Below are 417,172 nucleotides of genomic sequence, written 5' to 3'. Positions count from 1 at the left end.
GGATAATCCTTTCTCGACAGACGTACCACTGATGTGCAACTGTATATTTGTACTCTCTTTTCCCCGAGTTATCCACCGGCGTGCGTGTTGAAAAGATTGAAATGTGAATAACATTGTTGTAGTTTGTGGATAACTTTTGTGGGGGAATTCGGCGGAATCGCAACGATTATGTGGATTGTTTTATGCGGGGAATCCCCATGAAAATGTGAAGAAAAATGGACGACGCGACAATCTGTTCAGGGGTCAGAGTAATTTAGTAGAGCTTGACTCATGAGGAGCCGTGCCTTGGCATGGCTAAAAACACCGGGAGCATTAATTATGAAGAGGACATTCCAGCCGAACAACCGCCGTCGCCACATGAAGCACGGTTTCCGTCAGCGCATGCGCACCCGCGCAGGCCGCGCTCTGATCAACCGTCGCCGCGCCAAGGGCCGCAAGTCCCTCGCTGCCTGATTTTTTAGTGGCATAGAGCGGTGGAACGGCTGAAAAGCCATCGCGATTTTGTTGCGGTGCTCAAACGCCGTCGTAGGGTATCGCGAGAAGACATCGTCGTGCATTATCTGATGCACGACGATGTCGTAACGGGCGATACAGCGACGGTGCAAGGCCGCCGTGTCGGCTTGGCCGTTTCCAAAGCTGTTGGCAACGCGGTCACGCGCAACGCCGTGAAAAGGCGTTTCCGTGTGCTTGCACGAAAGTACGAATCACTATTACCTGAATCCTGCGATATCGTGTTGCGTGCCAAGCCAAGTGCCGCACGTGCCGATTTCCTGTCGCTTGAGCAGCAGATGGCATCGTGTTTCGAAGCGGTGAAACGTAAAACCGCTTCCCGACAATGAGCAAGGGGCATCATCGCAATTGGATGGTGCGGCTCATCCGCTGGTATCAGAAACATATTTCCGCCCATACCGCACCTCGGTGCCGGTATTATCCCAGCTGCTCCAGTTATGCGATTCAGGCGATTGAACGATTTGGCTGCCTTAAAGGTGGCCTTCTTGCGTTATTACGCCTTCTTCGTTGCAACCAGTGGAACCGTGGAGGAATCGACGACGTTCCACAGCTCTATTCCTTGTTTTACAGATGTTCGTGGTCGAAGGCACATGAGGAGCCTCGTCTCACGCCTCTGGATGTAGATGAACCTATAGGCGATAAGGAGAATGGCCTGTAATGAATCAAGATCAATTCCTCCTCGATAGTGGTTTCTGGGGCTGGCTGTACAAGCTCCTGTACCCCGTCGAGTGGCTCATGACGCAGATTATGGCCGGATTCCACCGATTCATGGTGATGCTGGGCATGAACGAGATCGGTTTCTCGTGGGTCATGTCCATCGTGTTCCTGGTGATTGTGGTCCAGGCGTGCGTGTTCCCGCTGTTCTACAAGTCCATGAAGGGCATGCGCAAGATGCAGGCCCAGATGGCCGTTTTGCAGCCCAAGATGCAGCGCATCCAAAACAAGTACAAAGGCAAGAACGATCCCGCCAGCAAAGAGGCTTTGCAACGCGAGATGATGAAGCTCTACCAGGACAACGACGCGAACCCGATGGGCGGCTGCACGTCGATGCTGCCTATGTTCGTGCAGGGTCCTGTGTTCATGTGCATGTTCTACACCCTGTCGGCCATTCCATACATCGCCCGTGGCAAGTTCAGGAACGGTTCCGGCCTCGGCGCCTTCGACATCGCCACCGCCAAGCAGTTCACCTCCACCAACGTGTTCGGCGTGAACGTGGCCGAGAACTTCACCACCGCCGACATCCACGGCAAGATCATCATCGGCATCTTCGTGGCGTTGATGTGCTTCTGCCTGTGGCTCATGCAGTACAACAGCATGAAGCGCAACATGGCCCAGAGCGCTGCGAACAAGCAGACTGAAATGATGCAGAAGATGATGCTGTGGATGTTCCCGATCATGTACATCTTCTCCGGCGTCGCCATGCCGTTCGCAGTGCTGGTGTACTGGTTGACCAACAACATCTGCAACCTGCTGCGTTCCGTCTGGCAGATCCACGTCTTCCCGACTCCGGGATCCCCGGCCGCCGAAGCGAAGGAAAAGCGCGACCACGCCCACGAGAACGCCCGCCGCGCCAAGGCCGGTCTGCCGTCCCTCGAAGAGGAGGAGCTGCAGAAAGCCAAGAAGGCCGCGGAGGCGAAGGAAAAGAACGGCTTCCAGCGTCAGCAGCCAAGCCGCAAAAAGAAGAAGAAGAAATAACATCAAGTGTGTGTCCTGTGTTTCACGTGAAACGCAGGACACACCGCTTTTGTATCGGGCGAATCGCCCATATGATACAACCCAATCAGTAGACTTTCAGTAGACTTTCAGTAGACTTGAAATAATACGAACCCCGCTCAAAGGAGTAAAACACCATGGCGCAGGATGCTGAGAAAACCATCGATCAGCTCAATGACGAAGCTGACATCGCTGCCGATTACCTTGAAGGATTGCTTGACATCGTCGACTACGAGGGCGATATCGAAATGGGCGTGCGCAACAACCGTCCGACCGTGCAGATCGTTGCCGACGACGACACCGACATCAAACATCTGATCGGACGCAACGGCGAAGTCGTGGACGCCCTGCAGCAGCTCACCCGACTCGCCGTACAACAGAAGACCGGCGAGCGGTCCCACCTCATCGTGGACGTGGACGGCTATCTGAAGCGCAAGCGCCAGCGCCTGCACGACCTTGCGCTGGATGCCATCGACGAGGCGCGCGAGACTGGCGAGCCGGTGGACCTGAAGCCGATGAACTCCTTCGAACGCAAGATCATCCATGATGTGGTGCGCGAGGAAGGCATGAAGTCTCGGTCCCATGGCGAAGAACCGCATCGTTACGTCACGGTGTACGTCAAGGCTTCCGCAGCCGATGACGCCGACGAGATCGACGAAGCCTGAAATAGTTTCACGTGAAACATGAAGCGTCGCGAGTTTCTCGCGGCGCTTTTTGATGCCTGTAGATTAGGATGGTGTGCATGAGTGATGTGAATGACGAATTGGATGGGTCGCCGATTCTTGAGGAAGTGCTTGGCGATGCATTGGGCAAGTTGAAGGTGTTTCACGTGAAACTTGCTGCGGAAGGAGAGCCGCGCGGGCTGATAGGGCCACGCGATGTCGGTATTATTTGGGAACGGCATATTCTGAACTCCGCGGCCATCGTACCGTTCATCCGTGAAGCAACGGCCAAGAGGCAATTCAAGACGGTGGCGGATATCGGCAGTGGTGGAGGATTCCCCGGTATCGTGGCGGCCGCCTGCCTGCCGGACCACCAGTTCACTTTGGTGGAACCGATGGAACGCCGTATCGAATGGCTTCATGAGTGCGTTGACGAAATGGGATTGGACAATGTCTCGATAGTGCGCTCCCGAGCCAACGCCGTAATCGAAGCCGTCCGCGGTTCGAACGGTGGCCGGAAGGGCAGGGGAGAGGATGCCGTCGATCTCGACGGAAATCCCATCCCGGTCAGGCATCCGTTTGCCGTGGTGACCTGCCGTGCGGTCGCGCCGATGACCAAACTATCCGGATGGACGCTGCCGTTGCTGGACAAAGGCGGACGGCTGGTTGCCCTGAAAGGACGATCCGCGCAGGAGGAAATCGTCAAGGCCACCAAAGAGATCTCCAAAAACGGCGGTATCCATCCCCGCGTGGTGGAGGCCGAGGTCGGTCCGGGTCTGGAACCGACGCATGTGCTGATGGTGGACGAGCGATAAGTTATCCACAAAATCGCGTGAGTTATCCACAGTATCCACAATCGCGGAAATGTGTTACGAAGCATCTTGAAGAAGCTTGGAATTGCAACGATTGTTCTGTGGATAACTTTTGGGTGGTCGGATGAGTTATCCACCAACTATCCACCGTTGTTCACAATGGTGCACATGGCCGTGAACAGGTGAAAATCTGTCCACCCAAATGATGAAACTTGATTGTTGAATATGTATAGGAAGGCTAGTTCATGACTGGACCTGAAGAACCAGACAATTTGACGTCGATGGAATCCGCCACGGAAACCATCAAGCGAATCTTCGAAGGCTCGACATCCCCCGTAGGCGCGCAAATCGCTGATGAATCGACGCGATACAAGGCATTGGAGCATGCGGTCTGCCCGAAGCCGGCCCAAACGCGCCTGATCGCAGTCGCCAACCAGAAAGGTGGCGTCGGCAAAACCACATCCGCGGTGAACCTGTCCGCGGCCTTGGCCCGTTTCGGATGCAAGGTCCTGCTTATTGATATGGATCCGCAGGGCAACGCCTCCACGGCATTGGGTGCCCCGCACGCCTCCGGTCAGCCTTCGGTGTATGACGTCATCGAAGGACGCAAGCGCATCGCGGAAGTCAAGTGCACGTGCCCTGATTTCGACAACCTCGACGTGGTCCCCGCATCCATCGATTTGAGTGGCGCCGAACTTGAGGTCGCCGACATGGCGGATCGCAACTCGCTGCTGAAGAACGCGGTGGACGAGTTCCTCGCCACCAGCGAAGAGCATTACGATTACGTGATCATCGACTGCCCGCCGAGCCTGGGTCTGCTGGTGATCAACGCCATGTGCGCCGTGCACGAAATGCTGATTCCGATTCAGGCCGAGTATTACGCCTTGGAAGGTTTGGGCCAGCTCATCAACACCATCGGACTGGTGCAGGAACATTACAATCCGTCGCTGCTGGTCTCCACGATGCTCATCACCATGTACGACAAGCGCACGCTGCTGAGCCGCGAAGTGCATGGGGAAGTGAAGAAGCACTATCCGACAATCGTGCTCGACACCACCATTCCGCGCACGGTGAAGATTTCCGAAGCGCCAAGCTTCAACCAAAGCGTGATCGCATACGACCCCAAGGGCATGGGTGCGATCGCGTACTGCGAAGCCGCGCTGGAACTTTCGCGTCGTTCCGATACGGTGCTGCAGGCAATCGATGCAAGAAGGAATGAGAACTGATCATGGCAACTAAGTCGCGTTTGGGTAAAGGTCTTGGCGCACTGTTTCCTTCTCTTCCGGGGGAGCCGCAGCATCAGGAGCATGCGGCGCCTGCCGCTGCCGCCAAAGAAGTCAAGGCTTCCAAGACTGATGAGCATGTGGAATCCAAGAGCGCGTCCGCTACCGCACAGGCATCGGTGAACGCCGTGCAGGGGATGAAGCATGCTGTTTCACGTGAAACAACCAAGAAAAACCAGCATCGTCGTGCCAGCATGCCGTCGATTTCGTTGAACGAAAGCGCGCATCCCGCGGACATGTTCTTCGGCTCCACCGCTCAGCCAGCTTCCGAACAGGGCGAGCAGCAGGGGAGTGTTTCACGTGAAACCACGCCGACCGAACATAAGAAGGATGAACCGGAACTGCTTCCCGTGCAGGGTGGATATCTGGTTGAACTGCGTTTGAGCGACGTCGGTCCCAATCTGCATCAGCCACGTACCATTTTCGATGAAGACGACCTGCGCGAGCTAGCCGAATCCATCAAGGAAGTCGGCGTACTGCAGCCAATCGTCGTACGCAAGCGTCCGCAATCGCAAATCGAAGCCGCCCGCAGGGAAGCCACAGCCAAACCGGCCGAACCGCACAACATGTTCGACGGGCGCATGGATAGCATGTACGAGCTCATCATGGGCGAACGTCGTTGGCGCGCATCGCAGATCGCCGGCCTGAAAACGATTCCGGCCATCGTCAAAACCACCGCCGATGACGATATGCTACGTGACGCACTGCTGGAAAACCTGCATCGCGTCGCGCTGAATCCACTGGAAGAGGCGGCTGCCTACCAGCAAATGATCGACGATTTCGGCCTGACGCAGGCCCAACTGTCCAAGTCGGTGTCGAAATCCCGTCCGCAAATCGCCAACACCTTGCGATTGCTCAACCTGCCGGCCGCCGTGCAGAAGAAGGTCGCATCCGGACTGCTGTCCGCGGGCCACGCGCGTGCGCTGCTGGGACTGCCGACGGAAGCGGATATGGAACAGCTGGCCACGCGCATCATCGCCGAGGGGTTGTCCGTACGCAGCACCGAGGAAATCGTGTCGATGAAGGCCGCCGAAAGCGACCAGCCCAAGAAGCCGAAGGCCAGCAAGCTCAATCCGTGGGCTGGTACCCCCGTTCAGGTTGGTCTGGAGCAGCGTTTCGGCACCAAGGTCTCCATCAAGGGATCGAAGAAGCACGGGCGAATCGAAATCGTGTTCAAATCGGAAGACGATATGGAACGCATCGTCGACCTGCTTATGCAGCAGCAGAGCTGAACGAACCGAGCCAATCGAGCTCGGCGAGCGATAATGATTTGAACGATTTGAGCCTTACTTGAGCGAATCGAGATAAGCCTGCGCATCCAGCGCGGCGCGGCACCCCATGCCCGCCGCGCTGATGGCCTGCCGATAGACGCTATCCATGCAGTCTCCCGCGGCGAAAACGCCGGGTTCGCTGGTACGCGTGCTGGCGCCATCGACCGTGATATAACCGGCTGAATCGACGTCTACAAGCCCGTTAAGAAAAGCAGTGGCAGGAGTGTGCCCAATCGCCATGAAAACGCCGTTAGCGGGGATTACAGAGGTCTTTTCGGTGGCGGTGTTGCGCACCTCCACCTTCTGCACGCCGTTCTCGTCGCCGCGAATCTCCTGCACCACAGCGTCAAGCATGAAATCGATTTTCGGATTGCGTTGCGCACGCTCCACCATGATGCGGGAAGCACGGAACGTGGAACGCCTATGAATAAGGGTGACGGACGAGCCGAAACGGGACAGGAAATCAGCTTCTTCGAAAGCGCTGTCGCCGCCGCCGACCACCACAATCGGCTTGTTGCGGAAGAAGAAACCATCGCAGGTGGCGCAGTAGGATACACCTTTGCCTGCGTATTCCGTCTCGCCTGGCACGCCCAGCTTACGATAGTTTGAGCCTGTTGCGATGACCAGCGCGCGTGCGTCGTACACGTCGCCGTCGTCAAGGGTGACGGTTTTGATGCCGGAATCGGCATTCGAAGCAACCGAAACAACATCGTCCCAAACGATATGCGTGCCGAACCGTTCCGCCTGCTTGCGCATATTGTCCATCAGATCCGGACCCATGATGCCATCGGGAAAGCCTGGGAAATTCTCCACTTCGGTGGTGTTGACCAACTGGCCGCCGGGCGTCAGCGCGCCGGCGACGACCAGCGGCTCGAAGCCGGCGCGGCCAAGATAGATCGCGGCAGTATAGCCAGCCGGGCCGGAACCGATAATCACCACATCACGCATATCACTCATGGTTGCTACTGTAATGCAGTTTCCACGACGGTTGCGGGCGGTTTTGCAGATGGCGTTCAAAAAAGCGTTCAAAAAGGCGTTCAAAAAAGTCAGCTATCCGTCACGTTGTTTCACGTGAAACAAAAAGAGGGTGTGCGGAACAATCCGCACACCCTCCTTGTCTGCCGATGCGTCAGAAAATCTGCACCGAATCGATGTACAGCTGGTTGCCGGGAAGGCTGTCGAACGGCACCCACAAGAGGATGTCCTGGGTCTCCACGGCCTTGTTGAACTTGATTTCGGTGGTGCCGCTGGCGTCGAACTCGAACTGGGCGACCTGTTCACCCTGGTTCGGGCTGGACTTGGCGTTCACGCGAATGTAGCCCTGGCCACCGGAAGAACGGATCTTGATGACCATGCGATACGCTTTCTGGGGCTGGCTGAGGTGGAGGTAATAACCGTAACCCTGTTGTCCGTCCGGATTGGACAGGAACTGGCGGTTGTCGATCTCATACGGAGTCGTGTTCTCTGGCATCTTCGGTTCCGGAACCTTCCGCACCTTCTTATCCGAAGTCACCACCTTGTCGACGTCCTTCTTGGCGGAATGGCTCTTCTTCGTGGTTTTCTTCGGCTTGCTGGAATCGGAGCTGCCGTTGTCGGAGCTGTTGGCATCGTTGGAATCGTTGTTTGCATCGCTGGCGGAGCTGCTGCCATTGCCGGAATCGCCATTATTGCCGAAAGGCACGTCGTCAAGGTTCATTTCCGGCCACGGATTGTTGGAATTCGTATTGGTGATGCCGTCATCGGGCTTCTTGGTCAAACCATGAATGGCGAATCCCAATGCGACGGCCACCACAATGAACGCGACCACAATGGCCACGACCTTGGTGGTGAGCTTGCCGAACAATTTGGCATTGGCGACCTCGGCCGGACTGGAGGAAGAGGCTTTAGGGGCAAAGCTCGGCGGCACCGCAACGGGGGCTCCGTTTTCGTTCTGATATGCCGCGTCGATCGCTTCCTGCTCCGCCTTCAACGCGCGTGCGGATTCCTCGCCCGGCTCGATGACCCGTCCGTCAGGTCCGATCACCGGAATGCGACCGGTCTTCTCCAATTGCGAATCGTCCGTATGATAATCGCCCTGCGGCGACGGCGTGGAAACACGGATGGGGAAGGAGAACGGCGAATCCACATCTTCGGAGGATCCGTCGAGGTCCTCTTCGCTGAGTAGTTCGCGGCTGTTGTTCCACAGCGATTTCACGGCACCGCCGGTCGCGGCCATACCCTTGGCCAAGGCTTCCTTGCTGTCGGAGAAATCAGTGTGTGGTTCAGGCGCTTCGAACGTCATTTCCGGAATGCTTCCGGTTTCAGCCAGCGTATCGGGCAAGGCGATGGCATCCTGCTCGAGAATCTGCAGCAGGGGCACGTTCACAATCGAGCATTCCGAATCCGCGGACGGTAACGCAATATCGGGGCCGTTAAGCTTCACCAGCGGCTCGTAGTCGCCCAGCAACGCCTCCAATTCGGCGATGGTGGCCATCGGAACGGTCGGGAAACCGTCCTTCTCCTTGAGATCCAGACCACGCTTGCAAATCACGCGGAACTCCATCGGCACGTTCGGTGAAATCGCGTCAAGATGGTAGTTCGTGGACAGCGTCGACGGCGTGCGCGTCAGCAGGGAATACAGCAGGGAAGCGACCTGGCGAATCGCAAGCTGCTCCTGGTTTTCCACGGATTGCACGCGCGAAGTATCGGCCAGCATGATGCTTACCGGCGCGTCGGCGATTTCAATGCCGTTGCGGGTCAATCGCACGGTGTCCGTGCTGATCGAGAAATGCGTGAGATTGTCTTTCTGCAACACGTGCAGGGCTTCGACGACCTCACCAAGAATGGAACGGATCGCGGTGAAGCTCAGCGGCTTGCTGGACTGCGTGAGATACTCGCTCAACGACATGCCGGCATCGAGCTGCGTGATCACCAACGCCACCTCGCCCACGTGCTGAAGCTGCAGCACCTGCGTGAAATGGGCGTCGTGGGAAATCGCCAGCATGGAGGCCGTCGCATTGACGTCCTGCAAAGCCTTGCGGTTGTTGACGATAAAAAGCTGGCAATCCCGGGCAAGCACGTGATCGCTTGCCTTCCAAACCTGCAAGCCGGTTTCCTCGCGCAATGGCGAAACCAGCACATAGCGGTTGCTGATGGTATCTCCCAGTTGAGGTTTCATGGTTTCCTTCAACTCTGTAACGATTGTTCTACCTACGCTGTTATTCTTGGTCGCCGTTTTCGGCGGTACTTTGCTCAAGTTTACCGTTGGGGCTGGCCGTTCCGCCAGACTTAGGCTTGTTGCCAAGCCCTGGTATGCGGGCGGCGAGCATGCCCACGACCGAAGTGAGCTCCTCGGCACGCAGCGCCCACAGGCACGCCAGATAGACGATGGCGATGACGATGGTGAGCAGTATCGCGGACAGAACCGCCTGACCCCAGTTCATAGTGCCGTCGTCGGGGCCGATATGCGCTCCGACCAGCCGGTAGACGCCGTTGCGGCACAGCAGGCCAATCACGCAGGCGGCTATCGTGGCCACCAGCGCCTTCGCATAGGCGGTGATGATGCGCTTGTCGTCCACATCGCCGTCGAAACGGGAGCGGAGCATGTGCGTAAGCAGCGGATACGGCAGGATGAAGCTCACCGAAATCGCCAATCCGATGACGGTGATCCACTGCGTGGGCGGCAGAATGAACGTCGACGCGATGATGACGCCACCCTGGATGGTCATGGTGATCGCCATGAAAATAAACGGATGCTTGCCGTCTTCGAACGCGTAGAACGTGCGTTGGATGACCAGATACGAGCTGGAAAGCGGCAGGCCGATGCCCAAAGCGGCGAGCGGCGTGCTGATGAGCAGCGCCTCACGCACGCTGATGGACGGCAGCAGTGCGAGGATGATCGGCAACGGAAGCACGATGAACGCCGCTGCGAAGAAGCACATGATGAGATTGAGATTACGCAGGGCCGAGCTCAGATCCTTGCGCGCCTCGTCGATATTGCGGTCCGCGATGGCTTTCGATATTTTCGGGAAGATCGCAGTGGCGATGGACACGGCGATCAGCGAATACGGCAGCATGTAGATGGTGTACGCATTCTGATACGAGGCGTTGCCGGCCACGTCCAACTGGCTCATATGCAGCTGTTCCGAAGCCTTGAACGGCGCGCTGGTGGCCACGCGGGTGACGATGATGTTGACGATCTGATCGACGCCGACGATGCCGAGGCTCCACGCGGCGACCGGTCCCATCGAACGCAGTCCGATGCCGTGAACGCCGAATTTCGGACGGTATTTCAGGCCGATTCTCGTCAAAGGAATGAACAGCACCAGCGCCTGGAACGCCACGCCAAGCGTCCAAGTGCCGGCGGTCAGCGCGATTTTCGTCGGCGTCCAGAAGTCCAGCGGACGTTCCGTGGCCCTGCCGAACATCGCGATGAACGCGCCGAAACCGATGCAGCTGATGATGTTCGCGCCGACCGAGCTCCACGCATACGTGACGAAATGGTCCTTCGCCGCGAGAATCTGCCCGATCACCGTATACAGGCCGTAGAAGAAGATCTGGGGCATGCACCACAAGGTGAAGGAGGTGGCGAGGGCCATGGTTTCGGCGCTGCCGTTGACATACAGTTTGGTCAACAACGGCGTGGCAACGGCCATGAGCAGCGTCACACCCAACAACAGGGTGATGGCAAGGGTGATGAGCTTGTTGAGCTTGGTTTCGGCGTCCTTCGATTTCAGCGTGCGCACGATCTGCGGCACAAGCACCGCGTTGAAGATGCCGCCGGAAACCAGCGTGTAGATGACCTGCGGAATCATCGAACCGGCCTGGTAGGCGTTGGCGGCATAGCCGGTGGTGCCCAAGGCCCAGGCAAGCAGGATGGTGCGGATTTGGCCGGTCACGCGCGAAGCGGCGGTACCGGAGGCCATGATCAGTGAGTTACGGCCAACGGAAGAACTCATTCGTCGGGATCCTTCTTACGGTTGAATTGACGCCACAGTCCCACAGCGCCCAAGAGCACGGCGAAGCCGATGATGACGAAACCGCTCTTGTCGCTGATCTGCAGCGCGCTGGTGATGTGGGTGACCTGCGTGGCTCCAAACGCTGCACCATTCCTGTCGAACAGGCTGATGGTGGCGTTGGCGGTGCCGGACGTGGACACACGGATGGTGAACGCCACCTGTGCCTCGCCGTGGGGCGGCACCTGCACGGTGTCGAATCGGGACGTGACGATCTGCATGGAATCGGTCAGCGACGAGACCTTCACCTTCACCGGGTACGGGTGGCTGTTGCTGATGGTCACCGGCATTTTCGCGGTTTCGCTGACCACATTCACGCTTTCCGTCGGCGTGATCGCCACACCGTTGATCAGCAGGGCCGCGAGCTGGTTCGCGCCTTCCGCCATCGTGCTTCTGGAAGGGCTTTCGCCGCCCAACGCGTGCAGGGCCATGATGGTGTGGGCGTTCGTCAGCTGCCTGCTCCAGGTGTTGACGTCGGATTCGTCTTTTCCGTTCGGCTTGACGAGGATCGACGTATTGAAACGTTTGATGTTGCTCGATGAGTTCGCCAGCGCGCTCAGAGTCTGCTGGACGTCGCTGCGCATGCTATCGGTAAGGCCGTCCGTTTGGGGAAGGTCGGTTGACATGCTGGCCGCATCTTCGGAGATGTCGGCATCCTTCAACGTGGCGAGATCGGTGAGGTTCAGCCACGGCGACTGCTCGATGTCGCTCATCAGCGCGTCCACAACACTGGGGTCGGAATCCTCGTTCAGACAGACCAGCAGGTTGCGTTCCGCATAAGGCTGTTCCATCTGGTAGAACGCGCTTTGCGCGACGAATCGCGCCAATCTGCCGGCCGTGGTTCCCTCGCTGTCGGCGTTGGCATCGTCACTGGTCGCCTTGCCTTGGGCCAGGCCGGAAAGCACATTCTGCGCGGAAAGCACGGTGATGTCCCCGACATCGGTGGAGACCACCGTCTTGCCGGTACGTACGGTATCCGCATCGTCCTCTTCGAAGTCATGCGTGGCGATGACGGTGCCGTACCCCTGCTGGCGGGCCTTCGTCAACGCTTGTAGGGTCCAATTGCCGTTGCCCTGCCACGCGTATGCGGTGATGTCCGCGTTGCTGTCACCCAATGCCGATTGATAGGTTTTCCGGGCTTTGGCTGCGGACCATTGACGGTCGTTGATACCGGCTGCGCTGTAGGCCGGAGCGTTGTTCATGGCGCTGTAGGCGGTCATGTCGAACAATGCGGGCTGGGTGATGCCGTCGACCCGCGTTGGCATCGCCATCGCCTGCAGGTAGGTCGGATCTCCTACGACCTGCAGCATGTCGTGCTTGGCGAAGGTCTGCTGCAACGATTTGAGCCGTGCGTCGTCATCCTTGCTGGGCATGGCGATTTTCGCCAGTTTCGAGGAGGAAATACCCCCTTCATCGACCAGCTGTCCAAGCAGCTTGCTGTCGGTGGTCCACCCGTTGGCGGCCAGCGGCTGGGCGACGGTGATGTGCAGCGCCGGCGTGCTGGGCGTGTGGAGTCCCGCGCCGGTGCGCGTCACGAACGTATGCGATTGAGCAAGGGGGGTTCCGTTGGCGGAATAGCTCAGCAGCACCGGCTTCGGCCCCCAAGAGTTGATGGCCGCGAGCGATTCCTGATGGGCGTCCGCGTCGATGCTCACGTTGGCGCTGGCTCCCGGCTGCAACGCGGGCACATCGGCCTGTCCCACGGATTGCGGGGTGGGGATTCGCCCGTTGCCTTCAGACCAATCCTGGATGTCGTTGCGCGAAACGAACGTGTAGAAGGCGTTCATGGCCAGCGTCAGCGTTCCCGCGGGAATCTCCTGTCCGGTCGTGTTGGTCACCGTGGCGTTCAGATGGTATCCGGAGGTGTCCGTCAATACGGCCGTGGAAGAGTTGATGGACAACATACCGTCCGTCGACTCCGCCGATGTGGTCGATTCCATGGCCCTTGCCGATGGCGTGGGTGCGTATAACAACATCAACGCCATGGTCAATACCATGGCGAGGATGGATGATAACGCGCGAAGGCCACGCGAAACGTGCCGTTGTGCGGATTGATTCACTATTACGCCTGTCTGTTGAGTTTCCTTGCGTACAACCATGCTATCTTCCGTTCGTTCGGATAGCTCAGCACATCGTCCAAATCAGCAAAATCCACCCAAATGGCGTCTTCGGCCTCATGGTCGGGATCGCCTTCGACGGTCAGCTCGCCGCCGATCTGCCGCAACGCGAAGTGGTGCACCAGCTTGTGCACGCGTTGGCTGGTACCGGTGAACCAATAGTCGATGGTGGCGATGGAATCGACCACCTCGCCCAGAATGCCGGTTTCCTCATGCACTTCGCGCACGGCCGTCTGCTGCGGCGTTTCGCCTTTTTCGATATGTCCCTTCGGCAGGCACCATTCCAAATGCCCGCTGCGTGAATGACGTGCGATGATCGCCACGCGACCCTTGTCGTCGAACACCAGCCCGCCCGCCGAATACTCGCGCACCACCGGCAGCTCCTGCGCGTCAAGCGATGCGAACGTGGTCGGACCATCCGCGGTGCGCCGGCGCGGCATCATCGCCGGCGTAGGCGCGCTCGGCGTGATGATCGTGCGCTGCTGCAATTGCTGTAGTTGTTGCAGCTGCTGCAGCGAAACCGACTGCGATGTGTACAGCAGTTCGTCCGGTTCCAGCGGATTTTGGGCATGGTCGTCCGCAGCATGGGCAAGCATGCGTGCAAGGTCTGCGGGCGTAATCATGATTCCAACCATACTCAATTCTGTGTGCAGGTGGGGTAACGGTATGCTGGTAAACGGAAAACTTGTGGTGCTGAAAGGTATGGCGTGAACTTCGAAGTGTGGCCAGAGGCCATTGAATTAGGACGTATGTTTGCTGCGGAAGGCTACGAACTGGCACTGGTCGGGGGTCCTGTCCGCGACCTGCTGCTGCATCGCAAATCGCATGATTTGGATTTCTGCACATCGGCGCGTCCCGAGCAGTTTGAGCATATTCTGCGCCGTTTTGGGCATGATGGCTTCTGGGATATGGGCCGCAAATTCGGCACGCTCGGCGCGATGCGCAGGCGTGAGGACGGCACCGAGGTGAAAGTGGAGGTGACCACCTACCGTTCCGACACGTACGACCCCGACTCGCGCAAGCCGGAAGTCAATTACGGCGACACGCTGGAAGGCGATCTTTCCCGCCGCGATTTCACCGTCAACGCGATGGCGTTGCGTGTTCCGGAACTCGAATTCGTCGATCCGTTCGGCGGTGCGAACGATTTGGCCAAAGGCGTGCTGCGTACCCCCGTCGATCCGCGGCAGTCGTTCGACGACGATCCGTTGCGCATGATGCGCGCCGTGCGTTTCGTGGCGCAGCTCGGCTTCCGCATCGAGCCGGAAACCGCCGAAGCGCTGTCCGACATGGTCGATCGCATCGAAATCGTCTCCGCCGAACGTGTGCGCGACGAACTGGTCAAGCTGCTGCTGTCCGATCGCCCGCGCGCCGGCATCGAAGCGTTGGTCGATTCCGGTCTTGCCGACATCGTGCTGCCGGAAATTCCCGCGCTGCAGCTGGAAATCGACGAGCACCATCGCCATAAGGACGTGTTCGAACACACCATGATCGTCATCGAACGCGCCGTCGCCCTCGAAACCGGTTCCGACGGTCCGGTGCCGGCCCCGGACCTGACGCTGCGTCTGGCGGCTCTGCTGCACGACATCGGCAAGCCGAAGACCCGTCGTTTCGAAGCGGGCGGCAAGGTGAGCTTCCACCGTCATGACGCCGTCGGCGCGAAGATGACGCGCAAGCGTTTGAAGGCACTGCATTTCGACCACCACATGGTCGAGGACGTCAGCGAGCTGGTCAACCTGCATCTGCGCTTCCACGGCTACGTGGAGGAGCCGTGGACGGATTCCGCGGTCCGCCGCTACGTCAAGGACGCTGGCCCGCTGTACGAGCGTCTGAACCGCCTTACGCGCGCCGACACGACCACACAGAACAAGCGCAAGGCCATGATGTTCTCGGCGGCCATGGACGAGATGGAACAGCGTGTACGCGACCTGAAAGAAAAGGAAGACTTCGACGCGATCCGTCCTGACCTCAACGGCGACGAGATCATGCAGCTGCTAAGCATCGAACCAGGCCCGATGGTCGGCAAGGCGTACAAGCACATGCTGGAATACCGCCTCGATAACGGTCCGGTGGAGCGTGACGTGGCCGTTGCCGAGCTGGAACGCTGGTACAAGGAGCAGGGCGAATAGCGATTGACATGCGGTGGTTTCGCCGCATGCATGGAACAGCTCGAATACGAAAACCCGCGTTCCCGATTGGGGGAGCGCGGGTTTTTCATATTGCCTATATCGATTTCGATTGGCGGTCAGCTTTGCGGATTCACCGCATCATGCTCGGGCGCCTTGGGCAGGTCGGTCATCTTGTCCACCGCGACGCAGCCCTGGATGCCGGTGATCGCCTTGCCTGCGGCGGGAACCTTCTTCGTATCCTGCAGATTGTCGAACGTGGCGCCCACGATGACGTCGATCAGCTGGTCCTGACGGTCGTCCATAACCAGCATGGCATCGGTGAAATTGCTTGCCACGGTGTACGCCTGATTCACGCCGTTCTTGCCGAAGACGATCATCGTGCGATCCACCTTCTTGGTGTAGTTGCCCGGCGTCTGGGGGTTGAACTCGCGGTTCTGCAACGCGTCGCTCACCGCCTTGGCGAAGCCGGAGAACTTCGTGCCGTTGAGCACACGCAGCGTGATGTTGCGATTCTCCACATACTTGGCCTTGTTGCCGTCGGCTTCCTTGATGGGGCACGGTGCCTGCTGGCCGTAGTTCGGCTGTACGGCGGCCGACTTGACGTTGCCCAGGCCTCCGACATGGAAAAAGAACAGCAGGGACACCACCATGGCGACCACCATGACGGCTCCGACGATGCTGAACACCGTCTTCTGACGGCGGCGAATGTACTCTTTGCGCGCGGCGCGCTCGTCGTTAGCCTGGGTCATTTACGAATTCCTTTTGAACAAACCAATTGCCATCAACTTTACTGTCATGCGGTGATATGTGTCATGCGGTGATATGCACAATCGGTCGGGCTGGGGCGTTCGTGGCGATGATGCGATCGACGCAACGGCTGTCCTGCCATGCCCGCTGCACGGCGTCCGCCGCATCCTCCGTCGGCACGAACGCGATGACGGACGGGCCGGAACCGGAGACGAACGCCTGGCTGGCTCCCGCACGCAAGGCTTCCTCGATCGCCTGTCCGCTACGCGGATGCAGGGAGACCGCCGCCTTCTGCAGGTGGTTCTCATCGCCATCGCCGGCACCGATCTGATCGAATGTGGCATACACTTCCGGCGTGCGCAGTTCCGCACGGTATGCGCCGACCAGCAGATGGCCGGTAAACCCACGTTCCGTAAGATCGCGTACGATATCGCCATCGTCATCAAGCTGTTCGATGCGTTCGCCGAAACCGGTGCCGCGCGCGTAACCGCCGGTCAGACAGAACGGCATGTCCGCGCCCAGCGTGGCCGCGACTTCCTGCAGGCGTTCGATCGGCCAATCGAGATCCCACAACGTGTTCAATGCCAGAATCGTCGCCGCCGCATCGGCGGAACCGCCGGCCATGCCCGCGCCGACGGGGATGCGCTTGTCGATGTTCAACGCCACGTCCGGCTCATGGCTGCTCGCTTCGGCCATGGCGAACAATGCCAGCACGGCGTGGTTGCGGCGCATATCGCTGCCGGAAGAGGCCAGGTCGCCCAGATACGCGCCCTCGAGATTCAGCGAGAAGCCGCTTCCCGGCGCTTTGCGCGTGGCGGTGACGGTGTCGTATACGCCGACCGCGCAATAGATGGTGTCGAGTTCATGACGGCCGCCCCATTCGGCATGCGACGGGCCCACATGCAGGGTCAGATTCGTTTTCGCCGGGCAGTCCACGCTCACGGCGTTGATGGTGGCCGTTCCGATGGCGGGCGAATCAATGGTGCTCATGACGCGAACACCTCATCCAACGCGCGTGCCAACGCCACGAATTCGTCGATGGTGAGCGTCTCGCCACGACGGGTCGGGTCGATGCCGGCCTTCTCGAACGCTTCGGACGGCACGATTTTCTTCAATGCGGCGTGCAGGGTCTTGCGGCGCTGCCCGAAAGCCGCGTCGATCAAACGGAACACGGTTTCGCGATCCACCACGGAACCGTCCGCATTGTCCGCGGCGGGGGTGTGACCGCCCGGGTAGCGCTTGAACAGCACCAGCGCGGAATCGACGTTCGGGGCCGGCCAGAACACGTTGCGGCCGATGACGCCCACGCGTTCCGCGGTGCCGTACCATGCGAGCTTCACGCTCGGCGTGCCGTAGATCTTCGAACCGGGCTTCTCGCTCAAACGGTCCGCCACTTCCTTCTGCACCATCACCAGGAAGGTGCCCAGATTGTCGAAACGTTCCAACAGGGTGAGCAGAATCGGCGTGGCCACGTTGTACGGCAGATTGGCCACCAGCGTGAAGGAATCGTCATCCTTGAAATCGGGCAGATTCTCCGGATTGACGGTAAGTGCGTCGCGGTTGACCACACGGAAGCGGTCCACGGCGTCCGGCATGAATTCGGCGATGGTTTTCGGCAGGCGTTCGGCGACCGGCGGGTCGATTTCCACAGCCGTCATCGTGGCGCCGGTTTCCAGAATCGCCAGCGTCAGCGAACCCAGTCCGGGACCGACTTCCAGCACATGGTCGTCGGCGGTCACGCCGGCCTCGCGCACGATGCGACGCACGGTTCCCGGATCAATCACGAAATTCTGCCCGAATTTCTTCGTCGGGCTGATACCCGCGTCGGCGGCGATGCGTCGGATGTCGGCCGCCCCCAGCAAATGGCCCTGCGTATGCTCGTTCACGTTTTCTGTCATTCCCTCATTATCCGTTCATGCCGGTACGAAAATCGTTGGCGATTAGCCGGATCAGTACCATCCGGTCTGTTCGGAGTGCTGCCACGCCGCGGACGGGCTGCCGTACCGCTGTGCGATGTAGCTCAGACCCCAGTCGATCTGCACGGCGGCATCGTCCTTCCAATTCGCGCCGAACGTGGCCATTTGGCTGCCCGGCAACGCTTGTGGAATACCGTATGCGCCCGAATACACGTTTTCCGCGCTCCAGCTCCATCCGGATTCGCGATTCCAGAGTTTGACCAGATCCGTCCAGTTCTGGCCGGTCCAGCCGCGCTGCGCCGCCGCGCCGGAAGCGTAGGCCTGTGCCTGTGCCGCGGAAGGATGGTACAAGCGGCAGCCTGCGGAAGGATTGCTCGGCTGCGGCGTGGGCTGCGGTTTGGGCTGGGGTGCGGGAGTCGGCTGCGGTGCAGGGGTTGGTGTGGGGGTCGGTGCCGGATCGTCCTTCTTGGTGTTGTTGGAATTGTTATTCGAGTTGTTGTTCGAATTGTTCTTATCCGAGGAATCCGACTTGTTCGAATCGGTTTTGTCGGAATCGGACTTGTTCGAATCGGACTTATTGTCGTTTTTATTCGAGTCGTTCTTACCCGAATCGTTCTTGCCGTCGTCCGTCTTGCCGGAATCGCCGTTATCGCCATTGCCGTTGCCGCTGTTGTCGGATTTGTCGGTATCGTCCGTAGTTTTTTCCGGTCCGACCGCAATGACTTTGTCGATGGCGATTTTCGTGGTCTTCTCTTCGGTCAGCGTCTCGCTTTCCTTCACGCCATCCACGTAGGTGACGGCGTACGTCTGCTGGATTTCGCCGTTTTCGCCTTCCTGCCGTATCGTGACTTCGCCCGGCTGCAGGTTCGGGTCGATGATGGTCTGCGTGCCGAACGGCACTTCCTTCGTACGTGTTTCCTCGCCGTGGGTCACGCGGCGGACGCGCAGAATGGTCTTTTTGCCGTCCTTTTCGACGCTGACGCGATCCTCCTTGCCCAACGTGATGCCTTTGGCGTCAAGAATGGAGGCGGCGGGCAGCTTGCCGTTCGGCGCCACCGAGCTTTTGCCGTCCGCGATGACGGTGACGGGCCCCTTCTGGTTGATGATGAGACCGCCGGTGAGCTTGTTGTAGACGTTGCTGATATTGACGGTGATTTTCGCCGCTTCGGTTTCGTTTTGGTTGAAGAAGTCCAGCAACTGCTCGGCGCTGGACGCGACCGTCCAGAACGGCACTTCCTGGCCGTCGATGGTGATGGTGGTCTGGTATGCGCTCTGCACGTTCACCACATCATGGTTCTTCAGCATGCTGGTCGGGCTGGTCGACTCCACCAGGTCGTGCGTTTTGACTTTCACGCCCTGCTCCTGCAGCAGACGGTCCACGCTCATCGCATATGTGGTCACCGTGGTGGTCTCCCCATTGACGGTCAATGCCACGGATTTGCGCGCGCCCACACCAAACGCCAACGCCGAAGTCAAAGTCAATGAGGCCACGCATGCCATGACGCGGACACGACGAAGCGTCACGAATCTCCGAGGGGTCCACCTTCTCGTCATTTATCCTCTTTTCAGCGCTGCCTACAACGCCGTTATTGTAACGGCTCAGCTGGAACGGTTGCCGTGCTTTCCGATGGTTTTATCCATACCGCCACATTTTTGAAAGCAGGTGCGAAAAGCGAAAAATAAAAAGGGGGCAGGAGAGAAGGGGATGTCCTGCCCCCGGTCGGACGAGATAGGTTGGGGGACGTCTCGTCCGCTTTGCCAGAAGTCTCAAGTTGGGGGAAGACTTCTGGAGCACTTACCCATGGTAAGAGGTCCAAGCCCGTCATACGGGTTCGAGCCTCCTGTCGGGATCGAACCGACGACCTGCCGCTTACAAGGCGGCCGCTCTGGCCATCTGAGCTAAGGAGGCATGTCCTCTTTTGCTATGAAAACAACAGAGGAACGATGAATAGCATAACCAGCGCTTCCACCGCCGTCAACTTAGTATTGCGGGTTGAGACGCGCCGGCTGCCCGTAAGGGGTTATTCGCCCGTGGTGACGGAAATCGGCCCCTTCTTGGCTCCGATGGACGGCATCTTGCCGGCAACGCCGACTTCGCTGTCCTTCAGGCCGATCGATTCCAACAGACCGTCCTTAACCGTCGTCTGGGCGGTGGTCAGCTGGTCCATATCCCAATACTTGCCGTTGATGATCACGGTCGGCGTGGTCATGCTGCCCTTGTAGCTGCCGGACTGATGCCACAGTTCGGAACGCTTCGGCGTGTAAGTGTCGATCGCATCAAGCCATTCCTGATAATCGCGGCCAAACGCCTTGTCCGCAACATCCTTGGAAACACCCGCGGCGATCATCTGCTCCTTGATCTTGGCGTCGCTCACCGACTTGTATGCGGAGCCTTCCTCCGGCTGGAAATCCTCGGCGTAGACCTTCTCCAGGAAGGAGATCAGATGGTTCGGGTCGCTGTCATGCTCGGCCAGGTAGATGGCCGCGTTCGCCGCGCGACTGGAATACTCGTCGGTGGACCAACGGTCCATGAACGCCATGAAATGCAGGTCCAGATTGATCTGCCCCGCATCGACCATCTTCTGCAGGTCGGCGTCCAACTGGCGGTGCAGGTTGCCGCAGCCCGGGCACAGGAAATCCATGTAGAGCTCGACGGTCGGCGCGCCCTCCACAGCCTTGCCGTAGCCGTTCTTGGAAATCAGCAGGCCGCCGTTCTTATCGACGAGCTTCGGAGTGTTCTTCACTTTCTGCAACGCCGTGTACGCTTCCTGCACGGTTTCGGTGGAAGCCTTCGTTTCGGCCTTCTTATGCATGTTGTGGTACACGGTGAACGCGCCGATCGCCACCAGAATCACCAGCACCGCCACCACGATGCCGCCGATGATCGTCTGCTGCTTGCGTTCCTTTTCCATCTGCTCGGCGCGCGCCTTCATCGCCGCGGCCTCGGCGGCCCTACGCTCGGCGCGGCTGGTACGCTTCTGCGCATCCTTGCTGTTCTGGGCCATCGATATTCCTTTCGACCTCACGTTGTTATGCTGGGCACCATACTAGCGATGCCTTGCTATCGATTCGCCGGGAATTCCGTATTGCCTTGCGATTGCGTCGGCAGCTCGCTCAAGTGGCGCAGATACGGCTGTTTACGCAGTGCGCCGCCGCCCAATCGCAGTACGATCGCGCCCGGAGCGGCCACGGCCACAAGCCAGCCGATCGCGCAGAACGCAGCCTGCGCCAGCCCGCTTTCGGAAAGCGGACCGCCAAGCAGCGTCGGCATCGGAATCGTCAATCCAAATATCCACATATCCATCACGGCATACGGAAGCTGCAGCACGACCGTGGTGAGCGACAAACCCAGCGCGGCCACGGCCAACATGATCAGCGTCCGCACGATGGCGACGCCGAAGCCCTTCACGATGTGCCAGGGCAGTCCCGCCAATCGCAGCAGCCAGTCGGAACTTTTCTTCTCGCCGCCACGTTTGCCTTCGCGCTCGAGCTGCGCCTCCGTGTTGAATCCGATGGTGGCCAGCGCACAGGCGAACAGCAACGCGGCTGCCATCGCCGTCCACAGTGAGAACAGTCCGCAGACGGCCACGGGAATCGCCATCAGCGCGCAGGGGAGCATGCCCCGGCCCAACATCGCGCCACGCTTCACATCGGCGGGATTGGGTGCTTCCGCAACGTTCGGCCCATCCATACCGGGTACCGGCGGGAATGACATTGCGGGCGATTGCTGCGCCGCGGCCACCGTGGCCTGCGGTATGACGGACGGTGGCTGCCGCATGGCGATGCGTTGCAACGCGGGTTTGATGGTCGGGTCGACTTGCGTCGGCGCTTCCGCTGGATTCCATGCGTTCTGGGCCGGCAGCATTTGTGTTGACGGCATGGATTGCGGCATTACCTGTGTGCCTGTCGGCATCGCCCGCGTGCCTTGCGATTGCGGCATCGTGCGCGTGCTGTCCACGTTGGGAAGTGCGTCGGAAAGCACTCTGGTCTCGGCATCGTCAACAGGTGCGATCACCTGCGTTGCGCTCGCGTCGGATTGGCTGGTCACTTGTTTCCCGATTACTTGAGTTGCGCTCACATCGGGCTGCCCGATCGCCTGCGTTGCTTCGCTGAGCCTTGGCATCGTGCGCGTGCCGATGGCGTTTTCGCCGGTTATATCGTCCTGCAATCGCCACAACGTGCGCGGATTGTCGGGCGATTCAACAAAAGGGGGCATCGCCTCCGTATCGCCATCCGCTGCGCCACCATTGTCGGCCGCAACCCACGCCTGCGGATTCAACGCATCCACGGCGATCGCCTGCAGCAAATCGTCCGGCGTGCACCGCTTCGTCCGATCCGGATTAAGCGCCGAACGGAACGCGGCCATCGTGCCCGCAGGAAGTCCCGCAAGATTGGCGCTGCCTGCCGCCGCACGTTCCAACACGGTCATCATCGGCTTCGTGCCGAACACCGGCTCACCCGTAGCGGCGAACGCCAATACGCTCGCCACCGACCACCAATCGGTCATTTCATCCGATTCCGCGCCATCAATGATTTCCGGCGCGATGAACCCCGGCGTGCCCATCACCAGACCGGTACGCGTCACATGGCTTTCGCCTTCGCCCATAGCGATGCCGAAATCCACCAATACCGGGCCGGTGCTCGACACCATCACATTCGTCGGCTTGATATCGCGGTGCACGATGCCGGACGCATGCACGGCACGCACCGCCTCAATCAGCTTGCGTGCCAGCCGTTCCAAATCGTCGCCCACATATCGGCCATTGACGCGCACATCCTCACGCAGATTCTTGCCTTCGATCAACTCGGTCACAATAAAAGCCAACGCGTCGTCAAGTTCCATATCCACAATGCCGCACACGCCCGGATGCCGCACCTTCTGCAACGCCATCGCCTCCCTGCGCAGGCGCTCGCGTGCGGTCAGTTGGTCGCGCTGCCGCTGCGGGGAATCGTCGTCGGAGAGGGAATCACGCAAAATCTTCATCGCATATTGATGGCCGCCATCGTCCCGCACACGCCATACCGAGCCCATGGCACCCGAACCAAGCCGGGAAATCAACGTGTAGCCGCCAACCAGGCTGCCTGCTTCCAGATTCAATGCGCTTAAGTCGCTCATACTTCCATCGTACTTGGCGTGCAGATTATGCACGCGAATTGACAGGCTGGGGAAACGCCATGTGCCGCACGTTGAAGTCTGATGAAATCGAATCATCGACATGAAGAAGTGTCTTCACTTGCCGCACGCATCTGCAGCCACTTCACCGAAACCATGAGATGCGGGGCAGTGTTGAATGGTTTCGTGGTTCCGATAAAGGCATTGGAGCCAATGTGTCGTTTGGTTATGAGAATCAAGGAGGAGGCAGACCATGCTGCAAATCAACATGGCTGATGTCATGAACGTCATCGGTTCATTGACACCATATCTGATTGCGATCGGCGTGCTATTCGTGCTCGCGCTGATCATCACCTTCGCCGTCAACAAGAAGACGGTCAAGGACGTGGCGACCCGTAAGATCGTCCATTCCGAATCCTGGCTGGTGGCGCTGGTAGGCATCGTCGTGGCCGTGTCCATGATGCTGACCGGCCCGCTTTCCACGCTGCTCAACAATGCGACCATCACCAAGTACACGCTGTCCGACGCCACGGTTTCCAAGGCCAACGAGCTGGCCAAGGATGTGCAGTCGGAGGCCGTCACCCTGCTGAAGAATGACGATTCCAACCTGCCGCTGTCCGGCAAGAAGGTCAACGTGTTCGGCTGGGGCTCCACCAACCCCGTCTACGGCGGCACCGGCTCCGGCTCCATGTCGAAGCAGTACAAGACCGTCTCCCTGCTTGACGGCATGAAGCAGGCTGGCCTGAAGACCAATACGGAGCTGAGCAAGCTGTACACGGACTACCGCAAGGATCGTCCTGAGGTCGGCATGTTCGCTCAGGATTGGACCCTGCCCGAGGTGCCGGCCAAGCAGTACTCCGACAAGCTGGTCTCCGACGCGAAGGATTTCTCGGACGAGGCCGTGGTCGTGCTGACCCGTGTCGGCGGCGAGGGCGCGGACCTGCCGACGGACATGAAGGCGAAGGGTATCACCTACAAGAACAACTCCAAGGATTATGACGACTTCCAGAAGGGTGAGAGCTTCCTTCAGTTGTCGAAGACCGAGCGTGACATGATCGACCTGGTCACCAGCAACTTCAAGAAGGTGACGCTCGTCTACAACGGCGCGAACACGTTCCAGTTCGATTTCCTCAACGACTATCCGCAGATCCAGTCCGTCGTGTGGTGCCCGCCGGCTGGCCAGACCGGTTTCTCCGCCCTTGGTGAGGTGCTTGCCGGTGAGACCAACCCGTCCGGCAAGACCTCCGACACCTTCCTCAAGGATCTGACCAAGTCGGTGTCCTATAACAACTTCGGCAAGTTCGAATACACCAATATGGCAGACAAGGCAGCCAAGTACAAGGGCTTCACGGGTGACGACGTCACTGCCATTCCGGGCTTTGTCAACTACTCCGAAGGCATCTATGTGGGCTACAAGTTCTATGAGACCGCTTCGGACGAAGGCCTGATTAATTATGATGACACCGTCGCGTTCCCGTTCGGCTATGGCCTGTCCTACACCTCGTTCGATCAGAAGCTCGACAGCGTGAAGTACAAGGGTGGCAAGGTGACCGTCACCGCCACCGTGACCAACACCGGCGATAAGGCCGGCAAGGACGTGGTCGAGGCCTACTACAACCCGCCGTACACCGACGGCGGCATCGAGAAGGCGTCCAAGAACCTGGCCGGCTTCGAGAAGACCAAGGAACTGCAGCCGGGCGAGTCCCAGAAGGTCACCGTCAAGTTCGATGACGACGACATGGCGTCCTACGACTACAAGGGCGCGAAGGCGTACGTGCTGGAGAAGGGCGATTATGACATCTCCATCCAGTCCGATTCGCACCACGTGATCGATCACAAGGCGATCACCGTGAAGGACACCGTCACCTACGATTCCGATTCGAACACCCACAATGGCGACAAGACCGTGGCCACGAACCAGTTCGATGATGTGGCGGGCGATGTGACGTACCTGTCCCGCGCCGACCACTTCGCGAACTACAAGGAGGCCACCGCCGCCCCGACCAACTTCAAGATGTCCGACAAGGCCAAGGAAACCTTCTACAACAACTCGAACTACGATCCGAAGAAGTTCGACAAGGATTCCGACAAGATGCCGACCACCGGTGCCAAGAACGGTCTGAAGCTGTCCGATATGTACGGCAAGGACTATGACGACGCCGATTGGGACAAGCTGCTCGACCAGCTCACCTTCGACGATATGGACAACCTCATCGCCAATGGTGGCTATGGCACCCAGGCTCTGAAGTCCGTCGGCAAGATCCAGCTGACCGATGCGGACGGCCCGGCATCGCTGAATAACAACTTCACCGGCGTTGGCTCCATCGGCTTCCCGGCTTCCACGGCATTCGCCTGCACTTGGAACAAGGATCTCGCCAAGCAGTTCGGTGAGATGATCGGCGACATGGCCCACGACATGCACGTGGCTGGCTGGTACGCACCGGCCATGAACATCCACCGCAACGCGTTCTCCGGCCGTACCTTCGAGTACTTCTCCGAGGATTCGCTGCTCTCCGGCGTGATGGCATCCAGCGAGATCTCCGGTGCCAAGTCCAAGGGCGTGTACTCCTTCATGAAGCACTTCGCTCTGAATGACCAGGAGACCAAGCGTACGGAAATGCTGTGCACGTGGACGAACGAGCAGGCCATGCGTGAGATCTATCTGAAGCCGTTCGAGATGAGCGTGAAGGAAGGCGGCGCCCAGGCCGTGATGAGCTCCTTCAACTACATCGGCAACACCTATGCCGGCGCCGACAGCGCGCTGCTGCAGACCGTGCTGCGCGGCGAGTGGGGCTTCAAAGGCTTCGTCCTGACCGACTACTTCGGCGGCTACGGCTACCAGAACGCCGATCAGGAAGTGCGTGCGGGCAACGATTCGATGCTTGCCACCACCAAGATCACCAACCACATCACCGATAAGTCCGCCACTTCCGTGAAGGCCATGCGTCAGGCCGCGCACAACATCCTGTACACGGCCGCCAACAGCTGGCAGTACGCGAATGGCGAGCCGAAGGTCGCCACCCCGATCTGGAAGACCGCCATGTACGTGGCTTGGGGCGTGGTTGCGGTGCTCGTGATCGGTCTGGAGTTCCTGACCATCAAGCGCTACCTGAGCCGCAAGAAGGCCGTCGCCACGATTGAGCCGGCTGCAGAGCCCGCTCAGGCCGAGTGATTGGCTGATAACTGAAAACCAATAATTGAATACCAAGCCGGGAGTCTCCGTGGAACATGGAGCCTCCCGGCTTTTGCATCTCATTGCCTTCGTTCGGATCCGTGTGCTGCTTTTTCTTGGCGCTGTATTTCCTGATATTGCATTGGTGCGGTTGTCAGGCTATGGATCCCATATCGCGTTCATAGCGCAGATGGCTGCATTGTTCGCGTCTTCGCTTCATCCGCATTTGGCTTTGCGATTCCGACACGCCGTGGGTTGTTGTTTTCGCGTTCACCTGGCCGTGGTTTTAGCGTCCTATGATGGTGTCATCAACGGTTTCAGGTCGCGTTTGGCTCGTTTTCGACACGCCGATGGAACGTTGGATTTCCAACGGTTTCACGCTTCGTCATGCCCGTCGGGTTGCGCGTTTGCGGGTTCTCGTGTAAGTTTATCTCTTGCTGCTCAGCACGGCGGCCTGGCTCCTTGAGTTTGGGGCGGTCTGCTGGTGCGGTGGTGGTTTGAGAACTCAAGAGCGTATTTGTACTACTTCTTTATAGTCAATGATTGCCAGTTCATCGTCCGCTCCTTGCGAGTGGCCGGGAGGCCTTGAAGGACGGTGAGGTTTTTGTGCGATGCGCCTTTCCTTATAAGGCGATCGTCAATTTTCTTAGATGAGAGTCACGTGTTGGCTTTCCGCATAAGTTTTTTTGTGGAGGGTTCGATTCTGGCTCAGGATGAACGCTGGCGGCGTGCTTAACACATGCAAGTCGAACGGGATCGGCTGGAGCTTGCTCCGGCCGTGAGAGTGGCGAACGGGTGAGTAATGCGTGACCGACCTGCCCCATACACCGGAATAGCTCCTGGAAACGGGTGGTAATGCCGGATGCTCCAGTTGGATGCATGTCCTTCTGGGAAAGATTCTATCGGTATGGGATGGGGTCGCGTCCTATCAGCTTGATGGCGGGGTAACGGCCCACCATGGCTTCGACGGGTAGCCGGCCTGAGAGGGCGACCGGCCACATTGGGACTGAGATACGGCCCAGACTCCTACGGGAGGCAGCAGTGGGGAATATTGCACAATGGGCGCAAGCCTGATGCAGCGACGCCGCGTGCGGGATGACGGCCTTCGGGTTGTAAACCGCTTTTGACTGGGAGCAAGCCCTTCGGGGTGAGTGTACCTTTCGAATAAGCACCGGCTAACTACGTGCCAGCAGCCGCGGTAATACGTAGGGTGCAAGCGTTATCCGGAATTATTGGGCGTAAAGGGCTCGTAGGCGGTTCGTCGCGTCCGGTGTGAAAGTCCATCGCTTAACGGTGGATCCGCGCCGGGTACGGGCGGGCTTGAGTGCGGTAGGGGAGACTGGAATTCCCGGTGTAACGGTGGAATGTGTAGATATCGGGAAGAACACCAATGGCGAAGGCAGGTCTCTGGGCCGTCACTGACGCTGAGGAGCGAAAGCGTGGGGAGCGAACAGGATTAGATACCCTGGTAGTCCACGCCGTAAACGGTGGATGCTGGATGTGGGGACCATTCCACGGTCTCCGTGTCGGAGCCAACGCGTTAAGCATCCCGCCTGGGGAGTACGGCCGCAAGGCTAAAACTCAAAGAAATTGACGGGGGCCCGCACAAGCGGCGGAGCATGCGGATTAATTCGATGCAACGCGAAGAACCTTACCTGGGCTTGACATGTTCCCGACAGCCCCAGAGATGGGGCCTCCCTTCGGGGCGGGTTCACAGGTGGTGCATGGTCGTCGTCAGCTCGTGTCGTGAGATGTTGGGTTAAGTCCCGCAACGAGCGCAACCCTCGCCCTGTGTTGCCAGCACGTCGTGGTGGGAACTCACGGGGGACCGCCGGGGTCAACTCGGAGGAAGGTGGGGATGACGTCAGATCATCATGCCCCTTACGTCCAGGGCTTCACGCATGCTACAATGGCCGGTACAACGGGATGCGACCTCGTGAGGGGGAGCGGATCCCTTAAAACCGGTCTCAGTTCGGATTGGAGTCTGCAACCCGACTCCATGAAGGCGGAGTCGCTAGTAATCGCGGATCAGCAACGCCGCGGTGAATGCGTTCCCGGGCCTTGTACACACCGCCCGTCAAGTCATGAAAGTGGGTAGCACCCGAAGCCGGTGGCCCAACCTTTTTGGGGGGAGCCGTCTAAGGTGAGACTCGTGATTGGGACTAAGTCGTAACAAGGTAGCCGTACCGGAAGGTGCGGCTGGATCACCTCCTTTCTACGGAGAATACAGTCCATGTTTTTGGACAGTGTGAGCCACATGGACGCCGGCAGTCGGCGTCGTTGTTGTGGATGCTGGTGTGGAAGAGATCATGGGCTTGGACGTCCCGTCGGGATGTCCGGGAGTGGTATGGGTATGCTTTTGGGCTCCCGGACCGCCACCCCACGGGTTTTCTGTGGCGCGGTTCGATGCCCATGCGTGGTGGCCGGTCCTGGGTGGCTGGTCGGATCGTGTGGCGCGTGGTGGTTTGAGAACTGGATAGTGGACGCGAGCAAGAGAAACTGAAAGAACGTTTCTTTTTGCTTATCGCGATTTCGCCAAACTCTTCAATTGAGTTTGGTTTCGAGATCGATCGTTTTGTGATCATTTTAGTGTTAAGATTTGTCGTCTGGCGATCTTGCTATCAGGAAACCCGCGGGTGGGACAATGGTCTTGCTGTTGTGCCGCTTGCGAGGGCGTATGGTGGATGCCTTGGCAGACAGTACCGATGAAGGACGTTTGAGGATGCGATAATCCTAGGGGAGCCTCCAACATGGCTTTGATCCTAGGGTCTCCGAATGGGGGAACCCGCCGGCCGTCATGGGCCGGCACCGCCTATGGGCGGGGGGTACGCAGGGAAGTGAAACATCTCAGTACCTGCAGGAAGGGATACTCCGTGAGTAGTGGCGAGCGAAAGCGGATCAGACCAAACCGGTTGCGCGTGATACCCGTCGGGGGTTGCGTTGCCGGTGTTGTGGGATCACGTGTCCCGGTTCCGACGGGCCGGGCGGGAGTCATAAAACGGCTTGCCAGGGGAACAGGCTTGAAGGCCTGGCCGTAGAGGGTGCCAGCCCCGTACCTGGACGTGAGCCGTCTTCCGATCGTGTTGTCCCAAGTAGCGCGGGCCTCGTGGAATCCCGCGTGAATCAGCCCAGACCGTTGGGTAAGTCTAAGCATACCTGTCTGACCGATAGCGTACCAGTACCGTGAGGGAAAGGTGAAAAGCACCCCGGGAGGGGAGTGAAACAGTTCCTGAAACCGTGCGCCCACAAACCGTCGGAGCCTCCCTGGTGGGGTGACGGCGTGCCTATCGAAAAATGAGTCTGCGAGTCAGTGGCGGGTGGCGAGCATAAGCCGTGTGGCGTATGCGTAGCGAAAGCGAGTCCGAATAGGGCGTTTTCAGTCGCTTGTCCTGGACCCGAAGCGGGATGATCTAGCCCTGGGCAGGTTGAAGCGCGGGTAAGACCGCGTGGAGGACCGAACCCACCTGGGTTGAAAACCGGGGGGATGACCTGGGGCTAGGGGTGAAAGGCCAATCAAATTCCGTGATAGCTGGTTCTCTCCGAAATGCATTTAGGTGCAGCGTCGGTCGATTGCGTCGCGGGGGTAGAGCTACCGGATGCTTGCGGGCCCTTGTTGGGTACCAACAGCAGCCGAACTCCGAATACCGTTGACGTGTATTCCGGCAGTGAGTCGGCGGGGGATAAGCTCCGTCGTCGAGAGGGAGACAGCCCAGACCGTCGTCTAAGGTCCCGAAGCGTGTGCTAAGTGGGAAAGGATGTGGAGTCGCATAGACAGCCAGGAGGTTGGCTCAGAAGCAGCCATCCTTGAAAGAGTGCGTAACAGCTCACTGGTCTAGTGGTTCCGCGCCGACAATGTAGCGGGGCTCAAGCACACCACCGAAGACGCGGCAGCAATCTTCATGGTTGCTGGGTAGGAGAGCGTCCTGCGAGGGGCGAAGCGGCGGTGGAAACCGGCCGTGGACTTCGTGGGAGTGAGAATGCAGACATGAGTAGCGAGAGACGGGTGAGGATCCCGTCCGCTGGATGACCAAGGGTTCCGGGGCCACGTTCGTCGTCCCCGGGTGAGTCGGGTCCTAAGGCGAGGCCGACAGGCGTAGTCGAATGGATGAACGGGTGGATATTCCCGTACCGACCATGGACCGGCAAAACCGAGACGGTGAGTACTAACCTCCGCCTCGTGGTGGTTCCTTCCTTCGGGTTGGTATCGCCGCGTGGTGTTGGGAGCGTAGCCGCAGTAGGTCAGCGCAGGGGTGACACGGAATGGGAGCCGGCCGCGGAGGTGGTTTTCCGTGGTCAAGCACGCAGCCAGTCATGTAGGCAAATCCGCATGGCATGCATGGCGAGGTGTGATGATGGGAGCCGTTATGGTTCGATATCCGGTTGTCCAGGCCGTCGAGAAAAGCCTCGGCGTGAGGGCTATGGCCGCCCGTACCCCAAACCGACACTGGTGGTCAGGTAGAGAATACCAAGGCGATCGAGCGAATCCTGGTCAAGGAACTCGGCAAATCACTCCCGTGCCTTCGGTATAAGGGAGACCCACTGGGGTGAAGGACCTTGCGTCCGGAGCTTTGGTGGGTGGCACAGACCAGGGGGTAGCGACTGTTTACCAAAAACACAGGTGCATGCGAAGGCGAAAGCCGCTGTATATGCACTGACGCCTGCCCGGTGCCGGAAGGTTAAGAGGATCCGTCAATCCCTTCGGGGACGAAGCGGTGAATTCAAGCCCCGGTAAACGGCGGTGGTAACTATAACCATCCTAAGGTAGCGAAATTCCTTGTCGGGTAAGTTCCGACCTGCACGAATGGCGTAACGACTTCCCCACTGTCTCGACCAGGAGCTCGGCGAAATTGCAGTACGAGTAAAGATGCTCGTTAAGCGCAGAAGGACGAAAAGACCCCGGGACCTTTACTATACCTTGGTATTGGCGTTAGGCGCGGATTGTGTAGCATAGGCGGGAGGCTTCGAAGCGGGTGCGCCAGCATTCGTGGAGCCGCAAGGTGAAATACCGCTCTGTTCTCGTTTGACGTCTAACCTCGACAAGTCATCCTTGTCAGGGACAGTGCCTGGCGGGTAGTTCAACTGGGGCGGTTGCCTCCCAAAGAGTAACGGAGGCGCTCAAAGGTCCGCTCAGCCCGGTTGGCAATCGGGTGTCGAGTGTAATCGCACAAGCGGGCTTGACTGCGAGGACGACGGTCCGAGCAGGGACGAAAGTCGGAGATAGTGATCCGGTGCCGGCGCACGGGCGCGGCATCGCTCAACGGATAAAAGGTACCCCGGGGATAACAGGCTGATCATTCCCAAGAGTCCATATCGACGGGATGGTTTGGCACCTCGATGTCGGCTCGTCGCATCCTGGGGCTGGAGCAGGTCCCAAGGGTTCGGCTGTTCGCCGATTAAAGCGGCACGCGAGCTGGGTTCAGAACGTCGTGAGACAGTTTGGTCTCTATCCTCTGCGCTCGTTGGAATCCTGAGGAGGCCTGCCCATAGTACGAGAGGACCTGGGTGGACGAACCTCTGGTATGCCGGTTGTCGCGCCAGCGGCACGGCCGGTTGGCTACGTTCGGGAGGGATAACCGCTGAAAGCATCTAAGCGGGAAGCCTGCTCCAAGATTAGGATTCCGTACGGTCTTGAACTGTTGTAGCCCGCATGTTGAACACGTGTTTGATAGGCCGGAGGTGGAAGCCCCGTGAGGGGTGGAGCCGACCGGTACTAACGGGCGACGGCGACATAACATTCCGATCCTTTTGCGGGATTGGTTCCGCGTCTTTCCTGTGCTGGATCGTCCTGGACGGCAATATGCGTTGGGATGGTCACTGAACGATACAACGGTAGGCTTTGCCTCGCGTCCGCTAGCCGGTTCCCAGACCGCCACGGTTCATAACATAATGGCCGGAATGGCCGCCATGTTTTGGTTGTCGTTCCGTGATTGCGGTTTTGCGGTGGTCATAGCCCTGGTGAGACGCCCGGTCCCATTCCGAACCCGGTAGCTAAGGCCAGGCGCGGCGATGGTACTGCACTCGAGAGGGTGTGGGAGAGTAGCACGCCGCCGCTTCACATGTTGGGCCTCCCGGTCGAGCCTTTGGCTCCCGGGAGGCCCCTTTTTTATCCTCTCCTCCGGGACCTGTCTCCCGGCCGGGCCTTCCGGCCCCCAGGAGGCCCCTTTATTTAAAACTCTTTATCCCTCTAGGTTTTTGTCTTAATCGGCCCTCCCGGCTATATGGTCTGGGCTTCGTTGATCCAAAAGTCTCGCATCTGGTTTTCTGATTCCGTTTTAAAAACAATTTATTCCGTTAAACTTGCAGTTTATTCATATCGGATTGACTGACAATGCCGCGTTCCATGTACAACCACGCCGACAAGCAGGAAGACAAGGAGAAGAGCTACATCGAGCTTGACTCCACCGAAACCGAAATCATCAAATACCTTAATGACAACTACAAGGACGTGATTCTTCTCGTCAAATCCAGTGCTGCCATGGAACTCGACTGGCTCAAGCAGTACCCGAACATCAAGGCCGTCGTGTATTCGCAGAACGTCACCAACGCCCTTGCCAAGGTGTTCTCCGGGGAAGTGAATCCCTCCGGCAGGACCGTCGACACATTCGCCGCGGATGCGCTGGCCTCACCGGCCGCGCAGAACTTCGGCAGCTACCAGTATTACGACGAGAACGGCAAAGCCACCAAATACAATTATGTGGATTACGCGGAAGGTATCTACGTCGGCTACAAGTATTACGAGACCCGTTACGAGGACAAGGTCCTCGGTCAGGGCAACGCGGGCGATTACGATTACGCCAAGGAAGTCGTGTACCCGTTCGGGTACGGATTAAGCTACACCGATTTCAAATGGTCAGATTTCTCCGTTGCGCGGCATGGCAATGATTTCGTCGCTACCGTGACCGTGACGAATACCGGCGATACAGCAGGCAAGGACGTTGTGGAACTGTACGCGCAGTCGCCATACACCGATTACGACAAGCGGAACGCCGTCGAGAAGGCATCCGTGAACTTGGTCGGATATGGCAAGACCTCCGAACTCAAGCCGGGGACCAGCGAAACCGTGCGAATCACCTTCGGCAAGGATCAGCTCAAGGCATACGACTACAAGGGCGCGAAGACCTACATCCTTGACGCTGGACAGTATCGCTTCACCGCGGCCACCGACGCCAACCAAGCGGTCAACAATATCCTTGCCGACAAAGGCAAGACCGTGGCCGACGGCATGACTTCGGAAGGTGACAAGACCATGGTGGCCAGCTGGACACCGGAGAACACTGATGCGGACACCACTACATTCGCCTCCGACTCCACCACCGGCAAGGCCATCTCCAACCTGTTCGATGCGGCTTCCGATCCGGAAGTGGCCTATCTGTCCCGTTCCGATTGGACTGGTACCTTCCCGAAGCATTACGGCGAATCCTCCGGTGAGATCAATACCTGGGGCAATGAGATTAATTGCAAGGACTCCGACGGTAATAACGCGTCCTGCACGTGGAAGAAGACCGCTTCCACCAAACTCATCAAACATCTTGAAGGAAACGACTCCGGCACCACCGTCGACAAGGACTCCATCATGGATACGCCGACATTCGGCAAGAAGAACGGGTTGAAGGTCTCCGACATGCGCGGATTGGCTTATGACGACGCGCAATGGGACAAGATCCTTGACGAGCTCACCGAGGACGATTACAACCAGCTCATCTACTTCTCCGGCTACGGCGTGGACTACATCAAATCCGTGGACAAGCCGTTCCAAACCGATGCTGATTCGGCCACCGGTTGGATGTACGGAGGCACCGGCAAGACCTTCCCAAGCATCATGATGCTCACCCAGACCTGGAACGCCCAACTGGCGGAGGACCTCGGCGAGATGATGGGCAACGAGGCTCTGCTGGGCGGCGCGAATGGCTGGTACGCTCCAGCTATGAACATCCACAGGACCCCATTCTCCGGACGTAACGGCGAATACTATTCCGAGGATGGCTACATGTCCGGGTCCATGGCTTCCCTCGAGGTCAAAGGCGCGGCCACCAAGGGCGTGTACAGCTACATCAAGCACTTCGCCCTTAACGACCAGGAGAACCACCGTGGTGACAGGCCTGGCAACTTCTCCGTGGCAACCTGGTCCAACGAACAGGCCATCCGCGAGATTTATCTGAAGCCATTCGACATGTGCATGCACCTTGGTGATATGGACATGAAGACTGTGGTGAAGAAGTCCGATGGAACCTATGAGAACAAGGTCGTCAAGACTCCGATCGCCAAAGGTGTGATGACATCGTTCAACCGTATCGGCGCCACTTGGACCGGCGGCAGCCATGCACTGATCCAGCAACTGCTACGCGACGAATGGGGATTCAATGGTCTGATCATCACCGACAACGCCAACACCGGCAAATTCATGAGCCCATACCAGATGCTGGAGGCGGGAGCCGACATCAAACTGCTGAACGTGAGCGATGATCCGACCGGAGAGAAACTCGATTTCAATGATGCGGCGACCTACCACTACGCACGTCAGGCCATGCACCACTTGCTGTACACGGTCGCGAATACGAACTGCATGAACGGCGCATTGCCTGGTGCTGGCTTCAAGTTCAGCAATGGAATGAAGACCATACAGATTGTGTTCAACACGGTATGTAGCGTGATTCTGGCGATGCTTGCCTTCTTCTCCGTGTGGCGTTGGATGCCGGGCACGATTAAGCGCGTTGCGGCCCGTAAGGAAGCGCGTGTGGCCAGGAAGGCTGCTCGTAAGGCGGCGAAGGGCTGATTTCTCGTGAATCAAGCCTGACCTTCCTTCTTGAATAACGTTGGCGGATGACCATGCTTTTATAGGTCGTCCGCCAACGTCTGTCTGACGCTTACGTTTCCTTGCCGAATTCATGCCAGAAGATGCATTCCGTCTTGGGAAATGGCTGTTCATGGCTGGACTGGCGGCTGACGGAGCTGATTGAGACCGCTGGATGAGGTTGTTCCTCAAATCGTCTTTGATGTTGTGAGACGCACCTTGTTGGCCGGATAGGTATTCTGCGACAGCACCACTGAGTGACCGTCCGAGTCGAGCGCTCGGGAGAACACGCGTAGCAGCGGCGCTCCGGTCTGCAGTCTTAGATGACGGATGCAACGGCCCATGGCCCGGCACTACTTCGATGGTTTCCTCGACGGTATGGATGTCGGCGCTGCAGGCCGTTCGCAGCAACTGGTAGATGAAGCCGGTCGAATCCAGCTCCAGGAATGACGGATAGCCCCGTTGATTGATGTAGGTCTGCTCGTATGAAATGGGTTCGTCTCCGATTGTGCGAATTCGTTCGATGCGGGCCAGCCGGCTGCCAGCATCCGTCTGTGGCGCGCGGTCCGCTGCGACACTGCCATCGTCTTCAATCCCGACAACGTCGTGGTATGCGTCGCGGAGATCAGGGGGAGTCGTCAGACGTCGTGACATCATGCACATAGGGTTCCTTGGACGGGTTGCGGGCGACGGGTACGGGCCGTGGTACGAAAAAATCCTCGAACGCTGGACGCTGAAACGCATGAATGGGTGGCCATCCGAACGAATATAAGATGGATGCGGGGTGGGCGGTCCTGCCCGATGAAGGAATGCAGGCTGTGATTGTTTTCCGGAAAGGGTGGCGATGGCTTTGGAAGATGATTCCACCAAGGAGGACAGGAAGGCGCTAGAAGAATTCCTTGCCGACTCCGGATGCCTGGATCGGCTGTCCAAATGGACGCGCGGGTTCAACGCGTTCGACGTCCTCGGGATTGCACGCGCCGAGATCCGGCACAGCAACGTCCTCGCCTGGCTCATGGACCCCGCCGAGAACCATGGGTTAGACGACGGCGTGATCCGCGGCTTCGTGGATTACGCTGCGCGAGGGATGGGAGGCGACGGGGTCTTCGACGATCTGCTTATGGACTGCGACGGCTTCTCGATCCGTCGTGAATGGCACTGTATTGACATTCTTGCGGTGAACTATGACGCGGGCTATGTCCTTTGCATTGAGAACAAGATCTTCTCCGGCGAGCATGACGACCAACTTGCCAGATACTGCGGAGAGGTTGAGAAGGCTTATCCGGCTTACCGGCGTCGGTTCATATTCCTCACCCCGGATGCGAGGAACGCGTCGAAAGCCTCCGATGCCGAGGATTGGCTCGCCATGGGGTATGGGGACGTGCTCGGCATCATCGGCCAGGCGGTCGAGGCTCATGGGCCGGCTCCGGCGCAGGCTCAGTTCATTTCGGAATACATGGACGCCGTGAGGAGGGACATTTTGGGAGACGAGGAACTCGAACGTATCTGCATGAAAATCTACAAGAAACACAAGAGGGCGCTGGATCTGATTATTAACTGCAAAAACGACCTGATCCCCAGGATAAACGAACATTGCAAAGAATGGGCCAGGCGGAAGGCCAAGGACGATGAGATTGTGTTCGACGAGGGGGATTGTGGCAAGCGCATAACGAGATTCAGGACCAAACTCATGTCGCTGATTCTGCCCGATGGTGACGGGCCGAACAGCAGTTGGAAAACCTGCTGCAACTATTTTTATGAGATCAAAGTCCAAGACGGGGATGACGGGCCTGAAATACGTTGCCAACTGTGCTTCGACTCCTGTGGCCTTGACGGGAAACGGATGGAAATCTACGACAGAATAAGCCGAAGCATCCCATGCCTTGAGACATGGTCGAATGGTAAGAATTGGTGGCATATCCATTGGATCTGGCCGGATGCGGGCAAGAGCTTCCAGCTCGTGCCTGCAGATTTTGACGAGGAATGGTTGAACAAACAGCTCGACGACATGCTCGGACGTCTTAAGGAGTTCGAGCGCGGACTCTCCGAAGAGAAATGGGTCAAGGACCTGCTCGCCGGCAAGGATGCCGCGGAACGAGCCTGACCTCCATTCCGCAAGCCGGCCGGGTCGCCGCGCGACGTTTTACCGTTAATCTGTAGAATCGTCGGAATCGGCGTTTGATGCAGTCGCGCGGTCGGAACAGTGCCGCTCGGTATCCGGAAAAGTGCGGAAATCGGGTAAAACGGGTTTTCAAAAAGTGTGGAAATCGGGAAACCAGGGATGACGGCCATGTTTTGACGGGGTGCGCAATGCCATGCTCGGATGAAGGGGGTGATTTCATGGCGGAATGGCGCCGTTTTTAAGGGGTGCATAGGGTGCACAGGTGGCCATGGAAGGGCGGCTCTCCCTCATGAAATGTTACGGAAGGGCAAAAACTCGCTCATAAAAGTGTGAGATGAGGATGCCGGATGTTTCAGAGAAAACGATGACAAGGTCAGCGATGACCACATCGCCGTATCGCCATTCGTCACAGCAGCTCGTCTCTCTTAAGCGTTCCGAACGGGTCTTCCTCCGTCTGATATTCCACTGCATGGTCTTTGAACACGTTTGATATACAGAACATATTTGTTGCGGACTGCAAGTGCGGAACCGGGCTTATAGAGACAAAGTGCGAGCGTATTGGACGGTTCGTTGTCGGACGGGTCGTATTAGAGAGGTAGTTCCCGATAGACCAAATCGTCACGGACAGCAAACCCCTGATGCTCCCAGAAATCGTTGCCGGCATCGTTGTCTGCGGGCACACCGACGGCGACTTTTGGCAGGCCGATCGCACGAAGCGTTTCAACCACTCGGCCCACCAAAAGCGAGCCAATGCCCATACCGCGCGCGTCGGGATCGACCGCCGTGTGGTAGATGCGCGACCGTCTGCTATCGTGACCGGCAAGAATCGCTCCAATAATCCTTCCGCCATCGTCTTCGGCTACGAAACAGGTGTCGGGATTGCGTTTGAGGAACGTTTTTATCGCATCCTCGGAATCGTCGATGTCCCTCATGGTGAAACCGGTGCATCGCGTCCACAACCCGTATACCAGCGGATAATCCTCAATTTTCATACGACGGATGGTTGGTGCAGGCCCAGTCATATTTCCTCCTTCTCTCGTTGAACGTTAGTTTCGATTTTCGTATCGTTCGCGATATTCCTGCGCGCGTATGCCGTATTTGCGTTGCACGGCCGTCTGCAGCGCGCGCGTATCGGGGAAACCGCATTCCCTTGCGATGCTGGCTATCGACGCAGAGGAACCTGACAGTTTTCTGCAGGCGTCGTCCAATCGCAGGTCGGTCAGAAATTCTTTGAACGTTTTGCCGGTCGCCTTGCGGAATAGGCGGCAGAAATGTTCCCTGCCGTATCCAAATTCCCGTGCGACGTCGGTCGCTTCGAGATGCTGTTTGCGGTGCGATGTCATGTATCCGATGATCTGCATGGTGATGTTTCTTCCGGATCTGACCAATTCCGGCCGCCGTACCCCGGAAACGAACCTCGAATACAGCAGCGATAGCAATTCGTACAGCAGCATATTGAGCTTGAATCCACGAATGGCCTCATCGGACTGTCCAATACATTGTAGCCAATCCATTTTCATTGAAAACGAAATTTCCGACATTGATGGCAATTACGCTTTCAAACATGATAAACTCGTTACTAAACACGTTTAGTTGCTGAATTTCCAAGGAGGTAGGTTTCCATGGCCACGATCAGGGAGATCGCGGAAAAGGCGGGCTTCTCCCAGGCGACCGTATCGAGAATACTCAATGACGACCCCTCGTTCTCGGTGAAGGAGGCCACCCGTCAGAAGATTCTGAGCACCAGCATTGAGATGGGGTACGAGAACGTCCCCCGCTACCAACGTGTCACCATTCCGCAAGACATCGCGTTGCTGAACAACTCCATCCACGACAAGGGGCTTCAGGACGCCTATTTTGACGAGCTTGAAGTTTCATTACGTCGCCATGCCAAGGACGAGCGCATGAGAGTGACGGAATACAACGATGTCAAATCCCTGATGAAGGACGCGTCCAAATACGCCGGATTCATCTCAATAGGTCCGGCGCCGTTCAAAAGGAACATGTTGAAGCGTCTGCACGCGGTCCTTCCGCATGGAGTGTTCATCGACATCAATCCCGCGCCGAGCCTGTTCGATTCGGTGCAGCCGGATCTGGAGCAGACCATTCTGGACGCCTTGGACGAATTGATGGACGCCGGCAACAAGCGAATCGGGTTCATCGGAGGGTTCGGCAACATCATGGGCGACCATGAGTATCCCGAGGATCCGCGTGCGTTCGCGTTCCGCAACTGGACCGTCCGTCTCGGTCTTGACGTCGACGGCCTGGTGTTCGATGAGGGGCCTTTCACCGTGGAGAACGGCCGTGCCTTGGGAGAGAGGTTCGTGGCCGAATGTGGCGACAGGCTCCCGGATGCTCTGATTGTGGCGGCGGACCCCATCGCCGTAGGCGTCTTGCAGGCGTTCGCGGCGTCCGGCATTCTGGTTCCACGCGACATGCGACTGGTGAGCATCAACAACCAGGAGATCGCGAATTACACTTCGCCGACGCTTTCGTCGTATGACATCAACAAGGACGAATTGGCCAAGGCCGCGGTATTCATGCTGTCGGAGGCCATTTCCATGGGGCGCTCCGTCAACCAGCATATGAGGATTTCAACCAAGCTGGTCGCCCGGGACAGTTTCACCCCGAAAGCTAGGTAGGGTTTAAGAAGAAAGGGTTCGGTCCTCGTTGACACGCTTAATACGTGCCAACGAGGACCGAACCCTTTTACATCTGTGAGGTGTTTTCGAAGGAAAGTCTGTCAAGCCCTGTTCCCGATATGGAAACGAGGGCACGGCACGGGGAAAACATGGAAGACGTGCCGTACCCTTTCAAGGCGCCGTCTCCGGTTTGATGTCAAGGTCCACCCTTGACGACGGCACCGTCCTTTCGCCATACGTTTCCGCGTATGGCGAAAGGAAAGCCAAGTCCCGGTTTCCGCCGGGGCGCGCCGGTCAGATCAGGTCGAGATCGACGTCGAGGCTGATCGGCTGGTCCGCCGGGATATGGTACTGGGGGTGGACCGGGGACATCCAGGAGTCATCTCCTCCGACACCCATCTGCTCGGCAAGCACACGCAGGAACATGTGCTTCGGGGCGGGGAGCTCGTCCTGATGCTGGGCTTCCTCAAGCATGAAGCTGGAGTACGGCTGCAGGCTCATCGCGAACGGTTCGGCGCCTTCGGCGCGGCTTATGCGAAGGCCATGGCCCTTCTCGTCCGTGATCTCGGCCCAACGCACGTCCTCATGGTTGCCGGTTTCCTGCGGCATGAGATACGGGGCGTGGTCCTTGAACGCGTCGGTGCTCCACACACCGAGCTTGGCATGCTTGCGATCCTGGTAGGTCTCCTCCGGACCAGCGCCGAAGAAACGCAGGTTCGAGTACTGGACCGGAAGGGTCCATTCGATGCCGAACGCGGGGATGGTGGGCAGGTCGCCCGGCTCGCCCGGGTATTCGACGTGCAGATTCACTCGTCCGGTGGTGTCGGCGGTGTAGCTGACGGTCACCTTGGTGCGCTGCGGGGTGGCGAGCTCGTACGTGTAGGAGGCCTTGACGGTGTTCTCGTCGATCTGTTCGATCTCGTTGCCGATGCAGCGGGCGTAACGGCCTGCTCCCAGCCACTGGGCGCGTTCGAAGCCGTGGCCTGCGCCGCGATCGTTGTCGGTCAGCGCGCGGAACGTGGTGACCGCCGGACGGCGCAGCACGAATTCTCGATTGTTGAACGTGTAGGAGACCAGTCCGCCTTGGGTGCGGGAAAGCAGTACCTCGCGGCCGGATCCCTGCACGCCGACGTTCCAACGGCCAACGGTGACGATGCCGTCGACCGGCTTCACCGGAGCAGAGGCCTTCTTGGAGCCGGCGACGACGGTCTGGCCGAATGCCAGCTCATAGCCGGCTACCGCCCAATTGGTCGCCTTGGCGAGACGCTGGGATACCTCCAGCACCAGTTCGGACGCGCCGTCGCGGTACAGATCCAACGGCCAGTCGACATCGAGCTTCTCCGTCGAACCGGCCGGCACGTCGAAACGGCGTTCGGACTGCCATACCGGTTCGCCATCCGCAAGGACACGCAACACGAACGTGTATTCGCCAGTGGAGGTGAACAGATTATCGTTCTTGATGGTCACGGAATCCTCGGCGACATCGATATGCACGTTGGAATACAGCTGCTTGACCTCCTGGGCCTTCGGCGTGGGCTTACGGTCCGCAAACACCAGGCCGTTGCCGGAGAACTCGTAGTCGCTCGGCCTGTCGCCGAAGTCGCCGCCATAGCGAAGGCTCGTGGTTCCATCGGGCTGGGTGGCGTAGATCGCCTGGTCGATGAAGTCCCAGATGAAGCCGCCCTGGTACTTCGGATAGCGTTCGAGCGCGGTGTATTCGTCCATGTTGCCGCACGAATTGCCCATGGCGTGCATGTACTCGCAGGAGATGTAAGGCTTCTGCGGATCATTCTTCAGGTATTCCTCGATGGCGTCGGCGTGCGCATACATGCGGGTCTCGATGTCGGTCACGTCGTTGTAGTCGCGGTTGTGGGTCACGCCCTCATAGTGCACGGGACGGTTCGGGTCGATGTCGTGCACGCGCTTGTACATGGCGCGGAACACGTCGCCCGTGTAGGATTCGTTGCCGAGAGACCAGATCAGGACGCTCGGATGGTTGTAGTCGCGGCGCACCATGCTGTTGACACGGTCGACGCACGCGCCCTCCCAATGCGCCTTGCTTCCCGGGACGGCGGTCTCCTCGGTGAGGACGTCACCGGGCAGGCACCAGCTGCCATGGGTTTCGAGGTTGGTCTCGTCGATCAGGTAGATGCCGTACTCGTCGCACAGCTCGTACCAGCGCTCCTGGTTCGGATAGTGGGAGGTCCTGATGGCGTTGAGGTTGTGCCTCTTGCAGAAGACCACATCGTCGATCATGTCCTGCTCGGTGATCGCGCGTCCGCGCTTGGGATCGAACTCGTGGCGGTCGGCGCCCTTGAATACGATGCGCTTGCCATTAATCGTCATGATGCCGTCCTCGATGCGGAAGCGGCGGAATCCGACCTTCTGGACGGCGACCTCGGCGATGTTGCCGGCATGGTCGATGACCGTGACCTCGAACTCGTAGAGGACCGGATCCTCCGCGCTCCACGGGCGGATGCCGTTCAACAATCCGGTGGAGATGGAGGTATCGGGGTCAGCGCAGTTCGCGGTCTCCCAGACGACGTTACCATCGGAATCCTTCAACGTCGCCGAGATCGTGGCCGCGTCGGCTGCGTTGCGCACGGTGAGCGCCGCGTCCAAAGAGGCGCTGCCGGACTCCGGATCCCAATCGGATTCGATCTGCATGTTCTCGATATGCACATGCGGCTGCGCGGCCAGCTCGACCGAGCGGAACAGTCCGTGCAGACGCCAGAAGTCCTGGTCCTCGAGCCATGAGGCGCTGGAGTATTCGTAGCATGCGACGGCAACGACGTTCTCGCCGTCGTGCAGCATCTCGGTGATGTCGAATTCGTTGGGGGTGAAGCCGTCCTCGCCATAGCCGACGAACATGCCGTTGACCCACACGTAGATTGCGGTGGCCATGCCGTGGAACACGATGGAGACGGTTCCGCCGGCGTTCTTGGTGTCGGCCAGACGGTTCGCCATCGTGAAGGTCTTACGGTAGAGGGCGACATGGTTGTTCTCCGGAATATTCGGTTCCGCCGGATTCTCGTGGCCATCCCACGGGTATTGAATGTTCACGTACTTGTTGTTCATCAATCCCGCCATCTGCAGGTGTCCGGGAACCTGGATGCGTTCGAAGGCGGAATCGTCGAAGTTCTCCCTTACGAAGGGCTCCTCGTTGAATTCGATGTCGGATGCCTGAACGACCTCGACCCTCCATTCGCCGTCGAGGCTCTGCCTCAGATCGGACCATTCGTTGGTCTGCGGATCGTGCGCGTAGCATTTGTGGTCGGAATGCGCCGGGACGCGGTTGACCTCGAATACGGTCGAATCGGCGAGCCAGGTCTCGGATGCGTGTTCGATGCGGGTTTCGTTTGCCATGTTTTCCTGCTTTCGTTCATTACATCTTTGTGAATGATGGAGAGAAGATGAACTTCCTTTACCAGATAATAAATGTTGTTTACAAAAAAAGCAAATCGGTTTTACTTGACGTCTTAATTCCTTCGTATCAGCGGTATATGTTGTAACGTATCAGGCATCTGATTGATACCGATATGACAGTGCTGGTACACGGTTTACCTAATTCAACACGCCGCCAAACCCTATATTTTGCTAATGGTTTTTACTTTTTCTTGTAAAGAGCGTATACTCGACATGCAAGATCAATGGGTGATCTTCAACTCCGGAATCTTAAGGAGAAGAAAAAATGAGCAACGAAACGACAACCGCGGACGGTGGCGTCCGCAAGAAGGGCAAGCTCGGCCAGCGTATCGCCTACGCCTGCGGCAACCTCGGTCAGGCCGCCTTCTACAACGCGATGAGCACATATTTCATCGTCTATGTCACCGGCTGCCTGTTCTCGGGCGTTGACAAGGCGCTTGCGGCCAAGCTTATCGGTGTCATCACCAGCCTCGTGGTGATCATCCGTATCGCCGAGATCTTCATCGACCCGCTGCTGGGCAACCTCATCGACAACACCAACACCAAGTGGGGACGCTTCCGCCCATGGCAGTTCTTCGGCGGCCTGATCTCCGCCGTCCTGCTCGCCGTGATCTTCAGCGGCATGTTCGGCCTGGTGAACGTCAACACCACGCTGTTCATCGTGCTGTTCGTCATCACCTTCGTCGTGCTCGACGTGTTCTACTCCCTGCGTGACATCTCCTACTGGGGCATGATCCCGGCGCTGTCCTCCGACTCCCACGAGCGCTCCACCTACACCGCCCTCGGCTCCTTCACCGGCTCCATCGGCTACAACGGCATCACCGTCGTGGTCATCCCGATCGTCAGCTACTTCACTTGGACGCTCACCGGTGCCAAGGGCGAAGGACAGGCCGGCTGGACCTCCTTCGGCATCATCGTCGGACTCCTCGGCATCCTGACCGCATGGACCGTCGCGTTCGGCACCAAGGAAAGCACCAACGCACTGCGCGCCAAGGCCCAGAAGAACGGCAACCCGCTCGAGGCATTCAAGGCCCTGTTCCAGAACGACCAGCTCCTGTGGGTCGCCCTGTCCTACCTGCTGTACGCCATCGCCAACGTGGCCACCACCGGCGTACTCCTCTTCCTGTTCAAGTTCGTGCTCGACAACCAGGCCGCCTACTCCATGACCGGCGTCATCGCCTTGGTGTCAGGCCTCATCATGGCTCCGCTGTACCCGATCCTGAACAAGCGCATCCCACGCCGAGTCCTGTACATCGTCGGCATGACCTCCATGATCGTGGCCTACATCCTGCTGGGTCTCTTCTCCACCAACATGACCGTGGTGTTCATCGCCCTCGTGCTCTTCTACATCCCGGGCACCCTCATCCAGATGACCGCCATCCTCTCCCTGACCGACTCCATCGAATACGGCCAGCTGAAGAACGGCAAGCGCAACGAGGCCGTCACCCTGTCCGTACGTCCGATGCTTGATAAGATTGGCGGCGCGCTGTCCAACGGCATCACCGGCTTCATCGCCGTCGCTGCTGGCATGACCGGCAACGCCACCGCGGCCGATATGACCCCCTCCAACATCCACACCTTCGAAATCTGCGCCTTCTATGTGCCGCTTATTCTGATCGTGCTCAGCCTGCTGGTGTTCATGTTCAAGGTCAAGATCGACGAGAAGATGCATGCTAAGATTGTCAAAGAGCTCGAAGCCAAGCTTGCCTCCGGCGAAATCGTCGATGACGAAGCTCAGACCGCCGAGACCGTCGAAGCCATCGATGAGGAGGCCAAAACCCTGACCGAATAAAGACTAATACTTGCCACTCCTTCCCTTTTTCACCAAGAAGGCCCCGACCATGTCGGGGCCTTCTTGGTTTATGTGATGGTAATGGTGCGGTAAGTTATTTCAAAAATCTTCTGGCAAACCGATGAATATACAAAAGAATCAATCGGAATGACATGCGGCGACGGGGATGACATGCCTACAATCAAGGCATAACGAAACAAGAGAAAAAAGAATAGCGGCGAACGGAAGACAAAGCGCCGCGGAAAAGGAATGAACATGCAGAACGACACTTTCAACCAGATCCTCAACTCCAACCTCGCCTCCATGGATCCGGGCTTCGGCCAGTTCGCCCTCGCCAAGGCATCCTCCGACCTGTTCAAGAAGGTCATCAACAAGTAAGGCGCAAAGACTTCTTTGTTTCCTTTCAAAAGAAAAGGTGCCGCACCAGATTCCGTGGGAATAATGGTGCGGCACCTTTTTCTTTTCAACCCCGGCGTTTTGACTTGGCCTACAACGGCATTCCAATGGATGCGCTTCGGGATTGACGAAAGAACCGGTTTTTGTCTATAAAAGGACCTTATCGGGATCTTATATCTTCTCCCGCAATGGAGACGGGCAAGGAAGCATGGCCTTCGCCACTTCCACAATACGAGTTTTACAAACAATCAAGAGAGATAATGGTCAAGGCAGTTTAAAGGGGAACTCCTTTGGCTCCATTTCAGGAGCGATTTTCACTTAAGAAGGCTGTGCGCCTTCGGGTTCCGGACGAGATCGGGAAAGTGCGCGATGTCCGCATCGCACGTTTCCCATCGGTTCGAAGTCGAACGCGTGCGTCGTCACATTAGGTGGAGTCAATCCACGGAAATTGTCTGTAGGGCAGATCTCGATTCGTTCCTGATTGGAGCCAAAACGCATCGAATGGTGCATCGCAAGATGGAGGACGCCAGGCGTATCCCGGATGAAGCGACCGGAATGAACGCCAGCGATTGCTCCGTCGGATCCAACCTTAACGGATCCGGCATATCCCGTCAGACCTTCGTGTCCCTCACAGCAGAAGGTCCTGACGGGATATGTTTCGATGCGCATTGCGCCGATGATTCGTCGGCGGACACGACAGAATCAAACTAGCCGGTTTCGATGGGACAGATGGGCGGATGCTTTGCCTCTGGGCTTTGCTTATGCGGACCGGTTCACGTGTCCTCGTCTTCCCGTGGCTATCCTTCGACTTCGCCATAAAGGGTGTACGGCGATGAAGAAAGCGTTGTATGGAATTGTCACACAACGCTTAACTGATGACTTATGGTCTACGACATCACACGAACTTGATCCTCCAATGGCGATTCGTTCCACCGGTATATGTCCGATTCATCTGGTCTTGAACAAGCGGAACAGGTCTTTTTCACGAATCAGTATGACTGCGATCGCCGTTCCCATGGCCGTGGCGCACGGCAACGGCAGACCGTCATGCAGCTCCAGGAGGAAAATGGCAAGTGAGTCGGACGGGGTTGGATTCATCGTGCCGATGAGAATGAACAGTGCCGAATATGCCATGACGAGTCCTATGAACGTGGGAATCAGCTGTTCGCATAGCATCTGCGCGAGGATGAGCGTTTTCCTGGCACCTACATGCAGATCTCCTGCGATTTCAAGATTTTTTAGGCGGGGAATCCTCGCCTAAAAAATCTTGAAAGAATGACACGCCTCATCAAATCGAAATCCGAAATGCATAATACGTGGTGGATCGTCCCAGTCGGCAACATTGGCCAAATCAAGGCAAAGGCAACCGCCAAAAAAAAGGTCTCGCACTATCACTATCGATGGAATCCCATCTAAATTCCATGCAATCGCATACAAATACATTGACGAGAAGCGAACGTGCTGGGGAGTGATGATCGTTATGATGATGACAAACAACCAAAGCCACGCAAGAAAAAAGCCATAGAGCACGAACCGCCAATCCCACAGCCGAACATTAAGCAACAATCACAACCGTTATTCGACAACGAAGAACAGCTCGGCCATATTTATCGTTAGCGGTCTACTGGATATTATCCTTTTGTGGCATTCTCCACGTCTGTAGAGGTGAGGAGAATGCCACACGCAGAGAAGCTGGTAGGGCAAAAGACATGCCTGACTTAACTTAAGTGTTGTCATACGATATAACACAACATATTGTGAACATATCATCAAAAACGACGATGCCATCTGTCGTAAGAAAGGCGATATGCCATGTGAACGTTCACATGGCATATCGCCTCATTAATGAGCCATTATTGTTTGACGACGAGTACGCCATTGGGATTGATGGTAACCGTCGCGCCAGCACAGTCGGCCAGTGACATGACGACCGGGCGTCCCTCCACCAGCATGCTGACAGGTTCTTTGGTCCGGTTGAACAGAAACGTGAACCGAGCCCCCGTCGACTCATCGACGCGCTCGATGCGAAGCAAGTCCGGATCCGAGGAGTCTTTGACTTCCACACCAAGGGTCTCGAGGATCATCGGCAGGCTTCTGGCGATGCCATCACGTCCCAGCCGGGCTCCGACGTAGACGCTACGCCCTTCGCCATATGGATTGGACACGATGGCCGGGCGTCCGTCCATGCCGGTCCATGGGTCATCCTTGAACGAGGCGAGCACCTTCGCGTCCTTCCCGATTGAGCCGATCACGTCGACGATGTCGTGTGCGACGGCTCCGTTGTCGAGATCGAGGTGGTCCGGAACTCCGGGCCAATCGGATCCCATAGGGGCGAACTCCTCGATCCTCACACCGACGACGTCCCGGATGGAACCTGGGTAACCGCCGAGCCACACATGGTCCCGTTCGTCGCTGATGCCTGTATAGTACGTGGCGATGAGCTTGCCGCCGTTCGCGACGTAGTCCCTCACCCTACGGGTGTTCTCCTCGGAGAGGATGTACACGCTCGGCAGTATCGCGACATCGTACTCGTCCCAGTTCGAACGGATTGGAACGACGTCCGCGGTCACGCCGACGTCCGCCAGAGCGCGGAACCATGCGAGCGGCTCGTCGATATGATGGACGTTCTGCGTCGGGGTCGCGGTGTGCTCGCTCGCCCATTCGGACTCGTAATCGAACACGATGGCCACGCTGGATTTCGCCAGCTTGGTGCCGAGCAGTCCCTCATCCGCAAGCGTGCCCAGATCACGGCCCAGTTCGCACACGTCCCGGAACGTCTGGGAATCCTCCCCCGCATGCGGCAGCATCGCGGAATGGAACTTCTCCGCGCCGGACCTGGATTGGCGCCACTGGAAGTAGCACACGGCATCGGCTCCCATGGCCACGTGCGCCAAGGAATCGCGCACCAGCTGGCCGGGTTCCTTGCGATAGTTGATCGGTCTCCAGTTCACGGCCGAGGTGGAATGCTCCATCAGGAACCACGGATCCTTGCGGGAGATGCCGTCCACCAACGAAGCCGAGAACGCGAGCTCGTCCAGATGCGCCTCGCCCGGAATGAAGTAATGGTCGTTTGACACGAAATCGACCTCGCCGCCCCAATCGTCGTAATCCAGTACGGAACCGCCGGCGGAGACCATGAAATTCGTGGTCAACGGCTTTTCTGGTGTGATTTCGGCCAATGCGTCACGTTCGGCCACATAGAATGACTTCAGCGCGTCGGAGCTGAAGCGTTTGAAGTCGAGCAGCTTGCCGGGGTTCATGAAATTGCCGTCGCCGATGAATCGAGGCGGAACGATTTCGCTGAAATCGTTCAGATGCTGGGCCCAGAACGCAGTACCCCATGCGTCGTTCACCGCTTCGATCGTGCCGTACCGTTCCTCGCACCAGTCTTGGAACGCGCGTTCGGCGTCCTCGGAATAGTCGAAGCGGTTGTGGCATCCGTACTCGTTACCAACGTGCCAAGCGACCACATAGGGATTGTCCTTGTAATGCTCCGCCATCGCCCGGCAGAGCTTCAATGCGTACTCACAGAACACAGGACTGGTGGGACGCCAGTGCTGGCGCGCGCCCGGCTGGCACACGTCACCGCGGTAGTCCTTCCACAGCACCTCGGGATGCGCCTGGGTCAGCCACATCGGCGGGGATGCGGTCGCGGAAGCGAGATCTACGGCGATGCCGGCCTTGCCGAGATTGTCGATGATTCGGTCGAGCCAGCCGAAATCGTACACGTCTTCGCGGGGTTCGATTTTCGCCCAGGAGAAGATGCCCACGGATACGAGGTTCACTCCCGCCTTGACCATGAGGCGCACGTCCTCGTCCCAGACCTCCTCGGGCCACTGGTCGGGATTGTAGTCGCCGCCGTACCAGATACGGGCCCGCCGGCCCTCCAACGGCCGAGGCCAACGATGTTCTCTACGTTGGTTCATTGTCATTGTTCCTTTCGTTCGTCATTGAACCTTGAAATCAATTATCTCACCGGATGCCCGTTGCACCAGACGCGTCGCACCGTCCAGGTTTCCTGATCAAGGAGCAGCACGTCGGCCGCGAATCCCGGAGCGAGCAGACCGATCGGGAAGCCTGTCACGTCATTTCGACGGTCGAAGCCAAATGCCCGCGCAGGGGTCAGCGTCGCCGCTTCCACCGCGTCGACCGGACTGATGCCGAGCTCCAGCACCGCGCGAGACACGGCCTTTTCCAATAGCAGTGTAGAACCGGCGATGGCTCCATTGGAGGCGAGTCTGGCATGACCGTCCCGCACATCTACATCCAGAGCCCCGAGGAGGTAATGCCCGTCCGGACAGTCGGTCGCGGCCATGGCGTCGGTGACGAAGGCGATTCTATGGGGCGCAAGCCCGAATCCGAGCTTGACCATGGGATCCTGCACGTGGAATCCGTCGTTGATAAGCTCGATGGTGACCCTCGGATCCTCCACTGCCGCCGGAATCGGGCCGGGGTCGCGGTGGTGCAGCCCGTTCATGGCATTGAACATATGGGTCATGATTCCGGCTCCGGCGTCGAATCCTTTTCTGGCAGTCTGGTAGTCGGCATCGCAGTGGCCGACCGCCGGAACCACTCCGGCCAGGAAGAAACGGCGGATTGCGTCGATTCCATGCGGAAGTTCCGGCGCGATGGTGATCTGTCTGAGACACCCATCGGCGGCGTCCAGCATTCTGGATACGAGATCCGGAGTGGGATCGACTAGGCAATTGGGATCATGGGCGCCTTTCCGGGGCATGGCGAGGAACGGTCCTTCGAGGTGCGCGCCCAGAATATCCGGGCGGTCCGGCATCATGTCGTGGACCGTCTTCAAGTTACCGCAGATGACGTCGATGGGATTGGTGATGAGGCTCAGGACCTGTCTCGTCGTTCCGTGCGCCATGTGTCCGGCTCGGGCGGTCGTGATCCCCTTCTCGCCGTCATCGAACGAGCTTCCCCATGCGCCGTGCGAGTGGATGTCGACGTATCCGGGCGTCATCACCATTCCGTTAGCGTTAACAATATGATCTTGCTCGACGTGGACCAGCCGGCAGGCCGTTTCGAAGTCCGTTTCGGCGCATCCCGTTTCGACTATCGACCGTCCGTCGGAAACGAGCCAACCGTTTTTCGTCATTCCACGCGCGTCGACGATTGTGGCGCCGTGCACCGCGAATGGCACGACCTCCTCGAGGAACGCGTCGTTGATTCGTTCCGTCTCTCTCACACGATCCGCCTGCATGCTGTTGTCTCCTAACGTCAGAATACGGGAAGAGGGGCCTGCGGACCCTTCCGGCCGGCAAACCCCTGTTTCCTGGACGTCCGTCAGCGGGAAGCCGAGGGTGGCGAACGCGCCCAGCACCAGGCTTGCGTCCTGGGGTCCGCCCGGCGGAATGGCCGACGATGCCCCTGTCCGCCAGGTCGACCAGCAGACACACGTACGCCCAGTCTCCGCCGACGCGGACATAGGTAAGATCGCCCGCCGGATGCGTGTGCGGGGCGTAGCCGTCGAACCCGCGGTCCAGCAGGTTCGCGAGCCTGGCCTCGTCGGCCCGCGTCCTGTGCGGTTCGGACCGTCCGCGCGCGTACGCGCCCGCATGCCCTGTTCGCGCATGATGTTGCCGATGCGTCTCCTGGACGCGGTGACGCCCTTCCTTTCCAGGGCGGCCTTGATCTTCCTGGCGCCGTAGCGTTCGCGGCCGTCGCGCCGGACCGCGCGCACGTCGCCGGCGATCGGATCCGCACGCTCCGTCCCGGGACGCCCGGTCATCCAGTAACAGGTGGGGCGGGGAACGCCCGGTATCCCGCATCGCGCCGATATCGGGCAGCGGGCGGCGTTGGCCCGTATCACGCCTGCCTTCGTGCGAATACCGGCGCCGCTTGTTCTGAAACGTCCACCTCCATCTCCAACCGCCGGTCGCGCCTCCCCGGCTCGATCGGCTCGTTCCGCCCGGGCGTGCGGTTGTCCGCGGCCCGGGTGGAGCCGCTGTCGCGGATGCCTTGGACCCGGCGCCGCGGGGTCGATCGCGCGATGTCGTGCCCGGCCCTGATCTCCCGGGATGGCTTGCCGCTCTCGCACGACTGCGCGATCTGCCGTTTGAACGCCTCGCCGTGGTGGCGGGGATGTTTCGGGTCGGCCATCGTCGGCCTCCAATCCCACGTCATTCGTCCCTCATCGGAGGGTCTAATACATTGTAGCCAATCCACGTCCGCGGCGCAGCGCTCGTATCTGATGTACAGGTCCATGGCTCTGTCGCGCTGCTCCTTGCTGTACTTCGCCATAAGGGGGTTCTCCTCCCGGTCGGGAAGTCCAAGAAAACGTCACCACCTCGATGCCTTAAAGAGAAAAGTGTCATGCGGTTCATACGAAATGCGAATGAAAACGTAAATGGGCGGTAGCACTGCTACCGCCCGAAAGATTGAGCTTTATTGTATTTGCTCAAAAGCTTGGAAACTTGCTTGCTGCTATGCGGCCACCTTATTTACATAGGGTTTTAGTGCATGTTCGAACAGTGGTATTTGCAGTTGTACCACTATGCCGAAGCCCAGTATCAGCAATAGATACAATCCTTTGGGAAGCCATTGCAGACTGGCCACTGTTAGTCCGATTGCGATGGCTGGAATGATAAGAGCAGCCAAAGTCGTAAACGGCGATGTGCCACCGAACAGTAGCGCGTTGCGTAATTTCGTACATAAAACAAAACGCGTGTGCGTCCGGGCGGAAACCATCCGGACGCGCACGCGTTTTATTTTGAATTATTGCGATGAGGTCAGTTGCGGGTCAGCACTTCGGCCAGGGCCTGGATGACCGGCTGCGGCATGTGGGACTGGTGTTTGGTCTGCGCGCCAACGCCGTGCAGATCCTCCAGCGTGCTCAGTGCCGGCAGCGCATCCTTGCCCAGCTCGCGGATCGCGCGGTATGCGTGCTCCTTGGTCATGTACAGCATCTGCGCATCCTTCAGCACGGCGAACGCGTCGGCTTCAACCGGATCGTCCGCAACGGCAAGACCGTCGGCGGAATCGATGGCGATTGCGGAGCTCGTCGGCACGTCACGCAGCGTGACGGTCAGGCTCAGCGTTTCCGCATCGTACGCGACTTCCGGAGCGGCGGCAGAGCCGTCGACGGTCGCGCGGACGGCGTGCATCGCTTCCGGAGCGATGCCACGGAACGTGACCGTCCAATCGCGGGAAGCCGGAATGACGTCCGTCGCACCTTCCGCAGGGGCGATCGAGAACTGTGCGGAATCGCCCTCAAAACGCAGCGCCATTTCGGTGGATGCCCAACGATCCTTGCTCTGTGCGGCACCGTCATCCTCCCACAGCGTGAAGCTGTTTTCGGCACCCGGGAACACCACTACCTGCAGTGCGCGCGGGTTGGCCACGGAGTTGAGCGCCTCACCCTCGGCGGGCATCTGCAGCGGCACGATCGCGCCGGGCTTAGCGAACACCGGCATGCGGTCGAGATCGCGCCAAGCCTCCAGACGGCGGCCTTCGGCCGGACGAGACGTGTAATGGCGACCGTCGAAGAAATCGAACCATTCGCCCTGCGGCAGCCACACGTCGGCCTTCGCACGCTGCACGGAACGCTCGGCTGGATCGACGATCGGCGCGACCAGCAGCTCGGTGCCGAAACGGAATTCGTCGGTGAGCTTGTATGCGGCTTCGATTTCCGGATAGTCCCAGTACAGCGGCTGCACGAGCGGCTCGTTGTCGAACGCGGCGCGACGGTTCATCGTGTACAGGTACGGGATCATCGCATGGCGCAGGCGCAGCGCGGACGTCATCGCACGTTCCGCATCGCCGTGGAAGTTCCACGGCTCCTTGCCGTTGAACGGCGAATCGGTGGAATGCAGACGGTTGATCGGGCTGAACGCGCCCAGCTGGTACCAGCGGACCTCCAGTTCCTCGTCACGGTAGCCGAACATGTGGCCGCCGATGTCGTGGCTCCACCAGCCGTAGCCGATGTTGGAAGCGCAGGCGGTGAATTCCGGCTGGAACTTCAGCGACTCCCACGTCACGACGGTGTCGCCGGAGAAGCCGATCGGGTAGCGGTGTGAGCCCGGGCCGGCGTAACGCGAGAAGGTGAGCGGGCGCGGGTTGCGTTCGCTGTAGTCGCTGCCGTCGTTGCGGGCGGAATCGAGGTAATGCAGGTGGTTCAGGCCCCACAGCGGGTCGAGTCCCGGCTGCCGCGTCAGGCCGCCCTGCTGCCAGTCAATCCACCAGAAGTCGACGCCATCTTCCTCCATCGGGTGGTGGAGCTGGTCGAAGTAGACCTCCATGAACTTCGGATCGGTCAGGTCGAACTGCACGGCCTCGCCGCTTTCCGGATCGATGTTCATGGCCTTGGCGACCTGCGGATACAGCTCTTCGAACGCGCGCACGCCGTCCCTCGGGTGGACGTTGAGCGTGGCCTTCATGCCATGCTCGTGCAGCCAGTTGAGGAAGCGCTTCGGATCCGGGAAGAAGTCCTTGTTCCACGTGTAGCCGGTCCAGCCGGAGCCGTACTTCGGGTCGACGTCGTCAACCAGGTGCCAGTCCATATCGATGACGGCCGTGGTGAACGGGATGCCTTCCTTTTCGAAACGTTCGACGAGCTGACGGTATTCGGTTTCGGTATAGCGGTGGTAGCGGCTCCACCAGTTGCCCAGCACGAAGCGCGGCAGCAGCGGGGTCGGGCCGGTCAGGCGGTACAGGGCGTGCACGGCCTCACGGTAGCGGTGGCCGTAGCCGAACAGGTACAGGTCGGTGGTCGGCTCTTCCTTCGGGGTCGCCCACGTGCCGAAATCGTTGTGGTTGCCGTTCACTTCGGCGGTTTCGCGGATGACGTTCGACTTGGAATCGTCGATGATCGCCCAACCGTCGGTGCTGTTGACGCCCGGATCGACGGGGATGCGGCCGTTCGCCTCGTCGAGCGTACGGTAGGTGCCGCCGAGGTTCCTGCGCTGCACGTCGCCGTAATGCCAAGTGTTTTCGATGGCGTTGACGTGCTTGACGGTTGCGTACAGGCCTTCCGGAGAGAACTTGCGCTGGTTGTAGGAGATATGCAGCGACGGGGTGTCGATTTCCAGCCAGCCATTACGTTCGGTGACGGTGAATTCAGGCTTTTCGCCGAAATCACGGACCATCGCCATCTGCGTGGCGTCATCCACGAAACGGCCGCTGTCGGACCATTCGAAACGGACGAGCGCGTCCGTGATGAGGCCGATGCGCCAATGATCGCCCTGGATCACCGAATCCGGATTCATTGCCGGATGGGCGTTGAGCGTGGCCAGCGAGAACAGTGTGCTGTCTACCATGTGGGGCTCCTTTGAGTGTGGGAAAAATCGGGAGAACTGGATTGGGACCGTGTCATCATATGCGACGGTACGGTCCCGTTTGAATTACTTGATGCGCTTGATGGTCAAGACCGACGCGCCAGCGCACAGTGCGATGACGATGGCGTTAAGCACGGTCCAGGCGAGGAAGCCGAAGAGGTACCTCCACTTGACTGCCGGTTTATCGGCCTCCTGCTGGACGTCCGTATTGGCGTCCAGGGCGATGCTCGTGTCGCTGCTTTGCTGGTCGCGCATCTCATTATCCTTTCTGTGCGCTGCGAAACATCGCTCTCCGCGTTGAGTGATCAAAGCATGTTCCGCATTGAAGAAAAGTCAGCAAAACTTACTTTCGTTAAGTATGATAGCGCTTGCGCAAAAAGGTATCAATATCGGCGAGTCGCTTGAAATTGCAACGATATACGCATATCGAAACGCTTGCCATCGATTGCAAAATGGAACGATGCGATTTTATGCGCGTTCTGCGCCACCGCATACCCTCTTCACCGCGCCCATATGCCGATTGTGCGAGCAAAACGACAGGTTGTGTAATACGGCGGTGATGGCATCGCAAAAGCTGGTTCAATCAAACTAGCGGCGAAATCCCGCGTGCGGCACGGTGCGATGCAGCGCGGTACGGCAGCGGGAAATCGCAAGAAAACAGCGCAGTCGGGCGGAGCGGACAGGGCAGGCTCGGCAAAGCAGGTTTTGGCAACACCTAGTGCGAGGGAGAACCCATGGAACTTGAAGATCTTTCGATCGTTGAAAAGGCGGCGATGCTGTCCGGCGGATCCGAATGGGATTCGCGCGGCAACGATCGCGCCGACATTCCCGGCTTCGTCATGAGCGACGGCCCACACGGCGTGCGCAGGCAGCTTGGCGAAGGCGACCACCTCGGCATCGGCGCATCCAAGCCGGCCACCTGCTTCCCGACCGCCTGCACCGTGGCCAACACCTGGGATCCGGCGCTCGCCGAAGAGATGGGCGAGGCGCTCGGCAAGGAAGCTCACGATCTCGACGTGAACGTGTTGCTTGGACCGGGCATGAACATCAAACGCAACCCGCTGTGCGGACGCAACTTCGAGTACTATTCGGAAGATCCGATCGTCGCCGGCCGTATGGCCGCCGGCCTTATTCGCGGCATCCAGAGCAACGGCGTCTCCGCATGCCCGAAGCATTTCGCGGTCAACAGCCAGGAGCTGCGCCGCCAGGCCAGCAACTCCGTGGTGGACGAACGTACCATGCGCGAATTGTATCTGACCGGTTTTGAAATCGCCGTGCGCGAGGCCAAGCCGATGAGCATCATGACCTCCTACAACGAGGTCAACGGCGTCTACGCCCACGAAAACAAGCATCTGCTGCAGGAGATCCTGCGCGACGAATGGGGCTTCGACGGCATGGTCGTCTCCGATTGGGGCGGCTCCAACTCCGCCGTCGCAGCCGTCAAAGCCGGCGGCTCGCTGGAAATGCCGTCGCCAGGTTTCACCTCCGTGCGCGAGCTGGAAGGCGCGGTCAAAGCGGGCGCGCTCGCCGAGGCGGACATCAACAAGCGTGCCGCGGAAGTCGCCAAAATCGCGGCGGCGACCAAGCTCGTCGGCGTCGGCCGCGACGATCTGCTGTCGGACGACATCGCGAAGGCGCACCATGATATCGCCAGAACGGTCGCGGAACATTCCAGCGTGCTGCTGAAGAACGACGCCGCCACGCTGCCGCTCAAGCCGGGCACTCGCGTGGCCGTCATCGGAGATATGGCCGCGACCGCACGCTATCAGGGTTCCGGCTCATCCAAGGTGAACGCCACCAAGGAGGAGAACATCCTCGACGAGGTCAAGAACGCCGAAGGACTGGTATTGGCCGGCTACGAGCAGGGCTACGACCGCCAAGGCAAGTCGGATGAGGTGCTGCTGAACGACGCCGTCGCGCTCGCCAAGAAGGACGCCGTGGATGTGGTGCTGGCCGTCGTTGGCCTCGACGAACGCAGCGAATCCGAAGGCCTTGACCGATCCACCATGGCGATTCCGCAGGCGCAGAACGATCTCGTAACGGCGTTGGCGAAGACCGGCAAGCCGGTGGTGATCGTGCTCGTCGCCGGTTCCCCGGTGGAATTGCCGTGGTTCAACGATGTTGCGGCCATGCTGTACGTAGGATTGTCCGGCCAGGCCGGCGCGTCCGCCACCGTGCGCGCGCTGACCGGCGAAGTCAACCCATCCGGACATTTGGCCGAAACCTGGCCGATGCAATACGAGGATTGCCCAAGCTCCGGCTGGTATCCGGCCATCGGGCGTGACGCGATCTACCGCGAGGGCCCGTTCGTCGGCTACCGCTATTACGAGACCGTGGGCGTGCCCGTACGCTTCCCGTTCGGCTACGGTCTGAGCTACTCCACGTTCACGTACAGCGCGATCACCGCCACCGCGACCGGTGTGGATTTCGTCGTCACCAATGATTCCGATGTCGCCGGCTCCACCGTGGCCCAGTTGTATGTGCGCGCGCCGCAGGGTGGCGTGCTCCATCCCGACCGTGAGCTGAAGGGCTTCGTCAAGGTAGAGTTGGCCGCGCATGAAAGCAAGAGTGTGCATATCGATTTCGACCGCTACACGTTCCGTCATTTCGATGTTGCCGCCAATGCATGGAAGACGGAAAGCGGCGAATGGACGCTGCTGGTCGGCGACAATGCGGAGCATTTGCCGCTTGCGATTCCTCACACCGTGGCCGGCGATTGCACGACCGCCGATTGCGCCGCCGATCCTGCGCTTGGCCACTATCTGACCGGACAGGTCAAGGACGTGACCGACGCCGAAATGGCCGTGCTGTTCGGCCATGAGGTGCTTGCCCCCGGCAAGCCGACGACGTTCGGCGTCAACGATCCGATCATGTCGTGGGTGGATTCCAAGGGCTTCGTGGCGCGTACCGTCGCCAAGACACTGACCAAGCGCGAAGCGAAGATCCGCCAGAAGACTGGCTCGCCGGATCTGAACACCCTGTTCATCCTGAACATGCCGCCTCGCGCCATGAGCAAGATGACCCAAGGCATGGTCGACTCGGCGATGGTCGACGCCATCGTGAACATCGCCAACGGGCATACTTTCCGCGGATTGGGCGGCGTGATCGCCGGCTTCTTCCGCAACCAATCCGCCAACAAGCGCACCGCAAAGGAGCTGAACCATGACTGACAACAATGCTGCGAAGCCGGCCGAAACCGCTGCCGGCGAGAAGAAGGTCGGACCGATTCGCCAGTGGATCAAGGATCATCCGAATATCTGGGAGTTCATCCTGTTCAATGTGCTGTCGAACATCTCCACCATCACCCGTTTCGTGGTGACGTGGATCGGCACCGCCATCTTCATCTCCAGCTTGGGGCTCACGCAGCCGTTCCACTTCCTGATCTTCAACTATGACACCAAGGGCAACGGTCTGGGTGGATTCCTCACCTTCCTGCTTGCCGAGGTGCTTGCGCAGGTGGTGAACTTCTTCGTGCAGATGAAGTGGGTCTTCAAGTCCGACTCCAGCTTCAAGGACGCCGCTTGGAAGTATGTGATCCTCGCCGTGATCATCGTGGTGGTGAACCTTGTGCTGCCGGGCTACGTGACCGGTCTGTGCCAGGGATGGGGCATGAACGCCGGCATCGCAGGCACGATCGCATCCGTGGTCAACACCTTGCTTGCCGTGATCGTCAGCTATCCGCTGCTCAAGTTCTGGGTCATGCCGAAGAGCGACGACAAGAAGGAGGCCGCCAAGTAAGTCTGCACTGATTTCTCTCTTCCCTTCCTTGTGCCCGTCCAGGTCTTCCCTTTTCCCTGGACGGGCTTTTCATATCTGTTCCGCGAATGAGCGCAGCCGACGCAGGCCTTCGCGCAGCTCATCCGCATCGCCGGCGAGTGCGCGGTCGAACACGTCGCGGATGCCGGAGCGGGGTACGGCTTTGACGGTGCTGGAAATAGGCATCGAAGGGTGTGATGGGGTTTGCGGCGGCGTTTGCGGGATCGCTTGCGCGGTTGTGCTGATGCTGGCCATGGCTTCTCTTTTCCGTATTGCGTTGATGCTTCGAATGAGCCGAACGAATATTGCGATTCCATCGATATCACGCTTATGAAAACGGCAAAACAGGAACATGACGCCAATATTTCCGGACTGCGGCGGTTGTGTTACGGGTGGATTCCTTCTCTGGTGCTCATGGTTGCTCATGTTTTCAACATGCGAGCCATGCACGTAACTCTTCTGCGTTTCACATTGCGGATTTGCGCTTTCCCTGGTGTGGCGGAGGTTTGATTTCCTTGTCTTTGGCTGTGGCGGAAATTATCTGTTTTGTGCAAAAACGGCGATTTGAAATTGTCTATTTTGCGCATCTTGTGTCTTGAATGCTATATATTCCAATATATTTGCCGCCGATGAATCTGCCGCTGTACGCCTTATGGTGTTTGGCGGATGTGGCCGGCCTTGTTGCCGAGGACGACGAGCCTGATCGGCCGTTCACTATGCAGACGCAAGTTGTGTGACTGACATTGGAATTCATGTTCTGGTGGGGGATATTGGCGCATAAATCCGCCGTGGGTGGAACGATGGTGATGCGGTAATACGAACCGATGAGACGGACTGAAGACGAGGTACACGCAACGTGAGAGAAGCAATGGTGTCGGAGCAATCGCAGGACGAGACGGAACAGCAGCCGACTATCGGACGTATTCCGGGGCTGATCGCTGCGGTGGCCATCGTCGGCATCGCCATTGGCGCGGCCGCGGGCCTGCTGACACTTATGCTGTACCAAGTCGAGCGTTTCGCGCTTGGATACATCGAGAATGCGCATGAATCCGGTCCCTTCAACGTGCCTGCCATCCGTCGTGCGATTTCCGTGACGGTCGGCGCCTCCATCGCGGCCGTGATCTGGTGGCTGCTGCGCACGCGTACCACAACAGTGCCATCCGTCAAGAAAGCCGTCGGTGGTGCGCTGATGCCGGTCTGGCAGACCATCGTACATGTGCTGCTGCAGATTTTTATCGTCGGTACCGGCATGTCGATCGGCCGCGAAGTGGCTCCGCGCGAGCTTGGCGCGATGTTCGGCCAGCGATTCGCCCGCTGGGTGCGTCTCGGCGCGAAGGACACGCGTATGCTGGTGGCCATTACCGCCGCGGCCGGTCTCGCGGGAGTCTACAACGCGCCGCTTGCCGGCACGTTCTTTGCGGTGGAGATCCTGCTCGCCGACGTGACGCTCGAGACGGTCACGCTCGCGTTCGCCTGCTCGGCGCTCGCCTCATGGGTGGCGAGCCTGGTCAAGGGCACGCACACGTTCTATTTGATCGGCAAGGCGAATGGCCTGTTTACCCCCGACTACATGGTGTTCGCGCTGATTGCCGGCTTGATGCTTGGCGTCGCCGGCGCGCTGTTCCGCCGCGGCTCCCAGTGGGCGGAGAAAAACAAGCCGTCCGGAGCGGGCATTCTGTGGATGATGCCGCTTGCCGGCCTGCTGACGGGCGTTGTGGCGATCGCCGTGCCGCAGGTGATGGGCAATGGCCGCGCCGCCGCGCAGCTGAGCTTCTCCTCGAAGGCCGATCTGGCCGTTATTCCGGTGTTGCTGCTGTCTTTCGTGGCCAAGGCGATCGTCACGTTGATGACGATTCGTTCCGGCGCTTCCGGTGGCGTGTTGCAGCCGGGCATCGCATTGGGCGCTTCCGGAGGCGCGATTCTGGGCATTCTTTGGATGCAGGTGTTCCACACGAATTCGATCGGCATGTATGCGCTGCTGGGTGCATGCGCGCTGCTTGCCGCCTCGCAGCAGGCGCCGTTGATGGCGATTTGCCTGGTGATGGAGTTGGCTGACGCTCCGATTAACCTGTTCGTGCCAATCGGCCTTGCGGTGGCCGTCAGCGCGTTCACCGCCTCCCGTCTGGCCAAGCCGCTTGCCGCTTGGCATCTACCGCGGGCGAAAGCTGCAGATCGTTAGCCTTCGCATTGCCGGCTCGCAATCCTCACATGGCCATCAGGCCGGTCTGACGGGGAAGCAGCACGGTGAGTACGAACCAGTGGTCGTTGGTGCGGATCGTCACCTCGCCGCCGTACTGTTGCGCGATGTGCCGAATCGACTTCACGCCGAAGCCATGCCGATGCTGGTCATCGCGCTTCGTGGTGCGCAGATTGCCCTCGGCATCTTTCTTCAGCCGCGAATCGTAATAATTCTCGATGCGGACCACGGTGAAGGAATTCTGCTCGAACAATGCCAGTTTGATGAGCCGCTGTTCCGGATCGGCCAGCTTCGACGTGGCTTCGATCGCATTGTCGATCGCATTGCCGAACAGCGAAGCGATATCCATCGACGACATGTTGGATAAGAGCGACCCATCCGCTACGGCGGTGAAACTGATGCCGCGATCGGCGCAAGTGCGCTCTTTTGTGGTGAGGATGACGTCAAGCACGGGATTGCCGGTATGCTGCTGGGCGCTGTAGCGCTGCACCGACTTCTCCAACTGCTCGAATCCTGCCGCCGCATGCTCCGGATCGACTTCGGCACGCAATGCCGCGATCTGATGCTTCAGATCGTGCGCGAGCCGACCAAGCGATTCGATGTTCTCCTTCGACTGCAGGTACTCCTGATGTTGGCTTTCCAGCTGCGCGTTGATTGACGCGATTTCCGCGCTCGCTTCAATGCGCCGAGCCTGCTCCTGTTGCGCGTATAGAATCGCGAATCCGCAGAAATCCACCAGTGTGCGGATGTAGAAGATTTCCTGGCCCATCGAACCGGAGAATGGCGTATTGGTCGAAATGAAGCTCAGGTTGCTCATGGCGAAGGTGACGATCGTGATGGCCACCGTCGCGGTCGCCGCGGAAGCCGTCGGCAACGTGGGCGCGGTCTGGCTGAAATTGCCGCGTTCTACCAGCCAGGCCAGGCCGAAACACAATGCGTAGGTGGCAACGAGCAGTAAGACGGCATGCCAATCGTAATCCGCGAATCGGCCGTTGCGCATGCCGATGAACGTGACGATCTGCCAATGCAGCGACGCCACCAGTTCGGCCAGTACGAACGCGCGCGCCGTGATGTACAGTCCTTCGCGTTTGCCGGTGCCGGCGCCGAACAGAATCGTCAGGTACATGCAGCCGAAGGCGAGCAGCATGCCGACGATCCAAAACCAGATCGGCATGCTGCCGTCGAAATACTGCACGGCGATGAGCGCCGCCAGTCCGATTGCGCTCACAACGACGGAGCGGCGCGGCGGCACGCGGCGGAACAGTACCGCGATATACACCACGCATGCCGCCCATTCGCAGATGGCGGTGTACGAACGGGGGATGTCGGGCAGCGCGTTGGTGATCATCGGCCGCCGCCCATGTAGTCGGCCAAGGCGGCGAGGAACGCTTTCTTCCGTGGTCTGCTCACGCGCAGCCGCTCGTCGTCGGACATGATGCAATCCTGGTCGGCAACGCCCGTCACATGCTTGAGATTGACCAGATAGCAGGAGTTCGAGCGGAAGAAGTGCCGGTCGGCGAGCTTGGCTTCCATGTCTTTGAGTGTGCCGTTGATAGAGTATTTGCCGTCAAGCGTGTGGATGACGATGGTGTGCCGGATCGACTCGAGATAAAGGATGTCCGTGAGATTCATCCTCATCTGCCCCTTGCCGGTTTCGATGAGCATGGAATCGTCGCCGTTGCGGCGCACCATGTCGATCGATTTCTTGAGCTCCTGCGAGAACGCGAACCATGGCAGCGGTTTGAGCAGGTAGGACAGGGCGCGCACTTCGTAGCCGCTGATGGCGTATTGCGGGGCCGCGGTGATGAAGATGATCACGACGTTGTCGTCGCGTTCGCGGATGCGGCGGGCGGCGGCCATGCCGTCTATCTCCTTCATTTCAATATCGAGCAGCAGAATGTCGTAAACGGGGGCATATTTCTCCACGATGCGCGCGCCGTCGTCGAATACGGAGACGGTGAATTGCTCGCCGGTCTCGCTTTGGTAGCGATTGAGGTAATCGAGTACCAATTGGCAGCTTGCAGGGTCGTCCTCGACGACTCCGATTCGGATATTGCGCACGATGAACCTCCACGTCTCACCGTTCAGACTACCGTCCATTCTCTCGCGGAATGAGGATATTGTGATGAAAAACCATCGATTTGAGGGGATGATAACCCCCTAATAGACTGTTTTGAGCGGTGAAAACCCGCGACACGCATTGACGATTCGGTTTGGGTGTGTATAGTAGGTCATGGCTCAACGAAGAGATCTTCGCTAAACCAACCAATAAGTAAACGCTTTGAATTGTGGCTTTGTCAAAGTAGTAAGCCGCGAGGATGGGCACCGAACAAAAATCCCTTTACAACGGATCGTGAGGCACGTACCTGCCTCTGAAAGGATGACAAATCATGGCAGAAGTCGTATTCGACCATGTTACTCGTATCTACCCGGGCAATGACAAGCCGTCTGTGGATGATCTGAACCTCGACATCAAGGATGGCGAATTCCTGGTGCTGGTCGGCCCGTCTGGTTGCGGTAAGTCTACGACCCTGCGTATGCTCGCAGGCCTCGAAGAGGTCAACAAGGGACGCATCCTCATCGGCGGCAAGGACGTCACCACGATGCAGCCGAAGGACCGCGACATCGCAATGGTGTTCCAGAACTACGCTCTGTATCCGCACATGACCGTCGCCGACAACATGGGCTTCGCCCTGAAGATCGCCGGCACCCCGAAGGAAGAGATCCGCAAGCGCGTCGAGAAGGCCGCTGAGATCCTCGACCTGACCGAGTACCTCGATCGTAAGCCGAAGGCTCTGTCTGGTGGTCAGCGTCAGCGCGTGGCTATGGGCCGTGCAATCGTCCGTGAGCCGAAGGTCTTCCTCATGGATGAGCCGCTGTCCAACCTCGACGCCAAGCTCCGTGTGCAGACCCGTACCCAGATCGCTGCTCTGCAGCGTCAGCTGGGTGTCACCACCCTGTACGTGACCCACGATCAGACCGAAGCTCTGACCATGGGTGATCGTATCGCCGTCATCAAGCTCGGCATTCTGCAGCAGGTCGGCGCTCCGACTGAGCTGTACGATCGTCCGGCCAACGTCTTCGTCGCTGGCTTCATCGGCTCCCCGTCGATGAACATCAACACCCACCCGGTGGTCAACGGCAAGGCAAAGATCGGCGAGGACACCGTGGATCTGCCGACTGAGGCCGTCAACAAGCTCACCGCCGAAGACAACGGCCAGATTGTGGTCGGCTTCCGTCCGGAAGACGCCTCCCTGGCTGCCCCGGATGAGGCCAACGCCTTCTCCCTCAAGGTCATGAACGTTGAGGATCTGGGCTCCGACGGCTACATCTACGGCAACATCATCACCGATGGCTCCGCTGCTGAGGCGTCCACCATGATGTCCGATCAGAACAAGCTCACCACGATTCGCGTGAACCCGCGTGCTCTTCCGAAGGTCGGCGATACCGTCAAGATCAAGATCGACCCGTCCAAGATGCACCTGTTCGCTCCGTCCACTGAGCTGCGTCTGAACTGAGACGATAACGAGTAACCAACCGTCGGGCGTTCCTTATGGAACGCTTGGCGGGTGGTTGAACCAATACTTGGCGGATGTGCAAACGTCCGTCAACCATTAAACGAGACATTCTCTTTCCTCTCTTATTGTCTCGTTGGAAAAGCCCCGCGTTGGTGCGGGGCTTTTCTTTTCCCGCTGTTCTCATCGTGACACTCGTAGTCCCTTTGCCGCCTGCCGTGGGTAGGTCAGCGGGTAAATTGAAGAGCTATGGAATCACATGAATTGCCACAGATGGATCCCCGTGTGCTTAAGGCCACTTCCGTGAAGGCCGAGGACCCCGCAGCGCAGAGCCCGGAGCCGCAGGCGTTGAAGATCACCGCGGCGAGCTCGAATCCGAAGATGTTCACGCTGCCGTGGGAGAAGCCGCTGGCAACATGGCCTGAGGACCTGCTGGTCAACCTGCCGCGAGGCATCTCCAGGCACGTGGTGCGTTTCGTGCACGTGGGCGACGAAGTCTACGCCATGAAGGAAATCACACGCAACGTGGCGGAACGCGAATACGAGCTGCTGCGCCGACTGCAGAAGCTGGAACTGCCTACCGTGCAGCCGATCGCCGTGGTCACCGGCCGCCATAATGCGCAAGGTGAGCCGCTGGAAGCCATCCTGGTCACCAAGCATCTGAAATTCTCGCTGCCGTACCGCGCGCTGTTCGCCCGCAACCTGCGTCCCGACACCGCCGAACGACTCATCGACGCGCTTGCCGTGCTGATGGTGCGTCTGCACCTGGCCGGCTTCTATTGGGGCGATGTGTCCCTGTCTAACGTGCTGTTCCTGCGTGACGCCGACGCTTTCTCCGCGTTCCTGGTGGACGCCGAAACCGGCGATCTGCAGGTGAACCTCACCGAAGGCCAGCGTGAATACGATGTGGATTTGGCCCGTACGAACATCATCGGCGAACTGATGGATCTGTCTTCCGGCGCATTGCTGCCGAGCAACGTGGACGAAATCGAAATCGGAAACCGCCTGGTGGACCGCTACCATTCGCTGTGGAGCGCGCTGACCGACACCGACAAGTTCAGCCCGGACGAGATGTGGAAGATCGAAAAGCGCGTCAACAAGCTCAACGAACTGGGCTTCGACGTGGACGAGCTGGAAATGAAGACCGCCGAGGACGGCAAGCGCGTGCTGGTGCGTCCGCGCGTGGTGGACGCCGGCTACGCCAACCGCAAGCTGCTGCGACTGACCGGTCTTGACGTGCAGGAGAACCAGGCCCGCCGTCTGCTCAACGATCTGGACGCCTACCGCACCTCCACGTGGCGTGATGGCGAGGATCTCGAAATCGTGGCCACCGACTGGATGCGCGAGGTGTTCGAGCCGACCGTGCGCATGATTCCGCACGAATACCGCTCCCAGATTGAGCCGGCGCAGTTCTTCCATGAGGTACTCGACCATCGTTGGTTCCTTGCGGAGAAGGCCGGCCACGACGTGTCCATGACCGAAGCCGTGAAGAGCTATGTGGAGAACGTGCTGCCGCAGTACAAGCTCGATCAGAAGGATTTGGACGTGTTGAACGACGAAGCCGATTCCGGCGTGATCGACGACGAATACACGTACAACGATCCCGATGACGACGGCTACAACCCCGACGACGATCCCGACGCGGCGGTGTGGAGCCACTGATTCTGCACGTTAGCATGGTCCGTAATTGCTGGAGCCTCTAACACAAGAAAAGCTCAGGAAAACAAAAGAAGCTCAAGCTGGAAAAGCTTGAGCTTCTTTGTATGTATCGCAAATATATAACGATTACTTGGCTGCGGCAGCCGCTTCACGACGTGCGCGCGCCACGGCGTACAGCGTGATGCCGGCCGCGACGGACGCGTTCAGCGACTCGACCATATTCGACATCGGAATGCCGGCGATGGAATCGCAAGCCTCTCGTACCAGACGGCTCAGGCCGTTGCCTTCCGAGCCGAGCACAACCACCAGCGGATCGGTTTCGAAACCGGTTTCGCCGACGAGCGCATCGCCGCCGCCGTCAAGACCGACGCTGTAGTAGCCGCGTTCCTTCAGGCTTTCGATCGCCTTCGTCAGATTCACCACGCGAGCCACTGGCATATGCGCGGCGGCGCCCGCCGACACCTTCCATGCGGCGGCGGTGACCGAAGCGGAACGACGTTCCGGCAGAATCACGCCGTTCGCGCCGAATGCGGCCGCGGAACGGATGACCGCGCCGAGGTTCTGCGGATCGGTGACGCCGTCCAGTGCGATGAACAGCGGACGTGCCGCGATGCGCGCGCTTTCCGAATCGGCTGCTTCCATGGCACGCGCCTTCTTATCGGCGCGGTCCACGAGCTCTGCCAGCGAGGAATACTGGAACGGTTGCGCCTTCAGCACCACGCCCTGATGGTTCGACGAGCGTGCGATACGGTCCATTTCGAGCCTGTCGGCTTCCAGCAGATGCAGTCCGTGGATGCCGGCGAGACGCACGATTTCGCGCGTGCGATCGTCATGCTCGATACGTGCCGCCACATACAGCGTGGTTGCCGGCACGCCACAACGCAGCGCCTCAAGCACCGCGTTACGGCCGATGACCAGATCGTCGGATTCCGAAGTGAACTTCGCCACGCGACGACGTGCCGCCAGTCGCGGATCGGCCATCTTGCGGCGATCCGCCGCCTTCTTCGCCTTGTAAGCCTTGTGATATACGCGATCTTCGGCCTTGGGAGTCGGCCCCTTGCCCTTCAGCGCGTTACGATGCTTTCCGCCCGACCCCTTGGTCGGTCCTTTTTTCATTGCCATAGTTGTCCATTGTCCCAGCACCCCGGGAAAAGGCGGCGGCTTCGCGTCTGCTCGATATTGCTCGATATGATGGCAAGAATGGAGAAGAACAAAGAGATTTTCGGATTGCCCCTCATGTTCTGGGGTCTGTGGGTCACGCTGCTTATTCTGTGGATGGGCCGCTTCGTCACGTCGTTCCTCTCCATGTACCTCGTTTCCGACATGCATGTGAGCGCGGGCGTGGCTGGCACTATCGTCTCCATGTACGGTTTCGGCGGTATTTTCGGCTGCCTGTACGGTGGTGCGCTGTCTGACCGATTCGGGCGCCCCGCGATGATTGTTATCGGCAATCTCGGTTCCGCGGTGATGCTGGTTTTGTTGGCTTGTATCGGCAATCCTTGGATTATGGCGATTACGTTGCTGATATACGGTGCGATTTCATCTATGCCGACGCCTGCGGTCGCGGCTTACGTTTCCGACGTGGTGCCGTTTCGCAAGCAGAAGCGTGCGTATTCGCTGCAAACATGGGCTGCGAATTTCGGCTTCGCTATCGGCCCGATCATCGCCAACCAGCTTGTCAAAATCTCCTATTCGCTGATGTTCTATGCGGAAGCGGCTGTGTTGGTATTCGCTACGTTGCTGATGATGGCATTCTTCAAAGAGGCCGGGCTGGGCGTGCACGGTGTCGGACGGTCTGTGAAACGCTTCGTGGAACGTTCTGGCACTGCGCAAACGGCTCAATCGCAGCAATCGAAATTCTCCATTTGGCGCAGCTATCGTCGTGCCTGCACCGACAAAGCGCTCATGTCGATGGTGGTGCTGATGTTCCTGTACACGCTGGCGTATTACCAGATTGTCAGCGGACTTCCGATTTCGATGACGCAGATTGGGCTTGGTACGGACGAATATTCCAGCCTGCTGACCATCAACGGAGGCATTCTGTGTTTGCTGCAGATTCCTGCGATCGCGCTGTTCCAGCGGATGAGCAACACCCGTGTGCTGGTGCTGGGCATGTCCATTACTGCGGTTGGCTATGCGTTCCAAATCGGCGCCGATTCGTGGGTGACGTTCGCGATTGCGACCGTGCTGTGGACGCTCGGCGAGCTTGGCACATTCCCGATTGCCGCTACGACGGTGGCGAATATCGCGCCGAAGGATGTACGCGGCACGTATCAGGGCTTGTACAACCTGGTGTGGTCGCTATCCAACGCGTTTTCGCCGCTTGTCGGAGGCTGGATTTTGAACGCGTTCGGCAGTCACGTGCTGTGGACCTGCTGCACGGTGATGTTCGTAATTGTGGCGATTGGTTTCTACGTGACGCGCGGCCCCCGCGAACGCGCCGCAGCCCGCAATCTTGCGATGGAGGAACTGTAGCGGTTGCGCTGCGCAGGTGGCGTGCGGTAGATACGCCACCGAACTTGCCAGACAACTTAACATAACTTAACAGCAACTTCGCATCTGTTAAGTTCGCTGGTAAGTTGCTGTTAAGTTCGTGCGAAGTTAACGGAAAGCGATGTATTGGCGTGATTGTGTGGCACAAATAATGGACATTGCCGGCAAGACAGGGGTGCATGTGCGCGTATGAAAAAGCGGGAGGCCGCGATTCGGTTGGATCGCGGCCTCCCGCTATGCGATTTAAAAAATCGGAAAGAAGAGAATCGGTGCCGCAGCGTTCGCTGCGGCGGTGCCTTGCCTCACGCGGTCTGTTTCAAAGAGATGGCCTGACGCGGTTCGGCTTGCCTTCCTGCTTGAAGGTCTTACTTGTTGAGGACCTTCTTCATCAGATCAGCGGAAGCCTTGGCAAGTGCGAACTGGCCGAAGCCCGGATCGATGGAAGCGAGGTTGGAGTTGAGGATCTGGTTGAAAGTGTCGTTGTTCTTCATGATGTTTCCTTTCGGACGACCGCCTGGTTTCTTGCTTCTTTTTTTCTTCTCTACATCGTGCGGTGCGTCGCTATTGTGTTGTTTTTCTTGTTCTTCGTTCTTCTGTTGTTTTTCTGTTGTGCCTTTACTATACGCACGTCGGTATGCGTCTGGCATGCCGCAATCGTCATTTCTATTGTAAAATCATCGGGTTATCTTGAAGAAAATGTGATTACTGTGCCCGCATAACAACACAATCGCCGTATCGTACGCTGACACGAGACGGAACATATCCATTCCCATGTCAACGCACGATACGGCGATATCGGCGTAAATCAGCGGAATAATCGTAAATCAGCGGGGCTGACGGAAGTGACGGTCACCGATTGGATCGAACGGCGTGTGCGGTTCAAGCTGGTACCAGTATGCCACCGACGCGACGTCATCCTGCCGCTCGAAATTGCCGGCTTCCTCGGTGCCGATCTGCTGCCAGGTGACGCGCAGGTCAGAATCGAAATAAATCGGATCCGGAATGTGCCAGCGGTACAGGCCGCGCATGACGGGTGTGGCCACATCCCAGTAGTCGCTTTCGCGGTGCGCGGCGAGGCGTTGCGAATAGAACGGGAATCCCAGGTACGGTCCGGTGAACGTGTTCTCGCGCATGCGGCCGTGCTCGTCGAAGTCGGCGAAACTCCACGCGCCGCCGAAGTAGTCTTCCGCTCCGGTGCTGCACCACGTCGGGTACTGTTCATCGCCGTCGATGTACATTTTGACTTCGCCTTCGCCCCACCAGCGGCTTTCCAGCGCGGTCAGCGCAAGGTAGGTGCCGATGTACGCGCCATGGCCGTGCACATTGTCGAGAATCGTGTAGTCACGGGCAATTTCGGTGACGCGTTCGCGGCGCCACTGCGCATGGAAGCGCATCGCATCGGCTGGCAGCGCGTCGTATTCCGTGTAGTCGATTTGGTAGAAGAAGGCCGGCACGTCCTCGTTGTGATCGTTGCGCAGCACAATGCGCGCGTGCTCGAACGGCATGGCGAAATAGCAGTTGAAACCTCGATTTGGCACCACCATGATCGGGATGGAATTGATACGGCAGGCCTGTGCGTGACCGCAGCAGAAGAAATCGCCGATCGGGCACTGCACGGACGGCGTCTCCTCGCCATCCCAATAGAATTCGAGGATGAGATTGCGCAGTACGTTCGGACCGGTCGGGGAAGTGCGGTCGGTGACCGTCATCCAAATGTGGCGAATCACGCCCGGGCCATCGACGTCCATCAGCGTGACCGAATCGCCCGCCTTGATCGTCTGGATGCAAGGGCTGCCCTTACGTGACGGGCCGAGCGCGCTGGCAGCGGTGGCTGCAGTGCCCTTGCCGCCGGTCGGGTTTTCGGCGTTGACGCAACGTGTACGGCCGTGGTCCGTCGCGATTGCTAGCGAATCGAGGGCACCGTTGCCGAAACCGGAAGTCGCCATAGTATTCATTGTTCTCTCCTTTGTTAAACAGCTTGGGAAACGCGGAAATGGGTGCGCCGCCTACCACTACCGACTATCGTAGATCCCCCTTGCAGTGGGCGCGTCGATAATGCCGGCTACGGTGCTGAAAGCCGCCGCGGCCGGTTGTATCTGTTTTTGCGTTATTTCACAACATCCCAGCGTTGTTGGGTCGCGTTACTTCACTGCACCGGCGGTGATACCCTGCGACAGCTTGCGCTGGAAGATGATGAAGAAGATGATGGTCGGGATGATGCTCAGCAGCGAAGCCGATGCCAGCGTGGTCGCTTCCATGGTGCGCTGGCCCTGCAGGGTGGCGAGTGCCAGCGGAATGGTCTGTACGTCATCGCTCATGAGGAACGCCATCGGAATCATGTATTCGTTCCACGTCCACACGAAGAAGAACACGAACAGCACGCTGATGGTCGGCCAAGAAATTGGCAGCACCACCTTGCGCAGGATTTGCCAGCGAGAGGCGCCGTCGATGGCCGCGGCCTCAAGGATGGCCTGCGGGAACGTGCCGTATACGGAGGACAGCAGATAGGTGCCGTAGGCGCTTTGGATGATGGTGAAGATGATGATGATCGCGAGTTTGGTGTTGTACAGACCGACCTGCTTGAACATGGTGTACAGCGGGTAGAGCAGCGCTTCCTGCGGCATCATGTTGGCGAGCATGATGCCGAGCACGATCCAGGTGTTGCCCTTGACCTTGCCGATGCCGAGCGCGAAGGAGTTGAGCACCGACAGCACGACCGCCGCGACAGCCACCACTAGGGAGATGATGAAGCTGTTCCAGAACTTCAGCGGGAAGTTGGTGGTAGTCCAGAAGGAGATGATGCCTTCCATGGTGAAGTGCTTCGGCAGGGAGAGCGGGCCGGTGGCGTTGTAATCGGCGGAGGTCTTGAACGCGTTGACGGTCAGGACGAGCAGCGGGAACAGGACGAGCAGAGCTCCGGCGACGAGCAGGATCAGGGTGATCCAGTCACCTGCGGAACGCACGTGCTGCGTTTTCTTCGAGGCCTTGCGCGCGGCGGCCGTGGACATGGAATAAGTCATGATGGCACCTTTGCTTTTCGGATTTTTAGTATGTTCTTGCGATTGTTTTTCGGGTTTTCTCTCAGACGAGTTCCTTCTCGACGTGCTTCTGCACGAGGGTGAACACGATGGAGAAGACGATGATTACCACAGTCAGCGCTGTGGAGATTGCGGCACCGTAGCCCACCTGCTGCACCTGGAAGAACTGGTTGTAGGAGTAGTACGACGGAACCGTGGTGGAGGTGCCCGGACCGCCCTTGGTGAGCAGGTAGACCGGAGCGAAGGTCTTCAGTGCGCCGATGGTTGCGGTGAGGATGACCACCAGCAGTTCAGGGATGATGGACGGCAGGGTGACCACGCGGAACTTCTGCCACCAGTTGGCGCCGTCAAGACCTGCGGCCTCGTAGAGTTCCGGATCGACGCGCTGCAGGCCCGACATGAAGATGACGATCGGGTAGCCGAGCTGGATCCACACCAGGATGAACATGAGGATCGGCAGTGCGCTGTCAGGGCTGCCCAGCCAGTTGTGCTGCAATGCACCCAAGCCGATCTTGGCGAGCAGTGCGTTGACGGCACCGTCCTCCGGGCGGAAGATCCAGCCCATGATGATTGCGGCGACGGCCACCGGAAGCAGCTGCGGCAAATAGAACAGCGCGCGCAGGAAGGAAGCGGTTTTGCCGCCGAACTTCTTTTGGATCACGTCGGTGAGCAGAGACGAGATGAACAGGCCGAGGATGGTAGGGATGACCACGATAGCCACGATGATCCAGAACGAGTTAGCGAAGGAAATCCAGAACGTCGAATCGGAGAACAGGCGTTTCCAGTTTTTCAGGCCGACCCACTTGACGGGACCGACGCCACGCCAGCGGGTGAAGCTCAGGTAGATGTTCCAGATGAACGGAACAACAACTACCGCGAACAGACCGATGAGGCCGGGGATGAGGTATGGAACGAATTTCGCGGAGCGGTTGCCGGGAAGTCTCGACATGGAGGCTTCGTGCTTGGTCTTTTGAGACATTGCAAGTCCTTTGAAATATTGATGATCCGAGGGATTTCCGATGGATTGTTCTGTGATGACGCACGATTTGGCGCGATGCGACGTGCGGAATGTATGGGGGAGGAAAGGGTTGGTGCGGTCCGCCCGAAGACGGGCCGCACCATTATTGGAGTTGGAATGGAAAGGAAGGATCGGTTGTTTTTAGTTGTTCTTGACGCCCATGTCCTCGATGCCGGTGTCGTACTTCTCGTGGATGTTCTTGAGCACGTCTGCCGGCTTCTTGGTGCCGTTGACCAGCTCCTGGAACTCCGCTGGAACCGCGTCGGTGAGGTTGGAGGCCGCGTAATCCGGGTAGTAGCTGAGCTTGCCGTCCTTGGCGTAGGAATCGTATTCCTCGATCATGGCCTTGCTCTTCGCGTCGGTGATCTTGCTGGTGTCTGCCGCTACCGGAATGCCGCCTGCGTTGCCGAGGAAGTTCTGCACATCATCGGAGAGGACGTAGTCGATGAACTTGGCGGACAGATCCTTGTGGTGCGACTTCTCAGGAATCACCAGCAGGTTGCCTGCGCAGCCGACTGCGTAGTTGGATTCCGGCATGACGGCCGCGTCCCAATCGAACGACTTGATCTGCTTGACGAAACGGCCCTGGTTCCAAGTACCAGTCTGGTAGATCGGATATTCGTCCTTGATGAAGGCCTGCGTGGTGTCCTCGGCCTTCATGCCAGTGGCGTTGCGGGAGATGAAGCCCTTGTCAAGCCACTCGTTGATGGTCTTGACGGAGTTGGTCAGCACTTTGGAATTCCAGTCGACGTCACCCCTGTACAGCTGCCAGTTGTCGATGAACTTGGAGTCGGCATTCTTGGAAACGAGCTGCCACCACAGCCACATCACGCCGTATTCCTGCGCGTCGGCTGCAATCGGGGTCACGCCGGCGTCCACGAACTTCTGGCAGGCGTCCACGAACTCGTCGTAGGTGGTCGGAATCTTGATGTTGTACTTGGCGAACAGGTCCTTGTTGTAGTAGACGCGCTGGAATTCAGCGTAGCTGGTCATACCGTACCAGGTATCGCCGTCCATGATGCCGTTCTCGTCGTACTTGGCGACTGCTGCGTTTGCGCCGGTCACCTTCTTGTCCCAGCCGTACTGCTTGACATAGTCGCCGAGGTCGGTGAGCAGGCCCATGGTGGAGAGCACGCCGGCGGAGCCGTTGCCGCGGTTGGATTCCATGAGGTCCGGGGCTTCGTCGGAGTTCAGGAATTGGCTGCCGTTCTGCGCGATCTGGGTGAAGGACTTGCGCTCGAAGTTGATCTTGACGCCGGTCTCTTTTTCGAAGGCCTTGGCCGCGCGACGCCAAGCCTGAGTCTGGCCTGCGTCGTCCTCTTCGTAATACCAGAACGACAGGCTGTCCGGCTTTTCCTCGTCCTGTGCGGTATCGCTACCACATGCGGCGAGGGAGGTCAGCGACAGTGCTGCGATGGCCAGCGTGGCCAGTCCTCGTTTGATGTTCATTGCTATTCTCCTTGTTTCCTTCTTGAGGCGCGCCCTGCGGCACGGCTCACATCTGGTTGTATTGAAACGTTTCGATGACGTGCGTGCGATTCCGCGGTCCGTTTGGATTCGCCGGATTTCGCCCGGCTTGTTCGTTTGTTCGGTTTCTTCGGAGACCGTTATATCGTCATTGAAACGTTTCGATTATCCGTATGAAATTATGTTGCCTTGCGATTCCGTCCGGCCGCTCTGCCTTCCGGTAATCGCAGGAAAATCTATATTGTTCCGCCGGACCCCGCTTCCGCAACGGATCCGCGTCGCTTCAGCGCGGGTTCGATGAGTTCCACGGAACCTTTGATGTCGGTGTGCTCCTCGATGGCGGAGACCAACAGGTTCATGGCTTCGGCGCACAGCTCCTCCGGCATGACCGGCATTTCGGTGATGGGGAAGCGCGTCGGCTCGCCTTCGAAATACGTGCCGCACGACAGGACCGAAACGTCCTGCGGAATCGACATGCCCGCGTTGTGCAACGCCATCAGCACCTGGCTGAGGACGCTTGCGTTCGCTTGGTTGATGATGGCGGTCGGGCGGTCGGGGTGCGCGAAGACGGTGCTGACGAAGTGCTGCGCGTCGAAGCTGTCCGCTTCGTAATGTTCGGATTCGATGACCGTCATGCCGAGCTCCTTCGCGTGCGCCAGCAGGCTTTCGCGGAAGATGACGACGTAACCGGAATGGCGGTTGTAGTCGGATTCGTTGTTGCGCAGGAACACGATGGTGCGGTGTCCCTTCTCGTACAGGAAGTCGACGGCCTTGCGGCCCATCAGCGCGAAATCGATGTCCACGCAGGCGCAGCCGGCGTGCGACGACGGATAGCCGATAGCCACGCACGGCTTGGAAAAAGTGCCGGATTGAGCGGCGCGCTCGTCATCCTGCTCTACGTCGAGCAGCACGATGCCATCCGCAAGATTGCTTTGCGTCACGCGGCGGATATCCTTCACTGCATCCGGACCGGTCAGCAACATCACGTCATACCCTGCATTCCTTGCGGCCCATGCGGTGCGCAGGAAGTAGGCGTTGTACCTGGCCTGGTTGATGTCGCCTCGAATCGGGGCGCTCAACGCGATGATCTGGTTGCGCATGCCGCGCATCTTACGGGCGCTGGCGTCCGGAGTGTAACCGAGCTTCTCTACGGCGGCCATGACTTTGTCGGTGGTTTTCGCAGAGATTGAACGCTTGCCGGATAGTACATAGGAGACGGTGCTGGCGGAAACTCCCGCTTCGCGGGCCACGTCTTTGATGCCTGCCATGCGTCTCGCCTCCCTCTTGTGCCGTTCTATCCGCTATTTATCGAATCGTTTCGTCGAAACGTTTCACTTAGCATAGCGCGACTATAAAATCATGTCAATCGTACGGCACGTCGCGTTCTCCCGTATGGGTTTATCGCCTATACGGGAGAACTACGCGTAGTTAGCGCTTCTTGCCGGACTTGCCGACCTTGCCAAACGTGAACGCGCGGACGATCGCCACAATGCCAAGTGCAACCAACGCGCATCCGCCAAACAGAATCAGCCAACCGGTGGAGGCCAGCGGGCTGAACAGCATGATGCAGCCGGCCACAATCGAAATCAGCGCGTAAATCACAGCCCATGCGGAACTTGGCATATGCCACGACTCAACCAGCGCCATCACGCCTTCCATCATCCAGCCGAGGCCCACCACCATAGTGACGAGCACTGCCAGCATGGCGCCGGACAGGGTCGCATTCTTCAGCATGACCACGCCACCGACTGTCAGCAACAGGCCGACCAGAATGTCAAGCACGCGCCAGCCTCCCGGCAGACCGAGCTCCACAATTGCGGTGACGATACGGATCACCCCGGAAATCACGAAATACGCGCCCAACGCAACCGCGGCGATCTTCAGCGTCACCCCCGGCCAGATGAGTAGCGCAATGCCGAGCACAATCGCCATCACGCCGAGCACGCCATACACACCGCGAATGGCATTCTTCGCGCGTTGCGGCAGCCACGATTCCACCAACTTGAACGGGCTTACCGGCTCCCACTCGCCACTGTCGTTGCTATGGCTATTCGGGTCGTAACCATACGGATTACCGTACGGATATCCATACGGATTGCCGTAGGGGTTGCCATATGGATTGCCGGAATAGCGAGGGGTCTGCTCGGCATCTGGTCCGCCGCTTTGTGGACCGTCCTGCTGTTGCGATTGCTGTGCTTGCTGGCTCGGTGCATAGGCGCCGTATCCCGGCTGCGGTGGTTGACTGGGGTCATTGGGATTGCCGGGATTCATATTTGGATAGCTCATGATGCCCTCCTTCAGAAAAACATGCTTTGAGGCGTCGTTTGCTTCAAAGACGTGCTTTCATTTTAGGCACCCTGCCTGTTTTCAGCCATCAACAGAATCGGCCGGCCTGCCTATTGGCAAGTCGGCCGGAATTATGCCGCGAATCGGCGGTTATGCTTGAGGCTGAAGCTGGCTTAGCTTAGAACAGCTTGAGCTGAACGTTGAGGCTGAGCGGCTGGTCGGCGGGCAGCTGGTACTGCTCATGCACCGGCGACATCCACGAATCGTCGCCGCCGACGCCCATTTGCGCGGCCAGCAGACGCAGGAACATGTGACGCGGCTTCGGCAGCTCATCCTGATGCAGCGCCTCTTCCAGCATCGTGCTCGAATACGGCAGTAGGCTCATCGCGAACGGCTTTGCGCCGGCACCGCGCTTCACGCGCACACCGTGGCCGGAATCGTCCGTGATCTCCGCCCAACGCACATCCTCATGATTGCCGGTTTCCTGCGGCAGCAGGTACGGCGCGCAATCATCGCCAGCCGTCGTGCTCCATACACCCAGCTTCGCGTGCCTGCGGTCGGCGTACGTCTCTTCCGGACCGGCGCCGTAGAATCGCAGGTTCGCATATTCCACCGGCAGCGCCCATTCGATACCGAACGCCGGAATCGTTGGCAGATCGCCGTTCTTCTCGCCTGGATACTCGACGTCGAGCGAAACGAGGCCGGCCGTGTCGGCAACGTAACGGACCGTCACTTTCGTGCGCTGCGGAATCGCCAATTCGTACGTATACGTGGCTTCCACGGCATTTTCTCCACGATTTGCGATCGCGCAGTCGACGCAACGCGCATACTTTCCTGCGACCGCCCACGCGGCACGTTCGAAAGCGTGTCCAGCACCGCGATCGTTGTCCGTCAGCGGACGGAACGTGGTGATCGACGGGCGGCGCAGCACGAATTCGCGCTCGCCGAACGTATATGAAACCATACCCCCTTGTGTGCGGGAGAACAGTGCTTCACGACCCTGTCCGCGCACGCCGGCGTTCCAGCGGCCAAGGGTGACGGTGCCGTCGGCCGGAGCTCCGGCCGCGTCAACGGCATCTGCAGTGGTCTTCGCACCTGCCACCACGCACTGGCCGAACGCCAGCTCGTAGCCGGCCGGTGCCCAATCGCAAGCGTTGCCAAGCTGCTGCGATACCTCCAAAACCAGCTCTTCGGCGTTGCTGCGGTAGTCATCAACCGGCCAATCGACTTCGAATGAAGCGCTCTCGCCGGCGGCCACGTCGAAACGGCGCGTAGTCGACCATACCGGCTTGCCGTCGGCCAAAATCCGCAGCACGAAGCGATAATCGCCCGTAGACACGAACAGATTGTCGTTCGTAATACGCGCTTCATCGACCGAAACCGCAATTTTCACGTTCGCATACAGCTGCTTGACTTCCTGCGCTTTCGGCGAGGGGGTGCGGTCGGCGAACAGCAGGCCGTCGCCGGAGAATTCGTAATCGCTTGGACGATCGCCGAAATCGCCGCCGTAGCACATGCGTGTCGTGCCGTCGGGCAGCTTGGTCTCGATTGCCTGGTCGATGAAATCCCAAATGAAACCGCCCTGGTACATCGGGTAGCGTTCCAACGCCGTGTATTCGTCCATATTGCCGCACGAATTGCCCATTGCGTGCATGTATTCGCAGGAAATGTACGGCTTCTTTGGACCGTCCGTATGTGCCGGGCTGCCGTCGTTCAGATAGCGTTCGATTTCGTCAGCATGCGCGTACATACGGCTTTCGATGTCCGTCACATCCTCGAATTCGCGCATGTGCACGGAACCCTCGTAATGTACCGGACGATTCGGATCAATCGTGTGCGCGTGGCGATACATCGCACGAAAAACCTCGCCCGCGCTCGACTCGTTGCCAAGCGACCAGATCAGCACGCTCGGATGGTTGTAATCGCGGCGCATCATGCTGTTGATGCGGTCCACGCACGCGCCCTCCCATTCGGGGCGGCTGCCGGGGATGCCGTCTTCAGGACGCTCGACATTGTTTGCCACCCACGTGCCGTGCGTCTCCATATTCGTCTCGTCGATCAGATACAGACCGTACTCGTCGCACAGGTCGTACCAATACTCCTGGTTGGGGTAGTGGGAGGTGCGGATGGCGTTGATGTTGTGCCGCTTGCAGAAGACCACGTCGGAAAGCATGTCCTCGCGGGTGATCGCGCGGCCGCGCTTCGCATCGAATTCGTGGCGGTCCGCGCCCTTGAACACGATGCGCTTGCCGTTGATCGTCATGATGCCGTTTTCGATGCGGAACGTGCGGAAGCCGATCTTCTGCGTCACGGTTTCGATGATGGCGCCGTCATGTCCGACGACGCGTACGGTCAGCGTGTACAGCGTCGGCGATTCCGCGCTCCACGGTGCGATGTTCGTCATTTTGCCGGAATTAAGGGCGATTTCGCCGTTGCAGGCCTGCGTTGATTCCCATACGACATTTCCGTCGCCGTCGCGCAGCGTGCTTTCGATAGTCATCGCGTCGGCGGGGTTGCGCAAGGTGAGTGCCGCGTTGAGTTCGGCGGTGTCGGCCGTACCGGCGGTGTCGGCTGCGGTGTAGTCGGCTTCAAGCTGCACGGTTTCGACGTGCGTATGCGGCTGGGCGGCGAGCTCGACGGTGCGGAACAGGCCGTGCAGTCGCCAGAAATCCTGGTCTTCCAGCCAAGAGGCGCTCGAATATTCGTAGCAGGCGACGGTGAGCGTATGCTCGGCTTCGGGGGAATCGGCGGCGTTGCCATTGCCGTTTCGCAGCGCTTCCGTCACATCGAATTCGCTCGGCGTGAATCCGTCCTCGCCGTAACCCACGAACGTGCCGTCAAGCCATACGTAGATCGCGGTGGCGGCACCGTGGAAGGTGAGGCTGACCGTGCCGTCGTTTTCCAGCGTGCGCGCAAGCTGCGCGTCGAGCGCGAATCGACGGCGGTAGATCGCCACATGGTTGTTTTCCGGAATATTTGGCGCCTGCGGATCCTCGTGACCGTCCCACGGATATTGGATGTTGACGTACTTGTTCTTGAGATAGCCGGCCATCTGCAAGTGGCCCGGCACCTCGATCGCGCCGAAATCGCCATCCTCGAAATCGACGGCCGCGAACGGAGCGCTTTCCACGTCCACGTTGCGCGCTTGTTCGATACGAACCTTCCATTCGCCGTCGAGGCTCTGCTTCGGCTCGCGCGTCTCGCCGATGACATATCGGTGGCTGGAATGTGCCGGCTTGCGGTTCGCTGCGAACACCGTCGGATCGGTGAGCCAGCTTGCACTTGCCGTGGTTGCATGTACGATTGCGAGTTCGGCTGTATCTGCCATCTTGCATCCCCCTGTATTACTTGGTGTCACTGCATCGTTGCGGTTGCGCCGTGCGATGTTGCACGACCGTTTAGTAATGAATTTTACTAACTGCCGATAATATATCATACTTCATGGTATCGTGCACCCGTCGCGTGCCATGCATCGTTCCGCCACATGTCCATTTTTCACACGCCGAGGATGTGCGATAATAACAGGATGCGCCGATGGCGTCCGCCCGGTGCCCACAACCGCGCAGCGTTGCCTCGCCTTTGCAAAATGCTTGCGATTCCGCGGATTTTCGATTTCCGCGATTCGAGGCATACGTAAGACGGGGGAGAGCTGACTACTCCGCGGCGCTCCCAAGGAGATCACCATGGATGATCGCAAGAAAGATCAGTCCATCCAGTCCCATGCCAATTTTGACGGCGATTCCGCTACGGGCGATCGCACGCAGATTCGGCAGGATCAGCAAAACCAGCAGCCGCCACAAATCGACCCGTCGCTTGCCGACGCGCAAGCCGTGGCCGCATCGCTCGGCGTCGATCCGAACACCGGTCTGAGCCAAGCCGAAGCTGAACGCCGACTCGCGCAATACGGGCCGAACGAGCTCGCATCCGCACCACCCGTGCCAAAATGGAAGAAGTTCCTGGCGCAGTTCAAAGACCCCCTCGTCTACCTGCTGCTCGCTGCCACCGGCATCTCGCTCATCGCATGGTTCATCGAAAAAGCCAACGCTGCGCCAGGCGCGGAAGGCGGCGAAATACTGCCGTTCGACGCCATCGTCATTGTGCTTATCCTTATCGTCAACGCGGTACTCGGCTACATTCAGGAATCGAAAGCGGAAGAAGCCGTCGAAGCGCTCTCCCAAATGACCGCGCCGCAAACCAACGTGCTGCGCGACGGCAAAATCGCACGCATCAACACCGTCGACGTGGTGCCGGGAGACATGGTCGTGCTCGGTGAAGGCGACTCCATTCCCGCCGACGGACGTCTGCTCGCCGCCGCCAGCCTGCGCGTGGCGGAAGCGAGCCTGACCGGTGAAAGCGTACCGGTCGGCAAAAACGTCGACACACTTGCCGAAGCCAAGGCCTTGGGTGATCGCGCCAATATGGTGTTCAACGGCACGTCCGTGACGCAAGGCACCGGCCGCGCAATCGTGACGAGCACTGGCATGCGCACGCAGGTCGGTAAAATCGCGGACCTTCTGCAGGCCACGGATGATGATGACAGTCCGCTGCAGAAGGAAATGAACTACGTTTCCAAGATTCTCGGCATCGCGGTGTGCATTATCGCGGCGGTCGTGCTGGTGGCGCTTGCGCTGACCGAAGGCTTCAACGACATCCACGACGTAATCGATTCGCTGCTGCTATCCGTTTCGCTGGCCGTCGCGGCCGTGCCGGAAGGGCTCGCCGCGATTCTGACAGTCGTGCTCGCGCTCGGCGTGCGCCGCATGGCCGAACATCATGCGATCGTCAAGAAACTGCATTCCGTGGAAACGCTCGGTTCCGCGTCGGTGATCTGCTCCGACAAAACCGGCACGCTCACCCGCAACGAGATGACGGTGGAACGCGTGGTCACGCCGAGCGGTGAGGTGCAGCTGACCGGCACCGGCTATGCGCCAGAAGGCAGAATGATTGCGATTGACGCGGCGGAAGCCGCGGGAATTACGGGAGCCGCCGAAGCGGCGCAGGCCGAGGCCGTCACCACGCTGGCCGTGGGCGCGATCGCAAACGACGGCGAGCTTCGCGAGACCGCCGTCGAAACCGTGCGGAACGGCGCGGATTCCGCTTCCTCTGCCAATACGTTATGGGAGGCCGTGGGCGATCCGACTGAGGTGTCGCTTATCGTCGCCGCACGCAAGGTGAAGGCCGATCGTAAGTACGCGAACTACACGCGCGTGGGCGAGATTCCATTCACCTCCGACCGCAAACGCATGGCCGTCGTCGCGCAGGACAACGCCGATGCCGGGCGTCTCACCGTCTTCGCCAAGGGTGCCCCCGATGTACTGCTCGGCTACTGCAGCCGAATCGCAGTCAACGGTGCCGTCCGCCCGATGACGCAAGGCGATCGCCAGCAGATTCTCGCAGCCGTGGAACGTCTGTCCGCCGAAGCGTACCGCACGCTTGGCCAGGCATACCGTCCGCTCGGCACCGCGTCGCTTGCCGATGTGCCGGGTGTGGCGATCAACGCCGCCGGCCATGTGGTCGATATAGCCGAGCAGAGCGACGTGCTGGAAAACGATCTGATCTGGGTCGGCATGGTGGGCATCATCGATCCGCCGCGCACCGAAGTGCGCGATTCCGTCGCCGAAGCGCACCGCGCCGGCATCCGTACTGTCATGATCACCGGCGACCATCCGCTGACCGCGGCACGCATCGCCAGCGATTTAGGCATCATCGACGCGACCGGTGCCGCGGACCTCGGCAGCACCGTGCTTACCGGCACCCAACTCGACGAGCTGCCGGACGAAGCCGCATTCGACAACGCCACCCGCAACATCTCCGTCTACGCGCGCGTCGCGCCGGAACACAAGCTGAAGATCGTCGAATCGCTGCAACGGCAAGGCAATATCGTGGCCATGACCGGCGACGGCGTGAACGACGCGCCCGCCGTCAAAACCGCGGATATCGGCGTCGCGATGGGCATCACCGGCACCGAAGTGACCAAGCAGAGCGCCAAGATGATCCTCGCCGACGACAACTTCAGTACCATCGTCGAAGCGGTGCGCGAAGGCCGTGGCATTTTCGACAACATCCGTAAATTCCTGCGATACCTGCTCAGCTCCAACGTGGGCGAGGTCTTCACGGTTTTCGGCGGTGTGATGCTGGCCGGCTTCCTCGGCATCTCGCAGCCGGGCAGCCAAGGCGTGACCGTGCCGCTGCTCGCCACGCAGCTGCTGTGGATCAACCTGCTCACCGACGCGGCACCGGCCTTGGCGATGGGCGTCGATCCCTCCACCGACGACGTGATGGCCCGCAAGCCGCGCAAACTCACCGACCGCGTGATCGACGGGCAGATGTGGGGCGACATCATCTTCATCGGCATCATCATGGCCGCCGTCACGCTGATCGGCATGGACATGCACCTCGCCGGAGGTCTGTTCACGGACCGTTCCGTGGATGCCATCGGACATGACGCGCAGATGACGGAAGCGCGCACGATGGGCTTCACCATCCTGGTCTTCGCGCAGATGCTTAACGCGTTGTGCTCGCGCTCGCATGACCAGTCGGTGTTCGTGGGGCTGTTCGCCAACAAGTGGCTGTGGGGTGCGATCGCACTGTCCACGCTGCTGCAGCTTGCGGTGGTCTACGTGCCGTTCCTCAACACCGCGTTCGGTACCGTGCCGCTGTCCGCGGGTGCGTGGGTCGAATGCCTCGGCCTGGCGATGATTGTGCTCGTCGCCTCCGAGCTGCGCAAGTGCGTGCTACGTGCGATGCATCGGCGGTGATGCTGGCTTATAGCGTCGACGGGCTAGACTGGACGACAGTTGGTGGGCGCGCGTTGGCTGCGCGCCCGCTCATATGACGATTGTTCCGGTGATGTTTGGAGGAATTTCGATGCTGCTGTCCGATCGCGACATTCTCGCCGCACAGGCCGACGGTCATATCTCACTCGATCCGTGGACCCCGGAGATGGTGCAGCCGGCATCGATTGACGTGCGATTGGACCGTTTCTTCCGTTTGTTTAACAATCATGCGTACACGTACGTGGATCCGGCTGAGAATCAGGGCGAGCTGACCGAACAGTTCGAAGTCAAACCGGACGAACCGTGGATCCTGCACCCGGGCGAGTTCGCGCTCGGGTCCACATGGGAGTATGTGAAGCTCGATGCATCCATCGCGGCTCGTCTTGAAGGCAAAAGCTCGCTCGGTCGTCTCGGCATCCTTACCCACTCCACCGCGGGCTTCATCGACCCTGGCTTTGAAGGTCATATCACGCTGGAATTGTCCAACGTGTCGACACTGCCGGTGAAGCTGTGGCCGGGCATGAAGATCGGCCAGATGTGCTTCTTCCAGCTGAGCTCGCCGGCCGAGCATCCATACGGCTCCGCCACCACCGGATCGCACTATCAGGGCCAGCGCGGCCCGACCCCGAGCCGTTCCTACGTGAACTTCTACAAGGCCGACATCACCGACTGATCCGACTGAGGCGATTGTTCTAACTGGTCCGGATTTACAGGATTCCCGGCGCGATGTTGTGCGCGGCAAGCCAATCGCGCAAATCGCTGAACTCCTCCATACTTACGGAATGGTCGAGCCCACGATAGCTTTTTTCCGTAAGGAACGTGTGCTCGTCCAGCCACGCGGCGGTCGCGAACAGTTCCGGCATGGGAATCACGGTATCGTTCTTGCCATAGCCGAAGAACGTCGGAATGTTGAGTTCAGCCACGCGATCGTCCGCCGGCGCGGTTCCCGCAACAGTGCCGGGCGCAAGAAAACCGGACAACGAAATCGTCGCCGCGTAGCGTTCCGGGTGCACGCGCAGCAAGTGAATCGCCAGCAGACCGCCCTGCGAAAAACCGATCGGCACCACGGCACGGTCGTCGGGAATGTTCGCCGAAACCCAATCGTCGATTGCTTTCGCTGCGGCGAATGCGTCACGGTCCAAATCCTCGCCGGTATCCACACAATCATGCAGCCACGAGTACGCGCCGGGTGCAAAGCGGCCAGCCGGCTGCAACGTCAGCGGCGCGCGCAACGAGGCAAAATCGTTGTATGGCGCGACGTAGCGCATCATGTCGGCCAAGTCCGTCTCGTTCGACCCCCAGCCGTGCAGGCACAGGAACAACGGTCGTTTCGGCGCGGTGTTGCCGCCGCCGTGCGAATACTGCACATGCGTGATTTGCAGCGGTTCACCGAAACGTCCCGGCACCACGTCCGATTCGCGGCCGATCAGCTTGGTCTTATCATTGCTGTCTGCGCTGCCTGTTGTGTTTTCGATTGCGTCGCTCATGATTTCCAATATAGCGTGCGATTGTGGCGTACGCTCGCAGTGCGAAAAGATCCGTGAAAAGGGACGTGAAACAAGCCGTGAAACAAGCTGGGAAAGGGAGGCGAAGCAAGCGGCGAAAAAAGAAGACCCCGGCGGGATTGGCCGCCGGGGAGAGAAAGGAGAGAGAAGAAGAAAGGGTTCAATTGTCGGGAACTTCAAGGTTCCTGGTCGGCTTGTTTCTGCTGACAATTCATATATAAACACCTGATGCTGAGCGCATGTCTGGTGTTTTCTGAAAACTTCCTGAGAATCCGATGGCGATTTCGTTCAGGCGCAATTTGGCACAGTTCCCGACGAACACGATTTCGGCTGGATGCGATTCCAGCCGATCGTCCGCCATTGCGCAATCGTCCGTCGCCACGCGATCCGAACGCCGGAAATCGAAAAAACGTCAGATCTGCGCGTCCGCATCCACGCTCATCACATACACGTTGCGTCGCAGCTGCTTGCTTTGCGCACGCGTGATGTCGCCGGCCTCATACATGTCCTGGATCACGCCCAGCTCGATGCCGTAGCTTTCGCGCTTGACCTCCTCGGCCTGTTCCTGCGCTTCGGCGCTGATGCCCATATTCGGACGCGCCCTCAACGCGGATTCGCTGCGTCGGTAGTCCAACAGTAGGCCGGAGCAGTGCTCGGTGTTGTACGTGTCGCCGCCCATCTCCTCATACAGTCGGTCGATCACATACTCGATGGCGTCCACCTGCACCACGCGCGTATGCGCGAACAGTTCGTCGTCGGAGAACAGCGGGGTGGTGCGGCGGATGCGGCTGTTCACGCGGCGCACCAGCGTGCCCGTACGCCTCTGCAACGCGCGGAGACGTCCCTTGAGACGCCAGATCGTGCGTCCGGAATTGTGCTCCGTCTCGATGTGGCGCAGCGAGCTCATGATCTGGTCGAGCAGGCGCTCGCAGGCCTCGGCCTCCAGGTCGTTCGCGGCGCGGTTCTCGGTCGGATTCGCTTTGATGGCCGCACGCACGCCCGCCAGACGGTTCTTGACGTATTCCTTCTCCCAATTCAGCGCGTCGATCTGCAGCCTCATATACCCCTGCGGATCGATTTCGCCGGTGCGTTGCTTCAGTCGCGTGATGCGTTTCGTATACGAGTCGATGACCATGAGCACCGCACGTCGGTTGTCGGGCGTGACGCGTCCCGTCAGCTCCTCGACGGTCCGCCGCAGCACTTCGATGGTGATTTCCGTCATTTCCGTGGACGTGTCCTTATTGCGATTCGGCGCGAGCAGCGGCAGCAGGAAATTCGCCAGCAGCAGCGTCATCACGATCACACCGCCGGCGATGAAGATCAGTTCGTTGCGCATCGGGAAATTCGCGCCCGCCGCGATTGTGTACGGAATCGTGAACATCAGCGACAGTGTGATGGTGCCCTTCGGCCCGCCGAACGTCATGACGGCCGCCGATCGCCAGCGCTTCGCCGTCATCTTGCGTCGCTTGCCGGTGGTGGTGTCGCGCGCCAATCGCAGCATCAGCGAAATCCATAGGAAACGCATGGCGATCACCACGGCCGAAACGGTCAGAATCGCAATCAAAAGCAGCCAATTGCTGACGCGTGGATCGTCCCAGCTGGCGGTCATCGCGGTCGGCAACAGCATGCCCAGCAGAATGAATACGGTGCCGTTCAGCGAAAACGACAGCACTCCCCATACGCTGGACGAGACGATGTTCGTGCGCGCCACGTTCGGGCCGATGCCGGTGCGGTCGAAACGGATGATCAGGCCGGCGGCCACCACCGAAAGAATGCCGGAAACGTGCACCGCTTCCGCGCCCAAATACAGGATGAACGGCAGGAACAGCTCCATCAGAATACGTGTGGTCATTGTTTCCCAGCCGAGGGAACGCATCGTTTCGAACACCACGTCAGCCACCATGCCCACGACGATGCCGAAGAATGCGCCGCCGAAGAAGGACGCCACGAATTGCATGGCCGATTCGCCCACTTCGAATACACCGCTGACGGCCGCCGCGATGGCGAACTGGAAGCCGACGATGCCGGACGCGTCGTTGAACAGCGATTCGCCTTTCAGCACGCTCGTCTGCCGTTGCGTCAGCGCCGCTTCCTTGCCGAGCGACGACACTGCGACCGCATCCGTCGGCCCAAGCGCGGCACCGAGCGCCAAAGCCGCTGCAAGCGGAATCGCCGGCCATACGGCATGCAACGCGAAACCAACCGCCACCATCGTCGCGATTGCCAAACCGATCGCCAATGACAACGACAGTTTCACCGATTTGAGCAGTTCCGATTTATCGATTTCGTGCGCTTCCAAATACAGCAGCGGCGCGATGAACAACACCATGAACAGTTCAGGGCTGAGCGTTACGTCCGGAAAGAACGGCAGTTGTGATGCCAGCGCGCCCAACGCGATCTGCACGAGCGGCGTGGAGACCTTGGGTATGAATCGGCTCAGGAACGAGGACAGTACGACGGCAGCGATGATGCATAGAATCAACTCGAATACCGCCAACGTGCCTCCTTTGCGCGTATTTCCAACCTTTTCCAGCCTACCAAGAGGCGGTTATGAGCGTGTTTCGCTATGGGCTGACGTTCGTGCCGCTTCGGTTGGGCGCGCAGGTCGGGCATGCAGGTCGGACGTGCGGACCAGTCGTGCGGAGCGGTCGTATGGCCGCCGCTACACTGTGGCGTATGCGATGGGACGATGATATGGAACTGGCGGTCGCGCTGGCCCGCGAAGCCGCCGCGGATGGCGAGGTGCCGGTCGGTGCCGTCGTGCTTGCCGCTGACGGCCGAGTGATTGGCCGCGGGCGGAACCTGCGTGAGACGCATGCCGATCCGCTTGCCCACGCCGAAGTCAAGGCGATGGCTGAAGCGGCCGCCTCGCTTGACACTTGGAATCTCGCTGATTGCACGCTTGTCGTTACGTTGGAGCCGTGCCCTATGTGCGCCGGTGCCTGCCTGCAGACGCATATCGGACGTATTGTGTTCGGTGCGTGGGATGCCAAGTTGGGTGCATGCGGTTCGGTATGGGATATTCCCCGCGATCCGCACGTCGGACTTGTACCGGAAGTGATTGGCGGTGTGCGCGAAGCAGAATGCGGGCGATTGATGACCGATTTCTTCGCGCGCCGACGCTAATTACTTTCCGAAAGAAACAAACACGCAGGGCGATGGGAAGAAAAGCGGTATGCAGTATCATCAAAGCGTCATACCAACCAAGAATCGCAAGAAAAGGATGCTGCAATGACGCTCATTCAGACTTTCCACGGCACCGCTTCCAACGGCACACCCCTTACCGCCGTGTATGCCGAGCAGCCGGCTGCCGCCGCAGCTTTTGCTCTGGTGTTCCCCGGCAGCGATTTGCCGAGATTCGTGCATTGGGGTCGCCCGCTCACCGCACCGGAAACCGTGATCAACACGTTCGACGCGCTCGCTCCGCAGCGTGTTTCCGGAGCCCTCGACTACACCGCATGGCCGAGCGTGCTGCCGACACAGTCCGAAGCGTGGTCCGGCTCTGACCGTTTCGACGTGCGCCGTGACGGCGTGGAACTGTTCTGCAAGTTCCAGGTCACCGACATCAAAGCCGAAACCGTGGCCGCCGGCAAAACCTACACCATGGCCGAAAAAGACGGCTACCCCAGCTGGAGCGTGGCCTCCGAGCCCAAGCAGACGCCTACCGTCACCGTCACTGCCGAGGACGTGGAACAATGCGTGAAACTTACGTGGACCTGTGAGCTCGATGAAACCGGCCTCATCCGCCAGCATGCGGAGGTGACGAACACCGGCGAGGGACGACTCGAGATCGGCAAGATCGAACTTGCATTCAGCGTGCCCGCCGACGCCAACGAGATCCTCACCACCACCGGTCACCATCTGCGTGAGCGTTCCCCACAGCGCCAGGACTTCACCATCGGGCGCTTCGCCAAATCCTCCATGATCGGCCGCCCCGACTTCGACGCCACCCTGCTGCTCAGCGTTGGCGAACACGGCTTCGGTTTCACCCACGGCAACGTCTACTCCGCGCACGTGGCATGGAGCGGCAACAGCGTGCTGTCCGCGGAACGACTGCCCTACACCACTGGCGTGATCGGTGGCAGCGAAGTGCTCTTCGGCGGCGAAGTCGGTCTGGAACACGGTGAAAGCTACACCACGCCATGGCTCGTCGGCTCTTACGGCGAGGGGCTCAACGAAGTCGCCTCACGCTTCCATGGTTACATCCGCCGCGTGCACCGCGACTGGCTCGTGGACCATGGCATCGCGCCCAAGCCGCGTCCGGTCATCCTCAACACATGGGAAGCCGTCTACTTCAACCACGATTACGACACCCTGACCGCGCTCGCAGACAAGGCCGTGGAAAGCGGCGTGGAACGCTTCGTCGTGGATGATGGCTGGTTCGGTGCCCGCCGAGACGACACCGCCGGTCTGGGCGATTGGCAGATCTCACAGGACGTTTGGCCCGATGGGGACAAGTCCCTCAAGGCGCTCGCCGACTACGTGCACGGCAAAGGCATGGAGTTCGGCCTGTGGTTCGAACCGGAAATGGTCAACCCGGACTCCGATATGTTCCGCGCCCACCCGGACTGGGTGCTGAAGCCCACCGCCAACCGTCTGCCGATGCAGGGGCGCACTCAGCAGGTCGTCGATCTCACCAATCCTGACGCGTACGCGTACATCTACGGCGCCATGGACAAGCTCGTCGGCGAACTCGGCATCGACTACATCAAATGGGATCACAACAAATACGTCACCGAAGCGGTGTCGCCGCGCACCGGACGTCCCGCCGTGCACAACCAGACGCTCGCCGTGTATCGGATCTTCACCGACCTGAAAGCGGCCCATCCCGGTCTGGAAATCGAAAGCTGCTCGTCCGGCGGCGGCCGCGTCGACCTCGGTATCCTCGAAGTCGCCGATCGTATCTGGGGTTCCGACTGCGTCGACCCGGTGGAACGCGCCGACATCCAGCGCTACACGTCGCTGCTCGTGCCGCCGGAGATGATCGGAGAGCACGTGGGCGCTTCCCCGGCGCATTCCACGCACCGCGCCACCTCCCAGGAGATGCGCATGGCCATGGCCTTCTTCGGCCACATGGGCATCGAATGGAATCTGCTCAAGGAACCGCAGGAGGACATCGACAAGCTCGCCGAATGGACGGCCGAATTCAAAAAGCATCGCGAATGGTTCGCCGTCGACACCGCGGTGCATTCTGACGCCGCCGATCCGGCCGTGCGCGTGGACGGCTGCGTCATGCCGAACAAGGCTGCCGCGATCTACCGCTTCACGCAGCTGACCACGTCGCAGACCTATCCGTCCGCCCCCGTACGTCTGCCTGGCCTCGACCCGGACGCCGTGTACGTGGTGTCCCCGCTCGACGTGAGCCTCGACCTGGCCAAGCAGGACATCGGCAACGGACAAAGCCCGCTCGGCTGGTGGACCGCCGATGGTGTGAAGATGACCGGCCGTGCGCTCGCCGCCTATGGCATCCGTCCGCCGGCGCTGCATCCTGCGCAGGCCGTCCTTTTCAAAGTAGTCCGCATCTGAGTATCTGTTTTGTATGGTGAGGCTGGTACTTTCGCGTACCGGCCTCACACTGCGACAGCGATTCCGAACGACTTACCCTACATACTGGCGAATGGCTTGCGCTGCGGCCGCTTTGCTCCACAGCGACCAGTCGTGCTCGGCGATTTCGAAATCGACCGGCGCGGCTTGACTATGCCGATACATATTGATGCCGTTACGCAGGTTGTCTATGCCGAGTTTCGCAATGAACGACGATTCGCCAGCGATCATGATTTTGTCGGGCATGGCAAGATTGGCGATGGTCGCGATCAATGTACCCAAACGGAAACAGGTGCGGTTCACCAGATTCGTGGCCTGCGTTTTGCTGGCGCGCGCTGCGGCCGCGAATTCGTCGAACGTCGCCGGATGTCCGATCATTTCCGAATATTCTGTTGCGATTGAATTGTCAGTTAGGCACGTCGCGCAACCTTTATGTCCGGAAATGCAGCGCGGCCCGTCGGGGTCGACCAGAATATGCCCGACCAGGCCATAGCTTTTGTCGGGATTGTCGATCGGCTCGCCGTTGACGGTGAGCGAATATCCCACGCCGATGCCGATCGTCACCACGGCGAAACTGTTCAATCCGACGCCCGAGCCGAACATGCACGCGTCCACCACCAATGAGTCGATGTCGTTGTAGATGCCGGTCGGCAGGCCGGTCGCCTCCTGGATCAACGCCGAAAACTCCACGGGCTTCGACCAATGCAGGAACGGCGCGAACGTCACCATCGAATCATCCACGATGTGTCCGCCCAACGAGACGCCGACCGCGCATGGCGAAGGCAATCCCGCCATTATCGCCTCGTCGGCGCAGTCCATGGTCAGCTGTTTGATGACGTCGACCACCGATTCCGGCGAATCGTCGTCGAGCGGCAGGTCATGGCAGCCGGTCACGATCTGCCCAAGCGCGTTTACTGTTACGGCAGTGATATGGGTGGTGTTGATTTTCATGCCGACGAACGTGCGCGCATTGGCGATGATGCGCAGTCCGGTCTGCGGACGGCCGCGACGTTCCGTATTTTCTTTCTGGATTGACTTTTGTGCCGATTTCCGCAAGAAATCTTTCGGTAACTTGCCGCCATGCCCCGCTGCCATTGGCGTCTCTTCGATCACGCCAGCGTAAATCAAATCACTGGTGATGCGCGATACCGCGCCTTGCGAAAGGCCAAGGATCTGTGCCAGCGTGATGCGCGAAATCGGACCGTACTTCATAATGCAGGCCGCAACCTTATGCGTGTACTCCGAGCCTTCAAACCAGTGTGGAATCGGGGAAATCGCCATATCGTACCGTCCTTATCGCCTATTTACTTTCCAAGAATAACAAAATAACCGTTTTTTATTTCCGTTCGATGCGGGCGCGCGGAAACTGGGAATGAAAACAAGCCGATTCTACAATTAAAAAGCAACGGAGGCTGGTAATGAAGCCGGCCTGCCGTGAAAAAGGAAAATACAAAGGAGTCGAGAGAATGAAACCTGATTCCAATGCCAACACAGGCACCTTCAGGCGGATCGCGGGCCGTGCTATTACGGCTGCATGCGCGATTGTGCTGACGGTTGGGCTCGCGGGCTGCGGCAACAGCACCGCCGGCACGGTCACCTTGGATTTCTTCCAATTCAAGTCCGAGGCGGCGGATTGGTTCACCGCCAAGGCGCGTGAATTCGAGAAAACCCATTCCAACATCAAAGTCAATGTCAACAATTCGTCGGACGCCACCACCGATCTGCGCACGCGACTGGTGAAGAACCGCGAACCCGACGTCATCACCATCAACGGCGACATCAATTACGGCATGCTCGCCGAAGCGGGCGTCTTCCACGATTTCACCGACGACGAGATCGTCGACGAGCTCAATCCGGGCATGGTGAACATCGCGAAGAGCCTCGTGCAGACCACCGACAAGTCCAAGAAGCGTCTGTACGGTATTCCGTACGCGGGCAACGCAAGCGGCTACATCATCAACGCCGATGTGTGGAAGCAGGCCGGCGAGGATCCGGACAATCCGCCGCAGACGTGGAGCGAATTCATCGCGCTGCTCAAGCGGCTCAAGGCCAAGGGCGTCACGCCGGTTGAGGCGAGCACCGCCGATCCGTGGACGTTGCAGGCGCCGCTTGCATCGCTGAATTCGACGCTGGTGCCGGAATCGGAATACGCGTATCTCAAGGACGGCAGCAAGACCTTCTCCGACTTGTGGACGCCCGTCAGCGGCAAGCTGATTGAAATTTACCAGAACTACACGCAGAAGAATCCGGCCGTCACCTACCAGCAGGCTACGCAGGACATCGCTTCCGGCAAGGCCGCGATTCTGCCGCTCGGCACGTACGCGATTCCGCAGATCCGTCTGATCAACAAGGACGCCAATCTGCGGTTCGCGCAGATGCCGGCCACCGACAACGTCAAGGAACAGCAGCTGACCGCCGGCGACGACGTGATGCTGACGATCGGCGCGCATACGAAGCATTACACCGAGGCTCGCGAATTCGTCGACTTCCTGATGAGCGAGGAGAACGTGCAGGATTACTCCAAGCAGCAGTCTGCGTTCACCCCGTACAAGGATACGTACGTCGGCGATGAAGCGTTGAATGGCGTGCTCGACTTCTACAAGGCCGGCAAGCTGGCTGATTTCTGTGACCACTACGTGCCGGCAAGCATCAACCTCGCCGGTTTCCTGCAGACGTTGGTGCAGTCGGGCAATACTAAACGATTCCTGAACAGCATGCAGTCGGAATACGACAAGATCGAAGCCAGGAACTTTAGGTGAGGGGAGGAACGACAATGACTGGCAATATCTCGGCCAAGGCCGACAAGGCCGCCGCAAAGAAGCCGAAGAAGGTTTCGAAATACTCCAAGCGCAAGGTCGATCCGGCGTTCTACTGGATGACCATTCCCGCGATGATTCTCGTGTGCATCTTCCTGTACCTGCCGTTCCTGCAGGGCGCGATGTACTCGTTCACCAATTCGCAGGGTTACGGCGATTACAAGTTCATCGGCTTCAAGAACTACATCGCGATGTTCCAGGACGCACGCGTCGGCCACGCGTATCTGTTCACGATTTTCATCGCGATTCTGATCACGCTCGGCACGAACATCCTCGGCATGTTCCTGGCGGTGCTGCTGAACTCCAAAATCGCCTTCAAGAACGGCTTCCGAGCCATCTTCTTCATTCCGTACACCCTGTCGGTGCTGGTCATCGGCTACGTGTTCAAGTACATCTTCATGACCCCGCTGCCGGCCCTCGGCCAGGCGCTGCACATCGATTGGCTGTCCACATCCATGATCTCCAATCCGGATCTGGCATGGTTCCCGATCGTGTTCCTGTCCATCTGGCAGGGTGTGGCCTACTCCACGCTGCTGTACTTGGCGGGTCTGCAGACCATCGACAACGAAATCTATGAGGCCGCGTCCATCGACGGCGTGAACGCCTGGCAGAACTTCTGGCAGATCACGTTCCCGCTGATTGGCCCGTTCTTCACCATCAACATGGTGCTGAGCCTCAAGAACTCGCTCGGCGCGTTCGACCAGGTCATGGCATTGACCAAGGGCGGTCCGGATTCCAAGACCGAAACCGTCTCCTACCTGATCTTCCAGAACGGCCTGGGCAACGGCGAATACTCCTACCAGATGGCGAACGCGGTCACGTTCTTCATCGTGCTGGCAATCCTCGCATTCGTGCAGCTGAAGTTCTTCAGCGGCAAGGAAAAGGTCTGAGAGTAAGGGGAAGAAATCATGACTAGCGCAACTGTTGCAACCAAGCCGGCCGCCGCGCAAAGCGGACAATCGCAAGCGAAGCCGGAGAAGATCCGCAAGGACCACAGCATCAACTGGTGGCTGACGGCGGCCGTCGCCGTGCTGAGCCTGACGGTGCTCGTGCCGCTGTACTTCGCCGTCGTCACCGCGCTGAAGACGCCGGGCGAAGCGGGCACGTTCAGCCTGCCGACCACGTGGGAATGGCATAATTTCGCGGACGCGTGGAACAAGGTGAACTATCCGAAGGCCGCGCTCAATTCCGCGATCATCACCGTGTGCGCTGTGGTGCTGACGCTGCTGACGAACACGTTCGTCGCGTACGCCGTGGCAAGGAACATGGATAAGCGGTTCTTCCGCTTCCTGTACTACTTCTTCCTGGCCATGATGTTCGTGCCGTTCACCGTCGTCATGCTGCCGATCGCCAAGGAAATGGGCACCCTGCACCTGGACAACCAGCTCGGTCTGATCATTCTGTACACGATTCTCGGCATCGGCACGAACCTGTTCATCGCGATCGGCTTCATCCGTTCGATTCCGATTTCGTTGGAAGAGGCGGCGCGCATCGACGGCGCTTCGACCTGGCGTATCTTCTGGACGATTATTTTCCCGCTGATGGGACCGATCAACGCCACGATCGCCATCCTGACCGCACTGTGGGCATGGAACGACTTCCTGCTGCCGTTGATCACGCTGACCGACCAGAGCAATCAGACGATTCCGCTGGCGCAGTACGTGTTCCAGAGCCAGTTCACGTCGAACTATCCGATGGCCTTCGCCTCCTACCTGATGGCCATGGCCCCGGTGCTTATCGTCTACGTCTTCGCCCAAAAGTGGGTCGTCGGTGGTGTGATGAGAGGAGCCGTGAAGTGAACAGTCCTGTGGACTGTTCATAGGTTCCTCCTGAGCGAGCCGATAGGCGAGCGAAGGCAGGAACAACGCGGCCGTAGGCCGTCTGCTTGTGAAGTAAAACTTCACAGCGCCGAGCGGGAATCCTCGTTTCCCCTTTTTCGAGGATTCCCGCTTTTCGTATGCATTGATGTGATTCCGAAGGGCGCATCCCGCTTGCAATATATCTTTCATTTCCTGCTTTGCAAAACGCGCCGCAGGCAAGAAAGAAAAAACGCTTTACGTACCATGGGATATAGCAAAGTTCATCCATTCCACTTAGGCAAAGGAGCTCAATCGCGATGACGAATTTCAATCGTTCCACTCTTTCTGACACCGTCCGTTCGAATGGCGCCACCCCGAATCCGTGGTGGGCGAACGCGGTGGTCTACCAGATCTATCCCCGTTCCTTCCAGGATTCCAATGGCGATGGCATCGGCGATCTGAAGGGCATCACCAGCCGGCTCGACTATCTCGCAGATCTCGGCGTGGACGTGCTATGGCTGTCCCCGGTCTTCAAGTCCCCGCAGGACGACAACGGCTACGACATCTCCGACTACCAGGACATCGATCCGCTGTTCGGCACAATGGCCGATATGGACGAGCTGCTTGCCGAAGCGCACAAGCGCGGCCTGAAGGTCATCATGGACCTGGTCGTGAACCACACGTCCGACGAGCATGCCTGGTTCCAGGCTTCCCGCGACAAGAACGATCCTCATGCGGATTGGTATTGGTGGCGTCCGGCCAAGCCGGGCCATGAGCCGGGCACGCCCGGTGCCGAGCCGAACCAGTGGGGCTCCTATTTCGGCGGCTCCGCATGGGAGTACGATCCGAAGCGCGGTGAATACTTCTTTCACCAGTATTCCAAGAAGCAGCCCGACCTCAACTGGGAGAATCCCGAGGTGCGCAAGGCCGTCTACAAGATGATGAACTGGTGGATGGATCGCGGCATCGACGGCTTCCGCATGGACGTGATCACCCAGATTTCCAAGGTCATCGACAAGAACGGCAAGTTGCCGGGGGAGGCAGGATCCGAAATCGCCGATAATCCGGTTGGAGAGGAAGGTTATTCCAGCCCGTATCCGTTCTGCTCCGACGGCCCGCGCATCGACGAGTTCCTCGCCGAAATGCGCCGTGAGGTATTCGAAGGCCGTGAAGGCTACATGAATGTCGGCGAGGCTCCGGGCATCACCCCGGCCCGTAACGAGCACGTCACCGATCCGGCCAACAAGGAACTTGACATGCTATTCCTGTTTGACCATGTCGGCATCGACCAGGAAGGCTCCAAGTGGAATACCGTGCCGTTCGAGGTCAAAAACCTGCGCGACCGTATGACCGAGCAGCAGGAGGCCGTGAGGAAGGCCGGTTGGGCCAGCCTGTTCTTCTGCAATCATGACCAGCCGCGCGTGGTCTCCCGTTGGGGCAACGACTCCGACCGCGATTCGCGCGAACTGAGCGCCAAGGCGTTCGGCATGGTGCTGCACATGCACCGCGGCACCCCGTACATTTACGAAGGCGAGGAACTGGGTATGACCAACGCCCACTTCACCAAGCTGGAACAATACCGCGATCTGGAAGCCCTCAACGGCTATCGCCAGCGCGTGGAGGAAGCCAAGTGCCAGTCGTCCGAATCCATGATGGCCGCCCTCGCCCTCATCGGCCGCGACAACGCGCGCACCCCCATGCAGTGGGACGCCTCCAAGTATGCCGGTTTCACCCCGGCGGACGCGGCAGCCGAACCGTGGATCAGCGTCAACCCGAATCATGTGGAAATCAACGCGGCCGAGGAATTCGACGATCCGGATTCCGTGTACACGTTCTACAAGAAGCTCATCGCCATGCGGCACAACAGCGCCACCATCTCCACTGGCGAATGGCATCTGCTCGCCGCCGACAGCGATCAGGTGTATGCTTTCACGCGCACCAATGGCGACGACACGATTCTTGTCGTGGTCAACCTCACCGACAGGTCCGCGGCGCTGCCTTCGGACGTGGCGGAGCTGCTTTCCGACGGCGTGTCCGATCCGCAAGTACTGCTCAGCACCTATGATGCTATGCATAGTGTTAAATCGATCGCTCGTGGCGAGCTCGCTCGCTGGGAGGGAGTCGTGATTCAGCTCTGATCGATCTTTCCCTATAACTCTCTGCAGAAATGCCCGAGTGGCTCATCACGGAACCACTCGGGCATTTTTACTACCTTCTTGCGATGCTCCTCCCGTTCCGCCAAGCCGCCCGTCTGCCCGGCACCCACATGCCGATACCACGCGTCGGCTTCGGCAGACGTGCGCTTACAATAACGTCCATGGAACAAAACGAGGTGCTCAAAGCATTGCGGCGCGATCATGCCGCTGAATTGAAACTGGCCGCCGAACGACTGAAGGGCACCGCACGCCACACGGAGATTATTCCGTCGCCTGTGCTGTCCGAAATGACCGGACATGAGATTCTGCTCAAGCCCGAGAATCTCCAGGTCACCGGATCGTTCAAGATTCGTGGCGCGTACAACAAGATTGCATCGCTGACCGACGAGCAGCTCGCTCACGGCATCGTCACCGCTTCCGCAGGCAACCATGCGCAGGGTGTGGCGTACGCGGCCCGTGAACGTGGCGCGAAGGCCACCATCTGCATGCCGCAGATCACTCCGCCGCTGAAGGTGGATGCCACCAAAGCGTACGGCGCGGACGTGGTGCTGTGCGGCGAGGTGTTCGACGAATCCGCAGCGCACGCGCAGGAACTGAGCGACAACGAAGGCATGATCTACGTGCCCCCGTTCGATGATTATGAGGTGCTGTGCGGCCAAGGCACCATCGGTCTCGAGATCCTCGAAGACGTGCCGAACGTCACCGACGTGGTCGTGCCCTTGGGCGGCGGCGGTCTGGGCGCGGGCGTGGCGCTCGCCATCAAGACGTTCAAGCCTGAGGTGCGTGTGATCGGCGCCATTCCGGAAGGCAGCCCGGCATGGAAGAATTCGTTGGCCGCCGGTCGCGTCGTCGCAGCCGACCAGGTGCGTACCTCCGCCGAAGGCGTTGCCGTGAAGCGTCCGGGCGACCTGACCTTCGCGCTGCTCAACGAGTTCCTCGACGATCTGGTCACCGTCACCGAGCGCGACATCAACGAGATGATCCTGCTCATGCTGGAGAAGCACAAGCTGGTGGTCGAGGCTGCCGGTGCCGTGTCTCTGGCCGCGCTCGAGCACCTGAATCTGCGCTCGCGCAAGTTCGCCGAGGCGAAGGGCCCGCATGTGGTGGTGCCGATTCTTTCCGGTGGCAATGAGGATACTGTCTCCATCAGCGCGGTGATTCAGAAGGGCATGATTGCCCGTGGCCGCATCATGAACTTCGAGGTTGAGCTTCCGGATACCCCTGGCCAGCTGGTCAAGGTGGCCACGATTCTGGCCGAGCAGCGCGCCAACGTCATCGCACTCGATCACGACCAGTTCAAGGCTTCCAGCCATTACACTGATTCGGTTTCCTTGGGCGTCACCGTTGAGACCAACGGTCCTGAGCACATCGACCGCATCCTTGACGCGATGCGCGCGGCCGGTTTCCAGCCCAAGCGCATCTACTGATTTCCCACGGTGGATAAGCGCGGATTCTCGCATATCTTCCGCATCAAAGAAGGCTCCTCAAACCCAATCAGGTTGAGGAGCCTTGCTTGTTCATTCGGTGTTATTTGCCCTGTTCTTCAGCGATCGTCTCATCAACCAACTGCGGCAGCGCGGTCGCAATATCGTCGCGGATAAGCCGTGTGGCCAAGCGATCGTATTGCGTGCGTCCCATGTTCATGATGGTGATCGGCACGCCCGCCTGTGCCGCGACCGGCACAATGCTCGCCGCCGGCATCACTTCCAGCGTGGAGCCGATCACCCACAATTCGTCGGCCTGCGCCGCCAGACGGTACGATTTTTCGATCGCACCATCCGGCAGCGCCTCGCCAAAGTAGACGACGTCGGTTTTGATGAGCCCGTCGCACGGCATATTGCCGCTGTACGGCAGCTTGCGATGACAGTGCGGATCCGGCTCGTTGTCGAGATTCGCCATGATTTCGGCGGTGTCGTATTTCGCGTGGCACTTCATGCAGTGCGAGGTGCCGATGGTCCCGTGCAGATTGACGATGACGTTGCTGCTATTGCCCGCCTTCTCGTGCAGCGCGTCGAAATTCTGCGTGGCGAGCAGCGTCAGCAGCCCTGCCTGTTCCAGCTTGACGAGCGCTTTGTGTGCGGTGCCCGGCTGCGCGTTCCATACTGGCGATTCCTTTTGCCAGCGCCAGGAATACTCGCGGTCTTCCTTATTGGCTAGGAACGCGTCGATGTCGTACACGTTCATTTGTTCGGGATGTTTGGTCCAGACGCCGTCCGGGCCGCGGAAGTCAGGGATGCCTGCGGACGTGGAGATGCCTGCGCCCGTCAATACTGCGATTTTTTTGCTCATACCTCCATACATACCACCGCGCGGTTTCCTCCGTATGCGTCTTTTTCGGCTTTCCGACCGTATTTGGAAACCGTTGCAGGCTCACGACACGCCCGTAGACAGGTTTTTCTGATGAATTTCAGGCCGTTTTGAGGCTTGTCTGAAGCATTTCTGCGATGATGCGGCGTGCGATAGGCGGTTTTCGACACGCCGATGAATGCGTTGCGCCGCAAGGGTTTTTACGGGGTTTGCGGAATGCCGATTTGCGCAAGTGGACGGGTTCGTGTAAGTTAATCCCTTGCTGCCGCTCAGCGAGTGGCCCGGACGAGTCCGGGACATGAGGTGGGTGAGTGGTGGTGGTTTGAGAACTCAAGAGCGTATTTGTACTACTTCTTTATAGTCAATGATTGCCAGTTCATCGTCCGCTCCTTGCGAGTGGCCGGGAGGCCTTGAAGGACGGTGAGGTTTTTGTGCGATGCGCCTTTCCTTATAAGGCGATCGTCAATTTTCTTAGATGAGAGTCACGTGTTGGCTTTCCGCATAAGTTTTTTTGTGGAGGGTTCGATTCTGGCTCAGGATGAACGCTGGCGGCGTGCTTAACACATGCAAGTCGAACGGGATCGGCTGGAGCTTGCTCCGGCCGTGAGAGTGGCGAACGGGTGAGTAATGCGTGACCGACCTGCCCCATACACCGGAATAGCTCCTGGAAACGGGTGGTAATGCCGGATGCTCCAGTTGGATGCATGTCCTTCTGGGAAAGATTCTATCGGTATGGGATGGGGTCGCGTCCTATCAGCTTGATGGCGGGGTAACGGCCCACCATGGCTTCGACGGGTAGCCGGCCTGAGAGGGCGACCGGCCACATTGGGACTGAGATACGGCCCAGACTCCTACGGGAGGCAGCAGTGGGGAATATTGCACAATGGGCGCAAGCCTGATGCAGCGACGCCGCGTGCGGGATGACGGCCTTCGGGTTGTAAACCGCTTTTGACTGGGAGCAAGCCCTTCGGGGTGAGTGTACCTTTCGAATAAGCACCGGCTAACTACGTGCCAGCAGCCGCGGTAATACGTAGGGTGCAAGCGTTATCCGGAATTATTGGGCGTAAAGGGCTCGTAGGCGGTTCGTCGCGTCCGGTGTGAAAGTCCATCGCTTAACGGTGGATCCGCGCCGGGTACGGGCGGGCTTGAGTGCGGTAGGGGAGACTGGAATTCCCGGTGTAACGGTGGAATGTGTAGATATCGGGAAGAACACCAATGGCGAAGGCAGGTCTCTGGGCCGTCACTGACGCTGAGGAGCGAAAGCGTGGGGAGCGAACAGGATTAGATACCCTGGTAGTCCACGCCGTAAACGGTGGATGCTGGATGTGGGGACCATTCCACGGTCTCCGTGTCGGAGCCAACGCGTTAAGCATCCCGCCTGGGGAGTACGGCCGCAAGGCTAAAACTCAAAGAAATTGACGGGGGCCCGCACAAGCGGCGGAGCATGCGGATTAATTCGATGCAACGCGAAGAACCTTACCTGGGCTTGACATGTTCCCGACAGCCCCAGAGATGGGGCCTCCCTTCGGGGCGGGTTCACAGGTGGTGCATGGTCGTCGTCAGCTCGTGTCGTGAGATGTTGGGTTAAGTCCCGCAACGAGCGCAACCCTCGCCCTGTGTTGCCAGCACGTCGTGGTGGGAACTCACGGGGGACCGCCGGGGTCAACTCGGAGGAAGGTGGGGATGACGTCAGATCATCATGCCCCTTACGTCCAGGGCTTCACGCATGCTACAATGGCCGGTACAACGGGATGCGACCTCGTGAGGGGGAGCGGATCCCTTAAAACCGGTCTCAGTTCGGATTGGAGTCTGCAACCCGACTCCATGAAGGCGGAGTCGCTAGTAATCGCGGATCAGCAACGCCGCGGTGAATGCGTTCCCGGGCCTTGTACACACCGCCCGTCAAGTCATGAAAGTGGGTAGCACCCGAAGCCGGTGGCCCAACCTTTTTGGGGGGAGCCGTCTAAGGTGAGACTCGTGATTGGGACTAAGTCGTAACAAGGTAGCCGTACCGGAAGGTGCGGCTGGATCACCTCCTTTCTACGGAGAATACAGTCCATGTTTTTGGACAGTGTGAGCCACATGGGCGCCGGCAGTCGGCGTCGTTGTTGTGGATGCTGGTGTGGAAGAGATCAATGGCTTGGATGGGATTCGTCCCGTCCGGGAGTGGTATGGGTATGCTTTTGGGCTCCCGGACCGCCACCCCACGGGTTTTCTGTGGCGCGGTTCGATGCCCATGCGTGGTGGCCGGTCCTGGGTGGCTGGTCGGATCGTGTGGCGCGTGGTGGTTTGAGAACTGGATAGTGGACGCGAGCAAGAGAAACTGAAAGAACGTTTCTTTTTGCTTATCGCGATTTCGCCAAACTCTTCAATTGAGTTTGGTTTCGAGATCGATCGTTTTGTGATCATTTTAGTGTTAAGATTTGTCGTCTGGCGATCTTGCTATCAGGAAACCCGCGGGTGGGACGATGGTTTTGCTGTTGTGCCGCTTGCGAGGGCGTATGGTGGATGCCTTGGCAGACAGTACCGATGAAGGACGTTTGAGGATGCGATAATCCTAGGGGAGCCTCCAACATGGCTTTGATCCTAGGGTCTCCGAATGGGGGAACCCGCCGGCCGTCATGGGCCGGCACCGCCTATGGGCGGGGGGTACGCAGGGAAGTGAAACATCTCAGTACCTGCAGGAAGGGATACTCCGTGAGTAGTGGCGAGCGAAAGCGGATCAGACCAAACCGGTTGCGCGTGATACCCGTCGGGGGTTGCGTTGCCGGTGTTGTGGGATCACGTGTCCCGGTTCCGACGGGCCGGGCGGGAGTCATAAAACGGCTTGCCAGGGGAACAGGCTTGAAGGCCTGGCCGTAGAGGGTGCCAGCCCCGTACCTGGACGTGAGCCGTCTTCCGATCGTGTTGTCCCAAGTAGCGCGGGCCTCGTGGAATCCCGCGTGAATCAGCCCAGACCGTTGGGTAAGTCTAAGCATACCTGTCTGACCGATAGCGTACCAGTACCGTGAGGGAAAGGTGAAAAGCACCCCGGGAGGGGAGTGAAACAGTTCCTGAAACCGTGCGCCCACAAACCGTCGGAGCCTCCCTGGTGGGGTGACGGCGTGCCTATCGAAAAATGAGTCTGCGAGTCAGTGGCGGGTGGCGAGCATAAGCCGTGTGGCGTATGCGTAGCGAAAGCGAGTCCGAATAGGGCGTTTTCAGTCGCTTGTCCTGGACCCGAAGCGGGATGATCTAGCCCTGGGCAGGTTGAAGCGCGGGTAAGACCGCGTGGAGGACCGAACCCACCTGGGTTGAAAACCGGGGGGATGACCTGGGGCTAGGGGTGAAAGGCCAATCAAATTCCGTGATAGCTGGTTCTCTCCGAAATGCATTTAGGTGCAGCGTCGGTCGATTGCGTCGCGGGGGTAGAGCTACCGGATGCTTGCGGGCCCTTGTTGGGTACCAACAGCAGCCGAACTCCGAATACCGTTGACGTGTATTCCGGCAGTGAGTCGGCGGGGGATAAGCTCCGTCGTCGAGAGGGAGACAGCCCAGACCGTCGTCTAAGGTCCCGAAGCGTGTGCTAAGTGGGAAAGGATGTGGAGTCGCATAGACAGCCAGGAGGTTGGCTCAGAAGCAGCCATCCTTGAAAGAGTGCGTAACAGCTCACTGGTCTAGTGGTTCCGCGCCGACAATGTAGCGGGGCTCAAGCACACCACCGAAGACGCGGCAGCAATCTTCATGGTTGCTGGGTAGGAGAGCGTCCTGCGAGGGGCGAAGCGGCGGTGGAAACCGGCCGTGGACTTCGTGGGAGTGAGAATGCAGACATGAGTAGCGAGAGACGGGTGAGGATCCCGTCCGCTGGATGACCAAGGGTTCCGGGGCCACGTTCGTCGTCCCCGGGTGAGTCGGGTCCTAAGGCGAGGCCGACAGGCGTAGTCGAATGGATGAACGGGTGGATATTCCCGTACCGACCATGGACCGGCAAAACCGAGACGGTGAGTACTAACCTCCGCCTCGTGGTGGTTCCTTCCTTCGGGTTGGTATCGCCGCGTGGTGTTGGGAGCGTAGCCGCAGTAGGTCAGCGCAGGGGTGACACGGAATGGGAGCCGGCCGCGGAGGTGGTTTTCCGTGGTCAAGCACGCAGCCAGTCATGTAGGCAAATCCGCATGGCGTGCATGGCGAGGTGTGATGATGGGAGCCGTTATGGTTCGATATCCGGTTGTCCAGGCCGTCGAGAAAAGCCTCGGCGTGAGGGCCATGGCCGCCCGTACCCCAAACCGACACTGGTGGTCAGGTAGAGAATACCAAGGCGATCGAGCGAATCCTGGTCAAGGAACTCGGCAAATCACTCCCGTGCCTTCGGTATAAGGGAGACCCACTGGGGTGAAGGACCTTGCGTCCGGAGCTTTGGTGGGTGGCACAGACCAGGGGGTAGCGACTGTTTACCAAAAACACAGGTGCATGCGAAGGCGAAAGCCGCTGTATATGCACTGACGCCTGCCCGGTGCCGGAAGGTTAAGAGGATCCGTCAATCCCTTCGGGGACGAAGCGGTGAATTCAAGCCCCGGTAAACGGCGGTGGTAACTATAACCATCCTAAGGTAGCGAAATTCCTTGTCGGGTAAGTTCCGACCTGCACGAATGGCGTAACGACTTCCCCACTGTCTCGACCAGGAGCTCGGCGAAATTGCAGTACGAGTAAAGATGCTCGTTAAGCGCAGAAGGACGAAAAGACCCCGGGACCTTTACTATACCTTGGTATTGGCGTTAGGCGCGGATTGTGTAGCATAGGCGGGAGGCTTCGAAGCGGGTGCGCCAGCATTCGTGGAGCCGCAAGGTGAAATACCGCTCTGTTCTCGTTTGACGTCTAACCTCGACAAGTCATCCTTGTCAGGGACAGTGCCTGGCGGGTAGTTCAACTGGGGCGGTTGCCTCCCAAAGAGTAACGGAGGCGCTCAAAGGTCCGCTCAGCCCGGTTGGCAATCGGGTGTCGAGTGTAATCGCACAAGCGGGCTTGACTGCGAGGACGACGGTCCGAGCAGGGACGAAAGTCGGAGATAGTGATCCGGTGCCGGCGCACGGGCGCGGCATCGCTCAACGGATAAAAGGTACCCCGGGGATAACAGGCTGATCATTCCCAAGAGTCCATATCGACGGGATGGTTTGGCACCTCGATGTCGGCTCGTCGCATCCTGGGGCTGGAGCAGGTCCCAAGGGTTCGGCTGTTCGCCGATTAAAGCGGCACGCGAGCTGGGTTCAGAACGTCGTGAGACAGTTTGGTCTCTATCCTCTGCGCTCGTTGGAATCCTGAGGAGGCCTGCCCATAGTACGAGAGGACCTGGGTGGACGAACCTCTGGTATGCCGGTTGTCGCGCCAGCGGCACGGCCGGTTGGCTACGTTCGGGAGGGATAACCGCTGAAAGCATCTAAGCGGGAAGCCTGCTCCAAGATTAGGATTCCGTACGGTCTTGAACTGTTGTAGCCCGCATGTTGAACACGTGTTTGATAGGCCGGAGGTGGAAGCCCCGTGAGGGGTGGAGCCGACCGGTACTAACGGGCGACGGCGACATAACATTCCGATCCTTTTGCGGGATTGGTTCCGCGTCTTTCCTGTGCTGGATCGTCCTGGACGGCAATATGCGTTGGGATGGTCACTGAACGATACAACGGTAGGCTTTGCCTCGCGTCCGCTAGCCGGTTCCCAGACCGCCACGGTTCATAACATAATGGCCGGAATGGCCGCCATGTTTTGGTTGTCGTTCCGTGATCGCGGTTTTGCGGTGGTCATAGCCCTGGTGAGACGCCCGGTCCCATTCCGAACCCGGTAGCTAAGGCCAGGCGCGGCGATGGTACTGCACTCGAGAGGGTGTGGGAGAGTAGCACGCCGCCGCTTCACATGTTGGGCCTCCCGGTCGAGCCTTTGGCTCCCGGGAGGCCCCTTTTCGTTTCCGGGGTTCCCGTCGAGCTTACGCTCCGGAAACCCCATTTTTTATCCCTGAACACAAGTAGGGCGCAAGCGTTTTATCGTAATGGGTTTATAGACTGGGCAACTATGCATTACTTCGTACCCAAACGTTGCACCGAGTCGAACAAGATCATGTATCACGACAAGGCAACGGCTCAGCAGGCCGCCGACCAGAGTTGGCGCGAACGCGGCACTGAGCTTTGGGTATACCGTTGCGATTTCTGCGGTACTTGGCATCTCACGCATCGCGATCCACAATCCAGCTACATGCATGTTCCGCTTAACCAGCAGCTCAAGCCACATTCCCGCAAGAAGGGCTACAAGCCCCGCAGAAGGTAATAGCAGAGCAATAGCAGGGCATAACAGGACAATACCGAGAACAAGGCAACATATAAAACCAAGGCCCGGCGGATTCATTGCAATCCACCGGGCCTTGTGTTGTATCAGCTTCGTATCAATGATACGAGCGCTGCCATGTATCTACCGCTCCAAACGGAAGCCCTGTCGCTTCGCCTGCACGGCAACGGCCTTGGCGTTCACGCCCTCGTCGATCGCATTTGCCGCAATCTGGTCGCTGAACGCGTCCACCGGCCGTTCAGTATCGCGCAAATCGTAATACTTGTGCACTTCGGCGTCGAACGAATCCAAGCCGGACAGCAGCTTCTCATCGCTACTTGGATACTCGTTCTCGAAGAACTGCATGGAACGCGGCATACGCGGCTTGACGGCCGGCTCCTGATCGGGCTTGCCGATTGCAATGCCCAGCACCGGGTACGTGTATTCGGGCAGATTCAGCAGGTCGATCAGCGCGGGAACATCGTTGAGCAGCGAGCCGAGAATCACGCAACCCAAGCCGAGCGAGTACGCGGCCGTCTCCATCGCATGCAGTGCCAGAACCGCGTCGTTCTGCGCCTGCGTGAAACGATAGCTGCCATTGAGCGTGAACGCGTCGGACGCCACTTCCACGCCCTTGCGCGCGGCGATCGCGGCATTGCGATGCTCGTCCAGCACGAACACGTACAGCAGCGGCGCGGTCGCGATATACGGCTGCCCGCCGATTTCGGCAAGACGCTTCTTGGCGGCTGGCTCGGTGACGCGGATAGCGGACCAGTCGTTCAGGAACTGGCTGCTCGCCGCATGCTGCGCTACGGTCTCCAACGTTTCGACGACGTCGTCCGGCAGCGGCTTCGGCTTGAATTTACGGATGGAACGACGCTCCAGCAGAGTGTCGACAGTTGCGTTATGAAGAATGTTGCTCATACCGCCATTGTTGTCCGCGCGGCGCGATTTTGCAAGGGAATCGGGCTAAATCCGTCTCCCTGTGAGAACATATCTACTTGAGACTGCTTTGCGATATTTGCGACGTATTTACTTGCGATGCGCCTGCCGTGCGTGCCGCCTGTCCACAATCGCCTTCGACCCGCGGCCGGACAGTTGCGATACGAGCGCGCCGAAACCGGCGGAAACCACGGCGAATACGATGCCGAGCGCCGCTTCCGCAGCCTCGTTCTTGGTACCGTCGGCACGGACGGCCTTGCGGCCGACGCTTTTCTTCCACACCATCTCGAACGCCTTGCCGAGCACCAGTCCGGCCAACGTGGGCACGACGGACTTGAAAATCTTATCGCCAAATGAATCGGGATCGTTCAGTCTCTGGTCGCGCATCGCATTCACCTTCTCGTCGACGGTGTGCAGGGCCGCCACCACGCGGTCCGCACTGGATTCCATATTCGGCATTTCACTCATGAAACCAGTGTAACGCGTCGGAAAACATGCCGGAATATGTGCGGGACACGTGGCGGAATGGGATGAAAACGCAGCTTGCGTCGGCTAGAGTAGAGACATGACTGAAACTCAACTGGGAGGCAATGCCGCTTCCGCAATCACCCCTGGCCGCTTGGTGCTGTTGCGTCACGGGCAGACCGTGTGGAGCGAATCCGGACAGCACACCGGCCGCACCAATATTCCGTTGACTGACATTGGCTGCGATCAGGCTCGTGCCGCCGGCGAACGGTTGCGTGAGGCGTTTCCCCAGGGTTTCGCGCAGGGGTGCATGTTCGCCAGTCCGTTGCGCAGAGCCCAGCAGACGGCGCAGCTGGCCGGATATGGCGATTTTAAGGTGCTTCCCGAAATCGCGGAATGGGATTACGGCCGTGCCGAGGGCCGTACGCGTCAGGATGTGAGCGCGGCGGGCGGTTTCGCTTGGGATGTGTGGCGCGACGGACCGCGGTCGCTCCCCGAATCACTGGAGGGCGATTGGGTCGAGACGTTGCCGAACGGCGAGCAGGTGCCCGTGCACAACGGTCCGGGTGAGACGGTGGAGGAAGCTGCGGCGCGCACACGTGAGGCGATCGCCACGGTCAAACCGTTGCTCGACGCTGGAAACGATGTGCTGCTGGTGGCGCATGCGCACGTTCTTCGTATCTTGACGTCGCAATGGCTCGGTGTTGATCCGCATTTCGCGCGGTTGCTGCGATTGGACACTGCGCATTATTGTGTATTAAGCCAATATAAAGGTGACAATGTTATCGAACATTGGAATTGCTGAATTATTGAACGGAACTGTTTGATATCGCTGAATATTATGGCGGTCCCTCCTTGGAACCGCCTCTTTATTGCATGCATGACTTGCCACTTTGCTGCGGCGTGTCGCAAACGCTTGCATAAAAGTATGCTCTCTAAAAGTATTGAAAATAAATGATTTTCGGGATTTCTTTCGATGGTATGACGTCTGACTTTTGAATTCATTTTGCCTACGTTTGCAAAAATCGGGGGAATGCGGCATAATAGTGGTTGTTAGGAATCGTGATGACGCGATACCGCAAATTGTTTCCCAACGAGAAGCTGGGAACAGGAATGGAAGAGAAAGGTTCGATGATGAATCGTACTATTAAGGCAGCAGTTGGAATGGTCGCTATCGCGGCAATGTCTGTTGGCACGTTGGCTGCTTGCGGTGGTTCTAGCTCAAGTTCCGATAACGGCAAGGGCAAGGTGTACTTCCTTAACTTCAAGCCGGAATCCAGCGACGAATGGAAGAAGCTGGCCAAGGATTACACCAAGGAAACCGGTGTCGAGGTCAAGGTCCAGACCGCTGCTTCCGGTACATACGAACAGACTTTGAAGTCCGAGATCGCCAAGTCCGAGGCTCCGACCTTGTTCCAGGTCAACGGCCCTGTCGGCTACCAGAACTGGTCGTCCTACACCGAAGACATGTCCGATACTGAGCCGTACAAGCAGCTTATCAACAAGGATGTCGCCCTCAAGGATGGGGATAAGGTCGTCGGTGTTCCGTATGCCATGGAGACTTATGGCCTGATCTACAACAAGGATCTGCTGGCCAAGTACATTGCCACTGACGGCGCCAAGATCAAGAGCGTCGATGACATCGACAACTTCGATACCTTGAAGGCCGTGGCCGATGACATCCAGGCTAAGAAGGACCAGCTTGGTGTCAAGGGCGCGTTCACCTCCGCCGGTTTCGATTCCAGCTCCGACTGGCGTTTCAAGACCCATTTGGCTAACCTGCCGCTTTACTATGAGTTCAAGGATGACAACGTCACCAAGCAGCCGGAGACCATCAAGGGCACCTATCTGCCGGAATATAAGAACATCTTCGATTTGTATCTGAAGGACTCCACCACCGAGCCGACCCAGCTGAGCTCCAAGACCGGTGATGATTCTACCTCCGAGTTCTCCCTCGGCGAGGCTGCGTTCTATCAGAACGGCACTTGGGCATGGACCGATCTGCAGAAGGCTGGCATGAAGGCCGAGTCCGTCGGCATGATCCCGATCTACACCGGCGTCAAGGGCGAGAAGAACCAGGGTCTGGCCACCGGTTCCGAGAACTACTGGTGCATTAACTCCAAGGCTTCCGACGCGGATAAGAAGGCCACCAAGGACTTCCTGAAGTGGGTCGTCACCAGCAAGACTGGCATCAAGTCTCTGTCCAGCGACATGGGCTTCACCACCCCGTTCAAGTCCTTCAGCGACGTCAAGTCCGACAATCCGCTGGTCCAGGCTGCTGTTGATGATCAGAACTCCGGCAAGACTGCAGTCTCTTGGAACTTCACCATGATGCCGTCCGAAGAGTGGAAGAACAAGCTTGGTTCCGCCCTCCTCGAATACGCTCAGGGCACCGGCGACTGGAACGCAGTCAAGAAGGCGTTCGTGGACGGTTGGAAGACCGAGTACGACGCTGTTCACTGATCACCGCTTGATCAAACCAATAACTGAATAGAACAACTGCGGCCGAGAGTTTTTCCTTTCCTTCTCTCGGCCGCAGTTGGTTGTGACGACATACACGAAGGGCCGTCATCGTAATTACTTGCGATGACGGCCCTTCGTGTATGTCGCTACGTTCGCTGTATGTTGCCGGAAAATCAGCTATGCAGACGAGCGGTGGTCGAACGGACGATCAGCTGCGCGGGGAACGTCTTGAACGGTTCGTCGAGCGGCTGCTTCTCGATTAGCGCGAGTGTCATGCGGGCCGCTTCGCGGGCCATCTCGACAGGGGTCTGACGGATGGTGGTCAGGCCGAGGTCGCGCGCGTAGACGCTGTCGTCGTAACCGATGATGGAGATGTCGTTCGGCACGGTGAAACCGTTGCGTTCCAGCTGGAACAGCAGCGGCACCGCGATGCCATCCTCCTGGCAGGCGATGGCCGTCGGCATGTGGTCGAGGCTGAGCAGCTGCGTCACGACCTTGCTGATCCTGTTCCTGCCAGCGTCGGTGACAAGCACGCGCGGTTCGACGCCGTTGGCCTGGCAGCATGCCATGAACGATTCGTAACGGCCCTGCACGCTGAAGTGCAGCGTCACTTCGCGGTCGGAACGGATGTAGACGATGTCGCGGTGGCCAAGCATCATCAGATGGCGTGCGGCGAGTTCCGAACCCTGCTTGTCGTCGATGCGGACGGCGGCGTTGAAGCCGCGCTCTTCCGGCAAGCTCGAATTGATGCCGATGATTGGCACATCGACTGACCTGAGTTGCCTGATTTCGTTGCTGGCGATGTCGAAGGAAATGACGATCACGGCGTCGACGTTGCGGCGCACCGGCAGCATGTCGAAGAACTCGCTGCGTTCCTCGGTGCTGGACATCTGGTAGATGGAGATGTCGTAGCCCTCATCGTGGAAGACCTCGTTCAGACCTTCGATGATGGAGGAGCTGAACCATAGGTTGAGCCGGCCTGAGACGAGTACCGCGATACGCAGCGCACGGCCGGTTTTCAAGGCCGCGGCAGAACGCGAGATGGAGAAATTCAGCTCGTCCGCGGCCTTCATCACCTTGTCTCTGGTGGCTTTCGACACCAGGTCAGGGCGCGTGAAGGAACGAGAGACGGTGGAAATGGACACGTGCGCGAGTTGCGCAACATCCTGAATGCTACTGCTTTTCATCGAGTCCCCTGTACAGTGATTGCTTGAATAATGTAATGCTACCTCCCCTCACCATTAAGACCGTGTTCTTGTCCAATTTGCAACTTATTCATTACAAACGTTTTCATAAAGTGGTGGTAGTTGGGCATTGCGTGGAATATAAGCGTTCTCTAGAGATGGTTTTTGGTGACAACGTTTCATATTTTGCCGTGCGTGACATACGAAAATGACAACGTTTGACATTTGCAGTCATGCCGTTTATCATGACTGATGTAAGCACTGGAGAAACAGGAAACAATGCTGTGGATGGTTCCTCTGGGGAATGGAATTCCCGCCCGCGTTGACGCGGTACGCGGAATGGAGAAGGAAAGAAAGCAGGCAGGCTATGATCAGCATGGCTGGCAAGGCGATACGAAAGTGGTGGGCGCTCTTCGCGCTGCCAACGTTCGCCGCGTTCATCATCGGGTTTGTGATCCCGTTCATCATGGGTGTGTATCTGAGCTTCTGCAAGTTCACCACCGTCACCGACGCCGAATTCGTCGGTCTGAAAAACTACAAGAGGGCTTTTGCCGATAAGGAGTTCCTGCACGCGCTGGGCTTCTCGACGGCACTGACCATCATCACGACGATCGTGATCAACGTAGTCGCGTTCGCCATCGCATACATGCTGACCAAGGCCATCAAGGGCTCCAACATCTTCCGTTCGGTGTTCTTCATGCCGAACCTCATCGGTGGCATTATCCTGGGCTACATCTGGATGCTGCTGCTCAACGGCATTCTCGCTCACTGGGGCCGCGCGTTGACGTATAGCGCAACCTACGGCTTCTGGGGCTTGGTCATCTTGGTGTGCTGGCAGCAGATCGGCTATATGATGATTATCTACATCGCAGGCATGCAGTCGCTGCCGACCGACGTGCTCGAAGCGGCTTCCGTGGACGGCGCAAACGGCACCCAGACCATGTTCAAGATCATCATTCCGCTGATGATGCCGTCGATCACCGTATGCTCGTTCCTGTGTGTCACCAACGGCTTCAAGCTGTACGATCAGAACCTTGCATTGACCAACGGCGCTCCGTCGAACATGTCTGAAGGTCTGGCAATGAACATTACCCGCACGTTCTATGGCCGTATGGGCTGGGAAGGCGTCGGCCAAGCGAAGGCAGTGCTGTTCTTCATTCTGGTGGCCATCGTGGCGCTCATCCAGAACAAGCTCACCACGAGCAAGGAGGTGGAGGCATGAACTCCGGAGAAAAAGTCAAGCACGGCGCACTGTGGTCCGTACTGTTCGCGGTGGTTTCGCTGGCGTGGATCTTCCCGATCGTGCTGGTGATCATCAACTCTTTCAAGCAGAAGGCGTATATTTCTCGTAACGCGTTCTCCCTGCCGACCGGTAAGGCGTTCGTTGGACTTGAAAACTATACGCGTGGCCTCGAGACCACGAACTTCTTTGCCAGTTTCGGCTGGACCCTGCTCATCACTGTCGGTTCCGTGGCGCTGATTCTGGTGTGCACTTCGATGTGCGCATGGTGGATCGTCCGCGTGAACAACTGGGCTGCAAAGCTGCTGTACACGTTGTTCCTGTTCAACATGATCGTGCCGTTCCAGATGGTCATGTTCACCCTCTCCAAGCTGGCCGATATGCTCAAGCTCAACACCCCGTGGGGTCTGTGCTTCGTGTATCTGGGCTTCGGCGCTGGTCTGGCCGTGTTCATCTTCACCGGTGTGGTTAAGGGCATTCCGGAATCGCTGGAAGAATCCGCCATGATCGATGGTGCTTCCGTGCCGCGTATCTTCTTCCAGATCGTGGTGCCGATCATGAAGCCGTCCATTGTGTCCGTGGCCATTCTGCAGGCCATGTGGATCTGGAACGACTACCTGCTGCCGTACCTGACGCTCGATTTGAGCAAGTACAAGACCATTTCCGTGGCGGTGCAGTATCTGAAGGGCGGTTATGGTTCCGTGGATATGGGCGCCATGATGGCATGCCTGGTCATGGCCATCATCCCGATCATCATCTTCTACCTGATCTGCCAGAAGTACATCGTGAAGGGTGTTATGGCTGGAGCCGTTAAGGGCTGATCTTCGATCAGCCCTTAGGGAACAGCGCAGTGCGCTGTTCCCAGGCTCCAGCCCGAGCGGCTATGCCGCGAGGGTAACGTTGAGCCCGCGCGTAGCGCGGTCCTTAATTGCAGGGCCGAAGGCGGCGCGGTGAAGGGCTGATTTTCACCCAGAAAAATTTAAGGGACTGATGCGAATCAGTCCCTTTTTTCGTGCCTAATTACTTGCTGATGTACTTGCGGAAGACATGCTCGAGAATCGGCGAATGCAGCATCAGCATCGTGCCATACCCCAGTATGAGCAGCAGGAACAGGCCCTGCGGCATGTAAACCCAGCTGGCCACGAGCAGCGCCACGTACACTGCGTCGATCGCAACCAATGCCAACGTGTGGCCGATGTTGCTCACGCCGAACACAAAAGCGTTGCCAAGCGTGCGCCAGAACGAGTTCTCGAACCGCGCCTGCAACGCCCACACCCATTCGAAACCGATGAGCCACACAATCGTCAACGCGAATTTCGGAATGAGCAGCGGCGTGATCTGCAGCACGATCCACGAGTAGACGCACAGCGTGCCGGTCGTGCCGAAAATCAGCCAATAGCCGGTCGATTTCGCAAAATTCGAACGGAACGCCTTGAAATAATTGCGCGTCGCCGTGCCTTCGCCGGACAGCGTGCGACGGACGGCGTCGTGGCCGGCGGTCAGTGCCGCGCCGATCGTGATGATCGGAATGCTGGTGACGAGCATCAGAATGTTGATCCAGATCGCGTCGACGGCGTCGCTCAGGCCGCGCATAAAGCCGGAATCGGGGGAGAGGAACTTCATAATCGCCTTTCGTATGGCATCCGTTGGCAACGTATGCAAGTCGAATCTTCCGCGATTCTACTCGATACAGCTGGAGTATGCACATTTTCGTCAAACGTTTGATGTGCTGCAATGATTAAGTTTTCATTAGCGTTTCGCTTTGCTTGATGTTATCGTTTTCATGTAGCGGAGACAGTGCTCCGCATCCGATGGACTACGACAAAAGGGGTTATCGTGACAGCAAACAACATGCGTGACGATTGGTGGAAGCAAGCCGTCGTCTACCAGATCTACCCGCGCAGCTTCAAAGACGTGAACGGCGACGGGTTGGGAGACATCGCCGGTGTCACCGAGAAAATGGATTACCTGAAGAATCTCGGCATCGACGCGATCTGGCTGAGCCCGTTCTACCCGTCCGACCTGGCCGATGGCGGCTACGACGTGATCGACTACCGCAACGTGGACCCGCGCCTCGGCACCATGGCCGATTTCGACGCGATGGCCGCCGCCGCGCATGAAGCCGGCATCAAGGTGATCGTCGACATCGTGCCGAACCACACGTCCAACAAGCACAAGATGTTCATCGAGGCGCTCGCCGCCGGCCGCGGTTCGGCCGCACGCGACCGCTACATCTTCCGCGAAGGCCGCGGCGAGCACGGCGAGCTGCCGCCGAACGACTGGCAGTCGCTGTTCGGCGGCCCGGCGTGGCAGCAGGTCGACGACGGCCAGTGGTACCTGCACATGTTCGCCAAGGAGCAGCCGGATTTGAATTGGAAGAATCCGGACGTGCACGAGGAATTCAAGAAGACATTGCGATTCTGGTCCGACCACGGAACCGACGGCTTCCGCATCGACGTGGCGCACGGCTTGGCCAAGGACCTCGATTCCGTGCCGCTGGCCGACATGGATCCGGCCGCGGTGCAGCATGTGCTGCCGGCGGACGGCGCGTTCAGCCCGCTGTGGGACCGTCCGGAAGTGCACGACATCTACCGCGAATGGCGTCAGGTGTTCAACGAGTACAATCCGCCGCGTTTCGCCGTCGGCGAGGCGTGGGTGAAGGCCGAATCGCAGCATCTGTACGCGTCCACCGACGAGCTCGGCCAGGTGTTCAATTTCGAGTTCGCCGAAGCCAACTGGTTCGCCGACGAGTTCCGTACGGCCATTGCTGACGGCTTGCGCGCCGCCGAGGAAACTCACGGTTCCACCACGACGTGGGTTATGAACAACCACGATGTGCCGCGCAGTCCGTCGCGTTTCGGTCTGCCGCAGGTGAAGGACGCTCCGTACCACCAGCTGGCGCACGATTGGCTGTTGCGTGACGGAGAGACCTACCGCGAGAATCGTGAGCTCGGCACCCGTCGCGCCCGCGCAGCCGCGCTGATGGAACTGGGCCTGCCGGGTTCCGCCTACGTGTATCAGGGCGAGGAACTGGGCCTGTTCGAAGTGGCGAACATTCCGTGGGATCGTCTTGAGGATCCGACGCCGTTCAACACCCGTCGCAACTTCACCGACAAGGGTCGTGACGGCTGCCGTGCACCGATGCCGTGGAAGGCTGCCGATTGCGGCGAACCGGCTTCGTGGAGCCCGGACTTCATCACCGGCGGCACGTTCGGTTTCGGCCCGGAGCAGGGCGATTCCGCCGACGCGCACCTGCCGCAGCCGGCCTGGTTCAAGGATTTCGCGGCCGACGTCGAGGCCGATGACAACGGTTCCATGCTGCACTTGTACCGCAAGCTGTTGCAGCTGCGGCAGACGGTGCTGACGGCGACCGGAGACACGTCCGCCGACCTGCTGGACATGGGCGATACGGTGGTCGCCTACTCGCGTCCGGCCACGGAAGGCCGTCGATTCCTGTCCGTCACCAATTTCGGCGACGAGCCGATCGCCCTGCCGGACGATGCGGTCGCCATCGCAAATTCCGTGCCGTTGACGGACGACGGCAAGCTGGATAGCGACGCCTCCGTCTGGCTGCTGCTGGGCTGATCGACCGCTGAACCTGGCCGTTGCACTGCTGGCTGAGGTTGCGATTGTTCTCAGGCGGCCTAACCGCTCCCAAATCGCCTTGCATATATGAAAAATTCCGGCCCTCCACAAGGAGGACCGGAATTTTGGTTTGTAAGGAAAGGGGAATGGTAAGTCTAAACGCTACTTCTCGCCGTTCATGATGGCGGCAAGCGATTGCACGCGCGGCAGATCGAACACCTCATCGGTGTGCACCACCTTGAGGTCCGGGCCTGCCAGCGGCACACGCCAGTTGGAGTATTCACTGGACGTGCCCGGCTGGTTCTGCGTGCGCGTCTCGCCCACGCCATCCACCAACGCGGCCTGCAGCAGCACGGACGGCGACTTGAGCAGCATCTTGTGCATCGCCTCGACGATTTCCTGGATGTGGCCTTCCACATCGCCCGCCACTTCCGGCGTGATCAGGCCGGACTCCACAAGACGGTCCATCATCGCGTCGCGTTCGGCGGTGGCGGAAGCCTGGAACTCCTCGACCGGGCCGGACAGCAGGTGCAGCTGTTCGCGCAGCTTGACGTGCTCGAACTGCAGGTAGCCGGCGGTCGGCGGCAGGTCGTGCGTGGTGACGGAAGCCAGCGCGTACTTGCGGTACGTGGACGGATCGGCGTACGGGTCGCCGGCGTTGGGGGAGTCGTCCACGCGGGCGAACCATTCCACCATGCAGCCCAGCAGGCCGTGCTCGCCGAGTACCGTGCGTACGTAATCAGGCACGGTGCCCAGATCCTCGCCGACCACCAAACCGTTCACGCGGGACGCTTCAATGGTCAGGATCGCGATCATCGCCTCATAGTCGTACGTAACGTACGCGCCACCGCGCGCGCCTTCGCCCTGCGGAATCCACCACAGACGGAATAGGCCGAGTATATGGTCGATGCGCACCGCGCCCGCGTGCGAGAACATGTTGTGCACCATCTCGCGGTACACGCCATAACCAGTTTTGGCCAGATAATTCGGATTGAACGGCGGCTGGCCCCAATCCTGACCCTGCTGGTTGTAGAAGTCCGGTGGGCAGCCCACGGTTACGCTGCCTACTGCGAAACGTTCCGGATTCCACCACACGTCCGCGCCGAGCGAGTGCACGCCCACGGCCATATCCTGCATGAGGCCGAGTGCCATACCGCTGTCACGGGCGGCGTTCTGCGCGGCTGTCACCTGCTCGTCGGCGATCCACTGCAGCCAGCATTCGAAATCGACCATATCGGCGTGCTCGCGCATGAGCTCCACCACTTCAGGCGAATCGCGGTTCGTGTCCTTGAACCACGTGCCTTCCCACGGCGCGCCCCACACCTGGAACGCCACCGACCATGCGGCGAACGCGCGCAGATCCGGACCCGCGGCCTCCTTGAACGCGTCGAACGCGGCCTGACGCTCGACGGAACGCGGCACGTTGTACACAAGCTGCAGCGCCTGGCGCTTGTGCCACCAAGCGGAATTGATGTCGAGCGGCTCGATACTGTCGTTGGCTGGCGAGACTTCCGCGTGCAGACGCGCCACTTCGGCCTGGTCCGCCTCGTTGAGTTCCGCATATTCAGCGATATCCTGCGGACGGATGTACGTCACATTGAGAAAACGACGCGATTCGGGAAGATATGGCGACGGCTCCAGCGGCGGCACCGGCGCGGTGGCGTGAATCGGGTTGATAAGCATGAAATCGGCATGCGATTTCGTTGCCGCGTCGGACAGCAGCAGCTTCAGATCGCCATAGTCGCCCACGCCCCAGGATTCAGCGGAACGGATGGAATACATCTGTGCCATCCAGCCCCAACGTTGCTTTTCCGCTACTGCTGGCGGCAGTTCGATGCGTGCCGGTGCGCAGATCAGCGCGGCTTCGGCGTGCAGCGGGCCGGCATCGACGGCCAGCGTGTGGTAGCCGGCGGGAATATCGTCCGGCAGCGTCAGTTGCAGCGAGCCGTCATCTGCGTTCGAGCCCGTCAGATACGCGGTCAGATCGCCCGCATATTCCGTGCCGTCTTCCAACGTCAGCTTCAGCGCCACGTCGTTTCCTTTCGCGCGGATTGGCGTGACGGCTTCCTTGCCGATGAACTTCACGACGGTCGGCTCAACAAGTGTGTCTGCGATGCGCTGCTGGGTCGCCGCATAGGAGGCGGTGATCGCTTCGTCGCTGGATGCGTCCACACCGAGTGCGGCCAATACGGAGACGAGCACTTCGTCGCGGATTTCCACATAGGTGCCGAGCTGGTCGATATACGACGTGGAAATGCCATTGAGCTTGGCGAGCTGGATAAGAGGCCGTGCGATGCGTTCTGCGCTTTCGGTCTGCTGGGTCTGTGTCATGGGTCCCTTCTTTCCGCGCCGTTTGTGACGGCTGACATGCTACATTGCTTGCGATTGCCGCAGCTTCGATGCTGGTGGCATTCGCACCAAAGATAACTATATCACGGTATGATATCGTTTTCAAAGCGTGTTTTGCGGTAAGAGAGTGTTGCTATATTGCGATTTTGCTCTAATTTCAGGAATATAGATAACCGGAATTGTTTTTTCATATTGACTATCGTTTGCAATACGAAGGCGCAGCGCTCCGCATTGCAAACGATTATTTCAACGGGGCATTGCTCGTCTGCTACTCGGCTTCGAGAATTGCAAAGCTTTGCAGACCTAGACGCAGCGAAGTGCCGCTAATTTCGTTTTCGCCGACAACAAGCACGGCGTGTATTACGACTTTTTGATTGAACGCGATTGCGGTTCCGTGGACCGCGTCGCCGATCCGTGGGCGCGCGGGGCCGGTGTGAACGGCCGGCGCAGCATGGTCGTGGACTTCAGCCGCACCAATCCGGATGGTTGGTACCGCGACCATATGCCGGACGTGCCGCTTGCGCAGACGGTGGTCTGGGAAACCCATGTGGGCGATTTCAGCAATGATCCCGCCGGCGGTTTCCCCGAATCGCACCGCGGCAAGTATCTTGCGTTCACCGATGACGGTACGTCGTTGGAAGGCCATCCCGACTTTCCGACCGGCCTTGCGTACCTGAAGAAGCTTGGTGTCACTGCAGTGCAGCTGATGCCGATTTACGACTTCGGTTCAGTGGACGAAACGACCTGCGACCGCTATAACTGGGGCTACGATCCGATCAATTACAATGTGCCGGAAGGCTCGTACTCCACCAATCCGTTCGACGGCACCACACGAATCCGCGAAGTCAAGCAGATGGTGCAGGCGCTGCACAGTGCGGGCATCAAGGTGATCATGGATGTGGTTTACAACCACATGTTCTCCACCGACAATTGGTTCGAACGTACGGTGCCGAAATACTTCCTGCGCCGCAAGCCCAACGGCGCGCTGGCCAACGGATCCGGCTGCGGCTGCGATATGGCCACCGAACGCAAGATGTTCCGCCGGTTCATCGTGGAATCCGTGACGTTCTGGGCGCGCGAATACCACATGGACGGCTTCCGCTTCGATCTGATGGGCCTGATCGACGTGGACACCATGAACGCCGTGCGCGCCGCGTTGAACGAGATTCCCGGCCGCGGCCGTGACATCCTCATGTATGGCGAACCGTGGTCCGCAGGCGCGTCGGCGCCACTTCCCGCGGACACGCTGCTCGCCGGCAAGCAGGGGCTTGCGCAGTTGGACGATCGCATCGGCCACTTCTGCGACACCACGCGCGACACCATCAAAGGCCACGTGTTCTATTCGGATCGCCCCGGCTACGTGAACGGCGGCATGCACGCCAACGCCGTGGCCGTGCGCGAGGCGGTGGACGCCTGGCGCCATAGCGACCGGCCGGAAGGCGTTGCTGGGCAGGTGATCCAATACGTTTCCGCGCATGATGACCTGACCTTGTGGGACAAGCTATGCGCCAGTCTTGCGGCGAGCTCGCTGGGCAGCGCCGTGGCCGAAGGCGACGAGGAAAACACGGTGGATGTGCCGAAGACGCTGCATGACGCCGATTTCTCCGAACAGGGACTGGACGCCGTCGGACCGGAGATGGCACAGGCGTTGCACGATGTGCTGGGGGCCAATCGTCTGTCCGCCGGCATCGTGCTCACATCGGCAGGCATTCCGTTCATGCTGTCCGGCGAGGAGTTCGCGCGCACCAAATACGGCAATTCCGATTCGTACGATTCGACCAAGGAGCTCAACTGGCTGGATTGGAACCGCGCTTGGCATATGCGCGATCTGATCGGTTTCTATGCGAAGCTGATCGCCCTGCGCAAAAGCGATGCGCGATGGTTCGACGGCAATCGCAAGATCGTCGACACGGAAGGCGATGAGCTGGTGTTCCGCGTCGGTGATTACTTGGTGGCCGTCAATCCGTCCGATCGCACCGGCGTGGTGGACGTGGCCGCCGCGGCTGTGGAAGGCGATTCCGGTGAGATGCATCGTTACTGGTGCTGCCTTGGAGTGTCCGGCAGAGGGGGTGGCGTCAGCACAGGGGGAGGTGACGACGATTATCTGATCATGCCGGCGCATACGTTTGCAATCTGGAGGTTGCAGTAATACTCTCGAAGAGAGAACCCATGCGGCGATCGCAAAGTGGCGGTCGCCGTGCCCCCCGCTACGGCAACGAGGCCGGAAGACCAGAAAGGACACGAAAGTGGAAACCGGAGCGCAAGATCCACGATATGAGGTGGTGTTCTTCGACCTGTACGGAACGCTGATCGATATTCGTACCGATGAGCAAAGCGAAGCCGCCTGGCAGGCTTTATATGACTGCGTGCATGAACTGGGCGCGCAGTATGGGTCGCTTGACGAGATGCGCGAACGGTTCGACCAACTTGAGGCGCGTGAGATGGTGCACCAGGCCAATCGTGCGATCGTGCGCGACGGGTGGGGGGAATTTGACATCCTGCCCGTGTACCGCTCGCTGCTCATGAACCGCGACGATGAGGCGGAACGCCGATTGGCGCTGCCGCAGGCCGCGGAAAAGGCCGCATGGGCGTTCCGCCAGGCCAGCACCAGCATGATCCGTCTGTATCCGGGCGCGCTGGACATGATCGAACGTCTGCAGGACGCCGGCGTCGTGGTGGTGCTGCTGAGCAACGCGCAGGCATGCTACACGAGGCCCGAACTGGAGATGACCGGTTTGGCGAGCGTGCTGGACGACGTGATCATCTCCAGTGAGGAGAAGATGCGCAAGCCGTCCCGCGAGCTGTACATGCTGGCGCTCGACCGTGAATTCGTGACCGCCAAGCATGCGCTCATGGTGGGCAACGACGAACGCAACGACATCATCGGCGCCAATGCCGCGGGACTTGATGCCGCGTATTTCCGCACGGAGATTTCGCCCGCCAATGATCCGGCGGCGTCAGAGCATGCGGTATGTTCGTTTACCGGAGCCGACTACGACGGGCTGCTGAAATTCGTGCTGGACGCATAAGGCGCGCGGTGGGCGCTGAGCTTAAATCGCATGGGACGTGCGGGAAGCCGCTGTGGCGTGCGGGAAAGTCGCAAGGAAAAGTCGCAAGTCGTAAAAGGCATACGTGCGTAAGGCGTGCGTAAGGTGCACGTGCCACGTGCGACGCGCGGAAAAATCGCAATAGGAGGACATATGGAAGGCTATGCCGAGCAGGGAGCTCGAACCGATTCGACCGACCAAATCGGATTCGGCGGCGCTCGCCGCAACAGGAAAAAGCGTCGCGGACTGACGGTGTTCCAACTTAAGGTCATCGGCGCGGTGGCGTTGGCCTTGTCCGCCGGCAGCACCACCATCGTGCCGCTGTTCTTCGGCTCCGATACCAACAATATGACGTCGCTGACGGCGATGGTCCTGAGCGAAGTGGTGTCCTGGTTCGCCATTCCGATCTACGCGTGGCTGCTGGTGCAGGGTTTCCGTGAAACGCACAGCCGGGTCGCGTACGGCCTGCAGCTGTTCATTCTCGCCGTGGTGTGCGAGGTGCCGTACGACCTCGCCACATCGCATAAGGCTTTCGACCTGGGCTCGCAGAATCCCGTTTTCGGCCTGTTCGTTGCGTTTGTTGTGCTTGCCGCGCTCGACTGGGTGGCGTCGCGCTATCAGAAGGCCATGAAGGTGCTGTTGTCGGTCGGACTGGTGGTGATTGGTCTGCTGTGGGACCTGCTGCTGCGTATCGGCCTACGCCAGCACATGATGAGCATCGGTTCGGTGACGCTTGGCTTCGTGCTGATTTTCGCTCTGATGCGCCAGTATGAGAATTCGATGATGTTCACAGCCGGCCTGTTCGGCGCCGTGATGATGATCGCGCCGGGCGTGGGCGTGGCGTTCGTGCACTACTACAACGGCAAGCTGGGCTATAAGCATCAGTGGACGAAATGGGCTTTTTACGCGGTTTACCCGGTTATTTTGATAATTTGTGCGATTTGTGCAACACTGGCGTGATTTTTGACAACGTTCGCAATATGATAGAAACGGATTGAGAGAGCATCACCGCTCAAGCGAGTGTTTCCAAGGTTGGAAACGTTTGTGATTATGATGCTAGAACCGCAAAGGGGTTGAGAGATGGATAGAGCAGGCATTCGCGAGGTGGCCAAGGCCGCGGGTGTGTCGATTTCCACGGTATCGCGCGCGTTCAAGCGTCCGGAACTGGTGTCCGAACGTACACGTCGCAAGGTGCTGGAAACGGCGGACAAGCTTGATTTCAACATCTCCCGTTCCGCCACGTCGCTGAAATCCGGCCAATCGTACCGTGTGGCGATGCTGATGAACGAGGAAATCACCAGCTGGTTCAATACGGAAGTGTTCGCCGGCATCGACTCCGTCATGCACGACGCCGGGTACGACATCTCGCTGTTCCAGCATGTCGACACCGCCGAAAATCGCAAGGAATTCTTCACGAATCTGCCCGTCCGCCGCAACGTGGACGCCGTATTCGTAACGTCGTTCGGCGTGGATCCGAAGGAAATCCAGCAGCTCAAACGCATCCACGTGCCGATCATCGGCATCAATACGCCGACGCAAAGCGGATTCGACGCCACCATCTCCATCGACGATGAGGACGGCATGTTCACCGCCGCGCAGCACCTCATCAACCTTGGCCACAAAAACATCGTGTACGTGTGCTCCGACGCCATCGACTCCATCAATTCCTCCATCGACTCGCGTGGACAGGGCTTCATCCGCGCCTGCAAGACCATGGAAAGCACGCACGACTTCAAGTGGCGCGTCGTTTCCGTGCCGCGTGGCAAGACGTTCGCCGATTCGGCATTGACCGCGCTGCTGGCGTTCGACGAATTCCCGGACGCCATCTGCTGCCAGATGGATATGATGGCGATTCCGCTGGTGCTGCGTTTGGAACGGTACGGCCACCACACGCCTTCTGATTACTCGATTATCGGCTTCGACGATTCGCCGTACGCCGACACTGTGAACCTGACCACCATGCGCCAGGATCCGTATGCGATGGGTCGCGCGGCCGCGCAGAAGGCCATGAAGCTCATCGCGGGGGAGCCGCTGGAGAACCCGTACGAAGTGGTGCGTGCGCAGCTGGTGCTGCGTGGCACTGATTCCGTGTTCGGCGGGGAGCAGTAGGTTCCGGTTCTGGGCCTGGGCGCGATTTCGCCGAGGCTGCTGGGGTCGAAGATGAGCGGGGTATGGTCGCATTGTGGTCTTATTCGGAACCGCGGTGTTTTGGCTGGTATTTTGGCTGCGTTGTGTAGGGCTCGGAATCCTTGCGGGGTCGAAGTGGTGTGCGCCCCCGTGTGCTTTCAACCTTGTGGGTAACGCTGCTGTTTGATTGTGCGGTTTGGTGGTTGGGTTTGCGTCCCTGCATCCCCGTAATGCCTTTGCACCTCGTCATAATGCTTCGATACCCCGTATATGTAGCACGATTCTGATTTTGTGCTGTTTTTCGGGATCGTGACACATTTTGTTCCGCATCCGCGCCGCCGGTGGCAGTCTTCACGTATCGATGATCCGGAAGTTGGACAGGCGCTGTCCGATAAAAGAATTCTGTACAATATAATGTACTGAATATGGTGCCATACAAAGGATGGGGGCTGTGATGCCACTAACGGCTAGCTATACGGATGTGCGTCGCGATTTGAAAGCCATCACGGACAAAGTCATGCATGACCGTGTTTCCGTTACCGTCTTTAAGAACAACAAGCCTGCTTTCAAGATCGTTCCGCTGGATCCGGTTGCGGCACCGGCTCAAGGGTCGCGGCAGGATGCGGTGCAGGGTCGGTACCTTGATGCTGCCCGGGCGATAGATGATGAGTATCGCGATGTCTTCGAGGTTCTTGCGCGTGAATCGTAGTGTTACGCAGCCGATTGACGTTCCTACGGTGCTTGCTATTCACGATTTGCAGATACGTCGTCATGGTGGATCTGGTGGCGTGCGGAGCTTGTCTTGTCTTGAGGGATGCGTGGCTTCTCCTTGGATGAGTTTCGCGGGCGAGGACTTGTATCCTACGTTGTGCGAGAAGGCGGTGAGGTTGGGATATGAGGTGATTACGCAGCATCCTTTTGTTGATGGGAATAAGCGTACGGGATTGGCGTTGATGCTGGTTCTTTTACGCGAAGGCGGCATTGCTGCGACTTTTGATCATGGTGAGCTGCTTCATTCCATTCTTTCAGTTGCGAATGGGGATCTCGATTATGATGGGCTGCTGACGTTTGTGAGGAAGTCGGTGCGTCCGTAATAGTTGCATTGGTTGCCGGTTGTGTCTTCGTGTGTTTTTTTACTTCTGTGGATTGTTGATGTTTTTATTGCGGGGGCCGAGTTTGTGTTTCCGCACCCCCGTATATGTAGCACGATTCTGATTTTGGGCTGTTTTTCGGGATCGTGACACATCGTGCACCCCCGTACTGGTTCGAATCCGCCGAAATTGCGTGTCGGGGGTATGAGTCGGTTGAAAAATTGGCTTTTTCGGCATCTGGATGTGTCATGATTCGAAATTTGCGGCGAAAATCAGGATCGTGACACATTTTTTTGCTCCGCATCTGCATGTCGGTCGGGAGGCTTCGATTGTCGTTGCGGATGCGATTCGCTCAGTTTCGCTGGTAATGGTGCCGTGGTCATGATGGCGTTATAACGGGGGCTGTTTTTAGGGGCGGTTTGCTTTGTTTTCGTTGTACAACGGAACGAATGATGCATGCAAAATATGAAAATGTTTGCAGAATTATTTGTTGCAACACGTAGAAGGGGGTACGATTTCCTGCGTGATAGTGAAAATAAATTTGCAGAGATAGTGTGGTCTGTGCAATGCCGGGAACGGCGGTATATCAGCCGATGTTTGCCTTTATTGCAGTATTTTGAGGAGGGTATAACGCGTCGCGGGGGTAGGGTAGCAGTGTTTCATTTCATAACTGCAAAGGTTATCATTGAGGGGTACTCAAACGAGGGTATGAAGCGAGGAGAAGTGTATAGCAGGCCGCTATATGCGCAATGAAGAGCATGGGAGTTGACGTTCCTGCAAAGGATGTCACCTCTTGGAAAGGAACTTAGAGGGGGCTGTAGTCGTGCGGCAGGGGGACAGGATGAAGCAGCTGCGTAACGGTACCATGCAGAATGCGCCACAGCACTATTCGGGAATGCGATCGGCATCCGGTCGCGTGCTTTCGCGCGCCCGCTCACTGACCGCCGCGATCATGGTTGGTCTCCTGGCCCTCAGGGCAAAGGAGCGGCAGCAATGATCACCTTGGCGAGACGAGGGGAGGCCGGTCAGACATAAAGACCTCAATCCCTTGTACACTGCCTAATTTTCTTGAGTATCCAGCCTGGCTCCATATATTTTCCGGTTTGCCGTTGGGGGCGAATCAAACATGCTTACTTTCCAATCCACAGAAGAGGGGTCGGCAATGAAGGAACGCACGATCGCAAGCCGCGTCATCGCCGCATGCTGCGCAATCGCCGCCACATTCGCCGCGGCAGCCTGTGCATTCATTACTCGCGATGCCGTCGCGGCGCCAACAACAGACTCTGCCAGCGGCAGCATCGCCATTTCGTACCAACATAAAAGCTCGGACTCCGAAACTGGCGACGATTCTACCAACTTCGCCATTTCGGACGCCAGCTTCAACCTCTACAAAGTCGGGCAGATCCCGGCAAGCGGCGGCGCCACCTTCGAACCCGTCGCACCGTTCACCGACTCCACCGCCTACCCCGTCGACTGGTCGAAGATGACCGGCAAGGACGCGCAGGTGTGGCGAGACATGGCCAACACGCTCGCCGGACTCATCGCGGTGAACCAACCTGACGCCACGGCAACCGGCGTCGCCAACACCTCCGGGCATCTGACCTTCACCGGACTGTCCGACGGCCTGTACTTGGCCGTGTCCGACAGCGTTGACGTGAAGGTCGCCAACGCCTCCGGAAAGAACCAGACATGGACGTGCTCTTCCGGCAGCATGCTCGTCGCAGTGCCCGAAGACGGCGTCTCCGGCGGGTCGCGTGTGCTGAGTATCGAACCGAAAACCGAATGTGTGGCGCAACCGCCGAAAACCGTGAAACGCACCGTGCGCAAAATCTGGAATGACCGGAACAATTCTGACGGCAAGCGCCCCGAATCCATCACCGTGAAACTCCTGCGCGACGGCGAGCCCGTGGAAAACGTGAAGCTGAACGAGTCCAACAAGTGGACGCATTCGTGGACAGCGCTCGACGCGGACCACGAATGGACCGTGGTCGAAGCGGCGGTGCCCGACGGCTACACCACCATCTCCGATGTGGAAGGCGACTCCACTGAAATCACCAACACGCACACGCCACCCACCACGCCGGACCAGCCGCACACCGGCGCCGACGTGCAGCAGGCCGCTTGGATTGCCGTGGCCATCTTGGGCGCGGGTTTGGTGCTGCTGATCGTTGCCAAGACGGCTTTGCGGAAGCGGGCGTAGCATAAGTAACGTGACGGATGAATCGGACGCCAAGCCAGCTGCGCAAGTCGAATTGGATGCGCAGGTTAAACCGGGTGCGCAGGTTAAACCGGCTGCCAAGCATAAGAAATCGAATGCGCTGCTCAATGTGATGATTGCCATTTCCGCAATAGCCATGATCGGGGCGCTGGGCCTCATCGCGTATCCGACATTCAGCGACTGGTGGAACCGCATGCACCAGTCATACGCCGTGGCAGGCTACGTGGAACAAACCAAAGACATGTCCGGCGCCGAACGCAAAGCCATGCTGAAAGCGGCGCACGAATACAACGAACGGCTCGCCGCGAACGGCGATCGGTGGCACATGACCGACGCGCAGAAGCGCGAATATGATGAAACGCTCGACGTGACCGGCACCGGCATCATGGGATACGTGACCATCCCGCGCATCAAAGTGAAACTGCCCGTCTATCACGGCACCAGTGACGGCGTATTGCAGATCGCCGCCGGACATTTGGCCGGCACATCGCTGCCCGTAGGCGGAGCGACCACGCACGCGGTGATCTCCGGGCATACCGGGCTGCCGAGCGCGCGATTGCTAACCGGTCTCGACGAGCTGGAGAAAGGCGACACGTTCGCATTCCACGTGCTCGACCAAACGTACACGTACAAAGTGGACCAGATCTCAGTGGTGCTGCCAAGCGAAATCAGCAAACTCAACATCGAGCCGGGCGCCGATTACGCGACTCTGATCACCTGCACGCCGTACGGCATCAACTCGCACAGGTTGCTCGTGCGCGGGCACCGGATTCCGAACCCCAAAGTGCCAGACAAGACGCAATACGACGAGCCGGGCGAAATGACAGCCGTGGCGGCTGCGGTGATCGGACTGCTCGTGTTTGTGGCTGGCTGCGCTTTTGTGGGGCTCGCGCGGCTATGGCGACGCTCCTGGATTGTGCGGCACGGGTTGTGCGCCGGGGCCGGCGCGCGCCATTCGTCTGGTGTTCGGGGGTAGTGTCTAGCCTAGCGCCGCCGCAAGCCGGTGACATCGCTTCTCCGGTGTGCGGGGGTGTGCGTCTGGTCGTGCTTGGTATGTGGTGCGTGGTGTTTGTGTGCTTGTGGTACGTGTTGCGTTTCAGTGTGTGTACTTGTGTTTGCGTGCGTGTGCATGTCTGATGTTGCGCAGGGGTGTTGTTGCGGTGCGCATATGGCCTGAATCGTGCTGAAGCATGGGTTGTGAGCGGATGGGGGTATTATTCGGCCTGTTTCGGACGCTTTTGATGCCCCTTTTGCTCATGACTTGCGGTTTTGACGGTTTTGGCGCGGTTGTGAGCGGATGGGGGTACGATTCTGGATGTTTCGGGCTGTTTTGATGTTGGGTGGCCTCCCCTTTTGCTCACGACTTGTGAGTTGGGCTGGTTTTGCTTGTCTGTGAGCGGATGGGGGTGTGATTCGGGCTGTTTCGGACGCTTTTGATGCCCCTTTTCGCTCATGACTTGCGATTTTGCCGGTCCGCGCGCGGTCGTGTGCGTACGGGGGTGTGTGCAATGGGTCTTGCGTGGGTGTAGGCGCGCGGGTGTGCCGGTGTAGGCGTGGGTGTAGGCGTGCGGTCGTGGTTTTGGCTGGGTATCTGGCTTATAGATGGTGGATTCGGCCGGGCGTCCGGTGGTATCTCGCTTATAGGTGGCGGGTCGGTTTGGGCAATAGGTCGTTAGGGGGTAGCATGCATGCCCCCTAGATGTCTTGTTCCCGCAAGGGGCCGCCATCTATAAGCGAGATACCATCCGTCGATCCCGCGAATCCGCCATCTATAAGCGAGAAAGCGCGTGAACCGGGCGCTGCGGCGGCGAAATCGCAAAATTATGGAATCGGCTGATTGCTGCGCGCGGCAGGTGGGTAGTATCGGGCGCGGAAGACGTGGAAGGAGCTGCCATGTGTGATGAAGGGGAAACTGCGGATCGGGCGGATGCCGTACGAACGGAATCGCAAAAGATGGAATCGCGAGCGGGGGAGACGGCGCTTGACGGGTCGGCGCGCAGCATCATCGTGCTGATTGTGGTCGGCATGTTGGTGGGGGTGCTGTCGGGCACGTTCGGCATCGGCGGCGGCACGGTGATCGTGCCCGCGCTCGTCTGGCTCGGCCTGTCGCAACGCAACGCGGCCGCCACGTCCACGCTGGCGATCGTGCCGACCTCCATTTCCGGCGTCGTTTCGTACGCGACCGGCGGGCACGTCGACTGGCTCGCCGCGGCGTTGCTGTTTTGCGGTATGTTTGTCGGCGGGCAGATCGGCAGTTGGCTGCTGTCGCGGCTGCCGGAATTGGTGCTGCGGTGGATTTTCGTGGCGTTTCTCGTGTTTGTGGTGATCAATCAGGTGAGTTTTGTGCCGTCGCGCGACCACCAGATTGTCATGACGGTGGTGACCGGCATTGGCTTGGCGTTGCTGGGTGTGGTCATCGGCACGCTGGCGGGGCTGCTGGGCATTGGGGGTGGTGCGCTTGCGGTGCCGTCGCTGTCGATGCTGTTTGGCGCGTCCGACCTGGTTGCGCGCGGCACTTCGCTGTTGGCAATGTTTCCGAATTCGATCACGACCAGCGCGGCGAACTTGAAGCGCAGGCTAGCGCATGTGAAAACCGCGCTGATTATTGGCGTGACGGCGGCTGTGACCGCGCCGCTCGGCACGTGGATTGCGGGGGAGGTTTCGCCACGAGTTGGGGCGATTATGTTCGCCTGCTATCTGTGCGTGCTGCTGGTGCGGTCCGTGTTCGTGGCCGTAAAGGCCACGCGCGCGGCGCGGGTTGCGCGGGGCTGAGTGGCGCGGGCATTTTTTCCAGTGGCTGGATGATTTAGTCGCGTGAGTGGTGCGTCAGAGGTGGTTTTTATCCAGTCACTGGGATTTTTGGCGTGTGAGTGGGGTCTGAGAGGTTGGATTTATCCAGCCAGTGGGGGATTTTGGCTTGTGGGGTGCGGTGGGGGTGTTGTTTGACGGAATATGGCGATTTTATTGGCCGTATTCCCCCTGTTCATGCGGTGGATATGTTGCGGTCATCATATGGCGATGAGTGTTCATCTGCCGTTCTTCTGTAGTGCGGTGTGCGTTGGCTTGCGGCGCATAGCGTGGGCGGTGGAATCGAAAGATCCAAGCAAATGCAGTTGCGGAAAGGTTCCGCATAGCTGGAAGGTATAGCCGAAAACGGGACTCCGAAATCGGGAAACCGAATCGGGAAACCGCCTCGATCGCAACGAATCGACGAAACCGGACGGCACAGACGAAACTGCATGGAAGAAAGAAGAAACATGAGTAAGCACAAGGCTCTCACGGGCGCAATCGCGGCCCTCGCCTCCGTCGCAACGCTCGGTGCGCTTGCCGCGCCGGCGCTCGCAGCCGACACCACGTACAGCCCCAACGGCAAGTCCGTTGCGGAACTGGCGCAGCACGGCGGCGCGCAACGCATCGCAGCCATCGGCAACAAAAACGCCAAGAACGTGGTGCTGTTCATCGGCGACGGCATGGGCGATTCGGAAATCACCGTCGCCCGCGACTACCTGAAGGGCGCCAACGGCCACTTCGACGGTCTCGACGCGGTCGGCCAGCCCGGCGCGCTCGGCGACGTGCAGGCCGGCACCGGTCAGTACACGACCTTCTCCGTCGGCAACGGCAGCAAGGACAGCGCCGTCGGCAAGGATGGCGACGGCAAGCTGGTCGCCAACCCCAATCCGGGCAAGCTTACCCCCGTAACCGATTCCTCCGCATCCGGTTCCGCATGGGCCACCGGCACCAAGACCTACAACAACGCCGTTGACGTTGATATTTACGGCAATCCGCAGCTGAACCTCTTCGAGCTGGCCAAGGCGGCCGGCAAAGCCACCGGCAATGTGACCACCGCCGAAATCCAGGATGCCACCCCGGCCGTGCTGGAATCGCATTCGTCCGAACGTGCCTGCTACGGCCCACAGGGCAAGACCGACGGCACGTCCAACAATGCCTCCAAGCAGTGCCTCATCAACCAGCTTAAGGAAAACGGCGGCATCGGCTCCATCTCCGAGCAGCTGCTCGACACCCGCGCCGACGTAACCATCGGCGGTGGTTCCAAGTACTTCCGTCAGACCGTGCAGGGTGGTGAATACAAGGGCAAGACCGTGTGGGAACAGGCCAAGGAAATGGGCTTCCAGACCGTCGAGAACGATCCGGCCGCGATGAACGCCCTGCAGTACAAGGACGGCCAGCCAGTGCTCGCCCTGATGAGCGACGGTAACATGCCGACCAAGTTCAACCCGTCCAAGGCCACCGCCAAGGATCCAGCCAAGGACGCCAACCCGACCGTGTGCACCCCGAACGCCGACTGGCTCGGCAATCAGGGCTCCTCGCTCAAGGACATGACCAAGAAGGCGCTCGATTTGCTGAATGACAACCCGAACGGCCAGAAGAACGGCTTCTTCCTGCAGGTCGAGGGCGCCTCGATCGATAAGCAGGACCACGCAGGCAATGCCTGCGGCCAGATCGGCGAGACCGACGACTTCGACCGGGCCATTGCCTACGCCATGCAGAACGTGGACCTCACGAACACGCTGGTGATCGTCACCGCCGACCACGCGCACACCTCCCAGATCCTCAACGCCCAGCCGGCTTACGCACTGTCCACCGTGCTGAAGACCGCTGATGGCAACAACATGGTCGTCTCCTACGGCACCGCCCAGGACGATTCTCGCGATGCAGACGGCGGCTACAACGGCGGCGACATGGAGCACACCGGCACCCAGCTGCGTATCGCGGCTTCCGGCCCTGGCGCACAGCGCGTCATCGGCCTGACCGACCAGACCGACAACTTCTACACGATCGCCGGCGCTCTGGGACTGGCCACTTCCGCCGAATCGCAGAAGGCACTGTCTGACAACGGCACTGTGAAGGTCTCCGCTGCCGACGGCAAGTTCACCGCGGACGTCGACGGCTTCAACGGCGACGCTGTGCTCAGCTACGAGCTGAAGGACAAGAACGGCAAGACCGTGGCCGCGTCCGATTCCTCCACTCCGCTCTCCGGCGTGCGCGTCAAGACCGCACAGACCACTCCGATCGCGCTGGACGGCGTGACCGAAGGCTCTGAATACACGCTCACCGTCACCGGCCGCCAGTCCGGCAAGGCCGTGACCGTCGACTTCCAGGCTCCGGCCGCCAACTCCGCTGACAAGAACAACGGCAAGCCGGGCGCTGGCAACGCTGACAAGAACGGCGTGATCGCTTCCGGCAAGGTCAACAACGATACGAAGGCCGGCCCGTTTGGCGCCGCACTGCTCGGCAAGACCGGCACCGCGGTGCTGGCTGCGGCTGTTGCGATCGCCATGCTGGTTGCCGTCGCGATGCTCATCAAGACCGTGAAGGCCGCCAAGAACGACCGCTGATTGGCTGAATAACCTCCGATGATCCCCAAAACCGCCGCCGCTGAGATACTCTCCAGCGCCGGCGGTTTTGGGTTTTGCGCAAAGTTGAGTGAGGTGTGCTCAAGAATTTTTGCGATTTTGGGAATAATAACTTGCGATTCAAAGTTGAGTGGTGTAGGCTCAAGTTTTGGAAAGCATGAGAGACGGCAATCCGGAAACGGCGATCCGAAACTCGAGCGAAGAACGAAAAGAACGTATAGCGAACCTATTGCAAAGGAGACCAAATATGGGACGCGCAGTTGGCATCGATCTGGGTACTACCAATTCCTGCATCGCAACTCTTGAAGGTGGCCAGCCCACCGTTATCGTGAACGCCGAAGGCGCTCGCACCACGCCGTCGGTCGTGGCTTTCAGCAAGTCCGGCGAGATTCTGGTCGGCGAAGTCGCCAAGCGCCAGGCCGTCACCAACGTCGACCGCACCATCAGCTCCGTCAAGCGCCACATGGGCACCGACTGGACCGTTGAGATCGACGGCAAGAAGTGGACGCCGCAGGAGATTTCCGCGCAGGTTCTGATGAAGCTGAAGCGCGATGCCGAGGCCTACCTCGGCGAACCGGTCACCGACGCCGTCATCACCTGCCCGGCATACTTCAACGACGCCCAGCGTCAGGCCACCAAGGACGCCGGCACCATCGCGGGCCTGAACGTCCTGCGTATCATCAACGAGCCGACCGCAGCCGCACTGGCTTACGGCCTTGAGAAGGGCAAGGAAGACGAGCGCATCCTGGTCTTCGATCTCGGCGGCGGCACCTTCGATGTGTCCCTGCTGGAAATCGGCAAGGACGACGACGGCTTCTCCACCATTCAGGTGCAGGCCACCAACGGCGACAACCACCTGGGCGGCGACGATTGGGACCAGAAGATCATCGACTGGCTCGTCGGCGAAGTCAAGAACAAGTACGGCGTTGACCTGAGCAAGGACAAGATCGCCCTGCAGCGTCTGAAGGAAGCTGCTGAGCAGGCCAAGAAGGAACTGTCCAGCTCCACCAGCACCTCCATCTCCATGCAGTACCTGGCCATGACCCCTGACGGCACTCCGGTGCATCTGGACGAGACCCTGACCCGTGCCCACTTCGAGGAAATGACCTCCGACCTGCTGGGCCGCTGCCGCACCCCGTTCAACAACGTGCTGCGCGACGCTGGCATCGGCGTCTCCGACATCGACCACGTGGTCCTCGTCGGTGGCTCCACCCGTATGCCGGCCGTTAAGGAACTCGTCAAGGAGCTCACCGGCGGTAAGGAAGCCAACCAGTCCGTGAACCCGGATGAAGTCGTGGCCGTCGGCGCAGCCGTGCAGTCCGGCGTCATCAAGGGCGACCGTAAGGATGTCCTGCTTATCGACGTGACCCCGCTGTCCCTCGGCATCGAAACCAAGGGTGGCATCATGACCAAGCTGATCGAGCGCAACACCGCCATCCCGACGAAGCGTTCCGAAGTCTTCTCCACCGCTGAAGACAACCAGCCGTCCGTGCTCATCCAGGTCTACCAGGGCGAGCGTGAGTTCGCTCGCGACAACAAGCCGCTGGGCACCTTCGAGCTGACCGGCATCGCTCCGGCTCCGCGTGGCGTCCCGCAGATCGAAGTCACCTTCGACATCGACGCCAACGGCATCGTGCACGTGTCCGCCAAGGACAAGGGCACCGGCAAGGAACAGTCCATGACCATCACCGGTGGTTCCGGCCTGCCGAAGGACGAGATCGACCGCATGGTCAAGGAAGCCGAAGCCCACGAGGCCGAGGACAAGAAGCGTAAGGAAGACGCCGAGACCCGCAACCAGGCCGAGTCCTTCGCCTATCAGACCGAGAAGCTCGTCAATGACAACAAGGACAAGCTCTCCGACGATGTGGCCAAGGAAGTCACCGACAAGGTCAACGAGCTCAAGGAAGCCCTGAAGGGTGAGGACATTGAGAAGATCAAGTCCGCCCAGACCGAGCTGATGACCTCCGCCCAGAAGATCGGCCAGGCCCTCTACGCACAGCAGGGCGCCGCCGACGCCGCCGGCGCTGCCGGCGCTGCTGGCGCAGGCGCTGCCGGCTCCGCTTCCAACGGCTCCGACGACGACGTGGTTGACGCCGAAGTCGTGGACGACGACAAGGACAACAAGTAATCATGTCCGATTTCAACAAGGACGAGTACCTGAACGACCTGCCCGACATGGATGACCTGTCCGGGCAGGCCGCCCCGGCCGCCGCTTCCGCCGATTCCGCCGCTGCCGCCGCTGGCGCAACGCAGGAAGGTGCAGCTCAGCCGGCTGCCGCGCAATCGCAAGAAAATGGCGATTCCGCTGCCGCTGACGGTGCTGACAAGGCAGGCGCTGCCGACGGCAAGGCCGACGATACGCTGACCCCCCTTGGCCAGGCCAAGAAGGAAGCCGCCGAATATCTGGAGGCGCTGCAGCGCGAACGCGCGGAGTTCATCAACTTCCGCAACCGCGCGCAGAAGGAGCAGGAACGCTTCCGTCAGCACGGCATCATCGACGTGCTGACCGCCCTGCTGCCGGCCCTCGACGACATCGACCGCATTCGCGAACACAGCGAAATGGACGATTCGTTCAAGGCCGTCGCCAACAAGATCGACAAGGCGTTCGAGAAGTTCGGCGTTGAGAAGTTCGGCGAAAAGGGCGAGGATTTCGACCCGACGAAGCATGACGCGATCCTGCACAAGCCGGATCCGAATGCCGAGAAGGAAACCGTCGACACCGTGGTGGAAGCCGGCTACCGCATCGGCGACCGCGTGATTCGCGCGGCCCGTGTGGTCGTGGCTTCTCCGCAGAACTGATCGCGCATTCGCACAATCCGCGTATCCGCGCGAAACGCATGTGACGAGTAATCGGGCCCCTCTGAAAAACGAGGGGCCTTCGATTACCTGAAACAACGGTTCAACGACAACTGTTTGAAAGTTTGAAAAACTGTACTTTTTACTGCATGAAAACCTCACGAAAGGAGGCACATCATGGCTGAGAATGAATGGCTGAGCAAGGATTTCTATAAGGTCCTCGGTGTCTCCAAAGACGCCACCGACGCCGAAATCACCAAAGCGTACCGCAAGCTGGCGCGCAAATACCATCCCGACCTGAACAAGACGAAGGAAGCGGAGGAGAAGTTCAAGGACATCTCCGAAGCGTACGACGTGCTGAGCAACAAGGAGAATCGTCAGAAATACGATGCGATTCGCCAGTTCGGCATGGGCGGCGCGCGTTTCGCCGGCGGTTCCGGCCAGGGCGGCTTCGACGCGGGCGCGTTCTCCGACATCTTCGGCTCGATGTTCGGTGGCGGCGCAGGCATGGGCGGCAACGGCTCGCGCATTCGCTTCCAGACCAATGGCGGCGGCAATCCGAACCTCAACGACATCTTCTCGATGTTCGGTGGCGGTGCGGGCGGCCCGGGCGCAGGCTCCGCCTACGAACGCTACGGCGCTGACGATTACGAGCAGCCGCAGCCGGAAAACGGCGAGGACCGCAACTCCAAGATTCGTCTGACCTTCCGCCAGGCCGTCAAGGGAGCCACGGTTTCGCTGTCCGCGGACGGCAAGAAGTTCAAGACGCACATCCCCGCCGGCGTGCGTGACGGGCAGAAGATCCGTCTCACCGGTAAGGGCAAGCCGGGCCGCAATGGCGGCAAAAACGGCGATCTGTACCTGCATATCACCGTCGCCGAAGACCCGAAATTCACCCTGCGCGGACGTGACATCATCATGCCGCTGCCCATCACCGTCAGCCAAGCCGTGAACGGCGCGAAAGTGACGGCCACGGATATCGACGGAAACGAAATCGCCTTCAAAGTGCCTGCCGGCTCGTCCAGCGGCGCGGAAGTGCGCATCGCAGGCAAGGGCGTGGCCAATCCGCACGAGAACGGCGATTTGGTCGGCCGTGTGGAGATCCGCATTCCGGAGCATCCGAACCTCGTTGCCAAGCATGCCGCGAAGGAATTCGACAAGGCGTGCGGTGACTTCGCCGACGAGCTCGCTCGGGAGCGCTGACCGCCATGGCACGCTCATCGCGGACTTCCCAAGCCTCCCAAGCGCGCGCCGCACGGCAGATCAAGCGGCTGTATGAAATGTGCGCCATGGCGATCGTGGCCGGCCGGGCCGACCTGGACGGTGCCGCCGAAGTCGGTTTCGACATCGAGCTGCCCGTCTTCTCGGTCGGTGCGGCCGGCGAGCTCGCCAACGTGCATCCGCAGACGCTGCGCCAGTATGATCGCCTTGGCTTGGTTGTACCGCAACGTACGGAAGGTGGCGCGCGGCGCTATTCGCTGCGCGACATCTCCCGTCTTGCGCAAGCGCAGCAACTCAGCCAGGAAGAGGGCATCAACTTGGCTGGAATCACGCGCATCCTCGAACTTGAGGAAGAGAACCGCGAGCTGCGCCGCCAAGTGGAGCGGCTGCGCAAGCCGGCCGGTTCCAGCGTGTTCGCCGCGGACGCGGACGGTGGCATTGTGGAAGTCGAGCGGTCCCAGCGCGCGCGCATGTGGCGCAGGCAGCTGCGAGCCGATGCACGGCAGCTTCCGTCGCGCGAATCCGTACGGGCGGAACGTGCGGAAGAGGGGGACGATATGGGCTCCAGGTCAGTGGTAGTTTGGGGAATTCGCTGACAGCCCATTCGCTGACTTTCCTGAAAAGCGCTGGAAAACCCTAAAAAAATCTAAAAAAACAGCAAAATCGGGCATATATCGCGGGGGTATGCCCGATTTTTGGTATGCAACTACTCATAACGCCGCATCTGTCTCGCAATGATGTCTCTATTGTGAGAAATAATGTTACGTATCCGCATTGAAGTTCGTATTTCTTCCGGCTGGCCCACAGCTTCGATGAAATATGACTGCTTATTTCCGTGAAGAATCGGGGGAGGGCATGCGGTGGATACAGAAAGGTTAGGAGCGTACAGTGCCAAGAGTTGCGTTCACCGCAAAGACCCGCAAATACCTGGGGTCTCTCGATGCTGTGGAATCAGTCACTCAGTATCGAATTCGCTATTCCAAGGAATTCCGTGACGACTGCATGCGCAGGTATGCCGAGGGTGGTTCGCCTGCCGCGATTTTCCGCGAGGCCGGCTTGGATCCGAAGATCATCGGTTACAAGCGCGTCGAGCGTTGCATCGCCCGCTGGAAGGCGGAGGATGCCGAGAAGGCCGCTCAGGAGCAGGAGGCTCAGGAGTAGTCGCACGCAAGTCTTGCGATTCGTCTAAAAGGGGTCTATGACGGATTGCTGCGATTGCGACCGACCGATTTCGTCGGATGTGTTTTTCGTTGCGGAGGCACTTGGGGGATTCCCAAGTGCCTCCGTTGCTATGGGTTGGTTGCTGCGTTGGCTTGCGCGAATTGGCTTGTGCATGAGTCGGTTTGCGTGAACCGATTGGTGCGAGCCGATTGGTATGAACCGATTGGCGGACCGGCTTGATGGAACCGTCCTGTTTTTTCTGCGCGCTGAAGCGCTTCCGTCGTGCCGCTCTGCTGAAATGGTCGTAGCTGACGAAGAATGTAGCTATCGGAGAACGAAGCGTAACGATTGCGAGGAAACGTAATGACCGAGCTGAACAACGGTATCCAGAACGGCGCCCAGGAAGTTTCGAAGCTGATGCTCAAAGCCGTGTTCTGGGACATGGACGGCACGCTGATCGATTCCGAACCGTATTGGCACGAAGGCGAGCTGAAAATCGCAGCCGACCACGGCGGATACTGGGATGAGGACCTCGCTTGGCAGGGTTCCGGAACGCCGGTTCCGGACGTGGCCTGCCGCATGGTGGAGCACGGCTGCAAGCTGTCGATCGAAGAAATCGGCAAGGGCATGATCGATTATGTGGCGCAGAAGGAATTCGAACGCATTCCGTGGATCGATGGCGTCGAGGACGTGCTGCTGTCGCTGAAGGAGGCGGGCGTGCCGTCGATGCTTGTCACCACATCGCCGCGTCATCTGGCGGAAAACCTGATCGCGCAGGCGCCGGACGGCACGTTCGCCGGTTACGTGTGCGGTGATGACGATGTCGAGAAGAAGCCGTCGCCCGCACCGTATCTTGCGGCGGGCCGCAAGCTTGGCATCGCGCCCGAAGACATGAAATATTGCATCGCGGTGGAGGATTCCATGTCCGGCCTGCGCTCCGCGGCCGCATCCGGTGCCACCACGCTTGGCCAGACCGGCTTCATGCGCATCGACAATTCCAACGGCCCGCAATTCGCCTCAATCAACGGCTACGACGGCATCACCGCCGCCACGCTCGACGCCTATATACGCCGCCGCAACGCCTGACGCGGCTGTAATCAAAAGCCGAAATGCCGGAAACGGCGGAAAACAAAAGAAAAAGCCCGCTGCGGTGGAATGAATGCAGCGGGCTTCGTGGAGCTGACGGTAGTCGAAACCGCGACCTCTTCGATGCGAACGAAGCGCTCTACCAACTGAGCTACAGCCCCATGTGCGTCACCTTGTTTAGCAAGACAACTCTCGAAATATTAGTACGGAGTGTGGAAAAATGCAATTCCACACTCCGCGTGTTGTGCTTGCGTTGTATTCGCCGATATTTTTACGACGATTGAACGCTGCTTATTCGGCGTCGGCGGTTTCCGCAGTGTCCTCGGCAGCCGGCTTCTTCTTGCCGAACTTGGCCTTGAGCAGGCCGACGATCGTTGGAATCAGCGACAGCACAAGAATCGCAATAATCACTAATTCAAAATGCTTCTGCACGGCCGGAATGCCACCGAAGAAATAGCCGAGCAGCGTGAACAGCGTCGACCAGCACAGGCCGCCGAGCACCGAGAACGGCGTGAAACGGCTCCAACGCATGCCGGAAATACCGGAAATGAACGGCATGAACGTGCGGATGAACGGGAAGAAACGGCCAAGGAACACGGCCAGCGGGCCCCACTTCTCAATCATCTTCTCGGTTTTCTCGATGCGCTCCGGGGTCATGGCCTTGACTTTGCCGGATTCAAGGATGCGACGGCCGAAGAAATGGCCGATCCAGTAGTTGCACTGGTCGCCGATGACCGGGGCGCACCAGACCACCGGCAGCAGAGCGAACAGCGGCAGTGCGGACACGCCGGTCTGTGCGTCGGGGGCGGCGAAGAAGCCGGCCGCGAACAGCAGCGAATCGCCCGGCAGGAACGGGAAGAACACCACGCCGGTCTCAATGAAGACGATAAGGAAAATAAAGCCGAGGGTCGGCGCGACGCCCATGGCAATCCAGCTGGCGATCGCGGTACGGGGGTCCTTGATGAGGTTGACGAAGAAATTGATGATATTCATAGGTCTCTCTGTGTGGTTTTGCGCGGTTGCGCGGGGTCGGTTCGTGTGGCTTGCTTTTCCATCGTGCGCAACGAATGTGCCGTTGCGAACCAATCACAGACTACCAACGGGTCTATGCAGTGTGCGCCGCAGTGCGACGACGGGTGGCAAATCTGCACAAATCGTCAATATGTGCCTATGGGCGCCTATGTGCGTGTGCTTGTAGGTGGTGTCCGGCCGGTGCGTGCCCGGTGGTTGTCTGGTGGTTGTCTGGTGGTTGTCCAGCGTGCTCACCGGCTGTCCGGTGCGTCCGGCGCGTCCGGCGTCCGCGTGGGGCACGCCGGCGAATCCTGGCCTGAACTCGTTGTATTACGGCGATCGTCAGATGGTGCACGAGTCGCGTCCCATCTGATTTTGGCGATTAGGTGGCGCGAAACGTCGCACGTCTTTGATTTTTGGTGGTTATTTTCAAGTCGTGCGACGCCGAATACCTCCTAAGTGCCGTTTTCGCCCGGAAAATGCCAGTTAGGGGGTATTTTTACTCGATTAAATGTCGCACGACTTGTTTTTTGGTCCGAAAAGCGAAGTCGTGCGACAAAAAAGACGTGAAAAGACGCAGAAAAAAACGCAGGAATGGCGATTATTCGGCAATCGCGACGGTCGTGGCAGAGCCGGTCATGGCGGCGGTGGCGTCGGTAGCGGCAAACGTGCGACGCATCCACGCAATCGCAAGTTTCGGCCAGACCTGTACGCACGGTTCGATGCCGTTGACCCCCTGCCATGCGGTTTCGGCGGTGCCGAGCGACAGACCGTGGCCGCCGTTGGGGAACAGGTGCGCCTCGACGCTCACGCCCGCCTTCTTGCAGGCGTCGACGAGCATCAGCGTGTTCTCGTACGGCACGCAATCGTCCGGAACGGTATGCCAGACGAACACCGGCGGCGTCTTCGCATCGATATGTTTCTCGATCGAAACCGCGTCGAGCGCTTCCGGATCGGCCTTGCGGTCGCCGAGCAGCGCATCGAAACTGCCGCGGTGGGCGAGCGGGCCGGACGTGACCACCGGGTAGGCGAGCATCAGACCGTTCGGGCGCACCGCATCCGCGTCGTAACCATGCGCCGCAAGCACGTCGTCGCTGGCGGAAGTCGCAAGATTGGCGGCAAGGTGGCCGCCGGCGGAAAAGCCGATCACCGCGATAGCGTCGGCATCGCAATGCCATTCGTCGGCATGCGTGTGGATCCGCCGCATCGCTTCGGCCGCTTCCAGCAGCGCGACCGGAAAAATGGACGGCTTCACGGAATAGCGCAGCACGAACGCGTTGAAGCCGGCTGCAAGGAATTGCATGGCGATTGGTTCGGCTTCGCGGTCGGACGTCATTTCGTAGCCGCCGCCGGGAATCACCAGCACGGACGGGCGCTTGCGATTCGGGTCGATTTCGCTGCTGTTGTCAAGGCAGTAGCCGACGAACGTGGCCGTGCTGCCGTCGATTCCGGAAATTTCATCTTCAAAATAACGCATGATTCCATGCTATCGATGGCATGTCCAAAGTCGTGTTGAATCGCCGTCTCACCCCCGTCTGAGAAAATCCGAATCCTACGCAAAGGAAAATCCGAATGTCGTACGAAGAAAAATCCGAATGCGTGGCGGGTGGAAACCCGGATGTGTGAGGGGTGCATTTTGATTTACCGGTGAGGACGTGTGGCGTCGTAGGTGGTTTGGTCGGGTTTCGATTGGTTGGTTGCGAAAGACGGAGAAATGGCGGGAGCTGATGGTTTGGGGACGCTGTGGGCGATACTGGAAATATGGAGAACTTGAGCGAACAGACTGATGCCGAGAAGGCTGGTAACGCCGTGAAACAAACCGTGAAAACAAATATTGGTCAGATTGCCGAAATCGGCGAGAACGCGGAAAATGCCGAGGAAACCGCGCAAGCCACGGAACGTGCCGAATTCGGGCTCGACGGACTGGTCGCCGACGTCAACATTCCGCGCGGAACGGTCGTGCTCGCCGCCACGCCGATCGGCAACACCGGCGACGCGTCCGCCCGCCTGATCGCCCTCATGGAAGGCGCCGACATCGTGGCAGCCGAGGATACGCGCCGCCTATACGCGCTCGCGAACCGCCTCGGCATCCGCGTGCCCGGCCGCGTCGTCGCCTACCACGACCACAACGAACGCGACAAGGCCGACGGCCTGCTCGACCAGGTCGAACAAGGCGCCACCGTGCTCGTCGTATCCGACGCGGGCATGCCCACCATCAACGATCCGGGACTGGCGATCGTCCGCCGCGCCATCGAACGCGGCCTGCCCGTCACCTGCGCTCCCGGCCCGTCCGCCGTGCTCGACGCGCTGTGCCTGTCCGGCCTGCCGACCGACCGCTTCTGCTACGAAGGCTTCCTGCCGCGCAAGCACAGCGAACGTGTGCAGCACCTGCGCGCGCTCAAATCGGAACGTCGCACCATCGTCTTCTACGAAACCCTGCACCGCATCGACGAATCCATGGCCGACCTGCTTGACGTGCTCGGACCGAATCGCAAAATGGCGTTGTGTCGCGAGCTGACCAAGGATTACGAGCAGATCCGCCGTGGCACCATCGCCGAAATCCGCCAAAGCGTCGTCGACGATCCGCCGCGTGGCGAAATGGTGCTCGTCATCGCCGGCGCTTCCGAAGAGGAGGCCGACGCGGCTGCGCCCGCAACGCTGTCCATCGAGGATCTGGCGGTGCTGTCCGTTGATCGCGCGCAGGAAGACAACCTGCGTATCAAGGACGCGATTTCACAGGTCGTCGCCGAACATCCGCTGTCTGACGGCTCGCTCGCCAATCGCAAGCAGGTCTACAATGCCGTGCTTGCGATGAAGGGCTGATCGCTTCCGGAACCGTTCATTTCCAACGATTTCAGCAATATCCGCAGCGCTTCGGGCACACCCGGCCCGCCGACCTGCGCAAGATATTCCAACATCGCCGGTGTCGCCGAAGGATTGGCGACCAGCCACTTGCGCAATCGCGGCGCATATTCCGCGATATGCCACAGCACATCTTGCGCGGTGTCGGCGCTGCACGCCACCAACGGCGTCAATTCGATTGGCGGCGCAGGCGGTTCGACTAATGCCCGCTGCCGCGCGTGCGGCTGATATTTCGGCGGCGCGCGACGTCGTTCGTGGCGTTTGCCATGGTGTCCATGCTGTTCATGTCGTTGCCCATGACGTTTGCTACGTTTCGCGCGCTCTTCATATCTCTTGCTTGCCGTGCGCCGCGACTTTGCCGACGCTTGCCGCGTCTGTCCCGTCTGCCGTGGTTTTTCCGACGGCCGTTGCGATTCGCGCATATCCGTCACTGCTTTCCGTCAATCGTCCGGAAAAACTGGCGTGCCCGTGGCGCGTTGCGAATATGGGTGGCCTCCTGCATGACCTGCAGGCAATCGTCGGGGCGGAACCGGAATTCCTGCATGAGCATGCATACGATTTCCGTGACCGGCGACTGCGTTTCCGGCGTGCAGTTCATGGCAAGGTCGCATGCGGTGCGTGTGGGCGTGGTGACGGTGATCGGGCCGACGTCGGTGACATGCTTGTCGGGCGCCTGTCGGTTGAAAACGCTGACTTTGCGACCGTACCTCGCCGTTCGGTAATGCGCTTTTGAAATGATGTCGATCGTGTTGGGAAACATGCCACCCAACCACACCCACGCAGCGGTGCCGGCGCACGCCACGGAACGGCTCGGCATCAGCGTTGAGATGATGCTGGCGCGGCCGTACAGCGTGCGCGAATCGTGATACGAGTAGGCGTTGTCGTTGTCAAGTTTGCATACCACGCCTAGGGAATGCAAACGATTCAAACAAATGGGGCCGGGCAGGTCGGCGTCGCCCAAAAGGGGAGGGGAGGTGTCCATGCGGGGTACCGTAGCTGATACGGAAAGCGGCGTGCCACCGGCTTCGCGAAAAAAGTGGATAAGTGGACGATGATTGTTGCGTGATACAACAATGTGGATAACCTTGTGGACTACCGTAGCCTGATGCAGGCCGGTCTGCGAGAACGTCATCGACCCCATCCGCCCGTCTTCCGCCAATCGGAATGCGCCGAAAACACGGGATATGGCGCTTTGTATAATCGGGCACCATGAGTCATATTTTGGTGAATGTTGCATGGCCGTATGCCAACGGCCCCCGTCATATCGGCCACGTCGCCGGCTTCGGCGTGCCGTCCGACGTGTACGCGCGCTACGAGCGCATGAAGGGCAATGACGTGCTGATGGTGTCCGGCACCGACGAGCACGGCACCCCAATCCTGGTGGAAGCCGACAAGGAAGGCGTGAGCGCGCAGGAGCTCGCCAACCGCTACAACCGCGTGATCGCCAAGGACCTATGCGATCTCGGCCTGAGCTACGATCTGTTCACCCGCACCACCACCGGCAATCACGAAAAGGTCGTGCAGGAACTGTTCAAACAGTGCCTCGAAAACGGCTACATCTACAAGGGCACCCAGAAAGTCGCCATCTCCCCGTCCACCGGACGCACCCTGCCGGACCGCTACATCGAAGGCACCTGCCCGATCTGCGGCGCCGACGGAGCCCGTGGCGACCAGTGCGACGCCTGCGGCAACGAACTCGACCCGGACGAGCTGCTCAACCCCGTATCCAAGATCAACGGCGAAACCCCGCGCTTCGAGGAAACCGAACACTTCTTCCTCGACCTGCCGGCGCTCGCCGAAGCCAATCTCGCGTGGCTCAAGACCCGTGAAGGCTGGCGCACCAACGTCATCAACTTCTCCATCGGCCTGTTCAAGGAAGTCAAGCCGCGCGCCATCACGCGTGACATCGACTGGGGTATTCCGGTGCCGGTCAAGGGCTGGATCGACAACCCGAACAAGAAGCTGTACGTGTGGTTCGACGCCGTGATCGGCTACTTGTCCGCATCCATCGAATGGGCCCGACGCAAGGGCGACCCGGAGGCATGGCGCGCATGGTGGAACGATCCGACCACCCCGGGCTACTACTTCATGGGCAAGGACAACATCACGTTCCACTCCCAGATCTGGCCGTCCGAAATGCTGGCCTACAACGGCCAGGGCTCCAAGGGCGGCGAAACCGGCAAGCTCGGTCCGCTGAACATGCCGGAGCAGGTCGTGGCCTCCGAGTTCATGACCATGGAAGGCAAGAAGTTCTCGTCCTCCCGCGGCATCGTCATCTACGTGAAGGACATCCTCGCCCGTTACCCCGTGGACGCCGTGCGCTACTACATCTCCGTGGCCGGACCGGAAAGCTCCGATTCCGACTTCACTTGGGCTGAGTTCGTGCGCCACAACAATGAGGAGCTCGCCGCTTCCTGGGGCAACCTGGTGAACCGCGTGGCCAACCTCATCAACAAGAACTTCGGTGAGATTCCGGCGTTCGACGAGGCTTCCGCCACCGACGAGGACCGTGCGCTGCTGGCCGAAACCAAGGCCGCGTTCGAAACCGTCGGCGGACTCATCGAGAATCACCGCCAGAAGAACGCGCTGTCCGAAGCGATGCGCGTGGTCGGCGACATCAACAAGTACATCTCCGCCACCGAACCGTGGAAGATCAAGGACAATCCGGCCCGCCTTGGCACCGTGCTGCACACCGCCGCCCAGGCCGTGTCCGACGCCAACCACCTGCTGGCCCCGTTCCTGCCGCACTCCGCACAGAAGGTGTGGGAGGCCCTCGGCGGAACCGGCGTCTTCTCGCCGCTGCCGCGCCTCGAAGAGGTCGAGGATCTCGACAAGCCGGGCTTCACGTACCCGATCATCACGGGCGACTACAAGCTGGGCGAAACCGTGCATCCGTGGGCTTCCGAGCCGATCGTGGCCGGCACCTCGGTGCCGAAGCCGCACCCGATCTTCGCGAAGATTCCGCCGGAGGCCGTCGAAGAGGAGCTCGCCCGCTTCGATGCCGAGCTGAAGGCCCGCCGCGAAGCCGAGGCCGCCCGTCTCGCCGCCGAAAAGGCGAAGCTGGAAGGCTGATTCCGTCGCATAACCCCCGTACGCGTCGCACGACTTTGATTTTTGGACGATTTCTTCAAGTCGTGCGACAGCTGCGGTGCGATAAGTGCCCCCTAACTGCTGTTTTTAGGTCAAAATGACCGGAAAATGGCGGTTAGGGGGTATTTGTTTTGATTGCCGTGTCGCATGACTTGAAAAAAGTGCCGAAAAATCGAAGTCGTGCGACATTTTGTGCCGTTTCAGCGTCTCATTCCCGTATCACGTTTCCACCTGTGCGACGTTTTGTGCGATTGGCGGGCCCGGCGGCCGGTCGAGGTATGCGTTGACGGCACACTCAAGGCCGTTCGGCCAAGCCTATGGCCTTACAACGCATATACGACCGACCGCATCCTTGTCGTAGGTATGTTCCGGTTGCTTTCGCATTGTTTTGGGTAGAAATGCGTGCGATTTTTCAGCTGGTCTTGGCGGGGTGTCGCAAGACGGTACTTCAAACCGCGGTACGAATCGTTAAAAAACGCAAGCCGCTCAGTACAATAAAACGCAGAGACGTGCAAAGCTGCAGGAAGGGGCTCTCCATGCTGGATATCAAACGCGTACTGAAGGCCGCGCCTACGAAAATGCGTTCCCGTGAGCCGCTGCAGCAGTTGTGGACGCCGTGGGGTGAACGAATCGAGCACGAATGGCTATCCGCCCGCGCCGGCAACAAGGCGTTCAATCCCGCCGAGGAAGGCGAACGCACGCTGGACGAGGGTCGTACCCCCATACTCGGCGAGCACCCGCGCCCGACCATGGTACGCGACAACTGCACCATGCTCAATGGCTGGTGGGATTACGCGATCGTGTCCATTCCGGAAGATGAGACCGCGCCGAAATGGCGCAAAACGGCGGCGATGCTGACCCGCGACGAAGCGGTCCGCGCAGTCAAGGAAACCGCCATTCCGCAAACGTTCGACGGCAAGATCCTCGTACCGTTCTCGCCGGAATCCGCGCTGTCCGGCGTGCACCAGACCATTTACCCCGACAACCTGCTGTGGTACCGCACCGTCGTGCATCCCGTCACGCTCGGCGGAGAGGAAACGGTCCGGCAAATCGGCGACGCGAATCGCCTCATCCTGCATTTCGAAGCGGTCGATTATGTCTGTGCCTGCTATGTCAACGGCCAGCTCGCGGGCACGCACGTCGGCGGCTACCTGCCGTTCGACGTCGATATTTCGGCATTTATCGACCCTGATGACGCGTTTGAAATCGCGCTGTGTGTCTACGATCCGAACGATTCGGGCACGCAGTTGCGCGGCAAGCAGAAAATCGAGCGCGAAGGCATCTGGTACACCGCGCAAAGCGGCATTTGGCAAAGCGTCTGGCTGGAAATCGTGCCGGAAGCCTACCTGCGCACGCTGACACTCAAGGGGGCATCCGACGGCAAGTTGTTCGTCCGCGCGGAAATCGGCGGCGACAAGCCGAACGCGAAACTGCACATCGTCGTCACCGACCCTGCGGACGGCACGGTGGTGGCGGATGAGACGCTGCCGGCGGGTGTGCGCAAGGTGCGTGCGGAAATCGCAACAGCTGCCGAACATCTGTGGTCGCCGGCCGATCCGTATCTGTATGACGTGCGGGCCGAATTGCGATACGGGTCGGCGAAACCCGCGGAAACGGCGGGTGATGCGGCGGTCGTGCAATCGCAGCCGATGGATGTCGTAAGTTCCTACTGCGCGTTCCGTTCCGTCGAAATCAAACCGGATACGAAGGGGGTGGCGCGCTTCCATCTCAACGGCAAGCCGCTCTTCGTCAAAGGCGTGCTCGACCAAGGCTACTGGCCGGACGGTCTCATGACCGCGCCCGACGACGAGGCGCTGACGCATGACATCACGGCCATGAAAAACGCCGGTTTCAACATGCTGCGCAAGCACATCAAAATCGAGTCGGCCCGCTGGTACTACCATTGCGACCGCCTCGGCATGCTCGTCTGGCAGGACGCGGTGTCCGGCGGCGGCACGGACGGCGAATACAATGCGTGGACCACGAATCGTAAGCCGACGCTCATCCGCTCCACATGGAACAAATTCCGCGACGACACCGCCAAACATTTCACGGCGCTCGGCGCGGACGACCCGATCTACCGGCGCGATTGGTCGCGTACGTGCGACGCGATGGTGCACATGCTCGGCGGGCACCCCTCCATCGTGACGTGGACGCTGTTCAACGAAGGCTGGGGCCAATTCGACGCGTGCGACGCAACCGAACGCATCCACGCGCTCGACCCGACCCGTCCGATTGACGCGACCAGCGGCTGGTACGACCAGCATTGTGGCGATTACCACAGCGTGCACAACTATTTTCGTCCGCTGGAAATCTACCCGGATAAGGGTCCGTTGCGCGGATACGTGGCCGAATTCGAGAAGAAGCACCGCCGTCGCCGCAGGGCCGCGCATTACGTGGTGCTGCCGGTCGCACGACACGGCGTACGCGCGTTCGTGATTTCGGAATTCGGCGGATTGGCGCAGCTCGTACCGGAGCATGCGGCGGTGTCGCGCGCCTACGGTTACGGTGAATACGATTCGATCGACGATTGGCGGGCCGCCGTGCGTTCCGTGCTCGCCTCCGCGGCCGCACTGGAATCGCGCGGACTTGCGGGATACGTGTATACGCAGGTTTCCGACGTGGAGGAAGAGCTCAACGGCCTGCTGACCTACGATCGCCGCGTCGACAAATTCGCTGAGTGAGACGCACGATTGCGTGTGAGTGTACGGCGTCGTATAGCGGTGTCTCATGACGGTGTCCGTATGGCGGATGCCGTGCGATCGTCTGTTGCCGCGCTGAACAAGCTGCAGGAAGGCCGTTGGGGCGATATTCAGTGGGATAAACCCCCGAATTCGCACCGTCGTGACATTTCCGCTACGAAATTCTCAGGGAATTGACAGGAACGCACATCGTTCCTCCAAGGGTCGGGCGGTTATATAGACCATGTCAACGGTTGCGGCTGTTGGCGAGATTCCTTTGGAATCCCATAACTGAACCCTTCTTCTCTCTTCTCTCTCAGCCGGCGGCTTTCTCTCCGCCGGCTTTCTTTTTGCCGTCTTGCTTGTGGATGGTTGACGGCTTGATTCGGTCCGCTTGCTCGTGGATATCCGAGGAGGCTCTCCGCACGAGGGAAAAGCATGTGCCGCTGGCCTGTGCTTCACGCTTTCCTGCACTGAAAAATAACCGGTAAACGTTTTCTAAAAAATCGGAGTGTCGCATGCCGCCATGACCTACACTTGAATGCAATATACGCAGCATACAAGCGCGGCAGGGTTGCTACTCAATGCGAGGCAAGACCTGGAACGACGTCACTATACGTCGTTCCAGGTCTTTTTTGTTTGCTGCGATTGCTGCATCTCATATCGATGAGGATCGATGGGAATGGAAGGTGAAATCATGACTGCGGTGCAGACGTCCAATCCAGTACACGACGCCGAAGGTGCGGTGGAAGCCGGCATCCATGAGGTCGGCGCGACGATCGACGCCGTCGAGCGGGAGGTGGGGCGTGGCGTTTCCACACGTTTCCCGCTCAACAGCGCGTTCATCTTCACGTTCGGTGCGCTGGGAGGCATGCTGTTCGGCTTCGACACCGGCATCATCTCCGGAGCCTCGCCTCTCATCGAATCCGATTTCGGCCTGTCCGTGGCTCAGACCGGGTTCATCACATCATCCGTGTTGATCGGTTCCTGCGCGGGAGCCCTGTCCATCGGCGCGCTGTCCGATCGTTTCGGCCGCAAGAAGCTGCTGATTCTGGCGGCGATACTGTTCCTGCTCGGTTCGGGCATGTGCGCGGGATCCACGGGATTCCTGATGATGGTCGTGGCCCGCATCATCCTCGGTCTCGCCGTCGGCGCGGCCTCCTCGCTGACTCCGGCATATCTTGCCGAGCTTGCGCCGAAGGAACGTCGTGGATCGCTGTCCACGCTATTCCAGCTGATGATCACTTTCGGCATCCTGCTGGCATACGCGTCCAATCTCGGCTTCCTCGGCCACAATATCGCCGGCATCCGCGATTGGCGGTGGATGCTGGGGTCGGCGCTCGTGCCGGCGGCCCTGCTGCTGATCGGCGGCCTGCTGCTGCCGGAATCGCCGCGATATCTGGTGAGTCGAGGCAGGGATCGTGAGGCGTTCAAAGTACTTACCCTTATTCGCAAGGACGTCGATCAGACGCAGGTGCAGCTCGAGCTCGACGAGATCAAGGCCGTCGCCGCGCAGAACACCAAGGGCGGTGTCCGCGAGCTGTTCCGCATCGCCCGTCCTGCGCTCGTCGCCGCGATCGGCATCATGCTGTTCCAGCAGCTCGTCGGCATCAACTCCGTGATCTATTTCCTGCCGCAGGTGTTCATCAAAGGCTTCGGATTCCCCGAAAACCATGCCATCTGGGTGTCGGTCGGCATTGGCGTGGTCAACTTCGTGGCCACTATCGCGGCCACGCTTATCATGGACAAATTCCCCCGCAAGAAGCTGCTGATCTTCGGATCGGTGACGATGACCATCGCCCTCGCGGTGCTGGCCGTGCTTAACTTCACCGGCGATGTGGCCACGCTGGCCGTGCCGACCATGGTGCTGATCGCCTGCTATATCCTCGGCTTCGCGCTGTCGTGGGGTCCGATCGCATGGGTGCTCATCGGCGAGATCTTCCCGTTGAGCGTGCGCGGCATCGGCAGCTCCTTCGGTTCTGCTGCCAACTGGCTGGGCAATTTCGTGGTCTCCCAGTTCTTCCTCATGCTGCTGGCCATGTTCGGCAACAACGTCGGCGGCCCGTTCACCATCTTTGGCGTGTTCTCCGCGCTGTCCATCCCGTTCGTGCTGCGTTTCGTGCCTGAGACCAAGGGCAAGTCGCTCGAACAGATCGAAGAGGAAATGGTCCGCCGCTGATACGGCGTCGCGGCATCGACGGCCATTGAATGGGGCGGGCACTCCGAAGGAGTATTCACCCCATTCACGTTATTCAACAGCGTTCGTATGAGAAGCGGCGGATTCGATCAAGGCATTCCCGGCTTTCCTCAAGCCATGGCATGCCGATGACGAACACATGCCCCAACGTCTCATGGCGGCGCGGCTTCGGGTCGAACAATTCAAAATCGGCGCCTTTGCGCGACAAGGCGGCGGCCAACGCCAGATTGTCGGCTTCAAGGAAATCGTCGCCGCAGGTGATGATGAGCAAGGGTGGAAGATCGACGTTGAACGCCAGACCCTCAGCGGTGAGGAACTTCGGATCAGCGGCTTCGAGCCCCGCAAAGAAATCGACGCCCAACATCTGCTCAAGACCGATACGGCGGTTCGGGTCATACCCGACCGTCAGCTTGCGGCCCATGGTCTCCAACGACGCCGAACTGTACGCGCCGCACACCGGAGCGGCACCCGCGAATCGGATGCCGGACGGCTTGTCGACGCCAAACGCAGCCGCGGCTTCCGCATTGTTTTCAATGGCCAAGGTCAGTAGCGTCAACGCGCCACCTGCGGAATCGCCGGTGAGGAACACCGCGTTCGGATTGACCGGATAATCGGCCATATGGGCTGCGATCCAACGCAATGCCGCCTGGATATCGGCCAATTGCCCACGCAAGTCGGTCTGCGGCGCCGGACGATAGTTCAATGAAAACACCGCGAAGCCCTGTTCCGCGAGATGCACGTTGAAATTCCGGTTCAGCTCCTTGTATCCGTAAGTGAATCCGCCGCCATGGATATCGATGTACACCGGCAGGGTGTGCCCACCGCGCAATACCGCGTCATGCGGCAGATACAGGTCGAGCAAATGGCCGCGGCACGCTCCCGCGGCCGTATCGTACCCGCCATCCGGCAGGTAGGCGAGGTCGGCGATCACATCGATGTCTTCCGGCGTGCTCCAGCGTTCGGAACGCGGCGTATCGATGGTGATCGCGCCAAATCGCATTCCCAGAATGCCCGGCAGCAGGTTCTCGGGAACCCCTTCGAGGTCGCCCGTGGTCTCCGTCCAACGTTCCGCGTTCCTGAGCATGTCCTCCGACAGGCCATATTCCGCAGCGAACTTCGCGCGGATGTGCTCCAAGTCCGTCATCCTTGCCGTCCTTTCCTCGACGTGCGTCGCCGATGCTCGTATCGATAGTTCGAGCTTGATTCCATTATCGTGCGATGTTCCGATGCGATGCTCTGATTCCGGCGAGCCAGGCTCCGATGACGGTTTTCGCAGCACCCGCAAACCAGTGGTATGTAACGGTATATATGTTGATTTTATTATGATTGCGACACGCCGAAAACGCATCTGTTGCATCGGCGTACGGTTCGTTTAAAATAAGTCGAGTTTGCGAATCCGAACAGGGGTTTCGGCCGGCGGCGGCATGCCGGTGACGGGACGCTCGACACACGACGGACGTGAATCGTGGCGGCAACGAATGGCCGCAACACCACAACCCAACAACAACCCAACAACAACCCAACCAAGACCCAAGCAAACAATTCGAAGGAACGCTACGTATGTATGTCGATCCGAAACGCAACCAGCAGGCGGGCAACCTTGCATGGATCCTGCCATACTGCAAACCCGACCTGCCGCGCGTGGCCGGCGCGGTCGTACTGTTCTGCGTGAACAACACCATGGCCCTCACCATCCCCCTGCTGTCCGGACTGATCGTGGACCGCGTCATCACCCAAGGCCATGTGGACGAACTGACCCGACTATGCGTCATGATGCTCGTCTTCACCATCGTGCGCGTGGCCTCGCGCTACGGCTACCAGATGTGGATGGAACGTTTCGGACAAAACTCCGTATTCCGCCTGGTGAGCGACGAATACGAAAAACTGCACGAGCTCGACTTCACCTACTTCAACCACACCCGCACCGGCGACATCATGAGCCGCATGACCTCCGACACGGACGCCATCCGCCACGCGCTAAGCTGGGTCAGCTATCAGGCGCTCGACTGCGTGGTCATGTTCATCGGCGCGCTCGCCATGATGTTCACCATCGACTGGCGTCTCGCCCTGGCGCTCGCCTGCATCACGCCATTCCTGTTCATCCTGACGCGTGGCCTATCTTCGCATGCGCGGCCGCTGTTCTTCGCCATCCGCAATTCCCTAGCGGAAATGAACTCGATGGTCGAGGAGAACATCGAAGGCAACCGCGTGGTCAAAGCGTTCGTCCGCGAGCCGTACGAGACCAAGAAATTCGACGAGCGCAACGACGACTACATGCAGCGCAATATGGACCAGGCCTACAACAGCCGCAGATACATGCCATGGCTCGACGGCCTCGGCTTCTCCCTGCAGCTCATCACCTTGGGATTCGGCGGATTCCTGGTCATCACAGGCCATATGACCCTCGGCAACCTGGTGGCGTTCAACTCCTACCTGTGGATGATCGATGGTCCCGTGCGCCAATCCGGCTGGCTGATCAACGATTGGCAACGCTTCAACGCGTCCTGCATCAAGATTCGCAAACTGCTGACCTCGCAGTCGCGTATCCAGGAGAAGCCGGGCGCTGAGGAAAGCGTCAAACAGGCAGTCGCTATCGTCAGCCAAGTCAACGGCCGGACCAACGGTGTCCATGAAGCAGACAGCGCCACCGCGGTGTCCGCGGCCTGCCCCGCGCGCATCGCCGGCGACGTCGACTTCCAGCATGTCAGCTTCGCCTTCCCCGACGATCCGGAAACCCCGATTCTCAAAGACATCGACTTCCACATCCCCGCCGGCTCGAAACTCGGCATCCTCGGCGAGACGGGCGCCGGCAAGTCCACGCTCGTCAATCTGATTTCGCGATTCTACGACCCGACCGCGGGCCGCGTGCTCATCGACGGCATCGACGCGCGCGACTGGCCGCTCGCCACCCTGCGCTCGCAGGTGTGCATCGTCGCGCAGGACACGTTCCTGTTCTCCGACACCATCGGCGGCAACATCGGCTTCGGCGCTGGCGAACAGCGCGAATACGACGAAAAGTACATCCGCCGCATGGCCGCCATCGCAGGCGCGGACAACTTCATCCGCAGCATGCCGGAAGGCTACGATACCGTCGTCGGCGAACGCGGCGTCGGCCTGTCCGGCGGGCAGAAACAGCGACTGAGCCTGGCACGCGCGCTCGCCGACAACCCGTCGATCCTCATCATGGACGATACGACCAGCGCCGTGGACATGGAGACGGAAGCGGAAATCCAACAGCATCTGCGTGATTTGGACGAGAAGAAAACAATTGTGACGATCGCGCACCGCATCTCGTCAATCAAGGATGCCGACCTGATTCTCGTGCTCGAACATGGCCGCGTGGTGGAACGCGGCACCCACGACGACCTGGTGGCCGCGCATGGGCGATATTGGGAGATCTACCGCAAGCAGCTGGGCCTCGAAGCCGGCCGCGCACAGGGTTTTGACGACTAGAAAGGAGGATCATCATGGCAAAACGCAATACGTTCCGCGAGGATGAGGAACTTGAGGAGCAGATCAACCTGCATGACATCCTCCGCATCGGCGTCTATCTCAAGCCGTACATGGCACGCGTGGTCCGCATCCTCGCGGTCGTGGTGATGATGAGCTGCATCGCGGTGGTGGTGCCGTACCTGACGAAAGTCATGATCGACAGTGCGATCCCGACGAAAAACCTCACGCTGCTTGGCGAGCTGACCGCCTTGCTTGCGGTGCTGATCGTGATTTTCGAACTGGGATTGCGCTACCGCACCGTGGAGATCACACGCGTCGGCCAGCTCATGCTCAAAGACATGCGTCGCGACATCTTCACGCATATCCAGACGCTGCCGTTCAGCTATTTCGATTCACGCCCGCACGGCAAAATCCTGATCCGCGTGGTCAACTATGTGAACACGCTGTCCGATACGTTGAGCTCCGGCCTAATCAATGTGATTTCCGATGTGTTCACGTTCCTCATCACGCTGGTGGTCATGTTCGTCATCGACTGGCGATTGGCGCTGTTCAGCCTCGCGCTGTTCCCCTTCCTCATCGCATGGGTGCTGGTGCTGCAGCATTTCCAGCGTCGCGCCTACCAGGTGCTGTCCAACAAGCAGAGCAATCTCAACGCGTACATCCACGAATCGATCGCCGGCGTGAAAACCACGCAGACCTTCGCCCAGGAGGCCGCGCAGTTCAAGACGTTCCAGGAGCAGCAGAACGATGTGCGTACCTCGTGGATGAAGGCCGTGCACATCCAGTTCCTCATGTGGCCGGGCATCCAGACGATTTCCGTCATGACCATCGCGCTCATCTACTTCGTCGGCGTCACCGGTTTTGGGGGAGTGGAGGTGAGTACGGGCGTGCTCATCGCGTTCGTCGGCTATGCGAACAACTTCTGGAACCCGGTGATCAGCATCGGTAACTTCTACAACCAGCTGATCACCTGCTCCGCGTATCTCGAGCGCATCTTCGAAACGCTGGACGTGCAGCCGGAGATCCGTAACGCGCCGGACGCCGTCAATCTGCCGCAGATCGAGGGTCGCGTCGACTTCAACGACGTCGTCTTCCGCTACGAGCCGGACGGCCGCAACATCCTGAACCTGGTCGACCTGCACGTCGAGCCGGGCAAGACGATCGCGTTGGTTGGTCCTACGGGCGCCGGCAAAACCACGATCATCAACCTGCTGTCGCGTTTCTACGACGTCGCCGAAGGCTCGGTGACGATCGACGGCCACGACGTGCGTTCCGTCACGTTGGAAAGCCTGCGCCGGCAGATGGGCGTCATGCTGCAGGACACGTTCATCTTCTCCGGCAACGTGCGTGAGAACATCCGCTACGGCAAACTGGACGCCACCGACGAGGAGATCGTGGCCGCTGCCAAGGCCGTGCATGCGCACGAATTCATCATGGAACTGCCAGACGGCTACGACACCGTGGTGGAGGAGCGCGGTTCGACCCTGTCCGCGGGCCAACGCCAGCTCATCGCGTTCGCGCGCGTGCTGCTCGCCGACCCGCGCATCCTGATTCTCGACGAGGCCACGTCGAATATCGACACGCGTACCGAGGAGGCGCTGCAGGCCGGTCTGAACCATCTGCTCAAGGGACGCACGAGCTTCATCATCGCGCACCGCCTGTCCACGATCGAGAATGCGGATGAGATCTGCTACATCGACCACGGGCAGATCGTGGAGCAGGGCAACCATGCCGAGCTGCTCGCCCGCCATGGCGCCTACTACCGGCTCTACGAATCGCAGTACGCCATGATCAAGGTCTGAGCAGCCGGCCGCCAGCCCCGGCGGCTAGCTGCTCTGCCCCTTAGCCCGTATATCCGCAATCCGAAATGCCTGTCCAACGGTCGCGCAGCCAATGCGCGGCCATCTTGGGCCGGCTGCCGCGGTGGGATTCCCGTCGGACATGCCGCCATGCGGAATGTACTTTGGAGCAACCCGTGGAATAATGGATTGTGAGCGTTAACAAGACAACGATGCACTAAGGAGCGCTTGCACTCATGACTACCACCAATCGCACCAGCCATCCAATCGCATTGCGCGACGCCACCGTCACCGACCCGTTCTGGGCATCGCGGCAGGAACTCGTGCGCACCCAGGTGATTCCCTACCAGTGGAACGCGCTGAACGACAACGTTCCCGGCGCCGCACCCAGCTACTGCATGCACAACTTCAAGGCCGCCGCCGCGCAGAACGCAGAACACCACAAGGAAGGCAAGGCCTTCGTGCCGCCGAAATACACGTTCCGCGGCTTCGAAGCCCTGCCGGACGACCCGGCGCACCCCGATTCCGACAAGTTCTACGGCTTCGTGTTCCAAGACACTGATTTCTCCAAATGGATCGAAGCGGTCGGCTACTCGCTGACCCACCACCCGGACGCTGACCTTGAAGCGACCGCCGACACCGCCATCGATATCGTCTGCGCGGCGCAGCTCGACAACGGCTACCTGGACACCTACTACATCCTCAACGGCATGGACCGGCACTTCACCAACCTGAAGGACCACCATGAGCTGTACTGCTTCGGCCACCTGACCGAAGGCGCGATCGCCTACTATCAAGCCACCGGCAAACGCAAGCTGCTTGACGCGGCCTGCCGTTTCGCTGATTACATCGATTCCCGATTCGGCACCGCCGACGGCAAGCTGCACGGCTATCCCGGGCACGAAATCGCCGAAATGGCACTCGTCAAACTCGCCGAGACCACCGGCGAACAGCGCTATGCCGACCTCGCCGAATACTTTGTACGCCAACGCGGCCGGCAGCCGCTCTATTTCGAGCTCGAAGACCGCCGCCGCGCCCGGGAGGACGGCCGCAACTACGCGCCGCGCGAGCAGAACTACGCCTACTACCAGGCCGACAAGCCGATCACGGAACAGACGGAGGCCCTCGGACACGCCGTCCGCGCCGCCTACTTCTACGCCGGAGCCGCCGACGTGGCACGCCTGACCGGCGACTCCGACCTGCTGGCATCCTGCGAACGACTATGGCGCAACATCGTCGACCGAAAGATCTACATCACCGGCGGTATCGGCGCCACACACATGGGGGAGGCCTTCTCCTTCGACTATGATCTGCCGAACGACACCGCCTATTCGGAAAGCTGCGCCGCCATCGCGCTCGCGTTCTTCGCCCGCCGCATGCTGGAAATCCAGCCGAAATCCGAATATGCGGACGTCATGGAATCGGCGCTGTACAACACCACGCTCGCCGGCATGGCACTCGATGGCAAAAGCTTCTTCTACGTGAACCCGCTCGAAGTGGTGCCCGAGGCATGCCATCGCGATGAACGCAAGGCGCACGTCAAGCCGGTGCGCCAGAAGTGGTTCGGATGCGCCTGCTGCCCGCCGAACATCGCACGCATCGTGGAGGACGTGCAGCAGTACGCCTACACGATCGGAGACGACTCATCCACCCTGTATGTGCATCTGTATATGGGCGGCGGCGTCCATGCCAGGCTTTCCGGCACCGATGTGCGCCTTGACGTCATGTCCGATATGCCCTGGTCCGGCAAGGGATCCGTCGCGGTGGGCTTTGATGCAGGCGATTCTGCTTCCGATGCATCCAAGGACGCGGTTTTCACGATCGCCCTCCGTCTGCCCGCCTGGGCCGGTGGCGAAACCGCTTCCGATGCGGTCACCGTGCGCGGCCGCGACGACATCTCCCGCGTCATCAGAGACGGATACCTGTATCTGACCGGCGCATGGCATGACGGCGACGTCGTCGATTTCGATTTCCCGATGCCGGTCCACATGGTCGCCGCGAATCCGTTCGTGCGCGAGGACGCCGGAAAGGTGGCGTTCGTGCGCGGACCGCTGGCCTACTGCGCGGAAGGTGTCGATAATGGCGCGAACCTGCATCTGCTGCACGCCGATACCGCGCGCATCGCATCCGACCCGTCCTGCGTGTCCGTTGATCGCATCGTCTTCCATGCCGGCGCCGTCGCGCAGGACGAGCAGGGGCTCGGCGAGGTGGACGCCGTCGATATGCCGATGACCACGCTGGCGATTCCCGCTTGGCGTGAAGTGGAAGACTCCGCGCAAACCTCCGCGTTGTACCATGATTGGCGTCCCGCCGAACGCAAGACGACGACGGCCACGCTGATTCCATACTTCGCATGGGCCAACCGTGGCGAGAACGAGATGACGGTGTTCCTACGCGGGTGAGCATGACGAGTGACGAAGGGACTGCCCGACAAAGGGGCTGTCCTTGGTTTCGGCAACATCGCCAAAACCAAGGATGCGCCAGTCAAGTTCATCGCATATCTCCGCTTCGAGTAGACACGCACGTGCGATTTGCCCCATTTGCCGCTTAAGCTAGTACCAGGTACGTCAATCGATGCACGTCAATGATCAGGCGGTATCTGAACACGGTTGAGGAGTCGAAGATGATAAGCGGTGCCGGTGCAATGAACCCCGTATGTCCCCGTGAGGACGGGCGTCTCGAATGGGGCAATGGCGTGGTTTCCATGCTGTTCGACACGGCAGGCGATTCCCCCGTCCGATTGTGCAACGTTGCAGGCCGCGGCATGGGGCCCATCGGCGGCCGTGTTACCGACGATGGAAGAACCGTGCTGGAACGTGATCCGCGTCCAATCGTCGAAGTGCGTGCCGCCAACACCGGATCGCAGGACAATCGCCTCACCTTGATCGCCACGGTGGCGGGCAGCGTATTGCGATTCGTCTCGGCCGCCGCTTCCGAGCCGGAGGAAGGGTCCGCCGAACCATATCGTTTGGAGATCGTCCAATTCGCTTCGTATGCGGAACTGGAGCCGCACGGGCGCGCGTTCGAACCGACCGCCGCCGAACGGGCCGAAGCCGCCGCGCAGCCCTCGCCGGAAACCGTCCGCCATGCCGACGCCACGGCTGGGCTGGTAGTCACTTCCGTATTCGAAGCGTTCCCGGGTCTGTCCGCAGTGCGCACTTACACGCGGTTGAGCTCCGCGCGCCCGCTGCCCATCGAGGCGGTGTCGTCGTTGAATCTGACGGTGCCGATGCGCGTCAACTGCGGCAAAATCGACCATTCCCGCGTATTCTGGGGAGACTCCGCGTGGGCGGTGGAAAACGATTGGCGCAGCCGTCCACTGCGCGACGTGTCGGTGCGCAATCGCAATCAAGTCATCAATCCCGGCCAGTCCAGCTCGCGATTCGCCATGAGCTCCGCCTCCACATGGAGCACCGGCGTGCATGAGCCGGCCGGCATCGTGCAGGTGGAGGGTTCGCGCCGCCAATCGCGCGACTTCTCCGTGATGTGGCAGATCGAGCACAACGGCCCATGGGAATGGGAGATCGGCGAGGATGATCCCGGTTTGCACATCAGCGCGTTCGGACCGGAATATCAGGACCACCATTGGTATACGGAGCTGGGTGAAGGCCACGATTTCGAATCGGTGCCGGTCTCCTTCGCGATCTCGGCCGGCGATTGGCAGCAGTCCGTCGCCGAAATGACATTGCAGCGCCGTGCGTTGCGTGCCGCCAAGGCTCGCGAATTGGGTCGTTCCGAGCAGTTCGAACGCACGCAGGGACTCGTCATCTACAACGATTACATGAACACCCTGTTCGGCGACCCGCGCTTGGAGAAGGAGCTGCCGCTCGTCGAGGGCGCGGCACGCGTCGGCGCGGACATCTTCTGCATCGACGCCGGCTGGTACGACAGCACGGACGGCGGTTGGTGGGACATGGTCGGAGAATGGCAGGCCTCCACGAACCGTTTCGGCGAAGCTGGACTCAAGGGTTTGGCCGACACCATCCGCGCGCATGGCATGGGCTTGGGATTGTGGCTCGAGCCTGAGGTGATTGGCGTGAAATCGCCGCTCGCCCAAAGTCTGCCCGATGACGCGTTCTTCCAGCGTCACGGTGTGCGCGTCTGCGATTCGGGCCGGTACCTGCTTGACTTCCGCTCGCCCGCCGCACGCGAGCACGTCACTCGCACCGTCAACCGGCTGATTGACGATTTCGGCGCGGTCTTCTTCAAATTCGACTACAACACCGTCCCCGGCGTCGGCACTGATCTCGACGCCGAATCCGCCGGCGCTGGCCTGCTCGGCCATTGCCGCGCCTATCTTGACTGGCTCGACGACCTGCGCCGCCGCCATCCGGACGTTATGATTGAAAACTGCGGTTCCGGTGCGATGCGCGCCGATTACGCGCAGTTGCAACGATTGGACCTGCAATCCACCTCCGACCAGTGTGATCCGCTGATTTACGCCGCGATCGCCGCCGGCGCCGGACTGACGATTCTGCCGGAACAGCAAGGCAACTGGGGTTACGCCCAGCAGGAGATGGACGATGAGACCGCCGTCTTCACGCTGGCCACGGGCATACTCGGCAGGTTGTACCTGTCCGGATTCATTGACCGCATGGACGAGCATCGGCTTGCCTTGGTGCGGGATGCGGTGGCCTTGCACCGCCGTGTGCTGACCGAGCAGCAGGAATTGGTGCCGTTCTGGCCGGCCCGTCTGCCTGATTTCGATGGCGATTGGCTCGTCGTCGGTCTGCGCCATCCGTCATTCCTCCCGTCGGAGGACGACGATTCGTGCGATTACATCATTGTCTGGCGTCGCGGCGGCACGCCTTCCGTGAACGTGCCGCTGTCCGAGGACTGCCATATCGAGCAGATCTTCCCGAATCCGGCCGTTCCCGAGCATGCGCCCGACGCCAAGCCGTGGACCGTCGAGCGCATGGACCCCGAGACGGTCCGGCTCAACGCGGCCACCTCCAAGCAGCCGTCCGCCCGCATCTTCGCCATCCGCCGCGCCTGAGCGGTTGCGACGGATGGGCAATCGCGCCGCCTACAGGGCGAAGGCGGTTTCGATGGCGTCGTATTCGGCGGCCGTGATCGGCAGAATCGCGCCGTGACGCTTCTTCAGCGCGCCGAAATCGATATCGTCTGCGCGCTGCCAATCGGCCGGATCATGCGAGGCGAGCGAGGCGGCGCGGAACGACAGGTAGCCCCTGGACTCCGCGTACTGGTCGCACATCAGGCCGAATGGCATGGTCCTGCCGTTGACCACCTTCACGTCTTCGTCGTTGTAACGGAACAGTTCCGGCCCTTCCAAGTAGTGCATGGAATACCGGCCATTGCCGAAGATGTCGGTGAGCGTGCCCACATACGACCACTCATTCGGGTCGTCGGTGCGCAGCACCTCGTAGGTCGTCGCATACGGGTTACGGGTGCGTTCGATGGTGATTTCCGAGTCCTTGGACGCGCGGTACCACCAGCCGTCATCGTCGCGCAGCATGGTCGAATCGATGATCACATTCTTACGATCGATCCACTTGACCGGATCGGAGAACACCCTGAAATCAACGGTCGTCGCATAATACACATTCGTCGGATCGCCGAGCTCGTTGGCCAACGGATCCGCGGAGCTTTCGGCGTTGCTCTTCGTGGACCAGAACACGATCCACTGCCCGCGATCCGGATCCCAATTCGCCTCCGGAGCCCAAGCCATGCCAGCGTCCGGAATCTTCGAGGCCACGTCCACCAGGCGCGGCTCGCTCCAATGGACCAGGTCAGGGGAGTCCCAGATCACCAGGCCGGTCGATCCATTCGTGGTGGCGCCATCGTTCGGCCCCCAGCCGCCACGGTAATAGATGCTCAAATCGGTGGCCACAATGTGGAATCCACCACGTGGGTCGCGCACAATATGCGGGTCGCGCACGCCCTTCTCGCCGCCTAGCCACGTCAACGCCGGACTGCCGGCCGGGCGCAGATCCCTCCAATGCACGCCGTCGCGGCTCAGCGCGAAGTACAGCTGTTCGTCGGTGGGATTGCGTTCCTCGCCGATGAAATGCACGAACAGATAGGCCTGGGTGTCGATGCTCATGATGCTCCTAGAGATTCCTTGATGAATGATGGCGATTGATTCCGATTGAGTGATTCCGATTGAGTGGGATTGGCTGCGAAGGCTGCTGCCTATGGCGGATTGCCTGCCATAGGGGCGTCATCCTCAGACCGCGGTCGATTCCCGGTCCACCAGCTGGTAGCCGATGATGGCCCGTCTTGGCGGCAACGCCTCGTCTGCTCCATGATCGATACGTTCGGACAGCATATCGACCGAGAATTTCGCAAGCTGCATGAAATCGACCTGGATGGTGCTCAACGCCGGCGTCGTGTACGAGCCGGAGGTCACGCCGTCGAAACCGATCACCTTCACGTCCTGCGGCACGCGCAGTCCGCGGTCCGCGAGCCCGCGTATCACGCCGAACGCCGCGAAATCGTTGGCGCAGCACGCGCCGTCGAACTCGGTGCCACCATGTCCGCTCCGTGCGGCGAGAATACGTTCCGCAATCGCATGCCCGGCGATGATGCCATTGGCCACATCCCCGGCTTCGAACACCATCGACTCGTCATAGGGCAGTCCGGCGTCGGACAGCGCTCCGCATGCGCCGCGCAATCGCAGAGCGAACGCGTTCTGGGCATGCGCCAGATCGGCGCGGGGGGCGAACCGGTGGCCGACGATCGCGATATTGCGGCATCCGCGGTCGATGAGATGCTGCATCGCCGCGCGTTCGGCCTCCTCGTTGGGGAAGTTCACGGCATCGACGGTCGGCGTCTCCTCGCAGGCGTCCAGCAGCACGAATGGTCTGCCGCCATTGAGTTTGGACAGCGGCACATTTGTGCCCAAGCCTGTGGCGTGCAGGATCTCGCCATCGAACAGCTGCCCAGAGAACGGATTGCTGCTCAGCGCGTGCTCGGCAGCGTCCGGCGAATACTGCGTCTGCTCGATGAATGGAATAAGTCCGCGGGACACGATTTCGTTGCTCAACGCCTGCGTGAGCTTTGAATAGAACGGCGAATCGAATTCGTTGACGATGACGTGGATGATGTTGCTGCGGCCCGATTTGAGCATGCTGGCCGTCAGATTGATGCGGTAATTGAGTTTCTTCGCTGCGGCGATCACTTTGGCGCGGGTCGATTCCTTGACGCCTGGCTTGCCGCGCAGCGCGTTCGACGCGGTCATGGGGGAGACGCCCGCTTCCGCGGCCACGTCGCGTAGCGTCGGTGTGCTGCTGGTCATATGCCGCTCCTTGAAAACTTATGATTGATATGTAACGATATTATATTCTCTTGATTCTGTAAAATCGTTGCAAATACAAAGACTCACCGATATATTGCCTCCATTGCGGATGATTGGATTTGCGCTAGTATATGTAACGATACATATACGGTTCGCATGACGGCGTCCTGCTTTCCGCGACACAGCCCCCATAGCGATCCCGAACGAAAAGAGAGGTTCGATGACGATCCCAACCACCGTTTCCGTCGCCCCGGCTGACGAATATCCGGCTGACGGCCACACGGTACCCGAGGCCATGCCAGTCAAAGCCTGGCGTCCGCCGATGGGTTGGAACAGCTGGGACTCCTACGGCACCACCATCACCGAGCAGGAGGTTCTGGACAACGCGCGCTTCATGGCCGAGCATCTCAAGGACGCCGGCTGGGACACGCTGGTCATCGACGCCGGCTGGTTCGACCCCAACGCCCATGCACATGGCTATTCCGACGGCACGCCGTTGTGCATCGATGCATATGGCCGGCAGATTCCCGACGAGCAACGTTTCCCGAGTGCGGCAGACGGCAAAGGATTCGGCCCGCTCGCCGACGCGGTGCACCGGCTCGGTCTCAAACTCGGCGTGCACGTGATGCGCGGCATTCCGAGACAGGCCGTGCACGAGAACCTGCCGGTCAAAGGCACCGCGCTGCATGCGCAGGACGTTGCCGACACCGAGCACACTTGCGCATGGAATCACGACAACTATGGTCTCAAGCGGGGCGATGCCGGCGCGCAGGCCTGGTATGACGCACAGGTCGACCTGCTCGCCTCCTGGGGGCTCGACTTCCTCAAGGTCGACGACATGCAGACCCCGTTCTTCCCAGAGGAGATCGAGGCCTACCATCACGCCATCGAACGCGCGGAAGCCGCCTACGGCCGACCGATCACGCTATCGCTGTCCCCGGGAGGCTGGGTGGCCAGCACCCATGTCGATTTTCTCCGCGGTGTCTCGCAGATGTGGCGCATCTCCGACGATTTGTGGGACCGCTGGGAAGACATCTACCAGCAGTTCCCCCGGCTCGCGCGATGGGCGCCGATGCAGCGCACCGGCCATTGGGCCGACGCCGACATGCTGCCGCTCGGACATATCGGCCTGCGCGCCGAACGCGGCGATGACCGCCAATCGAAACTGACCCGCGACGAGCAGAAAACACTGCTCACCCTGTGGAGCATGGGCAGATCCCCGTTGATGGTCGGCGGCGATCTGCCTACCAGCAACGCTGACACCATCGCACTGCTCGCCAACCCGGCCCTGCGCGAAGTGACCGCCGGCTCGTCCGGCAACCGCGAAATCGTCCGGGAACGGCTGTTCGCCGAATGGAACGTGGAGGAATCCTTCATCGGCGAGCTCATCGCATGGACCGCCGACGCGGCCGACTGGGCCGACGGTACCACGTCGGCACATGCGTGCGGCCACTACGGCGCGATCTTCTGGACCGGCAGCGAACCGTACGAGCTCAAGGGCAACATCCAGCTGCAAAGCTTCGTCGGCATCGACCAACGCAACGCGGACTGGACGCTCACCGATTTGTGGGCCGACGCTCCGCAATCGCCCGACGGCATCCGATCGGACGTCCGCATCGAAGGCGAAGGCGAGGACCGCGTCATCCGCGGCACCATCCCTGCGCACGGCTGCCTCTGGTTCGCGCTCGACTGAGCCCGTCTGACGCCAGCCGGCGGCGAATAGCCGCGAAACGAACGCCAAACCGTGCAATCGCACATACCTCAACACCATCCAACCCAACAACCAACACCATTCAAGGACACACCATGACCGACAAACTCACCGCCACACTCGACAAAGCGGGCGTGCGCGCCATCAGCACCGACCTGTGGGGCATCTTCTTCGAAGACATCAGCTACTCCGGCGACGGCGGCCTCAACGCCGACCTCGTGCAGAACGGTGCCTTCGAATACAACCGCGCCGACTCCATCGATTGGAGCAACTACAGCTTCTGGCGCAAAATCGTGCCGGAAGGCTCGTTCGCAGCCTTCGGTATCCATGACAATGACCCGGTTGCCACCGAAAACCCGCATTACGCGACGGTGGAAGTCGAACATGCCCCTGCCGCGCTGGACAACACCGGCTGGGACGGCATGGTGTTCCGCGCCGGAGAAACCTACGATTTCACCGCCTGGATGCGCGTGCGATCGGAAAGCGCGATGCCGGTGACGGTCTCGCTGCGCGGAGACGACGGCAGCATCATCGCCGAAAACACCATCACCGTCTCAGCCTCGGCATGGACGACATACCAAGCCTCGCTGACCGTTCCTGAGCACGGCGATGCCGGCTCGAGCGTGGCCACACAGGGCACATTGCGTCTGGCCTTCGCCGGCGAAGGCGTCATCGACCTCGACTTCGTCGCCTTGGAGCCGCGCACCACCTACCACGGTCTCAAGCATTTCCGCCCGGATCTGGTGGAGGCGCTCGCCGACCTCAAACCACGATTCATGCGATTCCCCGGCGGCTGCATCACCCACGGCCTCGGCATGGACAACATGTACCACTGGGACCGCACCATCGGACCGGTCGAGCACCGTCCGCACAACTTCAACCTCTGGGGCTACCACCAGTCATTCCGCATCGGCTACTACGAATACCTGTGCCTGTGCGAAACTATCGGCGCCAAGCCGCTGCCGGTGCTGCCCGCCGGCGTGAGCTGCCAAAACACCAGCCAAGGCCCGGTGCCGGTGGCGCAGGAGGATATGCCCGCTTACATCGATGAAGTACTCCACCTCATCGAATTCTGCAACGGCAGCACCGCCACCGAATGGGGCGCCAAGCGCGCCGCCATGGGTCACCCGGAGCCGTTCGGCCTCGAATACCTCGGCATCGGCAACGAGGATCTTATCGACGACGTGTTCAAAAACCGCTTCCAGCAGATTTTCGACGCCGTCAAAGCCGCATATCCGGACATCGTCGTCGTCGGCACCGTCGGTCCCGCCCCCAGCGGTCAGGATTACGAGGAAGGCTGGAAGTACGCGCGCGAAGCGGGTCTGCCGATCGTCGACGAACATTCCTACCAGTCGTCCAGCTGGTGGTTCCACAACCTCGACCACTACGACCACACGGACCGCAAGGGGCCGAAGGTCTACCTCGGCGAATACGGCTCCTGGAACACCCAACTGATCAACGGCCTGTCCGAAGCGGCCTTCATGGGACGCATGGAACTCAACGGCGACGTGGTGGCCATGGCCTCCTACGCTCCGCTGTTTGCCAAGAACGGCCACCACAGCTGGAATCCGGACCTTATCTACTTCGACAACGAGCGTGCCTATCACCCCTACAGCTATTGGGTGCAGCAGATGTACGCCACCACCACGGCCGACACCGCGTGGCCCGTCACCGTCGAAGGCCCGTCCACATTGCGTCGCAGCCTGCCGGACACCGTGAGACTACGCATCGCGGGCAATGCCAAAGCCGATCTCAACAATCTCACCATCACCACCGCATCCGGGGAGACGATTAATCTCGGCAACGTGGCCTACGATGGCAGAACCATCGACACCGCCCTCGATCTGCACGCTGATTCCTACAGTATCGACACTACCGTCGTCTATTACGAGGGACGATGGGGCATGGACCTCATCTGTGGCGATATCGACGGCAAGAACCACAACATCATCTCACTTGGTCGAGGACACAGCGTGCGCGTGGTCCGCGACGGCACCGCCTACGCGCTTGCCGGCACCGAAGTCTCCATGAACGAAGTGCGACCGGGCACCACTTGGCAGGTGCACGTTGACGTCACCGATCGCGGCCAAGCCATGAAGCTGTACATCGATGGAACGCTGATTGCGGATGGCACGGAGGTTAAGGACGAGCCAAGGCGTACCGTCACCGTATCACGTAATGACAAAGCCGGAGAGACCTACGTGCGCGTGGTCAATGCCATGGACGCGCCAATAAGCGTTGACCTACGTCAGATTCTTGCCGAGTTGAATATTTCCACAGCATCGGCGGCATCCGCCACGGCCACCGTCCTAGCCGGAGACAATCCATATGCGGGACAGGTCGGTGAGGAATCACCGACCAGGCCGCGGCAGACCGCGATTGATCTGACAGACGGCGACTACACGGCACCGGCATGGTCGTTCACCACCATCACGATTAAGTGACGTGTATGCCGCGAAACGGGCGGACCCTCGTTTGAACCCTCGAACGAGAGTTCGCCCGCAGTGCAGGGCCAATCGGGACTAATCTGGAAAACATGAGCAAGCACCACCGCAATCGCAATTGGGCCCCGGCCCCACAGCCGCTGCCCGAAGACGCGCACGTCATCGACAACCACACCCACGTCGCATCCGTCGTGCCATTCTCCCAAGCCATGAGTCACGAAGCCATGGAAAAAGGCCAAGGCGAAGTACCCGTCTACAGCGTCGACGAACTGCTGGAACAAGCCCAGAAAGTCGGCGTCGAAGGCGTAATCGACTGCGGCTGCGAGCTGCCCAACCTCATGACCGCCATCGACATGGCCCGCGAACACCCCGGAACCGTGCACGCCGCAATCGCCATACACCCCAACGAAGCCGTGCTGCACGGCCACCGCGGCGCACCCGGCCCCGATGGCCTGCCCATCAAATACAAGCCCTGGCACGACATCCCCTTCGACGAAGCCATGGCCGAAGTGCACCGCCTCGCCACCACCTACCCCAACCAGGTCGTCGCCATCGGCGAAACCGGCATGGACCTGTTTCGTACCGGCGAATCCGCCAAGGAACTGCAACGCGAGGCGTTCCGCGCCCACGTCGCGCTCGCCAAGGAACTCAACCTGCCCATGCAAATCCATGACCGCGACTCGCACAAGGAAGTCATCGAAACGTTGCTCGCCGACGGAGCCCCCGAACGTACCGTGTTCCACAGCTACTCCGGCGACGCCGAAATGGGCGAAATCGCCCGCGAAAACGGTTGGTATCTCAGCCTTTCCGGCACATCCAGCTACAAAGGCAACGACGGAATCCGCGAATCGGCGAAACTCGTCGGCATGAGCCACGTCATGGTCGAAACCGATGCCCCCTACTTAAGTCCGATGCCCTACCGCGGCCGCACCAACGCGCCGTATATGATCCCGTACACCCTGCAGGCGCTCGCCGACTATCTTGACAGACCGTTGGCTGAAATCGCCAAAGCCACGCGTGAAACGACGCGCGAAGTGTACGGTATCTAAAAAGAATGGCGATTTCGCGGTAATCCCGTGGCGGTTCCGTGACGGTCGCATGGGCCTCAACGTAACAGTTGCGTAATCGCCAGAAAATAAGCAAAATACAAACGACTAAGCATATGTGAATTTCATGCGTGACGTGCCGAATCACGTGTGAAGATTTGACAATGGTTTGCCAAGCTCCTAGTGTCACACCTTGCGTTTTATTTTGGGGAGCGGGTTGGAAGGCCCGCCACTTGGAGGAAGCGTTATGGCTAACGAGCCGAACGAAGAAGAACAGTCGCTGCTTCACGCAGCGACGTACACGCAGGCGCCAAAGGTCTCGCACAAGGTCCTGACCAAGGAGGAGCGCCAGACGCTCATCAAGGAGCACGAGGCGCAGCAGCAGGAAGCCGCGAAACTTGACGAGGCCGCCAGCAAGGGCCGCATCGGCCGCTGGTGGAGCCGTCTCCAGTCCGGCCCGGACAAAATCACGCCGGCCATGGCCATCGTGGCGCTTGGCGTGGTATACGGCGACATCGGTACCTCGCCGCTGTACACCATGCAGACGTTCCTCAACGGCCAAGGCGGTTTGGCGCATACGGATCGCGCCGCGGTGCTGGGCATCCTGTCGCTGGTCTTCTGGTCGATCACGCTGATCACCACCGTCAAATACGTGTTCATCGCCATGCGCATCGACAACAACGGCGAAGGCGGCATCTTCGCACTGTATTCGCTGATCCGCAAATATGGGGCATGGCTTGCGATTCCCGCCATGCTGGGCGGCGCCGCGTTCCTCGCCGATTCCGTGCTTACGCCGGCCGTCTCGATCAGCTCGGCAGTGGAAGGCTTGGAAACACTGCCGCTGCTGGAACCGATCATGAGCGGAAACAAAGAACTGACGCTGATGATCACCATTGTGATCATCGTCTGCCTGTTCGCAGTGCAGTCGCGCGGTACCGAACGCATCGGCCGCACGTTCGGCACGGTGGTCATGATCTGGTTCTCGTTCCTCGCCGTCGTCGGCTTGGTGAACCTGAGCTCCGATTGGAGCGTGCTTGAAGCGCTGAATCCGGTGTACGGCGTGGAGTTCCTCTTCAGCCACCACAATGCGGCAGGCCTCGCCGTCATGGGCACCGTGTTCCTGTCCACCACCGGCGCCGAAGCGCTGTATTCCGACATGGGCCACGTCGGCCGCGGCAACATCTACTTCACGTGGCCGTTCATCAAGATCGCCCTTGTGTTCTGCTATTTCGGCCAGGGCGCGTGGATGCTCAACCATTGGGACGACACCGCGTACAACCACATGCACGGCCTTAATCCGTTCTTTGAAATGATGACCCCGTCCGTGCGTTACGTGGCGGTGCTGCTGTCCGTGTGCGCCGGCGTGATTGCTTCGCAGGCGTTGATCACCGGCGCCTACACCATGGTTTCCGAAGCGACGCGACTCAACTGGATGCCCCACCTGCAGGTGCGCTATCCGGCTCGTACCCGCGGCCAGCTGTACATTCCGGTGGTCAACGCCGTGCTGTGCGTCTCCACCCTGCTGGTTTTGGCGATGTTCCGCGATTCGGAGCATATTTCCGCCGCGTACGGCCTGGCATTGACCGTCACGATGATCACCACGACGATTCTGCTGGCCGTCTACATTTGGCACGATGGCAAGCGCGTCGGCGCGGTCGTGTTCACAGTGGTGTTCCTGGCCATCCAGTTCCTGTTCTTCTTCGCTTCGATGGCGAAGTTCCTGCACGGTGGCTGGTTCACCATGCTGCTGACATTGGCGATTCTGCTGATTATGTACACGTGGAACGAAGGCACGAAGCTGGAACGCGCGCAACGCCGGCATATGCAGCCCGCCGATTGCGTGCCGGTTCTGAAGCGGCTTCATGAGGACGATTCGATTCCGTATTTCGCGGACAACATCGTCTATCTGACGTCCGATCCGGAAATGAAGCGTGTCGATACCGACATCTTCTTCTCGATTTTCGCGGACCATCCGAAGCGCGCCCGCGCATGGTGGGCGGTGTCGGTGGAAACGTCCGACAACCCGTTCACGCGCGAGTATTCGGTGGAGAATTTCGGCACGGACTTCCTGTTCCGCGTGCGTATTCGCTTGGGCTTCAAGGTGTCGCAGTCGATTCCTGCATACATCCACCAGATCATGAACGATCTGTCGAAGTCCGGCGATCTGCCCAAGCAGACCACCCGCTACCCGAAGCTGGATGCCGATCCGAACATCGGACCTATCCGCTACGTGCTGATTCACAAGGCGTTGATGCCCGAGTCGAAGGTGTCCCAGAAGGGCGCGATCTCACTGCAGATCAAGTACGCGATTCGTCATTTGGCCGGCTCTCCGGTCAAATGGTTCGGACTCGCTCCCTACAATCCGCTGATTGAGATTCAGCCGCTGTTCCTCGCCACCGAGCGTCCGCCGCGTCTGAAGCGCGTGTGAATTCGCTCTGCGAGCACGGCTTATCTACGCAAGGAGGGCTGGGACATTTCGTTTGTGACCGTAGGCTTGGCCGAACGGCCTTGAGTGTGTCACGAACGAGATGCCCCAGCCCTTTTCCTTTGGCTGAATACCGCCAAGTCCGCAGGAGGACCGGCATATCCTATTACCGACACGCTCCGGGCCGCTCAGGCCGAGTTTTTACGGTCTGCAACAGGATATGTCGGTCCTCCTGCTCGTTTGCGGGACAACTTACGTTCGTGACGTGCGTTTTGCGACGTGCGATGCATATGAATCGGCGGATGAATCGCAGGCTATAACCAACTCCGATAACGGCACGCGCGCGTCGAAACCTGCCGTCGCTAAAGTAATCAACCATGTGCAGATTACTTGGATTCGCGACGGCAGGCAGCAACACCAACCTCAATGGCGTGCTCGGCATGCAGAACGTGCGCGATTTCCGAAATCTGAGCGAGATCCACAACGACGGCTGGGGCGCCGCGCTGATCACCGTGCCAGACGAATCGCCATACCGTCGCGACGGCGGTGCGCCGACTCCGGAAACCGGCACCGCGATCTACAAAAACACCATCGCCGCCCGTCATGATCCGATTTTCGACGAGCTCGCCAACACTCCGGCGCGCGGCGGCCTGTGGCACCTGCGCTTGGCCAGCTCCAACCTGCCGCTGATTCTTGAGAACCAGCAGCCCTTCTATGCGAACGGCCTGAGCTTCATCCACAATGGCGACATTTCTGACGACCAGGGCCGCAACATCATTACGAACCGTGCATTCCCGGTCGATCCGAGCATCGTGCAGTCCACTGGCGGCCGTTCCGATTCCGCCATTTTCTTCGCCGTCATCCTGCAATACATCGGCTTTGGCTTCGCACTCGACGAGGCGGTGGCGCAGGCCGTGCGTGAACTGCGCAAAAGCTATCCGAAGTCCAGCTACAACTGCATGATCCAAAGCCAGGACCAGTTCATCGCCCTGTGCGCGGCCGGACGTGAGGTCACGTCCAAGCGCATCGTCGAAATCTACGACCAGTACGGTCGCGGCGAGCAGGCGCGCGACTATCGCGTGCTGCGCTACCGTGCGCTCGGCGGAAACGACGATCAGTCGAAGGGCGTGGTCGTGGCCAGCTCCGGTTTCGACCAGCGCGCCGAAGACGGCTGGACCCGCCTCGAAAACGACCAGATGATCGTGGCTTCCAACCGCACCGGCGAATTCCGCGTCCGTTCCATCTGATTTTCCGCACATAACGTCCCCGCGCATCGTGCCGTCCGCTGCGAGCAGCTGATGAATGCTCGTTTTAAGGCGGCATTCCTTGGAACATCGTTGACAAGACGGAGAAACCGTTGAATCCGTGTCCATTCCGGGATTTATCTGGCGTGGTGTATGAATCTCTTCGGCTGTTGGGAACCGTTTTGGAAACTGCGTCAAGAACCGTATGCTGGGCGTGATGGAACGTGCCTAAGATGGGCGTATGACGAACGAATCGAACGAAACAACCGAATCGAACAAGCCGACGACCGGCTATATCCCCACTCTTGCGCAAGTGGATGAGCTACATCGCAAAATCGCGCAATCGCAAGCCGCATACGACCTTATCCACGGCCATTGCGTGGTCGTGGCCGACATCGCCCGCCGCATGGCCCGCCGGCAGAACGCGCTGTTCACCCGCCGCTGCACCCTGCCGACGGACGCTCCCGAAAAAACCGGCGACTTCGGGCTGGAACTGACGAAAGACAATACCGGCGAGGAATCGCTCGGCATGTTGCACATGCCTGCGGTGCCGTCCACGGAAGGGCTGACCGGAGGTACCGTTCCGCCGCGGCTCATCGACGAGCATCTGGTGGTCATTGGCGGTTTGCTGCACGACATCGGCACGTATTTCCTGCTCAAGCAGGACGGTTCCGACGGCGAACCGCTCAAATTCGACGGTCCGCACTATGTTCAGCACGGGCTCAAAGGCTACGAATACTTGCTGAACGAGGGCGTTGACGAATCGATCGCCCAGTTCGCACGCAACCACACAGGTGTGGGCCTCACCCGCGAAACCGTGGAATCGCAGGGATTGCCGTTGCCCCCGGCCGACTACGTGCCGATGAACCTCGAGCAGGAGGTCGTCATGGTGGCGGACAAGTACAACAGCAAGTCGATTCCGCCGAAGTTCCTGACCGCCGAAGCCTACACGCGCAAGGCCGCCCGTTTCGGCGAAAGCAACAAGCGCGAATGGCTGCGCCTTCTGGAACGCTACGGCGTCCTCGACGTCAAACCGCTCGCCGAGCAGTACCACATGCGCATCGCCGAGTAGCGAACCTACTTATCTCGCTTATGAATGGCGGATTTCGGTGTCTGCCGGATGCTATCTCGCTTATGAATGGCGGGTGTCTCAGAAAGACTAGGTGTTAGGGGGCAAGTTCAATCCCCTCTAAGTCTCATGCGGCAAAACCATCCGCCATCTATAAGCGAGATAGCACGCGTCGAGCGGAAAAATCCGCCATTCATAAGCGAGATACACCCGAAAATTCCTCGAAGCCTGGCCGCCGCCCGAGTTTTGCGCACTGAAAACCGCTATCTGTGGCAGATTCTCCATCTACGGAAAAGTGAAAGCCGCTATCTGTGGCACTTCTCTTTCCCGCCATACATTAGGGGGGGCATAAAACCGCCCCTCTAACTCACGATGCGTCAAACAACCTGCCACACATAGCGGTTTTGAGATTCCAAAGATGAAAGAATCTGCCACACATAGCGCATATGACATGCGCCCAGAATGAACCGGAACGAACCAGCACGAAAAAAGCCTTGCGGACTGGCATGCAACACCAGTCCGCAAGGCTTTCGCCTCGCAGAACGCCGCTCGCTACTCAAGCTCCGCGCAATGCTCCATCTGATCGGCGACCTCCGGATTATCGGTCACCACAATAATCGCACGCTTACGATCTTCATCGCGCTTGGCCTTCTTCAGCAGCCCCAGCACCACGGCGGCGTCGTCACGGTTCAATCCAGCGGTCGGCTCGTCGGCAATAATCACCTCCGCCTCGCAGCTCAGCGCACGCGCGATTGCCACACGACGCTGGTCCAACGCACTCATCTTGCCCACCGGCAGACCGGAAGTCACTTCCTCGAATCCCACGCGCTTGAGCAGCTCGCGCGCAATCACCGGCTTGGGCTGCAGGAAATTGCGGTTCGACGCGTCCATGGCGTACAACACGTTGCCTTCCGCGTCAAGGTCGCCGCGCACGGCGAACCGCTGCGGAATGAAACCGATGCGGTGTCCAAGCACGTCGACCGGTGTCGCGTCGGCGAGGTTCGTGCTTTTGTGCATCACGTTGCCGCTGGTCGTCCGCATCATGCCGACCATGGTGGCCACCAGCGCCTGATGCTGTTCGACATCTTCGGCATCCACCAGCACCGCGTGGGTCGCGCCGGCATGGAACGCCAGGGAAACGTCGTTGAGCACGTTGCGACCGGTTTTGCGGTTGTGCACCGTCACATGGTCGAGCGCGAATGTCGGGTTCGCTTTGAAGAAGAATGCGTCCTTCTTGCGATGATGTTTGATTTCGCGGTCGATCTGCGATGACACGCTGGTTGCGGAGTCCGCCTGTACGGTTTCGTGCTGGTCGAGCGACTGTTCGTCGTCGGTCGCGCCCAATGCGAGCGTTTCGTTCACGCGATTCGCGTTGTCGCTGGCAACGCTGTCTTCCGTGGCGATGCCTTCCGTATTTTCCGCGTTTTCTGCCGATTCGGTTGCGATGGAATCGCCTCCATCGTCATACACCACCGCGAAATCGACCGATTCGATCGACGTGGCCATATCGGTTTCGCCCGCCTCGATGTCCGCGTTTTCCGCAGCATCGTTGTTCAATGCTTCGGTTTCGTTGTCTTTCACGTCTTTCTCGCTCATGCGTTCACCTCCGTACGTTCCGTCGACTCGACTGTTTCCTCCGGCTCGTCTGCGTTCTTCGCTTCGGCAGATTCGTTCGAATCGTCAGAACGGCCTGCGAACAGCTGACCCAAATCGAAGAATCCCACGCGCATGAACGCGATGATGCCCAGAACCAGGCAGGCGCCCAGTCCGTACCAGATCATGTTCCACACGGATGCGGATGTGATGGCCACAGCCTGTCCACCGGCCCATGCGGTGCCAAGCGGCTTGGCCAGCAGCGCGCCGGCAATCAATCCGATTGCCCAGCCTGGAACGGTCATCATGAACGTTTCCAGCATGAATTGCCATCCCAAACGTCCCTTGGTGACGCCGGAAACCATCGCCATGCCGATTTCGTCACGGCGTCCACCGATCGCGGCCCACAGCACCAATGCCAGCAGCGCGAGCCCGCCGACGATCAGGGTCGCCAACAACGCCGTGCGCGCGGCCTTGGCGGCGGCGTCCAGCGGTGCGATGCGCTTCTTGTACGCATCAAGCGACGGCGATGAGATCGTGAACTTCGACGTGTCCAGCTTGGCCTTTGTCACCAGTCGCACGAACTTGTTGTATGTGGCCGAATCGGTCAGCGTGAAGATGATGTTGAGGTTCGGGATGGCCCAGCCCTTGGTGCCGGCCACATCCAGACCGCTTTGCGCGAAGTTGATGTACGACGTGTACACCACGTTCTCGCGGTTGTCTTTCGCGTATTTCGCGTCGGAACCGTATCCGGCCGGCGTCTCGCCGGTGTACTCGTAGATGCCGCGCACGGTGAATTTGTAGGTTTCGGAAGCCTTCGTCGGATTGCCGACGGTCACCTTGTCGCCCACTTTGAGATTATTCTTCTTGGCCACTGCCTGAGAGACCAGCACGCCGTCGTTGGCCGTCTTGTAGTTCAGCTGCTTGCCCTTGACCACTTTGAACGTGCCGTAGTCGTTGATTTTCGCCGCATCGTTCGTGTAGAAGGCTTGCAACGTCAGGTTGCCGCCGGTCTTGTCCTCGCTCGTGTCTCTTTTCGCCGCGATCGCCTGCAGCGACTTGCTGGCGCGCACCGGCACCGACGTGGCGAGCGTGTATTCGAACGTCAAGTTGTTCTTCTGCACCGCTTCCGCGTACTTGGTGTACATGTCCCACGTCATGTAATTGGCGGTGTAATTGGAGTCCGCGCCGTCGCGTTTCGCAGTGACTTTCGCGCTCGGCCGAATTACCGCCGAAGCTTTCTGCGATTGGTATGTTTCGTTATTCGCCTTGTCATCTGCCCTCAGCACCGCCAGATCCACGGCGGCTGAGAACGACACCAGCAGTGCAAGCAAAGCCGTCAGCGCGGTACGCCATTTGACGCGACCGAGCGCAGCCCATGCGTTCTTGAGAACGAACATGCGGTACTTCTCCAGTTCTCTGTAGTTACGCGTCGACGCATGCCGACGCCAGCGTTGGCCGGGACGCACACAGTCAAGCAACGACAGCGAGTACGCTCACAGCGCAATGCGCCCCGTGCAATCATCCTGCCCATCCAACGTGATTGTTTTCTTGCGCAACACTGTTATACCTCTGTGTGAAGTCTGAATACTTCCTGAAAATCGAAGGTTGGATAAGCGGCGATTTTGTTCCTGCTCGCGCTCGTCTCCGCTCTACGTCCGCCTATTCTTCCCGCGTTCCGCGTCCGTCTTGCGCCCATCCCGCGCATGTTCCATCCGTTTTTAGATGCCTTTCCAGCTTTTGTTGCCGCACGGTCCAGTTTTGGATTACAAAATGCAGGTGCGATTGCGATTTGTGGCTTGCTTTCGCGGCTTCGGCTACGATGGATGGCGATGAAGCAGCACAGCACAGACAATACGATTCCCACAGCGGCCGACGACGCAGTCGATGAAGCCGACAGCGCAGTCGCCGCAAGCAAGACGACAGACGAAACGACGGCTAAAACGACGGACAAGATATCAAGCAAGACGACGAACGATACTTTGCCTTTGCCTTGCGATTCCGCCGTTCCCCGCTTATCCCGCATCGCACTGCCGGTCTGTTCCGCCATCGGCGTCGCGCTCGCCGCTGCGATCGTATGGGCCTGGTTTCCGCACGGTTCCGCCGCTTGGACGAACCCATTGCACGAAATCGACGCGCCCGCGCACTATTACTTCATCCGCAAGATCCTCGGCGAAGGCGTCGGCGCGGCCACCCACCTGTGGCCGAACGACGGATACTATCCGCCGTTGTTCCATCTGCTTGCAGCCGGCATGATTAAGCTCGCCAGCTTGTTCGGCGTCAATCTGTCGATTTACGTCGCGTTCAACACGGTCTGGCTGGCCACATCCGGCTTGGTTTGGCCGATTGCGATTCAGCTGTACGCTTCCTATTTCACGCGTCGCCTGTCGCATTCGGCACAATCCGTATGCTCCCCCCGATTTGCGAACGCACGAAAGTCCTCGGCCCGCAATGTCGCGTCTGTCGTAGTTCCGCTATTCCCCGCGATACTCGCGCTCATCATCCCCCCGCTCGCCGTCGCTTCCGCCTCGCACCCCTTCCAAATGCTGGCTTCCGGTCCGCTGATCGCCTTCGGCCTGGCCGCCACGCTTCTGCCGTTCTGGCTGTACGCCACACTTCGCCTGCTCGACGCGCTCGCCACCCGCGAACACCTCGTCAAATGGATCATATGGTTCTTCGTCACTGCCGGCGTCTGCATGTTCGCCCATCCGCGCATCGTGTTCACCTGGCTCCTGCTCATGGCCCCCTTCGTACTGACGCGACTGCCGTGGAAAGCCATCGCAGGCCTTGCTGGCGTAGTGGTTCTCGGCGCCGCCGTGTTCCTCGTATACATGATGTCCAGCTACAAATCGGACCGCTACTTCAATCCCGCCAGCTGGTTCCACACCTTCGTTCCGAACCGCACGGTGCCCGAAGCGCTCAAAATCTACGTCACCGACAATATCGGCGGCGTGCAAGGCTGGTTCATGGCCGCAATCGTGCTGATCGCGTTTGCCGTCACCGTCGCAGCCATCATCCGCCCGCAATGGTTCGCCGCCAATCGCGCCGATTCCGCTACTGTGCCCGGCGCTTCTGCGATTGACCGTGCATCCGATAGCACGTCAGCGCAACCGCACGAACAGGTTGCCGATTTTGCGGCTATGCCTGCCGATCGTAGGAATCGCAAGACTTCCGTCAGCTACCGCACTCCACGTTCCGACGCCTCGCAACTCCGCCGCGACGCGATCGCCATTCTGCTGGCCTTCTTCCTGGTCGGTCTTGTCTACGTCTGCTCGACCGCGCTGACTGGCTGGTTCCCCAACATCGTGGCCGCCGCCTGGTATCGCGCCGAAACCCGACCGCTTACCATGATTCCGTTCGGCGTGCTGCCGCTGATCGTCTTCGCCGCCGTCGTATTGTTGCGTGCCGGCCGTCTGCCGAACGTCACGAAAATCATTGCGATTGTTCTGCTTGCGGCGCTCGCCATTTCCTGCCAATTCGGCAATACTGTTCGTTCCGCCCTGTCGGATGCCGTCTATGCGAATATGACGATTGACGATGCGCGGCCGGACGAGCAGCTCACTGCCACGAAGGAGAAGATTCTCAAGAAGGTGGTGAAGGAGACTGGTACCGATTCGGTGGTGGTTTCCGATCCGCTGAACGGTTCCATGTATGCGACGGCGATGTACGGCGCGGATATGCTGTTCCCGATTTACAACGCGAAGGCCGAGAAGAATGGTGCGATTTTCGGTCAGACGGAGAATGCGTTCGCGTCGGGCGACGGCAAGGTGCTGACGAATACCGTCTGCCCGCTGAGCGCGGATGGCGATGCATACTTCCTGAGCATGGGTGGCCAGGCGCCGAGCCTGCAGATGTTCACGTTCAAGCAGCAGTACGACACGTTCCACGATCAAAAGCTGATCGACCAGTACGCCAAAGATGGCACGATGCGCAAGGTTCAGGATTATTCGAATATGGCTTCATATGCGAAGGGCTGGGCGTTGTACCAGTTCAACTGCCAGTGATCACGTGTGTTGCGTGGCTGCGTGGCGTCGAAATAGGCGATTGGGAGAACAAGAGGCTCTGATTTGTCAAGTTTCGACACGCCGATGGAACGTTGGATTTCCAACGGTTCACGCGTTGTTCATGCGGCCCGGGTTGCGCGGATCGCGATCGTGCTGTAAGTTTATCTCTTGCTGCCGCTCAGCGAGTGGTCCGGTTCACTCCGGATTGCGAGGTGGGTGAGTGGTGGTGGTTTGAGAACTCAAGAGCGTATTTGTACTACTTCTTTATAGTCAATGATTGCCAGTTCGTTGCCGGCCACGCTGACGCGTGGTGCCGAGGGATCGGTCAAACGGCGGCGAGGTTTTTGTGCGATGCGCCTTTCCTTATAAGGCGATCGTCAATTTTCTTATTTCGAGAGTCATCGTGTCGATGTCTCTTCATGAAAAGGTTTTTTTGTGGAGGGTTCGATTCTGGCTCAGGATGAACGCTGGCGGCGTGCTTAACACATGCAAGTCGAACGGGATCCCAGGAGCTTGCTCCTGGGTGAGAGTGGCGAACGGGTGAGTAATGCGTGACCGACCTGCCCCATACACCGGAATAGCTCCTGGAAACGGGTGGTAATGCCGGATGCTCCAGTTGGATGCATGTCCTTCTGGGAAAGATTCATCGGTATGGGATGGGGTCGCGTCCTATCAGCTTGATGGCGGGGTAACGGCCCACCATGGCTTCGACGGGTAGCCGGCCTGAGAGGGCGACCGGCCACATTGGGACTGAGATACGGCCCAGACTCCTACGGGAGGCAGCAGTGGGGAATATTGCACAATGGGCGCAAGCCTGATGCAGCGACGCCGCGTGCGGGATGACGGCCTTCGGGTTGTAAACCGCTTTTGACTGGGAGCAAGCCCTTCGGGGTGAGTGTACCTTTCGAATAAGCACCGGCTAACTACGTGCCAGCAGCCGCGGTAATACGTAGGGTGCAAGCGTTATCCGGAATTATTGGGCGTAAAGGGCTCGTAGGCGGTTCGTCGCGTCCGGTGTGAAAGTCCATCGCTTAACGGTGGATCCGCGCCGGGTACGGGCGGGCTTGAGTGCGGTAGGGGAGACTGGAATTCCCGGTGTAACGGTGGAATGTGTAGATATCGGGAAGAACACCAATGGCGAAGGCAGGTCTCTGGGCCGTCACTGACGCTGAGGAGCGAAAGCGTGGGGAGCGAACAGGATTAGATACCCTGGTAGTCCACGCCGTAAACGGTGGATGCTGGATGTGGGGACCATTCCACGGTCTCCGTGTCGGAGCCAACGCGTTAAGCATCCCGCCTGGGGAGTACGGCCGCAAGGCTAAAACTCAAAGAAATTGACGGGGGCCCGCACAAGCGGCGGAGCATGCGGATTAATTCGATGCAACGCGAAGAACCTTACCTGGGCTTGACATGTTCCCGACAGCCCCAGAGATGGGGCCTCCCTTCGGGGCGGGTTCACAGGTGGTGCATGGTCGTCGTCAGCTCGTGTCGTGAGATGTTGGGTTAAGTCCCGCAACGAGCGCAACCCTCGCCCTGTGTTGCCAGCACGTCGTGGTGGGAACTCACGGGGGACCGCCGGGGTCAACTCGGAGGAAGGTGGGGATGACGTCAGATCATCATGCCCCTTACGTCCAGGGCTTCACGCATGCTACAATGGCCGGTACAACGGGATGCGACCTCGTGAGGGGGAGCGGATCCCTTAAAACCGGTCTCAGTTCGGATTGGAGTCTGCAACCCGACTCCATGAAGGCGGAGTCGCTAGTAATCGCGGATCAGCAACGCCGCGGTGAATGCGTTCCCGGGCCTTGTACACACCGCCCGTCAAGTCATGAAAGTGGGTAGCACCCGAAGCCGGTGGCCCAACCTTTTTGGGGGGAGCCGTCTAAGGTGAGACTCGTGATTGGGACTAAGTCGTAACAAGGTAGCCGTACCGGAAGGTGCGGCTGGATCACCTCCTTTCTACGGAGAATACAGTCCATGTTTTTGGACAGTGTGAGCCACATGGGCGCCGGCAGTCGGCGTCGTTGTTGTGGATGCTGGTGTGGAAGAGATCAATGGCTTGGATGGGATTCGTCCCGTCCGGGAGTGGTATGGGTATGCTTTTGGGCTCCCGGACCGCCACCCCACGGGTTTTCTGTGGCGCGGTTCGATGCCCATGCGTGGTGGCCGGTCCTGGGTGGCTGGTCGGATCGTGTGGCGCGTGGTGGTTTGAGAACTGGATAGTGGACGCGAGCAAGAGAAACTGAAAGAACGTTTCTTTTTGCTTATCGCGATTTCGCCAAACTCTTCAATTGAGTTTGGTTTCGAGATCGATCGTTTTGTGATCATTTTAGTGTTAAGATTTGTCGTCTGGCGATCTTGCTATCAGGAAACCCGCGGGTGGGGCAATGACAATTTGTTTTGCTGTTGTGCCGCTTGCGAGGGCGTATGGTGGATGCCTTGGCAGACAGTACCGATGAAGGACGTTTGAGGATGCGATAATCCTAGGGGAGCCTCCAACATGGCTTTGATCCTAGGGTCTCCGAATGGGGGAACCCGCCGGCCGTCATGGGCCGGCACCGCCTATGGGCGGGGGGTACGCAGGGAAGTGAAACATCTCAGTACCTGCAGGAAGGGATACTCCGTGAGTAGTGGCGAGCGAAAGCGGATCAGACCAAACCGGTTGCGCGTGATACCCGTCGGGGGTTGCGTTGCCGGTGTTGTGGGATCACGTGTCCCGGTTCCGACGGACCGGGCGGGAGTCATAAAACGGCTTGCCAGGGGAACAGGCTTGAAGGCCTGGCCGTAGAGGGTGCCAGCCCCGTACCTGGACGTGAGCCGTCTTCCGATCGTGTTGTCCCAAGTAGCGCGGGCCTCGTGGAATCCCGCGTGAATCAGCCCAGACCGTTGGGTAAGTCTAAGCATACCTGTCTGACCGATAGCGTACCAGTACCGTGAGGGAAAGGTGAAAAGCACCCCGGGAGGGGAGTGAAACAGTTCCTGAAACCGTGCGCCCACAAAACCGTCGGAGCCTCCCTGGTGGGGTGACGGCGTGCCTATCGAAAAATGAGTCTGCGAGTCAGTGGCGGGTGGCGAGCATAAGCCGTGTGGCGTATGCGTAGCGAAAGCGAGTCCGAATAGGGCGTTTTCAGTCGCTTGTCCTGGACCCGAAGCGGGATGATCTAGCCCTGGGCAGGTTGAAGCGCGGGTAAGACCGCGTGGAGGACCGAACCCACCTGGGTTGAAAACCGGGGGGATGACCTGGGGCTAGGGGTGAAAGGCCAATCAAATTCCGTGATAGCTGGTTCTCTCCGAAATGCATTTAGGTGCAGCGTCGGTCGATTGCGTCGCGGGGGTAGAGCTACCGGATGCTTGCGGGCCCTTGTTGGGTACCAACAGCAGCCGAACTCCGAATACCGTTGACGTGTATTCCGGCAGTGAGTCGGCGGGGGATAAGCTCCGTCGTCGAGAGGGAGACAGCCCAGACCGTCGTCTAAGGTCCCGAAGCGTGTGCTAAGTGGGAAAGGATGTGGAGTCGCATAGACAGCCAGGAGGTTGGCTCAGAAGCAGCCATCCTTGAAAGAGTGCGTAACAGCTCACTGGTCTAGTGGTTCCGCGCCGACAATGTAGCGGGGCTCAAGCACACCACCGAAGACGCGGCAGCAATCTTCATGGTTGCTGGGTAGGAGAGCGTCCTGCGAGGGGCGAAGCGGCGGTGGAAACCGGCCGTGGACTTCGTGGGAGTGAGAATGCAGACATGAGTAGCGAGAGACGGGTGAGGATCCCGTCCGCTGGATGACCAAGGGTTCCGGGGCCACGTTCGTCGTCCCCGGGTGAGTCGGGTCCTAAGGCGAGGCCGACAGGCGTAGTCGAATGGATGAACGGGTGGATATTCCCGTACCGACCATGGACCGGCAAAACCGAGACGGTGAGTACTAACCTCCGCCTCGTGGTGGTTCCTTCCTTCGGGTTGGTATCGCCGCGTGGTGTTGGGAGCGTAGCCGCAGTAGGTCAGCGCAGGGGTGACACGGAATGGGAGCCGGCCGCGGAGGTGGTTTTCCGTGGTCAAGCACGCAGCCAGTCATGTAGGCAAATCCGCATGGCGTGCATGGCGAGGTGTGATGATGGGAGCCGTTATGGTTCGATATCCGGTTGTCCAGGCCGTCGAGAAAAGCCTCGGCGTGAGGGCCATGGCCGCCCGTACCCCAAACCGACACTGGTGGTCAGGTAGAGAATACCAAGGCGATCGAGCGAATCCTGGTCAAGGAACTCGGCAAATCACTCCCGTGCCTTCGGTATAAGGGAGACCCACTGGGGTGAAGGACCTTGCGTCCGGAGCTTTGGTGGGTGGCACAGACCAGGGGGTAGCGACTGTTTACCAAAAACACAGGTGCATGCGAAGGCGAAAGCCGCTGTATATGCACTGACGCCTGCCCGGTGCCGGAAGGTTAAGAGGATCCGTCAATCCCTTCGGGGACGAAGCGGTGAATTCAAGCCCCGGTAAACGGCGGTGGTAACTATAACCATCCTAAGGTAGCGAAATTCCTTGTCGGGTAAGTTCCGACCTGCACGAATGGCGTAACGACTTCCCCACTGTCTCGACCAGGAGCTCGGCGAAATTGCAGTACGAGTAAAGATGCTCGTTAAGCGCAGAAGGACGAAAAGACCCCGGGACCTTTACTATACCTTGGTATTGGCGTTAGGCGCGGATTGTGTAGCATAGGCGGGAGGCTTCGAAGCGGGTGCGCCAGCATTCGTGGAGCCGCAAGGTGAAATACCGCTCTGTTCTCGTTTGACGTCTAACCTCGACAAGTCATCCTTGTCAGGGACAGTGCCTGGCGGGTAGTTCAACTGGGGCGGTTGCCTCCCAAAGAGTAACGGAGGCGCTCAAAGGTCCGCTCAGCCCGGTTGGCAATCGGGTGTCGAGTGTAATCGCACAAGCGGGCTTGACTGCGAGGACGACGGTCCGAGCAGGGACGAAAGTCGGAGATAGTGATCCGGTGCCGGCGCACGGGCGCGGCATCGCTCAACGGATAAAAGGTACCCCGGGGATAACAGGCTGATCATTCCCAAGAGTCCATATCGACGGGATGGTTTGGCACCTCGATGTCGGCTCGTCGCATCCTGGGGCTGGAGCAGGTCCCAAGGGTTCGGCTGTTCGCCGATTAAAGCGGCACGCGAGCTGGGTTCAGAACGTCGTGAGACAGTTTGGTCTCTATCCTCTGCGCTCGTTGGAATCCTGAGGAGGCCTGCCCATAGTACGAGAGGACCTGGGTGGACGAACCTCTGGTATGCCGGTTGTCGCGCCAGCGGCACGGCCGGTTGGCTACGTTCGGGAGGGATAACCGCTGAAAGCATCTAAGCGGGAAGCCTGCTCCAAGATTAGGATTCCGTACGGTCTTGAACTGTTGTAGCCCGCATGTTGAACACGTGTTTGATAGGCCGGAGGTGGAAGCCCCGTGAGGGGTGGAGCCGACCGGTACTAACGGGCGACGGCGACATAACATTCCGATCCTTTTGCGGGATTGGTTCCGCGTCTTTCCTGTGCTGGATCGTCCTGGACGGCAATATGCGTTGGGATGGTCACTGAACGATACAACGGTAGGCTTTGCCTCGCGTCCGCTAGCCGGTTCCCAGACCGCCACGGTTCATAACATAATGGCCGGAATGGCCGCCATGTTTTGGTTGTCGTTCCGTGATCGCGGTTTTGCGGTGGTCATAGCCCTGGTGAGACGCCCGGTCCCATTCCGAACCCGGTAGCTAAGGCCAGGCGCGGCGATGGTACTGCACTCGAGAGGGTGTGGGAGAGTAGCACGCCGCCGCTTCACATGTTGGGCCTCCCGGTCGAGCCTTTGGCTCCCGGGAGGCCCCTTTTTCGTTTCCGGGGTTCCCGTCGGGTTCGCGCTCCGGGAACCCCCATTTTTCTCTCATGCCCATCCGGATTAGATGGTTAGATGTGGTTCGGAGCTGAATGTCTCGTTATTTTTGAATGTTGTCCAAGACTTTCAGCACTTTATCGCGATACTTCTTTTTGCCGATGAAGGCTGCGGGGTGCAATATTCTGACCACTTCATACCCTTCCGACTTCATGCATTTCAGATTTTTCTCGGCGGCGTATCCGAGAGCCACCAATACAGGCTTGCCACCGAGTAGCTCGAGCTCCTCCCTCAATCCCTTGAGGTTCTCATCAACGCGTTCCGGGTTACTTTTGAGTGTCTTTTCCACTTCACCGGAATCGGTTTCTTGGTAATCCTTGATTGCGTCGGTTATGTAGCTTCCCCAATACCGTGTGCCCTGCAGCGCATATCGCAGTTTGAAATCGTTCCTTCCCGCATGGAAATTGAACCACGGATCCTTCGGCTTGTCCGGCTTTTTCTCCGCGTTGCCGTCCTTGGGTTTACCGGAGCGGTTCAGCCCCACGAACACGAAGCCAGTGTTCAATTCGGACAGATTCGGGGAGTCGAATACGCTCAGATCGTTTATATTGCGGCTGGGCTTGGAATCCGCGTAATCCGTGTTCCAGACGGCCCAGCTGGACGCATCTCCGTATTTTTCCTTCAGTATGTCGTAGTTCTCTCGGCTGATCATCATCCGCTCCTTTTACGCTTACGTGGACGACAGTCGGTCATTAAACGCCATCCGTGGTTATCCGTCATTCTATGTTGCGTGAATACGAGATGTACATGTTGGGCCGGATTATTGGAGAGTCTTGCAAAACGTCACTAACCTTGAACCGATATTGGAGCTCTATATCTTTTGCAGATTTGGTAGAGCGACACGCCGATTTGGTCTTCTGCCAGTCCTGTTGTATTCTAGTCAAGTTGCGCTTAACGGATAGACACCGGAAAGCGTTGCATAATTGGAGAATTCGCCTAGTGGTCTATGGCGCACGCTTGGAAAGCGTGTTGGTGTAACAGCCTCACGAGTTCGAATCTCGTATTCTCCGCCCGGATTGGAACCCCGAAAACCGTTGGAATCATTCGGTTTCTGGGGTTCCTTCTTTTCCACTCCGTTTTCCGGTTCCTTCCAGATTCCCTCCGAATGCTTCTTTCGTTGGCCTCGGTTTTTTGAATCGTCCCGTATCGCAAGTCTCGCGTGTACGGGCCGGCATCCAGGAAAGTCTCTGATTGCCATGCTGCGGCTTATTGGTGCCAGTCTGTGGTCTCAATAATGGGATTGTTTGCCCTCATATGTCGATATTTGATTGCGATTCGGTGGGGGAGTTGCGTACATCGTCGTTTTACGCGCACTTTTGCGCTGCGCTACGTTACGCTCGAAATCGTGACGTTGAGAGAAAGAAGCACGACGATGGTTGACAAGACGGCTGCCGGCAGCCAGCAGACTGACCAACGCGATGCTGATACTCGTGACTCTCTGGCGGCGCTTGCCCGACGCCGTTCGAATTCATCGCCAATCGTATTGCAGAGTGATGTGCAGGCCGCTCCGCAGGAAAAGCAGGAAAAACAAGAAAAGCAGAGCGAAGCTGGGTCTGCCTTGCAAACGGGCGAGGATGCGAATGATGACGCGAATCGTGCGGAAGAATCGCAAACCGTGAAAGAAAAAGACGCTGCGGATGGTCCTGATAATACGCAGCAGCCGCAAATGGCATCCATAAGCGCCATCACAACGCAGGTTTTGCCACCAAGCTTTATTCCGACCGCAACCGGTCGTATTCGTCCCGTAACGGGCGCTTTTCCCGCAATTCAGTCCGCTTCGCAGACGGAACAGGCGCAGCGCAGGCGATCTATCCGCTCGTTGGCCGCGGGGTCGTTGCGTAGAACCAACATCGGCAATGCTGAAAAGGCCGGCGATGTGGGGAGCGCGGGTAGTACCGGACGGACGGCGGGGAATGACGATACGCCGTCGCCGCGAATCGCCAGCAGCGCTCCCCATTATGCGAATTGACCAGTGGACTGATCAGAACGGCCAACGTAACAAATCAGTGGGAATACTGGACATACACGCGGTTCACGCATGGTACGCGCGCTCCGCGCTGCATTGTACGTCGCTGTACTACGTCATTCCAATTGAATCGCAACAATGCGTATAGCAGATGAAAAGCACATACGAAAAACGCGCATGAAAAAACGGTCCCGATATATTCGAGACCGTTTTTTCATGAGTCGATGAAGCAAACGCTGTCCGGCAGCGAGCCGGCTCAGTCTTCGCTGGTTTCGCGCTTATACTGCACGAACGTCTTCATGGCGTAGGCAAGGCCGGCAAGCAGCAGAATGGCTGCGCAGGCAAGGGAAATGCCGATGCCGGTTTGTGCAAGCTGTCCATATTCCGACTTGGTCAGCGCGCCGGTGGACGCGGCGGTTTGATCGCCGGAAGCTGTGACGGATCCAGTTGCAGCACCATTCGCGCCAGTGTCGGCAGCCGTGCGCACAGTGCCAGTGGTGCCGTTGACTCCAGTAACGGTCGTACCGGCATTCGTTCCAGCCGTGATGCCATGCGTGCCGGTAGCAACGGATGAGCCGCCCTGCTGACCCGTCTTGGAGTTCGCGTCCTTCAGCGCCGCGATGAACGACTGATGCCACTGGTGGCTGCTCGCCGCAAACGCGTCATGCCTCGTCTTGAGTTCGTCGTGGGTCTCCTTCATATCGGCATGCATCTGGTTGAGGTGGGCCTGCGTGTCCTGCATATCCTGATGCAGAGCGTCGTGACGCTCCTGACCGCGCTTGACCGCGCCGTCAATCGCATTCTTTATATCCTCGCGGTCCTCCTGGTAGTTCTTCCAGGCCTGCTCGCCGTACTGGCGAAGCGCGTCGGCGTCCTCGTGCGCGTTCTGATGCAGCTGCTCGGCGTGCTGCTTGGCGGTTTCCATATCCGACTTGATCTGCTGATTCGTCTTGTTCAAGTGCTGCACGGCCTCGCACGCCTGATCGGTGCACACGGCCATATCCTGGTCGATCTGCCCGCTGATGGCGGTGCTGCCGGCCAATCCGTCCGTAGACGGTGCGACTTCACTGGCCGAAGCCGCGGAAGGCAGGACGGCCATGCCGATGGTTAATATTCCCGCCGCTGCAGCTGCTGCAATACGATTCCTCATGGTGATTCCTCTCCTGCGCACGTTTGCATTCGATCTGTGATTGTGCGCTCGCGTTCGTTCCGTATGCCATAGTAGGAGGGGAATGTGCCTAAATAAACCGGTGGGAAAATGACATTTGTCTAGTTTCTGTGATGCTGCAGCAGTCTTCATAGTTTAAGCGGGAAACCAGAATCCAAACCAGAAGCCGGAACAGCCTGCTCAAAACATGACCAAGCAGGCCCAGCAACGGCTCAGACCGCCCGTACTTATCCCGCCCGTATTGGTTTATCTAGCGGCGGCCCCCAACAAAGATCACTCAACAATAGTGATGAATGGGCTAGCCGGCAGATTAAAGTCGTTGTACAGGATGCTCGCGCACTTCGGATTGCCGCTGAACAGGTAACGCACCTGGGTTATACCGCTGAGATTGTCAAGTGGCGTTCCATTGGCCGCGCTGAGCACCACCTGGTTGCCTCTGATGATGGCGTTGGCCGGTACCCATTGCCCGGAAGAGTTGGCAACCTCGAATCCCTGCAATGCCGCAGTCGTTGGGATTACGATATTGCTGATACCGTCAAGAGGGGTCGCTTTCGAATTTTTCGTATAATCGGGTGCGCTCGCGCTTGCGCTCTTCGTATAGTTCGGCTGCATCGCTTTCAGTCCGCTTGCGGTGCCGATTTGGAAAGACAGGGCGATTTTGCCGTCCACAGTATGCCGTGCACGTTCAATAAGCGGTCCGTTAGGTACGCTGACAGCGTTTTTCGTACCGTTTTCCATGGCGAGGTACTGCGCGGCCATACGCGCGCCCAGAATATCCTTGCCGAGTGGATGAATCAGCGCGGATGTGCCTTTATCGGTGTCAAGGGAAACCGTCATCGCCACATTGGAACGGTCTTGCAGATTCGCGTTGTCAAGCGTGGTCCGCTGCGCTTCACGTACGTTCTGTGTGTACTGATAGTTCGTCCATCGCGCGAGTTGCACGTATAGGAACGGCAGATTCTTGCGTCCGAATACGGTACGGTACTGGTTGATCAGCGCGGTCATCTGCGACTCATACTCCGTGGCGGTCGCAAAATTCATCGCATCGTCGCATCCTTGGTACCAGAGCACACCTGCCACATGAAAATCTTTCAACGGTGCAATATGGTTCGCGTAGATATCTCCGCCGCGCACATGTCTGCGTATAGGCGTGCCGCCCCACGCGGTCTGGATGATGCCGACCGGCACGTTAGGATGCTTCGCGCGCAGCTGAAGTGCGAACTGCTGTGTCAAGTAGCTCAAATGCAGTGAGTTCGTGGAATCCGCATTCAGCCACGCGCCAGCGTTCAGGTTGACGTTGGCCAGCGGAAAATCCGTGTTCTTCACATCATGATCTGCGATAACGAATTTCACGTTCTTGTCGACGAGTGGTTTTGGAAGATCGGTCTCTTTGATGATTCCGTTGCCAAAATTGGCGCTGTTCTCCGGGTAATACTGCGTATAGTTGAGTTCCATGTTCGATTGGCCGGCCGCCACGAACACGTCGCCCACATACACTTTCGCCAGTTCCGTTACGACTTTGCCGTCGTACTTCACCTGTAACGAATACGACTCGAGGCTTGCTTTCTGTGCGTTCAGCGTGCAAGTAAACGAACCATTTTTTGCGATTTTCGCAGTGGCGCTCGCAGTCATCTTGCCTTGGGCAAGTGTTGCGGATAGTTTCGATGCGTCAATCTGTTTGCTGGCATGCGCGAATTTGACGGTTCCTTTGACCACTAACGGCTGATTGCGCTGGAAGACCATATTTTCCATGTAGTAGGAAGGCAAAGTCACGGAAACCTGCGAATTTGAGGACTGTGCGGTTTCTTCGTTTTGGTGCAATGCTGAACCGTTGCCCCATTTGGGGCCGCACCCGACGATGATGGCAACGACTATTCCTACGGTTACGATAACGGCAAGTGCCGTTCTTGCCAATCGTTTCGTATTCAATTCTGATTTGCCTCGTTCTTTGTCAACGCCCGCTCGAAGGTTCTGGCCTGTTTGTCATATGCGGCTCGTTCGGTGTTGGCTTTGCTGGTGGTCCCGGACGGGTCGGCTTTGCAGTCAAGCGCCTTCGGCGATTTGACTTCTTCCTGATACAAGGTGCTGAGCTTTTCCAGATCATATGAGGAATCCATGCTGGAAAATGCGTCGACAATCTTTCCCTTGAGCTGGAAATCCTTGGAATATGAAGCGTTCATGGTGGCAACCGCGTCTCTGCAGTCGTTAATGGCATTCAGTTCGCGCATTTTCTGCGATGTTCTCACGCCCATGACGCCGAAGACCACAATGCATACCGCAACGACGATAACGGCTACGATGATGGAACGGCGAATCAAGTTCTTGACATGGTTATGTACCCAAGTGTCGCCATCTTGCACGCCTTGCGATATGGCGATTTGGAATGAATCTTTGGTGTTTGTTTGATAGGAAACCCCTGATGCGTCTGTTTCAGGCTTTCCGTTACGATTGGTGATGTTAACGGAATTGTCGGGTTTGCTGGTTTCGACGGTCGCGGTACTGCTGAACGTTCGGGGCTTACGGACGCTATTTGTTTGACCGTCAGCTTTGTCCGGCTGCTTTTCGTGCCGTGCCATGCTTTCCTCCAGGAGTCCGTGATACCGTTTTGATGTTGTCTATTGGAGGTGGTCCGACAAGGTCCTCTGTTCCCAAATGACAATACATAAGGTATGTTACCCGTTCCACTTCCGAATGCCAGCACTTCATGTTGTGGCATATTCGGTAAATGTGAAGTTTGGTTTGGAATCCATCTGCTTTATTTTGAGTGGGGACATCTCAGAATACACTTAAGTTTTGCGTGTGCAATTGCGTCAACGAGTGAAAATGCGTTTTGTGAGAGAGGCTGACGATGATATCGCCGAAAAGCTTGATGAAGATTGCGACCACCGCTTCCGTGGTTGCAATGACGGTTTCCGTTGCCGTGGTGCCGGCTTACGCCATGCAGGATATTGCGATTGAGGATACGCCAAGTTCTTTTGCCGCAACTGTGGATGATGCGCAGAATTCGTCAAACAGCATGCCGGACAATCCGAACGCGACGCTGCCGGAAACGGTAAGCGAAAACATTTCGGACGATTCCACTATGGTTTCACAGAATCTTGCCGTCACTCCTGAAGGTGACGTGCAAGATATTGAAACCGGCGAAGTGGTAACTGATCCGCAGTTGATTGGCACTCAAGATCAGCAGCCTGACCCATTGGCTAAGACGGATGGAAAGTCATTCATTCCAGTAAGTGTTTCGGATGTGAAAGACGCCGTGAAACAGCCTGTGAAACAGTCCTCTTCGAAGGTGAAGTCGACGGTACAGCTTGCCAGGTTCGACGGCAACCAGTATGGCGCGCATTGGGGAACTTATAACAATACGAAAGCATTCTTTGATTACAAAAACAATTTGTTCGTTCAGCAGGCCAAGGGCGTAGTCGACGTTTCTTCATGGCAGAACGACATTGATTGGGCCAAAGCGAAAGCTGATGGTGCGGAAGGCGCGATTATCCGTTTGGGTTATGGCTGGGGTAATAGTGCTGATAAGAAAGCACAGCGCAATATTAATGAATGCAAACGTTTAGGCATTCCATTCGGTATCTACTGGTATTCGTATGCATATGATGCGAATTGCGCTCGTGCGGAAGGCAATGATGTGGTTGCCAAGCTCCGTCAGATGGGAGTGGATCCAAACGATCTGAGATACCCAGTGTTTTACGATCTTGAACAATGGTCTTGGGCAGGGCACACTCCGCCGACTGATCCGAATGTGTATAACGGCATTGCCGATGCATGGTACAACGCATTGCAGTCGGGTGGATATCAAAATCTCGGCGTGTATTCGTACACCAATTATCTGAATGGTCCGTTGAATAGCGCAAGCATCCATGCGAAGACCCGTTGGGTGGCGCAATATGGTGCTCAAATGGGATTTACCGCATTCAGTACCAACGATCGTGGTTGGCAGTACACCAGCTCCGGTCAGATCAATGGCATCAGCGGTTCCGTGGATATGAATGCTTTCGGTAATAAAGAATTTAAATCCAGCGTTGATTTGACTTGGGTAATTCGAGCTGAAGATATAGCGGTTGGCGCTGCAGTGGAAGCGAATACTCAGGCTTTGGAATACAAGTGGATGTCCTACGATGTAAATGCGGGTGTGTGGAAAACAATTGCGGATTGGTCATCTTCGAATTGGGCTGGATGGGCAGATAATGAGGGTACTTATTGGCTTCATTGTGAAGTAAGAGACGCTAATTCAAAGCAGAAGATTGATGAACAAACGATTGCTTTTGCGTATGCTCCAGGATCCGGCAGAATTAACGGCACATATGCGGGATACGAAAAGAATGGCATTTTGCTTGGTGTCAACTCAGATAATCCAAGGGGAAATTATCAAATTAAAATATATGATACACAAAAGAAGACGTGGGTTGCGGGCTGGAAAGGACAATGGGCTCGTTGGTATCCAAAAAAAGGGATATATTGGACGCATTTTGAATTGTATACCTCCAATGGTCTCTTGACTGAGACACGAACGTATGCATTTGGAGTGTAGGACGTCCTAGATGAATGGGGATGGGTTTTAAGAGAGAAGAAATGAGTAAACGAGGTAAATCAAGAGAATCTGGAATTGAGTTATTGAGAATCGTTGCAGTGGTTCTTATTGTCTCGCATCATTTGCTTTGTCATTCTACGTTTGATTTATTTAATGAGCCCTTTTGCGTAAAAAGACTATTTTTCCAGATGCTGTATCTTGCTCCGGGAAAAATCGGTATCGCTCTTTTTTTGTTTATTTCAGTTTGGTTTCTTGCGGATAAAGGAGTGACTTTACAAGGTGCTATCCGTAAAATTTGGCTTCTTTGGAGAGAACTATTCTTCTGGAATATCGTAGGTATGTGCTGTCAATTGGCCCTTCCTTCCTCTGAGCCTAGAACTGTGAATGACTGGTGGTTCAGTTGGTTGAATATGTTCTTTCCACTAACTCGAAATGAATGGTGGTATGTAAGTAGTTATGCTATTTTTTTGGTTTTGCTTCCATTTGTTCTTCCATGCCTTAGATATTTAGGAAAAGAGAATCATAAAAAATGCTGTGTGGTGTTATTTGTCTTATGGGGAGCGCTGGCTCTAATTCCAGGTTCTAACTTAGATAATGGCCTTAGCGTAGTGGGATTTGAATACGTCTTTGTGCTTATTTCATATTACAAATGGTATATGAAAGAAATTAAGGCTAATTATGCTGCAATTTTGGTTGTTTTAGGAACATTGGTTATTTTGATATGGAATATAGCTCTTCCAATGTTAATCCCCGATAATTCAAGTCTCCTTATGGATTTTCTTTGGCCAGTTGAAAAAGAATGGTCTATTCCGATTTTGATGATTAGTTTTGGTCTGTTTGAATTACTTCGGAGAGCGACATTCCATAGTAGCGTAATCAATATGATTGCTACTTCTTCTTTTGGTGTATATCTTGCTACTGAGCAGCCTTTTATTCGTGAACAACTGTGGTCTAAATGGATTGTATTATCTGATTTTTATGATTCAAAATATGCAATAGCACAAGCTATTCTTTGTATTATTATTGTATGTGTGGTTGCAAGCGCCCTTGATTTATTAAGGGGGCTGCTTTTTGATATGACGATTAATCGGCATCGTGGTGCTTGGTTCGATAAACTCTGGAGCATGGTTGCCAGTGAGAACAAGAGACAAAAGTAAAGGTAAAAAAGCCGATATCTCTGTAATTTTTTAAAATATGAGTGGGGTCCAATTTTCCAATTGGACCCCACTCATACATGCATTTTATTATTTCAATGGATCATCATCAGGTTGCGAAATAATCTTATGATCCGCAACATCTTTGAGGTGTTTGCCATACGGAGATTTACCATATTTAATGGCTGCATCCATAAGTTGATCTGTTGTAATCCATCCGTTTTCGAATGCAATTTCTTCGGCGACGGCAATCGGCAAACCTTGTGCGCGCTGCACTGTACGCACGAATTCTCCAGCTTCATATAAAGAATCCATAGTACCTGTATCAAGCCAAGCATAACCACGACCCAATGTCTGAACACGCAGACTGCCGTCTTCGAGATACATTTTATTTAGGTCTGTAATCTCCAATTCGCCACGCGCACTTGGTTTGACTTGTTTAGCAAACTCGGTGACACGAGCGTCGTAAAAATAAAGACCAGTGACAGCATAGTTGGAAGCTGGATGCTTCGGTTTTTCTACGATTGAGACGGCCCTGTGATTGTCATCAAATTCAACGACACCATAACGTTCCGGATCGTCAACGTAATAACCGAATACAGTGGCTCCGTGTTCAACTGATGCTGCACGGCGTAAGGTCTTGCCTAATCCATTGCCATAGAAGATATTATCCCCAAGAACGAGCGCACACGGTTCGTTATTGATAAACTCTTCACCGATAATAAAGGCTTGAGCAAGACCATCAGGTGACGGCTGTACCTTATAGCTGAAATTCACGCCATATTGGCTGCCGTCACCAAGAAGACGTTCAAAGTTGGGCAAATCCTGTGGCGTACTAATGATGAGGATATCTCGGATACCGGCCATCATCAGCACGCTCAACGGATAATAAATCATCGGTTTATCATAGACCGGCAACAGCTGCTTAGAAGTAACCGTAGTCAGAGGATACAGACGTGTACCAGATCCTCCTGCTAAAATGATGCCTTTCATTTGTTGAGTTCCTTTGCAAGATAGTCATGAAGAGATGTCTCCCAGTCGGCGGGCTGATAACCGGCATCTTCGATTTTGCTCAAATCAAGCGAACAATTATGCGGACGCAAAGCTGCGTTATTCTCCTTGGCATATTCTTCGACGGAATTTGCAATAATCTTTGAATTGTCGGCATTTGCTGCAGCAAAAATAATTTGAGCAAGATCAAACCAGCTCACGACACGTCCCGAGCCTGTCATGTTATAGGTGCCGTAAGGGGCGTTGCTATTCAGAAGATGGAAAATTGCTCCAGCCATGTCATCCGTAAAAGTCAGTCGACCGAACTGATCGTTCGGAGCTTCTGCCGTAGCTCCAGATTGAGCAAGATCCAGCATTCGGGTTACGAAATTACGACCTTCTCCAATAATCCAGCTAGAACGAATCAGATAATGCTGGGGAACGTTCTCTACTAATGCATCGCCAGCGGCTTTAGTTTGGCCATAAACGCTTAGTGGCGCGAAATTCTCATCTTCCTTGTGGAATTGGAGAGTGCCATCAAATACATAGTCACTGGAAATATGCACCAAAGTGATTCTGTGTTCTGTGGCAATCTTCGCAAGGTTCCTAACACCGCGAACGTTTATAGTCCAAGCAGCTTTGCGACCTTCAGGCGTTTCTGCCCCATCGACGGAAGTATAGGCTGCCGCATTGATAATGGTGCCATATAAATCCCAATCGATATTCTCATAAGAGGCGGTGTCCGAGATATCAAAGGTATCGGCATCGTGATATTCGAAATTCTCCAATGAATGGCTTTCAGCGTATTCACGAATTGCACGTCCCAATTTGCCTTTGCTGCCAAGCACCAAAGTCTTTTTTGGGGCCATCGGCTTCGCATCCTTCAGCATGGGATGGTGCAGGTCCGCCTCGGATCGTTCGGAGTCCTCCAGCGGGATCGGCCAGTCGATATGCAGGTCCGGGTCGGCGAGGTTCACGAACGTGTACGTCTTCTTCTGCTCCAGGCTCCAGTGCGCGTTCACGAGGTACGTGTACACGGTACCGTCCTCCAACGCTTGGAAGCTGTTGCCCACGCCACGCGGCACGTAAATCGCCTTCGACGGATCCAAAACCGTCGTGTACACCTGGCCGAAGCTCTCGCCCGGACGCAGGTCCACCCACGCGCCGAACACGCTGCCGGCCGCGATGCTGATGTATTTGTCCCACGGCTCCGCGTGGATGCCACGCGTCACGCCCTTCTTCGCGTTGTAGCTGATGTTGTTCTGCACCGGCCCGAAATCGGGCAGGCCCAGTTTTGTCTGCTTCGCGCGCTGCCAGTTCTCCTTGAACCAGCCGCGGTTGTCGCCATGCACCGGCAGGTCGAACACGACCAGTCCGGGAATGTTCGTCTCCACGGCCCTCAGGTCCTTTTCGAAATCCATGAAATCCATCCCCTCACTGGCCCTGCTGCTTGTAACGTGCCTCGGTCGCGGCCTTGGCCGGTTCCCACCACGCGCGGTTCTGCGTGTACCATTCGATCGTCTGCGCGAGACCCGATTCGAAGTCGGTGTGCCTCGGCGTCCAGCCCAATTCGGTGCGCAGTTTGGTCGAGTCGATCGCGTAGCGGCGGTCGTGGCCCGGACGGTCCTTGACCCAGTCGAACGCGTCCTCCGGCTGTCCCATCATCTTCAGGATCATGCGCAATACGGTGATGTTGTTCTTCTCGCCGTTGGCGCCGATCAGGTACGTCTCGCCGATGCGGCCCTTGGTGAGGATCGTCCACACGCCCGAGCTGTGGTCCTCGGTGTGGATCCAGTCGCGCACGTTCTCGCCCTTGCCGTACAGCTTCGGACGTTGCCCGTCCAGGATGTTCGTGATCTGGCGCGGGATGAACTTCTCCACATGCTGGAAGGGACCGTAGTTGTTCGAGCAGTTCGAGATCGTGGCGCGGATGCCGTACGTGCGCGTCCACGCGCGCACCAGCATGTCCGACGCCGCCTTCGTGGACGAATACGGGCTGGACGGATGGTATGGGGTATGCTCCGTGAACTTCGCCGGATCGTCCAGGGCGAGGTCGCCGTACACCTCGTCCGTGCTCACGTGGTGGTAGCGGATGCCGTACTTGCGGACTGCCTCGAGCAGGCGGAACGTGCCCTCCACGTTGGTCTTCAGGAACGGTTCCGGATTTGCGATGGAATTGTCGTTGTGCGACTCGGCCGCGTAATGCACGATCGCGTCATGCCCCGGCACGATTTTGTCGAGCAGGTCCGCGTCGCAGATGTCGCCCACCACGAGCTCCACACGGTCCTCGGGCAGGCCCGCGATGTTCTCCGGATTGCCCGCGTACGTGAGCTTGTCCAAAACGGTGACATGCACGTCCGGATGGTTGTTCACTACGTAATGCACGAAATTCGATCCGATGAAACCGCAGCCACCGGTCACAATAATGTTCTTGGGAGTAAACGTCTCTTCAGCCATATATGCAATATTAGCCGCTTGCGCGTACGAGTTTTTCTAAAAAACGTGAAAATTGGGCTAGACATTCAATCGCTTGTTTCCTGCGGGGAGCCTGCTGGTAGACTTTGTAAATATGGCTAAGAAAATTTTGGTAACTGGTGCTGGCGGATATATTGGACGTCATGTCGTGAGCGCATTGCTTGATGCTGGACAGGACGTCATTGCTTCGGATTTACGGCTTGATGGTGTCGATGAACGCGCCACAAAAGTACAAGCAAATATTTTTGAGCCAAATGATAATTTATTTGAGGAGCTAGGGGCTCCTGATGTATGCCTGCACATGGCTTGGCGTGATGGCTTTAAGCATAATTCGGATAACCATATGGGTGATTTGTCCAATCATTATCGCTTCCTGAAGCACATGCTTGACTCTGGGCTCAAGCAAATCGCTGTTATGGGAACCATGCATGAAGTTGGTTATTGGGAAGGCGCGATTGATGAAAACACTCCGTGCCATCCTGCTTCTATGTATGGAATCGCTAAGAATGCGTTGCGTGAGGCGACTTTAATGCTTGCCAAGGAATATGATGCAACTGCGCAATGGATTCGTGCTTATTACATTGTTGGCGACGATGCTCACGGTAACTCTATTTTCTCAAAGCTGCTACAGGCAGCGAATGATGGCAAAGCGACTTTCCCATTCACTACAGGTAAAAATAAGTATGATTTCATCGATGTAGATGAGCTTGCGCGTCAGATTAGTGCAGTTGTTTCGCAGGATGCGGTTGATGGCGTCATTAATTGCTGCACTGGTGAACCGATGACATTGGCTGAACGCGTCGAGCGCTATATCAAGGAGAATGATCTCAATATTAAGCTCGACTATGGCGCGTTCCCTGATCGTCCATACGATTCGCCGGGCGTGTGGGGCGATGCTTCTAAAATTAATAAAATAATGAAAAACTGAAGGTGAATGGAACAGGGCAATTCCCAAAATGCTTATTCAAAATGAAGAACCTTCGATTGCAGTGTTGATTCCGTGCTACAACGAAGAAGTTACTATCGGAAAAGTCGTTCGTGATTTTCGGAAAGCACTGCCGAAAGCCGATATTTACGTATATGACAATAACTCGACGGATAGGACCGCTGAGATAGCATGTCAAGCTGGCGCACAAGTTCGTAGAGAACCTAGGCAAGGCAAAGGCAATGTCATCCGTGCAATGTTTGAGGACATTGATGCAGATGTATATGTCATGACAGACGGGGATGATACATATCCGGCAGAAGCTGCTTCACACATGGTGGAGAAGGTCCTTGAAGGCTACGATATGGTTATTGGGGATCGATTAAGCTCAACATATTTTCAAGAAAATAAAAGGCCATTCCATAATTTTGGAAATCGAACAGTACGCGGAGTGATTAATTCACTGTTTTCCGCTAACGTTACTGACGTTATGACTGGCTATAGGGCTTTTTCATACTCTTTTGTAAAGACCTATCCTGTTTTATCTAAGGGCTTTGAGGTCGAAACCGAGATGACGATTCATAGCCTTGATAATAATATTCGGTTATATGAATTACCTGTGCAATACCGGGATCGTCCAGATGGGTCAGTTAGTAAGCTGAATACGTTTGGTGACGGTTTTAAAGTCCTTTCCACTATATTCAGGTTGATTAGGGAATATAAACCGTTGCCTTTTTTTGGTGGATTAGGTTTACTAGTTGGAATAATTGGATTCGTACTTACCGGTTCGGTGGTATTTGATTTCTTCCGTACTGGGCAGGTTCAACGTTTTCCGACTCTAATCGGGGCGGTCATGCTTATTGTCATTGGTCTGCTATGCATTGTGTTGGGTTTCATTCAGGATACGCTTGCTAAAAATAGTCGTAGACGTTTCATTATGGATACGAATTATGTAACGCGAGATTATCGAATGCAAAAAAGGTAGGGGGCTTTTCGTGGGCGCTGTAGAAGTTGGCTTGACGCATTCGGATATTAAAAAAAGATGGTTACGGCTTAGCATGGATATGCTTGTCCTAGCTCTTCCCTCTCTTATTGTTTGGGGTATGACTTATCCAGGATATATTCAAGCTGATCATCAAAATACGATTGCAGATATTGCTTCGGGAAGTCCTTCAGAGTGGCACTCGTTATTATGGGGGTACTTAGCGTTTCCTTTCATATATATGACAAGGTCTTTTGGGGTATATGGTTTAGTCCAAATTGGTATTTTCACTGTTGCAGTGATGTATTCCTTATGCAAGATGAAAGAACTTGGTTTTTATGGAAGAAAAGGCTACCGAATTGCCCTGCTTTGTTTTGCCTTATGCCCGACGTATGTTTTATATAATCTGTTATATAGTTCTGATGTTGTTTTTGCGATTCTCTTATTACCTTTGACGGTGCAGATTGTTGAGGTTATGACGACCGTCGGTAAATCGTTTGAGCGTTTTTCTTTCTGTCTTGGCTTTGGACTGTTATTATATTGCGAATATGAGTTGCGTAAGAATGCAGTATTAATTGCAATCGTAGTTATTACGGTTCTTTTTTGTATTTATAAAAAACAGCGTAAGCGTATTGGTGCTATTGCAGCATGTCTTCTTGTCCTGACTGGGATGTCCTCTTTTCTTTTTTCGCATGTTCTTAAGGCAGAGCCTTCGCCATCTCAAGAGCTGATGTCTGTGCCGGTTCAACAGGTTGCTCGCGTATATCATGATGGAGGTAAAATTTCCAAAGAGGCTGATAAATATTTTCAGTCTATTCATGATAAAGAGGTATGGGTGGAGTCGTATCTGCCATTTGATGCAGATCCTGTGAAATTCAATTATGCTCCAGGGAAAAAACAGGTTGAATTATCTTCAGATTTTATTAAATTTTGGGCTGAAACAGGAATTAATAATTTTGGAGAATATGTATCGGCCTATTTGGATCTTATGAAGCCGTATTGGCAGATAACTAGTACGCCTTCCACCCAATTTATTGATACTGACTTCATGGATCACGATATTTATACGCGTTCTACATGCCAAAAGATGGGGAATAAATGTAGTGACGAGTACCTTAATCAATTTAAGGGGCATTATACGTATATGCGTTCGGTGCCTTCGAAACTTTATAACAAAATTGAAAGTATGGGAATCCCTGTAATCTCAGATTCATTTAATCTGATCTTCTTTGACAGAGCTTTACCATTATGGCTATTTGTTGTAGGATGCATAATCGCATATCGTATGAGATGTTTGCGTAAATTTGTAATCATGTCTTTGCCGTTGCTTTGTATCTTGATTTCCTTGCTTGCTTTTTCACCAGTTGCTGCTTTTCGGTATTCCTTACAGATGTACTATGTACTCCCTTTGCTAGCAATATGGATATATCGTCAATATAAGATTGGCTTACATGAATATTTGCTCGTTTCGAGGCCAGCGTTATTACCAAAGGAGGCCAATCGCACTTCTTGACGATTATTACGTATCAAGCCAAGGCGATACTTCGCTTTGATAATCAACCTCAGCTTGATATGGAAACGAAATCGGATGACAAGGCGGTCGGTACCATGCTCCCAACCCATCTGGCCGTCGAGGAATGATGTGCTGCCATTTAGGCGGTGGCGCCATCCTTAGCCGCACCGTGCACAACACGATATGGATTGACGCCGGCGAATTCAACATGAGGCAGCGGCATGGACAATCCATGCTCGAATCCTGACCAGGGGGGGGCAGTGGCCTTGAAAGTTACAAATGTTCAGTTTACATGAGAAAGATGCTTAAAATAAGTGCCCGAGGAGGGGATACCTCTGGGCACTTATATAACTTTTAAAACATTGATTGTATGTAGCTGATGGTCTTTTTTTCGAGTCTGTATAAAGCAATTGACAATGTCATGATTATCATAAAATCTACAAAAAATAGTAGATAACCGTCAAAGCGTGACAAGGCAGTACAGTTAATAATTGTGAATACCTGTGAAATCAAAACATGGTGGACTAAGAAAATAGGATACGAATATTTTGATACAGAATTTACTGGTATCCGAATAGGTTGTACATCAAGCCATTTTGCAGTATAGACTATAACTGCAAATGCACAAATTCCTACAATGGTCACGGCAAAGGATCCGCTAAACAGTGGATGAATTTCTTGTACAACAAGGAATAATAAAGCTGCTGCGGCTGCATAGGTTGGTATTTTTCTGATGTACTGAATGAAATACATGCCAAACAGTAATTCAGGCAACCTCATTGTAAGCAATAAATCGGATGGTAGTCCAAGGGGCATTGGATGAAAATAAAGCGTCAAGGCATACAATGCAATAGCGACAGATCCAGTGATGAGGGGATGTTTTTTTACTCCGTACCTCAATAATGGAAATACCACATAGAAAATGAGGATGAATCCCAAGAACCATTCGCCAAGTGTATAGAACGTTGGAAGTGAAGTATTGGCCACCAACCCGTCAATGCCGAGCACGGAGAAAATTAACGTCCATTTTGGAGCGTTCGCGAATACATGTCCACCGTTACGCAAAAAAAGATAGGCATTAGCGATAATGAAAGCAATCCAAAACATTGGATAGATTCCAATAAAACGCTTGTAGTAAAAATGCCTGTAGTTTAATTTTTCGGACTCGCCGTATGTATACATCAAGGCGGCGCCGGAAATAATCAGGAACAGGGAAACGCCTAAGCCACCGATATAGATACCAAATGGTTCGTAAGCGAATACAGGGTGCCCGATCATGTATGGGTTATTGAAATGCGTGATAACGATGAGAATCGCGGCAATTGCACGGACTAGATCTAGATAAAAAAGTCGTGGACGTTTACCTTTTTGCTTCGTCGTATCGGGCATAGTAGGTTTAGTAAAAGGAACGTTGTCTGTCATGCACGATCCTTCTTCAAATGGGCGTTACTGTTCCCATACCTCTCTTTATACGTCTTCGGATGACGGATATGACGGTACAGCTTCATAACCCTAGCGCCTAAATGATATGCAAACGGAGTGCCCACCAGTGTTCGCTTGAACCACAGCAAAATAGCGGCTCGCAATGTGAATCCACGCGCAACATTCAGACAGGTTCCCCGCAGTGTAGTGTCGAGATAAGGTGCCGTACTACCCGCAAGTGTCTGTACATCAAATGACAGGTTGGTAAGCTCAATGCGAGCGAAATGATCGGAATATACGAAACCTGTGTAATATCCATTGGCTTGAGGCAGGTATCCGTAAGCTCGTTCGATGAAATGCAACATGGATCCATCGATTTTGTTTGGTTCAGGCGGGAAATCCTCGTATTTCCAATCAATATCGAACAGTTGGTGCAATGCTTTTGGACGGAACCAGAACATAGTGCCCAAAGGTGCGATTGGTTCCTTGTATGGATTCAAAGGTACTTTAACGCCTAAAGTCTCTTCAAGCATTTTTTTGGTGCCTTCGAAATTCGGACCCCATAGGCTTGCGAAATTACCGAAATAGTCGGCGTGATTCGGCGATGTTGGTGCAAGTAAACCGGCATGCGGATCCTGCTCGAAGTGATTGATAATATTGCTCACCAATGCCTTGCTGCCTAAGATATTCTCGAAACATTTGTAGGCAAAGCCATCTCCAATGCTGTATGGAGAAAGCTGTGTCACTTTCTTATCGTGAGCGAAGCACACATAGTCATATTTCAGGCAATCTTTACCGGCGCCGATTAGCAATGCGCTTACATCTCGTCCACGGTTCTGGATGACACGAACATCGACGTTATAAGGCAGTCCTTTACAACGTTCCCGTACCAGCTTTGCGTTTTCTTCGGACCCGACGGTGAAGATGAAGTCACAGCCTTCCGGCATGGATTTTGCATATTCCAGCGTTTTATCGAGCAAATCCATGTAGTACAAATGCATAATCAGCGCTATACGCTTACCTTCAGGAATCGGCGTAGTGATATTTGACGGCATCACGAAATCGAGATGCAGGTTTTTGACGAGATCCGCGAGATTCATCGTGCGTAATGCGTTTTGCCAGATTAGATTGACATCGTAATCGGTGTGGTCTCGCAGATATTCGAATAAATCCAAAGCTGCGTTGCCGGCTGATTGGTTTAACGTATCCATGTAATCATGGAAGAACGATCGCCTCTTGAAGATGGGACAGCGCTTTTCCTTGATAAGAGTTTTGGCCGCAAAAGTAATCGGACCATAAGTGAATCCTTCTAAATCATCGGTATTGACATAAACGTCCCACTTGAATCCCAAATCAGCGAAGCGCTTAGTGAATAACGATTCATGCATTCCAACGGAATCATAATAGCTGTTAATCTGCGGCATATTGTTCCAGTAATCCTGGAACTCTTTACTCTGCACAAGGCTTCTTCGATAAGCGTGGAAATGAGATTGAATGTGCTCGGGAAGATATCCGAACGGGCTACGCCCGAATGGATCTTGTGGAACTTTATGGAATTTAGTGATGCCCCAGAAATCAAGATCGCGCTTATTCATTGTTTCGAACATCTCGGCGAACGGATAGACGGGTCCCATAATCGTTGCATTAAAAAGAACGATCTCGTCGAATTGCTCAAGTTTTTCCCATCCATAGGAATCAAGGGCGGTTTTATATGCCCAAACATCGAAACCTGTATTGGGACGAATGATGAGGTTGTCGGTATACCTGGACAAAATTGATTGCCCTGCCTCGTTGAGTTTTCCGTTGCAGACGATGGTCATTTCGGAGAAATGAGGTTTGAATCCAGCTAGCAGGGTAGGGACATAGTCATCCACAACTCCATCGGAATCATAGAAGAAGAAGATGCCGAGTCGGTTGATTGAAGATTGGGTGAGTAACATTCCAATAATCCTTATTTTCTATAAGACTCTCAAACATAGAAAGTATAGCGCTGATAGGTGATGTATGAGAATATTCTGGAGATGACTTCATACCCTCGATAGGATTTGGGGCTCCTGCTAATATATTCTTTTTATGGAGAATGTCTTAGAACGCTTTAGAAAACGATACCGTTATTCCATGGTTGTCTTTAAAGAGCTTGTGAAGACCGATTTTCAGCTTCGTTACCAAGGATCGGTTCTAGGAATGGCGTGGTCCGTTCTTAAACCGTTGATGTTGTTCGCGGTTATGTATGTAGTTTTTGTGAGGTTCCTGAAATTTACAGATGGAACACCTACATTCCCGATTTCATTGTTGTGCGGTACGTGTTTGTGGTCTTTTTTCACTGAAGCTACCAGCATGGGAATGCGTGGCATAGTAGATCGTGGCGATTTGCTTCGTAAAGTGCATTTTCCAAATTACATTATTGTTGCCTCTACTGCTATGGGCGCGTTGATTTCTTTGGGTATCAACCTTGTTGTGGTTATTTGCTTTGGTTTTTTTGCACATGCGCATTATACGTGGAGGGTTCTGTTGCTTCCTCTTAACATTATGCAATTTTATTTGTTGACGCTTGGAGTGACATTATTACTGGGAAGCTTGTATGTGTATTTTCGAGATGTAGCGCATATCTGGGATGTGATTACGCAGGCTTTATTCTATGCGACACCTATTATCTATCCGATTACTATGATTGCGCAAAGGGCTCCTGATTTTGCTTGGGCTTCGAAGTTTCTGTTACTTGTACCTAGTACTCAAGTAATTATGGATATCCGGCATAATCTTTTGTCTCCAGAATATATTCCAACAGTCTGGACGTATGTTGGCAATCCCTTGCTGTGTGCGTTGCCATATGTACTTTCAATTGTGATTTTTGTATTAGGAATTCAGGTGTTTCGTAGGTACAGCGCTAAATTTGCGGAGGTGCTGTAAACGGTGAGGGAAAATAAAAAGATGCAAGACTCCCCAGTAGTATTAAAAGTCAGTCATGTAGCTAAGTCATTTCGCTTGCCGACGGAGCAAGCGACTGGTTTGAAAATGGCTTTTCTGAATTGGACCAAGGGGATCAAAGGATATACAGAGCAGAAAGTTCTTCGTGATATTGATTTCGAGGTCCATCGCGGTGATTTCTTCGGTGTGGTAGGACGTAACGGTTCCGGTAAATCCACATTACTAAAGATTATTTCACAGATTTACGTTCCAGACCAAGGTAGTGTAGATGTCTATGGAAAGCTAGTTCCTTTCATTGAATTGGGTGTTGGTTTTAACCCGGAACTGACTGGTCGAGAGAATGTCTATCTTAATGGTGCTCTCCTGGGGTTCAGTCATTCGGAGATAGACGCCATGTATGACGATATTGTCGAATTTGCTGAGCTTGAAGAGTTCATGGATCAGAAACTGAAGAACTATTCTTCAGGTATGCAGGTTCGACTTGCTTTTTCCGTTGCAATCAAAGCGCAAGGTGACATTCTTGTTCTAGATGAAGTACTTGCAGTTGGAGACGAGGCGTTTCAACGTAAATGTGATGCATTTTTCAAGAAGGTCCAGGCAGACCCGAATAAAACTGTTATTCTCGTGACTCATAGCATGGATGCAGTAAAAAAGTATTGTAATAAAGCCATTCTCATCCGTGACGGAGAAATTGTCGTTAGTGGTGACAAAAACCAAGTTGCGGATCAATATACATTGGACAATCTCAAAGGCAATGAACCTTTGCCAGAGAAAAAGAAGCAAAATGGTGAATATGCGATAGGATTAAACGCCACTGTTCCAGAATTGAAAATAGTCCCGAAGTCTGATTTATCAACTGATGGAAAACATCCGTTCCAATTTGATGTGGTATACGAGTATAAGGATTCTGGGACGCATTATGTTGCTGTGAACTTGTTGGATCTGAAACGCGGAGGCATCGTCTATGATTCCGGTTCACGCACTCTTGTGCAGACAAGTAGTGGAAAACATCGATTTGCACTGGAGATGCCGATTGACATGCTTAATAGTGGGGTATACCGCCTGTATGCCAGTGTGCGTGTTGATGATGGCGACTCGGCAGACTCAGAAACCAAAATGGTTGCTTTTACGAATGAGGCTAATGGGTGCGTGTTTTCTATTAACAACCCAGATCATGAAGATTATGCACTGCTGAATGAGAAAGCGATGATAATAAGGAAGCGTAAATAAAGACAATACATATTTGTCTTTTAATTAATTGTATGTATGTTTGTGTTAATGATGGTCCAGTGACGTTACCCCTGGGCCATCATTAACACAAACAATTATTGATTATTCTGCTTGTTAATGAGGTGGTTGAAAATTCTCCGTCTACGTGTTTCATTTGGAAGCAAGGCATTGGTTATGCGGTAAGGTAATGTCGTCTGCTTATATTCTTCTATGATGGCTTGCTTGTTTTCGTCTATGATGGCTTGCTTATATGCCTCTTCTCGTGCAGAATTTTCTTGGTTTTTCTCAGCGATTCGACGATCGAGTTCGGAGAGCGCTTCATAAATATGTGCTGCTTGCTTCTGTAACTCTTTATTAGAGATAAAAACATCCTTGAAAGAAACGGAATCCATCATATGGGAGAAAGCGATTTTCCAGTAAATGACGGGATCGTTGTCTGCGGGATAGCTGTTCATGTTGCAAAACCACCAGACGCGTGATTCAAGGCAATTGCAAAGAATTTGACAGGCTGTTTCTTTATTCCAGGTTTGGGCGATGCTTTGTAATGCGGATTCGCATTCTTCAGGTGCCAGTCTTTCTTGGAAATCATCTTGAATAATTGAGACGGCACGTGTGCTCAGCCAATTGGTCGCCGTTTGAATTGCTGGAACATGCTGTGTGTTGCTAAATCGTTGAGCGGCGAGAACGACATCATGTACAGAACGTTGATCTTGCATGAATTTATCGATGGAATATCGTGCCCTTCCAGAGATGCCCCTTCCGATGTGATATTGAAGTCCACGTAGCTCGGTTATTGGATATAGCGTTCTTGCACGTGAACATAAAACGAGATATTCGTAAGCATCTTCAAGTTTGTTAAGACGTTCTGCTGGCATTTCCTTAAAACTGGACTTAACAATATCGGAGCGATACATGGTTGTATGAATGTTCCATGAAACCCATTGCTTGAAATCGAAGGAGAAAGATGCTTTTAAGATATCGTCTCCATGGAGCTCTCCGTCAGCACTGTTAAACATTGCTTCATAGTCGAATGCCCATTTCTTGTCTTGGTCGGTTCCTGGAATAACTGACAGACCATACCTGATCATATCTGCATCATGTTTTTTGGATACGAAATCAAGTAGCTCCAACAGATGAGGTTCAATTGCATCATCTGCATCAAGGAACAGCGTGTATGTACCAGTGGATGAGTCAACTGCTGTTTTCCTCGCGACATGGCGTCCTGAGTTATGCGTGAGTCGGATTAGACGGATTCGGGCGTCTTTGCTTTGCAGATTTTGAACTATCTCAGCAGTTTGATCAGTACTTCCGTCATCTACGACTATAACTTCGAAATCAGTGAAGGTTTGAGATATGACGCTTTCAAGGCAGTCTGAAATATAGTCTGCTACATTATATGCAGGTACCAGAATCGAAAAATGCGGCACTATTGTTGCCACCTTTCAAGGTGTGCATGTTTTTGCATGCTTTTTTGTATAGCCCTTATCGCCTTTTAAAGGTCTTTATTCCAGCAAAGTGATACGGATGAGCATTTGCTTTCCGTATGCACATGACTTTACTTCATGTCATGAATTTTGCGATCATATATTTTGTTTTCATAATGTCGAATTATAAACAAAATATAGCAATGGAGCCTTTGCAGTGGAGTCAGCTTAAGAATAAGCTGACTCGATAATGTCAAGTCATCCTGCAGATTTTGCCAATCTGCATCGGTAACTTCATTACTGGAGTTACGTAGCACTTTTTCTTCGTCTTTGACACTCGCCACTAGACCGAAATAGTTACGGCAAGGGACAATGCCCTGATCAAGAGTGGCTTGGAAATTTTTTGCGGCGGCGGTTACATTATCATGCCAGAAATTTGGTGTGCGTTTAGAGTGAGTTACGGAATCTGGTTCTTGCAGCCAGTAGTAGAGCACGGAATCTATGTCGGTCACCAGCTTCATTCTGGAGTAAAGAGGGGCCGCCATGCGAATATCTTGGGCATAATGTCCCAGATCGAAACGGAGCCCGTCCCACAATTCGCGTTTGTACAGACGACACCAGTTTGCCTCGTTGAAATAGAGAGCTTCAGAGTTCTTGCCAAGCAGATTTCCCAAAATACGTAGACTCTTGCAGAACACGGTTTGATATGCGTGCAGAGGATTTTTAAAGGAAGTTGTTTTGTCCGGCGCAGCAGATCCTTGGGCGGCGCGTGCTTTGATTTCTGCTAGTTGGGAGACGCCGAATTGCTGCCATCTTCCCTTGCTCATATCAGCTCCGGTATTTAGAATTGCGTGCAGCAACAATTCAATATTTCGGCTGTCCAGGATGTCATCGTTGTCGGCGAATGCAATATATTCACCGTGAGCTGCATCCAATCCGGTGTTTTGGGCTTTGGCGATGCCCCCGTTCTTCTGGTGAATAACAATAACGCGAGAATCTTTCTCCGCATAGTCGTCGCAAATACGTGGAGAGGTGTCTTTTGATCCATCATCCACGAGAATTATTTCAAGATTGGTATAAGACTGATTCAAAATCGATTCCACACAATATGGCAGGTATCGTTCCGAATTGTATACGGGGACGATTATTGAAACCAAAGGTCTTGAAGTAGCCATGTCCTGTCCTTGTTTCCTTGATGTAATGTGGCATCGAAAGATTGTACGTCTCTTGACAATAGAGTTTACTTTATTTTGGTGAAGTTCGTATCGGCTAGGTACCCTTTGCCTGCGGTCATATCATATTGAACGAGCCTGTAATCGAGCAACAATTGTTTTGCCTCTTTCGATAAGGCTTTCTTGGAGATTTGATTACCTACTTGGTCGAGATTTGTTTCATCTCCAGAGCTGACTCCGCCTGTGGCGAATGCTACTCGGCTCGAAGCCGGAAGATTGTTGTGCAACATGGTTAGCAAAGCGAGATAGGGGGATACTTTAGCGTTCATATGAGAAGCGGCAAGCGCCATAAAGTAATTTGGGGATATATAAGCAGCATCTGTATCTGCGAGTTTTGTTCCGTTTGATGGAGAAGCGCTGTTAGACCATATGAAATAATCGGTTTCATGCAGGACGGATGAATTCTTAGGGTCTTGTTCGGCTGTTGAGTAAATGCTAGGAAGATGATCTCCGTAGAAAATAACAGTGACTGGTTTGTCGATCAAGTTTAGCTGGTTTAGAAAAGATGCTGTAGCCTGATCGGTGAGGCTGAGCCCTTTGACATATGTCTCGAGATTTTGGTGCTCTTCTGTTGAAATATCGACTGATGAATCCGCCTCGGTAAATTCATTATCTGGGTACCAACCGGTGTAGGGCATATGGTTTTGCATAGTTGATAATTGCAGGAATTGTGGATGCGTCTCGTTATTCACAAGGTCCAACACGTTTTGATAAGCCGCTTCATCGGTAACGTACGGATTGTAATCAGAGGTTTGCTTGTGCGTGATTTTTGGCTTGCTATCAAGTGTGCGTAGGTGAGCAAATCCGAATTTACGATAGTCGGTATCCCGCAAGTACATGTTTTGGTAATACGGATGCACTGCGTCCGAACCGGACGTGCCATAGCGGGTGTTCCAGATTTGGTTGAAAGCATAAGGGGCTTTTTGATTCGGCACAAGCTGTTGGAATGGAATTATGAGAGAATCGTCAAAATTAGTGAGGTTCAGGCCGGTAAGTGCCTGATATTCCATATTAGCGGTTCCTCCGCCGTATCCGGAAGAAAGCATGAGTCCAGAAGTGGTATTTTCTTCAATCTGGTGAATGTTTGGAATGGGATCTGTTGAGAAGCTAATGTTCGGTACTCGTGTTGGGTTGGAGAACGTTTCGGACAGAATCATAATAACGGTGCTGTCCGTGATGTTGTATTTCCGGTTAGCATTGATGGAATGGGCCATCGAATCATATTTTTGGGCTATTTTATCCATCGTTTTGCGATTATAGTTTTCCGGTTTATCCATTACTTTTGTTTTGGTGAGACTTAGAAAAGTGGTGGCAGGACCATTGGTTTTGGCATCGAGAGTTGCGTCAAATAACGAAGGCGTGTATCCGAGATTGCCGGCAAAAGAGTAAGCCCAAGAACCTGGGACGCTGAGATTAAATGAATAAGAACAAACGATACCGATACAGGTTATAGCTGCGAAAATGCGTGTCAACGAGCCAATGAGGATTCCTGGATTTGAGAATGGATGTCTCCATGAACAAGGAATGAATTGTCTTCTACCGTCAATGATAAAGAAAAGTGCGCAGAGGCAAGCGAGCCATATAACAACACTGATTGAGGAATTTACGAATTGTTGATTTTCTTTTGGAATGAAGGAAAGGAGTTTATCTGAGTTTCCGCCTGCGACAAAAGTCAGATCGGCAGGAATGATTGGCTCGTTTCGTAATTGCATTTTTATATGGTTGGCTACACCGTAGGCGGTGAATAAGACTCCGAAAAGAGCAGTGGCAATCCAGAAACGATTCGTGATGAAGATGAAAGCAAGATAGATGATGGTGAGAGCAAATAGGTTGAATAAGAAGTTATATCTATTCTCAAGCCACATTTGACAGATGAATTGGGTTGTTTTCCCGGATACACTTTGAAGAATCTTCGCGGTTTCGGAAATTTTACTTCCTTTACTATATTTCGGTTCGGAGTACATGCCCCATTGCAGGAAAATGACTTCGGCTGAAGTGAGCAGGAAGAACACTGCGGTATAGAACGCATAAGAGAACTTCATGCGTTTCTTCCACAAGGCATGCGCACCCCGGAAGAACTTGATGATAAGCTGGACGGCTTTGAAACTCGTGAAGGTGCGCCATGCGTTACGCACCGTGGTCGCAGCGGTACGTGTGACGCGTGCGGTGGCGTGAGCCGCACTGGCAATAGTCTGGCCAATTCGTTTCAAGCTATGCCCGGCAGTCGTCAGGGCCGTCCGAACCGTTTGAAGAGTGCGCGGCATTGCCTGTAATGCGTGATTGCCATTAACTTGCGCCTCTGCAGCAAAAGAGGAAATATACTGCTCGTCCGTAATCGCAAGAATATCCGTATCACATGGTGCGACGGACGCTTCCGTTTCCGGTATGTAGATGCTTCGGTGCGCGGGTTCCGCATGAAGAGGGGCTTTATGCGTGTACAGTTCCGCGCGGTGGCGCACATCGAAACAAGAGGGGGTGTCTATCATGCTCTCGTCAGCCAGTGTCCGGTAAGTTCCGCCTATAAACGATTGTTTGGAATGCCTGACGTATGAAGGCTCGAAGGCATGAACGGCAGACTGGATATAAGGCATCGTCGCTTCCTTCACGGCAAATAACCCCTTGTGTAAACGGGGGTTTATGAGCATGTAAAACCGAGCTATATATTAGCCAGTGTGTCTGGACGAGTAGGTGTCTTGATGGTAGCTGGTGGGTATCTGAATGATGAATGAAACCAAGGCATGTTCTTAAGCGCAGTCAAATAGTTATGCGATAGTGGCGGTATGAAGGGAAAGAAGCTTTTTCGATGCATGCCAGTGTTGGTGGCGTTGTGTGTGCTGCTTGAGGGCATGTTTTTCATGGCTGTTACCAAGCCTGGCCATGTGCCGGATATTTGGACGCATGTTTATCGAATTGACTCCATACTTAACGGGGATGTAATCGCACGGCCAGTCACTTCGAGAAGTATGCTGCATAATACTGAGACAGGGGTAGTCGGTGGCGCGGTCGATCGCAGTTGGATGCAGTATTCCTTAGATCAGTATGACGGATATGATCCAGGAATTGTGATTGCGGAATCCGTTGCTGACAATGGATCATCGACAACGGTTGACCTGCCTTTTAACAACACGGCAACAAATTCTCCGGTCGTATATGCTCCACAATTACTGGGCTTCAGAATCGGACGAGTTTTTAATTTCAGTTCTGGAATGACATACCGCTTGGCAGAAGCGTGCATGTTGATCATTTATGTGTTGTTCATGTATGGTGCAGTACGCGCATTGCCGCGATGGCGTATCCCAGTTGGAATACTTTTATGCTTTCCTTTGATGGTGTTTCGTTACTCATTCGCTATTTCTGCGGATTCGCTGACACAAGCTGTGATGATTCTGTTCTCCTGTTTGCTGTTCCGGGGAATTATTGGTAAACGATCACAACGTGGAGCAGTGGCGCTTGCGGTAACGAGCGTGCTATTGGCAATGTGCAAGTTTGTGTACATGCCATTGGTTTTGCTGGTTATTCCGTTGATGTTTGATCGAGTTTCCGGTCGCTGGCGTGTGAATCGTGGTCGGGCTGTGCCATTGTTGATAGGCGTGGTTGCGTCTGGTATATGGACCATATTCTGGTTGGGCGTCAATGCTTGGTATACGAATTGTCCGATGCTGGTTTCGTACAAACAAATGAGCGAGCGCAAGCATGCATTGTTGACGGATCCCGTTGCCATGTTGGATGCTGTGAAGAACATTGCATGGGCGATAATGCATGCTCAATCGAATATGAATAACAGGACGGACAGCATCATGATTGCCGCGTGTTGGTTGGCAATTGTGGTTTCCGTAGTCGTGTTGGCTGTGACCAGTGTGGTGAATGCTTGTGTCAAAAGCCGCCGAAAGAATCCGGTTAGGACTGCCAATGGTTCTATAAATGCATGCGGTGTGCTTTCCTTACCATACGCATGGTTGATCGCGGTGGTCTGTATCGGAGATATCCTACTGATTTACCTTGCCTTGTGACTGCAATACGATGCGGATGGGCTAATCGGAGTCGACGGTATGCAATTCAGGTATTTCCTTCCTTATGCGCCTTTGTTTGCATTCGTAATGTTGGAATCGGGAAGGCGGTTGCTGAAACAGTGAGCGAACAGGGATTCAAACCGAAACATATTCTGGTAACAGGCGGATGCGGGTTCATCGGCGCCAATTTCGTGCGGTACGTGGCGCGCAATCATCCGGACGTGCACGTCACCGTACTGGACAAGCTGACGTATGCGGGCAATCCGGCGAACATCGACGGGCTGCCGCAATCGCAGGTCGAACTTGTCATCGGCGATATCTGCGATGCGTCGCTGCTGGAACGCATTGTGCCCGGCTGCGACGCCATCGTGCATTTCGCGGCGGAATCACATAACGACAATTCCATCTTCGACCCGGAACCGTTCATCCGCACGAACGTAGAGGGCACGATGCGGCTGTTGGAGGCCGCGTGTAAATACGACGTGCGATTCCACCACATCAGCACCGACGAAGTGTACGGAGACCTGGCGTTGGACGATCCGGCGCGATTCGGCGAAAACTCGCCGTACCGCCCGTCAAGCCCGTACAGCGCGTCGAAAGCCGCGTCCGACCATCTGGTGCGCGCGTGGACGCGCACATACGGCCTGCGCGCCACCATTTCCAACTGTTCCAACAATTACGGGCCATACCAGCATGTGGAAAAATTCATTCCACGACAGATCACATCCATTCTGGAAGGCGCGCGGCCGAAACTGTATGGCACAGGCGAGAACGTGCGCGACTGGATCCATACGGAAGACCACTCTTCTGCGGTGTGGGAGATTCTTACACGCGGGCGGATTGGTGAAACATACCTGATCGGCGCAGATGGCGAAATGAGCAATATTGCCGTAATGCGTATGATTCTGCGACTTATGGGGTGTGTCGAAGATGCGTTCGACTGGGTGCGTGACCGTCCCGGGCATGATCGACGCTATGCGATTGACTCCAGCAAGCTGCGTACCGAACTCGGCTGGAAGCCTGTGCGCACCGATTTCGAAGCCGGTTTGCAGGCGACCATCGCTTGGTATATAGACAACCGCGCTTGGTGGGAACCCGCCAAAGCCGCCACCGAAGCCCGCTACCGCGCACAAGGCCAGTAAAGCGCGTCAGACGGGAGCGTTTGCGACGGTGCGTCATGGCGGATGCGGCGCAGCCTGGCAATTGGGTCCGGTAAGTGGCGATTGGGAAATAACGTGCTGCAAGTAGTTGGCTTCGTCAGGAAATGGCTGCGAGAGCCGGATGTACGTTCTGGCCTAATGACCCAGCTGTGAATCCAAGTCTCCCGAATCTGCCGTATATAAGCCAGATACGGTGCGAAAGTATATTTAATGGGACGTGAACGGCCAACATCACCATGATTGATGGCGGCCGTTTGCATATCCACACATGGCTTTGATGTCTCAGCTGTCCAGAGCGAAGGTGATGGAATCCCGTCCTAGAACCGCCGCGTACAGCACGCCGCCGAGCACGGCGGGAACGAGCGTGCTCGTCTGGTTCACTACGTTCACCACGGCCATCGCGCGACGCATCACATCCTCTCCATGGGAGCGGAACATCTGCGGCAGCGCCGCCTCCTCGGGCCTTTGTCATGACATTGTTCTGCAAGGACTGGCTGCTGCAGCAGCATAATGTGTGTTTTATTATTCGGCCTTGGCGGCTTGCTGGTCAATCCAATTGTTGACGTCGGTGGCCGCCTCGCCAAGGGTTGCTTTGGCGGCTTTGTAGTATTTGGAATCTACAGGTTGACGATTTCCGCTCCGAATGGCCAGAGCGCAAGCTTGGCCATCTTGAACGATTGCAATCCGAACGGAATACCGATGATGGAGATGCAGTTGAGTACGCCGGCTCCCAGATAGCCGAACGCCATCCACCAGCCGACCAGCACCACCCACAGGATGTTGGCCAAGGCAGAGCCGACTCCGCCGCCGTATTGCACGGTTTTGCCAAACGGCGTCAGGGTGAGTCCCGCCCTCTTGAACGCTTGAAGGCCGAACGGGATGCCGATGATGGAGATGCACAGAATCAGTCCCACCAATGCCCATCCGATTGCGATGGCCAACCCACCAAGAATGATCCACAGGATATTGCCGAGAACTCGCATGATTTGCCCCTTTCCGATTCCGGTCGATGCCTCGCATGTCCGGCTTCACTATTTTGCCAGACATCATGGCGGAAACACGAGACGCAACCCTTGGCTCGCCCCTGATTCATCCTCGGACCGCTACCCAGGCGGATCGTATGCGGTAAGCCCAATCCTTTTGTAAAGATTTTGTGTATTGTCGGGCATGCGTGGGTTTCACCGTCGATCTGAATGATGATAGGCTTCTCGATGTCTGCCGTACGAAGACCCGTCAAGGAGATGCCATGAACCTGTATCGCTACGCGATGTTCATCGCACGCACCTGCCGTGGGTCGTTCGTCGGCAATGTTCTGTTTGCCAATCCACAAATGTCCCTTTTTTCGATGCTGGTGTAGCGGGGACACGCCTTATGCCGGGATGCACCGATGGCCCATCCGCGGTCGACGTCGCATGAATCGCTCACCATAGCCATCAACTTACGCAAAGCCGCGAATCGTTTGCCGTATATGAATGCGGAACGGATGGCGGCTTTTCCTTTACCCCGGACTCATCGGTGTCCCCGCGTCTTGACACAAGTATGGGGCCGGATCGCCCACACATGCCGTTACCAACAGAAGGAAATGCTGTGACCTCACAGAAAACCGCGGAATTCGGGTCCGCCGCCAGTTCCGTAAAGCCTATTGATTCGCACGCCCGATTCATCGTCGTGGGCGTGATCGTCGTCGGCTCGTTCATCGCGCTGCTCAACCAGACCGTCATGTCACCGGCCTTGCCGGCACTGATGCGTGATTTCAATATCACCACCGGCACCGTGCAGTGGGTGACCAGCGTCTACATGCTGGTATCGGGCATCATGGTGCCGATTTCAGGCTATCTGATTGATAAATTCTCCACCCGAAAGCTCTTCGCCGGAGCCCTTGCCACTTTCATGGTCGGCACACTGCTGTGTGCCGTCGCGCCGAATTTCGTGCTGTTGCTCGTCGGACGCATACTGCAATCCGCCGGCTCCGGCGTGCTGTTGCCATTGGTCGCCGTAGTGCCGATGCTCGTCTATCCGCCGGATAAGCGCGGCACCGCCATGGGCATGGCCGGTATCGTCATGGCCGCCGGCCCGGCTATCGGCCCGGTTGTCGGTGGTCTGGTGATTGACGGTTTCGGATGGCGCCCGATGTTCATTGGCATCGCAATTGTGGCACTGGTCATCCTTGTCGGAGGCACGATGATGCTCAAGAACGTCGGCGAGTTGAAGAACCCAAAGCTCAACATCCTGTCCGTGATCCTTTCGACCATCGCGTTCGGTGGCCTGCTCTATGGCTTCTCGTCCGCTTCCACGATGGGATGGGCCAGTCCGGTCGTCATTATTTCAATCGTCGTTGGTCTTGTGGCCTTCGTCGCATTCGTATACAAGCAAGTCAAGCTCGATGAGCCATTGTTGCGCGTTGACACCCTTGCCACCCGCAACTTCCGCAACTCCGCGATTCTGGTCACTCTGATCAACGCCGCAGTCGCCGCAACCAACGTGACGTTGCCTATCTTCATCCAGAATGTGCTCGGCCAATCCGCCACCGTCACCGGCATGGTCATGCTGCCCGCCGCGGCGGTCGGCATCATCCTGAGTCCGGTCGCCGGTGCCGCATTCGACAAATTCGGCCCGCGCGGCGTGGGCATCGGCGGCCTTGCGCTCATGACCATCTCTCTTGGTCTTCTCGGCACCATCAACACCAGGACATCAGTGCTGTTTGTCGCCGTGTTCTGCGCATTGCAGGCATCCGGTCAGGCTATCGCCAACATGCCGATCAACACTTGGGGCGTCAACGCTTTGCCGAACGACATGATCGCCCATGGCAACGCCATCGCCAACACCGGCCGCCAGATCGCGGCAGCCATTGCGACCTCGCTTCTGGTCACCGCAGAAACATCCGTGACCGCCTCGCACATGTCCCAGGGTGTGAAGTCCGCCACGGCCAGCGGCATCGCGTTCTCCTACCTGCTGTGCGCCGCCATCTCGCTGGTCGCCCTGATCATCTGCATCTTCACCGTCACCAGCCGTGCCAAGGAGAAGGCCGCACGCAACGCCAAGGCCTACGAGGCGCAAGCCTCCGCCGAAGTCGCGGTCGAAACCACTGAAGGTCAGCCCGCCGAGCATCACTACGCCGGCGCATACGTGGCCCCCGCTGCCTCCCTGTTCAAGCAGGCCCAGGAACAGTCCATCGGCGGGATTATGGACGATCAGCCCTACAGCTGCCTGGACAGCGATGACATCACGCATGTGGTGCGCGAGTTCATCCGCCTCAACGTCTCCAGCCTTCCCGTGGTGAACGGCGATGGCAGGCTCGTCGGCTTCGTCAGTGACGGCGATGTCATGAAATCGATTGCCACCTATGAATCCCGTACGGTTTCCACCGGCACCGGTTCGACGATGGTGGTGTTCGACGACGAAACCGTGGCCTCCAAGGTGCAGGCGCTCTCCGGCAAGAAGGTGATGGACATCGCCACGCATAAGGTCGTTGCCGCCACGCCCGACCAGCATGTTGGAGAGGTGGCCCGAATCCTCGCCAAGAAGCAGTTCAAGAAACTGCCGGTGGTGGATGGTGATGGCAGGCTCGTCGGTGTGATCCGCCGTAAGTCCGTGATGGAACATGCCTTCGACGCGTTGTTCCCAAAGGATGATCGGTGATTCGGCGTCATCATCGCTGAATAGAATGAATGGAATATGAGGCTTCCCTTCTCACGGGGAAGCCTCATTGCTTTGTCCGCGGAGTCTTACGGCACCTGCGCAAGGGCAACGTCACGCTTTCATGATGCACTATTGAATAGTGTGTTCCTATCGTTGCATGGTGACGCTAACGCATGGCGTCATGATACTGAAGCCTGCCATCTAACGGCGGGTACGGCTCGTTGCTGGAGTCGTGCACGCATACGCGCGTCGGCGTGCGTATGCCGTGATGTGACCTTTGTAGTGGAATTGAAGAGTTGAGGGGCTTCTGCTGTTTTCGTGGGTTAGGTTCTTGGTCGTGGTAGGTCATAGGGCAGATCTTCAACAAAGACATAGCCGCACGCAAAGTGGTGCGTCACCGCGATACCTTCCAGCGTGTGCAGGACTATCTCATCAACAACTATGCAGCTCCCACGAATCTGTCGGGGATCGTCGACTATATGAAACATGGCGAAGGCGTGACGGTCAAACGTGAGACTCTTGCGAACTATGTCCGGCTGTTGGAGAGTGCGAAGGTCCTCTACAAATGCCCGCGATTCGATTTGCGTTCGCGCAGGTCGTTGAGAGGAGGGGAGAAGTATTATCTTGCGGATCCTGGCATACGATTCGCGCGTAACGCTGGTACGCGAATGAGTTACGGACCAGCCTTGGAAAATGCGCTGTACGTGCATTTGAGGTCGAAGGCTACGAGGTGAGCGTGGGCATTATTGGTAAGCTGGAGTGCGACTTCATTGTGCGTAAGCAGGAACGGTACGCCTATGTGCAGGTGTCGATGAGTGTGCAGGATCCTAATGTTGAGGAGCGTGAATTCCGTCCGTTCACGAAGCTGGCTGACGGGTATCCGAAATACCGGTTCAGTTTGGACCAGCTGCCAATGCAACGTGACGGCGTAAGGCATCTCAACCTGATGGAGTTTCTACGCACGGACGGAGATCTCGACCTCTCATAGCGTTTGGTGGGTGCGATGGCGACCACTGCGACCACTGCGACGATGGCGATGGTTTTGCGCTGTCTCGCATTGTTTTTCTGCGTGGTTGGCCGCATTGCTGGTTCCTTTCTTCTTGTGCGTCTCTCATTTTGGACAAACGTTGCGAGTATGCAAAAACACTTCCGAGAAACGATTTACCGGTGGAAATAGTGCGGATTATTTTGCTGTGAAAGGAATTTGTTTGTTATTGCGATGCTGGGCGCGTCAGGATTCCATGGTATTTATGCTGGAGGGATAAACGTTTTAAGGGGGTTTGGATGGCGTATCGTGCGACGCTGAAGGATGTGGCTGCTGTCGCAGGGGTGTCTGTGACGACGGTTTCGCTGGTGCTGAATAATCGTCCTGCTCGCGTGTCTGAGGGGAAGCGCAAGGTCATTGCCGATGCGGCGAAGAAACTGAATTACGTGCCGAATCAGAGTGCGCGAAGCTTGGTGACCAAGCAATCCCAGTTGGTGGCGTTGATTGTGCCTGATATTGAGAACTTGTTTTTCGCGGCGCTTGCTAAGTGCGTGGAGGATGAATGCGCGGCGCAGGGGTATTCGCTGATTGTGGCCAATTCGGATGATTCGCGTGAGTCGGAACAGGCTTTGCTGCGCAGGCTGACGTCACGTGGGGTGGATGGCGTGCTGCTGATTCCCGCGCGCGAATCCTGCGCGGCCGGTGCCGGCGCCGCGTTGCGTGAGGACGTGGAGCGTGTCACCTGCCCGGTGGTGCTCATCGACCGACTGATGCAATGCGGTTGGTGTGACGCGGTCGGCTTCGACAACTATCTCGGCGGTCGGCTTGCGGCGCAATACCTGCTGGAAGGCGGGCACAAGCGCATCGGCATTGTGACGGGCGATGTGGCCGAATCGAGCGCGGCCGACCGTCGCCGTGGTTTCGTGGATGCGATCGAGCAGGCGGGGGAGCGGTTCGATCCCGCGTTGTGCGTGTCCGGCGACTACCGTTTCGATGGCGGCTATCATGCTGCCGACCAGATCATCGACGGCGGTGCGACCGCCGTGTTCTGCTGCAACGACGTGATGGCGCTCGGCTTCCGTCAGCGTATGGCGGAACGCGGGCTGCACGTCACCGAAGACATGCAGGTGATCGGCTACGACAACATTCTCAGACGATTCGGATTGGGTTTGCGCATGACCACCGTCGAACAGAGCGTGGTCGATTTGGCCGCCGCCGGCTGGGGCATGCTGGGCAGTCGAATCGACGCCGTGGTACGTGGCGATGGCGATTCCGGTGCGGGCCGTCCGTGGCTCGCCTCGCCGCAGGTGAAGGTGTTGACGCCGAAACTGGTGCAGGCCGCTTGCGCATAACGCGCATAGCGCGTGCGATGCGTGTATTGCGTATTACGCGTGTAACGTGGGGCGCATATCGGAGAAAGGGCGGTTTTCCGCCGCGACACGCACGTCGAAAGGATGATTTGGAAATCTTGATAAAACGTTTTATCATAATGTTATGAGGTGATACAGAGACCGTACTCAACACCGTACAACAATCGCATAAAACATCGCATAAAAAAAAGAACACAACAAAGGCGGCAGCCGCGCGGACGCGAACGGCCGTCACAGCCAATCAACGAGGAAGGCGCAATCATGAAGAAGCTCATTCTTGATCTCGATACCGGCGTCGACGACGCGCTCGCCATCTCCTACGCGCTGGGCAGCCCGGAAGTCGAACTCATCGGCATCACCGGCACCTACGGCAACGTGCTCGTGGAACAGGGCGTACGCAACGCGCTCGCCGTCACCGACCTGCTCGGCCACCCGGAAGTCAAGGTCTACCAAGGCCTGCCGCACTCCAGCACCACCGACCGCTTCGAAGTGCTGCCCGTCTCCGCGTTCATCCACGGCGACAACGGCATCGGCGACGTGGACATCCCCGACTCCAACCGTTCCGTCGAAACCGAATCGGCCGTCGACTTCATCATCGACGCCGTCAAGACCTACGGCAAGGACCTCATCTACGTGCCGACCGGCCCGATGACCAACATCGAAGCCGCCCTGAAGAAGGCTCCGGAAATCAAGGACGAGATCGGCCGCGTGGTGCTCATGGGCGGCGCGCTGACCGTGCCGGGCAACTGCAACGCCTGCATGGAAGCCAACATCTCGCAGGATCCGGAAGCCGCCGACTACCTGTTCCGCTCCGGCACCCCGACCACCATGATCGGCCTCGACGTGACCCTGCAGACCCTGCTCACTTATAAGGAAACCCAACAGTGGCGCGACCTTGGCACCAAGGCCGGCAAGTTCCTCGCGGACATGACCGACTTCTACATCAAGGCCTACGAGACCACCTCGCCGCACCTCGGCGGCTGCGGCCTGCACGATCCGCTCGCCGTCGGCGTCGCCGTCGACCCGACGCTCGTCACCACGCTCGACATCAACATGAAGGTCGACGTGGACGGCCCGACCCGCGGACGCACCATCGGCGACGAAACCCGCCTCAACGACCCGGTCAAGACCATGAAGGTCGCCGTCGGCGTGGACGTGCCGAGGTTCCTCAACGAATTCATGACCCGCATCTCCGGCCTCGCCGCCAAAGCGCAGTGAGAGCACAATAACCGCGCAGTGAAAGTGCGGCGACCGTCGGCAATCGCAATAATCGCAAGAAAGGAAAGCGATCATGAGCGCAGCAGAAATCCTCTCCGCACTGGACCGCATCCACGGCACCGTTTCCGTGATCGGTTCCATGAACGCGGACTACACCGTCACCGCACAGCGACTGCCCGGGCCGGGCGAGACCATCACCGGCGGCCCGCTACAGCTGCTGCCCGGCGGCAAATCCGGCAACCAGGCCGCGGCGGCCGCACGCATCGGCGCCACCGTGCAGATGTTCGGCGCGGTCGGCTCCGACAACAACGCCGACTTCCTGCTCGGAGCGCTCGGCGAAGCGGGCGTCAACACCACGCACGTGCGCCGCGTGCTCGGCCCGTCCGGCACCACCGTCATCACCGTGGACGCGCACGGCGAGAACACCATCGTGTACTCGCCCGGCTCCAACGCGCAGGTGACCGTCGACTACGTCGAATCCGTGCGTGACGCGCTGACCCACTCCACAGTGCTCGGCCTGTGCCTGGAAAGCCCCATCGAAACCGTCACCGCGGCCGCACGCATGTGCCACGAAGCGGGCGTGAAGGTGCTGCTCAACGACTCGCCGTTCACCCCGTCCCTGCCGGCGGAACTGATCGAAGCATCCGACATCCTGCTCGTCAACGAGCATGAAATGGCGCAACTGCTCGGCATCGACGAGCCGGAGAACGACGATTGGGATTCGTTCGACTGGTGGCACGCGCTCGACGAACTGCGCGGATTCGGCTTCGAACAGGCGATCGTGACGCTTGGCGGCGACGGTTCCGTGGTACTCGACGGCACCGCGGACGATCCGGAACACCGTGTCCAGCGCATCGCCCCGGTACGCGTCAAGGCCGTCGACACCACCGGCTGCGGCGATTCCTTCATGGGCACCGTGCTGGCCGGTCTGTCGTCCGGACTGGCGCTGTCCGAATCCGCCGAACTCGCCTCGTACGTTTCGGCGTACGCGGCCACCGGCTACGGCGCGCAGGCGTCCTACGGCAACGCGGCGCAGATCCGCGAAGCGTTCGCGTCCGCCGAATAGTCCGGTAATCCGGTTTTCCCCCCAAACCATCGACGTTGAGATGTGCCTTCTGTGTCGATGGCTTGGGGATTTTTTGATGTTGCCGACGGCAGTTTGGAGCGGTATGGTGAAACGCTTCCGCAACGGCCGCGTGCCGTGGGCACCCGCATTGTTATATTGGAGTTTGGCTTATTTTCACATATCGAACAATTGGGAAGGCAAGCATGTCGGCGATTCTCGAAGGCACTCCGGATAAGAAACTGGCTCTGGTGACGGGTCGCGCGTACCCCGAGCAGGCTCAGGAAACCGCAAAATACCTGGGAACCGACGTACTTGAGACCACCGCATACGATTTCGCCAACGGCGAGATGTACGTGCGCTACACCGAGCCCGTCCGTGGCGCCGACGCCTTCGTGATGCAAGCCCACACCGAGCCGATCAACAAGTGGATCATGGAGCAGCTCATCATGGTGGACGCCATGAAGCGCGCCTCCGCACGTTCCATCACCGTGGTCGCGCCGTTCCTCGGCTACTCCCGCCAGGACAAGAAGCATCAGGGCCGCGAGCCCATCACCGCACGCCTCATGTTCGACCTGTTCCGTTCCGCCGGCGCCGACCGCATCATGACGGTCGACCTGCACGCAGCCCAGGAGCAGGGCTTCTTCGACGGCCCGGTCGACCATCTGACCGCCATGCCGATCCTGCTTGACTACGTGCGCAACAGCATGCCGCTGGAGAACACCACCATCGTGTCCCCGGACGCCGGCCGCATCAAGGTTTCCGAACAGTGGGCCGCCAAGCTCGGCGGACTGCCGCTCGCCTTCATCCACAAGACCCGTGACACCACGCGCCCGAACCATGCCGAGGCACACGGCATCATCGGTGACGTGAAGGGACGCGACTGCGTGGTCGTCGACGACATGATCGACACCGCCGGCACCATCTGCGAGGCCGTGCGCACGCTGAACAACGCCGGCGCGAAGTCCGTGACGCTCGTCGCCACCCACGGCCTGCTGTCCGGCCCGGCCGTGGAACGCCTGAAGAACTGCGGCGCACGCGAAATCGTCCTCACCGACACCGTTCCGGTGCCCGAAGAGAAGCGCCTGCCGAACATGACCGTCCTGTCCGTGGCCCCGCTGCTGGCCGCCGGCATCCGCTCCGTGTTCGAATCCGGCTCCGTTTCTACGCTGCTCAACGGCCTGCCCGAAGACATGCGTCCGCGCAACATCTACGCCTGATATTTCGTGCGATTGCCATACGGCTATCGTGATATTTCAGGATTTATTACGATTTTTTGCGATTAAGCCCCGCTTGCGAGCGGGGCTTTTTGCTTGCCTCCGCACGTGATTTCGCGCCCGGCAGACGCCGTTTCGATACGTCGCGGCGTCGGGGTAGCCTGTACAAGTTGCCATCAATCGTATCCATATGTTCATTGCGACTTATCGATGCCTGAAGGCAGCACGCATACACACTCCTGCCATGGAAGGTCCATGGCCGATAGTCCGAAGGAGGTGGGTGATGTCTGCGCATAAGTACGAACTGATGTTCATTGCTGATCCTGAGCTGGATGAGCGCGGTCTGAAGAAGCTGACCGAGCAGTATCTGGAAACTGTCACCAAGGAAGGCGGTGCCGTCGAGAACATCGACATCTGGGGCCGTCGCAAGCTTGCCTACGAAATCGCCGGCAAGACCGAAGGTAACTACGTCGTGGTCAACTACTCCGCTGAGCCGGCCACCAGCGACGAACTCGATCGTCTGCTGAACCTGAACGAATCCGTCATCCGTACGAAGATTCTTCGCAAGTAAGTAAACCAAGCTTTCTAAGCTGCAAAGTAAGTAGGTAACGACATGGCAGGTGAAACTGTAATCACCGTGGTGGGTAACCTCACGGCCGATCCGGAAATTCGTACCATTGGCAGCGGCGCCGCCGTTGCCAGCTTTACGATCGCCTCCACTCCGCGCACCTGGAACCGTAACTCGAACCAGTTCGAAGACGGTCAGGCCCTGTTCCTGCGCTGCTCCGCGTGGCGCGACATGGCCGAACATTGCGCGCAGAGTCTGTCCAAGGGCATGCGCGTCATCGCGCAAGGCCGTCTGCAGCAGCGTTCCTACCAGGCGCAGGACGGTTCCCAGCGAACCGTCATCGAGATGCAGGTCGACGAAATCGGCCCGTCCCTGCGCTACGCGACCGCCCAGGTGACCCGTCAAAGCTCGTCCGGCAACGGAGGCTTCAGCGGCAATCGCGGCGGCTACAACAACGCCAACAACAACGGTGGTTTCGGCGGCAACAACGGCGGATATCAGGGTGGCTCCAGCTATGCTGGCGGCGCCGGATATCAGGGTGGAGCCTCCGCTCCGGTCAACGCCGCTCCCGCACAGTCCGCTCCGGCCTCGGACCCGTGGTCAAGCTCGGATAACTCCGGCTCGTCCTTCGGTTCCTTCGGCGCGTCCCAGTCCTTCGGAGGTTCCTCCGAATTCGGCGGCGACAGCGACGAACCGGAATTCTGACGGACCGAACCCCGTCCGCAACATAGGCGAACAGCGAAACAAGCAGCTTAATCGCAGTATTTCCAGATTTTAAGGAGAACATCAAGATGTCACGCAAGAGGCCGCAGCCGCCGGTCAAGCCGTTTAAGAAGAAGCCGAATCCACTGAAGGCCGCCAAGGTCACCGAGATCGATTACAAGGACGTCGCCCTGCTGCGTAAGTTCATCTCCGATCGCGGCAAGATTCGTTCCCGTCGTATCACCGGTGTCACCGTGCAGGAGCAGCGCGAGATCTCCAAGGCTATCAAGAACGCCCGCGAGATGGCCCTGCTGCCGTACGCCACGTCCGGCCGCTGATCTTAGAGAGGTTTGAACAATGGCTGAAACTAAGGTTATTCTCACCAAGTCCGTCAATCACCTGGGTCACCCGGGTGACGTCGTGGCCGTCAAGTCCGGCTACGCCCGCAACTACCTGTTCCCGCAGGGCCTGGCCTTCGCTTGGTCCAAGGGTGCCGCCGCCCAGATCGAGGCCATGAAGCGCGCTCGTCTGGCCAAGGCCGTCGCCACCCGCGAAGAGGCTGTTGCCGCCAAGGAAATCATCGAGGGTTCCACCGTCGAAATTGCTGCCAAGGTCTCCGAGTCCGGCAAGCTGTTCGGCGGCATCTCCGCAGAGAAGATCGCCATCGCGCTCTCCTCCAAGGTTGAGGTCAACCCGAAGAACATCACCGTTGAGCCGATCAAGACCACCGGTGACTTCCCGGCAACCGTCGCCCTGCACCCGGAAATCACCGCCAACTTCTTCGTGAAGGTCGTCGCTGAGTGATTTCGCCCCATTCACCGCTCGACGTCCTTACGGACCGGCGGTGAATGACTTCAGGCTGAAACACGTCTGAGCTTAAGCATCGAAAATCCCCCGTACCGATTGGTGCGGGGGATTTTCCTATATCCGCTCTTTAGCCGGCATCAGTCCTCATCGTCAATCGTGACGCTGAGCTTGCCATCCCTGATGCTGAAGCTGCCGTTGACGGTGAAGTGGGTGCTGTCGTCCTGAGACTCCCACGAATCGTCGAAATTCTTCTCTTCATACGTGCACTTCGCCTTGCCCTGCCGGGTGGAGAACGTGCCGTAATCGAGATCGATGTCGGACAGTTTCGGATAGACGCTGATGGACCATGCGAAGTTGCGGTAGTAGTCCTCGTCGTACAGGTCGAAGCCGAACGGGCAGCCTTCCGGCGCGTAGTCGGTGGACTTCGCGCATTCGTCCAGCTTGGCGTTCACGGCCTTGCTCAAGTCCTCCTTAAGCTTGGCCGTAGGCATGATCTTGAGATCGGCGGCATCGGAGTCCGCGCTCGTGCGCACCATGGTGATGCCGCTGGTGACGTACCCTGACTTGCCGATCGACACCTTGTACGAACCCGGGTAGACGCGCAACGTCCACGTACTGCTGTCCGACTTCTCCGCATTCTTCGCGGTCACGTCAACACCGTTGACGGACAACGATTCCACGGCATTGGGCACCGACACGGTGATGGTCTTGAGCAGTGGGCTCGAGATCTTCCAATTCGGGAACAGCAGGAACTTCGACCCGTCCTTGTTGATGGTGAGCGAATCGTTGACGTTCTTGCCGTTCAGCGAATACGTCACGTTGACCTTGGCCACGCCTTCGACGGTTTTGACACTATCGATATGCGGGTTGGCGATCGTGGCGTTGTCGGCCTTCGCTACGGTGTCGGACAGCAGCTTGAGCTGGTCCTTGTCCACCTGCGGATCGGCGATGTCATTGGCTTTGTCATACTTGCCGTCGGCAATCGCCGTCAGATAGCTTTGCGCCACGGATTTCGCGCTGAAGACGGTCGAGTTGAGCACACCGTAGACAATGCCCAACACAATCAGGGAACCAATTACGATGCCGCTGATAAGGATCGTCTTCTTAGTTTTTGGGTCGAGCGGTTGACCTGCCCCCGGAGCTGCGACCGGCATAGAAGCCGCGCCTGCTGGCGATTGCGGCAGCGGCACCGCACCCGTTGCCGTGTTGCCCGTTGTCGTATTGGGCATGGACGTCGGGGCGACCGGTTGTGGAACGGCCTGTGAAACAGGCGTTGCGGTAGGAGCGGTGGGCGCGGGCATCGGCGCAGCCGGCGTCGCGGGCTGGGGGACCGATGCGGCCGGAGCTGCCGGAGTAGTTGGATTGGCCGGCTGTGCGGCAGCCGAAGCCGTCGGCATGGTCGCTGTTGCGGTCGTGCCGCTCGCCGTGGCAGAGGTCTTCTTCATGCCGTAGGACGGATCGCAGGACTTGACGTAATCGACCACGTTCTGCGGGGTCTGCTGCACGGTGCCACCGACGATGATCCGCCACATGCCCGGCAGGGACGCCACCATCGTCGGACCGAACGTCATCGCGGCCACCTCGATCAGGAACGCCCAGATGCCGGCGACGAGGAAATACCACATCGGGGTCGTCATCGACATGCTGGACGAGGCGTATCCCGCCGCGAAATAAGTGAACAGGAACTCCGCGGCCAGCCAGAACACCATCGCGGCCACCGGAGCCTTCCACGTATGCTGCCAGCCCGCGTAATACGGGTCGTACATATTGCGCGCGGTCTCACGCAGCGCGATATAGAACGTGGCAAGCAGGAACAGCACGAAGCAGATCCACAGAATCCAGCCATACTGGCTGAGGGAGGACACGTTGAACAACGTGATCGTATGGGCGCTGTAGCTGGACGTCGAGAAGGCGATGCCGCCGAACGAGGACAGCGAAATCAGCATAAGCGGCAGAGCCGGGAACAGCAGCGGAACCAGCAGCAGACCGCCTGCGCCGAGATGGTTCGCGGCGGACATGGCGATTGTTGCCACCAGGCCAAGCACCAGGAACAGCACGCCGTAGATCGCAAACGATTCGACCAGCGTGCGCACGAAGCCACGAGCGCGGTGCGCCCAACGCCAAGCGGCGGAGAAGACGTTACCCGAATCGCCCGCATACTGTGCCAACGCGTAGCCGGCCAGCGCACCGGCCGCCGACAGCAGGAACGCCATGCAGAACGTGCGGAAGGACACGCCGGAAAGCGACGCGGAAGCGGAATAGTCGCTGTAGGAACCACCCACCGTCACCGGGAAGATGGCGGCGAAGACCAGCAGCACCAGGCCGGACAGCACGCCGACGATCAGCGAGCTGATGACGCCCGTCCACTTGAAACGAAGCGCGAACCTGCGTGCCAGCATGTATGCGCCGAACGCGGCGCCGATCGCCAATGCCACACCGGGCAGTCCGACCGGCAGCGTCACGCTGACGTGCGAGGCGTCAATGCCGAGATTGCTCAGCGAGAAGCCCTGGGAGCTGGTTTTGAGATTCAGCGAACCGCCAACGCCGAGCGTCATCACGGTGAAGAGAATCTGGAAGAAATTCGGGCCGGAGCCGGACACACCGTTGTTGCCCAGGAAGGAGGCGGTGTCGGAAAAGCCCGGAATGCCGGCAAGCCCGTTGCTGGCCGCGGCATTGCCCATGAAGAAGACGATTGATGCGAGCAGTGCGAACACCACGCTCGCGCCGAGACCGATGCCGAGGCTGGCGCCCATGGTCTTCATGGACTGCGGTGTGGTCAGCGCGGTGATGGTGGGATCGGCCGCCGGACGGGCGATTTGCTGGGTCGGCTGGCTTGGCTGCGGCGCTGCTGCCGGCTGCGGGGCCGGGGATGGCGCGTATTGGAACTGCTGCGTCGGCGCGGCCTGTGGTGCCACCGGTTGCGTTGCCTGCGCCTGAGCGGTCGGCTGTGCTTGCGCCGCCGGTTGCGGTGTGGTGGGCTGCGGGACGGTGGTTTGCGGAGCTGCCGGTGCGGCGCTATTGGGCAGCGGGACGGCAGCGGTCGGCATCTGCGGGGCCGGTGCCATGTGCGGCGCGGAAGACAGCATGGTGCCGTCATCGGATTCCGGCGCGGCCGGCGCTTGCGGTGCCGCCGCGGTCGTTTGGGTGAGCGGTGAGCCGCACGAGGCGCAGAATTTAGCGCCTTCGATGGTCGGCTGACCGCAATTTGGGCATGCCATAGGTAAGCCTTTCTCCTTCTTGATGCGCGTTATATACTCCTGTGACGCGCCATGGTCCTTATTATAAAGGGCCTCTGGCGCGCCGACGGGCTCGACGATGATGCGTGCTATTCGGCTCGCCGCGGTGGAAATGTGTGATGGAAAAGTTCGTGCCGTTGACTGTCGGAGTGGTTGCATTGCGGCAGAATGTGAAGAAAATGTGATTACTTGGATTTTATGGCGCCATCGCGCCGCATTTTTCGTCGTATGACGCGATGTGCACCATAGATGGCGATTTGCTGAAAACGTTGGAAAATGGCGGTTTTATGATTGCGACACGCCGAGGGTTGCGTTCTTTCCGATTCTGAGTATATTTACTCCATGTGCTCAGCGAGAACAAAAACCTCGCCAAGACCAACGCCCCTTTAGCTCAGTTGGTTAGAGCAGCTGACTCTTAATCAGCGTGTCCAGGGTTCGAATCCCTGAGGGGGCACAGACAAGACCCAAGCCAATGACTTGGGTCTTTTTCGTATTTCGGACATGTGTCCACCCAAAGCCGCATTACTTCCTCCGTACGGAGTAAGGTAGTGCGCTGTTGTCCGCCCAGAGCGGAATCGCAATTCATCTCGAATCGCACGAATCGTAAGAATCGTTAGAGAAGAAGCAATAGAGGAAACTGCAGTGGAATACACACTCTTCACCAAGCTTGCCGCGGAATTCGTCGGCACCGCCGTGCTGATGGTCTTCGGCAACGGCGCTGTCGCCAACGCGGAACTGAAAAACACCAAGGGCTACCATGCCGGCTGGCTGAACATCGCCATGGGCTACGGCTTCGGCGTCATGTTCCCGGTCCTGATGTTCGGCGGCGTCTCCGGCGCCCACATCAACCCGGCCATGACCCTCGCGCAGGCCGTCAACGGCATGTTCCCGTGGAACGAGGTCCTGCCGTACATCATCGCCCAGCTGCTCGGCGCAGTGGCGGGCCAGCTCATCGTGTACGTCACCTACCTGCCGCACTACAAGGACACCGACGATGCCGAAGCCATCCTCGGCACCTTCTGCACCACCGACGCGCACAACGACCGCGTGAACTACTTCCTCAACGAGTTCTTCGGCACCTTCATGCTGGTGCTCGGCGCCCTGTGCTGCCTGTCCCTGCCGTGGGGCAAGGCGAACCCGGCCGCCGCGTCCATCGTCGTCGGCTTCATCGTGTGGGGCCTCGTGACCTCCATGGGCGGCCCGACCGGCCCTGGTCTGAACCCTGCCCGCGACCTCATGCCGCGCCTCCTGCACGCCATCCTGCCGATTCCGAACAAGGGCGATTCCCGCTGGGGCGAGGCCTGGATTCCGGTCGTGGCCCCGATCGCAGGCGCGATCGTCGGCGCGTTCCTGTTCAAGGTGCTGTTCGCCTGAGCATTACTTTGACGATTGCCGGCATTCGTCTGGCATGCTGGTAAGGCCCGTGATTCCCTCCGGAACCACGGGCCTTACGCATAGGTGGTATGCATGGCGGTCGGCGGCTTCGGCATGTTGACTGAGACTGGTACTGTTGCCGAAGAGAGAAACATCACCATATCGGGAGGCTGGATTGAAGCGGATTCGTCGTATCATACGTGCGCTCGATCCGAAAGCCGACGCCACAATGGGCCAACGGGAACGGCTTGAGGCGTTTCGCATCCGCAGGGCCGCCGTGCTGGTGCTCGTGCTGTTCCTGCTGATCGCATCGATGACGTCCTGCAGCGTGCACGCACTACTGGTCCGCATGACGCCGAACACGCAGACGACGGCACAAGCCACGCATTCGACGTCGGCCAAGAAGCCAGCCAAGAAAACAGCCAAAACCAATCAGCATAAGACGGCCAAAAAAACCAAACCGGAAACCAAACAATCGCAGGAAGAGCAGGCCGTCGCCAAAGCGGTGAGCGCGCAATCGGCGGCACTGGGCGACGACGAGAAAACCGCGATTCTGAACAAAGCGCAGGAAACCGCGCAAAACAGCGGCAAACCGGTAACGCAATACCATTACTGCATCGCAACCAAAGGAAACGTCGGTTCGGCCGACGAATTCGGCAACGCGGCGTTCCGCATCCTCAACGATGAACACGGATGGCCACGCGCCGGAGCCATATTCGACCAATCCACGGACGGCAACTGCGATTTCAATCTCGTGCTGTCCCAAGCATCGGAAATGACGTCGTTCTCGCCATCATGCTCGGTGGAATACAGCTGCAGGGTCGACAACAACGTGATCGTCAACGACGACCGTTGGAACGGCGGCACGCAACAATGGCTCGCCGCCGGCGGCAACCTGGCGCGATACCGCACGATGGTGATCAACCACGAGGTCGGACACCGGCTGGGGCACATCGACAACGAAACGACCTGCGCCGGCGAAGGCCAGTTGGCGCCGCTGATGCAGGAGCAATCCATGCATTTGGACGGCTGCAAGGTCAACGAATATCCGCTTGACTCGGAGCTGTGGATCGGCTGAACGTCGACTGCTTCCCGTTATTTTCTGCTGCTTTCTGCTGTTTCCCGGACTGACCGGGTCGTCTCGGCAATTCGGCGAGACCCGGCCAGCCGTTGTCACAGGCCGAAATACGCGTCGAAATCGTCTTGGCTGATACTGCGGTCGGCCGTATCGGCCCGTACCTTACCCCAATCGAACTCCTGCAACGCCTCGACGGCGCTCATCGGCTGCGGACTGGTATGCGCGGAATCGCCCTGCAAACCAAGCAGCCACGCACAATAGCCGACAACCTGTTCCGCGGTGACGCCATGCGCGCGCAGCGCCCCCATATCCAAAGAGCGCTCGCGTTTGGCGAGCCTGCGGCCGGCCGCGTTGTCGATAAGCGGCAGATGCGCGTACCGTGGGTTTTCGGGGTTATATGGGGTGTATTGCGATTGTGGTGCGTGCTGCGATGGTGCAGAGGCCTGCGTTTTCGCCTTGCGGAATCCCGCCTTGATAAGCGCTCGGCGAATGGCGATTTGCAAGGCGTTCGACCGGAGCAGGTCGCGGCCGCGCACGATGTCGTCGACGCCCATGTCAAGATCGTCCACGACCACCACCAGCTGGTAGGAGAACAGGCCGTCGGCGCGGCGCACGATGGTATCGCCGACGTCGTGCGCCAGATTGAATTCCTGATGGCCGAACACTGCGTCATCGAATTGGACGGTTGCGTGCGGGTTTGTGTCGGCGGGCATGGCGATGCGCAGCGAATGGCGGTCGCCGTTGGCCAGCCGCCGCCGGACGGTATCCGGATTGCTGGCGATAAGCCGGCGGCACGTGCCGGGATACACCATGAAACGGTCGCCTTCCTGCGGTGCGGAGGCTGCGCGGATGTCGGCGCGCGAGCAGAAGCAAGGGTAAATCAGCGGGGTTGTGCCAGCGATTGCGTTGTTGGCTGCGCTGCCGACTGCGGGGGTGTGGTCGTTGCGCTCGTCAAACGGCGAATCGTATGCGTCGTCAATCGTCAGGTTTTCCAAGCAATGCAGCGCCTCACGGTACAGGTCGTGCCGAGCGGATTGGAACACCGGATCGCCGTCCCAATCCAAGCCAAGCCAATGCAGATCGTCCATCATCAGTTCGGCCGCGCCGGGCACCACGCGCGGTTCGTCGATGTCTTCGATGCGCAGCAGCATGCCGTCGCCGCGGCTACGCGCGGACAGCCATGCGCCGAGCATCGCATAGATGTTGCCGATGTGCATGCGGCCTGATGGGGTGGGTGCGAAACGACCTGGCACGGGGTTCCTTCCTGTCGTTGGCGGGCGGTTCGGTGTTGCCGGTGCGGAGACCGGTCGCGCCGATGCTTGCAACTGTACCTGCATCGGCGGCCGGAACGGCGGGTTTCGTGGGACGCGATTGTGGAATGCGTTGCTGGACGTGCGGTGACGTGCCATGCCGAGGCTGCAGCGTGCTCCGGAAACGTGCTGTCGCTGTGAGGTATCTCACAGTGTGAGAAGGATATTTAGCGCATGGTGATACGGGCCGCGCGTTTCGTTTGGGGTGTGCGTAAGGTGATGTGCGTCATCCGGTATTCTGGGTGGTGATTTCGGCAATTCGGTCTATGCGTTATCGGTATGGCCGGTCAAAAGGGGATTTACAAGGGGCGAATATGACGAAGCGACAGTTCAGTAGAGCGGAAATCGAATACCTGCGTACATTGCCGTCGATCGACGCGGTGACGGACAGCAGAATCACGTATGCGAGGGAATTCCAAATCGACTGCATGAGGCGGTATCTGCAGGGGGAGAAGCCAACTGCGATCTTCATTTCCGCGGGATTGAGCCCATCGGTCATCGGGCACAAGCGCATCGAACGCAATATCGCACGCTGGAAGCGTGACGAGGACATCATGCGCAAGGCGGCCGAAGAGCCGGAACCGCATGATACGGCTGTGGACAGCCACAATGCGATGTCGGAAGTGCCGTTGGGCAAGATCCAATCGCTGGTATGCCAGGTGATGGTGTTGAGTGATCGCGTCGATAAATTGGAGCGTTTGGTGGAGGGACTACGCAAGGGGGATAAAATCTGAAAAAAAGTTTTCAGATTTATTGGTTTTTCCGGCGGTTCGCGCGCATTTATCTGATACATTAAATGTGCAGACGGAGTCTTTGAAGTCCCCCTTCTGCTGCCGTCTAGTTTTATAGCCCGCGCGAATTTATGACCGCTTTATCGCTTCACTTCAGGTCATCGCGCGGGCTTCTTTATACGTTGTCGGCGGTTTTCTGGTAACACTGATATCGAAATATCAGCCGACATGCCGGAAACGGTGGTGCCGGCCGCGGACCGGCGGTCGAATGAATTTGCGAGAGGTGGACGATGACTGCATACATGGATCACAAGAACCTCGCCAACGAGGTGATCGACGATGCGCGCGCACGTGAGATCACGGACGGCGTGCATCGTGTGCTCGACCGCATCGCGGCAGCTGAGGAACAAGCCGGACGCGAAGCCGGCTCCGTGCGCCTGCTGGCCGCCACGAAGACGCGCGACATCGGCGAAATCATGGCTGCGATTGATGCCGGCGTGCGCATGATCGGCGAGAACCGTCCGCAGGAAGTGACGGCGAAGGCCGAAGGGCTGGCACGGCGATGCGCGGAACGCGGGTTTTCGCTGGGCGTCGCAGGCGCCGCGCCGGATGCTGCGGCGGAGCATATTCCATTCCACCTGATCGGCCAGCTGCAAAGCAATAAAATCGGCAAAGTGCTGCCGGTGGTCGACACTATCGAATCGGTCGATTCAATCGATTTGGCAGAAAAAATTTCACGTAGAGCCGTGGCTCGCGGTATTACTGTCGGCGTGTTGCTGGAAGTCAACGAATCCGGCGAGGAATCGAAATCCGGTTGCGATCCGGCGCACGCCATCCGCATCGCGCAGAAAATCGGCACGTTGGACGGCATCGAATTGCAGGGACTGATGACGATCGGCGCGCATGTGCACGACGAAACGGTGATTCGCCGCGGTTTCTCGCACCTGCGCAAGACCCGCGACCTCATCCTCGCATCCGGCGAACCGGGCACGGACCGTTGCCGGGAACTGTCGATGGGCATGACCGGCGACATGGAACTGGCCATCGCCGAAGGTTCCACCATCGTGCGCGTCGGCACTGCGATTTTCGGTGAGCGTGCGTTCATCTGAGCGCTTTCTTTGACTTTTTCTGTTTTTTAAGGATTTGCGGGGCTCGTCCGCCTGGATTGCATTCGTCTGGCTTACATTCGTCTGACTTGCATTCCTCTGAAAAACGGCTTGTCTGAGCTGCGTTCCGCCGGTAGGTGGGGTGCTGCGCGGTTTGGTGCCAAAATTGCCGGTTTCGTGCCTGAAACCGTTGTCTTTCTAGGGGTAAGCCCTCCTATAGGGGGCAAGGGCTTTCGTATGGCGGGTGTGAACATGGGTGTGTTCGAAGGAGAAACCCATGTTTTGGTCTGCCTCTCGATTGATGAGTAAACCCGTCCGTCTGCTCGCCCGCAGGACGGATTCCTACGTGCATGCGCATGAGGTGCTGCGTTCGCCCATGCGGCTGTTCGGTGCCGTGGCGGGCGCCTCGGCTGATTCCTATGATGCCGGTGATGATAACGATGGCATCGGCAATGGCGCCGGAGTCGGATCTGATGCCGATGCAGCTGCCGACAGTGGTCATGCCGGAACTGTTGCGTTCGCTGGAACGTCTGCTGGAACGTTCGCTGGAACGCCGTCGTTTTACGAGGCGATTGACATTGCCGATGTGGTTCGCGCGCGCAGGCTGCGGCGGATTCGTTTCATATTGGTGCGGTGCGTGTCCGTGCTGCTGATTGTGGGCGCGGTGGTGGTCGCGTCGTTGCCGTTCGCCATGCATGCGCATTCCGCGCGGCGCTTGGCCGAGACATCCGATTCGGCGGCTCGCACGGTTGCCGGATGGCCGTATCCGATGGCGATGGAGGAGTTGGAACGGGCGCGCGCATACAATCGGCGGCTTGCCGTGGAAGGACAGCCGGTATTGGGCGAGGCGGCCGATCCGTTCACTACCAGACCGGCTGGCACTTCCGGAGATGCTGATACCGCCGACGATTCGGCACATTCCGGCGGTGCCGGGCTTTCCGCGGCGGACACGGACGCGAACTATCAGGGCCTGCTGGATTCCGGCGCAGGCATCATGGGCACGGTATTGGTGCCCAAAATCGGTGTGGAACTGCCGATTCGGCATGGTACGTCCGAACCGGTGCTCGCCGTCGGCGCAGGGCATCTGTACGGCACCAGCCTGCCGGTCGGCGGCACTGACTCGCATACGGTGGTCACCGGGCATCGCGGCCTGGTCAAATCGTTGATGTTCACACGGCTCGACGAACTGCACGACGGCGATTTCATGTACATCAAAGTGATGGACGAGACGCTGGGATACGAAGTGGACCGAATCAGCGTGATCGAACCGGACGACGTCTCACGGTTGAAAATCGTGCCCGGCGAAGACCGGCTGACGTTGATGACCTGCACGCCATACGGCATCAACACGCATCGGCTGCTAGTCTCCGGGCATCGCGTCGCAATACCGCTGCCCGCGCCAGATCCGGCCGACGTGCGCGACGAACGTGCGACCGAACTGGGCGCGCTCGCCATGACCATCGTTTGCACGATGGGCGGCATGCTGTTGTGCTGCATGGTCGTGCGGTCGATGCGGCCCCGACACCGAATCATGCGGCACGCTTTCGCCTGGCCGCGTAAAGGATAAGGGGGAAGGCCGCGATTTTCGCGGGTCCGTACGTTCCCCGAACCCATCAATGGAGGGGACGGGTTTCAAAACGTTCATCCATAAGGTTCAAGGCATGGAGGCGCATAGGCAATTCGCCGCAGCGCCATGAGAGATGGACATGTCATGAAGTGGATGAAGGACCCGCTTGCCGGCTTCATAAGCCGGTGTGGCGCGCGGATGGGAAAATTCACCGCATTGCTTGTCACGATTGCGATGCTGGCCGGCACCACGGGAGCCGGCGCGACCGCGTTCGCCGACGAAACGGTGACGGATGGCGGCAACGTGGCCGCCGAATCCGCAGCGAGCCAGCCGGAATCGACACAACAATCCGATGCTGAAAACGCAGTCGGATCGGACGTTGCCGACATTGCCGGGCAAGATGTTGCCGGACAGTCCGCAACGGACGATGACGACGCACAATGCCTTACGGACGACGGCGAATCGCATCAGCCATCGAACGAACAAGCGCAATCGCAACTGCAGTCGCAATCGCAACCGGAACAACCGTCGGAGACGATGCCGGAACAGCGGCAGCCGTGCGATAAGACGGAACAGCCGAATGAGCAGAAGGAGCAGGAACGGCAGGCGGTTAGGCAGCCGACGGCTGAGAACGCTGACGTACCTGCAAATGGTGCTGCACCGGCTCAAGACGGCGATCGAAACGACCATGCCGGCGAAAATCGCACGGATGCTGTGGCGAATGGCGATGCGGGCGCGACAGCCGATGACGGCAAAACCGGCGATGCGGACGATGCTGACAACGATGGCAACACTGCTGAAGATGCCGACGATGCCGACAAGAACGGTAAGAATGACGCCGACAAGGATGCCGCGTCGGCTCAAAACGGCAACGATAACGACAAGAATGATGCTGCCAAAGACGATACCGACGCCGACGAACACATCATGCGCGATCGCTTCACCTTCAATCGCAAAACCGTGATGCGTGCCGCGCGTAACGTCGCCGTGCCGCAGCCGGACCACACGAAAAGCATCACATACAACAACGGCGGCAAATACACGCTGAACCTCAACGTGGTGGGCAAGGATACCCGCGAAAGCCATGAGACCACGGAGAAAATCGAAGTGGTGCTCGTACTGGACACGTCCGGATCGATGAACTACTGCATGGACGGAAGCCAAAGAAGATGCAACAAATCGAATCCGAAGCGGTTGACGGCGCTGAAAGAAGCGGCGACCAGCTTCATCGACGCCACCGAGACCACCAACGACACCATCCAGGACGAAAACAGCAAAGTGCGAATCGCCATCGCTCAATTCGGGCAGACATCCGGCGTGGTGAGTTCCCTGACCAGCGATACCGCCGCTCTGAAATCATCGGTGAGCAGGCTGTCCGCCAATGGCGCGACCCCTGCGGACAAAGGCATGGCCGCCGCGTAGACGGCATTGCTGCGGGCAAGGCCAGGCGCGAAGAAAATCGTCATTTTCTTCGCGGACGGTGTGCCGACCACGCAAAACACTTTTAGCACGAGAGTCGCCAATGACGCCGTGACAACCGCGCTCGCCATGAAATCGGCCGGCACGCTCATCTACAGCATCGGCATCTTCGAAGGCGCCAATCCGGAGCAGCAATCGTTCGGTAACAGGGAGAACGACCAAGCCAACCAGTTCATGCACGCCGTATCCAGCAACTATCCGAACGCCACCGCGTACGACAAAGCCAATTGGGTTACGGGCGGCAACCTCGGCTACTACAAGGCCACCAACAGCGCTGACGACCTGACGAAGATCTTCGACGACATTCAGAAGGAAATCACCACGGGAAGCGCCTACAGCGGCGTCTCGATCGTCGACGAGCTGTCCGAATACGCGCAGGTCGATGGCGTTGTCTGGAACATGGCCAGCATGCGGAACTTCGGCGGAGCGACCTACTGCCGGGTGACCGGCGGCGTGACGCTCAACGTGACGAATCTGCCTTCGGGGGCTACGCCTCCAGTGCTGGAACGTGATTACACATTGTGGTACAGCGACGCCGGCAACGGCAAGATCCGCGTCGAATTCGCCGGCGATTACGAGCTGCTGCACAACGCGACCTACACGCTCTCGTACGGCATAGTGCCAACCGACAGCGCCTACGCGCGGGTCAATACGGTCGACGGCGGCATCAACTACGACGCGACCGGCGACGCGGGCACCGGCACGACTTCCGCAGGAAAGCCGGGCTTCCGATCGAACGCGTCGGCGCAGGTCTGTTACACCTTCGACAAGCAGTCCGCCTGCGCGGCCTACCAGCATCCCGTATTGCAGGTGCCGTCCGCCAACGTGGTCGTGACGAAACATTGGGAAGGCGGAATGCCGGCGAGTGGAACCACATTGCGCATCGATTTCATGCAGGGCGGCGCATCGAAGCTGGGCAAAGACCTTTCCGAAGATGACGAGCTGCCTACCGGCGAATGGCAGTACACATTCCGTGGCGTGATGGCAGGCGACTACACCGTCACGGAAGGCAACATCGCCGGCTATCACGCGAAAGGCAACGTCACCTCAGTGCCGATCAGCATCACCAGAGCCGACATGTGGAGCGCGTTCGACAAGGGACAGACCGCCACCTACGAAGCCTCGTTCACCAACGTGAAAGAGACGGTGGCCGTGCTGCCGCTATCCGGCGCATCGGAAGGACGGACCTGGCTGGTCGTGGCCGGCGTCACGGCACTGGTGCTGCTGCTTGCGGGCATCGTCGGACTGGCTTTGATCGGGCGCGGACGGCCGTGACGGAACTGCCGGACGGCAATCGCAATTCTCTGATCGCAATCCGGCAATCGCAATTTTTCAATCACAACTAAAGAACAACACAATATACGAAACTTCCCATAAAACCAACCAATCGGCTGCGGTAACAAGGCCGACCAAACCAAGGAAGAGAGGTCTCTCATCATGAAGACGAGAAGGCTTTGTGCAGTAATCGCCGCGGCGGCAACGTTGCTGGGCGGTATGGCGTTCGGCACCGCCGGAGCGTATGCGGCCGGCAGCGCATCGATCGAAGTGCGGCATTCGCAGAAGGGGCACACTTACTCCGCGTACAAGTTCGCCTCGCTGACGGTGGACGGCGACGCCGTGCAGGTCGACACCGACGCCGATTGGGTGACTGCGGTGACCGACGCGGTGGCCGCCGCCAACAACAACATGGACCCCGTTGTCAGCATGCCCTCCGAATATGACAGCAATCCGGCCGCGTTCGCCGCAACCAAGACCGGCGATAACGACGCCGCCTGGTTCCGCACATTCGCGGCCTCGTTGGCGGTTGGCGATGGCGTCGTTGCCGACAAAACCGTTGCAGGCAACGGCGGTACGGCTGCCATCGGTTCGCTTGAAGAAGGCTGGTATCTCATCACCGATGTGGACAAGGACGGCGGTCGGGGAACCAATGCCATCGTCGCCACCACGCTGAACGGCGTGGCCGCCACATTCAAAGTGAAGGGCGATCCGGCAACCGGCCAGGGCAAGATCAACGCTGTCGGCATGTTTGTGGCCAAGAACGAGAACGAGCCCGACCAGCCGGGCAAGACGGCCGATACGATTACCACCACTGAAGGCGTGAGCATTGGGCAGACCGTCGCCTACACCATCACGCTGGATATTCCGAACGCGGCCGAAGGCTACGACAAGTATCCGTACTTCGTGAAGGACGTGGCATCCAAGGGCCTGACGGTCAACAAGGACTTCAAGGCCGTTGTTCGAGCCGCGGATGGCACGGAAACGAATATGCCGTTCACCTACGTGACCGTTCCGACCGTTGGAGCCGACGGCAAGACCACCACCGTGCTGGGATTCGACTTGGCCAACAAGAGCGGCCAGCTGGTCATCACCTACACCGCCGTGGTCGACAAGGACATCATCGACATGGGCAACAAGGTTACCAACAAGGCGGCCGTGTCCCGTGACACCGAGGTGTGGAACACGCCGGTCGAATTCGACTCCTATACCGGGGGCTTCTCCTTCCACAAGTACGGTGTCGGAAGCGATGCCAATGGTCTCGCAGGAGCGAAGTTCCACGTGTTCGAGGGAACCGAGGTTTCGCAGACCCCGCTCAAGTTCATCAAGATTGTGGATGGCGAATACCGCCTTGCCGAAGCGAACGAGAACGGCGCTGTCGCGGATGTGGAAACCACCACCGGCGACGTGAAAATCATGGGCTTGAAGTCCGGCAAGTACACGCTGAAGGAAACCGGATTCGCGAGCGGCTATGCGAAGAACTTTGTGCCGATCTTCACCGTCGAACTAGCTGTGAACCAGGAAACCGGCAAGTCGACCTTCAAGCTGGTCGGCGCCAACAACCTCGGTCTGGCAAGCAGGCTTGACGAGGGCATGTCCGACAAGGCAATCCAGGTCAAGAACGTGAAGAACGTCACGCAGCTGCCGCTCACCGGCGCAATGGGCACCGCGTTGTTCACCATCGCGGCCCTGGTAATGGCCGGAGCCGGACTGGCGCTCGTGCTGCGCTTCCGCGAATCCGATACGCCGATGGCGGTCTGAGCGGGCCAGCAGACAGGCAACGGGGCTTGTTCGGGCGGGTGAGTCGTTGAGCGATCAACGGTTCACCCGCTTTTGTTGTGACGAATACGGGTGATTTAGGGTTTAGTGCCGCCTGAAATGGTTGGAAAAACGCCATTCGTACCGGTATGATGGAACACGAAGCGAACAACGAATCGGATTGCGGCCTTGCATCGCAAACACGTATCGCAAGCACGTATCGCAAACCGAATCGCAAGCCGAACAGGGGAATGGCATGACGGAGGCCATTCGACTGCCGTGCGGTGGAAGGGAGCCGCCGCACGCCAAGCCGAAAGGGAACATCATGTGCAACGGTGGGGGAGCGTTCAGTCCGGAAGAAGTCGAATATCTGCGCTCGCTGCCGGTGGTGGCCGAAGCGACGTCGCGACGCATCACCTACACGGAATCGTTCAAACACAACTGCATGCGCCGGTACCATGCGGGCGAATCGCCGGTCGAACTGTTCCGCGAAGCCGGACTCGACCCATCGCTGATCGGCTATAAGCGCATCGAACGTTGTTTCGCGCGCTGGCGCAAGATTGCCTGCCGTATGGGCACGGACCGGCTGGTATCGGTTGATGGGAATGGTGGAGTGGTGCCATCGGCGTCGGCGGATGTGGCGCCGTCGGCGGAATCTGCGGAGGTTGCTCGATCTGCGGTATCGCAGCCGGTGCAGCCAACGCAAACGACGGAAACGCAAAGCAATGCGACGCTGCCCGCGCCGCGCAACGCAGCCGAAGTCCCGATTCTGTCGGGAGGTGACGTGCGCGACCTGCTCATCGCCCAGCAGGTGCGCCGCATCGACGAGCTGGAACGCGAGGTGGCGGCGTTGCGGGCGGAACTGCATCGCAAATAATCGCAAAAATCGTAAAAAATGCGAGCAATCGGCATCGTCCGCAAAGCGACGCATGTCGAGAACGGCGGGCGTGGCGAGCGGGTAGACTTGCGGGTATGAGAATCGCACGTTTTACGCATAATGATGTACCGCAGTACGCCTTCGTTCAGACCGACAAGAACGACGGCAAGGACTATCTTGTGGCCTTGAACGGCTATCCGCTGTCCGGCCAGGCCGTCGAGCCGACCGGCGAGCGCTATCCGGTGGATGGTGACGGCATTCGTCTGCTGGCTCCGGTGATTCCGTCGAAGGTGTACGGTTTGGCGAAGAATTATGAGGCGCATGCGCAGTTCATGCATGAGGCCGGTCATTCCGATATCAAGCATGCGCCGGAGGATATGGTGATTTTCACCAAGCCGAGCACGTCGGTGATTGGTCCGGATGATCCGATTGTGATTCCGCTGTGTTCGAATGATATGAATTTCGAGCCGGAGTTGGCTGTGGTGATGGGTCGTATCGCCAAGAATGTGCCGGTGGAGCAGGCCATGGATTATGTGCTGGGTTTCACGTGCGTGAATGATGTGACGTTGCGTGATCTGCAGGGCCTTGATCCGACGTGGACGCGTGCGAAGGGTTTTGATACGGCGTGCCCGTTGGGTCCGTGGATTGTGACGCGTGACGATGTGGATTGGAAGGATGCGAAGATTTCCTTCACGCTCAACGGTGAGGATGTGCCGATGGCGTCGGGTACCACGGCGAATCTGATTCACGGCATTCCTGAGCAGATCGCGGCGATTACGAGTTTCACCACGCTGCTGCCGGGCGATGTGATTATGACGGGTACGCCGAACGCGTCGGGTCATCTGGATCCGGGTGACGAGGCGATCGTGCACGTCGAGGGCATCGGCGATCTGCGCAACGTGGTGGTGCGCGGCTGATTTTCGGCTTGCTGGCGGACTTTGGATTAGGCGGGTTTGCAACGTTTCGTGATTTCGTTACGTTGCTGCCCGCCTTTTTCGTATGTATTGCGATTGCCGGTGAGCGCTGGTGATTGTCGGTGACTGCCGTCCTGTGTCGAAAGACGGTTTTGAGAAACGCAAAAAGTTGAGCGTGTGGGACTCAAGTTTTGGGAATATAATGGCGATGAAGTCGGTTGAGCATATCAGACAACGACATATGCGTCCGAACGCCGGCCCGGTAGCGAAGGCCGGGCGGCCGGGCGCGAACCATGGAGGATGATATGGAACAGAAGTTCACGCAGATGGCGCAGGAAGCGCTTTCGGACGCCGTTCAGAACGCGGCGGCGCTGGGCAATCCGCAGGTAGACACCCTGCACCTGCTGGACGCGATGCTGCGTCAGGAAAACAGCATGGCCCGCGCGCTCATCGAAGCGGCAGGCGGCAACGCGCAAAACGTGAGCGCCGAAGTGCATCAGGCGATGCAATCGCTGCCGAGCGCCAGCGGATCGACCACAACGCAGCCGGACGTCAGCAGGCAGCTGTCGGCGGTGCTATCGCAAGCCGAAAAAGAAATGCAACGGAGGGGAGACGAGTACGTCACCGTCGACCTCATGCTGGTCGCAATCGCGGCCGCGAAACCTAATCAAAGCGCGGACATCTTGGAAAAGAACGGTCTTACCGCGGATAAGCTGCGTAACGCCCTGACCGCCGCGCGCGGCAGCGACCGCAAGGTGACCAGCGCCGACGCGGAAGGCTCGTATAAAGCTTTGGAGAAGTACTCCACCGATTTGACGGCCGCCGCGAAGGAAGGCAAGCTCGACCCGGTGATCGGCCGCGACCAGGAAATCCGCCGCGTCATCCAGATCCTGTCCCGCCGTACCAAGAACAATCCTGTGCTGATCGGCGAGCCTGGCGTCGGCAAAACCGCCGTCGTCGAAGGCCTGGCGCAGCGCATCGTCGCCGGCGACGTGCCGACCACCCTGCAGAACAAGAAGCTTATCTCGCTTGACCTGGGCTCCATGGTGGCTGGTTCCAAGTACCGTGGCGAATTCGAGGAACGTCTGAAGAGCGTGCTTGAGGAGATCAAGAAGGCCGACGGGCAGATCATCACCTTCATCGACGAGATCCACACCATCGTCGGCGCGGGCGCGGCCGAAGGCTCCATGGACGCGGGCAATATGCTCAAGCCCATGCTGGCCCGTGGCGAACTGCGCCTGATCGGCGCCACCACACTGGACGAATACCGTGAGAACATCGAAAAGGATCCGGCGCTCGAACGTCGTTTCCAGCAGGTGTTCGTCGGCGAGCCGAGCGTGGAGGACACCGTCGCCATCCTGCGCGGCATCGCGCCGAAGTATGAGGCCCACCACAAGGTGACCATCGGCGACGACGCGCTGGTCGCGGCGGCAACCCTGTCGAACCGCTACATTTCCGGACGCCAGCTGCCGGACAAGGCCATCGATCTGGTGGACGAGGCCGCAGCGCACCTGCGCATGGAACTCGACTCCTCGCCTGAGGAAATCGACGAACTGCGCCGCCAGGTGGACCGTCTCAAGATGGAGAAGTCGTACCTGCTGGGCAATCCGAAGAACGACAAGGCCACGGAAAAGGCCGAAGCGGAACTGGACGACAGCGCCAAGGACCGTCTCGCCGATTTGAACCAGGAAATCGCCGACAAAAGCGAAAAGCTCAACGGGCTGAAAGCGCGTTGGGACGCCGAAAAGAACGGCCACAACCGTATCGGCGACCTGCGCAAGAAGCTCGACGAGCTGCGTACGCAAGCCGAAAAGTACGAGCGCGAAGGCGACCTGGCGAAATCGTCAGCCATCAACTACGGCGAAATCCCGGCCATCCAGAAGGAAATCGCCCAAGCCGAGAAGAACGAGGCGGAATCGGGCGGAGCCGACAATGCCAACGCCGACGTGCCGATGGTCCCCGACCGCGTCGACGCCGACTCCATCGCCGAAATCGTCTCCGACTGGACCGGCATCCCCGTGGGCCGTCTTATGCAGGGCGAAAACGAGAAGCTCCTGCACATGGAGGAGTACCTCGGCAAGCGTGTGATCGGCCAGAAGGAAGCCATCCAAGCGGTTTCCGACGCCGTGCGTCGCTCGCGTGCCGGCATCTCCGACCCGAACCGTCCGACCGGATCGTTCCTGTTCCTCGGCCCCACCGGCGTGGGCAAGACCGAACTGGCCAAGGCGCTCGCCGACTTCCTATTCGATGACGAGAAGGCCATGGTGCGCATCGACATGAGCGAATACATGGAGAAGGCCTCCGTGTCCCGCCTGATCGGCGCCGCGCCGGGCTACATCGGCTACGAAGAGGGTGGCCAGCTTACCGAAGCCGTGCGTCGCCGTCCGTATTCGGTGGTGCTGTTCGACGAGGTGGAGAAGGCCAATCCGGAAGTCTTCGACGTGCTGCTGCAGGTGCTTGACGACGGTCGCCTGACCGACGGCCAGGGCAGGACCGTGGACTTCAAGAACACGATTCTGATCATGACCTCCAACCTGGGCTCGCAGTTCCTCGTCAATCCCGACATGGACGCGGACGCCAAGAAGAAGGCCGTGATGGACGCCGTGCACATGCAGTTCAAGCCGGAATTCATCAACCGTCTGGACGAACTGGTCATGTTCCACCCGCTGACCCGCGAGGAGCTCGGCGGCATCGTGGACATTCAGGTCGCGCAGGTGTCCGCACGTCTGACCGACCGCCGCATCACGCTCGACGTGACCGATTCGGCGCGCGAATGGCTTGCCAACACCGGTTACGATCCGGCGTACGGCGCACGTCCGCTGCGTCGCCTGGTGCAGACCGAAGTCGGCGACCAGCTTGCCCGCATGCTGCTGGCCGGCGAAGTGCACGACGGCGACACCGTGCTGGTGGACCAGACCGGCGGCGACCACCTGGAGCTGTCCGCGTGGGCCGCGGACCAGCTGGAGGATATGGGCGAGGGGAAGACGGACGATTCCGCCGACGTCCCGAACCCGGCTGAGTGACGATTATCGATTGGTTACCTGTCGGTCGTAAGCCTGCAATACCAGGCCTGCGACCGACAGCACGGTCGAACCGAGCAGTATGGCGATCGCCAGCTTCGGTTGCATGCCGAACGCCAGCCACAACGCGCACGTCCACACCGCGACCACCATCGTCACCGACGTGGTGATCTGCAGCACACGTGCGCGGATCTCATGACCTACCACAGCGCGGAAGAGCAATTCTTCCGCGCTTTTTTCTTGCGTTGGCTCAGGGGATTTCGCTTGAGATCGCGCCGATTCTGTTGATTCTGTTGACTGTGCCGATTGCGCCTTTTCTGTTTCTGCCGTCTGCTGCGCGGTCATCGCGTGTTGCCGGACAAGCGTGCCAGCCAGCGAAAGCGTCGCGACCACGCCGACGAACGCGAAATACGGATCGCGCGAGCCGGCCGGGAAAATCCACGACACCACGCACAGCAGCAGGCTGTACGCGTAAACAATCGCCATGCCAAGCGAAACCAGCGAATCGCCGTTCGGACGTCGCCGCTGCAATGCGGGCAGGCCGCGGTGGTGAATCGGCGCCGCGCAATAGAACATGACCGGCGTGATGACGATGGCGTGCGGCCACGGATTCGTCAGCCAGCCCGGCATGGCGATTTTGGCCAGCGCCAGTAATGTGATGACGAACGTTGGAATGGTCAGGATAAGCGCGATGACGAGGCGCTTGCCGAGGTGGTCGGTGGGTTGTCCGTCGATGTCGGATGTCGATTCGCCGTCTGCCGTCACTTTGCCGTCTATCGTCACTCCACCGTCGGTTGTGTGGGATGGGTCGGCAAATCCGCCGTCCGTCCGCAGCGGAATCGCCTGGCGTGCGTCCGAGCTTGGAAACAGCCGCAACAACGCCCAGGTGGCGATGGATGCGGCCACAATCGACACGGCCGCCAAAAACAGATCGAATCCCATAATGTCCCTTCGTGTTGGGCTGATGCATTTCGCGTTCGGCTGATTTCAGCATAGTGCACGGTTGTGTGGCATGCGGTCGGTCTTGCGAATGAATGTGGATGCGTGGATTGATGTGTTCCTGACGACGTGATACCATCGAACGTATGTTCGATAATCCTGTGTTTGTAGTGATATTGCTGGTGATCATGGCCGCGCTCGGAGCGGCTGCGGGCTTCTTCGCGGGCCGTGCCAAAGGGCAGGATATGGCCCGTGGCGCGAAGGAATCCGACCTGAACGAGGCGAAGGCGCAGATCGAGGCGGACAAACAGGACATCAGCAATCTCAACGCGGCTGTTGTGCAATACCGTACGCAGGCGGAAGGATTCAGCCAACAGCTGACGTATCTCAAATCGCAATTGGCTCAGGCCCAGCGTGCCGAGGAAATGCGCGTGGAACGTGAACGGCAGCGTGCCGCCGAAGAAGCGAACCGTCATCAAGCCGAAAGCGAACGGAAACTGCAGGAGCAAAGCAAGGTGCTCTCCGCACTGGCTCCGGTGCAGAAGAACCTCGACGCCCTGCAGACAAAGGTCGCGCAAATCGAAGAGGGCCGCAAACATGAGATGGGAGCGCTCGGCGAACAGCTCAAAGGTCTTGGCGAACAGCAGGCGCGATTGGATCGCGAGACGAGCGCCCTATCATCGGCATTGCGCAACAACAAGGTGCGTGGCGCGTGGGGCGAGGCGCAGCTGCGCAACATCGTGGAATCGGCGGGTCTGTTGGAACATGTCGATTTCGACACCCAGGTTGTGGTCACCGACGCCGATGGACATACGCAACGGCCGGATATGATCATCCACATGCCGGGCGGCAAAACCATTCCGATCGACGCGAAAGCGCCATACGCCGACTACCAGCGCGCATGCGAGATTCCAGACACCGCCTCACCGGAGGAACTGGCCCGCAAGAACGAGCTGCTGCATTCCCATGCCAAAGCGGTACGAGACCATGTGAAGACCCTGGGAGACAAAGCCTACTGGAACGCGTTCAGCGATGCTCCGGATTTCGTGATCGCGTTCATCCCCAACGAATCGTTGCTGCAGGCCGCATTGGAAACCGACCCGACACTGATGGACGACGCATTCGCGCAGAAAGTCGCGCTGACCTCGCCGATCACCCTATGGGCGGTGCTCAAATCCGTGGCATACGCATGGCAGCAGCAAAGCCTGACCGATGACGCGAAAATGCTGTTCGACCTGTCCCGAGAGCTGTACGAACGGTTTGCAGTATTGGGGGAGCGGGCCACCAAACTGGGTTCCGCCATCACCAAAACGGTCGGCGCATACAACTCGTTCGCCGCGTCGCTCGAATCGCGCGTGCTGGTCACCGCGCGCAAACTGCAACGCGTCGACCAAAGCAAGGTCATCGGCACCGTCGACATGATCGCGCCCGAAAAAGGGGATATCCGCGAGTTGTCCGCTCCCGAGACCAACGCCGAATAACCATGTTTATCGCTCATAAATCACCCATACCGCACGGTGAATGACGAGCCGAAAGGATAGGCTGGAACCATGACCGAAGAGAACACTTTCCGCAAGACGACACCGGTTCCGACGCATGATTCCGCTGCGGGCCAGTCTGTTTCCGCTTCGACGGAATCCACCGTCGATTTCGCCATGCTCGAACCTCGCGACCAGCTCAAGACGCTGCTGCAGGCCGAAATGAAGGACAAGCCTTTCTCGGAACTCTCCTCCGTGCTGTTCGACCATCGTGGAGCCTCCATCGTCGGCCATATCCTGCTCGACACGTTGGAGGAAGCCGGCTATTCCGTCGACGATTTCGACGCGGTCGGCGCATTGACCGCCGCGGCCGTGCCGCTGGTCTCCGCCATGATCCAGGCCGCCGCCTCCCGTGGTGAGGATTTGGACGGTTTCGTCATGGACTTCGTCTATCCGTCCATCAAGGGTCCGTCGATTGCCGGCAAACGCGTGGTGCTGATCGACTCCTGGCTGTCTGAAAAATCGTATGTGCAGACCTCATCGCTGGTCACCCTGCGCAACGGCAACGAGCTGAGCCTCGACTTCTCCGTGGTGGAGAACGAAGGCGCCAAAGTGCTGGCCGTTGCCTCGCTGATCGGCGGTGTCGACATGGTCGACCCGACCATCAAGGTCATCAACCCGGTCACTTCGGAGGAATCCGAACTGCCGTTCGTCGAAGTGTTCAAGGAATCCGAACTCCACTGAACACCGAGTTTCCCGCCGACCGACCGCAAACATATCTGCCGTTGACGTCGTCGAATGTGCGATGACAAGCATGATGATGCATACGGATGCGCGGGCCTTTGACATATTTGTATTGCTGTTCCTATGAAGGGGAGAACGTGCACGATCCCAATCCCATCGATGTTGCCGCACAGGCATCCGGCGAACCGACGTTCCGCGAGGTCGGCGTAGGACCGTGGTCGCAAACCCATCCAGGCGAACCACGCCCGGACGATGCGTCATCCCCCAATTACGACATCCGCTTCGACTCCACCCTGCTCGACGAAGGCGACCGCCGCAACGTGCTCGACCGCTACCGCTACTGGACGGTCGCGGCCATCAAAGCCGACCTGGACTCCCGCGGGCGCCACGATTTCGAAGTCGCCGTGGAGAACTGGACCCACGATTTCAACATCGGCTCCATGGTGCGCACCGCCAACGCGTTCCAAGCGCGCCGCGTGCACATCGTCGGCCCGCACAAATGGAATCGCAAGGGCGCGCTCATGACGGAGCTGTACCAGCACGTCGAAAACCATCCATCCATAACGGAACTCGTCGAATGTTGGAAACTGCGCATCGCCGGCGAAATCGCCGCCGCCCAATCGCAAGCCGCCGCCATCGCCTTCCATATGCGTGGCTCCGCAGCCGCGACGGACGGCACTTCCGGCACTGCCCCGAACACAAGCGAAACCATGGCCCAACTGGAAGCCTTGGACGCGAAAATAGCAGAACTGCAAGCCGCCCGCGTCATCGCGCTCGACATCATTCCCGGCGCGGTGCCCATGGAAACCTACCATTTCCCCAAACGCTGCCTCATGCTTTTCGGCGCGGAAGGCCCGGGCCTGTCCGAAAAAGCGCTCGAACTGGCCGATGACGTGGTCTACATCTCCCAATTCGGCTCGGTCCGTTCCATCAACGCCGGCGCCGCCGCCGCGGTCTCCATGCACGCCTGGATCGCCCAGCACGCCGCGCCGCACGCCTGATCGCGCCATCGGCACGCGGCAAGAAAAGCCGTTAAGCGTCGCTTTGCCGCAATAGCGGATGCGTGCTCGCCGACCAGGCGACGGAACGGCCGTCGAACGGATGGCGGCCAGTCGCGGCCGGGTTGCGAACGGGGCACGAAATAGGGCACACGCTCGTCACACAGACGCGTTACTGTTAGGGTCATGCCTACTTTCACCAAAGAAGAAATCGTGCATTTGGGCGATCTGGCCCGAATCGCACTCACGGACGAGGAAATCACCCGTCTGCAGGGCGATCTGAACGTCATCGCCGAATCCATCAACAAGGTCCAGGAAGTCGCCACCGACGACGTGGAACCGACCGCGAACCCGGTCCCGCTGGAAGCCTACCTGCGTCCGGACGTACCCGAGACCCCGCTGACCCAGGCCGAAGCCACCGCAGGCGCCCCGGTCTCCGAGGCCGGCATGTTCGTCGCACCGCGCATTCTGGGACAGGAGTGATATGAGCACCACCGAACTCGTCAAGCTTTCCGCCGCCGAGATGGCGGCCAAGATCAAGGCCAAGGAAGTTTCCAGCCGTGAGCTGGTCGAAGCCCACCTTGCGGTCATCGAATCCGCCGAACCGAGCGTCAAGGCCTTCCTGAAGGTCTCCGCCGACCAGGCCCTCGAACAGGCCGACGCCTTCGACGCCAAGTCCGATGAGGACAAGTCGCAGATGCCGGAACTCGCCGGCGTGCCAATCGCCATCAAGGACATGATCGTCACCAAGGGCATCGAAACCACCGCCGCATCCAAGATCCTCGAAGGCTGGGTGCCGCCGTACGACGCCACCGTCATCGAGAAGCTCAAGGCCGCGGGCATGCCGCTGTTGGGCAAGACCAACCTCGATGAATTCGCGCAAGGCTCCTCCACCGAGCACTCCGCCTACCAGACCACCCACAATCCGTGGGATACCGAGCGCGTGCCGGGCGGTTCCGGCGGCGGTTCCGCAGCCGCAGTGGCCGCATTCGAAGCTCCGCTCGCCCTGGGTACCGACACCGGCGGCTCCATCCGCCAGCCGGGCTCGCTGACCGGTACCGTCGGCGTCAAGCCGACCTACGGCGGCGTCTCCCGTTTTGGCGCGATCGCCATGGCCTCCTCGCTCGACCAGATCGGCCCGTGCTCCCGTACGGTGCTCGACTCGGCCCTGCTGCAGGAAGTGATCGGCGGACACGACAAGCGCGATTCCACCTCCATTCCGGAAGGCCCGCGTCCGATGGTCGCCGCCGCCCGCGAAGGCATGAAGCGCGATCTGAAGGGCCTCAAGGTCGGCCTGATCAAGGAGCTCGGCGGCGAAGGCTTCCAGCCGGGCGTCATGGCCCGCTTCAACGAAGGCGTCAAGAAGCTTGAGGAAATGGGCGCGGAGGTCATCGAAGTGTCCCTGCCGCACCTGCCGTACTCCCTCGGCGCCTACTACATCATCATGCCGTCCGAGGTCAGCTCCAACCTGGCCCGTTACGATGGCATGCGCTACGGCCTGCGCGTCATGCCGCCGGCAGGCGTTCCGCAGACCGCGGCCAACATGATGGCCTACACCCGTGAGGCCGGCTTCGGCGACGAAGTCAAGCGTCGTATCATCCTCGGCACCTACGCCCTGTCCGCCGGCTACTACGATGCCTGGTACGGCTCCGCGCAGAAAGTCCGCACCCTGATCATCGACGACTTCAAGAAGGCCTTCGAAAAGGTCGACGTGCTCGTCGGCCCGACCAGCCCGGTCACCGCCTTCAAGTTCGGCGAGAAGACCGAGGACCCGATGGCCATGTACGCCATCGACATCACCACCATTCCGGCCAACCTCGCCGGCGTGCCGGCAATGAGCATCCCGGCCGGCCTGAGCGACGACGGCCTGCCGGTCGGCTTCCAGTTCCTCGCCCCGCAGCAGCGCGACGAGGTCATGTACAAGCCCGCCGCCGCTCTCGAAGCGGCCCTCGAGGAAAGCTGGAACGGCCCGATCTGGCAGTCCCTGAAGACCCCGTGGCTCGACGGACTGGACAAGTAGGAAGCATCGGAGGAAAGAAAACAAAATGGCTGAAAAGTTGATGAAGTACGCCGATGCCGTCAAGAAGTTCGACCCGGTCATCGGTCTGGAAACCCACGTGGAGCTGTCCACCACCACGAAGCTGTTCTGCCCGGCCGAAGTCCACTTCGGCGGCGAGCCGAACACCCAGCTCACCCCGGTGAGCCTCGGCCTGCCGGGCTCCCTGCCGGTGGTCAACAAGACCGCCGTCGATTACGCGATCAAGCTGGGTCTCGCCCTGCACTGCGAAATCGCCGAATGGAGCCAGTTCGCCCGTAAGAACTACTTCTACCCGGACATGCCGCGCGATTACCAGATCTCGCAGTATGACAAGCCGACCAACGGCAACGGCTACCTCGACGTGGAGCTTGAGGACGGCACCATCTTCCGTGTGCCGATCGAGCGCGCCCACATCGAAGACGACGCCGGCAAGAACACCCACGTCGGTGGCGCTGACGGCCGTATCGAAGGCGCCGACCACTCGCTGGTCGACTACAACCGCGCCGGCGTGCCGCTGATCGAAATCGTGACCAAGCCGATCGAAGGCGCAGGAGACCGCGCCCCCGAAATCGCAGGCGCCTACATGCGCGCCATCCGCGACATCGTGCGTGCGCTGAACATCTCCCATGCCCGCATGGAGCAGGGCAACATGCGTGCCGACGTGAACGTGTCGCTGCGCAACAGCCCGTCCGATCCGTTCGGCACCCGTTCCGAAACCAAGAACGTGAACTCGTTCCGTGGCATCGAGAAGACTATCCAGTACGAGATCCGCCGTCAGGCCGCCATCCTTTCCGAAGGCGGCGAGATTCTGCAGGAGACCCGTCACTGGGACGAGGCCTCGCAGACCACCGCCGGCGGCCGCGTGAAGTCCGACGCCGACGACTACCGTTACTTCCCGGATCCGGATCTGGTGATGCTGCACATCACCAAGGAGCACATCGAGGAGATGAAGGCCCAGATGCCGGAAATGCCTCGTGAGCGCCGCAACCGCCTGAAGGGCGAGTGGGGCTTCAACGATCTGGAGATGCGCGACGTGCTCAACGCCGACGCTCTGGACCTGCTCGAGGACACCGTCAAGGCCGGCGCTTCCGCCTCGGGCGCCAAGAAGTGGTGGCTGGGCGAGCTGTCCCGCGAAGCCAACAACAAGGGCGTGAGCCTTGAAGAGCTGCCGATCACCCCGGCCGACGTCGCCGAGGTCGAGAAGCTCATCGCCGACGGCAAGCTCAACGACAAGCTCGCCAAGCAGACCGTCGCAGGCGTGCTCGCCGGCGAAGGCACTCCGGACGAGGTCGTCAAGAAGCACGGCTTCCAGGTCGTTTCCGACGACGGCGCGCTCGAAAAGGCCGTCGACGAGGCACTCGCGGCCAACCCGGACATCGTCGAGAAGCTCAAGAGCGGCAACATGAAGCCGATGGGCGCGATTATCGGCGCTGTCATGCGCGCCACCCGCGGCCAGGCCGACGCGAAGGCCGTCACCAAGATCGTGATGGGCAAGATCAAGTGACATTCCGGCGATTGCCGAACGTTGCCTGATTGATGGCATCGAAAGGCGTGCGTTTTTGCGATGAGAGGAATCGTAAAAACGCACGCCTTTCTGCATTTTGTTGCTTTTTATCTGCTTTTACATGCCTTTTCGTACGATTCACGCGTCGGCTGGGGAGGTTTCACGGGGATTTTGCCTAACAAAACTCCCAGCTGGCGTTCAGTCGGGTACAATACCGTCGGTATGGGTGCGGCGAGGGACCGCGCCGAGAAACATAGGAAACGATAATCATGTCAGAGTACGCTGAAACCACAGCGAAGGAACAGACGACGGACCAGCGGGCGAGGGAGCTGCCGGAACGCATCGTCATTCCGCCCATCAAGGGCGAGATGGTGCACTTGCGCCCCGCCACCATCGACGACATCGCACGCATGGAGGTCATTGAGGCGTACGTCGGCGCATCCGGCATCACCGGCAAGGACCGCGTGGCCGAACGTGGCGCTGTGAACGCGTGGGTGCGTCGTTCCGTGGCATGGTCCAATGGCGAAAAATCGAACGAATCCGGCGTGGGGGATCCGGAATCTCGTCGTACCATCGCATGGTCCATCGTCACCGAAACCGACCATGACGGCGACGGCGAGCTTGACGCGGCCTCTTCCGACAACGTGATCGGCATGATCTTCCTCATCGACATCGACGGCTGGGCACGTTCCGCCCGCATCCAAGTGGTGCTCGGCAAGGACTACCGCGGCCGCGGCTACTCGCGAGACATCATGCCCCGCGTGATGACGTACGGCTTCGCGCCGGAACCGGCGGGCCTCGGCATGCACCGCATTTGGGTGGCCGTGCCGGAACAGAACACGCGTTCCGTATCCGTCTACCAGTCGCTCGGCTTCGTGCCGTCCGGCCGTTCGCGCGATGCCCTGTGGAACGCGTCGGAGAACCGTTACCAGGACCTCATCGTCATGGACACGCTCGTCGACGAATTCGACCCGATCCGCTCGCTCGACGCGTTCGGCATGCACGTGATCGAAGACAATCCGGGCGTCAAGGAGGCGTTGAGCGCCCGCGAACACTCGATCGCCATCCAACTCAACTCCGTACATAAGGGCGATGCGGACGATGCCGCAGCGGCAGGCCAGAGTGGAGACACGGCGCAGACCTCCGCCGACGAGACGTCTGCCGCGCCATCGCAGGAATCGCAGCCGAACGAAGCATCCGGAACGGCGAAGACGGACCAGAAGGCCGGCGATGCCGACAACAACTGGCCGTACAGCTCGGATGAGCGCAAAACCTCGAAGGATGCTTGGTGGCGCACGCTTGGACGTGGCCGCAAGCGCGACACGGAAGGCAGACGATGAGCGCCGAGGACCTCGACAACTACGAAACCGACGCCGAGCTGTCCCTATACAAGGAATACCGCGACGTCATCAAACTGTTCACCTACGTTGTGGAGACCGAGCGCCGCTTCTATCTGGCCAATAAGGTCGATTTCAACGTGCGTTCCGCCGGCCAGGACGTCTACTTCGACGTGCGGCTGACCGACGCGTGGGTGTGGGACGTCTACCGTTCCAGCCGTTTCGTCAAGAACGTGCGCATCGTCACGTTCAAGGACGTGAACGTCGAGGAAGTGCAGAAAACCGACATCGACATTCCCGACAGCATGTAGCGGACCTACGGAAAACCAGTCTTCGGCGGAAGCCGTACGGCTGGTTTTCCTTCTATCAGGGCGATTGCTGTCGGACTTGGCGGTGATTTTGTGTGCATGCGCACAGGTGCGCTGTGCGTTTCCCTACCTTCGGGTAGAATATCTTCGATTTTGTTTGTAAGGAGACTTCAAAGTGACGCAAAAGCAATCCGTGGTCATCATCGGTGGCGGCCCTGCCGGCCTGACTGCCGCTTGGGAGCTCGTCAAGGACGGTGGCTCCGAACAGTACGACGTGACCGTGCTGGAAGCCACCCGCGAATTCGGCGGCATCTCCCGCACCGTCAAGCATGACGGCAATCGTATGGATATCGGCGGCCACCGCTTCTTCTCGAAGGACGACCGCATCATGGACTGGTGGAAGGACGTTCTGCCGCTGCAGGGCGCACCCAGCTATGATGACAAGAAGCTCCACCGCGAGCATGATATGGAGCCGGGCGGCCCGGATCCGGAAATCGAAGACAAGGTGATGCTCAAGCGCCACCGCGTGTCCCGCATCTACTGGAACCGCCACTTCCTCGACTACCCGATTTCCCTGAGCGCCAACACCCTGAAGGCCATGGGCTTCAAGCTCACCATGGTCGCCGGCTTCAGCTACCTGAAGTCCATGGTGCACAAGCTGCCGGAAACCAACCTGGAGAACTTCTACATCAACCGTTTCGGCCGTAAGCTCTACTCCATGTTCTTCGAGGGCTACACCGAGAAGCTGTGGGGCCGTCACCCGTCCGAAATCTCCGCCGACTGGGGTGCGCAGCGCGTCAAGGGCCTGAGCATCATGGGCGTGCTGAAGAACGCCTTCCAGAAGCTCCTGCCGAAGAAGCGCGACAACTCCGAAGTCGAAACCTCCCTCATCGAGGAATTCTGGTATCCGAAGCTTGGCCCGGGCCAGCTGTGGGAAACCGTCGAATCCAACTGCGAAGCCGCCGGCGTGAAGGTCATCACCGACGCCAATGTGGTGGAAATTCGCCAGAAGGACGGCAAGATCGCATCCGTCGTGTACGAGGATTCCGAAGGCAACCGCACCGAAATGGCCGCGGACGACTTCATTTCCTCCATGCCGGTCAAGGACCTTGTCAACGCCGTGGACGCCTCCGACCATCCGGCTCCGAAGGATATGACCGAAATCGCCAACGGCCTGCCGTACCGCGATTTCGTCACCGTCGGCCTGCTCGTCAAGCACCTGCGCCTGACCAACACCACCGACATTCCGACCCTCGGCAACCCGCCGATCGTGCCGGATTGCTGGATTTACGTGCAGGATCCGGGCTACAAGGTCGGCCGTCTGCAGATCTTCAACAACTGGAGCCCGTACCTGGTCAAGGACGTCGACAACACCGTGTGGATCGGCCTCGAATACTTCTGCGAGGAAGGCGACTCCTTCTGGAACATGACCGACGAGGAAGCCACCAAGTTCGCCATCCAGGAGCTCACCCGCATGCAGGTCATCAACGGCCCGCAGGACGTGCTCGACTCCCACCGCGAACGCGTCAAGAAGGCTTACCCGGCCTACTTCGACACCTACGACCGCATGCCCGAACTCGTCGACTACCTCGACTCCTTCGGCAACCTGTACTGCGTTGGCCGTAACGGACAGCACCGTTACAACAACATGGACCACTCCATGGCCACCGCCATCGAAGCCGTCAAGGACATCAAGAGCGGCGAAACGTCGAAAGACAACGTGTGGTCGGTCAACACTGACAAGTCCTACCACGAAGAAAAGTAGAAAAATAAATAACGCGTGCGTATATGCCCTTTCTCCGGCGCTCGACGTACCTTTGTACGCCTTCGGCCTCAGACGGGCGTCTTCGCACGCGTTATTTATTTTTCGCAGCGTAACTTTGATCAAGCCCATGCTTTTTGGCATGGGCTTTTTCATTGCGATTTTTATTGCGATTGCGCGGTGCGCGAACCGCACGGGCGGACCGCGCGTGCCCGCTTTGCGTTGGTCTGGGTTGCGTTGTATGGTTAGGACAGTTCGAAAACCGCGATGTTTCGCGGCGGACTTTTCATTCGACGGAAATTTTCCGCAATTCTTTTTTACAGCTGTCGCGGGCGCATGCCTGTGGAAGCCAAGGAAAGGCAGCTACCAGTGGCAACAAGCCCTAATCTCGATGATATGAAACTGCCCGAGCTCAAGGAGCTCGCCAAGCAGATGGGACTTCGTGGTGTCTCCACCATGCGCAAGACCGAACTGATCGCAACACTTCAAGCCGCCCGTTCCGGCGGCCAGGCTCCGGCCGGCGTCACCGTGCGCGCGCCAAAGTCCGCTCCCGCCGCAGACGCTGAGGTCAAATCGGCAAAGGACAAGAAGGCCGATGAAGCCAAGCAGGAGGAACGCCCCGTCCGTGCCAAGCAGGCCAAGTCCGCGGAATCCTCCGAAGTCGCGGATGCCGTGGCAGCGGTGGACGCGTTGAAGCCGAACGATGAAGCGCCGAAGCGTCGTCGCCATCGTGACGCCGAAGCCGGCGCCGACCTGCTCGCCGAACTGGGCCTTGACGATGCCGCTCCGAAGCAGGATGACCGCCGTCGCCGTCGTGATGACGACCGTAGGGACGATTTCGAGCCGCGTCGCCGCCGTCGCGTGGCGGACGGGCCGAAGAACGAAGACGTCGTGCGCGACCTTGATGACATCCTCGCCACGCTGCCGTCGCAGGAAGACGCCGACGATGATAAGCGTCGCGACGAGACCGAAGACAACGAATACCGTCACAGCCGTGGACGCAACGATCGCCGTGGCCGCCGTATGCGTGTCCGTGACCGCGATTACGACGAGCGTGACGAGCGTCGCGGCAGGGGCGATCGCAATGATCGCAACGACCGTAACGATCGCGCCGACCGCATGGACCGCAACGCCGACCGCGACCAGCGCAACGATCGTATGGATCGCGCTGACCGCGACCAGCATCGCGACGAGCCGAAGGAAGACCTCGTGCCGGTCGCCGGCATCGTCGACGTGCTCGACTCCTACGCGTTCGTGCGTACGTCCGGCTACCTGCCGGGACCGAACGACGTGTATGTCTCCATGGGCCAGGTCAAGAAGTACGGCCTGCGCAAGGGCGACGCCGTGCACGGCTCCATCCGCGCCCCGCGTGAAGGCGAACGTCGCAACCAGCGTCAGAAGTTCGTGCCGCTGCAGTCCATCGACTCCATCAACGGCATGAGCGTCGAGGAAGCGCAGCATCGTCCGCAGTTCAGCAAGCTCACCCCGCTGTATCCGCAGGAACGCCTGAAGCAGGAGACCACGCCGAACAAGCTCACCGGCCGCCTCATCGACATCGTGGCGCCGATCGGCAAGGGCCAGCGTGGCCTGATCGTGTCCCCGCCGAAGGCCGGCAAGACCATCACCCTGCAGAACATCGCCAACGCGATCGCCACCAACAATCCGGAAGTCCACCTGATGGTCGTCCTCGTGGACGAACGTCCGGAGGAAGTCACCGACATGGAACGCACGGTGCAGGGCGAGGTCATCTCCTCCACCTTCGACCGTCCGGCCTCCGACCACACCACCGTCGCCGAACTGGCCATCGAACGCGCCAAGCGTCTCGTGGAGCTCGGCCAGGACGTGGTGGTGCTGCTCGACTCCATGACCCGTCTGGCCCGCGCCTACAACATCGCCGCGCCGGCCTCCGGCCGCATCCTGTCCGGTGGTGTGGACGCGCAGGCGCTGTACCCGCCGAAGAAGTTCTTCGGCGCCGCCCGCAACATCGAAAACGGCGGCTCCCTGACCATCATCTCCTCCGCGCTGGTGGAAACCGGTTCCAAGATGGACGAGGTGATCTTCGAGGAATTCAAGGGCACCGGCAACATGGAACTGCGCCTGAGCCGTGAGCTCGCCGACAAGCGCCTGTTCCCGGCCATCGACGTGAACGCCTCCGGCACCCGCCGCGAGGAGCTCATCACCGATCCGCAGGAACTGCCAATCATCTACCGTCTGCGTCGCCTGCTGGGCGGCCTCGAGCCGGAACAGGCCTACCAGACGCTCGTGCCACGCCTGAAGAAGACAGCGACCAACCGCGATTTCATGGCGTCGCTCATCCAGCAGAGCGGCAACGCCACCAACGGCAACTGAGTCGTCGGCTGCAAGCGAATCTGAAGGTTTGAGGGGCTGCATGGCAATCGCCGTGTAGCCCCTTTCCTATGCGTACGTTTCGACGAATTTCGTGAAATTGGCCACTTTTTGGACAACGTTGTCAATTAAAAAATAGGTAAAAATACGACGAGAAAAGATAAATGGGAAAAATATATATGGTCGATATGGGGGTATGAGCTAAATAAAACAAAGATATTTCATGACAGCGTTGCGCCGTCCGGATAAACTGCGGCGATTCCGCGACGGTATGTGCGCGGTAGTGGGTATGGTAAGGAAGAAAAAGAACATGGAACTGCAGTGGGGACGGTCGATTGCGGCCGGTGCAGTGGATTGTTGGAAAAGGGGTATGAATGACCAACAGTGACAATGGTCCGGTAGACGCACGTACGGTTGCGAGCCAGCTCGACGCGACCGATGGCGTAATCCTCGACATGCTTGAAAAGGATGGCCGAGCCACGCTGTCCCACCTTTCCGAGGCGACAGGCCTGTCCGTGTCCGCCGTGCAGTCGCGCGTGCAGAAGCTTGAGCGTCGCGGCGTGATCCGCGGCTACAAGGCGGTTATCGACGACGAGCGCCGCGGCCTTGCGGTGAACGCCTACATCGCGGTCACGCCCATCGATTACTCCCAGGAAGCCGAGATTCCAGACAAGCTCAAAAACATCGACGGCATCATGTCCTGCGATTCCGTCGCCGGTTCGCCCAGCTTCATGCTCACCGTTCGCGTCGAATCGCCCAGCAAGCTCGAAGAGCTGTTGAACCTCATCCATCGCACGGTGTCGGTCAGCACCGAAACCACCATCGTGCTGCAGCGTTACTTCGCGAAGTGACCGCTGTTCGGCAGATGCCGCGGTAGGGTGCGCGGTAGGCTTATACCCATGAGCGACAGCGAACATGACTGGCTTCGGCCAGAAGAAGAAACCGAATCCGAAACCATCATCGACGCGCGCACCGCGCAGAACAACCCCGAAGTGGCCGATGTGGTGGCTAAAATCGCCTCGCTGCGCCAATCGATAGACAACGTCGACACCGCCATCGTCTCGCTGTTGGCGGAACGGTTCAAATACACGTCGCAGGTGGGTGTGCTCAAGGCGCGTGCGGGCTTCGCGCCGGCCGATTACCAGCGTGAACATGCCCAGATCGAGCGTCTGCATCGCATTGCCGACGAAGCCGGACTGGATCCGGAAATCGCCGAAATGTACCGCGAATTCGTGGTGACCGAGGCCAAGCGCCGCCACAAGCGCATCGCCGAAAACGGGGGAGACCCGGGCGTACTCGACGTTTTCGCCTGAGCCGTCCGTTTTCCGCGCGCCCCGCGCGAACGTCCATTGCCGACGGGCATGCCGGGCACTACATTAAATGCCTTGGAAAGTTGTTTCGATTGCGATTGAGAGGTCCGGCATGCGCCACGCCACCGCGAACCGTCCATCCGGTGCCCGACGCCCGCTTGCCGCGGCGATCGCGGTCGCCGTCATCACCGCCGCTCCCGTCGCGGCAGTCGGCGTGAACGACGCGATATCGGCCTTGCAACAGAATGGGCAGTACGCGGCCGATGCATCGCATGATGACGTGATGAGCGCCTACACCTCCATCGACAAACCAGGCCGCCTTTTCCTGACCAACAGCGGATCCTCCACGTCGAAACGCGTTCCCAAAGGCGTTGTCGCATTGCCGTGGAAAATATCCGCCTCCTTCACCCTCAACGGGCCCGACGTAAGCGTTTCCGACGTTTCCGGCGCTTCCGGCATGATCGGCATACGCATCGCCCTGCATGCCACGAAACCCGACGTGACCGCCAATCTGACGCCAATCGTCGCCTTCACCATTCCCGGACGCGTCGGCAGTGACGTGACCGCCGATGACGGCGTGCTCGTCTCATCCGACAACACCTCGACCCTGGTGGCTGCGGTCGGCAAACCGGGCGAGGACCTGACCTTCAACGCCTACGTGACGGCGAAGCACTTCACCATGAGCTCACTGTCCATCGCCGCGGTGGAAGGCAACGTTCAGCAATCACTGCCTGACCTGACCAAGCGCGCAACCACCTTGGTGGACGGTCTGACCAACGTCGGCTCGCAACGCAACCGCAAGCTCATCGCCCAACTGGAACAGCTCAGAGACAACGAGAAAGCGCTTGCCAAACAGACCATCGCCGTACGTTCCAAAGCGCACGATCAGGCGTTCGACGGCTACATCGACGCGTACGTGGGCTCATACACCACGCATCTGTCCGGTTCGATCGGCAACGCCACACAGCTTCCCGCCATTCTCGGCACCGCGTCCGAACTGAACGGCGATACCTCCGTAGCTAAATCCGTGGCAGACCTGGCCAACGCCGTCAACGACGTGAGCGCCGCATACCGGCATATCGGCGCGGCCGACGCCGTCGACGAGGTGATTCGCACCATCGAACAGCGTGGCACATCCGGCTTGGTGAACGAGCTCACCAAGCGCGCCGGCGAGGAACAACAGCGCGGCTCCAAAGACTACAGTGCCGGCCAATCGCAGCTGTCCGCGGCCATGATCCCGTATTCGATGGATTTCACCGACGCATACACGGCTCGGCTTAAGGAACTGGGCGCCACCGCAGGCACGGCTGGCAGCTACGAAACCCAGGCGATCGCCGACGTGCGTGTCGGCATCAAAGACAATGAGAAGCTCAAAACCGCGTCCGACAAGGTGTCCGCGGCGATGACCGCGTTGGCGGACGCCAGCGAGCACACCGGACAGGCCAGCGCATTCCACCAGATCGTGCTGCGATTCGCCGACCAGCTGGATTCGGATGACGACACGTCCGAATCGGGCGCTGCCGATGACGCTTCTGTGCTGGACACGTTGCGTTCCGCCTCTGCCAGCCAATCGTTGTGCGCGAAAGCCGAGAAACGGCGGTCCCGTGCGCAACGCAAGGCCGAACGCGCGCAGGCGAAGAACAACACCGCCGATTCGACCAGCTTGGTCGATGACAAGAACGCCATCAGCATGGATGATGTGATGAGCTACGCGGGCGGACTACGCCCGTCGTTCGGCGCCGCAGCGGACACCACGTCGAAGAATGTGGCGAAAGTCGGGGGAGTGGACGGCTCTTCGAAGAACAGCGGTGGCGATTCGTCCGACGGTTCGGCGGATTCGTCCGCCAGCTCGCTACCAATTACCGGCTATGGCTTGGCGAAAACCGGTTTCACGCCGGATAATGGCGATTTGATTGACGAGACGGTCGAATTGGCCGCCGCTGCGGAAGTTTTCGACGATGCGCTGCAGGCTGGATTGGGTGGGAACGGTTCCGGAAATTCGTCCGCTGGCCCGCAGTACCTCCTGTCCGTTCCGGTGCTGTAGAGCACGCGGTTTGTGCGATGCGCTAAATCCGATAGTGCTCCGTCGCTTACGTGGTACGTTTCGGGGTTTTTGATTGCGATTTCCGCCTCCGCTTGTGCCTTCGTTGAGATTACGCCCATAAAAACCATTTTTCGCGTACGGGTTTGTGCGCAGGGGGCAGGAATGTACGCTGAGAACAGCCGAGAACGGGATAAGGACGGTTCTATGCGCGCACGTCTTGCGATTTAGGGCGATTCTGCACGGACGTGAGCAAAAGGGGATATGATTTCGACCGTTTTGCCTGCGATTTATACCCCTTTTCGCTCACGAAAGCATTTTTCCCGCGATTTTGACTGAATATGAGCAAAAGGGGGCACGGTTGGTTGCAGACAGTGACGGGATATACGAGGGGCCTCTCCTTCATGCAAAGGAAAGGCCCCTCGTATGTGGGTGAAGTGAGCGGCTGCGCTACAAAAGCCGCTGGCGGCTCACCTCAGAGACTCACTTCTTCGGTTTCTTGGCCGGCGGTTCGCCTAGCTCGCTTTCGGCGACCGTCACATCGGCGGCCTCGTCCTCACCCTCGGCGGCAGCCGGTGCGGTGAAGGCGATCGGTCCGGTCACGCGACCAGCTTCGGCGATATCGCCCAGCGCGGCCTCGATGGACCCGCGCACATCGTCGGCAACGGCAAGCGTCACAGACAAGATTGGGGTCTTCATCGAAACCTTGGCCTTCGACTTGATGCCACGCAGCGCGGCCAGAGCCTCACCGGCATGAGCAAGCAGATCGGCGGATGCGTCGCCGGCGGCGGCCGCGTACACGTCGGCCACAGGCCATGCTGCGCGGTGCACGGAGCCTTCGCCCTCATGCATCCAGCTCCACACTTCTTCGGTGGCATACGGCAGGTACGGGGCCAGCAGGCGCGCGAACGCATCAAGACCCAGGCCCAGCGTGGTGCGTGCGGACTTCACCGCGGCCTCGCTCGGCACGTTGCCGGTGGAATCGGCGGTGCCGTAGGCGCGGTTCTTGACCAGCTCGATGTAGTCGTCGCAGAACTGCCAGAAGTAGTTCTCGATGACTTCCAGAGCCTTGGAATGCTCGTAGTTGTTGAGATCGTCGGTGGCTTCGCGGACCACGGCGGCCATCTTGGACATCGCGGAACGGTCGATCGGCTCGGTCACGTCGGCCGGGTTCCATGCGGCGACTGCCGGAGCGCCCACGTGATGGTTCTCGTCCTCACGGCCGATGGCCAGCGCGAACTTGGTGGCGTTGAGCAGCTTGATGGCAAGACGACGGCCGATCTTCATCTGGCCTTCGTCGTACGTGGCGTCCAGGCCCAGACGTGCGGCCGCGGCCCAGTAACGCACCGCGTCGGCGCCGAACTGCTTGATCGGCTTGTCCGGCACGACCACGTTGCCCTTGGACTTCGACATCTTCTTGTGGTCCGGATCGAGGATCCAGCCCGACAGCGTGGTGTTGGACCACGGCAGGCACTTGTTCTCCAAGTGCGCGCGGTCCATGGTGGAGAACAGCCAGGTACGGATGATGTCCTGACCCTGCGGACGCAGGTCCATCGGGAAGGTGGCGTTGAAAATGGCCTGGTTCTCTTCGCCCGGCTCCTCCCAACGGGTCACGATCTGCGGGGTGAGCGACGAAGTCGCCCAGGTGTCCATGATGTCCGGCTCGGCGGTGAAGCCACCCGGCACGTCACGCTGATCCTCGGTGTAGCCTTCCGGCACATCGTCGGTCGGGTCGATCGGCAGACGGTCCTCGCTCGGGGTGATCGGATGGTCGTAATCGGCGGTGCCATCCTCCTTCACCGGGTACCACAGCGGGAACGGAACGCCGAAGAAGCGCTGACGGGAGATCAGCCAATCGCCGTTGAGGCCGTGCACCCAATTCTCGTAACGCACGCGCATGAAGTCCGGGTGGAAGTTCAGTTCCTTGCCGCGTGCGATGAGCTCGGCGTTCAGCTTCTCGTCGGTGCCGCCGTTCTTCAGGTACCACTGGCGGGAGGTGACGATTTCGAGCGGCTTGTCGCCCTTCTCGTAGAAGTTCGTCATACGCTTGGTCGGGGTCGGCTCGCCGTCCAGATCGCCGGCAGCGCGCAGCTCGTCGACGATGACCTTACGTGCGGAGAACGTGGTCTTGCCCGCGGTCTCCTGGAAGATACGCTTGCCTTCCTCGGATTCGATCCAATCCGGGGTGTCCATGACGATGCGGCCGTTGCGCTGGATGATGGAACGCAGCGGCAGGTTCAGATCGCGCCACCATTCGACGTCGGTGACGTCGCCGAACGTACAGCACATGGCGATGCCGGCGCCCTTGTCCATTTCCGCCGCCTTATGCGCCAGAATCGGCACCTTCACGTGGAACAGCGGGGAGTAGACGTACTGGCCGAAATACTGCTTGTAACGCTCGTCGTCCGGGTGCGCGATCAGCGCGCCGCAGGCGGCCAGCAGTTCCGGACGGGTGGTCTCGATATAGATCGGGGTGCCGTCTTCGAAACGGAACGCCACCTTGTGGTAGAAGCCCGGATATTCGCGCGATTCCAGTTCGGCCTGGGCCACTGCGGTCTGGAACGTCACGTCCCACAGACCCGGAGCGTCCTTCTGATACGCTTCGCCACGGGCCAGGTTGCGCAGGAACGCCTTCTGGGCCACGCGCTGCGGATGCTTGCCGATGGTGTGGTAGGTCTGCGACCAGTCGATGGACAGGCCGAGGGAGCGCCACAGCGCCTCGAACTGCTTCTCGTCCTGGGCGGTGAGCTTCTCGCACAGCTCGATGAAGTTCTTACGGGAGATCGGCACCTGGTCCTTGGCGTCGATCTTCTTGCCGTCCGTACCCTCGAACGGCGGCACGAAATTCGGATCGTACTTCAGGGACGTATCCACGCGCACGCCGTAATAGTTCTGCACACGGCGTTCGGTCGGCAGGCCGTTGTCGTCCCAGCCCATCGGGTAGAACACGTCGTAGCCGTTCATGCGCTTGAAACGTGCGATCACATCGGTGTGCGTGTAGGAGAACACGTGGCCGACGTGCAGGTGGCCCGAAACGGTGGGCGGCGGGGTATCGATGGAATAAACGGCCTTACGGTCGCGGGTGCCCTGGAACTTGTAGACTCCGCTCTCGTCCCAGACTCCGCGCCACTTGTCTTCGAGACCGTCCACGCCGACCTTGTCGGGCAGCGGCGTGAGGTTCGCGTTGATGGTGTTATCTTGGCTTTCAGTCATAGTCGCTAGTCTAGAAAGCGAATGTGACAACTGCCGTCGTATCAGCGCCTATCGAACCGAATGCCGGAATCGCAGGCAAATCGCGGAAAATCCACATAAAAAACCGTGGAAAAATCAGTGCAGCGTCAATCTGTTCAACGGCAGCAGACGATCGGTCAGATTCTTCGGATACCCCTGCAGCCCATCGGAAACGGCAAGGAAGTTCTTGCGCGTGTACAGCCAGTCGCTGGCCGCGTTTTCGCTGACGGCGCGCGCGTAATCGCGCATGCGGGCCTGATAATCGTTGTCGTTGGTCGCGGCCATGGCATTGGCGTAAGCCTGCTGCGCGTCGCCGTTCTCGAAATGGAACACGGACTGGCCGTTGTCGAAGACGCTTGCGTCACCTTCGTCGCTCATGGTGGTCAGCGCGATGTTATAGGTGCCGGCGTTCATGCGTTCCGTCACGTCCGCGGCGGAATCGAGCACTTCCAGATTGGTGTTGATATTGAGGTTTTCGATGGCGGTTTTCACGTCGTTGCCGATGCTTTCGTATTCCTTCGGCACCAGAATGTCGATTGGCGCGATGTAGTTCACTCCGAAATACGTGCGCATCCGTTGCCCCTGTTCAAGGTTGTAGGGGTACAGGCCGCTCAGGTCCTCATACCCGTCTTCCAGCGGGCTGATCGGCCCTCCCAGCGGCGCGTACGCGTCGGGCGCGTTCTTGGCGATGGTCTTCGCATCGATGGCGTATCGCGTCATCTTGCGGATCTGCTCGTCGGAGAAGGGGCTGTTGTTGTCGTTGTTGAACGCGAGCATCACCTTGTCGAAGCTGATGCCGCTGTCCGCGGTAATACCGTTGGTTTTGCCCAGTTCCGAGGCGGTTGAAGCGCTCAGCGGCAGCGCCATGCTGATTTTGCCGGCTTTCATGGCATCGGCCATGGATTCCTCGTTGGCGTAGTAGTAGAGCGTCACTTGCGATGATGCGGCTTTTTTGCCCCAATACGAGTCGTTGCGTTGCAGCACGATTTGCGATTGGTCCGCGGTTGACACGGTGAATGGTCCCGATCCGACCGCTGATTTCGCATAGTTGGTTTTGCTTTCCGCGTCGTACACGATGCCTGCACGGCCGGCCAGCGCGCGCAACAGCCGCGGATTCGGCTTGGCGAGCGTGATGACCACCGTATTCGCATTGGGATTGGTGATTTCCTTCAGATCACCAAGCTGGTCGGCTCCCACGTAATGGTTGTTGACGGCGTTCTGCAGCGACCAGACCACGTCGGACGAGTCGAGTTTGTGCCCATTGGCGAACGTCATGCCGCCGTTCAACGTGAACGTGTACGTGAGACCGTCGTCGGAAGCCTGCCAGGAGCTGGCGATTCCCGGCTGCAGCTTGTTGGTTTCGCTACGTGACACCAGCGTTTCGTATACGTTGCCGAGCAGCGCTTGCTCCACGGCGGTGCCTTGTTCGGTGCGGATGTCAAGCGATTTCGGCGCGTCGCCTTCGATACCGACGGTCACCGACGAGTCGGAGACGAGCGTGTCGAAGGATGTGATGGGATTCTTGCGGCCTGTCAGCGACAGTCCCAGCCACAGCAGCACACTGAGCACGATCGCGACGCCGAAGAAGATCAGCCAGCGCGTCGCCTCGGCTTTCAGATTACGTTTCCGCCCGTTTTCATCCATGCACCCGAGTCTAGTTGACGCGTGCTACACGCCCGATGGCCGGGTGCGATTCGACGGAGTGCCGGCGTGGCGGCTGGCATGCGTCGGAATCACGCGGCGAACGCGCCCGGACACGTGTCGTTGAGGGGGCAGTCGGCGCAATCCGGTTTTCGCGCATGGCAGATGGCACGGCCATGCAATATCAAACGGTGAGACAGATCGGTCCATTCTTCGGGAGGGAAGCAGGCGGTGACCTCACGTTCGATGGCCACCGGGTCAGGGGAGGGGCTCGCCCAGTCGGACCGCCACCGCAATCGCCCAGTCACACGAATCACATGCGTGTCCACAGGAAAACCGGGCACGCCGAACGCGTTGCCCAACACCACGTTCGCGGTTTTGCGGCCCACGCCCGGCAGGCTGACCAGCGAAGCCATATCGGCCGGCACCTCGCCCCCGAATCGCACGCACAACTCATGCGACAGCCCGATGATATTGCGCGCTTTCGTACGGAAGAAGCCGATGGTGCGGATGATGTCCTCGACGTGCTCGGGATTCGCGGCGGCAAGCTCCGCCGGACCGGGATATTCGCCGAACAGTTCCGGCGTGACCATGTTCACGCGCTTGTCGGTGGTCTGCGCGCTCAACACCGTAGCCACCAGCAGTTCGAAAGGAGAATTGAAGTTCAACGCGCATTTCGGATCGGGAATCTCCACGCACAACTGCTCGTATTCCTGATGCATGCGCGCGATCCGCGCCTTCTTCGATTCCCGAGGCATGCCTCCCAGCCTACCCCTCGCATGCGGACGAACGCGGGAAACCTGCGGAAACGTCGCAATCGGCAAAAACAGCGAAAATCCATCGAAAAAACGACAGAAAATCAGCAAAAAACAACAGGAAATCAGCAAAAAACAACAGGAAATCAGCGAAAGGCCAACGAAAACAAACGAAACCCGTCGAACATCAACGGAATGATCGCAAGAAAAAGTCAGCTTTCGCCGGACTCGCCGTGAGCCGCATCCTTGGCCGCGGCCTCATGCTCATCCTCTTCCGGCGGATCGAAACGATAGCCGACGTTGCGCACGGTGCCGATGAGATGCTCGTACTCGCCGCCCAGCTTGGCGCGCAGACGACGGATATGCACGTCCACAGTGCGGGTGCCGCCGTAATAGTCGTAGCCCCACACCTCCTGCAGCAGCTGCGCGCGCGTGAACACGCGGCCCGGATGCTGCACCAGATACTTGAGCAGCTCGAACTCCTTGTACGCCAAGTCGATCGGATGGCCGTGCAGACTGGCCGTATAGCCATTCGTATCCACCACCAAATCGCCGGAACGGATCAGACCATCCTCGTTCTGCACGCCCTGCTCGCCCGAACCGGACGCCGCGTTGACCGGCGCGTTGCCACGTTCGGAAACCAGGCGCAAACGCCCCTCCACCTCGGCGGGGGACGCCGTAGCCACCACCACATCGGCAATGCCCCACTGCGAATTGACCACGGTGAAGCCGCCCTCGGTGAGAATGAGCACGATCGGCGTGGACAGTCCCGACGCGTGAATCAGACGGCACAGCGTTTTGGCGGTGGCCAGGTCGTCACGCGCATCAAGAAACAGAATGGTGTTCTCCGGCATTTTCACCAGGCTGGCCGCATCCATCGGCAACACGCGCACGCGGTGGGAAAGCAGCGCCAACGAGGGGAGAACGGTAGCTGGATCGCTAGCGAACGTCATAAGCGTAAGATCCGTCACGTCAGCTCCCTTTTGTTCTAAACTGATGCCGCGATTGTACACGCAAAATGTATTATCGGCGTTTCATCGATTGTAACTGAAGTATGTGGACACATACGGCTACATTTATTCATATTGCATACGTATTGACCACAATATAAAAAGGGGGTCCGAGATGACCGCTCCGCAGGCCGTTTCCCAGCAAAACCCGTCGAAGGTCGCTTTCGGCAAAGTATTGGCGATCCAGATCGTCGCGTACGTGGTATTGGTGGCGCTCGCGCTCGTTCCCGGCATCGCATACGGCGATTCCGCCAATCCCGCCGTGGTGCCGTTCATCATCATCGGATCGCTGGCGATGATCGCGCTGCTGGTAGTGTTCAGCCCGTTCCGCGACGGCACCGCCGGACACGTGATCGCCGTCATCGCCGGCCTGCTGTCGGTGGTGTGCGCCACGACGATGACGCTCGGACGGGCGATTTTCGCCGCCGACGCGACCGGCGGCAAGGACTTCTCCATGGAGGACGGCTGGATCGCCGGCGTCGGCGGCCTGCTGATCCTGCTGATCGTGATCTCCTTCGGACGCCAGATGGCCCGCGAAAACCGCACGCACCTCATCCGCTCGCTGTCGCACAGCGTGGTCGAAGGCGTTGCGATGATCGCCAGCGCAGGCTGGTGCTTCCTGCCGACGGTACTGAAGGCGATCGGCACGGTCGCGTTCGTCGTGGCGCTGCTGGTGATCGTGGCGCTCGCCGTCTGCTCGTACTTCTGGCATCGCGACGCCGACCCCGAACCGACCGCGCGCGATCCGTGGATCGGCATCGCGATACTGCCGGTCATGATCGCCGGTGCCGTGGTAGGCATCGCCGCGCTCGCCGTCGTGACGTTCTGACGATTTGGCGGTTGCGTAATCGCCATAATTCACGTATTTAAAAAGCCCGTAATCATTGCGATTGCGGGCTTTTCCGTTGCGCTGCGTGCGCTGCTGTGGGCTGTAGCGTCAGCCGAGGAAGCCGAGATGTTCGAACAGCACTTTCAGGCCGATGAGGATCAGCACGACGCCGCCTGCGATCTGCGCCGGCTTCTGCCAACGCGAGCCGAACACGCGGCCGATATACAGGCCGGCGGCGGAGAACAGGCCGGTGGTGATGCCGATGATGACCACCGACAGCCAGATGTTGAGCGTCATGAAAGCGAAGCTCACGCCGACCGCGACTGCGTCGATGCTGCAGGCCACGGCGAGCGGCAGCATGTGCTTCCAATCGAATTCAGGGGTTTCCTTGGCGTTCTCCTCGTCCTCTTCGAACGCCTCGCGTACCATATTGCCGCCGATTAGGGCGAGCAGGCCGAAAATGATCCAATGGTCCACGGCGGTCACGTATTTGCTGAACGTGCTGGCCGCGAAATAGCCCAGCAGCGGGAACAGCGCCTGGAATCCGCCGAACCACAGGGCGGTTTTGAGCGCGTCCAGACCGCGCAGCTTCTTGACGGTCAGGCCTTTGCCGATGGAGACGGCGAACGTGTCCATGGACACGGACACGCCAATAAGCAGAATCTGAATGAGCATAGCTGGTGAAAAGGTTCATCCCGCCGGTCTCCCCACGGGATGGGCCTCGACGGATTGCGTTCCGCCTACGCCTAGGAGTACCGACACAGAACTGCCGCACGCGGATCGATGGTGTCCCGCAGGCTTTGAATTCAGCGAATACTGTTCGCATGCCGTAAATTACAAGCCACCACTATAACGCACAAGCCGCCCTTGAAACAAGAGCGGCTTGTTATCGTCTATCGTCGAGTCGGAATTATTTCGACTCACTTCTCGCTTCCGCATGCTGCGCATGCGGCTTCGCCGCATAGCTGCTCACTTCGGCTACTGACAGCGCACCGCGCTGTCAGCTTCACGCCTCAGCGAGGCGCTTGCGGGCTGCGACGATTTCCTCCTCGGCCTTAGCGGCACCGGTCCAGTAGTCGCCCGGCTTGACTTCCTTGCCCGGCTCCAGAGCCTTGTACTGCTCGAAGAAGTGCTTGATTTCAGCCTTGTGGTACTCGGACACGTCGTCGACGTCCTTGATGTCGTCGAAGCGGACGTCGGCCGGCACGCACAGCACCTTGTCGTCTCCACCGGCCTCGTCGACCATGTGATACAGGCCGACGGCGCGGCACTCAACCACGCAGCCCGGGAACACGGAGTTCGGAATCATGACCAGGGCATCGAGCGGATCGCCGTCCTCGCCCAGGGTACCGTCGATGTAGCCGTAGTCATCCGGGTAGCCCATGGAGGTGAACAGGGTACGGTCCAGGAACACGCGACCGGTCTCGTGATCCACTTCGTACTTGTTCTTGGAACCGCGCGGGATCTCCACCACGACGTTGAAGGTTTCTGCCATTGTTTTCTCCTTGATCGAATGATCAGCAGTAGTTCGTTACTTAGAATACCCGCTTTCGCGCCATATCGGCACCATTTTCCGGATACCTATATGAATGGTGCTCAGTGCTGGGGAGATAAGGCGTGATGCGCTCGCTGGTCAACATCTTTTTGGCCGATTGTGATTGACTATCCTGCCTTGGAACGTTGGAAGAACAATTCCGTAGGTGGTTTTGCTCTTCCGTAGGTGGTTGGCTCTGGTATCCCTGCGGCAAAAAGGCTTGATTTCAGCCATTCTGTTTGCGTGGATTGACCGGAGAGCACCTACGGAATCAAAAAACCACCTACGGAATGCACAAAGCCGGGTTGAAAACGTGAGAAACGTCTTCAACCCGCCCTTGATCTATGTGTTTTGCGCTGGCTGGGTGCTAGGCAGAGTGCCTAGCATCCAAACTCACTCAGTCCTCGACCACCGTCAGCACGTGCGCCACGTCGGCCCACGGTGCCAGTGAGACGTAGTTGTCCCAGCCCCAATCGAACTCGCGTCCGGTCAGTTCGTCACGCACCTAGGTGCGGACTGGCAAGGAACTGTTGCCGATTTGTTATTTCAGGAGATAGCAGAGCAGCCCGTATCATGAAAGTGCATTTTCGACGTTTTGATAAGTCTTTTGCCTTCATCGGAAAAATAAGGCGCGAGCGGGGTTGATAGACATGATGCAATTACCATAAGCTTATGGTAGAAAACTCCGTAATCTTACAAACGTTGAAACTAAGCCTGAGTGATTAGGTGAGCGATTGTAGTCATTGCGGTATCACGGTATGCTGTAAGACCGTCCTGCGGATATTCCGCCATCGTTGGGCGGGTATATAGTGCGTCGTCGGTTGGCAAGGTGGTTGCTCAATCCAACCGAATTCGCATTCGTCCAGCTGAATGGTGGCCATCGGTGTGGTCGGTGTCCATTAAAGGTATGGCGGCTTCCAGCGTCCACTGGTCATCGGAGGCGGAGGCGGATAATTCGCCGTCTAATGCCGCGAGTCGTGTTTGATATGAGCGTATGCCTGTGCCATTGCCAAATTGATTGTTGGTGGCATTGTCTTGCGGATGCTTTGAGGTGCTGTTCTTTAAAAGAGGCGTATCGCTGGCGCTGATATGTAATGTGCTGGCGTTGACATACGCAGTGATGACATAGCCATGTGAGGGATCCGCATGTTTGAGTATATTGCCGAAGATTTCTTTGATGAGTTGCTTGATGATAATGCTTTTGCCAGGTGTTGTTGTCAGGTTGTCGGATCCGTCCGCTGCAATAATGCCGTCGAAACCAGCCTTGGCGAGTTTCATACGTTCTTGTTCTAGCAGTTCGATGATGTTGATTGTGGTGATATCGATTTCGGATGTGGAGCAACTGCCATCGTCTTTGCGGAGTGTGGTTATGGCGGTCCTTGAACAACTCAATGCCTCTATGAGACTATCTCTGATGTCAAGTAATGCCATGTTTTCTGCGATCTCAGGGTTTCTCTGACTGTTTGGATTTTCATTCTTTAAAAGGTTTATTTGGTGGATTGCGTAGGTAAGATCGTTGCATACGATGTCGTGCAGCTCTTCTGCGATTTCTTCCTTCCATTTGTGGATGGTCAGTTGATTGATGGCGCGTTTTTGATTCTGATGGAGACGAATGGCGCACCCGATTATGGCTAGGGTCAAGAACGTAGTATCGAACATGACGAGTGCGCTCTTGTCTGTATGAGGTTGGAAAAATAAGATGCTTGTGGCGAACAAGAGGATGCTGATTGCTGAAGGGATATTGATATATCCGAGAATTACCGTGGCGGACAGTCCCGCGAATACAAAGGAGTAGGGCAGTACTGGTTTTATGCTAACTGCAGTAATCCACAATATGATGATTATTATTGATCCTGTATAGGGGAATTGAATAAAAAGAACGATTGAGCATAGTTCTATGCAGATAAAAACAATGGAAAATACTGTAAATTGATGATAGTATCCACTGATAAGTTCTAGAGAATACAATAGAAACAATGGAAAAGCTATGTATAAAGATAATTTTTTTGGCAAGCTACGATTCATGTCGTAGCATAATTCTTTGATTGATTTTATAAAATGTCGTATTTTTTGCATAGTCGAATTATCTCTGATCTATTCTTTGTGCCTATTTTTTTCGAGACTCTGTGAATGTAAGAAAATACGGTATTGGAAGAAATGCCAAGTTGCGAAGCAATTTCTGAAGTATTGTTATTTTGCGTGTAAAGGCGAAGCACTTGAAGTTCTCGCGGGCTGAGCTGCTTGATCTGAGAGAATGAAGAAGGTTGTTCTGCCAGTATGTCATGCGCTTGTTTCGCGGTTGGGAACGAATTTGGTTCAGCGGATTTGCCTTGTGCCACGATGGGCAGTACTTTATTGCAGACATGTGCCAAGTTTTCTTTGGCGATAAGAGCTTGACCGCCGGCAAGCGCTAAATCAGTCTTGTACCGTTCAGGATCATATGCAGTGATGCCGATGATGCCGATGTCGGCGGTTCGTTTTCGTATCTGAGTGCATACGGATATGCCAGTAGCATCGTTCAACGCCATGTCAAGCAAGAGAACATTTGGCTTGTCGTTGGTGTATATACATCGATGGATCGCTTCTGCCGCAGAAGTGGTTTGCCAGATGACATGATACAAAGGTGAGCTGCCGTCAATCCACCGCGCGATTGCCCGTAAGCTCCATGAGTCATTGTCCAGAACGGCGATGGAAATACCTTCAGTCATATAACGTGAGTGTAGTCGTGGGCCAATTGATCCATAGTGCCATGTGATGAAAATCTTTACATTGCCTTGTTTTGCTATTGCGGAAACAGATTAAAACTTTAAGTGGATTCAACACAATTATGAGAAAAGATATATAGATGAGAGAGATCGCATTAGGAATGATGGCTGTGATGTTGATGGGAGGGAATGTCGACAATGTTTCCGTGTTCAACAGTTGGGATGGGCGAATGTCATATTTGTCTGTTTCTAGAGTTGTGAATTGCCCATCTGGAATTCCTAAGTGGATCTGTTCTTTGTGGAATGCATAAAGAATTTCATTACATAAGATGAACTGGCTTCCTTGAATTATCTTATTATTGCCTTTGTCTTTATTGACATAGCAGAGAAAGGTTTCAACGATGAAATCACGTATTGCAGGCCGAGTGGTTGCAGTTGCAGCAGCTGTGGCTGCTTCTTGTTGTTTTATAACACCGGCGTTTGCTGGGAATGTAGGAAAAACATCATGGAGCGCATATCTTACAGGTTGGAATACGGCAGATACGCCAAATCGTCAAAAACAAGATGCTTCAAATGGCTATATTAAAGCTGATCATGTGTCTGGTGATCGGACGATACGTGCGTGGATGCTTGGGTATGCAAATGAAGATGTGGAATCCGGCGTTGTAACTCTTACTTCAGGCCAAGAGGGTTGGGTCACCAACCAAGTATATAAGAATTTCGGTAAGAAACAGGTCCATATGCGTTTGCAAGCGGCGCATGCGTACTCTGGTGCAACGGAAACATCGGGTAAATGGAGCCCCGATAACTGAGCATGGTTGTGTGGCGTAGAAGATTGCTCTTCTACGCCACGCTGTTTGGATTCGGGAAGACGAAGGGGTCTTGATGGATTGGCGGTTGATGAGAAATCAGTTGGTTGGGCAACTGCGAAGTGCCCGGATGATTGGTGTAATCGTCATATCCTGTATGTTGGTCGCTGTCCAATATCTAACCACGTATAGGGCGAGTTATGTCACTCCCTCGAGCGAATCTACATTGCTACGGGATGTGATGCTATTCAGTCAATACGGGACAGGCGGTGGCATGTATCTGCTGTTGCTGCCTTTCCTATCTGCTCTCTTAGGAGGTAGCGTCGTATCGTTGGAACGGCACGCCGGGCGGCTCCCCATGGTCGTGATTCGAGAAGGACGAGGACGTTTTGTAACGACTGCGATGTCATCTGGATTCGTACTTGGTGGTGTGGGTGGAATAATGCCGATGATTGCGAATCTATCAATAGCTGCTATGCGCAATCCTCATTTGAATTTTATCGATGGTGTATCGGCGGATGCGCGAGGGCGCGTGTATAGCAGCAAATATATTTTGATTTCTTCTGATTCTTGGATATATCCGTTGTATGAGTTCAATCAGGTGTTATGCATACTATGCGTGGTGTTGTTGATATTTGTGATTGCCGGACTTTTCTCCACGGTGGCCGTTGGCGTGTCCTTTTTCATGCAACGCAAATATACGGAAGTGTTGGTTCCGTTCGTACTGAGTCTTGTATGGTGGATGCTTCCTTCTCTTACGGGGGGTAAGATACCGGACCAGTGGAGCCATGTTATCTTTCTGGACTTTGCTCCAGGTGCAGACCATTCTGTGCGTTGGCAAAATTATGTGGGCATTGTGCTTTCGACGGCGCTCTTACTTGCATTGTCTACCGTACTGGCGTGTGTGGAAAGGTATCGTGATGCTTTGTGATGGTTTTGCTTCCGTACGGTATTCCACCATTGGTATGAGAATCAGTGCCATATTGGTTATGGTGGTGGGATTTGCGTATGGCATTTCATTATTATTCGACCCTCACGATTTCGTATCTGACTACATCGGATTTATGAAGCAGGGAGCTTCGGCCACAGTACTTCCGATTTGTTTGATGGCAATGTGTTTGGGCCGTGTCCGATTTAGGACGTTTGAATTGGTGCGTCGGAATCCCCGTGACGAGCTTGGTGAAAATGTTATATGGCTGAACATGATGTCTTGCATATGCGCCGCATATGGTGGCCTCGTTTTTGCTGTCATGGAATTTGTCATTAAAAGACAATCTGCATCTGTTCTGCATGGGTCTTTGACTGCAATGCTAGTAGTTCAATGCTTGATGATGAATATTTCAATAGGCTTGGTCCAGTTATTGCTGAGCTACATGGGATTAGTCATGGAACATGTCGCCGCGGTGCTGATTGCGCTTTTTGCTATTGCGCAGTGGTTATTGACTCCGTTGGTTGATGGAGCAGCTCGTATGATGTTCTATTTTTGGTACCCGATCAGTCCAGACTGGTCAGATATTGTTATCTGCCAAGTCATTCCATGCTTTGGATTCTGCTCATTGCTCATTATGGCCTGTATCGTGGCGTTCAACTCCAGAGATCGGCTGAAAAACTAATGCATGCTATATGTCGCATCGGACAGGTTTGTGGCCGTAAAAAAGGTCTGCGAATGCTGATATTCGTCATTTACGCCATATTCGCTTCACGCTTTTACTACAGTGCGCAGGATACAGGTATCTTTATGGGGATGTTTCGCATTGCTCCTGCAATGAGTCATCCGGATCTTACCTTGAATATGTATCCGTTGCTGTTTATGGTCGGGGGAATAGCGCTTGCCTTGGAACAGTGCTCTGAATATCTGATGATTCCTGATTATCTGGTGTATGTCAGAAGTCGTCGAGGATGGTCTCATTTTTGTCGATATTGTGCGCTGCTGCTGTGCTACTGTGCCCTGTTCACTGGTGTGCAGTTAATTATCGCGGTAATGATTGTTTCTAGGGATCGGCAGGAATGTCTGTTGATGACTGCGATTTGTGCGGCTTTGACGCTTGCCGTACTGATGCTCATCATCAATATTGGTTATTTGCTGAATTGCCGGGTAATGGGCTATGCCACAGCTGCTGCGCTGTATACTGCCTTGCTTTCGTTAGATGGGGTTCGACGATGGTTGATATCCTCGTGGATTGGCATCCTCCCATGTTGGGTACCTGTTTTGACGGTTCTTTTTTTGGCGCTCGCTATGGTGAATCTCATTGTTTTTGAGCATGTGGAAATGTATTGAGTTCCAGTAAAACAAAGTGTTGATTGCAATATGGCGCAATGCAAAGGAGGAATGACAAAATGTATGTCAAGATCCGTCATCTTACAAAAACCATCAAACGCAAAGTGGTATTGCGTGACGTGAATGCTGAATTCGAACGGGGTAACATCTACGGCATTGTTGGTCCTAATGGGTCAGGAAAAACAATGCTGTTGCGCGCGATTTGCGGTTTTATCCGGCCGGATAATGGTACGGTGAGCATTGATGGTAAACCCGTGGAATTCAATAAGAAATTACCTGAATCCGTAGGAGTAATTATCGAGAATCCTGGATTCATTCCCAGCCAGAGTGCTATGGAGAATCTTCGGTATCTTGCCGACATCAACCACGCCTTTGATCAGGATGAGATCATGCGTTTGCTGGACTTATTTGGTTTACGGAACCACGCGCAAGAACAAGTGCGATCTTACTCTTTGGGTATGCGGCAAAAGCTGGCGATTGTGCAGGCATTGATGGAACATCAACCTTTGATTTTGCTCGATGAACCGACTAATGGCCTTGATGAGCATTCTGTCTCGGTGTTTCTGGAGGAGATGAAGCGTCAGCGTGATATGGGTCGAACCGTATTGATTGCCAGTCATCATAGCGATGAGCTGTCTCAAATCGCGGATCATCTATACCTTATGTCAGACGGGGTGCTGTCTTCCTCTGATGCCGATTGCTGATAGAGCCACGGAGCTATCAATAGCGAGGTGCATGTGAAGCGCGGGTGAGCCATTTGAATGGTCTGCCCGCGCTCCTTGTTAAAGTCGGCTGGGACCAAAAATCAGTCCTCGACCACCGTCAGCACGTGCGCCACGTCGGCCCACGGTGCCAGCGAGACGTAGTTGTCCCAGCTCCACTCGAACTCGCGTCCGGTCAGCTCGTCGCGCACCTTGAGCGGCTTGTCGGTGGCGAAACCGAAGTCCGGCAGCTCGATGTGGATGATGGACTGATGCGCGTTGTGGCCGTCGAGGTTCACCACCACGATCACCGTATCCGGCTTGCCGGTACCGGTAAGCTCGGCCGGGGTCTGGCGCAGGAACGCCACCACGCCCGCATCGTCGCTCGGCAGGACGTGCAGGTTGTGGTAGCTGCGGCATGCCGGATGCTCGGAACGGATTTTGTTGAGCGAGGTGAGCAGCTCGGAGATGCCGTACTTGTCGGCCTCGTCCCAATCGCGCACCTTGACTTCGTACTTCTCGTTGTCGATCTGCTCTTCGAAGCCCGGACGCTGCTTGTTCTCGATCAGCTCATAGCCGTTGTAGATGCCCCAGCTCGGAGAGCCCATCGCGGCGAGCGCCGCGCGCACCGCGTGACCGGCGATACCGTTGTCGCGCAGGTAGGCGGTCATGATGTCCGGCGTGGACGGCCAGAAGGTGTTGTGCTGGTAGAAACCACCGTCGCCGTTGGTCTCCTCCAAGTACTCCTCAAGCTCCTCCTTGGTGTTGCGCCACGGGAAGTAGCAGTGCGACTGCGTGAAGCCGGCATAGCTCAGCGCGCGCATCATGCCCGGACGGGTGAACGCCTCGGCCAGGAACAGCGTCTCCGGATGCTTCTTCGTCACGGCGGCGATCACGTCCTGCCAGAAACGCACCGGCTTGGTATGCGGGTTGTCCACGCGGAAGATCGTCACGCCGGCCTTGATCCACAGGCCCATGATGCGTTCGGTTTCCGCTTCGATGCCTTCCATGTCGGCGTTGAAATCGATCGGGTAGATGTCCTGGTACTTCTTCGGCGGATTCTCGGCGAATGCGATCGTTCCGTCCGGCTTGGTGCGGAACCAGTTCGGATGCTGCTTGACCCACGGGTGGTCAGGTGAGCACTGCAGCGCGAAGTCGAGCGCCACTTCGATGCCCAGCTTGTGCGCGTAATCGCAGAACGCCTTGAAATCGTCCATGGTGCCGAGCAGCGGGTCGACGGTGTCGTGGCCGCCTAGCTCGGAGCCGATGCCGAACGGGGAGCCCGGATCGTGCGGTCCGGCGATCAGCGTGTTGTTGCGGCCCTTGCGGTTGGTCACGCCGATTGGGAAGATCGGCGGCAGGTACACGATGTCGAAGCCTTCGGTCTTCGCGCGGTCGAGGCCGGACAGCGCCGTCTTCAGCGTGCCCTGCACGATCTTGCCGTCGGCGTCGAAATACGCGCCTTCGGAACGCGGGAAGAACTGGTACCATGCGGCGAAGCTCGACTTCGGACGTTCCACGCGGAAGCGCTGCGGATTCGACGCGCTCAGGCCGTCGCGCAGCGGATTGGTTTCGTGCAGGCTTGCGATTGCGTCGGTGGTCGCCGCGGCAAGACGCGCGGTCGCGTCGAGCGACTTGTCGGCAACGGCCTTCGCCGCTTCGCGCAGCGTCTTCTTGTCGTCGGCGGTCAGCTTGGAATCGCGTGCGCCAGCCCAACGTTCCAGCAGCTGCGCGCCGGATTCCAGCGCGTTCTCCGCATCGTCGCCGACCTCGACCTTGATTTGCGCGTCGTGCAGCCAGGAAGCGTACGTATCCTCCCAGCCTTCGACCACGATGTGCCATTCGCCGAGCTGCTTCTTGACGTCGGCGTAGCCGTCTTCCCATGGCTTCAGGTCGCTGTGGTCGCCGATCTTGACCATCGCTTCCCAGCGGTCCAGGCCGGGGTTGGTGCAGATCATCGGGAAGCGGCCCTTCTCGGTGCCACGCGTGTTGCGCACGGACACGGTGGCGCCGGCCTTGGTGCGGCCTTCGATGAACACCTGCGCGGTGACCTTGAATGCCTCGCCAAGCTCCACGCGGGCCGGGTACAGGCCGTTTTCGGCGGACGGAGTGATGTCAAGAACGTTTACGCGGCCGAACTGTTCCGGGCTGGTGCGGTTGATGATAGGTGCTGGAGTTTCGCCGACGGTTCGCTTCGTTGCGGTTTTCGGCTTGGAAGTGCGCTTGGTGGTTGGTTTTTTGGTTGTCGTCTTCGCGGTTGATTTCGCGGCTGTCCTCGTTGTCTTTGTGGCCGCTGCTTTAGCTGTTGTCTTTGCTGTTGCCTTTGTGCGCGGTGTCGCGCTTGATGATGTTGCTTCATTCATATAGCCGATTATAGAGGTAGTTGTGTTCTTTTTGTGATTTCCCTTTTCGTAACGATTACGGCGATGCGGCTACAAGTGCTTTCTTCAAATACTTTTGGTAAAGCGTTTTAATACATGTTTTGCGATTATGTTCGATTATGAAGGCTACAGCGGCATGACCATACGTTGTGCGCGTCGGTTGCGTTCGATATGTATGGGGACTTTATATAAAAGGAGCGAGACGTCCTAGAAAAACAAAAAACCGGAAACCAAAAGGCTTCCGGTTTCAATTGGTAGCGGGGCATGGATTTGAACCATGGACCTCTGGGTTATGAGCCCAGCGAGCTACCGAGCTGCTCCACCCCGCGTCGGCTTGCCTTCATTGAGGCAGCTTTAACTACTTTACGGATGTTGGCTAATAAGTCAAATCGGCGTGTCGCATATTGCGCTGCTAGTGGAATCGCATATCCGATAACGCGTTATCCGTTTTTTCGTATAACGCTGCGGACCGTCGATGAAAACCGCCGAATACGCCATATCCGGGTCCGCACCATAATAGGAAACATGCCTATCAAGATTCCCAGCGGCCTTCCGGCCAGAGACATTCTCGACTCCGAGCGCATCTTCGCGCTTGAAAAGCCCGAAGCGGAGCGCCAGCGTGTGCGTCCGCTCAAGCTGGTGATTCTGAACCTCATGCCGAAGAAGATCGAGACCGAAACGCAACTGCTGCGTCTGATCTCCAAGAGCCCGCTGCAGGTCGAGGTCGACTTCATGAAGACCTCCACCCACGAGGCCACGCACGTGAGCGCCGACCATCTGGTGAAGTTCTACGAGACGCTCGATGCGTTCAAAGACAACTATTACGACGGTCTTGTGGTGACGGGAGCGCCCGTCGAGCACCTCGATTTCGAGCAGGTCGACTACTGGGACGAGTTCAAGCAGATTCTCGACTGGGCATCCACCCACGTCTTCTCCACCATGTACCTGTGCTGGGGCGCGATGGGCGCGCTCAACTATCGGTACGGCGTGCGCAAGGAGCTGCTGCCGGAGAAGCTCTTTGGAGTGTTCCCCCAGTATCTGCAGGACGAATACTGCTTCCTCACCAACGGTTTCGACGAGATCTGCCTGCAACCGCATTCCCGCCTGGCGGGGGTCAACGAGGGTGATATCGCCCATAATCCCGAGCTGCAGGTGCTCACGTGGGGTCCGAAGTCCGGCCCGGGGCTCATCGCCACGCGTGACTTCTCCGAAGTGTTCGCGCTCGGCCATTGGGAATACGGCAAGTACACGCTCGCCGAGGAATACGAGAGGGATATGAAGAAGGGCATGACCAACGTGCCGTTCCCCGAAAACTATTTCCCGCACGACGATCCGAAGCTCGAACCGCTGTTCGCCTGGCGCGCCCACGCCAACCTGCTGTGGCGCAACTGGCTCAACTGGGTCTATCAGACTACGCCTTACGATTTGAGCGAAGTACCGCAGCTGCGCGAGGAGAAGCGCCTCGGCACCGACCGTTCGATCCGGCACGAGCCCGGTTCTCCGCGTGTCGACGCGTTCACGCCGTTCTCGCACGATGGATACGGTGTCATTCGCGGCTGATTTCACGAAGATCGGCGAGTACTGACAAGTATTGGCGATTGTCCCACGATTGCCGCTTTTGCGCGGTGTCGTGGGCTTTTTGCGCGGTTTTTGTTGCCTGCTGCGACATCGTTTCATTTTCGCCGTCATATATTATGGTGCGATATGTTAAGTAAAACGTTTTATCAAGCAGTGTTGCAAACGATGTCTATTTTGGTGTGAATGGGGGTGAAATAGGCCGAATCGACAACGGCCGTGGTTGTGTCTAATAGTCCCCGCAACGTGCGAAACGCCGGTTTTCGCTATACGGTAGTAGGGGAAAGCTCCCGGTGCGGAATGTTGTCTAGCCACGGTCTGATAATCCTTTGCAGCCATTCGGGGCTGGTATGCGAACGCGTTTATGGGCGCGTTAACATAGAACCCGAAGGATGTTCTGGTTTGGTAACCGGAATGTCACATTCGACTCAGCTGTTGGGCTAGACTAACAGCTGACACAAGAGCAGGAGGCGTGAATGATTAGTGCATTGGGAGAGGGCATCATGACCATCGCCGATGGTCCAGAGATGCCGAGCATCAATGACTTCCTTCCCGATCCGTTTGTTTTTCAAGGCACGCCGTTCGCCATCAACCGCATCATCCTCGTTCGTATTCTTGCGACCGTCATCATGCTGCTGGTTCTCGGAATTACGGCAAGCCGTGCAAAGCTCATCCCTGGCCGTTGGCAGGGCGCAGTCGAATGGCTGATCGAGTTTGTCCGCGACAACATCGTCTATCAGGTGATGGGCGAGCTGCGTGGCAAGCGTTATGTGCCGATGATCACCACCGTGTTCTGCACGTTGCTGGTCTTCAATCTGTGCGGCATCATCCCGGGCTTCAACATCGCGGCAAGCGCGTCCATCACGCTGCCTCTGGTGTTCGCCATGTGGTGCTTCTGCCAGTACTGGATTGCCGGCATCCGTGAAAAGGGCCTTGGCCACTTCCTGAGGGACGAGATCTTCCCGAAGGGCGTTCCGGCCCCGATCTATATTCTGCTGTCCCCGATTCAGCTGCTTGAGCTGCTGATTATCCGCCCGTTCTCGTTGACGATCCGACTGTTCGCCAACATGGTTTCGGGCCACCTGATCCTTGCGTTGTGCCTCTCGGCCACGCAGTTCTTCCTCGTTGATGTGGTGAACAAGCTGATGATGCCGTTCGGCATCATCACCTTCGCGGCTGGCATGTTCATGTTCCTGTTCGAGGCGCTGGTCGCCTGCCTGCAGGCTTACATCTTCGCCATCCTGACCACCGCGTACATCAATATGAGCTATCCGGAGATCGACTGACCGCCGGCTTTTTAAGTGTTGCTTCTTGTCAAGCAATAACCAGAAAGGAAACAATCATGGATATCGTTACCCTCGCTGAGGTTGCCGGCAACCTGAACGTCGTTGGCTACGGCCTCGCCGCCATCGGCCCTGGCATCGGTCTGGGCATCCTGATCGGCAAGACCATCGAAGGCACCGCTCGCCAGCCTGAGCTCGGCAGCCGTCTGCAGACCCTCATGTTCCTGGGCCTGGCATTCGTCGAGGTGCTGGCACTGCTCGGCTTCGTGCTCGCCTTCATCAAGTAAGGCTTGATCCCCAAGGTAAACACCGAAGACGCAAACGAACGTGAAAGGAGGAAGACACTATGGTGACCGCAGCTAGCGAGATGGAACTGTTCCTTCCGAAAAGCTACGACATTTTCTGGTCGTTGGTCATTCTGATCATCGTCGCCGTGTTCTTCTACAAGTTCTTCCTGCCGAAGTTCCAGGCCGTGTTCGATGAGCGCGCAGCCAAGATCGAAGGCGGCATCGCCAAGGCCGAACAGGCCCAGAAGGATGCCGACGAAGCCAAGGCGAAGTACGATGCCCAGCTGAGCAACGCACGCGTCGAGGCTTCCAAGATCCGCGACGACGCTCGCGCGGAAGCATCGCACATCATCGCCGACGCACGTACCCGTGCCGAGGCTGATGCGGCGCAGATCACCGCCACCGCCCAGCGTTCCATCGAATCCCAGCAGCAGCAGGCTCTGGTGAGCCTGAAGGGTGAGGTCGGCGTGCTGGCAACGGCACTGGCCGGCAAGATCCTGGGCAGCAAGCTGGAAAGCGACGACGTGCAGTCGACGATGATCGACCAGATGATCGCCGAACTGGACAGCGACAAGAAGTGATCGAAACCTTCAAGAAAGGGAGGTGACCAATGCGAGGAGAAGCATCGCGTATCGCAGACCGCGTTTCGCGTGACTCGCTGGCCCCCAAGCTGCGTGACAGCGGCGAGGACGCATGGCGTATCGGGAACGAACTGTTCACGATCACCAACGTGCTCGACCACAACATCCAGCTTGAACGTGCCCTCACCGACCCGTCGCGCCCAGTCGAAGACAAGGTTGCGGTAGTCAAGACCCTCATTGGAGATGAAGCCCATCCGTTGACGATGGAAATCATGTCCGATCTGGTGGCCCGCCGTTGGAGCCGCGTGTCCGACATCGCCAATGCCGCCGAGGATTTCGGTGTGGATGGCATGATGTACTACGCGGACCACACGAATGCTACTCTGCAGGTCTCCATCGAGCTTGCCCAGCTGCATTCCGCACTGCTCAACCTTCCGGTCGTACGCAGCAAGCTGTATGACGCAACCGTCCCCGCCGAAGCCCGTATCAAGCTGCTGTACAGCCTGATCGGCAATGCCGACTTCAATGTGGTGACCAAGCGTCTGGCCGAGCATGCGACCTGCAATCTGCGCAATCGCCGCTATCTGCAGACCATTCAGTGGCTGATCAACAAGTTCTCCCGTCATATGGGCGAATCGATGGTCACCGTCACCACGGCAACGCCACTGAGCAAGGAGCAGGTCAAGAAGCTCGTCGCCATCTATTCGGCGAAGACCGGCCATCCGGTGCACATCAACTCGGTGGTCGATCCGACCGTCCTGGGTGGTATGCGCATCCAGGTGGGCGACGAGGTCACCGACAACACGGTGGTCGCACAGCTGCAACATCTTCAGCGCACGGTGAAGGCGACCGCCTGACGGCACGCCACACGGTGAACAAGCCTGAAACAAGACTTGACTGAATTTAAAAACAACAATAAGGAGTGATCATGGCAGAACTTACCATTGATCCCACCACGATACGCAAGGCGCTCGATGAGTTCGTCGAGTCGTACAAGCCGTCGGACACTCCGACCCAGGAAGTCGGTTATGTCGCGACCGCTGGCGACGGCATTGCGCACGTGACGGGACTGCCTGGTTGCATGGCCAATGAGCTGCTGACCTTCGAAGACGGCACGCTTGGCCTGGCGTTCAACCTTGACGCCCGCGAAATCGGCGTGGTTATCCTCGGCGATTTCACCGGTATCGAGGAAGGCCAGGAAGTGCGTCGTACCGGCGAAGTGCTCTCCGTGCCCGTCGGCGACGGCTACCTTGGCCGCGTCGTGGACCCGCTAGGCAACCCGATTGACGGTCTTGGTGAAATCAAGACCGAAGGCCGTCGTATTCTCGAGGCCCAGGCACCTGACGTTATGCATCGTCATCCGGTTGACGAGCCGCTGTCCACCGGCCTGAAGGCCATCGACGCAATGACGCCGATCGGACGTGGCCAGCGCCAGCTCATCATCGGCGACCGCCAGACCGGTAAGACCGCTATCGCAATCGATACGATCATCAACCAGAAGCGCAACTGGGAATCCGGAGACCCGAAGAAGCAGGTCCGCTGCATCTACGTGGCCGTCGGTCAGAAGGGCTCCACCATCGCATCGGTGAAGCAGTCCCTGGAAGAGGCCGGCGCTATGGAGTACACGACCATTGTGGCTTCCCCGGCTTCCGATTCCGCAGGCTTCAAGTACATCGCACCGTACACCGGTTCCGCCATCGGACAGCACTGGATGTACAACGGCAAGCACGTGCTCATCGTCTTCGACGATCTGTCGAAGCAGGCTGAGGCTTACCGCTCGATTTCCCTGCTGCTGCGTCGTCCGCCGGGGCGTGAGGCTTACCCGGGCGATGTGTTCTATCTGCACTCCCGTCTGCTCGAACGTTGCGCCAAGGTTTCCGATGACCTCGGCGGCGGCTCGATGACCGGCCTGCCGATCGTCGAGACCAAGGCGAACGATGTGTCCGCCTACATTCCGACCAACGTGATTTCCATCACCGATGGCCAGATCTTCCTGCAGTCCGACCTGTTCAACGCGAACCAGCGTCCTGCTGTGGACGTCGGCATCTCCGTGTCCCGAGTCGGTGGCGCTGCCCAGACGAAGGCCTTGAAGAAGGTCTCCGGCACGCTGAAGATCTCGCTGGCGCAGTACCGTTCGCTGGAATCCTTCGCCATGTTCGCTTCCGATCTGGATGCGGCTTCGAAGGCTCAGCTGAACCGTGGTGCCCACCTGACCGAGCTCCTGAAGCAGCCGCAGTTCTCCCCGTATTCGATGGAACAGGAAGTCGTGTCCGTGTGGGCCGGCACCCATGGCAAGATGGATGACCTGCCAATCAGCGACGTGTTGCCGTTCGAAAAGGGCATGCTGGATTATCTGGATCACAACACCGATATCCTCAAGACCATTCGCGAGACCGAAGACTTCACCGCCGACACCGAGGCTGCCCTCGACAAGGCCGTGGAAGCGTTCCGTGAGACCTTCGTGACCAGCGCGGGCAAGCCGCTGGTCGAGAAGAAGCCTGACGAGAAGCACACCACTCCGGTCGAGCAGGAAAAGATCGTCGCAGGAGAGAAGTGATTCATGGGCTCGCAACTCGCATTGAAATCTAGGATCGCCTCCACCGCGTCGCTGGAGAAAATCTTCAACGCGCAGGAGATGATCGCGTCTTCGCATATCGCCAAGGCACGTGACGTGGCCTTGAACGCGAAGCCGTATACCGATGCGATTTTCGACGCCGTGCAAGCGCTGGTGGCCCATACCCATATCGACCATCCGATCGTGAAAAAGAACGAGGACAACCCTCGCGTGGCTGTCCTCGCTCTTACCTCGGATCGTGGTATGGCAGGTCCGTACACCTCCTCGATCATCCGCGAAACGGAATCGCTGTTGGCCCGACTCGATGAGCAGGGCAAGCAGCCGGAACTGTATGTGTATGGTCGTCGCGGTGTGACGTATTACAAGTACCGCAACCGTCCGGTTGCCGGCACTTGGGAAGGCGATACCGACCAGCCCGGCGTGGAAGTCGCAGAGTCCATCTCGAAGGCACTGTTGGACGCTTATATGAAGCCGGCGGACCAAGGTGGAGTCTCCGAACTCTACATTGTGTTCACCGAGTTCGTGAATATGGTGGTTCAGAAGGTGCGTGTGCTGCGCATGCTACCCGTTGAGCTCGTGCTTCCGGAACAGCCGGAATCCGGTCCTGTGCCGGAATCCGATGCCGATGCTGCGACTCCTCTGTATGCGTTCGAGCCAAGCGTTGACGAAGTACTCGACGCGATTCTGCCGAAGTACATCCAGTCCCGTATCCATGAATGCCTGCTCACCGCAGCGGCATCCGAGACTGCAAGCCGACAGAACGCCATGCACACGGCTACAGACAACGCTCGCAGCCTGATCGATGAACTGACTCGCAAGCTCAACGCTTCGCGTCAGGCATCGATTACCCAGGAACTTACCGAAATCATCGGCAGCGCTGATGCGCTGAACAAGAAGGAAGAGTAGGAACGCATATGGCTGAGAATCAGACCACAGCGGCTCCCGAGACGGCTGCAGAGCCGACCGCTGGACGCGTTACGCGTATCCAGGGTTCGGTTATCGACGTCGAATTCCCGGTGGGCCACCTGCCCGACATTTACAATGCACTTACCGTTGAACTGGCCAACACCGGTGTCCACGAAGAGGGCGAGACCACCAAGAAGATCACCCTTGAGGTTGAACAGCATCTTGGCGATTCCACCGTGCGTACCGTCGCTCTGAAGCCGACTGACGGCCTCGTGCGTGGCGCCACCGTGTATGACACCGGCGGCCCGATCTCTGTGCCGGTTGGCGATGTCACCAAGGGCCACGTATTCGACGTGTCCGGCAACATCCTCAACAAGAAGGCCGACGAGACCGTTAAGGTTACCGAACGTTGGCCTATCCACCGTAACCCGCCGGCATTCGACCAGCTGGAGTCCAAGACCCAGATGTTCGAAACCGGTATCAAGGTCATCGATTTGCTGACCCCGTATGTGCAGGGCGGCAAGATCGGTCTGTTCGGCGGCGCAGGCGTCGGCAAGACCGTGCTGATCCAGGAAATGATTCAGCGTGTGGCTCAGAACCACGGCGGTGTGTCCGTGTTCGCAGGCGTCGGCGAGCGTACCCGTGAGGGTAACGATCTGATCGGCGAAATGGACGAAGCCGGCGTGCTCGAGAAGACCGCACTGGTCTTCGGCCAGATGGATGAGCAGCCGGGTACCCGTCTGCGCGTGCCGCTGACCGCACTGACCATGGCAGAGTACTTCCGTGACGTACAGAATCAGGACGTGCTGCTGTTCATCGATAACATCTTCCGTTTCACCCAGGCTGGTTCCGAGGTGTCCACCCTGCTCGGCCGTATGCCGTCCGCAGTGGGCTACCAGCCGAACCTGGCCGATGAGATGGGCGCGCTGCAGGAGCGAATCACTTCGACCCGTGGACACTCCATCACCTCGCTGCAGGCCATCTACGTGCCGGCCGATGATTACACCGACCCGGCTCCTGCAACGACCTTCGCCCACCTGGATGCAACCACCGAGCTGTCTCGTGACATCGCTTCGAAGGGTATCTACCCGGCAGTCGACCCGCTGAGCTCCACTTCGCGAATCCTTGATCCGCGTTACGTGGGTCAGGCGCACTACGACTGTGCAAACCGCGTCAAGGCGATTCTGCAGCGTAACAAGGAGCTGCAGGACATCATCGCCCTGATCGGTATCGATGAGCTTGGCGAAGAAGATAAGACCACTGTGAACCGCGCCCGTAAGATCGAGCAGTTCCTTGGCCAGAACTTCTACGTCGCCGAGAAGTTCACCGGCCGTCCGGGCTCCTACGTTCCGGCGGACGAGACTATCGAAGCATTCACCCGCATCTGCGACGGCGTGTATGACGACGTTCCGGAGCAGGCATTCTCCGGTATCGGCGGCATCGACGACCTCGAGAAGAAGTGGCACGACATGCAGAAGGAATACGGTGCGTGATGGCCGGATCGACTATGCAGGTGAACATCGTCGCCGCTGACCACCCTGTGTGGCACGGCACGGCGAAGTCCGTTACCATTCCCGCCTCCGAAGGCGGAATGGGCATCCTGCCCGACCACGAGCCTGTGCTGACCGTGATCAAGGAAGGAACCATCGTTGTGGTGGATCCTGAAGGCAATCGCCTCTCCTTCGAGGTGACTGACGGCTTCATCTCCTTCGATTCGAACAAGCTCACCGTCGCGGTCGAGCGTGGAACCAACGTGAAGCGCGCCGAATAAGCCGTTTCCGCTTGACGTAAGGTGGCCCGGTAATCGCAATATGTTTTTGTATTGCGATTACCGGGCCGCTTTTGTCTTTTACGTGGCTTTCCGCCGCCGCGAATACGTATGCCGTACGTACGGCGACGCGCATGGTAGGGTAGTGCCTCGTGCGAATTATTGTTGCTGACTGCTCTGCCGAATATTCCGAACGATTGAACGCCTCCCTGCCGCTCGCCAAGCGCGTGCTGCTCATCAAGGCGGACAACAGCCTGCTGATCTTCTCCGAACTCGGCTCATACAAGCCGCTCAACTGGATGTCCGCGCCATGCAGCATCAGGGACATCACCCCCGACCACGCCGATGACGACGTTGATACTGAAGTGCCGCAAAAGGTGATCCGCGCGTCGGCCGACAAATCGAACGACGTGCTGGAAGTGACGTTGCAGCGCATCTATTCGGACGAATCGTACGACCTCGGCGAGGATCCGGGCCTCATCAAGGACGGCGTCGAAGACCATCTGCAGAAGTACCTGGCCGAACAGATCGAACGCATCGGCAAAGGCGCGAAGCTCGTGCGCCGCGAATACCCGACAGCCATCGGACCGGTCGACATCATGGCGATTGACGGCAACGGCGAGCACGTGGCCATCGAAATCAAGCGCAACGGCGGCATCGACGGCGTCGAACAGCTCACCCGCTACTGTGATCTGCTCAACCGCGACCCGCTGCTGGCCCCCGTGCACGGCATCTTCGCCGCGCAGACCATCACCCCGCAGGCCCGCGTGCTCGCGCAGGACCGCGGTTTCAAATGCCTGCTTTTGGATTACGAGGAGATGAAGGGCACTGAGGACGATTCTTTACGGTTGTTCTGATTCTTTCGGTTCCAACTCTGGAAATCGCGGCAACGGAGCGTTATCTTCGTTGTTCCTCGGTCGACGTACCTTCGTACGCCTTCCCTCGGTACGCCTCGATACCGCACGCGTTGCCGCGATTTCCCCTAGGACTTGCATGCATATGAAAATAGCCTCCCGAGGGGGAGGCTATTTTGTTTTTGGAGGAACCTATCAGTCGGTTCGGCGGATCAGTAGGCGGCGAGAATGTCGACCACGAAGACCAGCGTGGAATTCGCCGGAATCTTCTCCTGATCCTTGTTTCCGTAGCCGAGGCTCGGCGGCACCACCAGCAGCACTTGGGAACCGACCGTGTGGCCTGCCAGACCCTGCTTCCAGCCCTTGATCACGCTGTCAAGCGAGAAGGCGGAGGACTGTCCGCGGTCCCACGAGGAATCGAACTGCGTGCCGTCCAGCAGCCAGCCGGTGTAGTGCGCCACCACGGACTGCGTATCCTTGACCACAGCGCCCTTGCCCTTGATGAGGTCCTGGGAAACCAGGGAATCGGAACCCTTATAGCCGTTCATGTCGATCGACGGCTTGCCGTCCTTGGCGAGCGTTACCTTCGGCAGGTCGGCCGGAACGCCCGCGACCTTCTCGCCGGTGGCCTTCTTCAGGTCCTTCGACTTGGACACCAGCGTGAGTACCATGAGATACGAGGTGCCGGAGGAATTCGAGTCGTTCACGCCGAACGCCACGGTGGAATTGAGCTTGAGGCTCTTGAAGATCTTGTAGTAGTTCTCGGTCATCTGGCTGGTATCCGAGGTGACTACGGTGGAGCAGTCGGGGGTGTTCTTCTCCCACGTGCTGGCCAGTTCGGAACCATCCTTGACGCTGATGGCGATGCCCTGCGAGCAGACGCGGTCGCCGTCCTCGATCTGGGCTCCGTCGCCCTTCTGCAGCACCACGTAGCTGTTGTCCTCAACCGTCATCGGCGTTTTGAACGAGACGGTCGGCTTCTTGCCGAGCTCGCCCTTGGCGGTCACGCCGGCGATTTGGTGCATGCCGATTTTTTCGGAAGATGAGGAAGAATCCGAGTTCGACTTGTCGGATTTCGCGCTGGAATTACCGCCGCACGCAGTGACGCCCAAGCACATGACCGTTGCGCAGACTGCCGTGACGGCCTTGGAAAGAAGTGATTTACGCATAGGGCCAACCATAGCGGCAAAGCATGATTTTCATGTTTTTTTCAGGCTTGTGCAAACGGACACTGTAGAATGGAAAAGCTATGACTGTATTGCAGGAAGAACAAGAGAAGCCGCAGATCGAGACGGGCCCTACCCGGCATGCGAAGATCATGCGTGGCATCGTCACGCCTATTTTCGGCTTGCTTGCCATCGCATGCGTCGTGTTTGGCGTGTTGAATTCAACCGTCTGGAAACCGGACAATGAGATCACCGCCGCCGCTCCGGTGAACGGTTCGGAATACGTGGTCACCGATCCGAACGTGCTGCAGCTGGTAGACAGCCGCGTCAATATTTCGGCCAAATCCCGTGACAAGAAATCCAATGTGTGCATCGCCATAGGTTCCGCGCGCGACGTTGCCGGATGGATTGCGGGAAGCAAGTACATGCGCGTCTCCGGTCTGTCCGATTGGACGACGCTTTCCACCATGAAGGTCTCCGCGCAGGGAACCGCGGACAATTCCCAGAACCAGGTGGCTTTCAAGGACTCCGACATGTGGCGCACCATCAAGTGCAATGACGGTGCCGTTGATATGCAGGTCAAAGGATCGAACAGCAATAACGCCGAGGATGTTGTGGCGTTGATTGATTTCGGCAACCGCAAGGGAGATACGGTCACTCTGAATTGGGACCGTCGTAACCTGCCGAATTTCGCCATGCCGTTGTATCTTGCCGGCGGACTGCTGGCGATTCTCGCCGTGCTTTCCGCTTCCGTATTCGCCATGCCGCCGCATAAGCGCCGCAACAAGCGCGCTTTCGCCATGGTCGAAGGCGTTGGCGTCAACGAAGGCGATGAGAACGAGGTTTCGGCTTGGGTGAAGAACGCCGAAACCGCCGCCAGCAACAGGGCACGGAGCAGGTCGCGTCACGGCAGGCGTCGCCATGCGGAACATCGCACCGGCGGTCGTACGTCGTCGTTCGAGGAAACGCAACAGCCCGTCATCGTCGATCCTGTGGCACGTAACCTGGTCGCCGACCAGCAGAACACGATTGCGGAAAGCCAGCCGACTGTGTCCGAATCGACCGTATTTGAATCGACGGCGGGCGAATCGTCTGTTGACGACGAGGCGACTTCCGTGATCTCGCAGGATGAGCTTGCCGCGTATTTCGCTCGTCTTGCCCAAGAGGAGGTTCAGACGGAAACGCAGGAAGACGGCCAAGAGGAGGACCAGTGATGAGGAAGCGTAGTCAGGCGATTATCGCGGCCATGCTCGCGCTGGGAATGGCCGTCGGCATGTGCGGTTGCGAAGGCCAGCTGCCGACCCCGAAAGCCACCACCCGGCAGGATGCGCCGAACTTGAGCGCCAAGCAGGAGCAAAAGGTCCGCACGAGGATTCTCAAAACGCTCGACCAGTGCAATCAGAACCGTGACACTGATACGTTGCCGACGATTCTCGAAGGTCCGGAACTGGACATCCGCACCAGCGAGCTGAACGTAGCGAAAGCCACGGGCAATCTTGACCGTAAGACCACCATCCCCACGGATCTGGCCCAGGCCGTGATCTCCACGGATGCCGGCTGGCCACGGTCCGTGTTCTCCATCACGTCCACAACCAAGGACCAGCAGTCCAAGCGTCTGCTGGTGTTCAGGCAGGATTCCGCACGCCAGAACTACAAGCTGTGGGGTGTGGCGCGACTGTTCTCCGGCGTGAAGATGCCGAGTTTCGAAATCTCCAAAACCGGCAGCGCGCAGGGAACGCCTACGGACACCGGTCTGGTCATGACGCCGAAAGCGGCGGTGGACGCGTATGCGGACCTGCTGCAGAACGGGGCGAACAGCAAGTACGCCAGCAAATTCGCGGATGATGATCTGCGATCGAAGCTTGCCGATCTGACTGCCCAGGTGCAGAAGGCCATGGAGCTTAACGAAGGCACGCAGCAGCAGACCTTCGAACCGGTCAATGGAGCCATCAGCGTCATGCGTTCCGCGGACGGCGGCGATCTGGTGGTGGCGCAGATCAACTCCGAATGGACGCGTTCCGCCGGCGCTGGCCGTGAATCGCAGCCGGCCTCTGACGCGGAAAAGGCGCTGTTCGGCAATGGCAAGGCCACCAGCACCATGAAGACGAGCTATGTGAACGTCATCGCGCTGTATGTTCCGCCGGCGAATTCCGGGCAGAAAATCACCGCGGTCGGTTCCGAACGCCAGCCGGTGAAGGTCGAAGCGCTGTAAAACGACGGGTCCTTGGACGCGCATCGTCGGCGGTTTTCCGCCTATCGCGCATCCGTGGGAATGAAAACCGGGAAATCGTTGTTGGCACCTATAGTTGGTGCCAGCAACGATTTCGTGTTTTTGGAGGCAAGTATGGCAGAGCAGCAAGCGTTCCATCCGGGTGTTTCATTGGCGGGAGCCGTTGATCTGGAAGCGCTCAAGCATCAGGTGAAGGCCGAGCCGGGGCAGGCGGGCGGCGCTCCGGCGGCTGGCGGATATGTCATCGACACCACGGAGAACACGTTCCAGGCCATGGTGCAGACCTCCGCCACGTTCCCGATTCTGCTGTTCCTGTGGGTGCCGACCGACGACCGTCTGTTCGCCATGGCACGCGCATTGGGTGACGCGGTGAACAAGCTCAACGGCCAGATCCAGCTGTCCCGCATCGACATCGCATCCAATCCCTCCATCGCACAGGCGTTCCAGATTCAGGGTGCGCCGGCGCTGTTCGCGTTGATCGGCGGCCGTCCGATGCCGATTCTGCAGGGCCTTCCGTCCGACGAGGAACTGCAGCAGATCACAGACGTGGTCGTGCCGAAGCTTATCGCCGCCGCACAGCAGGCCGGCGTGACCGGCACCGCTCCGTATTCGGGCGATCCGGATTCCGACGCGGCCAATTCCGCATCCGCCGGCAGTGTGCAGGATCAGGTGCCGCCGGAACATCAGGAAGCGTACATGCTGGCACAGCAGGGCGATTACGCCGGTGCCGCCGCCGCGTACGAGAAGGTTTTGGAAGCCGATCCGAACGATACGCGCGCCGCCCGCGAACGTGCGAAGGCGCTGCTGCTGGCCCGTTCCGCCAATGCGGACGTGCGCGTGGTGCGTGCCGCTGCCGCCGACAAGCCGGACGATGTGGACGCGCAGCTTGCCGTCGCCGACATCGACATGATCGGCGGGCAGATCCAGGACGCGTTCGACCGTCTGCTTGATTTCGTGGCGGCGGGCCACAAGGCCGACATCGAGCCGGTGCGCCAGCGTCTGCTCGAATACTTCACGATCCCCGAGCCGACCGACGAGCGTCTGAAGCGCGCACGTCGTCGCCTCGCCACCCTCATGTACTGAGCGTGCAGCGCGTGCTGGTTGCGCCGAGCACTCTGATGCATTGAGCGCGCGTACTGACTTTCCCAACGATTGCAAGGTCTGCGTCACGTTTTTCGCCGAATCGTGTCGCAAACGGGCGCAGACCGTGTACAGTAGTGCGTTGCATGGGTTTGTAGCTCAGCGGATAGAGCGTCTGTCTCCGGAACAGAAGGTCGTGGGTTCGATCCCCATCAAGCCCACCGGGCAAGGCTCCAGTCGAACGGCTGGAGCCTTTTTGTTGCTCGTTTTGTTGTATTTTTCCGCGGTTTTCCTTGCGATTCCGCCGTTTTCGTGCCTGCTGCGCCGTGTGGCGCCAACTCCGGCCATATCGTTCTGTGAACGGTTTTTCCCGCTTCCACCCATCGGAAAAGTATGATTTCAGGTGCGACGCAAATAGCGCATGTACGGGCATATTGGCACATACTTGGCGCGCGTTTACATACCTTGCGGCAACATACCTTACGACAAAGGAGAACAGTATGAGCGAAAAGCTGGAAGCAGTGGCCACCTCCGAAGCCCCGGCAGCACTCGGCGCCTACAGCCAGGCCGTGAAGGCCAACGGATTCGTGTTCGTCTCCGGCCAGTTGGGCATCGACCCGGCCACCGGCGAACTGGCCGGCGAGAGTGCGGGCGAGCAGGCCGCGCAGGCGCTGAAGAACATCAAGCACATCCTCGACACCGCCGGCTCTGGCATCGAGAATGTGGTCCGCGCCACCATCTACATGAAGAACGTCGAAGACTTCCACGAGGTCGACGACGTATACGCCAAGGTCTTCATCGGCTCCGTCAAGCCGGCCCGCGTGGCGTTCGGCGGCAACAACATCCCGAAGGGCGCGCTCGTCGAGATCGACGCCATCGCCGCGCTCTGAGCGTTCCGCGCATACCGCGAGTAGCGCGATCGACGGCCCGCATGCCTTCCCGGCTGCGGGCCGTCGCTGTTCCGGGCGTTCCTCCGCTCGCGGTCGATCCGACGATGCTCGCGCATTGCCGTGAGCCTGCCGTATAGTATTGCGATTGTGCGGCCAGCCAAAACACACGCCGCACCCAACCAAACGCGCAGGAAGCCGGAGGCAAGCATGGCGCAATCGCAAGCAGAGCAGCAGGCACAGGCGCAGATCGCCGGCGAACCGACGCGGACGAAGGAACGGCAGCCGCAGCCAGCGACCGGAACCGCCGCGGATCCCACGGCGCAAGCCCAGCAGAACGACGAGCAGGGCGGGCTGGAGCGCAAAATGGAGACGCGCCACCTGACCATGATTTCGCTTGGTGGAGTCATCGGAACCGGACTGTTTTTAAGCTCCGGCTACACCATCCACCAAGCCGGTCCACTCGGTGCGATTATCGCCTATGCCATCGGTTCCGTACTGGTCTACTTCATCATGCTGAGTCTTGGCGAACTCTCTGTGGCCATGCCGTACGCCGGCAGCTTCCACCTGTATGCGAAGCGTTTCATCGGCCCCGGCACCGCGTTCACCATCGCCGTGCTCTACTGGCTGAATTGGGCGGTGGCGCTCGCCTCCGAATTCACCGCCGCGGGCCTGCTGATGCAACGCTGGTTCCCGCATTCGCCCGCATGGATCTGGTCGGCCGCGTTCATCGTGGTCGTGTTCCTGCTCAACATCCTGTCGGTGCGCCTGTACGGCGAATCGGAATTCTGGTTCGCGTCCATCAAGGTGTTCGCCATCATCGCGTTCATTATCATCGGCCTGCTCGCCATGTTCGGCGCGATTCCGATCGCCGGCTATAGCCATGCGCCGATGTTCGAGAACTTCTACAGCGACGGCTGGCTGCCCAACGGCGTGCTGCCGATCTTCTCCACGCTGCTGACGGTCGTGTTCGCCTTCTCCGGCACCGAAGTGGTCGGCGTCGCCGCCGGCGAGACGAAGGACCCGTCCAAGGCGATTCCGAAGGCCGTGCACACCACCGTGCTGCGTCTGGCGATCTTCTTCATCGGCTCGATCGCCGTCATGGCGGCGCTGATTCCGTGGCGCAAGTCGGGCGTCGACACCAGCCCGTTCGTGCTCGTGTTCCAGTCGATCGGCATGCCGTTCGCCGGCGACATCATGAATTTCGTGGTGCTGACGGCCGTGCTGTCCGCCGCGAATTCCGGCCTGTACGTGTGCTCGCGCATGGTGTGGTCGCTCGCGCAGGAGGGTATGATTCCGCGCAAGCTCGCCAAAACGAACTTCCACGGCGTGCCCGTTTTCGCGGTGATGTTCAGCATGGCCGGCTCGCTGCTGGCGCTGCTGTCCTCCGTGGTGGCCGCTTCGACCGTCTACCTCGCGCTGGTCGCGGTTTCCGGCCTGGCCACACTGGTGGTGTGGGCGTCGGTTTCCGTCTGCCACTTGCGATTCCGCCACCAATGGCTCGCGCAGGGGCATACGGTTGGCGAGCTCAAGTACCGCGCGCCTGGCTACCCGTTCGTGCCGATCGTCGCGATTGTGATGTGCGTCGGCGCGCTGGTTCTGGTGATTTGCGATCCGTCGCAGCGCTCCACGCTGCTGTACATGATTCCGTTCGTGGCGCTGTGCTACACGGGCTACTACGCGTCCGTGGCGTGGCGTACGAAACGGCATGGCGGGCAGGACGATGCTCAGAACGCCTTGCAAAGCGTTCCGCAGGACGTATCGCAACCCCATCGTGAGGATGGACAGGAAGACTGATTCTGTCAGCGTGCCCGGTATTCTTGGAAGAATGAGTCCAGAAGCCCTTAGTGAACTGATTTTCAACATTGCCAACACCCTTGTCTCCGAAGGCAAGGCAGGCACCCTGACCGCCGATCTGATTCCGCCGCAGGCCAAGTTCGCCGTGATGCGCCCGAAGGACCGCGCACATGGCGATTGGGCGTCCAACGCGGCCATGCAGCTGGCCAAGAAGGCCGGCATGAAGCCGCGTGATCTCGCCGAACTGTTCGCCGCCGAACTGACCAATGCCGACGGCATCAAGTCCGTGGAAGTGGCCGGCCCCGGCTTCATCAACATCACGCTCGACTCCGCATCCGCGGCCGCAGTGGTGGACACCGTGCTCGAAGCCGGCAGCGACTACGGCAAGAACGACCACCTGTCCGGCAAGACCCTGAACCTCGAATTCGTATCCGCCAACCCGACCGGCCCGATCCACATCGGCGGCACCCGTTGGGCGGCCGTCGGCGACTCCATGGCCCGCGTGCTTGAGGCCAACGGCGCCAAGGTGGTGCGCGAATACTACTTCAACGACCACGGCGAGCAGATCAACCGCTTCGCCAAGTCGCTCGTCGCCGCGGCCCACGGCGAGGAAACCCCGATCGACGGCTACAAGGGCGCGTACATCGACGAAATCGCCAAGCGTGTCATCGACGAAGCCAACGCGGACGGCGTGGACGTGCTGAGCCTGCCGCGCGTCGACGGCGGCGCCGACCAGGACGGCAACCCGCTCGGCGAAGGCGATTCCGAACAGCGCGAGGAGTTCCGCAAGCGCGCCGTGCCGATGATGTTCGACGAAATCCAGCGTTCCATGAAGAACTTCCGCGTCAATTTCGACGTGTGGTTCCACGAGAACAGCCTGTATTCCGACGGCGAAGTGGACCAGGCCATCGCCGATCTGCGCGCCCGCGGCGACATCTTCGAAAAGGACGGCGCCACCTGGTTCGAATCCACCAAGCACGGTGACGACAAGGACCGCGTGATCATCAAGTCCGACGGCAACTACGCGTACTTCGCCGCCGACATCGCCTACTACCGCAACAAACGCCACCGCGAGACCAACCCGGCCGACGTGGCGATTTACATGCTCGGCGCCGACCACCACGGCTACATCGGCCGCATGATGGCCATGTGCGAGGCCTTCGGCGACAAGCCGGGCGAGAACATGCAGATCCTCATCGGCCAGCTCGTCAACGTCATGAAGGACGGCAAGGCCGTGCGCATGTCGAAGCGCGCCGGCAACGTCGTCACCATCGACGACCTGACCGACGCCATCGGCGTGGACGCCTCCCGCTATTCGCTGGCCCGCACCGACTACAACTCCCCGGTGGACATCGACCTGAACCTGCTGTCCTCGCATTCCAACGAGAATCCGGTGTACTACGTGCAGTACGCGCACGCCCGCTCCTGCAACGTGGACCGCAACGCGGCCGCCGCCGGCATCACCTACGAAGGCGCCGACGTGAGCCTGCTCGACACCACCGCCGACGGCGAAGTGCTCGCCGCGCTCGCCCAGTGGCCCGCCCTGCTGCGCGAAGCGGGCGACCTGCGCGCCCCGCACCGCGTGGCCCACTACCTGGAGGACCTCGCCGCCACCTACCACAAGTGGTACAACGTGGAGCGCGTCGTGCCGATGGAACTCACCGATCCGGAGGCCCGCGGGGAACAGGCCGACGCCATCCGCATCGCCAAGGCTCCGGAACCGGCCCGCGCCGCCGCCCGACTCAAGCTCAACGACGCCGTCAAGACGGTCATCGCCGAAGGCCTCGACCTGCTCGGCGTCACCGCTCCGGACAAGATGTGAAGCGAATCCACGAAAAAGGGAGATACGCAAACCATGCCTGTAAGCCCAATCTGGCCGGCCGGCTCGGCCGTGAACGACGAAGGCGAGATCACCTTCCACGGTCGTACCGCCGCAAGCCTGCTCGACGAATTCGGTTCGCCGCTCTACGTCATCGACACCGATGACGTGCGCGCCCGCGCCACGAAATTCGTGCATGCCGCGTCCCACGCGTTCAACAACACCGTCACCCACGTCAGCTTCGCCGGCAAAGCGCTGCTGAGCAAGGAAATCTGCCGCATCGTCACCGAATCCGGCATGCTCATCGACACCTGCACCATGGGTGAGATGCGCATCGCGCTCGCCGCGGGCGTCCCAGGCCGCCGCCTCGTGCTGCACGGCAACAACAAGTCCGATGCGGAAATCGAGCTGGCCATCGAACAGGGCTTCAACAAGATCGTCGTGGACGAGCCGGGCGAGCCGGAGCGTATCGCCACCATCGCCAAGCGTCTCGGCAAGCGCGCACGCGTCATGCTGCGAGTCACGTCCGGCATCCACGCGGGTGGCCACGAATTCGTGTCCACCGCGCACGAGGACCAGAAATTCGGCGTGGCCCTGCTGCCCGCCGGAGCCGACGCGGGCAAACTCGGCGTGCTCGACGACCTCACCGACGTGACGCCCGCCGGCTCGAATGCACGACTTGGCGAACACGCCTCCGAAGTCCATGCGCAACGCGAGCTGCAGTACGACATCAAATACCCGTACGATTTGAGCCACGAGAAGGTCTCCGAAGGCGACCGCAAGCTCGCCGAAGCCATGACCATGGTGGCCGACGGACCGGCGCTCGCCGTGCTCAAGGACATCTACCGCCGTCAGGACGTGCTCGAACTGGTCGGCGTGCACTCGCACATCGGCTCCAACATCCATGACGCGGACGCCTTCATCCAGGCGGCCAAGCGCATGATGCTGCTGCGCAAGACCTTCTACGCCACCGATGCGTACACCCTGCCGGAGGTCGATCTGGGCGGCGGTTATTCCGTGGCCTACACCGACGGCGAGGATTCCATGGACATCGACGTGGAGCTCGGCAGGCTCGCCGACGCGGTCAGCACCGTGAACCGCGCGCTCGGCATGCCGTCCCCGGTCATCTCCTTCGAGCCAGGCCGCTGGACGGTGGCCCCCACCGGCGTCACGCTGTACCGCGTGGGCACCGTCAAGCCGGTCGAGCTTTCCGGCGAGGCGAAAGACAAGTCAGGCAATCCGGTGACGGAACGTGTGTACGTGTCCGTGGATGGCGGCATGAGCGACAACATTCGTCCGGCGCTGTACGGCTCCGACTACACCGCGCGTCTGGCCAACCGCAAGGGAAGCGAGCAGACCAAGCTGTGCCGCGTGGTCGGCATGCACTGCGAATCGGGAGATATCGTCGTCAACGAGGTGCGGCTGCCCGCCGACATCAAGCGTGGCGACATCCTCGCGGTGCCGGTCACCGGCGCATACGGCCGCACGATGGCCAGCAACTACAACCAGGCGCTGATTCCCGCCGTGGTCGGCGTCGGCGAGGCCGGCGCACACGTCATGATCCGCCGGCAGACGATCGACGATCTGCTGAGCTGGGACGTCAGCGAATAGTCCACGATTGCGTCTCACGGTATGGACGGTTTTCGGGCTTCCTTGCGGGGAAAGCTTCGGAAACCGTCCATTTTCTTGATATTCCGCGGCCTTACGTCATATTGAGACCGTACAATAAGCAAGGTCACACCAATACTTCACATTCAAGGGAGGATGCCTTGGCACAGGAAGATGTTGCGCCGATTCGCGTTGGATTGCTGGGCGCAGGTACCGTTGGTTCCCAGACCGCACGCCTGCTGGTCGAGCAGAAGGACGAGCTTGCCGCACGTATCGGACGACCGATCGAGCTGACCGGCGTCGCCTGCCTTGACCCGGCGGAAACCGATCCGTTCCCGTGGATCGACAAGGCCATCGTGACCACCGACACCATGAGCGTGGCCACCAATTCCGACATCGTCATCGAGCTGATCGGCGGCACCGGCGTGGCACGCAAGTTCGTGCTCGCCGCCATCGAATCCGGCGCTTCCGTGGTCACCGCCAACAAGGCGCTGCTGGCCAAGTATGGTCCGGAGATCTACGCGGCCGCCGAAGCCAAGGGCGTCGACATCTACTTCGAAGCCTCCGTGGGCGGCGCCATCCCGTTCCTCAAGCCGCTGCGCGAATCCCTCGTCGGAGACAAGGTGACGAGCATGCTCGGCATCGTCAACGGCACCACCAACTACATCCTCGACGAGATGACCACCAAGGGCCTCGACTTCGGTGACGTGCTCAAGGACGCGCAGGCCAAGGGTTACGCCGAAGCCGATCCGACCGGCGACATCGAGGGTTACGACGCGGCCAACAAGGCCGCCATCATGGCCACCCTCGGCTTCCACACCTCCGTCACCATCGACGACGTCTCCGTCGAAGGCATCACCAAGATCACCGCCGACGACATCGCCGCCGCCACCGCGGAAAACAAGGTGATCAAGCTGCTCGCCGTCGTGGAGAACACCGATGCCGGCGTGTCCGCGCGCGTCTACCCGGCACTGATCTCCAACACCCATCCGCTGGCCTCCGTGCACGGTTCCTTCAACGCCGTGTTCGTCAAGGCCGAAGCTGCGGACGACCTCATGTTCTACGGCCGCGGCGCCGGCGGCGCTCCGACCGCTTCCGCGGTCGTCGGCGACGTGGTCACCGAAGCCCGCCATATCGCACAGGGCTGCACCGGTCCGTCCATCCCGCTGTACAAGGATCTGAAGAAGGCTCCGATCGAGGCTTCCAAGGCCGAGTTCGCGGTCCGTTTCGTGATTCACGACAATCCGGGCGTGCTCGCCGCGATTGCAGCCAAGTTCGCCGACCATGGCGTGTCCATCAACGGCGTGAACCAGGATCTGAAGCCGACGCTGAAGGATCCGGGCTATGACGGCGAGCTGCAGCAGCTGCGTCTGGTCACCCACATGACCGATGAGCTCACTCTGCGCGAAACCGTCAAGGACGTGTGCGAGCTGGATTGCGTGTGCGGAGAGCCGTCGATCCTGCGCGTGCTGAACTGATATCGGATGCGATTCGGGCCCATGATGCGATTGGCATGCAAGCCATGCCAAGCCGCCGTCATGGGCCCGAATACGATGCACGGGTGCGGTTCCCCCTGAAATTTGACTCTGGCACTGCCACGGTATACGGTGCTTGATTTGTAATGAAGATGTGACGAAGGACGACGAGAGATGACTCCAGTTACCCGCAAGGTGCGTGTGAAGGTTCCGGCCACCAGCGCCAATCTTGGCTCCGGTTTCGATACGGTCGGTTTGGCTTTGGATTACCATGACGAGCTTGAATTCACGCTGAGCGCCGACCCGGTGAACACCGCGGCGCAGGTGATGATCGAAGGCGAGGGCGAGGACACCTTGCCTCGTGACGAGACGCACCTGGTGGTCTCCACGTTCCGCCGCGCATGCCAGACCTTCGGTCTGGGACGCGTCGGATTCATCCTGCAGGCGCACAACAACATCCCTCAGGCGCGAGGCATGGGCTCCTCCGCCGAGGCCATCGTCGCCGGCATCGCCGCCGCGGCCGCCTTCGCGCAGGACGACGACCTCAATCGCGACGCCGTGTTCGAGCTGGCCGCCGCCATCGAAGGCCATCCGGACAACGTGGCCCCGGCCGTGTACGGCGGCCTGACCATGTCTTGGGACATGGAGACCGCGGAAGGTGTCGGATCCGTGCCGATTCCAGGCGGCGAGCCGATGCACAACGGCTTCCACACCATCAATTACCGTGTGGCGGACGATCTGACCGCGGCCGTGTTCGTGCCGGACTACGAGCTGTCCACCGAAAAGGCCCGTCAGGCGTTGCCGACTGAGATTCCGTTCAAGGACGCCGTGCACAACGTCTCCCGTGTGAGCCTGCTGCCGGCCGCCATGAACCCCGCGATGCTGGCCTCCGGCTCGCGTCAGAACGCCAACGCACTGCTGTTCGCGGCCACGCAGGACCGCCTGCATCAGCCGTACCGCGCCTCGCTGATGGAGCCGTCTTGGGCGCTGATCGAGAAGATGCGCTCCCACGGCTTCGCCTCCACCGTGTCCGGCGCTGGCCCATGCGTGCTTGTGCTGCACCATGGCGACGCCCACGAGGAGCTTGAACAGATCGCCGCCGAAGAGCTGGCATCCGGCCATTGGCGTGTGCTGCATCTCGCGGTCGACACCAAGGGTGTGCAGGTGGAACGCGCATGAGCATCCCGCTGATTCTCGCCTCCCAGTCCCGTCCACGCCGTGACGTGCTGTTCTCCGCCGGCATCTGCCCGACCATCCGTGTCTCGCACGTCGACGAGCCTGCCGCGCTTGAACGCGAGGCGGCCGCGCTTGGCGTCACCGTGAACGACCTGAGCGTCGAACAGCGTGTGATGATTCTCGCCACGGCGAAGGCCGAGGCCGTGCACCAGGCGTATCGCAACATCGCCGATACCGCGGCGCACGCGCGCGGGGAGCGCGTGGTCGGCTTCCCGCTCCGGGCAGCAGACGATCGCGACGCATCCTCGGCGGGCACAGCCGCACGCACGGACAGCGCGCAGTCCGCCGACGAGACGAAGACCCGCGATTTCTCCGGCATCGCCATTCCCACCGTCGCCGAGCCGATCGCCGATTTCGTGGATGGCCGTCCAAGCCTGACCCGTTCGAAGGCCGGCCCGCTGATTCTCGGCTGCGATTCCATGTTCCTGCTGGACGGCGAATGCTACGGCAAGCCGCATAGCGAAGAGGTAGCGCGCGAACGGCTGCGTGCCATGCGCGGTGCCACCGGCGAGCTGTGGACCGGCCATTGCCTCATCGACTTCGCGTCGGGCCGCATGGTGCGCGGCGCCAGCAAAGCGACCCTGCACTTCTGCGAATATTCCGACCTGGATATCGAACGCTACATCGCCACCGGCGAGCCGCTGGAAGTGGCCGGATCGTTCACTTTGGAAGGTTTCGGCGGCGCGTTCATCGACTCGATCGAAGGCGATCCGCACGGCATCATCGGCCTGAGCCTGCCGTTGGCGCGCCGTCTGGCGGCGCAATTGGGCGTCGAATGGACCGACCTGTGGAACGTCACCCGCTCCGACCTTGCGCCGGACGCCGAATATGATGCGAAAACGGGTGCCGCGAAGCCGCTGCCGCCCAAGGAGAACGTGCACCAGCCGGGAGACGGCTGGGTCGATTGCGCCTGCGGTCGCAAGCATTGGGGTACGAACGGCGCGTCCGGCGTGCTCTTGGCCCGCCGCAGCGAGACGACCGGTGAGGTGACGCACGTCGTCATGCAGCACCGCGCGGTATGGAGCGCGGAAGGCGGCACGTGGGGCATTCCCGGCGGTGCCACCGCCGACGGCGAAAGCCCGATCGAGGGCGCGTTGCGTGAATCGTACGAGGAAGCCAACATCACGCCGGAGGACATCGACGTGGTCGGATCGTACTGCGAGGACCACGGCCCATGGTCGTATACCACGGTGTTCGCCTTCGAAAAGCCGGGGCACCGCATCGAACCCAAGGCCAACGACGACGAAAGCATGGAGATTGAATGGGTGCCGGTCGATGACGTGCCCAACCGCAAGCTGCTGACCGCCATGCGCACCGATTGGCCCAACTTCGCGGCGCGTCTGCGTGCTTTGGCGGCCGTGCGGTAGCCTGCGCGCAGTGTGCCGCATCCTTGGAGCATGAGGGTTGTTAGCGCTAACTGAAGTTGCGTGTACAATAGGCGAACGTACCAACAGTTGTGTGCGAAAGGCGACGGGGCATGGCAGGCAAACGCGATGCGGGCAATAAGCGTCCTTCGATGTTCGAAGTGGCGAAGCTGGCTGGTGTGAGCCACCAGACGGTCTCGCGCGTCATCAACCATTCGCCGGACGTCTCCGACGCCACCCGCGAGAAGGTGCAGAAGGCCATCGACCAGCTCGGATACCGTCCCAGCAACTCCGCCCGCGCGCTCGCCTCGCACCGGTCCCGCACCATCGGCCTGATCGCCGGCGGCCAGCATTTCTATGGCCCGATTTCCACGATTTCCGCGATTGAGACGATGGCTCGCCAGCATGGCCTGTTCGTGACGGTGAGCATGGTGCATGAGGCGCTGTGCTCGCAGGAGGAATTCGACGACCTGTGCCGCACCTTCGACGAGATGAACGTCGATGCGTTCATCTTCCTCACGCCCACCGATGTCATGTTTTCCGCGGCATGCCGGACGCGGATCGCGCAGCCTCGTGTGATCGTCACATCCACGCACGGTGGCATCGACGTGCAGGACGGCCTGCGGCTGATGAAGTCCGCCGACCGCCGCCGCGTATCCGTCGTCGGCATGGACCAATGGTCCGCGATGGCCGACGTGATGCATCTAGTCGTGGAATACGGGCACCGTTCGGTGCTGTATTTCGCCGGTCCCAAGGAGTGGCGCGACGCGGCGACGCGCCTGCTGGCATGGAACAAGCTATGCGCGGCCAATGCGGTCAATTCCGTGACGGTGCAGTGTGAGACCTGGGAATCCTCTGAAGCGTACGGCAAGATGAACCACATCCTCGACAACATCGGCCGCACCGGCGGCAATCTGCCGACATGCATGGTCTGCGCCAACGACAGCCAGGCCGTGGGTGTGGCCCGCGCGCTGCATGAGCATGGCGTGCGCATTCCGCAGGATGTGAGCCTGGTGGGTTTCGACGACATGCCTGCCATGGACAATATGTTCCCGCCGCTGACCACGGTCCGCCCCGGCTTTGAGCAGCTGGGTGTCGCCGCCATGCGCGAGACGCTGTACCTGCTAGGCGCGGGGGAGGAGAACTCCTTCGGATCATCGCAGCATGGCGTCGGACTGGTGTCGGCGCAGATGGTCAACCGCAGCTCCCTGGGTCCTGTCCGCCGTCGCTAAGGCGCTGCTTCTTCTCGATTTGTTTATATATTCATTGCTCCGATGACACGTCGGATTTGGTGCGTCACGGGTTTTTGCCTACAATAGTGAGCGTTAACAGTGAGCGCTAACATTCAGTTGACAGAGTGGTTGCGAGGCGCTCGGACGCAAGGAGTTCGTGAACTATGACGCAAGAGCAGGTCGCAGTGACCGCCGAGAAGATCCGCGCAGGCAAGACGAGCCTGGGCATCGAGTTCGGCTCCACCCGCATCAAGGCGGTGCTCATCGATGACGCCTACCACACCATCGCGGCGGGCGACTATGAGTGGGCCAGCCATCTCGAGGACGGGCTGTGGAGCTACACCCAGGAGGAAATCTGGAAGGGTTTGCAGACCGCATACGCCCGCATGGCCGGCGACGTCGAAACCGCCTATGGCGAACGGTTGACCCACGTGGGGCACATCGGCTTCTCCGCCATGATGCACGGCTACCTCGCCTTCGACAAGTCCGGCGAACTGCTCGTGCCGTTCCGCACCTGGCAGAACACCAACACCCACGAAGCCCACGAGAAGCTTTCCGAGCTGTTCCAGTACAACATTCCGGAACGCTGGTCCGTGGCACACCTCTACCAGGCAGTGCTCAACCACGAGGAGCACGTCTCCAAGGTGGACTACATCACCACACTCGCCGGCTACGTGCACTGGAAGCTCACCGGCGAGAAGGTGCTCGGCGTGGGCGACGCCTCCGGCATGTTCCCCATCGACCCGGCCACCCATACCTACGAAACCGAGTTCATCAAGCGATTCGACGCGATCGAGGAAGTCGCCGCGCAGCCGTGGAAGCTTGAGAACCTGCTGCCCCGTCCGCTCGTGGCGGGCACCCCGGCCGGCACGCTCACCGCCGAAGGCGCCAAACTGCTCGACCCGACCGGCACCCTTCAGCCGGGCGTCGTCCTCGCCCCGCCGGAAGGCGACGCGGGCACCGGCATGGTCGCCACCAACTCCGTGCGCGTGCGCACCGGCAACGTCTCCGCCGGCACTTCGATTTTCGCCATGGTCGTGCTCGAGCACAAGCTGGCGCGCCTGCATCCGGAAGTCGACCTCGTCACCACCCCAGCCGGCGACCTGGCCGGCATGAGCCACGCCAACAACTTCACTTCCGATCTCAACGCCTGGGTCGGCCTGTTCGGACAGTTCGCCGCCGCGATCGGCCAGCCGGTCGATGCCGGCACGCTGTACGGCACGCTGTTCCGCGCCGCGATCGCGGACGATGTCGACGCCGACTGCGGTGGTCTGCTCAACTATCCGTTCCGCTCCGGCGAATTCCTGGCTGGCCTGCCGGAAGGCCGACCGCTGTTCGCCCGCAGCCCGGAGGCGCGCATGAGCCTCGGCAACTTCATGAGAACCCAGCTGTTCAGCGCCTTCTCGCCGGTCAAGATCGGCATGGATGTGATGACCAAGGACGAAGGCGTCGCCGTCGACTCGCTCGTCGGCCACGGTGGCATCTTCACCACGCCGAAGGTCGCGCAGAAGATCCTCGCCGCCGCATTCGACACCCCGATCAAGGTCATGGCCACCGCCGCCGAAGGCGGAGCGTGGGGCATGGCCGTGCTCGCCGACTATCTGTGGCACGCCGACCAGCCGCTCGCCGACTACCTCGACACCCGCGTCTTCGCCGACGCGGCCTCCACCACGGAAGCGCCGGACGCCAACGACGTGGCCGGCTTCGAAGCCTTCTTCGACCGCTTCCGCAAGGGGCTGCCGATCGAGCATGCCGCCATCGAAAGCATCCCGCTGGAAACCAAATAACCGTCCATCGTAACAACAGCAAGCCTGACGAAAGGAACACAATATGGCAACGTTGGCTGATTACGGCCCGGAAGTACGAGCTGAAGTCAAGCAGGTGCGCGAAGTGGTCGCCACCCTGCACGAGCAGCTCATCAAGTGGAATCTGGTGGTGTGGACCGCAGGCAACGTCTCGCAGCGCCTGCACACCGCCGACCTGATGGTCATCAAGCCGTCCGGACTGCGCTACGAGTACCTCACCCCAAGCTCGATGGTCGTGTGCGACCTCGACGGCAACGTGGTCGACGGCGCCGAAGCGCCGAGCTCCGACACCGCGTCCCACGCGTACATCTACCGCCACATGCCCGACGTGTACGGCGTGGTGCATACCCACTCCACCTACGCCACCGCATGGGCGGCCACCGGCCAGAACATTCCGTGCGGCCTGACCATGATGGGCGACGAGTTCGGCGGCCCGGTGCCGGTCGGCCCGTTCCGCCTCATCGGCTCCGAAGCCATCGGCGAAGGCGTGGTCGAAACCCTGAAGAAGTATCCGAAGTCCCCGGCCGTGCTCATGCAGAACCATGGTCCGTTCACCATCGGCAAGGACGCGGAAGCCGCCGTCAAGGCTGCCGCCATGACCGAAGAGGTGGCGCACACCATGTGGGCCGCCAAGCAGCTCGGAGACATCATCCCGATCTCCCAGGAAGACATCGATAGCCTTAACGACCGCTACACCAACGTCTACGGCCAGCACTGACGCGACGGAAACTGAAACGACAAACCCAACAACGAAGTAAGGAATAATCCAACATGGCAATGGAAAACCCATTTGAAGGCAAGGAAATCTGGTTCGGCGTCGGATCGCAGGACCTCTACGGCGAGGAGGCGCTGCGCCAGGTGGCCCAGCAGACCGGCGAGATGGTCGACTTCCTCAACGCGACCGGCAAGATCCCGGCCAAGATCGTGCTCAAGCCGACCCTGAAGTCCTCCGACGGCGTCAAGGCCTTCATGACCGAAGCCTCCGCCAACCCGAACGTCATCGGCGTGATCACCTGGTGCCACACCTTCTCCCCGGCCAAGATGTGGATCCGCGGCCTCGAAGTGCTGACCAAGCCGCTGCTGCAGCTGGCCACCCAGCACCACAAGGAAATCCCGTGGGAGACCATCGACATGGACTTCATGAACCTGAACCAGGCCGCCCACGGCGACCGTGAGTTCGGCTACATCGTGTCCCGTCTCGGCATTCCGCGCAAGATCGTCGTCGGCCACTACACCGATCCGGAAGTCGCCGAAAAGGTCGGCACCTGGGCTCGCGCCTGCGCCGGCTGGGATGCCTCCCAGAACATGAAGGTCATGCGTTGGGGCGACAACATGCGCAACGTGGCCGTCACCGAAGGCGACAAGACCGAAGCCGAGCGCGTGTTCGGCGCTTCGATCAACACCTGGGCCGTCAACGACCTCGTCGCCGCCTACGAGAAGGTCAAGGACAGCCAGGTCAAGGACCTCATCGAAGACTACAAGGCCAAGTATGACGTGGCCCCCGAGCTGCTTGATTCCCGCTACGATGAGCTGTTCATCGCAGCCAAGGAAGAGGCCGCCATGGTCAACATGATGCGTGAGAACGGTTGCACCGCCGGCGTCGACAACTTCGAAGACCTCGGCACCCTGCCGCAGCTGCCGGGCGTCGGCCCGCAGCGCTTCCCGTCCGAGTACGGCTGGGGCTTCTCCGCCGAAGGCGATTGGAAGACCTCCGTGCTGGTGCGCATCGGCGCCGTGATGGGCTACGGCCTTGAGGGTGGCGCCTCCCTGATGGAGGACTACTCCTACAACTTCGTGCCGGGCAACGAGTTCGACATGGGCTCCCACATGCTGGAAGTCTCCCCGTCCATCGGCACCATCGCCAAGCCGAAGCTGGCCATCTACCCGCTGGGCATCGGCGGCAAGTCCGACCCGGTCCGTCTGGTGTTCTCCGGCAAGCCGGCCGACGCCGTCGTGGTCTCCATGGCCGACGAGCGCGAACGCTTCCGCCTGCTCATGGACGAGGTCACCATCGTCGAACCGCAGGGCTCCCTGAAGAACCTGCCGTGCGCCCGCGCCGTGTGGAAGCCGAAGCCGGACCTGAAGACCGCCGTGCAGTGCTGGATCACCGCCGGTGGCTCCCACCACACCTGCATGACCACGTCCGTCGGTCGTGAGGCTTGGGAGGACTTCGCCCGCATCGCCGGCGTCGAACTCGCCGTCATCGACGAGAACACCAACGCCCGCCAGTTCGAGAAGGAGCTGGAGCTGAGCGAAATGTACCACCGCCTCAACAACCGTCACTGAAATAACGGAGCGTTAACAGCACGGCAGGAAACTTGACGTACCTTCGTACGCCGGCGTTTCCTGCCGCACTGTTACCGCACGCGTTATCTCAGCGATACGGGGTGCGCTTAAAAAACAGCACGGCGGGGAAGTTGACGTACTTTTGTACGCAGCGTTCCCCGCCGTGCTGTTTTTGTTTACCTATGTGCGGCTCAGCGCTTGCCGGCGTACAGCTGGCGGTCGATCACGTCGGCGAACACGCGGTTCACTGCCGGACGCACCACCTTCAGCGACGGCGTCAGGCACTTGTTCTCCTGTGTGAACTGCGCATCCAGCACCACGAACTTACGCACGGATTCGGCGCGCGAAACCGTCGCGTTCGCCTTGTCCACATACTTCTGAATCTCGTCATGAACGGCGGCGGTAGCCGCCACGCGGTCAAGCGGCGTATCCGCGGACAGGCCCACGGACGGCAGCCAGGCCGCCAATCCTTCCGGATCAAGCGTGACCAGCGCGCCGATGAACGGACGATTATCGCCCACCACCACGGCATGCTCCACAATCGGACACTTCGCAATCTCCTGCTCCATCGGAATCGGCGACACGTTCTTGCCGCCGGCGGTGATGATGATGTCCTTCTTGCGGCCCGTAATCGTAATACGACCCTCATCGTCGATCGACGCAAGATCGCCGGTGCGCAGCCAACCGTCCTCGGTGAACACCTCGGCCGTTTTCTCCGGCAGATTGTGGTAACCCATGAACACGTTCGGTCCCTTGACCTGCAGCTCGCCATCGTCGGAAATACGCACGGACGATCCCGGCGCAGGCTGGCCGACGGTACCGATCACATTGTCCGTGACGCGGGTCGCGGCAAACGGCGCCGCGGTTTCCGTCATACCGTAGCCCTGGATCATCGGCAGGCCGATGCCATTGAAGAAATGCGCCAGCGACGCGTCCAGCGGAGCGCCACCGCACGCCACATAACGGATACGCGGGCCCAACGCGCCACGCACGGTGTGGTATACGGACGCCTCATACGACAGGTGTTCGGCGGTCTGCTTCATGGTCGGTTTCTCGCCAGCCTGCTGCATGCGCGACCAGTCGCGCGCGGACTCGGCGGCCTTGAGGAACAGGCGGCCCTTCCAACCCATGCCGGCCTTGCGGGAAGCCGCGTTGTACACCTTCTCGAACACGCGCGGCACGCCCAGCAGGTACGTCGGCTCGAACGAACGCACATCCGGCAGCAGCGTCTTGGTGTCCGGCAGATAGCCGACCACGCCGTCATCGGAAGCGATCGACGCGTACTGGATGAAGCGCGCGAAGCAGTGGGCGAGCGGCAGGAACAGCAGCAGACGCGGATGGTCTTCAAGAATCATCTCGTGCAGCGCAAGGCTGCCGGCACGCGTGATCGACACGAAATTGCGATGCGACAGCTCGGCACCCTTCGGTGCCCCCGTGGAACCGGACGTGTACACGATGGTGGCCAGATCGTCGGCACGCACCGACGCGATACGCTCGTCCAGCTCTTCGTCGGACACGGTGACGCCCAATCCCTCCAGCGCGCCCATGGCATTGGCGTCGAGCATCAGAATATGCTTCAGAGACGGGCAGCGGCCAATCACGGAATCAAGACGGTCGAAGCGTTCGCGATCGTCGGCGATGGCGAGCTTCACGTTGGAATCGTTGAGAATGCGTTCGGCCTGAGCCGCGGAATCGGTGTCATAGATCGGCACATTGACCGCGCCGATTGCGGCCAGTGCGAAATCAAGCACGCCCCACTCGTAACGGGTGGTGGAGAAGAGGGTGACGGCATCCCCCTTGCCGATGCCGAACGCGATCAGGCCTTTGGCCGCGGAGAGCACGTTCTTGTGGAATTCGCCGGTCGTCACCTTGGTCCACTGGCCCGGAGCGGTTTTGCGTTCCGCGATCACGGTGTCTTCGCCGGTGCGCTTGATGCGTTCGGTAAGCAGGGAGTAGATGGATTCGTCGTCGCGTACTTCGACGGATGCGCCCGGGGTCGTGTACTCGGTGAGCATGAAGTGTTCTCTTTTCTTGCGTTTCCGCGGTTTTCGTGGGTTTTGCGATATATGCGATCGCTGCGATTGCGGTGATCGATGACGTGCTTTTCGCGTCCTGTGTCGCGCCTCGCATATCGTAAGTTACGGTGACGTAAGTCCGCATTGTAAGAAACAACAAGAAATATGGCGACGGGTTTGTTTGAACTGACAAAGTGGCACGAAACGTCAATGGAACGGGGGATTGGTGCACGGATGCGTCATCTCGAAAAAAAGGTTTGACGCGTTCGATCGCAGGGTGTCCAACGGGTTGCGCGACGGGTTCGAGAGGGGGTTGCCCTTACGGGCGAAAACGGTGGAAAATGCGGCAAAACTGGGCGGAGTGACGTTGCGAACCACAACATGTTCCGTGTACACTCAAGTTTGGCGCAACTACCCCTTGCGCCTAGGCTGTTTGCTCAACGGCGAACATTCAGCCGCCTCACTTTTCGCCGTTCCCTTGGTTTTCTGTGGTTTTGCTGTTGTGCATTTGCTTGCGAGTTCTGATGGTTTTCTAGATTTTTCCGACGATTTTCTGCGATTGCCGTTCCGTCATTGCCTTTCGTCGGTATGCCCGATACGCTTGGAGCGGATGGCGGGATTGCAAACGATTGGAAAAGGGGCATGATGTTCGACAAGCGGCTGTTTTCCTTGGCTGACGGCGTCGGTCGATTGATCGCGGCGAAAGTCGCCTGCCAATGGCTGGGCCTCGTGGCCAACATCGCCTTCGTCGTGGCTGTGGTGCGTATGCTGCAACCGCTGTTCGCGCCCGTACCGTCCGCCACCGCGCCCTGCATCGCCATTATTCTTATTGCCGCGGTCGTGCGATTCGTCACCATTCGCGCCGCCGCACGTTTCGGTAGCGAGGCCGCCGAACGCGTCAAACTCGCGCTGCGTGAGAAACTGTTCAATAAGATGCTCGCGCTCGGCCCGTCCTACGCGCAGCGCGTGCGCACCGCCGGCGTGGTGCAGTCCGCGGGCGAAGGCATTGAACAAATCCAAAGCTTCTTCGAACTGTTCCTGCCGCAACTGTGCTACGCCGTGCTTGCCCCCATCACGCTGTTCGCCGTGCTTGCGCCGATCGACCTGCCCACCGCCGCGACGCTGCTCGCCTGCGCGCCGCTCATCGTGCTCATCGTCGGCATGGTGGCGATGCGTGCTGCCCGCGTATTCAAGAAATACTGGGGCAAATACACGGATATGGGCGCCGCGTTCCTCGACAATCTGCAGGGACTTGAGACGCTGAAAACCTTCGACGCGGACGAGCGCGCCGCACGAGTCATGGACGAGAAGGCCGAACAGTTCCGCGTGATGACCATGAACGTGCTGCAGATCCAACTGCGTTCGCTCACGGCGATGGATGCCGTGGCGTACGGTGGCGCGGCCGCCGGCATCGGCGTTGCGATATGGCGATTTGTATCCGGCTCGCTCTCGCCGTCTGGCGTTTTCGCGCTGTCCGGCGTGCTGCCGCTTGGTTTGACGCCGATCGCCGCGGTATTGCTGACGATTCTGCTAGCCGCCGATTTCTTCATTCCGCTGCGACAGCTCGGCTCGTATTTCCACGTTGCGATGAACGGCATGACGTCCACGAAACGTATTTTCGCGCTGCTCGACGTGCCCGAACCGGAGCATGGCAGCAAGGAACTGCCGGAATTCGGGGCTTCCGGGCGTGGTGTCGGCGTGGAGTTTCGTGGTGTTTCGTACCGGTATGCGGACGCGGATGTGGATGCTGGGGGTGCTGCTGGTGCGGGGCCTGACGCTGCCGGGTCTGCGGGTGCCGGTGTTGCGAGTCCCCGTCGTATATCGTCCACATCGCATTCCGATATGCGGAACGCGGATGCGGACAGCGTTGATGAGGGCGGCGGCGCGGGTGACGCGCGCGAAACGCGCTACGCCTTGCGCAACGTGGCCCTCTGTGCGCTGCCCGGCGAAGTCACTGCGATCGTCGGGCCATCCGGTTCCGGGAAATCCACAGCCGTCCAGCTGCTTGCCGGCACGCTTGTCGGATATGAAGGCGATGTGCTGCTGTCCGAAATGCCATCCGGAATGCAGGACGAAGTGCTGGGCGCTATGTTAAGCAGTGCGGCGCCGGATGACAGTGAAACCCTGAAATCGCACCAAATCCGCGACCTCACCGCAGCATCGCTCACCCGCGAAATCTCCATCGTCTCCGCGCACAGCCACCTGTTCGCCGGCACCCTGCGCGACAACCTGCTCATGGCCCGCGCCGACGCCACCGACAACGAGCTGTGGCAGACGCTGGAAGCCGCGCATATCGACGATTTCGTGCGCGCGCAATCGCGAGGACTCGATATGCCGATCACGCAGGACGGCGCGAATCTGTCCGGCGGGCAGAAACAGCGCATTGCGATCGCCCGTGTACTGTTGCGCAGGTCGGCCGTCTATATTTTCGACGAGGCGACCAGCAGCGTCGACGCGGACAGCGAAACGTTGATTTTGCAAACGATTCGCGCGCTCGCCGACGCCGGCGCAACCGTGCTGATGGCCACGCACCGCATGGCGAACGCGGCCGACGCGGACCATGTCGTAGTGTTTGATGGGGGTGTCGTCGTCGAGCAGGGCGCGCATGACGATCTCATGGCCGCGGACGGCACGTATGCCAAGCTGTTCCGGGCGCAGGAAAGCGTGGAACGGGTGGGATTGTCTGGTCGCGTCGCGCCGCGCGTATCGCGTATGACTCATGCGTCTGGTGCGTTTGCCGTGTCTCGGATGTCTGGTTCCGCCGAATCGAACGCCAGTGGCGTCAAATCGGACATGCCAACAACCCAAGTCGTCGCCCGCTTGCTGCGCGAAGTCGGCCCACTGCGCAAACCCATGGCCATCGCCTGCGCGTGCGGCATCCTCGGCCACCTCGCCGCCACGTTCCTGCCGGTTTTCGGCGTCGCCGCGCTGTTTGCCGCAGCTGGCGCAAAAGTCTGGAATCTCAGCCTTCCCGCGGCAATCGCAGCCATGATTATCTGCGCACTGATCCGCGGCGGCATGCGCTACGCCGAACAGTACATGAACCACAATGTCGCCTTCCGCCTGCTCGCGCTGTTTCGGTCGAAAACGTTTGCCGCGCTGCGTCGCCTCGCGCCCGCCAAACTGTCCGGCAAAGGCAAAGGCGACCTGATCGCGCTGGTCACCACCGACGTCGAACTGCTGGAAATCTTCTTTGCGCACACCATTTCGCCGGTTGTCATCGCCATCGCGACCACCGTGCTTTACACGGTCGCATTGCTTACGTTGAGCCCTGCGATCGCTGTCACGCTGGTCATCGCGCACCTGACCGTCGGCATCGTGCTGCCGAAACTCTTCGCCACGGCGGTAGGCGGTCTCGGTGGGGATATTCGCCGCGAATCCGCCCAACTTGATGACGAAATGCTCGACGATATGCGCGGTCTCGACGAAATCATCCGATTCGGCCAAGGCCATGCGCGGCTTGCCGGCATCGCGTCACGCACGCGCTCGCTCTGGAGCCGCCGTGCCCGGCTGAGTGCCAAGAATGGCGATTTCGCAGGCTTCGGCGCGGTGCTGGTCGTACTGTTCACTGCCATCGCGGCATTGCTGGCGATGGTCACGTCCGGTACGACGATGCCCATCGCTTCCGCCGCTTCCGCTGCCGCCGCAACCATTCAGACCGTCCTTTCCGCGCCCGCCGCCCGCCTGACCGCCGCTTTCGTGCTGCTGGCCAGCTCGTTCGGTCCGACGCTCGCGTTGAGCGCGCTGCCGGCCAATCTCACGCAAACGTTTGCAGCCGCCCGCCGCCTGTTCGCGCTGATGGACGAAACCCCCGCAGTGGAGGAGCGGGGCGATTTCCTGCCGCGCTACCACGGCATGTCCATGCACGACGTCACGTTCGGCTACGGCAATTCGGGCGAGGCTCCAACTTCCGGAAGCGATGCGGATGCCCCCGAGTCGTCCGCCGAGCCAATCCTCAGCCACGTCTCGTTCGACATACCACAACACGGCATCCTCGGCATCCAAGGCCCGTCCGGCCGCGGCAAATCGACCCTGCTGAAGCTGCTCATGCGTTACTGGGACCCGCAATCCGGCTTAGTCGCCCTGTCCGAGGTGCCACTGCCGCAGATCGACGCGCATCATCGCCGTCGCGTGCAAACGATGATGGGGCAGGAAACCTACCTGTTCGACGGCACTATCCGTGAAAACCTGCTTATGGCCTGCGACAGGGGCGATGCGGATAGGGCTGGTAATGCTGGCGATTCGGACGATTCCGCAACTTCCGGCAGAGCGCTCCTTACCCCGCCCGCTCCTCCCGTTTCGTGGAATGCCGCTGATTCCGCGCTTTCCACCCGGTCGACCCCTTCTGTCGGTGATGACGTGCTGCGCGCCGCGCTTGCCAAGGCTTCCGCGCTTGAACTGGTCGACTCGCTCCCGCAGGGCCTTGATACCCCCGTCGGCGAGTTGGGCGGGCGGCTTTCAGAGGGTGAACGGCAACGCATCGGCCTGGCTCGCGTCTTCCTGCGCAACGCGTCGCTGGTGTTGTTCGACGAGCCGACGAGTCGCCTCGACGCCTACAACGAATCCGTGATTCTGCAATCGATTGACGCGTTGGCGCAGCAGGGGAGCGCGGTGCTGCTCGTCTCGCACCGCGATTCCACCATGCGCATCGCGGACCGCATCGTGCGCATGTGAGCTGGCGCGTGCGGATTGCGAACTGATGCGGCGAGCCGATGCGTGCGAACTAGTGTGTGAATCGGCGTAATGCGGGGCCTGGTGAGGTGCCCATGCCCATGCGGCCGCATACGGACGCGTCGCACGTCCGCAATGTGGTCGTATGAAAATCGCATGTCATTCGTGTTTCCTATAGCGCGCGCGACGGCGTACGGAAGCGGACGAATCGAAAGCCATGGTCGCAGGTAAAGCAAGAAAAACGGACGAAACCGATGAAATGTCGACGGAATCGAAATCATAAGCCAATGAAACAATCATGAAAATAAGGTTGCAAATTTAGCAAAACCGACTTTTTGGTAGGTTATAAGATTCAGTTCGCGTGAAATCGAAATGGGAAATCGTTAGTATCGATAGCAAACGATTATTTTCGACGAAAGGCTGGCGATGGCCAACAACAGGAACGAACTGAACAAGAATCTGGCACAGATGCTCAAGGGTGGCGTAATCATGGACGTCACCACTCCGGAGCAGGCGAAGATCGCACAGGACGCGGGCGCATGCGCGGTGATGGCGCTCGAACGCATTCCGGCCGATATTCGTGCTGCCGGCGGAGTTTCCCGCATGAGCGATCCGGCCATGATCAAGGGCATTCAGGAAGCCGTGTCTATTCCGGTCATGGCCAAGGTTCGTATCGGCCACATCGCCGAAGCCCGCATTCTGCAGGCCATCGAAATCGATTACATCGACGAATCCGAAGTACTCAGCCCCGCCGACGACGTGTACCACATCGACAAGAACCGGTTCGACGTGCCGTTCGTGTGCGGCGCGAAGAACCTGGGCGAAGCGCTGCGCCGTGTCGCCGAGGGCGCGTCCATGATCCGCACCAAGGGCGAGCCGGGCACCGGCGACGTCATCCAGGCCGTGCGTCACATGCGCACCATGAACAAGCAGATCCGCGAACTCGTCTCCCTGCGCGACGACGAGGTGTACGAGGCCGCCAAGCAGCTGGCCGTGCCGTACGATCTCGCCAAGTACGTGCACGACAATGGCCGTCTGCCGGTCGTCAACTTCGCAGCCGGTGGCGTGGCCACTCCGGCCGATGCCGCGCTCATGATGGAGCTGGGTGCCGAAGGCGTGTTCGTCGGTTCCGGCATCTTCAAGTCCGGAGACCCGGCTAAGCGTGCCGCCGCCATCGTGCAGGCTACCGCCAATTGGCAGGACGCCGAGCTGCTTGCACGTCTTTCCGAGAATCTCGGTGAGGCCATGGTCGGCATCAACGAAGATGAGATCGAAACCATCATGGCCGCCCGCGGCGAGTGACGGCCCGCACGGCGCATGCGTGACGCCGGCTCCGCGGGCAGCGAGAAGCACCGCGGAGCCGGCATATCCGAAAGCACAGGAACGGTAATGGTTGTAGCAGTTGAATACATTTCGAAGGAAGAATCGGCCGGCGTCGAAGCCGCGAAACATGGCGTGACCGGCATCCTCGCCGTGCAGGGCGCGTTCGCCGAGCACGCCGCCATGCTGGATCACCTCGGCGCGCCGTGGAAGCTGCTGCGCGCGGCCGAGGATTTCGACGATTCGATCGACCGGGTGATTCTGCCCGGCGGCGAGAGCACCACGCAGGGCAAGCTGCTGCGCTCCACCGGCCTGTTCGAGCCGATTGCAGAGCATATCGCCGCCGGCAAACCGGTGTTCGGTACCTGCGCCGGCATGATTCTGCTGGCCCGCAAGCTCGATAACGACGACAACGTCTACTTCGGCGCGCTTGACGCCGTCGTGCGGCGCAACGCATACGGCCGCCAGCTTGGCTCGTTCGCCGCCACCGCCGATTTCGGCTCCTCTTCCGGTGATTCCGCCGTCGTGGTCGCACCGGGCGAGCATGTTCCGCAGGACGCCCCGGCCGACATCGTGCTCAAAGATTTCCCGCTGGTGTTCATCCGCGGGCCGTTCGTGGCCGAAGTCGGACCGGCCGCCACCGTCGAAACGTCGGTGGACGGCAATGTGGTCGGCTTGCGCCAAGGCAAGATCCTCGCCACGGCGTTCCATCCCGAGCTCACCGACGACACCCGCATCCACGAGCTGTTCCTGAGTTTGTAGCTTGCGATTCTGTGTAGCGCGCGGTCTGTGTTGCTCACGGTCTGCGTAGCACGCTGTGTACTCGCTTGAGCCCGTAGCGCGACGCACGCAAGCATATCGGCGGCTTCCAAGGATATTTCCTTGGAGCCGCCGATTTTTTATCTGTGGACTTTCAGCATCTTTTCAATCCCAACTAATACTGGGGAATTCATCGGAAAAATAATCCCCCGTAATACACCGACTTGTCCACATGCGTCCTGCCCACTCGCAATACGCTTTCGGGCTGCGCGTCTCCGGATGGTGCGGGCGGGTCGTCGTCCGCTGTCGACGGTGCTGCCGGTATACGACACGCCGATGTTTTGTAGGGGTAGCGGTCGATGGGATGCAAATTTCCTTGTTTGAATTGACATGGTACACCGGAAAACCTATACTGTTTCAACAGGTACACAGTTATACCAAAAAGGGAAGGAAATATCCCGAATCAACTGAATGGTCAGTTGAAGACATATTGACGTGTATCTACCGCAGCTGGAGTGGGTTCGACGAATGAACGCACGTAAAGCGGGTGCCAACGATGGGACACAAGGAGGAGTACATCATGGAGAAGAAATCCATCAGGATGATTGCGGCGGTGGCCGCTGCGGCGATGCTTGTTCCGCTGGCCGCGTGCGGTGGAGGAAACGCCGCCGACGGCAAGACCACGCTGTCGTTCTTCTCGAACAATTCGCAGGACAAGTACCAGCCGATCATCGACGCGTTCGAAAAGGCCAATTCGGACATCAAGATCGACTACAGCACCACCACCGGTTCCCAGAGTGGCTACCAGCAGACGCTGCAGACTCGAATCTCCGGCGGAAACCTGGCCGACGTCTACATCGTTCCTCCGGAGGCGTTGAGCGATCTGGTCAAAGGCAACTACGCCAAGGACCTGAGCAATGAAAGCTTCATGGATAAAATCGGCGATGCCGCAAAAAAGGCCTATAGCGTGGATGGCAAAGTATACGCCATGGGCGTGAGCACCTGGACCAATGCCTGGGTGTACAACAAGGATCTGCTGAAGAAGGTCGGTTACGACTCCATCCCGGCGACGTGGGATGAATTCCTGACCATGTGCGGCAAACTCAAAGCCGCGGGAATCACCCCATACCTTGAGCCGAAGGATGGACTGGGCAACGCCGTCGAGGGCTGGATCGGCGCTGAATCCGCCAAGCAGGGCGAGGCGCTCGACGCCAAGATCGACGCCGGTAAGGACACGTTCAAGAACGTGTATGGCAAGTACTACGGCGAATGGGACAAGCTGATCAAGCAGAACCTGATGAGCTCCGACGTGTCCGGCCTGAGCGGCGACCAGGTCAAGTCGGAATTCACCGCCGGACGTCTTGCGGTCTATCCTTCCGGCTCGTGGGACATCGACAGCTTCAATGAGACCGGCCTCAACTACGGTTTCGGCCAGATCCCTATGCTGAAGAAGGGTGACACCCCGTACGCGCCGGGCTCCATCGATCCGGCCTTCGGCATCAACAACAAGATCTCCGGAGACAAGCTCAAGGCCGCGGAGAAGTTCTTCACCTTCCTGACCTCCGACGAGGGCCTCAAGCTGTACCAGAAGCAGCTGGGCCTGATCCCGTCCGTCAAGGGCTTCAACGCCACGGTGGACGACCACTTCAAGGACGCCTACGACCTGTACATCAAGACCGGCAACGTGTACCTGAATTCCGCCCACTGGAGCAAGGGCACCACCGCGCTGCGCGCCGAGACCTTCACCCAGCTGCAGCAGGTAGCCCTCGGCTCCATCAGCCCTACGCAGGCCGCGGAGAACCTCGATTCCAAGCTCAAGACCCTCTCCTGATCCATCGCGAACAGACATCCATCGCGGCAGGCTGGCGCGGACCCTTCCGTCCGCGCCACGCCTGGACCTGCCAATCTCACGTTTTGTAGAAAGCAACCAACATGTCAGTATCAACAGCGTCAGCGGCGCGTCCACATTCCGCTGATCAGGTAGAGGCGTTGCATCTCAAGCAGCGTCGTCACCGCAACTTCATGGAGAACTTCGCCTCGGCACGCTTCCTGCTGCCGATCATGGTGGTGTTCATCGTGGTGATCCTCATCCCATTCCTGCAAAGCCTGGTGTTCAGCTTCACCGATTACTCCGGTTACAATTTCGCGGACGCGAAGTTCGTGGGGTTCGCGAACTACGTGCAGTGCTTCAAGGATCCGACGCTGCTCGCGGGCCTCGGCTTCACGCTGCTGTACACGGTGGCCACCACCGTGCTCATCACCGTGATCGCCCTGCCGCTGGCTGTGGTGCTCAACCGCAAGTTCTTCGGCCGTAACTTCGCCCGTTCCCTGTTCTTCTTCTTCTCGGTGCCGTCCATGGCCGTGCTCGGCTTGGTCTGGCAGTACATCTTCTCCCCGCTGAAGTCCGGCGTCGTCAACACGCTGCTCGCCAAGATCGGCATCGATGCGATTCCGTGGTTGTCGAATTCCGAACTTGCCAAATTCTGTGTGATTTTCGTAGCGGTATGGGCTCAGATCGGCTGGCACGCCACGCTGTATCTGGCGTATCTGCAGGCTATCCCCGCCGATATCTACGAACAGGCCGCCGTCGATGGCGCAAACCGTCGCCAGCAGTTCTTCAACATCACACTGCCCCAGATGGTTCCGGCCATGGGTGTGAGCATCTTCATGCTGCTTACCGGTGGTTTGAAGGTCTATGATCTGCCGTATGGCCTCACCAGCGGCGGTCCGGGCTACTCCACCTACACCGTGACCCAGTCCATCATCCTCACGGGCATCGGTTCGAGCCGGTACGGACTGGGCTCCGCACTGGGCGTCATCTTCTTCATCTGCTGCGCGCTGTTGGTCGCCCTGCAGCAGGTAATCACCAATCTGGTAGAAAAGAGGCTGTCATGACTCTGCAGCAACGCGAGCGTATCGGCTCGATCATCCGTTCCGTCGTCGTCATCGCTATCGCGCTGATCTGCGCGGTGCCGCTGTACGTCATCGTCATCAACACGTTCAAAAGCAGCGCCGAGATGTCCATGGACCCGATTGGGTTACCAAAGACATGGAATTTCGAGAACTACACGTATGCATTCGGGCATCTGCCCATTGTCAACGCCTTCAAGAACACCATCATCGTGACGGTGGTCGGCGTCGGCCTGCAGGTGCTGTTCGGCGCGCTCGCCGCATACGGCATGATCCTGAAGAAGAGCAAGTTCACCGCCGTGATCGGCGTGCTGCTCATGCTGTCCTTCATCATCCCCGGCCAGACGCTGCTGATTCCGCAGTACCGCATGGAGGCACAGGTGGGTCTCGTCGATTCGCTGCTCGGCCTGATCGTGCTTTACACGGGCGGCGCGACCTTCTGCTACTTCTTGATCGTGCAGTACATGCGCGGCCTGCCGTATGAGATCATCGAGGCCGCCCGTATCGACGGCGCCGGTCCGTTCCGCATCTTCTGGACGATCGTGCTGCCGCTGATCCGCCCGATCCTGACCACCGTCATCGTGTTCCAGACCATGGGCACGTGGAACGACTTCATGACGCCGAGCGTGTACATCTCGTCGACCAACAAACAGACCATCGTGCTGCAGGTGTTCAACGCGATCAGCACCTTCACGACGAACTGGCCGTTGTTCATGACGGTCACCACCATCGCGCTCATCCCGGTGTTCGTGTTCTTCATCTTCTGCCAGCGTTGGATCGTGGCCGGCCTGGTCGCCGGTTCGGTCAAGGGCTGACCGGTCCTCCTGCTTGCGGGAATTCGACAAGGAGCAGCGTTATGCGCTATGAGGTTGATCTTTCGGAAGCCAGCAAGTTCGCGCGGACGCCCGCATACGGGATCCCCGTCATCCGCGCCGCAGCCGCATGCGGGCCGGATGGCGGGACCCTGGGCGCCACGAACCGCTTCCTGACCCGTGACGGATCGCCATGGATCCCCATCGCCGGCGAGATGCACTATTCGCGGATCGCCGCCGAACGGTGGGACACGGAACTCGCGAAGATGGCCGCGGCGGGCATCGACGTCGTATCCACCTACGTGTTCTGGAACCACCATGAGGAGCGCGAGGGGGAGTGGGATTTCTCCGGCAACAGGAACGTGCGCCGATTCGTGGAATTGTGCGCCCGGCACGGACTGCACGTCATCGTGCGGCTGGGACCGTTCTGCCATGGCGAGGTGCGCAACGGCGGACTTCCCGACTGGCTGTACGGCAAGTCGTATGAGGTCCGTTCCCTCGACGCCGGCTTCCTCGATGCGGTGCGCGGTCTCTACGCGCATATCGCGCAGCAGCTGCGCGGCCTGTATTTCAAGGATGGCGGGCCGATCATCGCGGCCCAGGTCGACAACGAGTACATGGCGTCGTCGGCTCCTTGGGAGATGACCACCGGCATCAGCCGTGAATGGGTGCCGTCCGGCCACGATGGGGCCGGCTACCTGGAACGGCTGCGCGACATCGCGATCGAGGAAGGCATCGACCCGCCGATGTTCACCTGCACCGGCTGGCAGTCACCGGTTCCGGACGACATGCTGCCGCTGTGGGGTGGATACGCGTACCGGCCGTGGCTGTTCTACGACGGCGTCGGTGCCGAGGGGATGACGGAGCATCCCGCCACCGACGAGTACCGATACCGGAGGCTGCATGGCTCCAGCACAAGCGACGGCTTCGATCCCCCGTACGATCCGGACAGCCGCCCGTACGCCTGCTGCGAGATGGGCGGCGGGATGTTCAATTCGTACGATTACCGTTTCGTGCTGCCGAAGCGCTCCGTCGACGCGATGGCCAACATCAAGCTCGGCTCGGGGTGCGATTTCCTCGGCTACTACATGTTCCATGGCGGAACCAACCCGAAGGGCGCGGCCGGATTCCTCAATGAGGGGCAGACCCCGAAACGCTCCTATGATTTCCAAGCGCCCCTTGGCAAATTCGGACAGGTGCGGGAATCCTACCGGCGGCTGCGCACCCTGCACGAGTTCGTCAAAGCCTTCGGGCCGGAACTCGCCGGAATGCCGGTCTCGTTGCAGGACGGGCAGGACCGCATCGATCCGTCCGACTCCGAGACCCTCCGGTATGCCGTGCGCAGCGATGGCGAACGGGGTTTCGTGTCCATCGACAACTTCCAGGACCATGCGCGCGTGCCGAGCCGTCACGGTGAGCAAATCGACGTGACGACGGGTACCGGTGAGCGCATACGGTTCACCGGCATCGGCCTCGCCGAGGGGGAGAACTGCATATTGCCGTTCAACATGGATCTGGACGGCGTGCGGCTCGTCCGCGCCAACCTGCAGCCGGTCACCGTGCTGCGGGTGCCGGGCCGACCGTTCCGCACGTTCGTGTTCCTCAAGCCCGATGGCATGGATGAGCTGACGTTCCATTTCGAAGGCGACATCCAGGACGTCACCGTCGGCAAGGCGGATTTCGAACGCTTCATGGTCCGGGACGCGGCGGAGATCGTATGCGTCACACGAGCGCTCGCCGGGCGGATGACGGTGTTGGATGGAGGCCTCGCCTTCGTCGACGACGACAACGCGTTGCTGTACGAGGACGGCGATGGGTGGACGCTGGAATCGCCCCGCGCCGAAAACGGGATCGCCGCATATCCGGAAGGCTTGCTCGGCTCTCCGCGGCCGGTGGAGCCCGTATCGGTGTATGCGCGTATGAGAAGACTGCACGCCGATCGGTACGAAATCGCTTTGCCGGCTGGCATGGGACGGCTTTTCCGCGATCAACGGCAGGTCGCCGATGTCATGCTGAACATCGCATACCAGGGCGATATCGGCTGGCTGTTCTGCGGCGATGTGCTGATCGCCGATAATTTCTGCAACGGCGAGACATGGCAGGTCGGATTGCGCGATTACGCGGATGCCATCGATGCCGCTGGTGGAAAGCTGACGCTGGTCGTCACGCCGCTGAGGCGCGGGGTCCGCGTGAAGGTAACATCGTCGATGGCGGCCCGCCTGGAGCAGTCCGATGCGTGCGTCGCTGACGTCACCGACGTGTATGCTACACCGGTGTACCACATGCCGGTGGGCGAATAACGAATGTAATATACAAAAAACCATGGCTTTATGCCAATTACCAAAGGAGATAATCGTGAGTGCGCGACGCAACTTCGAATGGCCGGAACTGCTGACCGCGGATGGCCGCGGCATCGCCTTCGGTGGCGACTACAATCCCGACCAATGGTCCGAGGACATCTGGGACGACGACATCCGCCTGATGAAGCAGGCCGGCGTCAACACCGTGGCCCTCGCCATCTTCAGCTGGGATCGCATCCAACCCACCGAGGATCGTTGGGATTTCGGCTGGCTCGACCGCATCATCGACAAACTCGGCAATGCCGGCATCGTGGTCGACCTGGCCTCCGCGACGGCGACCGCGCCGCTGTGGCTGTACGAAAGCCACCCGGAGGTCCTTCCGCGTGACAAGTACGGCCATCCGGTCAACGCCGGCTCGCGCCAATCCTGGAGCCCGACCAGCCCGGTGTTCAAGGAATACGCGCTGACCCTGTGCCGCAAGCTCGCCGAACGGTACGGCACCAACCCGTATGTGACCGCATGGCACATGGGCAACGAATACGGGTGGAACAACCGCGAGGACTACTCCGACAACGCGCTCGAGGCCTTCCGCGCATGGTGCCGCCGCAAGTACGGCACCATCGACGCGCTCAATCAGGCGTGGGGCACCACCTTCTGGGGCCAGGAGATGAACGGCTTCGACGAAGTGCTCATCCCACGGTTCATGGGCGCCGACTCGATGGTCAACCCCGGCCAGAAGCTCGACTTCGAACGGTTCGGCAACGACATGCTCCTCGACTTCTACAAAGCCGAACGCGACGCGATCGCCGAAATCTGCCCCGACAAGCCGTTCACCACGAACTTCATGGTCTCCACCGACCAGTGCTGCATGGACTACGCCGCCTGGGCCAAGGAAGTGAACTTCGTATCCAACGACCACTACTTCCACGAGGGCGAATCCCACCTCGACGAGCTGGCCTGCTCCGACGCTCTCATGGATTCGCTCGCGCTCGGCAAGCCGTGGTATGTCATGGAACACTCCACCTCGGCGGTGCAGTGGAAGCCGCTTAACACCCGCAAGCGCAAGGGCGAGACCGTGCGTGACTCCCTGGCCCATGTGGCCATGGGCGCCGACGCCATCAACTTCTTCCAGTGGCGCGCGTCCGCGTTCGGTGCCGAAGCGTTCCATTCGGCCATGGTTCCGCACGCCGGCGAGGACACGAAGCTGTTCCGCCAGGTGTGCGAGCTGGGCGCGTCGTTGCACACGCTCGCCGACGCCGGCGTGCAGGGCACCGAATTGGCGCACTCCGACACGGCGATCCTCTTCAGCGCCGAATCGGAATGGGCCACCCGCTCCCAGACCCTGCCGAGCATGAAACTCAACCACTGGCATGACGTGCGTGACTGGTACCGCGCGTTCCTGGACGCGGGCTCGCGCGCCGACATCGTGCCGCTCGCCTACGACTGGAGCTCGTACAAGACCGTCGTGCTGCCGACCGTGCTGATCCTGAGCGCCGCCGACACGCAGCGGTTGGCCGACTTCGCGGCCGCCGGCGGCCGCGTGGTGGTCGGCTACGCGACCGGACTGATCGACGAGCATTTCCACACTTGGCTCGGCGGATACCCGGGCGCGGGCGATGGCCTGTTGCGCTCGATGCTGGGCGTCCGCGGCGAGGAATTCAACATCCTCGGCGCCGAAGCCGAAGGCGAGCCGGGCGAGATCCGACTGTCGTCCGCCGACGATTCGGCCGCGCTGGACGGCACCACGACCCGCCTGTGGCAGAACGACGTGAACGTGACCGGCGAACACGCGCAGGTGCTTGCCACGTACGCCGGCGAGGAAGCGGACGAATGGGAGCTCGACGGCACGGCCGCGGTCACCCGTAATCCGTACGGCTCCGGCGAAGCGTATTTCGTCGGCTGCGACCTGGATGTGGCCGATCTGACGAAGCTGGTCCGCGCATATCTCGCGGCCTCGTCGCAGGAGAATGCCGACGTGCTGCACACCGTGCGCGCCTCCGCCGACGCCACCTTCGACTTCTACCTGCCCCGTGGCAAGAAGACGGTCGAATTGCAAGGCATCGAAGGCGAGCCGGTCATCCTGTTCCAGACGGATCGGGAGGAAAAGCCCGGCTCGTACACCGTGCGCCGCAACGGCGTGCTCGTGGTAAGGCGGTAAAGTCGGAAGTCGAATATCGATGACGGATGCGGTTAGGGGGAGATATGGCCGAAGTGAAGCCGGACAAGTCTGACAGGAAACGCGTCACACTGCGTGAAGTGGCGCAAGAGGCCGGAGTCTCCCTCAAAACCGCGTCGAACGTCATCAACCATTCCGGCCGCATGGCCGACGCCACACGCGAAAAAGTGCAGGACGTCATCGACAGGCTCGGCTACCGCGTCAACGTGTCGGCCCGCAATCTCAATCGCGGCAAAACCGGCTTCATCACGCTCGCGGTGCCGAGCCTGACCGCGCCATATTTGGCCGAACTGGCCAACCGGGTGATCGACGCGGCCCGCATCTACGGCTATTCCGTGTACATCACCACGTATGCGGAAGGATCCGCGCAGGGTGCCCGCGCGCTGTTGCGAAACTTCAATGCCACGGTGTCGGACGGCATGATCCTGTCCATCTCCGAAGTCGAGGATCTCGATCCCGAGGACCTGGACGTGGATTATCCGCTGGTCTGCGTGGGCGCGCGGTCCACGCATGGCAAGGCGGACCATGTCACCCCGGACGACGTCCAGGAGGCGCGTCTCGCCGCGCAATACCTGTTCGACCACGGTGCCACGAATCTTGCGGTGATCGGCTCGCGAACCGATCCGGAGCATATCCTCGAGCTGCGCGACGCCGTGGAAGGCAACGCGCAGCTGCGCATGCGAGGCATATTCGAAGCGTGTGCCGACCAAGGCGTCGAATTGGACACACGGCTAGTGCCCAACGTCGGCCAGGATTGGACCATCGGCTCGGGCGCGCGCATGACGCAGCGCATCGTCGACTCTGGCATCCCCTTCGATGGCATCGTGGCGTTCAACGACCAGCTTGCGTTGGGCGCACTGTTCACTTTGGCAGCGAACGGCATCGCGGTGCCCGACCGGGTGCAGGTGATCGGCTTCGACAACAACGAGGAAGCCGCATATTTCCAGCCGCCGCTGACCACCATGGATTCCTGCCTCGACTGGATCGCGCCGACCGCGGTCAGCCGCATCATCAACCGCATCGATGGCAGCCGTACGTTGGAACCGGAGCTCATCACCACCCAATCCCGCATCATAGCCCGCGCCACCACCCGTGCCTAGTGTCGCGTGTTTGGTTTCGCGCCGCCTAGTGCTCCCGCTTTCCGCATGCCTTCTCCTCCCCTGAGTGCCCTCCTCGCTTCCGTCGCAGGCCTTGATTCCGCTCTTCCGGCACTGCCCACGCTATCTGTGCGCCAGCTCCGCCCTTTCCAGAGCAGGCCTTGGACCTACTCTTCCGGTACTGCCCGTGTCGCTTGTTTTGTGTCACGATTCGAAAAAATGGCCAAAATTTTGGATCGTGACACATCGCTTTCGGTTCGGGGGTATGTTTTTTGAGGCATTTTCCTTGGAAATGCGCCGATTTATACCCCCGTATTGTTTTTGGGGAAGGAAAAATGTGTCACGATTCGAAAAAACAGCCGAAATTTCGAATCGTGACACATTTATAGCGGAAGATTCCGCTCCAAAGCTGGTTCAAGGCTCGCTTGAGACTAGTTTGTGCTGGTTCGTGATGAATTGGTCCGAATTGCCTTGAAGGCTGGGCTGAGGCTGATCCATCCCCGATTCCCCAAGCGAAAAGAAATACCGGTTTGCCGCACTTCCGGAAGTGCCAGGCCGCGTCCCTTGTAAAGGCTGCGGTGGTAGCTGGAACCATCTCCATTGGTTATCCACAGGCTGTTGCGCTCCAAATCGTTGGAATTACGGCCATGCCATGCTGAACTGCCCCAAATCGCATGTTCTCCGACCACAACTTTGGAAAAACGCACATCAAACCGTTGCCATCGTTTATATTGCACGCCATGAATGCTGATGATGCATACAAGCCGATCCAGCGGGCGACCCTGTCCGAAGCCAGCTGGCGTATTCTCCGCATTGCCCAGTCCGTGGAGTTGCGGCATCCCGTAAGTCACGAGACCGCGCTCGCGATTTGGGGCGTCGAGCTGCCCGCAGATAGTGATTGCTCCGTTGTTTCGCTGCGTTCGTCGCAAGGCGGTTACGCTGGGACGGACGTGGACTATGGATGGAGTGGAGAAAGTCCGGCTTTCGGCCATTCCGAGCACTCTATCCGCTTAGGGCAGGATTTCCCGGATTCGGATTTTCAATATTTCCCGGATTCCCAGGCTGTTTCTCGGAATCAGATTCCAGGTCTTCGGCAGTCGGCTTCTCAGCCTTCCCAATTCCCGCAATCCCCGGCGAAACTTCATACGGTCGCCCAATCGCCGGCTCGTCGCGGCCGTGTGAAGAAAAGCACATCGGTGTCGGCCGATGTGACCGTGCATGTCTGGAAGGGCTTGTCCGCGCGACACGTGCGTGAGGTTGCTGGAGTTCCGGTGCTTATGCCCGTTCCGGCGTGGTCTTTGGCTGCCGGCCGGTGGGGTATCCAGGACATCGTCATGGTTGCGGAGTCGTTGATTCGCCATCGATTCGCCACTCGCAAGGGGCTGATTGAGTTTGTTAAAACTGAGAGCGTCCCATACCGGAGCAAGTGTCTGGATGCGTTGGCGCTCGTGCAGTCAGGCAGCGATTCCCCCAAGGAGACCGAAATGAGGCTGACTCTTGTGTGTTATGGCCTGCCGATTATGCAACCGAACTGTGTGGTCCCCGGCGTGAATTTTGCGAATGGCGCTGCGGTGACGTTGGATCTTGTCGATGCCGAGCATCGTTTTGGCCTGGACTATCAGGGTGACCATCATCGTACTGACCGTGCGCAATATCGGCGCGATCAGAACAAGCTGTCGCGTCTTGCGGCCGCTGGTTGGACTGTGTTTTCGGTCACGCAGCTGGATTTGTCCGACGAATTGCATCGCGCCGCGTTCGCCATGAACGTCGCCCATGCGTTGTCTTCGATCGTCGGTCGGCCGATTGGGGTGACCACGCCCTTGCCATGGCGCAAAGTGGTGCTGCGTTATCGGAAAGCCCGCAAGCTTAGGCTGCTTGACTGATGCGGTTTCGTTGGGTGCGCGCGTGAGGCCGCCCGCTTTCCGCATGATCGCGACTCCTCGGTGTTGTGCCTCTTTTGTGGCGATCGGCGCTGGAATCCTTGAAAGCCGCTGATAATCGTGTTCGTCGCGCGGCATTCCGATGCGTTTGGTTGCGCACAGGATATAGGAGGCTTGTTTTTTGTGTCACGATTCGAAAAAAAGACCAAAATTTTGGATCGTGACACATCACTTTCGGTTCGGGGGTATGTTTTTGAGGCATTTTCCTTGGGAATATGTCGTTTTATACCCCCGTATTGTTTTTTTGGAAGGAAAAATGTGTCACGATTCGAAAAAACAGCCGAAATTTCGAATCGTGACACATTTCGGGAGACTCCGCCACTCACCTACGCTTCACCGCGCACCTACGCTCCGCCACCTGCCACGCGCCTCACCGCTCCGGCACGCTTTGCGCCGGGCAGCCATGCAGCACGGACAGCATCGCCCGCTTTTCCTTGGTGGTGACGCTCAGCCCATACTTGGCTTTCACGCCGATCTGCCGGGCCACGTACTCGCACCGGTACGCGCCGTTCGTGGGTAGCCAGTACGCGGCCGACGCGGATCCCTTCTCCTGATTGGCGGGCCCGTCCACCGCGAGCAGGTTGTACATATCGTTGCCGAACCGGTACCGCTTGGCTTGGTCCCACGTGCTCGCGCCCGACCGCCAGGCATTCTCCAACGCCACCACATGGTCGATCTGCACCGCCGACGAGGTGCGCGCGCCGCGTACGAAGTGGATTGTTTTGCCGGTGTACGGGTCGGCCAGCGTGCCCGATTCCACTTTGCATCCATGCTGCCGGTAGCGCACGTCGGTGAGGTCGCGCGCCAGCACGTCTTCGCGCACGTCGCATCCGTTGCCGTCGTCATCGGTTTGGCGGAAGCCGAACAGGTCGCGATCGTAGCCGGCGTGCCGCTGATTATCGTCGACCGTCAGCTGCTGCAGCGTTTGCGCGGCGGTGCCTGACGCGGTGTATTCGCCTGTTATTTCGCCGACGGTCGGGTTTGCTTTCGGCATGAGCAGGCCGATGGTGATGCCCGCCACCACGGCGATCACCAGCAGGATCAGTATGCGTTCCACCGGCCCGTCGGCATTGAACAGCCGTCGGCGAAAATGCGTGCCGTCACGCGATCCGCGCCTTGTCATCGCACCCTAAGCAGTCTTACGCGTACGTGAACGTCATCGGATCGTGCCCGGCGCGCGTCGGCCCATCCAACGCGTCGATGGCCGCATGCTCGTCCGGGTCAAGCACGAAACCGAACAGGTCGAGATTCTGCCGCTGCCGGTCCGCATGCACCGACTTGGGAATGATGATCGTGCCGTTTTCGATATGCCATCGCAGGATCACCTGCGCTTCGGTGACGCCATGCGCCCGCGCGATGCGTTCGATCACACCATCGCCGGCATTGAGATCCGCGCCACGCGCCATCGGCGAATACGCCTCGACCGCGATATTGTGCGCCTTGCAATACGCCACCACCTCGCGCTGCTGCCACGTGGGATGCAGCTCGATCTGGTTGACGGCCGGATATTCGCCCGTTTCCTTATGCAGCCGCTCAAGATGCTCCGGCAGGAAATTGCACACGCCAAGCGTACGCACGCGACCCTCCGCGCGGAACTCGTCGAACGCCTTCCACGTTTCGCCGGAACGCCAATTGAACGGGGTGGGCCAATGCAGCATATACATGTCCACATAATCGAGCTGCAGCAGGTCAAGCTGACGGTCGAACGCCTTGCGTGCGGAATCGTACCCCTGTTCCGAATCGCGCAGCTTCGTCGTCACCCACAGGTTCTTGCGATTCTCACCCTGCGTGAAGCCCGCGTTCTGCAGCGCACGTCCGACGCCAGCCTCGTTATTGTACCCCGCAGCGCCATCGATATGGCGATAACCGGCTTCCAGCGCGCTCTCGACCACGGGGGTAACGCCCTCGTCGTCGATGCGCAGCACGCCCAAGCCGATCTGCGGAATCAGATTGCCGTCGGAAAGCGTGATCATCGGAGTGTGGAAAACAGTCATGGAACAACCCCTTGAGTCGAAATGCGATGTTCTCTGCACCAGTTTAGCGGCTTCCGTGATCGCGGCCTGTCCGCCCCACAATCGGCGCATGTTCGGCAGCTGTTCAGCTTTCCGTAACAGACGTAACAATTCTGCGCGGAAAACGCACTATAACGTTGCGTGGATATGAAGAACGATATGGATTCGAAGAATATGACGATCACTGCGCAGCATGACCGATCCGCCCGGCCGTACCACCACGGCCCCGCGCTCGCCGGCATCCTCGGCCCCGCGTTCGTGGCGGCGGTCGCATACGTGGATCCGGGCAATGTGGCGGCGAACATCACGTCGGGCGCGCGCTACGGCTACCTGCTGGTGTGGGTGCTGGTACTGGCCAACTGCATGAGCGTGCTTATCCAATACCAGTCCGCGAAACTCGGCATCGTCACCGGCAAAAGCCTGCCGGAAATCCTGGGCGAACGGCTTGGCGACGCGGGCCGTTTCATGTTCTTCATGCAGGCTGAGGTAATCGCCATCGCCACCGATCTGGCGGAAGTGATCGGCGGTGCGATCTCACTGAAACTGCTGTTCGGTCTGCCGCTGTTCGTCGGCGGTTGCATCATCGGCGCAGTGTCGACGGTGCTGCTGATTTTCGAAAAAGGCGCCACGCATCGCATTTTCGAAAAACTGATCATCGGCCTGCTGCTGGTGATCACGTTCGGTTTCATCGCCGGTCTGTTCATCGCCCCGCCAAATCCGAAAGAAGTCGTCGCCGGCTTGATTCCACGCTTCAAAGGCACCGACACCGTGCTCATGGCCACGTCCATGCTGGGTGCCACGGTCATGCCGCACGCCATCTACCTGCATTCCACGCTCGTCAACGACCATTACGCCCCCGGCGAAGCGAAGCCGAGCATCAAAAAGCTACTTCACGGCAGCAAAATCGACGTTGCCTGGGCGCTGATACTGGCCGGTTCGGTCAACCTCGCGCTGCTCATCCTCGCCGCGAACTCGCTGTACGGCATGACCGGCACCGACACCATCGAAGGCGCGCAACGGGCCATCCAGCATGTGCTCGGCTCGGTGATCGGCACGATTTTCTCGATTGGTCTGCTTGCGTCGAGCCTGAGCTCCACGTCGGTCGGCACTTACGCCGGCAGCGAAATCATGCACGGCCTGCTACGCATCAAAGCGCCGATGTGGGCGTGCCGTGTGGTGACGCTGGTACCCGCGTTGGTGGTGCTGTGGTTCGCCAACAATCCGACGGAAGCGTTGATCGTCGGCCAGGTCGTGTTGTCGGTCGGCATTCCATTTGCGATTATTCCGCTGATGCGTTACACGCACGACCGCACGCTGATGGGGGAGTACGTGGACGGCCCGGCCAAGCACGTCGTCAATATCGCGGTCGCGGCGCTGATCGTCGCTCTGAACGTGGTGCTGATTGTGCTGACAATGCTCGGCAAAGCCTGATTTTCCGTGATTTTTACGTCGATCTCCGGCGGATTTGCGGTGCTTTTTTCGTAGTTTCTCAGCTGATTTTCTAGGGTTTTTCCCGCAGATTTCCCGCGGATTTTTCCACGAAACCTACGCTGCCTGCACTTTCCCGCTGTCATAATCGACCACGGTGTACATGCCTTTCCCCTCACGCTTGGACTGGTACAACGCATGGTCGGCGAATCCCAAGCAGAGGCTCAGATCGACGTTCTTGCCGGACAGCACGCGGCATGCGCCGATACTGCAATGCACGTCCTGCCCGTATTGCGCGGACGCCTGCGCCAACTGGCGGCGGAACAGGTCCAGCGTGCTTTCGATCACGCGCTCGTTCGCGGTGTTCTTTATCAGCGCCACATACTCATCGCCGCCGAAACGGACGATGATGTCATCATGCCGGTACAGCCGCTTCAACGTCTGCGCCACTTCACGAATCCAGAAATCGCCCACTTTATGGCCGTACGTATCGTTGATCTGCTTGAAATCGTCGATGTCAACGAAAATCAGAACAGCCTGGTCGTCTTCCTGCATGTGCGCGAAATAATTCTCAATCTGTTCGCGGCCGGCGCTTTTGCTCCACAAATCGGTCAGACCGTCATGCTGCGCTTCGTAGCTGACCTTCTGATAGGCATCGTCCTGCGAGCGGATCTTCTTGTTCATTTCGATGGTGTCGACCACGAACGTGAGCTGGATGGAAATCGTGACAGCGATGGTCTGCAACGCCAGTCCGTAATGGAGAATCTGAACGATGGTTGCCACAATCGGCAGCACGAAGAACGACAGCGACGTGACGAACAGCGGTCGGCTGAGGTTTTTGCGGTTTTCGATGATCAGCATCACAATCAGCGCGAGCTCTACCAGACCCAGTATCTGCGGGATAGCGAACAGTGGTCCGCGCCGGTAGTAGTTCTGGCTGTCGATGTAGTAGACCATATGGTTGAACTGCGTGGCAATCGTCAGTACGATGCCGAGCGCGGACGCTGCGTAGATGACGTCAAGCTTCTTCGAACGCGGCTTTTTCGGTTTGGATTGGGCGTTGGCCGAACGTTGGTTCTTACGGTTACGCTTGGTTCCGCCGCTCGTTCTGGCCACCCACTCGTGCAGGCTGACGTCTTCAAGCATGTCGTCGCCGCTGACGGTTTGCCAGATATAGTTGGCGAACAGCGCGATGAAGGTGAAATCGATCAGGTATTCACCAAGATTGCCGATGCGCGTCATATAGAAGTCAAGCTTGTCGCAGCCGCCGTTGTGATACCAGGCGGACACGTCGGCCAGCAGCATCAGCGCACATAGAAGCTGCATGGAAACTTTCGTATAGGTACGCCGCGTCCTACGTATCGCGCCCACGTAGACGCCACCTGCGCAAACGATGCAGATGAGAACGCCCCATAGCTCCATCGCTATGTTGAATAACGTGACTATGGTCATACTTCCTAACCCCCTGCGCGGCGTATTCCTTTCCTGTATCGTGCCGTTACTGCCAACGCATATGTATACCACCCCAAGATGAACAAATACGAAGTTTTGCCAATTTTTCTCGATTGAATTGGAATTGAACGCGTTCGAATAGTTTCACCTCACGTTCGACCACCCGCAGTACTAGACTTTTTGAGTCAGTTTTTGCAGGAGTTGCGCAATACGCTGCGAATATACGCGGATGAATGATGGAGAGCAGTCGGTTGCCGTCGAAACCGGAGAAGAGGTCGGAAGTGAAGCCGGAAAAGAAAATAAACGCGAAACAGGGCCGCACCCACGGCCTGTCCCAGCCACTTACCGGCGAGGAATCGTATAAAAACGACCATCTGACGCATGCTGCGTTCGTATCGATCGCCATTCTCACCTTTATCACGTTCGTCGGCAACTTCACGCAGCTGCAGTTGAGCGCCGCACTGCCCACCATCGTGTCCGATTTCGGCATTTCCGTGACGACCGGCCAATGGCTGACGTCGATTTTCCAGCTCGTCATGGGCGTTATGGTGCCGCTCACCGCCTACCTGACCCGCCGATTCTCCACCCGCCAGATCGTGATTGCATCGATGGCGGTGTTCACGCTCGGCTCGGTGTTCGCCTGGCTCGGCTCATCGTTCGTACTGGTTTTGATCGGCCGTCTGCTGGAAGCCGTCGGCACCGGCGTGATGTGGCCGGTCCTGCAAATCACGGTATTCTCCATTTATCCTCTGTCCCGCCGTGGTATGGCGATGGGCACCGTCGGCATGGCCATGAGCGTCGCGCCCGCGATTGGCCCCACCTTGGGTGGTGTGCAAACCGATTTGAACGGTTGGCGATCGATCTTCCTCACGCTGACGGTTATCGGCGTGATTTCACTGTTTTTGGCGATTTTCGGCTTGCGTAATTTCGGCACGCGCGACGCGTCCGCCAAAGCCGACTTCTTCTCCGTCGGCCTGTCGGTGTTCGGCTTCGGCGGCCTTATGTTCGGCTTCACGAACATCGAATCGTATCCGTTCACGCATCCGATGGTGTGGCTCGCCATACTCATCGGCCTGGTCGGCATCGTCTGGTTCGTGCTGCGGCAGATCCACGGCGCTCGCAGGCAGGCGGCCGACCCGTCCAAGCAACCTCCGCTGCTCAACCTGAGCGTGCTGAAAAACAAGAGCTTCACCGTCGGCACCGTCACCGCCGCGCTGTCGTTCTTCGCCTTCAGCTCGATCATGGTGATCATGCCGCTCTACATTCAGGATTGCCGAGGCTATTCCGCCACGATCAGCGGTCTGGTGATGCTGCCCGGCGCGTTCGGCCAGTGCATCGCGCAGTTCTTCGGCGGCAAGGCACTCGACCGTCTCGGCGCGCGTCCGGTGGCGCTGATCGGCTCGATCACCCTGCTGTTCGGCACCATCATGATGAGTCTGATTTCCATGACCTCATGGATCTGGTGGGTGTCCATCTGGCAGTTCGTGCGCCAGATCGGTATGGGATTCGTGCTTATGCCGATCACCACATGGTCGCTGAACTGCCTGGAGCCCGAGGAGGTGAGCGCCGGCTCGGCCGTCACGAACACGGTCCGTCAGATCGCCGGTGCCATCGGCGCACCCGTGCTGGTGATTCTGATGGAAACGTTCACCGCCCTGCGTTGGGCCGCAATCGGTGGCGCGAAGAGCATGTACGCGGCCGCGAACGTGTTCGGCATCCAGTGGGCGCTGCGCGTGAGCGCCACCATCTGCTTCATCATGGTGGTCATGGTCTTCTTCGGCGTCCGCGGCAACGGCGCCGGCTCCACCCGCGACACCGTCCAGCGCGCCCTTGGCCGCATGCACGCCCACACCGCGGCCTGAGTCTGTCCGATTGATGCGGCTTGGCTGCTGTGGTCGACGTCGGCTGCCGCAGCCGGCGTCGCGACTGACGTCGTAACCTGACATCAATCGCTATCCCATGCCTGCGCTATGCCCACGCTTACGCCATTCCGCAGCCATAGTCGCACCAATCACCTATTCCTATACCTACATTTTTGACATTTTGTAGGTATAGATATACTATGTGGTCATTTCTATACCTACGTTTTTAGCTTTTCGCAGGTATGTCAACGCCGGATAAAACGGTTCATACTTACGTTTTTGCGAGAATGACGATTCAGGGATGGTGATTATGGAATACAAGAGCATACGGCAGACGTTGGCGATGTCATCATCCACGCTCAAACCACAGGATGCGGCCGAAAAGGAGTATGAGAACAGGCTGAACGGCTATTCGACATATCGGTCGGGAATCGTATTCGATGGTCATGAGATGTTCGCCGTGGCGTTCAGGGAACTGCTTAACGCCATGGATTCCGTGCGAGGTATGGAAGTGCGGGTTGAAGCGCTGTGGAACACGTTGCCTCCGATCGCTCGCAGAGCGTATCTGATGGAACTCATCGGTGCGGAAATGCAGAACACGAACACGATAGAAAATGTGCATACCACGCGCGAGGAGATTGCAGACGCGTTGGATTCCGCAGTGGCCGATGGTCCGCATAAGCGGTTGAGCGAACTCGCCAAACTGTTCCTCGGCCTTTCCGGCGAGGGGGCAGCACGCCTTGATTTGCCTCAGACGCTGAACGATATACGCAGTATCTACGATCAGGTGATGGACGGCGAATTGAAGGATGATCAAAAACCTGATGGCATGCTGTTCAGAGCCAGAACGGTTTCGGTCTATGACGGTGCTGACAGGGTGATTCATAAGGGCGCATGGCCGGAATCAGAGATCCAGGTGCAGCTGACAAAATGGCTGGCATTGCTTTCCAACGAGACCATTCCGCCGTTGCTGCGGGCCACGATGTGCCATTACGCGTTCGAATGCATTCACCCGTTCTACGATGGCAACGGCAGAACGGGACGGTTCCTGCTCGCCCTGCAATTAAGCAAAAGCCTGTCCGTACCGACGGCGGTCAGCCTGAGCTCGGCCATCGCTGAAGCGAAAGGGCAGTATTACAAGGCTTTTGATGAAGTGCAGCATCCATTGAATTGTTCCGATGTTTCTTTGTTCTGCTATCGGATGATCCATTTCGTCGCCACAGCCCAGGAAAACATCATTTCCGTGTTGAGCGAGAAGAAGGCCATGCTCGATGCCGCGAAAGACAATCTCGAACGGTACGCCGATGCGCATGACGTTCCCGAACTGCAGAGGGACATGCTGTTCTTCCTGCTTCAGGAGGAGCTGTTCGACGATACTTCGAATTCCATATCACGGCGATTGATGCGCGAATGGCTTGGTGTGGGGGAGCGGAAGGTGAGCACCGCTCTCGATGCGTTGATGGACTTGGGTTTGCTGGAAGCGCATGGAAAACGGCCGATTCGATATTCGTTGAGTGATGCTGCACGTGGCGAGTTCTTGCGATGATTCAGTTTCGACGTTCGTGCGGTGGCGTACAGACGGTGGGAAAGACGGTGCGAAGAACGGTGAGCACGTAAAGGCACTGTGAACCTCGCGGACCGTTTACAATGAATCCATATCGCGTTGCGTATGGTGAACGGGAACGTAATGAAAGGCAAGCATGCGGCAAACCGGCGAAGGTGAAGGCACCAGCGAACAAGGTGAAGGCACCAGCGAACGCGGCAGCGGCAACGAAAACGAAGCCGAACACGAGATCGAGGATCTGGGCGCGCGGCTCGACGCTGCCGGCGCCAGTCGCAGCGGCCGCGACCACGCCCAACGCGGCATGTCCCGGCGCAGCGCCATCCTGCGCATCCTGACCATCGCACTCTGGCTGGCCACCGCCGTCATCCTGCTGGCCATGTTGCTCCGCATGCTCCCCAACAGCCTCGACGGCAAACGCTACGTGCCGATCATCGTCGCACTGATGCCATGGCTGGGTTTCCTGTCCGCGGTTATCGCGATCGTCGCGCTCGCCGTCCGACAGATCGGAGGACGTGCAGCGCTCGCCATCATCGGCGTGGTGTGCGTGGTCGTGCAGGTCGGCTGGCATTGGGGGTATATCGAACCGCAACAGACGATTTCCGAGAACGCCAGCCAAGCCGTCGCGCAGACGGAAACCGATGGTCTGCCCGACACGTCCGACAAATACGCACGCATCATGACCCTTAACACCAAACAGGGTGCGGCCGACGCCGGCAAAATCGTCGAAACCGTGAAGGCTGAGCATGTCGAAGTACTCGCCCTGCAGGAAGTGTCATGGAGTCTGCTCGACCGGCTCGCCAACGCCGGAATCGCCAACTATCTGCCGTATTCCGTGACCGCGCAGCAAACGTGGCACGACAATGGTGGTGTGAACGTGCTGTACAGCGCGGCGCCGATGGAAGACGTCAAGCAGAACCTGATTCCCGTGGAGTCGAGCAGTGTTCCGGCGGCGACCATCGATTTCGCCGGCACGAAAGTACGGTTCGGCTCGGTCCACCCCTTCTCGCCACGTCCCAGCAACCAAGGCCTGTGGAATCGTAGCCTCGATTCACTCGCCCAGTTGCAGCATTACGACAGCCTGTACGTGCTGATGGGCGATTTCAATTCCACATGGGATCATGCCAGCTTCCGGTATCTTCTTGGCAGCCGCTTCCTGGACTCCGGCGAACAGGCCGGCGAGGGTTTGCACATGACGTACCCGGCCATGCTGCCGGTGGCCGAGATTGACCATATCGTGCATGACAAGGGCGTGGTCGTGGGCGACCTCGAAACGAAGCACATCCCCGGTTCCGACCACCGCGCGCTCCTCGCCACCCTCGAAGTCGCCTAATCCGCTTCTTGTTGACGGCCTTCGCCGAGTGTCCTCGTCGAATTCTTGGGGGAGTACGAGTTCATCGGCTCCAGCAATTACACTGGAAACCCGGAGCGATACGTGAAACAACGTTGTGATGGGGAGAGTAACGAAATATGTCCGAACACGATGGCGATGAAACATGGCAGGAGCCAGCGAACCAGGCCGAACACCAGATTGGAAAGGCTCAAAACCAGGCGGAATACCAGCCCGAGCATCAAACCGAAGCGCACGCCGATGCCAATGCCTACGCCAACGCCGACATCAATGAAGATGCCCCAGACAGCGCCGACTCCGAACCGCACTCCCGCCGCGTCCGTCGCCGCATGAGCGCCGAACACATCCGTCGCATCAAACGCAAACGCCGCAACCGCCGCATCCTGATCGCCGTGGTCGCCGTGCTGCTGGCGCTCGCCGCCTTTGCCGTCGCGTTCGTATGGTCGGTCATGAGCGCCAGGAGCGAACTGCAGCAGGCCGTGGCAAGCGCGAAGGGTCTGCAGAGCACCATCACCCAGGCCGACAGCCGACAGCTTGACACGAAGGTTAACGAATTCTCCGGCCATGTGGACAAGGCGTACAAGCAGACGTCGTCCTTCCTATGGACGGTCGCATCGCATGTTCCGTATGTGGGGGATGATGTTTCCGCGGTCCGTACCACGGTCGCCTCGTTGGAGGATATTTCCTCGCAGGCGTTGCCGCAATTGGCGAAGGTCTCCAAGAACGTCAATCTGAGCAATATCCACGTGGAGAATGGCACGGTCTCCCTTCCTGGTTTGGAGGATTCCCAGGAGCCGCTGAGCGTTGCCGACAAGGTGATCGACAACAGCACCCGTGAGATCAAGGCGGCGAAACGGCCACACATTCACAAGGTCGCCGATGCGCTCGACTCGGCCCAGACCTACTGTGTAAAGCTCAACAGCACCGTGCATACGCTGAACACCGTAGCCCAGCTGCTGCCCGGCATGCTCGGCACGGACAGCCATGCCAATGACGCTCCGCGCAACTATCTGATTCTGGCGCAGACCAATGCGGAGGCCCGTCCGTCCGGCGGCCTGACCGGGTCGCTTGGCGTGGTCACCGTGCAGGGCGGCCATTTGAGCATGCAACCGTTTGTCTCGGACGCGGATATTTCTAAGGCTGACGAGCCGGTGGTGAAACTCACTGCCGAGGAGAAAATGTTGTTCACCGACAAGCTGGGTACGGATATTCGCGATGTGAACTTCACTCCCGATTTCCCGCGTACCGGCGAGATCGTGCGTGCCATGTGGGCCAAGCAGTATGGCGTACAGGTGGATGGCGTGCTTGCCATCGACCCGCTGTTCCTGCAGAACATGCTTGCCGTCACCGGCGGCGTGACCATGCCCGACGGCTCCGTATTGGACGGTACGAATACCGCGCAGACGTTGTTGAACACCGTGTACGCGAAGATGACTCCGGCGGAGACGGACAAGTATTTCGCTGATGCCGCGCAGGCCGCGTTCGACCATATCACGCAGAATTCCGGCGATCCGAAAGCCTATATCAATGCGTTGTCTCAATCCGTGAAGCAGGGGCATCTGCTGTTGTGGAGCGCGCACGAGGACGAGCAGGATCTGATCGCCGAATCCGACATTTCCGGCCGCTTGATTACCGAAGGCGCCAAGCCGCAGGTGGGCGTGTACATCTCCGACGAGACGCAGTCGAAGATGGATTGGTATCTGCATCGCGAGGTGACCACCGAATTCCAGAAGGTGGCGGCGAACGGTGCCAACCAGTACACGGTGCATATCAAGATGAAGAATCTGATGACCGCCAAGGAACTGGCCACGGCTCCGAATTATGTGACCGGTGGCACGGATGGAACCGAGCCTGGAGATATCCGGACGGCCTTGTTCCTGTACGCGCCGGCGAATGGCCGCTTGGTGGATTGGAAGTTCCAGAACCAGAACGATTACCAGGGCGTGACCGTGCATGACGGTTTGACGCTCACCGTTGGCAAGGTCACGTTGAAGCCGGGGGAGGAGTATGAGATCACCTTGCACGTGCAGTCCGCTCCGAACACGAAGAATGCCCTCACCGTCCGCCAGACTCCGCTTATCGAAGGCAGGTGAGCGTGTCGGCCAAGCGGAGAGTGTCTTTTATACGGAAGTGCGAGTAATCTAATTTATTGCCCCCAACAAATCAGGGGGGGGGTAATGGCTTTTAGTCTTGGAGAGAAAGAAGAATGGCTTACAGTGGCAATAGTGGGGAGAAACTGAGCGAGACCTCACGCAGGCATGTGCTCAGCGTTGCCTACTGGCGTTTCTTCGTCAACGCCCTGTTGGTGTTGTGCGATATGGCTGCCTTCATCATCGCTTCGGCGATCGTATACGTGGTGCGGAATACCGGTGATTTATATTCCACGCGTTTCCACTTCCATATTGCTTTGTGGGCGTATATGCTTGTTGGGTCGCTGATTTGGATATATTGCCTGCACAGCGTAGGCGTGTACCACCGTCATGTGATGGGTGATGGTTACCAGCTCAATGCGTTCCTGATCAAGGGCGCGCTGTTCGCGGGTTTGATGGTTTGCGCGTTGAATTCCATTCTCAACGTGTATGTGCCTCTGGTGACCACTGGATTGGCGCTGCTGTGCGCGTTGCTGGTCACCATTGTCGAACGTTTCATCATTCGTCAGTGCGTGCTGTTCAGCCGTGAGAAGGGCGCGTATTCGTATGGCACCGTGGTGGTCGGCTCGCTGGAGGGCATTGAGCATGCCTTGCAGTTTTTGAGCCGGAAGAGCCAGCTGAACTACCATGCCATTGCGGTGTGCCCGATTGGGCTGGATGCGCAGACCGGCTATGTAAAGGCCGTTGATGTTACCGCTGAATTTAAGCAGCGGATCCGTGAGATTTGTGGTAGGGATATCGCCACGTTGCCATATTGCAAGAATTTTGCCGAACGCGCCGCGTCCATGGGCGTGCAGACGGTGATGGTTACTGATGTGATGCACCGGTTCTCGGACAATTTCAACACGTTTGTGCTGGACGTGGAGGCCATGAACTTGGAAGTGGCGTTGATTACCTCCGCGGTGGATGTGAGCGGCCATGAGACCAACATCCGTGTGATTCAGGGTTCCACGGTGATGACCATCAGCCTGCCGCAGTATTCGCCGTGGGCCATGTTCAAGAAGCGTGTGTTCGATATTGTGGTGTCGCTGATGGCATTGGTTGGCACCGCGATTATTACCATCCCGGTGGCCATTGCCATCAAGGTGACCGATAGAGGGCCTATTTTCTACACTCAGACCCGTGTGGGTCGCCGTGGCAAGCCGTTCAAGATGATTAAGTTCCGTTCCATGGTGGTGAACGCCGACAAGATGAAGTCGGAACTGGCGGAGCAGACCGGGCAAAAGGGACGGTTCATCTTCAAGATGAAGAACGATCCCAGAGTCACTACAGTGGGCCGGTTCATCCGCAAGTTCTCCATCGACGAGTTCCCGCAGTTCCTGAACGTGTTGAGGGGCGATATGAGCGTGGTGGGCCCGCGCCCGCCGCTGCCTGAGGAAGTGGCCCAGTACAACCAGACGTATGCCACTCGCATGCTGGTGAAGCCTGGTATCACCGGTCCGTGGCAGGTATCCGGCAGATCCAACCTGAGTGAGGAGGAATCCGAGGCTCTGGACGTTACCTACGTGCAGAATTGGTCCATGTTAGGTGACGTCGTGCTGCTGTTCCGTACTGTCGGCGCCGTCGTAACCCACAAGGGTGCATACTGATAGAAGACAAGGTATAACAGTAAGATTTCGTTAAACAATGGCAGTTTTTTCTGGTGTTGGGGAGCTCCAGAAGTACAAGGGAAGCAATACGAAATATGAGCGATGTCGATACTCATCCCATAGATAGGGGAGCCGGCGGGCACAATCCGCAAAAACCGATTCGGGTGGCCCAAATTGTTGGCAAAATGGTTGGCGGTGGTGTTGAGGCAGTAGTGATGAATTACTATCGCCACATCGACCGCAGTAAAGTGCAGTTCGATTTCCTTGTTGACGAGGATTCCACGCGTGTTCCTGAAGAGGAAATCACCTCCTTGGGCGGTCGTGTATTCCGTATACCGCCGTACCAGCATCCGATCCGCTACCGTCGTGAGCTGATTCGCTTGATGCGTGAGCAGCAGTGGCCGATTGTGCACAGCAATATCAATACGTTGAGCGTGTTCCCGCTATCGGCGGCGAAGAAGGTTGGAGTGCCTGTTCGTATCGCGCATTCTCATTCGACCATGGGCAAAGGCGAGTTTGCAAAGAACGTGATGAAACTTGTGCTGCGTCCGTTCGCCAATGTGTATCCAACGGTTCGTTTTGCATGCAGTCGTTATGCAGGAAAATGGTTATTTGGCAAAAATGCGGATTTTACCGTGATTCCCAATGCTATCGAATTGGATAAATTCCGTTTTAATACTGAAATGCGTAAACAAACACGTAAAGAGCTCGGCATTTCGGATGATACGTTCCTGATCGGTCATGTTGGACGTTTCATGCCACAGAAGAATCAGACGTTTCTGGTTGATGTGCTTGCGGGGCTGCTTCCTAAACGCCCTGACGCCATGCTCGCCTTCGTCGGTGATGGTCCTGACAGGACTGCGGTTCAACAACATGTTGAAGAACTCGGTATGGCTGATCATGTGCTATTCCTCGGTCAACGCTCGGATGTCAATCGTCTATACCAGGCGTTCGATGCGTTCTGTCTTCCCAGTCTTTATGAAGGATTGGGCATAGTTGCTGTTGAAGCTCAGGTCGCGGATTTGCCATGCTTACTGTCCGATGTTGTTCCTTCGGAAGCGGATGTAACCGCTAGCTCTTATTTTCTGCAGATTACTGATGTAAAGCCTTGGATTGAAACGCTGTCAAACTTGCATTCCTCGAAGCGTTCAGATCAAATTAGCGGTGACATCGAAGAATACGATATCCAACGATGTGCAAACAGCTTGGTAAAAAAATATGAATCATTTATCTGCAAATAAGAGGAATGGGAAGTGAAGATGAATCCACGTGTTGCTGTTATTACTTCCGGTTACTTGCCGGTTCCTAACGTGCTTGGTGGCGCGGTCGAAGCGTTGGACATGATGATGGTCCGAGAGAATGAGAAGACCGCGAATTTCGAGTTCACAGTTTTCTCTTCCTGGGCGCCTGGCGTTGACAAAATCGTTCGTGATGGTGCTTTTCAGCACACTGATTTTCGCTTTATCAAGACGCCGATGCTGGTAAAGGCTGCCGATCGGTGTATTTACTGGGCCGCAAAATACATTCTTCGCAAGAAGAAACTCATGAGCTACCGGTATATTGCGCAACGTTTGTGGTACATCCGCAAGGTGGCCAAAGCGCTGAGCAAAGACGATACGAGTGGCAAGGCTCCATTCGATAAGGTCATGATCGAAAATCACGCCACTTTGTTCATGACCATGCAAAAGTATGGTAACGCTGAACGCTACGCGGACAAGGTATACTACCATCTGCACAATGAAGTGACCAATGATTTCGGTTGCAAGCACGAGATTGCTCAGGTTAAGAAGGTACTTGGCGTTTCCAATTACATTGTGGACACACTTGATAAGTTTCTTCGCAAGCATGGTGAGGGTGGGCTTAGGTCTGAGCAGAAGGCCGTATGGCGCAACGGCGTGGATACGAGTAGGTTCGGCTCGGAAGAAGCCGACAAGAAGGCGCAGATTTTCCGTAAGAAATATGGCATTGATAAAAATGATGTTGTATTCCTGTTCTCAGGCCGCCTTACCCCAGAAAAAGGAGCGGAGGAACTACTTCGAGCTTTCAGTGAAGTTGCGGAGGAAATTTCCAACGCGAAGCTTGTAGTTGCAGGCGCGTTCTTCTTTAATTCGAATATTGTGAGTCCGTTTGAACAGAAGCTGCGGGATTTGGCATCAAATCCAGGTGTGAAAGATCGTATTATTTTCACTGGTTTTGTGGACTATGACGACATGCCTGCCATCTACGCTATGTCTGACGTATGCGTTCTGCCGTCAATTTGGGATGATCCTGCACCTTTGGCGGTAATCGAGAGCCTAGTTTCCGGCAAGCCGTTGATTACCACGCGCTCCGGAGGCATTCCAGAATATGCGGATAATCAGTCCGCCATCATCCTTGAGCGGGATGATCGGCTCGTTGATCAATTGGCTGAGGCCATGATTGAGCTTGCCCAAGATTCAGGCAAACGAGCGGCTATGGGAGCTCATGCGGTAACATTGCGCTCGGAGCTCAACAAAGAAATGTACATGTCGCAGTTGTCTGGGCTTATGAGGTGATTGCGTGAATAAGTATAAGAATTTGCTGATTAATGTCGGCATCTTCGGACTCAGCGCAGTAGCCACTAAACTGATGGCATTCATACTGATGCCGTTGTATACCCTGTACCTATCTACAGAGGAATACGGCATCATGGACATGGCTACCATCATGGTGACCACATTATTCCCTGTACTAACTTTGCTCATCAGCGAGGGCATGCTCCGTTTTACGCTTGATGATAAGTCAAAAGCCGCGTTTTATATTACCGAAACCATGCTGGTTATGTTGGCAAGCTGTGTGCTTTTGGCAATTATTCTGCCAGTATTTGATTTGCCTATTTTTGGTGGGCTAGGTAGATATAAAATTTGGTTCTTGTTGTCCTATGCGGCGTTGTGTTTTCCCTCTGTGATGGGTACTGTCGCTAGGGCTATGGATCAGACGAAGCTCATTGCTTACGCTTCTATGTTGTCTGCGCTTATTATGGGCGTGCTCGCATATGTGCTGATTGCCGGAATGCATCTCGGTCTTATGGGGTATTTCTACTCTTATATCGTAGGCAATGGTTCAGCGATTCTGGTATATCTTTTTGCCGGTAAGCAATATCAGTTTATCGATTTTACAGTATGGCGTAACAACGCGTCTCTTCGTAAGCAACTTTGGCGCTACTCACTGCCATTGGCTCCGAATTCATTGTGCAACCAGATTCAGACGACAGTTAGTCGTTTCATTATTACAGGTGTACTGGGTATTTCCGCTTCTGGTTTGTATGCTGCAGCTTCAAAGATTCCTAATTTGCTTAATGTGCTTCAACAGATTGTTCAACAGGCTTGGCAGCTTTCTGCGTTCCAAGAGTTTAAGAGCTCTGGGCTCAAGCATTTCTATGATGTAATCTGGCGTGTGTATCATGCCTTGATGTCGATAGGAAGCGCGTTAGTGATTGCGTTATCTCCGTTCATCGCCAAGGTACTGATGCAGCGTCAGTTTTACTCGGTATGGCCGCTAATTTCCATCCTTGTATTAGCTTTCTATCTAGGTGCCATCAACAATTTTCTTGGCACAATTTATCAGGCCTATATGTGTACAAAGCCATTGCTTATAGCAACGATTGTAGGAACTGTATCATGCCTTGCGTTTACTGCTATGTTCGTGCATAGTTGGGGTATTTTAGCTGCAGCGCTTGGTGTACTTGTGGGCAGTTTGACGATATTCGTAATTCGTGTAATTGATATCCGTCGTTTAATGCGTGTCGACATGAGGCCGTTTCCCACTGCCATTACCATGGGGCTGCTCGCTGCTCAATCTGTAGTGACTCTGAGCCAATGTGGCCATTACTTGTTTTTGTCATTGATTTGCCTATTATCCATTGCAGGTGCTCAATGTTATGAGCTCAAGCCTTTGATTAATTTGATGTTTGGAAGGAGAAAATATACAGCATGAGCGACAATCCATCTAGCTTCCATGAGGGGGCCACGCCAGAAGACTTCCCCTTGATTTCGGTAATTGTCCCTGTATATAAAGTCGAGCGTTATCTCGATCGTTGTGTGCAGTCAATCGTTGACCAAACGTACCGGAATTTGGAAATCATCTTGGTTGACGACGGCTCTCCGGACTCCTGCCCAGACATGTGTGATGCTTGGATAGCTAAAGATTATAGAATCCGTGTTATTCATCAAGAGAATCAGGGATCGGGAGCTGCTCGAAACAATGGAATTGAAAGTAGCACGGGAGAGCTCATAGGCTTTGTGGATTCCGATGACTGGCTGGAACCAACCATGTATGAGGCTCTTTTTAATTCTCTTAAAAACAATGATGCCGATATTTCTATGACCGCCAGCATTATGGAATATCCTGATGGACGACAAATCTGTCACTACCAGCCTAATGTCCATTTAGTGATGACCACTTCAGAATCATTCAAGTATGTTAACCTACCGGGCTACTCGACGATTTCTCCTTGGAGCAAGCTTATCAAACGCTCTGTGTTGGGGGATATACGTTTCCCGGAAGGGTGCGTTAATGGTGAGGATACGAGATTTACTTATGAAGTACTTGCGGCAAGTAAACGAACTACTTTTGATTCGGTGCCTCTGTACCATTATCGGACAACTGAGGGAAGCCTTTCTCATACATACACAAACTATAATTGGGCAGGTTACGAAGCTACTAAGCAGATGGTAGAACTGGTACGTCGGAGGTTCCCCGAGCAGCTTCCTTTTGCCTTGTACGGGTTGATGCGGAGCATGATAAGCCTTTATGATCAGGCTCTTGTCACTAGGAGTTCCAAAGAACAACAATGGCGACGTTTCGCAAAAGATACGCAGGCCTTTGTTAGGCGCAACATAGGGCTTGTTGCCGAGTCGGTGGATCTTCCTCGTGGACGCAGCATGCAGCTTAAGCTCATGGCGGTATCTCCAGTCCTCTACAGTGTGTCTTTCCTGATTTATAAACGTATCCATCCGGAACGGAGCAAGTAAGAAGATGGGCCTTAAACAACTTGTCTTGCAACTGGTATACGGGCACAAGTCCTCGTCGGAGCAATATGTATCGTGGCTTCGTAGCCAAGGGATGCATATAGGGCAGCATGTGCATCTGTATACGCCATGGTCTATCAAGATTGATACTCAGAGACCTTGGATGATTGAGATTGGCGATAACGTACATATCACTGCAGACTGTTCTATTTTGCAGCATGACTATAGCTGGGCAGTGATGCAGCGTCTTACCGGAGAAGTGTTGGGCTCATGTGGAATGGTGCGTATTGGTAATAATGTTTTCATTGGACAGAAGTCATTGATTCTCAAGGGGGCCGAAATCGGAGACAACACCATCATCGGAGCTGGTAGTGTGGTAACCGGTCATTTGGAGGGGAACGCTGTATATGCAGGCGTACCGGCGAAAAAGATTTCTTCTCTAGACGTATATGTAGACAAGCGGCGTAACCTTCAATTGGAGGAAGCGACACTATTAGTGCGTAAATATGAGGAAGTGTACGATAAGCGTCCGCCTAAGGAGCTGCTCAGGGAATTCTTCTGGCTATTCGAATCTCGTGATGCTCAGCTGAATGAAACATTCCAGGATGTATTTCGCCTCGATGACAATACGGAGCGATCGCAGCGGGCATTTATTCGCAGTGAGCCTATGTTCGAAGGCTATGAGGCTTTTCTTGAATACGTTGAATCGGACCCACAATGAGCAGTATCGGAAAGGAACTTCCTATGACTACCTCTTACACCATCACCTGCAGCCGGCCGACGAATTACGGTGCTGTTTTGCAAACCTATGGTTTGAACACCGCACTACGCAAGATGGGTGTGGACGCAAAGGTGCTGGATTACAATCCCAAGTACTACTACACATCCACACAACCATTGCCTATTCGTATGGTCCGTGCCGTCGTGCGTTTCCCCGACTTGACCAAGGGGCGCAAAGTATTCGGTAAGTTCCTGGAAGATTATGTGCCCATGAGCGCCAAGACATATCGCACTCTTGCTGAAATCGAGGCTGATGTGCCTCAAGCCGATGTTTATATTTGCGGCAGTGATCAGATTTGGAACTGTAAGAATAAGCTTAACGGTAAAGACGATGCGTTTTTCCTGTCGTTTGCGCCTGCGAAAGCTCGGAAAGTGGCATATGCTGCCAGCATTGCCATGCCGGAAATTCCGAATAACCAAAAGACCCGCTATCATAGGTTGATTTCCGATTTCGATGCTGTGTCGGTACGTGAGCCATCGTCGGTACCGATGCTTGAGGATCTTGGCATTGACAATGTGCAATCCGTTATTGACCCGGTGTTCCTGCTTGAACGAAACGATTGGGATGTCATTGCCGATGCCAGTGATTTCGTCCCCACTGAAGACTATGTGCTGGTATACGGCTATAACCGCCAGAAGGACGTATATGCCTATGCGCGGCGACTTGCCAAGAAGCTAGGCGTGAAAGTCTATACCATCGGTACTGCCATCGAAGATTACACGTTGGATCAGGATCGATACTTCTGGAACGCTTCACCTAACACCTTCGTGAATCTGGTTCGTAACGCCAAGGCTGTGGTAACGAATTCCTTCCATGGCACCGTGTTCTCCATCGTGTACAACAAGCCATTCCATTTCTTTACCGTCAAGCAGACTACAAACTCACGCATGCTTGACTTGCTGGATTCCCTGACATTGAAGGACAGGCATGTCGTCGGTGAAGAATTGTTGAGCAATGACATCGACTATGACAGACCTAACCAGTTGCTTGCAGAAGCGAAGAAACGTTCGCTTGGTTTCCTTCAAACAAATGTTGCTAGCTATGTCTCAGAGAATAAACCGATGAAGGGATGAATGCTGTGACTGAACCGTTGGTTTCTATTATCGTTCCGATATACAACGTGGAGAAGTATCTTGATCAGTGCGTTGCCTCACTGATACAACAGACGCATCACAACATTGAGATACTCCTTATCGATGACGGTTCTCCTGACAATGCTCCAGCGATTTGTGATGCATGGCAGCATAAGGACGAACGTGTTCATGTGTTGCATAAGACTAATTCTGGCGTCTCGGCGAGCAGAAATGCTGGTCTTCATGCGGCTAAAGGGGAATATGTCTGTTTTGTAGATGGCGATGATTGGATCGAACCTGACTTCGTCGAATATATGCTGGAGCTTCAAGCTAAGAGGAACGCTGATATCGTTGCATCGCTGTGTTGCTTCACCAGCACAGACTTCCACCAGAGAACGCAGGATGAAGTGTCTACTATCAATCCTCAGGAGGCAATGGAGCTATTTTTCTATCCCACAATCGAGCTTGGAGCGTGGAATAAACTGTATAGGCGGAGCTTCCTTACTGCCAACAATCTTGAGTTTATTACCGACTTTTGCGCAGGGGAGGGGTTACAATTTATCACCCTAGCGGCAAGCAAAGCCAACTGTGTGACTGTCGGACAGAAAAAGGTTTATCACTATCGCACGGATAACGCGACCAGTGCCACAACCAAGCCTGACGTTGAACGACAGGGTATTGGAGCCATTACCACAATGCAATATATTTGTGAACACCTTGATCTTTCTAATCCAAAAGTTCGCAAGGCTTATAACTGGCGTTTGTGGAGTACCTACGGTTATTGCCTGCGCCAAATTATCGCTACTCATCAGGAACATGTGTATCGTGACCTATTGCGCACGTGCATTCATCATAGGAGGAGTCTCGCCCTACCTATGATTGCCGCTGATATCTCCATGAAAAGAAAGATTATTGCGGTTCTTACATTTATCAGCCCAACTGTTGTTGCGAAACTCTCTCTTCGGTAAGAACTTAGTTTTCAACGAAAAGTTCTGGTAAGTCAGCAGGCTTTGCTCCCCGCTGAGGTCAGTGAAATCGCTAGGAGTGTATTTATGGATGTGTTATATGTCACTACAGCATTACCTAAGTGGGACATAGATTGTTGGTTTACTCTTAACCTTGAACCTACTGCTTGCGTGTATGTGATTCTTCGTCATCCGAATCACACCTTGCTGATGATGCAGCGATTCCGAGAATTGGTTGCAGTTTACGGAGCTCTGTTCGCATCTGGTCTGTCAGCTTTGTCTCAGGGGCGGATGTCTTCAGACACGCATGGAAATGGTTTATGAAGCGTTAGTCTTATTTGATCAACTGGATATACGTATTTGTTCTATGAAATAATTTTTCTCGAACAAATACCTTTTGTGAATATAGTGTATCAAAATAAGGAAAAGAATGTTTGTTTATATAACATCTGTTTTCTGCTGCATACTTTTGATGTGTGTGGCAGATAAATTGAATAAAAGGGCAAAGGTTTTACCTTTTGCTATTGTTTTTTTGATTTTATTCACAATATCTGGATTCCGCTATGGAGTTGGAACAGATTATTTTTTTACATATGTTCCAACTTATAAACAGATATATAATGGCACCCCCCCGCCAATGGAGCCAATATTTAAATGGCTTAACGGGCTGTGTATTGATTTTGCAGGTAGCTGGTATCAGTCTATCTTTATTGTTACAAGCTTTATATTCATAGGTTTAATATATATTGTTATATATAATATGCCATGTTCAAAAGTTCTATTGACTGTTTCTTTTTTGTGTGGTGGGTATTTCTTACTCTCATTGAATGTAGTTCGCCAGACAATAGCTACTGCATTATTCTGTTGCGCGTTATTGTTTGTGAAAAGAAATATGGATGGCAAAAATCAGTTACAGAGTCTTTTTGTGGCTTTTTCCTTAGTTGCGATAGCGGTAGGTTTTCATTATTCTGCTCTAATTTATTTTGCTGTCATTCCTCTCCTTTATCTAAAGCTTGACAAAAAAATATATTTGTCCCTTTTTGCTTTTTTGGCTGTTCTTGTACCTACCTTTGTTGCAGTTATTGGTATCTTGCTCAAAGGGACAAAGTATGGGAACTACATATCCGGCTACTATCCGGATCCTAGCAAAGTATTTTCGTTATCATCTTTATTGTTTGTAGGTTTCTTCTTTGTCTATTTGTTTACGAAATCTAAAGAGGGCGATCATTGGTTTACGGTTTTTAGAAATTTGCATTTCGTAGGATCCATAGCTATTATGATTGGTCTGTCTATACCACTAGGTCAGAGAGTTTCTGCATTATTCTATTTGCTTAATTTTCTTAGCATACCGTATTATCTTGAATACTATATTGCAGGAAAAAAGAAAACCTTTGTAAAAATATTATATTTTTCTTTATGTCTTTTTATATTCCTACACACGTTATCAGTTAATGGAAATGGCATTCTGCCATATAATTCCGCTATATAATATTAGCTAACGTAGACGTTAATTGCAGTGCTTTTAAATTAAGAAACAGGGAACTGAGCTGCAATAGAAGATTTTGTCGCAATGTTTTTTCTAAATAAAGCTTGAATGATACTATAGGAGTGAGTATTCATGTCGTATGAACCAGATCGAAGCAAATCGCGTATTATATGGGTTGATATTGCTCGCGCAGTAGCCATGGTGCTTGTTTTTACCGGGCATCTCGGTGCGAGCTGGTTTCCGCAGTTGGAACCATTGCTGACTGCCATATATACCTTCCACATGCCCTTGTTCTTCTTACTGAGCGGATTGTTCTTCAAACCGACTGTCAATCTGTTGAATTTGATCATTAAGCGAGCAAAGACCTTGCTTATCCCTTACTATTTATTCTCAGTGTTCGCATTTATACCTCCCATAGTGAAATTACTCCGACCGTCATTGTATGAATCTGCTGGAAAAACTGCTGATTCCAATCCTCTGAGCGCGATTATCGCCATTGTATTTGCACAGGGCAATGCTGGATTATGGTTCTTGTGGTCATTGTTCGTAGCCATACCTTGTCTATGGCTTACAGTGCGAGTCGTGCGATTCAACAAATTGGTGTTGGCTGCAGTCCTTTTGGTGTATCTCATCATCGATTTCTTCCTCAAGGGTACTTCTGTGGCAGCAATGCTTCCTTTCCAGCTTGGGAAAATCTTTGAGGCCACTGCGTATGTAGGATTTGGATATCTCATTGCTCAGGCATGTGACATTCGAAAATGGGATCGGCTGAACTTCAGCCACAAACTTGGCGCATTTTTGGTTTTCACTGTAGCGTTTCTGATTTTGGAACATTTCTCTGCAGCACAGCCTGTGGCTACAGGTGCGATGCTTGCCACACTTGCACTGTTTACCACGTTCTTTGGCATGGCGATGGCTATCGCTTTCAGCCTGTTGTTGCCAGAAGCGCGTTGCTTCGCCACAATCGGTCGGGACAGTTTGGTTTTTTACGCCTTGAATGATTTTGCTCTTAAGATGGTCAAGTTTGTTTTGTTCTCCGCTGTTGGTATTCCTGTGGCTTCTTTGCCGTTGGGAGGACAGCTTCTCGTTGGATTCTTAACACTTATCGCTGCGATTGCTGTCTGCTATGTTCTTGACATCTTTATTCAGCGTCATATGCGGTGGGCTATTGGCGATTTCGGTTCAGTCCGTCATTCCTAATTGAATTCGGAGAGCGTTTTGCTGCTTCGAATTTATCGAATTGATAATCCAGGGTTGACTATTAGTTATGTCGTTACAGTCAGATAACTGTAACGACATAACTAATAGTCTCCTTTGTACTCCGATTATATGGGATCATTCTGAGAAGAATTGGAATGGCATATCATTAAGGGTAGGGGGCTGCGGACGCTTTCTTGGAGACTGAACGAAAGGATTATGGTATGTTCAGTCCCGCGGAACGGCGGCGTGCGGTGGAGCTGTATTCCGCTACGCCGATGACCACGGCCTAGGTGGTGAGGCATCTGGGTTATCCGACCAGGCAGTGCCTGGAACGCTGGCTGGTGGCGGATCCCCGGTATGCTGGCCATATGGCGAAACCAATCATCCCGCTGGAAACGAGTGATATGACCTGATTTTTGTTCTGCATTTCCTCTCTAACTCGATGGGAGATGATGGAACCATGGCAAGGGGCACTCGATACACTCCGGAGTTCCGGGCGAAGGCCGTCAGGTTGCTGACGGAGTCCAGGTCGTCGTATTCGTCGGAGACGAAGGCGATCGAACAGGTCGCCAAGGATCTGGGGATAGCGCCGGAATCACTGCGGCGCTGGCGCAACCAGTCGGACGCGACGGCCGCCGCGGAGACGAAGCAGTCCGTGCAGGAGGCGATGGCGGAGTTGAAGCGGCTGCGGGCGGAGAACACGGAATTGCGCCGGGCGAACGAGATATTGACTGAATATTTGCTTGTTTTGAGGCCATTGTTATTGCAGGAGAAGGCCAATCGCACTTTTTGACGATTATTGCGGTTCAAGGCCATCGTTATTGCGTATCGAGGCCGCCGCTTGTCAGGCTCCTTTCACCATGCGAGGCACGTGTGGTGAAAGGAGGCTGCCAACATGGCAAGGAAACCAAGGCCAAGTGTCTTTCGTCAAATAAATCTGCGTGTCGTCACCAGTTAATCTGAACACCATCGGCGTTCAAAATGGACACCGTCACCGGCGGCCGGGTTGGTTCCGCTCTTTTCGTTTATTTCATCAGGGAGTGGCTGTTGCGGTATGACTCGCCACGGAACCTGACGATCCTTCCGTGGTGCACGATGCGGTCGATGACCGCGGCGGCCATGTCGCCGTCTCCGAACACCTCGCCCCACCGTCCGAACTCCAGGTTCGTGGTGAACACCACGCTCCGCTTCTCGTAGGAATCCGCGACGACCTGGAACAGGAGCCTGGCCCCGTCGATGTCGATCGGCAGGTAGCCCAGCTCGTCGATGACCAGCAGCCTGGCGCGGCCTATCGCGCGCAGTTCCGCGTCGAGCCGGTTCTCGTCCCTCGCCCGCCGCAAACGCATCACCAGCGACGACGCGGTGAAGAACCTCACCGGCATGCCCCTCTCGCACGCCAGCATGCCCGTGGCGATCGCCATGTGCGTCTTGCCGCATCCCACGTCGCCGTAGAGCACGAGGTCCTCGGCCCGGTCCACGAAACCGAGGTCCATGAGCTGCTCGCGCCCCCAGTCGGCGGGGAACGACGCCATGCCCCAGTCGTATCCGTCGAAGCCCTTGACGCACGGGAATCCCGCGTTCCTGATCAGCCTGGCGCGCCTGGATTCCGTCCGGCTGGCGTTCTCGGCCCTGAACAGGTCGGCCAGCACGCCGAGCTGGCCGGGCGTGGCGCCCGCGACCACGGAACGCAGCACGCTCCTGGTCAACGGCAGCCCGCATGCGAGCTCCATGACCTCGTCCGGGGTGGACTTGCTCACGGTCCGCCCGCCCCTGCGTCCGCCCGCCGCGGCGTCCGTCGACTCACTCATCGCCGTCCTCCCTCATGAACCTGCTGTACGTGTCGAGCCTGGCCCTCGATTCGGGACCGTCGCCCTGCGCGATCCGCCTGGCCGTCTGGTCGATCGCGGCCCTGTCGGGCCTTCTGCCCGCGGCGACGATCTCGACGACGGCCATGACGGCCGCACGGAAGCCACTCACCACGGCCGCGTGGCGGATGTCGTCGACCAGCAGGCCGCGTTCGCGCGGCTCCATCCGGTCGAGCAGCACGCGCGTCTCCTCCGGGAAGTCGGAGCGTATGGGACTCTCGCCCCACGAACGCGGCTTGCGTGCGATGATGGCGAGCAGCGACAGCGGGTCCATCGCGGTGTCGGGGCTGCGCCCCCACCTGCGCTCCAACGTGACGATCGGCTCGCCGTCCATGGAACGCAGCTCGACCCGCAGGGCCCGCACGCCGGCCATGAGACGCATGGAATGCCATTTCGGGCCCGCGAGGTAGCGGTTCGAGTCGATCGTGACCGTTCCGGTCCTGTCGGCCTTCACCCCGCGCCAGTCGCACGCGTCGAACATGGACGGCGGCAGCGGGAGCATGTGGTCGAGGTCCGTCTCGAACAGGTCCCGGATCGGCACGTCCTCGCGGTAGTGGACGCCGCGCGCGATCTCGTCGCAGCGTTCCAACCACGCGTCCGTGAGCCGGTCCCATCCCTCCGCGGACGGCGTCGGCACCATCAGGTTGCGGCGCAGGAAACCGACCGCGTTCTCCGTGCTTCCCTTCTCCCAGCCGGAATAGGGGTTGCAGAACCTCGTCTCGAAGCCGTAGTGCGCGCAGAACAGCGAGAACAGCCTCGTCTGGGTGACGGTCCCGTCGGCCCTGCGGTGGCCGACCCCGGTGGCGTTGTCGAACACTAGCACGCGGGGGACCATGCCGGCATGGGAGAACACCTTGTTCAGACCATGGCACACGCATTCCGCGGTCTCTCCCGGCAGCGCGGCCACGTATCTCATGTTCGAGTACGGGAACGAGACCACCAGGAAATGCACGGTCCGTTCCACGCCGGCGACCACGGCCAGGGCCTGGCCGAAATCGACCTGCGCGCTGCCCGGCGCCCATTCCAGCTCACTGAACCCCTCGGCCTCGCCGCGGTGGCGTTGGCGCCAGCGCTTGACCCATCGCTGCACCGACGAATAACTGCCCTCGAAGCCGCATTCCTCCACGAGCCGCTCGTGTACGCGCCGGGCGGTGTGCCGCTGTTTGCGTGGCATGCGCCGGTCGGCCTCGAGCCATTCGTCGGCCTTGCGCGCGTACTCGCCCGCGACCAGGGAACGGCTCGCAGTTCCCCCGGTCGGCGGAACGGGCGAATAATCGCGGGTCGCGTACTTGACCACGGTCGTCCGCGAAACGCCCAGTTCCCTAGCTATCTGCGTATGCGTCAGGCCTTTCGTCTCGAGCTGCCTGATACTCTGTTGAATACGCACCGGTGTCGTCATTCCTTTCCTCCCGAGGACCATGTGTTGGTTGTTAGCACTCGGGAATCTATCAGGAACCGTACGGCACCGGCGCTTTTCTTCCGCCGATGCCATTTCCGTCCGCCGTCCGTGTCCAATATGAACGCTTATGCCGTTCAGATTTGGTGGTGACGCCGTACACGTTTATTTGACCATAAACACCAAGGCGATACCCCGCCTGAACGACCAGGGCCTGTCCGGCAGGGCGATAGCCAGATCTCCGGGAATCGCGAGACAGAGCGTGGCCGAGGTGCCGTCCGCCTCGGCCGCCGCGGGAATCGCCTATCCGGACGTGGCCGCGAAGCCTGACGGCGAGGTGTATTCGATGCCGTTCCCCGGCAGGGGCGAACGGGAAAGCGTGTACGAACAGCCCGACTGGGCCGGGATTCACCGCGAGCTCGCCCGCGTCGGCGTGACGCTGCGCATCCTGCATGGCGAGTACGCCGATGAATAAGCCAGCGCCGGCAGACCGCGCATGGGTTGCGACCGTTTCCGCAAGCAGTACGCCGCGTATGCGGCGAGGACCGGTGTGACGAGCGGGGTCGAGCACAGGGCCGGACAGGCCATCGAGGTCGACCGGGCCGGTAAGACCATACGGATCGTCGACCCGGTCACGGGCGACGAGTCCGGGGCGTGCCTGTTCGTCGGCGTGCTGCCGACCGGCCGGAAACAGCGTACGAGGTGGCGGACTGGATCTACGGCAGGAAGGCGCGGCCCAACTGCCATGTCGCGTACGCGCGCAACTGGTGTTCCGTCCCGTACGCGTACGCCGGGGCCACCGTGGACCTGCGCGTCGGCGCCGGCACAATCCAGGCTCTGCAGCACGCACCGGCTCCTGCCATCCACGGCCGCCAACCAGTACAGCACAAACGAGACCGACCCGCCCGGGAAGACCGTATGGAGGCAGTGGGACCGGGAATGCTGCGAGAAGTGGGCGCGGCGGGCCGGCCCGGACTGCGCCGACGTCGTCGGGAGGCTGTTCGCCGCGCAACGGTTCGATGATCAGGGCGTGGAGCCCGCGCTGGCGGTGCCGCGCCTCTCGAGGTGCTATACCCGAGCAGCGTCTCGAACACGCGTGCTCGCCGGCCCTGCGGTCGGTGACGTCGCCGCGGCACTCGCACATCAGGCCGATACCTGAGACCGGCCGGGACATGACGGGTGAACCGGTGTATTTCGTCAAATCGAGGTGGACGCTTCGAGGTGGTGACGTTTTCTTGGACTCCCCGATCGGGAGGAGAACCCCCTTATGGCGAAGTGCGGCAAGGAGCAGCGCGACAGGGCCGTGGACCTGTACATCAGATACGAGTGCTGCGCCGCGGACGTGATCCGCGAGCTCGGCTATCCCAGCAGAGGGATGCTGCCGGTGTGGTACCGGGAACGCCTCGAGGAGGAACGCACCGGAAGACGGTCCACTCGCGGGAAACGGTACCGGCGGTACACGGACGAGCAGAAACAGGCCGCGGTGGACCACTACCTCGAATACGGCAGACGGCTCAGCCGCACCATGCGGATGCTGGGATATCCCAAAAGCAAGGAACTGCTCATGGCGTGGATCGACGAGCTGGCGCCCGGCCGACGCAAGCTGAGGCACGGCCCCGTGCCCGAGGAACTGAAGCGGAAGGCGGTGGTCGCGGTCGCGTCCGGACGGCTGAAATCGCGCGAGGCGGCAGCCGAACTGGGCGTGGAGGCGTCCGTCGTCGGGAAACTGGAAACGGCAGATGCTCGCCGGATCCAAGGAGACGCACGTGACACAAACACCCAGAAGGAAGCCCCCGACGGCCGGGGAGGGGAAAACCGGCGTGGAGCCCTTTACGCCGGCGGCCATGCCGCCGGCCGCCGCCGGACCGCGGGACGTGGCCGGCCTGGCGGACGCGGTGGCGTCGATGGAGCGGAGACTTGCGGAGATGCAGGCCCGTCTGGACGGGCTGGACGCCGGCATCGAGGCCAGACGACGGACCGAGCGCGAGCTCGACATCCAGATCGCGATCCGGAAGGGCACGTTGGAGCTGTTGGGAAAAGAGCCGGGCGCAGACCCGGAAAACCTGACCAACCGAGAGAAGACGATCCTCGTCAAGACCGTTAGCGAGACGCTGGGCGTGACCGCCGGAAGCCTCTTGCCCGTGGTCGGCATCGCGCGCGGCACGTACCACTACCAGCTCAACGCCATGAAACGCCCCGACAAGGACGCGCCGTTGCTGGAGCTCGTGCGAGAGGCGTTCGAGAACAGCGAACGCCGCTACGGGTACAAGCGGGTCCACCTGGAGCCGGAAAGCATGGGTATCAGGGTATCGGCCAAACGGATCATGAGGCTCATGACGAAGAACGGGATCAAGCCGTCGTTCAAGAGCGCGAAGCGGTACGGCTCGTACAAGGGCGAGCCGGCCAAGGCCCCGAAGAACCTGGTGAACCGCGACTTCCATGCCGAGCGTCCGAACATGCTGTGGGTCACGGACCTGACCGAGTTCTCGATTCCCGCGGGCAAGGCCTATCTGTCGCCCGTGATCGACTGCTACGACGGGCTTCCGGTCGCGTGGACGATCGGCACCAGCCCGAACGCGGCATTGGCCAACGGCATGCTCGCCGACGCGTGCTCCACGCTCAGGGACGGGGAGAAACCAATCATCCATTCCGACCGTGGCTGCCACTACCGGTGGCCCGAATGGATCCGCATCCGCAAGGACAACAACCTGACGCGTTCGACGGGCGCGAAGGGATGCAGTCCGGACAACGCCGCCGCGGAAGGGTTCTTCGGCCGTCTCAAGCAGGAGTTCTTCCACAAGCGCAGCTTCGCGGGCGTTTCGATGGACGGGTTCATCGACATGCTCGACGAGTACATGGTCTGGTACCGGGACAAGAGGATCAAGACGGAGTTCGGACACGGGCATCATGGACCGTCGACGCGGGCTCGGTCTTGTGGCATGATTGGTGGTGATGGAATCAATGACGAGTCCAACAAAACGGCACCGGCCCCTGCTGCGGAAAAATAGTGCAGAAATTGCTTAAGAAAAATTGAAGCAAAACAATCTGGGGGTCGCGCCGGAGACGCTGCGCCGTTGGCGCAACAAGACGGACGCCACGGTCGCGGCGGAGACCAAGCAGTCGGCCGAAGACGCGATGGCGGAGTTGAAGAGTTTGCGGGCCGAGGTCGCGCGATTGAGGCGGGCGAACGAGATATTGACGACGGCGTCGGCTTTTTTCGCGGCACGGCTCGACCCGACACGGCGTTGATGGTCGCTTACATCGACGAATTCAAGGACCGTTTCAGGGTCGGGCCGATCTGCAGGGTGCTGGCCGCTTCGCTGGACTGCGGGTTCATCACGCCGCGCGGCTACCGCATGTTCAGATCCAAGCCCGTCAGCCGTATGGCCGCCAGGCACGAGGCGCCGGCCCGCGGCATCCTCGAGATCCATGCCGATTCCTTCATGGCCGTGTACGGGCACCGCAAGACGCACGCCCGGTTGTTGGCGCGGGGCTGGGATCCGGCCGAGATCGGCCGCGACCAGGTGATGAACGTCATGCGGGAATCGGGAATCCGCGGCGTGCGCCGCGGCAGGACGCCCGTCACCACCAAACCGGCGAGGGGCACGGGCGGCAGGCCCGACCTCGTGGAACGCGGGTTCGAGGCGGAGGCGCCGAACCGGCTGCACGTGGCCGACATCACCTACGTGCGCATGGCCAACGGCTCGTTCGGCTACACGGCGTTCGCCGCCGACGTGTTCGCCCGCAGAATCGTCGGATGGGCGTGCGCCACCACCATGGACGCCAGGGAGCTGCCGCTGCAGGCGCTGGGACAGGCGATATCATGGGCCGCCTCGCATGGCGGCACGGACGGTCTCGTGCACCATTCCGACCATGGCGCGCAGTACATCAGCCTCGTGTGCACCACCAGGGTCGGGGAATTCGTCATGCTTCCCTCGACCGGCACGGTCGGCGACTCGTACGACAACGCCATGGCCGAGAGCGCCGACGGCGCGTACAAGACCGAGCTCGTCTGGCGACGCAAGCCCTTCCGGGATTTGAGGGACCTGGAATTGGCGACGTTCCGGTGGGTCTCGTGGTGGAACTCGGAGCGTCTGCACCAGTCCTTGGGCTACAGGACACCGGAACGGACCGAAACCGAGTATTATGCAAACCAAGCGGCGCAAGCCGCCCCACTATAAGGGCGGAACAAAAATCAGGCCATATCAAGAAGCTGTGCCATGCATAAGTGAGAAGTCTCATGTTAAGAAGCCAAATCTGCCATATATAATGCAGATATAGGTTGCAAGATAGTAGTGTCAGAAGGCCGCGCGCCTTTTGGTCATGACCATTTTATTAATCACTCTGCTCCTGCTCATAATTATGCATCATGTTCGCAAAGCTCTTCCGGTTCAATACAACTGTCAGCAGACTTCTTTTCGGAGGTTGGAGAACTGAGATGTCTTCCGTTCTTCAACCTCGAGTTGAGCATAGTGAATGACATGCTCAACTCGTCGTATGAAAGCTTCTTCAGAAACGATCACTGCGGGCAGCAGCCTTCTTCATATCATCGTCAGTGAATTCACCCCGGAGTTTCTGTGACGCCTTTTGCATAAACAAAGTGTATTTGAGCCAGTGCATACTTCTGATTGTCTTGAAAAACATCATCAATACTGAGTACAAGGAAACCGCTATAGCTACTCTTGCATACTCCTTATAGATGTACAGCGAGATAAGCGGAAGAACTGCTGTAACCATTGTCCAGACAATGATGCTTGACCAGTTTCTAGATAATTCACCAGAATACTTGGTTATCACATATTTCATTCGTCCCGAACCAGACTGATACACCATGGAACAAATAAAGGTGGCCGCAGCCATAAGAAGTCCGGAAAACAGAAGACAAGGAAGTAAACAATTCTGCGCAGGGCTCTTCGAAATCAAAGGTACGACACCCCGACATATACCAAGACACGCTAACTACCAATGATGCAACGGCGTCGACGAATGGGTGTGCCGCAATGCTATTCGCAATGGAAGACGCAGGTGTATCTGGAGCATTCTTTGTTTTCTTCATGTTTCTATGACTGTCTTTCCCGTGTTATCCGATACAAGTTTTCCTCTTGCTGCTCGCAAACGGTCACGAGATGTTTTATAAGATTCGTAAACTGATGCGTTTCACCTTTTGAAATGACGATTTCCTCCTGTTCCGTAACCGGATGCTCGACAAGATTGAGCTCAAGTAATTTATCGGCAAAGTCAACGCCGCTAACACTCATTTTCTTTCCCTGACCAGCCACGAATGGAACGAAGTCAGAGACCGATAATTTAAATCTTTTCCTCGGCATTGAAAAAACAGAATCATTCGAAATAGATATTTTGACATCAACATCAATATCCGCTCCAATTTCATTAGCCAACTTCTGGCAATACTCTCCGGCAGTGCCGCCCTCGTTTGGAATTGAAGACAATGTCTGCTTTGTCGTGAATTTTGCGTGCAGAGAAGATAATCCCTTAACCTCTTCTCTGAATCTTTCTAAACTGTCAATCGTAACAACGGGAGCAACGTTCCACTTCATTCCCGTTTCAAGAGGCCAATATCTTGCAAGAGCTCTTTCAAGAGGAGACACGCTACGGCTTGTGGATGAGCCGCCAATTCGTCCCACAATTCCTTCATTGGGGAAAAACGCGTAGGCCGAAGATTTAGCTAGCCTGCCACTATCGTCTCCCACATAGTCATCCATGTAGTCGGTAACGCGTTTGTTTTTATCGTCTATATGCCTCATAAACGCTGAATCAAATTCTTCATAGACACTTAGAATCGGATACTCTTCGTCAAGCAAAACGTCATACCTAATGTCTTTGATGGCTTTATTGTCCCATGCCGTGTCCTTTAGCTCAGACAGATGTTCCCACCAATTTAAGTTTTCCACGGGCCTGTATGAAGATCCGTCACAGCTCCTTTGGGATAACCAATAAAAGGCAACCGTACGTTTCATGACTTCCGTCTCCTTGAATTTCACACCCTGCACCATCTCTTCAACGAGAAGGCGTAACCACTCGGATATTATGATACTCGTCATTATTAATGCTGAACCCCCGAGTTCTAAATAGATGCGCAACACCTGTCTATGGTTGGAAGTGTTCAGGTTCATGACCGGAGAAAGTGTCGCGCTCGATATGAAAGCGTATTCCCACCTGTCGGCAGAGGAACATGTCCGGATCGACGAATTGCGGAACCGGGAGGGTGGATTGGCTACAATGTATTAGACAGTCCGATGAGGGACGAATGACATGGGATTGGAGGCCGACGATGGCCGGCCCGAAGTATCCCCGCCACTACGACGAGGCGTTCAAACGGCAGATCGTGCAGTCGTGCGAGAGCGGCAGGCCATCCCGGGAGATCAGGGCCGAGCACGACATCGCGCATTCCACACTGCACCGTTGGGTCCAGGGCATCCGCAACAGCGGCTCCACCCGGGCCGCGGACAACCGCACGCCCGAGCGGAACGAGCTGATCGAGCTGAGGAGACGCAACAGGCGGTTGGAGATGGAGGTGGACGTTTCAGAACAGGCGGCGCCGGTATTCGCGCGAAGGTAGACGTGATACGGGCCGCCGCCGCCCGTTATCCGATATCAGCGCAATGCAGAATACCGGGCGTTCTCCGCTCTACCTACTACTGGATGACCGGGCATCCCGAAGCCGAGCGGGTGGACCCGATCGCCGGCGACGTGCACGCGGTCCGGCGCGACAGCCATGAGCGTTACGGCGCCAGGAAGATCAAGGCCGCGCTGGAGCGGAGGGGCGTCACCGCCTCCAGAAGGCGCATCGTCGACATCATGAAACGGCGGGACATGACGAGCGCGTACACGCGCAGACGGTTCAAACCGCACAAGACGCGGGTCAACGAGGCGAAGCTCGCGAACCTGCTGGACCGCGGGTTCGACGGCTACGCCCCACGCACGCGTCCGGCGAGCGACCTGACGTACGTGAGAGTCGGGGACGGATGGGCGTACGTGTGCCTGCTGGTCGACCTGGCGGACAGGGGCATCGCCGGCCATTCCGTCGGACGGACCAGGGACGCGGGCCTGGTGCTGGCCGCGTTCGCCGCCCTCGACTTCCCGCTGACGGATATTCAGGTGTTCCACACCGACCGGGGCGGCGAGTTCGACAACACGAGAATCGACGAGCTGCTTCGCGTGTTCGGCGTCAAGCGGTCGCTGTCGCGCAAGGGCGACCCCTGCGACAACGCCGTGGCGAGTCGACGAACAGGCTGTTGAAGAAGGAGCTCGTGTACCGGAACCACTGCACCACGATCGAGCGACTGAGGCGTGACCCCGACGACTACGTGTGGTGGTCCGACAACCAGCGGCTCCGCTCCGCCCTCGGATACCGGAGCCCGAAGGAATTCACCGAACAGGGACTCGTCCTCTAAGGAACTGTCCAACACACCGTTGCCAATCCAGTCCGGGGTATCTGGCGTGGCGGGTGGCCAGCATGTTGGCCCTTTTCTCGTAGGGGGCACCATCGAACTCGTATGCCATGATTCGTTCCTTTTCGGGATCATGGTGTTGCGACGTTCACTAGAACCCGTCCTCCAACATCGCCTCGCTCGGTTTCCGGTAGCTGAGCGTCTTCCTGGGCCTGTCGTTGAGCTTCTCGGCAACCGCGCGGTCGCCGACCTCCGGAGGACGCTTGCAAATCATGATCAAGGGGGAGCATGGAACCACGGACGGCGTGCGCCTGTCGTCATGACCACAATGCGAGTGATCGCCAATCCTCGGGGAATCCCATTTCCGTTGCAAGAATTTCCGGATAGCGGTCCATGAGACTGATGAATTTGTTCTTCCATGCGGAGCCATCGATTTGTTGCAGCAGGTAGTTTTCCATGGTGAGGAAGGCGGCGGGGCCGGTAGAGTCCGTTCTGAAAGCGTCCCAATCGTTGCCCCACCATTCATTGGCGTGCAAACCGCTCCGATGCTTAGGCAGCTTCGGAACAATACGGGTACTGGTCTCGTTCCAGAAACGATCATGATGTGCAACCATGTTGCGGACCTGCCTAATCGTTTCCAACCAATTTGAGAGAATCTTGATATCTCCATGTACTTCGGGATTGGTATTTGGATTAAAAATATGAAGCTTCGCTGCTAGCTTTCTTTTAACAGAATCAGGGGATCCCTGATAAAAATACCCTTTCAACGTTCCGTAGCTTAGGCAGCCTACTATCATCCAATACGGCGGCAAGGGGTCTTTATATGTTCTTTTGAAATGTTTAAGGTATGGCAGATTAGATTTCGTGAACGATGCTCTTAACGAGTTAATGCATGCCAGATAGTCATCAAAGCTAAGCTCAGGCAATCCTTCAGGCTTGGTATATCCAAATTCGCCGCCAAACAAGGAAAGCTCGTGTGCGAGAAAGCTTTTGAGATATATTTCAAAGGTGATTATGCCGTCGAACACGAGAGTTCTCAGTTCCTGATCGAATATGTATCTGCACCAGATTTGCTGGAACTGTGTCCCCTTTCTGAACGGGAGGACATGCTTGTAGTCGCATGAGGAAGATGGGCTAAGGAATTGATACCAGTATCCTTTTAGACGAAAATAGCCAACCTGTTCGAGGTGGCGTTCAAGGGTCTCGGCATCTACTCTGCCCAAGCCGTTCCTAATTAGAGTGGCTGCCAGATCTGAAAAATCTTTTGGTGGGTGCTTCGGATAGGAAAGAACTTGTGCGTTGCCGTCATGCGAATTTGCCATGGAATCCCCTCGAGCAAGAAAAATGCCACCCTAGTGTGCTTCAGTGAGAGGCATTGGTGGCTTTTAACAAATGGATAGTCTACCAAAGGTAAAACTTTTTGTCCAATAAAAGACATTCCATACTTCTAGTGGTTGACCTAAGGAGAAAACGCTAAATATGGTGAGTGTATACAGGATTCATCTCATTTCACTCTGTCGAAGTGTAATCATGATTTCGATTCGATCGGGCCGAATCGGCAAATGATTGACTTGTTCTTCTACTCTTGGTTTGCTTCTCGTCTCCTCCATATAATCGACAGTGAGAGATGGTAGTCAAAGGAGAGTTTCACAGGCGCACAAGCTCAGCAGAACCAAGCGCAGGCTGAACAACAGACCTAAGTGCAGGCGAACCAACAGGATTCAGGAGTCGTAGCAAAAGTGCATGGGCGCGAAGAAAAGTGCAGCGGTTACGCTAAAAAGGTGCATACCATGTGTGTTCCGGGTACTGGCGTATTCCATTCTGGCGTGCCTCGGGAATCGAGCTTTTGAAATCGCGGTGGTGAATAGGGGAGCGTCGTAGACCGGGAGAAAAGTCTCCGCAAGGATGTCTATCCGGCTTATTTGCGGCAGATTCGAAGAGTTGGTTTTTACTAGGTGGCTTATATATGGCACCTTTTCCGCAGCATGCTGAATATTTGTAGCTTTTGAGGCCACTGGTTATTGTGCTTGGGGACCAGCATTATGGTGGGAGAAGGCCGGTGGCGGATTGATTAGAAGCCGCCGGCCTTCGGGACTAGTTGTCGAGCATGGCCTGCCCGTGGCGTTGCCTCATGTTGTACTCGCCTGTATTAATCCAGACCGCGTTGCGCGGTAGTGCCCGAAAGGTTGCGCACTTTGGATCATGGCCGTCCATGGCGCGATGATCAGTTCGCTTCCACGAGACTGTCATCGAGCCGGGACATATCCATGTAGCGCCGGTCGGACCAGCTGTTGGCGGTGACGTACCTGATGCGGGCGCACACGAGCATGAGCGCGCTGTTGCTGTCCGGGAAGCCGCCCACGACGCGCGTGCGCCGGCGGATCTCACGGTTCAGCCGTTCGATCATGTTGTTCGTGCGCAGCTTGGTCCTGTGGTTCACGGGGAACTCGCCCAGCAGATAGGTCGTCGTCTCGCCGATCCCCTCGCGCAGGCAGTTGGCCGCCGACCTGAGTTTCCTGGATTCCATCTCCGCGGCGACGGTCTCGGCCTGGCCAGGGCTGTTTCGCGCGATTCCTGCGCGAAGACGGCCTTCAGGGCCGCGGAAGCCCAATCCCTGTGGCTGGGCGGCGTCTTGGAGAGCACGTTGCGCATGAAGTGCACCATGCACCGCTGGTACCTCGCCTTCGGCAGCATCGAGTTGACGGTGGACACGAGCCCGGCGCACCGGTCTCCGACCACGAGCCGGACGCCCTTGAGGCCGCGTTCTATCATGCCCCTGAAGAACTGCTCCCAGCTGGCCGCGTCCTCCCTCATGCCCTCGTCGACCGCGATGACCTCCCGGTGGCCGTCCGCGTCGACGCCGATGGCGACCAGGACGCTTACGTTCTCCACGTGCCCGCCCCAGGAACGCTTGTGACACACGCCGTCCACGAACACGTACGGCCACGCGCCCTCCAGCGGCCTCGTGCGCCACTTGTCGATCTCCCCGTAGACCCTCTTGAGCTTGTCGGAGAGCGTCTGCGAGGGCATGCGCTCTCCCCACAGCAATTGGCTGATGTCATCGACCCGCCTGGTGCTCACGCCGGCCATGTACATCCCCATCAGCGCCCCCTTGACACTTTCCTCGCGACGGCGGTAGCGTTCGATGACCTGGCTGCGGAACGTCTCGCCCTTCAGCTTCGGGACCCGAAGGTTCAGTTTGCCGGCCTTGGCGGTCAGGTGGCGGTCGTAGTGGCCGGCCCGGAAGGCCTTCCTGTCGCCGCTTCTCTCGTATCTGGCGGCGTTGGGATCCGGTCGGCCTCCTCGTTGAGCATCAGGTTGATGGTCTGCTCGACCTTCTCCCGCACCATCCGGTCGAGCTTGGACTCGAACATGGCGTCGTCGAACTGTATGATTTCCTTGGACATGGCGCTGACCTGCTTTTCAATCGCGGTTTTCTATGTTTGGCGACTGAAAATCGTACCAAGACCGGGCCATGTCCTTTTCCATCAGGCCCCAAAGCCGAATCTGCGCAAACTATCGGACGTTATCTGCGCTATCGATGTGATAATATCAAAAAATTATTGACATGTCTTATGCCGTTGATGGAGACGGAATAGATGGGGTGGTAATTCTTATGGTCGCATCTCAGTTGGAGTGGTCAATCATTAAGCAGCTTCCGCGCATAGACCGAAACGAAGAACTGACGATATTGCTTGGTGCTGGAGCGTCCGTTCCTTCGGGGTTGCCTTCATGGAAAGATTTAATTGGCAATATGCTCCGACAACAAGGAATGACAGTGTCTGCAAATATGGCGTCGTTATTATGTGATGCTGGTGATTTGCTATTTTTAGCTGAAGCTGTAAAACAACATTGCGGCAATGAGAATGAGTGGAAGAGATGTATCCTCGCCGCACTATACCCGGAGGGTGCTTCATATAACCCGTATCCTCCGTCATATTTCCATCAGCAAACAGCAAGACTCGCTTTCCAGCATCAGGAATCTGTTCATTTGGCGACGCTAAATTTTGATTTACTTCTTGAATATGCCATTGCTCGCATTGCGGTTGATTCAGGGAAACAGACTTTTCCTCCTGTTGAGCATTTACACGGTAAGGTTTTCCCGGCAAGTGATGGAAGTTCGGCAACTGTAGAAGATGTTGTTCTTACGCATGATGACTACAACAAAGCCATGAGAGATGGTAAGAACCATGCTAAGCATTATCTTGAGCAGACAGTGACAGAGGGGCATCATTTACTTATTGCCGGAACGTCTTTTAGCGATCCTGATATGAGATTCTGGTTGTCTGATGTTTTACAGAACTCAGGTGATTCTCGGGCTACGGTTTTGATTGCGCGTGAAAGTATGCCCGAGGTGACGCTAAATCAGTTTATGGGAATGAAGAAAGTGCTTGCTGCTCAATGGGAATCAATTGGATTTCATCCGATTTTTGTGAATGATTATACTGATGCGGCAACGCTGATTAACGAGATTGGTTATATGGGGAATTCTAGCTACTGCCCTCCAGCAACAAGAACTAAACGGCTATGGAAGAAGTTAACGGGAACGGAATTTCGTTCTTATCAAGAGAGGTTCGCAGAGAAGCTTCATGAGCAAGCTAGTCAGTGTGAGGCGTTGATTGGACATTGCAGAATCAATGTGACTCTCTGGATTGCGCATGGCAGTCAACTCACGCGATATGCTACTCATGATCGTATTTATCTGTACAAAGAACAGCTGCGGAATGAGGCGGTCGGGTTTGATAGCCCATATATTGCAGGACGTGTTCTTGGGACTAATCAAAGCAGTAGTCAGAGTTTTGAAAATGGAATATGGAAACAGGTAATGGCGTTCCCTATTCAGGTGCAGGAATCCAAAGGGTTCAGTATCCTGCCAATGGCTGTTCTTTCTATCGGGATAGGTAAGAAAATAAACAGTGTTGATAATAAAAATCTCGCAAAGAAAATGCAAGGTATGGTAAACGAATGGAGTAGTGAGTTACGAAAAGCGTTGTGATGAAAAAATGAGCTTGGTCATAGTGTGTTGTCCAGATTCACGCGTTATACTGACGTGAACCACATAGAAAGGAGACGGCAATGCGTTCTCATGCATCGGAAAAGGGGAGTAAGATTGTTCCGCTGCCTCCGAATGAGTTTTATCAGTCGCCTTTCGATGGTCGATGGCTTGATCTAGATGAATCTGAGGTTTTCCATCTAATCGATTTGCAGAGGAAAGCTTCTTCTCGTAATCCTATTGGATTTGAATCTGCTCACGACAAATTATAGTGCTGTTACCCACGTTCTTCCTGTCTGATAGGTCAGACAGGAAGAAAAGATAGAACGCCGATTTCTGATAATTAAAAATTTTGATTGTTTGATTCTGATGTTCCTTCTCTTAGACTTTCGTATAATAAAGGATGTAAAAGAAGGGGCGGTAGTGGCTAATGTTTATGAAATATGATGTGGCGCACTTGAAATGGATTCCTCCAGTCGCTTCTTTTCCCTCTGCACTATACCTTCAGCAAGAAGTTTCACTTTGTGTGTTAGCCACATATATGCTGTTGTTCCTTCGGAATAATCGGCTTCTGCATACATGTCGATGCGTTCGTCTCTTCGCATTTGTTCGACTTGATCAAAGGCTTTTTCGTCGTGCTTGGGATAAACCGCAAAAGTAGCGCCACCGTACCGTTTCACGACGGAAAATGCGGGGATGTCACTGGGGCCATCTGCAATATAGATCATATTTTTGAATTGGACTCGACGTAGTTCTTCGGGGACTTTCGCGTTTACGTCAATGTTTGGAGTTTCTGGAATACCTTTGTTTATTTCAAATAAAGCCCTGGTCTTAGACGTGTTATCGATAGTGTAACCAAGTTCACTAATAACTTTTTGCCCATTTTCATTTTCATCTTCAATGAATTCACATCCCCATATATGTTTCATATATGGTTCAATTTTTGAACCTTGAATTACTTTGGACATTCCAGTGCTGACAACATAGTTTTCCACATGAATGTCGCGTTCTCTATATGCGTCTTGATCGACTACTCGTTTAACTGCCTCGAAAATATCTGGGACACCTTTGTAGAATTTTAATTCTTTGCCAAAATCTTTTAGTTGTTCGTTATTCAGCCCAGGGAAGCAACCATCAGGGCGCGCATCTTTAATGAATTGGTTGAGATAAATGGTATCTTTGTTAACTTCAACGTCTTGCTCTTCCTTGTATTTTTGAGGAAGATTGTTAATCATTCTCCAGTAGTCTTTGGAGACTACGTCATATTTTTCAAAAATAGGATCTTGCATATATCCATCTACGAGGGTCTTATCAAAATCCCAAACTAAGGCAATGATATTGCTCATTTTCCCTCTTTTGACTCTTGTAACTCTCTGTCAGCTATATATATGTTAACTGATACAGATGATGTCTTTTAACAATTGTCGCTGATTTCATAAATTGACCATTTCATAATAATTAGGGTTGACGGTAATAATGTCGAGCCTGTGGTGGATATTACTATAAGTAATATCCACCACAGGAGGGAACCATGGATGGTCAGCTTCCTTACGATTATCGGGAACTTGCCTACGATTTGTATCACGCTGAGGACCAGCTTCTTGAGGGTCTTGTCTCTATGCGTGTGCAACGGGGTATGACTCAGGAGCAATTGGCTGATGAGATGGGTGTGTCCCAGTCTTACATATCTCAGATTGAGAACGGAAGAAAAAAGCTTGTGACATTGCTTACCGACTATGCGTTGGAAGTCGGGGCGCGCATTACATATAGCGTCGAGCCTGCGGAGCTAAAACCGGAGGGGTGCCGGAAATACGATACGTGGAAGGCCGTTCGACAATTGCAGGTAACAAGTGAATGGTCCAATGGCGATATAACGATGGGCGGCATCAACGTAGAGGTAACAGTATCCCGGCAAAAACCAAATCATGATGGTTTACGCAAGGTTACTGTAATGGGTGCTTCGGGCAAGGCTGCTCCTTGGCGTGCAAATAAAGACGTGGAATCGAAAAAGGAGCTGGTTGGATGAACGTCAACAGAATTATGCTGCTCGGCCAGTCAAGCGAGCGCGACCTTGCCCAAGACTCGCAGGAAGGCGCGGAAAGCAACATCAATTTTAATTTTGGTTTGAATCCAAGTGATGACAAGCCTTGGCCGTACGAATTAACGTTGCATTCGGAGATCACTCTCAAAAAAGGCGATTCCGAAAAGAATGTGTCTCCTTTTTTCGTATCCGATCTGCGCTATGCGATTCAATTCGATTCGCCCATTGATGATGAAAATACCCCGGAGGCTCTTTCCGTTGCATGGCCTTACATGAGGGAAAAGCTCGTTGAACAATTGCAGTCGCATGATATACCTGCGATGTCAATAGTGCCGTTGTCGATTGCTGCGTTGCCTGCGCAATCCCAATGATTCGGTTTCGGGTGTATGGGCAATGTTCTCGGCGGTGTCATCCAATTACTTATGAGTGGTCTAATGAACAGTCAGCCCGACTGTCACGGCGGTCCGGATTCTGGAGTGGTCTCTAAAGGGAAAGGTTCAGGCGGCCGTTCATTCTGCGGTGTATCTAATCCAATGCTTCAAAGCAGGTCTTGTACAGCCGAACGCGAGGTAGGGCATTGTACGAATAAGGTTCTTAAAAGGGGTGTGTTCTATGGTCTACTACACGCGCTTGAGGTTGGATTTGATGGTCTGTTCCTTGTCGAGGAAGAACCATGCGGAGCGGTTCGATGCTAGAGGTTGCCTCCATTTGAAATTCTTTGGAGTGCGCCGGCGTGCTACGTTAGGCGTGTACCCCCGTTCGTGCCCTGCTCTGGCTGCTTTCGCCTATTAAGATTAGTGCATTCCCGTTTAATTGCGGTGGAAGTCTTCGGGCGAAACCTGGGAGGAGTCGATGCGTCGGCTCCTCCTTTTCATTGTGCTTGAGTTTCTGCTGATTCCTTCTCGGGAGAAGGAACGGATGTCTTGATGTTTTGTCATACGAAACAACATCGTGCAATCTGGGACGTTGCCTTGGACGTTTTCTGTTTGTGTGTGGAGGCTTTTGCGGTGTCCCCCTTCTTATATTGGGTTGGGAATTGTTTCGATCGGGATGGTGACGTTTTCGGGATTCTTGGTTCTTGTTCCTGATAGGGGAGGGTCGGAACGTCGAATATATGAAAGGCGGAGTCTTGGATGCTTTTTCTTGCCATGGACGCATGCTTCAGGCCGCTTCGGCACGTTCTACACTCCGTAAATGTTTTTTTTGGAGACGCCTAAAAGAAAACAATGTGACGGGCTTTTATATAAGAGAAGAAAAACTGGCTGAGGCGCATTGAAATAACGGACCCAACCCCGAAAAGTCATATAATGACTAGCAAGAGAGACGCTATCAAAGGGGAGAGCATGGGATTCAGGATTCGAAAAAGCATCAGCTTGGGTAAAGGCATGCGCGTCAATCTCGGCAAAAACGGCATCAGCAGCGTCACATTCGGCAAACGCGGAGCGCCACACGTCACAGTGGGAAAGCGCGGCACCTATGTTGGAGCCAGTGTTCCGGGAACCGGCATCAGCTACAGCCAAAAGATCTCAGATGAGAAGCCCGCCAAGGCGAAGAAAGCCAAGAAGAACACAAAACGATCCAAAGCGGATGCTGCACAACTGCCGCTGACCACTTCGCCAGTGGAAACCACCGTCATGCCATATCCTTCCGATGCGGACAAGCTGACTTTGACCAACACTCCGTCTGTCTCAACCAACGAGCTTTCAAACTCCAACGGGCCAACCGACCCTCCAACCGGTGGAAAGCATACGAAGAAATCCAAGCAGCCAGGCTCTTGGAAACGGTGGATCGTCATTATTCTCGTTGCCGTCGTAGCGCTCGCCATAGGCAACATGAGTGCTGATCCGACGCAAAGCAGCCAGTATAAGCAACTGGAGCAGCAGTTGACTTCGCAGAAACAGCACAACAACAAACTGCAGCGGCAAGTCGATGAGCTCAACCGGAAACTGGACGATATTCAGGATCTCAAGGATCAGTTGGAGCAGCAGAAAGCCGAACAGGATTCGCAACAGAAGCAGCTTGACCAGCAACAATCCGAGCAGGAGCAGAAACAGCAGGAGCAAGACCAGAAGCAACAGGAGCAAGACCAGCGGCAAACACAGCTCGACGAGCGTGAAAAGAACATCGCGCAACGTGAGGAAGCCAAGAAGCAGGCTCAAGAACAACAGTTGGCCCAAGTGGCGCAGCAGCAGTCCCAAGCTGCGCAATCGCCGGCGCAGGCTCCGGCGGCAACGTCACTCGGTAGAGCGCATGGTGGCGCGTTCTGCTCTTCCGCAGGAGCTACGGCGCAATCGGATCGCAGCTCTTCGATACTCACGTGTCGGACGGCATCCGATGGCCGACTGCGCTGGATGCGCTAATCACAGGCTGTAAATCTGCGAACCAAACGGCCACAGCGCCAGTTTGGCCATTTTGAACGACTGGATACCGAACGGAATGCCGATGATGGTAATGCAGTTCAGCAGTCCGGCGCACACGTAGCCGATCGCCATCCACACACCGGCCAGCACGAACCACACAATGTTGACCAGCACCGAGCCCACGCCGCCTCCATAGACCACGGTCTTGCCGAACGGAGTCAACGTCAGCCCCGCCATCTTGAACGCCTGCACGCCCAGCGGGATGCCGACGATGGTGACGCACAGCACCAGTCCGATGACGGCCCAGCCGGCGGCCAGGAACAGTCCACCCAGAATCAGCCACAGAATATTGCCAAGAAGTCTCATACCCACATGATAGCGGCATCCGGCAAGTGCCATATCAGCTGTGGGCGCAGAGAGGGCGTACAAGGAAAGGCGCATAAGACGAGACGGAAACCGGCTCGAAACGAAAAGATCGAATCCACCTCACCTGTCAGCCTTGAAGACATAAAGAAAGGCTGGAAACCACAGCGGTTTCCAGCCTTCTCTTGAATCAGCGGACTTTAACCCCGAGCTACTTCTTGCGCTTGGCTTCGGAGCGGGACTTAGGAGCCTTGTGGCTCGTCTTGCCGCCCTCGTCGTAATAGTAGTAATTGTCGTTGTTGGAGGTCTTGCGCTCCTTCTCGAAGTTGAACACGAATCCAACAACCGGAACGTTGAGGTTCTCAAGCTGAACGGCAATATCCTTCAGATCGCGCTTCATGGTGACGTCGCGGCCGGAAACCAGTACCACGCCATCGCTCTTCGCACCGAATACGGCGGCATCATTGGCCACGACCATCGGGGAGGTATCCACAATCACGTAATCGTAGGTCTGCAGGGCCATGTCCAGCATTTCGGTCATGGTCTTCGAATTCAGCAGCATGGAAGCGTTCGGCGGCTTCGGACCGGCAGGCATGATATGCAGATTCGGCTTCCAATAGCGCTGCACCACATCCTTGACGGTGGCCTGTCCGGACAGGACGTGCGCCAAGCCAGCGCCGCCTTCCAAACCAAGTCGGTCGGCCACGGACGGGTGACGCAGGTCGGCGTCGATGAGCAGCACCTTGGCACCGTTCTCGGCCAAGGCTGCGGCCACATTCACGGAAACGGTGGTCTTGCCTTCGGACGGGCCGACGGATGTGATGACAATCATGCGGGCGTTGGAGCCTTCAACCTTCGACGTGAACGATAGGTTGGTGCGGATACGGCGGAATTCCTCGGAAATACGACCGGCAGGGGAGGAGATGATGATCGGCTTGATGCCCTTCAGACTGTCGTCTGTTGGAATACGGCCCATGATAGGGGCGTTGATGATGTCTTGCAGATCGTTGGCTTCCTCCACGCGGGTGGCCATAAGATCGCGAATGAGCGTGGCGAAGACGCCAAGGATCAGGCCGCCGACCAGTCCGACGGCGAGATACAGCGCCACCTTGGGGGAGCTGGGGGAGAGCGGCACGCTGGCACGCTGCACGATGGACAGCTTCACCGGTGATTCCTTGCCAGACGCATACAGCGACTTTTCCACTACGTTGCTCAACGATTCGGCTACCGCATTGGCGATGTCGGACGACTGCTTCGCATCGCCGCTCTGCGCGGTGATATTCACGAAGGCGGTGTTCGTCGGGTTCGTGACCGTCAGCTGACCAGCAAGACCCGCCACAGTAGTGTCGAGACCCAAGTCATCGATGACTGGCTTCAGCACGGATTCAGTGGTGACCAGAGTCGGGTACGACTGAATCTGGTTAGTGATGTACGTACTGGCGCTGTTGATGTTGGAAATGTTATTATCCTGCACCGAGGAATCGCTGTACGTGGCGAACACCTGGGAAGTGGCCGAATATTTCGGCGGAACCAGGAACGTGTAGGCGCACACGGCGGCAAAGACCACCACAAAAGTGATGATGCCGACCACAATATGCTTGCGGACAATACGGAACAGGTCCATCAGGGTGATGCCGTTGTCTTCCGTTTCGGTAGGCTCAACCACTACCTGACCGTTTTGTGACGCTGTACTTTCTGCTGCGGCCATGTTTCCCTCTCAGAGATTTTCAAAATCCAAAACAAACTCATAATAGCAAGGAGCCCTCCCAGATGGGGGAAAGCTCCTTGTGGGGGAGGGCGCTGAGCGTGACCATGGTTTCAGCTTGACTCCCTTACAGTAAGGGGTTATCGAGTGGTGGTATCAGCAATGGTCTGCAAAGCCTTGCAAATCTCCTGATATGAACGCTCGTAGACCGCGTAATCTTTACCCATAGGATCTTCGATATTGGCGGTATCGGGAATCATAGGGCGGATCATGCTGGCATTATCGATAACGGATTCGAGTCGTTCCTCGCGCGTATCGCCATCCATATACCCCTGTTCTTTGCAATACGCGCACATGTTGGCGAAGTCGTTGATGAGGAAAGTCCTGCACGCCGCCGTTGGAGCGATCACCGCGATCTCCTTGCGCTGTTCGTGCTCAAAGCACAGAATCAGGCCGCTGCTGTTCGCCAGTTGCGGGGTGATGCGCTTGGAACGGAACTGTTTGGCATCGATGCCATGCGCGGCCAGCAGTTTTGCGCTGTTTGGCGCGATTTCATGCGCGTCGAGTCCTCTCGTGCCGGCGCTGTCGGCCTCGAGATCGGGCATATAGTGAGGGAGCAACAGCTCTCCCATGGGGGAACGGCAGACGTTGCCGGTGCAGACGAATACAACCTTCATTGGTGTCCTTTCTGCGTGCGTGGATGCCCTGTGGGGTGCGCGCGAAATAAGCGTAAAAAAGGGCCTGGGAATGCCCCAAGCCCTTCATGAACGTAAGTGTTCAATTATTTCCGGTTGAGCCGAGTTCAGCGAGCGGAGCTCTTGCGGACGGCAACCAGGGAGATGCCGGCAGCGGCGAGCAGCACGACGGCCACAGCGTACGGGGCGATGGCAGCACCGGTGGAAGCGGTCTGAGCGGAGCCGTTAGCAGCAGCATCGGCAGCGCCAGTACCGGTGGCGGCCACAGTCACGGACGCGGAGGCAAGGGCAGCGCCGGTGTGGTGACCCTCAGCGTCAGAAGCGAAAATCTGGGAGCTGATGGTGCCAGCGAAACCCTTCTTGAAGGTGTAGGTGGCAGTCAGGGTGCCATCGTCGTGAGCCTTGGCGGCCTTGGAATACTTGGTGGCAGCCAGGGTGACGTTCTCAACGGTGGTGTCGTCGTAGGACACGACGTAGTACTGACCCGGGGTCAGACCGGTGAACGTGAACGTCGCAACATTGCCGGAGACGGTGCCGGTTGCGCCGTACTGGTCGACAGCCATTGCGGAGTTGGCAGCGAAACCGAAGCCGAACACGGCGGCGATGGTAGCCAGGATTGCAACGATCTTCTTCTTCATGATCGTAATTCCTCTCTAATAAGTGGAAGTGTCTTCAGCAGTTCGCCTTGCGGTTCCCTGCTACTGCCTTGACTATACGCTTCGCTTGGAATGGCGCCCTTCCCGTGGTGTGACGCCATTCGCACATATGTGACGTCGATGTCTCATCGTGTGACGAGCTTCGCACATGCCCCCGAATCGTCAAATATAGAATTTTCGTTGGAAACTCGCCATTCTTGAGGAAAATTGGAAAACGACACGCCGAAGCTATTCCTCGTCGTCGAAACTGAACAGGTCTTCGACGGTGGTGTCGAGCGCTTTTGCCAGATCCATGGCAAGCCTGAGCGATGGGCAGTACTGACCCTGCTCGAGTCGTCCGATTGTTTCGCGGCGCACGTTGACGAGGTCGGCGAGGTCGGACTGTTTGAGCCCGCGTTCCATACGTTTGAATTTCAGACTAGTCTTCATCGTCTTCTCCGTTTTCCCCGCCCGCACGTTCCAGCCACAGGTATCGCGCGTCGGCGATGGCCAGCGCCAGCATGCCGAGGGTCGGCAGCGCCATGGCGGGAATGTTGAATGGCACATGCTTGAACAGCGAGACGATCATGCCGATGAAGCCCAGCACCACCAGTGCCGCCACCAGTATGAAGAAGGTGAAGCGGATGGCGGTGGCCTGATGCTCGTCGGACAGCTCGTCGCGGCGCGGATACGCGCGGTTGTACACCATGGTGAGCCACAGTTCGCCGATAATCCAGAGCAGGGCGATTGACGACATCATGATGATGCCTGGCCAGGTACGGTGCTGAAACAGTTGCGTTGCGCATGCTACAGCACCCACGAATTCGACGATCGCACGTAATGCGATGTACCGATTGAAATTCATTTTTCAAGCTCCTTTAACGCGCTTGGTCTATTGTATCGTGCCTCTTTATCTGGGTTCGACGGGTGGATTGAGCATGTTTTCTGAAACGTTTGCATGCGTGAGATTGCAGTAATTATTGGTTGTTTGGGTGACTGTAGGGGTGTGACCCTTGCTGATATCGTTCGCAAGAAGGCAGAAAAAGAGGACGATCCGGAGCATGATCCGCTGAAAACCATCCCAGCATCGCCGGAAAAGCCGTCGCCTATCAAGAAAATAGTAGTGGGTTCGGTTGCTGCGGTGGCGGTAATCGTCATAATTGTGGGCGGTGTATTCGTTGTGCGTGCGAAAAAAGAAGCGCAGCAGGAGAGCGCTGCAATCGCAATGTGCGAAAAAGCGCGCAGCAAATATTCCGAAGCGAACGAAATCTTGAGCAAGGCGATAAGGAAAGCTGAAACTTCGCAGAAACTGACGGATAGCCAAGTCGCCGACGCGAGCACGCTGACAAAGTTGAGGCAAAGCGTCAAACAGGGCGAGCAATTCGGTGCGGCCAGTGAATGTTCCACGTCGCTTGCGCAATCCGTGCTGCAATCGCGTGCCCGCAGCATGAACAAGCATAGCAATGACATGAAGGAACAAGCCGCGACCATCATTGCGGACGTGAAATCGGTGGAAGACAGCAAGAAGACACTGGAAGCCAATCAGATTCGCGACGCTTTGGGGCAGAGCGTTTCCGGTGCGCGTACGTTGCTTGACAGCTCCGCTTGGCAAGTCGCGGATAATTCGACACGCGACGCGCTTTCCCAGGCGATCGATGCCGCACAGAAGCTGATTGACGGCAATAGCGTTGATACTAAGGCTATGCAGGAGGCGTCGAAGGCGATTTCCGCTGCGTCAGATGCGGTGAATGCTTCCATGAGGGCTGCTCAGGAGGCTGCGGCGGCTCAGGCTCAGGCGCAGGCGCAACGGGCGCGGGCTCAACAGGCTCAACAGGCTCAACAGGCGCAACAGTATTGGAATCCATCGCGGAATAATGGTGATAATGGTGACGACAATATTGGCAGCGATGATAATGCTGCTAATGCTGCTAATGCTGGTGATGCTGGTAAAGAAGACAATGGCGCCGGTGTCGGAGTCAACGGCAATGGGGGTGCTGCATCTTCTGGCAGTGGCGCCGGTGCCAACTAAATCGCATAACAGAAGCTGATATTTGTACTATTTAAGGGTGTAAATATTGCAATTTACGTAAGTTGTAGATTGTGATATTTACACCCTTTTATTTACCCCTCTTTTCTGTTATCGTTATACGCTATTTGTGGAATATTCATGACGATTCGTATTCAATCGTAAAATGATGTAAAGTTTTTCCGGTAGTTGTTTTGATTTAAGAAAGGCTTTTATATGTCTATTCTGGATGGTTTTAAAGAGGTTGGCGAAAGCAATAACGGTAAATTGACCATGACGGTCATGCTTGAATCCGTTCGTTTTTCCAAGAACGTCAGCGCTGTGCTGGGCTTCCCTAAATACGTCAAGGTTCTTGTGAACAATGACGAGAAGAAATTTGCGATTCAAAAGTGCAATGACAAGGATGAATATGCGATTCGCTTCGCCACCAAGAAGCCGGGAGAGGCTTCTGCAGTGACGTTGCGCAATGTTGATTTGCTTGTTGCGACGCAAAAGTTCTTCAGCTTCCCCGAGCTGGACGATCCTACCAAAATTGCGTTCTACGCACTTGACGGCGAGTATTATTCCGACGAGCAGGTGATCGTGTTCAACGTGGAAGGTGCCAAGAATGGCACTGTCGGCAAGCGTGGTCCGAAGGCTGGTTCTCACCGTAAGACTTCGCAAGCCAAGTAGTCGGTTGTTGCCGACCACAAGACATTTTCCATCGTGCGCGTGTATGGATGCATTGCAGTTGTCATGTGTTTTATGCGCGCACGCATACATATTAAGTCGTAGATTGCAGTATCTTACATTTGCTGATTACGTTGCAATATAGTCTGTTGTCTTGCAATCGTCATTGAAAGTTGTATAAGAAAATCCTTGAACTTACCTGAATTGCTTAAGGTCTCGGCGTTGACGGAAAGTATTTGCCAGCCGGCTGAAGACAGCGCTGTGCGGCGAGCTTCGTCGCTTTCCCAATTTTGTGCGTGAAATTTACCGGAATATTCAATCGCAATTTTCAAATTCGGAATTGCAATATCGAGAAAAGCCTGCTTTTTATCGGCAGTATTTAACGGAAGCCGATAATTGATTACGAATGGACCGTAGCCGGCGCGCAACATACGGAATCGCAATCGTGTTTCCATACAGGAATCGGTATTTTCGGCAAGTAATTTCACCGCTTTATCACATTTCTTGCGATGCGGGAACGTGGTTGGCAACTCGTTCAATAATGTCGCAAAATCTGCCGGGGAGACGTGCACACGATAGAAGCTGCGACGCATCATCGCATCGCCCAGCACCACCAATTCCTCGAGCCTGAGATATGCGGCCATCTGTACCCACAGCAGCAACGGATGCACTGTGAAAATATGCGGCTCAACGAAAATCGGAGCGTATTTGCTGTTTTCGTAAGCGGCAAAAGGGGTGGTATCGCGGGTTACTTTTTTATGCGAACGTGCCGTTTGTGTATGTGGCGTTTCTGGAGTGGCTGCCGTTTGCCTAGAAGTGCGATCGCGCTGTAGTGTTCGGTCGGGTGTTCGGTCGGGTGGAAGTGTCGCTGTATAAGCGTGAAATTTCACACCTTCATGCGACGAGCGGAATCTCGGTTCCTCCACCACGATATGCAGATAATCGAGCAGTTTGATCTTGTCATAGAGCGACGGCATATCGATTAGCAAAACTCTGATAGCGGAAGTGAGACCGAGCACCACATCAGTATGGTATTTCTTGCGGATTGCGCGGGCGCGCTGTAGTTCTACGAGTTGCGCTTCGAAGAGAGCGCGGGTCATATCTTGCGGTGTCTGTGCGTACATGTGGGCAGCGTAAGCGAAAATGCGCGGTCGGCGCCACCTGCTTACGAAAATCTGTGGATAAGTGGATATTCTCTCACTGCGATTACGGTCGGTTGATAACTATGTTCTGGTTTTGAAGATGTGTATAAGTAGGCCGGGTGATCCCAAAAGTGTGTGCGGATTGCGCGGGCGTGTGGGTGTGAGATTGGAAGGAATCGTGCACTGCTAAGTGAACATGATCGCGGTGTCGCGTGTGCGGATTGTTCGGGACGTGTGCGGATAAGAATTGCCTAATAATAGTTAAAACAAGAAGCCTGAAGAAATTATAATGGCAAGAAACGTTGGAATTCTGGGCTTTTTGACTTTGATTCAATCGGCACCTTGCTAAAATTTGAGAACTTCATCCGCAAAGGTTGCTGAAAATCCGCACGAACGTTCGGATGGTCCGCACGAACGTTCGGATGGTCCGCACGAACGTTCGGATGGTCCGCACGAACGTTCTTCTGGTCCGCACGGACGTCCAGGGAGTTATGCACCTTGAATAATTTGCACGAGAGCTTGGAGAGTTCTGTGACTTCAAACGGGGTATGAATGAAGTATTGATTTAGAGGATGGATAGGTTTGAGAAAGTACGATTAGGTACGGATGGAAAGACGAGCAGAATGGGAAATCTGCAAAAAGAAAATCCCGTGGGGCTTCGCAGATTGTCTACATTAGCCTGTGCTGGGTTTGCACCAGTTAGTGCAAAGTGCGGCCCAGTACAAACTTTCACGAGCCGATTCGTACAGGCACAGTATTTCTGACGACAGCTGGGGTACTGCGTGCAATATGAATGAGCGGTGCACGCAAATATGCGATGCACCGCTCATTCATATTGAGGAATTCGCTCGTACTGAAAAACTCAGTAGCAGTGGTTGGCGAGCCAGTAGGTGTAGGCGCCCTGGATGGAGCCGTAGCGCTGTGCGCAGTAGCCCCAGAACCACTTAAGCTGGGTCTGGTAGTTGGTGGCCCAATCGGCACCGGCGCTCACCATCTTCGAACCGGGCAGCGCCTGCGGCAGGCCGTACGCGCCGGAGCTTGGGTTCGTGGCTGCGACATTCCAACCGGACTCATGAGAAATGATGTACACGGTGGCGGTGAAATCGGCCTCGGAATAGCCGCTGGACAGCAGATAATCGTGAGCCCACTGCTGCATTTCGCCAGCCGGCACGGTGGTGCCGATCGACGCTGCGGCCGCGGACGGCGTGGACGAGGAGCCGGTGCCGACGAGGATCACCTTGTCGGTCGGAGCCTTCTTCACGAAAGAGCTGATCATATTGGAAGACATGACCTTGCCGCCGGACTTGGTGACGAGGTTCGTGGTCTCCATAACACCGTTCGCGCCTTCGGTCTCGACCTTCTCCTGGCCCTTCGGCAGGCTGGAGGTCTCCTTCTTGACCGTGTTGAATGCGATATCCGTATCAGACACCTCAACGGAAGCGCCGGCACGTTCGATCTTGATGACGGTGTTCTCGTTCACCTTCGTATCCAAAGACGGGGAAACGGTGTCTTCCGTATCAAGGGTGATGTCGCCCGCGTCAAGCACGGACTTCACGTCGGTGAAGTGCATGCCGGGAACCACGCGGGTCTTGCCGTTGATCTTCACGGTGACGTACGAAGTATCTCCGGAAAGCGCCTCACGGGCGTTGCCACGGGAGGCTTCGATGCTGTCGGTGACGGAATACGCGGTGACCTGCTTGGCAGGAGACTTCTCCGCGGTGGCGTACAGATTATGCGACACGATGCCGCCAGTGGCCAACAGCCCCACTGCCGCAACCGTTGCGACAATCTTCACCATCTGAGATTTGCCCGGCAAGGCAAACGTAGTTGGTTGGGCATGTTTCTTATGGCTAGCCATTCTGCTCCTACATCGGGTACAATTCCTCGGCGGATTCCGTGCCTAGGGCACGGCGCACAACCGCTAGGGTTCCGCCGGAATGCGCGCAACTGCATATAGTCTACCGCACCCCAAGGAACTTGAAGATAACGTATGCAACGCGCAGGCGACGGGCCGAATCATCGTTCCGACTGACTACTTGGCGTTTTCACTTTGGCGTCTCCGCTGGAAGCGGTGTCCCCATCGGAAGCGGCCGCATCCATATCCAACGCCTTGGCCTGGCTGATCAGATCATCCAAATCGGAAGCGCGCAACGCGCCGGCCTGCTGGAAGATGATCTGCTGCTTCTTGACGACCATCAGCGTCGGCACTGCCTGAACCTTGGCCGCGGCGGCCAGATCGGGATTCTGATCGATATCCACCTTCGCGAAATAGACGTCCGGATTCGCCTCGCTTGCCTTCTCGAACGTTGGGCCGAATGCACGGCACGGACCGCACCACGTGGCCCAGAAATCCACGAACACCAGATCATTGGATTCGACGACCTGGTTGAAATCCTGCGAAGTGACTGCATGCGTTGCCATATGCGTTCCCCATTTCCCGGCTTACGCTATAAGCCGATTTCAAAAAACAATATCGTGCAATGCTGCGCAATATTGCGAAAGCCCGTTTGCGAAAAGTATATAGCCGCACGCCACGCAAACACACTGCCGCACCCGATTGCGCTATGGGAAGAATCGGAAGCACGTGACATTCACATGCCGTGCGTGATAATGGAACCATGCCAGTGATGAATGATGAAGTGCCCGACGAGGGCGATTTCGACGCCAACCGCCATCGCGGGGAATTCGACGACATTACGCCGGAGGATTTCATCCGCGGAATGGGCAACCCTCCGGGATGGCTCCCATCGGACGAAATCAACCGCATGCGCCACGAAATACCGATTCCGTACGTCGTGGTCGTGCCGGTGCGCACCGACGATCTCGGCAGGGTGGCGCAAATCGGCTCGCTGCTGCGCGTCACTGACGACGGCGGTATCGAACGCACATTGATCGCCGGACGTGTGCTCTATCACGAATCGTTGCGTGAAGCGGTGGCGCGCAACGTCGCAAAAGATTTGGGCGATATCGCCCTGCCGCAGCTGCCAATCAGCCTGCAGCCGTTCACCGTGGCCGAATTCTTCCCGACACCCGGCCTATCCGACTATTACGATCCACGCCAACATGCGATCGCGCTGTGCTACGTGGTGCCGATCGCCGGCGATTGCAAGCCGCAGGACGAGACGCTCGACGTGGAATGGGTCGACCCGTCCGGCGACATGCTCGACACCTTCGTCGGGCAAATGGCCAACGGCTACGGCACCATCGTGCGGCAGGCGCTCGCATGGACCGGCAAGTAGGACAAGCCGCGCAAGCGGGGCAAGAGCTAGGCAAACTAGGCGAATAGACAGATAGGGGAGGATTAGAAAAATATGACGATTGAACTGAACAACAACGTATATACGGACGGCGGCAACGATACCGAAACCACGCCGGTGGTGCTCGTGCACGGCTTCCCGGTGGACCACCGCATGTGGGACGAGTGTGCGGCGGCTTTACGCGACCAAGCTGTGAAACAAGGCGTGAAACCATTTGCGATCTGGGCTCCGGACATGCCCGGCGCCGGCGAAGGACCGATTCCGTCCGACGAAGACAGCGGCGGCAAGGACGCCGACGGCGCGTTCCCGTACGGACTGGACCGTATGGCGGACGCGTACGTGGACCTGCTGCACGCCGCCGGCTACGGCAAAGCCATCTGGGTGGGCCTGTCGATGGGCGGTTACTTGATTCTCGACATCCAACGCCTGCATCCGGAAGCGGTGGCGGCGCTCGCCCTGTGCGACACGAAAGCCGACGCCGACTCCGCCGACATGCGATTGAAGCGCGTCGCAATCGCCACCGACTGCGAAACGACCGGCACACACGAGCCGGTCATGGGATTCGCCGTGCCGTCGGAAGCCGATTCCACCGTGAAGCAGTCGGACGCCTACTGCAGGCAGTTCGAAACGTGGATCAACGAACAGCCCGCCGACGGCATCGCCTGGCGCGAACGCATGGCCGCTGGCCGTTCCGACCTGAACGACGTGCTGCCGAACATCAACGTGCCAGTCGCAGTAATCTGCGGCGACAAGGACCCGTCCAGCCCGCCGGCAGTGATGAAGCCGGTCGCCGACGCGATGACGAAAACCGACGTGACGATGACGGTGATCGACGACTGCGGCCACTTCAGCGCGTACGAACACCCCGACCAGGTGGCCGCCGCGTTGCTGGAACTGGTGAAGCGAGTCGGCTGAGCCGGCTGCGACGATTATCTGTGGCAGACCATCCGGCGTATCGACAAGATATAGAGAAAATATATAAAACATATATACGAAATATGTACTACGTATGTATAACGAATATATTCCGTATATAACACGCATGAAAGAGGCAACACAACCATGAGCGTGTTCTCACCACTGGCATTGACGCAGACCCTGCCGTTCCTGCCACTCGCCCAAGGAGACATCGACTACGAAGTGGCACGACGCGGCGAACCCGACCTGTTCGCCAAAGTCCTGGCGGAACCGGCAACGAAAGTCATCCTCGTCAAAGACGGCAAAGTGGCCGTGCCGCACGGCCAAGGCGCCATCGCCGACTACGCCAACGTGAAAATGCGCCTCGCCCAACTGCCGGGCGCGTACGTTGCCGCGGAACTCGAATCGCACCCATCGGCGCTCGCCATATTCCTCGGCTCGTACGGCGGACGATTGGGCGAGCACGTCGTCGCCGTGGACGTGACGCACGTCCAGCCGAACGATACGACGATTACGGCTGCGACGGCTCGCAGCGGGGGAGCGGACGACGCGTTCGCCGAAGTGCCGGCGCATGAATCGCAGGAAAACGCGAAATCGCTGCTGGAAAGCGCGGCAACCCGATTCGACTGGGTGGACCTGCGCGGATTCGCGCCCCACGCCAGCGCACGCGAAGCCGGACAGGCAACCTCCGCCATCTCGCTCAGCATGTGGCACGCCCGGCAGCGTCACTGCCCGACGTGCGGCGCGCCCGTCGAACCGGCGCTCGGCGGCTGGGCTCAGCACTGCACGAACGACGAGGATGGCAATCGTTTGCTGTTCCCCCGAATCGAGCCAGCGGTGATCACCGCGATCGTCGACCATGATGACCGTCTGCTGCTGCAGCACAACAGCGCGTGGCGCAACAACGGCCTGTACTCGGTTTCGGCCGGATTCGTGGAGGCTGGCGAAAACCTGGAGCACGCATGCCGGCGCGAAGCCAAAGAGGAAGTCGGCATCGAAATAGGCGAACTCAAATACCTCGGCTCCCAGCCGTGGCCGTTCCCCTCGTCTCTCATGATGGCGTTCAAAGGCGTGGCGGTCACCACCGACGTGCACGTGGACGGCGAGGAAACGTTGCAGGCGCGTTGGGTCACACGCGACGAATACATGAGCGAACTGGTTTCGGGACGTATGGAGGCTCCGGGCAAAGCCACGATCGCACGCTACATGATTGAGGAATGGCTCGGCCACGACCTGCCGTGACAAGACCTGCCATTAAAAGGTGGTATCGGCTGAGCCTGTCTTCGGGGCGGTTGCCGGGGGAGCTTGTTTAGGTATTCGTTTGGGCACTCGTCTGCGTATCATGCTGCATGGTATGTACCGTGAAGAGAGTGAATGAGGAAACCACATACATGTCTGATAGAAGTGGGCAGAACGATACGGACAACAGTTTCGCCGGCATCTCGTTTGAAGGGGTGAATGCCGTGCCGCCGCAGTCTGGTGAGAACGGCGATACGATCAATCTCGCCGACGTGGCCGATGTGTCCGAACAGGACGACGTGTCCAACGCCGCCACCGAGACCATGCCGCCGTTGAATTTCGCATCGGACCAGACCCAGCCGTTCCAGTCATTCCCGACGGCCGGTGCCGCCGAAACCACGCCTGCCGGAACTGTCCCCAACGGAGCTGTTCCCACTGGTGCCATTCCTACCGGTGACATGCCCTCATCCACGCCCGCTCCCGCCATTCCCGTGCTCACCATGCCGGTCGAAGGAGAAGCCGTCGTGGCCAAGAAACGCAAACTGCCGCTGATCATCACCGGAATCGTGCTCGCCGTGCTGGTGGTCGCCGCGATCGCCGGCTTCTTCACCGCACACTGGTACTTCCAAGACAAGGCCGCGCCGGGCGTGACCTTCGGCGGAACCAGTGTGGCCGGACAGACCGCCGACCAGCTGAAAAACACGGTGACGGCCGCCGTGAAGAACACCACCGTGAACATCAAGGACGGCAACGGCAACAACGCTTCCGGCAGCCTGAGCGACCTCGGCGTGAGCTACAACGTCGACAAGACGGTCACGGAACTGCTCGCCGCCAAGCACCAGACCAACGGCGCACTCGAATACATCAACGAAGTCAACCCGTTCGTCAAGAAGAACGTGCCGCTGAACGCCAAGTCCAACAAGCTGGCCCTCAGGACGTTCGTCACCGACAAATTCGTGCAGGACACCGACCGCGCGGTACCGTCCACCGCATCGTACGATGCCAACGCGCGCGCCTTCGTCGCAGTGGAAGGCCGCGGCGGCAGGTCCCCGAAGGTGGACAACGTGATCGACACGGTCGCCAAAGCCATCGCGAACCCGGGGCACAGCGGCAGCGTGACGATCACGTACGAAACCATCGACGTGCCGGTCGCACTGCCTGAAGCCCAAAACGTGGCCGACCAGGCAAACGCGCGACTGAATGCGCCAATTGTGCTGGACAACGGACAAGGCAAGACCTTCCAGATTCCAGCCGAAGTCGTGGCCTCATGGCTGAAAACCGACGCCGATCTCGAACACGGCACGCTTTCGCTGTCCTACGATGACAACGCCATCACCAACTACGTGCAGCAGCAGGTCCCAGCCCAGCTCAACCAGGACGCGGTCGACCAGGAAGACGCCGTCGACAACAGCGGCAAAGTGCTGGCCACCATCGTCAAAGGCGTGAACGGCGTGAAGGTCAAGAACATGGAGGCGCTCGCACCGAAGATCGGCGAAGCGCTCAAAAACGGCCAAGGCGCCACCATTCCGGTGGACGGTGATGTGCAGAACTTCAAAACCGTGCAGAAGAAGAGCGAATACCGCATCGTGGTGGACCGCACCGCGCAAACCGCCACCGTGTATCACAACGACGAGGCCGTCAAGACCTTCCCGGTGTGCACGGGCACCACCGGCAAGCACGAAACCGACCTGGGCACCTTCTACATCTACCTCAAGTATCAGATCCAGGACATGACCGGCCTGAACGACGACGGCTCGCGCTACCTGTCCAAGGGTGTGAAGTGGGTAAGCTACTTCTACGGCGGCGAAGGCTTCCACACGGCAAGCTGGAACAATTACGGCATCGCCCACGGCGACCCGGCGCACTACGGCTCCCACGGCTGCGTGAACATGTACGAAGCCGATTCCAAGTGGATCTACGACAACTGTCCGGAAGGCACCATCGTGCAGGTAGTCGGCGCCATGCCATCCGGACCGGTACGCTGACCCGTTACGCGTGGCGCGGGTGCGCGGCGTTCGCATACGCCGTACAATGGGCGGCATGAGCGAAGCAAACGATAGCAAAGTGAACCTCGACGTGCCCGAGCACCTCGAATACTCCGACGAGCACGTGTGGGTGGATTCCTCCGTTGAACCCGCCATGGTGGGCGTTACCGAATACGCCACCGAACAGTTCGGCGAACTCGTGTACATCGATTTGCCTGAAGTCGGTACGCAGGTCGAAGCTGGCGACGAAGTGGCGGAATTCGAATCCTCCAAGGCGGTCACCGCGCTGGTCTCGCCGGTGGCTGGCACCATCCGCTACGTCAACAACGAGGCTGCGGACGATCCGAGCATTGTGACGGACGATCCGTACGGCGAGGGCTGGATTTTCAAGATCGAGCTTGAGGATGACGAGCCTGACCTGCTTAGCGCTGACGAGTATGCCAAGATTGTGGCTGACTGAATAGCACGGACGTCTAGTTTTAATTACGGCTGCGGCCGGCGGGTGCGATGCGGGGCCCTGAAAGTTCCCTGATTTTCTCGGTGGCGTTACTGTTTGTTCGAACGCGACCCCTATAGTGGGCATATGAGTGAAATTCAGCCGTTGCCGCAGTTCCCGCCGCAGCACGAACAGCAGCGCGAACAGCAGCGTATGGGGGAGCGGATGGACGATTCTTGCGATGACATGCCCACCGTGCCGATTCCGGCACGCAAGGTGGTCACCACCTTCGACGCGGCCTCCAGACATGAGCGTCTTGAAGTCAAACCGCCGCTGACCAGGCTGTTCCGCCGCACGATCACCAAAGCATTCAGTGTCTGGCTGAAATTCTCGACCGCATTGGTACGGTCACTCGACTGGTATCCACGTGTCGAACCCTACGTCGGCTACGGCACCGAACACTACTCCCGACTGATCTGCCGTACCGTATACGGCCCGTTCAAACGGCAGGCCGGCCGCCTGATTCGCGGCATCCGTGGCATGCTGATGGTGCCGTCCCCACATACCAAAGTGCGGATCGCCATCGATGACGTGCCCATCGAAACAGTGCAGGTGGGTGCGTCGGAAGTATACGACGCGATCGACAGCAATCCTGATATTTCCAGCGAATTCGCGGCATCCGACGATGCCGGCTACCTCGACCTCGTCGCCGAGCATTCACTCGAACCGGGCATCCACAACGTCTCGTACAAAGTGCGTAGCCGCAAGCCGGTCAACGCCAATCTTTTCACCATTCCCAGCGGCACCAAAGTGGGCGTGATCTCCGACGTGGACGACACCATCATGGTCACGCAGGCGCCGCGTCTGATGAAGGCCGCCTACAATCTGCTGCTGCTTAATCCGCGCAAAAAAGTGCCGGTGGCCAGCATGAACCTGCTGTTCAACCGCATCGCGGACATGTTCCCGGACGCGCCGTTCTTCTACCTGTCCACTTCGCCATGGAATGTGGAAAGCTCGATCCGCCATTTCATTACGAACCACGGTTTTCCGGAAGGTCCGCTGCTGCTGCGCGACCTTGACCCGAGGCCGAAAACCTTCATTCCGTCGGGCGTGCAGCACAAGCTTGAATACGCCGAACAGCTCATGGCCGATTTTCCCGATATGAAGTTCATTCTGATCGGCGACGACGGGCAGAAGGATCCGACCACATACGCCACAATCGCACGCCGCTACCCGGGGCGTGTGCTGGCGATCGGCATCCGGCAGCTGTCCCCGCGCGAAGTGACCGGCAATTTCGGTTCCGTCGCCGGGCGCGTGGCCACGCAGCCGATGCCGGTCACCGACGTGCCGGTATTCACGGGAACGACCGGATCGAACATCATGAAAACCATGCTGCCGTACCTGCGCGCCGCGCAAAACGGCGACTGACGGCCGACACAAGTTTGTGTGGGTCGTCAGTATAATCGCGTGCATGAGTGAATTTCGGGGTATGGAAAACACCATGAACGTGAAGGAAGCGACGAACGCGCACGACGAACACCAGAATGGACTGGCGGTGCCGGAAGCGAAGCGGGTGCCAAAGGAGCGCACCTTCCACGGCGATACGTTCATCGATAACTACGAATGGCTGCGCGACAAGGAATCGCAGGATGTGCGCGACTATGTGGCGGCGGAGAACCGCTACTGCGAACAGCGCATGGCACCGCTCGCATCGTTGCGCAAAACGTTGTTCGACGAATTCAAGTCGCATGTGCAGGAAACCGACATGTCCGTGCCGACGCGCATGGACGGCTACTGGTACTTCACCCGCACCAAGCAGGGCGAACAGTATGCCGTGCAGTGCCGTGTGCCGATTCGCGGCGCGGACGATTGGGATCCGCCGACGGTAGAGGCCGGCGTGCCGCTCGACGGCGAACAGGTGGTGTTCGACACCAACGCCGAGGCGCAAGGCCACGATTTCTTCCGCATCGGCGGCATGGACATCTCCAAGGACGGCCGCTGGATGCTGTACGGCACCGACACGAGCGGCGACGAACGCTACGATTTCCGCATCCGCGATCTTGAGACCGGCGACGAGTTGGAGGAGCGGTTCGAGGGCATCGGCGGCGCCTGCTTCACGCCGGACGCGCAATGGGTGTTCTACGTGCTGCTCGACGACGCATGGCGTCCGTACGCGGTGATGCGCCACCACGTCGGCACCCCCGTCGCGGATGACGTGGAGGTGTACCGCGAGGCGGATGAACGCTTCTGGGTGGGTATCGGGCTGTCCTTCGACGAACGGAACATCGTGATTGGCACCGGATCGAAAACCACCACCGAGGTGCTGATGCTGCCGGTGGACACCCCAGAGGGCACCTTCCAGGCGTTCATTCCGCGCGAAACCGACGTGGAATACGACGTGAGCTTCGCCTGCTTCGAAGTCGCGGGGGAGCATGGCGAGGATATTCCGCTCGCCGTGGTGTACCACAACGCGTTGAATCCGAATTTCGAGATCGATGTGATCGACATGCGGACACACGAGCCGCCATACCGGCTGGGCGAAGGCGTGCGCGTGGCGGTCGGATCGCCTTACGGCTGCGAGCACGGCGACGACGTGGAGCCTGGCGCTTCCTCCATGCCGATCGGCACCCCGTATTCGAATCCCTGCAATCCCGCCATTCTGCAGGGCGCGCATGGTTTGGGCATCGAGGGTATCTCGATCCATCGGCATTTCGTCGCACTGCAGTACCGCGCGGAAAGCCTGCCGCATATCGCGGTGATGACGAAACGGGCCGCCGCCGAGGATTTCCTGGCCGGCCGGCCATGGCGGTTCACCGAACTGGTGCCGCACGCGCTGGAGGACGATTGGGACGTCGACGAATCCGTGGACGAGATCAACGAGGAACGCGCCGAGATCTGGGGCAAACTGGACGCGGCCGCCGCCGCGCAAGGCAAGGGATCGGCCGTGCATGGCGTCTCGCGTCGGGCGATGACGTCGTCGGACGGCGCCACCGCCGACCGCATGCCGGGGGAGACGCGCCGCCTGTATTCGATCGGCGTTGGTGGCAACCCCTCGTATGACGCGCCGCGCATGCGCTACTCGTTCGCCAGCTACACGCGCCCCGGCGAGCTGCATGACTACGATCCGGACACCGGCGAGGACCGTCTGCTCAAGCGCGCCACCGTGCTGGGTGGTTTCGATCCGCGCGACTACATGGAACGCCGGGTGTGGGTCACCGCGCGCGACGGCGAACGCATCCCCGTCTCGCTGGTATGGCGACGTGACGTGCCGACCTGCGATTCCGCCATGTTCATCACCGGCTACGGCGCGTACGAGATCAGTTCCGATCCGGGATTCGCGGTGTCACGCATCAGCATGCTCGACCGCGGCGTGCTGTACGCCGTGCCGCACATCCGCGGCGGCGGCGAAATGGGACGCGCCTGGTACGAGCAGGGGCACCTGCTCAACAAGAAGCATTCGTTTGAGGATTTCATCGACGCCACGCGCGCGCTGCAACGTGCCGGACTGGCCTCGCCGCTGCGTACGGTGGCGAACGGCGGCTCGGCGGGCGGCCTATTGATGGGGGCGGTCGCCAACATGGCTCCGGAATGCTATGCGGGCGTGGAGGCGGACGTGCCGTTCGTGGACGCGCTGACCTCGATTCTCGACCCGTCGCTGCCGTTGACCGTCACCGAATGGGACGAGTGGGGCGATCCGCTGCACGACGCGGATGTGTACGCGTATATGAAGTCGTACACGCCATACGAGAATGCGCCAGATAGTGAAAATGACGAAAGAACTGCCGTTTTTCCGAAAATTTTCATTACCACATCCATGAACGACACCCGCGTGCTGTATGTGGAGCCGATGAAATGGCTGGCCCGGCTGCAGCATGCCGGTGTGGACGCCGTGGCGAAAATCGAGGTGGAAGCCGGCCATGGGGGTACGTCCGGGCGGTACAAGCAATGGGAGGAAGTCTCCTATGAGAACGCTTGGTGTCTGTCGATGATGGGCATCGGCGGCTGAGTGGCCCCGAGGGTACTCCGGGGGATTTTCCGGGGGTAGAAGAATCATGACTGACGAAAACCCATTGTTGCAATCGTTTGCGGCAATGGGTTTTTGTTTCAGAAAATTTTCATGAAACATTGCAAACACCCTTCGGCGTTTCGCGAATCCCTTTTTTTGGGGGGGCACTCTAACGTCAAACGTTTTATGCCGCGCTTTTTAACTTTTATAAGGAAAGACACTGTTTCATACGTCAATGTTGACGTCGTGACACCGTGCTTGCATGACAGTGGCTGCAGCTGGGGCAAGGTAGTGGATGCCGCCACCTTAGGTTGTGCTTAATCGTGAAGCGAGGGATTATGCATAGGCACAAGGAGTTGGCGTCAAAGCGCTGTGTGAAAACGTTTGCCGCCATGCTGGTGACATTGGCGACCATGCTGGCATGCGTATTGATTGGGCCCGTTCATGCGCAGGCCGTGGAATACAACATCGGCGAGCTCGGCTGGGTGGACAAGGACTCCTCCAAGCTGACCATCGTGTCCGGCGGCCAGGAAAAGCCGTTCATCTCCGGCACCACCGTCGACTACGGCGATGAGATCGACATGCAACTGCATTGGAACGTGCCGAACAGCGTCACTGTCAAATCGGGCGACACCTTCGTCTACGATCTGCCCGAGAATCTGACCTTCCAATCCGGGCAACAGTACGACATCATCAACGGATCGGGCGATGTGGTCGGCCATTATGTGATCAACGGCAATCGCATGGTGGCCGCGTACACCCGCGGCGAGGACGCGGGATCGAACGTCACCGCGTATGTGACGGTCAAAGGCACCATCAACTCCGACAAGACCGGTGGCAACAACGGCGGAGACAAGACGTTCTCATATCCGGGTTACGGCGACGTGACGCTGTACGCCGAATGGACACGCACCTCACACCAGTGGACCATCAAGTTCGACCTCAACGGCGGTGTCGCTCCGGAAGGAAAGGAAGTCACGAAACTGTACGCGGACCAGAAGGTCTACGACGGCGACCCGCTGATCTCCCCAACCGTGGACCAGACGAACGTGCCGGTGCTCGACGGCTACGAATTCCAAGGCTGGAGCACCGTCCGCAACGACGCGCTCGCCAAGAGCGTCCTCTCGTTCGACGAGAACGGCAAGTCGCTGATGCCGATCGACCGCGATGGCACGGTATATGCGTTGTGGGCGAAGATGGGCACAGTGGTCAAGCCGCCGACCTCCACTTCCGACTCCACAACCCAATCGCAGATCGGCGCGTATTCCAATACCGAAACCGGACTCAACGGACTGGCCATGTTCGAAGCGGTGGTCCGTCAGCCAGGCAAGTTCCCGAACACCGATTTCGGGTCAATCACCGAGGAATCCACTCCTTGGGTTAACTGAATCAGCCGATTCGCCACATACACGTTGGCGTCGCGGACCATCTGTCCACGGCGCCAACGTGCGTATGTGGGCGGTGCGTACGTCCATATATGTGCACATTCATGTCTGTCCATCGCTTTGTTGGGCATTGCGCCCATTGCGTTCTTTGTGCCTATCGAAACAAACGGATATCCGCCCGCCGTACGTGGGGCATGGGACGGGTGTCCATTTGCTGAGCGGGTTTGGTCCGCCTGATGAATCACTGACTAGAGTCGCGAGCTATGAGTGATTCTGCAAAGAAGTACACCATCGCCGTCATTCCGGGCGATGGCATTGGCAAGGAAGTGACTCCGTGGGCTCAGAAGGCTCTGGAGAAGGCGGCCGAAGGCGTCGCCGAATTCGAGTACGAGCATTTCGATCTCGGTGCCGAGCGTTATCTGCGTGACGGCGCGATCCTCCCCGAGGAGGAAGAGGACCGTATCAAGAAGACCGATGCGATTCTGCTGGGCGCCGTCGGCGATCCGCGCATCAAGGCGGGCATTCTGGAACGCGGCCTGCTGCTCAAGCTCCGCTTCGACCTGGACCAGTACGTGAACCTGCGTCCGTCCAAGCTGTACAAGGGTGTCACGTCGCCGCTCGCCAACCCGGGTGACATCGACTTCGTGGTCGTGCGTGAAGGTACCGAAGGCCTGTACTGCGGTGCCGGCGGCGCGGTCCGTCGTGGCACCCCGAACGAGGTGGCCACCGAAGTCTCCATCAACACCGCCTACGGCGTGGAGCGCGTGGTGCGTTACGCCTTCCAACTGGCCATGAAGCGCAGGAAGCACGTGACCCTCGTGCACAAGAAGAACGTGCTGGTCAACGCCGGCGACATGTGGCAGCGCATCGTCAACAAGGTGGCCGAGGAATACCCGGAGGTCTCCCACGACTACCTGCACATCGACGCGACCACCATCTTCCTGGTGTCCAACCCGTCCCGCTTCGACGTGATCCTGACCGACAACCTCTTCGGCGACATCATCACCGACGAGGCCGGTGCCGTGGTCGGTGGCGTCGGCTACTCCGCTTCGGGCTGCATCAACGCGTCCAACGAGTATCCGTCCATGTTCGAGCCGATCCACGGTTCCGCTCCGGACATCGCCGGCCAGAACAAGGCCAACCCGACCGCAGCCATCCTGTCCGCCGCCATGCTGCTCGAGCATCTCGGTTTCGACGACGCTGCCAAGAAGATCCATACCGCCGTTGAGGCTGACATCGAGGAGCTTGGCTCCACCACGCGCACCACCGACGAGGTGGGACGCGACATCCTGGCACGCATGTGATTGGCATTCGCTGACATTCCATTTGGATGTTCCATTTGGTGAGACGCCCGCCGAAACAAGGTTTTCCTTGGAACGGTGGGCGTCTTCGCATAATCAGGGGATTTTTCAGGGGTTTTTCGGGGTTCGTGCCAGTGGTAAACGCCCGATGACGGGCAAACCTTGGGATATTGTTGAGGCATGAGTGATAACAACGCCGATTTCAATGGTGCCGGTCAAGTCAACAATCCAACGTCGGATAACGCAGCCCAGGCCGACTACAACCAACCGTACATTCCACAACAGAACGATGCGCAGATGAACCATCCGGAGTCGCAGCCGGAAACCCCCGCATACGATCAGAACTCCGCCGCATACACTCAGCCCGCTCAGCCGGCCGAGCCCGCCGTTCCGGCGTACGATCCGAACGCTTCCGCATACAGCCAGTATGGCCAGACCGCACAGTCGGCCCAGTCCGCTCAGCCGTCATACGGTCAGCCGGCGACTCCGGCCCCGGCGTACGGTACGGCTCCCGTCTATACCCAGCCCGCTCAGCCGGCCACGCCCGCTGCTCCGGCGTATGATCCGAACGCCGCATCGTACAACCAGTACGGTCAGTATGGCCAGCCGTCCCAGCCCGCCCAATCTGCGCAGCCGTCGTACGGTCAGCCGGCAGCCCCGGCGTATGACCCCAACAACGCTTACGCCCAGCCGGATTACAATCAAGCGAACTACGGACAGCAGGGCTACGCGGCCCCGTCTTACAACCAATCCGCCTACACCCAGCCCGCCTACGCGCAGCAGCCGGCATACGGCCAGCCCGTCGCACCGGCCGGATACGCCCAGAAGTCGAAACTGGCCGCCGGTCTGCTTGGCATCTTCCTGGGCTGCTTCGGCGTGCACAACTTCTACTTGGGCAACACCGGCAAGGCCGTGGCACAGCTGCTGCTGACCGTCATCGGCTGGATTCTCATCATCGGCCCAGCCGTCGCAGGCATCTGGGGACTGGTGGAAGGCATCCTGATTCTGTGCTCCCACTACGGCTCGCAATGGCACCGTGACGCTCAAGGCGTCGAACTGCAGGATTGATGACTCGAGGACTTTACAAACAGCCGGGCGGCAAACTCGTTGGAGTGACTGTCCGGCTTTCTCATGCCGATTCGGATTACGCCGATTCGGATTATGCCGATTCGGACTATATTGATTCGGCTCATACGAATGCCGTGAAAACGGTTCCATACGCTGGGCCGGCTGCATCATCGACTGTTATCGAATGCCATATCGACGGCGATTTCTTCCTCGACGGGGACGATGCCGGAACGCGGAATCTCTTGCATTCCATGGAATGTGCGCTGGAACAGTGCGCGGCCCGTTGCCTCAGCGGTTCGATGGTTTCCGAACGTGACGTGACCGCCGCCGTCGAACGGACGATGCTGCACCATCCGGACGTGCGCATCGTCGGCATGGGCGCGCGTGGCATCGCCATCGCCTTTCAACGTGCGATTGACGGCATCGATGGCGCCGATCGCATTGCCGGTATCGGCGGTAATGATGTTACGAAAGTGGAACCACGCGACGACCTGCGCATTCGGCGGCATACCAGCCCAATGGAAACCGCAGAAACCGCGGAAATCGCAAAAAACATTGAAAACACTGGAACCGCGGAAAGCGACGAAAACGCTGGAACCGTTGGAACCGGCGAAATCGCCGAAACCGGCAATTGGGCGGAATACGCGCGACGCTGGCACGCACTCAAACCGAACATCGTGCACGACGACCCCCGCAAACCGCAGGAACAAATGGACCTCGACGTCGAATGGGCACGCGAAGTGGCTGCCGGAACCCGCGAACCCACCCTGCGTTTCTGGGAATGGGCCGAGCCGGCCGTGGTCATCGGCAGATTCCAGTCGCTCGAAGACGAAGTCAACGTGCACACCGCGCAAGACGAAGGATTCCACATAGTCCGCCGCTGCACCGGCGGGGGAGCGATGTTCATCGAACCAGGCAACACCATCACCTACTCGCTGTACGCGCCACTCGACTTCGCCCACGGCATGAGCGTCGAGGAATCCTACGAACTCTGCGACTACTGGCTCGTCGAAGCGTTACGCGCCCTCGGCCTCAACGTACGATTCGCCGGACTCAACGACATCGCCACACAATATGGCAAACTCGGCGGCGCCGCGCAACGCCGGTTCGCGCCCACCCACGGCGGACCCGGCGCGATTCTGCACCACGTCACGCTCGCCTACGACATCGACGCGGAAAAGATGACCCGCGTGTTGAACATCTCACGAGAGAAAATGTCCGACAAAGCGGTGAAATCAGCGGCAAAACATGTCGATCCCATGCGCTCTCAAACCGGCATGGGCCGAGACGAGGTAGTAGCGCGACTGGTCGACGCCGCCGTTCGAGTTACAATGTAGCCCGAATGGTCGATGGTGCCCGACTTAACGAGCGTTGGCATGGATGTCGACAACGGAAAACGCAGAAGCACGGCGGAACGGAGGCACGTCGATGGTCACCCCGAATGGAACCAACGGAATCAATGGTTTTGGTGGTTTCGACGATGAGCGTGAGACGTTGCTGCACACCGCGCTGTTCAAGCAGGTTTCGTCCGAAGAAGCCCGGGAACTGCTGCCGTATCTGCTGCATGCCGAATACGACAAGGGCGATTTCATCTTCCGCGAGGGAGACACCGACCATCGCATGTATCTGCTGGAGGAAGGCCGCGTCAAACTGACCAGACAATCCTCCGACAAGCGTGTGCAGCTGCTGAGCATCCACGCGTACGGCGAAGTGTTGGGTGAGATTCCGGTGTTCGATCCGCATGGCGGACCGCGTACCGCTTCGGCGGTGGCGATGACCAACGGCACGCGTGTGGTCTGGCTGGAACATGACGCGCTGTTCGACTGGCTCGACGAACATCCGCGCGTGGCCGTGGACATGCTGCAGGTATTGGCGCACCGCATGCGCAGCAACAACGAACGCATCTGCGATCTGGTGTTCATGGACGTTCCCGGACGACTCGCCAAAACACTGCTCAATCTGGCATCACGATTCGGCGAACCGGTCGAAGCCGGCCTGAAGGTGCCGCACGATCTGACACAGGAGGAGATGGCGCAGCTCGTCGGATCCTCACGCGAAACGGTGAACAAGGCGTTGATGGATTTCGCTAACCGCGGATGGATCGCCAGGGAAGGCCGGTCCATCATCATCTACCAGCCGGGCATGCTGATTCGCCGATCAAGACGATGACATTCGGCTGGTTTTCGGCTGATTTCCAACTTTTCCTAAGAAATTGTCTGTTTTGTGAGAAACCCGTGACGGCTTCCGGCACATGCGTTGGCGGGCATGTGTTTAGTAGACCCGCCACTTTAGAATGGGCGTCATGCCCAAGAAGAAGACCCTTACCGTTCAACGTGTGCTCGCATTGGTAATCGCATACATCACGTTATGCGTGGGCGGCGGCGTTGTGACGAGTATTTTCTTTATGCCCGCTGTGTTCGCCGCCAATAACGCGGCCAAAGCCGTCATTCCGTCCCTTGCGGTCGAAGGCATCGATTTCGATGTGACCTCGCTTCCGCAACGCTCGACGATGTATTTCAACGACGGCAAGACCGCTTTCGCGGAATTCTATACGCAGAACCGCGAGGTCGTGCCGCTGAAGAAAATCTCCAAAGCCATGCAGCAGGCCGTCGTGGCCCGTGAAGACAAGCGCTTCTTCGAACATACCGGCGTGGACGTGCAGGGCGTGTTCCGAGCGTTCTTCCAAACCTATGTCAGAGGCGGCGACCAGCAGGGCGGTTCCACGCTGACGCAGCAGTACGTCAAGAACGTGCTGTCCACCCAAGCCCGTGAAGACGACGATCCGATCGCCGAATACCATGCGACGGAAGACACCGTGGCACGCAAGCTGCGCGAGATGCTGATCTCGGTGCAGATCGAAAAGAAATACTCCAAAGCCGAGATTCTGCAGGGCTACCTCAACATCGCGCAGTTCGGCCGCAACAACCTGTGCGGCGTGGAAATGGCCGCCAAACGCTACTTCAACGTCTCCGCTTCGGAACTGAACGTCACCCAGGCGGCGACCATCGCGGCAATCACCAAGAATCCGCAGAACTTCGATCCTTCCGTGGAAGCCAACCAGAAGGAAGCCGAACACCAGCGCAACATCGTGCTGCAGCTGATGCACGACCAGGGCTACATCACCTCCGAAAAGGAATTCAAAGACGCCATCAACACGCCGTTGAAGGACACGCTGAACCTGCAGGACGTGAGCTCCGGATGCCAGTCGGCCATTGAAAACACCGGCTTCTTCTGCTCGTACGTGGTCAACCAGATCCTGAAGAACAAGGCGTTCGGCAAGGACGACGAGGCTCGCGAGAAGCTGCTGAAGGAAGGCGGTCTGAAGATCGTCACCACGCTCGACCGCAACGCCAACAACGCGGCCATGCAGGCGGCGAACAGCACCGTGCCGGCCACAGACCCGTCCGGATTCGAAGTGATGATAGCGGCCGTGAAGCCGGGCACCGGTGAAATCCTGTCGTTCGGTATCAACCGAACCTACGATGCCACGGATGACGCCCGAACGGATGAGACCAAGACCTCCATGAACTACATGGTCGATCAGGAGGACGGCGGCGGTATGGGCTTCAACGTCGGCTCCACCTGGAAGCCCATCAACATGGTGGCGTGGATGCAGAAAGGCCACTCCATCAACGAGTCGCTCGTCACATCCACCGTCTACGACACGTCGAAGTTCAACTGCAACGGCTACGGTTTCGTCGGCCCGTGGAGGGTGCAGAATTCCGGCGGCGGCACCACCTCTCCGGAAAGCCCGCTGCAGGGTCTGATCAAGTCGCACAACACCACGCAGGCCTCGATGGCGTCGAACATCGGCCTGTGCGCGATCGCCGACGCGGCCAAGGAGATGGGCTACCACAACGCCATCTCCAACGCGTCCGACATCTACTCCGCTAACTCGTTCCAGCCGCCAATGACCATCGGTACGGTGCAGGCGTCGCCGTTGACCATGGCCAACGTGTACGCCACCATGGGCGCCAACGGCGTGGAATGCACTCCGATCGCCATCACCAAGGTGACCGACCGCAGCGGCAGCAAGGTGAAAGTGCCGTCCGCGAACTGCCATCAGGCCATCGACCCGGACATCGCGCAGACCGTGTCTTACGCGCTGAACCAAGGTATCGTGCAGCCTGGCGGCGAAGCGTCGACCACGCAGCTTGACAACAATCGCAAGACCTTCGCCAAGACCGGCACCAACGAGAACACGGTGATGGCCACCGCAGGCTTCGTGCCGAACCAGGTCGCGGCGTTCGTCGCGGTCGCCGACGCGCAGGACCCGATCAACAACACCTTCGACAACAAGACCATCAACGGCGTGTACCGCCCGTCCTGGTACGGCATGTACATCGCAACGCCGGCGTGGAAGCAGTTCATGAACACGTATCTTGCCGCCATCAACGCGCCGATCGACAACGATTACGGAAAGGGTGCCGACAAGTACACGGTTTCGAAGGGCGCCACCAGAACATACAACCAGTACCAATACCAGCGCCAGCAGAACAGTCAGCAGCAAAGCCAGCAGCAGACCAACCAAGGCCAGCAGCAGCAATCGCAGCAACAGCCTGCTGAGCAGCAAAGTGACCAGCAGCATCAATAGTTGCGATTGTCGGCTATTCATGCCGACTGCCCGCATTGACTGACCGCACTGACTGCCCACGTCACCGGAGCGTAAATCGCATGGCAAAGTGAACAGTCCATAAACGCCCGCCCCAACCGGCGGGCGTTCTGCTTACAATGCAATCGGTACCATGCCCGTCGCGTGGGAACGCGGTGCGGATATCGACGATTCAGGCGATACCAACGATTCATAAGAGAGATGACAATGAGCGAAGACAAGAAGAACGGCAAGCAGAACAAGACGGTCAAACCGTTCGATCCGATGACGTTGCGTGGCGTCACCGTGCGCAACCGCATCTGGCTGCCGCCAATGGACACGTATTCCGCATTGGCGCAGGACGGCAAGCCGACGCCGTTCCACTACCAGCATTACGTTTCGCGTGCGATGGGCGGCTTCGGCATGATCATCATGGAAGCGACCGCCGTCGCGCCGGAAGGCCGCATTTCGCCGTGCGATCTGGGATTGTGGGATGACGGACAGATGGACGCATGGCGTTGGATCGTGGCCGACGCGAAGGCAGCGGGTGCCACGATGGCGGTGCAGCTCAACCACGCCGGACGCAAGGGTTCCACCGGCTGCCACGCGATCGGTTTCGATGGACAGAGCGTGCCGGAAGAGCAAGGCGGATGGCGGACGGTTTGCCCAAGCGCCAACGCATACGGTTCCCTGGCTCGTCCGCGCGCGCTGAGCGTCGATGAGATCCACACCATCGTGGACCAGTTCCGCGACGCCGCCTGGCGTGCCATGAACATCGGCTTCGACGCGGTGGAAGTCCATGCCGCGCACGGCTACCTGCTGTCGCAGTTCCTCGACCCGCTCATCAACGAGCGTGACGACGAGTACGGCGGATCGTTCGACAATCGCGTCCGCATGCTGGTCGAAGTCGTGGATGCTATTCGTTCCGTCGTGCCCGATACCATGCCGGTGCTGGTGCGCGTTTCCGCCACCGACTGGGCCGCAGGCGGTTGGGACCTTGACCAGACCGTCGAACTGGCTAAGATTCTGAAGGCCCACGGCGTGGACCTGATTGACGTGTCCACAGGCGGATTGATTCCCGACGTGACCATTCCGGTGAAGCCCGACTACCAAGTGCCGTTCGCCGAACAGGTGCGCAGTCGCGCGGGCATTCCCACCACCGCAGTCGGGCTCATCACCAAGCCGAAGCAGGCGAAGAAGATTCTGAAGTCGGGCGCCGCCGACGCCGTGGAAATCGGCCGCGCTGCACTGCGCGACCCGTATTGGCCGCTCCGTGCCGCCCACAAACTGGACGTGCCGGTCGAGGAAGCCCCCTACCAGCCGCCATACCTCCGCGGCGCCTTCCGCTGACCCTTCCCCTCCCTTCTTCCTCTTTTTTATTGCGAAAAGTAGCCACAACCCAACGCAACATAACAAAAAAACGAGTGGGAGGGCGGGCGTCCTGTTCACGACCGTAAGCTTGGCCGAACGGCCTTGAGTGTGTCGTGAACAGGACGCCCGCCCTCCCACGGAGACGCGCCTCTGTATTTATCTATTTATCTGCGATTATTAATCGCCTTTATAGTGCCTAAAAACCGCTTTTTAAATCGCAACTTAAATCGCAATTAAAAAGTTTTCACGCGTCGATGCCGACCGCCTCGCTGACATGTTCGAACCCGTCGCGCCTGAGCAGTTCGGCCAGTCCACGCTTCAACACGGTGATCTGCTGCGGACCACGGTACATAAGCGCGCTGATGAACATCACCAGCGACGAGCCGCAACGAATCTTCTCATACGCCTGCTGCGGGGTGAAGACGCCACCGATGCCGGCGATTGCGAACCGGTCCCCATACTCGCGGTAGACCTGCTTGATGCGTTCGTTGCTGGTCGCGTAGCACGGCGAGCCGGACAGTCCGCCCTCCCAATCGCGCGGAATGGACATGCCGGTGCGGTCCTTCTGCAGATTGGCGATCGACAGTCCCTGCACGTTGTGCTCGGCGAGCACGTCCAGCAGATCCTTGAATTCCGGCCACGTCTTATTGAGCGGCATTTTGACGAGCGTCGGCTGCGGACGGTCGATTTTGTCCAGTTCGGTGAACAGCTTGTCGAGCGCTTCCGGGCTTTGGTTGAACGGTTCGCCGGCCATGGTGTTCGGGCAGGAGATGTTCACTTCGACCATGGCGGTGCGTCCGGCCGCGCGGCGCATCGAAATGCAGTAATCCTCGATGCCTTCGTCCAGATCGCCGGTCTTGCTGTCGTTCGTGCGGGCGATCGAAACCGACACCTGCATGCTCTTCGCCTTCGTCCATGCGTTCTCGGCGCGCGGAATCACCACCGCGGAACCCTCGTTGGCAAGGCCCACGTGCACCATCATCGAATCGTATTCAGGCAGGCGGTGGAACCATGGGCGCGGGTTGCCGGGGCAGGGGCGCGACGTGGTGGAGCCGACCGTTTCGAAACCGAAGCCGACGTTGTCGAGCAGCACCGGCATCTCGCAATCCTTGTCGAGGCCGGCGGACAAGCCGAACGGATTGGCGAAATCGACGCCCATCACGTTGGTTTCCAGTATCGGGTCGGTGTAGTCGAGCATTTCGCGGCATAGCCACATCAGCGGTGGAATATTGCGGGTGACCTTGCAGAAATCGATCATCTGGCTGTGGGCCACGTCGGGCGTCTGGTTGAAGATGAAATGCGGTTTGATGATGTGCTTGTAGCCGAACGTGAAAAGGTCGGTGGTGGCTTTGTTCACTGCGTCGTGCCAAAAGTTTTCGGAAACGTATGTCATGGTTCCTTATTCTCGCACGTTTTCATTGGTTTCGCATGGCATTTTGGGCAAAAGCCGATGTGTGTCGGTGCGGCATATAGGACGTTCGTTTTTGTTCGTTTTAGGCTGAATTTGAGTCGATTGTGGTGCGGCTTTGCACGAAACACGCGCGAAACGCTCAACTCAGTTGTATTTTTGAGTGAACATGTGCGATAATGTTCATATGATTTCGTCGCAACGCCAGCATTTGATTTTGAGCCGTCTGCGTACCCGTGGTGCGGTGCGCATCACTGCACTGTCCAAGGAATTGGGCGTCTCCGCGATGACCATCCGCCGTGACATCGCCGATCTGGCGGACAAGGGTCTGCTGAAGCGCGTGCACGGCGGTGCCGTCAGCACCAGCACGCTGCTGAGCGAACCGCTGTTTTCCGTAAAGTCGCAGATGGACATCGGTCTGAAGGACGCCATCGCACAGGAAGCCGTCAAATACGTGGCCCCCGGCGACGTGATCGCCATCGGCGGCGGCACCACGGCGTACGTGTTCGCGCAGCATCTGCTCGAATCGCAGCAATCGTCCGGCATCACCATCCTCACCAACTCCATTCCGGTGGCGGAGCTGGTGCAGGCGCTCGAATCGAAAGACGTGGAAGTCATCGTGACGGGCGGCGTGACCACCCGTTCCAACTCGCTCGTCGGGCCGATCGCAGACAAAGTGGTCGCCTCGCTGCGCGTCAACACCGTATTCCTGGGCACGCATTCCGTGTCCATTCCGCGCGGTTTCCTCATGCCGAACTCGCTGGAAGCCGCAACCGATATGGCGATGATGGACATTGCCGATCGCACGATAATTTTGACCGACCACACCAAGTGGAGCTGCACGTCACTGTCGCTGTTCGCACGTTTTGACCAGGTGGATACGGTCATCACCGATGACGGATTGGACCCCGATTCGGTGTCGAAAACAAGGGATTTGGTCAAAGAGCTCGTTCTGGCACGCCAGGCCGAGCCGGTTCAGGAAGGTGAATAATCACATGAGTGATTTCGTCAACTACACTCCGGGAGAATATGCGAAGGAGCATATCCGTATCACGCCGACCACGCTTGCCGATGGCCGCGACTTCTTCTATCTCGATGACGATCCGGAATACGTCTCCGGCGTCAAGACTCGCGAACTGAAGGATCCGCGCCAACTTCCGTACCGTTTCTCCAACCAGCTCAACGCCGCTGGCGAGGAAGTGCCGTATGCGGCTCCCGAAATGCGTCGCGACCCACTGACCGGCGATTGGATTCCGATGGCGACCGCACGTATGAACCGTCCGATCACCGCCGGTCCGGGCGCGACGGCCAAAGGCAATCCGCTGGCCGCGCGCAAGCCGGGCGATCCGTACCAGGATGGCGAAGTGCCGGATACCGACTACAACGTGGTCGTGTTCGAAAACCGCTTCCCGTCGATGGTTCGCGTGCCGGGCCGTTCCGAAGCCGTGGAATACGTCAACGGCAACCCGCTGTGGGAGAAGAAGCTCGCCGCAGGCCGCTGCGAAGTGATCTGCTTCGACCCGGACGAAAACGGCCTGCCGGCGGACCTGCCGGTCTCCCGCCTGCGCACCGTCGTGGAGGCATGGGCGTTCCGTACCGCCGAAATCTCCAAGATGGAGGGCATCGAGCAGATCTTCCCGTTCGAGAACCACGGTCAGGAAATCGGCGTCTCCCTGGCGCACCCTCACGGCCAGGTCTACTGCTATCCGTTCATCGCACCGAAGATGGAAGCCGAACTCAAGCAGACCGAAGCCTACCATGAGAAGACCGGCGGCAACCTGCTCAAGGATCTCATGAACTCCGAAATCGAGGCCGGGGAGCGCATCGTCATGCGCAACCACAGTTGGGTCGCCTATGTGCCGGCCGCGGCACGCTGGCCGCTCGAGGTGCATGTGGCCCCGGTGCGTGACGTGCTCACCCTCGACGAGCTCAACGATCAGGAGCGTTGGGATCTGGCCGTCATGTACTCCACCCTGCTCAAGCGCGGCAACGCGTTCTTCGACAAGGGTGACGGCAAGGGCATGGACCTGCCGTACATCGCAGCATGGCATCAGGCCCCGATCCACGACAAGCGCCGCGAAAACTACCGCCTCAACCTGCAGTTCTTCTCGTTCCGCCGCGCCGCCAACAAAATCAAGTATCTGGCCGGCTCCGAATCAGGCATGGCCGCATGGGTGTCCGACACCACGCCGGAACTCATCGCCAAGCGCTTCCACGAGCTCGGACCAATCGATATCGAAGGCTGAAAGCCAATAAAACCCAAAGGACAAAACACCAATGACTGCTGTTGAATTCATTGAGCCGCTCTCGCATGACGAGGGTGTGAAGAACGCGACCGACCTGTTCCGAGCCACCTACGGTGAGGAACCGGCTGGCGTATGGGCCGCACCGGGCCGTGTGAACCTGATTGGCGAACACACCGACTACAACGCGGGCCTGTGCCTGCCGATCGCACTGCCGCACCGCACGTTCATCGCGCTCAAGCCGCGTGAAGACACCAAGGTGCGCGTGGTTTCCGACGTTGATTCCGGAAACGTTACCGAAGCCGACCTCGATGGTCTGCAGGCCGGTGGTGTGGAAGGCTGGGCCGCCTACCCGGTAGGCGTTGCCTGGGCATTGCGCGAAGCCGGCTTCGATGCGGTGCAGGGCTTCGACGCGGCATTCTCCTCCTGCGTGCCGCTCGGATCCGGTCTGAGCTCCTCCGCAGCCATGACCTGCTCCACCGCCTTGGCGCTGGATGATGTGTACGGTTTGGGTTATGGCGCATCCGATGCCGGTCGTGTGACGCTGATCAACGCCGCCATCAAGTCGGAAAACGACATGGCGGGCGCGTCCACCGGTGGTCTCGACCAGAACGCATCCATGCGTTGCACTTTCGGCCATGCGTTGCGTCTTGACTGCCGTCCAGAGCTGAGCCCGCTGGAGAACGTCTCCCAGCAGGAATTCGATCTCGACAAGTACGGTCTGGAACTGCTGGTGCTTGACACTCAGGCTCCGCATCAGCTCAACGACGGCCAGTATGCCCAGCGTCGTGCCACTTGCGAGAAGGCTGCCGAAATCCTCGGCGTGGCCAACCTGCGTGTGGTCGCCGACAGCATCGCCAAGTCCGACGATCCGTTCCAGGCGCTCAAGGAAACGCTCGACAAGCTGGAAGACGACACGATGAAGAAGCGCGTGCGCCACGTCATCACCGAAATCGCCCGTGTCAACTCCTTCGTGCGTGCCTTCGCCAACGGCAAGATCGACGAGGCAGGCCGACTGTTCAACGCGTCTCATGATTCGCTCGCTGCGGATTATGAAGTGACTGTGCCCGAGCTGGATATTGCCGTGGATGTGGCTCGTGTCAACGGCGCGTACGGCGCACGTATGACCGGCGGCGGCTTTGGCGGCTCCATCATCGCGTTGGTGGACAAGGGTCAGGGTCACGAGATCGCACAGAAGATTGCTGACCGCTTCGAAAAGGAAGGCTTCAACGCGCCTCGCGCCTTGCCGGCGTTCGCTGCGGCTTCCGCGAGCCGCGAGGCCTGATCGCAGAAGCCGATGCAAAAATGCGCGTTGGCGCACGCCCATGAAAAAGGACGTGCGCCAACGCGCGTTTTGCACGATTTACTTGTGGACCAGATGGCGCACCAGCGTATCCCACAGCGATGACCAGCAGGTACGATGCCGAATGCTTCATCCCGGCTCCCGGTGCGGCTACGTGTTTGGCCTGATGCTGTCTGTGATCGTATTCGTGCTCCCCTCCTTCTTTTCTGAAGGAGGGGAGCACCTTTCGTAAGTAGCGACGTGTCGACTTGGTGGCCGTCATGTTCGGCTACGCTTTTGTGCGTACAACGGACGGGTTGTACGTGTATTTGATGAAAAACGATACGTTATACGATTAACGGCGTGTCGCGATGTGGGTGATTCCGGTGTTCTGCAAGAACGGCAGTATGGAGCCGAAGTTTACGTTTGCGACGCTGGGGGGACTGGTTGATGAGAGCGCTAACTATTGAGATAAACGATTAACGTTTGACATTAAACGATTAACGATTTATAGTGTTAATCACCGCAAAGCAAGCGGCTGATGAGGTCGTACCGGTGCGTCTTACATCGGTACGAGGAGGAAACATCAAGGAAGAAGGAGCCTAATCATGGCACGAAGAAGTGTTCGCCTGTTGGCATCAATAGCTGCAGTCGCGACTATGGTCACGACGTTTGCCGCCTGCGGCAACAAGCAGGCCACCACAGACGAGAACGGCAAGCCAATCGTCAATATTCTGGTTCGTCGCAACGTGACCGACCATCCGATGCAGGACACCCAGTACACCAAGGATCTGGAAGCCGCCTGCGACTGCACCATCAAGTGGCAGGAAGTCGCCGACAACGCTTGGGGTCAGCAGAAGAGCGCCAAGATGGCCGCCGGTGAATTCCCGGACATTGGCTTGAGCTTGTTCAGCATGGTGGATGCGGCCAAGTACAGCACCTACTTCGAGGATCTCAAGCCGCATCTGGATAAGATGCCGAACGTCAAGAAGTTCCTCAAGGCCCAGCCGGGCGCTGCGAAGTACGTTACCGATGGCACCAAGATCGCCATGCTGCCCTCCGACCGCGGCAAGGGTTACGAGGTTTCCGGCACTCACATGTTTATCAACAAGACCTGGCTGGACAAGCTGGGACTCCAGATGCCGACCACTTGGGACGAGCTCGAGAACGTGCTCGATGCATTCAAGACCCAGGATCCGAACGGCAACGGCAAGGCCGATGAGGTGCCGATGAATATCCGCAGCCTCGGCTTCGGCCTGTGGAGCCCTCTGGCGCTGATGAACTCCGAAGGCGTGGTCACCTCCTTCATGGGCGGCGGCGCTTCCGAACAGGGCTATTATGTGGACAACGGCAAGGTTAAGAGCTATTACACCTCCGACGCGCTCAAGGACGTCGTCTCCTACCTGCACGGACTCATGGCCAAGGGCCTTATCCCGAAGGATGTGCTCACCCGCGACGCCTCGCAATACACTTCGCAGACCGTCAGTGACGGCAAGACCGCGCTGACCGGCGTCTCCTTCGGTTGGTCCAACTACTCCGAATACGGCAACGCGCTTGGCGACCAGTACGTCACCCTGCCGCCGCTGAAGAAAGACGCCTCCACGCCCGACTCCCAGGTCAAGTGGGATTATTCCCAGGACGCCTGCCGCTGGGCCTACTCCGGTTCCGGCCTGACCGTCAACCCGAACGCAGCCAACCAGGACGCCATCTACAAGGTGATCGACGCCATGTACGGCGAGAAGCTTTCCGTGGCTGGATTCTTCGGCTCTATTCCGGATATCGTCTCCGATGACGGCGACCACCAGTACACCATCGACAAGGCTAAAGCCTACGCCGAATATCCTGATACCCGCGCCGTCGCCCTGCAGGACCGCTTCGGTGGCTGGATTCGCGACGACGTGAAGATGGTCAACGACACCAACGCCGACCAGGTCACTGCGTCCGATTTGGCCATTCGTGAGGCGCGCAACCGCGTCGACGGCGTCAAGGATGTCGTACCGATTTACGTGCGCCCGAATACCGAGGACTCCAACACCCTGCAAAACAACAACACCGCCATCTCCAACTACGCGAACAACCAGATCGCGAAGTGGGTCCAGAAGGGCGGCATCGACAAGGAATGGGATGCCTACGTGAAGAAGGTGTCCGAACCGACCCTCGGCCTCGACGCCAACATCAAGATTTGGCAGAAGTGGTACGACAAGTACACCAAGTAGCCAAGTAATACCGCGGGGTCCATCGCACGGGTTCGTTTCTCTCCCGTGACTGCCGCCGGACCCCGCATTTTTGTTCCCTAGCAATCATCCTAAATTGGAGACCAACATGAGTGCACAAACATCGCAAGGCGTTGCTGCACGGACCGTGGCGATGGAAGCGGCTCCCGACCGCAAGAAACCAGGTCTGCTCGATCGCATCGCCGACCACTTCCGCCGCTACTGGCAGCTGTGGATCCTCACCGCTCCCGCCCTGTTCTTCGTCGGCCTGTTCGCCTACGTGCCGATGTGGGGCATCCAGCTTGCCTTCCGTGAATTCGACCCGACCAAGGGTCTGACCGGCGGCAAGTTCGTAGGATTCAAATATTTCAACGAGTTCTTCCATAACCCGCTCTTCGGCGAGATCATGACCAACACCGTCCGCATCTCCCTGTGGACGCTGGTCATGGGCTTCATCTTCCCAATCATCCTGGCCCTGCTGATCAACCAGATCGGCTCCAAGAAAATCAAGGGCTTCGTACAGACCGTCACCTACATGCCCCACTTCATCTCCGTGGTGGTCATCGTCTCGATGCTCAACATCTTCCTGTCCCCGGGCTCCGGCATCCTGGGCCGCTTCTTCGGCGACGAATCGCTGATGGGCTCCACCAGCGCCATCACCGCCGTCTACTGGATCTCCGAAGTCTGGCAGCACGTCGGCTGGAACTCCATCATCTACCTGGCCGCGCTCGCCGGCGTGGACACCTCGCTGTACGAGGCCGCGAAGATCGATGGCGCCGGCCGTCTGCAACTGATCCGTTACGTCGACCTGCCGGCGATCATGCCGACCTGCGCAATCTTGCTCATCATGAACATGGGTTCCGTGCTCAACGTGGGTTTCGACAAGATCTACCTGATGCAGAATTCGCTGAATATGCCGGCCACCGAGGTCATCGCGACCTACACCTACAAGATCGGTATTATTAACGGCCAGTATTCGTATTCGACCGCCATCGGCCTGTTCAATACCTTGGTCAACTTCGTCTTCCTGATCACCGCGAACGCGATCGCCAAGCGCGTTTCCGATACGAGCATTTTCTAGGAGGCAGTCATCATGTCTGCAACAACAACCGGGGCCGTTGCCCAAAGCAAGAACGATATTCCCTGGAACAAGCATGTACGTCAGAAGAAAACGCCAGGTGATCTGGCCGTCGACTTTGTCATCGTGCTGCTTCTGGTGTTCACCGTGGTCGCAGTGCTCTACCCCCTGTGGTTCGTGGTCATCGCATCGTTCTCCAATCCGAACGCTGTGGCCGGCGGCGAAGTGTCACTGCTGCCTAAGGGCGTGACCTTCGCCGGCTATGCGAAGGTGTTCACCAACCATCGCATCTGGCAGGGCTATCTCAACACGATCATCTACTCGGTGGTCGGCACCGCGGTCAACATGGCCGTGACCATCCCCTGCGCCTTCGCGCTGTCCCGCCGCGAATTCAAGCCGCGCCGCGTCATCATGTTCCTGTTCACCGTCACCATGTTCATCAGCGGCGGCCTGATTCCGAACTATTTGCTGTACAAAGCCCTCGGCATCAACAACACCATGTGGGTGTTCATCCTGCCCGGCGCTGTCTCCGTATACAACGTGATCGTGGCGCGCTCCTTCTTCGAAACCTCCATTCCGGAGGAACTGCATGATGCTGCGCAGATCGACGGCCTGAGCTACTTCGGCTACTTCTTCAAGATCGTGCTGCCGTTAAGCTCCGCCATCCTCGCCGTCATCGGCCTGTACTACTTCGTCGGCCACTGGAACGACTTCATGACAGGCTTGATCTACATCACCGACGACACAAAGCAGCCGTTGCAGGTGGTCTTGCAGCAGTTGCTGCTGGTGGCACAAGGCACCGGTACGAACGTCAACGCCGCGGCCCAACAGCAGGCGGCCGACCAGATCAAGTTCGGCATCATCATCGTCTCCACCCTGCCTCTGCTGGTGCTGTACCCGTTCCTGCAGAAGTACTTCAACAAGGGCGTCATGCTCGGCGCCGTCAAGGGCTGATTGAAAGGGATTCGCCATGCTCGCTCGTTTTTCCGTGGCCTATGAACGGTTCTGCCGTCTGCTGCTCACGATCTTCGTGGTGAACATCGCCATGCTCGTGCACACACTGCTGGGTGCCGTGGTGCTGGGATTCTTCCCATCCTGCGCCGCCGCGCAAACCACGTTCCGCACGTGGCTGCGTGCTGAGGATCGGTCGATGCGTGCCAAGGAAGTATGGGGCATCTTCCACGGCGCATGGAAAAACGAGCTCAAGCAGGCGAATCTCTTCGGCTGGCCGTTGGCCGTATGCTGGGTGGTGCTCGCCATCGACTACTACATGATGAACTGGCATGCACGCGGAACGTTCGACGTGGCGGTTTCCGGCGTACTGTTCGTGCTGGCACTGGTATTGCTGGCCTTCACCATGCTGGTCTGGGTGGTGCGCGCGAACTATGACGAACGTCCGCTGTGGATCGTCCGCACAACACTGACCATGATCGTGGCCCGTCCGCTGTGCACCCTGCTGCAGATCGGACTCGCACTGCTGGCGATCCTTGCCTGGGCGCAATGGCCGGGTCTGCTCATGGTGTTCGGCATGTCGCTGCCGATGTTCTGCACTGCGTGGATCGTGTACTCGTTCGGCCGGATTCCGGGAATGGACATCCATGACCGGGAGCAGCCGGGCATCCGATACGCGAAAAGCTGAACGGCAGAGTGTCGCCAAAGAAAGGCGGGCATACAATGGAATCCGCTTCACAAAGCCGCCAAGCAGACAAGGCAAAACCATTGGTATCGATCAAAGACATCGCAAAAGAGGCCGGCGTCTCCAGTTGCACCGTGTCATTGGTCATGAACAACAAGGACCGCAATCGCGTCAGCAAGGCGGTGGCGCAACGAGTGCGCGGAACGGCCCAATCAATGGGATACAAGCCGAACTCCGTGGCGCGTACATTGCGCACCAGCAGGTCGTATGTCCTCGGCTTTATCACCGATGAGATCGCCACCTCGCCACATGCCGGGCGCGTACTGGTGGGAGCGCAGGAGGCAGCGCGCAAACTCGGCTATATTCTGCTCACCGTCAACACGGGAAACGATCGGGAACTGGAGAACCAGGAGATCGCGGCCCTGCGGCAGTACCGCGTGGACGGTTTCCTGTATGCCATGATGTACCACCGTGTTGTGGAGATCCCCGCCGAACTCGAAGGCAGCCCCACGGTCGTCGTCGACAGCGAAGACGAGAATCGCAAGATTCCCTCGATCTACCCCGACGACGAAATGGCAGGGTACGATGCCACCAATCGGCTGATTCAGGCCGGCTGCAAACGCATCGTTTACTACGGTTCCTCAATCACCATTATCGCCCAGGGGGAGCGGTTCGCCGGGTATCGCCGAGCGCTCGCGGACGCGGGCATCCCCTTCGACGAGCAGTTGGTCGTCAACGTGGAAGAGGCCACAAACGCCGCTTCGGAAGCCGGTCGCGTGTTCGACGAGATCAAGCCGGACGGCATCTTCTGCTTCAACGATGTGCGCGCGACCTTCATCTACGAGGCGGCCAGAGAGCGGTCGGTCGGCATCGGCACAGACGTTTCCGTGATCAGCATCGACAACCAGCCGCTCATTACGGACGTGCTCAAGCCCGCGTTGACCACCTTGGAGCTTCCTCACTACGAAATGGGCTTCGAAGCGGTGCATCAGCTGGTCGCCATGATCGACGATGAAGCCGCCACGGAAAGCCTTGCACGCAGTGAGGATTCGATCAGGCGTTTGGAGAACGGCCCGATGACACCGTTGCGATGCCGCATCATCGAACGCGATTCGATCGTTTCCTGACGGCACTGCGTCTTTGAGTATTTCCATCCATTTTCCATATTCATTTCACACGTGTAGAGGGGTCTACTATGTCGAATACCTATTCCATCTCCGTCGAAACCGGCGGCTACCGGCAGCTCGATCTGTTCGCCGAACGCTGTGGCGAGGGGAACGCCGTCGTCACCGTTGCGGACGGCAACGGCGTCGCAATCGCGGCGCACACCATGCCCATCGCCGAACGCAGGCATCATTTCTCCATTGCGGTGCCGCAGAAATCCACCGTCACCGTGGCGGCAAGCGGCCTGGTTGTACGCTTCGGCTACCTTTCCGAATGCGATGACCTGCTTGACAACGGCGTTCGCTACGTGAACATGAATCCAAGCGACACCGATTGGCCTGCACAGCCCACGCTGGAACAGATCTACAACCGTTTCGGGCGTTCGGGCGCGCATTTCGAACCGTTCGCACGTTGGATGAACGATCCGAACGGCCTGTGCCAGTTCCAAGGGCGCTACCACCTGTTCTTCCAGCTCAACCCGTATGGTTTCGGCTGGGACAATATGCATTGGGGGCACGCGGTAAGCCGTGATCTGGTGCATTGGACTCATCTGCCAGTCTTCCTGGAACCGCAGCCCGAACTGCACACCGACGAGCGTATCGTCGGCGGCGCGTTCTCCGGTTCGGCCGTGACCGTGGACGAGCATGACAATCCGGTCGCCGGCAACGAGGCAAACGCCATCCGCCTGTACCTGACCCGTCATCTGGAAACCCGCGGCGACGAATCCTCCGTCACCGAATACCAGACCACCTGCCTGTGCGAGGACGGCGTGCATGTTCGCGTGGAATCGCCGGTGGCGCTGCGTGCGAATGACGATTTTGGCTATGACTTCCGTGATCCGAAGGTTGAATGCGGCATGGGCGGCGAGGCGCTCGACCCGGATCGTGCCTATATGGTAACCGCCACCAATCTGCCGGTATCGGAATTTGGCGCAGACGCCGCCGATAGTGCGGTTCCCGGCATCAGCACCCAGAATACCGGTGGCTGGTTCACTTATTCTCCTCAGGGCAAGCCGGGGGTCGACCAGCCGAACAACGCCACCGTTCCCGCCATGACGTTGTTCTCCGCGAAGAAGCCGCTCAAGCGTAACGTGACATGGCGCTACGAAGGGCCGGTGCTCGCCGATTTCGGCCATCAGATCGCACGCACCTACGAATGCCCTGACCTGTTCCAGGTCGACGGCGTGACCGTTGCCGTCGGCGCGCTGATGCACTACCGCGACAAGCAGGGGCGTTTCCAGCAGGTGCGTTGGTATGCCGGCGACTTGGTGAACACCGATAATGGTCCGAAACTGGATGTCAAGGCCAGCGACTGGTGCGATTTCGGCACCGGATATTACGCCACGCAAAGCTTCGCCGACGATAACGGCCGTCGCATCGTATTCGGCTGGTTCACCGATTTTCCGGAGATGCGTGTCGAACAGCCGTGCCTGGCCAACGGCATGATGTCGCTGCCGCGCGAATTGCATGTGCGTGACGGCAGGCTGTACAGCAAGCCGGTGAGCGAAGTGTACCGCGAGCTGCTCGGCGAGCGTCTTGCCGTGCACGGCGATGGCGGGGATATGGTCGTTACGGCTCCCGGCAACGCATACTATGCGAACGTGCATCTGGCGGATGATGCCGATGCCATCATGGTGCTGGCGAAGGGCGTCAACCCGCAGGACGGCAGGCCGACCGAACTGCTGCTGCAGCGCACTGATGGCGTGACCCGCCTGGTGGCCAAGGGCACTGCGGTGGAGGATGTCGACTTCGACAGCGGCATCACCGATGTTCGCCAGGTGGAGGTGTTCTTCGACCGCAATGTTGTCGAAGTGTTCCTCAATGGCGGTCAGACGGCAGGAAGCATGCTGTTCCAAGGCGCTGATGGCGACGGTGAGCTTCGCATCGCGTCGTCCGGCAAGATCGATGCGGTTGATGCGCGTGCATTGAACGGTATTTGGCGCTAAGACGTAGAGCCGTATCCGGCGGCCCCGTTCCTGCGTGTTCCTTGTGACACGGCGGGTGCGGGGCCGCTGCCGTATGTGTAGGGGTATGTACGCGATATGCGCGAGATATGGGCACGATATGTGCGCTGCGTTGTAATTTGCCGGCGGATGTTGCATGTCATGCTGTGTTGCGACACGGCGCGGGTGAATCCGTGGGCGGTGACGACCTAGGTAAACGTTTGACTACTGACATGCGCGTGTGGCGTCTCACCATGTAATGCGAAAAGCGGGAGAGAGGGGTGTTTTGGCACGTGCCTTTCCTATACTTGAGGGCACGTCCGGCAATTTGCCGAGACGGCAACTGGATATTCACACCTCACGTTTAGGGAGTTCCATGAACAAGGCAATCATCACCGTCGTCGGTCAGGATACTGTCGGCATCATCGCCCGCGTCTGCACCTATCTTTCCGCGCACCAGGTCAACGTGCTCGACATCTCCCAGACCATCATCGACGGTTTCTTCAACATGATGATGATTGTGGATTATTCCAACGCGGACGAGGAATTCGGCACAGTCGTCGACGACCTCGACAAGCTCGGCGAGGAGATCGGCGTGCGCATCCGCTGCCAGCGCGAGGAGATCTTCACCAAGATGCACCGCGTCTGATCCGCGGCACACGTAAGCCATGCAAGCAACCGAAGCTACGAATCGTACCAATCGTAAGGAAAAACCATGCTGAATATCATGGAGGTCCACGAGACCAACAAGATGATCGAGCAGGAGAAGCTCGACGTGCGCACCATCACCATGGGCATCAGCCTGCTGGATTGCGCAGCCGACAGCGTCGACGAGGTCTGCGAGAACATCTACAACAAGATCACCACGTACGCCAAGGACCTCGTGTCCACCGGCCGGGCCATCGAACGCGATTTCGGCATCCCGATCGTCAACAAGCGCATCACCGTCACCCCGATTTCCCTGGTCGGCGCAAGCTCCTGCAAGAGCTCCGAGGACTTCGTCAAGATCGCGCACGCGCTCGACCGCGCGGCCAAGAAGGTCGGCGTCGACCTGATTGGCGGCTACTCCGCGCTCGTGTCCAAGTCCATGACCCCGGCCGAGGAGATGCTTATCCGCTCCCTGCCGCAGGCGCTTTCCGAAACGGACATCGTGTGCTCCTCCGTGAACGTGGGCTCCACCAAAACCGGCATCGACATGAACTCCGTCGAACTGCTCGGCCACATCGTCAAGGACATCGCGCACGCCACCGCAGACAATGATTCCTACGGTTGCGTGAAGTTCGTGGCGTTCTGCAACGCCCCGGACGACAACCCGTTCATGGCAGGCGGCTTCCACGGCGTGACCGAAGGCGACGCGGTCATCAACGTCGGCGTCTCCGGACCGGGCGTGGTCTCCCGCGCGCTCGACGAGGCCAAGGGCAAGGACTTCGAGTTCCTGTGCGAAACCATCAAGCGCACCGCGTTCAAGATCACGCGCGTCGGCCAGCTGGTGGCCCAGGAGGCCTCCCGCCGACTCGGCATTCCATTCGGCATCATCGACCTTTCCCTTGCGCCAACCCCGGCCGTAGGCGATTCCGTCGGCGAAGTGCTTGAAAAGATCGGCCTCGAACAGGTTGGCGCACCGGGCACCACCGCCGCGCTCGCCATGCTCAACGACCAGGTGAAGAAGGGCGGCATCATGGCGTCCTCCTATGTGGGCGGCCTGTCCGGCGCGTTCATTCCGGTCTCCGAAGACAAGAACATGATCGACGCGGCCAACAACGGCTGCCTGAAGATCGAAAAGCTCGAGGCTATGACCTGCGTATGCTCCGTCGGCCTTGACATGATCGCCATCCCCGGCGACACCACCGCGGCCACCATTTCCGGCATCATCGCCGACGAGGCGGCCATCGGCATGGTCAACCAGAAGACCACCGCCGTGCGTGTGATCCCGGTGGAAGGCAAGGGCGTAGGGGAGATGGCCAACTTCGGCGGCCTCATGGGCTACGCGCCGATCATTCCGGTGAACCAGACCAGCTGCGAGGCCTTCGTGACCCGTGGCGGCCGCATTCCGGCGCCGATCCACTCCTTCAAGAACTGACGTTCTTACGAAAGAACCCGACCTTCCTGCACGGAGGGCCGGGCTCTTTTGCGTTTGTAAAACTGTTTTTACTTACCGCCGGCAAAGTTCAACTGTCGCCAGGCTTCGTAGATGGCGATGGAGGCGCAGTTGGTGAGATTCAGGCTACGCAGCGAAGGACGCATCGGCAGACGCACCTGCTCGGCCACATGCGGGCCGGCCATGATGTCCATCGGATCGGGGATATTGCCCGGTTCCGGACCGAACAGCAGGATGTCGGTCGGCCTGTATTCGATGTCGGTGTACAGCTTGGTGGCGTGCGCGGTGAAGGCGATGATGCGCGAATCCGGCATCGATTCCACCAGATCCTCGAAATTCGGGTGCAGCACCACATGCGCCATGTCATGGTAGTCGAGCCCCGCACGGCGCAGCTTGGTATCCCGCAGATTGAAACCCAAAGGTTCCACCAGGTGCAGAATCGTTCCCGTCACGGCGCACAGGCGGATCGCGGAACCCGTGTTGCCTGGAATACGCGGGGAGTAGTAGCACAGGTGCGGGGTGGAGGTCTCCGCCTTCGCCGCGTCCTTCGCGCTCAGCATCGCGTCCACCACGGAAATCGGATTGCCGTGCGCGTCGGTCACCAGTTCGTCCGGGCCGTAATTGGACTTGCGGTACCCGTATTCGAACATCTTCTCGACCTTGGCTTCGGCCGCCTGCGTCTCGGCGTCGCGCGTTGCGCCCTGCGCGTTATCGGTATGTTCTTCGTTCGTCATAAATGCTAAGAATAGGAACGATGAACGACACGAACACCACATACGACACC

General features: G+C 58.2%; 305 protein-coding genes, 6 tRNA genes, 9 rRNA genes and 7 pseudogenes (1 of these 327 cut by a window edge). 221 read left to right on the top strand and 106 right to left on the bottom strand.

Annotated elements, in window-relative coordinates; translation table 11 throughout:
• Positions 1-318 precede the first annotated feature (318 nt).
• From rpmH to BAD_RS08570, 8 genes are all read left to right on the top strand, one after another.
• Complete coding sequence (rpmH, locus tag BAD_RS08600) at positions 319-453, top strand: 50S ribosomal protein L34 (protein WP_003807168.1); 135 nt, start codon at positions 319-321, stop codon at positions 451-453.
• 20 nt (positions 454-473) lie between these two features.
• The gene (gene rnpA, locus BAD_RS08595; RefSeq protein ID WP_003807160.1) at positions 474-839 is read left to right on the top strand and encodes a ribonuclease P protein component; all 366 of its coding nucleotides are present in this window, start codon (positions 474-476) and stop codon (positions 837-839) included.
• 23 nt (positions 840-862) lie between these two features.
• Entirely contained in the window at positions 863-1,168 is a 306-nt protein-coding gene (yidD, locus tag BAD_RS08970; protein ID WP_011743919.1) for a membrane protein insertion efficiency factor YidD, read from the top strand.
• Complete coding sequence (yidC, locus tag BAD_RS08590) at positions 1,168-2,205, top strand: membrane protein insertase YidC (protein WP_011743918.1); 1,038 nt, start codon at positions 1,168-1,170, stop codon at positions 2,203-2,205. The genes yidD and yidC overlap by 1 nt, the downstream gene beginning before the upstream one ends.
• Before the next feature lie 155 nt (positions 2,206-2,360).
• Positions 2,361-2,888 (top strand): protein jag, encoded by a 528-nt coding sequence (locus BAD_RS08585; protein ID WP_011743917.1) that lies wholly within the window; start codon positions 2,361-2,363, stop codon positions 2,886-2,888.
• A 77-nt stretch (positions 2,889-2,965) separates the two neighbouring features.
• On the top strand, positions 2,966-3,700 hold the full coding sequence (gene rsmG, locus BAD_RS08580; RefSeq protein ID WP_041777455.1) for a 16S rRNA (guanine(527)-N(7))-methyltransferase RsmG: 735 nt from the start codon (positions 2,966-2,968) through the stop codon (positions 3,698-3,700).
• A gap of 278 nt (positions 3,701-3,978) precedes the next feature.
• Complete coding sequence (locus BAD_RS08575) at positions 3,979-4,923, top strand: ParA family protein (protein WP_003807153.1); 945 nt, start codon at positions 3,979-3,981, stop codon at positions 4,921-4,923.
• 2 nt (positions 4,924-4,925) lie between these two features.
• Positions 4,926-6,212, top strand: a complete 1,287-nt coding sequence (locus tag BAD_RS08570; protein WP_011743915.1) for a ParB/RepB/Spo0J family partition protein — start codon at positions 4,926-4,928, stop codon at positions 6,210-6,212.
• Between the two features lie 54 nt (positions 6,213-6,266).
• Here BAD_RS08570 and trxB read toward each other — a convergent pair whose 3' ends face one another.
• The 5 genes from trxB to BAD_RS08545 form a co-directional block, all read right to left on the bottom strand.
• Positions 6,267-7,208, bottom strand: a complete 942-nt coding sequence (trxB, locus tag BAD_RS08565) for a thioredoxin-disulfide reductase (protein ID WP_011743914.1) — start codon at positions 7,206-7,208, stop codon at positions 6,267-6,269.
• Between the two features lie 172 nt (positions 7,209-7,380).
• Positions 7,381-9,408 carry a hypothetical protein gene (locus tag BAD_RS08560; protein ID WP_011743913.1) on the bottom strand — a complete coding sequence of 676 codons (2,028 nt, stop codon included), beginning with the start codon at positions 9,406-9,408 and terminating at the stop codon, positions 7,381-7,383.
• A gap of 40 nt (positions 9,409-9,448) precedes the next feature.
• Positions 9,449-11,188 (bottom strand): murein biosynthesis integral membrane protein MurJ, encoded by a 1,740-nt coding sequence (gene murJ / locus BAD_RS08555; RefSeq protein ID WP_011743912.1) that lies wholly within the window; start codon positions 11,186-11,188, stop codon positions 9,449-9,451.
• Positions 11,185-13,221 (bottom strand): DUF6049 family protein, encoded by a 2,037-nt coding sequence (locus BAD_RS08550; protein WP_231837115.1) that lies wholly within the window; start codon positions 13,219-13,221, stop codon positions 11,185-11,187. The genes murJ and BAD_RS08550 overlap by 4 nt, the downstream gene beginning before the upstream one ends.
• Positions 13,222-13,307: 86 nt before the next feature.
• On the bottom strand, positions 13,308-13,985 hold the full coding sequence (locus tag BAD_RS08545) for an NUDIX hydrolase (protein ID WP_021912890.1): 678 nt from the start codon (positions 13,983-13,985) through the stop codon (positions 13,308-13,310).
• A gap of 84 nt (positions 13,986-14,069) precedes the next feature.
• Here BAD_RS08545 and BAD_RS08540 point away from each other — a divergent pair, with 84 nt between their 5' ends.
• Positions 14,070-15,488 (top strand): CCA tRNA nucleotidyltransferase, encoded by a 1,419-nt coding sequence (locus BAD_RS08540; protein WP_011743909.1) that lies wholly within the window; start codon positions 14,070-14,072, stop codon positions 15,486-15,488.
• A 116-nt stretch (positions 15,489-15,604) separates the two neighbouring features.
• On the opposite strand, the gene BAD_RS08535 is transcribed toward BAD_RS08540, so the two are convergent.
• From BAD_RS08535 to BAD_RS08505, 7 genes are all read right to left on the bottom strand, one after another.
• Complete coding sequence (locus BAD_RS08535) at positions 15,605-16,237, bottom strand: LytR C-terminal domain-containing protein (RefSeq protein WP_011743908.1); 633 nt, start codon at positions 16,235-16,237, stop codon at positions 15,605-15,607.
• Positions 16,238-16,298: 61 nt separating this feature from the next.
• Positions 16,299-17,225, bottom strand: a complete 927-nt coding sequence (locus tag BAD_RS08530) for a 4-(cytidine 5'-diphospho)-2-C-methyl-D-erythritol kinase (RefSeq protein WP_011743907.1) — start codon at positions 17,223-17,225, stop codon at positions 16,299-16,301.
• Positions 17,222-18,133: a 16S rRNA (adenine(1518)-N(6)/adenine(1519)-N(6))-dimethyltransferase RsmA gene (gene rsmA, locus BAD_RS08525; RefSeq protein WP_011743906.1), complete on the bottom strand. Its 912-nt coding sequence runs from the start codon at positions 18,131-18,133 to the stop codon at positions 17,222-17,224. The genes BAD_RS08530 and rsmA overlap by 4 nt, the downstream gene beginning before the upstream one ends.
• 51 nt (positions 18,134-18,184) lie before the next feature.
• Positions 18,185-19,705, bottom strand: coding sequence for a G5 domain-containing protein (locus BAD_RS08520; protein WP_011743905.1), 1,521 nt, complete (start codon positions 19,703-19,705; stop codon positions 18,185-18,187).
• Between the two features lie 281 nt (positions 19,706-19,986).
• Positions 19,987-20,060, bottom strand: a tRNA-Thr gene (locus tag BAD_RS08515).
• A 112-nt stretch (positions 20,061-20,172) separates the two neighbouring features.
• Entirely contained in the window at positions 20,173-21,156 is a 984-nt protein-coding gene (locus BAD_RS08510; RefSeq protein ID WP_041777454.1) for a DsbA family protein, read from the bottom strand.
• Between the two features lie 56 nt (positions 21,157-21,212).
• Positions 21,213-23,267: a serine/threonine-protein kinase gene (locus BAD_RS08505; RefSeq protein WP_041777453.1), complete on the bottom strand. Its 2,055-nt coding sequence runs from the start codon at positions 23,265-23,267 to the stop codon at positions 21,213-21,215.
• 250 nt (positions 23,268-23,517) lie between these two features.
• Here BAD_RS08505 and BAD_RS08500 point away from each other — a divergent pair, with 250 nt between their 5' ends.
• The 5 genes from BAD_RS08500 to BAD_RS08480 all read left to right on the top strand — a co-directional run bounded on the left by BAD_RS08500 (position 23,518) and on the right by BAD_RS08480 (position 35,209).
• Complete coding sequence (locus BAD_RS08500; RefSeq protein WP_041777452.1) at positions 23,518-26,436, top strand: glycoside hydrolase family 3 protein; 2,919 nt, start codon at positions 23,518-23,520, stop codon at positions 26,434-26,436.
• Positions 26,437-27,121: 685 nt separating this feature from the next.
• A 16S ribosomal RNA gene (locus BAD_RS08495) occupies positions 27,122-28,651 on the top strand.
• A 442-nt stretch (positions 28,652-29,093) separates the two neighbouring features.
• A 23S ribosomal RNA gene (locus BAD_RS08490) occupies positions 29,094-32,169 on the top strand.
• A 203-nt stretch (positions 32,170-32,372) separates the two neighbouring features.
• Positions 32,373-32,489 (top strand): 5S ribosomal RNA (rrf, locus tag BAD_RS08485).
• The 16S, 23S and 5S rRNA genes sit together here, the layout of an rRNA operon.
• A 275-nt stretch (positions 32,490-32,764) precedes the next feature.
• Positions 32,765-35,209 (top strand): glycoside hydrolase family 3 N-terminal domain-containing protein, encoded by a 2,445-nt coding sequence (locus tag BAD_RS08480; RefSeq protein ID WP_231837084.1) that lies wholly within the window; start codon positions 32,765-32,767, stop codon positions 35,207-35,209.
• A 429-nt stretch (positions 35,210-35,638) separates the two neighbouring features.
• Here the strand turns inward: BAD_RS08480 and BAD_RS09460 are convergent.
• Positions 35,639-35,881 (bottom strand): annotated as a pseudogene (locus BAD_RS09460) (UTRA domain-containing protein); the annotation flags it as partial.
• A gap of 196 nt (positions 35,882-36,077) precedes the next feature.
• Here BAD_RS09460 and BAD_RS08475 point away from each other — a divergent pair.
• On the top strand, positions 36,078-37,331 hold the full coding sequence (locus BAD_RS08475; RefSeq protein ID WP_167524188.1) for a PD-(D/E)XK nuclease family protein: 1,254 nt from the start codon (positions 36,078-36,080) through the stop codon (positions 37,329-37,331).
• A 605-nt stretch (positions 37,332-37,936) separates the two neighbouring features.
• Here BAD_RS08475 and BAD_RS08470 read toward each other — a convergent pair.
• Together BAD_RS08470 and BAD_RS08465 are read right to left on the bottom strand one after the other, a co-directional pair.
• The gene (locus BAD_RS08470; RefSeq protein WP_011743899.1) at positions 37,937-38,371 is read right to left on the bottom strand and encodes a GNAT family N-acetyltransferase; all 435 of its coding nucleotides are present in this window, start codon (positions 38,369-38,371) and stop codon (positions 37,937-37,939) included.
• Positions 38,372-38,395: 24 nt separating this feature from the next.
• Positions 38,396-38,863 (bottom strand): helix-turn-helix transcriptional regulator, encoded by a 468-nt coding sequence (locus BAD_RS08465; RefSeq protein WP_229027880.1) that lies wholly within the window; start codon positions 38,861-38,863, stop codon positions 38,396-38,398.
• A gap of 108 nt (positions 38,864-38,971) precedes the next feature.
• Here BAD_RS08465 and BAD_RS08460 point away from each other — a divergent pair, with 108 nt between their 5' ends.
• A complete protein-coding gene (locus BAD_RS08460) occupies positions 38,972-39,991 on the top strand; it encodes a LacI family DNA-binding transcriptional regulator (protein WP_011743898.1) in 1,020 nt (339 codons plus the stop codon).
• A gap of 294 nt (positions 39,992-40,285) precedes the next feature.
• Here BAD_RS08460 and BAD_RS08455 read toward each other — a convergent pair whose 3' ends face one another.
• Positions 40,286-43,357 (bottom strand): glycoside hydrolase family 2 TIM barrel-domain containing protein, encoded by a 3,072-nt coding sequence (locus BAD_RS08455; RefSeq protein ID WP_011743897.1) that lies wholly within the window; start codon positions 43,355-43,357, stop codon positions 40,286-40,288.
• Positions 43,358-43,682: 325 nt separating this feature from the next.
• On the opposite strand from BAD_RS08455, the gene BAD_RS08450 reads away from it, so the two are divergent.
• Together BAD_RS08450 and BAD_RS09415 are read left to right on the top strand one after the other, a co-directional pair.
• Complete coding sequence (locus BAD_RS08450; RefSeq protein ID WP_011743896.1) at positions 43,683-45,209, top strand: glycoside-pentoside-hexuronide (GPH):cation symporter; 1,527 nt, start codon at positions 43,683-43,685, stop codon at positions 45,207-45,209.
• 255 nt (positions 45,210-45,464) lie between these two features.
• A complete protein-coding gene (locus BAD_RS09415) occupies positions 45,465-45,587 on the top strand; it encodes a hypothetical protein (RefSeq protein WP_256145948.1) in 123 nt (40 codons plus the stop codon).
• A 966-nt stretch (positions 45,588-46,553) separates the two neighbouring features.
• On the opposite strand, the gene BAD_RS08440 is transcribed toward BAD_RS09415, so the two are convergent.
• From BAD_RS08440 to BAD_RS08410, 6 genes and pseudogenes are all read right to left on the bottom strand, one after another.
• Positions 46,554-46,739, bottom strand: coding sequence for a hypothetical protein (locus tag BAD_RS08440; RefSeq protein ID WP_021913189.1), 186 nt, complete (start codon positions 46,737-46,739; stop codon positions 46,554-46,556).
• 719 nt (positions 46,740-47,458) lie between these two features.
• On the bottom strand, positions 47,459-49,531 hold the full coding sequence (locus BAD_RS08435) for a beta-galactosidase (protein WP_041777451.1): 2,073 nt from the start codon (positions 49,529-49,531) through the stop codon (positions 47,459-47,461).
• A 41-nt stretch (positions 49,532-49,572) separates the two neighbouring features.
• The gene (locus tag BAD_RS08430; protein WP_011743894.1) at positions 49,573-50,820 is read right to left on the bottom strand and encodes an N-acetylglucosamine-6-phosphate deacetylase; all 1,248 of its coding nucleotides are present in this window, start codon (positions 50,818-50,820) and stop codon (positions 49,573-49,575) included.
• A 72-nt stretch (positions 50,821-50,892) separates the two neighbouring features.
• Positions 50,893-51,719, bottom strand: a pseudogene (locus BAD_RS09350) (IS3 family transposase); the annotation flags it as partial.
• 629 nt (positions 51,720-52,348) lie between these two features.
• A complete protein-coding gene (locus BAD_RS08415) occupies positions 52,349-54,874 on the bottom strand; it encodes a glycoside hydrolase family 31 protein (RefSeq protein ID WP_011743891.1) in 2,526 nt (841 codons plus the stop codon).
• Positions 54,875-54,958: 84 nt separating this feature from the next.
• Positions 54,959-55,147, bottom strand: coding sequence for a hypothetical protein (locus tag BAD_RS08410; protein WP_041777449.1), 189 nt, complete (start codon positions 55,145-55,147; stop codon positions 54,959-54,961).
• A 479-nt stretch (positions 55,148-55,626) separates the two neighbouring features.
• On the opposite strand from BAD_RS08410, the gene BAD_RS08405 reads away from it, so the two are divergent.
• Both BAD_RS08405 and BAD_RS08400 read left to right on the top strand, forming a co-directional pair.
• Positions 55,627-58,062 (top strand): beta-glucosidase GluB, encoded by a 2,436-nt coding sequence (locus BAD_RS08405; RefSeq protein ID WP_011743890.1) that lies wholly within the window; start codon positions 55,627-55,629, stop codon positions 58,060-58,062.
• A complete protein-coding gene (locus tag BAD_RS08400) occupies positions 58,055-58,630 on the top strand; it encodes a GtrA family protein (protein WP_011743889.1) in 576 nt (191 codons plus the stop codon). The genes BAD_RS08405 and BAD_RS08400 overlap by 8 nt, the downstream gene beginning before the upstream one ends.
• A 69-nt stretch (positions 58,631-58,699) precedes the next feature.
• On the opposite strand, the gene BAD_RS09115 is transcribed toward BAD_RS08400, so the two are convergent.
• Positions 58,700-59,074, bottom strand: coding sequence for a hypothetical protein (locus BAD_RS09115; RefSeq protein ID WP_143245392.1), 375 nt, complete (start codon positions 59,072-59,074; stop codon positions 58,700-58,702).
• Between the two features lie 442 nt (positions 59,075-59,516).
• On the opposite strand from BAD_RS09115, the gene BAD_RS08390 reads away from it, so the two are divergent.
• On the top strand, positions 59,517-60,827 hold the full coding sequence (locus BAD_RS08390; protein WP_011743888.1) for a chloride channel protein: 1,311 nt from the start codon (positions 59,517-59,519) through the stop codon (positions 60,825-60,827).
• Positions 60,828-60,852: 25 nt separating this feature from the next.
• Here BAD_RS08390 and BAD_RS08385 read toward each other — a convergent pair whose 3' ends face one another.
• Complete coding sequence (locus tag BAD_RS08385) at positions 60,853-62,193, bottom strand: ATP-binding protein (RefSeq protein ID WP_011743887.1); 1,341 nt, start codon at positions 62,191-62,193, stop codon at positions 60,853-60,855.
• The gene (locus BAD_RS08380) at positions 62,190-62,945 is read right to left on the bottom strand and encodes a LytR/AlgR family response regulator transcription factor (RefSeq protein ID WP_011743886.1); all 756 of its coding nucleotides are present in this window, start codon (positions 62,943-62,945) and stop codon (positions 62,190-62,192) included. Before BAD_RS08380 ends, BAD_RS08385 begins: the two co-directional genes overlap by 4 nt.
• Positions 62,946-63,235: 290 nt before the next feature.
• Here BAD_RS08380 and BAD_RS08375 point away from each other — a divergent pair, with 290 nt between their 5' ends.
• Entirely contained in the window at positions 63,236-64,363 is a 1,128-nt protein-coding gene (locus tag BAD_RS08375; protein ID WP_003806539.1) for an ABC transporter ATP-binding protein, read from the top strand.
• Between the two features lie 246 nt (positions 64,364-64,609).
• Entirely contained in the window at positions 64,610-66,022 is a 1,413-nt protein-coding gene (locus BAD_RS08370) for a DUF4032 domain-containing protein (protein ID WP_011743885.1), read from the top strand.
• Between the two features lie 123 nt (positions 66,023-66,145).
• On the opposite strand, the gene rlmB is transcribed toward BAD_RS08370, so the two are convergent.
• On the bottom strand, positions 66,146-67,141 hold the full coding sequence (gene rlmB, locus BAD_RS08365) for a 23S rRNA (guanosine(2251)-2'-O)-methyltransferase RlmB (protein WP_041777447.1): 996 nt from the start codon (positions 67,139-67,141) through the stop codon (positions 66,146-66,148).
• Positions 67,142-67,219: 78 nt separating this feature from the next.
• Between rlmB and BAD_RS08360 the strand changes: the two genes are divergently transcribed.
• Entirely contained in the window at positions 67,220-68,494 is a 1,275-nt protein-coding gene (locus BAD_RS08360) for an MDR family MFS transporter (RefSeq protein WP_041777446.1), read from the top strand.
• Positions 68,495-68,877: 383 nt separating this feature from the next.
• On the opposite strand, the gene BAD_RS09410 is transcribed toward BAD_RS08360, so the two are convergent.
• The 8 genes from BAD_RS09410 to bgaC form a co-directional block, all read right to left on the bottom strand.
• Positions 68,878-69,003, bottom strand: coding sequence for a hypothetical protein (locus tag BAD_RS09410; protein ID WP_256134736.1), 126 nt, complete (start codon positions 69,001-69,003; stop codon positions 68,878-68,880).
• 333 nt (positions 69,004-69,336) lie between these two features.
• Entirely contained in the window at positions 69,337-70,467 is a 1,131-nt protein-coding gene (locus BAD_RS08355; protein WP_011743881.1) for a glycoside hydrolase family 172 protein, read from the bottom strand.
• A gap of 186 nt (positions 70,468-70,653) precedes the next feature.
• On the bottom strand, positions 70,654-71,532 hold the full coding sequence (locus BAD_RS08350) for a carbohydrate ABC transporter permease (RefSeq protein ID WP_003806530.1): 879 nt from the start codon (positions 71,530-71,532) through the stop codon (positions 70,654-70,656).
• Positions 71,533-71,593: 61 nt separating this feature from the next.
• The gene (locus BAD_RS08345; RefSeq protein ID WP_003806528.1) at positions 71,594-72,529 is read right to left on the bottom strand and encodes a carbohydrate ABC transporter permease; all 936 of its coding nucleotides are present in this window, start codon (positions 72,527-72,529) and stop codon (positions 71,594-71,596) included.
• Between the two features lie 180 nt (positions 72,530-72,709).
• Positions 72,710-74,017 (bottom strand): ABC transporter substrate-binding protein, encoded by a 1,308-nt coding sequence (locus BAD_RS08340; RefSeq protein WP_011743880.1) that lies wholly within the window; start codon positions 74,015-74,017, stop codon positions 72,710-72,712.
• Between the two features lie 254 nt (positions 74,018-74,271).
• Complete coding sequence (locus tag BAD_RS08335) at positions 74,272-75,303, bottom strand: LacI family DNA-binding transcriptional regulator (protein WP_011743879.1); 1,032 nt, start codon at positions 75,301-75,303, stop codon at positions 74,272-74,274.
• A 160-nt stretch (positions 75,304-75,463) separates the two neighbouring features.
• On the bottom strand, positions 75,464-76,321 hold the full coding sequence (locus BAD_RS08330; protein WP_011743878.1) for an HdeD family acid-resistance protein: 858 nt from the start codon (positions 76,319-76,321) through the stop codon (positions 75,464-75,466).
• Positions 76,322-76,499: 178 nt separating this feature from the next.
• Positions 76,500-79,649 (bottom strand): beta-galactosidase BgaC, encoded by a 3,150-nt coding sequence (gene bgaC / locus BAD_RS08325; RefSeq protein WP_011743877.1) that lies wholly within the window; start codon positions 79,647-79,649, stop codon positions 76,500-76,502.
• A gap of 355 nt (positions 79,650-80,004) precedes the next feature.
• Here bgaC and BAD_RS08320 point away from each other — a divergent pair, with 355 nt between their 5' ends.
• The gene (locus BAD_RS08320) at positions 80,005-83,079 is read left to right on the top strand and encodes a cation-translocating P-type ATPase (RefSeq protein WP_011743876.1); all 3,075 of its coding nucleotides are present in this window, start codon (positions 80,005-80,007) and stop codon (positions 83,077-83,079) included.
• A gap of 109 nt (positions 83,080-83,188) precedes the next feature.
• Positions 83,189-83,770: a dCTP deaminase gene (dcd, locus tag BAD_RS08315; RefSeq protein ID WP_011743875.1), complete on the top strand. Its 582-nt coding sequence runs from the start codon at positions 83,189-83,191 to the stop codon at positions 83,768-83,770.
• A 34-nt stretch (positions 83,771-83,804) separates the two neighbouring features.
• Here the strand turns inward: dcd and BAD_RS08310 are convergent, their stop codons facing one another.
• The 3 genes from BAD_RS08310 to BAD_RS08305 form a co-directional block, all read right to left on the bottom strand.
• Positions 83,805-84,584, bottom strand: a complete 780-nt coding sequence (locus tag BAD_RS08310) for an alpha/beta hydrolase (protein WP_011743874.1) — start codon at positions 84,582-84,584, stop codon at positions 83,805-83,807.
• Positions 84,585-84,813: 229 nt separating this feature from the next.
• Entirely contained in the window at positions 84,814-84,963 is a 150-nt protein-coding gene (locus BAD_RS09345; protein ID WP_158087787.1) for a hypothetical protein, read from the bottom strand.
• Between the two features lie 51 nt (positions 84,964-85,014).
• Complete coding sequence (locus BAD_RS08305; protein WP_041777445.1) at positions 85,015-87,099, bottom strand: cation:proton antiporter; 2,085 nt, start codon at positions 87,097-87,099, stop codon at positions 85,015-85,017.
• 179 nt (positions 87,100-87,278) lie between these two features.
• Here BAD_RS08305 and BAD_RS08300 point away from each other — a divergent pair, with 179 nt between their 5' ends.
• Positions 87,279-87,728: a nucleoside deaminase gene (locus tag BAD_RS08300; RefSeq protein ID WP_041777564.1), complete on the top strand. Its 450-nt coding sequence runs from the start codon at positions 87,279-87,281 to the stop codon at positions 87,726-87,728.
• Positions 87,729-87,833: 105 nt separating this feature from the next.
• The gene (locus BAD_RS08295; protein ID WP_011743871.1) at positions 87,834-90,128 is read left to right on the top strand and encodes an alpha-galactosidase; all 2,295 of its coding nucleotides are present in this window, start codon (positions 87,834-87,836) and stop codon (positions 90,126-90,128) included.
• A 72-nt stretch (positions 90,129-90,200) separates the two neighbouring features.
• Here the strand turns inward: BAD_RS08295 and BAD_RS08290 are convergent, their stop codons facing one another.
• A complete protein-coding gene (locus tag BAD_RS08290) occupies positions 90,201-91,427 on the bottom strand; it encodes an ROK family protein (RefSeq protein ID WP_011743870.1) in 1,227 nt (408 codons plus the stop codon).
• Positions 91,428-91,612: 185 nt separating this feature from the next.
• On the opposite strand from BAD_RS08290, the gene BAD_RS08285 reads away from it, so the two are divergent.
• The 5 genes from BAD_RS08285 to ilvA all read left to right on the top strand — a co-directional run bounded on the left by BAD_RS08285 (position 91,613) and on the right by ilvA (position 98,344).
• Positions 91,613-92,905: an ABC transporter substrate-binding protein gene (locus tag BAD_RS08285; protein ID WP_011743869.1), complete on the top strand. Its 1,293-nt coding sequence runs from the start codon at positions 91,613-91,615 to the stop codon at positions 92,903-92,905.
• Positions 92,906-92,919: 14 nt separating this feature from the next.
• Positions 92,920-93,852 (top strand): carbohydrate ABC transporter permease, encoded by a 933-nt coding sequence (locus BAD_RS08280; protein WP_003806502.1) that lies wholly within the window; start codon positions 92,920-92,922, stop codon positions 93,850-93,852.
• Between the two features lie 18 nt (positions 93,853-93,870).
• Positions 93,871-94,761, top strand: a complete 891-nt coding sequence (locus tag BAD_RS08275; RefSeq protein ID WP_011743868.1) for a carbohydrate ABC transporter permease — start codon at positions 93,871-93,873, stop codon at positions 94,759-94,761.
• A 317-nt stretch (positions 94,762-95,078) separates the two neighbouring features.
• On the top strand, positions 95,079-96,899 hold the full coding sequence (locus tag BAD_RS08270; protein ID WP_011743867.1) for a glycoside hydrolase family 13 protein: 1,821 nt from the start codon (positions 95,079-95,081) through the stop codon (positions 96,897-96,899).
• 179 nt (positions 96,900-97,078) lie between these two features.
• Complete coding sequence (gene ilvA, locus BAD_RS08265; protein WP_011743866.1) at positions 97,079-98,344, top strand: threonine ammonia-lyase; 1,266 nt, start codon at positions 97,079-97,081, stop codon at positions 98,342-98,344.
• Positions 98,345-98,444: 100 nt separating this feature from the next.
• Here ilvA and BAD_RS08260 read toward each other — a convergent pair whose 3' ends face one another.
• Positions 98,445-99,206, bottom strand: a complete 762-nt coding sequence (locus tag BAD_RS08260) for an SIR2 family NAD-dependent protein deacylase (protein ID WP_041777444.1) — start codon at positions 99,204-99,206, stop codon at positions 98,445-98,447.
• A 528-nt stretch (positions 99,207-99,734) separates the two neighbouring features.
• On the opposite strand from BAD_RS08260, the gene BAD_RS08255 reads away from it, so the two are divergent.
• From BAD_RS08255 to BAD_RS08240, 4 genes are all read left to right on the top strand, one after another.
• A 16S ribosomal RNA gene (locus BAD_RS08255) occupies positions 99,735-101,264 on the top strand.
• Between the two features lie 441 nt (positions 101,265-101,705).
• Positions 101,706-104,781 (top strand): 23S ribosomal RNA (locus BAD_RS08250).
• 203 nt (positions 104,782-104,984) lie between these two features.
• A 5S ribosomal RNA gene (gene rrf, locus BAD_RS08245) occupies positions 104,985-105,101 on the top strand.
• Positions 105,102-105,260: 159 nt separating this feature from the next.
• Positions 105,261-105,512: a hypothetical protein gene (locus tag BAD_RS08240; protein ID WP_003811303.1), complete on the top strand. Its 252-nt coding sequence runs from the start codon at positions 105,261-105,263 to the stop codon at positions 105,510-105,512.
• A 141-nt stretch (positions 105,513-105,653) separates the two neighbouring features.
• Here the strand turns inward: BAD_RS08240 and BAD_RS08235 are convergent, their stop codons facing one another.
• Both BAD_RS08235 and BAD_RS08230 read right to left on the bottom strand, forming a co-directional pair.
• Entirely contained in the window at positions 105,654-106,433 is a 780-nt protein-coding gene (locus BAD_RS08235; protein ID WP_011743864.1) for a nitroreductase family protein, read from the bottom strand.
• A 108-nt stretch (positions 106,434-106,541) separates the two neighbouring features.
• A complete protein-coding gene (locus tag BAD_RS08230) occupies positions 106,542-106,919 on the bottom strand; it encodes a DUF4235 domain-containing protein (RefSeq protein WP_003811300.1) in 378 nt (125 codons plus the stop codon).
• Positions 106,920-107,016: 97 nt separating this feature from the next.
• Here BAD_RS08230 and BAD_RS08225 point away from each other — a divergent pair, with 97 nt between their 5' ends.
• Entirely contained in the window at positions 107,017-107,721 is a 705-nt protein-coding gene (locus BAD_RS08225; protein ID WP_003811297.1) for a histidine phosphatase family protein, read from the top strand.
• A 308-nt stretch (positions 107,722-108,029) separates the two neighbouring features.
• Positions 108,030-109,379, top strand: a complete 1,350-nt coding sequence (locus BAD_RS08220; RefSeq protein WP_041777563.1) for an ABC transporter substrate-binding protein — start codon at positions 108,030-108,032, stop codon at positions 109,377-109,379.
• A gap of 173 nt (positions 109,380-109,552) precedes the next feature.
• Here BAD_RS08220 and BAD_RS08215 read toward each other — a convergent pair whose 3' ends face one another.
• The gene (locus BAD_RS08215) at positions 109,553-110,566 is read right to left on the bottom strand and encodes a LacI family DNA-binding transcriptional regulator (RefSeq protein WP_011743862.1); all 1,014 of its coding nucleotides are present in this window, start codon (positions 110,564-110,566) and stop codon (positions 109,553-109,555) included.
• Between the two features lie 364 nt (positions 110,567-110,930).
• Here BAD_RS08215 and BAD_RS08210 point away from each other — a divergent pair, with 364 nt between their 5' ends.
• Positions 110,931-111,785 carry a carbohydrate ABC transporter permease gene (locus BAD_RS08210; RefSeq protein ID WP_021912815.1) on the top strand — a complete coding sequence of 285 codons (855 nt, stop codon included), beginning with the start codon at positions 110,931-110,933 and terminating at the stop codon, positions 111,783-111,785.
• Positions 111,782-112,624, top strand: coding sequence for a carbohydrate ABC transporter permease (locus tag BAD_RS08205; protein WP_011743860.1), 843 nt, complete (start codon positions 111,782-111,784; stop codon positions 112,622-112,624). Before BAD_RS08210 ends, BAD_RS08205 begins: the two co-directional genes overlap by 4 nt.
• Before the next feature lie 199 nt (positions 112,625-112,823).
• Here BAD_RS08205 and BAD_RS08200 read toward each other — a convergent pair whose 3' ends face one another.
• Positions 112,824-113,426 carry a YesL family protein gene (locus BAD_RS08200; RefSeq protein ID WP_011743859.1) on the bottom strand — a complete coding sequence of 201 codons (603 nt, stop codon included), beginning with the start codon at positions 113,424-113,426 and terminating at the stop codon, positions 112,824-112,826.
• Positions 113,427-113,639: 213 nt separating this feature from the next.
• On the opposite strand from BAD_RS08200, the gene BAD_RS08195 reads away from it, so the two are divergent.
• On the top strand, positions 113,640-115,388 hold the full coding sequence (locus tag BAD_RS08195) for a glycoside hydrolase family 13 protein (protein WP_003811282.1): 1,749 nt from the start codon (positions 113,640-113,642) through the stop codon (positions 115,386-115,388).
• A gap of 162 nt (positions 115,389-115,550) precedes the next feature.
• Here BAD_RS08195 and malQ read toward each other — a convergent pair whose 3' ends face one another.
• Positions 115,551-117,719 (bottom strand): 4-alpha-glucanotransferase, encoded by a 2,169-nt coding sequence (malQ, locus tag BAD_RS08190; RefSeq protein WP_011743858.1) that lies wholly within the window; start codon positions 117,717-117,719, stop codon positions 115,551-115,553.
• 469 nt (positions 117,720-118,188) lie between these two features.
• Between malQ and BAD_RS08185 the strand changes: the two genes are divergently transcribed.
• The 16 genes from BAD_RS08185 to BAD_RS08100 all read left to right on the top strand — a co-directional run bounded on the left by BAD_RS08185 (position 118,189) and on the right by BAD_RS08100 (position 137,859).
• Complete coding sequence (locus BAD_RS08185) at positions 118,189-119,886, top strand: alpha-amylase family glycosyl hydrolase (protein ID WP_011743857.1); 1,698 nt, start codon at positions 118,189-118,191, stop codon at positions 119,884-119,886.
• Between the two features lie 97 nt (positions 119,887-119,983).
• Positions 119,984-120,766 (top strand): HAD family hydrolase, encoded by a 783-nt coding sequence (locus tag BAD_RS08180; protein WP_011743856.1) that lies wholly within the window; start codon positions 119,984-119,986, stop codon positions 120,764-120,766.
• Between the two features lie 171 nt (positions 120,767-120,937).
• Positions 120,938-121,744, top strand: coding sequence for a TraX family protein (locus BAD_RS08175; RefSeq protein WP_039775962.1), 807 nt, complete (start codon positions 120,938-120,940; stop codon positions 121,742-121,744).
• A 120-nt stretch (positions 121,745-121,864) separates the two neighbouring features.
• Positions 121,865-122,893 carry a LacI family DNA-binding transcriptional regulator gene (locus tag BAD_RS08170; RefSeq protein WP_011743854.1) on the top strand — a complete coding sequence of 343 codons (1,029 nt, stop codon included), beginning with the start codon at positions 121,865-121,867 and terminating at the stop codon, positions 122,891-122,893.
• Positions 122,894-123,365: 472 nt separating this feature from the next.
• Positions 123,366-123,620, top strand: a complete 255-nt coding sequence (locus tag BAD_RS09105; RefSeq protein ID WP_041777443.1) for a type II toxin-antitoxin system prevent-host-death family antitoxin — start codon at positions 123,366-123,368, stop codon at positions 123,618-123,620.
• The gene (locus BAD_RS08720) at positions 123,574-124,005 is read left to right on the top strand and encodes a type II toxin-antitoxin system death-on-curing family toxin (protein ID WP_011743853.1); all 432 of its coding nucleotides are present in this window, start codon (positions 123,574-123,576) and stop codon (positions 124,003-124,005) included. The genes BAD_RS09105 and BAD_RS08720 overlap by 47 nt, the downstream gene beginning before the upstream one ends.
• Positions 124,006-125,164: 1,159 nt before the next feature.
• Entirely contained in the window at positions 125,165-126,202 is a 1,038-nt protein-coding gene (locus tag BAD_RS08145; RefSeq protein WP_231837079.1) for a Cna B-type domain-containing protein, read from the top strand.
• 10 nt (positions 126,203-126,212) lie between these two features.
• The gene (locus BAD_RS08140; RefSeq protein ID WP_050731471.1) at positions 126,213-127,196 is read left to right on the top strand and encodes a class C sortase; all 984 of its coding nucleotides are present in this window, start codon (positions 126,213-126,215) and stop codon (positions 127,194-127,196) included.
• Between the two features lie 977 nt (positions 127,197-128,173).
• Positions 128,174-128,992 carry a sulfite exporter TauE/SafE family protein gene (locus tag BAD_RS08135; RefSeq protein WP_041777560.1) on the top strand — a complete coding sequence of 273 codons (819 nt, stop codon included), beginning with the start codon at positions 128,174-128,176 and terminating at the stop codon, positions 128,990-128,992.
• A 485-nt stretch (positions 128,993-129,477) separates the two neighbouring features.
• Positions 129,478-131,577, top strand: a complete 2,100-nt coding sequence (phoA, locus tag BAD_RS08130; RefSeq protein WP_011743846.1) for an alkaline phosphatase — start codon at positions 129,478-129,480, stop codon at positions 131,575-131,577.
• Positions 131,578-131,842: 265 nt separating this feature from the next.
• A complete protein-coding gene (gene dnaK, locus BAD_RS08125) occupies positions 131,843-133,723 on the top strand; it encodes a molecular chaperone DnaK (protein WP_011743845.1) in 1,881 nt (626 codons plus the stop codon).
• Between the two features lie 2 nt (positions 133,724-133,725).
• Complete coding sequence (gene grpE / locus BAD_RS08120) at positions 133,726-134,394, top strand: nucleotide exchange factor GrpE (RefSeq protein ID WP_011743844.1); 669 nt, start codon at positions 133,726-133,728, stop codon at positions 134,392-134,394.
• Positions 134,395-134,568: 174 nt separating this feature from the next.
• Positions 134,569-135,594 (top strand): DnaJ C-terminal domain-containing protein, encoded by a 1,026-nt coding sequence (locus BAD_RS08115; protein ID WP_011743843.1) that lies wholly within the window; start codon positions 134,569-134,571, stop codon positions 135,592-135,594.
• A 5-nt stretch (positions 135,595-135,599) separates the two neighbouring features.
• Positions 135,600-136,208 (top strand): heat shock protein transcriptional repressor HspR, encoded by a 609-nt coding sequence (locus BAD_RS08110; protein WP_003811239.1) that lies wholly within the window; start codon positions 135,600-135,602, stop codon positions 136,206-136,208.
• A 292-nt stretch (positions 136,209-136,500) separates the two neighbouring features.
• Positions 136,501-136,773 (top strand): hypothetical protein, encoded by a 273-nt coding sequence (locus BAD_RS08105; RefSeq protein ID WP_041777440.1) that lies wholly within the window; start codon positions 136,501-136,503, stop codon positions 136,771-136,773.
• A gap of 363 nt (positions 136,774-137,136) precedes the next feature.
• The gene (locus BAD_RS08100; RefSeq protein ID WP_050731470.1) at positions 137,137-137,859 is read left to right on the top strand and encodes an HAD family hydrolase; all 723 of its coding nucleotides are present in this window, start codon (positions 137,137-137,139) and stop codon (positions 137,857-137,859) included.
• A gap of 88 nt (positions 137,860-137,947) precedes the next feature.
• Here the strand turns inward: BAD_RS08100 and BAD_RS08095 are convergent.
• A tRNA-Ala gene (locus BAD_RS08095) sits at positions 137,948-138,020 on the bottom strand.
• A gap of 130 nt (positions 138,021-138,150) precedes the next feature.
• Positions 138,151-138,852, bottom strand: coding sequence for a DedA family protein (locus BAD_RS08090; protein ID WP_039775943.1), 702 nt, complete (start codon positions 138,850-138,852; stop codon positions 138,151-138,153).
• Between the two features lie 241 nt (positions 138,853-139,093).
• On the opposite strand from BAD_RS08090, the gene BAD_RS09175 reads away from it, so the two are divergent.
• Positions 139,094-139,243: a hypothetical protein gene (locus BAD_RS09175; RefSeq protein WP_158087784.1), complete on the top strand. Its 150-nt coding sequence runs from the start codon at positions 139,094-139,096 to the stop codon at positions 139,241-139,243.
• Positions 139,244-139,471: 228 nt separating this feature from the next.
• Here the strand turns inward: BAD_RS09175 and BAD_RS08085 are convergent, their stop codons facing one another.
• On the bottom strand, positions 139,472-140,347 hold the full coding sequence (locus BAD_RS08085; protein WP_041777439.1) for an alpha/beta hydrolase: 876 nt from the start codon (positions 140,345-140,347) through the stop codon (positions 139,472-139,474).
• Between the two features lie 284 nt (positions 140,348-140,631).
• Here BAD_RS08085 and rsmI point away from each other — a divergent pair, with 284 nt between their 5' ends.
• Entirely contained in the window at positions 140,632-141,693 is a 1,062-nt protein-coding gene (gene rsmI, locus BAD_RS08080; RefSeq protein WP_003811223.1) for a 16S rRNA (cytidine(1402)-2'-O)-methyltransferase, read from the top strand.
• On the opposite strand, the gene BAD_RS09220 is transcribed toward rsmI, so the two are convergent.
• On the bottom strand, positions 141,663-142,154 hold the full coding sequence (locus tag BAD_RS09220) for a hypothetical protein (protein ID WP_217268770.1): 492 nt from the start codon (positions 142,152-142,154) through the stop codon (positions 141,663-141,665). The two genes, rsmI and BAD_RS09220, sit on opposite strands and share 31 nt — an antisense overlap.
• 5 nt (positions 142,155-142,159) lie before the next feature.
• Positions 142,160-142,864 (bottom strand): hypothetical protein, encoded by a 705-nt coding sequence (locus BAD_RS08070; RefSeq protein ID WP_011743835.1) that lies wholly within the window; start codon positions 142,862-142,864, stop codon positions 142,160-142,162.
• A 77-nt stretch (positions 142,865-142,941) separates the two neighbouring features.
• On the opposite strand from BAD_RS08070, the gene metG reads away from it, so the two are divergent.
• The 3 genes from metG (at position 142,942) to BAD_RS08050 (ending at position 149,682) form a co-directional block, all read left to right on the top strand.
• Positions 142,942-144,804 (top strand): methionine--tRNA ligase, encoded by a 1,863-nt coding sequence (metG, locus tag BAD_RS08065; RefSeq protein ID WP_011743834.1) that lies wholly within the window; start codon positions 142,942-142,944, stop codon positions 144,802-144,804.
• Positions 144,805-145,358: 554 nt separating this feature from the next.
• On the top strand, positions 145,359-147,506 hold the full coding sequence (locus tag BAD_RS08060; protein ID WP_041777438.1) for a glycoside hydrolase family 2 protein: 2,148 nt from the start codon (positions 145,359-145,361) through the stop codon (positions 147,504-147,506).
• A gap of 673 nt (positions 147,507-148,179) precedes the next feature.
• A complete protein-coding gene (locus tag BAD_RS08050) occupies positions 148,180-149,682 on the top strand; it encodes a sugar porter family MFS transporter (protein ID WP_011743815.1) in 1,503 nt (500 codons plus the stop codon).
• 73 nt (positions 149,683-149,755) lie between these two features.
• Here BAD_RS08050 and BAD_RS08045 read toward each other — a convergent pair whose 3' ends face one another.
• The gene (locus BAD_RS08045) at positions 149,756-150,844 is read right to left on the bottom strand and encodes an alpha/beta hydrolase (protein WP_041777437.1); all 1,089 of its coding nucleotides are present in this window, start codon (positions 150,842-150,844) and stop codon (positions 149,756-149,758) included.
• Between the two features lie 416 nt (positions 150,845-151,260).
• Here BAD_RS08045 and BAD_RS08040 point away from each other — a divergent pair, with 416 nt between their 5' ends.
• The 4 genes from BAD_RS08040 to BAD_RS08025 all read left to right on the top strand — a co-directional run bounded on the left by BAD_RS08040 (position 151,261) and on the right by BAD_RS08025 (position 159,948).
• Complete coding sequence (locus BAD_RS08040; protein ID WP_011743813.1) at positions 151,261-153,153, top strand: ABC transporter ATP-binding protein; 1,893 nt, start codon at positions 151,261-151,263, stop codon at positions 153,151-153,153.
• 14 nt (positions 153,154-153,167) lie between these two features.
• Entirely contained in the window at positions 153,168-154,955 is a 1,788-nt protein-coding gene (locus tag BAD_RS08035) for an ABC transporter ATP-binding protein (protein ID WP_011743812.1), read from the top strand.
• Between the two features lie 233 nt (positions 154,956-155,188).
• The gene (locus tag BAD_RS08030) at positions 155,189-157,354 is read left to right on the top strand and encodes a glycoside hydrolase family 127 protein (RefSeq protein WP_011743811.1); all 2,166 of its coding nucleotides are present in this window, start codon (positions 155,189-155,191) and stop codon (positions 157,352-157,354) included.
• A gap of 242 nt (positions 157,355-157,596) precedes the next feature.
• On the top strand, positions 157,597-159,948 hold the full coding sequence (locus BAD_RS08025) for a glycoside hydrolase family 36 protein (protein WP_407918979.1): 2,352 nt from the start codon (positions 157,597-157,599) through the stop codon (positions 159,946-159,948).
• A 30-nt stretch (positions 159,949-159,978) separates the two neighbouring features.
• On the opposite strand, the gene BAD_RS08020 is transcribed toward BAD_RS08025, so the two are convergent.
• Together BAD_RS08020 and BAD_RS08015 are read right to left on the bottom strand one after the other, a co-directional pair.
• On the bottom strand, positions 159,979-161,016 hold the full coding sequence (locus BAD_RS08020; protein ID WP_011743809.1) for a glycoside hydrolase family 43 protein: 1,038 nt from the start codon (positions 161,014-161,016) through the stop codon (positions 159,979-159,981).
• 123 nt (positions 161,017-161,139) lie between these two features.
• Positions 161,140-162,210: a LacI family DNA-binding transcriptional regulator gene (locus tag BAD_RS08015; RefSeq protein WP_011743808.1), complete on the bottom strand. Its 1,071-nt coding sequence runs from the start codon at positions 162,208-162,210 to the stop codon at positions 161,140-161,142.
• Positions 162,211-162,532: 322 nt separating this feature from the next.
• On the opposite strand from BAD_RS08015, the gene BAD_RS08010 reads away from it, so the two are divergent.
• From BAD_RS08010 to BAD_RS07985, 6 genes are all read left to right on the top strand, one after another.
• Positions 162,533-163,903, top strand: coding sequence for a glycoside hydrolase family 27 protein (locus BAD_RS08010; protein ID WP_041777556.1), 1,371 nt, complete (start codon positions 162,533-162,535; stop codon positions 163,901-163,903).
• 113 nt (positions 163,904-164,016) lie between these two features.
• Positions 164,017-166,365, top strand: coding sequence for an alpha-L-arabinofuranosidase C-terminal domain-containing protein (locus tag BAD_RS08005; RefSeq protein WP_011743806.1), 2,349 nt, complete (start codon positions 164,017-164,019; stop codon positions 166,363-166,365).
• A 92-nt stretch (positions 166,366-166,457) separates the two neighbouring features.
• Positions 166,458-167,414: a TatD family hydrolase gene (locus BAD_RS08000; protein WP_003811186.1), complete on the top strand. Its 957-nt coding sequence runs from the start codon at positions 166,458-166,460 to the stop codon at positions 167,412-167,414.
• A 244-nt stretch (positions 167,415-167,658) separates the two neighbouring features.
• Entirely contained in the window at positions 167,659-169,839 is a 2,181-nt protein-coding gene (locus BAD_RS07995) for a KUP/HAK/KT family potassium transporter (protein WP_011743804.1), read from the top strand.
• Between the two features lie 374 nt (positions 169,840-170,213).
• A complete protein-coding gene (locus BAD_RS07990) occupies positions 170,214-171,083 on the top strand; it encodes a class II glutamine amidotransferase (RefSeq protein ID WP_003811182.1) in 870 nt (289 codons plus the stop codon).
• Between the two features lie 238 nt (positions 171,084-171,321).
• A complete protein-coding gene (locus BAD_RS07985; protein WP_011743803.1) occupies positions 171,322-172,152 on the top strand; it encodes an HD domain-containing protein in 831 nt (276 codons plus the stop codon).
• A 549-nt stretch (positions 172,153-172,701) separates the two neighbouring features.
• Here BAD_RS07985 and BAD_RS07980 read toward each other — a convergent pair.
• Both BAD_RS07980 and BAD_RS07975 read right to left on the bottom strand, forming a co-directional pair.
• Complete coding sequence (locus tag BAD_RS07980; RefSeq protein WP_011743802.1) at positions 172,702-173,745, bottom strand: ATP-binding cassette domain-containing protein; 1,044 nt, start codon at positions 173,743-173,745, stop codon at positions 172,702-172,704.
• Positions 173,742-175,142 (bottom strand): ABC transporter permease, encoded by a 1,401-nt coding sequence (locus tag BAD_RS07975; protein WP_011743801.1) that lies wholly within the window; start codon positions 175,140-175,142, stop codon positions 173,742-173,744. The genes BAD_RS07980 and BAD_RS07975 overlap by 4 nt, the downstream gene beginning before the upstream one ends.
• 432 nt (positions 175,143-175,574) lie before the next feature.
• On the opposite strand from BAD_RS07975, the gene BAD_RS07970 reads away from it, so the two are divergent.
• From BAD_RS07970 to rrf (BAD_RS07955), 4 genes are all read left to right on the top strand, one after another.
• Positions 175,575-177,746: a DUF6541 family protein gene (locus tag BAD_RS07970; RefSeq protein WP_231837077.1), complete on the top strand. Its 2,172-nt coding sequence runs from the start codon at positions 175,575-175,577 to the stop codon at positions 177,744-177,746.
• 432 nt (positions 177,747-178,178) lie between these two features.
• A 16S ribosomal RNA gene (locus tag BAD_RS07965) occupies positions 178,179-179,705 on the top strand.
• 448 nt (positions 179,706-180,153) lie between these two features.
• Positions 180,154-183,230, top strand: a 23S ribosomal RNA gene (locus tag BAD_RS07960).
• A 203-nt stretch (positions 183,231-183,433) separates the two neighbouring features.
• A 5S ribosomal RNA gene (gene rrf / locus BAD_RS07955) occupies positions 183,434-183,550 on the top strand.
• 154 nt (positions 183,551-183,704) lie between these two features.
• On the opposite strand, the gene BAD_RS07950 is transcribed toward rrf (BAD_RS07955), so the two are convergent.
• Positions 183,705-184,316, bottom strand: a complete 612-nt coding sequence (locus tag BAD_RS07950) for a hypothetical protein (protein WP_011743799.1) — start codon at positions 184,314-184,316, stop codon at positions 183,705-183,707.
• Between the two features lie 270 nt (positions 184,317-184,586).
• Between BAD_RS07950 and BAD_RS07945 the strand changes: the two genes are divergently transcribed.
• Both BAD_RS07945 and BAD_RS09170 read left to right on the top strand, forming a co-directional pair.
• A tRNA-Ser gene (locus tag BAD_RS07945) sits at positions 184,587-184,671 on the top strand.
• Between the two features lie 362 nt (positions 184,672-185,033).
• Positions 185,034-185,630: a hypothetical protein gene (locus BAD_RS09170; RefSeq protein ID WP_041777435.1), complete on the top strand. Its 597-nt coding sequence runs from the start codon at positions 185,034-185,036 to the stop codon at positions 185,628-185,630.
• A 253-nt stretch (positions 185,631-185,883) separates the two neighbouring features.
• Here the strand turns inward: BAD_RS09170 and BAD_RS07935 are convergent, their stop codons facing one another.
• From BAD_RS07935 to BAD_RS07925, 3 genes are all read right to left on the bottom strand, one after another.
• The gene (locus tag BAD_RS07935; RefSeq protein ID WP_041777434.1) at positions 185,884-186,777 is read right to left on the bottom strand and encodes a conjugal transfer protein; all 894 of its coding nucleotides are present in this window, start codon (positions 186,775-186,777) and stop codon (positions 185,884-185,886) included.
• A gap of 291 nt (positions 186,778-187,068) precedes the next feature.
• Positions 187,069-188,547, bottom strand: a complete 1,479-nt coding sequence (locus BAD_RS07930) for a sialate O-acetylesterase (protein WP_231837074.1) — start codon at positions 188,545-188,547, stop codon at positions 187,069-187,071.
• 173 nt (positions 188,548-188,720) lie between these two features.
• Entirely contained in the window at positions 188,721-189,371 is a 651-nt protein-coding gene (locus tag BAD_RS07925; RefSeq protein WP_041777433.1) for a hypothetical protein, read from the bottom strand.
• A 272-nt stretch (positions 189,372-189,643) separates the two neighbouring features.
• Between BAD_RS07925 and BAD_RS07920 the strand changes: the two genes are divergently transcribed.
• Together BAD_RS07920 and BAD_RS08945 are read left to right on the top strand one after the other, a co-directional pair.
• On the top strand, positions 189,644-191,335 hold the full coding sequence (locus BAD_RS07920) for a glycoside hydrolase family 25 protein (RefSeq protein WP_011743794.1): 1,692 nt from the start codon (positions 189,644-189,646) through the stop codon (positions 191,333-191,335).
• Between the two features lie 20 nt (positions 191,336-191,355).
• Positions 191,356-192,492, top strand: a complete 1,137-nt coding sequence (locus BAD_RS08945) for an acyltransferase family protein (RefSeq protein WP_167524186.1) — start codon at positions 191,356-191,358, stop codon at positions 192,490-192,492.
• Positions 192,493-192,579: 87 nt separating this feature from the next.
• Here the strand turns inward: BAD_RS08945 and rfbA are convergent, their stop codons facing one another.
• Genes rfbA through rfbB (BAD_RS07900) form a run of 3 tightly spaced genes read right to left on the bottom strand, consistent with a single transcriptional unit; the run spans position 192,580 to position 195,936 of the window.
• Positions 192,580-193,482 (bottom strand): glucose-1-phosphate thymidylyltransferase RfbA, encoded by a 903-nt coding sequence (rfbA, locus tag BAD_RS07910; RefSeq protein WP_011743792.1) that lies wholly within the window; start codon positions 193,480-193,482, stop codon positions 192,580-192,582.
• Complete coding sequence (locus tag BAD_RS07905; RefSeq protein WP_041777554.1) at positions 193,479-194,900, bottom strand: sugar nucleotide-binding protein; 1,422 nt, start codon at positions 194,898-194,900, stop codon at positions 193,479-193,481. The genes rfbA and BAD_RS07905 overlap by 4 nt, the downstream gene beginning before the upstream one ends.
• A 13-nt stretch (positions 194,901-194,913) precedes the next feature.
• Positions 194,914-195,936 (bottom strand): dTDP-glucose 4,6-dehydratase, encoded by a 1,023-nt coding sequence (rfbB, locus tag BAD_RS07900; RefSeq protein WP_011743790.1) that lies wholly within the window; start codon positions 195,934-195,936, stop codon positions 194,914-194,916.
• A gap of 112 nt (positions 195,937-196,048) precedes the next feature.
• Between rfbB (BAD_RS07900) and BAD_RS07895 the strand changes: the two genes are divergently transcribed.
• Genes BAD_RS07895 through BAD_RS09405 form a run of 4 tightly spaced genes read left to right on the top strand, consistent with a single transcriptional unit; the run spans position 196,049 to position 199,502 of the window.
• Positions 196,049-196,882, top strand: a complete 834-nt coding sequence (locus BAD_RS07895; RefSeq protein WP_041777553.1) for an NAD-dependent epimerase/dehydratase family protein — start codon at positions 196,049-196,051, stop codon at positions 196,880-196,882.
• 28 nt (positions 196,883-196,910) lie between these two features.
• Positions 196,911-197,864 (top strand): glycosyltransferase family 2 protein, encoded by a 954-nt coding sequence (locus BAD_RS07890; protein WP_011743788.1) that lies wholly within the window; start codon positions 196,911-196,913, stop codon positions 197,862-197,864.
• Between the two features lie 10 nt (positions 197,865-197,874).
• Positions 197,875-199,374 (top strand): DUF6020 family protein, encoded by a 1,500-nt coding sequence (locus BAD_RS09090; protein ID WP_144036385.1) that lies wholly within the window; start codon positions 197,875-197,877, stop codon positions 199,372-199,374.
• Positions 199,371-199,502: a hypothetical protein gene (locus tag BAD_RS09405; protein ID WP_256584531.1), complete on the top strand. Its 132-nt coding sequence runs from the start codon at positions 199,371-199,373 to the stop codon at positions 199,500-199,502. Before BAD_RS09090 ends, BAD_RS09405 begins: the two co-directional genes overlap by 4 nt.
• Before the next feature lie 226 nt (positions 199,503-199,728).
• On the opposite strand, the gene BAD_RS07885 is transcribed toward BAD_RS09405, so the two are convergent.
• Together BAD_RS07885 and BAD_RS07880 are read right to left on the bottom strand one after the other, a co-directional pair.
• The gene (locus BAD_RS07885; RefSeq protein WP_011743786.1) at positions 199,729-200,796 is read right to left on the bottom strand and encodes an acyltransferase family protein; all 1,068 of its coding nucleotides are present in this window, start codon (positions 200,794-200,796) and stop codon (positions 199,729-199,731) included.
• On the bottom strand, positions 200,793-202,736 hold the full coding sequence (locus BAD_RS07880; RefSeq protein ID WP_011743785.1) for a rhamnan synthesis F family protein: 1,944 nt from the start codon (positions 202,734-202,736) through the stop codon (positions 200,793-200,795). The genes BAD_RS07885 and BAD_RS07880 overlap by 4 nt, the downstream gene beginning before the upstream one ends.
• A 133-nt stretch (positions 202,737-202,869) precedes the next feature.
• Here BAD_RS07880 and BAD_RS07875 point away from each other — a divergent pair, with 133 nt between their 5' ends.
• Together BAD_RS07875 and BAD_RS07870 are read left to right on the top strand one after the other, a co-directional pair.
• Positions 202,870-203,706, top strand: a complete 837-nt coding sequence (locus tag BAD_RS07875) for an ABC transporter permease (RefSeq protein WP_011743784.1) — start codon at positions 202,870-202,872, stop codon at positions 203,704-203,706.
• Between the two features lie 21 nt (positions 203,707-203,727).
• Positions 203,728-204,954, top strand: a complete 1,227-nt coding sequence (locus BAD_RS07870) for an ABC transporter ATP-binding protein (protein ID WP_011743783.1) — start codon at positions 203,728-203,730, stop codon at positions 204,952-204,954.
• Positions 204,955-205,049: 95 nt separating this feature from the next.
• Here BAD_RS07870 and BAD_RS07865 read toward each other — a convergent pair whose 3' ends face one another.
• The 3 genes from BAD_RS07865 to BAD_RS07855 form a co-directional block, all read right to left on the bottom strand.
• Positions 205,050-206,393: a glycosyltransferase family 2 protein gene (locus tag BAD_RS07865; protein WP_011743782.1), complete on the bottom strand. Its 1,344-nt coding sequence runs from the start codon at positions 206,391-206,393 to the stop codon at positions 205,050-205,052.
• 116 nt (positions 206,394-206,509) lie between these two features.
• Entirely contained in the window at positions 206,510-207,553 is a 1,044-nt protein-coding gene (locus BAD_RS07860; RefSeq protein WP_011743781.1) for a glycosyltransferase family 2 protein, read from the bottom strand.
• A gap of 65 nt (positions 207,554-207,618) precedes the next feature.
• Positions 207,619-210,201, bottom strand: a complete 2,583-nt coding sequence (locus BAD_RS07855; RefSeq protein ID WP_080505108.1) for an LTA synthase family protein — start codon at positions 210,199-210,201, stop codon at positions 207,619-207,621.
• A gap of 189 nt (positions 210,202-210,390) precedes the next feature.
• On the opposite strand from BAD_RS07855, the gene BAD_RS07850 reads away from it, so the two are divergent.
• Both BAD_RS07850 and rfbB (BAD_RS07845) read left to right on the top strand, forming a co-directional pair.
• Positions 210,391-211,620 carry a DUF2142 domain-containing protein gene (locus tag BAD_RS07850; protein WP_080505107.1) on the top strand — a complete coding sequence of 410 codons (1,230 nt, stop codon included), beginning with the start codon at positions 210,391-210,393 and terminating at the stop codon, positions 211,618-211,620.
• 119 nt (positions 211,621-211,739) lie between these two features.
• Positions 211,740-212,762, top strand: a complete 1,023-nt coding sequence (gene rfbB / locus BAD_RS07845) for a dTDP-glucose 4,6-dehydratase (protein ID WP_011743778.1) — start codon at positions 211,740-211,742, stop codon at positions 212,760-212,762.
• A gap of 339 nt (positions 212,763-213,101) precedes the next feature.
• On the opposite strand, the pseudogene BAD_RS09080 reads toward rfbB (BAD_RS07845), so the two are convergent.
• Positions 213,102-213,236: pseudogene (locus BAD_RS09080) on the bottom strand (MFS transporter); the annotation flags it as partial.
• A gap of 161 nt (positions 213,237-213,397) precedes the next feature.
• Complete coding sequence (locus BAD_RS07840) at positions 213,398-213,763, bottom strand: YccF domain-containing protein (protein WP_041777428.1); 366 nt, start codon at positions 213,761-213,763, stop codon at positions 213,398-213,400.
• Between the two features lie 604 nt (positions 213,764-214,367).
• On the opposite strand from BAD_RS07840, the gene BAD_RS07830 reads away from it, so the two are divergent.
• From BAD_RS07830 to rplI, 11 genes are all read left to right on the top strand, one after another.
• On the top strand, positions 214,368-216,419 hold the full coding sequence (locus BAD_RS07830; RefSeq protein ID WP_041777427.1) for an MDR family MFS transporter: 2,052 nt from the start codon (positions 214,368-214,370) through the stop codon (positions 216,417-216,419).
• Between the two features lie 386 nt (positions 216,420-216,805).
• Entirely contained in the window at positions 216,806-217,153 is a 348-nt protein-coding gene (locus BAD_RS09455) for a DUF4143 domain-containing protein (RefSeq protein ID WP_011743772.1), read from the top strand.
• A gap of 2 nt (positions 217,154-217,155) precedes the next feature.
• Positions 217,156-217,407: a hypothetical protein gene (locus BAD_RS09340; RefSeq protein WP_231837062.1), complete on the top strand. Its 252-nt coding sequence runs from the start codon at positions 217,156-217,158 to the stop codon at positions 217,405-217,407.
• A 296-nt stretch (positions 217,408-217,703) separates the two neighbouring features.
• Entirely contained in the window at positions 217,704-218,756 is a 1,053-nt protein-coding gene (locus BAD_RS07820; RefSeq protein WP_011743770.1) for a LacI family DNA-binding transcriptional regulator, read from the top strand.
• Between the two features lie 279 nt (positions 218,757-219,035).
• Positions 219,036-219,992, top strand: coding sequence for a nucleoside hydrolase (locus BAD_RS07815; protein ID WP_041777426.1), 957 nt, complete (start codon positions 219,036-219,038; stop codon positions 219,990-219,992).
• Positions 219,993-220,065: 73 nt separating this feature from the next.
• Positions 220,066-221,058 (top strand): ribokinase, encoded by a 993-nt coding sequence (locus BAD_RS07810; protein WP_011743768.1) that lies wholly within the window; start codon positions 220,066-220,068, stop codon positions 221,056-221,058.
• 203 nt (positions 221,059-221,261) lie between these two features.
• Complete coding sequence (locus tag BAD_RS07805) at positions 221,262-222,275, top strand: ribose-phosphate diphosphokinase (RefSeq protein WP_011743767.1); 1,014 nt, start codon at positions 221,262-221,264, stop codon at positions 222,273-222,275.
• A gap of 280 nt (positions 222,276-222,555) precedes the next feature.
• The gene (rpsF, locus tag BAD_RS07800; RefSeq protein WP_003810120.1) at positions 222,556-222,843 is read left to right on the top strand and encodes a 30S ribosomal protein S6; all 288 of its coding nucleotides are present in this window, start codon (positions 222,556-222,558) and stop codon (positions 222,841-222,843) included.
• Positions 222,844-222,885: 42 nt separating this feature from the next.
• Positions 222,886-223,545: a single-stranded DNA-binding protein gene (locus tag BAD_RS07795; protein ID WP_003810116.1), complete on the top strand. Its 660-nt coding sequence runs from the start codon at positions 222,886-222,888 to the stop codon at positions 223,543-223,545.
• An 86-nt stretch (positions 223,546-223,631) separates the two neighbouring features.
• Positions 223,632-223,880 carry a 30S ribosomal protein S18 gene (gene rpsR, locus BAD_RS07790; RefSeq protein ID WP_003810112.1) on the top strand — a complete coding sequence of 83 codons (249 nt, stop codon included), beginning with the start codon at positions 223,632-223,634 and terminating at the stop codon, positions 223,878-223,880.
• Between the two features lie 19 nt (positions 223,881-223,899).
• Entirely contained in the window at positions 223,900-224,346 is a 447-nt protein-coding gene (gene rplI, locus BAD_RS07785) for a 50S ribosomal protein L9 (RefSeq protein WP_003810110.1), read from the top strand.
• A 140-nt stretch (positions 224,347-224,486) separates the two neighbouring features.
• Here rplI and BAD_RS07780 read toward each other — a convergent pair whose 3' ends face one another.
• Positions 224,487-227,567 carry a zinc ribbon domain-containing protein gene (locus BAD_RS07780; protein ID WP_041777425.1) on the bottom strand — a complete coding sequence of 1,027 codons (3,081 nt, stop codon included), beginning with the start codon at positions 227,565-227,567 and terminating at the stop codon, positions 224,487-224,489.
• A gap of 398 nt (positions 227,568-227,965) precedes the next feature.
• Here BAD_RS07780 and BAD_RS07775 point away from each other — a divergent pair.
• The 3 genes from BAD_RS07775 to BAD_RS07765 all read left to right on the top strand — a co-directional run bounded on the left by BAD_RS07775 (position 227,966) and on the right by BAD_RS07765 (position 230,037).
• A tRNA-Lys gene (locus tag BAD_RS07775) sits at positions 227,966-228,039 on the top strand.
• Between the two features lie 188 nt (positions 228,040-228,227).
• Entirely contained in the window at positions 228,228-228,959 is a 732-nt protein-coding gene (locus BAD_RS07770) for an MIP/aquaporin family protein (RefSeq protein WP_003810106.1), read from the top strand.
• 136 nt (positions 228,960-229,095) lie between these two features.
• Positions 229,096-230,037: a DUF3152 domain-containing protein gene (locus tag BAD_RS07765; RefSeq protein WP_231837060.1), complete on the top strand. Its 942-nt coding sequence runs from the start codon at positions 229,096-229,098 to the stop codon at positions 230,035-230,037.
• A 95-nt stretch (positions 230,038-230,132) separates the two neighbouring features.
• On the opposite strand, the gene BAD_RS07760 is transcribed toward BAD_RS07765, so the two are convergent.
• Complete coding sequence (locus tag BAD_RS07760) at positions 230,133-231,290, bottom strand: glutamyl-Q tRNA(Asp) synthetase (RefSeq protein ID WP_041777424.1); 1,158 nt, start codon at positions 231,288-231,290, stop codon at positions 230,133-230,135.
• Positions 231,291-231,661: 371 nt separating this feature from the next.
• On the opposite strand from BAD_RS07760, the gene BAD_RS07755 reads away from it, so the two are divergent.
• The 9 genes from BAD_RS07755 to clpB all read left to right on the top strand — a co-directional run bounded on the left by BAD_RS07755 (position 231,662) and on the right by clpB (position 244,077).
• Entirely contained in the window at positions 231,662-232,081 is a 420-nt protein-coding gene (locus tag BAD_RS07755; RefSeq protein ID WP_011743759.1) for a hypothetical protein, read from the top strand.
• 287 nt (positions 232,082-232,368) lie between these two features.
• Complete coding sequence (locus BAD_RS07750; RefSeq protein WP_011743758.1) at positions 232,369-233,187, top strand: YggS family pyridoxal phosphate-dependent enzyme; 819 nt, start codon at positions 232,369-232,371, stop codon at positions 233,185-233,187.
• Positions 233,188-233,485: 298 nt separating this feature from the next.
• Complete coding sequence (locus BAD_RS07745; protein WP_167524185.1) at positions 233,486-234,751, top strand: class C sortase; 1,266 nt, start codon at positions 233,486-233,488, stop codon at positions 234,749-234,751.
• A gap of 198 nt (positions 234,752-234,949) precedes the next feature.
• Complete coding sequence (locus tag BAD_RS07740; protein ID WP_113736333.1) at positions 234,950-236,173, top strand: VWA domain-containing protein; 1,224 nt, start codon at positions 234,950-234,952, stop codon at positions 236,171-236,173.
• A gap of 108 nt (positions 236,174-236,281) precedes the next feature.
• Positions 236,282-237,505: a DUF7604 domain-containing protein gene (locus BAD_RS07735; protein ID WP_143245389.1), complete on the top strand. Its 1,224-nt coding sequence runs from the start codon at positions 236,282-236,284 to the stop codon at positions 237,503-237,505.
• A gap of 162 nt (positions 237,506-237,667) precedes the next feature.
• Complete coding sequence (locus tag BAD_RS07730) at positions 237,668-239,266, top strand: isopeptide-forming domain-containing fimbrial protein (protein ID WP_011743754.1); 1,599 nt, start codon at positions 237,668-237,670, stop codon at positions 239,264-239,266.
• Positions 239,267-239,519: 253 nt separating this feature from the next.
• Complete coding sequence (locus BAD_RS07725) at positions 239,520-240,140, top strand: hypothetical protein (protein ID WP_011743753.1); 621 nt, start codon at positions 239,520-239,522, stop codon at positions 240,138-240,140.
• 95 nt (positions 240,141-240,235) lie between these two features.
• Positions 240,236-241,057 (top strand): fumarylacetoacetate hydrolase family protein, encoded by an 822-nt coding sequence (locus tag BAD_RS07720; protein WP_003810077.1) that lies wholly within the window; start codon positions 240,236-240,238, stop codon positions 241,055-241,057.
• Between the two features lie 302 nt (positions 241,058-241,359).
• A complete protein-coding gene (gene clpB / locus BAD_RS07715; protein WP_011743752.1) occupies positions 241,360-244,077 on the top strand; it encodes an ATP-dependent chaperone ClpB in 2,718 nt (905 codons plus the stop codon).
• 3 nt (positions 244,078-244,080) lie between these two features.
• Here clpB and BAD_RS07710 read toward each other — a convergent pair whose 3' ends face one another.
• Positions 244,081-245,016 carry a hypothetical protein gene (locus tag BAD_RS07710; protein ID WP_011743751.1) on the bottom strand — a complete coding sequence of 312 codons (936 nt, stop codon included), beginning with the start codon at positions 245,014-245,016 and terminating at the stop codon, positions 244,081-244,083.
• A 143-nt stretch (positions 245,017-245,159) separates the two neighbouring features.
• On the opposite strand from BAD_RS07710, the gene rmuC reads away from it, so the two are divergent.
• The 13 genes from rmuC to BAD_RS07645 all read left to right on the top strand — a co-directional run bounded on the left by rmuC (position 245,160) and on the right by BAD_RS07645 (position 260,882).
• Positions 245,160-246,494, top strand: coding sequence for a DNA recombination protein RmuC (gene rmuC / locus BAD_RS07705; RefSeq protein WP_011743750.1), 1,335 nt, complete (start codon positions 245,160-245,162; stop codon positions 246,492-246,494).
• Between the two features lie 69 nt (positions 246,495-246,563).
• Positions 246,564-247,235, top strand: a complete 672-nt coding sequence (locus BAD_RS07700) for an orotate phosphoribosyltransferase (protein ID WP_011743749.1) — start codon at positions 246,564-246,566, stop codon at positions 247,233-247,235.
• Positions 247,236-247,372: 137 nt separating this feature from the next.
• On the top strand, positions 247,373-248,236 hold the full coding sequence (locus tag BAD_RS07695) for a TrmH family RNA methyltransferase (protein WP_041777421.1): 864 nt from the start codon (positions 247,373-247,375) through the stop codon (positions 248,234-248,236).
• A 183-nt stretch (positions 248,237-248,419) separates the two neighbouring features.
• A complete protein-coding gene (gene gatC, locus BAD_RS07690) occupies positions 248,420-248,716 on the top strand; it encodes an Asp-tRNA(Asn)/Glu-tRNA(Gln) amidotransferase subunit GatC (protein WP_011743747.1) in 297 nt (98 codons plus the stop codon).
• 1 nt (position 248,717) lies between these two features.
• A complete protein-coding gene (gatA, locus tag BAD_RS07685; RefSeq protein WP_011743746.1) occupies positions 248,718-250,253 on the top strand; it encodes an Asp-tRNA(Asn)/Glu-tRNA(Gln) amidotransferase subunit GatA in 1,536 nt (511 codons plus the stop codon).
• Between the two features lie 25 nt (positions 250,254-250,278).
• On the top strand, positions 250,279-251,775 hold the full coding sequence (gene gatB, locus BAD_RS07680; RefSeq protein ID WP_011743745.1) for an Asp-tRNA(Asn)/Glu-tRNA(Gln) amidotransferase subunit GatB: 1,497 nt from the start codon (positions 250,279-250,281) through the stop codon (positions 251,773-251,775).
• 269 nt (positions 251,776-252,044) lie between these two features.
• Positions 252,045-253,115 (top strand): GNAT family N-acetyltransferase, encoded by a 1,071-nt coding sequence (locus BAD_RS07675; RefSeq protein WP_011743744.1) that lies wholly within the window; start codon positions 252,045-252,047, stop codon positions 253,113-253,115.
• The gene (locus BAD_RS07670) at positions 253,112-253,423 is read left to right on the top strand and encodes a DUF2469 domain-containing protein (protein WP_021913485.1); all 312 of its coding nucleotides are present in this window, start codon (positions 253,112-253,114) and stop codon (positions 253,421-253,423) included. The genes BAD_RS07675 and BAD_RS07670 overlap by 4 nt, the downstream gene beginning before the upstream one ends.
• 172 nt (positions 253,424-253,595) lie before the next feature.
• Positions 253,596-255,185 (top strand): NAD(P)/FAD-dependent oxidoreductase, encoded by a 1,590-nt coding sequence (locus tag BAD_RS07665; protein ID WP_011743743.1) that lies wholly within the window; start codon positions 253,596-253,598, stop codon positions 255,183-255,185.
• 366 nt (positions 255,186-255,551) lie between these two features.
• Positions 255,552-257,531, top strand: a complete 1,980-nt coding sequence (rho, locus tag BAD_RS07660) for a transcription termination factor Rho (RefSeq protein WP_041777420.1) — start codon at positions 255,552-255,554, stop codon at positions 257,529-257,531.
• A gap of 371 nt (positions 257,532-257,902) precedes the next feature.
• Positions 257,903-258,379: an Lrp/AsnC family transcriptional regulator gene (locus tag BAD_RS07655; RefSeq protein WP_003810036.1), complete on the top strand. Its 477-nt coding sequence runs from the start codon at positions 257,903-257,905 to the stop codon at positions 258,377-258,379.
• Between the two features lie 48 nt (positions 258,380-258,427).
• Entirely contained in the window at positions 258,428-258,841 is a 414-nt protein-coding gene (locus tag BAD_RS07650) for a chorismate mutase (RefSeq protein ID WP_011743741.1), read from the top strand.
• Positions 258,842-258,908: 67 nt separating this feature from the next.
• Positions 258,909-260,882, top strand: coding sequence for a hypothetical protein (locus tag BAD_RS07645; protein ID WP_011743740.1), 1,974 nt, complete (start codon positions 258,909-258,911; stop codon positions 260,880-260,882).
• A gap of 480 nt (positions 260,883-261,362) precedes the next feature.
• Here the strand turns inward: BAD_RS07645 and valS are convergent, their stop codons facing one another.
• From valS to BAD_RS07625, 4 genes are all read right to left on the bottom strand, one after another.
• On the bottom strand, positions 261,363-264,092 hold the full coding sequence (valS, locus tag BAD_RS07640) for a valine--tRNA ligase (RefSeq protein WP_041777419.1): 2,730 nt from the start codon (positions 264,090-264,092) through the stop codon (positions 261,363-261,365).
• A gap of 114 nt (positions 264,093-264,206) precedes the next feature.
• A complete protein-coding gene (locus BAD_RS07635; protein WP_011743738.1) occupies positions 264,207-265,754 on the bottom strand; it encodes an ABC transporter substrate-binding protein in 1,548 nt (515 codons plus the stop codon).
• 89 nt (positions 265,755-265,843) lie between these two features.
• Positions 265,844-266,509: an endonuclease III gene (gene nth, locus BAD_RS07630; protein ID WP_011743737.1), complete on the bottom strand. Its 666-nt coding sequence runs from the start codon at positions 266,507-266,509 to the stop codon at positions 265,844-265,846.
• Between the two features lie 209 nt (positions 266,510-266,718).
• The gene (locus BAD_RS07625) at positions 266,719-267,477 is read right to left on the bottom strand and encodes a winged helix-turn-helix transcriptional regulator (RefSeq protein WP_011743736.1); all 759 of its coding nucleotides are present in this window, start codon (positions 267,475-267,477) and stop codon (positions 266,719-266,721) included.
• A gap of 154 nt (positions 267,478-267,631) precedes the next feature.
• Here BAD_RS07625 and BAD_RS07620 point away from each other — a divergent pair, with 154 nt between their 5' ends.
• Positions 267,632-268,345: a hypothetical protein gene (locus BAD_RS07620; protein ID WP_041777418.1), complete on the top strand. Its 714-nt coding sequence runs from the start codon at positions 267,632-267,634 to the stop codon at positions 268,343-268,345.
• 108 nt (positions 268,346-268,453) lie between these two features.
• On the opposite strand, the gene BAD_RS07615 is transcribed toward BAD_RS07620, so the two are convergent.
• The 5 genes and pseudogenes from BAD_RS07615 to BAD_RS07600 all read right to left on the bottom strand — a co-directional run bounded on the left by BAD_RS07615 (position 268,454) and on the right by BAD_RS07600 (position 272,587).
• A complete protein-coding gene (locus tag BAD_RS07615) occupies positions 268,454-269,020 on the bottom strand; it encodes a manganese efflux pump MntP (protein WP_011743734.1) in 567 nt (188 codons plus the stop codon).
• A gap of 331 nt (positions 269,021-269,351) precedes the next feature.
• Entirely contained in the window at positions 269,352-269,840 is a 489-nt protein-coding gene (locus BAD_RS07610; RefSeq protein ID WP_011743733.1) for an inorganic diphosphatase, read from the bottom strand.
• A gap of 436 nt (positions 269,841-270,276) precedes the next feature.
• Positions 270,277-270,384 (bottom strand): annotated as a pseudogene (locus tag BAD_RS09425) (hypothetical protein); the annotation flags it as partial.
• Positions 270,385-270,716: 332 nt separating this feature from the next.
• The gene (locus tag BAD_RS07605; RefSeq protein ID WP_231837058.1) at positions 270,717-271,712 is read right to left on the bottom strand and encodes a histidine kinase; all 996 of its coding nucleotides are present in this window, start codon (positions 271,710-271,712) and stop codon (positions 270,717-270,719) included.
• Between the two features lie 218 nt (positions 271,713-271,930).
• Positions 271,931-272,587 carry a response regulator transcription factor gene (locus BAD_RS07600; protein WP_011743731.1) on the bottom strand — a complete coding sequence of 219 codons (657 nt, stop codon included), beginning with the start codon at positions 272,585-272,587 and terminating at the stop codon, positions 271,931-271,933.
• A 398-nt stretch (positions 272,588-272,985) separates the two neighbouring features.
• On the opposite strand from BAD_RS07600, the gene BAD_RS08935 reads away from it, so the two are divergent.
• The 5 genes from BAD_RS08935 (at position 272,986) to BAD_RS07580 (ending at position 276,375) form a co-directional block, all read left to right on the top strand.
• Positions 272,986-273,396, top strand: a complete 411-nt coding sequence (locus BAD_RS08935) for a hypothetical protein (RefSeq protein WP_011743729.1) — start codon at positions 272,986-272,988, stop codon at positions 273,394-273,396.
• Between the two features lie 271 nt (positions 273,397-273,667).
• Positions 273,668-274,324: a hypothetical protein gene (locus BAD_RS07595; RefSeq protein WP_131217048.1), complete on the top strand. Its 657-nt coding sequence runs from the start codon at positions 273,668-273,670 to the stop codon at positions 274,322-274,324.
• Positions 274,296-275,006: a hypothetical protein gene (locus BAD_RS07590; RefSeq protein ID WP_143238904.1), complete on the top strand. Its 711-nt coding sequence runs from the start codon at positions 274,296-274,298 to the stop codon at positions 275,004-275,006. Before BAD_RS07595 ends, BAD_RS07590 begins: the two co-directional genes overlap by 29 nt.
• A gap of 53 nt (positions 275,007-275,059) precedes the next feature.
• Positions 275,060-275,671 carry a hypothetical protein gene (locus tag BAD_RS07585; protein ID WP_008783270.1) on the top strand — a complete coding sequence of 204 codons (612 nt, stop codon included), beginning with the start codon at positions 275,060-275,062 and terminating at the stop codon, positions 275,669-275,671.
• A gap of 59 nt (positions 275,672-275,730) precedes the next feature.
• Positions 275,731-276,375, top strand: coding sequence for an ABC transporter ATP-binding protein (locus tag BAD_RS07580; protein WP_008783271.1), 645 nt, complete (start codon positions 275,731-275,733; stop codon positions 276,373-276,375).
• Between the two features lie 101 nt (positions 276,376-276,476).
• Here the strand turns inward: BAD_RS07580 and BAD_RS07575 are convergent, their stop codons facing one another.
• Positions 276,477-278,735, bottom strand: a complete 2,259-nt coding sequence (locus tag BAD_RS07575) for a maltotransferase domain-containing protein (protein WP_011743724.1) — start codon at positions 278,733-278,735, stop codon at positions 276,477-276,479.
• 270 nt (positions 278,736-279,005) lie between these two features.
• Positions 279,006-279,082: transfer RNA gene (locus BAD_RS07570), tRNA-Met, on the bottom strand.
• A gap of 196 nt (positions 279,083-279,278) precedes the next feature.
• On the opposite strand from BAD_RS07570, the gene metA reads away from it, so the two are divergent.
• Positions 279,279-280,313 (top strand): homoserine O-succinyltransferase, encoded by a 1,035-nt coding sequence (gene metA / locus BAD_RS07565; RefSeq protein ID WP_011743723.1) that lies wholly within the window; start codon positions 279,279-279,281, stop codon positions 280,311-280,313.
• Here metA and BAD_RS09400 read toward each other — a convergent pair.
• Positions 280,300-280,422, bottom strand: coding sequence for a hypothetical protein (locus BAD_RS09400; protein ID WP_256134405.1), 123 nt, complete (start codon positions 280,420-280,422; stop codon positions 280,300-280,302). The genes metA and BAD_RS09400 overlap by 14 nt on opposite strands.
• Before the next feature lie 382 nt (positions 280,423-280,804).
• On the opposite strand from BAD_RS09400, the gene atpB reads away from it, so the two are divergent.
• From atpB to nucS, 9 genes are all read left to right on the top strand, one after another.
• Entirely contained in the window at positions 280,805-281,614 is an 810-nt protein-coding gene (atpB, locus tag BAD_RS07560; protein WP_011743722.1) for a F0F1 ATP synthase subunit A, read from the top strand.
• 56 nt (positions 281,615-281,670) lie between these two features.
• Positions 281,671-281,898 carry an ATP synthase F0 subunit C gene (gene atpE / locus BAD_RS07555; RefSeq protein WP_003809874.1) on the top strand — a complete coding sequence of 76 codons (228 nt, stop codon included), beginning with the start codon at positions 281,671-281,673 and terminating at the stop codon, positions 281,896-281,898.
• A 59-nt stretch (positions 281,899-281,957) separates the two neighbouring features.
• A complete protein-coding gene (locus BAD_RS07550; RefSeq protein ID WP_011743721.1) occupies positions 281,958-282,479 on the top strand; it encodes a F0F1 ATP synthase subunit B in 522 nt (173 codons plus the stop codon).
• A gap of 29 nt (positions 282,480-282,508) precedes the next feature.
• Positions 282,509-283,336 carry a F0F1 ATP synthase subunit delta gene (locus BAD_RS07545; RefSeq protein WP_011743720.1) on the top strand — a complete coding sequence of 276 codons (828 nt, stop codon included), beginning with the start codon at positions 282,509-282,511 and terminating at the stop codon, positions 283,334-283,336.
• A 71-nt stretch (positions 283,337-283,407) separates the two neighbouring features.
• The gene (gene atpA / locus BAD_RS07540) at positions 283,408-285,036 is read left to right on the top strand and encodes a F0F1 ATP synthase subunit alpha (RefSeq protein WP_003809860.1); all 1,629 of its coding nucleotides are present in this window, start codon (positions 283,408-283,410) and stop codon (positions 285,034-285,036) included.
• A 3-nt stretch (positions 285,037-285,039) separates the two neighbouring features.
• On the top strand, positions 285,040-285,960 hold the full coding sequence (locus BAD_RS07535; protein ID WP_011743719.1) for a F0F1 ATP synthase subunit gamma: 921 nt from the start codon (positions 285,040-285,042) through the stop codon (positions 285,958-285,960).
• A gap of 8 nt (positions 285,961-285,968) precedes the next feature.
• On the top strand, positions 285,969-287,453 hold the full coding sequence (gene atpD / locus BAD_RS07530; protein ID WP_011743718.1) for a F0F1 ATP synthase subunit beta: 1,485 nt from the start codon (positions 285,969-285,971) through the stop codon (positions 287,451-287,453).
• Positions 287,453-287,731 (top strand): F0F1 ATP synthase subunit epsilon, encoded by a 279-nt coding sequence (locus BAD_RS07525; protein WP_011743717.1) that lies wholly within the window; start codon positions 287,453-287,455, stop codon positions 287,729-287,731. Before atpD ends, BAD_RS07525 begins: the two co-directional genes overlap by 1 nt.
• Before the next feature lie 149 nt (positions 287,732-287,880).
• Positions 287,881-288,585 (top strand): endonuclease NucS, encoded by a 705-nt coding sequence (gene nucS / locus BAD_RS07520; RefSeq protein ID WP_011743716.1) that lies wholly within the window; start codon positions 287,881-287,883, stop codon positions 288,583-288,585.
• Between the two features lie 209 nt (positions 288,586-288,794).
• On the opposite strand, the gene BAD_RS07515 is transcribed toward nucS, so the two are convergent.
• Positions 288,795-289,751: an FKBP-type peptidyl-prolyl cis-trans isomerase gene (locus tag BAD_RS07515; protein ID WP_011743715.1), complete on the bottom strand. Its 957-nt coding sequence runs from the start codon at positions 289,749-289,751 to the stop codon at positions 288,795-288,797.
• 80 nt (positions 289,752-289,831) lie between these two features.
• Between BAD_RS07515 and BAD_RS07510 the strand changes: the two genes are divergently transcribed.
• The 15 genes from BAD_RS07510 (at position 289,832) to araA (ending at position 308,567) form a co-directional block, all read left to right on the top strand.
• Complete coding sequence (locus tag BAD_RS07510; protein ID WP_003809847.1) at positions 289,832-290,962, top strand: hypothetical protein; 1,131 nt, start codon at positions 289,832-289,834, stop codon at positions 290,960-290,962.
• The gene (locus tag BAD_RS07505; protein WP_003809846.1) at positions 290,962-291,960 is read left to right on the top strand and encodes a hypothetical protein; all 999 of its coding nucleotides are present in this window, start codon (positions 290,962-290,964) and stop codon (positions 291,958-291,960) included. The genes BAD_RS07510 and BAD_RS07505 overlap by 1 nt, the downstream gene beginning before the upstream one ends.
• A 132-nt stretch (positions 291,961-292,092) precedes the next feature.
• Positions 292,093-293,061 carry a tetratricopeptide repeat protein gene (locus BAD_RS07500; protein ID WP_021913582.1) on the top strand — a complete coding sequence of 323 codons (969 nt, stop codon included), beginning with the start codon at positions 292,093-292,095 and terminating at the stop codon, positions 293,059-293,061.
• 145 nt (positions 293,062-293,206) lie between these two features.
• Positions 293,207-293,279, top strand: a tRNA-Arg gene (locus BAD_RS07495).
• Positions 293,280-293,558: 279 nt separating this feature from the next.
• Positions 293,559-293,948, top strand: a complete 390-nt coding sequence (locus BAD_RS07490; RefSeq protein ID WP_011743713.1) for a Rid family detoxifying hydrolase — start codon at positions 293,559-293,561, stop codon at positions 293,946-293,948.
• Between the two features lie 363 nt (positions 293,949-294,311).
• A complete protein-coding gene (locus tag BAD_RS07485; protein ID WP_021913585.1) occupies positions 294,312-295,742 on the top strand; it encodes an amino acid permease in 1,431 nt (476 codons plus the stop codon).
• A 31-nt stretch (positions 295,743-295,773) separates the two neighbouring features.
• Positions 295,774-297,564 (top strand): arginine--tRNA ligase, encoded by a 1,791-nt coding sequence (gene argS, locus BAD_RS07480; protein ID WP_011743711.1) that lies wholly within the window; start codon positions 295,774-295,776, stop codon positions 297,562-297,564.
• 33 nt (positions 297,565-297,597) lie between these two features.
• The gene (locus tag BAD_RS07475; RefSeq protein ID WP_011743710.1) at positions 297,598-299,172 is read left to right on the top strand and encodes a diaminopimelate decarboxylase family protein; all 1,575 of its coding nucleotides are present in this window, start codon (positions 297,598-297,600) and stop codon (positions 299,170-299,172) included.
• A 158-nt stretch (positions 299,173-299,330) separates the two neighbouring features.
• Positions 299,331-300,647: a homoserine dehydrogenase gene (locus BAD_RS07470; protein WP_011743709.1), complete on the top strand. Its 1,317-nt coding sequence runs from the start codon at positions 299,331-299,333 to the stop codon at positions 300,645-300,647.
• A 171-nt stretch (positions 300,648-300,818) separates the two neighbouring features.
• A complete protein-coding gene (gene thrB, locus BAD_RS07465; RefSeq protein ID WP_011743708.1) occupies positions 300,819-301,823 on the top strand; it encodes a homoserine kinase in 1,005 nt (334 codons plus the stop codon).
• Entirely contained in the window at positions 301,820-303,247 is a 1,428-nt protein-coding gene (locus tag BAD_RS07460; protein ID WP_011743707.1) for a Maf family protein, read from the top strand. Before thrB ends, BAD_RS07460 begins: the two co-directional genes overlap by 4 nt.
• A 110-nt stretch (positions 303,248-303,357) precedes the next feature.
• Complete coding sequence (locus BAD_RS07455) at positions 303,358-304,476, top strand: LacI family DNA-binding transcriptional regulator (protein WP_011743706.1); 1,119 nt, start codon at positions 303,358-303,360, stop codon at positions 304,474-304,476.
• Positions 304,477-304,640: 164 nt separating this feature from the next.
• A complete protein-coding gene (locus tag BAD_RS07450; protein ID WP_011743705.1) occupies positions 304,641-306,263 on the top strand; it encodes a xylulokinase in 1,623 nt (540 codons plus the stop codon).
• Positions 306,264-306,306: 43 nt separating this feature from the next.
• Complete coding sequence (locus tag BAD_RS07445) at positions 306,307-306,999, top strand: L-ribulose-5-phosphate 4-epimerase (RefSeq protein ID WP_003809816.1); 693 nt, start codon at positions 306,307-306,309, stop codon at positions 306,997-306,999.
• A 53-nt stretch (positions 307,000-307,052) separates the two neighbouring features.
• Positions 307,053-308,567: an L-arabinose isomerase gene (araA, locus tag BAD_RS07440; protein WP_003809815.1), complete on the top strand. Its 1,515-nt coding sequence runs from the start codon at positions 307,053-307,055 to the stop codon at positions 308,565-308,567.
• 191 nt (positions 308,568-308,758) lie between these two features.
• Here the strand turns inward: araA and BAD_RS07435 are convergent, their stop codons facing one another.
• Positions 308,759-310,582 (bottom strand): AMP-dependent synthetase/ligase, encoded by a 1,824-nt coding sequence (locus tag BAD_RS07435; protein WP_011743704.1) that lies wholly within the window; start codon positions 310,580-310,582, stop codon positions 308,759-308,761.
• Between the two features lie 645 nt (positions 310,583-311,227).
• Between BAD_RS07435 and BAD_RS07430 the strand changes: the two genes are divergently transcribed.
• The 10 genes from BAD_RS07430 to BAD_RS09215 all read left to right on the top strand — a co-directional run bounded on the left by BAD_RS07430 (position 311,228) and on the right by BAD_RS09215 (position 328,510).
• Complete coding sequence (locus BAD_RS07430; RefSeq protein ID WP_011743703.1) at positions 311,228-315,256, top strand: ATP-binding cassette domain-containing protein; 4,029 nt, start codon at positions 311,228-311,230, stop codon at positions 315,254-315,256.
• A gap of 423 nt (positions 315,257-315,679) precedes the next feature.
• Positions 315,680-316,555: a pyridoxal 5'-phosphate synthase lyase subunit PdxS gene (gene pdxS / locus BAD_RS07425; protein ID WP_011743702.1), complete on the top strand. Its 876-nt coding sequence runs from the start codon at positions 315,680-315,682 to the stop codon at positions 316,553-316,555.
• An 87-nt stretch (positions 316,556-316,642) separates the two neighbouring features.
• The gene (pdxT, locus tag BAD_RS07420) at positions 316,643-317,335 is read left to right on the top strand and encodes a pyridoxal 5'-phosphate synthase glutaminase subunit PdxT (protein WP_041777551.1); all 693 of its coding nucleotides are present in this window, start codon (positions 316,643-316,645) and stop codon (positions 317,333-317,335) included.
• A gap of 577 nt (positions 317,336-317,912) precedes the next feature.
• Positions 317,913-319,163, top strand: a complete 1,251-nt coding sequence (locus tag BAD_RS07415; protein WP_011743700.1) for an ABC transporter substrate-binding protein — start codon at positions 317,913-317,915, stop codon at positions 319,161-319,163.
• A 191-nt stretch (positions 319,164-319,354) separates the two neighbouring features.
• Positions 319,355-320,227, top strand: a complete 873-nt coding sequence (locus tag BAD_RS07410; RefSeq protein ID WP_003809796.1) for a carbohydrate ABC transporter permease — start codon at positions 319,355-319,357, stop codon at positions 320,225-320,227.
• Positions 320,224-321,057, top strand: a complete 834-nt coding sequence (locus BAD_RS07405; protein WP_003809794.1) for a carbohydrate ABC transporter permease — start codon at positions 320,224-320,226, stop codon at positions 321,055-321,057. The genes BAD_RS07410 and BAD_RS07405 overlap by 4 nt, the downstream gene beginning before the upstream one ends.
• Positions 321,058-321,098: 41 nt before the next feature.
• Positions 321,099-323,354, top strand: a complete 2,256-nt coding sequence (locus tag BAD_RS07400; protein ID WP_011743699.1) for a beta-galactosidase — start codon at positions 321,099-321,101, stop codon at positions 323,352-323,354.
• Positions 323,355-323,409: 55 nt separating this feature from the next.
• Positions 323,410-325,512, top strand: a complete 2,103-nt coding sequence (locus BAD_RS07395) for a beta-galactosidase (protein WP_041777416.1) — start codon at positions 323,410-323,412, stop codon at positions 325,510-325,512.
• A gap of 44 nt (positions 325,513-325,556) precedes the next feature.
• Complete coding sequence (locus BAD_RS07390; protein ID WP_011743697.1) at positions 325,557-326,630, top strand: LacI family DNA-binding transcriptional regulator; 1,074 nt, start codon at positions 325,557-325,559, stop codon at positions 326,628-326,630.
• A gap of 737 nt (positions 326,631-327,367) precedes the next feature.
• The gene (locus tag BAD_RS09215; RefSeq protein WP_011743695.1) at positions 327,368-328,510 is read left to right on the top strand and encodes a hypothetical protein; all 1,143 of its coding nucleotides are present in this window, start codon (positions 327,368-327,370) and stop codon (positions 328,508-328,510) included.
• Positions 328,511-328,937: 427 nt separating this feature from the next.
• On the opposite strand, the gene BAD_RS07380 is transcribed toward BAD_RS09215, so the two are convergent.
• Both BAD_RS07380 and BAD_RS07375 read right to left on the bottom strand, forming a co-directional pair.
• A complete protein-coding gene (locus tag BAD_RS07380) occupies positions 328,938-329,690 on the bottom strand; it encodes an HNH endonuclease family protein (protein ID WP_011743694.1) in 753 nt (250 codons plus the stop codon).
• 16 nt (positions 329,691-329,706) lie between these two features.
• On the bottom strand, positions 329,707-330,561 hold the full coding sequence (locus BAD_RS07375; RefSeq protein ID WP_011743693.1) for an aldo/keto reductase: 855 nt from the start codon (positions 330,559-330,561) through the stop codon (positions 329,707-329,709).
• 177 nt (positions 330,562-330,738) lie between these two features.
• On the opposite strand from BAD_RS07375, the gene BAD_RS07370 reads away from it, so the two are divergent.
• A complete protein-coding gene (locus BAD_RS07370; RefSeq protein WP_050731468.1) occupies positions 330,739-332,010 on the top strand; it encodes an Nramp family divalent metal transporter in 1,272 nt (423 codons plus the stop codon).
• Positions 332,011-332,124: 114 nt separating this feature from the next.
• On the opposite strand, the gene BAD_RS07365 is transcribed toward BAD_RS07370, so the two are convergent.
• The gene (locus BAD_RS07365; protein ID WP_050731467.1) at positions 332,125-333,333 is read right to left on the bottom strand and encodes a GGDEF domain-containing protein; all 1,209 of its coding nucleotides are present in this window, start codon (positions 333,331-333,333) and stop codon (positions 332,125-332,127) included.
• Between the two features lie 359 nt (positions 333,334-333,692).
• On the opposite strand from BAD_RS07365, the gene BAD_RS07360 reads away from it, so the two are divergent.
• The 15 genes and pseudogenes from BAD_RS07360 to BAD_RS07290 all read left to right on the top strand — a co-directional run.
• The gene (locus BAD_RS07360; protein WP_011743690.1) at positions 333,693-335,321 is read left to right on the top strand and encodes an MDR family MFS transporter; all 1,629 of its coding nucleotides are present in this window, start codon (positions 333,693-333,695) and stop codon (positions 335,319-335,321) included.
• A 310-nt stretch (positions 335,322-335,631) separates the two neighbouring features.
• On the top strand, positions 335,632-336,867 hold the full coding sequence (locus BAD_RS07355; protein ID WP_041777548.1) for a Fic family protein: 1,236 nt from the start codon (positions 335,632-335,634) through the stop codon (positions 336,865-336,867).
• A gap of 154 nt (positions 336,868-337,021) precedes the next feature.
• On the top strand, positions 337,022-338,215 hold the full coding sequence (locus BAD_RS07350) for an endonuclease/exonuclease/phosphatase family protein (RefSeq protein WP_011743688.1): 1,194 nt from the start codon (positions 337,022-337,024) through the stop codon (positions 338,213-338,215).
• Positions 338,216-338,352: 137 nt separating this feature from the next.
• Positions 338,353-340,326: a DUF4012 domain-containing protein gene (locus BAD_RS07345; RefSeq protein ID WP_011743687.1), complete on the top strand. Its 1,974-nt coding sequence runs from the start codon at positions 338,353-338,355 to the stop codon at positions 340,324-340,326.
• Between the two features lie 113 nt (positions 340,327-340,439).
• The gene (locus tag BAD_RS07340; RefSeq protein WP_011743686.1) at positions 340,440-341,972 is read left to right on the top strand and encodes a sugar transferase; all 1,533 of its coding nucleotides are present in this window, start codon (positions 340,440-340,442) and stop codon (positions 341,970-341,972) included.
• A gap of 95 nt (positions 341,973-342,067) precedes the next feature.
• Positions 342,068-343,213, top strand: a complete 1,146-nt coding sequence (locus tag BAD_RS07335; RefSeq protein WP_011743685.1) for a glycosyltransferase family 1 protein — start codon at positions 342,068-342,070, stop codon at positions 343,211-343,213.
• Between the two features lie 18 nt (positions 343,214-343,231).
• Complete coding sequence (locus BAD_RS07330; RefSeq protein WP_011743684.1) at positions 343,232-344,506, top strand: glycosyltransferase family 4 protein; 1,275 nt, start codon at positions 343,232-343,234, stop codon at positions 344,504-344,506.
• A 4-nt stretch (positions 344,507-344,510) separates the two neighbouring features.
• Positions 344,511-345,926: a lipopolysaccharide biosynthesis protein gene (locus BAD_RS07325; RefSeq protein WP_011743683.1), complete on the top strand. Its 1,416-nt coding sequence runs from the start codon at positions 344,511-344,513 to the stop codon at positions 345,924-345,926.
• Positions 345,923-346,963 carry a glycosyltransferase family 2 protein gene (locus BAD_RS07320; protein ID WP_011743682.1) on the top strand — a complete coding sequence of 347 codons (1,041 nt, stop codon included), beginning with the start codon at positions 345,923-345,925 and terminating at the stop codon, positions 346,961-346,963. Before BAD_RS07325 ends, BAD_RS07320 begins: the two co-directional genes overlap by 4 nt.
• A 160-nt stretch (positions 346,964-347,123) precedes the next feature.
• On the top strand, positions 347,124-347,681 hold the full coding sequence (locus tag BAD_RS07315; RefSeq protein ID WP_229057075.1) for an acyltransferase: 558 nt from the start codon (positions 347,124-347,126) through the stop codon (positions 347,679-347,681).
• Positions 347,682-347,704: 23 nt separating this feature from the next.
• The gene (locus tag BAD_RS07310) at positions 347,705-348,814 is read left to right on the top strand and encodes a polysaccharide pyruvyl transferase family protein (RefSeq protein ID WP_011743680.1); all 1,110 of its coding nucleotides are present in this window, start codon (positions 347,705-347,707) and stop codon (positions 348,812-348,814) included.
• Positions 348,811-349,782, top strand: coding sequence for a glycosyltransferase family 2 protein (locus tag BAD_RS07305; RefSeq protein WP_011743679.1), 972 nt, complete (start codon positions 348,811-348,813; stop codon positions 349,780-349,782). Before BAD_RS07310 ends, BAD_RS07305 begins: the two co-directional genes overlap by 4 nt.
• Before the next feature lie 469 nt (positions 349,783-350,251).
• Complete coding sequence (locus tag BAD_RS07300) at positions 350,252-351,268, top strand: EpsG family protein (RefSeq protein WP_231837055.1); 1,017 nt, start codon at positions 350,252-350,254, stop codon at positions 351,266-351,268.
• A gap of 129 nt (positions 351,269-351,397) precedes the next feature.
• On the top strand, positions 351,398-352,465 hold the full coding sequence (locus BAD_RS07295; protein WP_011743676.1) for an acyltransferase family protein: 1,068 nt from the start codon (positions 351,398-351,400) through the stop codon (positions 352,463-352,465).
• 460 nt (positions 352,466-352,925) lie between these two features.
• Positions 352,926-353,198: pseudogene (locus BAD_RS07290) on the top strand (transposase); the annotation flags it as partial.
• A 292-nt stretch (positions 353,199-353,490) separates the two neighbouring features.
• Here BAD_RS07290 and istB read toward each other — a convergent pair.
• The gene (istB, locus tag BAD_RS07285) at positions 353,491-354,273 is read right to left on the bottom strand and encodes an IS21-like element ISBad1 family helper ATPase IstB (RefSeq protein WP_011742684.1); all 783 of its coding nucleotides are present in this window, start codon (positions 354,271-354,273) and stop codon (positions 353,491-353,493) included.
• Positions 354,266-355,729, bottom strand: a complete 1,464-nt coding sequence (gene istA, locus BAD_RS07280; protein WP_011742685.1) for an IS21-like element ISBad1 family transposase — start codon at positions 355,727-355,729, stop codon at positions 354,266-354,268. The genes istB and istA overlap by 8 nt, the downstream gene beginning before the upstream one ends.
• A 166-nt stretch (positions 355,730-355,895) precedes the next feature.
• On the opposite strand from istA, the gene BAD_RS09210 reads away from it, so the two are divergent.
• The 4 genes and pseudogenes from BAD_RS09210 to BAD_RS07260 all read left to right on the top strand — a co-directional run.
• A complete protein-coding gene (locus BAD_RS09210; RefSeq protein WP_174878652.1) occupies positions 355,896-356,201 on the top strand; it encodes a hypothetical protein in 306 nt (101 codons plus the stop codon).
• 179 nt (positions 356,202-356,380) lie between these two features.
• Complete coding sequence (locus BAD_RS09450) at positions 356,381-356,749, top strand: Mu transposase domain-containing protein (RefSeq protein WP_407918978.1); 369 nt, start codon at positions 356,381-356,383, stop codon at positions 356,747-356,749.
• 743 nt (positions 356,750-357,492) lie between these two features.
• On the top strand, positions 357,493-358,734 hold the full coding sequence (locus tag BAD_RS08910; protein ID WP_231837043.1) for an IS3 family transposase: 1,242 nt from the start codon (positions 357,493-357,495) through the stop codon (positions 358,732-358,734).
• A 40-nt stretch (positions 358,735-358,774) separates the two neighbouring features.
• Positions 358,775-359,954, top strand: a pseudogene (locus BAD_RS07260) (IS3 family transposase); the annotation flags it as partial.
• Positions 359,955-360,235: 281 nt separating this feature from the next.
• On the opposite strand, the gene BAD_RS09330 reads toward BAD_RS07260, so the two are convergent.
• Both BAD_RS09330 and BAD_RS07250 read right to left on the bottom strand, forming a co-directional pair.
• A complete protein-coding gene (locus BAD_RS09330; RefSeq protein WP_146741161.1) occupies positions 360,236-360,586 on the bottom strand; it encodes a Na+:H+ dicarboxylate symporter in 351 nt (116 codons plus the stop codon).
• A gap of 200 nt (positions 360,587-360,786) precedes the next feature.
• Positions 360,787-361,860 (bottom strand): hypothetical protein, encoded by a 1,074-nt coding sequence (locus BAD_RS07250; protein ID WP_011743668.1) that lies wholly within the window; start codon positions 361,858-361,860, stop codon positions 360,787-360,789.
• Between the two features lie 134 nt (positions 361,861-361,994).
• Between BAD_RS07250 and BAD_RS09325 the strand changes: the two genes are divergently transcribed.
• Genes BAD_RS09325 through BAD_RS09315 form a run of 3 tightly spaced genes read left to right on the top strand, consistent with a single transcriptional unit; the run spans position 361,995 to position 363,141 of the window.
• A complete protein-coding gene (locus tag BAD_RS09325; protein WP_231837041.1) occupies positions 361,995-362,306 on the top strand; it encodes a transposase in 312 nt (103 codons plus the stop codon).
• A gap of 2 nt (positions 362,307-362,308) precedes the next feature.
• Positions 362,309-362,986 carry a DDE-type integrase/transposase/recombinase gene (locus tag BAD_RS09320; RefSeq protein ID WP_231837039.1) on the top strand — a complete coding sequence of 226 codons (678 nt, stop codon included), beginning with the start codon at positions 362,309-362,311 and terminating at the stop codon, positions 362,984-362,986.
• Complete coding sequence (locus BAD_RS09315; protein ID WP_231837037.1) at positions 362,983-363,141, top strand: IS3 family transposase; 159 nt, start codon at positions 362,983-362,985, stop codon at positions 363,139-363,141. The genes BAD_RS09320 and BAD_RS09315 overlap by 4 nt, the downstream gene beginning before the upstream one ends.
• Before the next feature lie 314 nt (positions 363,142-363,455).
• On the opposite strand, the gene BAD_RS07235 is transcribed toward BAD_RS09315, so the two are convergent.
• Positions 363,456-364,460 (bottom strand): Abi family protein, encoded by a 1,005-nt coding sequence (locus BAD_RS07235; protein WP_011743666.1) that lies wholly within the window; start codon positions 364,458-364,460, stop codon positions 363,456-363,458.
• A 902-nt stretch (positions 364,461-365,362) separates the two neighbouring features.
• Positions 365,363-366,545: pseudogene (locus BAD_RS07225) on the bottom strand (IS256 family transposase).
• A gap of 161 nt (positions 366,546-366,706) precedes the next feature.
• Between BAD_RS07225 and BAD_RS07220 the strand changes: the two are divergent.
• Complete coding sequence (locus tag BAD_RS07220; RefSeq protein ID WP_011743664.1) at positions 366,707-368,134, top strand: SIR2 family protein; 1,428 nt, start codon at positions 366,707-366,709, stop codon at positions 368,132-368,134.
• Positions 368,135-368,565: 431 nt separating this feature from the next.
• Here BAD_RS07220 and BAD_RS07215 read toward each other — a convergent pair whose 3' ends face one another.
• On the bottom strand, positions 368,566-369,477 hold the full coding sequence (locus BAD_RS07215) for a haloacid dehalogenase-like hydrolase (RefSeq protein WP_011743663.1): 912 nt from the start codon (positions 369,475-369,477) through the stop codon (positions 368,566-368,568).
• A gap of 185 nt (positions 369,478-369,662) precedes the next feature.
• On the opposite strand from BAD_RS07215, the gene BAD_RS07210 reads away from it, so the two are divergent.
• The 3 genes from BAD_RS07210 to BAD_RS07200 all read left to right on the top strand — a co-directional run bounded on the left by BAD_RS07210 (position 369,663) and on the right by BAD_RS07200 (position 372,532).
• Positions 369,663-370,157 carry a helix-turn-helix domain-containing protein gene (locus BAD_RS07210; protein ID WP_011743662.1) on the top strand — a complete coding sequence of 165 codons (495 nt, stop codon included), beginning with the start codon at positions 369,663-369,665 and terminating at the stop codon, positions 370,155-370,157.
• The gene (locus tag BAD_RS07205) at positions 370,154-370,543 is read left to right on the top strand and encodes a hypothetical protein (RefSeq protein ID WP_041777410.1); all 390 of its coding nucleotides are present in this window, start codon (positions 370,154-370,156) and stop codon (positions 370,541-370,543) included. The genes BAD_RS07210 and BAD_RS07205 overlap by 4 nt, the downstream gene beginning before the upstream one ends.
• A gap of 972 nt (positions 370,544-371,515) precedes the next feature.
• Entirely contained in the window at positions 371,516-372,532 is a 1,017-nt protein-coding gene (locus tag BAD_RS07200) for a DUF4236 domain-containing protein (RefSeq protein WP_041777409.1), read from the top strand.
• Here BAD_RS07200 and BAD_RS07195 read toward each other — a convergent pair whose 3' ends face one another.
• The 6 genes from BAD_RS07195 to BAD_RS07170 all read right to left on the bottom strand — a co-directional run bounded on the left by BAD_RS07195 (position 372,533) and on the right by BAD_RS07170 (position 376,795).
• Positions 372,533-372,898 (bottom strand): YccF domain-containing protein, encoded by a 366-nt coding sequence (locus BAD_RS07195; RefSeq protein ID WP_041777408.1) that lies wholly within the window; start codon positions 372,896-372,898, stop codon positions 372,533-372,535.
• A 208-nt stretch (positions 372,899-373,106) separates the two neighbouring features.
• Positions 373,107-374,603 carry a polysaccharide biosynthesis tyrosine autokinase gene (locus tag BAD_RS07190; protein ID WP_011743656.1) on the bottom strand — a complete coding sequence of 499 codons (1,497 nt, stop codon included), beginning with the start codon at positions 374,601-374,603 and terminating at the stop codon, positions 373,107-373,109.
• A gap of 137 nt (positions 374,604-374,740) precedes the next feature.
• Positions 374,741-375,277, bottom strand: coding sequence for a protein-tyrosine-phosphatase (locus BAD_RS07185; RefSeq protein WP_011743655.1), 537 nt, complete (start codon positions 375,275-375,277; stop codon positions 374,741-374,743).
• 125 nt (positions 375,278-375,402) lie between these two features.
• Positions 375,403-375,933, bottom strand: a complete 531-nt coding sequence (locus BAD_RS07180) for a hypothetical protein (RefSeq protein ID WP_011743654.1) — start codon at positions 375,931-375,933, stop codon at positions 375,403-375,405.
• A 246-nt stretch (positions 375,934-376,179) separates the two neighbouring features.
• The gene (locus BAD_RS07175; RefSeq protein ID WP_041777407.1) at positions 376,180-376,380 is read right to left on the bottom strand and encodes a helix-turn-helix transcriptional regulator; all 201 of its coding nucleotides are present in this window, start codon (positions 376,378-376,380) and stop codon (positions 376,180-376,182) included.
• Complete coding sequence (locus tag BAD_RS07170; protein WP_041777406.1) at positions 376,370-376,795, bottom strand: hypothetical protein; 426 nt, start codon at positions 376,793-376,795, stop codon at positions 376,370-376,372. The genes BAD_RS07175 and BAD_RS07170 overlap by 11 nt, the downstream gene beginning before the upstream one ends.
• Before the next feature lie 93 nt (positions 376,796-376,888).
• Here BAD_RS07170 and BAD_RS07165 point away from each other — a divergent pair, with 93 nt between their 5' ends.
• Both BAD_RS07165 and BAD_RS07160 read left to right on the top strand, forming a co-directional pair.
• A complete protein-coding gene (locus tag BAD_RS07165; protein WP_011743832.1) occupies positions 376,889-377,959 on the top strand; it encodes a hypothetical protein in 1,071 nt (356 codons plus the stop codon).
• A gap of 213 nt (positions 377,960-378,172) precedes the next feature.
• Entirely contained in the window at positions 378,173-378,628 is a 456-nt protein-coding gene (locus BAD_RS07160; RefSeq protein WP_011743831.1) for a hypothetical protein, read from the top strand.
• Positions 378,629-378,741: 113 nt separating this feature from the next.
• On the opposite strand, the gene BAD_RS07155 is transcribed toward BAD_RS07160, so the two are convergent.
• From BAD_RS07155 to trxA, 3 genes are all read right to left on the bottom strand, one after another.
• A complete protein-coding gene (locus BAD_RS07155; RefSeq protein WP_011743830.1) occupies positions 378,742-379,749 on the bottom strand; it encodes a hypothetical protein in 1,008 nt (335 codons plus the stop codon).
• 880 nt (positions 379,750-380,629) lie between these two features.
• Positions 380,630-381,625, bottom strand: coding sequence for a G5 domain-containing protein (locus tag BAD_RS07150; protein ID WP_011743828.1), 996 nt, complete (start codon positions 381,623-381,625; stop codon positions 380,630-380,632).
• 158 nt (positions 381,626-381,783) lie between these two features.
• Positions 381,784-382,188 carry a thioredoxin gene (gene trxA / locus BAD_RS07145; protein ID WP_003806768.1) on the bottom strand — a complete coding sequence of 135 codons (405 nt, stop codon included), beginning with the start codon at positions 382,186-382,188 and terminating at the stop codon, positions 381,784-381,786.
• Positions 382,189-382,385: 197 nt separating this feature from the next.
• Between trxA and BAD_RS07140 the strand changes: the two genes are divergently transcribed.
• From BAD_RS07140 to BAD_RS07075, 14 genes are all read left to right on the top strand, one after another.
• Positions 382,386-383,006: a DUF4916 domain-containing protein gene (locus BAD_RS07140; RefSeq protein ID WP_003806767.1), complete on the top strand. Its 621-nt coding sequence runs from the start codon at positions 382,386-382,388 to the stop codon at positions 383,004-383,006.
• Positions 383,007-383,078: 72 nt separating this feature from the next.
• Positions 383,079-383,939, top strand: a complete 861-nt coding sequence (locus tag BAD_RS07135; protein WP_011743827.1) for an alpha/beta fold hydrolase — start codon at positions 383,079-383,081, stop codon at positions 383,937-383,939.
• A 147-nt stretch (positions 383,940-384,086) separates the two neighbouring features.
• Positions 384,087-385,184 (top strand): NAD(+) diphosphatase, encoded by a 1,098-nt coding sequence (nudC, locus tag BAD_RS07130; RefSeq protein WP_011743826.1) that lies wholly within the window; start codon positions 384,087-384,089, stop codon positions 385,182-385,184.
• Between the two features lie 149 nt (positions 385,185-385,333).
• Positions 385,334-387,166, top strand: a complete 1,833-nt coding sequence (locus tag BAD_RS07125) for a L,D-transpeptidase (protein WP_231837033.1) — start codon at positions 385,334-385,336, stop codon at positions 387,164-387,166.
• Positions 387,167-387,221: 55 nt separating this feature from the next.
• On the top strand, positions 387,222-387,626 hold the full coding sequence (gene gcvH, locus BAD_RS07120; protein WP_033500058.1) for a glycine cleavage system protein GcvH: 405 nt from the start codon (positions 387,222-387,224) through the stop codon (positions 387,624-387,626).
• 189 nt (positions 387,627-387,815) lie between these two features.
• Positions 387,816-389,030 carry an App1 family protein gene (locus BAD_RS07115; protein WP_011743823.1) on the top strand — a complete coding sequence of 405 codons (1,215 nt, stop codon included), beginning with the start codon at positions 387,816-387,818 and terminating at the stop codon, positions 389,028-389,030.
• 73 nt (positions 389,031-389,103) lie between these two features.
• Entirely contained in the window at positions 389,104-391,608 is a 2,505-nt protein-coding gene (locus BAD_RS07110) for a S9 family peptidase (RefSeq protein ID WP_050731466.1), read from the top strand.
• Positions 391,609-392,000: 392 nt separating this feature from the next.
• Positions 392,001-392,996: an Ig-like domain-containing protein gene (locus tag BAD_RS07105; protein WP_172761225.1), complete on the top strand. Its 996-nt coding sequence runs from the start codon at positions 392,001-392,003 to the stop codon at positions 392,994-392,996.
• Between the two features lie 260 nt (positions 392,997-393,256).
• On the top strand, positions 393,257-394,297 hold the full coding sequence (locus BAD_RS07100; RefSeq protein WP_011743820.1) for a 3-isopropylmalate dehydrogenase: 1,041 nt from the start codon (positions 393,257-393,259) through the stop codon (positions 394,295-394,297).
• 177 nt (positions 394,298-394,474) lie between these two features.
• Positions 394,475-395,362: a TM2 domain-containing protein gene (locus BAD_RS07095; RefSeq protein WP_011743819.1), complete on the top strand. Its 888-nt coding sequence runs from the start codon at positions 394,475-394,477 to the stop codon at positions 395,360-395,362.
• Positions 395,362-396,699, top strand: a complete 1,338-nt coding sequence (locus tag BAD_RS07090; protein ID WP_011743818.1) for a lipoate--protein ligase family protein — start codon at positions 395,362-395,364, stop codon at positions 396,697-396,699. The genes BAD_RS07095 and BAD_RS07090 overlap by 1 nt, the downstream gene beginning before the upstream one ends.
• Positions 396,700-396,790: 91 nt before the next feature.
• The gene (locus BAD_RS07085; protein WP_046999675.1) at positions 396,791-397,531 is read left to right on the top strand and encodes a Crp/Fnr family transcriptional regulator; all 741 of its coding nucleotides are present in this window, start codon (positions 396,791-396,793) and stop codon (positions 397,529-397,531) included.
• Positions 397,532-397,655: 124 nt separating this feature from the next.
• Complete coding sequence (locus tag BAD_RS07080; protein WP_011743653.1) at positions 397,656-399,956, top strand: transglycosylase domain-containing protein; 2,301 nt, start codon at positions 397,656-397,658, stop codon at positions 399,954-399,956.
• Positions 399,957-400,175: 219 nt separating this feature from the next.
• Positions 400,176-401,303, top strand: coding sequence for an NADH:flavin oxidoreductase/NADH oxidase (locus BAD_RS07075; RefSeq protein WP_003806745.1), 1,128 nt, complete (start codon positions 400,176-400,178; stop codon positions 401,301-401,303).
• Positions 401,304-401,568: 265 nt separating this feature from the next.
• Here the strand turns inward: BAD_RS07075 and BAD_RS07070 are convergent, their stop codons facing one another.
• Complete coding sequence (locus tag BAD_RS07070) at positions 401,569-402,717, bottom strand: quinone-dependent dihydroorotate dehydrogenase (RefSeq protein WP_003806744.1); 1,149 nt, start codon at positions 402,715-402,717, stop codon at positions 401,569-401,571.
• Positions 402,718-402,919: 202 nt separating this feature from the next.
• Here BAD_RS07070 and BAD_RS07065 point away from each other — a divergent pair, with 202 nt between their 5' ends.
• From BAD_RS07065 to BAD_RS07015, 11 genes are all read left to right on the top strand, one after another.
• A complete protein-coding gene (locus BAD_RS07065) occupies positions 402,920-403,723 on the top strand; it encodes a DeoR/GlpR family DNA-binding transcription regulator (protein ID WP_003806741.1) in 804 nt (267 codons plus the stop codon).
• 4 nt (positions 403,724-403,727) lie between these two features.
• Entirely contained in the window at positions 403,728-404,978 is a 1,251-nt protein-coding gene (galT, locus tag BAD_RS07060; RefSeq protein WP_011743649.1) for a galactose-1-phosphate uridylyltransferase, read from the top strand.
• Positions 404,979-405,009: 31 nt separating this feature from the next.
• The gene (gene galK / locus BAD_RS07055) at positions 405,010-406,260 is read left to right on the top strand and encodes a galactokinase (protein ID WP_011743648.1); all 1,251 of its coding nucleotides are present in this window, start codon (positions 405,010-405,012) and stop codon (positions 406,258-406,260) included.
• A 605-nt stretch (positions 406,261-406,865) separates the two neighbouring features.
• Entirely contained in the window at positions 406,866-408,473 is a 1,608-nt protein-coding gene (locus tag BAD_RS07050; protein ID WP_011743647.1) for an extracellular solute-binding protein, read from the top strand.
• Between the two features lie 106 nt (positions 408,474-408,579).
• Positions 408,580-409,551 (top strand): ABC transporter permease, encoded by a 972-nt coding sequence (locus BAD_RS07045; RefSeq protein WP_038444910.1) that lies wholly within the window; start codon positions 408,580-408,582, stop codon positions 409,549-409,551.
• Between the two features lie 12 nt (positions 409,552-409,563).
• Positions 409,564-410,502, top strand: coding sequence for a carbohydrate ABC transporter permease (locus tag BAD_RS07040; RefSeq protein WP_011743645.1), 939 nt, complete (start codon positions 409,564-409,566; stop codon positions 410,500-410,502).
• A gap of 16 nt (positions 410,503-410,518) precedes the next feature.
• Positions 410,519-411,187: a YesL family protein gene (locus tag BAD_RS07035; RefSeq protein ID WP_011743644.1), complete on the top strand. Its 669-nt coding sequence runs from the start codon at positions 410,519-410,521 to the stop codon at positions 411,185-411,187.
• Positions 411,188-411,222: 35 nt separating this feature from the next.
• The gene (locus tag BAD_RS07030; RefSeq protein WP_011743643.1) at positions 411,223-412,311 is read left to right on the top strand and encodes a LacI family DNA-binding transcriptional regulator; all 1,089 of its coding nucleotides are present in this window, start codon (positions 411,223-411,225) and stop codon (positions 412,309-412,311) included.
• Positions 412,312-412,379: 68 nt separating this feature from the next.
• Positions 412,380-414,293 carry a glycoside hydrolase family 32 protein gene (locus BAD_RS07025; RefSeq protein ID WP_011743642.1) on the top strand — a complete coding sequence of 638 codons (1,914 nt, stop codon included), beginning with the start codon at positions 412,380-412,382 and terminating at the stop codon, positions 414,291-414,293.
• A 373-nt stretch (positions 414,294-414,666) separates the two neighbouring features.
• Entirely contained in the window at positions 414,667-414,939 is a 273-nt protein-coding gene (locus tag BAD_RS07020) for an ACT domain-containing protein (RefSeq protein ID WP_003806738.1), read from the top strand.
• 66 nt (positions 414,940-415,005) lie between these two features.
• Positions 415,006-416,370 carry a PFL family protein gene (locus tag BAD_RS07015; RefSeq protein ID WP_011743641.1) on the top strand — a complete coding sequence of 455 codons (1,365 nt, stop codon included), beginning with the start codon at positions 415,006-415,008 and terminating at the stop codon, positions 416,368-416,370.
• A 68-nt stretch (positions 416,371-416,438) separates the two neighbouring features.
• Here BAD_RS07015 and BAD_RS07010 read toward each other — a convergent pair whose 3' ends face one another.
• A complete protein-coding gene (locus tag BAD_RS07010; RefSeq protein WP_080505103.1) occupies positions 416,439-417,122 on the bottom strand; it encodes a tRNA (cytidine(34)-2'-O)-methyltransferase in 684 nt (227 codons plus the stop codon).
• A 20-nt stretch (positions 417,123-417,142) separates the two neighbouring features.
• On the opposite strand from BAD_RS07010, the gene BAD_RS07005 reads away from it, so the two are divergent.
• On the top strand, positions 417,143-417,172 hold the 5' end (the start) of the coding sequence (locus BAD_RS07005) for an A/G-specific adenine glycosylase (RefSeq protein ID WP_223895647.1). 975 nt of this gene lie beyond the right edge of the window; 30 of the gene's 1,005 nt are visible here — the first part of the coding sequence; it begins with the start codon at positions 417,143-417,145; the stop codon falls past the right edge of the window.

The organism is Bifidobacterium adolescentis ATCC 15703 (assembly GCF_000010425.1).
Classification (GTDB): domain Bacteria; phylum Actinomycetota; class Actinomycetes; order Actinomycetales; family Bifidobacteriaceae; genus Bifidobacterium; species Bifidobacterium adolescentis.
The sequence above is the reverse complement of the archived record's forward strand: the minus strand, read 5'-3'. Positions and strand labels throughout refer to the sequence as shown.

Coding starts and splice junctions, on each gene's coding strand:
- BAD_RS08050 (WP_011743815.1), top strand. CDS start 148,180: ATGGGAATGGAAGGTGAAATCATGACTGCGGTGCAGACGTCCAATCCA.
- BAD_RS07125 (WP_231837033.1), top strand. CDS start 385,334: ATGTCTGATAGAAGTGGGCAGAACGATACGGACAACAGTTTCGCCGGC.
- BAD_RS07250 (WP_011743668.1), bottom strand. CDS start 361,860: ATGAACCTGAACACTTCCAACCATAGACAGGTGTTGCGCATCTATTTA.
- BAD_RS07170 (WP_041777406.1), bottom strand. CDS start 376,795: ATGAATTTCAATCGGTACATCGCATTACGTGCGATCGTCGAATTCGTG.
- BAD_RS08115 (WP_011743843.1), top strand. CDS start 134,569: ATGGCTGAGAATGAATGGCTGAGCAAGGATTTCTATAAGGTCCTCGGT.
- BAD_RS08215 (WP_011743862.1), bottom strand. CDS start 110,566: ATGAAAAGCAGTAGCATTCAGGATGTTGCGCAACTCGCGCACGTGTCC.
- BAD_RS07475 (WP_011743710.1), top strand. CDS start 297,598: ATGCCTGTAAGCCCAATCTGGCCGGCCGGCTCGGCCGTGAACGACGAA.
- BAD_RS07405 (WP_003809794.1), top strand. CDS start 320,224: ATGACTCTGCAGCAACGCGAGCGTATCGGCTCGATCATCCGTTCCGTC.
- atpA (WP_003809860.1), top strand. CDS start 283,408: ATGGCAGAACTTACCATTGATCCCACCACGATACGCAAGGCGCTCGAT.
- BAD_RS07305 (WP_011743679.1), top strand. CDS start 348,811: ATGAATGCTGTGACTGAACCGTTGGTTTCTATTATCGTTCCGATATAC.
- BAD_RS08205 (WP_011743860.1), top strand. CDS start 111,782: ATGAACTCCGGAGAAAAAGTCAAGCACGGCGCACTGTGGTCCGTACTG.
- BAD_RS07620 (WP_041777418.1), top strand. CDS start 267,632: ATGACCGCTCCGCAGGCCGTTTCCCAGCAAAACCCGTCGAAGGTCGCT.
- nth (WP_011743737.1), bottom strand. CDS start 266,509: ATGCCTCGGGAATCGAAGAAGGCGCGGATCGCGCGCATGCATCAGGAA.
- atpE (WP_003809874.1), top strand. CDS start 281,671: ATGGATATCGTTACCCTCGCTGAGGTTGCCGGCAACCTGAACGTCGTT.
- BAD_RS07895 (WP_041777553.1), top strand. CDS start 196,049: ATGGCTAAGAAAATTTTGGTAACTGGTGCTGGCGGATATATTGGACGT.
- BAD_RS07500 (WP_021913582.1), top strand. CDS start 292,093: ATGGCAGAGCAGCAAGCGTTCCATCCGGGTGTTTCATTGGCGGGAGCC.
- murJ (WP_011743912.1), bottom strand. CDS start 11,188: ATGAGTTCTTCCGTTGGCCGTAACTCACTGATCATGGCCTCCGGTACC.
- BAD_RS07950 (WP_011743799.1), bottom strand. CDS start 184,316: ATGATGATCAGCCGAGAGAACTACGACATACTGAAGGAAAAATACGGA.
- BAD_RS07390 (WP_011743697.1), top strand. CDS start 325,557: ATGGCCGAAGTGAAGCCGGACAAGTCTGACAGGAAACGCGTCACACTG.
- atpB (WP_011743722.1), top strand. CDS start 280,805: ATGATTAGTGCATTGGGAGAGGGCATCATGACCATCGCCGATGGTCCA.
- BAD_RS07410 (WP_003809796.1), top strand. CDS start 319,355: ATGGAGAACTTCGCCTCGGCACGCTTCCTGCTGCCGATCATGGTGGTG.
- BAD_RS07580 (WP_008783271.1), top strand. CDS start 275,731: ATGTATGTCAAGATCCGTCATCTTACAAAAACCATCAAACGCAAAGTG.
- BAD_RS08300 (WP_041777564.1), top strand. CDS start 87,279: ATGCGATGGGACGATGATATGGAACTGGCGGTCGCGCTGGCCCGCGAA.
- BAD_RS07545 (WP_011743720.1), top strand. CDS start 282,509: ATGCGAGGAGAAGCATCGCGTATCGCAGACCGCGTTTCGCGTGACTCG.
- BAD_RS08355 (WP_011743881.1), bottom strand. CDS start 70,467: ATGAATACTATGGCGACTTCCGGTTTCGGCAACGGTGCCCTCGATTCG.
- BAD_RS08470 (WP_011743899.1), bottom strand. CDS start 38,371: ATGACTGGGCCTGCACCAACCATCCGTCGTATGAAAATTGAGGATTAT.
- BAD_RS08040 (WP_011743813.1), top strand. CDS start 151,261: ATGTATGTCGATCCGAAACGCAACCAGCAGGCGGGCAACCTTGCATGG.
- BAD_RS08385 (WP_011743887.1), bottom strand. CDS start 62,193: ATGATCACCAACGCGCTGCCCGACATCCCCCGTTCGTACACCGCCATC.
- BAD_RS08020 (WP_011743809.1), bottom strand. CDS start 161,016: ATGAGCATCGACACCCAGGCCTATCTGTTCGTGCATTTCATCGGCGAG.
- BAD_RS08220 (WP_041777563.1), top strand. CDS start 108,030: ATGGAAGAGAAAGGTTCGATGATGAATCGTACTATTAAGGCAGCAGTT.
- BAD_RS07795 (WP_003810116.1), top strand. CDS start 222,886: ATGGCAGGTGAAACTGTAATCACCGTGGTGGGTAACCTCACGGCCGAT.
- BAD_RS08100 (WP_050731470.1), top strand. CDS start 137,137: ATGACCGAGCTGAACAACGGTATCCAGAACGGCGCCCAGGAAGTTTCG.
- BAD_RS07880 (WP_011743785.1), bottom strand. CDS start 202,736: ATGTTACTCACCCAATCTTCAATCAACCGACTCGGCATCTTCTTCTTC.
- BAD_RS08575 (WP_003807153.1), top strand. CDS start 3,979: ATGGAATCCGCCACGGAAACCATCAAGCGAATCTTCGAAGGCTCGACA.
- BAD_RS07295 (WP_011743676.1), top strand. CDS start 351,398: ATGTCGTATGAACCAGATCGAAGCAAATCGCGTATTATATGGGTTGAT.
- rfbB (WP_011743790.1), bottom strand. CDS start 195,936: ATGGCTGAAGAGACGTTTACTCCCAAGAACATTATTGTGACCGGTGGC.
- dcd (WP_011743875.1), top strand. CDS start 83,189: ATGCTGCTGTCCGATCGCGACATTCTCGCCGCACAGGCCGACGGTCAT.
- istA (WP_011742685.1), bottom strand. CDS start 355,729: ATGACGACACCGGTGCGTATTCAACAGAGTATCAGGCAGCTCGAGACG.
- yidC (WP_011743918.1), top strand. CDS start 1,168: ATGAATCAAGATCAATTCCTCCTCGATAGTGGTTTCTGGGGCTGGCTG.
- BAD_RS09410 (WP_256134736.1), bottom strand. CDS start 69,003: ATGAAGAACAACGACACTTTCAACCAGATCCTCAACTCCAACCTCGCT.
- metA (WP_011743723.1), top strand. CDS start 279,279: ATGCCTATCAAGATTCCCAGCGGCCTTCCGGCCAGAGACATTCTCGAC.
- BAD_RS07070 (WP_003806744.1), bottom strand. CDS start 402,717: ATGACATACGTTTCCGAAAACTTTTGGCACGACGCAGTGAACAAAGCC.
- BAD_RS08510 (WP_041777454.1), bottom strand. CDS start 21,156: ATGGCCCAGAACAGCAAGGATGCGCAGAAGCGTACCAGCCGCGCCGAG.
- BAD_RS09325 (WP_231837041.1), top strand. CDS start 361,995: ATGACATGGGATTGGAGGCCGACGATGGCCGGCCCGAAGTATCCCCGC.
- metG (WP_011743834.1), top strand. CDS start 142,942: ATGAGTCATATTTTGGTGAATGTTGCATGGCCGTATGCCAACGGCCCC.
- BAD_RS08260 (WP_041777444.1), bottom strand. CDS start 99,206: ATGAGCAAAAAAATCGCAGTATTGACGGGCGCAGGCATCTCCACGTCC.
- BAD_RS07075 (WP_003806745.1), top strand. CDS start 400,176: ATGACAATGAGCGAAGACAAGAAGAACGGCAAGCAGAACAAGACGGTC.
- BAD_RS08240 (WP_003811303.1), top strand. CDS start 105,261: ATGCATTACTTCGTACCCAAACGTTGCACCGAGTCGAACAAGATCATG.
- BAD_RS07370 (WP_050731468.1), top strand. CDS start 330,739: ATGGATTCGAAGAATATGACGATCACTGCGCAGCATGACCGATCCGCC.
- BAD_RS08175 (WP_039775962.1), top strand. CDS start 120,938: ATGGAAGGCTATGCCGAGCAGGGAGCTCGAACCGATTCGACCGACCAA.
- BAD_RS07885 (WP_011743786.1), bottom strand. CDS start 200,796: ATGACAGACAACGTTCCTTTTACTAAACCTACTATGCCCGATACGACG.
- BAD_RS07810 (WP_011743768.1), top strand. CDS start 220,066: ATGAGCGCAGCAGAAATCCTCTCCGCACTGGACCGCATCCACGGCACC.
- BAD_RS07140 (WP_003806767.1), top strand. CDS start 382,386: ATGCCAGTGATGAATGATGAAGTGCCCGACGAGGGCGATTTCGACGCC.
- BAD_RS08225 (WP_003811297.1), top strand. CDS start 107,017: ATGACTGAAACTCAACTGGGAGGCAATGCCGCTTCCGCAATCACCCCT.
- BAD_RS07875 (WP_011743784.1), top strand. CDS start 202,870: ATGGAGAATGTCTTAGAACGCTTTAGAAAACGATACCGTTATTCCATG.
- BAD_RS07310 (WP_011743680.1), top strand. CDS start 347,705: ATGACTACCTCTTACACCATCACCTGCAGCCGGCCGACGAATTACGGT.
- BAD_RS09345 (WP_158087787.1), bottom strand. CDS start 84,963: ATGGCGGACGATCGGCTGGAATCGCATCCAGCCGAAATCGTGTTCGTC.
- malQ (WP_011743858.1), bottom strand. CDS start 117,719: ATGACACAGACCCAGCAGACCGAAAGCGCAGAACGCATCGCACGGCCT.
- BAD_RS07340 (WP_011743686.1), top strand. CDS start 340,440: ATGGCTTACAGTGGCAATAGTGGGGAGAAACTGAGCGAGACCTCACGC.
- bgaC (WP_011743877.1), bottom strand. CDS start 79,649: ATGGCAGATACAGCCGAACTCGCAATCGTACATGCAACCACGGCAAGT.
- BAD_RS07350 (WP_011743688.1), top strand. CDS start 337,022: ATGCGGCAAACCGGCGAAGGTGAAGGCACCAGCGAACAAGGTGAAGGC.
- BAD_RS08295 (WP_011743871.1), top strand. CDS start 87,834: ATGACGCTCATTCAGACTTTCCACGGCACCGCTTCCAACGGCACACCC.
- BAD_RS08230 (WP_003811300.1), bottom strand. CDS start 106,919: ATGAGTGAAATGCCGAATATGGAATCCAGTGCGGACCGCGTGGTGGCG.
- BAD_RS07045 (WP_038444910.1), top strand. CDS start 408,580: ATGAGTGCACAAACATCGCAAGGCGTTGCTGCACGGACCGTGGCGATG.
- BAD_RS07445 (WP_003809816.1), top strand. CDS start 306,307: ATGGCAACGTTGGCTGATTACGGCCCGGAAGTACGAGCTGAAGTCAAG.
- BAD_RS08405 (WP_011743890.1), top strand. CDS start 55,627: ATGGAACTTGAAGATCTTTCGATCGTTGAAAAGGCGGCGATGCTGTCC.
- BAD_RS07010 (WP_080505103.1), bottom strand. CDS start 417,122: ATGACGAACGAAGAACATACCGATAACGCGCAGGGCGCAACGCGCGAC.
- BAD_RS09215 (WP_011743695.1), top strand. CDS start 327,368: ATGAATGCTGATGATGCATACAAGCCGATCCAGCGGGCGACCCTGTCC.
- rsmA (WP_011743906.1), bottom strand. CDS start 18,133: ATGACAGAAAACGTGAACGAGCATACGCAGGGCCATTTGCTGGGGGCG.
- BAD_RS07525 (WP_011743717.1), top strand. CDS start 287,453: ATGGCCGGATCGACTATGCAGGTGAACATCGTCGCCGCTGACCACCCT.
- thrB (WP_011743708.1), top strand. CDS start 300,819: ATGACTCCAGTTACCCGCAAGGTGCGTGTGAAGGTTCCGGCCACCAGC.
- BAD_RS07380 (WP_011743694.1), bottom strand. CDS start 329,690: ATGACAAGGCGCGGATCGCGTGACGGCACGCATTTTCGCCGACGGCTG.
- BAD_RS08535 (WP_011743908.1), bottom strand. CDS start 16,237: ATGACCCAGGCTAACGACGAGCGCGCCGCGCGCAAAGAGTACATTCGC.
- BAD_RS07105 (WP_172761225.1), top strand. CDS start 392,001: ATGCTGGTGACATTGGCGACCATGCTGGCATGCGTATTGATTGGGCCC.
- BAD_RS08545 (WP_021912890.1), bottom strand. CDS start 13,985: ATGATTACGCCCGCAGACCTTGCACGCATGCTTGCCCATGCTGCGGAC.
- BAD_RS07815 (WP_041777426.1), top strand. CDS start 219,036: ATGAAGAAGCTCATTCTTGATCTCGATACCGGCGTCGACGACGCGCTC.
- BAD_RS07155 (WP_011743830.1), bottom strand. CDS start 379,749: ATGTACGCACAGACACCGCAAGATATGACCCGCGCTCTCTTCGAAGCG.
- BAD_RS07855 (WP_080505108.1), bottom strand. CDS start 210,201: ATGCCTTATATCCAGTCTGCCGTTCATGCCTTCGAGCCTTCATACGTC.
- BAD_RS07455 (WP_011743706.1), top strand. CDS start 303,358: ATGGCAGGCAAACGCGATGCGGGCAATAAGCGTCCTTCGATGTTCGAA.
- rsmI (WP_003811223.1), top strand. CDS start 140,632: ATGGAGAACTTGAGCGAACAGACTGATGCCGAGAAGGCTGGTAACGCC.
- BAD_RS08400 (WP_011743889.1), top strand. CDS start 58,055: ATGACTGACAACAATGCTGCGAAGCCGGCCGAAACCGCTGCCGGCGAG.
- BAD_RS07935 (WP_041777434.1), bottom strand. CDS start 186,777: ATGAGGAATCGTATTGCAGCAGCTGCAGCGGCGGGAATATTAACCATC.
- BAD_RS07300 (WP_231837055.1), top strand. CDS start 350,252: ATGTGTGTGGCAGATAAATTGAATAAAAGGGCAAAGGTTTTACCTTTT.
- BAD_RS08720 (WP_011743853.1), top strand. CDS start 123,574: ATGATGAGTATCGCGATGTCTTCGAGGTTCTTGCGCGTGAATCGTAGT.
- galT (WP_011743649.1), top strand. CDS start 403,728: ATGAGTGATTTCGTCAACTACACTCCGGGAGAATATGCGAAGGAGCAT.
- BAD_RS08030 (WP_011743811.1), top strand. CDS start 155,189: ATGACTACCACCAATCGCACCAGCCATCCAATCGCATTGCGCGACGCC.
- BAD_RS07335 (WP_011743685.1), top strand. CDS start 342,068: ATGAGCGATGTCGATACTCATCCCATAGATAGGGGAGCCGGCGGGCAC.
- BAD_RS08285 (WP_011743869.1), top strand. CDS start 91,613: ATGAAACCTGATTCCAATGCCAACACAGGCACCTTCAGGCGGATCGCG.
- BAD_RS07710 (WP_011743751.1), bottom strand. CDS start 245,016: ATGGGATTCGATCTGTTTTTGGCGGCCGTGTCGATTGTGGCCGCATCC.
- galK (WP_011743648.1), top strand. CDS start 405,010: ATGACTGCTGTTGAATTCATTGAGCCGCTCTCGCATGACGAGGGTGTG.
- BAD_RS07645 (WP_011743740.1), top strand. CDS start 258,909: ATGCCTTGGAAAGTTGTTTCGATTGCGATTGAGAGGTCCGGCATGCGC.
- BAD_RS07485 (WP_021913585.1), top strand. CDS start 294,312: ATGGAGACGCGCCACCTGACCATGATTTCGCTTGGTGGAGTCATCGGA.
- BAD_RS09330 (WP_146741161.1), bottom strand. CDS start 360,586: ATGGCTGCGGCCACCTTTATTTGTTCCATGGTGTATCAGTCTGGTTCG.
- trxB (WP_011743914.1), bottom strand. CDS start 7,208: ATGAGTGATATGCGTGATGTGGTGATTATCGGTTCCGGCCCGGCTGGC.
- BAD_RS08135 (WP_041777560.1), top strand. CDS start 128,174: ATGGAATCGCGAGCGGGGGAGACGGCGCTTGACGGGTCGGCGCGCAGC.
- BAD_RS07195 (WP_041777408.1), bottom strand. CDS start 372,898: ATGAGACTTCTTGGCAATATTCTGTGGCTGATTCTGGGTGGACTGTTC.
- BAD_RS07720 (WP_003810077.1), top strand. CDS start 240,236: ATGAGAATCGCACGTTTTACGCATAATGATGTACCGCAGTACGCCTTC.
- BAD_RS07355 (WP_041777548.1), top strand. CDS start 335,632: ATGGAATACAAGAGCATACGGCAGACGTTGGCGATGTCATCATCCACG.
- BAD_RS07235 (WP_011743666.1), bottom strand. CDS start 364,460: ATGGCAAATTCGCATGACGGCAACGCACAAGTTCTTTCCTATCCGAAG.
- BAD_RS07210 (WP_011743662.1), top strand. CDS start 369,663: ATGGATGGTCAGCTTCCTTACGATTATCGGGAACTTGCCTACGATTTG.
- BAD_RS07090 (WP_011743818.1), top strand. CDS start 395,362: ATGACTCGAGGACTTTACAAACAGCCGGGCGGCAAACTCGTTGGAGTG.
- araA (WP_003809815.1), top strand. CDS start 307,053: ATGGCAATGGAAAACCCATTTGAAGGCAAGGAAATCTGGTTCGGCGTC.
- BAD_RS07805 (WP_011743767.1), top strand. CDS start 221,262: ATGTCGGCGATTCTCGAAGGCACTCCGGATAAGAAACTGGCTCTGGTG.
- phoA (WP_011743846.1), top strand. CDS start 129,478: ATGAGTAAGCACAAGGCTCTCACGGGCGCAATCGCGGCCCTCGCCTCC.
- BAD_RS07365 (WP_050731467.1), bottom strand. CDS start 333,333: ATGCAGCTTCTATGTGCGCTGATGCTGCTGGCCGACGTGTCCGCCTGG.
- BAD_RS07920 (WP_011743794.1), top strand. CDS start 189,644: ATGATATCGCCGAAAAGCTTGATGAAGATTGCGACCACCGCTTCCGTG.
- BAD_RS08145 (WP_231837079.1), top strand. CDS start 125,165: ATGAAGGAACGCACGATCGCAAGCCGCGTCATCGCCGCATGCTGCGCA.
- pdxT (WP_041777551.1), top strand. CDS start 316,643: ATGGTTGTAGCAGTTGAATACATTTCGAAGGAAGAATCGGCCGGCGTC.
- BAD_RS07490 (WP_011743713.1), top strand. CDS start 293,559: ATGAGCGAAAAGCTGGAAGCAGTGGCCACCTCCGAAGCCCCGGCAGCA.
- BAD_RS08270 (WP_011743867.1), top strand. CDS start 95,079: ATGACGAATTTCAATCGTTCCACTCTTTCTGACACCGTCCGTTCGAAT.
- BAD_RS07985 (WP_011743803.1), top strand. CDS start 171,322: ATGACGAACGAATCGAACGAAACAACCGAATCGAACAAGCCGACGACC.
- BAD_RS07085 (WP_046999675.1), top strand. CDS start 396,791: ATGGTCACCCCGAATGGAACCAACGGAATCAATGGTTTTGGTGGTTTC.
- BAD_RS08570 (WP_011743915.1), top strand. CDS start 4,926: ATGGCAACTAAGTCGCGTTTGGGTAAAGGTCTTGGCGCACTGTTTCCT.
- BAD_RS07160 (WP_011743831.1), top strand. CDS start 378,173: ATGTCTATTCTGGATGGTTTTAAAGAGGTTGGCGAAAGCAATAACGGT.
- BAD_RS08280 (WP_003806502.1), top strand. CDS start 92,920: ATGACTGGCAATATCTCGGCCAAGGCCGACAAGGCCGCCGCAAAGAAG.
- BAD_RS07165 (WP_011743832.1), top strand. CDS start 376,889: ATGCGTGAGATTGCAGTAATTATTGGTTGTTTGGGTGACTGTAGGGGT.
- BAD_RS09170 (WP_041777435.1), top strand. CDS start 185,034: ATGGTTGACAAGACGGCTGCCGGCAGCCAGCAGACTGACCAACGCGAT.
- BAD_RS08170 (WP_011743854.1), top strand. CDS start 121,865: ATGGATAGAGCAGGCATTCGCGAGGTGGCCAAGGCCGCGGGTGTGTCG.
- BAD_RS07970 (WP_231837077.1), top strand. CDS start 175,575: ATGAAGCAGCACAGCACAGACAATACGATTCCCACAGCGGCCGACGAC.
- BAD_RS08275 (WP_011743868.1), top strand. CDS start 93,871: ATGACTAGCGCAACTGTTGCAACCAAGCCGGCCGCCGCGCAAAGCGGA.
- BAD_RS08015 (WP_011743808.1), bottom strand. CDS start 162,210: ATGACCAGCAGCACACCGACGCTACGCGACGTGGCCGCGGAAGCGGGC.
- BAD_RS08090 (WP_039775943.1), bottom strand. CDS start 138,852: ATGAATATCATCAATTTCTTCGTCAACCTCATCAAGGACCCCCGTACC.
- BAD_RS07750 (WP_011743758.1), top strand. CDS start 232,369: ATGACTGCATACATGGATCACAAGAACCTCGCCAACGAGGTGATCGAC.
- BAD_RS08000 (WP_003811186.1), top strand. CDS start 166,458: ATGAGCAAGCACCACCGCAATCGCAATTGGGCCCCGGCCCCACAGCCG.
- BAD_RS07415 (WP_011743700.1), top strand. CDS start 317,913: ATGGAGAAGAAATCCATCAGGATGATTGCGGCGGTGGCCGCTGCGGCG.
- BAD_RS08085 (WP_041777439.1), bottom strand. CDS start 140,347: ATGCGTTATTTTGAAGATGAAATTTCCGGAATCGACGGCAGCACGGCC.
- BAD_RS08320 (WP_011743876.1), top strand. CDS start 80,005: ATGGATGATCGCAAGAAAGATCAGTCCATCCAGTCCCATGCCAATTTT.
- BAD_RS08235 (WP_011743864.1), bottom strand. CDS start 106,433: ATGAGCAACATTCTTCATAACGCAACTGTCGACACTCTGCTGGAGCGT.
- BAD_RS09400 (WP_256134405.1), bottom strand. CDS start 280,422: ATGTCGCAGCAGGCAACAAAAACCGCGCAAAAAGCCCACGACACCGCG.
- BAD_RS08375 (WP_003806539.1), top strand. CDS start 63,236: ATGGCAGAAGTCGTATTCGACCATGTTACTCGTATCTACCCGGGCAAT.
- BAD_RS07995 (WP_011743804.1), top strand. CDS start 167,659: ATGGCTAACGAGCCGAACGAAGAAGAACAGTCGCTGCTTCACGCAGCG.
- BAD_RS08310 (WP_011743874.1), bottom strand. CDS start 84,584: ATGAGCGACGCAATCGAAAACACAACAGGCAGCGCAGACAGCAATGAT.
- BAD_RS07510 (WP_003809847.1), top strand. CDS start 289,832: ATGACTGTATTGCAGGAAGAACAAGAGAAGCCGCAGATCGAGACGGGC.
- BAD_RS07670 (WP_021913485.1), top strand. CDS start 253,112: ATGAGCGCCGAGGACCTCGACAACTACGAAACCGACGCCGAGCTGTCC.
- BAD_RS07215 (WP_011743663.1), bottom strand. CDS start 369,477: ATGAGCAATATCATTGCCTTAGTTTGGGATTTTGATAAGACCCTCGTA.
- BAD_RS07990 (WP_003811182.1), top strand. CDS start 170,214: ATGTGCAGATTACTTGGATTCGCGACGGCAGGCAGCAACACCAACCTC.
- BAD_RS08500 (WP_041777452.1), top strand. CDS start 23,518: ATGCTGCAAATCAACATGGCTGATGTCATGAACGTCATCGGTTCATTG.
- BAD_RS08210 (WP_021912815.1), top strand. CDS start 110,931: ATGATCAGCATGGCTGGCAAGGCGATACGAAAGTGGTGGGCGCTCTTC.
- BAD_RS07980 (WP_011743802.1), bottom strand. CDS start 173,745: ATGAGCGAGAAAGACGTGAAAGACAACGAAACCGAAGCATTGAACAAC.
- BAD_RS07505 (WP_003809846.1), top strand. CDS start 290,962: ATGAGGAAGCGTAGTCAGGCGATTATCGCGGCCATGCTCGCGCTGGGA.
- BAD_RS07700 (WP_011743749.1), top strand. CDS start 246,564: ATGACCGAAGAGAACACTTTCCGCAAGACGACACCGGTTCCGACGCAT.
- gcvH (WP_033500058.1), top strand. CDS start 387,222: ATGAGCGAAGCAAACGATAGCAAAGTGAACCTCGACGTGCCCGAGCAC.
- valS (WP_041777419.1), bottom strand. CDS start 264,092: ATGACTGAAAGCCAAGATAACACCATCAACGCGAACCTCACGCCGCTG.
- BAD_RS07655 (WP_003810036.1), top strand. CDS start 257,903: ATGACCAACAGTGACAATGGTCCGGTAGACGCACGTACGGTTGCGAGC.
- BAD_RS08550 (WP_231837115.1), bottom strand. CDS start 13,221: ATGTTGTTATACGCACCCACGCCATCGGCAAGGGCCATGGAATCGACC.
- BAD_RS07375 (WP_011743693.1), bottom strand. CDS start 330,561: ATGACTGTTTTCCACACTCCGATGATCACGCTTTCCGACGGCAATCTG.
- BAD_RS07185 (WP_011743655.1), bottom strand. CDS start 375,277: ATGAAGGTTGTATTCGTCTGCACCGGCAACGTCTGCCGTTCCCCCATG.
- BAD_RS07200 (WP_041777409.1), top strand. CDS start 371,516: ATGGGATTCAGGATTCGAAAAAGCATCAGCTTGGGTAAAGGCATGCGC.
- BAD_RS07015 (WP_011743641.1), top strand. CDS start 415,006: ATGCTGAATATCATGGAGGTCCACGAGACCAACAAGATGATCGAGCAG.
- BAD_RS07460 (WP_011743707.1), top strand. CDS start 301,820: ATGAGCATCCCGCTGATTCTCGCCTCCCAGTCCCGTCCACGCCGTGAC.
- BAD_RS08410 (WP_041777449.1), bottom strand. CDS start 55,147: ATGCGCGACCAGCAAAGCAGCGACACGAGCATCGCCCTGGACGCCAAT.
- BAD_RS07550 (WP_011743721.1), top strand. CDS start 281,958: ATGGTGACCGCAGCTAGCGAGATGGAACTGTTCCTTCCGAAAAGCTAC.
- BAD_RS07435 (WP_011743704.1), bottom strand. CDS start 310,582: ATGCTCACCGAGTACACGACCCCGGGCGCATCCGTCGAAGTACGCGAC.
- BAD_RS07150 (WP_011743828.1), bottom strand. CDS start 381,625: ATGGCTAGCCATAAGAAACATGCCCAACCAACTACGTTTGCCTTGCCG.
- BAD_RS07675 (WP_011743744.1), top strand. CDS start 252,045: ATGTCAGAGTACGCTGAAACCACAGCGAAGGAACAGACGACGGACCAG.
- BAD_RS08465 (WP_229027880.1), bottom strand. CDS start 38,863: ATGGATTGGCTACAATGTATTGGACAGTCCGATGAGGCCATTCGTGGA.
- BAD_RS09115 (WP_143245392.1), bottom strand. CDS start 59,074: ATGAGCAACCATGAGCACCAGAGAAGGAATCCACCCGTAACACAACCG.
- BAD_RS08070 (WP_011743835.1), bottom strand. CDS start 142,864: ATGACGTTCTCGCAGACCGGCCTGCATCAGGCTACGGTAGTCCACAAG.
- BAD_RS07115 (WP_011743823.1), top strand. CDS start 387,816: ATGGGGGAGCGGATGGACGATTCTTGCGATGACATGCCCACCGTGCCG.
- BAD_RS07030 (WP_011743643.1), top strand. CDS start 411,223: ATGGAATCCGCTTCACAAAGCCGCCAAGCAGACAAGGCAAAACCATTG.
- BAD_RS08345 (WP_003806528.1), bottom strand. CDS start 72,529: ATGTCTCAAAAGACCAAGCACGAAGCCTCCATGTCGAGACTTCCCGGC.
- BAD_RS08010 (WP_041777556.1), top strand. CDS start 162,533: ATGGGTTGGAACAGCTGGGACTCCTACGGCACCACCATCACCGAGCAG.
- BAD_RS08005 (WP_011743806.1), top strand. CDS start 164,017: ATGACCGACAAACTCACCGCCACACTCGACAAAGCGGGCGTGCGCGCC.
- BAD_RS07135 (WP_011743827.1), top strand. CDS start 383,079: ATGACGATTGAACTGAACAACAACGTATATACGGACGGCGGCAACGAT.
- BAD_RS07730 (WP_011743754.1), top strand. CDS start 237,668: ATGAAGACGAGAAGGCTTTGTGCAGTAATCGCCGCGGCGGCAACGTTG.
- BAD_RS07615 (WP_011743734.1), bottom strand. CDS start 269,020: ATGCTCATTCAGATTCTGCTTATTGGCGTGTCCGTGTCCATGGACACG.
- BAD_RS08460 (WP_011743898.1), top strand. CDS start 38,972: ATGGCCACGATCAGGGAGATCGCGGAAAAGGCGGGCTTCTCCCAGGCG.
- BAD_RS07430 (WP_011743703.1), top strand. CDS start 311,228: ATGTTCGACAAGCGGCTGTTTTCCTTGGCTGACGGCGTCGGTCGATTG.
- BAD_RS08480 (WP_231837084.1), top strand. CDS start 32,765: ATGCCGCGTTCCATGTACAACCACGCCGACAAGCAGGAAGACAAGGAG.
- rfbA (WP_011743792.1), bottom strand. CDS start 193,482: ATGAAAGGCATCATTTTAGCAGGAGGATCTGGTACACGTCTGTATCCT.
- BAD_RS07595 (WP_131217048.1), top strand. CDS start 273,668: ATGTATCTGCTGTTGCTGCCTTTCCTATCTGCTCTCTTAGGAGGTAGC.
- gatB (WP_011743745.1), top strand. CDS start 250,279: ATGGCTGAAAAGTTGATGAAGTACGCCGATGCCGTCAAGAAGTTCGAC.
- rpsF (WP_003810120.1), top strand. CDS start 222,556: ATGTCTGCGCATAAGTACGAACTGATGTTCATTGCTGATCCTGAGCTG.
- BAD_RS07100 (WP_011743820.1), top strand. CDS start 393,257: ATGAGTGATTCTGCAAAGAAGTACACCATCGCCGTCATTCCGGGCGAT.
- BAD_RS08585 (WP_011743917.1), top strand. CDS start 2,361: ATGGCGCAGGATGCTGAGAAAACCATCGATCAGCTCAATGACGAAGCT.
- BAD_RS07850 (WP_080505107.1), top strand. CDS start 210,391: ATGAAGGGAAAGAAGCTTTTTCGATGCATGCCAGTGTTGGTGGCGTTG.
- rlmB (WP_041777447.1), bottom strand. CDS start 67,141: ATGGCAATGAAAAAAGGACCGACCAAGGGGTCGGGCGGAAAGCATCGT.
- rpmH (WP_003807168.1), top strand. CDS start 319: ATGAAGAGGACATTCCAGCCGAACAACCGCCGTCGCCACATGAAGCAC.
- BAD_RS07780 (WP_041777425.1), bottom strand. CDS start 227,567: ATGGCATGCCCAAATTGCGGTCAGCCGACCATCGAAGGCGCTAAATTC.
- BAD_RS09105 (WP_041777443.1), top strand. CDS start 123,366: ATGCCACTAACGGCTAGCTATACGGATGTGCGTCGCGATTTGAAAGCC.
- rplI (WP_003810110.1), top strand. CDS start 223,900: ATGGCTGAAACTAAGGTTATTCTCACCAAGTCCGTCAATCACCTGGGT.
- BAD_RS07020 (WP_003806738.1), top strand. CDS start 414,667: ATGAACAAGGCAATCATCACCGTCGTCGGTCAGGATACTGTCGGCATC.
- BAD_RS07220 (WP_011743664.1), top strand. CDS start 366,707: ATGTCTTATGCCGTTGATGGAGACGGAATAGATGGGGTGGTAATTCTT.
- BAD_RS07345 (WP_011743687.1), top strand. CDS start 338,353: ATGTCCGAACACGATGGCGATGAAACATGGCAGGAGCCAGCGAACCAG.
- BAD_RS08430 (WP_011743894.1), bottom strand. CDS start 50,820: ATGCAGGCGGATCGTGTGAGAGAGACGGAACGAATCAACGACGCGTTC.
- istB (WP_011742684.1), bottom strand. CDS start 354,273: ATGAGTGAGTCGACGGACGCCGCGGCGGGCGGACGCAGGGGCGGGCGG.
- BAD_RS07860 (WP_011743781.1), bottom strand. CDS start 207,553: ATGGCTACTTCAAGACCTTTGGTTTCAATAATCGTCCCCGTATACAAT.
- BAD_RS07025 (WP_011743642.1), top strand. CDS start 412,380: ATGTCGAATACCTATTCCATCTCCGTCGAAACCGGCGGCTACCGGCAG.
- BAD_RS08045 (WP_041777437.1), bottom strand. CDS start 150,844: ATGACGGACTTGGAGCACATCCGCGCGAAGTTCGCTGCGGAATATGGC.
- BAD_RS07755 (WP_011743759.1), top strand. CDS start 231,662: ATGACGAAGCGACAGTTCAGTAGAGCGGAAATCGAATACCTGCGTACA.
- BAD_RS09415 (WP_256145948.1), top strand. CDS start 45,465: ATGCAGAACGACACTTTCAACCAGATCCTCAACTCCAACCTCGCCTCC.
- grpE (WP_011743844.1), top strand. CDS start 133,726: ATGTCCGATTTCAACAAGGACGAGTACCTGAACGACCTGCCCGACATG.
- BAD_RS07745 (WP_167524185.1), top strand. CDS start 233,486: ATGAGTAAACCCGTCCGTCTGCTCGCCCGCAGGACGGATTCCTACGTG.
- BAD_RS07450 (WP_011743705.1), top strand. CDS start 304,641: ATGACGCAAGAGCAGGTCGCAGTGACCGCCGAGAAGATCCGCGCAGGC.
- BAD_RS07180 (WP_011743654.1), bottom strand. CDS start 375,933: ATGAAGAAGAAGATCGTTGCAATCCTGGCTACCATCGCCGCCGTGTTC.
- BAD_RS08455 (WP_011743897.1), bottom strand. CDS start 43,357: ATGGCAAACGAAACCCGCATCGAACACGCATCCGAGACCTGGCTCGCC.
- BAD_RS07110 (WP_050731466.1), top strand. CDS start 389,104: ATGAACGTGAAGGAAGCGACGAACGCGCACGACGAACACCAGAATGGA.
- BAD_RS08390 (WP_011743888.1), top strand. CDS start 59,517: ATGGTGTCGGAGCAATCGCAGGACGAGACGGAACAGCAGCCGACTATC.
- BAD_RS07575 (WP_011743724.1), bottom strand. CDS start 278,735: ATGAATGAAGCAACATCATCAAGCGCGACACCGCGCACAAAGGCAACA.
- BAD_RS07975 (WP_011743801.1), bottom strand. CDS start 175,142: ATGTTCGTTCTCAAGAACGCATGGGCTGCGCTCGGTCGCGTCAAATGG.
- gatC (WP_011743747.1), top strand. CDS start 248,420: ATGCCTACTTTCACCAAAGAAGAAATCGTGCATTTGGGCGATCTGGCC.
- BAD_RS08450 (WP_011743896.1), top strand. CDS start 43,683: ATGAGCAACGAAACGACAACCGCGGACGGTGGCGTCCGCAAGAAGGGC.
- clpB (WP_011743752.1), top strand. CDS start 241,360: ATGGAACAGAAGTTCACGCAGATGGCGCAGGAAGCGCTTTCGGACGCC.
- BAD_RS07820 (WP_011743770.1), top strand. CDS start 217,704: ATGGCGTATCGTGCGACGCTGAAGGATGTGGCTGCTGTCGCAGGGGTG.
- BAD_RS08520 (WP_011743905.1), bottom strand. CDS start 19,705: ATGACGAGAAGGTGGACCCCTCGGAGATTCGTGACGCTTCGTCGTGTC.
- BAD_RS07650 (WP_011743741.1), top strand. CDS start 258,428: ATGAGCGACAGCGAACATGACTGGCTTCGGCCAGAAGAAGAAACCGAA.
- BAD_RS07840 (WP_041777428.1), bottom strand. CDS start 213,763: ATGCGAGTTCTCGGCAATATCCTGTGGATCATTCTTGGTGGGTTGGCC.
- rsmG (WP_041777455.1), top strand. CDS start 2,966: ATGAGTGATGTGAATGACGAATTGGATGGGTCGCCGATTCTTGAGGAA.
- BAD_RS08200 (WP_011743859.1), bottom strand. CDS start 113,426: ATGAAGTTCCTCTCCCCCGATTCCGGCTTTATGCGCGGCCTGAGCGAC.
- rmuC (WP_011743750.1), top strand. CDS start 245,160: ATGTTCGATAATCCTGTGTTTGTAGTGATATTGCTGGTGATCATGGCC.
- BAD_RS08340 (WP_011743880.1), bottom strand. CDS start 74,017: ATGAACATCAAACGAGGACTGGCCACGCTGGCCATCGCAGCACTGTCG.
- BAD_RS08505 (WP_041777453.1), bottom strand. CDS start 23,267: ATGAGCGACTTAAGCGCATTGAATCTGGAAGCAGGCAGCCTGGTTGGC.
- BAD_RS08025 (WP_407918979.1), top strand. CDS start 157,597: ATGAACCCCGTATGTCCCCGTGAGGACGGGCGTCTCGAATGGGGCAAT.
- BAD_RS08380 (WP_011743886.1), bottom strand. CDS start 62,945: ATGGACGGTAGTCTGAACGGTGAGACGTGGAGGTTCATCGTGCGCAAT.
- BAD_RS09220 (WP_217268770.1), bottom strand. CDS start 142,154: ATGCGCGAATCGCAACGGCCGTCGGAAAAACCACGGCAGACGGGACAG.
- trxA (WP_003806768.1), bottom strand. CDS start 382,188: ATGGCAACGCATGCAGTCACTTCGCAGGATTTCAACCAGGTCGTCGAA.
- BAD_RS08530 (WP_011743907.1), bottom strand. CDS start 17,225: ATGAGCACCATTGATTCGCCCGCCATCGGAACGGCCACCATCAACGCC.
- BAD_RS08360 (WP_041777446.1), top strand. CDS start 67,220: ATGGAGAAGAACAAAGAGATTTTCGGATTGCCCCTCATGTTCTGGGGT.
- BAD_RS07515 (WP_011743715.1), bottom strand. CDS start 289,751: ATGCGTAAATCACTTCTTTCCAAGGCCGTCACGGCAGTCTGCGCAACG.
- rpsR (WP_003810112.1), top strand. CDS start 223,632: ATGTCACGCAAGAGGCCGCAGCCGCCGGTCAAGCCGTTTAAGAAGAAG.
- BAD_RS07040 (WP_011743645.1), top strand. CDS start 409,564: ATGTCTGCAACAACAACCGGGGCCGTTGCCCAAAGCAAGAACGATATT.
- BAD_RS07320 (WP_011743682.1), top strand. CDS start 345,923: ATGAGCGACAATCCATCTAGCTTCCATGAGGGGGCCACGCCAGAAGAC.
- BAD_RS07065 (WP_003806741.1), top strand. CDS start 402,920: ATGATTTCGTCGCAACGCCAGCATTTGATTTTGAGCCGTCTGCGTACC.
- BAD_RS07585 (WP_008783270.1), top strand. CDS start 275,060: ATGCTGATATTCGTCATTTACGCCATATTCGCTTCACGCTTTTACTAC.
- BAD_RS07740 (WP_113736333.1), top strand. CDS start 234,950: ATGGGAAAATTCACCGCATTGCTTGTCACGATTGCGATGCTGGCCGGC.
- BAD_RS07400 (WP_011743699.1), top strand. CDS start 321,099: ATGCGCTATGAGGTTGATCTTTCGGAAGCCAGCAAGTTCGCGCGGACG.
- BAD_RS07095 (WP_011743819.1), top strand. CDS start 394,475: ATGAGTGATAACAACGCCGATTTCAATGGTGCCGGTCAAGTCAACAAT.
- BAD_RS07905 (WP_041777554.1), bottom strand. CDS start 194,900: ATGGATTTCGAAAAGGACCTGAGGGCCGTGGAGACGAACATTCCCGGA.
- argS (WP_011743711.1), top strand. CDS start 295,774: ATGAGTCCAGAAGCCCTTAGTGAACTGATTTTCAACATTGCCAACACC.
- dnaK (WP_011743845.1), top strand. CDS start 131,843: ATGGGACGCGCAGTTGGCATCGATCTGGGTACTACCAATTCCTGCATC.
- BAD_RS07635 (WP_011743738.1), bottom strand. CDS start 265,754: ATGGATGAAAACGGGCGGAAACGTAATCTGAAAGCCGAGGCGACGCGC.
- yidD (WP_011743919.1), top strand. CDS start 863: ATGGTGCGGCTCATCCGCTGGTATCAGAAACATATTTCCGCCCATACC.
- pdxS (WP_011743702.1), top strand. CDS start 315,680: ATGGCCAACAACAGGAACGAACTGAACAAGAATCTGGCACAGATGCTC.
- BAD_RS07610 (WP_011743733.1), bottom strand. CDS start 269,840: ATGGCAGAAACCTTCAACGTCGTGGTGGAGATCCCGCGCGGTTCCAAG.
- BAD_RS08440 (WP_021913189.1), bottom strand. CDS start 46,739: ATGGCATATTCGGCACTGTTCATTCTCATCGGCACGATGAATCCAACC.
- BAD_RS07535 (WP_011743719.1), top strand. CDS start 285,040: ATGGGCTCGCAACTCGCATTGAAATCTAGGATCGCCTCCACCGCGTCG.
- BAD_RS07205 (WP_041777410.1), top strand. CDS start 370,154: ATGAACGTCAACAGAATTATGCTGCTCGGCCAGTCAAGCGAGCGCGAC.
- BAD_RS08035 (WP_011743812.1), top strand. CDS start 153,168: ATGGCAAAACGCAATACGTTCCGCGAGGATGAGGAACTTGAGGAGCAG.
- ilvA (WP_011743866.1), top strand. CDS start 97,079: ATGGAACAAAACGAGGTGCTCAAAGCATTGCGGCGCGATCATGCCGCT.
- BAD_RS08330 (WP_011743878.1), bottom strand. CDS start 76,321: ATGAGCTATCCAAATATGAATCCCGGCAATCCCAATGACCCCAGTCAA.
- BAD_RS07035 (WP_011743644.1), top strand. CDS start 410,519: ATGCTCGCTCGTTTTTCCGTGGCCTATGAACGGTTCTGCCGTCTGCTG.
- BAD_RS07330 (WP_011743684.1), top strand. CDS start 343,232: ATGAATCCACGTGTTGCTGTTATTACTTCCGGTTACTTGCCGGTTCCT.
- BAD_RS07360 (WP_011743690.1), top strand. CDS start 333,693: ATGATGGAGAGCAGTCGGTTGCCGTCGAAACCGGAGAAGAGGTCGGAA.
- atpD (WP_011743718.1), top strand. CDS start 285,969: ATGGCTGAGAATCAGACCACAGCGGCTCCCGAGACGGCTGCAGAGCCG.
- BAD_RS08435 (WP_041777451.1), bottom strand. CDS start 49,531: ATGAACCAACGTAGAGAACATCGTTGGCCTCGGCCGTTGGAGGGCCGG.
- BAD_RS08060 (WP_041777438.1), top strand. CDS start 145,359: ATGCTGGATATCAAACGCGTACTGAAGGCCGCGCCTACGAAAATGCGT.
- BAD_RS08335 (WP_011743879.1), bottom strand. CDS start 75,303: ATGGCAGGCATCAAAGACGTGGCCCGCGAAGCGGGAGTTTCCGCCAGC.
- BAD_RS08945 (WP_167524186.1), top strand. CDS start 191,356: ATGGGTTTTAAGAGAGAAGAAATGAGTAAACGAGGTAAATCAAGAGAA.
- gatA (WP_011743746.1), top strand. CDS start 248,718: ATGAGCACCACCGAACTCGTCAAGCTTTCCGCCGCCGAGATGGCGGCC.
- BAD_RS07890 (WP_011743788.1), top strand. CDS start 196,911: ATGCTTATTCAAAATGAAGAACCTTCGATTGCAGTGTTGATTCCGTGC.
- BAD_RS08415 (WP_011743891.1), bottom strand. CDS start 54,874: ATGGTAGACAGCACACTGTTCTCGCTGGCCACGCTCAACGCCCATCCG.
- BAD_RS07930 (WP_231837074.1), bottom strand. CDS start 188,547: ATGGAAAATATGGTCTTCCAGCGCAATCAGCCGTTAGTGGTCAAAGGA.
- BAD_RS07925 (WP_041777433.1), bottom strand. CDS start 189,371: ATGGCACGGCACGAAAAGCAGCCGGACAAAGCTGACGGTCAAACAAAT.
- BAD_RS07725 (WP_011743753.1), top strand. CDS start 239,520: ATGACGGAGGCCATTCGACTGCCGTGCGGTGGAAGGGAGCCGCCGCAC.
- BAD_RS08560 (WP_011743913.1), bottom strand. CDS start 9,408: ATGAAACCTCAACTGGGAGATACCATCAGCAACCGCTATGTGCTGGTT.
- BAD_RS08350 (WP_003806530.1), bottom strand. CDS start 71,532: ATGACTTATTCCATGTCCACGGCCGCCGCGCGCAAGGCCTCGAAGAAA.
- BAD_RS07175 (WP_041777407.1), bottom strand. CDS start 376,380: ATGAAGACTAGTCTGAAATTCAAACGTATGGAACGCGGGCTCAAACAG.
- BAD_RS08935 (WP_011743729.1), top strand. CDS start 272,986: ATGAAATCACGTATTGCAGGCCGAGTGGTTGCAGTTGCAGCAGCTGTG.
- BAD_RS08185 (WP_011743857.1), top strand. CDS start 118,189: ATGGTCGTGGACTTCAGCCGCACCAATCCGGATGGTTGGTACCGCGAC.
- BAD_RS08110 (WP_003811239.1), top strand. CDS start 135,600: ATGGCACGCTCATCGCGGACTTCCCAAGCCTCCCAAGCGCGCGCCGCA.
- BAD_RS08370 (WP_011743885.1), top strand. CDS start 64,610: ATGGAATCACATGAATTGCCACAGATGGATCCCCGTGTGCTTAAGGCC.
- BAD_RS07870 (WP_011743783.1), top strand. CDS start 203,728: ATGCAAGACTCCCCAGTAGTATTAAAAGTCAGTCATGTAGCTAAGTCA.
- nudC (WP_011743826.1), top strand. CDS start 384,087: ATGAGCGTGTTCTCACCACTGGCATTGACGCAGACCCTGCCGTTCCTG.
- BAD_RS07600 (WP_011743731.1), bottom strand. CDS start 272,587: ATGACTGAAGGTATTTCCATCGCCGTTCTGGACAATGACTCATGGAGC.
- BAD_RS07080 (WP_011743653.1), top strand. CDS start 397,656: ATGGGCGTCATGCCCAAGAAGAAGACCCTTACCGTTCAACGTGTGCTC.
- BAD_RS07050 (WP_011743647.1), top strand. CDS start 406,866: ATGGCACGAAGAAGTGTTCGCCTGTTGGCATCAATAGCTGCAGTCGCG.
- BAD_RS08290 (WP_011743870.1), bottom strand. CDS start 91,427: ATGGCGATTTCCCCGATTCCACACTGGTTTGAAGGCTCGGAGTACACG.
- BAD_RS07315 (WP_229057075.1), top strand. CDS start 347,124: ATGATTGAGATTGGCGATAACGTACATATCACTGCAGACTGTTCTATT.
- BAD_RS07190 (WP_011743656.1), bottom strand. CDS start 374,603: ATGGCCGCAGCAGAAAGTACAGCGTCACAAAACGGTCAGGTAGTGGTT.